Source organism: Sphingomonas radiodurans (assembly GCF_020866845.1).
Classification (GTDB): Bacteria; Pseudomonadota; Alphaproteobacteria; order Sphingomonadales; family Sphingomonadaceae; genus Sphingomonas; species Sphingomonas radiodurans.
In genome coordinates, this window is sequence record NZ_CP086594.1 from 734914 (window position 1) to 1194837 (window position 459924).

Consider the following 459924-nt stretch of genomic DNA (forward strand, 5'->3'; position numbering starts at 1 on the left):
AATGCCCGGCAGGATCGTGTTGCAGCGAATGCCCTCGCTCGAAAGATCACGCGCGACGTTCAGCGTCATGCCGATGATTCCCGCCTTGGCCGATGCATAGGCGACCTGCCCGATCTGCCCTTCCTCGCCCGCGACGCTGGCGGTGTTGACGATTGCACCGCGATCCCCGTCCTCGGTCGGATCGAGCGTCATCATCCCCGCCGCGGCGCCGACAATGCAGCGGAACGTGCCGACCAGGTTCAGCTCCAGCGTCTTCTGGTAATTCTTGATCGGATACGGCTTGATCGAGCCGTCCTCCTTCGATCGCGCAACGGTCTTGTTCGGCCCGCCAAAGCCGCCGCCCGCGCAATTCACCAGGATCCGCTCCTGCCCATTCGCCGCGCGCGCCGTAACGAACCCCGCATCGACCGACGCCTGATCCATCACATCGACGTCGCAGAAGGTCGCGCCGATCTCGGCGGCGACGCCCGGGCCGATTTCCGCATTCTTGTCGAACAGCGCGACCTTCACGCCTTCTGCAATCAGCGCCTTGGCAGTCGCGAGCCCAAGCCCCGAGGCGCCCCCGGTGATGATTGCTGCAATATCTGGTCCCAGCTTCAAACTCGCTCTCCTGGCCTTTTGCGGGCCTGATGCGACCCTGCGTTTGCAGGATAACTTTAGTTATGTAGACTGAAGCGTCAACACGACAATACGTGGGAGAGGTTATTTGCAATACGAGATGATCGCGGTCGAGCGCCGCGGCGAAGTCGATTGGGTGACGATGAACCGTCCCCACGTCCTGAACGCCCTCAACGATCGGCACGTCGAAGAGCTAAGCCACTATTTCGGCGCGCTCGCGAAGGATCGCGAGTGCCGCGTCGTCGTGCTGAAGGGCGCCGGGCGCGCCTTCTGCGCCGGGCTCGATCTGCAGGAAGGCGGCCGCGAAGACTTCGACACGATCGATCGCCTCGCGCACCAGCGCAGCATCGCCGAGATCGTGATGAAGATGCGCTATTGCCCGCAGCCGATCATCAGCCTGGTCCACGGCCCGGCCTGCGGCGGCGGCTTCGCGATGGCGCTCGCGTCGGACATCCGCATCGCCGGCGCATCGGTCCGCATGAACGCCGCCTTCATTCGCATCGGCCTCAGCGCTTGCGACATCGGCGTCAGCTACTTCCTCCCCCGCCTCGTCGGCGCGAGCGTCGCGGCGGAGTTCATGCTGACCGGCGACTTCATCACCGCCGATCGCGCGCTCCAGACCGGCCTCGTCAGCCGAGTCGTTCCCGATGATCAGATGGAGGCTGCCGCCGCGCCGCTGATCGAATCGATGCTCACCACCTCGCCGATGGGGCTTCGCCTCACCAAGGAATGCCTGCGCATGGCGATCGACGCGCCCAGCCTCGAAGCGGCGGTCGCGATGGAGGATCGCAACCAGATCCTGTGCGCAACCTCGCCCGATTTCGGCGAAGGCGTCAAGGCGTTCTTCGAGAAGCGCCGCCCCGATTACACCAAGAAAAAGGATCAAGCCGCATGAGCAATGGTCTCGAAGGGCGCGTCGCGCTCGTCACCGGCGCCGGCCGCGGCATCGGCCGCGAAATCGCGCTTCGGCTCGCCCGCGACGGCGCCGACATCGCGGTCAACTACCGCAAGGATGCCGAGTCCGCCGACGAAGTCGTGCGCGAAATCGAAGCCCTCGGCCGCAAGGCGAAAGCCTATGCCGCCTCGGTCGATCGCTTCGAGGATTGCGAAACACTCGTCAGCGCTGTCGTCGCCGACTTCGGCGGGGTCGATATCCTCGTCAACAACGCCGGCATCGCCAGCCGCGGGCAATCGGTCGCCGACACCGATCCGGGCGAGTTCGAGCGGGTCATGCGCACGCACTGCTTCGCGCCGCATTACATGTCGAAGCTCGTCCTCCCGTCGATGCGCGAGCGCGCCAAGGCGCACGGCCGCGGCGACATCATCATGATTTCCAGCGTGGCCACGCTCTATCACGCCCCCAACGGCGCGCCCTATTCGATGGGCAAGGCGGCGTCCGAAGCGCTCGCCTTGGTCCTCTCGAAGGAGGAGCGCCCCAACAACATCCGCACCAACATCGTCGCCCCCGGCCTCACCGTCACCGACATGGGCAACCGCCTCGCCAAGGCCACCCGCGGCGTCGCCGACATCCACGATCTCGACGCCGCCTCCCCCTTCGGCCGCGTTTCGACCCCGGCGGATGTGGCGGCGGCAGTGGCATATTTCGTCTCGGCCGACGGCGAGTACGCCAACGGCCAGAAGATCAACCTGCACGGGGGCGGGTAAGAAATCACTCCAGCACCCCGGCGAAGGCCGGGGCCCAGTTGCGATCCGCCAGCGACCTGCGCCCCGGCCTTCGCCGGGGAACAGCTCACGACCCCCGCAGCAGCCGCTCCTCCGCGATCATATAATCCCGCGTCACCGGCACCGCGAACCGTCCCTTGGTGAGCTGCACCTGATAATTGCACAGCCCCCCATTCCGGAACGCCGCCGCCGCGCCCGCCAAATAGAAAGTCCACATGCGATAGAAGCGCTCGTCGTACATCGCGACGATCGCATTCTTCGCCGCCACCGTCCGGTCATACCAGCGATCGAGCGTCCAGGCATAATGCACCCGCAGCACCTCGACGTCGGTCGGGAACAGCCGCAGCCCTTCGTATCCACGCGCGATTTCGCTCAGTGCCGGATTATACCCGCCCGGAAAGATGTACTTCAGCGTGAACGCGTCGGTTACCCCGGGCGCGCCCATCCGCCCGATCGTATGCATCAGCATCACGCCATCGTCGGCGAGCAGCGCGCGGCACTTCTCGAAGAACGCGCGATAATGCTTCACGCCGACATGCTCGAACATGCCGACCGAGACGATGCGGTCGAACTGCCCCTCGACGCGGCGGTAATCGATCAGCTCGAACTTGACCTTGTCGGCCACCCCCGCCTCATCCGCCCGCCGCCGCGCGACCTTCAGCTGCTCCTGCGACAGAGTGACGCCGAGCACCTCGGCGCCGGTCTTCGCGTGCAGATACAGCGCCATGCCGCCCCAGCCGCAGCCGATGTCGAGCACGCGCATCCCCGGCGCGATCGCGAGCTTCGCGGCGATATGCGCCTTCTTGTCGGCCTGCGCCTGCTCCAGGCTGTTGGTCGGATCGGTGAAGTACGCGCAGCTATACTGGCGATCGGCGTCGAGGAAGAGGTCGTACAGCCGGTCTGACAGATCGTAATGATGCGCGACGTTGCGCTTCGCCGCGCGCTCCATGTTGATCCGCCCGAAGCGGTGCGCGACCGCGCTCGCCAGTCGCCGCGCCGGATTGGCCGCCAGTCCAGCGCGCCCAGCCTCCCACGGATCGTTCGATGTCAGCAGCTCGACGAGCGCGCGAATATCGCCCTGCTCGATCACGAGCCGCCCACCCATGAACGCTTCCGCCGCGCCGAGCCCCGGATCCGAGACGATCGCCCGTCCGACGCCGGCGTCGGCGAAGCGGATTATCACGTCGGGAAAGCCCGCTTCGGATGTGCCGAATGTCCGCGGCGCGGTTTTCGGTCGATGGACGGTCAAGGTGCCGCGCTTCACCGCGCGAGATAGGAAAACGTCGATCAACGCCATGATACGGTCTCGTAACGATCAGATTCCCGCGTACCAATCGTATTCGACATTGTCTTCCCAATAGCCGCCCTTGCCCTTTCCGATACCGTCGAGACTGGCGACCGCGTTGATCTGCATCAGATATTTGGCATGTTTGTAGCCGAGCTGCCGCTCCACGCGCAGCCGGCACGGCGCGCCGTTCATCACCGGCAGGAATCGGTCGTTTAGCGCCCAGGCGAGGATCGTCTGCGGATGGAAGGCGTCGATCAGGTCGATCGATTCGTAATAGGGCGTGCCGCGGTACAGATCGGCGCACGTAAACACGATGTAGCGCGCCTGATCGCGCAGCCCGGCCGCCTTGAGCACGTCGCCCAGCTGCGGACCCTGCCACTTGGCGATCGCGCTCCAGCCTTCGACGCAATCGTGCCGCGTGGTCTGTGCGCGCTGCGGGAAACGGCCCAGATCGGTCAGGCTCAGCGACAGCGGCTTGGCGACAAGCCCGCCGACCGCCAGTCGCCAGTCGACGAACTGCCCATCGCGCAGTGCGGTATATTCCGCCGTCCCGGGATTGCGCGTGCCGTTCGGGCGAAAGAACGGCGATCGCTGATCGGCGCTGAACTCGGGCACGAGCGCGTCGCGATTGGTCAGCGCGCGCTGCAGCCCGCGGTGCATGTCCTCGCCCATGAACAGGATGCGCCGCGCCGCCGGCTGCTCGATCACACGATCGCACCCGGCAAGCAGCGCCGCGCCCCCGGTCACCCCGCCCGCGATCAGCCGCCGCCGCCCGACGATCATGCCCGCGGCTTCTCGGGCACGCGCCACCAGCCGGTGATCACCGATCGCACCTCGTTCAGCGGGCCGGCCAGGATCACCAGCGTCAGATGGATCACGATGAACGCAGTCAGCCCGATCATGCACAGGAAATGGATCGACCGCGCCGATTGCCGCCCGCCGAACACGTCGAGCAGCCACGGCCACGCCGCGTTCATCGCCGGCGACAGCGCAATGCCGGTCGCGATCACCAGCGGCAGCATCACGAAGATCACCGCCACGTACGAAAGCTTCTGGAAGATGTTGTACGCCAGCGGTCGCTCGGGATCGTGGAACCGAAATTCGAGATGCGCCCGCGCGTCCGCCAGCAGATGGCGCGGTGTCAGCTCGCTGCCACGCACCCGCAGGTCGCGCGCGAAATGCCGGTTGATCAGGCTCGCGATCATATAGCCGAGTAGCCCGAACGCCAGCACGAGCGCGAAGAACAGATGCCACCGCCGCGATAGCGCGAGGTTGTAGTTCGCCGGAATCGTCAGCCACGCCGGAAAGCGCGGCAGCACCCACCACGCGGGATCGGAGTTCGCGCCGAAGCGTCCCCAATACAGCCGCGGATGCGCGTTGGAGATACCCAGCCCAGATCCGATCAGGATGAACATCGCGACAGCGTTCACCGCATGCCACAATCGCGTACTGAAACGGTGTCGATAGACAGAATTCATCGACTCGATCTACCAACTTTTCTCCTGAAAATCACCCGTAGGCACGCCAGAAGAACACCAGCGTCGTGGCCCCCGAAACGAGCAGCGTCCACGCCCGGACCGCGCTGTCCGGCAGCCGCTTCCCGAGCGCCGCGCCGCCCCAACCGCCCGCCACCGCGCCCACCAACATCGGCAGGCACGCTGCCCAGGCGATCATTCCGGCGAGCACGAACACGATCGCCGCCGCCGCATTGGCCGCCCCCAGCATCAGCGTGCGCGGCGCGAACACCCGCCGCGGGTCGAGCCCCGTGAGTAGCCCATAAGTCGCCGTCATCATCAGCCCGACGCCGCCGCCGAAGTAACCGCCGTAAATACCAAGCAAAACCTGCGCGACGACTAGAGTCCGCGGCCCGATCGTCACCCGCCCCGCCAACCACGCCGACGCCCGCTTGCCGAACGCGAGGACTACGAAGGCGTACAGCACCAGCCACGGGATCAGCAGATCGAACGTTCGCGCCGGTGTCACCACCAGCAATGCGCTGCCAACGAGCCCGGCGACGAAGGTAATCCCCGCAAGAAGGCCGACGCTCAGCCCGCCAACCGGCTCCAATTCCTTGCGAAAGGCCCACGCGCTCGTCGCCGCCCCCGGCAGCAGCGCGACGTTCGACGTTGCATTGGCGATGTTCGCCGGCATTCCAGTCGCCAGCAGCGCCGGCAAGGTTGCAAACGTGCCACCGCCGGCAAGCGCGTTCATCGCCCCGCCGACAAACCCCGCCGCGACGATGATGGCAACCGTAAAGGGATCAAACAAAACCTGTCCTCAGTCGTGCCGGAAAACGCCGGCCGCCGTTATCCGAGTCGCGCGGTCCCGGGATAAGCAAACAGCAAATCCGCATCCGCCGACGCGTGCAGCGCCTCCGCCCCGGTGACCATCACGCACTCACCAGCCTTCCAGGCCACACCACCAACCACGCCGTCGCCGCGGATCGGCACCAGCCAGCCCGTCCTCCCCTCGGGCAGCGCAATGTCGCGCGCACCCCCACCCCACCGCTCCAGCACGAACTTCGGCCCCTCGACCAGGATCGTCCGCCCCGGCGACACCACACCCGGCTGCGGCGGCGCGACCCAGGGTTCCAGATCCGCGACCGCGATCCCGTCCTCAAGGTGCAACTCGCGCGGCCGTCCGTAATCGTACAGCCGATACGTCGTATCCGAATTCTGCTGCACCTCGATCAGCGTCAGTCCCGCTCCGATCGCGTGCACCACGCCCGAGTGCGAATAATAGAAATCACCCGCCTTCACTGGCTTCCAGTCGAGCTTGTGCTCGATCGAGCCATCGAGCGCGCTCGCGCGCAATTCGTCCGCCGTCATCGCCTGCTTCGGCCCGATCGCGATCGTCGAATCGGGCTCGGCGTCCAGGATCAGCCAGCATTCGTCCTTGCCGCGCGGCAGGCCACGCTTGCGCGCCTCCGCGTCCGACGGATGGTCCTGCACCGACAGTTTTTCACTCGTGAACAGATACTTGATCAGCATCTCGGGCTCGTCGGGATGCGGTGACTGGAACCAAACTTCGCCGATCGGCTCGCCGTCCGGCGCTGGATCGGGGAAGCCGGGATACAGATTGTGTCGCCCCCATGGCTTTTCGACGCGCTTGGTGGCCAGCAAGGTTGCAGTCATGTCGATCCCCCGATGCTTGTAAAGTCCGTTACTCGCTCAACGCCGTCGCGACCAACCCGTTTCACCCCGTTTTTTCGCCACTGTTCGCATCTATCCCCCTGCGCTAAAGGCTCTCCCCGATGCGTATCTTATCGTCCCGCCCACTCGCCGCCCTGCTGCTCGCTGCGCTCGCCCTGCCCGTCACGGGCTGCGCGACCAACAAGGCGAAGGGTGACCTTCCCTACGTCGCGCGCGACGTAGGCACGCTCTACAGCGCTGCCCGGCAGAAGCTCGATCAGCGCCAGTACAAGGTCGCCGCAGCGCTGTTCGACGAGGTCGAGCGCCAGCATCCCTATTCGGTCTGGGCGCGCCGCGCGCAGCTGATGGGGGCGTTCAGCAACTATCTCGCGAAGAGCTACACCGAGGCGATCCAGGGCTCGCAGCGCTTCCTGTCGGTCCACCCAGGCAATCGCGACGCGCCTTACGCCTATTATCTGATCGCGCTCAGCTACTACGAGCAGATCAGTGACGTGACGCGCGATCAGAAGATCACCAGCCAGGCGCAGGACGCGCTCGGTGAGCTGACGCGCCGCTATCCGAACACGCGCTACGCTGCCGACGCACGGCTCAAGATCGATCTCGTCCGCGATCACCTCGCCGGCAAGGAGATGGAGGTCGGCCGCTTCTACGAACGTCGCGGTCAATGGCTGGCGGCAACGATGCGCTTCCGCAAGGTAGTCGACGATTATCAGACCACCACCCACACCCCCGAAGCCTTGATGCGCCTCACCGAAACCTACCTCGCGCTCGGCGTGCGGGAAGAGGCGAAGCGCGCAGCTTCGGTGCTCGGCGCAAACTATCCCGAGACCTTTTGGTACGAACACGCCTTTAAGCTGCTCGGCGAGAGCCCCGTCACGCCAATTAAACCGCTTGCTCCCGGCGAACAGATCGTCCCGCAGTTGACCGTCCCCGCCCCTGCCGTGTCGCCGCGTACCGAGGTCGAGGTTCTGCCCGTCGAAGACGAATCACCCACCCCGCGTGCCGAGGCGCCCGGCGCGCCGACGCCGGCGACTACCTCGGGCGGCGCCGGCGCAACGCCGGCCGGCAACCCCCCGTCGACCGCCACCCCCACCGGGGTCCAGCCGGGCTCTCCGCCCGCCACCCCGCCACAATAAGGCACCGCCCGGTTCGCCGGGCGTTGACGCACCCATGCTGACCGCGCTCTCGATCCGCGACGTGGTGCTGATCGAGGCGCTCGACCTCGATTTCGGCGCCGGCCTGGGCGTGCTCACCGGCGAGACCGGCGCGGGCAAGTCGATCCTGCTCGACGCGCTCGGCCTCGCGCTCGGTGCCCGCGGCGATAGTGGCCTCGTCCGCCACGGCGCTGCGCAGGCCAGCGTCACCGCCACCTTCGATCCCCCCGCCGGCGTCGCCGCGCTGCTCGACGACAATGGCGTCGAGGCCGAGTCGGGCGAGCCGCTGATCGTTCGCCGCGTCGTCAAGGCGGACGGCGGCAGCCGCGGCTTCGTCAACAATCAGCCCGCCTCCGCCGCACTCCTGCGCGAACTCGGCACGCGGTTGGTCGAGATCCACGGCCAGCACGACGATCGCGGCCTGCTCAACCCGCGCGGCCACCGCACGCTGCTCGACACGTTCGGCCGCCTCGACACCGCCGCCGTCAGCGATGCGTGGCGCACGTGGCGCACGGCGCAGGACGCGCTCGCGCAAGCGCGCGAGGAGATCGAGACCGCAGCGCGCGACCGCGAATGGCTTGATCATGCCGTGGCCGAACTCGACGCACTCGCCCCAAAAGTCGGCGAGGAAGAGGCGCTCGCCGAGCGTCGCCGCGTGATGCAGCGCTCCGAAAAGATCACCGACGATCTCAACGCACTGACCGACGCACTCGAAGGATCGGACGGTGCGCTGTCGCGAATGCGTCAAGCCGCACGAATCCTCGATCGGATCTCACCCGACCACGAGGCACTCGCCGACGCGCTCGCCGCGCTCGATCGCGCCGTGATCGAGGCCTCCACCGCGGGCGAGCGCGTCAGCGAGGCCGCGCTCGCGCTCAGTTTCGATCCGCGCGCGCTCGAAGATGACGAGACGCGCCTGTTCGAACTACGCGGAATCGCACGCAAACACCGCGTCCAGCCCGACGATCTCGCCGCGCTGGCCGACGACCTGCGCGGCCGCCGCGACCGGCTTGAAGCAGGCGAGGACGGCATCGCCGCGCTCGAACAGCGCGCCACCAAGGCGCGCGCTGCCTATCTCGCCGCCGCCGAGCACCTTTCCGCTGCGCGCACCGCCGCCGCCGCCCGCCTCGACGCCGCGGTTGCCGGCGAACTGCCCCCGCTGAAGCTCGACTCCGCCCGCTTCCGCACCACCGTCGCCGCGCTGCCCGAGGAACAATGGGGCGCCGCCGGCCGCGACCGCGTCGAATTCGAGATCGCAACCAACCCCGGCGCCCCGTTCGGGCCGTTGATCAAGATCGCCTCGGGCGGCGAGCTCTCGCGCTTCATCCTCGCGCTCAAGGTGGCGCTGGCCGAAGAAGGCGCCGCCGCGACGATGATCTTCGACGAGATCGACCGCGGCGTCGGCGGCGCGGTTGCGTCCGCAATCGGCGAGCGCCTCGCCCGCCTGGCCGCGACCGCGCAATTGCTGGTGGTGACCCACTCGCCACAGGTGGCCGCGCGCGGTGCCGCGCATCTGCTAATCGCGAAGCGCCACGACGGCGTCGTCACCCGCACCGGCGTCCGCCAGCTCGCACCAGACGAACGCCGCGAGGAAATCGCCCGCATGCTCTCCGGTGCGACGATCACCGACGAGGCGCGCGCTCAAGCCGACCGCCTTATCGAAACCGCTTGAGCGGCGGTTATGCCGCGCCCGCGACCCGCCGGGTTAGGCCGTCCACCGGCACGTCGTGCAAAATGCGATAACGAGCCTCGATCAGGCTGAAGACGCCAAAACCGAATAGGCCGATCGCCACGACAAAGTCCCACGGGCTCTCAAGCCATGACAGCGCCTCCGCCATGCCGCCTGCCTCGCTGGCCTCCGCCTGCAGGCCTGCCTGCAGCAGGAACCAGCTGCTGATAATGAACACCAGCCCGCGTGCGGCATAACCTGCGCGGCCGCTCCACCGCGCCCACGCATGCTGCGCCATCGCAGGTTCGAGGTGCTTCAGGAACGATCCCTTTGCCGCCTTGATCAACTGCACCACGCCGACCGCGAACAGCACCGCGGCACCCAGCATCACGATCGCCGTGCCGCCCGGTAAATCCAGCGCCGCCTGCGTCCCCTGCTCCGTCCCGTTCCCGACCGAGGACACGCCCTGGATTAGCCGGAACGCCTGCCAAGCAAGGACCAGATGGACCAACCCGCTGATGCCAGCGCCAAGCCGCTCGAATATCCCTTTGCGATCAGTGCCATGCCGCTCGATATCGAACGCCGCATCGCACAGCCGCCAGATGCCGTAGGCGAGCAGCCCGGCCGCCATGATCGACAGCAACAATCGCCCACCGCTGCCAGCCAGGAACTGCAACGCGCCACTCGTATCCTCGGCGCGGCCGGTACGTACGATCAGGAATGCGATCACGAGATACAGAATGCCACGTGTCGCAAATCCGACGCGGGTAAGGGTAGTCAGCCGAGCGCTGGCGTTCATCAATGGTTCCTCCTGGTCGCTCGCGAACGGCCGCACGCGGTTTCCGTTCCGCGTGAGCCCCCATCAGCGCGTCATCCCGACTACCATGCCGCCCTTCATCACCATCCGCACGTCGCGCACCGCCTCGATTTTCACCGTCGGATCACCGGCGACCGCGACCAGATCGGCCAGCAGCCCCGGCCTGATCGCGCCAAGCCGCGCAGACATTCCCATCCACCGCGCATTGCCCGAGGTCGCGGCAAGCAGCACCTGCGCCGGCGACATCCCGGCCGCGACCATCAGTTCCATCTCGCGCGCATTCTCGCCATGCGTATACACCCCGACATCGCCGCCCATGCACATCGTCACCCCCGCCGCCAGCGCCAGCCGAACAGTCTCGAGGCTCAGGCGAACTGCGGGCGGCGCCGGCTCGCGTCCGTCCCATCCACGATAGCGCGCGCTCGCATCCGATGCGGCAAGCGTCGGGCAATAAACGATCTTCTTCGCGGCCATCGCGGCGAACGTCTCGCGTGTCCCGCCATAGCCATGTTCGATCGTCTCGACCCCCGCCTCGATCGACCGCCGCATGCCCTCGGGCGTCGACGCGTGCACCGCTACTGGTCGCCCCGCATCGTGCGCCGCCGCCACCGCCGCCTTGATCTCCTCGAGGCTCAGCGTCGCGCGGCTCTCCTCGCCGGCGCGTAAGCGATAATCGGCGTACAGCTTGATCCAGTCCGCGCCGGCGGCGATCTGCCGGCGCACGGCAGCCTGCATGGCATCGGCGCCGGAAACCTCCTCCGCGCCCTGCGGGACCGCCACGCCCGGCTCGAACCCTTTCGGTCCGTAGGCACCCAAGGCCACGATCGCCCGCGTCGCCACTGCCAGCCGCGGTCCCTCGACGATTCCCTGATCGATCGCCGCCTTCAGCCCGACATCGGCATAGCCAGCGCCTTCGGTGCCTAGATCGCGAACGGTCGTGAAGCCGGCGCGCAACGTCCTCCCCGCCTGTGCCACCGCCCGCGCAGTGCGCAGCGCCAGCGGCTCGTGCAGCACCTGATCGTCCCAACTTGCCTCGTCATAGGGGTGAAGGAACAGGTGCCCGTGCCCCTCGATCATGCCGGGCATCAGCGTGTCGCCAGCCAGGTCGATCACCACGGCCCCTGCCGGAGCAGTCAAGTTCGGCCCCACCGCAACGATCAAGTCGCCGCGCACTAGCACCTGCCAGCCGGGATGTGCCTTCCCGTCGACCCCGTCGAACACCGCGTCCGGCTTCAGCAGAATCGCGGGCGTCTCCGCCTTTGGTGGTTCGGCCGCCCCGATCAACGCGAACGCCGCCAAGATCGCCAACCACCGCATGGCCATGTCGCATCCCCCGTTCTACGCTACGCGCCATGGATACCCTCCCCCGCCGCGCACGCAATCCGCTGATCCTGCTCGCGTTCGCCACGACGCTCACCGCCGCCGCCCCGGATCCCGCCCCCAATCCCGAGCGCACCCGCTGGCAAGGCCACGCCGCACGCGTGACGATCACCCGCGACGATTGGGGCATCCCGCACATCCGCGGGCGGAGCGATGCCGACGCGGTCTTCGGCATGATGTATGCGCAGGCCGAGGACGATTTCGCCCGCGTCGAAGCCAATTACCTCACGGCACTCGGCCGCACCGCCGAGGCGGAGGGCGAAGAGGCGATCTGGGCCGATCTTCGCCAGCGACTGTTCGTCGATCCCGCGGTGCTGCAGACGCAATACGCCGCCAGCCCCGCATGGCTGCGCACGCTCATGAACGCCTGGGCCGACGGCCTCAACTTCTACCTCGCAACGCATCCCGAAACGAAGCCCAAGGTGCTGACCCGCTTCGAACCCTGGATGGCGCTCAGCTTCACCGAAGGCAGCATCGGCGGCGATATTGAGCGCATCTCGCTCTCCGAGCTCAAGACTTTCTACGGCCGCCCCACCCCGCCGACGCCCGAAGAACTCGGCACCCGCCCGCGCGAGCCATCCGGATCGAACGGCATCGCCATCGCGCCGAAGCTCACCAGCGGCGCCCACGCGCTTTTGCTCATCAATCCCCACACCAGCTTCTACTTCCGCTCCGAAGCGCAGGTGACCAGTGACGAGGGGCTCAACGCCTACGGCGCGAGCACCTGGGGGCAGTTCTTCGTCTATCAGGGGTTCAACGCCCGCGCCGGCTGGATGCACACCTCGTCCACGGTCGACAATGTCGATGAATTCGCCGAACGCGTCGTCCGCCGCGGTAATGGCTGGTCCTATCGGTTTGGCCGCGAACAACGCCCGCTCGCGACGCAGACCGTCACCCTGCGCTTCCGCCGCTCGGATGGCGGCACCGGCACACGCAACTTCACCACGTGGCGCACCCACCACGGCCCGATCGTCGCTGCAAAGGATGGCCGCTGGATCGCCACCGCCCTGATGTGGCGCCCGATCCCGGCACTCGAACAAAGCTATCTACGCACCAAGGCGACCGACCTCGCCAGCTACATGGCCGTCGCCGAGCGCAAGGCGAACTCCTCGAATGACACGCTGTTCGCTGACAGCGCGGGCAATATTGCGTTCCTCATGCCGCAATTCGTGCCGCTGCGCGCCGACCGCTTCGATTACACCCGCCCGATCGACGGCAGCGATCCCGCGACCGACTGGAAGGGGCTGCACACGCTGGCCAGCCTGCCCAGCGTCGCCAACCCGCGCGTCGGCTGGGCCCACAACACCAACGACTGGCCATGGAGCGCCGCCGGTCCGGACAGCCCGAAGGCGGCAGACTTTCCGCGCTACATGGATCAGACCGGCCCCAACGCGCGCGGCACCCACGCCGATCTGCTGCTGACCGGCAAGACCGGCTGGACCGCGGAACGCCTGCGCGACGCTGCTTACGATCCCTATCTCCCGGCCTTCGCCAAGCTGTTGCCGCCTTTGATCGAGGCATGGCGCACCCTGCCGCAAGGCGATCCTCGCCGCCGCGCGCTCGCTGAACCGATCGCACTTCTCTCGCGCTGGGATCACCGCTGGGCCGCGGACTCGGTCGCGACCAGCCTCGCCGTCTTCTGGGGCGACGAATTGTGGCGTGCCTACGGCGGCTTCGCCCAGGTCGAACGGATGAATGTTCCTGATTACACCGCGCTGCGCGTCGACGGTCCCACAAAGCTCGCCGCGCTTGCCGCCGCCGTCGATCGGCTGACCCGCGATTTCGGCACCTGGCGCACCCCCTGGGGCGAGATCAACCGCTTCCAGCGGCTCGACGCCGCGATCGACCCGCACTTCGACGACGCCAAGCGCTCCACCCCGATCCCCTTCACCTCGGCGCAATGGGGCAGCCTCGCCTCGTTCGGCGCCAAGACCTGGCCCGGCACCAATCGCTATTACGGCACCAGCGGCAACAGCTTCGTGGCGATCGTGGAATTCGGCCCGCGCGTGAAGGCCACCGCAGTGATGGCCGGCGGGCAGAGCGGCGATCCCGCCTCGCCACATTTCGCCGACCAGATCGATCGCTATTCGCAGGGCAAGCTCCGACCGGTCTACTTCCATCCCGACGAACTCGCCGGCCACGTCGAGCGCGTCTACCGCCCCGGCGATCTCTTACCGCCACGGAATTGATCATGAGCGAAGAGCGCGCCGGCCTCCCGATCATCGCCTTCCCCGACGTCGCCGCGTTAGAGCAATGGCTCGACGTACAACCCGCCGACGCCAAGGGCCTGTGGATCAAGTTCGCCAAACAGCGCTCGGGCGTCGCCAGCGTCACCAAGCCTGAGGCGATCGACGCCGCACTGTGCCGCGGCTGGATCGACGGGCAACTCGACAAATATGATGCGACATATTGGCTGATCCGCTTCACGCCGCGCAAGCGCGCCAGCAAATGGTCACTCATAAATGTTCGCCGCGCCGAGGAACTCATCGAGGCGAAGCGGATGATGCCAGCCGGTCAGGCGCAGATCGACGCCGCCCGCGCCGACGGCCGCTGGTCCACCGCCTACGCCCCCGCCAGCACCGCCGAGGTTCCAAGCGACCTGCAAACCGCGCTAGACGCCAGTCCCACCGCCGCCGCGTTCTTCGCCACGCTTACCGGCGCCAACCGCTACGCCATTCTCTACCGCATCACGACCGTGAAGCGCGCGGACACCCGCGCCCGCAAGATCAACGAATTCGTCGCGAAGCTCGAACGCGGCGACACCGTTCACGGATAGCCGCCCCCGCTGAACCACCGCGGCCACCGCTCGTTCGCCGTACGTGCCCCCCGCCACGCCCCGCCCCACCACCGTTTGGCGGCCACGTCGCCTGATCGTCACGCGCGCCGCCCGCACCTTCTCACACGGCCGCGCCATCCTTGATCGCGCCGCCGCACTCGGCGTCGAGATCGTCGAACTCCCCGGCGATCGCCTCAACCTCGCCTTCCCCGACGATCCCGCCCGCGCCTATGCCGAGGCCAAGCTCACGCTCGCCGTCGTCGTCGCCCCACCCTCGAAGCGCCGCCTGCAGCCGATCGCCCCGAGCGCCGACTGGCGCGTCGATCTGGCCGAAGGGTGCCCTGCCCATTGCAGCTATTGCTACCTCGCCGGCTCGCTGAAGGGCCCGCCGATAACCCGCGTCTACGCAAACCTCGACGAAATCCTCGACAGCCTGCCCGCGTATCTCGGCCAAGGCACGATCACCTCGCGCAGCACCACCCGCGCGCACGAAGGCACCACCTACGAGGCCTCTTGCTACACCGACCCACTCGCGCTCGAGCCGCTCACCGGCTCGCTCTCCGCCGCGATCGCCTGGTTCGGCCGCTGGAACGCCGATGCGCAGCTGCGCTTCACCAGCAAGTTCGCCGATGTCGCACCGCTACTCACGCTCGATCACGGCAGGCGCACGCGGATGCGCGCCTCGATCAACCCGCGCGCCTTCGCTCGCTTCGAGGGCGGCACCGCGCGCGTCGCCGATCGGCTGCAAGCGCTGCGGCAGATGGCACTCGCCGGTTACCCGATCGGGCTGACCATTGCCCCGATCATCGCCGCCGACGGCTGGGAAGCCGCTTATGCAACGCTGCTCGAAGAGGCCGCCGCAAGTCTCGCCAACGTCCCCGGCGTCGATCTCACCATCGAGCTGATTACACACCGCTTCACCGCCGGATCGAAGGCGATTCTCGACAGCTGGTATCCAGGCTCTGCACTCGACATGACCGCCGCCAATCGCACCACAAAACGCACCAAGTTCGGCACCGAGAAACAGGTGTACGACGCCGACACGATGCGCACGCTCCGCCGCTTCTTCCACGACCACATCGCGACCGCACTGCCGATGGCGCGGATCCTCTACTGGACATGACGCTGTTCTTCCCCGGGCCTGAAACCGATGCCGCCACCGCTTGACGTCGGCGTCGACGCTCACGACTTCGCACCGGTCACGCTCGTGCATGTGCTCGCCGCGACCATGAAGGAGAAATTGCGGAATGGCGGATGATCAGGGCGGGCGGGCGGTGCCGAGCGGCCGGCTGGCGCGCTTCGGCAGCTTCGGCCGCCTCGCAGGCGGCGTGGCGGGCGGCATGGTGGCCGAAGGCGCGCGCCGGCTTGCCGCGGGGGAGCGCCCGCGCGTCAGCGATATGCTGCTGACGCCCGGCAACGCCACCCGCGTCGCGGATCAGCTCGCGCACCTGCGCGGCGCCGCGATGAAGCTCGGCCAGATGATTTCGATGGACGCCGGCGACATGTTGCCGCCCGAGCTGACGCAGATCCTCGCCCGGCTGCGCGACAATGCGCACCACATGCCGCCGCAACAGCTCGATCGCGTGCTCACCGCGGAGTGGGGCCGCGACTGGCGCCGCCGTTTCCGCCACTTCCAGGCGCACCCGATCGCCGCCGCCTCGATCGGCCAGGTTCATCGTGCCGAACTGCCCGACGGCCGCGTACTCGCGATCAAGGTGCAATATCCCGGCGTCGCCGCCAGCATCGACGCCGATGTGGACAACGTCGCCACCCTCCTGCGCGTATCTGGACTAATGCCGCGCGAGGTCGACATCACCCCGCTGCTCGCAGAGGCCAAGCGCCAGCTTCATGAAGAGGCTGATTACGTTCGCGAGCGCGCCATGCTGGAACGCTACCGAACCCTGCTCGGCGACGACCCTGCCTATGTCGTTCCCGGCACCGAACCATCGCTGAGCACTCCGCGCGTGTTGGCGATGGACTTCATCCCCGGCACGCCGATCGAGGCGCTCGAGGGCGCACCGCAGGAAGAACGCGACCGCGCCGCGCATGCGCTCGTCGCGCAGGTGCTGCGCGAACTGTTCGCCTGGGGCGTGATGCAGACCGACCCCAATTTCGCGAACTACCGCTGGCAGGCCGACACTGGCCGGCTGGTCCTGCTCGATTTCGGCGCGACGCGCGAGGTGCTGCCCGAAACGCAGCAGGGCTACCATCGCCTGCTGATGGCAGTGCTGGCCGGCGACCGCGATGCCGTGCGCGACGCCGCAGTAGCGGCAAGCTTCGTAGGCGCCGCTGCCGCCGAGCGGCATCGCGCGGCGGTCGATCGGATGATCGACGTGATCGTCGGCGAGCTCGACCACGCCGGTCCGTTCGACTTCGGAGACCGCGCCTTCGTCGGCGTGTTGCGCGACGAAGCGATGGCCATGGCCGAGGATCGCGCCACGTGGCACATCCCGCCGATCGACACGCTCTTCGTGCAGCGCAAGGTCAGCGGCACCGCGCTGCTCTGCGCCCGCCTCAAGGCAAAGGTCGAGGTCCGCTCGATGGTCGAAGCCTACCGTGCAATAGCGTAGGCTCGCGGCGGAAGACACGGTTGGCCGGTAAACCCACTTCCCGACGTTCCGTGCCGACGCCGCCTCTAAGCACGCCAGACGGCCGATATATCGTCGTGCGTGGCCGACTTTGGCGGCGCGCAGACCCTTCGCTGCTGGAGGAAGACCGCCAACACCACGTCGATTGCCTCATGGCCGCCCGCCGAGCGGTCGCGAGTGCGTTGAAATGCAAGGACGAGGCGGCACTCGCCGAGGCACGCGTCGCGGTCCAGATCGCCAAAATCGCACTCGGCGAGCGCGGGCCGGTTTGGTGGCAGGACGGCGCGCCCGACCTTACCCGCCGTCTAGCCCGCAACACGCAATACGCCGCCTGGTACGACGGGCTCGAAGGATCGCCGTGAACCGCGTCGGCTGGTGCAAAGTGCGTCGTCAACGCGACACGATGGCAATCGCAAGATCACGCACCACCGGCCCGATCGCGGCCCGCAGCACCCCGCCCGAACTTGTCACATCGGGCAGCGCGGTCGCTCGCGCTGCCCGCGTGTCGAACACCGTGATGGCATAATCACCATCGGCTAGCCCCGGTACATCGAGCATCGCCGGCGCCGCCGCATCCGCCCCGAGCATCGTCCCGTCGCGCGCCAGCCGATCGGTCCGCACCACCCAGGCGATTGCCTGCCGCGCGTCCCCGCAGCCAACCGTCGCCACGCCCGGATCGTCGCAGTGAAGCTCGTCAGACACGTTCCGCCGCTGAAAAGTATCCCAGTCAATCAACGGCAGAAACGCCGCCAGCCCGCGCTGCGCCACCCGCATCCCCGCCGTCAGAACATGCGGATGCCGGTTCGGCCAGCGCATCCCGCCCCCGGAGCCGCCGCTCGCCAGATGCGCCCATTGGATATGCCGGAAATATTCGTCGTCGAACGCCTCCGACAGCGTCCGCTTCTTGTCCTTGAAACTGTGGATCGGGCCATGTTCCGAATCGAACACGGGCCGCGCCCGCCCCGCCTCGGCAACGGCCGTGCGCATCAGCCGCGCAACTGCGAGCGCCGGCGCCACGGTATCGCGCGGCGCATCGATCGTGCCCTTCTCGTAGAGGTGGGTATTGGCGAAATCGAGCGCGGGGTGGCGAAAGATTGCCTCCGCCATCATCGGATGGTTGATCAACTCGGGCCCGAAGACCGACACCGTCTGCAGATTGGCCCAGCCACGTTGCGCAATCTCGTGCTCCCGCAGCCACGGCGCGATATCGTCGATGAACGGAGTGGCGCTCGCTGGATCGTTGCCGCCATGCGCGGGGTGGATCTCATTCCAAATATCCCACGCGAACAGCGCCGGGCTCGCGCCCCAGCGGTCGCTCGCGAATGCCAGCCTAGTCTTGATCGCCGCGCGCATCTCGGGATCGGTCAACCACGCGCGACGGCTGGCGCACGGGCCGCCATTCGCCCGGTTGTAGGGATGATGGCGCCACCGGATCCACATGAAGAAGGTGTCGTACGGCGTCAGCAACACGCGCATGCCCGCGCGCTCGAGCAAGACGAACAGGTCATCCCAGAACTGCACCATGTGGCCCACGAACTTGCCCGCGGGCCGCTCGAGATAGCGATGCTCGCCATGGCAATATTCCAGCATCAGCCGAATGCAGGTCACGCCATGATCGCGCAGCCAGACTAGGTGCTGCTCCACCGCCGCCATGTCGCGGCGGCGGAACAGCGGCGCCAGTTCGGGCCAAGTCACCGCATCATTGTGGCCGATCGGCGTCCACGTCGCGCCGGCTTCGGTCACAAAATACGGCGCGCCGGGCGCCACGTGAATGCGGGTAAGCGGCGCTGACGCCTGATTTTGGACGGACACGAAGCGCGAATTAGCCGGAGTTCGCAAACTTCGCCACGATCCACGGCAATGATCCGGAAAAGACGGAGCTAAGTGTGTCGCCTCCAAAATAATGTGGCTGATCTAAAGTAACTTCTTGTAGCTTATCAGGAACTTCCGCTTGATCTGTCGTGTTCGCGATGGATCAACAACGGAAGATATTCCATGATCAAGTTATTCAGCGCGAGCCTTGTCCTCGCCCTCTCAACCACAGCCGTGGCGCAGACCCCACCCCCGCCGCCGCCGCCCGAGGCGAAGAGCCAGGCGATGCCCTATGTGATGGCTGCAGGGCGCAGCGATCTCTACGAGATCAATTCGAGCCAGATCGCGTTGGAAAAGTCGCAAACGCCGGCGATCCGCAAATATGCGCAGATGCTGATCATGCATCACCAGAAGACCACCACCGCGACGATGAAAGCCGCGCGCCGCGCGAAGCTGGACCCGACCCCGCCAATGCTAGATCCAGGCGCAACTGCGTCGATCAACGAGCTTCAGTCGGCGCAACAGACCGATTTTGACCGGCTCTACATCGCGCAGCAAATCCCGGCGCACCAGGCCGCGCTCGATCTGCACACCAGCTACGCGTCGGGCGGTGACCAGCCTCCGCTGCGCACGTCGGCAAAGGCCGCCGCACCGGTCGTGAAGCGTCACCTCGACGCTGCAATGAAGATGCAGAACGGTGGCACAACAAATCGGATGTAAATTCTAATGGCAGGCGCGCTCCGCACGCGAGCGGAGCGCGTCAGGCCGTGCGCGTGATCGGAACCACGTAGCCGGCCGCATTGATTAGCCCGGCCCGGCCGGCAATCGCGCCAGTGCCGCGGCGCAGTCGTTTCGCACGGTAAAGCGCCTGATCGGCGCACTTCAGCACGGACGAGCGATCGGGGTTTTCCGCATCCACGATACAGGCGCCGATCGTCGTCGATACCGCAATGCTCCCGTGGTCGGCGGGCACATCATGTCGAAGGTCGCCCAGAAGTCGCTCGATGCTAGGCACCAGGCGCTCGCGTGCCGCAGCGCCCTGAAGCAAAAGCACGAACTCGTCGCCACCTAGCCGCGCACCGAAGAACTCGCCGAGGTAAGTTACCCCACGCAGCTTCGCCGCCATCAGCCGCAGCACTTCGTCGCCTGCGGCATGGCCGAGCCGGTCGTTCACGTCCTTGAACCGATCAAGATCAAGGATCGCGACCGTGAGCTGGCTCGCGTCCGTCTGGCTCTTCGCAATGGCCGCATCCAACCGATTGTTGAACGCCCGGCGAGTCGCCAGCCCGGTCAACTCATCCGTATGCGCCACTTCGTGCAGCCGCCGCTCAAGCCGATACCGATCCGTAATGTCCTGGATCACACCGATGATGGCGACCGGGCGCCCGTCGCGCAGTTCGGGTTCACCCATGGTCCGCACACGTCGCAGATCGCCGGTGGCTGTGAAAAAATCGCACTCCATATCCCACGACCGGCCGCTTCCGACGCAGTTAGCAATCGCCGCGTCCAGCAGCACGCGATCGGCCGCCGGGTAGAAGTCGAGCGCCGTCTGCAGCGACGGGTCTTCACCAACATCCAGCCCGTGGATAGCGTAGGTCTGCGGGGACCAATGTGCGACTTTGGTATTGAGATCGAGTCGCCACGAACCAACCCGAGCCATCCGCTCGGCCTGCTGCAACAGCCGCTGCGTCCGTTCGATCTCGATCAATGCCTGCTGACGTTCGAGCGCGAGGCGCAGATTGCGCGAACTTGTGCGTCGAGATTCAAGCAGCGCCTCCACCACGCGTCCCAAACCGCGCAGCATCTCAAGGTTCTCAGGTGACGGATCTTGCGGCTCGTCACCAATGACGCACAGCGTTCCGATCGGCAGCGGCGGGCCGCCGGGCACGGCGCTCGCGCGCAGCGGCACGCCGGCATAGAAGCGCACGTGCGGCGCATCGACGACGAACGGATTGTCGATAAACCGCGAGTCCAGCAGCGCGTCGCGAACGACCAGCGTGTCGTCCGCCGCCACTGCGTGCGTGCAGAATGAGATATCGCGCGCGGTTTCCAAATCGTCGAATCCGCACCGCGCCTTGAACCACTGGCGATCAGCATCGATCAACGACACCGAACCCATTTGGCAGCCGAATAGGCGGCTCGCCGCGATCACGATCGCGTCGAACTCCTCCTCCGGCGGGGTGTCGAGAACTTCTAGCGCGCGAAGTGCTTCGAGACGCAGCTGTTCGGTCGCAAGCTTCATATGCGGACCTTGGCGCACCGCGGGTTAGGTGCGAGTTAACGTCGCTACCCGCCGGTACCCTTCTTTCGCACGAGGAGCGGATCACCGCAGCGGCTTCTTCTCCAGCTTTCGTGCCAGCGTCCGCCGATGCATCCCCAGTCGTCGCGCGGTCTCGGAAATGTTGAACCCGGTCTCCGCGAGCGTCTCGTTAATGCGCTCCCATTCCAGCGTCTTGATCGATGTGGTGCGCCCGTCGATCGGCACCGTCGCATTGCCGCTCACCTTGCCGAACGCCGCCTCGATATCGTCGGTGTTCGATGGCTTGGCGAGATAGTGCGATGCGCCCAGCTTGATCGCCTCAACCGCCGTCGCGATGCTCGCAAAGCCGGTCAGCACCACGATCATCAGCGCCGGATCGAACGCATGGAGCCGCTTCACGCAACCGAGTCCGGAGGCATTGCCAAGCTTCAGGTCGACCACCGCGAACGCCGGCTGCGCCTCGCCGAGCACCTCCTCCATCTCGTCGGGGCTATGCGCGACCCACACCAGATAGCCACGCCGCTCGAACGATCGCTGCAACGTGCGCGCGAAAGTCACGTCATCCTCGACGATCAGCAGCCGGCGCGGCGCCTCCATCACGCCGCCCCGCCGCGAGATGCGGCAAGAGGCAGGACGAGCCGCACCTCCGCGCCGCCGGCGGCGCGGTTCAGCGCCTCCAGCCGCCCGCCGAGCCGCCGCGCAACGTTGCTCGCGAGGAACAGCCCGACGCCGTGCCCCGCCCCCTTGCTCGAATGATACGGTTTCCCAACCGTCGCCAGCTGAGCCTCGCCGAAGCCGGCACCCTCATCGACGACGCTGATCGTCAGATCGTCCGCGTCACGCGTCGCGATCAGCCCGACACTCCACGGACAAGCCTCGGCGGCATTGTCGAGCAGATTGCCGATCGCCTGGCGCAGCGCCGGCCCAGCGACCACCGCAGCATCGTCGAGCCCGTCGAGCGCAACGTCGAGCGGCACGGTGGGATGGGCCTGGCGCCAGCTTGCCACCACTTCTTTCAGGAACGCTCGCGCGCCGACGCTCTCCATCGCCTCGCCGCGCGGCTCGCCAGCGGAATGCAGGATGTCGCTGACGATCGCCTTGCAGCGCTGCACCTCGGCCTGCATCACATCGATCTCGCCCGCGAGTTCTGGGTCGGCAGCGAGTTTGGGAATGCGCCGCCAATCGCTCAGGATCACCGCCAGCGAGGCGAGCGGCGTGCCTAACTCATGCGCCGCGCCGCTAGCGAACAGCCCCATCCGCACGATCCCGTCTTCCTCCGCGGTCTGCCGTCGCAGATCGGCCAGATAGGCGTCGCGCGCGCGCAGGTTACGGCTGATCCGAGTCACGAACATTGTCAGCAGGATGCCGTTCAACGCGAAGCTGATCCATGCACCGAGCGCGTCGAGGCCATCGACCAAAGGCAGCAGATCCGCGGGATAGGGAAGCGGCGCGCCGTACGTCGCCAGCGCGGCATAGCACAGCGCGGTTACGGCGAAGAGCACCCACACCGACCACGTCGCCAGCAGGATCGCGCCGAGCACGACCTGCAGCAGGTACAGCGAGATGAAGGGATTGGTCGCGCCGCCGCTAAGCGAAAGCTGCGCCGTCAGCGACCCAACGTCGAACAACAGCGCCAGCAGAAGCTCGACATTGGTTACGCGATGCCGAGACAGCAACAGCGCGCTCACCAGATTGGCTAGCGCCAGCAGCGCCACCACGCCCAGCATCGGCAGCAGCGGCAGCGGCACGCCCAGCACCAGATCGACGAACAGAATGGTGAGCAACTGCCCTGCAACCGCGATCCAGCGCAGCTGCACCAGCTGGCGCATATTCTCGGCCGCGACTGCATCGTCGGGTGGCCCCGCAGCGGAGCGCGTACCCCGAGTAAGCGCCAGCAGCGGCACGTCCATCACGTGCGTCCCCCAGACGGCGCCCGCCTGCGCAAAACAATTACGGCCCCCGAAAGGCTCAGCACCGCAAGCCCGAACCAAGTGAGCGAATACATCAGATGATTGTTGCGAAACGCGATCACGGTCAGCCCGCCCACCGGATATCCTCCCGGATTGGGCGCAGCGTCCGCATCGACGAAGAATGGCGCCACGCCGGTCAGCCTCCGCGCTCGCGCAATCGCCGCAACATCGCGCGAATACCAGCGATCCACGACCGGATCGTTGCGCCGCAGGAATCCACCACCCGGCTCACTCTCGCGCATGAGGCCGGTGATCGTCGCAAGACCATCCGAAAGCGTTTGCGCCTCCTGCTTGGCAGGAACGAAGCCGCGGTTAATCAACACAATCGTCTGATCGGGTCGCTCGCCACCAGTAATCACCAGCGGCGTCATCACCCAAAACCCAGCTCCCCGCTCAGTCACCGCCTGCACCAGCGTCTCGCGATCATGCAGCCATCGCCCGGACACCCGCACCCGCCGATACGCATTGTCACCATTCCAGGCAGCACGCCCTGGCAGCGGGGTCGGCACCGCGCGTACCCGTGCCTCCACCTTCGCGATCAGCTCGAGCTTCCACGCCCGCCGCTCCACCTGCCACACCCCGAGTGCCGCAAACCCCGCCGCCAGCACCATGCACAGCGTCGCGAAAGCCCAGCGGCGCACCAAGCGGTGTCCTTACATCCCCGCCATGTCGCCGCTCATCGGCATCATGTTGTTGTTGAGGTGGTACATGATCCACAAGGATCCAGCGATCACGATAGTCACGATCACCACCGTGAAGATCAGCGCCATCAACGTCCAGCCACCCTCCGCGCGCGGATTAACGTGCAAGAAGAAGTAGGTGTGAACCACGATCTGCACCAGCGCGAGCGCAATCACGAGGATTGCAGTAATCTGCCGGTCAGCCAGCACGCCAGACATCACGAGCCAGAACGGGATTGCGGTCAGCACTGCCGAAAGCAAAAAGCCGATCACATAGCCACGACGCGAGCCGTGGCCATGGCCGCCATCCGGCGCCGGGGCGTTCTGGGCTTGATGAGCGCTCATCGCACTACTCCGAGCAGATAGACGAAGGTGAAGACGCCGATCCATACGACGTCGAGCAGATGCCAGAACATGCTGAGGCACATCAGCCGGCGCTTGTTGTCTTCGATCAGCCCGCGCTGCCCGACCTGCACCAGCATCACGACGATCCAAACCAACCCGACGGTAACATGCAGCCCATGCGTGCCGACGAGCGTGAAGAACGCCGAAAGGAATGCGCTACGCAGCGGGCTCGCACCCTCGCCGATCAACGTCGCAAACTCATACAGCTCAATGCCGACGAATGCCGCACCGAACAGCCCGGTAATCGCGAGCCAGATCTGTGTGGTGCGGGCCTTGCCCTCCTCCATCGCGATCATCGCCATGCCGCACGTGATCGACGAGATTAACAGCATCGCAGTATTGAGCGCCACGAGCGGCAGCTCGAAAATCTGCCGCGGCGCCGGTCCACCGGCATAACTCGTGCTCAGCACGCCATAGGTGGCGAACAGCGTCGCGAAGATGAGCGCATCGCTCATCAGGTAGATCCAAAAACCCAGCATGGTGCCGCCGGAACTGTGATCGTTCTCGTCGGCCTCCGTCTGGTAGAAGATCGGCGGTGCGGCGTCGGCGGCAGCGGTCGGGGCTTCGGTCATGGCGGCGTCGGCCGTGGGGGCGTGCGTCGTCATCTCAGGCCCTCGCCAGCTCGGCCGCCGCGCGCTCGGTCTGCGCGACTTCCTCGGCCGGGATGTGATAGTCCCGATCGTAGTTGAAGGTGTGGCCGATCGACACGACGATCAACGCGACGAACGAAGCCGCCGCCAGCCACCAGATGTACCACACCATCGCAAAGCCCAGCACCAGCGCCAGCCCGGACAGGATCACGCCCGCGCCGGAATTGCGCGGCATGTGGATCGGGCGGTAACCCTTCGCCGGCACTTCGTGGCCGCGATCCTTCATGTCGTGCCACGCGTCGAGCTCGTGGACCATCGGCTGGAATGCGAAGTTATAGTGCGGCGGCGGCGAGCTGGTCGACCATTCGAGCGTGCGGCCGTTCCACGGATCGCCCGTCGTGTCGCGCAGCTTGTCGCGGTTCCGAATGCTCACGAACAGCTGGATCACGAACGCGCCGATCCCGATCGCGATGATGAACGCACCGATCATCGCCGTGATGAACAGCGGCTGCAGCGTCGTATCGTCGAGATGCCGCAGTCGGCGCGTCACGCCCATCAGCCCGGCGATGTACATCGGCGTCCAGGCGACCCAGTATCCGATGACCCAGCCCCAGAAGTGGATCTTCCCCCAGAAAGGATCGAGCTTGAAACCGAACGCCTTGGGAAACCAATATTCGATCGCCGCGAACAACCCGAACACCACGCCGCCAATGATCACATTATGGAAATGCGCCACCAGGAACAGCGAGTTGTGCAGCACGAAGTCCGCCGGCGGCACGGCCAGCAGCACGCCCGTCATGCCGCCGACCGTGAAGGTCAGCAGGAAGGCGACGACCCACATCATCGGCAACTCGAAGCGGATCTGCCCGCGATACATCGTGAACAGCCAGTTGAAGATCTTCGCGCCGGTCGGGATGGAGATTACCATCGTGGCGATGCCGAAAAAGCTGTTGACGCTCGCGCCCGATCCCATGGTGAAGAAATGGTGCAGCCACACCAGGAACGACAGGATCGTGATGACGACAGTGGCGTAGACCATCGACGTATAGCCGAACAGCCGCTTGCCAGTGAAGGTCGATGTAATTTCCGAATAGATGCCAAACACTGGCAGGATGAGGACGTAGACCTCCGGATGGCCCCAGATCCACACCAGGTTCCAGTACATCATGGCGTTGCCGCCCAGATCGTTGGTGAAGAAGTTCGTGCCGACGTAGCGGTCGAGCATCAGCATCCCGAACGTCGCCGTCAGGATCGGGAAGATCGCTACCACCAGCACGTTGCTGCACAGCGCGGTCCATACGAACACTGGCATCTTCATCATCGTCATGCCCGGCGCGCGCATCTTGATGATCGTGACGACCATGTTGATGCCCGACAGCGTCGTGCCGATGCCCGCGATCTGCAACGCCCACAGGTAATAGTCCGGCCCGGTATCCGGGCTGTTCTGCAGGTTGGCGACCGGCACATAGTTGAGCCAGCCCGCGCGGCTGAACTCGCCGACGAACAGCGACACCATCACCAGCAGCGCGCCGGCCACCGTCAGCCAGAAGCTAAAGTTGTTGAGGAACGGGAACGCCACGTCACGCGCGCCGATCTGCAACGGCATCACATAATTGACGATGCCGACGATCAGCGGAATCGCGACGAAGAAGATCATGATCGTGCCGTGCGCGGTGAACACCTGATCATAATGGTGCGCGTCGAGATATCCCTCGTTCGCACCGAACGACAGCGCCTGCTGCGTGCGCATCATGATCGCGTCGGCAAAGCCGCGCAGCAGCATGATGATGCCCAGGATCATGTACATGATCCCGATCTTCTTGTGGTCGACGCTGGTGAACCATTCGCGCCACAGCCAGCCCCACAGCCGATACTTCGTCACCGCGCCTACGAGGCCGGTGCCCAGGATCACGACAACGATGAACGTGCCGAGCAGGATCGGTTCGTGGATCGGGAACGATTCGAAGCTTAGCCGGCCAAAGATCGTCTTCAGGATGGTCTCGTTGAACATCGTTGCTCCGAGCGGCTCAGCCGCGGCCGGCGCGCGGGGTGCCCGGCGCGGTCGGCATTAGGAAAGACATGTCGCGATTACGGCCGGATTTCGGGTCGGTCGGCCCGGGCGGCTGCCCCTGCCGCGGTTTGGTGACGTTGGGGACGGTCTCGATCTCATCGGCATCCTGCATCAGCCCGCCCTCGGGCTTGCCGCGCGCGGGGATCGATCCGCCGCCCGACGGCATGCCTGCGCCAGCCTCCATCGAATGCCGCTCGCCGCCGCCCGCAGCACGATCGCGCGCCATGATTTCGCTCATGCACGGCGTGTTCGGCGTCACGCAGCGCTCCACGATGCGCTTGAACAGCGCCGGCTGCACCGCGCCGTAGAACCTCGGCGCGACTCGCTCACTCGGCTCCTCGAGCTTGAGATAGTCCGTCGCCACCAGCGGCTGCCCGCGCTCCTTCACGCCCGCCACCCAGCGCTCGAACCCGGCCTGGTCCATCCCGCGCAAACGAAAGCGCATGTAGGAGAAGCCTGCGCCGCTGTAATTCGCGGACATGCCCTCGAAATCGCCCGGCTTGTTGAGCACCGCGTGCAGCGTCGTGCGCATCCCCGGCATGGTGTAGATCATCCCCGCCATCGTCGGGGCGTAGAAGGTGTTCATCATGTTGCTCGACGTCATGTCGAACCGCACTTGCCGATCGACCGGCAGCGCCAGTTCATTGACCGTCGCGATGCCCAGATCGGGGTAGATGAACAGCCATTTCCAATCGAGCGACACCACCTGCACGCGCAGCGGCGGCGCGGTCGGCTTGGCGGCTTTGGTCGCCGAGATGCGATTGAGCGGGCGATAAGGATCGAGCAGATGCGTGCTCGACCAGGTCAGCGCGCCCAGCGCGATGATGATGAGCAGCGGCGCCGACCAGATTACCAGCTCGAGCGAGGTCGAATGGTCGAAATGCGGATCGTACGTCGCGTCCTTGTTGCCCGCGCGATAGCGCCACGCGAACACGATCGTCAGGATCATCACCGGCACGATGATCAGCAGCATCAGCGCGGTCGAGATATAGATCAGGTTGCGCTGTTGCAGCGCCACGTCGCCCGCCGGGTTGAGCACGGCGCTCTGGCATCCGGCGGCGAGCGCCAGGATCGAAAGCGGGGCGAGACGGGTGAGCCGTCGCACGATGGACGTGTGTTCGCGCATGTCGGCCCCTCTACGATGCGTCGGCGTGGTGCGACATTGGACAATTTGTCCAATCCCGTCACTGGCACAGGTTGGGCAATGGAGTTTAATGATAGCACCGTGCGCGGGCGCTATGAAACGCACGGCGGCACCGCCGCGGGAGCATGACCGGATGACTGCATCGACCACCGCACCGGATTCGGGAAGCCTCGAGCGGGACGCCCGATTGGTGAACGCCCGCGAGAAGGATATCGCGCCGGGCGAGATCGCGATCGGCGTGATCATCGGCCGGACAAGCGAGTTCTTCGACTTCTTCGTCTATGCGCTCGCCTCGGTGCTCGTGTTCCCGAAGCTGATCTTCCCGTATGTCGATCCGCTCACCGGCACGCTTTACGCCTTCGCGGTCTTCGCGCTCGCCTTCGTCGGGCGACCGTTCGGCACCTTGCTATTCCTGTGGATTGACGGTGCGTACGGCCGCGGCACGAAGCTGACGATTGCCTTGTTCCTGCTCGGCGGCTGCACCATGGCGATCGCGCTGCTGCCCAGCTACGCGCAGGTCGGCACGCTCTCGGCGGTGCTGCTCGGGCTGTTCCGCTTTGGCCAGGGCATGGCGTTGGGCGGCGCGTGGGATGGGCTACCGTCGCTCCTCTCGCTCAACGCGCCGGAGGACAAGCGCGGCTGGTACGCAATGATCCCGCAGCTTGGCGCGCCACTTGGGCTGCTGCTGGCAATCGCATTGTTCAGCTATTTCCTGACCATCCTGTCGCCGGAGGATTTCCTCAGCTGGGGCTGGCGCTATCCGTTCTTCGTTGTGCTCGCGATCAACGTCGTTGCGCTGTTCGCCCGGCTACGACTGGTCGCGACGCCCGAGTTCACGCGGCTGTTCGAGACCCGCGAGCTTCAGCCGTCGCCTGCCTTTGCGACACTGTTCTCGGAATGGCGCACGATCCTGCTCGGTGCGCTCGCCCCGCTCGCAAGCTTTGCGCTGTTCCACCTCGTCACAGTATTCCCGCTGTCATGGGTCACGCTGTTCGCCAAGGAAGAGCCGCTGCAGTTCCTCGCGATCGAGGCGGCCGGCGCAATGGTCTGCATCCTTGCGATCCTCGCCTCCGGGCTGATCGCCGATCGCGTGGGGCGCCGCGCGGTGCTCGGCGTCTCGGCGGTGATGATCGCGGTCTACAGCGGTTTCGCACCGCGGCTGCTCGATTCGGGCGGCATTGGCGAGGCGATCTACATGATCGGCGGCTTCATCCTGCTCGGCCTCGCCTTCGGCCAATCGTCGGGTGTGGTAAACAGCGCCTTCCCGCCCGAGCGGCGCTATACTGGCGCGGCGATCGTCGCCAATTCCGCTTGGCTGATCGGCGCGGGCTTCGCGCCCCTCGTCGCGCTGTTCCTCGCCAGCCGCTTCGGTCTGTGGTCGGTCGGTGTGTACTTGCTGTCGGGTGCGATCTGCACGCTCGGCGCGCTTGCGATCAACAAGGAATGGGCGCGCAAGCAGGCCTAGGACGCAAAGCTCAGTCCCCCTGCCGCTCCCCGACATGCCGCTCGCCACGCGCTTCCGCCAGCTGAACTTGCCGATGCCGCTCGGCATATCCCTCCCGCTGCCGCGCATCGCGCGCGTCGTGGCAGCGTGGGCAACTCAATCCCAACTCGTACAGCGCCGACTCACGATCCGCGGCACTCACGGGCATGCGGCAGGCGCGGCACAGCGCGTGCGTCCCCGGCGCCAGATCGTGCCCCACCGCCACGCGCTCGTCGAACACGAAGCATTCGCCGTCCCAGCGGCTCTCCGCCGCGGGTACATGTTCTAGATAGTTCAGGACGCCGCCTTGCAGATGGTACACGTCCGTCACCCCTTCCGCCTTCAGGAACGCAGTCGCCTTCTCGCATCGAATGCCGCCGGTGCAGAACATCGCGACCTTGCTAACCCCGTCCGCCAGCAGCGCCTCGCGGTTTGCGCGGAACCAGCCGGGGAACTCGCGAAAGCTGCGCGTGCCTGGATCGATCGCGCCGGGAAAGCTGCCGATCGCCACCTCGTAATCGTTGCGCGTATCGATCACGATCGTGTCCGGCCGCGCGATCAGCGCGTTCCACTCCGCCGGCGCCACATAGGTGCCGGCGTTGTTTGCAGGATCGACGTCGGGCTCGCCCATCGAGACGATTTCCTGCTTCAGCCGCACCTTCAGCCTGTGGAACGGCATCGTCTCGGCGCTCGCATACTTAACCGGCAGGTCCACGCACCCCGGCAGCGCGCGCAGATGCCCCAGAACGCGCTCGATCGCGTCGGGCGCGCCGGCGATCGTCCCGTTCACGCCCTCGCGCGCCAGCAGCAGCGTGCCGCGCACGCCGTTCGCCCGGCACAGGGCTTCGAGCGGCTCGCGCAGCGCCGCGGGATCGTCGAAGCTTGCGAAATGATACAGCGCGGCAACTTGGATCGGGGAAGTCATCGCGGCGATCTAGGCGCTCGCTGCAGCGGAACCAAGCCGTGGCGCGGCGCGGTTGAGCGCCCACACCGAACAAGGGGATAATCGATGGCCGAGGCAACATGGGGCGACGCTAACGCGCCGTCGATCGACTGGAAGATGAGCGTTTCGCTCGAAAACGTCGCCCGCGGCGATTCGGAAATGCCCGAAGTGACCAACCTCGAGGCCGCAGTGCGCGCGTGGCAGGGGCTCGATCCGGCGCTGAAGCACGCTGCCGTGCTCACGCTGGAACGCCCCGTCACGCTCGACGGCGGCACGCCGCTCGATCATTTCGTCGGTCCGGCGATCGACGATCTTGCGAAACGCCTACCAACGTGATGGAACATCGCGCCGCTAGAGCGCTTCTACCGCAAAATTCATCCCAGAAAGGAATGCCCCATGGCGGCCAGCCAGCTTGATATCGACGACAGCACCCTGCTGGACAACATCGAGGCCGAACAGGTCGAATTCACCGGCGAGGTGGACGCAGAGGACGTCGACTTCGTGGTGCAATACGATCTGCTCGAAGCACTGAGCGGCGATCGGCCGGACGGCGACGCGATCGACATGTTCAATCGTTTCGTCGATCCGATCACCGACGCCGCGCTGGCTGCCTTTGCGCGCAACTCCGACGCAACGCCCGTTATCGTCAGTGAAAACGACCTGGAATAATCCGATCGCGCTTAAGCCTCCGTCATGCCGGGCTAGTCCCGGCATCCACGGTCCAACAAGCGCGACGGATTTACTTTAACGAGCCGCCCCCGTCCGAGCCCAGGCCCGCTCTCCCCCGATCCATGTCTGCTCCACCCGCGTGCCGCGCATCGCCGCAGCTTCGCCGGCCAGCGGATCGCGATCGACGATCACGAAATCCGCCCGCTGCCCTGGCGCCAAGTTGCCGAACCGCGTCTCGGCGAACCCGGCATAAGCCGCGCCCCCGGTGAACGCCCACCAAGCCTGTTCCCGAGTCACGGCTTCCTCCGGCCGCCACCCGCCCGCCGGCTGCCCCGCCGTATCGGTCCGCGTATAGGCCGCAGCCCAACCGGCCCAGGGATCCGGCTTCTCGACCGGAAAGTCCGATCCGAACGCCAGCTTCGCGCCGTTCGCCAGCATCGATGTCCACGCATAGGCCCCCGCCAGCCGCGCCGGCCCCAGCCGCGCCTCGGCCATCGTCCGATCGCTCGTCGCATGCGTAGGCTGCATCGACGCGATGGTGCCGAACTTGCCGAAGCTCTTGAGGTCCGCCGGATCGACCACCTGCGCATGCTCGATCCGCCAGCGACGATCGCCGGTATAGGTCTCGCTCAGCACCTGGATCGCGTCGAGCGCTTGCGCATTCGCGCGGTCGCCGATCGCGTGGACGGCGATCTGGAAATTATCCATCGCCGCCCGGCTCATCTGATTCTGCAACTGCGTGTCGTTGAGGAATAGCAGCCCCTTCTCCCCCGGCGCATCGGCATAGGGTGCCTTCAGCGCCGCCCCGCGCGATCCGAGCGCGCCGTCGCCGTAAATCTTCACCCCGCCCATCCGCAGCCGATCGTTGTACAGCCACGGCGTCGGCCCCTTGCCGCCGATCCGGCTCGCCGTCTCGACCCCCGCGGCATAGGCCATGATCCGCACCCGCAGCGCGCCGATATCTGCCATCCGGCGATAGCTCAGCCAGTCGTCGAGCGACGTGCCCATGTCGGCCACCGCCGTCACGCCGTTCGCTAGCAGCACGTTCTGTGCCTCCAGGAACGCCGCATCGCGTTCCTTCGACAGTGGCTGCGGCAGCGCTTTCTCGATCAGCTGCATCGCCGCATCAACGAACACGCCCGCGGGTGCCCCACCCGCCTTCTCGATGCGCCCACCAGCCGGCGATGCGGTGCTCGCGGTCACGCCCGCTTCGCGCATCGCGACGCTGTTCGCCCAGCCGGCATGCCCGTCGGCGCGCTCCAGCCAGATCGCGCGGCCCTGCGCCACCTCGTCGAGGTCCGCCGCGGTCGGAAAACGCCCGAGCCCCCACACCTCCTGGTTCCACCCGCGCCCGAGGATCCACTTTCGATCGGGATTGGCGGCGATATACGCCATCGTCATCGCCTTGGCCTCGTTGAGCGACCGCGCCGCCGACAGGTCGAGCGACAGCACGCCAAAGCCCAGCCCCATCACATGCCCATGCGCGTCGATGAACCCGGGCAGCAGCGTCTTGCCGCCCATGTCGATCCGCCAGTCGTATAGCGGCTTGCCCGCATTCGCCTTCAATTGCTTGCGGCTGAGCTTGGGCGGCTCCTCCCCCGGCGGCACGAGCCGCGTGACCTTGCCGTCCTTGTCGATTAGCAGCGCCTTGAACCGAACCACCCGGCCGTCAGCCGTCGGTGCCAAGCCATTGACGTTGTCGACGATCCCGTCGGCCGCCGCCGGCATCGCGGCAAGCAACGCCGCGAGCGTCAGAAGGCGCCTCATCGCGGCAGCCTCCGCACCAGCGCGCTGGTATCCTGTCGCCCGCCGCCCATCGCCTGCACCTCGGCATAGAATTGATCCACCAGCGCCGCCGCCGGCAGCACCGCGCCATTCTTGCGCGCCTCGTCGAGCGCCAGCCCGAGATCCTTGCGCATCCAGTCCACCGCAAAGCCGAAGTCGAATTCGTCGCGCGCCATCGTCGGCCAGCGATTGACCATCTGCCAGCTCTGCGCCGCGCCGCCGGAAATCGCCTCGAGCACCTTGTCGAGATCGAGGTTGCTGGCCTGCGCGAAGCGCACCGCTTCGGACAATCCCTGCAGCACGCCGGCAATGGCGATCTGATTGACCATCTTGGTCTGCTGCCCCGCCCCCGCCGCGCCGACATGGACGATGCGCGCGGCATAGGCCTCCATCACCGGCCGCGCGACCGCCATCGCCGCGTCGCTGCCGCCGCACATGATCGCAAGCTGCCCCTTCTGCGCCCCCGCCTGCCCACCCGAAACCGGCGCATCGACCACCAGCGCGCGCGCCGCCGCCAGTCGCCGCGCGATATCCGCCGACACCGTCGTATGGTCGATGAACACCGCATCGTCGTGCATCGCGGCGAACGCGCCGTCGCTGCCCAGCGTCACCGCAGCAAGGTCGTCATCGTTGCCGACGCACGCCACCACCGCATCCGCGCCCGCAGCGGCAGCGGCCGGCGTCTCGGCGACCGTCAGCCCGGTCGCCTCCGCCTTGGCACGCGTGCGATTGTAGACGGTGACGTCGTGGCCGGCGCGGGCAAGGTGCCCGGCCATCGGGGCACCCATCACGCCGGTGCCGATAAAAGCGATCTTCATGGCCTTGCGGATAGGGCCAGTTTGCACGCCGCGCCAGATGATCCTACGGCCCGCGTCGGCGAACCTGGATCAATGATCCCGTTCGGGCGAACGGATCTTGAGGCATTGATGATGGCAACCGCGGCACAATCGACCACCGAACCCCTCCCCGTCAGCATCGCGGACGTGCGCGCCGCCCATGCCCGCATCCGCGATTCGATCGTCCGCACGCCCACGCTCATCAGCCGCACGCTTTCGAAGCTCGCCGGCGCGACCGTGTATCTGAAGTTCGAAAACCTCCAGTTCACCGCCGCCTACAAGGAACGCGGAGCGCTCAACACGCTGCTGCTGCTCAGCGAAGAGGCGAAGTCGCGCGGTGTGATCGCGGCCTCCGCCGGCAATCACGCGCAGGGCCTCGCCTATCACGCCAACCGCCTCGGCGTGCCCGCGACGATCGTCATGCCGATGAACACGCCGACGGTGAAAGTGGTGCAGACCGAAGGGCATGGCGCCGCGGTCGTCCTCCACGGCAACACCTTCGACGCGGCCTACGCGCACGCCCGCGAACTCGAGGCCGAACGCGGCTACACCTTCGTCCATCCGTTCGACGACGCGCGCGTCATCGCCGGCCAAGGCACCGTCGCGATCGAGATGCTCGAGGACGTGCCGTCGATCGACACGCTCGTCGTCCCGATCGGCGGCGGCGGGCTCATCTCCGGCATGGCGACCGTCGCGCGCGCCGCCGCTCACCCGATCGAGATCGTCGGCGTCGAGGCCGAGCTGTTCCCCTCGATGTACAACCGCCTGCGCGGCACCGACATGCCCTGCGCCGGGGATACGCTGGCCGAGGGCATCGCGGTGAAGGAGCCCGGCGTGGTCACGTCGCGGATGGTCGCCGCGCTGGTCGACGACATCATGCTCGTCACCGAACGCAGCCTGGAAGAATCGGTCAGCCTGCTGCTGCAGATCGAGAAGACCGTGGTCGAGGGCGCCGGCGCCGCCGGCCTTGCCGCGGTGCTCGCCAACAAGGAGCGGTTCGCCGGCAAGACGATCGGCATCGTGCTGTGCGGCGGCAACATCGACACGCGGCTGCTCGCCAACGTGCTGCTGCGCGATCTCGCTCGCTCGGGCCGCCTTGCCCGGCTGCGCATCCAGCTGCGCGACCAGCCCGGCGCGCTCTACAATGTGGCACGCATCTTCGATCAGGAGCGAGTCAACATCCTCGAACTCGCGCACCAGCGAATCTTCACCAACCTGCCCGCCAAGGGCCTCAGCCTCGACGTCGAATGCGAGACGCGAGACCGCCATCACCTCGATCGGTTGCTCGCCGCGCTGGGCGTCGCCGGCTATGAAGTAAGCCTGATCGAACTGGCGTAACGCCTTGATCCCGCTGCCAACTGCCGCGCAGCACCCGAGTTATACATTTGACGTAGGGGATCGATCACCCCGATCGTAATAATGCGTTTCTGCCCCGTTCCGGAACACCATCGGATGCTGGAAAGACTCTGCGCAGCGCGTTAACTCTTTATTCGTGATAATCGCGCTTCCCACCGCACCTTCAACGACTCATATCGATGGTCCAGGGCGCGACGTGATGCGTCCCTTAGGGGACTCCCGGTAGTGACTGCGCCTTTTCGATTTCCGCGCTTCTTCGTAACGAGCCCCGCGCCGTGCCCCTATTTGCCCGGCAAGCAGGAACGCAAGGTCTTCACCGAACTCGCCGGCCCGCACGCGAACGAACTCAACGATGCACTGGGCCGGATCGGCTTCCGCCGCAGCCAGTCGGTCGCGTACCGCCCGTCGTGCGCCGGCTGCACGGCCTGCGTATCGGTTCGCGTCGTCACGCACGATTTCGAGGCCAGCGCCACGCAGCGCAAGCTCGTCCGGCGCCACGCCGATCTCGAAGTCACCGCGTGCCGCCCTTGGGCCACCGACGAGCAATATCAGCTCTTGCGCCGTTATCTCGCGCATCGCCACGCCGGTGGCGGCATGGCCGGGATGGACGAGCAGGATTACGCCGACATGATCGAGCATTCGCCGGTCAACTCAGTGATCGTCGAATATCGCGAGCCTAGCACAAACGGCGGCCAGGGCCGGCTGATTGGCGCTTGCCTCACCGATCGTCAGGCAGACGGCCTCTCGATGATCTACAGCTTCTTCGCACCGGAGGCAGATGCGCGGCAGGGGCTCGGCAGCCTCATCATCCTCGATCACATCCTCCGCGCGCGCGCCGCCGGCCTGTCCTACGTATATCTTGGCTATTGGGTGAAGGGCTCGGCGCGCATGGCGTACAAAACCCGTTATCGCCCGCTCGAAATGCTCGGCCCCCGCGGCTGGGCGCTAGTCGGCGACAAGGATGTACTGGACCACGCGGCGCCCGAGCGCCAGCGCGAGCTCGCGTAGCCCCTAAGCCTCCTGAACCGTCACCTCGACGTCGAGCCGTTCCGCACCCTCGCCGAGCCGCGAGCCCGCAACCGGCGCTGCGCCCGCCGCATCCAGCGCCGCCGCAACCCGCACATGATGCTCCTCCGGTGATAGGCCCAGTGTCGGATCGAACCCGACCCAGCCATCACCATCGATCCACGCCTCGGCCCACCCATGCGGCGTCGGCCGGTGGTCGCCCGCCAAATCGCAATAACCCGTCACATAGCGCGCCGGCGCGCCCAGCGATCGCGCGCCCGCAACGAACAATTGCGCCATGTCGCGCGCCGTCAGCGCTTCACGTTCAAATGCCGCCGCCGCTGTCAGCCCAGCCTCGGGACGCTCGGCATCGACGGCAAAGCGCGCGCCGATCGCTTCGTTGAAACGATGCAGCGCCGCCCGATTACGCCCACCGGTCTCCGTCGCGAAGGCGGCGATCGCTGCGCTCGCAGCCGTCGCTGGCGTCGTGCGCAGAAAGAACGTCGGCGGCAACACCTCGTTGGTGCCGTGCAACACGCCGCCCGACGTGCTCGTCACCACCTCGCCCGTCACCGATAGTTCGATTCCCGCGATCGGCCCCTCGCAATACAGCATCGTCGTCGCATTGCCGAAGCCATCGCGGTGGTTCGTCATCCGCGCGTCGCAGTCGATCGCAATGTGCCACGCCGCGACCGTCTGGTCGTGCGTATTGTCCGGCGTCATCCGCAGCATCTGAACGATCCGGCCCTGCGGCGCGGAGAAGCGATACGTCGTGCGGTGTTCGATCGACAGCCGCATCAGTGGAACTTGAACTGCCGGCCAATGGCCGTGTGAAGCTGGTCATTCTCCGCGATCAGCGCCTCGAGATGCTGGTGCAGCCCGGATACGATCACGTCCTTCGTCCGCGTCCGCACCACCCGCGCATGCCGTGCGCGCGCCATCCGGTCGGCCTCGCCATGCGATCCGGTGCGCTTAGCAAGCGCGGTCAGCACCTCGATCGTCTCCTCGGTTGCTGCGGAAATGCTGCGCGGCAATTCGGCGCGCGACAGCAGCAAATCGATCACGTTCGCCGGCACTAAGCCGTCATTGTACAGCCAGCGATACGCCGTCACCGCCGACACCGTCTGCAGGATCGTCGTCCACTGATCACGATCGACCGTCCCGCCGACCGGCTCGCCCTCGGGCAACAGGATGTGATATTTCACGTCAAGCAACCGCGCCGTATCGTCGACTCGCTCGGTCGCTTGGCCAAGCCGGATAAACAGCGTCGTCTGGTTGCGCAGCATCCGCTGCACCGCACCCTCGAACCCGCGCGTCTCGGCCTTTACCGCATCGACCAGCGCCAGCGTACGATCGGGATCGAGCCGGCTAGCGCGCTTGTCGAACGCAAGCCACGCCCCGTTGATCGCTGACCAAGCTTCGCGCGTCAGCGCAGTGCGCACCGCCTTCGCGTTCAGCCGCGCCATATCAAGGCAACGGACGATTGACCCCGGATGCGAGGTATCGCTCGTGAGAAACCGCGCGACCGACTCGCGCGTCAGGCCCGCCCCGCTGGCTTTGAACGCCTCCTCGGTATCCGTCACCGCGAGCGCTGATTGCCACGCCGCCTCCCCCGCGGGCCGCGGCGACAGCACATCAAGCCGCACCGTCGCTTCGACCAGCCGAGCGATGAAATCCGCCCGCTCGATATATCGCCCGAGCCAGTAGAGGGACGATGCGGTCCGACTCAGCATGGGCGGAACGCCTTCAGATCGCCGGTGTTCGGGTCCGTGCAGCAAGACCTGATCACAGCGTCTGCTCCTGCACCATGCCACCCATCGTCTGGTTCTGCGCTTGCCGCTTGCCGCCATCCAGCAGCACGAACGAGTCCTTCGTGCCCCCGCCCTGCGAGGAATTCACCACCAGCGACCCCTCCTTCAACGCTACCCGAGTCAACCCGCCCGGCACCACCTGGACGCCCTTGGATCCCGTCAACACGAATGGTCGGAAATCGACATGCCGCGGGCTCAACCCCGCATCACCAAGCGTCGGCACGGTCGACAGCGCCAGCGTCGGCTGCGCGATATAGCGCTCCGGCTCGGCTTCCAGCACGCTGCGGAACTTGGCGATCTCGGCCTTCGTCGCGGTCGGGCCGACAAGCATGCCATAGCCGCCCGATCCATCGACCAGCTTCACCACCAGCTGCTCAAGGTGATCAAGCGTGTATTTCAGCGCGCCCGGCTCGCGGCAGCGAAACGTCTCGACGTTCGGCAGTTTGGCATCCTTACCCGAGTAGAAGCGCACGATCTCGGGCATGTAGCTGTAGATCGCCTTGTCGTCGGCGATCCCGTTCCCGGGCGCGTTCATGATCGCGACGTTGCCCGCGCGGTAAGCCGCGATCAGCCCCGGCACGCCCAGCGCCGAATCCGGCCGGAACACCAGCGGATCGAGATAATCGTCATCTATCCGGCGATAGATCACATCGACCTTCACGCGCCCCGCGATCGTGCGCATGTAGACCACGTCGTCATCGACCACGAGATCGGCCGCCTCGACCAGCTCGATCCCCATCGAATCCGCCAGGAAGCTGTGTTCGTAATAGGCCGAATTATAATGGCCCGGCGTCAAAACCACGCAATTCGGGTTCTGCCCGCACCCGTGCGGCGCGACCGAGCGCATCGTCTCGAGCAGCCGGTCGGGGTAACTATCAACTGCCGCGACGCGGAATTCCTGGAACAGCTCCGGGCATAGCCGCACCATCGCCTCGCGGTTCTCCAGCATGTAGCTGACACCCGAGGGCGTGCGCGCATTGTCTTCGAGCACGAAGAATTCGTCCGGACCTGTCCGGACCAGATCGATACCGCAGATATGTGCCCACACGCCATGCGGCGGCCGGATGCCGACGATCTCGGGTCGGAACTGCGCATTGTGGAAGATCAGATCCTCCGGCAGCACGCCAGCCTTCAGGATCTCCTGCGCGCCGTAGATATCGTCGAGGAACAGGTTGATCGCCTCGACGCGCTGGATCAGCCCCTCGGAAAGTCGTGCCCACTCGTCGGCGAGGAACACCCGCGGGACGATATCGAATGGGATGATCCGCTCGCTGGCGTCGCTGTCGCCATAAACCGCGAACGTAATGCCAAGCTGGCGAAAGGTCGTCTCCGCGGCTTCCTGGCGACGGCGCAAGTCTTCGGGTGGCGTGTCGGCAAGCCAGCGTGCGAGGTCAGCGAGTTCAGGACGGGCGACGCCGCCATGTCCCATGATTTCGTCAAACGCGTGTTGCCCCATTCGCCGCCCAACGCCGGAGGATCAGTTCGGATGCATGGTGCGCGAGAATGTTGCGCCGCACAACCCTTCCGCGTCATCCCGGTCTCAAGCCGGGATCCCGCTTCTTCTTACTCGCTCAGTCCGCGTATTTCACCGAACACCCATAAGGCCGCGTCTCGGGCATCGACACCGCCTTGCCCGCCTTCACCTCGCCAAGCGCCGCCAGCACGTGGTTGCGTGCACCGATCACGTCGGCCTTATCAGGTGTTGGCCGGTCATCGATGCCGCCCTGGTACACCAGCCGCCCGGCGGCATCGATCAGGTAAAGGTGCGGCGTCGTCTTCGCCGCATAGCCCTTGCCCACGCGGCCCTCCGGATCGAGCAGATACGCAGTCGGCGCAGCCTTCTGCGTCGTGACGAAGCTCTTCGCCTGCGGCCCGGTCATGTAGCCCTGCTTGCCAGGCGCGCCTGAATTGATTGTCAGCCAAACCGCGCCCGCGGCTTTCGCCTTGGCCTGCGTCGCCTGCATGTTGCCGCTCTCGTAATGCTTCTTCACATACGGGCAGCCGGGGTTGTTCCATTCGAGCACCACCGGCCGCCCCTTGAACTGGCCGAGCGTCACGCTCTTGCCGTCGGCATCGGTCAGGCGAAAATTGCCCGCCGGCTTGCCGATGGCCTGTTGCGCGGCAGCGGGAGTAATCGCCAGCACGGCGACGGCGAACGGGATAAGCAGACGCATCCTTGCTCTCCTCAGGTCGTGCCCCCCGGCAGTTCCGTCAGCATGCCCGTCGTCAGCAATTGCGGCAAGACCCGCGGGCTCGCCGCGCCCTTGGGATACCATAGGTACAGCGGCACGCCGGCGCGGTTATGCCCCTCGATGAACCGCCCGAGCGCCGGATCGCCATCGGTCCAGTTGCCGACCAGCACCGCCACCTTCCCATCGGCGAAGGCACGCGCCGTTCCCGCGGTCTCGATCGCGGCCTTTTCGTTGACCTTGCACGTCAGGCACCAGTCGGCGGTGAAATAGGCGAACACCGGCCGTCCCTCCGCGCGCAACGCCGCCAGCCGCGCCTCGCTGAATGGCTCGACCCCGGCCATGCTCGGCGCAGACACTGCCGCCTGGGGCTTCACCAGCACCACGACGATCAGCGCCAGCGCCATTGCCGGCACCGCCGGCCACCACGCCCGCTCGCGCCCCGTCTCCTGCCGCCGCCCGGTCCACCACAAGCCGAACCCAGCGAGCAAGGTCGCGGCCAGCCCGAGCGTCATGCCATCCACCCCGGCCTGCCGCCCCAATACCCAGGTGAGTGCCAACGCCGTCAGGAACATCGGCACGGACAGGATGCGCCGCAGTCGCGCCATCCACGCCCCCGGCCGCGGCAACCGCCGCCGCAGCGCTGGCACGAATCCAATCAGCAGGAACGGCAAAGCGATCCCGAGCCCGAGCCCCGCGAACACCAGCATCGCCGCGGCCGGCGGCAGCACCAGCGCCGCCCCCAGCGCCGCGCCCATGAACGGCCCGGTACACGGCGTCGCGACGAACGCCGCGAGCGCGCCCGTCGCGAACGCACCACTCGTCCCCGATCGGCTGGCGAAAGCGGGCGTTGGCAGCTCGAACAGCCCCGCCAGGTTGAGCGCAATCCCCGCCGTCAGCAGCAGCAGCACGCCGATCACGCGCGGATCCTGCAACTGGAACGCCCAGCCCACCGTCGCCCCACCCGCGCGCAGCCCCAGCAGGATCCCGCCGAGCGCCACGCACACCAACACCACGCCCGCGGTATAGGCCAGCGCCTCGCGCCGCGCCGCGCCCTCATTCCCCCCCGACTTGGCAAGGCTCAGCGCTTTCAGGCTCAGGATCGGGAACACACACGGCATGATGTTGAGCAGCAAGCCGCCGACCACCGCGCCCGCGAACGCGAGCGCCGCCGCCTGCCACCCGCCGCTGCTCGCTTGCTCGACCGCCGCCACCACGCCGGGCTGCGCGCGGATCGCAAAGCCCTGCCCGTCGCCTGTCGCCAGCACGCCCGCGATAGCGCCGATCGCAGCCGTGCCCGGCGCTGCCTTGGTCGTCAGCACGATCCGGTCGCCGTCGCGCGTCACCGCCTGTGGCGCGGCATAATCGACCGCGCCACCAGCGGCCGGGTAGAAATAAACGTCGCCCGCCGCCGCACTCGCCGGGAACGGCACCGCCAGCCGGAACTGCCCCTGCGCGCCCTGCCACGTTGCCGGCGAGCCCAGTGGCCGCGGCATTTTCAGCCGCCACCCATCGAACCGCGCCCGCGTCGCCGGATCGACCGCGCCGTCACCGATCGTCAGCACCGTGGCCAGCGTCTGCGTTTCGGGCACGCAGATCTCCTCGGTACATACAAGGTAATCCGCCTTCACCTGAATCGGCAGCTTCGTCCCCGCCGCCAGCCCGGCCGGGATCGCCAGCTCCACCAGCTGCGCGAACGGCGCCTCGTAGACATAGTTCATCAGGCCGCCGACGATCAGCCGCCCCGGCACGGGATAGCGCAGCTCGCCTGCGCTCACCCCCGCCGGCAGCGTCCACTCCAGCGTCGTCTCGATCCCGGCGTCGCCGCCGTTCTTCCAATAGCCGTGCCAGCTTTTTTCCGGTCGCGAATCGAACGCCAGCGTCACCGTCGATCCCGCCGCCGGCCGCGCGCTTTCGGGCACCAGGTCGATGGCAACATGCCGCTCTTGCGCCGCTGCCACCTGGGCAAACAGCGTCACGATCATGAAAAACAGGGTTGCTACCCACGCTTGCCTAGCCGCCATGTCGGGCACATACCGCGCCCGGCACCGCTTTGCACCAAGGTCCACGATGAAACCTCTCCTCGCCGCCCTGCTCGCCTCGATCGCCCTTCCTCTCACGACAGCGCCCGCCGCCGCGCAGGAAGCGCCACCGCCGCCCGCCGCGATCGCGCCCGCGCCGCGCACGCCCCCCAAGCTGATCGTCGCGATCTCGGTCGATCAATTCTCCGCCGATCTGTTCGCGCAATATCGCAATCATTTCAGCGACGGCTTCGCGCGGCTGTTGCAAGGCGCGGTCTTCCCGGCCGGCTACCAAAGCCATGCCGCGACCGAAACGTGCCCCGGTCATTCGACGATCCTCACCGGCATGCGCCCGAACCGCACCGGCATCGTCGCCAACACCTGGATCAACCAGAAGGCACCGCGCGAGGACAAGCAGGTGTATTGCGCCGAGGACGAAAGCGCGCCGGGCACCGATCACAACAAGTACAAGCCATCCGATCTCCACCTCAAGGTGCCAACGCTCGGCGAGATGATGAAGGCAGCGAACCCCGCCAGCCGCGTCGTCTCGGTCGCCGGCAAGGATCGCGCGGCGATCATGATGGGCGGCCACAAGATCGACGAATTATGGTTCTGGCGCGACACCGATTTCGTGTCCTACGAAGGCCGGCCTGTGCCACCCGCGGTACAACGCGGGCGTGACGCGGTTGCCCGGCTGATCGCCGCGCCGCAAGAGCCGCTGCCCGTCCCCGGCTTCTGCCGCCCGCTGATGCAGCCATTCCGCGTCGGGACGCAGACGATCGGTGACGGCCGCTTCGCGCGCGCGGCCGGTGACATGCGCGCCTTCCGCGCCTCGCCCGCGCTCGACGGCGCGGTCTTCGCGATCGCCGCCGGCCTGATCCAGGACATGAAGCTCGGCCAGGGCACCGCGCCCGATCTCATCGCGATTGGCGCCTCGGCCACCGATTACGTCGGCCATGCTTACGGACCCGGCGGCGGCGAGACGTGCCTCCAGATGGCGGAGCTCGACCGCACGATCGGTGGCTTTCTCGCCACGCTCGATTCCTGGAACATTGATTACGAGGTGGTCCTAACCGCCGACCACGGCGGCCACGACATGACCGAGCGGCAGCAGCAGCGCGCGATGCCGATGGAGCAGCGCGTCTCGGTCGACGTTTCAAGCAAAGCGGTCGGCGAAGCAGTCGGCAAGCAGCTGGGCATCCCCGGCCCGATCCTGCTCGCGTCCGAAGGTGACATCTACGTCTCCGACTCGGTCCCGCCGGCGAAGCGCGCCGCGGTCATCGCGGAATCGATCAAGCGGCTGCGCGCGATGCCGCAGGTCGCCACCGTGCTGACGCGCGACGAGATCGCAGCCGCCACAATCCCCCAGACGCCGCCCGAGACATGGACGCTCGCCCAGCGCGCCCACGCGTCCTACGATCCCGCCGTGTCGGGCGACTTCCTTGTCCTGCTGAAGCCGCGGGTCACGGGCATCGTGGCGCCCGGGCCCGGTTACGTCGCGACGCATGGCAGCCCGTGGGATTACGACCGCCGCGTCCCGATCCTGTTCTGGCGCAAAGGCATGTCCGGCTTCGAACAGTCCCAGTCGGTCGAGACGGTCGACATCGCACCGACGCTCGCTGCGACGATCAACCTCCCCGTACGTGGCCTCGACGGTCGCTGCCTCGATCTCGACAGCGGGGCCGCCAACACCTGCCGCTAAACGCAAAAAAGCCGGCGCGAGTATCCCAAGGGGGACGCCCACGCCGGCCAATCACTCAACCATCAAGCCGCTCAGCGCGACTTCTGATACAGCTTGTTCGCGATCTCAAACATTTCCTCGGGCGCATAATCCGGCGTGAATGCACAGGGTACGCCGGCGAGCTGCGCGATCTTGCCGCCCTCGGGAATGCCATCGACCACTTCGAGTTCACCCGGCGGATCACCCGGCAGTGCGACCTCGTCGTTGCTCCAGATCCCCGAGATCTCCTTATAATCGTCCGGGCTCCAGGTGTAGAGCCGGCGATGCGATCCTTCGTCGAGGTACTTCTGGCACTCGGGGATCTTGCTAAGATCGATGTTCGGCGTCGGGAGCATCTTTTTGATGTCGACCCCGGTGATCTTCTCCAGCGCCAGCGCATAAGCGTGCGCGTGGACCGAGCCGCGCACCAACAGATAGCCACATACTTCGCGCCCAGTAGGATCGGAAACCGTCTCGTACACACGCAGCTTATGAAGCCGTGCGCCGCATTCGAGATGGAAGTTATGCAGCAGATCGGTAACGACGTTACCCGTCGTCGTAATGAAATCGTTGTTCCACGAACGGCCCATCGAGTCGGTCGGCGTCGCGCCACCACCGTTCGACAGGAAGCTCGCCGCGTCGCGGATTTCCTTCATGCTCTCGAATGGCGTCATCGAAATGTCGCCGCCATCACCGGTATCGTCACCGTCCGGGCCGTTCGCGAGCATGTTCACGCCGGCCGAAACGAGCTCGACATGGCCCAGTTCCTCGGCGGTGATCGACGCCACCAGGCTGTAAAACGGGCGCAGCTTCGACTTGGATTTGAAGTTGAAGCTCTGGAACATGTAGTTTCCCAGCGTGGACATCTCGCCATACTTACCACCGAGCAGTTCGCGCAGCGCCGCGGCGGCATTTGGGTCCTGGGTTTCGGGCTGAGGGAGATGTGCCTGAAGCTTATCGACGCGCATGAACATAGATAGTCTCCTGTAGGATCATCACTCCAACAGGTCGTGGCGGCAAAGGATGCAATTATTACGTATGATCAGGATCAACTACACACATCATAACTTCGACAATTATTAGGCAATACTGATTTCCATCAGTAACTAGAGCGTGGACTATTCGAAAGATCACATATTTGGCTTTTGCCTCAAGGCTCTCGCGTCTCGTACGCCCGCACGCCGGCGCCGAGCTTGTTCGTCCCCTGCACCAGCCGCTCGCCGCTCACGTTCGCCAGAAACGCGGGGCTTTTCGCCTGCCCCGGCGCCAGCGTCGCGACATTGTCGTGGACGCTCAGCCCGGCGGAGCGAAACTTGCGCTGTTCCGCCGCAACCACGATCATCCCGCTCCAATTCTCCTTGCGCGTCCCTTGCACGAAGGTGTTGCGCGCAATCTCCCCGGTCGCGCCTTCGGGCAGGTCGATCATGTAGTTGGTGCGATTGCCCGCGGTATCGTCGAAGCTGTTGTCGCTGATCGTCACCTTGGGCACGCGCAGCTTCACATAATGCCCGCCCTGCCCGCGCTCGAAGCGCGAATTGGTGATCGTCACGCTCCCGCGGCTGCCGAGATACACCGAATGCGCGCAATCCTCGGTCTCGTGGCACTGGCCCAGCCCCGAGAAGGTCGAGCGGTCGATCGTCACGTTCGCCGCCTCTTCAGTGCCGCCGAGGATGCCCTCCTGACTGTCGAGGAACATCGAATTGCGCACCACGAGGTCGCCGATCTCGATCCGGATCCCTGCGCCATTGCCATCCGGCACGCGGATATTGCGGAAGACAAGGCCGTCGACCACCGATCCGCCGCCGCGCAGCACGAGCGCCGCCTTGCCCTCACACGCCCCCTCGAAGATCGCGGCGCCTGGTTCGATTGCCTTGAACGTCACCCGCCCGGCCTGCTGCACGGCGCATTCGCTGTAGACACCCGGCGCGATCAGGACGGTGAAATCCTTGCCGCGGTTCTGCATCAGCGCATCGTCAAGCGTGGCATAGCCTTCGCCCGTTTCCTGCACGGTGAAGGGCGCGCGTGCCTGCTGGCTGGCGGCCGGCGCCGCAAGCAGTGCTGCGAGGAGGACGGGAGAAAAACGCATGGAACAGGTCCTTTCCCCGCCCTCCTGGCGCGCGCGCGAAGCCGGCGGAAGCATCATTCGCGGTTAACGGCGGTGGATCGGTTCGGCCACGGGTTGACGCCGTTGCCTTCTGTCCCGTCGCGGCACGGCGGCAGCGTATCGCGTTTCCTGTTGCAACCGACTTAAGTCGGTCTCATGTGCATACCGAAACGTCGAATCCAAGACGGAGAGGCATAATATGCATAGCTACCTGAAACAGTATATCGATGGCGCGTGGGTCGAGAGCGAGGGCGGCACTCGTCACGAAGTGATCGATCCGTCGACCGAGCAAGCGACGACTGAAATCACGCTCGGCTCGACCGCCGACGTCGACAAAGCCGTCGCCGCCGCCAAGAAGGCGTTCAAGACCTGGTCGCAGACCACCGTCGATGAGCGCGCCGCGATCCTCGAAAAGATCATCGCCGGCTACAAGGCACGTATCCCCGATCTCGCCGCCGCCACCAGCCGCGAAATGGGCGCCCCCATCTCCTTCGCCAGCATGGCACAGGCACCCGCCGGGCTCGGCCACTTCATGGGCACGCTCGCCGCACTCAAGGAATTCAGCTTCTCCGAAGCCGCCGCGAAGGGCGCGCGCGTCGTCCATGAGCCAATCGGCGTCGTCGCGATGATCACCCCATGGAACTGGCCGCTCAACCAGATCTGCGCAAAGGTCGCGCCCGCACTGGCCGCCGGCAACACGATGATCCTCAAACCGTCGGAAGAAGCGCCGACGAACGCCATGATCCTCGCCGAGATCCTCGAGGAAGCCGGCGTGCCCGCAGGCGTCTTCAACCTTGTCAACGGTGACGGCCCCACGGTCGGCGCAGCGCTGTCGAGCCACAAGGACGTCGACATGGTCAGCTTCACCGGCTCGACCCGCGCCGGCATCGCCGTCGCCACCGCGGCCGCCGCGACCGTCAAGCGCGTCCACCAGGAACTTGGTGGCAAAGCCCCGAACGTCGTGCTCCAGGGCGCAAAGCTTGGTGAAGTGCTGCCTCCGACGCTCGCCGGCGTCATCGCCAACACCGGCCAGAGCTGCATCGCGCCGACCCGCCTGCTCGTCCACAAGAGCCAGGTGAGCGAGGCCGAAGAGGTCGTTAAGGCGATCATGGAAGCCACCACGATCGACAGCCCGGAAAAGCAGGGCGCGCATATCGGTCCGGTCGTCAACAAGGCGCAGTTCGACAAGATCCAGACGCTGATCCAGTCGGCGCTCGACGAAGGCGCCCGCCTCGTAACGGGCGGCGTGGGTCGCCCGGATGGCCGCAACGCCGGCTATTACATCAAGCCGACCGTGCTTGCCGACGTGACCCCCGAAATGCGCATCTATCGCGAAGAGACCTTCGGCCCGGTCGCGACGATCAGCACCTACGAGGATAGCGATCAGGCGATCGAGATGGCCAATGACACCGAATACGGCCTGTCGGCGACGATCTCGGGTGATCCTGCCGAAGCGTCGAAGATCGCCGGCAAGCTGCGCGCCGGCCTCGTCACGATCAACGCCTGGGGCCCCAACGGCGCGACGCCGTTCGGCGGCTATAAATCCTCCGGCAACGGCCGCGAGGGCGGCAAGTGGGGCCTGACCGATTTCATGGAAGTGAAGACGATCGTCGGCGAACCCGCCTGACCCAATGAACTGAGCGGGCGCCCCGAAACGGGCGCCCGTTTTGTATTTAGGAGAGCAAGAATGATCGTCAGCGTGATCTATCCGAACCACGACGGTGCCCGGTTCGACGCCGATTACTACAAGGCCACCCACGCGGCACTGGCGCAGGAATTATGGAACCCCGACCGGATCGAGCTGATCGCGGGCCAGTCCCCCAACGCGGACCCTGTCCCGTACGCGCTCATCGCCCACTTCCACTTCGCGTCACCAGAAGCGCTCGGCCAAGCGATGGCCAACCCGCGCAACGGCGAGCTGCAAGCCGACGTCCCCAACTTCACCGACATCACCCCGACCCTGATGATGAGCCGCGCGCTTTGACGCCATGACCCCGGCCTTGAGCCGGGGTCCGGCTGATCTGCCGTCATGCCGGGCTTGTTCCGGCATCCACGGTGCAGCAAATCCGGAGGCTTGAGGCGTGCCGAGGGGTGGATGCCTGGGACAAGCCCGGCATGACGACGAAGTCCACCTCAATAATCCCGTGAAATCCGCACGTTCGCGCTCTGCCGCCCCAGCGTCGAGATACTCGACAGCAACGATAGCCACCGTGTCACTTGAAACTCCACGCGCGTCGCCGAATAGCCCTGCCCGTCGGTCACGATCTCGGCATACAGCCGCCGCGACACATATTTTCCTGCCGCGATCGACGTGCCCTGCCCGGTCTGCGGATCGGCCGGCAGGATGCGCAGCCGATCCAGCCCCGCCGCACGCCGCACCGCGTTGATCGGGTTCAGCCCGCCATTGCCGTCGCGCAGCGCCGCCACCGCCGCGGCGAGCTGCAGCGCCTCGGGCGCCGACAGATTGGTGATCGACGTCCCGAACAGCAGCCGCGACAACAGCTCGTCCTGTGGCAGCGCGGGCACGCTAGAAAAGGTGATCTCCGGCTTCAGCGCCACCCCAGTCACGCGGATCGAAGCGCTCAGCCCGGTCGAATCCGCATTCGCCTCGATGTCGAGTGCCGGATTGGCCGGCGTCTCGCCCGCGAACCTGATGACGCCGCGTTCCAACTGGAACTCGCGCCCGGCGAACTCGTAATCGCCGCGGATCAGATCGGCGCGGCCAGTGATCGCCGGATTGTCCGGCGCGCCGCCGATCGTCAGATCGGCAGACCATTCGCTCGTCAGCCCCAACCCGGTCACCAGCAGCTGGTCCGCCGCCCGCGCACGGATGTCGAGCCGCCACGGCGCAGGCGGCGTGAAGGCATCGTCTCCGCCATCGGGCGCATTGATCTCGCGCACGACCAGCCGCGGCACCGCACTCGTCGCGCTCGCCTGCCCCAGCCGATAGCGGCTGCGATCGAGCCGTACCGCCCCCGAGATCGTCCCGCCCCGCCCGTTCGACTGGAACCGCAGCGGCCCGGTCACCGTCGCCGCGATATCGTCGCGGTTGATCATCGCCGCCTTGTCGGCGTTCAGCGTCAGGTCCAGCCCGATGCCGCCCGCCGCCGCGAAGTCGAACCGCCCCGCGCCACTCACCCGCCCGCCGCGTCCCGCATCGGCGGTGAACTGCCCGATCGCCAGCCGCGAACCTGCGAACCGCCCGGCGGCCTGCACGTTGCTCAGCACCGTCCCCGTCGTCGCGCTCTCGATCCGTGCGCCCTTCGCCTGCACCGCGCCGCGAATTACCGGGTTCGCGACCGTTCCGCTCACGTCGGCGGCGATCGATACTGGCCCCGACAGGTCGAACAGTTCGACCCGGCTCAGCCGCCACAGCGTATCCGCCGGTCCGTCGTAGCGCAGCTGCGCGAACACCCCCGCCCCCGCCAGCCGCGCCGCCAGATCGCCACCGCCGAGCCGCAGCTGCGCCTGCCCGCGCCCGATCGTCTTGCCGCCCGAAGCGACCACCGCGCGCAGCCCTGCACGATCGGCGGTCAGCACGCCCGCCACCCCCATGTCGATCGGCGCGGACGACAGCAGCAGCCCCGATCGCGTGAGGCCACGCACCGTCATGTCGATCCGCCCGGTCGGCGCCCCGCCCGCGCCGCTCGCATAGGTCAGCCTGCCCGACGCGCTCCCGCCGAGCCCCAGCCCCGGATAGCCGATGTCGAGCACCGCCAGCGGCATCTTCGCCAGCGTCGCGTCGATCGCATTGCCGTCGGGCGCGAACCGTCCCGAAACCGTCGCATTGCCCCCCGCGAACATCAGCCGCGTCGCCGCCAACCGCCATGCCTCACCGTCGCGCGTCAGCACCGCCGGCGTCTCCAGCCGCAGCGGCCGGCGATCGACCGTCCCCTGCGCAACGATGCGATAACTGTCGGCGGTCACGTCGATCACGCTTTGGATATCGAACGCTCGCCCGCGCGATCCGGCGATCGACGCGCGCACTTGCCCCACGCCATCACGGAGCTTTGCATTGGCCGCGAACCGCGCGAGGCTCAGCGCACCACGCCGCAGCCCGACGCCGGTAAACGTCGCCTCGATCGACGTCCCCGCCGGATCGAGCAGCGCGACCAGATCGAGCCGCCCGCTGCGCAACGTCACCGCATCCGCCAGCCGTGCCGCGCGCAACGCCAGCCGCGTCTCGATCCGCTGCACATCGCCCACCGGCCGCAGCAGCACCTCGCCGTCGATCCCGCCCCCGGCGACCGCCAGCCGCCCCGCGAACCCGCCCTCGACGATATCGAGCGTCCCCGCCGCCTGCGTCCCGCTCACGTCGAGCCGCGCAATCGCGATCCGCGCCTCGCCTCCGCGCGGCAGCAGAATCTCGCCCGTCCCCTCGAACGGCCCGAGCCGCGAGCCGCCAGCAGCGGTGAATGCAAAGCCATTCGCGGACGGATCGAGATGCGCCCGCACCGCCCGCAACCCCATCGCCTCGTTCGGCCGCTCGAACAGCAGGTCGAGCGTCGGCCGGTCGATCCGCCCGTCGAGCTTCAGCGTCAGCGGGCCGTAACTCGCCTGCCGCCCGCTCCCCTCGAAATGGAACGTCCCGTCCCGCCGGCGATAGCCATTACCCTTCAGCCGGATCGACGGCCCGGTCAGCACTAGATTGCGGAAGTGCAGGATCCCATCCGGCGTCCGCTCCAGCCCGGTCACGATCCGCGGCAGTCCCCCAGCGAGGCTGCGGAAGAACGCATTGTCGAGCCGCACCATCTGCGCCGTGCCGGTCCCGACCACCCGCGTGCCGCGCCGCCCTGGACCCGGCACGACCTGTAGCCGCGAGGTCACATCGACCACGCCGAGCCCCGGGATCAGATACCGCCCCAGCGCGCCGTTCAGCCCGACCTGATATTCCCCCGTGCGCAGATCGAGCACCAGCCCGATCCGCCCGGTCAATTTGTCCGACCGCAGCCGAAGATCGTCCCCGGTGATCATCATCGGCGTCAAGCGCAGCACGCCGTCGACCGACAGGTTGCGCAGGATGCCCCCCGCTACATCTCCCACGCCCGTCACGCGCGCCGCAGTAAATCGCACCGGCAGCGTCACCGGCGATTTCGACAGCCGCCCCTTGCCAGCCGCCCGCGCATTCTCGAACCCGGTCTGATCGAAAGCGAACCGCGCCGCGGTGATGCGATAATCGAAGGACGCGGTCGCAAACGGCCCGTCGAGCACCGCGCGCAGTTCAACATCGCGACCCGTCATGTTCAAAAACAGCGCGGGCGGCCGCAACAACCGCGCCCGTACCCGCAGGTTACGCCATGCGCTCGTCGCCAGGTCCGCGATCCCCGTCGCCTCCACCGCCAGCGCCGCCGAACGCAGCGACAGCGTGCCGTCGAGCCGCCGGTCGACCAGCGTCGCCGCGCCGTTCACCAGCACGCGTGGGCCCGTCAGCCGCTGCACCCTGCCCTTGGTCAGGCTTGCCGGCACCACCGCGCCGGTCAGCGTATAGGCGCCCGCACGATTGCCGAGCGCCAGCTCGGCGACCCGCGCGCCGCCCACCACCGCTACCGCGCGACCCTGCCACGCGGCCCAGCGCCCGACGCCGCTCACCTCCACCGCGAGCGGCCGCCGCACGCCCGCCATCCGTGCCAGCACGCCAGTCGCGGTGCCGCGCGCGCGCACGTCGATGTCGAACCGATTGCGATCCGGCGCAGCATCGATCTTCAGCGCCAGCCGATCGCTGCCCTCGACGACGGCATCCAGCTCGACCATCGCCCGCCCGTCGCGAATATCCGCCCGCCCGCTCAGCCGCCCGTACCGCGCTACCCCGGTCACGCGACGCGCCACCATCAGCCGCTCGACCGAGAGCCGCCCGATCGCAATGTCGAAGTCGGGCAGCAACGGACCTTGCTTGGTCGGCAACGTCTTAGGCCATTTCGCCAGTGTCGCCACCGGCACGCGCAGCGAGCGGATGTCGAGCCGATTGTTCAGCCAGGCAAACGGCCGCCAATCGAGTTCCGCACGCGGCGCCGCCAGCACCAGCCCCTCGGGATCATTGACCCGCACGTCGCGCAGCACCGCTTGGCCATAAAGCGACCCGTCGATCCGCCCGACGGTGAAGCGCAGCCCATTCGCCGGCCGCACGGCGTTGATCCGCTCCGCCACCCAGCGGTGCCCGACGTCGGTATCGACGATCCACAAACTCGCGGCCATGATCGCGACCAGCGCCACCAGCGCGCCCACCAGCCAGCGCAACCAGCGCATCAGAAGGCTTGGCCTAAGGACACATACACCGCGATCCGAGAGTCACCTCGCTGCGGGTTCAGCGGCGTGCCGACATCGACGCGGATCGGCCCGAAATTGCTGTAGTAGCGCACGCCGACACCCGCGCCGTAGCGCAGCCCCGAAAAGTCGGGCAGCGGCTTGGTATAGATGTTGCCCGCGTCGAAGAACGGCACGATCCCGAAATTGCCGAACGCCTTCACCCGCGCCTCGATCGCGAATTCCGCGAGGCTGCGCCCGCCGATCGGATCATTGTTCGGATCGCGCGGCCCGATCGACTGGAAGCCATAGCCGCGCACCGATGCGCCGCCGCCGGCGTAGAAGCGCCGCGACGGTGCGATGGCGTCACGCGGCGCCCCCGCGATCGTGCCGAGCCGCATCCGCCCGGCGACCACGACGCGCCCGACCGACTTGTATGCGCTCGCATCCACTTGCGTGCGCGCGTAGCCGAATGCCGATCCCTGCAGCGACACTTCCGGGCTCAGCCGCCCGCTCAGCCGGAACCCGCGCGTCGGGTTGAGCAGATCGTCGGACCCGTCATAGCTCAGGCTGCTCGGCAGCGCGCCGATGAAGAAGATGCGCTCGCGGGGCGCCCCCGTCGAAACGATCACGTCGCGCTCGTCGGTCGCCACCAGCTCGGCGCCTAGCGACCAGGTCCACGCCTTCTGGAAGAAGATATTGGTCTGCCGCTCGAGGCTGCCCGACAGCGAAAAGGTATTCGCCTCATAGGCATCGCGCTGAAGATGCGTGACCGCGATCTGTGCTGTCAGCACGCGATCGCGCCCGCGGAAATTATTGCGGCGGAACGTCACCGCCCCCAGCTGCTCCTGAGTCCCCAGCACACCGCGCACCGTCAGGCCGCCCTCGGGCGGAAACAGATTGCGATGCGTCCAGCTCGCCTCGACCCTTGCGCCCTCACCGGTCCCATAACCGATCTCGCCCGCGATCGTGCGCGGCGGCGCGGGCTCGAGCCGCACGTCGATATCCACCGTCTCGGGCGTGGTGCCCGGCACCGGCTTCACCTCGGCCACCGAGACCAGCCCGGTCTGGATCAGCGCGCGCCGCAAATCGTCGAGCGCCGGCGCGAAGTACGGCTTCCCCGGCTCGAACCGCGCAATGTCCTGCACATGCTCGGCATCGAAGACGCGATTGTTCGCGTTCGTCCGGATCTGCCCGAACACCCGCGGCGTCCCCGGATCGACGCTCACGTCGAGCGTCGCAGTGCGCGCCTCGCGGTCGATCGTCACCACCGGATCGCCGACCGTCGCGAAGGGAAAGCCCTGCGCGCCCACTTCGGCCCGCAGCTTCGCCTCGCCCTCCGCGATGGTATCGGCGTTGACCGGCTGGTCGGGCGTGATGCCGAACGCCCCGCGCAGCGCCTCCGCCTTGTCCCCCGCCGCCGCGACCCCGGCGATCGTCACGTCGTTCAGCCGGTAGATCGGTCCCGGCTCCACCTCGAGCACCACCAGCAACTTCGCGTCGCCCGGCTCGACCCGCGTCTGCACGCGCACGTCATAATAGCCCTCGCCGCGCAACAGCGTGGCGAGCAGCTCCGAATCCTCGCGCGCGCGCCGGTCGATCTGCGCGGCATTGGCCGGGTCGCCGTCATTCTGGTCGAGCACCGACAGTTCGGCGAAGCGCTGGCGCAGCAACGGCGATCCCAGCCCGTCGACCCCATCGATCCGCCAGCTGTAGCGCGTTTCGCCGATCGTCGCGCTGCGCGTCTCGGCGCTGACCGGCTCGGGCGTCAGTTCAGGCCAGGCGACCCCGATATCGGGCAGCGGCGCAAGCGGCGCCGACGCGTCGAGCGTCTGTTGAGCGACGGGCGCGGCCTCTTGCGCCGCGGAGGGGAGCGCAGCGAGCAACGCAATGACACTTGCCGCGCCGATCGACGCGTCTCGCCCGTACATTCGTCGCCCCTACGGGCGACATGATCGGGCGGCAATGCCGCGATGCGATCAATGCACCGTTCCGTGGGGGTAATCGGTCTCAAGCAGCCGCACGAGCCGCTCGATTTGTCGCCAGCGGCAGAAATGAATGTAATTGCCGATGCTTCGGCTGCGATCCGCGCGCAGCGCAGCCTCGAACGCGGCATCGGGACCATGCGTGGACATCAGCGACGCGGCATCGGCAACCGCGCCGCGATTGGCGAGATAGGGGAGCTTCGACAAGGGCGACCTTTTGCTGGGGAGACGCTGTCCGTCTCTGCTGAACGTGTAACCGCGCAGTCGCATAAATCCCGTGAATGGCGAAGGTTAACGCGCGAGAGTGGCGCCAGCCCGCGCGACGTGCGAAGGGCCGCCGCCATGAACCGCCCCGCGACTCCCACCGCCAACGCCGGCGGCTTTCTCCTTGCCGCCTCGCTCCTCGTGGGCACGATCATCGGCGTGATGAAGGGCGAACCATCGATCGGCTTCATGGTCGGGCTCGCCATCGGCGTCGCGCTGGCCGTCGCGGTGTGGCTGCTCGACCGGCGCTGATCCGGCGATCAGGGTCGCCGTAACAGCAGGCGCACCCGCCCGATCACCACCACCTCATCGGCTCCGCACACCAGCGGCGGATACGCCGGATTGTCGCTCACCAGCACGATCGCCTCTCCCTCGCGCCGTACCCGCTTCACCAGCAATTCCTCCCCGCGCCGCACCACGCACACGCCCGCCCCCGAAACGTCGCCGCCGTCCACCAGCAGCCGGTCGCCCGGCAAGATCCCCGGCGCCATCGAATCGCCCACCGCATCGATGATCGACGCCGCGCCCGGCGCCACCCCCGCCTCGCGCAGCATTCGCGCGGTGAAATGCTCCGCGCGCACGAGCCGCTCGTCCTCCGCCACGCGCCCGCGCCCGGCCGAGGCCGCGACCGACAGATACGGCACCACCACCTCCGCTGCGCGCGCCGCGCCGCCGAGCAGCGCCTCCTCCACCCCGAAGAACTGCGCCAGCGTCGCCCGATCGCGCTCGTCGAGCCGCCGCGGCGTGCCCCGCCGCACGAACTGCTGGAGATACGCCACATTGCGCCCGAGCAGCCGCGACAGTTCCGACAGGCTCACGCCGCGCGCCGCCGCCAGCGCTTCCAGTGTCTCGCCGACCGTTCGCATGGCCGCATCCTACCTCTAGGAATTTTCCTAGACAAGTTGGAAAACATGACGGAACAGATCAGGAACAACGAATCGGAGGCTGCCATGTCCCTATTGGTCGAGATCGACCGTTACCTGCGCCGCACCGGCACCCCGCCCACCACCTTCGGGCGGCGCGCGGTCAACGATCCCCGGCTGGTCGGCGACATGCGCCGCGGGCGCCTGCCCGGGCCGGGCGTCCGCGCGCGTGTCGAGGCCATGCTGCAGGAGTCGCAATGATGCGCGGCCCCGGCCCGACCGACCTGCTCGGTCGCGCGCTTGCCGCATCGGCCGCGCGCGCCGGCGCAAGGATAGACCTTGCCGATGGACAGGCAACGCCCTGGCACAGCGCCACCTTCACCGGCGCCCGCCACGCCTTCGCCGCGCAAGCCCCGACGGGTTACCCGCTCGGCAAATGGCTGGCCATGATCGGAGACACTGACCTGCCCCTCCCCGGCCACCTCGTCGCCGATGTGGCGATCACCGCCCGCGAGGAATGCGGCGGACTACTACACTTCCGCATCGAAGCGCTGACGGTGGAAAGCGAAAACACCGTCATGCCGGGCTAGTCCCGGCATCCACCGTGCAGCGCATCCTCCAATCGTTGGAAGCGGGGAGACGTGGATGCCGGGACTAGCCCGGCATGACGAGCTTGAACCCTAACCCGCTGCCAACCGCCGCAGCATCACCAACGTATCATCAAGGCTCGCCACCGGCGCGGGCTCCACCACCGCGGGCACCTTCTTCTTGCGCGCCCCACGCTCCAACCGGTCGAGCAGGCTAGCAAGGCTTCCATCCGGGGCAACCTCAGCGGCACTCACGCTCTCATCCGCCCCTTCCGCACCCCGGCGAAGGCCGGGGCCCAGCAGCGAGCCGCCGGCAACTGCATCCCGGCGCTCGATCGCACCGAAGTGATGCTCCGATGCAGGCCCGACGCCAGACAGATCGATCGTCGGCGACACCGCCACCGCCACCGCGCGCTCAGGCTCAGGCTCAGGCTCCGACGCAATCGCCGCCTCCGCCGCGGGCGCTACTTCAACAAGCCAGGCCGGCTCGGCCGCTACCTCAGCATCGGAGGCTAGGACCACAGGTTCGGGTTCCCGCCCCACCACCTCTACGACGGGCTCCACCACCTCGACCACAGGCTCCGGCTCCGGCGCGATCGCCAGGAACGGCAGCACCGCCTCCATCACCACCGGCGTCGGCGCAAGCGGCGCCACTGCACGCACCGCCTCACGCGGCACATCGGGCACTGCGATCGGATCGAACGCGGCAAGCGGTTGGTCCAGATCGACTGGCAGCGGCCGCTCGGGCTCGGGCACCCGGCGCGCGCGCGGCATCGTCACGATCGGCAGCGGGTCGCCCAGATCCTCGCTCGCGCGGATTGGCCGGCGCGGTGCCGCGTCGGGGTGCGCATCAGCGCGGCGAATCGTCGGCGCATCGACGGCGACCGGCTTGCGTGCCGCCGGCCACGCGAACCGCGTGCGAAACACCCACGCCGCCCCCGCGACCGCGACGAATGGCGCCAGCACTAGCAGCGCAAACAGCGTCCGCCCGAACGCCCCAATCGGCGGCGTCGCCGCGGCGAGCACCTTCGGCAGCCACAGCCGCCACATCAACAGGTCGAGATCAGCCTGCGGCATCGCCGCCACATACGTTGCGGCCACCACGCCCACTCCGAGCACGACCGCCGGTACCACCAACCCGCGCTCCATCAGCGCCTTCACGTCCGTACCGCCTCGTTCCGCGCCCATATTCCACCCTTGCCCGCCCCGGCCAGAAGCCGTTGGTATACCGGCTCATAACGGGCAATATTTGACGACCAGTTACGCTCGCGTTCCACGAAGGCCCGCGCGCGCTGCCGCCGAGCGTCCCACCCGCCGCGATCCGCCAGCAGCCCCGCCAGCGCGCGCGCGATCGCCGCCGGATCGTCGGCCGCGAACAGCGTCCCCGTCTCGCCGTCGCGAATCAGCTCGCGATGCCCGCCGACGTCCGACGCCGCGACCAGCCGCCCCTGCGCCATTGCTTCCAGTGGTTTCAGCGGTGTGACGAGGTCGGTCAGCCGCATGCGTTTGCGCGGATAGGCCAGCACATCGACCAGGCTGTAATAGCGCTCCACCTCGTGATGCGGCACGCGCCCGACGAACCGGATGCGGTCCGCCGCGGGCGAAGCCGCCGCCTGCGCGCGCAACGCCGCCTCCATCGGCCCGCCGCCCACCAGCACCAGATGCGCCCGCGCCCGCTGCTCGATCAGCGCCGGCATCGCCGCGATCAGATCGTCGAGCCCCTCGTAATCGTAAAAGCTGCCGATGAACCCGATCACCTCGCCATCGAGCCCCAGCGACGTCGCCAGCGCATCGTCACGCGGCGGCGGATCGCCGAACATCCCCAGGTCGACGCCATTGGGCGAAACCATGATCCGGTCCTCCGCCACGCCGCGCGCGATCAGATCGCCCTTCAGCCCCTCGCAGATCACCGCGACCGCATCCGCCCGCGCCACCGCCCAGCTTTCGAGCGCCCGCGTCGCGCGATACCGCGCCGAACCCTCGCGCCCCGTCCCATTGCCGACCGCCGCATCCTCCCAGAAGGCGCGGATCTCATACAGCAGCGGCAGCTTCAGCCGCCGCACCACCGGCAGCGCGGCCAGCGCGTCGAGCACGGGCGAATGGGCATGAACGATATCGGGCCGGAACACCTTTGCGACCGCCGCGATCCGCCGCGAGAAGGCCGCGATCTCCGCCAGTTCCGCCAGCGGCCCCGGCAATCGCATCGCGCGCGGCGTGCGATGGAAGTCGATCCCGTCGATCGTCTCTCGCAACGGCGCATCGTGATGATAGCGCGCGCCCGTCACTGCCGCGACGTGCCATCCCCGCGCCTGCTGCGCGGTGATGATCGCGCGCGTGCGAAAGGTATAGCCGCTTTGCAGCGGAAGCCCGTGGTCGAGAACATGGAGGATGCGCATCGCCAGCTACACTGGCACGCCTGCGCTTAACGGCGCGTCAATCGCGCTCGGGAATGTCGACCGCGTTCAGCAGGGTCGCAGTAAATAGCGGGGAAGCCAGTGGCTCCCCCGCCAGTAGAAATCAGTTGCTGTCCGAATCGTCGTTGTCATCCACCACCAGGTAGATGCCGCCGGCAACGATCGCTGCAGCGAGAATGGCAGGGATGATCCCGCCGTTGGCAGCCTTATTTGCCTTCGTGACCGACGCGCCAGCGCGCGGGGCCTTCGACAGCGACAGCTTCGAGGCTGGCGACGCGGCCGGTGCTGCCGAAGCGGCGACTGGCATTGCGACCAGCGCAGTCGCAGCAAGGCCGGTAAGAAGCTTGGAAATCATAACCGTTCTCCTGTTTGTCAGCGCACGCGATGGTGCAGTGCGGGACAACAACTATCATCGTTTCGGAAAGTGTCACCAGCCCAACTGCTTCGCTTTGGTCCTGTGCTATTTTTACCACAGCGACAGTTTCGGCCCGTAGCGTTGCGTCAGTCGGGATGTTTACGGCACGTCAACAGCCAGCCGTTACCCACGTCGCTTCACTAGGACGAGCGCGCAACCGGGCCATGATCGATAATTTCGCCCTCGGGCTCAGCCACGGCCTGATGCTGCTCGCCGCCTTCCTGCTGCTGCGCCGCGACGATCTCGATTCGGAAGCACCGCCAAGCGACAAGCCGGCGCCCAAGGCGAGGCGCTGGCCGCGTGCGTGATCTTGCCTTCATCGGCTTCCTCGTCGCGCTGCTCGGCTTCGGCTTCAAGCGGCCCTTCATCTTCGTCCTGACGTACGTCTACATCGACATCGTCTCGCCGCAGCGGCTGACCTATTATCTGCTGAACAGCGTGCCGATCTCGCTCGTCGCGGCAGGGTTGGCGGTGATCGCCTGGGCGCTGATCGACGACAAGCGCGATTCGCGATTCGCGCCGCGCCAGGGCTTGATCCTGCTGCTGCTGATCTATTGCGGCCTCACCACGCGCACCGCCGATTTCCCGGTCGAGGCTTTGGAAAAATGGGAATGGGTGTGGAAGAATCTCGCCTTCGCCGTCTTCCTGCCGCTCACCTTGCGCACCCGTCTCCGCATCGAGGCGCTGCTGCTGTTCATGCTGCTCTCCGCCAGCTCGATCATCATCGTCGGCGGGATCAAGACGCTCGCGTCGGGCGGCGGCTATGGCGAATTGAACCTCATGGTCTCGAACAATTCGGGGCTCTACGAAGGCTCGATCATCTCCGCGGTCTCGATATCGATCATCCCGATCGTGCTGTGGCTCGCAAAATACGGCACGATCTACGTGCCCGACTGGCGCGTGAGATGGTTCTGCGCCGGGCTGATCTTCGCCTGCCTGTTGATGCCGGTTGGCACGTCGGCGCGCACCGGGCTGCTCTGCATCGCGCTGCTCGCGGTGCTGATGCTGCGCGACGTGAAGAAGCGCATGATGTATCTCGGCACGCTCGCGCTGCTCGGCCTCGTCGCCGTCCCCTTCCTGCCCTCCGCCTTCAGCGAGCGGATGGGCACGATCAAGACGTACCAGGCCGACGAAAGCGCCTCCACGCGCCTCGCCGTGTGGCAGTGGACGATCGACTATGCGAAGCAGCACCCGTTCGGCGGCGGGTTCGAGGCCTATCGCCAGAACAGCATCCGCTACGATACCGTCCAGGTCGCGGGCGAAGGCGCCAGCGCCACCGTCAAGCGCAACCTGACGGTCGACAAGAGCCGCGCCTATCATTCGAGCTATTTCGAAATGCTCGGCGAACAGGGCTATCCTGGACTCGTCATCTGGCTGCTCATCAACATCATCGGCGTTGTCCGCATGGAAATCCTGCGCCGCCGCTACAAGGAAGGCGACTTCGCCTGGGCCGGCGGCCTCGCCGGCGCGCTCCAGCACGCCCACCTCATTTACCTGCTCGGCGGCGCCTTCGTCGGCATCGCCTTCCAGTCCTTCCTCTACATGCTGCTCGGCGCGCAGATCGGGTTGGACACGTATATGGCAAGGCGCGCGAAGGAGATGTCCTGGCGCCCAATGCGCCGCGACCGCACGGGGCTGGCCGCCGCTTAGTGTTGGGGTGGTCAGGCGCGAATGGCCGGAAGTGGTGGGTAGCGGACGCCAAGTTCCGCTCAAACCGCTCAACTACTGCTCGTGCTACCAAACAACTTTTCAAGCGCCCAGTTCAACAGCAATGTCCCCACAGCCAACACGGATGCGACCCCGACGATCAACATAACTGAATTCTGCGTAGAAAGTCCTTCAAGCAAATAGAACGTATTTCGCAATAGCAAAAAGGCGACGGTCAGACTGCCTAACGCCGCAAAGAAACACAGCCCTAGCCGTTGATGGCCTGTCATGTTCTGCTCCTTGATCGCGGCTTCATCAGCGTTGAAAGAGAGTTAGTTGGCTAGCCGATTGGTCACCTAAACGGCACGATGTGGCGGTAAAATGACCTGCGATCGGCAGGCCTAATCCCGGTGTCGCCTTGTCACTTAACCCTCAGAATTGGCAACCCGCTTCAATTCCGACCTCAGGCGTTGCTCATCGAAGGCATGCTGCTGGAATTCTCCGCCGCGCTCGACCCAAAACAGGAAAAGATGCGCTGACCATCGATTGGGATTGGGTTGGGTTCGCGCGTGGCGTAGATCGATGCCGCGATACAGAACAGCGTCGCCGGGCGCCATTGCGACTGAAGTAAATGACTCGTTGCCCCAATCATCGACGCAAGGCGCTTCGCTGGTTACGCGAGTTGAGCCGACCTCCAACGGCCAAGGCTTGTCGTCGCTGTACGCCAGCGTGAGCGAGACGCTATGCTCGCACGACGGGCGGTCGGAATGAACCCGGCACACGTCATCCTGCTGATAGATGCGGAAATAATCATAGCTCGGGAGAAGGTCAGCGCCCGTGACCATACTGATCATCGGCGTCAGGCCCCAGAGGAATGTAGTTAGGGGTCGATAGAAATGCCCGGAGATATCGATGGTCTGATGCTTGGAAAGTGCCTGAAATTGAGAAAATGTCTGAAAAGACTTTCCGGCGCTTTGCAGGTCTATCTGTAGCTGCTTGAACAGGTTTGCCGCTACCTCCGAAGGGATAAGACCGCGGATCGTCGCATACCCATCTGCCTCGTAATCACCCTCGATCTGCATGGTCGCACTCAGTCATTGCGTAGCCCCTGAACGCCGCGTTCGGGCACGCTATTACGCCTAGCGACTGTCCGCAATCGGGTCGTAAGCGGACCGTCAGCCGGAATCAGGGCGTCTTCGTTGCCGGCGGAAGCAGCTTGGCTTCGGTACTTTTTAGGTTCGTGTAGGCACCGCCGTCACCGTCAGCTGTAAAGCGCACCGTGACTTCGATGGTCCGGTTGCACAGCTCAACTGGCCAGACCTCGCTCCACGAACCGGCGTAACGAACTCCATAGACGTCCGCGCCGAGGTCGGGCTCTTCCTTGGCGACGCGGGTGACGCCCAAGTTCGCGCCACTTGGGTCACACTCAAACGCGTTCCGCCTGGCGATCGCTGTAGCCTGGAGGACGGCGAGCGGCCAAGTGTCACCAATCAGCGATTCATTGGCGAGCGACAGCCCCCGATTGGTACGGATGGTGGTGAGCACGCCCGCCTTGTCCTCAGAGATGGTGTAGCGGACTGGGGTGGCATCGCAGTTCGGGTGGCGGGCGGTAACGGTCCAGCCGTTCTTCAGCTGCCCGGCGAGAATGCCCTGGAAGACGAACTTAACGCTGGTCGCTGGCACAACATTATCAACGACAGTGCTGGTCGGAACGCAGCCGCCAGAGCGCTTCTGCACAACCATTGCGGCTTCCATGACCCGCTCCCGAATAGTCGATGGAGCGGGCTGCGGTGCCGCCGCGTTCCAAGCCGTCAGCCGCTGGAGGATCAGAGGATGCTGTGCGTAGCCAGAAGTTGTGTAGCCGGCTGCAAGGGCAGCCGGAAACAATAGGCGAATACGAGGGTCCATCGCTTCACCTCTCGCATTGCGAGCTGAGGTCCACAATGGGTCGGGTGCGGGCTTTCATCGCGAATGTCCGCTGGTGGGGGTGGGCTCAATCGGTAAACTCACCGGCGTTAGCGGACATTCCGAAACACCGTCATGCTGAACTTGTTTCAGCATCCACTGCGTCACGAGCGACGGCATCGCGGTTCGATGGCTGGACCCTGAGACACATTCAGCGCGGCGGAAGCAGTCACTTGCGTCGCGACGGTCGCGGCGCAATCCCCGCCACCCCTCGCCATCCCGCACGCAAACGGCATACCCCGCCCTCGCACGGCACCACCCCGGACAAAGCAAAACCCCGCTTTCGCACCCTTCCCCCTCACGCCCCCCCCTGCTATCGCGCCGCACAACGTCTCGCATCGCCCGTCTGGGCGCGCCCGCGCGAGGGCCCGGTCCAGACCAAGGCCCCCGCCTCCCCGCCGCGCCCGAGACTGGCCACTATAAGGGAACAAGACCCGCATGACCGCTATCGGCCAGGACACGCTCAACGCCCGTCGCACGCTTACCGCCGGAGGCAAGTCGTACGATTATTACGCGCTTGAGGTCGCGGCCGAGAAGTACGGAGACATTTCGCGCCTCCCCTTCTCGATGAAGGTGCTGCTCGAGAACATGCTGCGCTTCGAGGACGGCAAGACGGTCATGCCCGCCGATGTCCAGGCGATCATCGATTGGCAGCAGGAGCGCCGCTCCGATCGCGAGATCCAGTATCGCCCCGCGCGCGTGCTGATGCAGGATTTCACCGGCGTGCCCTGCGTCGTCGATCTCGCCGCGATGCGCGATGCGATCACCAAGCTCGGCGGCGACGCGGCGAAGATCAACCCGCAGGTTCCGGTCCACCTCGTCATCGATCACTCGGTGATGGTCGACGAATTCGGCACGCCGCAGGCGTTCGGCGAGAACGTCGAGCTGGAATATGCCCGCAACTTCGAGCGCTACGAGTTCCTGAAGTGGGGCTCCAAGGCGCTCGACAATTTCAAGGTCGTGCCTCCCGGCACCGGCATCTGCCACCAGGTCAATCTGGAATATGTCGCCAACACCGTCTGGACGTCGGCCGAGATCGGCACTCACGCCAAGGCTGGCGCGACGATCGCTTATCCCGATACGCTGGTCGGCACTGACAGCCACACGACGATGGTCAATGGCCTGGGCGTGCTCGGCTGGGGCGTCGGCGGGATCGAGGCCGAGGCCGCGATGCTCGGCCAGCCGGTTTCGATGCTGATTCCGGAAGTCGTCGGGTTCAAGCTCACCGGCGCGCTGCGCGAGGGCATCACCGCCACCGATCTCGTGCTCACCGTCACGCAGATGCTGCGCGCCAAGGGCGTCGTCGGCCGCTTCGTCGAATTCTACGGCCCCGGCCTTGATCAGATGACGCTCGCCGATCGCGCGACGATCGCCAACATGGCGCCCGAATATGGCGCCACCTGTGGCTTCTTCCCGGTCGACGACAAGACGCTCGATTACATGCGCCTCACCGGCCGCCCCGACGACGTCGTTGCGCTCGTCGAAGCGTACAGCAAGGCGCAGGGCATGTGGCGCTACGCCGACGCGCCCGATCCCGTGTTCACCGACACGCTTGAACTCGACATGTCCACCGTCGTGCCCTCGCTCGCTGGCCCGAAGCGCCCGCAGGACAAGGTCAGCCTCGATGCCGTCGACGAAGTCTTCAACAGCGATCTGTTCAAGATCTACCACAAGGAGCGCCCGGTCCGCGTCGCGGTCGAGGGTCGCGATCACGACATCGGCGACGGTGACGTCGTCATCGCTGCGATCACGAGCTGCACCAACACCTCGAACCCCTCGGTGCTCGTCGCCGCCGGTCTCGTCGCCCGCAAGGCGCGCGCCAAGGGTCTCACGCGCAAGCCTTGGGTGAAGACGTCGCTCGCGCCGGGCAGCCAGGTGGTTACCGACTATCTCGACAAGGCCGGGCTGACCGAGGATCTCAACGCGATCGGCTTCAACCTCGTCGGGTACGGCTGCACCACCTGCATCGGCAATTCCGGCCCGCTCGCCCCGGCAATCTCGTCGGCGATCAACAACAACGATCTCGTCGCTGCCTCAGTACTGTCGGGCAACCGCAACTTCGAAGGCCGCGTCTCGGCCGATGTGCGCGCCAACTTCCTCGCCTCGCCCCCGCTCGTCGTCGCCTATGCGATCAAGGGTACTGTCACCGAGGACATGGTCGAAACCCCGCTCGGCGTCGGCAGCGACGGCGAGGACGTGTTCCTCAAGGACATCTGGCCGACCAACCAGGAAGTCGCCGAGACCATGGCCGCCAACATCGACGATGCGATGTTCCGCGCCCGCTACGGCAACGTCTATGCCGGCGACGAAAAGTGGCGCGGCATCGAGGTCGAGGGTTCGGACACCTACACGTGGCGCGCCGGCTCCACCTACGTCGCCAACCCGCCCTATTTCGAGGGCATGGAGATGACGCCGGCGCCCGTCACCGACATCATCGAGGCGAAGCTGCTCGCGATCCTCGGCGATTCGATCACCACCGATCACATCTCACCCGCCGGCTCGATCAAGGCCGACAGCCCAGCCGGCAGCTGGCTGCAAGAGCACCAGGTCTCGCGGGCCGACTTCAACAGCTACGGCGCCCGCCGCGGCCATCACGAAGTCATGATGCGCGGCACCTTCGCCAACATCCGCATCAAGAACGAGATGGTCCCCGGGATCGAAGGCGGCATGTCGTCGTACAAGGGCGAGACAATGCCGATCTACGACGCCGCGATGCGCCACAAGGCCGATGGCACACCGCTGATCGTGATCGCCGGCAAGGAATATGGCACCGGCTCGTCGCGCGACTGGGCGGCAAAAGGCACCAATCTGCTCGGCGTCCGCGCCGTGATCGCCGAAAGCTTCGAGCGCATCCACCGCTCGAACCTGGTCGGCATGGGCGTCGTCCCGCTGCAATTCGCCGACGGCGTCTCCCGCGCAACGCTGAACCTCGACGGGAGCGAAACCTTCACGATCGAAAACGTCGCCGGCCTGCGCCCGCGTCAGGACGTGACGGTCGCGCTCACCCGCGCCGACGGCACCACCGAAACCTTCCAGACCCGCTGCCGGATCGATACGGTCAACGAGCTGGAATATTTCCTCAACGGCGGCATCCTCCAATACGTCCTGCGCAACCTGGCGGCGTAAGGACTTTTTCTTCCCCCCTCCCCTTCAGGGGAGGGGCAGTGTCCCAACTAACCGATGACGATTGAAAGTAAGGCAAAATTACCTTACTTTCCTCGCATGACGACGCTGACGATCACCGCCAAGGGCCAGATCACGCTCAAGAAAGAGCTGCTCCGCCACCTCGGCCTCGGCCCCGGCGACAAGCTCGACGTACAGCCAGTCCCCGGCGGCGGCTTCACGATGCGTCCCGCCACGAACGGCCGGCGGACGATCGAAGACAGTATCGGCGCGCTCAAGCGCCCCGGCCAGAAAACCCTCTCGATCGAAGAAATGAACGACGTGATCGCACAGGCCTGGGCCGGCGAGCGGTGAAGGTCGCCTTCGACACGAACATCCTCGTCCGTCTGTTCGTTGCGGACGATGCGCTACAGTTAGAGGCCGCCCGTGGGGTACTTCGCGACGCCGAGACGATCGCGGTTCCGATCGTCGCCCTATGCGAAGCCGTCTGGGTGATGCGAAAAGCCTATAAATTGCCGTTCGCCGAGGTCGCCGATCACCTCGATCTATTCCTCGCCGACGAACGTGTCCGCTACGACCGCACCCTGGCCGCCGGCGGCATCGCGCTGCTGCGTGCCGGCGGCGACTTCGCGGACGCCGTCATCGCCGCCGACGGCCGCCGCCTCGGCGCTGACCGCCTCGTCACCTTCGATCAACAGGCCGCTCGCCTGCTCGAACAGACCGGCGAACTCGTCCTCCTCCTCGACGCGGCCGCTCCGAACCGGTAACGGCCGTTACCAGAACACCGGAGAGACCCTTGACCCCCACGCTCGATTTCGCGCTCGGCGAAACCGCGGACATGATCCGCGACACCACCCGCCGCTTCGCCGATGACAAGATCGCGCCGCTCGCCGCGAAGATCGACGCCGACGATTGGTTCCCGCGCGACGAGCTCTGGCGCCCGATGGGCGAGCTCGGCCTCCACGGCATCACCGTCGACGAGGAAAGCGGCGGCCTCGGGCTCGGCTATCTCGAACACGTCATCGCGTGCGAGGAAGTCAGCCGCGCATCCGCCTCGATCGGCCTCAGCTACGGCGCGCATTCGAACCTGTGCGTCAATCAGATCAGCCGCTGGGCGTCCCCTGAGCAAAAGGCCAAATACCTCCCCAAACTGATCAGCGGCGAACACGTCGGCAGCCTCGCCATGTCCGAGGCCTCCGCCGGCAGCGACGTCGTCTCGATGAAGCTCAAGGCCGAACCGGTGCAAGGCGGCTACGTGCTCAACGGCACCAAATTCTGGATCACCAACGCCGCCTACGCCGACACGCTCGTCGTCTACGCGAAGACCGGCGAAGGCTCGCGCGGCATCACCACCTTCCTGATCGAGAAGGACATGCCCGGCTTCGCGATCGGCCAGAAGATCGACAAGATGGGCATGCGCGGCTCGCCCACCGCCGAGCTCGTCTTCACCGATTGCGAGGTGCCCGACGAGAACGTCATGGGGCCGGTCAACGGCGGCGTCGGCGTGCTGATGAGCGGGCTAGATTACGAGCGCACGGTATTGGCCGGCATTCAGCTCGGCGTGATGCAGGCCTGCCTCGACGTCGTGATCCCCTACCTTCGCGAACGCCAGCAATTCGGCAAGCCGATCGGCGCCTTCCAGCTGATGCAGGCCAAGGTCGCCGACATGTACGTCGCGCTCAATAGCGCGCGCGCTTATGTCTACGCCGTCGCCCGCGCCTGCGACACCGGCAAGACGACGCGCTTCGACGCCGCCGGCGCGATCCTGCTCGCCAGCGAAAACGCCTTTAAGGTCGCCGGCGAGGCGGTCCAGGCACTCGGCGGCGCCGGCTATACCAAGGACTGGCCAGTCGAACGCTTCCTACGCGACGCCAAGCTGCTCGACATCGGCGCGGGCACCAACGAAATCCGCCGCATGCTGATCGGCCGCGAACTGATCGGCGCAGCCTCGTGATCCTCCCCGGCACGGGGAGGGGGACCGCGCCGCGCAGCGGCGTGGTGGAGGGGGCTCGCCACGATCGTTCCCGCCTGCGGCACCCCCCCTCCACCAGCCTTCGGCTGGTCCCCCTCCCCATGGATGGGGAGGATCGTCAGTCATGACCGCCCCCACGCTCACCACCGCCCTCTCCCCCGAGAGCGAATCCTTCCGCACCAACGCCACCCACAACCGCGCCCTCGCCGAGCAACTCCGTGCCGACGTCGCGCAGGCAGCATTAGGCGGCAACGCCAAATCCCGCGAGCGCCATACCGCCCGCGGCAAGCTCCTCCCCCGCGACCGCGTCGAACGCCTGCTCGATCCCGGTTCGCCGCTGCTCGAGATCGGCCAGCTCGCCGCCAACAACCTCTACGACGATGACATCCCCGGCGCCGGCCTCATCACTGCGATCGGCCGCGTCTCGGGCCGCCAGTGCATGATCGTCTGCAACGACGCGACCGTTAAGGGCGGCACCTATTACCCCCTCACCGTCAAGAAGCACCTGCGCGCGCAGGAAATCGCCGAGGCCAACCGCCTCCCCTGCATCTACCTCGTCGACTCGGGCGGCGCGAACCTGCCCCACCAGGCGGAAGTATTCCCCGACCGCGAACATTTCGGTCGAATCTTCTTCAACCAGGCCAACATGAGCGCGAAGGGCATCCCCCAGATCGCCTGCGTCATGGGCAGTTGCACCGCCGGCGGCGCGTACGTCCCCGCGATGTCCGACGAGACGGTGATCGTCCGCGAACAAGGCACGATCTTCCTCGCCGGCCCGCCGCTCGTACAAGCCGCCACCGGCGAGATCATCACCGCGGAGGATCTCGGCGGCGGCGACCTCCACGCGCGCAAATCGGGCGTCGTCGATCACCTCGCCGAGAACGACGAACACGCCCTCACGATCGTCCGCGACATCGTCTCGACACTGGCGCCCGAACACACGCCAGACGTGAACTTGCGCGCCCCCCGCGCCCCCAAGTTCGCGCAGGAAGACCTCTACGGCATCGTGCCCCAGGACGTCCGCGCCCCATACGACGTCCACGAAGTCATCGCGCGGCTGGTCGACGGCAGCGAGTTCCACGAATTCAAGGCGCTCTACGGCAGCAGCCTCGTCTGCGGCTTCGCGCACATCCACGGGGCACCGGTCGCGATCCTCGCCAACAACGGCGTCCTGTTCTCCGAAAGCGCCGTCAAGGGCGCGCATTTCATCGAACTCGCCTGCCAACGTCGCGTGCCGTTGCTGTTCCTCCAGAACATCTCGGGCTTCATGGTCGGCGGCAAATACGAGGCCGAAGGCATCGCCAAGCACGGCGCGAAGCTCGTCACCGCCGTCGCCACCGCGAGCGTGCCGAAGATCACCGTGCTGATCGGCGGCAGCTTCGGCGCCGGCAACTACGGCATGTGCGGCCGCGCCTATTCCCCCCGCTTCCTGTTCACCTGGCCCAACAGCCGCATCAGCGTGATGGGCGGCGAACAGGCCGCAAGCGTGCTGGCCACCGTCCACCGCGACGCGAGCAACTGGAGCGCCGAGGAAGCCGAAGCCTTCAAGGCCCCGATCCGCCAGAAATACGAGGACGAAGGCAACCCGTATTACGCCGCCGCCCGCCTATGGGACGACGGCGTGATCGACCCGGCGCAAACCCGCGACGTCCTGGGCCTGGCGCTGGCCGCGTGCCTCAACGCCCCAATCCCCGAGACGCCAAAATTCGGCGTGTTCCGCATGTGATGGCGAACGACGCGCCAAAAAATCCTCCCCGGAACGGGGAGGGGGACCATGCGAAGCATGGTGGAGGGGCTGGCCACGCACTGACCGGCCCACGAGCGACGGTTACCCACGCCCGCGGCCGCCCACCCGCCCGTCACCCTGAACTCGTTTCAGGGTCCACCGCGCCGCACGTGCCGTACACGCGCGTGGAAACCTGAATGCTGAAACAAGTTCAGCATGACGCCGGCATAGATGAAGCGCGCATTCCTCCACGCCCCCGTCATGCTGAACTCGTTTCAGCATCCCCCGCCCCGCACTCACTGCCCCAGCGGCTCCATTCCCAACGCAACCGCCAGATCCCGCCAATCAGGATTGTCTCGCTCGATCAGATTGATCTTCCACTCACGATGCCACCGCTTGAGCTGCTTCTCCCGCGCAATTGCCGTCGGCATGTCAGCAAACATCTCATAGAACACCAGCCGATGCACGCCATGCTGCGCGGTAAATCCTGGCACCGTCCCGCTGCGATGCTGCCAAAGCCGCGCCAGCAAGTCGCTCGTCACACCGATGTAGAGCGTCCCCATCCGCTTGCTTGCCAGAATGTAGACGCACGGCTGCTTCATCGTTGCCCCTCAACCACAACGCCCGCGGCACCGTGGATGCTGAAACGAGTTCAGCATGACGTCGGGCTAGGAGCAACGCTCGCGCTGCCGAACAAGGAAACCCCATGATCCTCCCCCTCCTCCTCGCCCTCCAGACCACCCCGGTCGCCCCAATCGAGCGCGGCACCGCCCTCCCCCCGCCCGCCTCGGAAGAAGGCCAAGTCCTCGCCCCCGTCCAGCGCCTCTTTGACGCGCTCGCCGCTAGGAACCCGCAAGCGATCCTCGCCGAGGTCCGCCCCGACGGTCGCGCCACCGCCGTCGACGAGAAGCCCGACGGCACCCGCGCCATCACCACCAACGACTGGCCCAGCTTCGCGCAACGCCTCGCCACCCCCGGCCCGCGCCTGAACGAGCGCCTCACCGGCACCCCCGCGGTCGAGATCGACGGCGACATCGCGATGGTCTGGTCCGGCTACACCTTCACCATCGACGGCAAGCTCAGCCACTGCGGCACCGACCACGTGGGTCTGATCCGCGAGAACAACCGCTGGAAAATCCTCAACCTCACCTGGACGAAGCGCACCACCGGCTGCGCGCAATGAACCCTGTCCTACGCCCCGCCACCCGCGCTAAACGCCGGCCCATGCTGACCACGAACCAAATTGCGAGTGTTGAGGCCTGTTGGAGAAAACCGCGCCACAGCCTCAACATTGTCAACATTCGCAGGCCTGCAGCATGATCCAGTCGCTACTCATCGCCAATCGCGGCGAGATCGCGTGCCGCATCATCCGCACCGCGCGCGCGCTCGGCATCCGCACGATCGCGGTCTATTCGGACGCTGACGCCAACGCGCTCCACGTCCGCCAGGCCGATCAGGCGATCCACATCGGCCCCTCCCCCGCCCGCGAAAGCTACCTCCTCGGTGACCGCATCATCGCCGCCGCGCGCGAGACCGGCGCCGAGGCGATCCACCCCGGCTACGGCTTCCTCAGCGAAAACGCCGATTTCGCGCAGAGCGTGATCGACGCCGGCCTCATCTGGGTCGGCCCGCGCCCCACGAGCATCCGCGCGATGGGCCTGAAGGACGCCGCCAAGCAGCGCATGATCGCCGCCGGCGTCCCCGTCACCCCCGGCTATCTCGGCGACGACCAATCCCCCGATCGCCTCCAAGCCGAGGCCGACGCGATCGGCTACCCGGTGCTCATCAAGGCAGTAGCCGGTGGCGGTGGCAAGGGCATGCGCCGCGTCGACGACGCCCCCGACTTCGCCGATGCGCTGCTATCCTGCCGCCGCGAGGCAGCCTCGTCGTTCGGCGACGATCGCGTACTGATCGAGAAGTACATCCTCGCCCCGCGCCACATCGAAGTGCAGGTGTTCGGCGACACCAACGGCAACGTCGTCCACCTCTTCGAGCGCGACTGCTCGCTCCAGCGCCGCCACCAGAAGGTGATCGAGGAAGCCCCCGCCCCCGGCATGGACGAAGCGACCCGCGCCGCGGTCTGCGCCGCCGCGGTCAAGGCCGCGCAGGCAGTCGACTATGTCGGCGCCGGCACGATCGAATTCATCGCCGACGCCAGCGAGGGCCTCCGCGCCGACCGCATCTGGTTCATGGAAATGAACACCCGCCTCCAGGTCGAGCACCCGGTGACGGAAGCGATCACCGGTCAGGACTTGGTCGAATGGCAGCTCCGCGTCGCCAGCGGCGAACCGCTGCCGCTGCGCCAGGACGAACTGTCGATCACCGGCTGGGCGATGGAGGCCCGCCTCTATGCGGAGGATCCCGCAAAGGGCTTCCTCCCCTCGATCGGTCGCCTAGACGCGTTGGACTTAGGTGATGCCGTCCGCGTCGACACCGGCGTCGAGCAGGGCGCCGAGATCAGCCCCTATTACGATCCGATGATCGCCAAGCTGATCGCCCACGGCGACACCCGCGACGAAGCGCGCGAGCTGCTCGCCGACGCGCTCGACGAAGCCGTGATCTGGCCGGTCCGCACCAACGCCGGCTTCCTCGTCGAAGCGCTCGATCACCCCGACTTCGCCGCCGGCAACATCGATACTGGCCTCATCGCCCGCGAAGGCGAAGCGTTGATGCCGCCGCCGCACCCCAGCGAAGAAGCCCTGATCGACGCCGCCGCCACTTTGGTGCCCGACACCGGAATCTCCGGCTTCCGTCTCAGCGCCCCCAACCGCCGAGAGGGCATGTTCCTGCTCGCCGGCGAACCCGTGTCGATCGACTTCACTGACGCCGAGCCGATGCAGATCGCCGAACCGCTCGACAGCGTGTTGATCACCGAAGGCGGCCAGACTTGGCAACTCGCCCCCTACCGCGCCGGCGGTGCCGGCGCAGGCCCCGCCGCCGACGGCGCGATCCTCTCCCCGATGCCCGGCCGCATCATCGCCGTCGACGTCGCGGCGGGTGACGCAGTGACGAAGGGTCAGAAGCTGGTGACGCTCGAAGCGATGAAGATGGAGCACAGCCTGGTCGCCCCATTCGACGGCACGATCGCGGCGCTGAATGCGCTGGCCGGCGGCCAGGTCACCGAAGGCACGCTGCTGGTGAAGGTGGAGCGGCAGGAATAATCCCTAACGCAAACTCCCCTCCCGCTTGCGGGAGGGGTCGGGGGAGGGCCTGTCCGCAAGTGTCACCCAACGAGGCGAATGGACATCCCCTCCCCTAACCCCTCCCGCAAGCGGGAGGGGAACGACACCGATCACCGCCCCCGAAATAACCCGCCCAGCACCCCCCGCAACACCGTCCCCATCAACCCACCCGAACCCTTGCGCCCCCGCCCGCTCCCGAACACCTGCTTCCCCAGTTCGTTCGCCACTTGCCGCCCGATCGACGAACTCGCCGCCCGCGTCGCCGTCGTCACCGCCCGGTTCCACGGCGAATTCGCCTGCTCCTTCTCAGCCGCGATCCGCGCCCGCTCCGCTTCCTTGGCGGCGCGCGCCTCCTCCTTCGCCCGAACCGCCGCCGCCTTCGCCTCGTCCCCATCAGCGCGAGCCTCAGCCGCAGCAGCCGCCGCCTCCGCAGTCTTCGCCGCCAGCAATTCCTCCGCCGACTCCCGATCGATTACCGTGTCGTACTTCGCCCCGACCGCATCGATCTCGATAATCACCCCGCGCTCGATCTTGCTCACCGGCGCCACCCGGCTGGCGGGCGGCTTGATCAACGTCCGCTGCACCGGCGACGGTGATCCATCGGGCTGCAACAACGACACCAGCGCCTCGCCGATCTTCAGCTCGGTAATCGCGGTCGCCACATCCACGCCCGGGTTGGAGCGAAACGTCTCTGCCGCACTCCGCACCGCCGCCTGATCGCGCGGCGTGAAGGCGTTCAGCTTGTGCTGGATCCGATTGTTGAGCTGCCCCGCGACCGTGTCGGGAATGTCGATCGGGTTCTGCGTGATGAAATATACGCCCACGCCCTTCGATCGGATCAGCCGCACGACCTGCTCGATCTTGTCGGTCAGCGCCTTGGGCGCATCGTCGAACAGCAGATGTGCCTCGTCGAAGAAGAAGCACAGCGTCGGTTTGTCGGGATCGCCGATCTCCGGCAGCGTCTCGAACAATTCGGACAAAAGCCACAGCAGGAACGTCGCATACAGCTTGGGGGCCGCCATCAACTTGTCCGCCGCAAGGATGTTGACGATCCCCCGCCCACGATCGTCGGTACCGATGAAGTCGGTCAGCTCGAGCGCCGGCTCGCCAAAAAAGTTCTCGCCCCCCTGCCCGCGCAGCTGGAGCAGCGACCGCTGGATCGCCCCGATCGATTGCTTTGAGACGTTGCCGTATGTCGTCGTCAACTCGGCCGCACGCTCGGCGCAATGCGTCAGCATCACCTGAAGATCGTCAAGGTCGAGCAGCAGCAGCCCATCTTTGTCAGCAACGTGGAAGGCGATGTCGAGCACCCCCTCCTGCACTTCGTTGAGCCCGAGAAGCCGCGCGATCATCAGCGGCCCCATCTCCGACACGGTGGTGCGGATCGGATGCCCCTGCTCGCCGTACAGATCCCAGAATTGTACCGGCGTATCGGCATAGGCCCACTCGGCATCCCCGATCGCAGCCGCACGCTCAGCAAAGGTCGCATGCGTCTTGCCCTGCGGCGAGCCTGGCATCGCGAGCCCCGACAGGTCGCCCTTAACGTCCGCCACGAAGCACGGCACGCCCGCCGCCGAGAACCCCTCGATGATCCCCTGCACCGTCACCGTCTTCCCCGTGCCGGTCGCCCCCGCGATCAGCCCGTGCCGGTTCGCGCGCCGCAGGTTCAGCGCCTGGCGATCCGCCCCGCCCGCACTCGCGCCGATGAAGATGGTGTCGGTCATGAAGTCTCCCCGTAAGACACCCATAGCCGTCAGCATAAACCGCCGTCGAGATGCCCGCCCGTCACAAACGAAACGGGGCCCCGCACCGTGGTGCGAGGCCCCGTCACGTTAGTCGAGTTACGAGCTTACTTGATCCGCACCGCGATGAAGACCGGTGGGTTGCGCCCACGCACCACCGACAGCAGCACCTGCGGTCGACCCGCGGCCTTTGCCGCCGCGACACCACGCTGCACGTCCGCCGCCGCGCGGGCTGGAATCGAATTCACCGACACGATCACGTCGCCGCGACGCAGCTTCTGCCCCGCATCGAACGACGGATCGACCGCCGCGATCACGACACCCTGAACGGTCGAATCAACGCCGACCGAGCGCGCGATTGCCGGCGTCAGCGGCTGCACCGTCACGCCGATGCCGTTTGCGGCAGGTGTACCCGGCGCGGCATCGTCGTCGGTCGAGAAGCTGTCGTCGTCGCCGGCGACCTGCGCCAGCTGCTCCTCAGGTGGCCGTGTGGCGGTGGTCACCGTCACGTTGGTCGGCCGGCCGTCACGGATGATGTCAAGCCGCGCCTGCTGCCCGGGCGGCACGCTGGCAACGAGATACGACAGCGTCGTATCGGGCGTGACCTGCTTGCCGTTCACCTTCGTCACGACGTCACCGGCACGTACGCCAGCCTTCGCAGCAGGGCCGCCCGGCTCGGCGCGCGCGATGATCTCGCCCGAATTCTTCGGCAGGTTCAGCGCTGCGGCAATGTCGTCGTTCAGCGGCTGGATGCTGACGCCGATATAGCCACGCTGGACCGTCTGGCCCTTCATCAGCGTATCGATGATCGGCTTGGCGTCTTCCGCTGGAATGGCGAAGCCGATCCCGATGTTGCCGCCCGATTGCGAGAAGATCTGGCTGTTGATGCCGATCACTTCGCCCTTCAGGTTGAACATCGGGCCACCCGAATTGCCCTGGTTGATCGAGGCGTCGGTCTGGATGAAGCGATCGTTCGCGCCCTGCCCGGTCACGCGGTGCACCGCCGACACGATTCCCGCGGTCACCGTCCCACCAAGGCCGAATGGATTGCCGATCGCGACCACCCAGTCACCAACCCGAGCGCCCGTCGAATCGCCGAACTTGACGAATGGCAGCGGGCCCGGAGCGGTAATCTTCAACAGTGCGAGATCCGACGCCGCATCACGCCCGACGAGCTTCGCGACATATTCCTTGCGATCAGGCAGCGTGACGCGGATCGCCTCGACCGTCGCCTGACGATTGCCCGGCGCGACAACATGGTTGTTGGTGACGACATAACCGTCCGCCGAGATGATGAAGCCCGATCCCAGCGATTGCGCCTCGCGCGTCACCGGTGGGGCGCCCGGCGCGGCGCCGCCCTGGCCGCGATTGCCGAACTGCCCAAACAGATCGGCGAACGGCGTGCCCTGGAACGGGTTCGCCGGCTGCGCGACCGTCACGCGCTGGTCGGTCGAGATATTCACCACCGCCGGCTGAAGTTTGGACACCATGTCGGCGAAGCTCATCGGCGCACCGGGGCGCGGGGCCGAGGCCTCCATCGAGCCGGGCTCGTTCTGCGCGGTCTGCGCAGTAGCCGGATTCTGCAACGCCAGCGAAGCGGCAGTGCCGCCAAGAAGTAGAGCGCCTGTCAGCGCATAGGCATAACGCACGATCGTCATGTTCCTCTCATATGCTCGGGCTAAACCAGAAAGGGTCTAACCGAACCGAACCTGAATGCCGCCAAGTCGATGAACGGCGATTGAATATGAACGAACGGACAGCCCCCTCGGTGCCGATCAGCGGTTATTGAATTGATTCAGATACGCATTGTCGCGACCCATGATGATGCTGGTCGAACCGCCCGGGGCCGGGCCGCCGTCCGCACCGAAGGTGGTCCGGTAGGACTGCATCGCACGATAGAAGTCATAGAAGCCGGCATCCTTGCTGAACGCCTCGGCATATACTTTCGCGGCGGTCGCATCGGCTTCGGCACGCACGATCTGCGCTTGCTTCTGGCCTTGCGCGCGGATCGTATTCGCCTCCTGCTGGCGCGCGGTGCGCATCCGCTGCAGCGCGCTTTCGAGCGGGCTGCCATCGGGAAGCTCGGCGTGCTTGATCCGCACATCGACGATCGTCACGCCATATTGCCGCGCGTCGCGCTGCAACGACGCCTGGATCGAATCCATCACCCTGCCGCGCTCCGGACTCAGCAGCACCGAGAATGGCACCTTGCCCAGCTCATTGCGCAGCGCCGTGCCGAGCAACGGACGCAACTGGTCCGCCACACGCTCCTCGGTATTCGAGGTGCTGCCGGTCGACGTCACGGCACGCAGCGGATCGACGATCCGGAAGCGCGCAAATGCATCGACGTTTAGCCGCAGCTGATCCGTCGATAGCACCAGCGTATTGTCGAGATCGGCGTCGAGCACGCGCTTGTCGACCCACACGATCTTGTCGATGAACGGGATGCGCGCGATCAGACCTGCGCCGGTGCGCCCGATTACCTGGCCCGGCACATATTGGTTCACCGGCTCGCCGACCGGATTGCTCAGCCGCAGCACAACCGCTTGCTTCGTCTCCGGCACGATCGCGAAGGTGGCCGCGGCGACGATCACCGCGCCGAGCGCCGCGAATCCGATCGCGACAGGGTTACGCATCACCGGGTTCATCGTGGCGCTCCCGGCGTTGGCGTTTGCGCGACCGGCGGCGCGTTTGGCGCGACCTCCGCCTGCGGTTCCGTCACCCTGCGCGCACGATCGAGCGGCAGGATCGGCGCCACGCCCGGCGTTTCGACGATCGTCTTGTCGGTCTTGGCCAGCACGGCCTCCATCGTCTCGTAATACATCCGTCGACGCGTCACCTCCGGGGCCAGCCGGTACTGCTCGTAAACCTTGTCGAACGCAGCGGCTTCACCCTGCGAGCGCGCAATCACTTGCTGCGAATAGCTACGCGCATTGTTCAGCGCGCCGACCGCCTCCTGCTGCGCGGCCGTCACCGCATTGAAGTCGTCGATCAGGCTCGCCGGCGCTGCCGCCTGCCGGATCGATACGCCCTGCACGCGCACGCCCGCCTGATAATCGTTCAGGATCTGCTGCATCATCTGCGTCACGCGCGCTTCGATCGTCGTGCGGCCTGCGCCGATCGCCTCGTTCAAAGTCGTCGTCGCAAGTACCGCACGCATCGCGCTCTCGGCAGTCGCCCGCACCGTCTCAACCGGATCGCGGATCTCGAACACGAAATCGCGCGGATTCTCGACGCGCCAGCGCACGGTGTACGCCAGATCGAGGATGTTCTGGTCACCAGTCAGCACATTCTCGCTGCCGTCGCGCGGGAACTCGTCGACGCGCACCACATCGACATCGACCTTCTGCACCGAAATCAGCGGCGCCGGCAGCGTCAGCCGAATGCCCGGATCGAGCATGCCAGAGTAACGCCCCAGGAAGGTGACGACGCCGCGCTGCTGCGGCCCGATCTGATGGAATGAGGTAAAGATCATCCACACCGCGACGATCAGCCCGACACCGATCAGCCACAGGTTACGCGCATTGGCACCGAGCGGCAGCTGCGGGCCGCCCCCACTGCCAAAGCCGCCACCCGATCCGCCACCGCGTGCGCGTTTCAGGAACTCGTCGAGCGCGGTCGGCTTGGCCGTGCCCTTGCGGTTGCCAGGTGGAACTGCCCACGGGTTGCGCGGGCCATCGCTGCTCCCGCCGCTGCCGCCACTGCCATCAGTGCCGGTGCCCCATGGGCCCTTTGGTGTTTCGCTCATCAGGATCGGTGGTCGGCGCAGCCACGTCGGCAGGATCGTCATACCAACCTTTATAGGTGCGCCGAATACGAAAAACTATGCCCACCGGCTGCGAAGCCGCGTATCGCCTCGCATCATGGACGATAGCGATGTGAAACAGGCGGTAGCGGCGGTGGCCGGTGACCGCGCAACGGTGAGGATCGAGGGCGAGCGGATCGGCATCGTGCTCGACGCGACCGGGCTCGATGCCAGCGCGCGCGATGCGCTGGAGGCGGCCGTGCGGATGGCTGCCGGCCCGGCCGCGCGCATCGTGGTGACCGCCGAACGCCTCAATCGTCAGCTGATCGCGGTGGCCAGCGGCAAGGGCGGCGTCGGCAAATCGACGCTCGCCGCGAATCTCGCAATCGCGCTGTCGCATCTGGGCCGCCGCGTCGGGCTAGTCGATGCCGACATCTACGGCCCGTCGCAACCGCGCCTCATGGCCGCCGAGGGCGAGCGCCCGCAGGCCAAAGACAAGGTGCTTATCCCGATCGCCACGCGCTTCGGCGTGCCGATGCTGTCGATGGGGCAGCTGATCGAGCCGGGCAAGGCAATCGCCTGGCGCGGGCCGATGACCGCCGGCGCCCTTGGCCAGCTGATCGACGCCGATTGGGGCGTCACCGACACGCTCGTGATCGATCTGCCGCCGGGTACGGGCGACGTGCAGCTCACGATGATCCAGAAGCACCGCCCCGCCGGCGCCGTGATCGTCTCGACCCCGCAGGATCTGGCGTTGATCGATGCGACCCGCGCGATCGACCTCTTCAACAAGGCTGGCGTGCCGATCATCGGCCTGGTCGAGAACATGGCGGGCTACGCCTGCCCGCATTGCGGCGAGATTTCCGATCCGTTCGGCCGCGGTGGTGCCGAGACCGCCGCGCGCGATCTGGGCATCCCCTTCCTCGGCCGGGTTCCGCTCGACATTACGATCCGCACTGCATCGGACGCAGGCGAGCCCCCCGCCGCCGATCCGGCCGACACCACGTTTCGCCCGATCGCCCGGGCTGTTGCCGATTGGCTCGAAACCCGTTCGGTCGCAACGCGTTAGGATGATACCGGTCGTGCCCCGTACAGTCAGTCGGCGGCACGAGCGGACCATTTTTCAGGAGCCGTCGCCATGCCGTTGACCGCCGACGCCGACATCAAGGCCCTGCTCGAAGAAACCCGCACGATCGCACTGGTCGGCGCCTCCGACCGCCCCGATCGGCCGAGCTACCGCGTCATGAAGCAGCTGCAGGACCACGGCTATCGCGTGATCCCGGTCAACCCGCAGATCACCGGCGAGCATGTCCACGGCGAATTCATCTTCCGCGACCTCAGTCAGATCGGCGATCCGATCGACATGGTCGACATCTTCCGCCGTTCCGAAGCCGCCGGCGACGCAGTCGACGAGGCGATCGCCGCCGGTGCCAAATCGGTGTGGATGCAGCTCGGCGTGATCAACGTCACCGCCGCCGCCCGCGCAGAAACCGCCGGCCTGAAAGTCGTCATGGACCGCTGCCCCGCGATCGACATTCCCCGGCTCGGCGTCGCGCCGATCGAAGCGTCGTAACCCCTCCCGTCATCCCGGCCTTGCGCCGGGATCCCGCTTCTTCTCCAACCGGCAAGAAGCCGCGGGACCCCGGCTCAAGGCCGGGGTGACAAACGGGATACGTCATGCCGGCCTCGTGCCGGCATCCACCCCTCCACGAACTCCACAGACCTAGGACACGCGGCACCGTGGATGCCCGGACAAGCCCGGCATGACGGATGAAACGCACCTCAACCCCTTCCCTTTCCCCGCCCGACCCGCAACAACGCGGCAAAACAACGGGAGAGGCCCCCATGAAATCACCGATCTGCGCGATGCTCGGCATCGATTTCCCGCTGCTCGCCTTCAGCCATTGCCGTGATGTCGTCGCCGCGGTCAGTCGCGCGGGCGGCTTCGGCGTGCTCGGCGCAACTGGTCACACGCTCGAAAGCCTCGAAACCGAACTCGCCTGGATCGACGCGCATGTCGACGGCAAGCCCTACGGCCTCGACGTCCTGATCCCGGAGAACCTCGCCACCGGCGGCGCCAAGGGCCTCACCCGCGCCTCGATCATGGACAAGGTGCCCGCCCAGCACCGCGCCTTCGTCGGCGAACTCGCCGAAAAGCATCATTTCACCATGCCCGAGGAACGCGCCGACTCCGCCGCCCCCGCGCCCTTCGACCCCAACCTGGCGCTCGCGATGCTCGACGTCGCCTTCCGCCATCCCATCAAATTAATTGCCAACGCGCTCGGCGTGCCCCCGCAAGCGATGATCGACCTCGGCCACAAGCACGGCGTCCCCGTCGCCGCGCTGGTCGGCGCGAAGGAACATGCCATCCGGCAGGTCGATGCCGGCGTCGACATCCTCGTCGTCCAGGGCGGCGAGGCCGGCGGCCATTGCGGCGAAGTCTCGACGATCGTCCTGATCCCCGAAGTCATCCGCGCGTTGGAGGCACACGGCAAGCGCGTCCCCGTCCTTGCCGCCGGCGGGATCATGACCGGCGGGCAGATGGCCGGCATGATGGCGATGGGCGCCGACGGCGCGTGGACCGGCTCGGTCTGGCTCGCGACCCCCGAAAGCGAATGCTCCGACGTGTTCCGCGAGAAGATGGTTGCCGCCACCTCGCGCGATACCGTCCGCTCGAAAAGCCGCACCGGCAAGCCTTCGCGCCAGCTCCGCTCCGCCTGGACCGACGCGTGGGAAGGCCCCACGTCGCCCGGCCCGCTGCCGATGCCGTACCAGAGCCTGATCAGCGAACCTGCGATCCGCGCCTGCGATCTCGCCGCGCAGAAGGGCGATCCCGCCGCGCGCGAGATGGTCACCTATTTCGTCGGCCAGGGCGTCGGCCTGGTCGATCAAGTCCGGCCGGCGGGCCAGGTCGTGCAGGATTTCAAGATGGAGTTCGCCGAGGCGATCGAGCGGATCACCACGCTTGTCGGCGACTAAGATGAACTCCGTTTGCGACGAATTGAGGCAGTATTACAGTCCTTTAATCTAGGCGCCCGCCCGGGTCGGAGCTAAGGCGCGCCGCATGATTGGTACACATGAATGGAACCACGCGCCCGCCAGTCGAGGGCCGCTCTCGACCCCGCTTCTAACCTGGACGCTGGCCTTCTGGGCCGCGACCTACTTGTTGTTCACGCTCCGCTCGGAACTCACGCCGGAGGAGGTGACGATCGTACTAAGCGACCGGCGGCTTATCAGCACCGCTGCCGGCGCCGTCTTGTTCGCGATGGTGATCATTGCCGCGCGTCACTGGATCGCGATGGGTCGCCGCGGGCTGCGCCTGCTGTGGACGGTCGTGCCGGCTTCCATAATCGTGCTGTGCGTCCGCGCCACGGTAAACGACCTTTGGGGCGCTGCCATCCCATTCGCCACCGACTTGCGCTGGATGCTCACCTGGGCGAGCTATTTCGCAATCGGGCTCGGCCTGTTCCTGCTGGCGCATCGCGAGGGCACCGCGGGCCGGCTGATGCGCCACGCCGCCGCCGCCGTCACGACCCGTCGCCCGACCGCGGCGGCTGCCACCTTGGCCGTGCTGCCAGCCACACCCGATTACGAGTGGATCGTCGATGCGCTCGCAGCCGACCTCGTCCAGACGCCCGCCGCTTCGCGCGACGCGCTCCTGGCGAAGCTGAAACAGCGCGCCGGCTACGAACTCGCCGACCCCGCCGATCCGTTCGCCCCGGCGCACAACGCCCGCATCATGCTGGTCGATCGCCTCGCCGCGCGCGCCCGCGCGACGGGCTGACCGGACGATCGATCAAGCCTTGGCGGCAACCACCGGCGGCACCGTCTGCTGGTGCTGCACCACACGCCACACGTCATGCTCCAGCCGGCGCATCGTGGTCGTGCAATAAGCGACATATTCGCCATCGTCGCCGCGCGTCGCGTCGGCCTTGTAGGCGATGGTGATCAGCCCATCCTGCGGCCGCATCACCTGCTGCTCGCTGAACGCCACCTCGCTCCAGCGCGGCGTGTCCGCCACCGCCGCGATCGCCTGCGCGCCGGTCATCACGAATGGCTGCTCGGGCAGCACCATCACGCATTCGTCGTCGATCAGGTCGCGATAATGATCGGCATCGCCGGTCCACAGGCTTTCCTCGAACGCCCAAACTCGCTGGTCTTCCATCACATTTCTCCGATCAGATGGCAGGCAAGCGCAGGGTCGATCGGATCGTTCCGCAGGAACGTTGCGTCGCGAAGGATCGTTGGTGGGGCAGGTCGGACGAAAGCGCGGATCGCCGCGCTCGCCGTACCCATCCCCGACAGGAGCATGAAGATGGCCGGAACGGCATTGGTGGTAGGCGCGAGCGGAATCGTCGGCAGCGCGACCGCGACCCTCCTCGCGAACGAAGGCTGGAGCGTCCACGGCCTCGCCCGCCGCCCCACCGCGCGCGCTGGCATACAGCCAGTCGCCGCCGATCTGCAGGACGCCGCCGGCACTGCCGCCGCGCTCGCCGATCTGCGCCCCGATGCGGTGTTCATCACCACCTGGTCGCGGCAGGGCAGCGAAGCGGAGAACATTCGCGTCAACGCTGCAATGGTCCGCAACCTGCTCGACGCGCTCCGCCCCGGCGGCAGCGTCCGCCACGTCGCGCTCGTCACCGGCCTGAAGCACTATCTCGGCCCATTCGAGGCCTATGGCAAAGGCACGCTGCCGCAGACCCCGTTCCGCGAGGAACAGTCCCGGCTCGACATCGAGAACTTCTATTACGCGCAGGAGGACGAGCTGTTCGCCGCCGCCGCCCGCGACGGGTTCGGTTGGAGCGTCCACCGCCCGCACACTGTGATCGGCCATGCCGTCGGCAATGCGATGAACATGGGCTCGACGCTCGCCGTCTACGCCTCGCTATGCCGCGAAACGGGCCAGCCGTTCCGCTTCCCGGGTTCGGCCGCGCAGTGGAACGGCCTCACCGACATGACCGACGCCGGCCAGCTCGCCAAACACCTTCTCTGGGCGACGACCACCCCGGAAGCACGCGATCAGGCGTTCAACGTCGTCAACGGCGATGTCTTCCGCTGGAGCTGGATGTGGAGCCGCATCGCCGATTGGTTCGGCCTCGAACCCGCACCGTTCGACGGCAGGGTCGACCCGCTTGAACATCAGATGCAAGACGCTGCCCCCGTCTGGCGCGCGCTCGCCGAACGCCACGGCCTCGCCGAACCCGATCTGACCCGAGTCTCCTCCGCGTGGCACACCGACGCCGATCTCGGCCGACCGATCGAGGTCGTCACCGACATGAGCAAAAGCCGCCGCCTCGGCTTCACCGCCTACCAACCCACCGACGACGCCTTCTTCGCACTATTCACCCGCCTCCGCGAAGACCGCCTGATCCCGTAGAGCAATCCTCCCCAAACCAATCCTCCCCAAGCTCCGCTTGGGGAGGGGGACCGCGCCCGCAGGGCGCGGTGGAGGGGCTGGCCAGGCGAACCCATGGCCACAAATCCCCCCAACTTCACCGCCCATCCGATACCGGCCCAAGCCCGACAGCCCCAATCCCCAACGCCGCCGCAAATCCCGCCGCAATCCACAACGCCTGCAGCCCCGCGACCGGATAGATCGCCGCGCCGATGGCCGCGCCAGCGACGAGCCCCAGCCACAACGTCAGATACGGCAGCCAGCCAAACCGAGACCCGCCCTGCAATGCCGCCATCAAATGCTGCCCGACCTTGACGAGCGTCCCCGTCATATACGTCACGCCCACGCTCACCTCACCGTCGCGCTGGAACACCGTGTTCGCCGCGCCCAGGGCAAACGCCATCAGCAAGGTGGGGTAGGTCGACTGACCGATCATCAGATCGACCACGCTCGCCACCACCAGCCCGGCGGTAACGAGCGCCAGAACCGCCGGCTTGCGCCATGCGCCGCCCCTGCCCCCGGCCGCTGACCCCGCCATCACTCCAACAACGAAAGACGCGATCAGCGCGCCGGCGAACAGGCTGCCGTGAACCGGCGTCGCTGCGCCGACCGCCAGCCGCGTCGAGTTGCCGCTCATGAATGATACGAACATGCCACGCAGGCTCAGGAAGCCGAGAGCGTCCACGAACCCGGCGAGCACCGCAAGGGCGACCGCCAGCAGTCGGTAGCGGCGATGATAGCGGCGCATCGCGCAACGCTTAGGAGCAAATCACCCGAATTGGCAGCTGCTTCGGCGCGTCGCGCCGCGTGAACCCACCCCGCGCTAGATGCCTTGCGCCACAACCCGATGTCCCGCGGCTTCCAGCGCCGCTGTCAAATCCGCGATGCACGCATCGACTGCCACCGCATCCGGTGACCGCACCACGAAATTCGCCCCGGTCCGCCCCTCGCGGAAGAACGGATAGCTCCCGATCGCCACTCCGGCGTGCGCCTTTTCCATCGCGCGCAGCAGATCGGCGACCTCGCTCTCCGCCACCCAACAGCCGATTTGCTTGCTCACCACCGGCCGCCCGCCCTCGAGCGTTCCGGTCAGCGCATCGAGCATGCCCGCGGTGATGTGCGGCACGCCCGCCATGATGAACACGTTCTCCACCCGGATCCCCGGCGCGCCTGACATGCGGTTCTCGATCAGCCCGGCGCCCTCGGGCACACGTGCCATCCGCAGCCGCGCCTCGGTCGCTCCGCCGCGCGTTGCGTAATAGCGCTCCAGCACCGCCACCGCCTTGGGATGATGCACCACGCCCACCCCTAGCGCCGCGGCGATCGCGTCGACCGTAATGTCGTCGTGCGTCGGCCCGATCCCGCCGGTGGTGAACAGGTAATCGTTGCGCGCGCGCAGCGTGTTGACCGCTTCGACGATCGCCTCCTCGCGATCCGCCACCACGCGCACCTCGGCCAGCCGGATGCCCTGGACGTTGAGCCATTGCGCGATCTGCGCGACATTCTTGTCCTGCGTGCGTCCTGAAAGGATCTCGTCGCCGATGACGACGAGCGCGGCGGTCCAGATGCGTTCGGCTTCCATGCGGCCTTTGGCATAGCCTCGCAAAACCGCCCGCGTCACGCTATATCGCGCGTCATGACCGATTACGTCACCGTCACCAGCGACGCCCCGCTCGCCCGAACCGGCGCCATCAAGCTCCACGGTGCGGAGGCCTTCGCCGGCATGCACGCCGCCGGGCGTATCGCCGCCGAAACGCTCGACATGGTCGCCGCGCATATGGTCCCCGGTGTCACCACCGGCGAGATCGATCGGCTGATCTACGATTTCGTGAAGGCCAAGGGCGGCGTTCCCGCGACGCTCGGCTATCGCGGTTACACCCACAGCAGCTGCATCTCGATCAATCACGTCGTCTGCCACGGCATCCCGAGCGAAAAGACGCTGAAGTCGGGCGACATCGTCAACGTCGACGTCACGCCGATCGTCGACGGCTGGCACGGCGATTCATCGCGCATGTACCTGATCGGAGACGTGCCCCTGAAGGCGCGCCGTCTCGTCGAAGTCACCTACGAATGCCTGATGATCGGCATCGCGCAGGCGAGGCCCGGCAACACGCTCGGCGACGTCGCGCACGCGATCCAGCGCCACGCCGAGTCGCACCGCTACGGCGTCGTGCGCGATTTCTGCGGCCACGGCCTCGGCCGCCTGTTCCACGACGCGCCCGAGGTGGTGCACGTCGGCCGCCCCGGCACCGGGCCCGAGCTCAAGCCCGGGATGATCTTCACGATCGAGCCGATGATCAACATCGGCCGCCCCGACGTGAAGCTGCTCGAAGATGGCTGGACGGCAGTGACGCGCGACCGCTCGCTCTCGGCGCAGTTCGAACATTCGATCGGCATCACTGACGACGGCTGCGAGATCTTCACCACCTCGCCAGCAGGCCTGCACAAGCCCCCCTACTTCTGACGCTATTCCGTTCGCCCTGAGGAGGTGCCGAGCGGAGCGAGGTGCCGTCTCGCAGTGCACGCCCCAATGCTTCGAGACGGTACTTCGCCTTCGGCTCAGCACCTCCTCAGCACGAACGAACTAGTGGATCGTCAAACTTTCCGGCGCTTCAGCACCCGCCGCCCCAGCGCGCCGAGCCCAATCGCAAACAGCCCGAGCGTCCCCGGCTCCGGCACGGGCGCGGGCGATCCGGGCGCAGTGCCGAACGCCACATTGTCGATCTCGAAATCGGTCCCGAAGCTCTCGAACGTCAGGCTGCGGATCCCGCCGAAGCCCTGCGCCGCATCGAGCGTATACGCGACATAACGGTTGCTCTCCGGCGACGTCTGGTCGCCATTCGCCGGCGGAAGGTCGCCGCCGGTAAAGCTCGCGATCAGCGCGCCGAAATTGTCGAACAGCGACACCTTGTTGAACGTGTCGATCGAACCCCACAGGAAACCGACCGACTGGTGTTCCTTGTCCGCCGTCAACCGCACGGGCTCGCGCTCGGTGATCAGATACTTCCCGGTGCCCCCCGCCGGCGCCGCATATTGCCCCGGAACGGTGCCCTGCACGATCTTGCCGCCATATAGCGAGAAGCCCGCCGGCAGTGGCGAGTCGAAGTCGACGACGGTCGCCCAGCTCGGCAGCTCGGGCTGATAGTCCCAGCTCTGCGTGGTCTGCGCGCTCGCAGCACCAGCCGTCGCGAGCAAAGCCGCGGTGCAAAGAAGAAGATGCCTCATGTCGGTCGAGCCCCCATCGCTGGTCGTGCTCCCTCCATGTCTGACGCCGCTGTCCTCGGCGCACATCTTTGATGGTTAATGCAGTGCCAAATCGGGCTGCAGTTGCGATCGTCGCTACCGGAAGCTCGCTCTGTCCCACGGCGATACAAAGGCAGCACTCGAAACGGCCCCTTAACCCGCATCAAGCTAACGTTGTCCCAGCAGGGGCCGGGCTGGAGCGAATCGCATGCCACGCAAGTGGATCGTCGGTGGATTGGTGGCGCTCGCCGCAACGGGTACGGTCGCCGCGATCGGGCTCACGCGCCCCGCCGCGACGCCCTCGACCACCGCGCAACAGCCACGCCGCGAGCTGCTGCTTCCCCCGCCCGCCCCGGCAACCGCCGATCTCGCGCAACTGCAGGCCGCGACGCGACGGTCGCCCGGTTCGGCCGACGCATGGATCGCGCTGGGCGATTATCAGCTCCGCGCCAAAGCTTTCGCCGATGCAATCGCCTCGTATGACAAAGGCCTCGCGATCGACCCCGCCCGCTCGGCGACTTGGTCCGCCCTCGGCGAGGCGCATATCCAGACGCAGCGCAGCGACACCGCGAAGATGCCCGCCGAGGCGCGCGCCGCCTTCGACAAGGCACTCGCGCTCGATCCAGACGACATGCGCGCCAATTTCTACGCCATCATGGAACGCGATTTCCTCGGCCAGCATGATCGCGCCATCGGCGAATGGCTCCAGATGCTGCGCCGCGCGCCGATGGGGTCGGACGCCGACGAGGCGATCCGCGCCGCCATGGCCGCCTCGATCAACCGCAACCTGGTGCAGATCAAGCGCGCGATGGCCGATGCGACCCGCGTCCAGCCGCAGTTCGAGGCCCCCCGCCCCGGGAACTAAGTCGAACGGCTCAACCCCTCTTTCCCTCGTCCGCGCTTTGCGCCACGGTCGCGCCAGCCCGGGCACATGGGTGGGGAGAGAGTTGAACATGCGGATCACAATCGCGTTGGCAGCCGCGCTGGCGCTCACATCGTGCAATGTCGCCACCAGCCAGGATCGCGATGCCGCGACCGGCGCGGGCAAGGTCGATGCCGCGCTGCTCACCAGCGGCGGCGACGGCCGCGACTGGGCGATGACCGGATTCAACTATCAGGAGCAGCGCTATTCGCCGCTCACCCAGATCAACGCCGGCAACGTCGGTCAGCTCGGCCTCGCCTGGTATGCGGACATGCCCGATGCGCGCGGCCAGGAAGCCACCCCGATCGTCATCGACGGCAAGCTCTTCGTCACCGGCCCGTGGTCGAAGGTATTCGCCTATGACGCCGGCACTGGCCAAAAGCTGTGGGAATTCGATCCCGGCATCGACAAGTCGAAAGGCGTCGAGGCCTGCTGCGACGTCGTCAACCGCGGCGTCGCCGCCTGGAAGGGCCGGCTGTACGTCGGCACGATCGACGGCCGGCTGATCGCGCTCAATGCCGTGACGGGGAAGCAGGACTGGTCGGTCCAGACCACCGACAATTCCAAGCCCTACACCATCACCGGCGCGCCGCGCGTGGTGAAGGGCATGGTGATGATCGGCAACGGCGGCGCCGAGTTCGGCGTGCGCGGCTATGTCACCGCCTATGACGCGACCACCGGCGCGAAGAAGTGGCGCTTCTACACCGTCCCCAATCCCACCGGCGCGAAGGACGGCGAGGCGAGCGACGCCGCGATGGCGAAGGTCTCCCCCACCTGGTCGAAGAACGGCCAGTGGAAACAATCCGGCGGCGGCGGCACCGTGTGGGACTCGATCGTCTACGACGCGGAACTCGACCAACTCTATCTCGGCGTCGGCAATGGCTCGCCCTGGAACCACGGCCTGCGCAGCGAGGGCGAAGGCGACAACCTCTTCCTGTCGTCGATCGTCGCACTGAAGCCCGATACCGGGGCGTACGTCTGGCACTATCAGGAAACCCCCGGCGAGACGTGGGATTTCACCGCGACGCAACCGATCAACCTCGCCACACTCGCGATCGGGGGGCAGCAGCGCAAGGTGCTGATGCAGGCGCCGAAGAACGGCTTCTTCTACGTCGTCGATCGCACCAACGGAAAGCTCATCAACGCCGGCCAGTTCATTCCCGGCGTCAACTGGGCGACCGGCTATGACATGAAGACCGGCCGCCCGATCGAGAACCCCGAGGCGCGCTACTACAAGACGGGCAAGCCCTTCCTCGCCACGCCGAGCGCGATCGCCGCGCACAACTGGCAGCCGATGAGCTTCAATCCGCAGGCCGGCCTGGCGTACATCCCCGCGCAGATCGTCGGCTCGGCGTATCTCAGCCCATCCTCCCCGCTCGACGCCGCCAAGCCGATCGGCTTCAACGTCGGCCAGGATCTCGGCAACGCGATGTACCCGCGCGACGCCGCCGCGGTGAAGGCCGCCACCGCCGGCGCGACCGGCCAGTTGGTCGCCTGGGATCCGGTCGCCAACAAGGCGCGCTGGACGGTCGATTATCCAACGCCATGGAACGGCGGGACGATGACGACCGCGGGCAACCTTGTCTTCCAGGGCACGGCGATGGGCGAGTTCCGCGCCTACACCGCCGATACCGGCAAGCAGGTGTTCAATTATCCCGTCGGCACCGGCATCATGGCCGGCGCCTCCACCTTCATGATCGGCAAGGATCAATACGTCGCGGTCCTCGCCGGCCGCGGCGGCGCGCTGCCGCTGTCGCTCGGCTACGCGATCGGCAAGGCGCGCGACGTGCCCAACGTCCCCCGCCTGCTCGTGTTCAAGCTCGGCGGCAAGGTCGCGCTCCCCGCCACGCAAACACAGGATTCCACCCCCGTCGCCCTCCCCGAGAACAAGGCCACGCCGCAGCAGGTTGCGCAGGGCCAGGCGCTCTACGGCCGCTATTGTCAGGTCTGCCACGGCGCCAGCGCCGGCGGCGGCGGCGTACTCCCCAACCTCCAGCGTTCGGCCACGCTGGCCGATGCCGACACCTGGAAATCGATCCTGATCGACGGCGCGCTCAAGGATCAGGGCATGGTCAGCTTCGCCAAGGTGATGACCCCCGAACAGGCCCAACTCGTCCGCCTCTACGTGATCGACGAAGCGACCTGGGCGCAGAAGAACCTCGGCGACGCGAAGGCGGCGGCGGCTTCACCGAAGGCATCGGGAGCAAACTGATCGATCAGCCGCGCGCGACGGCGGCCAGGAAAGCGTCCGGCGTCACCCCCGCCTGCCGGATGATGCCGCCGAGCGTGCCGCGTTTCACTTCGCGGTGCAACGGCACGACGCAGCCAATCGTGCCGTTGCGCAGCACGACATGGCTGCCGCGCTGCCGGACCTGCACGAACCCCAACCGTTCGAGCGCGCGAACGATCTCCCCACCCGACAGGATCGGATAGTCAGGCACCCGCGCCGACGGTGAAGCTGGTAACCACCGCAGGCCCGACGATGTCGAGCGGGAACTCCTCGAGATACAGCTCGACCGCCTCGCGCAGATTGGCGACCGCGTGCTCGACCGTCTCCCCCTCGCTGACACAACCCGTTTCGGGGTTCATTGCGGTGAAGCCGCCTTCCACGGCGGGGGTGAGAACGGCGGTGACTTGCATGGCATGCTCCTGTCCGCGCCAAGGTGGCAGCAGCGCGCGTGATCCGCAACCTGCCCCCCAAACCGGCACACCGCCCCCCGCTGCCCAATCGTTAGGCATCCGTTAACCCGCCCCTTGCGCGAGTCTCCACCTTGCCCTTGGCGCGGCGGGCTGGCACGTTCGATGCAAGCACCGACGATGGGGCGAGGGTTCTAACCAGGGGTGGGCGTTTCCGCGTGAAGAAGATCGAAGCGATCATCAAGCCGTTCAAGCTCGATGAGGTGAAGGAGGCGCTGCACGAAGTGGGCGTCTCGGGCATCACCGTCACCGAGGCGAAGGGCTTCGGCCGCCAGAAGGGCCACACCGAGCTGTATCGCGGCGCCGAATATGTCGTCGATTTCCTCCCCAAGGTGAAGCTCGAGGTCGTCGTCGAGGACGGCCTGGTCGATCGCGTGGTCGAGGCGATCGCCCAGGCCGCGCAGACCGGCCGCATCGGCGACGGCAAGATCTTCGTCATGCCCGTCGAAACCGCGCTCCGCATCCGCACCGGCGAACGAAACGAGGACGCGATTTAAGCATCTCCCCTCCCGCTTCGCGGGAGGGGTCGGGGGAGGGCATGTCAGCCCGACAACCCCACCGGACACAAGACATCCCCTCCCCTAACCCCTCCCGCAAGCGGGAGGGGAATTAGGTAAAAAGAAGGAAGACGCAAAATGGCAACCACCGCCTCCGACATCATCAAGAAGATCAAGGAAGAAGAGATCGAGTGGGTCGATCTGCGATTCACCGATCCCAAGGGCAAGTGGCAGCATCTCACGATGGTCGCGAGCCTCATCGGCGAAGACGAGCTGACCGACGGGCTGATGTTCGACGGCTCCTCGATCGAGGGCTGGAAGGCGATCAACGAATCCGACATGACGCTGAAGCTCGATCTGGATGCGGTCTATACCGATCCCTTCTCGGCCACGCCGATGCTGATCGTGTTCTGCGACATCGTCGAGCCCGCCACGGGCGAGGGCTACAGCCGCGATCCGCGCACCACCGCCAAGCGTGCCGAGGCGTATCTCAAGACCACCGGCATCGGTGACACGGTGTACGTCGGCCCCGAAGCCGAATTCTTCATGTTCGACGACGTGCGCTTCGACACGACGTACAACCAGTCGTATTTCAAGATCGACGATATCGAGCTGCCGACCAACACCGGCCGCGAATATGAAGGCGGCAACCTCGCGCACCGTCCGCGCGCCAAGGGCGGCTATTTCCCCGTCGCGCCGGTCGACAGCGCCGTCGACATCCGCGCCGAGATGGTCTCGACGATGATCGAGATGGGCCTGCCGTGCGACAAGCACCACCACGAGGTCGCCGCCGCGCAGCACGAGCTGGGCATGACCTTCGGCACGCTGACGACCACCGCGGATCGCATGCAGATCTACAAGTACGTCGTCCACCAGGTCGCGCAGGCCTATGGCAAGAGCGCGACGTTCATGCCCAAGCCGATCAAGGAAGATAACGGCTCGGGGATGCACACGCACTTCTCGATCTGGAACGAAAAGACCCCGCTGTTCGCCGGCGAGGGCTATGCCGGCCTGTCCGAGATGTGCCTGTTCTTCATCGGCGGCATCATCAAGCATGCCAAGGCCGTGAACGCCTTCACCAACCCGACCACCAACAGCTACAAGCGGCTGGTGCCGGGCTATGAAGCCCCAGTGCTGCTCGCCTATTCGGCGCGCAACCGCTCGGCCTCGTGCCGCATCCCTTACGGCACCGGCCCCAAGGCCAAGCGCGTCGAGATCCGCTTCCCCGACGCGATGGCCAACCCGTACCTGTGCTACGCCGCACTGATGATGGCCGGCCTCGACGGCATCCAGAACAAGATCCATCCGGGCGAAGCGATGGACAAGAACCTGTACGATTTGCCGCCGGCAGAGCTCGCCGAAGTGCCGACCGTCTGCGCATCGTTGCGCGAGGCACTCGACAGCCTGATGGCCGACCACGACTTCCTGCTGAAGGGAGACGTGTTCACCAAGGACCAGATCGAGGCGTACGTCGAACTGAAGTGGGGCGAAGTCGCGCGTTGGGAAATGACGCCGAGCCCGGTTGAGTACGATATGTACTACAGCGCCTGAGCGTGCCGCGCCGGCACGCGGTGCGGCGGGCAAAGCCCCGCCGCACAGGCGCTGTCGGCCGGCCTCGCTATAGCGAGGACCGACTTAGCCTGTCCTGAGCGCCTGCTTTGCAGGCAGTCGAAGGGCGGCTTTGCCGCGGCGGGGTTTGAGAGAGGGGCGTCCGGTTAGCCGGGCGCCCTTTGCGATTGCGGTCGGCGTCTGCGTTCTCCGAACCGTCGTTTCCCGACCGGTAAATCAAGACCGTCCGGCACGCTTGCGCACATCTCGCGGCTCCACTATCTCTATTGCTAAGGATTGGGCTTTCCCGGTCGACGTCAGGGCTTCGGGTGACCGGAGCCCTTTCGTTTGCAATCAGGGAAACACTTTGAAGTCCCAGATCCGATCGGCGACGATATCGAATGCCCGGTTTGGTTGGCCCGGCTTTATCGCGCGCAGTGCAAGTGGTCTGGCGATCAGGTCGGCGAGTTGATGTCCCGCTAAGTTCGCCGCCTTTGGGACAAATAGTGGTTCGAGCGGCGTTCGAGTGAAATCTACAGCCCGCCAGCCCCAGCGCTTGTCATTCGCCGCGACGCGCCGGAACTCTAATTCGAGTTGCCGATCCTCCTCGCGCCCGCGAGCTTCGAATAAGACATGCGTCAATCGCTTTGACTGCCCATCAACAACCAGCCTGTTGCTAAGCTTCTCCATACAAAACTGCATAGCAATTTCGTATGGATTCCATGGATCGGAATAGCGCGCCTTGTGCTTGAGCTTGTCGATAACCGCACAATAAGCGTGGAAACGTGCATTGATCATTATCTCGCTCACGTCGGCCATGAAGGCCTCGCGAAGCGCGGCGTCTTGTCGAAGGAAGGCGAATGGTGGGGCCTGCTTGCGAATTTCGCGTTCATGGAGGACCGCTGCATCATGTCCGAAATATTTGAATTTTAGCCGCCTAAACGCCGGTTCGATTTCATCGGTATATGATGCCTTATCAAACACGCAAAAGACGAGGCAAATACCGGAAATTGCGGATCAATCGACGTCAGGCCATGGTCACCGCTCTCGTCTGCAAAGACGATGAAGTCGCTGAAATCGGTCATGTCACATCATTGAAGTGGTGGTTGCCGGAAAACAATGTCGCTTCATACAATACGATAGTGTTGCATCGTCAACCTACCCGTCCCCCTGCCCCGCCAGCCGCGTCCGGAGCACTTCCCATAAGACGACCTCCGGCTTCGTCATCGCGCGCCGCAACCGCCTTGCCTTCACCACCGTTCTGCCCTCGACCAATCCCCTCCACCATCCGCTACGCGGACGGTCCCCCTCCCCATCTGCGATGGGGAGGATGGCGAAGGCGTCGCCCTCCAGCGGTAATGCCGAGCGGATCGACGCCGATCAGCACCCCCCTCAATCCTCCCCATGCACAGCATGGGGAGGGGGACCAGCCGCAGGCTGGTGGAGGGGCAGCGCGCAGCGCTGAACGACAAACACCACCACCGCCTCAAGATCGTCCAGCACATCCCGCGCCGCGATCCGCAGCACCTCCACCCCCTGCCCCGCCAGCCACCGATCGCGCCGCGCGTCGCGCGCCGAGTTGTCGCCCATCTCGTGCGCCATCCCGTCCACCTCGATCGCGAGGCGGGCGGAAGCGCAGTAGAAATCCAGCACGAACGGCCCGATCGGATGCTGGCGGCGGAACTTGATCCCCGCGGGCCGAGCGCGGAGCACGTCCCACAAGGCGATCTCCGGCAGCGTCATCGCGCGCCGTAGCCGCCGCGCTTTCACTACCGTTCTCCGCTCGACCATTCCCCTCCACCATCCGCTAGCGCGGATGGTCCCCCTCCCCATCTGCGATGGGGAGGATGGCGATCACCCAACGCCCCGGCAACACCCCTAGACTAGAACGTCACCGACACTCGCGCCGTCACCTTGTCCCCCGTATGCCGCGCGCCCGCGAACGGCGACGCCACCACGCGGTCGCGCGCGATGTCGGTCCCCGTGTACAGCACCCCAAGCGTGATCGGCCCGGTGATATGATCTACCCCCAGCGACCAATCGACATAAGTCCCGCCCGGCCGCAGCCGCGCCGCGCGGATCGGATCGTCGGTCGATCCCGACGAGCGCCCGACGCCCGCAGTCACCGTGAACGGCGTCGCCGGCAAGCCGACACGCGCGCGTGCGCCGATCCACAGATTGTCGCCGCCGATCGCCGATTGCGACGGTGCATAGCGCGCGTCGACGCCGATCTCGGCCGGCCCGAGCGCATAACTCGCCCCAGCGCCGCCCTCGACGTAATCCATCCGTCCGCCTGCGCCGACGAACAGATGCCCCGTGACGAACCCGTCGACGCGCAGCCCACCACCGATGTCGCTGCCGAAGCCACCGGTCACGTCCGCCACCGCATCGGCGCCGCCGTGGCGCGGATCACCGCGCGTGCCGGTCACGCGCGCGCCAAGGTCGAAGCCCGCCGGCAGCCCCGCGCGCACGCTCGCGGCCGGCGCGATCCGCCCGTCGCTCCAGCTGATCCCGCGCCGCCGCTCGTCGGTCGTCACCTCGACGCCGCCGCCCAAGGACTGCGCAAGCGCAGGCATCGCCGTTGCCGCGAGGACAACGACGATTCCCGTTCCGATCAGCCGCACCTCAGCCGCGCGCCGGCGAATGGGCCGCATCCAGCTCTAGCGCCAGTGCTTCGCGATCGCGCTCGGCGACCGCCAGCAGATGCGCGCGCACCTGATCGCTGCGCATCGCGACTTCCTGCTCGATCGCGGCGCTTTGCCCGGAGCACCAGCCCGGGCGGCTGCCCTCGATCGGCGTGTCGCTCGCGATCGTCCGCTTCAGCACATGGCCCGCCGCACTGCGCGCCTCGCGCTCGACGCTGACGTTCGCCTTCCACAGGCACCGCAGCGTGCTCGGGCGACCAGCCGGGCCGGCGCTGCCGACCTGGCGGTGCGTGACGGCCAGTTCGCTGTGATAGGTCACGGCGACGCGCTGGCCTTGATGATCGATCTCGACGCGGTGCGAGTCGACGATGGGGGCACCGAGCAATAGCCCGGCTGCGATAATGATGCTCATGTTCGGCCTCCTGCTGATTGCGGCGGACTTTATCACCCGCTCGCAACGCCGCGCAGACCAGCGCGGCACTTAAGGAACGAACGTGCCGCCTTTGCGTTCAGCGCGGCCGCGCGCTGCAATAATTCGATACATAGGCCGCACGGCTCTGCCGCGCCTGTCCTACGTCGCTCGGCGCGAGTATCCTCCCGCACATGATCACCCCGGTTCATCGCGCGAATGTTGAGGCCTGTTGGAGAAAAACGCTCCACCGCCTCAACTTCCTCAACATTCGCGGCGCTGCAGCACGATCCGATGGCACAAAACCCACCTGTTCGCCCCGCAAAACCCCCGCTACCCTCCCCGCCATGCTCCGTCTTTTCACCGCCGCCGCCCTCCTCGCCACCCCCGCTTTCGGCGCGACCACTCCGGCCGAAAACCAGATGAAGGCGGCGATCGCCACCGAGGCACCGCGCCACGAGGCCCTCCTCGAAAAGCTCGTCCGTCAGAATTCTGGCAGCCTCAACGTCGCCGGCGTGAAGGCGGTCGGTGAGATGATGCGCGCCGAGCTCGAACCGCTCGGCTTCACCGTCCAGTGGATCGACATGGCCGCCACCGGCCGCGCCGGGCACATCGTCGCAACGCACAAGGGCAATGGCCGCGGCAAGCGCGTGCTGCTGATCGGCCATCTCGATACGGTGTTCGAGCCCGACAGCCCCTTCACTGGCTGGTCGCGCGAGGGCAATCGAGTCACTGGCCCCGGCGTGGGTGACGACAAGGGCGGGCTCGTCGTGATCGTCGCCACGCTACGCGCGATGCAAGCCGCCGGCACACTCAAGGCCGCCGACATCCAGGTCGTCCTCACCGGCGACGAGGAGAAAACCGGCGCACCACTCGCCGACGCGCGCCGCGATCTGATCGAAGCGGGCAAATGGGCCGACATCGCGCTCGAATATGAGAATGTCGCGACCGAGAACGGCCAGGATTTCGCCACCACCGCGCGGCGCAGCTCGACCAACTGGGAACTCGTCACCACCGGCCGTACCGGGCACAGCAGCGGCATCTTCAACCAGTCGCTGGGCTATGGCGCGACGTTCGAGATGGCACGCATTCTCGATGAATTCCGCCGCACGCTGATCGAGCCCAACCTCACTTTCAACGCCAGCGTCCTCGTCGCCGGCACCCCCGCCGCGCTCGACGAACCCGGCGTGAAGGGCAATGCCGAGGGCAAGACCAACGTCATCCCCGCCCGTGCGGTCGCACGCGGCGATCTGCGCAGCCTCACGCCCGAGCAGGACGCACGCATCGTCGCCGCGATGGAGGCGATCGTCGCCAAGCATCTGCCGGGCACCACCGCCACGATCCGCTTCTTCGATGGCTACCCCTCGATGCCGCCGACCGCCGGCAACCGCGCGCTGATGGCACAGCTCAATCAGGTGAACCGTGACATCGGCTTGCCCGAGATGCTCGAAATGGACCCGTCCAAGCGCGGCGCCGCGGATTCGAGCTTCGTCGCGGCCGATGCTGTGACATTGGGCGGCATGGGCGCATCGGGCGGCGGCGCGCACGCGGTCGGCGAATGGGTCGACGTCACCAGCCTGCCACGCCAGGCGCTGCGCAGCGCGGTGCTGATCTCGCGGCTGACGCAGGAAAAGCGTAGCCGATAACTGATTGATTTACCTTGGGTGCAGCAACGAACGGGCGGGACGGCACGTTCTGATTGGATGCCGCCGCTCTCCGCGCCGGCACGCCATCAGCAATGCCCGGAGCCGAACCATGACCGACGCCAGCCGCCGCGATCTTCTGAAGGGCAGTGCCGTCGCCGGCGCCGGCCTTGCCGCCGCCCCTGCGCTGGGCCAAGCCGCGCGCCGCCCGACCCCCGATCCCAAGACCGCCTACACCAGGGAACCGTTCGCCGAGCAGCCGCAGAAATGGCCCGCCCTCCAGCGTGAGATGAAGCCCGTCCCCGACTGCGGCGAGCGCAGCTACCGCGGTTCCGGCCGTCTGCAGGGCCTCAAGGCACTCGTCACCGGCGGCGACAGCGGCATCGGCCGCGCCGCGGTGATCGCCTTCGCGCGCGAAGGCGCGGACGTGGCGATCAACTATTTCCCGACCGAGGAGCCTGACGCGCAGGATGTCGCCAAGCTGCTGCGCGCCGAAGGGCGAAAGGTTGTCCTGATCCCTGGCGATCTCACCAACGCCAAATTCTGCACCGATCTCGTCGCGCGCGCCAATCGCGAGCTCGGCGGGCTCGACATTGTCGTCAACAACGCCGCCTACCAACAGAGCAAGGCCTCGATCGACGAGATCACCGCCGAGCAGTTCGATCGCACGATGAAGACCAACGTCTATGCGATGTTCCACATCTGCAAGGCCGCGATCCCGTTGCTCAAGCCCGGTTCGACGGTCCTCAACACGCTGTCGGTGAATTCCTACGATCCCGGCGAGGAACTGCTCGACTACGCCACCACCAAGGGCGCGCAGCTGATCTTCACCAAGGGCCTCGCCAAGCAGCTCGCCACCAAGGGCATCCGCGTCAACGGCGTCGCCCCCGGCCCGGTCTGGACGCCGCTGCAGGTCGCCGGCGGCCAATTGCCCGGCAAACTCGGTGAATTCGGTCAGGATACACCGCTCGGCCGCGCCGGCCAGCCCGCCGAATTCAACGCGATCTGGGTAACGCTCGCCGATCCAACGACGAGCTTCACGAGCGGCAGCGTCTTCGGCGCGACCGGCGGGACGGGCGTAATTTAACGTTCCAACTATCCGTCACCCCGGCCTTGAGCCGGGGTCCCGCTTCTTCTGCAACCGTCCAAAGAAGAAGCGGGATCCCGGATCGGGTCCGGGATGACAGTAAGGCGCTCAATCCAAATTCGGCCGCAGCCACCGCTTCGCCGTGGCTAGGTCCACCCCGCGCCGCGTGGCATAATCCGCCACCTGATCCTCACCGATCCGCGCCACGCCGAAATATTCCGCCTGCGGATGCCCGAAGTAAAACCCGCTCACCGCCGCCGTCGGCAGCATCGCGAAGCTTTCGGTCAGCGTGATCCCGGTCTTCGTCTCGGCATCCAGCATCTCGAACAGCGTCGTCTTCAGGCTATGCTCGGGGCAAGCGGGATAACCCGGCGCTGGGCGAATGCCGCGATATTGCTCGCGGATCATCGCTTCGTTGGTCAGCTGTTCGTCGGGCGCATAGCCCCATAGCTCGGTCCGCACCTTGTGGTGCATCGCCTCCGCGAGCGCCTCCGCAAAACGATCCGCCAGCGCCTTGAGCAAAATGTCCGAATAATCGTCGATCGCCGCCTGAAAGCGCGCGAGGTGCGGCTCGATGCCGTGGATGCCGACCGCAAAGCCGCCGATCCAGTCGCCCTTGGTATCGATGAAGTCCGCCAGGGACATGTTCGGCCGGCCCTCGCGCTTCGCGATCTGCTGCCGCAGGAACGGCAGCCGCACGCTCTTCTCGTTACTGCGGTCGAGATCGGGCACCGCGACGCCTTCCGGCACGCTCGCGCCATCCGGGCTGCGATGATCGTCGCTGTGCGCGAGCGTCACGAATACATCGTCGTCATGCCGATGGCACGGCCACAGCCCGGCGACGCCGCGCGCGGTCAGCCACTTCTCGGCCACGATCTTGTTGAGCATCGCCTGCGCATCGGCATACAGCGACCGCGCACTCTCCCCGACCACCTTGTCGTCGAGGATCGCCGGGAAATTGCCTGCCAGTTCCCATGCGCGGAAGAACGGCGTCCAGTCGATATACTCGCGCAGCTCGGCAAGATCCCACTCATCGAATACATGCACGCCCGGCTTCAGCGGCGCGGCCGGCTTCAGCGCCATGTCCGCGACGAAGCCGTTGGCGCGCGCGCGATCGAGCGGCAGCAGATCATTCTGCCCCTTGCCCTCGCGCGCCGCACGCACCGCCGCATATTCGTCGGCGATCTTGATCACATAGGGGTCGCGCTGCGTCTCGGACACGAGCGCGGTCGCGACGCCCACCGCGCGGCTCGCATCGAGCACGTGCACCACCGGCCCCTTGTACGCCGGCGCGATGCGCAGCGCGGTATGCACCTTCGATGTCGTCGCGCCGCCGATCAGCAGCGGCATCGTCATGCCCGCGCGCTGCATCTCCTCGCCCACCGTCACCATCTCGTCGAGACTCGGTGTGATGAGGCCACTCAGCCCGATCATGTCGGCATCGTTCTCGTTCGCGGCCTGCAGGATCTTCGTCCACGGCACCATCACACCAAGGTCGACCACCTCGAAGCCATTGCACTGCAGCACGACGCTGACGATGTTCTTGCCGATATCGTGTACGTCGCCCTTCACGGTCGCCATGATCACGACGCCCTTCGCCTTGGACTCGACGCCGCCCGCCAGCTTCTCGGCCTCGATATAGGGCAGCAAATGCGCCACCGCCTTTTTCATCACGCGCGCCGATTTCACCACCTGCGGCAGGAACATCTTGCCCGATCCGAACAGGTCGCCGACGACGTTCATGCCGTCCATCAGCGGCCCTTCGATCACCTCGATCGGCCGGCCGCCGCGCGCGAAGATGTCCGCGCGTGCTTCCTCGGTATCATCGACGACATGCGCATCGATGCCCTTCACCAGCGCATGCTCGATCCGCTTCACCACGTCCCATGAACGCCACTCGGCGGCCTTCTTCTCTTCCACCGCATCGGTGCCGCGGAAGCGCTCGGCGAGCGCCACGAGCCGGTCGCCCGCTTCGGGATCGCGGTTGAGGATAACGTCCTCGCAGGCAATGCGCAGCTCGGGGTCGATCGTGTCGTACACGTCGAGCTGCCCGGCGTTGACGATCGCCATGTCCATCCCCGCGGGGATCGCATGGTACAGGAAGATCGAGTGCATCGCACGACGCACCGCCTCGTTGCCGCGGAAGCTGAACGACAGGTTCGATAGCCCGCCCGAGATGTGAACGTGCGGGCAGCGCGCCTTGATCTCACGCGTCGCCTCGATGAAGTCGACGCCGTAGTTATTATGCTCCTCGATCCCGGTCGCGACCGCGAACACGTTGGGATCGAAAATGATGTCCTCGGGCGGAAAGCCGATGCCGAGCAGCAACTTATAGGCGCGCTCGCAGATCTCGACCTTGCGCTCCTTGGTGTCCGCCTGACCCTTCTCGTCGAACGCCATGATCACCGCCGCGGCGCCATAGTTCATGCACTTGCGCGCACGCTCGAGGAACTCCTCCTCGCCTTCCTTCATGCTGATCGAATTGACGATCGGCTTGCCCGACACGCACTTCAGCCCCGCCTCGATCACGTCCCACTTCGAACTGTCGATCATCACCGGCACGCGCGCGATATCGGGCTCGGCGGTGATCAGCTTCAGGAACGTCGTCATGGCGTGGTGCGCGTCGAGCAGCCCCTCGTCCATGTTGACGTCGATGACCTGCGCGCCATTCTCCACCTGGCTGCGCGCAACCTCGACCGCGCGGGTATAATCCCCCGCCATGACCAGCTTCTTGAACGCCGCGGATCCCGTGACGTTGGTACGCTCGCCGACATTGACGAAAGTGGAGGAGGAATTGGTGGTCATTCTATTTCCTTGATCCTCCCCGCTTAGCGGGGAGGGGGGCGGAACTGCGATCAGTGATGTGCCGGGGGCACATCACCGCGGTGTAGCCGGCGCACAACGTGCGCCGTGGGCGAAGCACGGTGGAGGGGGGTTGCCACAGGCGGTGCGTTCGCGGCGCTCCCCCTCCACCCCGCCCTGCGGGCGCGGTCCCCCTCCCCGTTCCGGAGAGGATAATCAGGCCGCCGCCATTGAAAACGGCTCGAGCCCCGCCAGCCGCGTGCGCACCGGCGGCACCGGAACCTTGCGCGGCGTCACCCCCGCGACAGCCCGAGCGATCGCCGCGATATGCGCCGGCGTCGATCCGCAGCATCCGCCGAGCACATTCACCTGCCCCGCCGCCGCCCATTCATGCACCAGCCCCGCGGTCGTCTCCGGCGCCTCGTCATACGCGCCGAGCTCGTTAGGCAGCCCCGCATTGGGATACACCATGATCAGCGCGTCGCAGATCTCGCTCAGCGTCTTCACATGCGGCCGCAGCTGCTCCGCCCCGAAAGAACAATTCAGCCCGATCGTCAGCGGCTTGGCATGCCGGATCGCGTGCCAGAACGCCTCGACGGTATGCCCCGACAAATTCCGCCCCGACAGGTCGGTCAGCGTCATCGACAGCATGATCGGCAGGTCGCGCCCCAGCGCATCCCCCGCCTCGATCGCCGCCATCACGCCCGCCTTGGCATTCAGCGTATCGAACACCGTCTCGATCAGGATGAAGTCTGCTCCACCCTCGACCAAAGCGTCGATCTGCTCGCGATACACGTCCTTCAAATAATCGAAGTCGATCTCGCGATATCCCGGATCGTTGACGTCGGGCGATAGCGACAGCGTCTTGTTCGTCGGCCCCACAGCGCCCGCCACGAACCGCGGCCGACCGTCCTTCGCCTGAAACTCGTCCGCGATCGACCGCGCCAGCTTCGCGCTCTCAAGGTTGATCTCGCGCACCAGATGCTCGGCGCCATAATCCGCCTGGCTGATCCGGTTCGCCGAGAAGGTGTTGGTCTCGGCAATATCCGCCCCCGCCTCGAAATAGGCGCGGTGGATCGACGCCGGCACCTCGGGCTTGGTCAGCGCGAGGATGTCGTTGTTGCCCTTCGCGTCGTGCGTCAGCCCAAGCGTCCCGGCATAGTCCGCCTCGGAGAGCTTCCAGTTCTGGATCTCGGTGCCGAACGCGCCATCGGTGATGAGGATGCGCTTGGCCGCCTCGGCATGGAATGTTTCACGCGGTGTCATCATTCGCTCTCTCGATCCTCCCCGGGACGGGGAGGGGGACCGCTCGCGAAGCGAGTGGTGGAGGGGGCTCTCCACAAACGTGTCGCTGGTGGAGAGCCCCCTCCACCAGCCTTCGGCTGGTTCTCCTCCCCGTCCCGGGGAGGATCAAGCAGCTACCTTCACCTCACGCGCCTTCGCCCGAACCCCCAACAAGTGGCAAATCGCGTAGCTCAGCTCGGCCCGGTTCAACGTGTAGAAATGAAACTGCTTCACCCCGCCCGCATACAGCTTGCGGCACAGCTCGGCCGTCAGCGTCGCCGCGACCAGCTGCCGCGCCTCGGGCAGATCGTCGAGCCCCGCGAACAGCCGCTCCATCCACGTCGGCACTTCAGTGCCGCACATCTTCGACATGCGCACCACCGCCGCGAAATTGCTCACTGGCATGATCCCCGGCACGATCTCGGCATCGATCCCCGCCGCCGCCACCGCATCGCGATAGCGAAAGAACGTGTCGGGCGAGAAGAAGAACTGGCTGATCGCGCGCGTCGCGCCGGCATCCATCTTGCGCTTGAGATTATCGAGATCGGCGGTCGCATCCGCCGAATCCGGATGGCATTCGGGATAGCAGGCCACCGAAATGTCGAACGGATGCAGCCGCTTGAGCCCCGCGACCAGATCCGCCGCATTCTCATAACCACCGGGATGCGCCGCATAGGCCTGCCCCGCCTGCGGCGAATCGCCGCGCAGCGCGACGATGTGCCGCACGCCCGCTGCCCAATATTCATGCGCCACCGCGTCGATTTCGGCCTTCGTCGCCTCGACGCAGGTCAGATGCGCCGCCGCCGGGATCCCCGTCTCGCGCGCGATCCGCGCCACCGTCGCATGCGTCCGCTCGCGCGTCGATCCGCCCGCGCCATAGGTCACCGACACGAACCGCGGCCCGAGCGGCGCCAGCGTCGCGACCGAATCCCACAAGGTCGCGGCCATCTTCTCGTTTTTCGGCGGGAAGAATTCGAAGCTCACGTCGATGTCACCCGCGACATCGGCATACAGCGGCGCATCCAATGCGCGCCGGGCTTCCTCGAGCTGATTGACCGAAAGACTCATGCCGCCTTCACCTCATGCACTGCGGCCCCAGGCTTGCGCCCGAGCCAGATCTTCACCGTGAGTTCGCCGCCCTCCAGCGTTTCGTTGCGCTCCGCATCGAGCCCGGCGGTCGCGAACCACCCCTCGATCTGCGCGTCCGAAAAGCCGAGCCGGGTATGCGCATCGCGCGATCGCAATTCCTCGCGATCGTGCGGCGCGAAATCCGCGATCAGCAGCCGCCCGCGCGGGGCGAGCACACGTGCCGCCTCGACGATCGCGGCGCCCGGCTGCTGCGCATAATGCAACACGTGGTGGACGATCGCGACATCCGCCGCGCCGTCCCCCAGCGGCAACGAATAGAGGTCCGCCTGCCTGAGTTCAGCATTGCCAAGCCCCTGCTCGCCCAGCTTGGCGCGCGCCAGCCGCAGCATCTCCGAACTGCGATCGATCCCCAGCGCGGTGCGCGCACGCGGCGCGAACAGCTCGATCATCCGGCCCGTCCCCGTTCCGATATCGACCAGCCGGCCGAGCGGCGCCTCGCCCAGCACGTCGCGCATCGCCGCCTCGACATCGGTCTCTGCGATATGGAGCGATCGGATCGCATCCCACTCGGTCGCATGCGCTTCGAACCATTGCGACGCCGAAGACGCGCGATCGGCGCGCACCGCCGCCAGCCGCGCCGCATCGGTCGTGCCGTCATGATCGGGCACGCCGCCGTCCCACGCGTCGATCGCCGCGAGCACCGGATCGACCAGCTCAGCCTCGCCAAGCGCCACGAACACCCAGCTGCCTTCCTTGCGCCGCTCGGCAAGCCGGGCATCGCACAGGATCTTCACATGCCGGCTCACCCGCGGCTGGCTCTGTCCGAGCACTAGCGCCAACTCGCCGACCGACAGCTCCATCGTCCGCAACAGCCGCAGAATACGCAGCCGCGACGAATCGGCGAGAGCACGGAAGGTTTCGAGCGCTTTGGTCACGCGAATAGATATAAAGATATCTTTATATCTCGTCAAACAAAGGTTCGTGTCCGGCGCGCCCCATTGCGTAGCCGCCCGGGGGGAGCCAAAACGCGAAAGCGGCGTTACAGCCGCCGATGTCGGCTCGGCCGCATATGAAGTTTCACGGGAGAGTTTTGATGAAGCGTTTCGCCACCACCGTCGCAATTGCCACCGCAGCCGCGCTCGCCGCTTGCAGCCCGAGCGCGCAGAACGAAAGCGCCGAAGCCGCCAACGCCGTCGGCTCGGACGTCAGCGCGACCACCGACAACGCCGTCGAGGACGTTGATGCGGCGACCGATGAAGCACTCGGTTCGGCCGAAGCGACGATGGACAATGCCGGTTCCGATCTCGAGCGCAGCGCTGATCGCGCTGGTGCAGCGATCTCGAACACCGCCGACCGCGCTGCCGAAGCAACCGGCAACACCCTCATCGACGCTGGCAATGCGCTGAAGAACTGATGCATCATTTCTTGGGAGGGGCGCGGTGCGCGCTCCTCCCGCTCGTTCTGCCGCTCATACTGATCACTGGCGCTTGCTCATCGGAACAGCCCGAAAGCGGCGCCATCAGTGCCGATCAGGAGCGTCAACTCAACGAAGCGGCGATCATGCTCGATGCGAACAGCGTCAGCCTCGATACCATCGACGATAACGGAGCCACGCCATGATCGAACGCCAGTCATGATCAAGCGCCGCCTTGGCTCGTCCGATCTTCAGATCGCGCCCTTGGTGCTCGGCGGCAACGTGTTCGGCTGGACGGCTGATCGCGCTGCCAGCTTTGCGGTGCTCGATGCATTCGTCGATGGCGGCGGCACCATGATCGACACGGCCGACGGCTATTCGATCTGGGCGCCGGGGCACGAAGGCGGTGAATCCGAACGGATGATCGGCGAATGGCTTCGCGCTTCGGGCAAGCGCGATAGTGTGCTGATCGCTACCAAGGTCGGGACGCTGGCGGGGGAAGGCGGCGAGAAGTTGCAGCCCACGCGCATCGCAGCCGCGTGCGAAGCCTCGCTGAAGCGGCTCGGCACCGATCGCATCGATCTCTATTTCGCGCATCGCGACGATGAAGATACGCCGCAGGAAGCCGCGCTCGAGGCATTCGCGAAACTGGTCGACGCCGGCAAGGTGCGTGTGCTCGGCGCGTCGAACTTCCACGCCGCCCGGCTGAAGTCCGCCAACGAGAAGGCGCGCGCCGCCGGACTGCCGCGGTACGATGCGCTTCAGCCCGAATATAATCTCGTCAGCCGCCACCGCTTCGAAGGCGAGCTGCAGGACTATTGCATCGAATGGAATGTCGGCGTCGTGCCTTATTATGGGCTCGCCTCCGGTTTCCTCACCGGGAAATATCGCTCGCGCGACGATTTCGCAAAAAGCGTGCGCGGTGGGCGTATGGGCGATCTGCTCGACGGCAAGGGCAAGGCAGTGCTCGACGCGCTCGATGCGGTGGCCGCCGAGACCGATGCGACGCTGGCGCAGATCGCGCTCGCGTGGCTCATCGCCCAGCCCGGCGTAACCGCACCGATCGCCAGCGCGACCAGCGCCGCGCAGATCGAGGAGCTTACGCCCGCAATGACGCTGGAACTGACCACCGAGCAGCTCGATCGGCTCACCAACGCAGGCGCATAAGCCGGCGCTTGCGCGTTGAAAAACACGCTATCCCCCCGTTAACCCTATCGCGTCAGCGCCGGGCAACCTCGTTGCACTATCACGACAACATGCTCTCGCCGTTTCGACTCGTGCTACTCTCCTCCGCGATCGCGCTCGGTTCGGTCACCTTTGCGGCGACCAGGCCTCCGCCGGCGCCTCGCGTGCTCGCCAGCCAGATCGTCCCGCAGCCGCGCGCCCCGGCGGACAAGCCCGTGGCACCGACCGCCCCGGCGCCCAGCCAGCAGACCGCCGGCTACACCATCAAGTCGATCCTCCCGATCAATGGCCCGATGAAGATGGGCGAACATCACTGGGACGAAAGCGCCGCGCCGAAGACCGGCACGATCGTCATCACCGTCGATCTTGCCGCGCAAGTTCTCAGCGTCTTCCGCGACGGACACGAGATCGGCGCCGCCGCAGTGCTGTTCGGCGCCGATTCCAAGCCCACCCCGCTGGGCGTCTATCCGATCACGCAGAAAGACGCCGATCACGTCTCGAACATCTACCACGCGCCCATGCCGTACATGCTGCGCCTCACCAACGACGGCATCGCGGTCCACGCCAGCGAAGTCGCCGACGGCTTCATGACGCACGGCTGCATCGGCATTCCCAAGCCCTTCGCCAAGCAACTGTTCGCGACGGCGAAGCTCGGCGACAAGGTGATCATCACCCGCGGCGAGGCGCTCGAAGTCGGCCAAGCGGTGAAGGCAGCCTGAGCCCTAATCCCCCGCGAACGTCAGCGCCGTCACGCGCCGTTCCCGCTCGTTGATCGTCAGCGCGCGCCCGGCCGGCCCGGCGGCGCGTTGCGCGCAATCGGCGCGGAAGCACTGGCGACACCCCAGCCCGATCGGCATCGCCGTCCCCGTCAGGTCGAAGCCGCGCGCCGCTGCCAGCTGCCCGGCATGTTCCGCCGCGACGCCGATCCCGACCGCGAACTCCGCCGAAACGAGGCCGTACCGCTGCCCCTGCGGCGTCACCGTGCGCGCCATCGTCAGCCAGCGCTCGCCGCCCTCCAGCTCCACGAGCTGCACCAGCAAATGCCCCGGCCGGTCCAGCGCGCGATGCAAATTCCATAGCGGGCACCGCCCCTCCGCCTCGACCAGCGCCGCGCCGCTCGCACCGGCATAGCGTTTCGACGATTGCCCGGCCCGATCGACGCGGACCATGAAGAACGGCAGACCGCGCGCGCCCACCCGCTGCATCGTCGTCAGCCGATGCGCGACTTGCTCGAACCCCGCGCCAAACCGCCGCTGCAGCAACTCGATGTCATACCCCGTCGACTCGCAGGCCCGCAGGAAGCGCGCGTACGGCATCATCACCGCCGCGGCGAAATAACTCGCGAGATGTCGCCGAAACAGCCGATCCGCTGCCAGCTGGCCGAAGCTCGCGCCGACGCCCAACGCATCGATCTCCGCCCGCGCCTCGATCAGCGCGAGCTGGAACGCCGCCGCAAAGGTGCGGCTCGCCGGATCGAGCAGCTCGGACAGCTGAAGCTGCCGCGCGTGAAGGTCCAACCGCCGCAGCACGTCGGGCATCACCTCGACCGGAAGGATCCGAATCGTCAGACTGTGGCGCACGCGCAATCGCTCGGCGATCGCGCCATACAGATCGCCCGCACCGAGCCGCAGTTCGTCTGCCAGCGCTTCGGCCGCAGCATCCAGATCAGGGAAATGGTTGCGCCAGCGCTCGATCTCGCGCCGCACCAGCGACACCGGATCGTCGGCGGGCGCGGTCGGCGTCGCACCCCCCTGCCCCAGCCGGTCGAACGCGCGCGCGAACGCCTCCGCCCCGCCCGGCGCCGCGGCGAGCCATTCCTCCAGTTCGTTGCGATCGATCTCGAGGTCGGCGAACATCGGATCGGCCAGTCGCCGCCGCATCGCGTCGCGCCCGCCGCCCGGTTCTGCCGCGGCCAGTGCGCGCGGGTCGAAGTCGAACGTCTCGGCAAGCTTCACCAGCAGCGTCGCCGAAACGGGGCGCTGGTTGCGCTCGATGAGGTTCAGGTAGCTCGGGCTGATCGTCAGCATCTCGGCCATCGCCGCCTGGCTCAGCCCCAGCTGCCGCCGCAACCGCCGCACCACATGCCCCGCCATCAGCTTGCGCTCAGCCATACAGCCACCTTGTCACGTCTTTACAGCATGACCAACATCAAACCCGCACTTCCGACCTCATGACCGTGATGATCGTGAAGTTTGATTGCCTTGCACCGTCCAAACCTGTTCACACGATCTCAGTTGTAAGCATCCGCACAGGAATTCGCCATGAATGATACCCCGCAACGCAGCCGCGCCGTGTTCTCGACCGAGGACTTCGGCCTGATGAAGGAAGCGATCGGCGAGTACATCAAGAAGATCGCCGACGAGCCGCGCTCGGCCAAATTCTCGAACCTCTACCACCGCCTCGGCCGCCTCGGCTGATCGACACCGCACATTCAGCCTCATCCGCGACAGGAACTGCCATGAACTACCAGGAACACACCGCCCAGATCGGCCAACTCGTCGCCAGCTACAACGGCACCTGGGACGGCATTGATCCTGAGTCGGTCGCGCGGATGCGGCTGCAGAACCGGTTCCGCAGCGGGATCGACATCGCCCGCTACACCGCCGGCATCATGCGCCGCGACATGGCAGCGTATGATGCAAACCCGGCCGAATACACGCAATCGCTCGGTTGCTGGCACGGCTTCATCGGTCAGCAGAAGCTCATCTCGATCAAGAAGCATTTCGGCACCACGAAGGGTCGCTACCTCTATTTATCTGGCTGGATGGTAGCCGCATTGCGCAGCGAGTTCGGCCCGCTTCCCGACCAGTCGATGCACGAGAAGACGAGCGTCCCCGCACTGATCGAAGAGCTGTACACCTTCCTGAAGCAGGCAGACGCCCGCGAACTCGGCATGATGTTCCGCGATCTCGACAAGGCGCGCGACGCCGGCAACGAGATCGAAGCGCAGCGGTTGCTCCACGCGATCGACAATTACGAGACCCACGTCGTGCCGATCATCGCCGACATCGATGCGGGCTTCGGCAATGCCGAGGCGACGTACCTGCTCGCCAAGAAGATGATCGAGGCCGGTGCCTGCGCGCTGCAAATCGAGAATCAGGTGTCCGACGAAAAGCAGTGCGGCCATCAGGACGGCAAGGTCACCGTGCCGCACGAGGACTTTCTCGCCAAGGTCCGCGCCTGCCGGTATGCCTTCCTTGAGCTTGGCGTCGAAGACGGGATCATCGTGACGCGTACGGACTCGCTCGGTGCAGGCCTGACCAAGCAAATCGCGTTCTCGAAGGAAGCCGGCGACATTGGTGATCAGTACAACGCCTTCCTCGATTGCGAGGAGGTAACCGACCTCGCCACCCTGCGCGGCGACGTCGTAATCGAGCGTGACGGAAAGCTGATGCGTCCGAAGCGGCTGCCGTCCAACCTCTTCCAGTTCCGTGAAGGCACTGGCGCTGATCGCTGCGTGCTCGACTGCATTAACAGCCTTCAGAACGGCGCCGACCTATTGTGGATCGAGACCGAGAAGCCGCACATCGAGCAGATCGCCTCGATGGTCGATCGCATCCGCGAGGTGATCCCGAACGCCAAGCTGGTGTACAACAACTCGCCAAGCTTCAACTGGACGCTGAATTTCCGGCAGCAGGTTTTCGACGCTTGGGCGGAAGCCGGCAAGGATCTGTCGAGCTACGATCGCACGCGCCTAATGAGCGTCGATTATGACGACACTGAGCTCGCCGCGGAGGCGGACGAAAAGATCCGTACATTCCAAAAGGACGCCGCAGCGCGCGCAGGCATCTTCCATCATCTGATCACCTTGCCGACCTATCACACCGCGGCACTGTCCACCGACAATCTCGCCAAGGAGTATTTCGGCGAGGCTGGCATGCTTGGCTACGTCAAGGGCGTGCAGCGCAAGGAAATCCGCGAAGGTATCGCCTGCGTGAAGCACCAGAATATGTCGGGCAGCGACATCGGCGACGACCACAAGGAATATTTTGCCGGTGAGGCCGCACTGAAGGCCGGCGGCACGCACAACACAATGAATCAATTCGCGGCTTGACCGGGGCAACCTCAGCGGCGCTGCGGTTGTCCTCGGACACGCCAACCGGCGGCGGCGCTATCGCTGCGTCGTAGTCCGGCTAAAGTTCCTGGGGAGGAAAGGTGCCCGCCGGTGGTTCGTCGCCGGCGGGCATTTCCGTGAGCAGTTACAGGCGCTTCGCGACCGTGCGGGTCATGCAAAGGCTTGAGCGGCCCACCATGCAATGACACATGGGTCCGATGAAGCATTTCATTGCCCTGATCGCCGCATTCCTGCTGTCGCTGACAGCGCTTCCCGCTAACGCGGCGATCGTAATCACCTTCTGGAGCCACGAACTCGGCAACCACTTTCCGCATGCGTTCTTCACGCTCCGCGGCACGCCGGATGCGGGTGGCCCCCCAGTGGACCTCAACTACGGCTTCACGCCGAAAGCCATCTCGCCCGCCATTTTGTTTGGTCCAGTGCAAGGTCGGCTAGACATTGCCAAGCCAAGCTACATGGAGGGCAGCGATGCTCAATTCTCTGTCGTCCTGACGGATCGCCAATACGCCGACATTCTACGCCTGGTCGACGAATGGGACGAGACGAAGGGTAACGGCACTTACCGAATGAATACCCGAAACTGTGTCCATTTCACGCAAGAGGCGGCACGCCGTGCGGGGCTGGCCAAGATTGACTTTCCGGCGCTGATGAAAAAGCCGCGCTCGTATCTAAAGGCCGTCGCCGCAGCGAACACGGGGCGCGTCACGCTCATAGACAAGCACGGCAAAGAATATCTGGCGAGCCTCGCGCCCGTCGCACGGGCCATGGACGCCGCAGGCACTCCAACGCCAGTCAACTAGTTAATCGCGTTAGGTGATCCGACCGATTGCGGTACAGGTGCCGCTGCACTCGCGACGATCATCGCATGCCTCGCACCCGCGAACGCCCTGTCCGCAGCCGCTCAAGCCGCCGTCCAACCACCATCTGCGGTCAGGTTCGCACCAGTTATTGACGCCGCCTCATCGCGGCAGAGGAAGAGAGCGAAGGCGGCGACCTCCTCGGGTGTCACGAACTGCTTGGTCGGCTGTGCCGCCAGCAATACGTCGTTGATTACCTGTTCACGCGTCAGCCCGCGCGCCTTCATCGTGTCGGGGATCTGGTTCTCGACCAGTGGCGTCCAGACGTAACCTGGCGAGATGCAGTTCACCGTAATCCCGTCGGTCGCCGTCTCAAGCGCGACCGACTTGCTCAGACCGGCAAGCCCATGCTTTGCCGCGACGTAAGCCGCCTTGTTCGGGCTGGCGACGAGGCTGTGCGCCGAGGCGGTCGAGATGATCCGCCCCCATCGCTTCACGCGCATGTGCGGGATCGCGGCCTGCATGACGTGGAACGCGCTGGTCAGGTTGATCGCGATGATCGCATCCCACTTGTCCTTCGGGAATTCGGTGACAGGCGACACGAACTGAATGCCCGCATTGTTGACGACAATGTCGGGCCCGCCCAACTCTGCGTGGCACCGCGCGACCATGCGGGCGATCTCGCCAGGCTTGGTCATGTCGGCCGGATCGTAGAGCGCGCCCGCTCCACTCGTCTCGGTGAGCCCAGCGCGTTCCGCCTCAATCGCGTCTGCGTCACCAAAGCCATTGATCATCACCGCCGCGCCCTCGGCCGCAAACGCCTTGGCGTACGCAAGGCCGATCCCGGAGGTGGAGCCGGTGATAAGCGCCGTCTTGCCTTTGAGAAACATCGCGTCTTTCCTATCGTGCGAGGTCGAACGCCGCGGTACGCCCGGTAAGGATGTTTTCCGCGACGAGTTCGGCATTGTCCATCGTCGCGTCGACCGCGGCCCCGCCGGCGGCCCAATGCTCGCGCATCGTCCGCGTGGAGAATTCGTAATCACGCGCGCCGCCTTCCCACGCATTGGCGCGGTAGATCAGGTGGACGAGACTGACCGGTTGCTCAGCTGACATCTCAGCGAGCTGCGCGACATCGGCGTCGGCGCGCAGCTCGGCCGGCAGTTTCGCCAGCACCTTGCGGACGAGTTCGCGCTCCTTGCGCAGCTTCATCAGCTGGTCAGTCACCTGCCGCGTGCGGCTAGAAAAGGTGATCTCCTTCGCGCGCGCTGCCACGTCCATGATCGTGCGCGGGCGCTGATCGGCCGCGGAGAACAAATCGACCTGGAAAACGATCATGCCTTCGCGTTGATTGTCGAGCACGTGCTGAAGCGGCGTGTTCGACACCAGCCCGCCGTCCCAATACCAGCGGCCATCGATTTCCACAGGCGGCAGGCCCGGCGGCAGCGCGCCAGACGCCATCACGTGGCGCGCGTCTACCCATTCCTCGGTCGTATCGAAATAGCGGAAATTGCCGCTCTCGACATCGACTGCGCCGACCGACAGCCGCACCGGGCCGTGGTTGACGAGATCCCAGTCGATTAGTTCGTCGAGCGTGGCACGGAGCGGTGTCGCGTCATAGAAGCTCAGCGCCTCGATCGAACCTGGCGACGCGAAAACTGGTGGCACGAAGCGCGGCCCGAAAAAGCCCGGCACGCCGGCCAGCGCAACAAACCCCGCCGACCATTCATGGACGAACTCGCGAACCATATCGTCCGGCAGGATTGGGAAGCTCGGCAGCCAGCTCGTCGCCTGGTCCCAGAATGCCCTGAGCCGCTCGACGCGCCGCTCTGGTGGGTTGCCCGCGACGATCGCAGCGTTGACCGCGCCAATCGATATACCGGCCACCCAGTCTGGCTCGATTGCCACCGCGGAAAGCGCTTCGATCACGCCCCCCTGATAGCTGCCGAGCGCTCCGCCGCCCTGCAATACAAGTGCGACCTGATCAGGCAGCGGCAGGACTTTGGCTCGGCGCCGCGAGCGCCTTACCGGCGATGTGGGTTCGATATCGGCCATGAACCGTCCAATGCTCCGCACGTGCATCTCGATCAAGCCGTGCGACTTGCAACCGTGACACTCCCTCGCGCATTCATGCCGGGCGAGTAACGATGTCGCGACAACTACAGGGGGCGGGCAATGCGGCTCGACGATTTCGACCCGAACATTAATGTCGAGGATCAGCGCGGCCAGAGCTTCGGCGGCGGTGGTGGCGGTGGCGGTGGCGGGTTGTTACTCGGCCTGCTGCCGATGATCGGGAGCCGCTTTGGTTGCGGCGGGATCGTAGTCGTATTGATCATTTTCGCGGTGTTCGGGGGGCTCGGCAACCTCGGCGGGCTTATCCCCGGCGTAGGCACGACCACCGCGCCAACGCGGACGGAGCAGAGCGGCGGCGGAGGGTCGACAGCTCAGGCAGCGTGCTCGGCCGATGCTGCAACGCGTGCAACATGCAACGCCTTCTCTTCCGCCGAGAATACCTGGGAGCAACTATTTGCCCAGTCCGGCACACGGTTCGAGGCGCCCAAGCTCGTTTTCTACGGCGGTCGCGGGCAATCTGGATGCGGTGCCGCAATGTCTGCGATGGGTCCCTTCTACTGCCCGTCCGACCAAGGCATCTACATCGATACCAGCTTCTTTCAGGAGCTCGAGCAGAAGTACCGCGCCGCTGGCGACTTCGCGCAATACTATGTCGTGGCGCACGAGTTCGGTCATCACATCCAGACGCTGACTGGCGCTTCAGACCGGGTGCGGCAGGGGCAACGTGGCGCCAGCGAGGCTGAAGGTAACGCGCTGTCGGTGCGGCTCGAGCTTCAGGCGGATTGCTACGCCGGCGTTTGGGCGGCGCAAAATCGCAATCGGCTCGAGCCCGGCGACGTCGAGGAAGGCATGACCGCCGCCGCCGCAATCGGCGACGACAAGCTTCAGACTCAAGCTCAAGGTCGGGTGCAACCCGAAAGCTTTACCCACGGAACATCGGCGCAGCGCCAGACGTGGCTGCGTCGCGGGCTTGAGAGTGGTGATCCCGCCGTGTGTGATACGTTCAGCGGCGCAATCTGAGACAAAGGACGTCATGCCGGGCCGAAGCTCGGCATGACGCTCGATCACACCCGGACGAGCATCTTGCCCGTATTTCCACCGGTAAATAACCCAAGGAAAGCATCGGGCATCGCATCAAGACCGTCGTGGACCGTCTCCTCGCGCTGCAGCTTTCCTTCGGCGAGCCAGCCGCCCATGTCGCGATAGAATTCAGCCGCCCGCGCCATATAGTCGCTCACGATAAAGCCCTTGATCGCGATCCGCGCGCCGATCACCTTGGCAAGGTACTTCAGCGACTGCGGCTTGCCGTCATTATAGATGTCGATCATCCCGCAGATTGCAAAACGTGCATCCATTCTTGCGGCAAGAAGCGCGGCGTCGAGATGGTCGCCGCCGACGTTGTCGAAATAGACGTCGATGCCCTTCGGCGCCGCCTCGGCCAACGCTCGCACGACATCACCCGCCTTATAATCGACCACCGCGTCAGCACCCAGCGACTTGACCCAGGCGCACTTATCCGCGCCGCCGGCAGAGCCGATGACCGTCATGCCTTTCGCCTTTGCGATCTGCACCACCGTTGAGCCCACAGCCCCAGCTGCGGCCGAAACGAACACTATGTCCTCAGCCTTTGCATCGGCAACTTCCAATAGTCCGAAATACGCCGTCATACCTGGCATGCCGAACTGGCCAAGGAATGCCTCGTCCGGCACGCCGAGATCCGGCAGCTTCTGCACTTGGTCGCCCGGCACGACTGCCTCGTCACGCCAGCCGAGCATGTGCTGGACCTTGGTGCCGACCGGAACGGATGCGGCGCGACTCTCGACCACCTCGCCAATCGCGCCGCCCTGCATTGGCTCGCCGAGCGCAAAGGGAGGAACGTAGCTTTTCACATCGTTCATCCGGCCGCGCATGTACGGATCGACCGACAACCAACGGTTGGCGATGCGGACTTCACCCTCGCCAAGCGGCGCCGAATCAATCTCAACCAGTGCGAAATCGGAGCCGCGCGGCATCCCATGCGGACGTGATTTCAAGCTCCAGGCACGTGGCATTGCATCTCTCCTCAGTCTTGATTTTCGAGGATGAGGTCTGCCCCAGCTCTGGCGGAAACGCAAAGATCCTTGGGATCAACTGAACCCCGCACGATCGCATTTCTAAGATGAAGCCAGCCTCACCGGAGCACGTTGCATCACCTGTGAGAGCCCGCTACAGCCCATGCTCTCCGGTGGATCCGGGTTCGGGCGGGGCCGTAGCTCAGATGGGAGAGCGCTGCAATCGCACTGCAGAGGTCAAGGGTTCGATTCCCTTCGGCTCCACCACTCCCCGGACAATTATCCTGCCTCCAAGACGTGACTTTCTGTGCCGAGCATCGTTAAGTCGGTCATATGAGCGAAACGCTGCCCGATCCGATCCCCGCCGCCACCCTCATCATCCTTCGCGCTGCTGAATACGGCGCCCCCGAAGTGCTGATGGTGGAACGAGCGAAGGCGATGGTGTTTGCCGGTGGCGCGATGGTGTTTCCTGGTGGCCGGATCGATCCCGGCGATCATGTCTTGGCGGAACTGCTCGGCGGTGACGACGAGACCGCGGCGCGCATCGCAGCTATACGTGAGACGATCGAAGAGGCAGGACTACCAGTCGGGTTAGCTGAATTGCCGACCGCGGCAGCGCTTGCGACAATGCGCGCGGCTCTTCACGACGGTGAGCCATTTGCCGAAGCGCTCGCCACCGCCGGCGCTACGCTCGATATCGCGCAGCTCGCCCCTTGGGCACGCTGGCGGCCGGCGCATGCGCACATGCGGATCTTCGACACGCGCTTCTATCTCGCCGAGCTGCCGCAGAATGCACCGCGCGCGAGCGTCGATGAGACGGAGAATGTACGGCTGGTCTGGTCGACGGCGCAGCAAGTGCTGAACGACGCAGACGCCGGCAAGCTCGCGATCATTTACCCCACGCGCCGCAACCTCGAGCGACTGGCGCAGTTCGCCAGCTATTCGGAGGCGCTCGCACACGCGCGGGCCACGCCCGTTGTCATGGTCACGCCGTGGGCTGAGACCCGCGATGGGCACGAGCATCTCTGTATCCCGCAGGATGCAGGCTATCCGATCACGTCCGAAGCGATCTCGAGCGCAATGCGTGGCTGATGCGCCGACGTGACCGCGCCGCACGGCGCGTCCGACGAACGGTGCGCTGGGTCGTAGCGTTAGCGGTTGCCGCGCTGCTGGCGCTGGTGGGTTACGGCTGGGTTAGGCAGCACCCGCAGGATAATCCTTGGGCACCGTTGGACCTATCGCAGCCCGTCGGCATGTTTACCGGGCGGAAACTCGCCGCGCTCGGCAGTGATTTTCCAGGTTGCCGCGCATTGCTTGATCGGGCCGGAGTTAAATATACCGTGCTGCCCGAGCGCAGCGAAGGCGAGCGCTGCGGCTACGCCGACGGGCTCCGGTTCACCGCCGATGATCCGCGGATCACACCATTCAGCCCGGCCAATCTTGGCACTGCCTGCCCCGTTTCCGCTGCATTGGCGCTATGGCAATGGGAGGTCGTTCAGCCAGCCGCCGAACGGCATTTCCGTATGCGGGTCTCGCACATCGAGCATCTCGGTAGCTACAATTGTCGGCGACTGTATGGGCGAAGCAGCGGCGATTTCAGCCAACATGCGACCGCCGATGCGGTAGATATCTCAGGCTTTCGTCTGGCGGATGGCACTCGCGTGACGCTCGTGGCGGACTGGACAAAGGCCGGGCCGCGAGCGGCTTTCTTACGCGACGTGCGCGACGGAGCCTGCGGCGTCTTCGCAACGGTCCTTTCCCCCGACTACAACGCCGCCCATCGCGACCACCTGCACCTCGACCAAGCCGATCGCGGCGCGATGAGCTGGCGCGCCTGCCGATGAATTCAGCACCGCAGCCCCACTGATCAGTTCGGCAGCGCGCCTGGCTCCACCTTCTCAACCCAATACGGATAGAAAGCCGGTTGCCGTGACGACCAACCCGAAGCGGTCGCGGCCGCCTCGCTGATCGACTGAAGCAGCTTACGGCGCAGCTCGGGGTGCAGGTGCGGCAATGCAGCCGCCGCGCAGAACGCACCCGGCAACCACGGACGTACCGAGGCACCGATCAGTCGCTCGTAGAGGAAGCGATATGCGGAAAAAGTCGTGATCCGCCCCTGCCCCAGATCGAACGCGCTGACCGTAACAAGCGGCGCGAGGAACGGCTCCATCGCATCAAGCCCGCTGTCGTCCGGCACCACTGCCCGAATGTCGGACAGCCGTTCGTAGTGTCGGGCTTGAGCGCGGATACTAGCCGCCTCGACCACGTCGCGCGACCAACGCGTCATGGCATCGTCACGATCAAGACCGATGTCCAGACTGCGTCGAATGTAACGCTGGGTAGACGCAGCGAACCCGGCAAACTCCTTCATCTCAGCCAACGTCATCACACCTTCGGCCGGCTTCATCTTGGCACTCATGTCGACCACCCCCCGGAATATCCGAACCTGCGCATCTTGCGCCAAGATGGTTAACAGCCGCCTTAACGCCGCGATGCCCGGCGTTCAGATACGAACACGGCTGTTGCCGCACCGCAACAAGCGATGCGACGAACGGAGTGAAGTTGTCATAAATGCACGCCAAGTGCGGCATGCGCGCAACAATCAAGCGTCCCGTTGACGCTCTGCTTCCTCGTCGAAGCCCGAGGATGGTGCAGGATCGCTACGCCCAGGTTGCGTGTTCTGCGGTGGATCGGAAGCGTCCATCGACTCATCGAGCGCATTGTCGAGCTGCGCGTCCTTGCTGTCGGGATGCTTATCGAGCCGCTTGGCGATCGATTTGTCGCGTCCGGCATCCTGTGACGGGGTCTGGTCAGTCGGCATCGAGCCTCTCCTCTGGAATTGCGTGCTCAACAGCCGGCACTGGCGCCCTGTTCCTCCGACGCTGTCAGATCGTCAAGCCTGCGGACCGAGACAGTCTGCGCCCAGAGGTTCGCGGTACCAAAGATCGTCATGAACGCGATTTCGGTCGCATCCAGACCCACGGCAACACGTGCAAGATCGCAGCACGATGCCATGCCGGTTGCGTCGAGCAGATGCCAGCCGCCGCCGAGCCACACTTCGGCAACCGCGTGGAAATCCGGTGGATCGACCCCAGGCGCGTAAGCGGCGACGCACCGCGCCGGAATTTCGCCCGCGCGCGCGAGCGCCACCAGCAGGTGCGCATAATCACGACATACCCCGCGCCGTTCGGCAAAGGTGGTCAACGCGGTTGTGCGTCCGTCACTCGCCGCGTTGGAATATTCGATGGCACGACAAACCCACTCCGTCATCGCCACGGCGAGCGCGCCGCCGCTCAAACCAGCAAACTCTCGACGGACGAAATGTTCGAGGCGATCCGATTCGCAGTATCGACTGGGCAGCATGTAGCGGATCACCTCGGGCGGCAGCTCGCGGACTGGTCCGGATGAAAGGCTGGAGAGGTCGATCGCCGGCCGCTCGATCGTCACGACCGCGCGGTAATTGGCCACCAGCCGCTGGTCGCCCCGCGCCCAGCAGCGTTGCCCAATGCCTTCCTCGCCGCGGATCGCGCGGATCGGATGATCGGACTCGATAATCAGAGATTCCGTCTCGATCCGCTGGTCCGCCATGGCCGCGGCCTCGATCTGCAACAGCACATCCGCCGGCTCGGGAAAGCCATAATCGAGGTGAACGTCAATCGCGAGCCGCATGCCCTATCCACCATGAAAAGGCCCGGCGAGTTTCCCCGCCGGGCCAAGAAGTTAAAGCTCGAAGTGCGCGGTTAGTCGCGGCTGCCGAGGAACGAAAGAAGGAACTGGAACATGTTGACGAAGTCGAGATACAGCGACAGCGCGCCCATGATCACGGCCTTGCCCATCATCTCAGTGCCTGCAACCTGCGCATACATCTCCTTGATGCGCTGCGTGTCGTACGCGGTGAGGCCTGCAAACAGCAGCACGCCGATCGCGCTGATCGCGAGGCTGAACACTGACGACTGGAACCAGATGTTCAACAGCGAAGCAACGATCAGACCGACCACGCCCATGATCAGGAACGTGCCGAAGCCCGACAGGTTCTTCTTCGTCGTATAGCCCCAGATGCTAAGCGACAGGAACGCTACCGACGTCGCAAAGAACGTGATCGCGATCGACGCGCCAGTGTAGCGGAGGAAGATCGTCGACATCGACAGGCCCATGATGCCTGCAAACGCCCAAAACAACAGCTGCGCCGTACCGGTCGACAGGCGGTTGATGCCGAAGCTCAGCACCATCACGAATGCCAGCGGCGAGAACATGATGACGTACTTAAGGACACCGGGGGCCAGGAATACCTGCGCCGCCATGCTGTTGGCACCGCCGCTGGCAAAAATCAGCGCGACGATACCGGTCAGCAACACGCCCGATGCCATGTAATTATAGACAGACAGCATATACTTGCGGAGACCCGCATCGTACGTCGTCCCACGCGTGCCCGGCACGCTCGCGCCGAACGCGCTCGCCGTCGGGCGGGGGTCGGACCAATTAGCCATTGTCAGTTCGCTCCTTCGTCCGGCATGCGGCCGGTTACCCGACGAATATCGCGTTTAATGCACGTTTTTTCAAGCTGACGGTGTGCCGGCAATAGTTCGTAATGTAGCTTTTTGACAGGGGCGCTCCGATGCATCGCTTATTCGTTGCGCTACGTCCGCCCTCCATCATCCGCGACGCGCTCGTAGACACAATGGATGGTGTGACGGATGCGCGCTGGCAGGATGACGAGCAGTTGCACCTGACGCTGCGCTTCATCGGCGCAGTCGACCGCCCTGTGGGCGAAGATGTCGCCGCCTCGCTCACGTTCATCCACGCCGCTGCGCCAACGGTGTCGCTCGCCGGCGTCGGGCAGTTCGACCGTCGTGGCAAGACGGACACGCTATGGGCGGCATTGATGCCGCACGACGCGCTCACTGCGCTGCACCACAAGATCGACCAGGCACTCGTGCGCATCGGCTTGGAGCCGGAACGACGAGCGTTCTTGCCCCACATCACGCTGGCACGACTTGCGCGCGGCGCGAACGCCGAAGCCGAAGTGGAATGCTGGCTCGCCCGCCATGCCGGGGTTACCAGCGCACCCTTCGTCCTCCCGCATCTCATTCTATACGAAAGTCACCTCGGCCGCGCCGGCGCAGAATACGAGCCAATCGCCCGCTGGCCCCTTGCCTGAAGCTCTGTTAGTCGCCGAGCAGCGTGATGCGTAGGGAAAGGCGCGGAATGGCGGGCAGTGAAGTGGGCAATGCCGACGGCGAATACCGCGCCACCGGCTACGGTTGGTATGTGCTGTCGATCCTGTTCGTGGTCTACATTCTGAATTTTGTTGATCGGCAAGTGATCTCGATCCTGGCGGAGGACATCAAGCGCGATCTGAACCTGCGCGACGAGGATCTGGGCTTCCTGTATGGCACGGCGTTCGGCGTGTTCTACGCGCTGTTCGGTATCCCGCTCGGGCGGCTAGCCGACAATTGGCATCGCGTGCGGCTGATCAGCGTTGGGCTTACCTTGTGGTCGACGATGACCGTGTTGTCCGGCCTGTCGCGCACCGGTGGGCAACTCGCTCTGGCGCGTGTCGGCGTCGGGATCGGAGAGGCGACGGCAAGTCCGTCCGCTTACTCTTTGATCTCTGACTATTTCCCCAAGCGCCTCCGCGCCACCGCATTATCGATCTATTCGGCCGGGCTTTATGTTGGTGCCGGCACATCGCTGTTCATCGGCGGATTGATCGTGCAGGGCTGGAACGGCGCCTATCCCAACGGTGGCCCGTTCGGCCTGGTTGGCTGGCAAGCGGCCTTCATGGCGGTTGGCATCCCTGGCCTCGTGGTCGCGCTGCTGATCTCGACGCTGCGCGAGCCTGTTCGCGGTCAATCCGAAGGACTGGCGCAGCCGCCGCATCCGGCGCCTTTCGCGGCGTTCTTTCAGGAATTGCTGACAATCCTGCCCCCCTTGACGCTGATTGCGGCAGCGCGTTGCGGCAGGCGGGCATTGCTGTGGAACCTCGTTGCCGCGGCTGTCACGATTGCCGTCGTCCTGCTGCTTATCAGCTTCGGCGAGCCGCTGCCGCAATGGATCGCGGTCGGAATCGGCTGTTACGCGGTTTTCTCTTGGGCAAGCGCCTTGCGCTACCGCGACCCCCCGACCTTCGCGCTGATCGTCGGCACACCGGCCTTCCTCTGCACCGTGGTTGCATACGGCCTCAATGCGTTCCTGAGCTACGCGGCGGGCTTCTGGGCTGCCCCGTATGCGATGCGCGATCTGGGGGTTTCGCCGGCGGAAGCTGGGCTGATCCTGGGGGGCCAGGGGGCGCTGTCGGGGTTTCTTGGGGTGACTGTCGGCGGCATTCTAGGTGATCGGTTGCGCCGACGGCATCCGGGCGGGCGGCTGATCATGGTCGCGCTAGGCGCGGTGCTACCAGCCCCGTTCATGGCGATCGGCTTCACGACCGATACCCCCATGGTGCTTTACGTCTGCCTGTTCCTCGCGCAGTTCACCGCGAGTTGGGGCCTGGGATCATCAGCGGCGACGACGCAGGATCTCGTCCTGCCGCGGATGCGCGGTGCAGCGACCGCGACCTACTTTGTCGGCACGACACTGCTTGGGCTCGCGATGGGGCCTTATCTTGCCGGGCGCGTCTCGTCACTTACCGGCAGTCTCTCCACGGGCATGCTGTCGCTGCTGGTCACGGTGCCGATCACGTTCGTCGCGGCGATCGCTGCCTTCCGCTTGGTCCCTGCCGCAGAAGCGAGCCGCGAAGCGCGCGCACGGGCGGCGGGTGAACCGGGCCTCGACTGACGGCGATGTTGCGGATCGCGCTGCGGCTGACGGCCCTCCTCGCCGCCTTGCTGCTTATGGTGCCACTCCACCTCGGCTGGCGCCTTTTCCGACTGCCCTCCCCCTGGCCCAAGCTGTTCCTCGGCAGCATGGGCTGGATCGTCGGCGCGCGGCGTCGCACGATCGGCACGCCGCTCAAACGTGATGTCGTGTTCGTCTCCAATCACCTGAGCTGGATGGACATCCCGCTGCTCGCCGGCCGCAACGGCAGCGCATTCGTCGCCAAGGCGGAGTTGCGCCACGTGCCGCTCGTCGGATGGCTATGCACGCTTAACCGCACGATCTTCGTCCGGCGCGAGGATCGCATGGCGGTGGCCGACCAGATCAATACCTTGCGCAATGCGCTCGCCGAGACATGGGCGATCACCATCTTCCCCGAAGGCACGACTGGCGACGGCAAGACGCTGCTGCCGTTCAAGGCCGCATTGCTCGCGGTGCTCGATCCACCCCCACCGGGCGTGCTGGTCCAGCCGGTGCGGGTAGATTACGGTGACGCTACCGACGAACTCGCCTGGGTCGACGACGAACCCGGCCAAGTGCACGCCGCGCGCGTGCTGCGCCGCAGCGGAAGCTTTACCGCGACGCTGCACTTCTGCGCGCCATTCGACCCGCGCGACTATCCCGGCCGAAAGGCGATAGCCGCCGAGGCCCGCGCGCGGATCGCGGCGGCCGGTGGTGACGTCGGATCACCTCCGCTATAGACGCGGCATCATGAAGCCTGTTCCCAAGACCTTCGCCGTCAAATCCTTCGGCTGCCAAATGAACGTCTACGACGGCGAGCGCATGGCCGAGCTGATGACCCGCGAGGGCATGACCCCTGCCGATGCCAGCGACGCCGACCTCATAGTGCTCAACACCTGCCACATCCGAGAGCGGGCGACCGAAAAGGTGTTCTCGGACATTGGCCGTATTCGCAAGGATCGACGGGCCAAGGACGGCCGTGGGCCGATGATCGCGGTCGCAGGCTGCGTCGCGCAAGCCGAGGGCGAAGAGATCATCCGCCGCGCGAAAGTCGACGTGGTGGTCGGCCCGCAAGCCTATCACAACCTGCCCAAGCTCGTCGCGGAGGCCGCCGCGGGGACAACGGCACTCGACACGGACATGCCGGTCGGCTCCAAGTTCGCCGCGCTTCCCGCACGTCGCACGGTCGGCCCGACCGCATTCCTCACCGTGCAAGAAGGCTGCGACAAGTTCTGCACCTACTGCGTCGTCCCCTACACGCGCGGCGCCGAGGTAAGCCGGCCGTTCGCTGCGATCGTCGACGAAGCGAAGGCACTGGTTGATGCCGGCGCGCGTGAGATCACGCTACTCGGCCAGAACGTCAACGCGTGGGAAGACACCGACGGCCGTGGCCTCCACGATCTGATCCGCACGCTGGATCGCATCCCGAGCCTCGCGCGAATTCGCTACACCACCAGCCACCCCAACGACATGGCCCAGGGCTTGATCGACGCGCATCGCGACGTCGAAAGCTTGATGCCGTTCCTGCACTTGCCCGTACAGTCGGGCAGTGATCGCCTGCTCAAGGCGATGAACCGCAGCCACGATCGCACGTCATACCTCCAGCTGCTCGACCGCGTCCGCGCGGCGCGGCCGGACATCGCACTGTCGGGCGACTTTATCGTTGGCTTCCCCGGCGAGACCGACGCTGACTTCGAGGAAACGCTGCGACTGGTGGACGCGGTCGGCTACGCTCAGGCGTTTAGCTTCAAATACAGCCCGCGTCCCGGCACGCCAGCAGCCGATATGGCCGACCAGATTGCGCCCGACGTAATGGACGAACGGCTCCAGCGCCTGCAGGCCGCGCTGAACCGCGACCAGCTTGCCTTCAATGAGTCGGCCGTCGGGCGGATTTGCGACGTGCTGATCGAACGCCCAGGCAAGTTTGCCGGGCAAATGCTCGGCAAGTCGCCCTGGCTTCAGTCGGTGCTCGTGGATAGTGCGTTCGCGATCGGCGACATTGCGCGGGTCGAACTCACCGCGGCAGGTCCCAAGTCACTGACCGGGCGCCAACTGGTCGCCGCTGCAGCATAGGAAATGAACTAAATCGACGTGACGCTTTTGTCCGATTGACAAACCTGCAGGACCGTCCGAACCTCCGCCGATAACAACAAAAGAATGTTTAAAGACGGGAATCCGCAAGGTCAGCCGCTTTTAGATCCAGCAGTCGATTACCCGAACCGTCAGTCTCGGGTGAGACGCCATCCTGAATGTTGATCCGCGCGGAATACGACAGGTAAATCAGGGAGAAATTGATCTCTAACGTTGACGCCCCAACAACTGCGCTCTGCCAGTGTGCCGCGTGCACGAGCGGCACCGGCACGCATCCGAACAACACGCTCTGAAACGATGGCCGGTATATTGAATACGCATCGGTTGATCCGAACGTGGGCGGAACGCTGAATGGCAAACCGATCTGGGACGTTACGACCATTTTGGAAAATCTAAACCGCACGGAACAGGACTGGTATACCGACAACTATGGTGAATTGAACGACGGCGTCCTAAATTTTGGATTTTGGCGAAATATTTCCGAAATTACGAATAGCTATTACGTTAATGCGACGGGTAGCGATTACTTCAGCGAAGCAGTTAGGGCAAACTTTTCGGCGTTCAACGCTGGCCAGCGCACCATCGCACGCAACTTGATAAACTCGTGGGATGAGGTAGTCGGCATGTCGTTGCGCGAGACCAAGTCGGGTGATGCAGACATTACGTTTGGTAATACCGCCACTGGCGGCGCGCAGACCTATGCCTACCTGCCGTTCGGCAGCGGGCTATATCAGACGTATCAAGATCTTTACGACTTCTCCGAAGTGGGTCGCCTTGGTGGCGACGTGTGGATCAACGGGTTCGTTGGTTCGAACTTCAATCCACTCACCAATAGCTACTACGCTGTCAGGGCGTGATCCACGAGATCGGTCACGCGCTCGGTCTCAGCCACCCGGGCGACTATGACGCGCTCGACGATAATGACGGCGACGTGGTGCCTGATCGATCACATACGCCAGTGATGCTGCATTTGCACAGGATTCGCGCCGATATTCGATCATGAGCTATTTCGACGCCTATGAAACCGGCGCTCAGCACATCGATTGGACGCTGACCAACTTCGCCTCCGCGGCGACTCCGCTGGGGCACGATATCGCTGCCATCCAGGCGATCTACGGTGTCGATACTACCACGCGCACCGGCAACACCGTATACGGCTTCAACTCGACCGCCAGGGACGATGCGTACGACTTTAGCCTGAACACGCGCCCGATCGTCACGATCTGGGATGCAGGCGGCAAGGACACGCTCGACTTCTCGGGTGGGATTCTACGTCGATCATCGATGTCAACGAAGGCGCCTTCTCCTCGGGCGGCGGCGTCATCGAATTTCTGTCACTGGAGGAAGTCAACGCGAACCGTGCGGCGCTCGGCTTCGCCCCGCGCGGTCAGGCGACGTACGATTTCTACGTCAATCTGCGCGATGAGCTCGGCCTGACCAGCGGCCTGTTCACGGACAATATCTCAATTGCTTATGGCGCAGTGATCGAGGATGCGATCGGTGGAGGCGGCGATGATTTGATCATCGCCAATGGTGTGGCAAATCGCATCGACGGCGGGGCCGGCAGCGATACAGTCAGTTATGAAACGGCGACCTCGGGCGTCCAAATAGCGCTGACTCACGGCATCGGCTCACTCGGCGCGGTCGGCGACCGTATCTCCAACATCGAGAATCTCATCGGCTCGAAGTTTGGCGATCGCCTGATCGGAAATGCCAGCGAGAACGTCTTCGAAGGCGGCGCTGGCGATGATCGCTTCACTGGCAACGGCGGCGCGGACACATTCGTGTTCAAGGTTGCCAATGGGGGGACTGGGATTGATCGCGTCACCGATTTCGGGGTCGACGATTTTGTCGTGACCGACACGGCGTTGTCCGACACGGATGGGGTAATCGACGTTGCCGCCAATGGTACGCTGGTCATTGACCAGGCGACTGGATCGCGCGTGTTGTTGCAGGGCATCGACATGTCGGCGGGCCTACGCTTCAGCGGTGAGGAAGACGGGCTGTTCTACTACCGTTACAACGGGGCCAACACGGCGACGCTGCCGCTTGTGACTGATTCCTTTGCCGCGGGGCGTGTATACGACGCTGCACCGACGCTTGAGGAAAGCGGCGTCGCATCGCTCTACGCGCCGTACACCGGGGGCACGTCGTCCCCGCTCGGCGACAGCGCAGCCGATCAGATCGCGGACGCGCGACTGGCGATGGGTTCGGTTTCGGCAGGCGCCTTTGTAGGCGCCGGGGAGAGCGAGCCGTTGGTAGCTGCACCCTATGCGTCGGGATCCCACTTCGCTATTCTCGACATGTGGCACGTCGCGATCGCATAATTAGCATCTCTCAGGCCCCGGATCGTCAAAGCGATCCGGGGCTTTCTTTTTTAATGGAACGAACCGGCCTTACGCGACATCATCTGTCCAGTCATGATCGGCGCCGAATGTTGCGCCCGGGAGCAAGATGAGTCGCAAGCCCGTACCAGCCCAAGCGGGCGATCGCAGCCGTACCGAACTTACCTTCGATCGGCCCCAGTCACTGAGCATGTTGTTCGGCCAGTACGACCGAAACCTGGTCGCGCTGGAAAACCGCCTCGGCGTTTACATCACCGCGCGCGGCAACCGTGTCGGGCTGGAGGGCACCGCCGAACAGGTGGCGCTCGCGCGCGACGTGCTCAACGATCTGTACCAGCGGATCCAACGCGGCGAAGAGATCGACGGCGGCCTCGTCGATGCATCGATCGCGATGGCGGCAGAGCCGACGCTCGACGGGATCATCTCGGCCGAAGGCGGTGGCGCGCCGTCGATCATGATTCGGACGCGCAAGAAAACGATCGTGCCGCGCACGCCAGCGCAGGCACATTATATGCGCGAGTTGATCAGCCACGATATGATTTTCGCGCTCGGGCCGGCAGGCACCGGCAAGACCTATCTCGCCGTCGCGCAGGCAGTGGCGCAGCTCATCACCGGCAGCGTCCAGCGGCTGATCCTGTCGCGACCGGCGGTGGAGGCGGGCGAGCGGCTCGGCTTTCTCCCCGGCGACATGAAGGAAAAGGTCGATCCCTATCTCCGCCCGTTGTACGACGCGCTTTACGATTGCTTGCCCGCCGAGCAGGTAGAGCGCCGTATCGCCAGTGGCGAGATCGAGATCGCGCCGATCGCGTTCATGCGCGGCCGTACGCTCGGTGACGCCTTTGTGATCCTTGACGAGGCGCAAAACACGACGCCGGGCCAGATGAAGATGTTCCTCACGCGCTTCGGACAGAACAGCCGCATGGTGATCTGTGGTGATCCCAAGCAGACCGATTTGCCCGGCGGTGTTGCGGCGAGCGGCCTGGCCGACGCAACGATGCGGCTGGAAGGCGTGGAAGGCATTTCGCTCGTCCGCTTTACCGTGGCGGATGTCGTGCGGCATCCGATCGTCGGCCGGATCGTCGAGGCGTATGAGGGGCGAGAGGCTTGATCCATCTCGAGGTTTCGCATGAGCACCCCTGGCCCGATGCCGCCTGGGACTCACTTGCCGTCACCGCGGTGCGCGCGGCGATCGGCGGCACCCCCTATGGTACGATCCTCGCCACGCCGGCATCGGTCGAGGTAAGCGTGCGCCTGACCTCGGATGACGAGGTCCATGCGCTCAACCGCCAGTATCGCGGCAAGGACAAGCCGACCAATGTCCTGTCATTCCCGATGGTCCAGCCCGACCTGATCGACACCGTCAGCCAGAATTCGGACGATGGCGAAGTGCTGCTGGGTGACATCGTGATCGCGCACGGCGTCTGCACGCAGGAAGCGCAGGAACGCGGGATTTCGCTCGAAGACCATTTGTCGCATTTGATCGTGCACGGCACGCTGCATCTGCTAGGCTATGATCACATGACCGACGAAGACGGGGATGCAATGGAGGGGATCGAGCGCGATGCGCTCGCGACGCTCGGCATTGCTGATCCTTACGCCATACGAGAGGACTAAGTGTCCGACGACCGAAGTAGCGCCGGCAACGGCGACCCGCATGAATCCGGCATCTGGCGCGGCCTGCGCAACCTCATCTTTGGCGATGCCCAGGAGGAGCGGCTGCGCGACCAGCTGGAGGATGCGATTGATCGGCATGAGGATGATCCAGCGCCCGAGGCGAAGGGCGATCTCACCCAGCTAGAGCGGCAGATGGTCCGCAACCTCCTCCATTTCGGGGAGCGCGATGCTGGCGACGTTGGCGTGCCGCGCGCGGACATCATCGCGGTGGAGGAACAGACGAGCTTTGCCGAGACCGTCCAGGTCTTCGCCGATGCGGGTGTCAGCCGTCTCCCGGTGTTCCGTGAAAAGCTCGATACGATCATCGGCATGGTTCACATCAAGGACGTGTTCGCGATCCTCGCAACGGACGCGCCGCGCCCGACGACCATCGCAGCCCTGATTCGCCAGCCGCTGTTCGTGCCGATGAGCCGCGGCGCACTCGATCTGCTCGCCGACATGCGGCAAACGCGCGTCCATCTGGCGGTGGTGCTCGACGAATACTCCGGCACCGAGGGGCTCGTCACGATCGAGGATCTGATCGAGGAGATCGTCGGTCAGATTGAGGACGAGCATGACGAGGCGCCGGCCTTATTGCTCGTGCCGCTCGACGGCGGCGCTTGGGAGGCCGATGCGCGGGTGGAACTCGAGGAGGTCGGCGAAACGGTCGATTCGCGGCTCGCCGAGGCGGAAAGCGACGTGGACACGATCGGCGGGCTTACCGCGGTGCTTGCGGGTCGCGTTCCCGCGGTGGGCGACTGCGTCGATCATCCCAGCGGCTGGCGGATCGAAGTGGTCGCCGCCGACGAACGCCGCGTCGATCGCGTCCGCCTTCACCCCCCGGTGCCCGAGCCCGAGGGCGACTAACTACCGAAAATTGTCCGCGTAGCTTTGCAGCTTAAGCTGCTTCTCCGGGGCGGTGATCACGGTGTACGACAAGCCCTCGCGCTCGGCGTAGGCAGTCGCCGCCTCCAGCGTCGGGAAGCCGAGCCGAACCTGTTCGCGCGTCTCGGCGCCACCAGCCCAGCCCGTCAGCGGATCGGCGCGCTTGGCATCGTTGGAGGTGAATTCGAGCTGCCAGCGATCAGTGCGATACTTGCCTGATTGCGTGGCGTTCTTCGGGCGCTGAAAGATGCGGACAGTCGACATAACCGGGGCTCTACCGGAACCCGCGCGCTCTTGCATCGGCATTTTTCGTCCGGAGCGTTGCGGCAGCGGAGGCCGGATCGTCCGGCCACGGGTGGCGCGGATAGCGCCCGCGCATCTCCTTCGCCACCGCTGCCCAGCTTCCCGCCCAAAACCCCGGCAGATCGCGCGTCGTCTGGATCGGGCGCCCCGCCGGTGAGGTGAGCGACAGCACGAGCGGCACGCGTTCGGCACCAATCGTGGGATGCTCGGCGAGGCCATATAGCGCCTGCACCCGCAGCTCCACGCGCGGGCCGCCGTCCGCTGCGTAATCGATCGCATGGCTGCTGCCGGCGGGGCTCGTGAACTGCGCCGGCGCGCTTCGGTCAATCCGCTGCTGCTCGTCCCACGACAATAATCCGCGCAGCGCCTCACCGAGCGCGCCGGGCTGAATCGTGTCAAGGCGGCGTTTACCGACGAGGAGAGGCGGAAGCCATTCGTCGAGCCGGGCCAGCAAAGTCGCATCGTCTAGCGCCACCCCGGCATAAGCGGCTCGCTGGCGATAGGCGCTAGCGCCCTCCCTCCAAGGCAGCATGGCGAGTCCGTGAACGCGGACGCCCGCCAACAGCGCCGCCGCGATCACCGCCGGATCGGCGTCGCTATCCGGGCCGCTCGATAGGCGAATGGCGCCGAGCCGGCGCTCGCGCACCGGGCGCACGCCGCCGGTTGCGGGATCGAAGTCGGCGGTGCGCCGCGCCTCGATCCGGTCGCCGAACAGCGCCTCGACCGTTGCCTCGTCGATCGCGGCAGCGGACAGGATCCGCGCGCCCGCGGCCATGCCCTGCGTCTCGGCGACGGCAAGCCACTCCTCTCGCGCCAGCGATGCGGCGGGATCGAGCTTGAACCCACGTCCGCCGACCGACGCCCAGCGCTCGCCGGAAGCGTCTCGGCGGCGAGCGATACGATCAGGGAAGGCGAGCGCAATTGCGACTTCAACTCCCCTCCCGCTTGCGGGAGGGGCCGGGGGAGGGCTTGTCAACGAAGTGTCGTCCTTGCAGACAGCCCCTCCCCTGACACCTCCCGCTTGCGGGAGGGGGACTTGCCTCGCCCACTGCTCCGCCAACTTGCGCGCCGCCTTCGCTTTCGGCGACCGATCGCCCCGCCAGCGTCGGGCGCGTTGTTCCAGATCAACGTCGGTACCGCCCAGCCCCCGCTCGCCCAGCAGCACCGCCACTTCCGCTGCCACCGCGCCCAGCCCGATCTCGCCAGCACGGACAAGCATGTGCGCCAGCCGCGGCGGCATTGGCAGCGCCGCGATCGCGCGTCCGTGCGGCGTCGGGCGGCCGTCGCCGTCGATCGCATCGAGCGCCGTCAGCCGCGCGCGCGCCTCGGACACCGCGGCCTCGGGCGGCGGATCGATCCACACCAGATCGCGCGGGTCAGCGACGCCCCAGATCGCGCTTGCCAGCACCAATGCCGACAGATCCGCCTCAAGGATCTCGGGCGGGTCGAAGCGCGGCAGCCCGGCAGTCGCCGCTTCCTCCCACAGGCGATAGGCAATCCCCGGCCCTTGCCGCGCGGCGCGCCCCGCGCGCTGGGTCGCCGATGCCTGGCTGGCGCGTTCGGTTACCAGCCGTGTCATCCCCGCCGCGCGATCGTAACGCGCGCGCCGCGCCAGCCCCGAATCGACCACGATCCGGATGCCGTCGAGCGTCAGGCTTGTTTCTGCGATCGAGGTCGCCAGCACGAGCTTGCGCCGCCCGTCCGGCTCAGCCCGGATCGCGACGCGCTGCGCGGCGGGATCGAGGCTCCCATGTAGGCGGTGCAACGCAACACCCGGGATGTTCTCAAGCCGTTCGGCAGTGCGCTCGATCTCGGCCACGCCCGGCAGGAAGGCGAGCACGCCACCTTCCGCCTCGCCAAGGGCAAGCCGCACCGCAGCAGCGACCGCATCCTCGATCCGATCCTGCTGCCGGCCGATATGATGGACCGCGAGCGGCCAACTTCGCCCCTCGCTCTCAAGCACCGGTGCGCCATCCATCAGTGCTGCGAAGCGCGCGCCGTCGAGCGTCGCGGACATTGCCACCAGTCGCAGGTCGGGTCGCAGCCCAGCCTGCGCGTCGAGCGCGAGCGCCAGCCCAAAGTCACCGTCGAGGCTGCGTTCGTGGACTTCGTCGAACAAGACTGCGGACACACCGGCGAGCTCGGGATCGCGTTGGATGCGCGCGGTGAAGATGCCCTCGGTGATCACCGTCACGCGCGTCACGGCCGAGCGCTTAGTATCCAGCCGCGTCGCATAGCCGAACGTCCGCCCGACGGGCTCACCAGCGCTCGACGCCATCCGCTCCGCCGCCGCGCGCGCGGCTAACCGGCGCGGCGAGAGGAGCAGTATCTCGCCGCTGCACCATGGCTCGTCGAGCAGCGCGGGAGCAACCGCAGTAGTCTTGCCGGCGCCCGGCGGCGCAACGAGCACGGCGTTGCAGCGCGCGCGCAACATCGCGAGCAGCTTCGGAAGGACGGCATGGATCGGAAGGTCAGTCACGTCGCCCGCTCATCATGTCGGGCTCGTCGGACTTAAACCTCCGCCGCAAGTGCCTTCAAATCCGCGATCGGCCGGGCGCCGAAATGGCTGATCACTTCAGCCGCGCACACCGCACCCAGCGTTAGCGAGCGCTCCAAATCCCAGCCCCGCGCCTGGCCGTGTAGGAAGCCCGCGGCGAACAGATCGCCCGCACCGGTCGTGTCCACCACCTTGTCGACGTGCGCGGCGGGCACGCGCACGCGCTGGTCGCCGGCGATCGCGCAGGCGCCCTCCTCGCTCAGCGTCACGACGATCAGCGGCACCTTGCCGACAACAGCCGCCACTGCCGCCTCGGTATCGGCCGTCTGCGTCAGCGACATGATCTCCGCCTCGTTGGCGAACAGCACATCGATCAGCCCGGCATCGATCAACTGGTGGAAGGCGTCGCGGTGCCGGTCGATCACGAACTCAGCGGAAAGCGTGAAGGCGACCTTGCGGCCAGCCGAACGCGCCACGTCGATCGCAGCTCGCATTGCCGCGCGCGGCTCCTCGGGATCCCACAAATAGCCCTCGAGCAAGAGATACTGCGCGTCGGCAATCAGCGCCCGATCAAGCGCCGCCGCCGGCAGATAGTGCGAGGCGCCGAGGAACGTGTTCATCGTGCGCTGCCCGTCGGGCGTCACGAAAATCAGGCAACGCCCGGTCGTCGGATTGCCAGCGCGCGCCTCGACATCGAAGCGGATGCCGGCGGCGCGAATGTCGTGCGCGAAGACGCCACCGAGCTGATCGTCCGCCACCTGGCCGATGAACGCGCATTTGCCCCCGAGCGCCGCCATGCCGGCGATTGTGTTCGCCGCGGATCCCCCCGAAACTTCCTGCCCCGGCCCCATCTTGGCATAGAGCGCATCGGCTTCCTCAGGCGAGAAGACGAGCGCCATCGCTCCCTTGGTCATGCCATTCTCCGCGACGAAGGCATCGGTGGCGGGCGAGAGGATGTCGACGATCGCATTGCCGATCGCGACGACATCATAGGTGGGCTGGGTCAAACGAGATGCTCCGATCCGCAGCCAGTCGGGCCGGGGTTAGCGCGCGCCGTACCCCCCCCACGACGCTTGCGCAATCACGCGCGCACGCGCATCTCGCGCGCCATGTTCGGTGCCCTCGACCTCAGCCTCGGCCAGCTCGGTGACCGGCCCGTGCTGGCGGTACTCGGCAAAAGCCTGGCGCTGACACTTGCGCTGTTCGCGGTACTTGGCGCCGGCGTGTGGTGGGGCACCGATGCGCTTCTCGCTGCCTGGGCCGGAAAATGGCACGGCGCGCTCACCTCTGCGGCAGCGGTGATCGTCACGCTGCTCGCGATGTGGCTGCTTTTCCGCGCTATCGCAATCGCCGTGGTCGGGCTTTTCGCGGACGCCATCGTCGCCGCAGTCGAAGCGCGGCATTACCCTGCGGCTCTGGCGAGCGCGCGCGAGGTGCCGTTTGCCCGATCGCTGCGCATGGGTCTCGCCTCCGCCGCGCGCTCGGTTGCGATCAACGTACTGCTGCTGCCGGCCTATATCGTGCTGCTGGCGACAGGGATCGGAACCGCCGCCTTGTTCCTCGCCGTCAACGTTTGGCTGCTCGGGCGCGACCTCGGCGACATGGTCGCGGCGCGACAAATGCCCGCTGAGGCGTTGCCCGCATGGCGCCGCGCGACCGGCGCGCGCCGCTTCCTGTTGGGCTTGGCCGTCACCGCGCTTTTCCTCGTGCCGTTCGCTAATATCCTTGCCCCCGTGCTCGGCGCGGCGATGGCCACGCATCTGTTCCACCGGAGCCGTCGATGAAGATCCTTGCCCCCGCCGTACTGCTCCTCGTGTCCGCGTGCGCGACCGTACCCAGCGGCACCGCCGAGCGCGGCGATCGCGTGCCGATCCCGTTCACCGGCGCCGGGCTAGAGCGCGTGATCGGCCAGGATGCCGCGGCGCTGACCCGGCTGTTCGGCACTCCCAACGCCGACGTCCGCGAAGGCACCGCCCGAAAGCTCCAGTTCCAGAGCCGCATCTGCGTGCTCGACACGTACCTTTATCTCAAGGGCTCGGCCGAACCGCGCGTTACCTATGTCGATGCCCGGCAGGCCGATGGCAGCGCGATCGATCGCGCCAGCTGCGTCGCGGCGCTCACCCGCCGCGAAGGCGGGAAATAGCCCAGCTCGCGGCTTCCGCAACGACCGGGTCGGGATCGTTCGCCAGCCGTTCGACCACCGGCAGCAACGCGACATCATCGCTGTTGCCGGCGGCGATCAGGCAATTGCGCACCATCCGGTCGCGCCCGATACGCTTGATCGGGGATCCGGCGAACACTTGCCGAAAGTCCGCATCGTCCAGCGCGAGTAGATCGGCGAGCCGCGGCGCGGCCAGCTCCGCGCGCGCGGCAAAAGCCTGGTTCGCCCGCGCGGTGGCGGCAAATTTGTTCCACGGGCATACCGCCAGGCAATCGTCGCAGCCATAAATGCGGTTGCCGATCGCGGCGCGGAATTCTTGCGGGATCGGCCCGGCATGTTCGATCGTCAGATACGAGATACAGCGCCGCGCATCGAGCCGGTACGGCGCCGGAAAGGCATCCGTCGGGCAAGCGCGCTGGCAGGCGTCGCACGATCCGCAGCTATCCCGCCCCGAGGCGTCAGGTATCAGATCGAGCGTGGTGTAAATCGCGCCAAGGAACAGCCAGCTGCCATCGATGCGACTGACGAGGTTGGTGTGCTTGCCCTGCCAGCCCAGCCCGGCCGCTTCGGCCAGCGGCTTTTCCATCACCGGCGCGGTATCGACGAACACTTTCAAGTCGCACGGCGCTTCGCTCACCAGCCAGCGGGCGAGCGCCTTCAGCGCCTTCTTCACCACGTCGTGATAATCGGCGCCTTGCGCATAGGTCGAAATGCGCCCGATCGCCCCCTCCCCTGCCAGCCGCAGTGGATCCTCGGCCGGGGCGTAACTCATGCCGAGCGAGATCACGCTACGCACCTCGGGCCATAGCGCAGCCGGTGCTTCGCGATGATGCGCGCGTGCCTCCATCCAGATCATGTCGCCGTGGCATCCTTCGGCAAGCCACTTGCGCAGCCGCTCGCCCGCGCGCGGTGCGGCATCGGCGCGCGCGACCCCGCATGCTGCGAAGCCGAGCGCCGTCGCTTGCGCCTTCAGCTTCGCTTCGAGGTTGTCTTGCGCCATCGCGGCCCGCTACCACGAGCGAGCGTGCGAAGGCACGTTCTGCGTTCTCCGTCCGGGCGAACCGATGCAACAAGGATAATGTCGCTGTCCGAACCCGCCATCACCGCCACCGGCCTGGTGAAGCGCTTCGGCGACCGGCGCGTCGTCGACGGCGTCGACCTCGTCGTGCCGAGAGGCTCCGTATATGGCGTGCTCGGTCCTAACGGCGCGGGCAAGACGACGACGCTGCGGATGCTGCTCGGCATCATCGAGCCCGACAGCGGCAGCCGCACGTTGTTCGGCGCGAGCCACCCGCGTGAGGCGAGCGATCGCGTCGGCTATCTTCCCGAAGAACGCGGGCTCTATCCGGCGATGAAGGCACGTGAGGCAATCGCCTTCATGGGCGCGCTCCGGGGCCTGCCGTGGCGCGAGGGCCGCGCGCGGGCGGGCGAGCTGCTCGAAGCTGCCGGCATCGGCCATGCGACGGACCAGAAGATCCGCAAGCTCTCCAAGGGTATGGCCCAGCTCGTGCAGCTGCTCGGCTCGGTCGTCCATCAGCCTGATCTGCTGGTGCTCGACGAGCCGTTCTCTGGCCTAGATCCGGTCAATCAGGAACGGCTCGAAGCGCTGATCCTCGCCGAGCGTGATCGCGGCGCAACGATCTTGTTCTCCACCCACGTCATGGCGCACGCGCAGCGGCTGTGTGACCGGCTGGCGATCATCGCAGGCGGCAAGCGCCGCTTCGAGGGTACGGTGGACGAAGCGCGTGGCACACTCCCGCAGCAGGTCCATTACGTGCCGCACTTCCCCGACGCGGATCTGCGCGCGCAGTTGCCTGCGGACGCGCAGTCCGAAGGCGACGGTTGGCGGTTCGAACTGCCGCGCGACGGGATCGAGGAATTGCTCAAGCGGCTGATCGACGCCGGATACGGCATTTCCGGCCTTTCGATCGAACGACCGGGGCTCCACGAGGCATTCGTGCGCATCGTCGGCCAGGCCTCAGCGGAGAAGGCCGCATGAGCGCCAAACCTAGCGGCAACATCCGCCGCCGCCTGCGCCAGACGATGACGATCGCGCGGCGCGATTTCATCGCGACCGTCTTCACCCCGATATTTCTTCTATTCCTCTTTGCGCCCGTCATCATGGTATCGTTCGGTGCCGTCGGCGGGCTGGGCGCGGCGAGCGTCACGGCCGGATCGGCCGAGAAGGAACGGCTGGTGGTCATCGCCGCCGCACGCGAAGCATCGGCGCTGGTCACTGCTGATAAGGCACTACGCGGGCTGTTCGGGGCAGAAGCCCGTCCTCCCGAGCTCGAAATTCGCGCCCCGGCCGGCAACGTCGCAGTGCAGGCGCGCGCCGCGCTCGATTCGCGCGAGGTCGATGTCGAGGCAGTGATGAGCGGGCCGCTTGAGGCGCCGCAGATCCTCTACGGCAAGAGCAGCCGCCCCGCGCGCTATCTCGCGACGCTTGCGGAACAGGCGCTGCGTATCGATCGCACCGGTCCGGCCCCGCTCAGTACCGCGACGCTCACCCGTACCACCCGCAGCGCGCCGTCGCTCGGCGGGCGCAACGCCTCGGCCTTTCTGGCGGTGTTCGGCATCTTCTTTCTCACGCTGTTCCTGTCCGGCCAGGTGGTCGGAACGATGGCGGAGGAGCGCAACAACAAGGTGATCGAGGTGCTCGCCGCGGCCGTTCCTTTGGAAAGCGTGTTCCTCGGCAAGTTGCTCGGCATGTTCGGCGTCGCCGTGCTCTTCGTCGCCTTTTGGGGCACCATCGCCAGCCAGATCGGCGCGCTGATTCCGGTAGGAACGAACCTGTCGGAGCTGACACCTGCGATTGGCTTCGGCCCCTTCGCGCTCCTATTCGCGGCATACTTCACCACCGCGTATCTGCTGCTCGGCTCGGTATTCCTCGGCGTCGGCGCGCAGGCTTCGACGATGCGCGAGATTCAGATGCTGTCGCTACCGATCACCATCCTGCAGGTCGGCATGTTCGCGCTCGCCTCCGGCGCCGCATCGAACCCTGACAGCTGGGTGGCGACCATCGCAGAGCTGTTCCCGCTCTCCTCGCCGTTCGCGATGGCGGGCCATGCGGCGAATTCGCCCGAGCTTTGGCCCCACATCGCGGCGCTCGCGTGGCAGCTGCTGTGGGTCGCGATCTTCATCATCGTGGGCGCGCGGCTGTTCCGTCGCGGCGTGCTCCAGTCCGACAGTCCGTCCAGCGCATGGAAGAGGCTGTTCAGCCGCACGCCGCGTCCAGTTGAACCCGCGACCTATTGACAAGATTGTCAGTTAGGTTTTCTCTCGCAACCGAAAAGAAACGGGAGAGAGAAAATGGCGACGCTTGCGAAGGACGCGTTTGAGGCCCCGACGGTCGATCCGCTCGACGTCAGCCGGTCGGAGCTTTATCTCAACGATACATGGCGTGAGCCCTTCATGCGGCTGCGGGCCGAAGCGCCGGTCCATTACGTGCGCGATTCGGAGTTTGGCCCCTATTGGTCGGTCTCCACGTACAAGCCGATCGTCGAAGTGGAATCGCTCCCCGATCTCTTTTCGTCCGAAGCCGGTGGGATCACGCTCGCCAATTTCGAGATGGGCGATCCCAATGCGGTGAAGATGCCGATGTTCATCGCGCGCGATCGTCCGGTTCACACAGCACAGCGCCGCACCGTCGCGCCAGCCTTCACCCCATCCGAGATGACGCGCCTGTCCGCCGAAATCCGACACCGCACCGCGGAAGTACTCGACACCCTGCCATGGGGCGAGGAATTCGACTGGGTCGATACCGTTTCGATCGAGCTGACCACCGGCATGCTTGCGATCCTGTTCGACTTCCCGTGGGAAGATCGCCGCAAGCTGACCTTCTGGTCGGACTGGGCCGGCGACATCGAGATCATCAAGAACGAAGAATTGCGCCAGCAGCGACTGGTCCATTTGTTCGAATGCGGCACCTACTTCCGTCGGCTTTGGAACGAGCGGCTCGACAAACCGCGGCAGCCTGATCTCATCAGCATGATGGTCCATTCGGATGCGATGCGCGAAATGGACGATCACGAATTCCTCGGAAACCTGATCCTGCTGATCGTCGGCGGCAACGATACGACGCGCAACACCATGTCGGGCCTCGCTTACGGCCTCGACAAATATGCCGACCAGCGGACCAAGTTAGAGGCCGATCCGTCCCTGATCCCCAACGCCGTCAGCGAGATCATCCGCTGGCAGACCCCGCTCGCCCACATGCGCCGGACCGCGACCGCCGACACCGAACTGATGGGTCAGCAGATCAAGGCCGGTGACAAGCTTGCGATGTGGTACATCTCGGGCAATCGCGACGAGAGCGTGTTTGGCGAGGACGCCGACAAGCTGATCGTCGACCGCCCCAATGCCCGCCGCCACCTCGCGTTTGGCCACGGTATCCACCGCTGCGTCGGCGCTCGGCTTGCCGAATTGCAGATCGGTATTCTGCTCGAGGAAATGGCCAAGCGGCGGATGCGCGTGAACGTCACCGGAGAGCCCGAGCGCGTCGCGGCATGTTTTGTCCATGGTTATCGCAAGTTGCCGGTACAGCTCTCCAAGTATTGAACCGCCTCATATAGACGGCGGCGGGCCTTGCTCGCCGCCGTTTTGCGTTGTCGCCGGAACGCGCTATCTTGCTGTCGATCAAGCGGGGGCTTGCGATGGCGGACGGGATCGAAGCGGGCGCGGATGTGGTGAGCGGCGGGCTGTTCGCCCGCGCGGTCGAGCGGCCAGCCGGTGAGGCGCACGCCCAGCATGATCACCCCAGCGCCTGCCTCAATTGCGGGACTGCGCTGATCGGATCGCATTGCCATGCCTGCGGCCAGGCGGGCCATGTCCATCGTACCGCAGGCGCCATCTTCCACGATATAGCGCATGGCGTGTTCCACTTCGAAGGCAAGGCGTGGCACACGCTGCCGATGCTGATCCGCCGCCCTGGCGAGTTGACGCGGCGTTACATCGATGGCGAGCGGGCGCGCTTCGTATCTCCGCTCGCCTTGTTCCTGTTCACGGTCTTCCTGATGTTTGCGATCGTCGCGAACTTGCCGGGCTGGGACATCGTCGGTGGCGATTTCCTCAAATCCGGGGTCAGCGGTGGGCTCACCGAAGCGCGCGCTAAGGTTACCGAGGAACGCAAGCGCGCCGAGACGCAAGTGACGGACCTTACGACGGACCTGCGCGAAGAGCGTGCGGAAGCCGAGCCCGATGCAGAGCGCATTGCTAGCCTCGAACGACGCCTCAAGGTCGCGACCGAGGCCCGACGCGATCTAGGCGAGGCGGAGAAGCGGTTGCCGATCACCGATGCGCTCGACAAGAGGGAGGGGCCCGCCACCACCGACGAGCAATGGCTTGAGGACAAAGTCCGGACCGCCCGGGAGAATCCCAAGCTCCTGTTCTACAAGATGAAGACGTCGGCGTACAAATACAGCTGGGCGCTCATCCCACTCTCGATCCCGTTCCTGTGGCTGCTGTTCCCGTTCAACCGCAAGTTCGGGCTCTACGACCATGCGGTCTTCACCACTTATTCGCTGACCTTCATGTCGCTGCTGACGATCGTCCTGGCGATCCTCAGCACGATCGGCGTTCCCAGCCCGGCGCTGTTTTTCGCTGGCACACTCTTGCCCCCGATCCACATCTACAAGCAGATGCGCGGCATCTACAGTCTAGGGCGGCCAAGCGCGCTGATCCGCACGATCCTGCTGACATGGTTGATCATCACAATGATCATCCCGGCGTTCGTGCTGCTGCTGCTTTACCTCGGCCTCGCCTAGAGCCGGGCGGTTCGCGACGCGAATGTTGAGGAAGTTGAGGCGCTGGTGCGTTTCGATTCAACATACGCGACCCTCCTATCATGGCGGTGAACCATGCCATGGGTCGGGCGCTGTAGGACAGGATCGGTGGTGAATGGCTTACACGTTACCGCCATCCCCGCGGAGGCGGGAATGGCGGCAAACGGCGTCACAATCGATGTAGGAGCCTAGCTTAGACCTGCTCAGGCGCCTGCTGGCGATGGCGTCCCAAACGGTCCCTGGGGACGGCGCGTCTTGGGGATCGACGTGCCTGCGGTGGGAAGTGACACGGTCTTCGGCCCCTGATCGATCCGACCGATGCCGTCACCGGCGATCAGCTTCTTGATCTCGTCGCCGCTCAGCGTCTCATACTCGAGCAGCGCTTCGGCGAGCAGGTGCAGCTGATCGGCGTGATCGGTCAGCAGCGTCCGGGCGCGGTTCAGGCCGCCTTCGACGATCGACTTGATCTCGTGATCGATCAGTTGCGCCGTCTCGTTCGACATGTGCGTCGGCTGCGACGAGGAATAGCCGAGGAAGCTTTCACCTTCGGGCTGCGCATAATCGACCGGGCCGACCTTGTCGGACATGCCCCACTTGGTGACCATGTCGCGCGCGAGGCCAGTGGCGTACTGAATGTCGCTGCTCGCGCCCGACGAGACCTTGTCGTAGCCGAAGATGACTTCCTCGGCGACACGGCCGCCCATTGCCACCGACAGGTTCGCGTACATCTTGTCACGATGGTAGCTGTAGCTGTCCCGCTCCGGCAGGCGCATCACCATGCCCAGCGCACGGCCGCGCGGGATGATCGTCGCCTTGTGGATCGGATCAGACGCCGGCTCGTGCAGCGCGACCACCGCGTGGCCGGCCTCGTGATAGGCAGTCATGCGCTTTTCTTCGTCGGTCATAACCATCGAGCGCCGCTCGGCACCCATCATGACCTTGTCCTTCGCCTCTTCGAACTCGGCCATCGCGACAAGCCGCTTGCCCTTGCGAGCGGCGGTCAGCGCCGCCTCGTTGACGAGGTTCGCAAGATCGGCGCCCGAGAAGCCCGGCGTGCCGCGCGCGATCGTTCGCGCATCGACATCCGGCGCCAGTGGCGTCTTCTTCATATGCACTTCGAGGATCTTCACGCGGCCCTCGATATCCGGGCGCGGCACGACGACCTGGCGATCGAAACGGCCCGGACGCAGCAACGCGGGATCGAGAACGTCCGGGCGGTTGGTCGCCGCGATGATGATGATGCCTTCATTGGCCTCGAAGCCGTCCATCTCGACCAGCAACTGGTTGAGCGTCTGTTCACGCTCGTCATTGCCATTGCCGAGGCCCGCACCACGATGGCGACCGACCGCGTCAATCTCGTCGATGAAGACGATGCAGGGCGCGCTCTTCTTAGCCTGCTCGAACATGTCGCGCACACGGCTCGCGCCGACGCCGACGAACATCTCGACGAAATCAGAGCCCGAAATGGTGAAGAACGGCACGCCCGCCTCCCCAGCAATCGCGCGGGCAAGCAGCGTCTTGCCGGTACCGGGCGAGCCGACCAGCAATGCACCCTTGGGGATCTTGCCACCGAGGCGCGCGAACTTAGACGGATCCTTCAGGAACTCGACGATTTCCTCAAGCTCCTCGCGCGCTTCGTCGATGCCTGCGACGTCCTGGAAAGTAACCTTGCCTTCCTTCTGCGTCAGCATCTTCGCGCGGCTCTTGCCGAAGCCCATCGCGCCGCCAGCGCCGCCGCCCTTCTGCATCTGGCGTACAACGAAGAACGCGATGCCGAGGAACAGCAGGAACGGAAGCGCCTGGACCAGCATATACTGCCAGACCGACGGGCCTTCCTCGCGCTTGCCCGAAATCTCGACGCCGGCCTTGCGCAGGCGATCGGTGAGCTGCGGATCGGTGACCGGATCGGTGCGGAACTTCTCGCCGCTCGACAGCGTGCCGCTGATCTGGTCGCGCGAGATCACGACGTCCTTGACGGTGCCCTCGTCAACCTTGTCGAGGAACGCGGAATACGCGATCGAATTGCCGCTCGCGGCGGTCGATCGGCCATCGAACATGGTGACGACGATCGCCAGCGACAGCAAAATACCCACCCAGATGAGCAGGCTTTTCATCCAGGGATTGGGGCCGCCGGCTCCGTTATCACCGCCGGACTGCTTGTCGTTGTCGTTCATGCGCTACCTCTCAACACCTGCAATGTAAGCTGCGCGAGGTTAATGGCAATGGAACGGTGCAGCGAATTCGCCGGTCAGTGTGATCGACGCGGCGGGGCTCTCCGGAACGTCCAACCATGGTCCTGCTGGACGATCATCACGCCGCCGATCGTACTCGTGCGGCACGCTGCCAGCGCGTCGAGAACCGCCTCGACATTCGACCCGTCGCCGAACGGCGGCAGCACGATTCCCAGCGTCCGACGCGTGTCTGCTATCGCCATGCGCACGAGGCGCCGCTGCAACTCACGCCAAAGATCGTGGAGCACGAACGGGCGATCGGGGCCGTGCCAGCGATCTTCCCACAAGGTCGCCACTTGGCCGCTCAGCACTTCCTCCGCCTCGCCGAGATATAGCGCCGAGGCGGCGAGCGCGACCGGGTCGAGCGCGGGGGTAGCGGCGAGCATCGCGCGGATGCGCGTGCGATCGTGGCGCGTATCCTCGTTCGACGGATCGTCGACGAACGGCAGCCCGCTGGCCGACACGATCGCGCGCAGATCGCCGCGACGCCAGCCCAGCAATGGACGCAGCACCACGATCGCCCCCTCGTATCGCCAGGGACGGATCGCGGCGAGCCCGGCAATCCCCGATGCTCGGTTGAGCCGCATAAGCAACGTTTCGGCCTGATCGTCGGCGTGATGCGCCGTGAGCAAAGCGCTGGTGCCTTCCGACACCGCCCATGCGACCAGCCCGCCATAGCGCGAAACGCGTGCCCGCGCTTGAATGCTACTGCCCGTAATATCCTCCGCGGGGACGAGCGTTCGATGCGGTACGTCGATCGATGCGCATGCCGCGGCGACCATCTGTGCCTCGTCCGCCGAGCGATCGCGAAGCTGGTGATCGAACGTCGCCGCGATCACCCGGCCAGGGTAGGCCGCCGCGGCGAGCGCGAGCATCGCCATACTGTCCGGTCCGCCCGATACGGCAAGCGCTAGTCGAGTGTCTGGCGCGAGTTTGCCGCCGTCATAGGCACGATCGATCAGTCGCTCGACATCGCGCCGAAACCGCTCGACGTCGGCGGCGTCCGGCGCTGTGTCGGACACTTTATCTGCCGGAAGCCGAGGCCGGCGCCGTCACTTGCACTTGGCGGACGTGCGCGCACGACCGACATCGTCCTTCATGCCCTGCCCGATCTTGTCGCCATAGACGTCGATCAGCTCGCCATAGACCTTGCATGCGTCCGCCGGCTTGTTGAGCTTCAGCAATGCCTGGCCAAGATAATAAAGGCTCTCGGGCGCCCGCTCGCCATCGGGCATCTTCTTGTAATTGTCGTAGAAAGCGATCGACGCGAGGCTCGGCTTGCCATCGTCGAGATAGGTGCGGCCGAGCAGGTTCTGCGCATAGCTCGCGCGGCGCGAGCGCGGATAGGCGGCAGCCACCTTCTTCAGCTGCTCCGCCGCCGCGGCATAGCGCTTGGCCGCCCACAGCCGATAGCCGTAGATATATTCGTCCTCGTCGGGCTGCCCGGTTGAAGGCTTTTCGATTCCGCCGCCGGCCGGGCTCGCCGCAGGCGCGGTGTCGCCCAGTTGCGCCTCAAGGCTTCCCGACGGCCGCGTGACGGGCCGCGTCGTCGCCGGCACGCTCGAACGCGGCGGCGGCGGCACGACCGGACCGGCATCGTCGCCGCCGACGGGCGCGGCCGCGCCGCTGCCGATCCGTGCATCGGTCGATTTCTTGTACGCGTTGAACTGCTCTTCGAACTGGCGCAGGCGATATTGCGTTTGCTCGATCTGCCCGGTCATCGAGGCGATCTGCGCTTCAAGCGATGAAACTCGCTGAGTCAGATCGTCCACGGCGCTCGACGACGGCGCACCGATTTCCTGCCGCGGCGTTTCGGCCGGGCGTACCTGCGGCTCGAGATAAGCACCGGCGCCACCGGGGAACACCTTGCGCTGTACGGCACGCATCTCGCTTTCGAGCTTGCCGACACGGCCATCGAGCCCGGTTTGTGCGAATGCCGGCGTCGCCACGCCGGCCAACATGAAGGCGATCAGGAACCTACGCATCTACGACCCCCCGGCGCTACTAGCCAAAAGCTATAGCTAACTTTGCGTTGCTGTCGCCAGCCTTAAGGGCGAGCCGCATCGCGACGGTCGGCGGATGCGTCCGCGCCAGGCGCACCGGCGAACGCGGGCGGCACCGCAGTGTCTGTCCGCTGCGTGGCGGCAACCGGCGCGGCGGCGGGCGTGGGCTGACCGTTGACCTTCGCGGCGAGTGCCGCCGCGCCGACCGGCACGTCCTTGATCGCCCGTTCCCCAGTGCCAAGCGGCGGGAGCATCGATCCGTTCAGCGTCACCTGCAATTTGTCCGGCCGGCCGACGTTGATCATCGGGTTATTCGCGCCCGGCGGCACGTCGAACCGCTCGCCCGGCTTCATCGTGCCGAGATACAGCGTCTCGTTCGCAGCGTCATACACCCGGGCCCACACCTCGTCGGTTGCGGTCAGCGTAACCTGGCCGGTCGCCGACAGCGCCGGTGCGGCTGACGGCTGGGCGGCGGGGACAGCCACTGCGACCGATGGCGTCACGTCCGGCGCGCTACCCTCACTGCGGATCAATCCGGTCGCAAACCACAGGATCGCCAGTACGACGATCGCAAGCCCAAGCCCGGCCGCCGCGATCACCAGCCCGCGGCTGGGCACGCGCGTCGGATCGGCGATCTCGTACGGCTGATATTGCGGCTTTTCGCGCGGCGTCTTCAACGCCTCGACCCGCGCATCGCGAGCCATCACCACTTCGTCTTCGCCAACCGCACGCGCATAGGCCCGCACGAATCCGACCGCATAGGTCGGGGATGGCAACAGGCTGTAATTGGAGCCTTCGATCGCTTCCAGGTGGCGCAGTGGCACGCGGGTGCGCGCGCCGATCTCCGCAAGCGTCATGCCCTGCCGCTCACGTGCCGCACGCAGCCTGTCGCCAACGGGTTGTGGAAAGAGCGTCGCGTTGTCGCCGCGCTCGGCCTCAGTCATTCGGATCTCCGCGTCGGGCGGACCAAACCCTGTCCGCCCTTGCGCTTGCACGTCTCACAGACAGGGCAATTGGTGTCAATCGAACGACCGTGCTTTTGGTCGGCTGCTCAGCCCAGTTCGACGCCCTGCGCCTGCGCCCACGCCAGCAACGCGCCGCGCATGTCGCGCGGCGGCGCGGCGAGCAGATCGGTCATCACCTGCGTCACCGCGCCGCGATCGAGCGAACGGATCATCGCCTTGATCGGGCCGACTGCGGCGGGCGTGATAGACAGCCGGTCAATGCCGATCCCTATCAGCGCGAGCGCTTCGAGCGGCCGCCCGCCCATCTCACCGCACACCGCCAGCGGCACGCCCGCGGCGCGGCACGGCTCCACCACGCGGCGCAGGAACCGCAGGATTGAGGCGGACAGCCAATCGTAGCGTTCCGCCAGCTTCGGATTGGCGCGATCGGCGGCGAAGAGAAACTGCGTCAGATCATTGGTGCCGATCGAGACAAAATCGACCTGTGGCAGCAGCAGATCTAGCTGGAACGCGAGGCTCGGCACCTCGAGCATCGCGCCATAGCGGATTTCACTGGGCAAGCGGCGATTGCGCGAGGCGATCCAATCACGTTGCTGCTCGAACAAGGCGCGCGCCTCGTCGAACTCCCACGCCTCGCTGACCATCGGGAACATGACGTTGAGCGAGCGCCCCGCCGCCGCATCGAGCAGCGCACGCGCCTGCGCCTTCATCAGCCCGTCGCGCTCGAGCGACAGCCGCAGCGCGCGCCAGCCCATCGCTGGATTTTCCTCGCCCGCCGGATCCTGCACCAAATACGGCAGGGCTTTGTCGCCGCCGATATCGACCGTGCGGAAGATCACCGGGCGATCACCGGCGACCTCGAGCACTTCGCGATACAGCCGCTGCTGGCGCTCGCGCTGCGGCAAAGTCGCCGAGACGAGGAACTGGAACTCGGTACGGAACAGCCCGATTCCGTCCGCGCCGGTCACGTCGAGCGCGCCGACATCGTCGCGCAGGCCGGCATTGACCATCACGGTCACGCGGTGCCCGTCCTTGGTGATCGGCTTGACGTCGCGCAGCGCGGCATAGGCGGCCTTGCGCTTCTGCCGCAGCACCAGCTGCGCGTCGAACGCCTCCTCCATCGCAGTGGACGGGCGCACCAGCAACGATCCCTCCGCCCCGTCGAGCAGCAGCAGATCGCCCTCGTTGATCACGCGGCGTACATCGCGAACGCGGCCGAGCACCGGCACGCCCATCGCCCGCGCGACGATCGTGACGTGCGCGGTTAGCGAGCCTTCCTCGAGCACCACGCCCTTCAGCCGCCGGCGATCATATTCCAGCAGCTCGGCCGGGCCCAGGTTACGCGCGATCAGGATCGCGTCCTGCCGCAGCCCCAGCTGCGCCGCGGTGCCCATCTGCCCCGATACGATGCGCAGCAGCCGGTTCGACAGATCCTCCAGATCATGCATCCGTTCGGCCAGCAACGGATCGTCGATCTGCCGCATCCGCTGGCGCGTGCGCTGCTGCACGCGCTCGATCGCCGCCTCGGCGGTCAACCCGCTATCGATCGCCTCGTTGATGCGCCGCGCCCAACCTTCGTCGTAAGCGAACATCTTGTAGGTCTCGAGCACTTCCTCATGCTCGCCGCCGGTGCCGAACTCGGCCTCGCGGGTCATCTTCTCGATCTGCTCGCGCATCTTGTCGAACGCGGCGTAGACGCGGTGGCGTTCGGCCTCGGTGTCTTCTGCGACGGTATGTTCGATATGGATGCGCGGCTGGTGAAAGACGGCGCAGCCAGCCCCCATTCCGTCGACGAGCTTCTGGCCCATCAGCCGCACGGTTGCGGTCGATTGCTGCGGCCGGTCACTCGGCCCGCCCTGGTCGATCAGCCCGGCATTGGCGATCAACTCGCTCAGCACCATCGCGACGGTCTGCAGCGCCTCGATTTCGATATCGGCGTAGCGGCGCGGATCGGCATGCTGCACCGCCAGCACGCCAACCGACCGCTCGCGCCGGATGATCGGCACGCCGGCGAAACTGTGGAAGCGATCCTCGCCGGTCTCGGGCTTGTAGGCGAAATCGGGATGGCTCGCCGCCTCGTCGAGGTTGAGGATCTCGCCGCTGTCCGCAATCATGCCGACCAGCCCTTCGCGCATCGCCAATTTGGTGACGTGCACCGCAGCAGGATCGAGGCCGCGTGTCGCGAACAGTTCGAGTACGCCGTCGCGCAGCAGATAGATCGAGCACACCTCGCTATCCAGCGCCTCGCCGATGATCTCGACGACCTGGTTGAGCTTGGCCTGTGCATTCGATCGCGCAGCCATCACGTCATGCAGGTTGACGAGGATCTCGCGAGCAGAGGCGGCGGCGGAAAGCGTCATGCCTGCTGGCTAGCAGGCGGGGGCTTTGGGTGCCACGCAACATTTTCTGCGCGGCGGTCGCTGCTTGGAGCGCCCCCTCCCGCAAGCGGGAGGGGAACTGCGCTCAGCGCTTCTTCTTCGCCTTTGGCTTCGCCGGCGCCTCACGCGGAAAGAGCACCGCCGTCACCCCGATTACGATCGCGCCGACCCCGGCCGCCGCGCCGAGCATCCGGCCCAGCGACCAGCCCCGCTTCGCCGGCGCCACCGCCCAGCCATCGGCATCGTTCATCGCGGACGAAGGCGGATGCGGTGGTTCCTGGATCGGGAAGGGAGAAGTGTTCGCCGGCGGCACCGGTGGGGTATGCGTCATCACGATCCTCTTGCTTGGTTAATGGCACAACGCCGCCAATCCGCTTGCGGCTCCGTCACTGATCGAACAACCCGTCCTGGCTGCCGGCGGGCGGGTTGAGACCGAGGTGCTTCCAGCCACCGGCGTTGAGCATCCGCCCTCGCGCGGTTCGAGCGACCAGTCCGAGCTGGATCAGATACGGCTCGATCACTTCCTCGATCGTGTCGCGCGGCTCGGACAGCCCGGCAGCGAGCGTCTCCACGCCCACCGGCCCGCCACGATAAATATCAGCGATCATCGTGAGATAGCGCCGGTCCATCGCATCGAGCCCGAGGTTGTCGACCTCCAGCCGGTTGAGCGCATTGTCGGCGGCCGTCGCATCCACCTTGATCGTCCCAGCGACATTGGCGAAATCGCGCACCCGGCGCAGCAGCCGCCCGGCGATGCGGGGTGTGCCACGCGCACGCCGCGCGATCTCGGTCGCCCCATCTGCCGACACGTCGAGATCGAGCAGCCCCGCCGCGCGGGTCACGACCCGGGTCAGTTCCTCGACGGTATAGAATTGCAACCGAATCGGAATGCCGAACCGGTCGCGCAGCGGCGTCGTCAGCAAGCCCTGCCGCGTCGTCGCACCGACCAGCGTGAAGCGCGGCAAATCAATCCGCACGCTGCGCGCCGACGGCCCTTCGCCGATCATCAGATCGAGCGCACGATCCTCCATCGCCGGGTAGAGGACTTCCTCGACCGCCGGCTGCAGCCGATGGATCTCGTCGATGAACAGCACGTCGCCATCCTCGAGATTGGTCAGCAGCGCCGCAAGATCGCCCGACTTGGCGATCACCGGGCCGGACGTTGCGCGGAACCCCACACCCATCTCGCGCGCGACGATCTGCGCCAGCGTCGTCTTGCCCAGCCCGGGCGGGCCGAAGAACAGCACGTGATCGAGCGCATCCCCGCGTTGCCGTGCCGCCTCGATGAAGACACGCAAATTCTCGCGCGCCGCCGCCTGGCCGACGAACTCATCGAGACGCTTCGGGCGCAGCGCGGCATCGGCGTCTTCGGCCTTGCGTGCAGGGGTGATGAGGCGATCGGTGTCGGTCACTGGATCGACCGTGCCACGGTCGGCCCATCCTGCGCCGAATGAACGATGCGCAGGATCAGCACTTCATCTCCGTCGGTTCGATATACCACCCGATGCGGCCGATGTGAGAAGGTACGAACGTCAGGCCCCAATTCCGGTCGAAGCTGACCGATCATCGGCTGATCACGAAGCAAACCAAAGATCCTGTCGAAGCCGCCAAGGTGGCGTAACGAGGCATCCGGGCCGAACCTCGCCTCTCCTTCCAGCCGTATGTCATCAAGATCTGCCGATGCGAGATTGCTGATCCGCAGCCTAGCCACGTCCGACGCGCGCCATCACCTCGCGCAGCACTTCTTCGGGTTCGCGTTCATCGATCCCTGACGCGAGCCCATCCTCGATCATCGATCGAAGCATAGCCACGTCGTCCGAAGCATGAGCCCGATCGCGCCGCACCAGATCGCGCAGATAGTCAGCCGCATCAGTATATTTGCCTTCGGCAAGACGGGCATCGATCCAGCTCTGCAGCGCCGGTGGCATCGAGACGGTGAGACTGTTCATGTGTTCGACATAGCCCTTCCGCGCACGCACCGCCACCTACGCCTTCAACCCCGCGAGCGCGCTTTCCACCCGCCGCCACAGCGCCGCCACCGCTTCCACCCCGGTCGAACCGCGCGGTGCAAAGCTGCCGAGCGGGGCGCGGCGCTCGGTCATCGCCTCGAACGCGCTCGCCATCGGGATGATCGGCCAGTCGGGATGCTGCTCCAGCGCCTCGCGGTGGAGCGCACGGCGGCGATCGACCATCGAAAAGACCGGGGCCAGCGTCACCTTCGGCCCTTTCTTGCGCTGGATATGCGCCGTGATCGTATCGAGCGCGCGACGCGACAGCGCGGAGGGGATTACCGGCACGACGACGAGGTCCGCCGCGCGCATGATCTGGTCCGACGTGTCGGTCAGCCCCGGCGGGCAATCGATGACGATCCGGTCGTAATCGCCGGTAAGATCCTCGACGAGCCGCGCGAGGCGGTTCTTCTTGTCGAGCGCGTGGAACGCCACGTCGAGTTCGCGTAGCGACGCGTCGGCCGGCAGCAGATCGAGCCGCTCGACCGCGGTGGGACGGACCAACTGCCGCGGGTCGACCTCGCGCCGGATCGCGGCGCTTGCCTCACGGCCGATGGGTTCGTGACCGAGAATCCAGGTCGATGCAGCCTGGCCATCGAGATCCCACAGCAACGTGCGCCGCGACGACAAGGTGGCCGCAGCCCAGGCAAGATTGACCGCGAGCGTCGTCTTCCCGACCCCGCCCTTGAGGCTGTACACCGCGATCGTCCGCGCGCTCATTTCGCCGCCTTGCGCAATGCCAGCCGCACGAGCGCATCGAGCGTCGCGCTCGGCCCCAGATCGTCCTCCGCCGCCGCCACCGCCGACGAGGCCTCCGCCGGGCGGAAACCAAGGTTGAGCAGCGCCGAGACCGCATCCGCCGCCGCGCCGACGGGCATCGCCTGTGCGACCGCGCCCGGCCCCAACACGATCCCGCCGGCCTTGTCCTTCAGCTCGCGCACGATCCGCTCGGCAAGCTTCGGCCCGACGCCGTTCGCGCGCGCCACCATCGCCTTGTCCTGTGCCGCGACCGCGCGGTTGAGCTCTGCCGGGTCGAGCGCCGACAGGATCGCCAGCGCCACCCGGGCGCCGACCCCTTGGACCCCGGTGAGCAGCCGGAACCAGTCGCGCTCGGCGGCTCCGGAAAAGCCGACCAGCCGTTGGAAATCCTCGCCGACGAGCATCTCGGTATGCACCAGCACCGCCTCGCCGACCGGGCCGAGCGCGGCGAGCGTGCGCGACGATGCGCCGACGAAATAGCCGATGCCGCCCACCTCGATCACGGCATGATCCGCGCCGGTGCTGGCGAGGATGCCCTTGAGATATGCGATCACCGGTTATTGTCCGTCATGCTGGGGAGACACCTAGCGGGTCGCCGCCCGCTGGCCAACCGCCCGTAATCCACGTCAGGCTCCGGCCTGCACCCGCCGCATCATCCCCACCGCGCTTGCGACATGATGCGCGTGGCAGATCGCCACCGCGAGCGCGTCCGCCGCGTCCGGCCCCGCCACCTTTGCGCCGGGCAACAGCACGCCGATCATCGCCTGGATCTGGCGCTTCTCCGCCCCGCCGGTGCCGACCACCGCCTTCTTCACCGTCGAGGGATGATATTCGCCGATGTTGAGCCCCGCCCCTGCCGCGGCGAGCAGCACGACGCCGCGCGCTTGCCCAAGCTTCAGCGTCGATTGCGCATTGGTGTTGCCGAGCACCTCCTCGACCGCCGCATGGTCGGGCCGTTCGGTCCGGATCACGTCGAGGAGCGCGGCATAGAGGTTCGCGAGCCGCCGCGGCAGCGCTGCGGTCGTATCGGTGCGGATCTGCCCGTTGGCGACATGCCGCAGCCGGTTGCCCTCCGCCGCGATGACGCCCCAGCCGGTGGTGCCGAGACCAGGGTCTAGGCCGAGGATGATCAAATCTCCCCTCCAGTTTGCGGGAGGAGTTTGGGGAGGGGCTGTCGAACTAGATCGAAACGGAACATTTGGGGGACATGCCCTCCCCCAGCCCCTCCCGCAAGCGGGAGGGGAGTGGACTAGCCCAGTTTCTCCATCACTTCATCGGAGACCTCGTAATTGCCCCACACCTGCTGGACGTCGTCGTCGTCGTCCAGCGCGTCGATCAGCTTGAACAGCGTGGTCGCATCGCCTTCGTCCACCGCCACCATCGTCTGCGGGCGCCACGCGAGCTTCGCGCTCTCGGCCTCGCCGAGTACCGGCTCGAGCGCCTTGGCCACTTCGTGCAAATCGCCCTGCGCCGTCCAGATCTCGTGGCCGTCTTCGCTCGACGTGACGTCCTCCGCGCCCGCCTCGAGCGCCGCCTCGAACACCTTCTCGGCATCGCCAACGCTGGCAGGATAGGCGATCTGCCCGAGCCGATCGAAGGCGTGGCTCACCGATCCCGATGCGCCCAAGTTTCCGCCGTTCTTGCTGACCGCGGTGCGCACGTTGGTGGCGGTACGGTTGCGGTTGTCGGTCAGCGCCTCGATGATCAGGCTCACGCCGCCGGGGCCGAAGCCCTCGTAGCGGATTTCCTCGTAATTCTCGACGTCGCTGCGGCTCGCCTTGTCGATCGCGCGCTGGATATTGTCCTTGGGCACCGACTGCGCCTTGGCGGCGTTCACCGCGGCGCGCAGCCGCGGGTTCATGTCCGGATCGGGAAGCCCCATCTTCGCCGCGACGGTAATTTCGCGGCTCAGCTTCGAGAACATGCCCGAACGCTTCTTATCCTGCGCACCCTTGCGGTGCATGATGTTCTTGAATTTGGAATGACCTGCCATGCCGTGCGCCATAAGCTGGCGCGGGGCGCTTCATCAAGTCTTGCGCCGACTCATGCGCTTGCGCCATCTGCGCGGCTATGACGATTGCCGTGGACATGGGCGCCGACACCTCGGGCGCGCCGGTCCTGATCGACCTTGAGGAATTGCTGGCTACCCGATTGCTCGTGCAGGGCAATTCGGGCTCGGGAAAGTCGCACCTGCTGCGCCGGCTGCTGGAACGCTCGGCGGGCCAGGTGCAGCAGGTGGTGATCGATCCGGAGGGCGATTTCGTCACGCTCGGGCCGACCTACGGCCATGTCGTGATCGAGGCGGCGGACTATGCCGAGCGCGAGATCGCGCGAATCGCCGGACGGCTGCGCGAGCATCGCGCGTCGGTGGTGCTCAGTCTCGAGGGGCTCGAGGCGGAGGGCCAGATGCGCTGCGCCGCGACGTTTCTTTCGGCGCTGTTCGATGCCCCGCGCGAGCATTGGTACCCCGCGCTCGTGGTGGTCGACGAGGCGCAATTGTTCGCCCCCACGACGGGGGGCGAAGTGGCCGAGGAGGTACGCCGCGCCTCGCTGTCGGCGATGACCAACCTGATGTGCCGCGGGCGCAAGCGCGGCCTTGCCGGGGTGATCGCGACGCAGCGGCTCGCGAAGCTCGCCAAGAATGTCGCGGCGGAAGCGTCGAACTTCCTGATGGGGCGCACCTTCCTCGACATCGACATGGCGCGCGCCGCCGATCTGCTGGGGATGGAGCGGCGCCAGGCCGAAGCAATCCGCGATCTGCCGCGCGGCACCTTCCTCGCGCTCGGCCCGGCGGTGTGCCGCCGGCCGATGACGGTGAAGATCGGCGCGGTCGAGACGAGCGCGCGCAGCGGCAGCCCCAAACTGACGCCGCTGCCCTCCGCCACATCGCCGGCCGACCTGCAGGACCTGATCTTCGCCGCGCCCGAACCGGAAGCCGCGCCGCAGCTGCCGATGGCCTTCGACGCGCGTCCGCGCCGCGTCCCGGCGGACGAACTGATCGCCGACATGGCGCGCCCGGCACCGGTAAAGCCATCGTCGGAGCCCGAGCGCACATCCGAGGAAGTCGCCGCCGTCGTCGCCGAGGTGCTGCGTGCGATCGTCGACGATGCCGAGTCGAATGGCCGCCCAGCCTCGGTGCTGTTCCAGGATTTCCAAGTGCGCTGCCGCATGGCCGATCTGTCGCGCTCGGGCATCGATCTCGGCGAATTTTCGCGGCGGCTGTCGTGCGCACGCGCCGGGATTTTCGACATCGACGATCCAGACTGGGCCGAGGCGATCGCGCTTGCCGGGCCGCTGCCCGACGACATGGTCGGGCCGTTCCTGCTCGTCGCCAAGGCAGCGCGTGAAGGTGCCCCCTGCCCCACCGACGCAGCGCTGGCGGCGACGTACGGCACGTCGTCGCTCGGGCGCGTGCGGCGGCTGATGGGCTATATCGAAAGCCGCGACCTGATCGTCACGCGGACGGAGTTGTCGGGGAAGCGCTCGATCACCATCGCACGGCTGGGATGGACGACGGCGGCGGCGGAGGCGGCGTGACACCTCTATGACGACGACAGGCACTGATCCTAACAAGCCGTTTCTACGCACACTTGTAGAAGATGTGATCGTTGCGTTTGACGGCCTAAGCGAAACAGACACTCAAGCAGCGCGACGAAACGTTATTCGAACGTCATTTGCCGCGATTGAGGGTCTGGTCTGGCAAACACGCGAGCAGGTCCGTTCGATCTCCCTTGAAATGGGTTACCTTACTCCGCTTGCTGACATGGCCTTGCGAGAGCAAAACTATACAGTCTCGGAGCAAGGTGAAGTCATAGAGCAGGTACGATACGTTACCATAACGGCAAGTATTCGTCTCACAATCAAACAGGTTCAGGTCATAGCCCCGCAACTAATGGTAGATTTCAGCGGTACAGATTGGGAGGACCTGCGCAATGCGCTTCGGGCGCGGCACCGGATAACTCATCCTAAGTCGGTCGCCGACCTTCTCGTCAGTGAAGCAGATATCGCCCTAATGCGCGGGTCGTTCATGTGGTTGTTTGGAGTTTTAACTGATGCGCTTGCAGTTTCGATCGCGGCGCTGGCGAGCCATGTCACGGACGTGCGGGAGATCGTCGATCGCTTGAATGCCGGCGACCCAGTTGCCCTCCGAGTTTATCGGCATGCGCTTGAAAACCTGCGCGACGAATAATCGCGCAGGTGTCGTCTTTCACACCATTCCGAGTGCTTCGAGATAGGTCGTCAGGATCATTTCCTCCTCCTGATACTCCTCGCGCTTCTTCTTCCGGATCGACATGACCTTCTTCATCGTCTTCGGATCATAGCCACGGCTTTTCGCCTCGCCGAACACGTCCTTGATGTCGTCTGCGATTCCCTTCTTCTCTTCCTCGAGCCGCTCGGCGCGCTCGATCAGCAGGCGGAGTTCGTCTGCCGCCACATGGCCGCCGCCCATGCCTTCACCGCGTTCTTCAGCCATCGTCATACCCCTGTGATCATGAAGCGCCGCCCGTCCCGCGTCGCCGATGCGCGCGGGTGATGCGGTTAACCGTTTCGGTTGCGGCGGCGGCCTTATGGAAAGCCGCCGTCGCGATCAAACGCTATTCGCCCGATCGTTATTCGCCCAGCCGCTTCGCCACCGCACCGCGATGCATCACGAAGCGCACCCGCTCGAGCTCGCGCACGTCGCCCAACGGTGACGCGTCGACTGCGATGATGTCGGCGGTCTTGCCCGGCTCGATGCTGCCGATCGTATTGCCCTGCCCCAGCACCTCGGCGGCGGTCAGCGTCGCGCTGCGGATCGCCTCGGTCGGGCTCATGCCCACCTTGTCAACGAGCAAGGCGAACTCGGTGCCGTTCTCGCCATGCTTCGAGACGCCGCTGTCGGTGCCAAAGGCGAACTTCACGCCGGCCTTGTACGCGCGGCGGTGGCTTTCCTGCATCGCCGCCGCGGCAGCCTCCGCCTTGGGGATCACCGCCGGCGGGAGTGCGCCGGCGCGCGCCTGCGCCAGCGCGGCGACGGGCGCGATCTCGGTCGGCACCAGATAGGCGCCGGTCTTCTTGAACAAGGCGATCGTTTCGTCGTCGATAAAGCTGCCGTGCTCGATCGTATCGACTCCAGCGTTCAGCGCCGCCTTGGTCCCTTCCGCCGCGTGGCTGTGCGCCGCGACCTTGCGGCCGAGCCCGTGCGCCGTCTCGACGATCGCGCGCATTTCTTCGGGCGTAAAGGCGCGGCCGAGCCCGCCGGACACGTTGGAGAGCACGCCGCCGGTCGCGGTGATCTTCACCACCTGCGCGCCAAGCCCGATCTGCCGCCGCGTCGCGCGGACGCAATCGGACGGGCCGTCGCAGGTGTTCTCGACGGTTGCGGCGACGGCATGAGCGTAAGGCTCGGCAAGGCCATTGAGCGGATCGCCGTGGCCGCCCGTCACCGAGATCGCGGTGCCCGCATTGACGATCGTCGGCCCCTCGATATCACCGCGCTCCACTGCGTCGCGCAGCGCGCGGATGCTGCGCGGCTCACCACCGAGATCGCGCACGGTGGTGAACCCTGCCCGCAAAGTCGCGCGCGCATTGCCGGCGCCGTACATCACGTCGTCGGCCTGTTCGGTGTTGAGCGCGGTCAGCCGCGCACGCATCGGATCGCCGCCGATCCCCAGCAAATGGACGTGGAGGTCGATGAGCCCCGGCAGGACGAACTTGTCCTTGAGCTCGATCAGCTCGGCGCCAGCCTCTGGCGCGACGAAGCCATCGCGCACCTCAGCGACCTTGCCGTCGCGCACGATGATCGTGCTGTTGGCACGCGGCGGCTGGCCGGCGCGAGCAAGCAGCGCGCCGGCGTGGATGTACGTGGTCTTGACGGCCGGGGCGGCCGTCTGCGCCAAGGCGGGCGTGCCCGCCGTCATCATCAAAGCGATTGCGATCGTTCTTGTCATTGCTGCCCCGTTTCGTTCTTCGCGACGGGCGTAGGAGAAAACAGCGGCTTTCGACAAGCGTGATGCGCGCCAGACTTACGCCGCGTTCTTCGCGACGCTTTCCTCCATTCGCCGCAGCTGTTCTGGCGTCGCTTCCGCCTGATGCTCCGCCTTCCACTGCGCATAGGGCATGCCGTAGATCGCCTCGCGCGCGGCGTCCTTCGACAATCCGCCGGCCTCGCCGATCCAGTCCGACAGGCAATTGCGGCAGAACCCGCTCAACCCCATCAGATCGACGTTCTGCGCATCGCTGCGATGGCGCAGATGCCGCACCAGCCGGCGGAACGCCGCCGCGGCCGCCGTGTCGTCGATCGCATCCAGGGGGTCCATGATCATGCTCCAAGGTTGATCGCCACGAGATAGGCGTTAGGGGCAGCCGCGGCAAAGCCGAGGAACGATTTCGATGACCAGAGCGATCAGCCCCCGCAGCCGGAAGGTTCGCGTGCTCGCGACGCTAGGCCCGGCGAGCAATACTGCCGAGATGATTGCGACGCTGTACGAGGCCGGCGCGGATGCGTTTCGCGTCAACATGAGCCACGGCGATCAGGCGTCCAAGGTGGCGGTGATCCAGGCGATCCGCAGCCTTGAGAAGAAGTTCGGCCGCCCCAGCACAATCCTCGCCGATCTGCAGGGCCCCAAGTTGCGCGTCGGCCAGTTCGCCGAGGGCCGGGTCATGCTGGAACTTGGCGCGACCTTCGTGCTCGATCGCGATCCGACGCCGGGCGATGCCACGCGCGTCGAACTGCCGCACCGCGAGATCTTCGAAGCGATAGAGCCCGGTGCGCGACTGCTGCTCGACGACGGCAAGCTGGTGCTGCGCGTGACGAGCCACGCCGCTGATCGGATCGTGACGCGCGTCGAGGTCGGCGGGGCGCTCAGCAACAACAAGGGCCTCAACGTCCCCGACGTCGTCGTGCCGATGGCGGCGCTGACCGAAAAGGACCGCTCGGATCTTGCGTTCGCGATCGACCAGGGCGTCGATTGGATCGCGCTGTCATTCGTCCAGCGCCCCGAGGATCTGGCCGAGGCGCGCAAGCTGATCGGTGGCAAGGCAGCGCTGCTCGCCAAGATCGAGAAGCCCGCCGCAATTGAGAGGCTGGAAGAGATCGTCGAGGCGTGCGACGGCGTGATGGTCGCGCGTGGCGACCTCGGCGTCGAATTGCCGCCCGAATCCGTGCCGCCGCTGCAGAAGCGAATTGTCGAAACCTCGCGCCGGCTCGGCCGCCCGGTGATCGTGGCGACGCAGATGCTTGAGTCGATGATCACGTCGCCCTCGCCGACGCGCGCCGAGGTTTCAGACGTCGCGACCGCGATCTACGACGGGGCGGATGCGATCATGCTCTCGGCAGAAAGCGCGGCGGGCGCCTGGCCGGTCGAGTCGGTGACGATGATGAACGCCATCGGCGAAGCGGTCGAGCGCGATCCGATGCATGGCGATCGCATCCGCTTCACCGTAACGCGGCCCGATCCCACCACCGCCGACGCGCTGGCCGAAGCGGCGAAGAACATCGCTGCCACGGTATCGGCCAAGGCGATCATTTGCTTCACCACGTCCGGCTCGACTGCCCGGCGCATCGCGCGCGAGCGCCCGTCGGTGCCGCTGCTCGTCCTGACGCCGCGGCATGAAACCGCGCGCCGGCTCGGGCTCCTGTGGGGCACGCACGCGGTGCACACGCGCGACGTCGATTCCTTCGAGGACATGGTTGCCAAGGCCAAACGCATGGCGCTGCGCCACAAGATCGCCGGGGCTGGCGACAGCGTCGTCATCATGGCCGGCGTCCCGTTCCGCACGCCCGGCTCGACCAACGTGATCCACGTCGTGCGGATCGTCGGGGACGAGCTTAAGGGTTACGGGTGATAGGCGAGCGGGTGCGCTGCAAGCTTGCCATCCCGAGTTAGCAAACGCGCACCGACATTGCCGGCATGCACAAGCAGCATCTCATCGAACGGATCGCCATGCGCCAGGTCCGATAACGGCTCGGCGGCACAAGCTTCCGGCGGCAGCGAAACCAGCGCGACGCCGTTTGCTAAAGCGAAGTCGATCACAGATCGCGGCGACACGTGCCAAACCCGATTCGAGCGTCGCGCGGCCAACCACTTCGCGCGTACTTCCCACACCGACACTGCCGACACGATCAACTCGCTGTCGGCCGCTCCGATGGCCGCCCGTTCGGTGGCATTCAGGCGGGCGGGCTCCGAAATCAACCAGACGACAACATGCGTGTCGAGCAACAGCTTCATTGATCTTCGGGATCGATGATCGGATCCATCATGCCGTCGGTGGCACCCAGCGCATCGAAGTCGCTTAGCCACTGCGCGTCACTCGCTGGATCGATCGGAAGCTTGTCGAGTCCATTGGTGCGCCGCCAGCTTTCGAGGCGATCCCAGGAGAATGCGTTTACCGCTGCGGCAGGCGGGCCGATTTCAGCAACCGGCTTGCCGTTCTTGGTGATCGTCACCCGTTCGCCGCGCTCGGCCGCCGCCAAAGCGTGAGCGAATTGCGCGCGGGCTTCACGTACGGACATTTCCATGACGACGCTCCTCGTGTACGCCGTGTACACAATCGCCCCGTATTAAGCAAGCACCCCGAACCGCGCCAGATCCGCGCGCAACGTTGCGGCGTCACTGAACGTCACCGCGTGCATCCCAATCGCCGCCGCGCCGTCGACATTGTCCTGACGGTCGTCGACGAACAGCGCCTGTTCCGGCGCCAGTCCGAACCGCTCCAGCGCCAGCCGGTAGATTGGCGCATGCGGCTTCACCAGCCGCTCGGCGCCCGACACGACGATGTCGCGAAAGCGATCGAACAGTGCGGCTTCCTGCGCGCGGAACGGCGCGAAGAACTCGTCACTAAAATTCGTGATCGCGAACAACGCCACACCCGCTTCGTCGAGCTCAGCCACCAGCTCGGGCATCCCCGCCACTGGACCTGGGATCTGCTCCGAAAAGCGCGGGCCCCAAGCAGCAATCAGGTGGGCATGCTTGGGAAAGCGCGCCGACAACTCCGCCGACGTTTCTGCGAACGGCCGACCGGCATCGTGCTGGAAATGCCATTCGCGCGAACAAATGTCGCGCAGGAATACGTCAAGGGCCTCATCGTCGTCGATGAGGCGCCGGTAGAGGATCCGTGGATCCCAATCATACAGGACGTTGCCGATGTCGAAGACAACGGCAATCGGCCGCTTCAAGATCAGCCCTGGCGGGCCTTGAAACGACGGTTCGTCTTGTTGATGACATAGGTGCGCCCGCGACGACGGATGACGCGATTGTCGCGGTGACGGCCCTTGAGCGACTTGAGGCTATTGCGGATCTTCATGGCGGATTCGCTTCTTCAATTATGCGTGATCGGAAAGCGTGCGCGCCTAGGGGTAGCCCCCTTGCAAGTCAAGCCGGAGCCGGCGACGAAGCGGTGCGTTGTAACGGCGCAATGGTAAGGGGAGAACGGGTATGCGCAGCGTAATGATGGTCATCGGCATGGCAGCGGCACTGGCCGGCTGCGCAACTGGCCCGACGCGCTTCCCGGTGCAGACGACGCGCTTTCACTTCAACGCGATGACCAATCGCGGCACGATCGCGGTCGAGCCGCTGCCCGGCGCCGGGCCTGCGAGCATCGAGTACAAGACCTATGCCGCTGCGGTGCAAAGCGAATTGTTGCGGCTCGGCTATGCCAATCCCGCCCCTGGCGCGACGCCGCAGTTCCTCGCCACCGTCGCGTTTACACGCGCGCCGCGGCCGCTGCCGCCGCGCCGCTCGCCTGTCTCGATCGGCATCGGTGGCGGTGGAATCAGCGGCGGGCGTGGTGGCGGCGTCGGGCTGGGCGGCGGGGTGAGCTTCCCGGTCGGCGGCTCGGGCGGTCGTGAAGGGATCGTCACCGAACTGTCGGTGCGGATCCGCCAGGGGCCGGACGCGGTGTGGGAAGGCCAGGCGCAATCGCTGACCGACGCCGGCGCGCCCGACGCCGATGCGGCGGCGATCGCGGAGCGGCTCGCGCGTGCCTTGTTCGCCGGCTTCCCCGGCGAGAGCGGGCGCACTATCGAGGTGCCATGAACCTCAGCATCAACGCCGCCTTCGACAGCGGCAACATCCGCCTACTCGCGATCGACGGCGACCGCATCGACCTGGAGATCGTCAAGGACCACCAGTCCGACTTCTTCCAATGGTTCTACTTCCGCGTCGCCGGCGCTGCCGGCCGGCAATTGACCTTTCGGATCGTCAACTCTGGCGGCTCGGCGTATCCGTTCGGCTGGCCCGGCTATCGCACCCGCGCCTCGACCGACCGGCGGTCGTGGCGGATGATCGACACGCGCTACGCCGATGGCGTGCTCGAATTCGACTGGTCGGCCGAAGCCCCGATTGCATGGTTCGCCTATTTCGCACCCTATACGATGGAGCAGCACGCCGACCTAATCGCGCGCATCGCAGCGCGGCCGGGGGTGACGCATCGCGAACTCGGTACCACGCTCGATGGCCAGCCGATCGACTATTTCCGCATCGGCTCGGGCCCGAAGCAGGTGTGGCTCTACGCACGCCAACACCCCGGTGAATCGATGGCCGAATATTGGATGGACGGCGCGCTCGACTGGCTAACGAGCCCCGCCGCGGCGCCATTGCTCGAGGCGGCGACGGTGCATGTCGTGCCCAACATGAACCCGGACGGCACGCGCCGCGGGCACCTGCGCACGAACGCTGCCGGCGTGAACCTCAACCGCGAGTGGCACGCGCCCGCGTTGGACCGCAGCCCCGAAGTGCTTCACGTGCTCGCCGCGATGGATGAAAGCGGCGTCGACTTTGCGCTCGACGTTCACGGCGACGAGGCGATCGCAGCGAACTTCATCGCCGGCTTCGAAGGCATCCCCTCGCTCCGCCCCGAGCAGAGCGCCGCGTTCACCGAATTCGGCCGCCGGCTGGAGGCGCATACGCCCAATTTCCAGACCAAGCTCGGCTATGGCACCACTGCGCCGGGCCGCGCGAACCTCTCGATGTCGACCAACCAGCTTGCCGAACGGTTCGGCGCGGTCAGCGTGACGCTGGAAATGCCGTTCAAGGATCACGACGCGAACCCCGATCCGATCCACGGCTGGTCGCCCGAGCGCTCGGCAAAGCTCGGCGTGTCGTGCCTCGAAGTACTGACCGGGATGATCGGAGAGCTTTGATGGAGTTGCGCGAAGGTGGACTGGACGATCCCCGCGTGATCGCCCTGATCGCGCACCATCTCGCGGAGGCGCGCGGATCGACGCCGCAGGACAATGCACATGCGATGGGCACCGAGGCGCTTCGCCATCCCGACATCAGCTTCTGGGCAGCATGGGAAGGCGAGGCGCTGCTCGGCGTCGCCGCGCTGCGCCAGCTGTCGCTAAACCACGGCGAAATCAAATCGATGCGCACTGCCCCTGAGCATGTGCGTCGCGGCGTCGCCCGCGCGCTGCTTGCGCACCTCATCGCGCTCGCCCGCACCCGCGGCTATTCGCGCGTCAGCCTGGAAACGGGAACGGCGCTGATGTTCGACGCGGCGAACCGGATGTACGAGGCGGTCGGCTTCGTCGATGGTCCGGCGTTCGGCGGCTATCCCGAAAGCCCGCACAATCGCTTCATGACGCTGGCGTTGTAGGTTCATTTGGCTACCGGCGCGGCAATGCGCCTTCGCCTCGGCTGACTTGCAATTCGGCGCAACCGCGGCCAGTAGGCGCGGCATCCACAAGGACCCGGTGCAATTCCGGGTGGCTATCCCGGCCGCCGATCCGCCGGGCAACCTCCACATGTCATCAATGATGAAACCCGTTCGCGGGGGCGGCATGTGGTGTGTTCACGGCAGATCAATGACCAATATCCTAAACCGTTTCCGAACCGAGTGGTTCGCCGACGCCGCGGAGGCGCGGCGCGATGTTCTCGCCGGGATTGTTGTTTCGCTCGCGCTGATTCCCGAGGCGATCGGCTTTTCGATCATCTCGGGCGTCGATCCACGCGTCGGGCTTTACGCCTCGGTCGCAATCGCGATCGTGATCTCGCTGCTGGGCGGTCGACCGGCGATGATTTCCGCCGCGACTGCGGCCGTAGCGGTCGTCGTGACCCCGCTCGTGCGGGACCATGGCGTCCAATATCTGTTCGCGGCGACCATTCTGATGGGCATCATCCAGATCGCCGCCGGCTTCGTCCGACTCGATCTGCTGATGCAGTTCGTCTCACGATCGGTGATCACCGGCTTCGTCAACGCCTTGGCAATCCTAATCTTCATGGCGCAGCTCCCGCAACTCATCGGGGTCACCTGGCATACTTACGCGATGGTCGCGGCGGGCCTCGCGATCATCTACCTGCTACCGCGACTGACCAAGGCGGTGCCGTCGCCGCTGGTCGCGATCGTCCTCCTCGCGATCGTCAGCATCGCGCTTGGCCTGCCGATCCGCACGGTAGGCGACATGGGCGAGTTGCCCGACGGCCTGCCGAGCTTCGCGCTGCCCGATTTGCCGCTCTCGCTCGATACGCTGCGCATCATCCTGCCGTATTCGCTGACGATGGCCGCGGTCGGGCTGCTAGAATCGCTGCTGACGGCGCAGATCGTCGACGACATGACCGATACCGATAGTAACAAGCGGCGCGAGTGCCTCGGCCAAGGCGGCGCCAATATGGCGGCGGCGCTCGTCGGCGGCATGGGCGGCTGCGCAATGATCGGCCAGTCGGTGATCAACGTCACGTCGGGTGGTCGCAAGCGGCTATCGACGTTCGTCGCGGGCGCGTTCCTGCTCTTCCTGCTCGTGTTCCTCGGCCCGGTCGTTGGCCGCATCCCGATGCCCGCGCTGGTCGCGGTGATGGTGATGGTTTCGATTGGCACGTTCAGCTGGAACTCGATTCCCAATCTGCGCCGCCACCCCCCGACGTCATCGTTCGTCATGCTCGCAACCGTCGCGGTCGTGGTGGTCACGCACGACCTTGCGCAGGGCGTGCTCGCCGGCGTGCTGCTGTCGGGCATCTTCTTTGCCGGCAAGGTGCGCCGGATGTTCCAGGTGGAGCGGAGTGCCGACGACGCCGACGGGAAGGTCTTGTACAGTGTCACTGGCGAGATCTTCTTTGCTTCGGTTGACCGCTTCACACGGGCGTTCGCGCCGGAGCACGGTCGCACGGTCACGATCGACGTGTCGGCGGCGCATTTCTGGGACATTTCCGGCGTCGGGGCGCTCGACAAGATCGTCGCCCGGCTGCGCCGCGATGGATCGACCGTGGCGGTGATCGGCTACAATCGCGCGAGCGCCGACATCGTCGATCGTTTCGCGCTGCACGACAAGACGGGCGTCGAACTGGGCGTCGTGCCGCATTGATTGTAGCCGACGCGTCGCCGGCGAGCGCGCTTCCGCCCCCGCCGTTCACCCGCTAGCGTGCATGCCTGCCCGCCGAGGCAGATTCGGGAGAGTGACCCATGACCGATCCTTCGCTGCGCGACCGCGCCGTCCAGCTGTACGATGCCTTCACCCATGAGCATCGCGACCGGCGCACGCTGCTGCGCCAGATGACCGCGCTCGCCGGATCGGTGGTGGCAGCGGAGACGCTGATCGCCGGGATCGCGGCCTCGCCCGCCGCCGCCGCGATCATCGATCCGGCCGACAAGCGCCTTGACGCAGGCATGCGCACCGGCACCGAGGCGGGGAAGCCCGCCCGCGCCTATTTCGCCTCGCTCAAGGGCGGCAAGTCGAAGCGCGGCGTCGTGCTCGTGGTCCATGAGAACCGCGGGCTTACCCCGCATATCCAGGACGTCGCTCGCCGCATGGCGCTCGAAGGCTTCATCGCCATCGCCCCCGATCTGCTCGCGCCGCAGGGCGGCACGCCCGCCGATGAAGACGCCGCGCGCACGCTGATCGGCACCGTCGATTACGATCTCGCGCTCGCCCAGGCCCGATCATTCGCGGACAAGGCGCGGCGGCTGCCGCGGTCGAGCGGCAAGGTCGGGATCATCGGCTTCTGCTGGGGCGGCGCGTTCGTGAACCGCATGGCGGTCGCGGGCGGAGTCGATGCCGGGGTGTCCTATTATGGCCCCGCGCCAGCTCCGGCCGAGGCGACGAAGGTTACCGTGCCGCTGGTGCTGCAACTGGCCGGGAAGGACACGCGCGTCGCGCAGACCGCCGAGCCATGGGTTGCGGCGCTCAAGGCGGCCGGCAAGCCGGTCGAGGCGTTCATTTATCCCGGCGTCGATCACGCGTTCAACAACGACACCGCTGGCGTGCGCTACGACAAGGCCGCGGCCGATCTCGCCTGGGGCCGGACGACGGCGTTCCTGCACAAGCGGCTTGACGCCTGACGCTCGATCGTTCCTATTCTGTTCCAGACGAATCAGTCGGGAGAGATACCGTGAGCGACCTGATCTTCTACACCAATCCGATGTCACGCGGGCGCATCGCGCGCTGGATGCTCGAGGAGGTGGGCGAGCCGTACGACGTGCGGCTGGTCGATTGGGGCGCGAAGTCGGACGAGTTCCTCGCGGTCAATCCGATGGGCAAGGTGCCGACGATCGTCCACCAGGGCCGCGTCGTCACCGAATGTGCCGCGATCGTCGCCTATCTGGCGGATACTTTCCCCGATGCGGGTCTCGCACCGACGGCGGCGGAGCGGGCGGATTACTATCGCTGGATGTTCTTCGCCGCCGGCCCGATCGAGGCGGCGACCACCGATCGCGCGCTCGGCGTCACGGTGAGCGAGGAGCAGAAGGGGATGGTCGGCTATGGCGATCCCGAGCGGCTGGTGGCGACGCTGAAGCACGCGGTAACCGCGAACGATTTTATCGCCGGGGATCGGTTCACGGCGGCGGATGTCTATGTCGGCAGCCATATCGGCTGGGGGCTTCAGTTCGGCGGGCTGCCCAAGTGCGACGAGTTCGATGCCTATCTCGCCAAGATCATGGGCCGCCCGGCAGCGGTACGCGCGCGTGAGATCGACGACGCGCTGATCGCAGAGAAAGCCGAGTAGGCGGGGGATCTCGCCTCCCGCAAGCGGGAGGGGAATGGCTGGCCAGCAGCCGTTCAGCCGGATCATGCGTTGAGCGGTCCATGGCTGATGCTTTCCTCACTGCCCCACGTTGGAGCCGCGATCGCGTGTTCGCCGCGGCGGCGGCGATCGTGGTACAGCTGGTGCTCGGTTATGCGTTGCTCGCCGGCCTCGCGGTGAATTTCCCGCGCGCGGTCGAGGAAAGCCTGAAGCTGTTCACTGCCGAGGAGGCCCCACCCCCACCGCCCCCGCGCGTGATCCCCGCGCCGCAAGTAGCGGCGACCCGCCCGGAGGGCCGCGCGTCAGCGCCGAACCTGCGCAGCCGCGCGACGGCGGTCGCCGCGCCCGAACCGATTATCGTCGTGCCGCTCCCGCCCCCGCCGATCGTCACCGCACCCAAGCCGTACACCGCGAGCGACGCGACGTCCGGCTCGGCCGCAGTGCGTGGGCCGGGGACCGGCGCAGGCGGCGTGGGCGACGGGTTTGGCAGCGGCGGTGACGGAGATGGCAATGGCAGCGGCCGCGGAGGCGCCGAAACCCCGCCACGCCCGGTGCGTGGCCGGATGAGCACTTCGGATCTGCCCGAGGCGCTGTTCGTGTCCGGCTTCAACGGCACCGTTGGTGTGCGCTACCTCGTCGCGCGCGACGGCCGCGTACCCGAGTGCGAAGTCACGCGATCGAGCGGCAACGCCACCGTCGACGCGATCACATGTCGGCTGATCCGTGAACGCTTCCGCTTCCGCCCCTCCCGCGACGCCGCCGGCCGCCCGGTCGACGCGCAGGTCGTGGAGAACCACACCTGGGAAGTGGAACCCGACGCGATCGATACTACGGAGACGGTGAGGCGCCGACGCGCGTTCTGGTAGCGCCGCCCCTTAGTCGGCCCGTTGCTCCCGCCGCCGGTTCGCCGCCGCGGCGATCGCTTCGCGCTCCGCCGCATCCGCGCCGGACCAGCGCCCGATCTCCCCAAGCGTGCGATAGCACCCCAGGCACAGTGCCCCTGCCGCATCAAGCCGGCACACGCCGACGCATGGCGAGGCCGGCGCATCGCTCACCAATTGCCATGCCCCTGCTCGCCCGCCAGAAACTCCGTGATCCGTCGCCGAGTGGCAGGCGACGTCCCCTCCGGCAGTGCATCCGCTGCGAACCACCCCGCCTCGGCAATCTCGCGCGGATCGGCCGCGGTCAGCCGCTCGGGATCGGCGACGCCTACAGTGAACACGATCACGTGATCGTCCTTTGCCTCGGCGCGATTGTGATAGACGCCGAGCACCCCCGTGATCGCCACCGCGGCCAGCCCGACCTCCTCGATCAGTTCGCGCCGGATCGCGGCCTCGGCGCTCTCGCGCTTGTCGACGCCGCCGCCCGGCAGATACCATCCGCCGACATAATGGTGCCGCACCAGCGCGATCCTCCCAGCAGGATCGACTAGCAAAGCGCGCACGCCGAACGTCCGCGGGCGCCGCGCTCGCGCATACAATCGCATCGCGTGGCCGGCGATCCGATACCGCCACGCCACCATCGTCAGCTGCCGAACGGCACGCTCAGGAACGCGGGGACGGGGCCGTTCCAGCCGCCATCATCACCGGGGCCGTCATCGAACTGCTCGCGGCGACGGCGATCGTCGCGGGCGCGCGGTGGCGCCCGATCCTCACGCCGCGGGGCGCGTTCCTCATGGCGCGGCGCGCGGTCTTCGGTACGCGGTGCACGCTCCTCACGGCGTGGCGCCCGCTCCTCGCGCTGCGGCACCTCGGCCGCCGGAGCCGCAGCCGCCTCGCGCCGACGTGAGCCGCGACGCGGCGCCTCGGCCTCAGCTTCTACTGGCGCAGCAGCGGCAGGCGCCGCAGCGACTGGCGCCGCGATCCGCGCGATCGTCTGGCCGGTCAGCTTCTCGATATTGGCGATATTCTCGGCATCTTCCGGTCCCACCATCGTATAGGCGATGCCGGTCGCCCCGGCGCGCCCGGTGCGGCCGATGCGATGGACGTAATCGTCGGGATGCCACGGCGCGTCGAAGTTGAAGACGTGGCTGACACCCTTGATGTCGAGCCCGCGCGCCGCGACGTCCGAAGCGACGAGGATGGTGATCTCGCCCTTCTTGAACCGGTCGAGCTCGGCAATGCGCGCCGATTGCTCCATGTCGCCATGGATCTCACCCGATTTGAAACCGGACTTTTTCAGCGAGGTATTGAGCTCGCGCACGGTCGTCTTGCGGTTGCAGAAGACGATCGCGTTGGTCACTTCCTCGGCGTGCAGCAACTCACGCAGACGGTCGCGTTTATCGGCCGATGATCCCTTCACCGGCACGAGATATTGCGTGATGTTGACGTTGGTCGAAGCCGCGCGGGCGACCTCGATCGTCTTGGGATTGGACAGGAACTTGTCCGCCAGCTTCTTGATCGGCGGCGGCATCGTCGCCGAGAACAGCAAGGTCTGGCGCTGCTTGGGCAGCTTGGTGCAGATTTCCTCGATATCGGGGATGAACCCCATGTCGAGCATGCGATCCGCCTCGTCGATCACCAGCAGGCTGCAGCCGTTCAGCAGGATCTTGCCGCGTCCGAACAGGTCCATCAGCCGGCCCGGCGTCGCGATCAGCACGTCGACGCCGCGCTCAAGCGCCTTCACCTGGTCGCCCATCTGCACGCCGCCGATCAGCAGTGCCATCGAGAGCTTGTGATATCTGCCGTAGATCTCGAAATTCTCGGCGACCTGCGCGGCGAGTTCGCGCGTCGGCTCGAGGATCAGGCTGCGCGGCATCAGCGCACGCGCGCGGCCGTGCGCCAGGATATCGATCATCGGCAGCACGAACGAGGCAGTCTTGCCGGTGCCGGTCTGCGCAATGCCGATGATGTCGCGCATCATCAGCACGCTGGGAATCGCCGCTGCCTGGATCAACGTAGGCTCGGTATATCCCGTATCGCCGACGGCGCGGAGTAATTCGTCTGAAAGGCCGAGGTCGGCGAAGCTCATGGCGGTCCTGAAATATGGGCGGCCTTAGGAAACGGGCCAGCCGAAGCTATCCGGATAACTTGCGCGCGAGACGCGATTGCGCCTGAGTTGTCAAGAAAAACGGGTCGTTTGCCGCCGCAGCGATGCTATTTCCGCGCCGTAAGCGTCCGGAAGCGATCGATCTCGCAGCGCGCACCCGATCGCGAGCGCAGCGCATCGCGCCCCGCACACACCATGCCGTCAGCGCTGCGCTTCAGATAGAAGCCAGTGTAAAAGTTCAGCGTGGGACAATCATCGTCGAGTTTCGCGCGCAATCGCCGTCCATCGGTGACGATCAGGTCGACATCGCCCGATGCGGTGATCGCTGCACTCGCCAGGCTTGCCGCCGCGACACATTTGGGCGCCTTATGCTCGTCCCAATTTGTTATGGCCGGCGCCTGCCGACGCGGTGCGAGCGGCAAGCGCGGAATGCGAATCACGACCCGCTCGCGATACGTCATCTGCGCATAGCGCACGCCGTCCTCCGGCGTGCGCGCCGACACGACGAACGGGGCAGCCAAGGCGAGCGGCAGCACGAGGCGGGTGAAGTCGGGCATTCAATTGGTTAGCGGGTTGGCGCGAAAAGTTTGAACGTCGGATGAATTGCGGCGATCATGTGGCGATGACCCCCGATCAGGCCCGCCTCCTCGAATCGCTTGATACCGTGCTGCCCGCACGCGCGATCGTCACTGACCGGGACGCGATCGCGCCTTGGGAAACCGACTGGCGACAGCGGTGGCACGGGCACGCACCGATCCTGTTCGCACCGGAATCGGTACATGAGGTGCAGGCGATCGTCGCTGCGGCGGCCACCGCGGGCGTTCCGCTGGTGCCGCAGGGTGGCAACACCTCGATGGTCGGCGGCGCGACTCCGCCGGCGGACGGACGCGCGGCGATCCTGTCGCTGCGTAGGCTGAACCGCATCCGCTCGGTCGATTCGGCGTCGGGGCTCGCGATCGCCGAGGCCGGGGTGATCCTGGCCGACCTGCACGACGCCGCGGGCGAGGTGGGCCGGCGCTTCCCGCTCACGCTCGGCAGTCGCGGTTCGGCGACGATCGGCGGGCTCGTCTCGACCAACGCCGGCGGCACACAAGTGCTGCGCTGGGGTACGATGCGCGGGCTCGTCGCGGGGATCGAGGCGGTGCTGCCCGACGGTAGCCTGCACGAGGCGCTCGCCGCGCTGAAGAAGGACAATCGCGGCTACGACCTCACGCAATTACTGGTCGGCGCGGAGGGCACGCTGGGCATCGTCACCGCCGCCACGCTTCGGCTCGCCCCCGCCATCGCCGCGCGCGCGGTGGCCTGGGTCGGCCTTGCCTCTCCCGACGCCGCGCTCGCGCTGCTACGGCGCTTCGAGGCGGCAGGCGACGCGGTCGAAAGCTTCGAGCTGTTGCCGTCCGAATCGCTGGATGCGGTGCTGGCGTACATTCCCGGCGCCCGCGCGCCGCTCGCCGGCACGCATCCCTGGCACGTGCTGATCGAGGCGGTGGCCAGCGACGCAGATGCTCCCTCCCCCGCCAGCTTCATCGAACGCGTGCTCGAACCCGCGCTTGCCGATGGCGTCGCCGCCGACGCAACGATCGCCGCGAGCGAAGCGCAGGCCGAAGCCTTCTGGCGCCTCCGCGATTCGATCTCCGATGCGGAGCGTGCGACTGGCCCGGCGGCGCAGCACGACATTTCGGTGCCGGTCGAAGCGATGCCGCGCTTCATGATCGAGGCCGCAGCCGCCTGCGACGCGCACTTCCCCGGCACCCGCGCCAGCGGCTTCGGCCACCTCGGCGACGGCAACGTCCATTTCCACGTCCGGGCGCCCGCCGGCGCCGATCGCGCCCGCTGGCTCGCCGAGGAAGCGCCAAGCGTCACGCGCTTCGTCGACGATCTGGTCGTCGCCGCCGGTGGCTCGATTTCGGCTGAGCACGGCATCGGCCAGATGAAGCTCGCCGAGCTCGAACGGCTGTCCTCCCCAGCGCGGATGGCGGCGTTGCGTGCGATCAAACGCGCGTTCGATCCGCACGAGCTGCTCAATCCCGGGAAGCTAGTCACGCTTGCGCCGCGCGCGGGGGGCGAATAGGGCGCGCGGATTGGGGTGGCGGGGGCCGCCCGCGATAGTATCTGGAGAGACTCGATGGCCACCGCGCCGCAGCCGCCACTTCCACTGTTCTACAATGGTCTAGAGCCGCTTTCGAGCGAGCTCCACGCCGATTACCGCGTCCGCCCGGCCGCCGCTGCGCCGTTCCTCGCCACGCAGCACGCCGTGCCGGTAACGATCGACGAATTCGCGCTCGTCCAGCGCTACATGCCGATCGTCTTCTCCGCTGGCGACGATTCGATCCCGATCGCGCTGATGGGGCTCAACGAGAACGTCAACGTGTTCGTCGATGCCGAGGGCAAGCTGACCGAGGACAATTTCTACGTCCCCGCCTATGTCCGCCGTTATCCGTATCTGCTTGCCCGCCTGCGCCCCGACGCGCAGGAGCTGTCGCTCTGCTTTGATCCCACGTCCGACACGATCGGCCGGTTCGACGAGGGCGACAAGCTGTTCGAGAACGGCCAGCCGAGCGAGATCACGAAGAACATCCTGTCGTTCAACGAACAGTTCGAGCAGGCCGGCGCCCGCACCGCGGCGTTCATGAACGAATTGCGCGAATCCGATCTGCTGATGGATGGCGAAGTCTCGATCCAGCACGAAAGCAATGCGCAGCCGTTCGTTTATCGCGGCTTCCAGATGATCAACGAGGAAAAGCTGGCGGACCTGCGCGGGGATCAGCTGCGCAAGATGACCAAGAGCGGCATGCTGCCGCTGTTGTACGCGCATCTCTTCTCCTTGTCGCTGATGCGCGATATCTTTGCGCGCCAGATGCGCATGGGTAAGGTGCCGCAGCCGAACCTGGTCGTCTGATCGAAGGAACACCGCGATGCTACGATCCCCGATGGATGCACGCTATTCGGGGGTCGCGATCGCGTTCCACTGGGTCATCGCGGCCCTGGTGCTGATGAACCTTGCGATCGGGCTCCTGCCGCCGTTGCGCGGCTGGATGCCCGGCCACAAGTCGATCGGGATCACCGTTCTCGTCCTTACGCTCGCACGCGTCGCCTGGCGGCTTGCGCACCGCCCTCCCCCGCTGCCGGCCGGCACGCGCGCCTGGGAAAAGGGCCTTGCCCATGCGACGCACTGGTCGCTCTACGCGCTCCTGCTGGCGATGCCGCTATCGGGCTGGGTCATGGCATCGGGCAGCGCGAAGCGGCGACCGCTCGACTGGTTCGGGCTGTTCGACATCCCCTATCTGCCGGTATCGATCCAGGCCGGTGAGTTCGGCCATGAAGCGCACGAACTGCTCGGCTGGGGCATGCTGGCGCTGGTCGTGCTGCACATCGCCGCGGCGCTGCGCCATCATCTAATCCTGCGCGATAATGTGCTCGCGCGGATGGCGCCGGCACTCCGCCGCTAAGCCTCGGTGGCCTTTTCGCTGCAGCGCAAAAAGGCTTGAAACCAAATGCCGCCTTCCTAAGTTATTGCTGTACGGTTTCGTGTCCCCCCTTTCGCGGAACCGTATGGCACACCCTCGGGTGTGTCTCCTCCCTGAACCTTGGCCACCTCGGGCGTAAGCCCGGGGTGGTTTTTTTATTCGGCGGCCAGCGGCATTGGCTGCGCCAAAGCTTCGTCCGCAAGCGAATCGATGATCGCGCGGACGAGTTGCACCACCTGATCGAACCCAGGCCCTGGCTGATCGAGCGCCGCGTCGAGATACAGCGACCGGTCGATCTCGAGCTGCACCGCATGGATCTGCACCGAAGGGCGGCCGTGGCGCTCCAGTATGTGCCCGCCCGCATATGGCGCGTTGACCGCATGTTCGAGCCCTGCCGCCGCAACCTCGGCGTCGATTCGCTGGACGAATCGCCCCGCCGCGGCACGGCCGAAGCGGTCCCCGATCACGATCCGCGCGCGGCTGCCGACGATCGGCGGCATCGAATGGAGATCGAGCAGCACCGCCACGCCGAACCGCGCCCGCGCCGCCGCCAGCGCCGCCTCGAGCGCGGCATGGTACGGCCGATGCGTCGCCGCGATCCGCGCCTCGACCTCGGCATTGCTCAGCCGCCGCCGCCAAAGGTCACCTGCTGCAGCAGTACGCCGCGGCACCAGCCCCAGCCCGCTGCGCACCTTCGCGCTCAGATGCCCCGCCGCCGCGCCTTCGTCGAGCCGCGGATCGCGATCATGCTCGGCGCGATTGAGGTCGATCCAGGCGCGCGCCAGCTGCTGCACGATCGTCGTCTCGATCCCCCGCGCGGCGAGCGCGACCGCATCGATGTAGCGGTCTTCCAGCCCGGCGAGCGCCGTCACCGGCACGCGCGAACTGGCACGCAACGCCATTGGATAGTCGCGCCCGCCGTGCGGCACCGACAGCACAACCGGGCTTGCCGGCGGCATCTGGCCGATCAGGTCGAACGATGTCTCCATGCTGCAACAGCCTATGGAACAAGTCGTTCTGCCGCAATGCGGGACGATTGCATCGTGTTGCGCGGCTGGAAAATCTTAAAGGGTTCGCGCATATCTGGGCGTCTGAGTGCGGGGACCGACGAATGATCCGAATACTGCTGGCCGAGGACGACCAGGTGATGCGCGAATATCTTGCTCGCGCGCTGGAAAAGTCAGGCTATGCCGTCACTGCCGTCGACCGCGGCACCGCAGCGCTGCCGCTGATCGAGGAGGAGGAGTTCGACCTCCTGCTGACCGACATCGTCATGCCCGAAATGGACGGGATCGAACTGGCGCAGAAGGCCGGCGAGTTGCGCCCCAATCTGCGCGTCATGTTCATCACCGGCTTCGCCGCCGTCACGCTGAAGGCGGGCAAAGCGATGCCGCACGCCCGTGTCCTATCGAAGCCATTCCACCTCCGTGATCTGGTGCTCGAAGTGGACCGGATGTTCGAAGTCGGCGAATTTCTCGGATCGAATTGAGCGGGCTTGCGCCCCGCCGGATGCCCGGCTAATGGCCCCCCTCCCCGTGGGCGTGTAGCTCAGTGGTAGAGCACTGTGTTGACATCGCAGGGGTCGCAAGTTCAATCCTTGCCACGCCCACCATGAAAAGCCCCGGCGATCTGCGGATCTCCGGGGCTTTTCTGTTTCTGCGCAAGGCAATCGATCCGCTCGCATCGCTGGGTCATGCAGGGTCTGTGCTGCGGGCAAGGCGGAGCGGGTGAGCAGGCTACCGCCGGGCATCGCTTCTGAGGAGAAGTCCCGGCCCTACTGCCGCCGCCACTCCCTCCGCGTCATGCCGACAAACCGATCGCCCAGACCGTTGGTGTTGCGCACCAGAATGTCACGCAGGCGCTTGGTCTTGTCGATCACTTCCAGTCCCATATCCGTAAAGGCAAGCTTCCGGTTATTGGGATTTCCCCACACGTGCTCGCTCAGCAACGGGTTCGTCAGCGCTTGTGAAAAGGCGTCCATCGCTACCATCGCGGCGATCAGTTCGGGAAGCGGCCCATTCTTTTCCGTCCGCTCGGCGAACAGCCCGACGTAGAATTCCACATTGTCCGGCGTGCCGTAATGCACATGCAACCTGGCAGCGAGCGCAGAAAGCCGGCCCTGCTCGGTCAGATCATCGCTGCTGCCGACGATCGCGGCGAAGTTTCGCGCGGGCTCCATGCCCATGGCGACGCGATAATCGTTGTAGCTGGCGACATTGTTCGACCGCGCCTGGCCGATCGTCGACTGTTCGGCCTCGAGCAGGAAGGATGCGGAATTTTCCAGGCCAAGCCTTGCTGCACGATTGGCCGAGACGTTGACGAAACTCTGCGCCAGCCCGCTTTCGATCAGCAGCCTGTTGTTCAGGAGGATCGACTTGCCCGGCAGCGTCGTGTCACCCCAGGTAACGTTCTCGGTGACAAGGCCATGCCAGCGATAGAGCAGGCTGAACTCGACCGTCATCCAGTTGGGCTTGTTCCACTTCGCCTTCCACGCCGCCTTCGGATCGGCCTGCAAGGGGAACTCCGTCGTATTGATGTGATTGATATATTCCTCGACGACGATCTTGATGAACAGCACGATGATGATGTTGCGGGCGGTCTCGAAGACCCGCTCATCGTCCCACTCGCGATGTTGTTGCTCCAGCAAGCCGGCCAGTCGGTTGTGCTCGCGAAAGAACAATGTGTTCATCATCGCCGTTTGCGGCGTGGCGTTGACGCGATCCCCGCCGACCGCGAACAACGTCTGCCGGCCTTCCGGCGACACGTTCTTCAGCCCCAGCGGCATGTCGAGGATCGGCTCACCTGCTGCATCGACGAATTCCGGCGCAAGCTGTCCGTCGGCGCCAAACAGGAATTTCGGATAGTCCTCGCCACCGATCTTCTGCCCCTTCAACCGCCCGCGCGCACCCGGCATCTCGGACATCGTGCGCAGCGCCTGCGTCTGCGTCGGCGTGCGACCGTATAACGGGCTCATGTCGATCTCGTGGTTCGACGTCGTCCGTCGCCGATCGGTGCGCGCGGGATCATTGTGCAACTGCGTCCGGATGAACCCGTCAGTCAGATATTGCGCGAACGCCGGAAAGAGCCCGGTCGACTTCGGACAGAGCCGTTGGCTCTGCCCAGCACGAAGCCCGAACAGCGCCGCAACGTCGGCCAGCGGCGGTCTGCGGCTGCCGCGCTTTTCCTCGGCCGGATAGGGTTTTGCCGGCAGCAATCGTGCGTTGAACGTTCGATCGGTCAGCCCCGACCAGGAGATATAATCATGCTTGGTCGACCACGGATGCGGCCGGCTCCGAGCCACGTTGACCGCCCTATCGATCACCAGCCGATTGACGTCGTCGTCAAGGTCGAGCGCATCGAGCGCTTTAACAACGATAGATAGTAGAGACATCAATGACCTCCCCCACGAAGCAGACGGGAGTGTAGCATAGGATATGAATCATGTCTCATGTGACGATTATCTGTTTTCAGGCGATTTGTAGTATGACGAACAGCGTCTTCGAAGGCCGGTTCTTTATACCATGCAGACTAACCATGATCTGCTCCACCAGAAGCTGATTATCATGCTGAGAATCGACAATTAAGTTCAAACTCCTGTGGTAACGCCATTGCATGAGTGCCAGGCGTCCTGTTCAAGACACGGGAATGCTGCTTCCCCCTATAGACCATCGTGATTAGCCAGGCTGCCGTTCGACGCCCCCCATCGCACCTGCAGGATATTCACCGAAAGTTGCGGATGGGCTCTTCCCCTCAGCCAGCAATCCCCCGTACGCGCACAAGCCCCGCTGCGACCCGATCGATCAAGAACACCACCACCACCGAAAGCCCCAGCAGCGGAAACAGCAAACTCGCGCCAATCAAAATCGCGGCCGCCCCCGCGATCCGCGCCTGCGGCACGCGCGGCGGCGCGGCGACACGGCCGGTCGGGCGGCGACGCCACCACATCACCACGCCGCTCACCACCAGCAGCACGATCGCCACGCACGTGACGAGCATCACCAACTGGTTCGCCAGCCCAAAATAATTGCCCATGTGCAATTGCACGCCGAGCTCGATCGCCTTCGCCGCCGCGCCGTAATCGGCATAGCCGACCTGGCGGATCAGCCGCATGCTGTAGCGATCGAAGTAGAGCGTCCGCTGCCCCTGCGGCCGATCGGGATAGGTATAGGCGGTATAGACGCCGGTCGGGTCGGTCGGCGGGAACAGCCGATAGCCGCCAGCCAGGTCATGATCGCGCGCGAGCGTCGCGGCGATCGCATCGAGCCCGGCAATCGCAGCGCGGTCGGTCGAGCCGCCCGCCATGTCATGGCCGATATGATTGGGCGCGGCTTGGCTCGACGCCGGCATCGGCGCTTGCTCCATCGTCCACGCCGTCTCGCCGAGCGCCGCCTTCATCGTCGCGCTTTGCGGCACGCTGTCCGTGCGATGCGCCGCGGGATAGCCGATGCCGAGCGCCGCGGTGCCGCGCTGGAGCACGTCGCCCTGCACCTTGGCCCAGGGCAGCCCGGTCAGCAGCAGGAACGCGATCAGCACGACCGTCCACACGCCCGTAGTCGCGTGCAGATCGCGCCAGAACGGCCGCCCGCGCGCCGACAGCCGCGGATAGACGATCCCCGCCAGCCCGCGCCGCCCGCGCGGCCACCACAGATAGAGGCCCGTCGCGATCAGCACGAGCGCCCAGCACGCCGCCAGCTCGACGATTACCTCCCCCACAGCGCCCGCCATCAGCGTTCCGTGCGCGCCATCGGCGAACCCCACCAGCGTGCGCGCATAGACGAACGTGCCCAGCACGCGCCCCCTGCCGCGATCGACCGCCACCCGCACCGGATCGCCGGCGCGCGGCGTGACGAACACGATCGCCGAGCGGTCCTCCGCCGCCGGCAGGTCGATCCGCGTCACCGTGCCCGGCTGCACCCCCAAGGCCGCCTGCGCCAGCCGCGAGGGCGGCTGGCTCTCCGCATGCGGCGCCACACGGTACAGGTGCGGGCTCAGCGCCACGTTGAGCTCGTCGTTGAACAGATAGATCGCACCCGTCACCGCCAGGATCAGCAGGAATGGCGCGACGATCAGCCCGGCATAGAAATGCCAGCGCCAGATCGCGCGATACGCACGCGAGATCGCGACGGGATCGGCCATACCCACCCCCTCAGAACCGCGACGACAGCGTGAGGTCGACGCTGCGCGGCGCCCCGACATACACCTGCGTCGCGCCATAGCCCGACCAATAGCCGTAGAAGCGGTTCGCCAGATTGCGCCCGCGCACCGTCACGGTTCCCCACGGCAAGCGATACGCCAGCGCCGCATCGAGGATCGTATAGCCATCCACCCGGATCGTGTTGACGGTGCTGGTGTAAAGATCGCCGACATGACGAACCGCACCGCTCGCGGTCAACGGCACGCCCGGCACATCGTAGAACAAGGTCAGGTTCGCGAGCCGCTGCGGCGCGTTGACCGGCCGGTTGCCGCTGAGGTCGACGCCCCCTGCCCCCGTCAGCTCGTCGTAGCGCGCCCTCAGCAATGCGCCGTTCGCATCGATCGTCAGGTGCCGTGTCAGCGCGCCGCGCAGCGACACTTCCACCCCGCGCGACGATTGCGCGCCGCCCTGCACCTGCACGGTCGGGCGCGCCGGATCACGCGTGATGATCCCCTTCTGACGGATCCAGTATCCCGCCGCGGTCAGCGTCATGCGGTCACCGAACAGGTTCGTCTTGATCCCGCCTTCGACTGAATCGCCCGTGGTCAGATCGACGCTCGCGCGCAGCACGTTCGAAAGCAGCAGCGATCCGACCGGCGCGACCGCATGGCTGTATTGCGTATAGAGCTGAGTCGTCGGCGTCACGCTGTAGACGCTCCCGATCCGCCCCGAGAGCGCGCTGTAGCGGCGCCCGAACAGCTGCGACGATCCGGCGTTGAGATCATCGATGCGGCGATCGAGATCGATCCGGTCGAAGCGCAGGCCCCCAAGCACCAGCCACCGATCGGTCAGAGTCACCGCATCGTCCGCGAACACCGCCCAGCTCTTCACGCGCGAATCGAAGTTCGCGCGATTGCCGACACCGGGGAAGTTCGCCGCGACATCCGCCGGGAAGCGGCCGCGCGCCGGATCGAACGGATCGACCGAGGTCATCGTCCCGAAGCGGCGAACCGTGCCGAACCGCGTCTCATTGTATTCCGCGCCCACGTTGATCCGATTGCGCAGCCCCGCGATCGTGACGTCGCCGGTCAGCCAGCCGCGGTTCGACCAGAAATCATGGTCGTGGGTGATCTTGGTCGTGCCGCGATCGAGCAGGCCGGATGCGGGATTGAACGTGAAATCCTCCGAATTCTCCCACTCGCGCGCACCGCGATACAGGCTCGCCTCGTCGGTCAGCGTCCAGCCTCCGCCCAGCTCGTAGCCGACCCGCGCGCGGCCCCAGTAGGATTCCGAATCCATCCGCCCATCGGCGACATTGTAGTTCCGGTCGCGCATCGCCTGGTCGAGCACATAGCCGCCGGGCGCATCGACGATGTTCGAGGGATCGCGCGCGACACCCACCGGCACCAGCGGCGTGCCCTGATACGGCGTGCGATTGCGATCCTGATAGAAATCGAACGCGAGCAGCACCGAGAGCCGCTCGGTCGGTTGCAGCGCCAGGTTCGACGTCGACTGAATCGTCCGCGTGTCCGTATCGTCGACATAGCCGTCGCTCCGCGCGACGCTGAGATCGGAGCGCAGCGCGGCGGTCGCCGAAAGCGGCTGGTTGATTCCGACGCCGATCCGCGCGGTATCGAAGCTGCCGTAGCTCACGAGCATGTCGACGTGAGTCGCATCCACCGTCGGCTTCTTGGGGACGAGATTGATCGTACCCGCTAATGCGCCATCGCCATACAGGATCGACGCCGGCCCCTTGAGCACCTCGATCCGCTCGAAGTTGAAGCTGTCGTAATTGCGGTTGAGGATCGTCGAATCCGCAATCCGCATCCCGTCGAACAGGTACGAGACGGCGCCGGTCGAAAAACCGCGGATGCTCGCGCTCGCCGGCTCGCCCGGCAGCAGCCCCGCGACCACGCCCGGCACGCTGCCATATACTTCGACCGCGCTGCGCAGCCCCTTCGCCTGCATCACCTCCTGCGTGACGACATCGATCGTGGCGGGCGTCTCGCGAATGGTGAGCCCGAGCCGACCGCCGACCTGCGCCGGCATATCGAGCGGGCGCAGGTCGCGCTCGCCGGTGACCACGATGTCGCGATCCCCGGTATCATCGGGGTCGGCATGCGCCAGCGCGGGTGCGAGAAACAGGCACGGCGCGACGGCGCCGAGCAACGTCGGAAAGCGGAGCATTGAACAAAACCTTTGATCGCCCCGCGCAAGCGCGAGGCGTGACCATGTCGGCGCACCCGCGGGCGCGCATATTACTGGCGTCAGAGGGTTGCGGGCGGCCCGCGCAACGGTGGCCGCAGATGCGCGACGCGCGATAGCCGCAGCCGCGGTGTCGCCGCGGCGGCGGTCGCCATGATATAGCCGATCGCCGCCGCCAGCAGCACCGGATCGGCCGCGCCCAGTGCCTGATGCGAGAGGCCGGCAAAGACGCACGGCTGCTCGACCTGCCCATGCTGCTTTTGCTGTTCGTGATGGGCCGTGCCGCCGTGCATCGCCATGGCCATCGGTGCCGGGTCGGGCGCGGGCATGACACCCGGACAGACCATGATCGACAGCCGCCCGTGCTCGGCGGCAACCATGTAGCCGCCCGGGATCAGCAGCTTCATCGCCAGCGCCGCCACCAGGATCAGCACGGCGAGTTGGCGTTGCTGCAAAAGACGGCGAACGGCGATCACGCGCGGCCGCTAGTCGGCGCGGCCTGCGCTGTCACTAAGACAGATTGTCCCAACGCGACTCCGTTCAGGCGAGTGTCGCCTCAGCCTCCATGCACGCGCAGCCATCCTGATCGGTCGTCCACAGCGCCACTGGGCCCTCGCCCACCAAATTGAGCGCCGCCGGCCGACCGACGAACAGCGGCCGCGCACCGCGGAACGAGAAATGCGCCATCCGCCGCCCGGGCATCGCGCGCAGCAAGTGACCCGCCAGCAGCATCGCCTGATACGGGCCATGCACCACCAGATCGGGATAATGCTCCTGCGCGACGGCATAGTCGCGGTCGTAATGGATGCGATGCGCGTTGAAGGTCAGCGCGGAGAAGCGGAACAGCGCGGTCGCGTCCGGCGCGAACGGCTGGCGGATCGTCGCGACGCGCGGATCGGGCGGCGCGGCGGGCGGCGTGCCGCTGCCGTCGCCGCGGAACACCAGATCCTGCTCCTCGACGATCGCCGCTGCGCCATCGACTAGGATCTCGTGCCGCACCGTCACGAAGGTCAACCGCCCCGAGCGCCCATCCTTCACCCGCACGTCGGTGACGATGCTGCGCCGGGTCGCGCGCGCGCCGATTGGTAGCGGTGCATGAAAGGTCAGCCGCCCGCCCGCCCACATCCGCCGCGGCGCGTCGATCGGCGGCAGCATCGCGCCGCGCGCGGGGTGGCCGTCCGCGCCGATCGTCGACTGCGCCGCCTCGGGCAGGAAATACAGCCAGTGCGCAAGCGGCGGCAGTTCGCCCGCCGGCCAGTGCGCGCCATCATGGTCGAACAGCGCCGCGAGCCGCCGGAGCGGCGCCGCGACCAGATCGTCGTGCTGCTCGCTCGCCACCGGCGTCCAGCCGTCGAAACTCTCCATCGCCCCGCCCCCCGTGTCGGCGGACCCTTAGCGCAAGATCAAGCCAGCGCCACCGGCTCCCGCACCGCCCGCCGAATCACGTCGGCATAGCCGCGCGAAACGCACGAAAATCCGTCGTAATAGCCGCGCGCCACCAGCAGCCGGTGCATCTCGCCCAGCCGATACGGCGGCACCCCGGCGGCGAGGTGATGCTCGAGATGATAATGAACATGGTTCGGCGCGACGAACAGCCGCTCCCACCAATGCGCCACCGTCGTCGAGGTATTGCGCCGCGGATCGAGGTCGCCGCGCTCCTCGGCGACGCCATGTTCGCCGATCTGCCGCAGCCGCACGATCGCCGGGTACACGAACAGCAGCGCGACCCACCACAAGCCATAGGCCCACCAGCCCCCCGCCAGCGCCAGCACCGCGAACAGCCCGACATGGAACGCCACCCACGGCCATTGCGCGCGCAGATCGAAGTTGCGCAACTCGCGCATCAGATCGCGCACCCCAGTCCGCCCGGTCAGGTCGCGCGCGAATTTGCGGCGCAGCGACTCGCCCAGGATCGGATAGGCGCGCACGAAGCCGATGTCGGGATCCTGCGGCGTCCCAGCATAGCGATGATGCTTCAGATGATAGCTGCGATACTTTGCCAGCGACGTGTTCATCGGATGCCCCGCCAGCCACTGCCCGACGCGCTCGTTCGTCTGCCGCGAGGCGAACAGCGCGTGATGTGCGGTATCATGCACGATGATGCCCAGCCCCAGCTGCCGCCCGGCGATCAGCAGTACCGCCAGCACGATCGTCAGCGGATTGGGCCACGCGATCGCCAGCGCGAAGGCCGCCGCGATGATCACCCAGTTCACCGCGACGATCCACGCCCCGCGCAGGCTCGACGGCCGCATCAGCGCCGCCAGCTCTTCCTTGGACACATAGTCGGTAAGTGGTGCAGGCTTCATCGCGCAGATCCCGACGGCTGTTCTTGATCAGGATGTAACGTATAATGCCGGCATGAGTCAATTCGTGTTACAAGACTGGCGAGCCCCCGTATCGGCCCGCAGCCTCGCGCTCGGCTTCCTGTCGACCGCGCACAGCCCGATGCGCGTCGCGGATCTCGTCCGCCGCGCCGACGTCATGGCGATCGACGGCGCCGCCATGCGCGTCGCGCTCGGCCGGCTGTGCCGCGAAGGCGTCGTGCAGCAGGTGGAGCGCGGCCGCTACGCGATCGGCCCCGCCGGCGCAGCGCTCGACCGGCGCGCGCGCGGCTGGAGCGAGGCGCCGCGCCGCGTGCGCGCGTGGGACGGCCGCTGGACGATCATCCTCGCCGAACATCTCGGCCGCAGCGATCGGCGCCAACTCCGCCGCCGCGAGCGCGCGCTGCTGCTCCACGGCTTCGCGCCGACGACCGCCGCGGCCTGGGTGCGCCCCGACAATCTCGGGCAGCCGCTCCCCGATCTCGTCGCTGACATGCACGCGATCGGCCTAGATGCCGCCGCAGTGGCGCTCGGCAACACCGCCGCGCTGCCCGCCGAAGACGCGGCATGGCGCGCGCTCTGGCCGGCCGAACCGCTCGAAGCGAGCTACCGGCAGTGGATCGCCGAAATGGCCGTCAGCCTCGCCCGTCTGCCCACCCTGTCGCGCGACGCCGCGGCACGCGAGACGCTGCTGCTCGGCCAGTCGGTAATCCGCGCGATCAACCGCGATCCGCTGCTCCCCGCGGCGCTCGTCGACGTGTCGCTCCGCGACGAACTGGTCGCCGCGATGCGTCGCTACGATGCGGCTGGGAAAGCCTGTTGGGCGACGATCGACTGATCCCGCGCGCACAATAACGGTGGCCGAAGCGCCATGCTGTTCCTATCGCGAACGCCAGATGCGGGTGGAGGGTTTGGATGAGCAGCAACTGGCCGGATTATTCTGACATTCGCGGCGAAGTCGCCAAATTGTGCGCCGGCTTCCCCGGCCAATATTGGCGCGAAAAGGATCGCGAGCGCGTCTACCCCACCGAATTCGTCGACGCGCTCACCACCAGCGGCTTCCTCTCGGTGCTGATCCCCGAGGAATATGGCGGCGCCGGCCTCCCGCTCTCGGCCGCGGCCGCGATCCTCGAGGAGATCCAGCAGCAGGGCGCCAACGGCGGCGCGTGCCACGCGCAGATGTACGTCATGGGCACGATCCTGCGCCACGGCAGCGAGGAGCAGAAGCAGCGCTATTTGCCCGACGTCGCCAGCGGCAAGCTGCGCCTCCAGGCATTCGGCGTCACCGAGCCGACCAGCGGCACCGACACCGGTTCGCTCAAGACCTTCGCGCGCCGCGATGGTGATCGCTACATCGTCTCGGGCCAGAAGATCTGGACCAGCCGCGCGCTCCAGTCGGATCTCATGGTCCTCCTCGCGCGCACCACCCCGCAGGATCAGCTCACCAAGCGCACCGATGGTCTCTCGGTCTTCCTCGTCGACATGCGCGAAGCGCTGAAGGAGGGCATGACGATCCGACCGATCCAGACGATGATGAACCATTCGTCGACCGAGGTCTTCTTTGACGACGTCCCCGTCCCCGCCGCGAACCTGATCGGTGAGGAAGGCAAGGGCTTCAAGTACATCCTGTCGGGCATGAACGCCGAGCGCGCGCTGATCGCCGCCGAGTGCATCGGCGACGCCAAATGGTTCATCGAAAAGGCCACCGCCTACGCCAATGAACGCAAGGTGTTCGGCCGCCCGATCGGCCAGAACCAGGGCATCCAATTCCCGATCGCGCGCGCCTATGCCCAGATGCGCGCCGCCGAGCTGCTGACGCACGAGGCGATCCGGCTGTACGAGGCGGGCGAGAATTGCGGTGCCGAGGCGAACATGGCCAAGATGCTCGCCGCCGAGGCAAGCTGGGCCGCTGGCGAGGCGTGCATCCAGACGCATGGCGGCTTCGGATTCGCAGAAGAGTACGACGTCGAACGCAAGTTCCGCGAAACCCGCCTCTATCAGGTCGCACCGATCTCGACGAACCTGATCCTGTCATTCGTCTCGGAACACGTGCTGGGCCTGCCCCGCTCGTTCTGAGAACGATCGATGCCTGAACCACGCCACACGGACCGCGTTAAGCAATGATGCCGCAAGCCAATCTGCCCGCCCTCACCACCGTCCCAGCCCCCGCCCCGGTCTATCACCGCGGCAAGATCGCGCTGCGGATCGGCCGGCGGACGAAGCTCAGCGTCGGCGTGACGGTGACGAGCCAGGGCCTGCTCGCGATCGGCGCGCTCGTCTCGTCGATCCTGCTCTCCACCGCAGTGATCGTCAGCGTCGCGGTGCGCGCCGACAAAAGCTGACGGCACGCGTACCGGTTGCGCGCGGCCAGCCATCGCGATAATCGTCATCCGTCGGCACCGGTGGTGTCGGCACTCGCGCCGGTACCGGGAACGCAGTGCGAATCTGCGGCTGACCCTGCAACTGTAAGCGGCGAGCATGGCGTGCAAGCGGGCCGGCAACGGCGCGCGGCCACTGGGGCACCCCCCGGGAAGGCGCATGACATGCGGTGACCCGCGAGCCAGGAGACCGACCGACCGCGATGTCGCTCTTGTCGGGTCCATGGGATCGGCCCGGCGCGAACCCCAATTCGTCTGGGCGACGAACATGCGGCGGGGGCCGCACCGATGCGGGGCGAGGAGGACGCGGCGTCCGTCCACCGCCCGGTCGGCCGTTCGCGCGGACGCCCCTGCCTGGTCGCTCGGCGCCGCGGGACGATGATGATGACGACACAATTCAACACCACCCTCTGGACGGTCACGCTCGCCGCGGCCGCCGTGCTCGGCTCGCTCGCGACGGCCTGCATGATGCCATTCGTCGCGCTGGCCACGATCGCCGCGAAGACGCTGCCGCGTGGCCAGGCCGTGATCGCGGTGCTCGGCGCCTGGGCGGCAAACCAGTTCCTCGGCTTCGCGCTGCTCGGCTATCCGGTCGATGGCTATGCGATCGGCTGGGGCCTCGCGCTCGGCGCCGCAAGCCTCGCCGTCATCCCGCTGGTCCGCCGCCTCGGCGGCACTGGCCTCATACGCCTGGCGGTGGCGTTCGTCGCCGCATTCGCCGTCTGGGAGGGCCTGCTGTTCGCCTTCGCGCTCGCGTTCGGCGGCACCGACACCTTCACCCCAGCGATCGTCCTGCGGCTGTTCGCGAACGACGCGCTGTGGCTCGCCGTCCTCACCGGCCTGCATCTCGTCGCGACGCTCGGTGCGCCGCAGCTGTTCGGGAACTCGCGCTTTATCCGGCTGGGCTGATGGCCGCGCATCCGCGAGTCGTATCGCTGCTGCCGAGCGCGACCGAGATCGCCGTCGCGCTGGGGCTCGGCGAGCAATTGCTCGGCCGCTCGCATGAATGCGATTACCCGCCGTTCGTGAAGGCGCTGCCCGTCCTCACCTCGACGAAGCTCGAAAAGGGGCTGACCTCGATCGAAATCGACCGGCGCGTGCAGGAGATCGTGCGCCAGGGCCTGTCGGTCTATGCCGTCGACGCCGAGGCGTTGCGCGCGCTCAAGCCCGACGTGATCCTCACCCAGTCGCAATGCGCGGTCTGCGCGGTGACGCCCGCCGACCTTGAAGAGGCGCTGTCCGCCTGGGTCGGCACCGCGCCGCACTTGCTGTCGCTCGCCCCCGACGATCTCGGCGATGTCTGGGGTGACATCGGTCGCGTCGGCGCCGCGGTCGGCGCGGAGGATCGCGCCGTCGAGGTGGTCGCCGATCTGCGGCTGCGCATGGCCGCGCTGGAGGATCGCGCGCGCCAGCGCGGCACGCGGCCGACGATCGCCGCGATCGAGTGGATCGAACCGCTGATGGCCGCCGGCAACTGGGTGCCCGAACTGATCGAGATCGCCGGCGGCACGCCGCTGTTCGCCACCCCCGGCCAGCATTCGCCATGGCTCGAATGGCAAGCGCTGCTCGCCGCCGATCCCGACATCATCGTCATGATGCCGTGCGGCTATCGCGTGCCGCAGACGATGATCGACATGGCCCCGCTCGCGTACCGCCAGGATTGGCGCTCACTGCGCGCGGTGCGCGAGGGGCGCGTGTTCGTCACCGACGGCCAATATTTCTTCAACCGCCCCGGCCCGCGACTGGTCGAATCCGCCGAGATTATCGCCGCCTGCATCGAAGGCACCGACGACACCAGCGGCGAGCAACGCTGGATCCGCCTCCCTGCGCAATAGCGCAACGTCACCCCGGCCTCGAGCCGGGGTCCCGCTTCTTCCAGCGGCCGGCGATAGCGGGACCCTGGCTCATGGCCGGGGCGGCGAAACGAATTACGCACTAGGCGCCACTAATACGAACGGCTTATACTGGGTCAAAACATTGGAGAGACCCAGATGGCCACCGCGCCGGCAGCCCCAACGCCGCCTCCGTTCAAACGCTTCCCCCAAAAGGGCCCCGACGTCGCCGTCGAGCATCGCCCCGACGGGACGATCCTGGTCCGCTCGAACCATGCGATGGCGCAGGCGGCGCAATCCGTGCCGCACCTGCTCGCCGATCAGGCCGCCAGCACGCCCGATCGCCCGATGCTGATGCAGCGCGCGCCCGGCCACGGGGCGTGGCAGGGCGTCACCTATGCCGAGGCGAAGCGCGCGGCGGACGGAGTCGCGCAATGGCTGCTCGATCGCGGGCTGGGTGCAGACGACGCGGTGCTGTGCCTCAGCCCGAATTCGATCAGCCAGGCGCTGCTGATGCTCGGCTGCTACACCGCCGGCGTGCCGATCGCCCCGATCAGCCCCGCCTACAGCCTGATCTCGACCGACCACGCCAAGCTCAAGCATTGCTTCGCCACTGTCCGCCCGCGCGTGGTCTTCGCCGAAAATGCCACGCAATTCGCCCGCGCGTTCGACACGCTCCGCACCCTCGCGCCCGATCTTACCTTCGTCACCGTCGATGGCGGCGACGGCACGATCGCCTTCGCCGATCTCGCCGCGACCTTGCCCACCCCCGCGGTCGACGCCGCCCGCGGCGCGCTCACTCACGCCACCGTCGCCAAATATCTCTTCACCTCGGGCTCGACGGGAATGCCCAAGGGCGTGCCGCAGCACCAGGGCATGCTCGTCAACCTGCTCGCCGCGCAGGACGGCCTGCGCGATGATCCCGATCCCGTCGATCACCCGATCTCGCTCGATTGGATGCCATGGAGCCACATCTCGGCGGGCAACATCCACTTCAACGGCAACATCAAGGCCGGCGGCACACTGTACATGGACGAAGGCAAGCCCGTCGCTGGCTTGTTCGAAACGACGATCAAGAACCTCTACGAAATCTCCCCCAACACCTTCGGCTCGGCGCCTGTCGCCTTCGCGATGCTGGCCGACGCGATGGAGCGCGATCCCGTGCTGCGCCGCGCCTTCTTCAAGAACCTGCGCTACATGGGCTATGGCGGCGCCACGCTATCGGACGATCTGTATGAACGGATGCAGGCGCTCGCCATCGCCGAGACGGGCGAGCGCCTCCCCTTCGTCACCATGTATGGCGCGACCGAAACGCAGGGCGTGACAGTGGTACATTGGGCGTCCGAGCGCGTCGGGCTGATCGGCCTCCCGCTGCCCGGCACGACGCTGAAACTGGTGCCGAGCGGCGACAAGCTCGAAGTGCGCGTCAAGGGCCCGACCGTCACGACGGGCTACCACAATGATCCCGAAAAGACCGCCGCCGCCTTCGATGACGAAGGCTATTACAAGCTCGGCGACGCCGCGCGCTTCCTCGATCCCGACCGCCCCGAGGAAGGCCTCGTGTTCGACGGCCGCGTTACCGAGGATTTCAAGCTCTCGTCGGGCACCTGGGTTTCGGTCGGCACGCTGCGCCCCGACATCGTCGCGGCCTGCTCGCCCTATATCCACGATGCGGTCGTCGCGGGGCAAGACAAGCCGTTCGTCGCGATCCTCGCCTGGCCCTCGCAAGCCGCGCTCCAGACGCTCGCCGAAGCGGTGCCCGGCGCCGACCCGATCCCGACGCTCGAAGGCCTAGTCGCCGAGAAACTGGCAGCGTTCAACGCCGAAGCCGGCGGCGGCTCCCGCCGCGTCGGCCGCTTCACGATCCTGCGCTCGCCGCCCTCGATCGACGCCGGCGAGATCACCGACAAGGGCTACGTCAACCAGCGCGCCACCCTCACCGCCCGCGCCGATTTCGTGACCGCACTCTACGCCGACGAGGTGACAGAGGGTGTGATCGACCTGCGCGGCAGCTGATCCGGCCCCTCACCGTCACCCCAGCGAAAGCTGGGGTCGCACTGTTGCGGGGCATGCCGCTCGCCCAACTCCTCGTCATGCCGGCCTCGTGCCGGCATGACGAGGTAGTGCCGCATGCGATCCCAGCTTCCGCTGGGATGACGATCGCGGACGGATCAAAACAACCCCAGCGCCGCCACTTCTTCCGCCGACAGCGCGATTCCGAACATCAGCCCCAGCCGCATCCGATACACCCGCGGATCATCGATCGTCCCCGCGGCCTCCTCCGCCCCCGCACGCCGGCGATACGCCCGGTCAGTCAGGCTCGCGAAGCCATGCGGCAACACGATGCTCGCCAGCCGAAGCGTCGTGAACCGCCCGTCCGGCACGGTCGAGGTCCAGTGGTTCGCCACCGCCAGATCCGCCGGCCACACCTCGTTGGTGGTGAAGCTGAACTGCGGCTGGAACCCCTCGCCCCCGCCGCGCCCGTCGGTCGAGCCCGGCTCGCCATCACGCGCCAGCATCCAGCTGTGCGTATCATCACGCGTCAGCCGAAACCGCGCACCGTCCTTCGCTTCGGCTTCCGCACCATCGACCAGCGGCAGCGGCGGGGCATAGCTGCCGCCAAACCCGGCGTCGGCAATCCAGGCCTGCCCGTCGATCGTCACCAGGCTCAACGTGTGCGACAGCGGCGGCACGCCGTCGCCGTTCAGCCACACCCGCGCCAGCAACGGCCGCGCGTCGAACCCCAGCGCATGCAGCGCATCGAGGAACAGCCGGTTCTGCTCGAAACAATAGCCGCCACGCGCCGCCACTACGAGCTTGCCGAACACCGCGTCGGACGAGATGTCGATCCCCCGCCCCAGCGCCACGTCGAGGTTCTCGAACGGGATCGTCAGCCGATGCGCGCGCTGCATCGCCGCCAGCCCGAGATGATCCAGCGTCGGTCGCGCCGGCAGCCGGATACGGTCGAGATAGGTCGGCAAGTTGAACGCCGAACTCACGCCGCGAACGCCTCCGCCTCTAACGCATAGAGCGCCGCAGCCGGCGCATCGGCGGCCGCGCGCAAGCCGAGCGCCTCGGGCACGATCTGGTCGAGGTAAAAGGCCACCACCGCCCGCTTGGTGCGTCCGAACGCATCGTCGCCCGCCGCCGCGGCTTCGCGCTCGAGCAGCCAGCCGCACGTCGCGACCGACAACATCGTCAGGAACGGATAGCTCGCCGCGTTGCGATCGTCGCTGTCCGCAGTCTGCAACCGCCGCCCGACCGCCTCGCACGCCGCCACCAACTCGCCGAGCCGCTCATGCTTGGTCGCGCGCAGATCCTCGATCAGCGTCGCGAACGCCGCGCCGTTCGACAGCGACAGTTTGCGCCCGACCAGATCAGCCGCCTGAATGCCGTTCGTTCCCTCGTAGATCGGCGTGATCCGCGCATCCCGGAAGAACTGCGCCGCGCCCGTCTCCTCGACATAGCCCATGCCGCCATGGATCTGCACGCCAAGGCTAGCGACCTCGTTGCCGATATCGGTACCGTGCGCCTTGGCGAGCGGCGTCGCGATCTCCAGCCGGTCGCGCGCAGCGGCATCTCCCAGCGTCGCACGATCGACCTGCCCTGCGGCATAATAGACCAGCGCACGCGCCGCCTGAGTTTGCGCCTTCATCCGCATCAGCATCCGCCGCACGTCGGGATGCTCGATGATCGCGATCGGCCGCCCCTCGCGCGCGCCCTGGATCCGCTCGCGGGCATATTCCACCGCCTTCTGCGTCGCGCCCTCGGCCACCTGCACACCCTGCAGCCCGACGTTCAGCCGCGCATTGTTCATCATCGTGAACATCGCGCGCATCCCGCCGAACTCCGGCCCGATCAGCTCGCCGAGGCAATCGTCGTTGTCGCCGAACGCCAGCACGCAGGTCGGCGAGGCATGCAGCCCCATCTTGTGCTCGATCGAGACGACGCGGACGTCGTTGGGCGTGCCATCGGCGCGCACCTTAGGCACCAGGAACAGCGAGATGCCGCGCGTGCCCGCGGGCGCATCGGGCGTGCGCGCGAGCACGAGGTGGACGATGTTCTCGGCCAGATCATGGTCGCCGAACGAGATGTAGATCTTGGTGCCCTTGATCGCGAACGTGCCGTCACCGCGCGGGATTGCCATCGATCGCAGCGCGCCGACGTCGCTGCCCGCCTGCGGCTCGGTCAGGTTCATCGTGCCGGTCCATTCGCCAGTCGCGAGCTTCGGGAGCCAGGTTTCCTGCTGCTCGGGCGTGCCGTGATGCTGCAACGCCTCGATCGCGCCGACCGACAGGATCGGGCAAAGCGCGAAGCCCATGTTGGCACTGCCGAGCGTTTCGAGCACCGCCAGCTGCACCGCGAACGGCAGCCCCTGCCCGCCGAACGCTTCCGGAACGCCGATCGTCCCCCAGCCGCCCTCGACATAGGCGCGGTAGGCTTCCTTGAACCCCGCCGGCATCACGACGCCATCGGGCGTCCACTTCGCGCCCACCGTATCGCCAGCGCGCGCGAGCGGCGCCCATTCGCCCTCCGCCAGTTGCGCGATCCCTTCCAGAACCGCGTCGATCACGTCGGGGCTGGCGGCGGCGAAGCGTTCGGTGCCCGCGAGTTCGTCGATGCCGACGATCTGTTCGAGGACGAAGCGCTGCTCGGCGATGGGGGCGACGTAAGGCATGTTCTTCTCCAGTGTCGGGCCGCTATACCGTCCGGCGATGACGGCTCAACACCCCAGGATCGTGCAATACGACGACGCGGCGGTCGCCGAGGCGGCGGCGCTGATCCGCGCCGGCGGAATCGTCGCGGTGCCGACCGAGACCGTCTACGGCCTCGCCGCCGACGCCACCGATGCCGAGGCGGTCGCGCGGATTTACGCCGCCAAGGGTCGGCCGAGCTTCAACCCATTGATCGTCCACCTCCCCGATCTCGCCGCCGCCGAACGGATCGCGATATTCGACTCCCACGCCTGCGCGCTGGCGACCCGCTGGTGGCCCGGGCCACTCACGCTGGTCCTCCCCCTGCGCCCCGACTCGGGCATCGCCAGCCTCGTCACCGCCGGGCTGGACACGATCGCGATCCGCGTTCCCGCACATCGCGCGATGCAGGCGCTGCTCGCCGCGACCGGGCGCCCGCTCGCCGCCCCCTCCGCCAACGCCAGCAACGCGATCAGCCCCACCCGCGCCGCGCACGTGGCCGCGAGCCTGCGCGAACGCGTCCCGCTGATTCTCGACGACGGCCCCACCAGCGCCGGCCTCGAATCGACCATCGTCGGCAGTGCCATGATCCTGCGCCCCGGCCCGATCACCGCCGAACAGCTCGGCCTGCCGAACGCCCCCCCGAGCGAGCAGATCACCGCCCCCGGCCAGCTCGCGACGCACTACGCCCCCGCCAAACCGCTCCGCCTCGACGCAATCTCCCGCGCGCCCGACGAATGGCTGATCGGCTTCGGCGCCATCACCGGCGACGACACCCTCTCCCCCGCCGGAAACCCGATCGAAGCCGCCGCCCGCCTCTTCGACGCGCTCCACCGCGCCGACGCCGCGCCGCCCCCACGCATCGCCATCGCCCCGATCCCCGCCGCCGGTATCGGCGCCGCCATCAACGATCGCCTCCGCCGCGCCGCGCACCGCTAGGCCAGCCGATGCGGCGTGGGATCGCCCCGCTCGGCGATCAATTGCGCCCGCGCCTCTGCCGCACACTCCTGAAACTCTCTATTGAGCGCGCCGGCGTCACGTCCCGTCTGCTCCGACAGCGCGGCCAGGATCGCGGCATCCCCGCCGCGCACGATCTCCGCCACGAGCGCATCGGGATCGAGCCCCAGCCGCGCAGCCAGCAACCGCATCGTCCGCGCGCGCAGGCGGAAGTCGAAATCCACCAGCCGCGCCGTCTCGACTTCGGCTTTTCGCAGCAGCGCCGCGCGGAGGTCGAACACCATCGGCTCAGGTCTCCTTTGCCGCGACTGTACGAAGCCGCTAACGTCCGCGCAAAGGAGATTGGCGCATGGCACTCGATGGCAAGGTGATGGTGACGGGCGGGGCCGGCTATATCGGCAGCCACGCAGTGCTGGCGCTGCTCGACGCTGGCTATGACGTGCTGGTGATCGACAATCTCGTCACCGGGTTCGACTGGGCGGTCGATCCGCGCGCCACGCTCGTCACCATCGCCGTCGAGGATCCCGGTGTGCGCGACGTTATCCGCGAGCAGAACGTGCGCGCGATCATGCACTTCGCCGGATCGGTGGTCGTGCCCGAATCCGTCGTCGACCCGCTCAAATATTATCGCAACAACACCGCCGCCACGCGCAGCCTGATCGAAAGCGCGGTTGCCGAGGGCGTACCGCACTTCATCTTCTCGTCGACCGCGGCGACCTACGGCAATCCCACCAAGGTGCCGATCACCGAGAACGACCCGCAGGAGCCGATCAACCCCTACGGCATGTCGAAACTGATGACCGAAGCGATGCTGCGCGATGTCGCCGCGGCGCACCCGCTCAACTACGGCGCGCTGCGCTACTTCAACGTCGCCGGCGCCGATCCCGCGGGGCGCAGCGGGCAATCGACCGTGGGCGCGACTCACCTCATCAAGATCGCGGTCGAGGCGGCGACCGGCAAGCGCGCCGCCGTCGGCGTGTTCGGCACCGATTTCGCCACCCGCGACGGCACTGGTGTACGCGATTACATCCACGTCTCGGACCTTGCCGACGCGCATGTCGCCGCGCTCAAGCAGCTGATCGCAGCGCCTGGCGAGAGCTTCACCTTCAACTGCGGCTACGGCCGCGGCTTCTCGGTGCTCGAAGTGCTCGACGCGGTCGATCGCGTTACCAACATGACGATCGAGCGCCGCATCGAAGGCCGCCGCGCGGGCGACCCCGCCGAGCTCGTCGCCGACAATAGCGCGATCCTGGCTGCGCTCGATTGGCAGCCAAAGCGCGCCGAACTCGACGGCATCGTGCGCGACGCGCTCGGCTGGGAACGCAAGCTGGCGGAAATGGGCAAGTGAGGCTCCGCTCGCTGCTCTTCGTCCCCGGTGACCGCCCCGAACGCTTCCCCAAGGCCGTCGCCACCGGCGCCGACGCACTGATCCTCGATCTCGAGGATTCGGTCGTCCCGGCCAGCAAGGCCGCGGCGCGCGCGGCGGTGCGCGACTGGATCGGCGCCCCGTACGAGGATGATCGCCCCGCCGTATTCGTGCGGATCAATCCGATCGACAGCGACGACGTGGCCGCCGATCTGGAGGCACTCTCGGGTTTGGCGATCGACGGGATCGTACTTCCCAAGGCCGAAGGCGCGGACTCGGTCGCGATGCTGCTCGCGCGGCTGCCGGGCGATTATCTCGTGCTGCCGGTGGCGAGCGAGACGCCCGCCGCGGTATTCCGGCTCGGCACCTTCGCCGATGTCGCCGGGCGGCTCGCCGGCGTCACTTGGGGCGCGGAGGATCTCCCCGCCGCGATCGGCGCGATGACCGCGCGCGAGGACGACGGCAGCTACACCGATCCCTACCGTGTCGTCCGCGCGCTCACCCTGTTCGGCGCCCACGCCGCCGGCGTCCCCGCGATCGAAACCGTATTCCCCGATTTCCGCAATCTAGACGCGCTCGCCGCTTACGCCGCCCGCGGCCGCCGCGACGGCTTCACCGGCATGCTCGCGATTCACCCGACGCAAGTCGCGGTGATCAACCAGGCCTTCACCCCCAGCGAAGCCGAACTCACCCACGCCCGCGCCGTCATCGCCGCCTTCGACGCCAACCCCACCGCCGGCGCGCTCCAACTCAACGGCAAAATGATCGACGCCCCGCACCTGAAAAGCGCGCGGCGGTTGTTGGGTCTGGTCTGAGCCGCAGACCGTCCGCCGCCGCCTCCCATCCCCCGCCTTCTTCGCTCTCCCCCGTTCGTGCTGAGGAGGTGCTGAGCCGCAGGCGAAGTGCCGTCTCGAAGCACATGGCGCGCGTGCCCTTCGAGACGAGGCTTCGGCTTCGCCCAGCCTCTCCTCAGGGCGAACGGAGGTGGTAGCATGCTCGCCACCCCCCTTTCCACTGGCGACACGAAACGAAACACGACAAGAGCGCATCCATCGAACAATAATCGTGCGGGAGTGATGATGAACAGAGGCCAGCAGATCGCCGCCAGGGTCGAAACCTTCGTGCGCGAACGCATCGTCCCCTACGAGCGTGACCCGCGTTCCACCGCGCACGGCCCGACCGACGAACTCGTCCAGGAGATGCGCGGGCTTGCACGCGAGGCCGGCCTGCTCACCCCGCACATCCTCGCCGACGGCGGCCACCTCACGCATCGCGAGACCGCCGATGTGCTGCGCGCCTCGGGCCTTTCCCCGCTCGGCCCACTCGCGGTCAACGTCATGGCGCCCGACGAAGGCAATATGTACCTGCTCGGCAAGGCCGCCAGCCCCGAGCTGAAGGAGCGTTTCCTGAAACCCCTCGTCAGCGGCGAGGCGCGCTCGGCCTTCTTCATGACCGAGCCGGCCGACGACGGACCGAATGGTGCGGGGGGCGCCGGCTCCGACCCGTCGATGATGCTGACCACCGCCAAGCGCGACGGCAATCACTGGGTCGTCAACGGCCGCAAGACCTTCATCACTGGCGCGCACGGCGCGAAGGTCGGCATCGTCATGGCAATGGCCGAGGAAGGCGCGTCGATGTTCCTGGTCGATCTGCCCGATCCCGCGATCCGCATCGATCGCGTGCTTGAGACGATCGACAGCTCGATGCCCGGCGGGCACTCGGTCGTCACCATCGACAACCTCCGCATCCCCGCCGATCAGATGCTCGGCCAGCCCGGCGATGGCTTCAAGCTCGCCCAGGTCCGTCTCGCCCCCGCCCGCCTTACGCACTGCATGCGCTGGCACGGCGCGTGCGAGCGCGCGCACGAGATCGCCGCGGACTATGCCAACCGCCGCCACGCCTTCGGCAAGCCGCTCGTCGACCACGAAGGCGTCGGCTTCATGCTCGCCGAGAACCTCATCGACCTGAAACAGTCCGAGCTGATGATCGACTGGTGCGCCGATGTGCTCGACACCGGCGCGCTCGGCACGGTCGAAAGCTCGATGGCGAAGGTCGCGGTGTCCGAAGCGCTGATGCGCATCGCCGATCGCTGCGTCCAGGTGATGGGCGGCAAGGGCGTCAGCGGCGATACGATCGTCGAACAGGTGTTCCGCGAGATCCGCGCGTTCCGTATCTACGACGGCCCCACCGAAGTGCATAAGTGGAGCCTCGCCAAGAAGGTGAAGCGCGATTGGAAGGCGGCGCAGGGCTGATCCCTACCCCACCTCCGTCACCCCGGGCTTGACCCGGGGTCCCGCTTTTTTACACCCGAACCGACAAGGTAGCGGGACCCCGGGTCAAGCCCGGGGTGACGATAACATGGAGAGGCGAGAATGCTGGGTTTGATGCAGTCGGGGCAATTGACGGTCGACACCTTCCTCGATCACGCCGCGACGTGGCAGCCGACGCGCGAGGTCGTATCGCGCGACGCAAGCGGCGCCGTCACCCGCACCAATTATGCCGACATCCGTAATCTCGCGCGGCGCGTGTCGTCCGCGCTGGCGCGTGCCGGCATCAAGCAGGGCGATCGCGTCGCGACGATGGGCTGGAACACGCACCGCCATGTCGCCGCCTGGTATGGCGCGACGAACATGGGCGCGGTGCTCCACACGCTCAATCCGCGGCTGTTCCTCGAGCAGATCGCGTACATCGCCAATCACGCGGGTGACCGCATCCTCTTCGCCGATCCGAACTGCGCCGACACGATCGCGCAGCTCCTGCCGCAAGCCCCGACGATCGAGCGCGTGATCTTCCTGTGCGATGCCGCCAGCATGCCGCAGACCGCCTATGCCGCCACCGCGTTCGATGATTGGATCGCGGGCGAGCCGGCCGAATATGCCTGGGGCGGGTTCGACGAAAACCTCGCGTGCGGGCTCTGCTACACCAGCGGCACGACGGGCAATCCGAAGGGCGTGCTCTATTCGCATCGCTCGAATTATCTCCACACGATGATGACGCTGCAGGCCGATGCGCTCGCGCTCTCGGCGCGTGACACGGTGCTGCTGATCGTGCCGATGTATCACGCCAACGCCTGGGGCGTGGTCTATTCCGCCCCCGCGGTCGGCGCGAAGCTCGTGCTGCCGGGGCCGCAGATGGACGGCAAGTCGATCTGCGACCTGATCGAGCAGGAAGCCGTCACCTATTCCGCCGCCGTGCCCACCGTATGGCAGGGCCTGCTGCAATATCTCCGCAGCTCGGGCCGCAAGCTCGAAACGCTGCAGCGCGTCACGATCGGCGGCTCGGCCGTCCCCGAGATGCTTGTCCGCGCCTTCCGCGACGAGTTCAACGTCGAGGTCGTCCAGGGCTGGGGCATGACCGAAACGTCCCCACTCGCCACGCTCTCCTCGCCCACCGCCGAAGTGGCCGCGATGGACGACGACGCGCAGGTCGCGCACAAGATCAAGCAGGGCCGTCTGATGTGCGGGCTCGAACTCAAGCTGATCGACGACGCCGGCGCCCCGCTGCCCAACGACGGTGAGACGTTCGGCCGGCTGATGATCAAGGGCCCGACGATCGTCGCCTCCTATTTCGGCGGCGAGGGCGGCGAGATCCTCGACGACCAGGGCTTCTTCGATACCGGCGACGTCGCGACGATCGACAGCCGCGGCTATATGACGATCACCGATCGCGCGAAGGACGTGGTGAAGTCGGGCGGCGAGTGGATCAGCTCGATCGAGATCGAGAACATCGCCGCCGGCCACCCCGCGGTCGCACTGGCCGCCGTCATCGGCGTCGCACATCCCAAGTGGGACGAGCGCCCACTGCTGCTCTGCCAGCTCAAGCCCGGCGAGGCGGCGACCAAGCAAGACCTGATGGACTTCCTCGATGGCAAGATCGCCAAATGGTGGATGCCCGACGATGTCGTCTTCACCGACGAAATCCCGCTCGGCGCGACCGGCAAGATCGACAAGAAGCTGATCCGCCAGCGGATGACGGGCTACGCACTGCCGTTCGCAACATCCACGACGTGAGATCCGGGACGTCGCACAAGTTTGGCATTAGCGTATGTTAACTAACCGGACGGAACCAAGTGTCGCGACGTTGCTTCATGCGGAATGACTGAGACGCACCTGCCATCGACGTCGGCTGACTGCGCCAGGTTGCTGGAGTCGGTCCTGTCCTGCCTCGACGTTCTTGCCGAGCAAGAAGGCAACGGAACAAGGGAAAGCATCGCGTTGGCCGCGGTTCACGTCCAGCAGGCGATTGCGCTAATTCACCCGGCGAGCACGCTCGATTCCTAGCCCGTGGCCGACATCGGCCGCTCCGTCGAGCGTGCGCTCGATTTGCTGGACCGCCAGCTCGGTCAGCCTCGCATAGGTCTTTCGGCGGTCGAACGTGTCCGGCTCGCGCGAAACCAGGCCGCGCCGCTCGAGCAACGTCACCCAACGCAGCCCAGTGCTGGGTGGCAAGCCGCTGCCAGCGCACAAGGTCGTGAGCGCGACGGCGGTATCTCGACGATGATAGACGTATAGTTCGAGAAGGATGCTCCACGCCGGGTCGAAGAACAGATCCTCGCCCAGCACTCGATCGCGGATCTTGCGGGATTCGATCCAGGCGATCGCGGCAATCAGCCGTCCCTCGGCATCCGGCGTCTCGGCCGGCATGGCCGCCGGCGCCATCTCCTTGTCACGCCGCCGCGCCTTTGGTGCAGCGTCCGCCACATCTTCACTCATTCCGGCCGATCGCGACAGTTCGGTGATTCCCTGCTCGATCCGCTCCCCTAGGGGCTTATCGTCCGCTCCCACCACAGCCTCCCATGCGCGCACGGCCCGGATCTTTGTTCCCGTGACCATCCCCCAATACGTGCAAGACCCTGCTCCGTTCCCATCATACGCCCGCGTTACCGAATACCGTCAAGGGGAACAGGTAAAGCATTGATTTTCCCAGATCGCTTCCAACCAGGCCACGCGCGATGACTGGGCATCACCGCAACGCCTGCACCTCCGCCGAGTCCAGCGCCGCCGCAATCCGCCGCTCGTCCACCCGCCGCACCGGCGCCGTATAGGGTGGCACCTCGACCGGCACGCCCAGCCCGACCGGCGCGAACCGCGCCGGGTCGCCACCGGTTGCACGCATCAGCGCGGTCAACATCCTGGGCGGCGTCTCGCGCGCCTCGTAACTCAGCCGGAACGTGCCCCAGTGGATCGGGATCGCCGTTGCCGCGCCGAGTCGCTCGAACACACGCACCGCATTGCCCGGCCCGATATGGCTGCCGATCCCCATTTGCCCGGGCGCGAAGCGGAACGCGCCGATCGGGATCAGCGCCAGCCGGACCGGCCCGAGCGCCGCCGCCTCGGCCGGCCACTGGCCGTCGCCCATCCCGGTATCGCCGGCGAAGAACAGATTGCCCCCCGGCAGCCGCACCGTGAAGGCCGACCAGAGCGCGCGGTTGCGGTCGGTGAACCAGCGGCTGCCCCAATGATGGTTGCGTACCACCGCCACCTCCACGCCCGGCCGCACTGTCAATCGCTGCCCCCAGTCGAGCGCCACCGCCTGCGCCCCCGTCTGCCCGATCACGCTATCGTTGCCGAGGCTGGTGACGATCGTCGGCCGATCGCGCTCCCACAGCGCCTTCAGCGTCGTCTTGTCGAGATGATCGTAATGATTGTGGCTGACCAGCACGAGATCGATCTTGGGCAGATCCTCCAGCCGCACGCCCGGTGCCGTCACGCGTGCGGGGCCGAGTCCGAACGGCCCCGCCTTCTGTGACCAGACCGGATCGGTCAGGATGTTCAGCCCGCGCGTCTGCACCAGAACCGTCGCATGGCCGATCCATGTCGCGACCATCCGCTCGCCCTCGACTCGCGCCGCCGGTCGCCCCGGCGTCACAGCGACCGTATCGGGCCACGCCGGGCGCCCGTCGCTCCCGGTCAGATTGCGCCAGAGGAAGCCACCCCGGCTGCCACCGGTCGGCGGCGCCGCAGTGTCCGCGTCGCCATCGGGATTGAAGAAGCGCGCACCATCGAAATGGCCGCTTGCCGGCCCTTCATAATAGATCCGGTCGAGGAACCGCGGCACGATCGTGATCGCAAACCCCAGCGTGACAAGGACAAACAGCAACACCGTTCCGACGATCTTGAAGACCAGCGTCAATTCGTCGTTCCTTCCTGCCCTTTGATGGAAATCAGGGCAGCTTAACGCACGAGCGCGTCATTCAGCGCAGCAGCTCGGCGCGAACCACGATCGCGCGCAGCGAAATGCGCACCTCGACCATGAACGAAATCAGGCTGGCGATCAGCAGCAGCATCGCCAGGATGAAGGCGATCGCGACGAATTGCCCGATGTGCAGCTTCAACAGCACTGCAACGAACAGCAGCGCCACCACCGCGCACGTCATCACCGCCGAAGAGACCGCCAGGAACAGCGATCGGTTGACGATTGCCATGCGCCGATCGAGCAACCGCAATTCCCACACATGCCGCTCGTGCTCGGATCCACTGGCGCCCGAGTGCAGCGCCTCGAGCGCACGCGCGCGATCGACCACGCGCGCCAGCCGCCCGGCGAGCACGTTGAGCAACGCCCCGATCCCGGCGAGCATGAACACCGGGCTGAGCGAGAGCTGGATCGCGTTGGCGATCGTCATCACTTCGGGCGAATAGGGCATCGCCGCTCCTGTGCCGCTGTCGCCAAGCCGGAGCAAGCGGCAACGCCGCGGTAACGGACGGTGCGGTAAGAGAGCTGCGATGACCGTGCCGCTCCCCCTCGACAGCTTCGCCCGCCTCCCGCGGCTCCTGCGCGCGACGCTTGTCGAAGGGCTGTCGACCGGCATCGACCGGATCGCCGAGGCCGCCGCGCCGACGCATGCGTTCCTGCGCCAGCAATGGTTCGCGGCGGCGGTCGCGGCCTATGGCGGGCCGGCACGAACGCTTACCGTCCACGCCGAGGATCATCCGGTGCTGGCCTTGCCGATCGTCCCGGTCGGCCCAGCGATATTCGGGATGGCGACAGTGCCCGGCTGCTACTGGCCGTTCCGCAGCTTCCCGCTGGCGGGTGACGCCGGCAGCGAAGTGCTCGAGGCGGCGCTCGACACGCTCGCCCGCCATGTCCGCGCGTTGCGCGTCGGCCCGGTCTATGATGGAGACGCCGCCGTCGCGCCGCTGGTCGATGCCGCCCGCTCGCGCGGCTGGGCCGTGCTGAGCCGCCCCGTCGCCGCCAGCTTCCTGCTCGACATGGCCGCCGCGCAAGCCGAGGGAACATGGCCGCGCAATTCGACGCTGCGCAAGAACCGCTTCCACGAAAAGCATCTCGGCGAACATGGCGCGCTCGATTGGCGCTTCCTGTCGGGCGCCGACTGGCCCGCCGCGTTCGACGATCTCGCCGCGGTCGAACAGGCGAGCTGGGTCGCGAGCGACACCGACGGCAGCGACGCGAAGTTCACCACCGCCGGCCACGGCGCCTTCTGGCGCGCTGCAGCCGCCGATCCCGTCCTTGCCGCGATGTTCCGCGCCGCGCTCCTCACCGTCGATGGCAAGCCCGCCGCTTTCTCGTTCGACATGGACACCGGCACGCTGAAATACGCCATCGCCAACAGCTACGATCCCGCGTTCGGCAAGCATTCGCCGGGCAAATTGCTCTACTATCGCAATCTCGTCGATGCGCTCGGCCGCGGCATCACGCAGGTCGATTGGGGTGCCGGCGACAGTGGCTACAAGCGCACGATCGGTGCCGCCGAGGGCCCCGCGATCCGCGATTGGCTACTGCTGCGTCCCGGCTGGCCGGCCGCGCTCGCGCCGTTGGTCAGGCGCGTGTGGCAGGCCCGGTAAGGATCGCCTCGACCGCATCGATCATGCCCTCGGTCGCCACCGGCTCGCCCCAATAGGGATGATCGAGCCCGGCCCCCTCGTCGCGCGCCGCCTCGCGCCCCGCCAGCAACGTCCGCAACGAAAGCCCAGCGAACAGCACGCGCTGCTTTACCAGCGCGGGCGGCACATCCGCCAGCAGCCGGTGGAAATGCGCCACGCACCGCCCATAGCCTTCCGAATGCTCGCCCCCGGCCCATTCGTCGAACATTGGCCGCCGCTCGGTCTGCATGCTCGTCATGAAGCGGAAATAGGTCTCGCTCTCGCCCGTCTCGCCGCCCAGCTCGGCATTGGCCACCACCAGCGCGCGCACCACGTCGCGTAAGCGCACGTCGCCCGCCGCTTCCGCCTCGTCGAGCATCCGCCGCCGGATCGCATCGACCAGGTCGGCGCCCTCGACCACCAGCTCGCGCAGCAGATCGTCCTTGCTGCCGAAGTAATAATGCACCGCCGCCGCATTGCGCTGCCCCGCCGCCTCGACGATCTCGCGCATCCCCACCGCCGCGATGCCGCGTTCGGCGAACAACCGCCGCGCGGCGCGCTTCAATTCGTTGCGGGTGGTGCCGCCACGGCCGGCGGAAGGTTGGCGCGCAAGGTTCATGCGGCGGCAGCATCGACGAAGCGACGCTCGCGTTCAAGTCATCCGGCTTAGATTGACGCAACGAGCCACCGACGCCACTATGAAACGAACGACTTAGAGCACTTCAAACCGTTCGTGCTGAGGAGGCATTGAGCTTGTCGAAATGCCGTCTCGAAGCACTTGCCCCCTTCGGCGGAGCTCAGGACAGGCTTCGAGACGAGGCGCGAACGGAAGTGGGTCAGTCTCAAGGCGACGGATTTTAGGAGGAGGCATCATGGCGCTGGCACATGACCGTGAGGCATGGGCGGAACTGATCGACCTCGCTGCGCTCGCGCGCTGGATGGACGGTCAGTCGCTCGGCACCGGCGCCGCGATCGAGCACGCGCAAACGCTCGGCGGCGGCACGCAGAACATCCTGCTGCGCTTCGAGCGCGCCGGCCGCGCGTACGTCCTGCGCCGCCCCCCGCGCCGCCCACGCCCCGAAAGCGACGAAGTGATGCGCCGCGAGATGAAGGTGCTCGCGGCACTCGCCGGATCACCCGTCCCGCACCCCGGCTTCATCGCCGGCGAGGGCGACCCCGCCGTGCTCGGCACCGCCTTCTACCTCATGGAGCCGATCGACGGCTTCAACGCCACCGTCGGGCTCCCGCCGCTCCACGCCGGCAGCCCCGATATCCGCCGCCAGATGGGCGAGGCGATCGTCGACGGCGCGGTCGCACTGTCCCGCATCGATCCGCACGAGGCCGGGCTCGACGATCTCGGCAAGCTCGATGGCTGGCTCGAACGCCAAGTGCCGCGCTGGCGCGCGCAACTCGATGGCTATGCCAAGTTCGAAGGCTGGAGCGGCTTGGAAGCACTGCCGCAAGTCGACGCGATCTGCGCCTGGCTCGAGGCAAACCGCCCCGCGACGATGCAGCCCGGCCTGATCCACGGCGACTATCATCTCGCCAACGTCATGTACTTGCCCGACGCCCCCGGCCTCGCCGCCATCGTCGATTGGGAACTCGCCAGCCGCGGCGATCCGCTGCTCGACCTCGGCTGGCTCACCGCCACCTGGCGCGACCCCGACGAGGGCGGCCAGCGCCTGTCGGTCACGCCCTGGGAGGGCTTCCCCACGCTGCCCGAAATCGTCGATCGCTACCTCGCCGCCACCGGACGCACCGCCGCCGACGCGCGCTGGTACAGCGTCCTCGCCCCGTTCAAGCTCGGCGCGATCCTCGAAGGCAGCCACGCCCGCGCCTGCGCCGGCCTCACCCCCAAGCCGATCGGCGACCAGCTCCACGCCCACACGATATCGCTCTTCAACCGCGCCCTGAGCCGCATCGAAAAGCCGCTCCTCTAATTCAATCCTCCCCGAGCTAGCTCGGGGAGGGGGACCAGCGAAGCTGGTGGAGGGGAAATGCCCCACGGCCGCGCCTCTACCCCTCCACCGCACCCCGGCGAAGGCCGGGGCCCAGCAGCCATGTCGCCCGAAAAGACCCACCTAGCCAACAGAGGCCATCACAACTGGGCCCCGGCCTGCGCTGGGGAACGAGCCCTCACTTCCCCGCCGCCAACCGCTCCTCCGTCCGCGACAAGGCAGAACGCACCCCAGGCTCCCCCGGCACATCGGTCGCGAAATACGCCACACCCGTCCCGCGCCGTCGATCGACCCACAGTCCCGAACGCAAGCCATAAGCCTCCCCCGCATGGCCCACCCGCGGCCGCGCATCCCCGAACGGATCGTCGCGACACCCCGGCAGCGGCGTCGCGGTAAACGACACCGCCAGCCCATAACGGCAGTTGAATCCGCCCGGCGTCACGCCACTCTCGGCTTCTTCGTTCTGCACGCCGTTGCGACCGTCGAACGTCCATTCCGGCGTCGCGAGCGCCGCCATCGAGGCCGGCGTCAGCAACCGCACCCCATCCACCGCACCATCGCTCAGCAACAGTCGTCCAAGCTTCGCGAGCCCCCGCATCGAGATCCGCAAGCCCCCCTGCGGCGCGAACAACGCCCCGTTTCGCCCCGCCTGCCACGTCGCCAGATCGCACGATCCGTCGCGCGCCGGCGTCACCGGGCAACCCGCGACGAACGCTGGATCGTCGCGCACCGCCTTGCCGCCGTCGTACAGCACCACCGCGCGCGCCTTCGTCGCCGCATTGCACGTCGCCCAGTTGAAGCACGCGTCGAGCTTCAGCGGCGCCAGCACCAGCCGCTGCATCAACCGGTCGAACCGCTCCCCCGTCGCCCGCTCCATTACCGCCGCGATGACGGGAAAGTTGAAATTGGTGTAGCGGAAGAACGTCCCCGGCGCGTGCGCCTCGTCCCACGCTTTGGGATCGGCGACCTTCTTCTGCATCACGTCGTCGAGCGTCAGCACATATCCCGCGCCATCGGTCAGGCTCGACCGATGCGACAGCAGCAGCCGCAGCGTGATCGGCACATCGGGAAACGCCGGGTTGCGCAGCCGCCACCCCAGCCGCTCGGACACGTCGGCATCGAGATCGAGCTTACCCTGCTCCACCAGCCGCAGCACCCCGATCGCCGTCACCAGCTTGGAGATCGACGCGATCCGCACCGGATCGTCCGCCGTCACCAGCCGCTGCGCCGCCAGATCGGCATGGCCACGCACCGCCACCGAAGTCTCGCCGCGCCGGTCGAACGCCACGCGTACCGTGGCGACCGGCGTCGCGGCAGCGGCCAGAACGGCGAGCAGGATCAGAACTTCGTCTCCACGCTGAAGGTGAATGCCCGCCCGCGCGGATCGGCGACGCGCGGCTCCCACGAGCTGCCCGCACCAGTATTCCCGTCATAGGTGATCGCGAACGGCGGATCGGTGTCGAACAAATTCTTCACGCCCACCGTCATGCGGAAACCCTCGATCCCGGTGAACGCGACCGTCGCATTGTAGATGATGTAATTGTCGACCCGCGCGTTGAAATCCGGCCGCGTGATCGCGCCCGATGCGATCCCCGGCAGCGCCTGGTTCTTGTATCCGTTGCGGAAGATCTGCGTCACCGACAGCAGGAAATCGTCGTTCTGGTAGCTGACGAACGCATTGTGCTTCCAGCGCAGCGCCAGGTCACCCGCAAAGGTGAAGGTGCCGATCAGGCTCGGGCCATAGGCGGCGGTCGGCGTCAGCTTCTCGCGCCGCTTGAGCAGATACGTCCCGTCGAGCCCGGCCAGGAACTGCCCGCCCGCCGCATTCACGCCGCCGCGCAGCGCCACTTCCAGCCCCTGCGACCGGCGTGAGCCGGCATTGATCCAGCGATTGTCGATCACGTCGATCTCGCCCGTCGCGTCGCGGATGAAGCGATCCGGGAACAGCGCCGCATTCTCGATCAGCTGCCGCAGCGTCAGTGTCTGGATCGTATTGTCGACGTTGATCGTCCACCAGTCGATCGAAGCGCTGAACAGCGGCGCCGGCTGGAACACCAGCCCCAAGTTGAACTGCTTGGCCGTCTCCGGCCCCAGCTGCAGATTGCCGCCGGTGTTGATCGTCGGGCGGATGATCGCGCACGCCGGGTTCGTCGTGTTGGGCACCCCGCCCGGGCAGCGCACCGGATCGGCCAGGTCGCTGCCCGAATAAGGCGATTCGGTCACCCCGTTGAAGATCTGGTTGAACGCCGGCACGCGGAAGCTGGTATTGTACGATCCGCGGAACATGATCGCGTCGATCGGTTGGAAGCGGAACGCCATCTTCGGGTTCGTCGTCGTGCCGAAGCCGGTGTAATCGTCGATCCGCACCGCGCCGGTGATGTCGATCATCTCGCCCAGCGGCACCAGCACTTCGGCATAGGCAGCCTTCACGTCGCGGTTGACGCTGTCGAGCGCGTTCACATTGTCGAACGCCGCGTTGAAGATCGTCGGTGCGGTCGCGAGCGCCGCGTTCGAGCCGTTGAACGAATAGGTCTCGCGGCGATAACGCGCCCACCGCGAGCTGCACGTCGCGCCCCAAGAAGCCGAACAGCGCGCCCGAGACCGACGCGTCAAACTGCTTGATCTCGTATTTGCCGCCATACAGCGTCGTGCCGTCGGCCGAGACCGCGTCGAGTGCGGCCAGCCCCTCGGCGCTTTGGTTCAGCGTGAAGGGATTGATCAGCCCGCTATTCAGCACGCCGACGAGCCCCGGCGCGGTCGCCCCCGGCGCGATCGGCGCGTTGGTATCGGGCGTGCCGTTCCCCAGCGTGCCGCGGAAATGATAGCCGGTGCTCAGCACCGACGATGCCTCGCTCTTGGCGTAGGACGCACCCGCGCGATAATCCCAGCCGGTCCACAACGGGCCTTCCAGCGCCGCGGCGACGCGCAGCGTATCGACGTCGGTCTCGTATTCGCGCACGTCGCACGCGATGCAGCGGTAGCGATAGCCGATCGGCTTGCCGTAATTCGCCGCCACCGCCGGAAATTGCGCGACGATCGCGTTGTACACCTGATTGTACACCGCACGCGTGCGGTCGTTGAGCGGGAACGCCACCGGCAGCGCGCCGGTGGTGCTCGTCGTATTGCCGCTGATCTGGTTGTTCGAGAAGCTCTTGGCCGATTTCGCGCTCGATCCCGTCACCTCGACCGAGAATTCATGCGACTCGCCCAGCCGCACCGCGCCGCGCGCATAATAGGTCAGCGTCTCGATCGGCTGCTGGATCACCGCCGCACGGCCCGTATCCCACGAACAGGCGAAGCGCGCCGAGGGCACGTTCCACAATTGCTCGTCATACGCCATGCCGCCATCGACCGAGCCGCACCCCGCGCCGCCCGGCAGGTCGAGCACGTTGATCCCGCCCGTCGCCGCGATCGTCGTGCCCGGGATGAACAGCCCCGGCAGCACCGTCGCGCTCGTCGTCCCGCCCAGCAGCGTCCCGCTCGGGAAGAAGCTCGCGCTCGGGTTCAGCGGAAAGGCGGTCGCGATCGGCGTGCCGCGCGTATCGACCGAAAGCCCGCGATTGGGCTGGTTGCCATTGACGAAGCTGCGGTCGTTCCCGCGCAGGATCTGGTTCCACGAATAAGACGCCGACGCCATGACGTTGAAGCCTTGGTCGTCCATGTCACCGTAGCCGGCGATCCCCGACACGCGATAAATATTGCCGTCGCCTTGCTCGGTCACGTCGGTGAAGCCCTGCAGCCCCAGACCCTTATATTCCTTGTAGGTGATGAAGTTGATCACCCCGCCGACCGCATCGGTGCCGTAGATCGCCGACGCGCCGTCCTTCAGCACTTCGACGCGCTCGATCGCCGCGAACGGCACTTGGTTCACGTCGACCGCGCCGCCGGTCAGCCCGTGCGCGGCGAGCCGCCTTCCGTTCAGCAGCACCAGCGTCGATGCCGCGCCCTGCCCGCGCAAATTTGCCGCCGACAGCCCGTTGGTGCCGCGCTGCGCGCCCGACGTGACATCGCCGTTCGACGCCAGATTGTCCGCGCCGGTGCCATTCGTCGACAGGAAACTGATCAGCTGCTCGGGATTGCTGATCGAATTGCGCCCCAGCTCCTGCGTCGTAATGATCTGCAGCGGCAGCGCGCTGCGGTTCGGATCCTGCCGGATGCGCGATCCGGTGACCATGATGTCACCGCCCGCCTCGGGCTCGCCGGTCAGCGTCGCATCGCTGGTCGGCGTCGCCGCTCCGGTCGCCGTCGCCGCCTCGGGCGTGCTGCCGATCTTCGCCTGCCCCGCCGCAACCCCCGGCACCAACGCCGCCAGCGCAACACCCGACGCCAGAATCCCTCGCACAGCCCCACGCTTGATCATGTAACCCCCCGGTCCACCGCTCCCCCGCGGCGTGACGCGGATTAGCAACCAGAATGTCATCGAACGGCAAGAGACTATTCGCGCCGTTACAATATATTTCTGCCGACGTGGCGCGGAAGGTACACCCGAACCGCAAGCTCGCCACGGTGGCCGGAGACCATCCCTCGATACGGGCTCTCGCCGCGCCTGTCCTGAGCGCCTGCCTGGCAGGCAGTCGAAGGGCTCGATCCCTACTCGGGACGAACGGTGATTGGAGTTCCAAGCCAGTCGAACCCTCGCCCCATTGACGCCGCCCGCCCCGCCTCCAACAACCACCCGCCAATGCACGCCCCCGCTCCACCCACCACTCACCCCCCAAGCCGCACCGCGTCACTCGCGCTCTTCGGCCTCCTCGGCTTCGCCTCGGGGCTGCCGTTCTTCATGTTCACCACCGTCCTCGCGCTCCGGCTGCAGGCGCATGGCGTTGGCGTGGTGGTGATCGGCTTCTTCGCCTGGATCGCGCTGCTGCCGACGATGAAATTCCTGTGGGCGCCTTTGCTCGATCGCCTGTCGGTGCCCGGCTTCGCGCGCTTCTGGGGCCAGCGCCGCGGGTGGCTGATGCTGGCGCAGCTCGGGATCGCCGCCTCGCTCGCCGCGATGGCGTTCACCAGCGACGATCGCAGCCTGCCGCTCACCGCGCTGCTCGCCACTTCGCTCGCCTTCTGGACGACGACGCTCGAAGTCGCGGCGGATGCGTGGCGCATCATCCTCTATCCCGGCAAGGCCGCGCAGGGCCCGGTCGTCGCGGCGAGCGTGTGGGGTTATCGCACCGCGATGGTCGCCGCAGGCAGCGGCGCGCTGATCGTCGCCGATGGCCAGGGCTGGACCGCCGCGTACCTGCTGATCGCGCTCGCCGCGCTCGCGCCCTTTCCCTTGCTCGCCGCCATGGCACCCGAGCCGAATGCCCGCGGCGGGCGCACGACCGCGCTGATCACCGGGATCGCAACCAGCATCGCGATCCTGCTTGGCGTCGCGCTGGCAATCGCCGCGATCGGCTGGCTGCTGCTCGCCGCCGCCGGGGCGCTCGGCATCGGCGCGGGCAGCAACGTCACGCCGGTGGTGCTCGGTCTGTGCCTCATCCCCTTCGTCGCGCTCGCGATCGCGCTGCCGTATATCCGCCGCGCGCCCGCCGATGCGCCGATCCGCCGATCCGCCGTTACCGGGCCATACGTCGATATCTTCTGGCGCTACGGCACTGGCGTGCTGGCGCTGCTCGCCTTCGTGTCGCTGTACCGGATGGGTGACGTGCTCGCGCTCACGCTCGCCAAGCCGCTCGTCGCCTCGCTCGGCTATTCCCTGCGCGCGATCGGCATTGCCGATGGCGCGGTCGCGCTGGGCGCAAGCATGCTCGGCGTCGCCGCGGGCGGGCTGATGGCGGCGCGCGCGCCGCTCGGGCGCACGCTGGCGCTCGGCGCGATCCTCGCCGCGCTCGGCAATTGGGGCTTCGTGTGGCTCGCGCACCGCCCGCCAGCCAGCCTCGCGCTATACCTCGCCACCTTCGCCGACCAGTTCGGCAACGGCTTCGCGGGCGCGGCCTTCGTCGTGTACCTCTCGCTGCCGGTGAACCCGCGCCATCCCGGCGCGCAATATGCGCTGCTGTCGGGCTTCGCCTTTCTGCTGCCGCGGCTGCTCGGCGGCGCGTCGGGCTCGATCGTCGCGCAGCACGGCTATGATCGCTTCTTCCTCCTCTCGGGCGCGCTGAGCCTCGCCGCGCTCCCGCTGCTGCCGATCGTCGTGCGGCTGCGCCCGCGCCCAGAGGACGCATGATCGACGAACTCGCCACCCGCGCCTTCGCCCCCGCCGCCGCGGCGGTTGCCGACGGCCGCCTGCCCGGCGCCGCGCTCGGCGTGGTGACCCGCGATGGCGCGCGCGCCATGCGCCTCGCCGGTCACGCGACGCTGCTGCCAACCCCCGAGCCGCTCACCCGCGCGCACTGGTTCGACCTCGCCTCACTCACGAAAGTGATCGCGACGACCCCGATGATCCTGTCGCTGGCGGCACGCGGCCGCCTCGATCTCGATGCACCGCTGATCACCGCCATCCCGGATCTGCGCCAATACGACATCGACGGCGCCCCCGAACGCCGCCTAACCTTCCGCGATTGCCTCGCGCACCGCACGCATTTGCCCGCGGTCACGCCGATCTACACCTATGGCGACGATCCCGCCCGGCTCCGCGCGTTCGTCCTCCAGCGCGAATGGCGCGCCGGGCCGCCGGTCTATTCGGACATCAACTTCATCCTGCTCGGCATCGCGATCGAGCGGCTGACCGGCGCCGGGCTGGATAGCTGGCCGCTCGGCGCCGGCCTGTCCTACGGCCCGCCTTCAGGCCCCGCGGTCGCGACCGAAGCCTGCCCCTGGCGCGGCCGGTTGCTGAAGGGCGAAGTCCATGACGAGAACGCCGCCGCGCTCGGCGGCGCCACCGGCCACGCCGGCCTCTTCGGCACGATCGATGGCGTGCTCGATTTCGCCGCCGCCACACTCGCGAACCGACCGCGCGAGGTCCGCGAAGAAGTCGCCCGCAACCGCACCTGCGGCTGGGAGCTGCGCCACCCCGGCTGGTCGGGCGGCGACGCCTGCGCGCCCGGCACGATCGGCCACACCGGTTTCACCGGCACCGGGCTTTGGATCGACTTCACGCGCGACCTCGCCTGGACGTTGTTGACGAACCGCGTTCACCCGACCCGCCATCGCGAAAGCGGCATCTTCGCGGTGCGTCCCGCAACCGGCGACGCGCTGATCGCGGCATTCGACGCGGCAAACCCTATGGTGCGCCGTTAATGCCCCGCGGCAATGGACAAAATCGTGTCGCTCAATTGGAGGGTGACCCCGATATCCCCCGGCATATCCCCGGCATAGATCGCGAAAACCAGCGTCGCGCCGCTCTTCGCCGTCATATAGCCCGCCAGCGCATTCGCCCCGTTGAGCGTCCCCGTCTTGGCGAATAATTTCCCTTCCAATGCCGTCCCGCGAAACCGGTTCCGTAACGTCCCGTCCACACCCGCCACCGGCAGCGTAGCCCGAAACGCCTCGCCCCACGGCCGCCCGGCCGCCCATCGCAGCAAGGTCACCATCGCCCGCGGGCTCACCCGATTATAGGTCGACATCCCCGAACCGTCCGACACATCCCACGCCGCCCGCGCCACTCCGGCACGCGCCATGACGCGCTCCACGGTCGTGATACCACTTGCGATCGATCCGTTGCCGAGCCGTCTAAGCATCAGATCCGCATGCAGATTCTGGCTCGTCTTGTTGGTCACCGCGATGTCCGCGAGCAACGGCGGCGGTACAAGCCGGGTGAGCGTCGGCACCTCCGGCACCGCCGCCACCCGCGCCCACGGTAAATCCCCCGCGCCAAGCCGCCGATGCCGCACCCCCACGTCGCCCGTCACCCGCACCCCACGCGCGAGCAGCATCCCCGCAAACCGCCACGCCGCCCGATGCGCCGGATCGTCGATCGACGTCCGCAACCGTACCGTCGCCGCCCCGACAGCGACCGTCCCAGTCACCCGCACAACCCGAGCATTAGGCGCGCGATCGATCTCCAGCGCTGTCTTCCCACCCGCCACCGTCGTCGCGCGGTTCTCGATCGCGTAATATCCATCGCCAGTCATCACCGGCGCCGCCCCCAGCCGCCCCGGCGTCACCATCAATATTGTCTCATTATCATCGAGCGTTAGCGCCGACGCCGCGGTTCCCGATCGCGTCGCAATATTGTTCCAGCTCATCCCGGGGCTCCAGCGCTCGTCGGGGAACGCGCTGTCGTCGCCGATCACATCGCGCACCACACGCCGCCGCGCCGCGACCGCATCCGCAAGCGTCGCGAGGCAGTCATTGACGCAATCCGCCGCACTCGACAGCCGCGCATCGCCATGCCCCACCAGCACCACGTCGCGCCCCTCGAGCCGCACCGCCGCTCCGCCCGAGGCATCCGGCGCATCCACCGCCAGCGTCTCGAACGCCGCTATCGTGGTCAGCAGCTTGGTGTTCGACGCCGGCACGAACCGCTCGTCCGGCCGGATCGCGACGATCTCGCGCCCGTCGAGCGTCGCCACCACCAGCCCCACGCGCGTGCCCACCGGCACGTCGATCACGGGCTCGGAAGCAGCGGTAGCGAACACCAGCACTACCGCCGCGACGGTACGCTTCACGGGCAGCGCCCCGCCGGCGGCACATGCCGCACCGCCCGCCCCGCCGCGATCCCCGTTGGCTGCCCGTCATCCACCGCCAGCTCGCCGTTGACCACCACGGTGCGCACCCCCGTCGCCAGCAATTCCGGCGACGCATAGAAGGCACGCGCGGCATAATGCTGTGGGTCGAACACCACGATGTCGGCGATCTTGCCCGGCGCGATCCGCCCGCGATCGGCAAATCCCAGCGTGTCGGCGGTCAGCGCCGTGCTGCGCTCGATGAACGCGCGCACCCCGATCACGCGACGCTCCTTGGCGTAGACGGCGTATTTCCGCGCAAAACTGCCGTAGAACCGCGGATGACCCGCCGACGCGTCCGATCCCGTCATCACCCACGGCTGGCGCATGAAGGCATCGATGTCGCGCTCGTCCATGTTGAACGACACCACCGCCGGATCTCCCGTGCGGATCACCGCGATCGCCGCCGCGACTGGATCCCCCCCCACCGCGACCTGCGCCAGCGTGCGCCCCGCCCCCACCCCGCCAGTGATCAGCAACTTCTCCGCCCCGCCCCGCCGCTGCAGGTTCGCCCCCATCTCGCTCGTCAGCCGCTCGGCCAGCTTGGCGTCATCGAACCGCCGCAGCAACGCCGCCCGCCCGCCATCCTGCGCCCACCCCGGCACCAGCGAAGCGACAAGGCTCGTGCCCGAAGCATCATACGGATATTGATCGGCCGTAACGCGCTGCCCCCCCGCCCGCGCCGCCTCGATCATCGCAATCACCGCCGGCGCTTTGCCCCACACATCGCGCCCGAGCGCCTTGATATGGCTGATGTTAACCGGCACGCGCGCTGCCCGGCCGATCGCCAGCGCCTCCCCGATCGCCGCCTCCACCCCGATAGAATAGGAGGATTCATCACGCACATGGCTGTCGTAGATCCCGCCGCGCGTGCCCGCCTCCGCCGCAAGCGCGTTTACTTCCGCCGTCTTCGCGAATCGCTGCGGCGCATAGAACAGTCCGGTCGAAAGCCCGATCGCGCCCGCGCACATCCCGCGTGCGACCAGCCGCCGCATCGCTACGAGTTCGCGTGCAGTCGGTGCCCGATCCGCCGCCCCGATCACCCGCTGCCGCACCGCGCCGAACCCGACATGCGTCGCCACATTGACGCCAATCGCCTGCATCTGCCCCAGCGTGCGCCCGACATCAGGATCGCCGCCACCATCGTTGCCGATGACGACGCTCGTCACGCCCTGCATCAGAAACGGCAGCGCCAGCCGCGTGCGGGCATCGCTCGCAGCGAGCATCTCGCCGGCATGGGTATGCGGATCGATGAACCCCGGCGCGACGATCATCCCTCGCGCCTCGATCGTCCGCGTCGCGCGAACGGAGAGACCCGGCCCCACCGCGACGATCCGATCGCCATTGACTGCAATGTCGCCTGAAAACGGTGCCGCATCACCAGGATAGATCGTGCCACCGCGGATCAGCAGATCGACTGGCAAAGGGCGCGTCGCTCCCAACAGCACGCACGCAAGCACCGCAATCGTCAGCCGAGAAGTTCGAAGCCCCATCGAACCAAGGTACAGTAATCAAGCACGATGCAAAGCGGCCCCGCCGCCCTCAAGCCAATCGCTCGATTAAGCCTGAACCGCGCGCGCCTCGGCGACCCGACGCGCCCGCGCCTTAGCCGTCAGCACAATATGCCCGCGCTTTTCCTGCACCCAACCCTGCCGGGTCAGTGCCTCCATCGTGCGCGGACAATCGCTGCGCGAGATCATCAGATGCGGTCCGGCGCAGCGTGCAGAACCCAGAATAAGTTCGAGCGTCTCGGCCGAAAGCCAAGCGCCATCGTCTTGCTGACCCAATGCGACCCCCTACCGGGTAACGGCAATATATTTACTGCCGTAGAGTGAGCAGGACAGCACAGGGCGCGCACGTCAAGCGATTCTCTTGCGCCACATGACTAACCGAAGTGAATCTCCGCCGAACCGTTCCATTCCGCTGCCGAAACGAGATTTCGCCGATTATTTGGCCGTTTTGTGACTTAGGCCATCCGGATCAGACCATCGCGTCACCCTTCACTGGCGGCGTCAGTTCCAGCGCATTGATCGCTTCCCACACCCGCTGCTCCGCCTCGCGCCGCGGCAGGCCGGGCGGGATAATCGCCCCAAGCTTCACCGTGACCACCCCGGGGCGCTTGGCGCCGCGCTTGGGCATCACGCGCCCACTATCCACCGCCACCGGCACCACCGGGAGGCCGACCGCCTTGTACAGCCCGGCAAACCCCGATCGCAGCGGCGGCGTCTCGCCCGGCAGCACGCGGGTGCCCTCGGGATAGACGATCACCGAACGGCCCTGCGCGCGCAACGCCGCGCCTTCGGCCATCAGCTGTCGAAGCGCCTTCGCCGACGCCTCGCGATCGACCGACATCGATCCGTACAGCCGCGTCGCCCAGCCCCACATCGGGATGCGCGTCAGCTCGCGCTTCAGCACCATCGCCGGGCCGCCGAAGATCAGCTGCAGCTCGGTCGTCTCGAACATCGCCTGGTGCTTCGACACGATCAGGAACTGCCCCTCGGGCACCACTCCCTCGATCCGCGTCGTGATGCCCAGGATGTTGCGCGCCGCCCAGCGATTGAGCTTCGCCCACAGATGCGCGTGACGGATCACCGCACGCTGGCCGAACGGCGCAACAAACGCGACGCCGACGACGATCGGCACCGACCCAGTATAGAAGACGATTTGGTAGAGGATCGTCCGCAACCAGTCGCTCATCGACCCAACCCTAGCCATAACGCGACCCTTCGCAGGATCAGCTTGTTGTATTCATTCACCAATGGCCCGAGCCGCTGGTCGCCGCGCACCCCGTCGCGCATGATCGCCACGTCGCGATCAAGCGCCGCGCCAAGCTCCATCCGCGCGCGCGCCATATGCCAGTCGGACGTCACCAGCCGCACCGAGCGATAGCGCCGCTCGCGCACCCAGCGCGCGGTCTCCTCGGCGTTCGAGCGCGTGTCGACCGCCTCGCGGCCGAGATCGACGCAGCAGGTGATCGCCGCGGCATGGCCGTTCGCCGCGATCAGGTCCGCCTTGCGCAGCCCGGTCGCCACACCGCTCACCAGCATCCGCTTGGCGCGACCCTGCTCGATCAGCGTCAGTCCGCGGACAATCCGACCGGCCCCACCGGTCGGCACGACGATCGCATCGGTCGTGCGCGCGTTGTCCGCCGGCTGCGCGAGCGTGAGCATGAAGACGGCGAAGCCGAGCCCCCATGCGATCGCCAGCAACGACAGGAAGCGCATGATCACAGCACGCGTCCCAGCGCCCGCGTCACCGCGAAGCGTGCCGCGACGGCCGCAAGCACCACGAAGCCGATCGGCAACAGCGCTAGCGTCACCCACCCGCCCGTCCCGAGCCCCGCCCCGCCTAGCAGTTCCGAGCCGAGCGCCGCCGCGCGATTGCCGACCAGCGCCACCGTCGCCAGCGCCGCAAGCCCGCCGATCGCACCGCCGATCGCCGCATCGCGCGCGATCCGCCGCTGGAACAGTCGCGCGACCTGCACATCGGTCGAACCGAGCATATGCATTACCTCGATCGTCGGGCGGTGCGCCTCAAGCCCAGCTCGCGCCGCCAGCACCACCACCGCTGCCGTGGCCGTCGCCATCAGCAGCACGAGCACCACCGCGATAGCGACGACCAGATCGAGGAACCCCGCCACCGGCGTCATCCACGCCTCGTGCGCATCGACGCGCGCCGCCGGCGCCACTTGCCGCACCGCCGCGCGCACCCGCGCAACGGCCGCCGGATCGTCGCTCGTCAGATCGAGATCGATCATCGCCGGCACCGGCAGCTCGGGGTCAGCACCATCGTCGCCCAGCCACGGTCGCAACAGCGCAGCGAGCTGTTCGCGATCCACCGCCGCGGCCCGCCGCACGTCGGGCAACCTTTTCACCGTCGCGAGCACCCGCCCCGCCTCCGCCTCGCGCCGCGCCGGATCGCCGGCGACGATCTGCACCGTCGCGCGCCCGACCAGCTGGGTCTCCAGCGCGCTGGCAGCATTGCGCATCGCCAGGCCCAAGGCCGCACCCAGCACCGTCAGGAACAGCATGATCGCGATGACCCAGATCATCGCCCGCACCCCGCGCGCTTCGTCCAGGACGCGGTTGGTGCTGCCGTGACGTGGCGCGTCGCTCATGCCGGGCGTGCCGGCGGATGCCGCAGCGTGCCCGCCGGATCACTCAGCCGGCCCTTCGACAGCCGCATCATCTGCGCGCCGGGGATGCGGTTCATCAAGTGCAGGTCGTGCGTCGCGACCACCACCGTCGTGCCCAGCCGATTGAGCGAATCGAACAAAAGCAACAGCCGCTCCGCCATGTCGGGATCGACGTTACCGGTCGGCTCGTCCGCCACCAGCATCTCGGGCCGCGCGATCACCGCGCGCGCGATCGCCACGCGCTGCTGCTCGCCGCCCGACAGCGTCGCCGGCCGTGCATCGGCGCGATCGGCCAGCCCGACCCAGGCGAGCATCTCGCCCACCGGCCCGGCGATCTCGGCCTCGGTCATGCCAGCGATGCGCAGCGGGAGTGCAACGTTATCGGCCGCTGACAAATGCGGCACAAGCCGGAAATCCTGAAAGACCACGCCAATCCGCCGACGAAATCCCGGCAGCCGCCCTCGCGGCATCATCACCGCATCCTCGCCGAACAGCCGGATGATCCCGCGGCTCGGCCGCTGCGCGAGATACAGCAGGCGCAGCAGCGAGGTCTTGCCCGCGCCGCTCGCGCCGGTGAGGAAGTAGAACGAGCCCGGCGCCAGCGAGAAGCTGACGTCCGACAGCGTCTCGGGCCCGTTGCCGTAGCGCAGCCCCACATTCTCGAACTGCACGATATTCGCCATTGCCGGCGCTGTTCAACCTTACGCTGTTCCGCTCGTCCCAGCCATCGCACGAGCAATGCCGACGCTTCAACCTCCGCTTGCATGGAACGCAATGGCGGTGTTTAGATTCAAGATGCTTCCAGTTTTCCGCGGCGTTGCGCAATGATCCTTGAGTGCCCTGAATGCCGCACCCGCTATCTCGTGCCCGACAGTTCGATCGGAGCAGACGGGCGGACCGTGCGGTGCGCAAGCTGCCGCCACAGCTGGTTCCAGGCGCCGGACGCCCGCGCCGTCGAAGCAATCGCCGCCCAGCCCAAGCCGCCGGTCGCCGCGCCCCGACCTGTCACTCCGCCGTCCCCCGCTGCTGAGCCTGCGCCCGCCGCTCCCCCACCGCTCGCGAGCGCGCCCGTGCCACCGGTCGCCGCCGAGCCGGTCGATGCGCCACCGTCCGACACCGAATTCGATGCCTTCGCGCACCGCCCGCCGTTCCGCCCACGCATCAACCCCGCGCGCCGCTGGACGATCGCGGCGGTCGCTGCGGCAGTACTGATGCTCGTCGCCGTGGCGGCGATCCTCTGGACCAGCGCCCCCGGCCTCGCTGCGCAGCTTGGCCTCTCGTTCGGTCCGGCTGAATCGCCGCTGCGGCTCATCGACAACCCGATCGAACGGCGCGAGATCAACAACGGCAGCGAATTGTTCGCGGTCAGCGGCAAAGTGCTCAATCCCTCGAACGAGCGCCAGCGCGTGCCCGACATTCGCGCCGACCTGCGCGATGCGCAGGGCCGGATCGTCTACAGCTGGACGATCATTCCGCAGCAGCGCAGCCTGTCGCCCAAGAGCGCGATCGACTTCAACTCCGCCAAGCTCGACGTGCCCGCCAGCTCGAAACGGCTCGAGCTCAGCTTTGCCGGCGAAGACGGTGGCTGACGACGAGGAAGCGGCCTCCGTTCAGCGCAGCGGCGGCGACCATGCCCAAGCCTGACGCCCAGACGAGCCCCATCGGCCCATATCCCGACGCGATTAGCCACCAGCCGAGCCCGCCGGTGACGACGAAGAACGCGACGATCCCGTTCAGACCAGCCGCCACCTGATCGCCGAGCGAGCGCAGCGCGTAGACGAACACCACCTGCACCCCGTCGAACACGATGAACGGCAACCACGGCAACAGCATCGCCGCCGCCAGCAGCGTCACTGGCGGCTCAGCCGGGAACAGCGCCACGACCGACGCGCGGAACACGATCAGCGTCACCGCCACCAGCCCCAGCGCCGCGATTGTCGCGCCGATCGCTATGGCGACCCGCCCGCCCGCTTGCCGCGGCGCGCCCTCCCCCACCGCATTGCCCGCCCGCACGCCCGCCGCCGAGGCGAAGCCCATCGCGATGGCGAACGTCACATTGTGGATCGAGAAGACGATCTGGAAGGCATGCGCCGCCGCCTCGCCAATTTGCGTCGACAGCGCGATCAGGATCGAGAAGCCGGCCAGTTCCAGCCCCGCGGCAAGCGCCGGCACCACCCCGAACCACGCGATCCTCCCCGCGCCGCGCAGCGTGCCGCGCCACGCCGCGAACCCCCACTGCCGCAATCCACGCTCGCGCGCCCGCGGCACGGCGAGCGCGGCGCCAACCATCGCCACCCCGCCGACGCACGAGGCGCTCGCCGTCGCCAGCCCTGCTCCTACCGCGCCCATCGCCGGCAGCCCGGCCTGTCCGGTCGCCAGCATCCAGGCGAGCAGCGCGTTGAGCGGCATGATCGACAGGTTTACCGCCGCCACCATCCGCGGCCGGCTGATCCCCTCCAGAAAGAAGCTCGCCGCCACCAGCGCGAGTTGGAACGGATAACTCAGTGCGATCACCCGCACGACCGCGGCGCCCGGCACAACCAGCGGTTCGGCCACGCCGACGAAGCGCAGCAGCGGCACCGCGCCGAAGAACAGCACCGCCGCCATCGCCGCGCCCAGCGTCACGCCGAACACCAGCCCCTCGCGCAACACCGCGCCCGTCCGCGGCAGATCGCCCGCACCGTCCGCACGCGACGCAAAGACGAGGATGCCCGACAGCCACGACAGCGAAGCGACGATGCCGATGAAGGTGATCGCCCGGCTAGCGGACAGCGCCGCCACCTCGTGAACCCCGGTCAGCCCGACCACGATCACGTCGGTGACGTGGAGCACCGTCCAGTTGAGGCTCGTCAGCATCACCGGCCAGGCCAGCGCCAGGATGCGACGCGCTTCGCCACCGCGATCGATGCTGCTCCCCCCGCGCTCCATCTTTTCGCGCTAGCGGTGCGCGGCGGCCATTGCCAGCCTCGGAAACCCCTGTTAATGGCGCCCTCCTCCCAGCCACCGGGCCTGCCCGGCGGACATCACGTGCGGTCGTGGCGGAACTGGTAGACGCGCAACGTTGAGGTCGTTGTGGCCGAAAGGCCGTGGAAGTTCGAGTCTTCTCGACCGCACCACTTAGTCATTCGATGACTGAAGATTATCCAAAAGCTGATGAGTGAGCCGCCCGAACAGGGCGCAGAACCGCGCCTGCCTGCCGCGCATAGAGTCGCTGACTTCATCCGTTCGAGCGGTTATTCGACAAGGCATGCGTTTGTGCCACTATTCCCAGGTGCCTCATGTCCGATGATTATGACCGCGGCCGACGAGATGGGCTGCGCCTCGCCCTGACGGTGCTGACCGCGGAGGAGGCCAAATGGGCGGCATTGCTCGGCGAAAGCCGGTCGTGGCGCACCAATGCGACGCGCGAAGTCCGGCACAAGACGCTCCAGATCGCGCAGCAGCGGATCACGACCGTCCTGAACCGCCTTACGCCAAAGAACAGTGCCGAAATGGACCCCGAACTGGCGGCGGCCCTCGGACGGGTTGGCCTTTGACGCCGTCGGATCGCACCCCGCTCGCTACGCCAAGTCGCTCAAACCAATCCGATACGGCCCGCTGCGCACCGCGAGCGTCCGCCCCTTCCAGCTGAGCCGCACCCGCCGCTCGTCAACCAGGCGATCGACCGCCGCATGAACCAGCGGCATTATGCCGCGCCAGTCGGCCGCCGACCCAGCTGCAGTCGCCAAGCCCCGCGCTACCTCACTGGGGCAGACCGTTGCGCCGGGCGCGCGCTTGGCAAGAAGCGCCAGCGTGGCGCCCCGCGCATCATCGGCCTCGATCATCGCCCTTCGCTCCGATACCACCTGACACCCGGAATCGGGTTGTGAGAACCACCGTCAAGCTACTAGCGACGCTCTTGCGCGTTTGAAGCGTTCTTCACGAAGGGCCGCAAGATGACCACCCACGCCGTGCCGACCCGTCAATGTGAGCTCGGCGGTTGAGCCCGATGGGAAACGGATCAACGCCGCCATCATCGTCACTCCCGCGTCGCGCTCGGCTGCTGGGCTATGCCGGGTTGCTGCCACAAGCCGCGGTCGTTGCCCTGCTGGCATCTGGATCGACGTGGTGGCGCTTCGCCGCACTGTCGCTCGGCTATGCCTATGCGGCCATCATCCTCAGCTTCCTCGGCGGCATGTGGTGGGGCCTCGCCGCAAGTCGGCCCGACCGCTGCCCCGCCTGGGTATGGCCCGTCGCCGTCGCACCATCGCTGGTCGCCCTCGCCACCGCCATCCCATGGGCAGTCGGCGCCGCGTGGCCGGGGCCATCGCTGGCGCTCCTTGGCGTGTCGTTGCTCCTCAGCCCGTTGGTCGATCGGCGGCTCGTCGCGGCGGGGGTGGCACCCGGCTGGTGGATGTCGCTGCGTGTACCGCTGTCGATCGGACTGGGCCTGCTCACGCTGGCCGTTGCCGCGATGGGGTAAGTCGTCCGGCGCTGGTCGATGCGGCCGGAATAGCGTAGCGCATCGCTGAAGGGGAGCCGCAGTCATGGTCACGCAATTGATCTACATGTCGGAGCCATTCGGCTATGACAGCGCCATATTATCGGCGATCCTGTCGACCGCGCGCCGGAACAACGCGCGCAACGGGGTCACCGGCGCGCTGATCTGCCGCGACGACATCTATCTTCAGCTGATCGAAGGCGACGCGGCGGCGATCGACGCGCTGTACGCCCGCATCTTGCGCGATGACCGGCACCTCGACGTGGTCCTGCTCAATCGTGCGGAGGTGCCCGACCGCGTCTTCCCCGATTGGGCGATGCTGCATGATCCGGCGCACTCCTGGCTCTGGACGCCCGAGGAAGTTGCCCGCGGCGCGGTCCGGCGGGCCACGCCGGAGGCGCTGCAACAGATATTCACGCGCGCCGCTTCCGACGCCTCCGCAGCCTGACGCACGGACAACCGCGACACGTAGCGTATAGCGCGGATAGGATATGATGACGGGCAACGACACTGCCGGCTTTGATACCAATGCACTGGCGCCATCGCCTGCCCCCCTACACCCGAACTCACGCCGACGGATATGCCTGCTGGGCGCCACCGGCACGATCGGCCGTGCAACCGCCGCAGCGCTCGTCGGGCGCGGACATGACGTTGTATGTTTCGTCCGGCCACGCGCCGGCGTCGATGGCTCGCTGACCCCGGCTGCCGCCGCCCAACTTTTTCCCGAAGCCACCGTGAAGGTTGTGGATGTCACCGATCCTCAATCGCTGGCGCGCGATGGCTTCGCCGGCGAGCGCTTCGACGCCGTGGTGTCCTGCATGGCGTCGAGAACCGGAACGCCGACGGACGCCTGGGCGATCGATCACAGCGCGCATCTGAACGTGCTCGAAGCAGCGCAGCAGGCCGGCGTGCGCCATTTCGTCCTGCTCTCGGCGATCTGCGTCCAGAAGCCGCTGCTCGGTTTCCAGCGCGCCAAGCTGGCGTTCGAGGCGGCGCTGATCAAGTCGGGCCTGCGCTATTCGATCGTCCGCCCCACCGCCTTCTTCAAATCGCTGTCGGGTCAGATCGAGCGCGTCCGCAGAGGCCGCCCCTTCCTGATCTTCGGCGACGGAACGCTCACCGCCTGCAAGCCGATCAGCGACGGCGATCTGGCGGACTTCATCGCAGATTGCCTGACGGATGAAAGCCGCTGGAACCGCATCCTGCCAATTGCCGGGCCGGGCGATGCCATCACGCCACGCCAGCAAGGCGAATTGCTGTTCGCGATGCTCGGCCGCCCGCCCCGCTTCCGCTCGGTTCCCGTGGCCATGCTGGACGTCATCGCCGGCAGCCTGCGCTTGCTTGGCAGGATCGCCCCACCGCTGGCGGAAAAGGCCGAACTCGCCCGGATCGGTCGCTATTACGCCACCGAGTCGATGCTGGTGCTCGACCCGAAAACCGCCCGCTACGATGCGGCCGCGACGCCATCGACCGGATCGGAAACCCTGCCGGACTTCTACCGCGCCGTCCTCGCCGGGGCTGCCGCGCCCGAACGGGGTGATCATGCGGTCTTCTGATGCGGCACCCGCCCTTGATGCAAACCCAGCGGAGACGCGCTTGCCCCGACCAAAGAAGATGCGGACTGTCCTGAAGTGGGTGGCGGGCGCGGCCGTTCTCGGGCTCGGCGCAGTAACGCTCTGGCTCTACGCGCCGGACAAGCCCCGCCCTGCCCTCGAAGCGATGTACCCCGGCGAGTATCGTACGATCAGCGGCCTGCGCATGCGCCTGCGCAATACCGGCCCTCACGACAAACCCGCGGTGATCCTGCTGCATGGCTTCGGCGCGAGCCTCGACACGTGGGAACCATGGGCCCGCGCGCTTTCCGACCAGTTTCGCGTCATTCGGCTCGATCTGCCGGGCTTCGGCCTCACGGGCCCCGACCCCACCGGCGACTATTCCGACGCGCGGGCGCTGACACTGCTCGTCGCGCTGATGGATCAGCTCGGGGTGGAGCGCGCCAGCGTGATCGGCAACTCGCTAGGCGGGCGCATTGCCTGGAATTTCGCTGCCGCGCATCCCGACCGGGTCCGATCGCTGGTCCTGATCTCACCCGACGGCTTCGCGAGCCCGGGCTTCGAATATGGCAAGGCGCCGCAAGTGCCGATGATGATGCAGGCGCTGCCCTATGTCGCGCCGCGCGGCGCCTTGAAGGGCAACCTCGCCGCTGCTTATGCGGACCCGGCAGCGCTGCAGGAAACTACCCTCACCCGCTATCGCGACATGCTGCTGGCACCCGGCGTGCGACGCGCAATGCTGGCGCGGATGGAGCAGACCGTCTTGCGCAGTCCAGGTCCAATATTGGCCCGGATAAAGGCCCCCACGCTCCTGATCTGGGGCGAGAAGGATGGCATGATCCCAATCAGCAACGCAGCCGATTACTTGCGTCTTCTGCCAAACGCGCGGCTGGTACGCCTGCCGAACCTCGGGCATCTGCCGTTCGAAGAAAATCCGGGTACGTCGCTTCCCCCGGTACAACAATTCTTGTCCACCGAGACGAACTAACGCGAGCATGCTCCGCTAGATAACAACAAGCGGGTCGACCGCACGCCTGCGGTCAGGGGATCGATCTTCGCTATCGACATGTCCGGCGCAATATGGTGATCTGGTATCGGGAGACGTCGAACGGCGGCGGGCAAAGGAAAAACCGATGGGGCAGACGGCCAGTGCGATAACCCGTCCTGCGATCGACCGCTTCAGCTTGAACCGGCTCGAAACGCATTTCATCGCACCTGAGGTTTATCGCCGGAATGACGCGGCAGACCGCCAGGCCAAGCTCGCGCGAATCGTCTCCAGCGAGATCATTCCACGTCTGCTGCGCCTGCACACCGAAGTAGTGGAAGCCGCCCCGGTTGCGGCGGTGATCGCCGCCCTAGCGCCTAGCGCCGCCGATATCAGCGGGCTCGCCGACGTTGTCCTGGGCAGCGATCTCGAGGCGGCTGCGGCCTATGTCATGGTCCTGCGCGATCGCGGACTATCGATGGACGCACTGTTCATCGAGCTGCTCGAGCCGACGGCTCGGCACCTGGGAGAGATGTGGGATCGGGACGAATGTGACTTCATCGATGTCACGCTCGGCGTCGCCCGCCTCCAAAAGCTGCTCGCGATCTTCAACGATAGCCATGACCTTCCGGATCTCGCCACCCGCCGGCAAGTGTTCATGGCGATGACGCCAGGTGATCAGCATTATTTCGGCGTGGTCATGGTGGAGAAATTCCTGCTGGCCGCCGGCTGGCAGGTGAAGACGGAGCTGACGGGCAGCAGCGACGAGATTGCCATGACCGTGCGTGATCGCTGGTTCGCCGTGGCTGGCCTGACCGCCGGGTCCGATCGACAACTCGACAGTTTGAAGACCACGATTGCCCACATTCGAAAGAAATCGAAGAACCCAGCCATCGGCATCATGGTCGGCGGTCCGATGTTCACCGCCAATCCGGCACTGGCCGTAGAAGTCGGTGCGGATGCGACGGCGCCGAATGCGCCGACCGCGGTGCTCGTCGCGCAAAAGCTGTTCGACACTGGCGCTCGAGCCCACGGCCGGAGCGCCACAGCGTAGGCGGCTGACGGACCCAAATGTCCCGGCATCATCGTCACGAATTGCGGGTTGTTGCCGTGCTTGCCCGGTCGTTATGACAGCGCGTGCCAACCGACATTGAAATCTCGCGCGCCGCCGCGATCCAGCCAATCCAGCGCATCGCCGATCGCGCTGGCATCCCTGCCGCCGCGATCGAGCCTTACGGCCACCACAAGGCGAAGATCGATATCACCCTGCTCGGTGACGCCGACGCCGCCGGCAAGCTCGTCCTCGTCACCGCGGTCAATCCAACCCCGGCCGGCGAGGGGAAAACGACCACCTCGGTCGGTCTCGCCGATGCGCTGAACAGGATCGGCAAGCGGACGATGCTGTGCCTGCGCGAACCCTCGCTCGGGCCCTGTTTCGGCACGAAGGGCGGCGCGGCTGGCGGCGGCTATGCGCAGGTTATCCCGATGGAGGATATCAACCTCCACTTCACCGGCGATTTCCACGCGATCACCAGCGCGCACAATCTGCTCGCAGCGATGATCGACAATCACATCCACTGGGGCAACGCGCTCGATATCGATGTCCGCCGGATCGTCTGGCGGCGTGTGCTCGACATCAACGATCGTGCGCTGCGTGACATCGCCCAGTCGCTCGGCGGCCCCGCCAACGGCTTCCCGCGCGAATCCGGCTTCGACATCACCGTCGCGTCGGAGGTGATGGCGATCCTCTGCCTGGCCGACGGGCTCGACGATCTCGAAGCGAGGCTCGGCCGGATCGTCATCGGCTATAACCGAAAGAAGCAGGCAGTAACCGCTCGCGATCTCAAGGCGGATGGCGCCATGGCCGTGCTGCTGGCGCAAGCGATCAAACCCAACCTCGTCCAGACGCTCGAGGGCAATCCCGCGCTCATCCACGGCGGCCCCTTCGCCAACATCGCGCACGGCTGCAATTCGGTGATCGCGACGCGCACTGGGCTCAAGCTGGCCGACTATGTCGTCACCGAGGCCGGGTTCGGCGCCGATCTGGGCGCGGAGAAATTCTTCGACATCAAGTGCCGCCAGGCCGGGCTGCGACCCGCCGCGGTCGTGATCGTCGCCACCGTGCGCGCGCTCAAGATGAACGGCGGCGTGGCGAAGGGTGATCTGGCCACGCCGGACATGGATGCCGTCCAGCGTGGCGGCGTCAACTTGATCCGCCACATCGAGAACGTCCGCCAGTTCGGCGTGTCCGCAGTGGTCGCGATCAACCGCTTCCACACCGACAGCGACGAGGAGCTCGCGGCGATCGCAGCCATCGCCGACCTCCACGGATCGCGCGCAATCGTCTGTACGCACTGGGCCGATGGCGGCGCGGGCGCGGAGCAACTGGCGCAGCAGGTCGTCGCCATTGCCAGCGCGCCATCGCAGTTCGCGCCGCTCTACGACGATGATCTGCCGCTGTTCGACAAGATCAACACCGTCGCGACACGCCTTTACCGCGCCGAGGCAGCAGTCGCCGATCCTGGCGTGCATGCGCAACTCGCGCGCTGGGAAGCCGACGGGTATGGGCATCTGCCGGTGTGCATCGCCAAGACGCAATACAGCTTCTCGACCAACCCCGCCGCGCTCGGTGCACCGACCGGCCATATCGTCCCCGTCCGCGAGGTCCGGCTCGCTGCCGGCGCGGGCTTCGTCGTCGCGATCTGCGGCGAGATCATGACGATGCCCGGCCTGCCACGCACCCCCGCGGCAGAGACGATCCGGATCGACGCGGCGGGGCGGATCGAAGGCCTGTTCTAGATCCGCCCCGCCGGCTGCTACATTCCGGCAGTCGCCAGAATCATCGCGAGGCCGAGCCGCTTCACCTGAAGGTTGCCGGGCTTCTCCACCGAAATCCACTCGTCGAGCGAATGCCCGCGCCCGCTGGTCGCGACGCGCGAAATGGTGATCGCCGGAATGCCCAGGCTGATCGGGATGTTCGAATCCGTCGATCCCGCGCCGTAGCGGATCGGAATGCCCTCGGCGGCATAGGCTGCAGTCGCATATTGCACGATCTCCGCATCGCGCGGCGTCTGCCCGGCCGGACGATCGCCGATCAGCTTGGGTTCGGCGGTGATCGCGCCTTCCTTGGTCGATCGTGCCGCATTCTCGGTCGCAGCCGCCTTCTGCAGCGTCGCCAAGAACTGCTTCTCGACGTTCGCCAGCGATTCGGCGCTTTCCGATCGCATGTCGAATTCCATCGTCACTTCGCGCGGGATGGCATTCACGGATGTCCCGCCACTGACGACGCTGGCGCTGTACGTCGTCTTCGGATCGGCCGGCACCGCGATCTTGTAGAAATCGACCACGGCCTGCGACATCGCGGTCATCGGATTGACAAGGCCGAAGGCGCCATAGCTGTGGCCGCCCGGCCCCTTGAACATCACGCGATACCGCTTCGATCCGGCGCCGCCGACCGTCACGCCGTCGAGCCCGCCGCCATCGAGCGAGAAGAACGCCTTCGCCTTGTCCTTGTACTTGCCCTTGGTGAACAGATAGCGGACGCCGCGCAGGTCACCGAGCCCCTCCTCGCCCACCGTGCCGACGAACAGGATGTCGGCCTTGGTCTTGATCCCGGCGGCGTTCATCGCCTCGATGATCGCAAGTTGCGTCGCGAGCCCGGTCGTATCGTCGCCCACACCCGGCGCATACAATCTGTCGCCCTCGCGGCGCACCTTCACTGGCGTCCCTTCCGGAAACACCGTGTCCATATGCGCCGACACCACGATCAGCCCCTCGCCGCCGCCCTTGCGCAGCCCGAGCACATTGCCTTCCTCGTCGATCTCGACGTCGGTCAGCCTGGCGGCGGTAAACATGTCGCGATAGGCACGCGCGCGCACCGCTTCCTTGAACGGCGGCGCCGGAATCTCCGTCAGCGTGATGATGTTCTGCACCCAGCGATCGTGGCCGGCATCGAGCGCGGCGACCGCTTTGGCATAGCCCGGCGATGCAGTGATCCGCTTGATCGTGGCAGCAGCAGCCGGCGTCGCTGGAGTCACCGCCCCGGCGGCCGGTGCCGCTTGCGCGCTGACACTTGTGGGAACCAGGAACAGCGCCAGGCCGGCGGCACGGTGGACGAAACGGGTCATGATGTCCTTTCTTCAGATACGGTAACAGGTCGTGTCATCGGTCAGCCGGGATACGGATGATGCCGATGCCGTTCTCGATGGCGATCGTCGTGCCGAACGGCTGCGACAGCCGCTGCAAGCGCTCGAGGATGCGGCGGCCGACTATGGCATCCGCCATCATCGGCACGCCGCGCATCGCGCCTTGCGTGCCGACGCCCAGGTCGATCGGGTAAAGCCGGATCTCGCTTACCCGTCCGCCGACAAAGCGGCTGACGGCGATGACTGACTCGAACAGGTTCGCATCGCCGAACGACACCGCGTTGCGCGCCGCAAGCAACTCCGGCGTGGTCGCCGAGCCCGGTTCGACGCCATATTGGTCGTACATGTCCGCCGGCACAGCATCGAGCGAGTTGTTCATCATCGCAAAGTTGCCGAGCGAGTAGAATATCGGCCGCCCCTTGTAGATCTCGATCCCGCGCAACTGGTGCGGGCCATGCCCGACGAAGGCGTCGCCCCCCGCATCAATCACCTTGTGCGCGAACGCGACCGCGAACCCCGCCGGCGTCTGGCTCGCATTGCCGGGCTCGTGATTGTGCAGTGAAAAAAACGCGAAATTGCCGTTCTGCTTCGCCTGGCGGATCGACAGCAGATTGGCCGCCTCGTCGCGCGTATCGACGACATACTCGATCACGGGTGGGCTGCTCGCGTCCGCGGCGGCGCGATAGCCCACACCGTTCAGCTTCACCGCCGCGCCCTCACGCGTGCCAGCGACACGCGCCAGCACCGCCAGATCGGCGGGCGACACGATGCCGATCCGCTCGGTGCGCAGCGCATTGACGCCCGGCCGCCCCGGCACTTCGCCGATCGGATCGCCGGCGCGCGACATCGCCGGAAACGTGCTGCTCGCCGCCACCAGTCCGATCCGGCCGGCGACGCTGTCGTGATAGCGCGGCGCCCGCGCACCCGAGAGATTGCGTCCAGTGCCGGCATTGACCACGCCCGCCGCGTCCAGCCGATCGAGCGTCTCGATCAGCCCCTCCACGCCCCAGTCCGTCGCATGATTGTTGGCATGGCTGACGACGTCGATCCCCATGTCGACGATGTCGTCGATCACCCCCGGATCACCGAGCATCCAGGTGCCGCCCGACGTCGCCTGCGGATGCCCCTTGAAGGTCGGAAGGTGGAAAACGGTCTGCTCGAAATTGCCGAACGTCACATCGGCCGCGCGCATGATCTTCAGCATCTCGGGCGCGCGCGCTTCCAGCGTCGCGAGCATCGGGCGAAGATAGATGATGTCACCAACCGCGGCGAAGGTGAAGCCGTCGGCGATCGGCGTGCTCGGCACCGGCGCGATCCGCAGCGCGCTGCCGTCCTGCGCCTGAGCCGCGCCACTGGCGACGGCAAGGAGGCCCGCCGCCAGCCATCGGCCAATAGCGCTATGTGCGAACAAACCCATGCGTCGCTCCCCCGCTAGGGCGCCGCAGCGTCGCTCGTCGCCCAGATCCGCGCGCGTCGTTCGAAACGTCCCCCGCCCGCGATCGTCAGCGTGACAGGGACACTTCGGCCGTCAAGCGCTAGCGCCGGTGCGAACACCACCAATGCTTCGACCGGGCATAACGGTGAGTTATCCCTCGCCGCGAACGCCGTACCTAGCGGGCGTCGCCCGTCACGATCGCCCGATCTGCAGGAAGAAGCTCCGCCGCTCGGCGCGCAGTTCGTCCGGCGTCAACGACGAGAGTCCATCCAGTTCGGCCTTCAGCGCCAGCGAAAGCCGCTTGATCATCTCGCCATGGTCGCGATGCGCGCCGCCTTTCGGCTCGTAGACGATGCGATGAATCACGCCGAGCCGCAGCTGGTCCGCCGCGGTGATCTTCATCGCCTCCGCGGCGTCCGGCGCGCGATCGGCGTTGCGCCACAGGATCGAGGCGCATCCCTCCGGCGAGATGACCGAATATACCGCATGCTCCAGCATCAGCACGCGGTTCGCCGAGGCAAGCGCGACCGCACCGCCCGATCCGCCCTCGCCGACGATCACCGCGATCATCGGCACGCCGAGCGACAGGCACCGCTCGGTCGCGCGCGCGATCGCTTCGGCCTGGCCGCGCGCCTCCGCATCGATGCCGGGGAAGGCCCCCGGCGTGTCCACAAGCGTGATCACCGGCAATCCGAACCGGTCGGCAAGGTCCATCAGCCGGATCGCCTTGCGATACCCTTCGGGCCGCCCCATCCCGAAATTATGGTGCAGCCGCGACGCCGTATCCTCCCCCTTGGCATGGCCGATCACCACCACCCGCCGCCCTGCAAAATTCGCGAACCCGCCGATGATTGCCTTGTCGTCGCCGAACGCCCGATCGCCCGCCAACGGCACGAATTCGTCGCACAGCCCTGCCACCAGCTGGCTGAAGTGCGGGCGATCGGGATGCCGGGCGACTTGCGTCCGCTGCCATGGCGTCAACCGCGCGTAGAGGTCGACGAGCTGGCGATCCGCCCGCTCGGCCAGCATCGCCGCCTCGCCCTCGCCCGAAGCGCGCAAGGCGGCATCGCGCGCGCTTTGCAGCGCCTCGATCGGCTTCTCGAACGGAAGATACCGCATCACACCGTCATCGACATGCCGCGGTAGATCCGGGCGCGATACCGCGAATCCTCCGCATCGGGCAGCGGCGCGCCAAGCAACAGCACCGCGCGGGCAAAGCGCTTCACCTCTTCCAGATGCTCGTCCAGATCGCGCGGCTCCTCGGATTGCACGCGCCGCGTCAGGTTGATCTGGTTGACCGGCACGTCATGCACCAGCCGCTCATTCTCCACCGCCAGCGTCGCGGTGAAGGCGTGCAGCGTCGTCTTGATGAAATTGGCGAAGGCGAACGCCGGGCTCTTGTCGCCCATCGGCACGTCGGGCGAGGCCAGCACGAGCTGGCAATCGTCGTAGAGCGATGCCTTGCGCGAGACGCGGAAATGGTTCGTCAGATTGTTCGCGACCATGTTGCGGAACCCCGCGGGGTCGAGCGCATCGTCGAGCGCGAACAGCTTCTGCGGCAGCTCCTCGAACGGCGTCGACAGCACCGTCGTCGGGCGCCCCCATTGCGACAGCGCCTCGTCCATCGCAGCCTCGACCGCATCGCCGCAGACGATCGATTGCAGCGCGGTCTCGGGCATATCGTCCAGCGCCGCCTTGATCGCCGCGAACCCCTCCGCCGTCCGCGTGATCAGCACCACGCGCGCGACATGGCATTCGTCGAGGAACGCCCGCGCCGTCTCCGCGATATAATCGATCAGATGCTCGCCGATGATCCACACCGTCTTCCCGCGCATCTGGTCGAGCCGCTCCTGCTTGGGGCTGCCGAACAATTCGCGCTCGGTGGTCGATCGCTCGACCGATAGCCCGCCCGACGGCATGAACGTCTCGCCCGAGGCCGCACGGTCGGCGAGGAAGAACACCGTCGCCTGCGCCACATCGGTCTCGGTCGGCATCTTGCCGAGGTGGAGCTTGGAAATGACGCCGCCGCCGACCTTCTTGGCCTCAATCGCGATCTTCTCCGCCGGCAGGAACGGCGCATCCGCGGGCGGCGTGCGCAGCAGCCAGCCGCCATTCGCCTCGGGCGTGTCCGGCTTGTCGGCCCAGCCCGGCGCGTCGAGGAAATAGCCGCCCTGCCGCAAGCGCGAGACGAGCGCGGCAGCGATCGGCGCGGTCAGCAGATATTGATCCCACGTGCACACGCCATCGCCCTCGCGCGCGCAGGCCAGCGCCAGCTCGCGAATCTCGCGCGGGTTGTTGGTATCGTGCGACATCCGGACGGTGTCGTTGCGCGCGAGCCGCGTCAGCAGCGCCTCCACGCGCACCCCGCGGCGCAGCGCCTTGACGGCGGCGGCATGGACCGCGTTCAGCCGCTTGTTCTCGAGGATCAGCTTGCCGCGCCGATCGAACAGCCCGGGCTTGCCGCCCGTTCCCGCCAGCCGGTCACCATCCACCGGCCCCGGCGCGATCGCGTTGAACTGCACCTCCGGCCCGAGATAGCGCGCCATCGATTCCACCATCGCGCGCTGGCCCGATTTCGACACCGCATAATCGGCGCGGTTCGGATAAGCGACCGCCAGATACTTCTCACCACCGAAGTAGGACGAGACGTTGAGGATATAGCCCGATCCCTGCCGCTTCATCATCGGCACCACGTGGTGCATCAGGAAGTAGTTCGAGATCAGATTGGCATCGAGCGTGTAGTTCCAGGCGTCGACGCTCATGTCGACGACCATGTCCTCGGCGCCAGCAACACCGGCATTGTTGATCAGATAGTCGATCCGCCCGAACGCCTTGAGCGTCGCATCCACCGCGCCCTTGAGCGACTCAAAATTGCTAACGTCGACATTGGCGAGCGTCTGCACCCGCCGCTCGACGCCGGCAAAGCCGATGTCCTCCAGCTCGCTCACGATCCGCGCGCGCGCGACCGCGAGCTCGCTCTCGCGCCGCGCGACCATCATCACCTTGGCACCGGCGAGCGCGAGCAGCCGCGCCACCTGTCCGCCGATCCCCGCCGATCCCCCGGTAATCAGCGCCACCTTGCCCAGATGCAGCCCGGTGATGTTCTCGCTGAACCCCGGCATCGCCTTGCGCGATCCCGTCGCCTCGCCGATGCTGGCGGGAACGTACAGCGTCACTTCGCGGATCTTGCTTTCCTTCAGCAGGATGCGCGCCGCATGCCCGGCGGTAAAGCGGGTGTTCTCCGCCTCGGCATTGACGAAGCGGACGATCTGGTTGCCCCACTCCGCCTGCCGCCGCCGGCCATGCGCAACATCGATCTCGGATTCGTCGCGCCAGATGCGGATCAGCTGCTCGGTCGCCGCGCGCAGCACCTGCGCATAGACATCGCCCTTGCCGTCGCTCGGATTGGTCAGGAACACGAAGCGCGGTTCCTGCAGCAAATTGTCGTGGCGCTTCCAGTAGCGGCTCAGCGTGCGCGCGAGCGCGATGCTGCCCGCCAGCTCGACATCCATGAACGTCGCGACATCCTCGTCGTTCGCATCGACCAGGTCGCCGATCAGCTCGCCCGCCCCGCGCACCGGCATGAACATCGCGCCGGTGATCGCCGCCTGCTCCTGCGTGTATGCTTCGAGCGCCGCTTCCATCGCGGCCGGTTCGCTGCGGTTGAAGCGGATGATCGTCAGCCGGTCGTCCGCGCCTTCCGCCTTCGCCCGCGCCTGCGCGATCGCGACATCGGCCTGCCGGCTCAGGCCGAGCAGCACCCGCGCGCCGCACGCGATCTGGATGTTCGCGATCTCCAGCGCTTCCTGCCAGCCGTCCCCGGCCGCGATCAGCACCGCCAGCCCAGCGCCATCCATCGACCGCATCGTCGGCCGCGAGAGGTACGTCGAGCGCGCTTCCTTGCGCACCGTCATGCCGTGCGTCACTTCGAAATCATGCCCGTTGTAGGCGGCGGATTCGTCGCTGCCCAGGAACACGCAAGTGGTCGCGATATCGGTCGGCGTCGGGAAGGTCTTGGCCTTCGCGTTGCCGCCAGTCGCGCGCTCGAGCGACATCATATCGAAGAACTGGTTCGCCGTAGTGCCCGCCTCGTCGCCGCGCATCGTATCCATCGTCGCGAAGACCGATCGGATCCGCTCGCTCTCGATCGGGCCGGGGAACACGAGGTTCACGCGGATCCCGCGCGGGCCCAGTTCAAGCGACAGCTCGCGCGACCAAGCGTTCATCGCCGCCTTCGGCACGACATAAGCGGTGCGCGCATAATAGGGCGTGCGCGAGAAGATCGTCGAGATGTTGATGATCGATCCGCCCTCGCTCATCACCGGGGCCGCCGCGCGCGCGACGTTCCAGGCGACGCCGAAGATATTGCGCATCGCGTCGCCCACCGTCTCGGTATCGGTCGATCCGCGCTTTTGCAGCGCGGCGAGTTCGCCCGCATCGAGCGGCAATTGCTCGATCGGCTGCTTCGGGCCGGCCGACCCCGCATTGTTGACGAGAATGTCGATCCGCCCGAACCGCGCGATCACATCGGCGATGCCGTCGCGCACCGATTGCGGATCGCCACCGTCGAGCGCCACCGTCGCCAGCCGCGCCTCGTCGACGCCCGTCTCTTCGCGGATCGCCGCGGCCGCCGCGTCGGTGCGCGCGGGCGTGCGCCCCGTCATCACCACGGTCGCGCCTTCGCCCAGATAATGGCGGACGATATATCCGCCCAGATTGCCTGCCGCGCCTGTTACGACTGCGATCTTGCCGGCCAACCGGCCGCCGGTGGCTGGGGTTTGCACAGTCTTTGCCTTGGCCATGGTACTCTCCCATCGGTCGGTGCTGATCACCGCCACATTGACGCGTTCGAAGCCTGGGGAGGGCAATTCCGAGTTTAGCGTATAATCGTCAGCCGGCGCTGTATGTTTTGATACTAGGGCTCGGGTAATTTCGCTTCCGCCGCCGCCCACGCCTCAAGCAGCGCATCGCGGCTCCGCAGCCCCAGTTCAGGCAGCGCGTGGTTGACCACATAGGTCGCGCCGGAATGCCGGTTTTCCCACATCGCCTGATGCGCCTCGGGCAGCCCGTCCCACGGCACGACCTGCGGCTCGGTCACTTCAAGCAATCCCGCCGCGATCATGTCGTTCATGCGCGACACTTCGAACGCGTTGCACAGATGCGTGCCGAGGATCGACGCGGTCGGCATCAGGATCCGGCGCTGCCGCGTCCACACCTGCGGCGCGTAGAAAGTGAAGCGCTGTCCCGCGAGATCCTCGGCGAAGATCACCCGCCCGGTGAAGGGTTTCACCAGCGAGGTCGACACGCCCAGCGTATCCTGCATCGCGCGCTCGATGATCAGGTCGGGCGCACCGCGCGGATTGTCCGGCGAACGCAGGATCTTCCCGATCGCCGAGCCGAACGGCTTCATCACGCGATCCTGATAGTCGCGCACTGCCGCCTTGAAGACTTCGATATCGGCCTTGGCGTCGGGCAGCTGCGGCATCGTATCGGGCCACAGGAAATTGGCCCCCTCGCGCCGCCGGATCGCCTCCAGGCTGACGATGCCCTCGATCGCATCCTCGAGCCCCAGCGATTGCAGGAACTCGCGCTGTCCGTCGGTGGTCGTCGCGACGACGCTGCGCGCGTTGAACCGCCGCGCCGCCTCGATCATCTCGAGCCCCGTCTCGTCGAGCAGCGCCGTCGAGCGCGGCCCGTAATAGATTAGCACCGCCTCGCCACCGCGCAGCGCGGCCCGGCGCAGCATTTCCTCCGGCGTCGCGCTGCCGGGCTTGCCCATAAAGCTGAAATGATAACCCGACGATGCGCCGTAGAAGGCCAGCGTGCCATGTTCCGCCAACAGCTGGAAACTGCGCGGAAACGCCGTTTCGCCCGCATGGCTCACGACATAATCCGCCAGCTTGCCGCCGTTCAGCGCCTGATATTCCTCCAGCAACGGCGCACCCGCCGCTTCCCAGGCGCGCGCCGCCTCCGCCTCTTCGGGCACGATCGTGTACAGGCTTGCGAAGCGCGGATCCTTGCGATCGATCGCCCCGGTCGCGCCTTGCTGGCCGGTAATGAACGCCGCGCGCTCGGCCGACGAGACGAGGCCCGTCACCTGCAGCCCGGTCCGCACCGAAGTGCGCAGCGCATCGAGCCCGGTGCCCGTCGCCGCACCCTCGACGAACAGCGTCCGCCCCGGCGCGATCTGCAGCGTCGTGAACAGGCAGCGCGAGATCGTGCCGAGGTTCAGCACATAGCTGCCCGCCTGCTCCAGCGTCAGGTCGGGCGGGATCGCGTGCATCTGCGGCGCCTGCACCGTCAGGAACTGCGCATGGCTGCCCGTCTCGGTCTCATAGCCCTGGATCGAGAAGCCCGCATACATCGGATCGTTGCCGACCTGCGGGCTCAGCAGATCGTTGGTGCCCGAATAGACTGTTACGAGATCGCCGACCTTCACCCGCCCCTCGCCCCGCGTCTCGCTGCCGAGCGCCGCGACCAGCGCAATGCCACCCGATCCGGTGATCTGGACATCCTCTTCGTGCGAATCGAACGGCGACACCGGGATGCCGGTCAGCGCCCAGATGTCGTTGAAGTTCACTTCGCTGGTCAGCATGTACAGCAGCGCCTCGTTGGGCGCCGGCTCGGGCACTTTGACGATCAGCTCGCGCTCATGTGTCGCCGGCGGACCGAAGCGCGGCGCGCCCGTCTCGGCATCGCGCGCGATCCCGAACGCATATTGCCACTCGGGAATCCGCGTCACGCCGGGATAGAAAGCCGCGCCGACCGGCAACAACTCGCCCGCGGCTTCCAGCGCTTGCCCGCGCGGCACATGCTCGGCGTCGAGCCACACCCCGTCGCGGCGCACGGGGAGCGGCGGGCTCACCTTGTCCATGAACTGACGAATGCCGGTCTTGCCGCCGTCTGGATCGACGATAGCTTCCGCAAACAACTGCGCCTCGCGCGCCAGCCCCGCCGCCATGCCTTGCGCAAACCCGACGCGCACCGCCTCGATCGCGCGCGCACCAGCCGTCCCGCGCCCGGCCCAGTCGAGCTGACGCTGGATCCGCTGCAGGAAATCATCCTCGAGCACCGCATCGAGATCGACCGTCGACGGCTCTTCCCAGCGCGTCGCCGCCGCCTGCCGCGCGGCAAAGGCAGCGCCCAGCGGGCTGCTCACCCCATCCTTCACATAGGCCCGCACCGCAGCGTGCGCTTCCGCCAGTGCATCGCGCGATCCCGACACGAGCTGATCGACCAGGCCGATCTCACTCGCCGCCGCACCATCGATGCTGCGCCCGCCCAGGATCAGGTCAAGCGCGTCGCGCACGCTCGTCGCCCCGTTCTTGTCCGCCAGCAACCGCGGCAACCGCTGCGTGCCCCCATAGCCCGGCAGCAGCCGCAGCCGGATTTCGGGCTGCCCGAAGCGCGCAGTCGGCTCGGCGATGCGGTAGTGGCACGCCAGCGCGAACTCCATGCCTCCGCCCAGCGCCACGCCCTGCACCGCGGCGATGCACGGCTTGTCCATCGTCTCGATCTTGCGGAACGCGAGCTGCGCGTTGTTCGGCAGCACCATCGCCTCGTCGAGCGTATGGATTTCCTCCAGCATCTGCCGGATATCCGCGCCCGCCACGAACGATGCGGTTCCCTCGCCAGTGAACACCACCGCCACGACATCGTCCTTGCGCGACAGATGGTCGACCACCGTCACCAGCTCGTCAATCGCGCGTTCGTTCAGCGCGTTGACCGGCGGATTGGTGACCGTGACAGTCGCCACCCGCTTGCCCGGCGCGACAATGTTGTACTGCACCAGGAAATAGCGATTGCGCTCGAACAGCGATTGCTCTTCCGACAGCCGCTGCTTGCGCTGCCACGTGTCGATCGCAGTCTTCAGCTCGTCGAGCGCTTCGGGATTGCGCAGCGTCGTCACGTCGCCGACATCGCCGCCCTCGACCAGCGCGCGCACCATGCGCCGCATATATTTGCCGCTGCGCGTCTCGGGGAATTGCGACACCTCGATGAAGTCGGCCGGCACTGCGACCGCGCCTTTCTCGCTGCGCACCAGCTCGAACAGCCGGCGCTTGTCGTCCACCGTCAGCTTGCGCCCCGCCACCGGCACCACGAAGGCGAGCGGCGTCAGCCCCTTCTCGCGATGCGGCGCGCCAATCACCAGCACGTTGCCGACCGGCGAATCCGGATCGAGCGCCTTGTCGCGCAGCACCGCGCCTTCGATCTCCTCGGTGCCCATGCGATGCCCCGAGACGTTGATCACATCGTCGCTGCGCCCGTGCAGCGAGAACGAGCCATCGTCGTGCGCGATCGCGAAATCGCCCTGCGTATAGGCCCACGCGCCGCGCCACCGCTTCCAATATCCATCGATCCAGCGGGCCGCATCGCCGCGCCAATCACCCTGGACGCTCCCGTTCTCGACCCGGAAATTGCCCAGATCGCCCCAGATCGTCCGCGCGAGATACGGGTAGGGCGCGGCGATCACGATCTCGCCCTTCTCGCCCATCGCCGCGCGCCGCCACGGCACGCCCTCCTCGCCGTCGCGGACGAACAGCGTATCGCCTAGCGCGGCCTCGGCATCCTCTACCCAAACATCGCCGACGATCCACGGCAGCGGATAGGCATGCGCATCGGGCCGTAGCGGGAAATCCGCATTGCCGTAGAAATGCGTCCAGGCGATCCCGCCATGCTCGGTCGCCCAATAGCTGTTGATATACTGCGGCACGACATGCTGCATCCCGAAGGCCTGCACCGACGGCGAGGTCGGCTCGGCGCAGAAGGTCGCGACGCGCAGGCCCGCCATGTCGTAGCGCTGGAGATCGCCAAGGTTCGACGGGTCCGACATCACCGATTTCAGGAAGGTCACCCCCGCCTTGAAGATGGTCACCCCGTGCCGCTCAATCATCGACGCGAAGCGCCCCGCATGCGGGAACACCGGCGATCCTTCCGAGATCACGCTCGTCACGCGCGTCATCAGCGGCGCGCAGATCAGATAGCTTTGCCCGGTGATCCAGCCCGGATCGGCGACGACGAACAGCGTGTCTCCCGGTCGCGCGTCGAACGACACCTTCATCGTATGCGCGACGCCCGCCGTATAGCCGTGGGCGTGGACGATGCCCTTGGGCTTGCCCGTCGAACCCGAGGTATAGATGAAGAACATCGGATAATCGGCGTCGACCGGCAGCGGCTTCGACGATGCCCAGATCGCCCGCACAAATTCCTGATCCGGCAGCGCCAGCAAGTCGGCCTGGCTCGTCACCGCGAACCCCGCCGCCCGCGCCTTTTCCAGCATCGTCGCGAGCGCCGCATCCGTCAGCTCGTGGCTCCACCGGTCGCGCTCCTCGCGCCACACGATGTCGGGCTGCGCGGTATGCCGCACCACGACCACCGTCTCCACCCGCGGCGGCAGCGTCACGAGGCTCGATGCGATCGCGATCCGTACGCGCGCTGCGTCCGCGGTGCTGATCCGCCCCTCGTTCCCCAGCGTGATCAGCGCACGTCCCACGCCGCGCATCACGTCCGACCGCTCCACCGACACTTCGCCCGCCAGCGTCTGCTTCACCGTGTCGAGGATCGTCGCCGCGTCCGCTTCGGGCAATTCCAGGTCGGTTTCGGCCAGGATCGCCAGAGCCGTTGCGACCGGCACGTAATTGTCGAGCGCCGGATCGGTATAAGCGTTCTTGAACGCCGCCACCTGCGCATTGCGATAACTACCGTCGGACGTGAAGATCACCCGCGCGCCTGCATCGCAGATCCGGTCCGACAAGGTCTTGTCGCTGAACCCGCCGAACACCGCGGTGTACACGATCCCCAATCGCTTCGCCGCCTCGGTCCAATAGATCTGCGGCACGATGCTCGGCATGTTGAGCGCGATGCGGTCCCCCGCCTTCAGCCCGAGCGCCTCCAGTGCGATCGCGCATTTCGCGGTTTCGAGCAGCAATTGCTTGCGCGAGACCCCGAAGCAATCGACCGGCGCCCCCTGCCCGCCGCGCGCCGACATATCCCAGCGGTCGCCCTCGAAGATCAGCGCGGTCTCGTCGCCGTGCCCGCTCAGCACATGGCGATCGACTTCGCTGAAGCAGGCATTGGTCCGTCCGCCGACGAACCAGCGCCAGTGCGGCGGCTGCGACCCGTCGAACGCCTGCGTCCACGGCGCGAAATCCGCCGGCAGGTCCGGCGTTACCGCCTCGCCGGTCTGCGCATCCCAGCCCGACCATCGCCCATCGTCACCGCGACTGAGCCACGCACCTGCGTCGCCAAGGTCACCGACGAACCAGTGCATCGCGGCTGCGGCAATATTGCCATGAAAGGCACCCGGATCGGCAAGAACCGCCGATCGCATTGTTTCCCAGTCGTGCCGTGTATGAACAGGATTGAATTGAGGGATGATATCCGTTGCGGACAAATGCGCTTCCCGCATACCCGAATCATCCCCTTTTCTTGTTATCCTGTGCGCATGAAGCCTTACTCTCCGGCAATTGGCAACAACGTCGGCCAACGTATTGGTGGTAGCGCTATTCATGCAGAACACGGGGACATGCGAATGTCTGCTGACATCCTGTCCCAGATCCGATGCTGCATCGGCTGATCGAAGAGCTAGCCGCTACTGTGAGAAACGCCGGCAACTACAACGAAATGCTCGCAAACCTGCGAGAGTGAGCCGCCCCAGCCATAGCCCGTCTGTTCCGCGAACGGAATGATCGGTCCATCATGGTGTAAACGCAGTTGATCGCCTGCTCGCGGATCGACAGTTGGCCAGCCGCCGCCCGATCAGCCCCCGATATAATGCGGCACGAACCGCGCGGCGTTGCGCGTCACCAACGCATCGTCCTCGCGGATGCCGATGCCTGCCGCCTCATCGCCGACGATCCACGCACCCACGACGGCGTGGCGGCCGTCGAACAACGGCGCCGGGTGATACGCCTGCCGGATGAACCCCTCCGCGCCATAGCCTGCCTCGAGCACCGGCTCGGCAACGCCGTCACGCGTGATCGCGACATCGGCACCTTCACGCGAGAACAGCGGCTTGCGCACGAAGCTGTCGCCCAGCGTCGCGGCTTCGGGCTCCTCGTCGAAGAACGCCGGCAGCAGGTTCGGGTGCCCCGGATGGCGCGCCCAGAGCAACGGCAGCAGGCCCTTGTTCGACAGGATCGCCTTCCACGCCGGCTCGATCCACTGCACGCCCGCGGTGGCGAGGTTCGCCGCATAAGGCTCGCGGAACATGATTTCCCACGGATACAGCTTGAACGCCGCCTGCAGCTCGAAATTGTCGGCGTCGACGAAGCGGCCAGTAGCGTTCAGCCCGATCTCGCGCATTTCGACATATTTGGCCTCGATCCCGGCCTGCGTCGCAAGATCCTCGAAGAACCGCACTGTCTGGCGATCCTCGACCGCGCTCGCATCGCCCGCGAAATGCACGAAGCCGCCGTTGGGGAAGATCGTCGCGAAGCGTTCGCGAAGCTTGTCGAACAGGCTGTTGAACTGGTCGGTATCGGCCGGCAGCGCACCGCTCGCGATCAGCTCTTCCAGCCACAACCACTGAAAGGTCGCGCACTCGAACACCGATGTCGGCGTATCGGCGTTATATTCGTACAGCTTGGCCGGCGACTGCCCGTCATAAGCAAGATCGAACCGGCCGTAGAGCGACGGCTGCCGTGTCCGCCAGCTCTCCGCCACCAGATCATGCTGTGCCGCCGGGATCGCGAGCTGCGTCAGCAACGCAGCATCGCGCGCCGCCGCATCGACCAGATCGAGGCACATCGCGTGCAGCTCGGCAGCGACCGGCTCGATATCCTCATCGATCTCGCGCAGCGTAAAGGCATAGGCCGCGCTCTCGTCCCAATAGGCCGCCCCATCGGTGTCCGCATAGACGAAGCCGATGGCGTCGGCCTTGGCGCGCCAGTCGGCGCGGGGATCGATCGTGAGGCGGCGCACCGGTCAGTCGTCGCGCTTGGTATCGTCGCGCTGCTCGATCTGCAGCGTCGGCTTGGGCGCCGTCAGCCGCGCAAGCACGTCGTCAGCCGAGGATTGCCCCGGCAGGATGCCCGCCAGCCGCAGCTTCTCGTCGAGATCGGCGCCGGTGCGGCGATCTTCGAGCTCGCCCGCCGCGCGGATCGTCTCGCCGCGGATCGCCTGGCGCTCGCGGATGCGCGCAAGGCTCTGCGCCGCCGAGCCGATCGACGAACCGGCGGCGCTCGACGCGACGGTCGCCTGCGCGCGCTGCACCGATTCGTTCACCTTCACCACTTCCACCTCGCGGCGCAGCTGCTCGATCTTGCGATCGGTGCCCGCCACCGCCTTGTGGATATTCTCCTCCGCGGCGCGCATTTCTGCGATCTGCGGTGCCTTCATCGCAATGTCCTGCTCGAGATCGGCGACACGCTGCGCCACCTGGCGCGCGAGATCCATATCGCCCTTCTCCACCGCGATCCGCGCCGACGTCTCGTACTTCGCCGCCTGCGCGCGATAGCTCTCGACCTCGGTTTCGAGGATGCGGCGCCGCGCCACCAGCCCGGCGAGATCGTCGCGCGCCTTGCCCTGCGCCTTGTCCGCGTCACGGATTTCCTGGTCGAGGATGCGCAGTGCATTGGCATCCACCACCGCGGTCGCCGCTTCGTTCGCGCCGGCGCGGCCGAGCGTGAAGATCTTGCTCCAGATTGCCATGTCAAACGTCTCCGATAATGGGGGTCAGGCCGCGGGGGTGAAGCCGGCGCGCAGGTCAGTCGCGGCTTCGATCGCATTCTCGGCGAGCGCGCGCAGCTCGATCACGATCGTGTCGAGCGACGACGTCGTCGCCAGTTCGCCGAACAATTCGTAGAAATCGCGCCCGTCGACCGTCGCGATGCCGAAGTTCGACAGCGGCACCAGCTTCTGCGCCTTCAGCAGGAATTCGTTGAACGCCGCGCGGTCGGGCTGCTCGTCGCACGGCCACAGCAGCACGGATGCCGCGATCTGCTCCTCGCTGACGTTCACGAACGCTTCGAGATCGCCGTGCTGGTGCATCGTCACCAGCAGCACCGGTTCGGCGCCCTCGACGATGCGCAGCCCGAATTCGCCCGCGCGCACCGGTTCGCTATCATCGAGCGCGGCCTTCAAGGTGCGAACGGTCCAGGCGATTTCGGTCATGCGCGTCTCTCCCCGTGATGCGGTGCCTACATAGGGGTTCGCGCAACGCGCGCTAGCCGCCGTCGCCATGCTGTTCTAAGCGAGCGCCAGGAAACCAGCGAGGCTTTGCATGTTCGATCGCTTGTTCGGCCGCAGGTCCGGTTCGGCGGAGCCGGAATTGCCCGCCATCCGCAACATCACCATCGGGCGGACGGTCGTGCTCGATCCGCTGGCGTGGCGACGGTTCGGTGGCGCGCTGCTGTTCCCGTTCGATTCGGATACGTTGCAGATCGTCGCGCAGGGCGTCGTCCAGCTCGACGGCGGCGGCTTCATTCACCGCTTCTACACCGATGAAGACGTGATGTTTCAGGCCGTCACCAACGATCGCGCCGGGCAGGACGTGACTGACGTGACGATCTTCGCGCCGTGGGAAAGCAAATACCCCACCGGTCGGGGCGAGCGCCCGGCCTGGCGCGAGCGGCTCACCGCGCGCACCTTCACCGACGAGGGCCTGCCCGAATACAGCCGCGCCTGGTTCGGCGACGAGGCCGAGCGGCAGGATCCGGTGACCTTCTGGGAAGATCTCCACGACGATCGCGACGGGATCGTCGATCGCCGCATCTTCCAGACGTGCATGCTGTACGCCCGCACCGTCGAGGGCGACGGCCGCGAGTTGCTGCTTGCGATCGATCAGGAAACCGAAGCAGGCGAAGTTTCGTTCGAGATCATGCTAGGGATGGCGCTGGAGCTCGGCGAGTTCCGCGCATGAGGAAAGAACGATGAACGCAGGCTATAGTTTTCAGGACAGCGCGATCGCGTTCCTCGTCGCGTTCGTCGCTGCCGGGCTGTTCACGATCGCGTTCAAGGTGATTTACCAGGCCGCCACGCCGTATAATGAGCGCACGCTGATCCGCGACGGCAATGTGGCCGCAGCGATCACGCTGGGCGCGGCGCTGCTCGGCTACATCCTGCCGCTCGCCTCGGCGCTGGAACATACCGTCAGCCTCGTCGAATTCGCGGTGTGGGCGCTGCTGGCCGGCGTGATCCAGATCGTCACCTTCACCGTCGTGCAGCGGATCGTGATGCGCGACCTGGGCGAACGGATCGTCCGTGGCGAGCTGGCGGCGGCGATCTACATGGCGAGCATCTCGCTTGGCGTTGGCCTGCTCAACGCCGCGTGCATGAGCGTATGAGGACCATCTGATGAAGCGCTCGCAATCGATCGTCCTCACCACGCTGATGGCCGGCACTGGCCTGTCGCTCAGCGCCTGCGAAGGCCCGGCCGACACGCCCGTCGACGCGCGCAGCTACACCAGCGTTGCCGAATGCCGCACCGCCGGCGCGATCCCCGCCAGCCAGTGCGAGACGGCCTTTGCCGAGGCGCAAAAGGCCAACGAGCAGAACGCGCCGCGCTTCGACAACAAGCAGACGTGCGAGGAGCAATATGGCGCCGCGCAGTGCCAGCCACGCAACAACGGCAGCTTCTTCACCCCGCTGCTGACCGGCTTCATCGTCGGGCAGATGCTGAACGGCGGCGGCGGCTATCGCGGTGCGCCGATGTACCGCGACCGTGACGGCAATTTCTACGGCGGCGCCGGCAACCGCATCAGCCGCGACTATGTCAGCGGCCGCACGCAGGTCGGCTCGTCGGCATTCAACGCTTCGGCCCGCGCACCCACGCGCGTCCAGTCGCGCAGCTCGGTGATCTCGCGTGGTGGCTTTGGCGGCGGCTTCGGCGGTGGAAGCTTCGGCGGCTAGCAATCGGCGCACAGCCTCTTTCCGCAATGTTAACCCACTCGGATTAGCCCGAACTCGACGTCGCGTTGCGAGAGGATGGCCTGTGCGGATCGATCAACTTCATCCCAAACCGACCCATGCGGAGCCGCTGGAAATACCCACGGAACTGCTTGGCAGCGTTCAGCGCCACCAAGCCAATCTTATGGCGCTGATCGTCAGCCTGCAGGACGCGGGTCTGAACGAGACGATGATCGACGCGAGCGTCCGCACGCTGATCGACAGCTACGCCGCGGAACTCACGATCGCCATTCGGGAAATGGTTCGGAGCCCGATCCATGAATGACGCGCAATTGCATGACGATGATGGGCGGCTGGCGGCATTGCGGCGTCTCGCCGTGCTCGATACCGCCATCGAGGAGCCGTTCGAAAAGATCGTGACGCTCGTCCGCACCGTACTTGCGGTGCCGATGGCCACGGTGACGCTGGTCGATCGCGATCGCCAATGGTTCAAGGCCAAGCGCGGGCTGGAAGCAGACGAAACGCCGCGGTCGATCTCGTTCTGCACCCACACCATCAAGCAGCGCGAGCCGCTGATCGTCGAGAATGCGCAGCTCGACCCGCGCTTTGCCGGCACGCCGCTGGTCGCAGGGCCGCCGCACATCCGCAGCTACGCCGGCGTCCCGTTGCGCACACCGGAAGGCTATAACGTGGGATCGCTGTGCGCGATGGACACGCGCCCGCGGCAGTTCAGCCCGGCCGACATCGCTATCCTCAAGAATTTCGCGAACATCGTCTGCGACGAACTCGAGCTGCGATTGATCGCGCAGCTCGATCATCTCACCGGCGCGCTCACGCGGCGCGGGTTCGTCGAGCAGGCCGAACGCGAGATCGCCCGGTCGCGTCGCTACGACCGCCCGAGCGCGCTGATGATGCTCGATCTCGATCACTTCAAGTCGGTCAACGACACCTACGGCCACGCCGCCGGCGATCAGGTGCTGCTCCAGGTGACCGAGATCGCCAAGGTCGCGCTCCGTCCCAGCGACGTGTTCGGCCGGCTCGGCGGCGAGGAATTCGCCGTCCTGCTCCCCGAAACCAACGGCGACGAAGCGTTCATCGTCGCCGATCGGCTACGCGAGGCGATCGCCAACTACGCCGTCCGGCTGCCGAACGGCGAGCCGCTGACCGTCACCGCCAGCTTCGGCGTCGCGGCGCTCGGGCCAGCGCACACCTCGTTCCCCGCCTGGCTCGAAAGCGCCGACGCCATGCTGTACGCCGCAAAGTCGTCCGGGCGAAATTGCGCGCGGCTGGCGGCGGCGACCTGATCCTCGTTCAGCGCTCAGTCAGCGCCGAGACACGCACTGCGGTTGGCTGATATATCGGACACGGCAGCAAACGAAGGAGCGACGATGATCGGTGCGCGTACGACTGGATCGATGATGGCGCTGGCGCTCTGCGGCCTAGCCGCGCCCGCGCTGGCGCAGGACGCGAACGCCGGCGCGACGATCTTCCGCCAGCGCTGCTCGCTCTGCCACGGCGCGGCGCCCGGCGCCCGCGCTACCCTCGGCCCGAACCTGGCCGGCGTGGGCGGCCGCCCCGCCGCGAGCACCGACTTCAAATATTCCGCCGCGCTCAAGGCATCGAAGCTCACGTGGGACAAGGCGACGCTCGACAAGTTCCTCACCGCGCCAACCAAGCTCGTCCCCGGCACCCGCATGGTCATCGCCACGCCCGACGCTGCACAGCGCGCGCAGGTGATCGCCTACCTCCTGACGCTGAAGCCGTAAGCGCCGCCGTAGACCTCCCCCCGTCATTCCCGCGCAGGCGGGAATCCATATTCCAGTTCAGTGGTTATGGATCCCCGCCTCCGCGGGGATGACGAAAGAAGCGGCCACAGAACCCGCTAAAGAATCTTGTCCAACGTAATCGGCAGATCCCGCACGCGCTTGCCCGTCGCATTGAACACCGCATTGGCGACCGCCGCAGCGACCCCGGTGATGCCGATCTCGCCGATCCCGCGCGCGCCCAGTGGCGATCGCGGATCGGGGATATCGGTCCACATCACGTCGATTTCGGGCACGTCGAGGTGCGCCGGCACGTGATAATCGGCGAGCGACGGGTTCATGATCCGCCCGCTGCGCTCGTCGAACAGCGTCTCCTCGGTCAGCGCGAGCCCAAGCCCCATGATCATCCCGCCGCGGAACTGGCTTGCCGCCGTCCGGGGATTGAGGATCGCGCCGCAGTCGAACGATCCCAGCAGCCGGTCGATCCGCACCTCGCCCGTCACGTCACTCACGCGCAATTCGCAGAACATCGCCGCGGTGCTGTGCATCGCGAACTTCAGCATCTCGAGCGGCGCAGTGCCTGCCGCAGTGACGGTCACCACGTCGCGATTGGCGCGCGTCAGGATCGATCGGTAGCTTTCGTGCCGGCTCGCATCCGTAGCGCTGCCGATCCCCTCCTGCCCCAGCCGGATCTCGCCCGGCCTGAGGCCAGCAAGCGGACTGTCGTTGCCCGCGAGCCGCAGCAGCTCGGCCGGCAGCTTCTCCGCCGCCGCCAGGATCGCGCCGGCCAGCGACACCGTCTGCGCCGATCCGCCCGCCATCGGCGCCGCCGGCAGCGCCGAATCGCCCATCTCGACGCTCACCGCGTCGAGCGGCAGCCCGAGCCGATCCGCCGTCTGCTGCGCGAGCACCGTCGCGGTGCCCATGCCCATTTCCTGCGCCGAGCAAGCAATCACCGCCGTGCCGTCGCGCCGGATCGTTAGCCGCACGTTCGCGCCCGGCATCCGGATATAGGGGAAGCTGCCACTGCCGCAGCCCATGCCGATCCGCCATTCGCCGTCGCGCCGATCGCCTGGCGTCGGCGAGCGCCGCTCCCACCCGAACCGCCCCGCGCCGTCCTGCCACGCCTTCACCGGCGCATGCTGCGAGAAGGGCGCGCCCGACACCGGATGCTTGTCGGGCAAATTGCGCAGCCGCAGCGCGATCGGATCGAGCCCCATCGCATGTGCCAGCTCGTCGACCGCGCTTTCCAGCGCGAACGTGCCGATCGCCTCGCCCGGCGCGCGCATGAACGTGTTCGGCACCACCGCCAGGTCGATGTGCCGCTGGATCATCTCGAAGCTCTTCGAGCGATACGCCGCGCGCGATCCCAGCGTATATTGCTCGGGGCACGCGCCATAGGTCGGCATCACCGACCAGCCGTCGTGCAGCAGCGCGGTGAACCGCCCCTCGGCATCCGCGCCGATCGCGACATGCTGCTCGGTCGGCGTACGCCCGCCGATGATGCGGTACACGCCCTCGCGGCTCAGCTGCAGCCGCAGCGGGCGCTTGACCATCCGCGCCGCCGCCACTGCGACGATCTGATGGTCCCAAACCCCCTTGCCGCCGAATCCGCCACCGACGAACGGCGACAGCACGCGAACCTGCTCGCGCTTCACGCCGAAGACCTTGGCGAGCGTCGCCGCTTCGCCCGCGATCATCTGCGTCGTGTCGTGGACGGTCAGCTCATCCCCCGCCCACGCAACGGTCAGCGCATGCAGCTCGATCGCATTATGGTTGTGCCCCGGCGTCCGATAGATCGCGTCCACCTTGTGCGCGGCATTGGCCAGCTCGCGCTCGGCGCGACCGACGGACAGGTGATTGCGGTCGATCAGGATCGAAGGGATGATCCGCGCCCCGGGCTTCGCCGCCTCGAACCGCGTTTCGGCCGGCGTGGTCTCGTATCCGATTTCGAGCAGCGCGGCAGCGTGATCGGCCTGCTCCTGCGTCTCGGCCACCACCACCGCGACCACCTGGCCATTATAATGAACCTTGTCGTCCTGCAGGATCGGCAAGTCGCTGTTGCCGACCGCGCTGGTGTCGGTCATCGAAATCAGCGCCGGGCTGGTGATCCGCGGCATGTTGCGATGCGTCACCACCAGCACCACGCCCGGCGCCGCTTGCGCCGCCGCGGTATCGAGCCGCGTGATCCGCCCGCGCGTCACCGTGCTGTGCACCAGCGTCGCGTAGCAGAGCCCGGGCATCGCCACTTCGGCGGAGAAGCGCGCCTGCCCCTTCACCTTTGCCGCGCCGTCGAGCCGTGACGCTTGCCGCCCCACCTCGCCGCGCTTGCCGATCAGCGGATCGGGCGTGCCCCCGGGCAGCCACCCCGCCGGCACCCAGCCGAGCGCGGTACGGACCGAATCGACGATGACATTCTGTACCCGGCTCATGCGCGAACCCCGCTCAATTCGGTGAGAACGGCGACGAGCGTTCGCTGCGCCAGTGCGACCTTGAAGGCATTCCCCGGCAACGGCGCAGCATCCGCCAACTCGGCAGCGGCAGCCGCAGCGAACGCCTGGGGCGTCGCCAACTCGCCGCGCAACGCCGCCTCAGCCTTTACCGCGCGCCACGGCTTCGGCGCGACGCCACCCAAACCAAGCCGCACATCGACGATCCGATCGCCGTCCAGCACGATCCCCGCCGCGACGGAAACCAGCGCGAAGGCGTAGCTCGCCCGGTCGCGCACCTTGCGATACGCCGATCGCGCCGCAAGCTCGGACGGCGGCAGCTCGATCGCGACGATCATCTCGCCCGGTTCCAGCACCGTCTCCAGTTCCGGCGTATCCCCCGGCAAGCGGTAGAACTCGGTCAGCGGCACCACCCGCGTGCCGCCCGCGCTCGCCAGATGGACGCGCGCATCGAGCGCCACCAGCGCCACCGCCATGTCCGACGGATGCGCCGCGATGCACGCCGGCGACCCGCCGAGGATCGCATTGTACCGCACGAAGCCACCCCGCGCGTCGCAGCCGCTGCCAGGCGCGCGCTTGTTGCAGCGCGATCCCGCCGCATCGGCGAAATACAGGCAACGCGTCCGCTGCAGCAGATTGCCGCCCATCGTCGCCATGTTGCGGATCTGCGTCGATGCGCCCGCCAGGATCGCGCGCGCCAGCATCGGATAGCGCGTCCGGATCATCGGGTGCGCCGCAACCGCGCTGTTGCGCGCCGCCGCCCCGATCATCATGCCGCCGTCCGCCGCTTCCTCGATCGCATCCGGCAACCCCGAAACGTCGACGAGCACGCTCGGCGCCTCGACGCCCTTGCGCATCAGGTCGACCAGATTAGTCCCCCCGCCCAGCGCGCGATGGCCATCGCTGGCAAGCTTCGCGATCGCGTCGGCCGCGCTGCTCGCGCGCAGATACGATACCGGCGTCATGCCGCGCGCTCCGCGGCAACCGCCATGATCGCATCGACGATGCCGTTATGCGCGCCGCAGCGACACAGATTGCCGCTCATCCGCTCGCGCACTTCCTCGCGCGACAGCGTCGCGGGGGCGGCGAGATCGTGCGTGATATAGCTCGGCAGCCCTGCCTCAAGCTCCGCCAGCATCGCCGTCGCCGCGCAAATCTGCCCCGGCGTGCAATAGCCGCACTGGAAGCCGTCATGTTCGAGAAACGCCGCCTGCAACGGGTTCAGCCCGTCGCTTCCCAGCCCCTCGATCGTCGTCACCGAGCGCCCGTCCACCTGCACTGCCAGCGTCAGGCAAGACAGCGCCCGCTCCCCATCGATCAGCACCGTGCAGGCGCCGCACGCCCCCTGATTGCAGCCGACCTTGGTGCCGGTAAGGTGCCGCCGCTCGCGCACTAGATCGAGCAGCGAGACGCGCGCGTCCTCGGGCGGCTCGATGTCGGTGCCGTTGATCCTGATCGCCATGAGCCTCTCCCTCGGTGTCAGGAAGATATCACGAACTTCGTACTATTCAAGGATCGGCGGATGTAATCTTCGTCATCATCGCGATCATGTCGCGTCGCTCCTGCGCGGTCAGCGGCCCGAGCATCCGCCGATACAGATTACCATACATCGCCGCGAGCCGATCGACCCGCCCCTGCCCCGCCGGCGTCAGCTGCAGTGCCACCGCGCGCCGATCCGCCGCCGGCCGCTGCCGCGCGAGCAAGTCGCGCTTCACGAGACGATCGGTCGCCGAGGAAATCGTGGTATTCGCAACGCTCAGGAACCGCGCCACGTCGCTCGGCCCGCAGCCGGGGTGCCGCGCGACATAGAACAGCACTTGCTTGTCGAGTTCGTTGAGCGGCTTTTCCGGCCCCAGCGCCTCGGCCAGCTTGTAGCGCCGCGTGAACAGGTCGAACGCATCGCCCAGCGCAGCAAGTTCCTCGTCGGTCGGCGTCGTCATCCCACCGACATAAACGCAAGCCCCGCCCCCGTGCCAGCCGCTTCGTTATGCGGCACTTCCGCGATCCCGCACCCGCAGAAGCTTTGCATCATGCACGCGGTAGTAAGAAAACTCGTCACCCCGGCCTTGAGCCGGGGTCCCGCTTCTTGCCCCGCCATCGCAAAGGCAGCGGGATCCCGGGTCAAGCCCGGGATGACGTAAGCTTGAAAATCTAGCGCCGCCGGAAACGACGAACCAGAAACCCTACCCCAACGCCGCCATCTTCTCCTCGGCCAGTCGGTCCAGCTCCGCCCGGCTCTTCTTCTCCGCCGCGGTCTTCAACTGCCCACAAGCCGCATCGATATCGCGCCCGCGCGGCGTCCGCGTCGGCGCCGAGATGCCCGCCTCGAACACGATGTTCGAAAACGCCCGGATCCGCTCGGGCGTCGAACATTCGTACGTCGCACCCGGCCACGGATTGAACGGGATCAGATTGACCTTCGCCGGCAGCCGGTAATGCCGCAGCAGCCGCACCAGCTCGCGCGCATCGGCATCCGAATCGTTCTTGTCCTTCAGCATCACATATTCGAACGTGATCCGCCGCGCATTGTTGGCGCCCGGATAATCCGCGCATGCCTGCAGCAATTCCTCGATGCCGTACTTGCGATTGAGCGGCACGATCTCGTCGCGCACTTCCTTCGTCACCGCGTGCAGCGATACCGCCAGGTTCACCCCGATCTCCGCCCCCGCGCGCGCCATCATCGGCACCACGCCCGACGTAGAGAGCGTGATCCGCCGCTTCGACAGCGCGAGGCCGTCGCCGTCCATCACCACCGCCAGCGCGTCGCGCACGTTCTCGAAATTGTACAGCGGCTCGCCCATCCCCATCATCACGATGTTGGTCAGCATCCGCCCCTCGGGCTGGCTCGGCCATTCGCCCAGCGCGTCGCGTGCCAGCATCACCTGCCCGACGATCTCGCCCGCGGTCAGGTTGCGCACCAGCCGCATCGTGCCGGTGTGGCAGAACGTGCAATTGAGCGTGCAGCCGACCTGGCTCGACACGCACAACGTCCCCCGATCCGCGTCGGGGATGAACACCATCTCGTATTCCTGCGCGCCCTGCCCGTCGTTGACGTCGGATCGCAGCAGCCACTTGCGCGTGCCGTCGGTCGAAACCTGCGCCTCGACCACTTCCGGCCGCCCGATCACGAACCGCTCGGCCAGCCACGGCTGCTGCGTCTTGGCGATATCGGTCATCACCGAAAACTCGGTCGCGCCGCGATTGTAGATCCAGTGGAAGATCTGCTTGCCGCGCAGCTTCGCCTGCTTCGGCTCGAGCCCGCCGGCGGCCAGCGCCGCGCGCACGGCGTCACGCGACAGCCCGACCAGATCGACGCGACCGTCCGCGCGCGGCGTCACGACGCGCGCAACGGGCACGGGATCGATGTGCCCGGGAATGGGCATGGGCGCGGCCGACAGTGTTTGCATGCGCCCGATATAGCGCGAAACGGCCGCACTTTCCAGCGCCTGCTATGGCGTCACCTGGCACACCCCAGCACCGCTGCATCGATCGCCGTCGCCGCCCCGCCCAGCGCGTAGCTGTCCGCGAACGGCCGCCCGCGTGTGCTCACCCCAGACACGCTCATGCTCCGCCCCCCACGCATCGCCGCCACGATCGCGCGGTCGGTCGCGGCATCCGGCGCCCACGCGGCGCGCGCATTCCCCGCCAGCGCAAAGCGCCGCTCGCCGATCGCCAGCGTCACCGGCGCCGCCACGTCACGTGCCGTCGACAGCCGCACGAACAGCGCCGCGCGCCGGGTGCTCCCGAACCGCGCCGCGACGCTCGCAAACGGCTTCGGGCCCCCCGATCGCGCGCCCACCGCCGCGCTGATCGCGTAGCAGCGCGGCGGACGGGCATCGCGAAATGCCCCCCACGCATCGTACACGCCGATCGCCGTCCGATTGCCCGTGAGCAGCAGCGCGAACAGCAGGCTCAAGCCGGCGCATGCCCCGTGCCGAGATGCACCACCGTCTCGCGCCCGCGCTCAAGCATCGTCACCGTGCCTTGCGGATGCGACCCGCACACCGGCGCGCCGAAGCCGTCGACCGGCGCGCCCGTCATCACGCCGCGCATCACCCGGCTGGAAATGCCATGCATGATCACCAGCCGGTCGCCCGCATCGTCCGCCGTATCCGCCAGCCAGCTCGATACGCGCGCCGCAAGCGCCTCATACCGTTCGCCATCGGGCGCCACGCGCAACAGCCCGCGCTCGTCGATCACTGGCCCCACCTCGCCGATGACGTCGGCGTAATAGCGCCCGCCCCAGCTCCCCATGCCGATCTCCATCAGCCGGTCGTCGTGTCGCGCGTCGTGCCAGTCGAGCTCCAGATGCTCCGCGACGATCGCCAGCGTCTGCAGCGCGCGCCCGGCCGACGACGCCCACATCGTCAGCGTCGGTTTCGCGCCCAGCGCCGCGCGCAACGCTCGCCCCATTTCCTCGGCCTGCGCGAAGCCGGTGCGCGTGAGCGGCGTATGGTGCGCATCGCCCTGCAACCGCCGCGCGGCGTTGAAGACGGTCTCGCCATGCCGCGCGACGAAATCGCGCCCGCGGCGCTCGGTAGGGATGGTTGCCATGGCCCCGCTTCTTGGTCGCCGGCGGCACGAAAGCAACGGATTTCGCCCGCCACTCCGTTCGTCGTGGGTAAGCGCCACCCGCCCCGCTTCAAGCCCCTGTGGCGCAGAAGCCACGGAAATCGTTGTTTATCTGAGGTTCATGCAACGTCCGCCGCGATCACCCATTTGGGCTTTCCCTGCCGACGCAAACCGGCAGGTCAACGAATGGAGTTTCTTATGCGTAAGCTCATCTTGGCGACGCTTGCCGCCACCACTGCCGCCGTTGCGGTTCCTGCTGCCGCGCAAGACGCCGGCCCCTTCACCGGCCCGCGCGCCGGCGTGATCCTCGGCTATGACGCGCTGCGCCCCGGCGACACGCAGGATTCGCTCGTCCGCGGCGATCAGGGCAGCGACGGTTTCCTGTACGGTGGCGACATCGGCTATGACATCGGCTTCAACAATTTCGTCGTCGGTGTCGAAGGCGAAATCACCGGCTCGACCGGTCGTGTCGACAATGATCCGCGCGATCCCAGCGCGTTCGGCTACGGCCGCGTGAAGGCCGGGCGTGATCTGTACGCCGGCGCGCGCGTCGGCTTCATCGCCGCGCCGACCACGCTGGTCTACGCCAAGGTCGGCTACACCAACGCGCGCCTCGATCTCACGCGCAACGATACGGTCACCGAGACCGGCCAGAACTTCAATCTGGACGGCTATCGTGTCGGCGCCGGTGTCGAGCAGTCGCTGACACCGAACACCTACGCGAAGCTCGAGTATCGCTATTCCAACTATGGCGATGCACGGCTGAACTATCCGAACGGCGCCAGCACCGGCACCTTTGGCGTCGACACCGATCGCCATCAGGTCGCTGCCGGCGTGGGCTTCCGCTTCTGATCATTAACGAAACGGAACTATCCACGGAAAAAGAAGGGCCGGGGCGCTTGCTCCGGCCCTTCTCGTTTGTCTAGGAAACCGGGGAGTTGCCCTTGGTCGAATCCGCGGGCCGGGGGACGTGTATCATGAAGGCGACGATCGAACGCGCGACGCTCCTAAAGGGGCTGAGCCATGTCCAGTCGGTGGTGGAGCGCCGCAACACCATCCCGATCCTCTCGAACGTCCTGCTCGAAGCGACCGCCGAAGGCTCGCTCCGCCTGATGGCGACCGACCTCGATCTCCAGATCAACGAAAACGTCGCCGCCGCGGTCGATCAGCCCGGCGCCACCACCGTCTCCGCGCACACGCTGTTCGACATCGCGCGCAAGCTGCCCGAGGGCGCGCAGGTCGCGCTGTCCGCCGCCGACGGCCGCATGTCGATCGTCGCCGGCCGCGCACGCTTCTCGCTCGGCACGCTGCCGCGCGATGACTTCCCCGTGATCGCCGAGGGCGAACTACCGACCCAGTTCGAGATGCCCGCCGAGCTGCTCAAGCAGATCATCGACAAGACGCGCTTCGCCATCTCGACCGAAGAGACGCGCTACTACCTCAACGGCATCTTCCTCCACGTCGCCGATGGCGAAGGCTCGCAGCCGGTGCTCAAGGCCGCCGCGACCGACGGCCACCGCCTCGCCCGCGTCACGCTCCCCCGCCCCGTGGGCGCGGAGAATATGCCCGACGTGATCGTGCCCCGCAAATGCGTCGCCGAACTTCGCAAGCTGCTCGACGAGGTAGACGGCTCGGTCGGCGTGTCGCTCAGCGGCACCAAGATCCGTTTCGATCTCGGCAAGGCGGTGCTCACCTCGAAGCTGATCGACGGCACCTTCCCCGATTACAGCCGCGTCATCCCGACCGCGAACGACAAGATCCTGAAGCTCGATCCGTCCGCCTTCATGGAAGGTGTCGACCGCGTGTCGACGATCGCCACCGAAAAGACCCGCGCGGTGAAGATGGCGCTCGATCGCGACAAGATCACGCTCTCGGTCACCAGCCCCGAAAACGGCACCGCCGCCGAGGAAGTCCCCGGCGAATATGTCGCCGCGCCGTTCGAGATCGGCTTCAACAGCCGCTATCTGATGGACATTCTCGGCCAGATCGACGGCGACGTGGTGGAAGTCCACCTCGCCGACGCCGCCGCCCCCACGCTGATCCGCGAAAACGACAAGGCGACCGCGCTGTACGTCCTGATGCCGATGCGGGTGTAACCGTTCCACCGTCACCCCGGCCTTGAGCCGGGGTCCCGCTTCTTCCCCCCGTCGGATGTAGCGGGACCCCGGCTCGAGGACGGGGTGACGTGTATCCTAATCCCGCCCCTTCTCCCGCGACCGCCCCGGCAGTGCAAACCCGATCGGCTGGATCGACGCCGCATCCTGCTTCAGGTGCGACGCGATCTGCTCGTAATCCCGCTCCATCTCCGGCGTCACGCTCGCGCGCGATTCCGCCAGCGCCGCGATGAAGTGCGATTGCCGCACCTCCTTCGTCTCCAGCGATTCGCGCAGCGCGACCATGCCCGCCCGCCGCACCACGTCTTCCAGATCCGCGCCGGTGAAGCGGTCGGTCCGCTCCGCCACCACGTCGAGATCGACATCGTCCGCCAGCGGCACCTTCTGCGTCTGGATCGCCAGGATGCGCCGGCGCCCGGCAGCATTGGGCACCTTGACGTAAATTAGCTCGTCGAACCGCCCCGGCCGCAGCAGCGCCGGATCGATCAGGTTCGGGCGATTGGTCGCGCCGATCACCACCACCGACTGCAATTCCTCCAGCCCGTCCATCTCGGCCAGGATCGTATTAACCACGCGCTCGGTCACTTGCGGCTCGCCCTGCCCGCCGCCACGCGCCGGCACCAGGCTGTCGAGTTCGTCGATGAAGATCACCGTCGGCGCCACTTGCCGCGCCCGCGAGAAAAGCCGCGCGATCTGTTGCTCACTCTCGCCATACCATTTGCTCAGCAGATCGCTCGATTTGGTGGCGATGAAGTTCGCGCCCGATTCACGCGCCACCGCCTTCGCCAGCAGCGTCTTGCCCGTGCCCGGCGGACCATAGAGCAGGAAGCCCTTCGCCGGCCGGATGCCGAGCCGCCGGAACGCATCGGGGTCCTTCAGCGGTAGTTCGACGCCTTCCTTTAGTCGCATCTGCGCATCGTCGAGCCCGCCGACATCCTCCCAGCGGACGGTCGGCGCCTGCACCATCACTTCGCGCATCGCGCTCGGCTGGACGCGCTTCAACGCCTCCATGAAATCCTCACGCGTCACCGCCAACGTATCGAGCACTTCGGGCGGCACGGTCCGCTCCTCCAAGTTCAGCAGCGGCATGATCCGCCGTACCGCCTCGATCGCCGCTTCGCGCGTCAGCGCCGCCAGATCCGCCCCGACGAAGCCGAACGTCGTGCGCGCCAGCTCGTCGAGATCGACGCGGTCACCCAGCGGCATGCCGCGCGTGTGAATCCCCATGATCTCGCGCCGCCCGCGCTCGTCGGGCACGCCGACCACGATCTCGCGATCGAACCGCCCCGGCCGCCGCAGCGCCTCGTCGATCGCCTCAGGGCGATTGGTCGCTGCGATCACCACGAGGTTTGCGCGTGACTCCAGCCCGTCCATCAGCGTCAGCAACTGCGCGACGAGCCGCTTCTCCGCCTCCCCCGAAACCTGCCCGCGCTTGGGTGCGATCGAATCGATCTCGTCGATGAATACGATCGACGGCGCACTCTTCGCCGCTTCCTCGAACACCTGCCGCAGCCGGCCCTCGCTCTCGCCATAGGCCGAACCCATGATCTCGGGGCCGTTGATCAGGAAGAATTGCGCGTCGCTCTCGTTTGCCACCGCGCGCGCCAGCCGCGTCTTGCCGGTGCCGGGCGGCCCGTGCAGCAGCACGCCCTTCGGCGGATCGACCCCCAGTCGCTGGAACAATTCGGGATAGCGCAGCGGCAGCTCGACCATCTCGCGCAGCTGGTCGATCGTCCCCGCCATGCCGCCGATATCGTCATACGTCACGTCGGCGCGCCGCGCCTCGTTCGGCTCCTCATATTCGGCGCGCAGCTCGATCTCGGTCGTCTCGTCGATATGGACAATCCCCTTTGGCGCCGCCGACACGACGACCAGCCGGATCTCCTGCAGCGCATAGGCCGGTGCGTTGACGAACTGCGCCATCCCCGGCGGCATGTTGGCGACGCGCTGGTGCCCGGCGGTCGCGATCACATCGCCCTGGCACAGCGGACGCCCAAGGAAGATGCGCTTGAGCGCCATCGTCGAGCCCTGCAACCGCATGTTCTGCGTCGCCGGCGCGAACACGACGCGCGTCGCCGGCTTCGATTCCGCCTTGCGCACCTCGACGAAATCGCCCGAGCCCACGCCTGCATTGGCGCGCTGCAAGCCATCGATCCGCACCAGCGCGAGGCCCTCGTCCTCAGAATATGGGCCGACAGCGCGCGCCGGCGTTGCCTTCTTGCCGACGATCTCGATCACCGCCCCGTCGCTAATCCCCAGCGATGCCATGAACGCCCGCGGCAAATGCGCAATTCCCCGCCCGCTATCCTCAGGCCGCGCATTGGCGACCTGCAATTTGGTCACCGGAGCCTCGCCGTCTGCCATGTGTTTTTCCCACCAATTTACCGCTTCGAAGCGCGTCAGATGGGGGCGCGGTTCCGGATTGCGAGATCAGTGAAAGGCGATCTCGGCCAGCCCGACGCCGAGCCAGCGTGGGTCGGGGCTGGCAGTGTCGAAATCGCGCGGACAGATCAGCGCATCGTTCTTCACCGTGATCGACAGCGCATCGCCGGTGCGCGGCGTCGTGAACGGCACGTCGATCAGCAGTCCACTTTGTGTCGGCGGGATCACGAAGGAAACCGACGCGCCGCCTGCCAGCGTGATCGATCCGCTGGTATTAACATGGTGGCCCACCAGCCTCGGCGCCCGAAGCCGAAAGCGGATCACGCCCTGCCGTGCCGGCGCGACGAGTTTCAAGGTGGCGAACCGCTCGGCCGACCAACGCCCCCAGGCTTCGAGGATATGCCAGCCCGTCTCCTTCATCGTATCGGTATGCGACGCATCGAGCCCCGCCGCCGCCGCCATTTCGGGCCGAAGCAAGCCGCCGGTGCGCAGCGTGTCGACGATGCGCATGAACCCGTCCGCCTGCGCCGGCTCTTTGAACATCGAGAATTTGAACGGATGCGACGCGATGACCTTCCGGTCGCGGAACTCCTCCAGCCGCCGTGCGCGGTGAAAGCCTTCGAAGTTCAAGTCGAGCGTGGCGGCGGTATGCACGCGGTCGCACACCGCGTGCAGGATCGTGGGCGCGATGATCTCGACGAACAGCCCCGCCGCACCGGCGACGCCCATATAATGCGCGAACCGGTCGAAGCGGCTGCGCGGAACGACATAGCAATCGGTGAAGTAGGCCGATGCCGCCAGCGGGATCGGCAGCTTGATGGTGCGCGCCTCATCCGCAATGCCTTGCCGCGATGCGGCTTCGGCAAGCGCCGCCGTCAACTCCTCCAGCGTCGCAAGCGTATGCTCGTTGATCCGCCGTTGCGTAGGATCGGCATGGTCGAGCGCCGCCGCCAGGCCGTCGAGCACGACAACCGAGGGCGAACCAGCGGCAGGATGCGCACGTGGTCCCGCTTCCTCGACGGTCGGCAGCGAGATCGTCACGCGTTCGGTGAACGTCGCCCCCGATCGGACAAAACCCGCCCGGATCTCGTCCGCGGTGGGCAGATAGCGCAGCAGGTTGTTCGGCTCGATGCCTGATCCGAACAACAGCGATTTGGGATGGAGCAACCGCGGGAGCAGCGCGAAATACCAGATCCACTCCCCCAGCCGATCTGGCGTCTTATACACCCACGGGATGAAACCGTCGTCGCGCCCGAGCGGCAGGAGATCGGTGAAGCTGGATTCATCGAACTGGGGGTTCAGCAGCACATCGTCGTGGACGAAAAGGAAATAATCGCAGTCGATCGTCGACAGCCGCGCGCGCGCATCGCTGATGTAGGCAGCGTGCGCATAAGACCCGCGATAGACCGTGATGACGTCCGGATCGTCCACTTCGGCGAACGGGATCAGAAACAACAATTCCGAAAAGCGCCCGGCATACACCCGCCGCAACAACGGGAGGTTTGCCGGATACGGATGGTTCATCATCACGCAGACGCACACCCGTGGCGGAGATGATCCGTCCTTGCGCTTGTCCGCCCTGATCTCTTCGCGCATCACCCGTCCGTTCTGCGCGTACGCGCCGCCTACCGGAGAATTCATCAATGTCGTCGCCTCGTTACGCGCTTGTCGTCACCACGATCAATCCTCCGAACGAAGCGCTGACGATGCTGGCCGACGGGGCTTCACGGCTCGACGCGCGCTTCTGGGTGATCGGCGACACGAAGAGCCCGGCCGATTTCGCGCTGCCCGGCGCCGATTACCTCGACGTGCCGACGCAGCAGGCGAGCGGCTTCGGCTTCGCCCGCGCCTGCCCGACGAAACATTATGCCCGCAAAAACATCGGCTATCTGCTCGCGATGCGCGACGGCGCCGACGTGATCGTCGAGACGGATGACGATAATCTCCCGCGCGACGGATTCTGGGCGCCACGCGAGCGCCACGTCGCCGCTCCGATGCTCAGCGGGCAAGGCTGGTGCAACGTCTATCGCCATTTCAGCGAAGCGTTGATCTGGCCGCGCGGCCTGCCGCTCGATCGCGTCCACGATCCGCTCGGGCCGCTTTCGCTCGCCGCCGACCCGCTCGATTGCCCGATCCAGCAGGGCTTGGCGGACGACAACCCTGACGTCGACGCCGTCTATCGCCTGCTCCTGCCGCTGCCGCAGAGCTTCGGCCCCGGCACGGTGATCCTTGATCGCGGCACATGGTGCCCGTTCAACAGCCAAAACACGACGACCTTCCGCCCCGCCTTCCCGCTCCTGTATCTTCCGGCGCACTGCTCGTTCCGCATGACCGACATTTGGCGCAGCTTCGTCGCGCAGCGCATCGCGTGGGCGAACGGCTGGCGCGTGATGTTCCATGGCTCCACCGTCTGGCAGGAGCGCAACGCACATGATCTGATGCGCGATTTTGCCGACGAGGTGCCCGGTTATCTTCACAATGATCGGATTCGTGCGACACTCGAGGATCTCGATATCACCGGCGGCGAGGCTGCGATGCCAGACGATCTGATGCGCTGCTATCGTGCCCTGATCGCGCTCGGGGTGGTCGGCGCGGAGGAGGAGGCGCTCGTAGCGGCATGGAACGAAGATTTGGCGCGGCTCGCCTAGCATTCGAAGGACAAAAAAAGGGCCAGCCCGAAGGCCAGCCCATGAAAGTTTTTAGGAGAGGATGCCTGAAAGGCCTGCCCTATGTGCGTCGACTCGGCTTATTGTGCAAGTGCGAAGAAAAGCATTACGCATGCAAAAAACGCATCTGTAACGGGTGGGCTTGCTCGAACTGCATGCCGTCCGCATGATGCACTGCACCATCAACGGATCGAGTAGCCATGCGCCGCCTGCCGCCCCTCACCGCGATCGAGGCGTTCGTCGCCGTCGCGCGGCTTGGCTCGGTGAAGCTCGCCGCACAGGAACTCGCGCTGTCCGCCCCCGCACTCAGCCGTCGCGTGCAGACGCTCGAACGCTTCCTCGGCCGCCCGCTGTTCGATCGCCGCCACCAGGCGATGGTCCCCAACGGCGATGGCGAGCGGCTGCTGGCGCAGATCGCGCCGGTGCTCGATCAATTGTCCGACGCGGTCGAATTGATGACCAGTGCGGTCGAGGTGGTGCGGCTGCGGCTCGGCGTGCTGCCGCTGTTCGCCTCGCAGCGGCTGTTCCCGCGGCTGGCCGAGCTGCGCCAGCGCCACCCCGAGCTTCACCTCGACATCGACACCGCCGGCCATGGCGTCGCGCGGCTCGGTGAGGGGCTCGATGCGGTCATCGCGCTCGCGCGGGACATCGATCCGGCGCTTTATGCGCGCCGGCTCGATCGCAACATGGTCTATGTCATTGGCAGCCGCTCGCTGATAGAGCGCCCCGATCCGGTCGTCCGCCCGCAACAGCTCGCCGCGCTCACCGCGCTCGTCCACCGCGACATGACCGACACGTTCGTCGCCTGGCGCACCGCCGCCGGGCTCGACGATATCGAGCCGATGGCGGTCGACCATTTCGATTCGGGCGCACTGATGCTCGAAGCCGCCGCGCAAGGCCTCGGCGTCGCCTTCATGCACGAAAGCCACTTCGCCGACGCCGCCGATCCGCGGCTCGTGCGGCTGTTCGATATCGAGGTCGTCAGCCCCTACAGCTACTGGTTCGTCTGCCGCCCCCGCGCGCTGCAACTGAAACAGGTCCGCATCTTCCGCGACTGGCTGATCGAGACGCTGGGGTCGGAGGCGGGGTAGGCCCGCGCTCCCCCCACATCCGTTCGTGTCGAGTAGGGTTCGAGCGCAGTCGAGAACCCGTATCGAGACACAAGTCCCTCGATACGCCATCTCGACAAGCTCGACGGCTACTCGGGACGAACGGTGAAAGGGTCCCACCCAAACCTCGTCACCCCGGCCTTGAGCCGGGGTCCCGCTTCTTCTCCACGATGGCGCAAGAAAGCGGGACCCCGGCTCAAGTCCGGGGTGACGCAAATTGGTGGATCAGGAAACCCGCGCCGAAACGATCTTCCCCGGCTCGCGCGGCGGCTCGCCCTTGGGCAGTGCGTCGATCAACTCCATGCCCTCGGTCACTTCGCCCCAAACGGTATATTGCCCGTCAAGGAAGCGCGCGTCGTCGAAGCAGATGAAGAACTGCGAATTGGCGCTGTTGGGATCGTTCGTCCGCGCCATCGAGCACACGCCGCGCACATGCGGCTCCTTCGAGAACTCCTGCTTCAAATTCGGCTTGGTCGAGCCGCCAGTGCCGTCGCCGCGGCCGCCGTCGCCGCCCTGCGCCATGAAGCCGGGGATCACGCGGTGGAACGGCACGCCATTGTAGAAGCCCTCGTTCGCCAGCTCGGCGATCCGCGCGACATGGTCGGGCGCCAGGTCCGGGCGCAGCTTGATCGTCACGTCGCCGCTGTCCAGCGTCAGCACCAGCGTTGAATAAGTATCGGCCATCAAAGCCTCCTTCGGGGTAATCGGTAAAGCCGGCGCCCTACCCCCGCCCCTCCGCGAAGGCAAATCCCCGCGGTTGGCACGCGCCCCGCACCAAGCTAGGAGCCGGCCGATGCACTAGCCGGAGGAGGCGAGCGATGAGCGAGACCGAACTCCATCCCGGCGACCGCGCCAGCGAAGGCGACGACGATCGGCAGCTCGACGCCGACGATCGGCTCCGTCCCGAGTTCGTCGCCGCGGTGCTCGATGCGGTGCAGGACGGCGACACCGAGGAAGCACACCGCCTCGTCGAGCCGCTCCACCCGGCGGACATCGCCGATCTGTTCGAGCTGATCCCCGACGATTGCCGCGCGGCGCTCGCGTCCGCCGTCGCCGATCTGCTGGACGGCGACGTCTTCGCCGAGATGAACGATTTCGTCCGCGAACGGCTGATCGACGCGCTCGACGCGCGCCAGGTCGCCGACATCGCGTCCGAGATGGACACCGATGACGCGGTCGCGATCATCGAGGATCTCGACGCCGAGGATCAGCGCGAAGTGCTCCGCGCGATGGAGCCCGACGATCGCGCCGCGATCGAGGAAGCGCTCAGCTTCCCCGAGGAATCCGCCGGCCGCTTGATGCAGCGCGAGCTGATCGCGGTGCCCGAGCATTGGACGGTCGGCGACACGCTCGATTTCCTCCGCGCCGACGATGCGCTGACGACCGATTTCTGGGAAATCTTCGTCGTCGATCCCGCGCACAAGCCGGTCGGCACCTGCGCGCTCTCGTGGATCCTGCGCACCCCGCGGTCGATCGCGATCGCCGACGTGATGCAGCGCGAACAAACGCTGATCCCGGTCGATATGGACCAGGAGGAAGTCGCGCTGCGCTTCCAGAAATACGCGCTGATCTCCGCCGCGGTGGTCGATGCCTCCGGCCGGCTCGTCGGCATGATCACCGTCGACGATATCGTCCACATCATCCAGGAAGAGGCGGGCGAGGATGCGCTGCTGCTCTCGGGCGCGGGCGAAGGCGACATCAACGAGCCCGTGCTCGACAGCTATAAGGCGCGCGTCCGCTGGCTGATCGCGAACCTGTTCACCGCGCTGCTCGCCTCGTTCATCATCTCGCGCTTCGAAGATACGATCCAGCGCATGGTCGCGCTCGCCACGCTGATGCCGATCGTCGCCGGCGTCGGCGGCAATGCCGGCACGCAGACGCTCGCCGTCACCGTGCGCGCGATGGCGACCAACCAGCTGACGCAATCGAACACCGCGCGCGCGATCCTGCGCGAAATCCGCGTCGCCTTCCTCAACGGCGCGACGATCGCGGTGGTGATCGGCACTGGCGTCGCGGTGATCTTCGGCAATCCGATGCTGGGCGGCGTGATCGCGGCGGCGATGATGACCAACATCGTGCTCGCCGGGCTTGCCGGCGTGCTGGTGCCGGTGGTGCTGGAACGGCTGAATGCCGATCCCGCGGTCGCCTCGTCGGTATTCGTCACGATGATCACCGATTCGATCGGCTTCCTCGCCTTCCTCGGCCTCGCCACCGCCTCTGGCCTCACCGGCTGAGCGACCCCACATCCGGCATCCCCATGCCGCTCCACATCACCAAAGTCGCCTTCGGCCACACCGCCGTCGAACACCTCGCCGATCGCCTGCGCGAACGCGGGCAGGAAGGCCCGCTCTTCCTCACCACGCGCTACCTGCCCAAGCGCCACGAAGAGATCGCCGGCCAGGGCTCGCTGTTCTGGATCATCAAGCACCAGCTCGTCGCGCGCTCCCCGATCCTGTCGTTCGGCGAGGCCGAAGCCGGCCGCGTCGCGATCCACATCGATCCGGTGCTCCGCCTCGTCGCCGCTCGCCCGAAGCGCGCGCACCAGGGCTGGCGCTACCTCGAAGCCGCCGACGCGCCCGCCGATCTCGGCGGCGACGCCAGCGGCATAGGTGAGTTGCCCCCCGCGCTCATCGGCAAGCTCGCGGAACTGGGGCTGGTGTAGCTAGAACCGCCGGCTGTCGTCGCCGATCAGATCGCACGACCCGCGGAAACCATAGTTGGAGAAGCCCTGCACCGTGATCCGCCCGCTGCGCCGATCGATCACGACACGCGGCTTGTTCAGCCCATTGAGCCGGTAGCTCGCCGTAATCATGTCGCGGCCGCTGTTCACGTCGGTCAGATCCCACCACCCGCTGTTCCCACGCGAATTGATCGGCGGCACGAGCGACTTAGGCAGCCGGATGCGCCCGCCACCGGCCCACAGCTGCACCATCAGCGACGCATCGAAGCCCTCGCGGCGGTTCTCGGTGTACGTATCATAGTCATAGCGATCACGGTCCGAATCCCACCGCCAGCGCGTGCCGGTCCCGATCCCGTCGCGGCTGCCGTCGCCGAAGCAGATCAGCCCCAGCTCGACCGGCCGGCCGTCGATCACCGGCGGCCGGCTGGGCAGCGTCGTGGGCCGATCGCCGGGGCGATAGACCGGCCGGTTCTCGCCGGGATAGTTCGGCAGCGTCGTCGGCCGCTCGTCCGGGCGGTAGACCGGGCGGTTCTCCCCGGGACGGTTCGGCAGCGTCGTCGGCCGGCCCGCCGCCTGGCGACAGTCCGGCGCCGGTGACGGCGTGATCGAGGCATAGCGGCCGTCCATCGTCGCGATCGTCACGCACTGCCGCCGCGCATCGCTCCACCAGAAGGTATAGCTGCGGTCGTCGCTTGGCTGGCCACCGGTGTTGCGATAGCCGCGGCGTTGCAGCTCGCCCTCGGCCTGCCCGGCGCGCGCGCCGACCATATCCTCCAGACCGGTCGATTGCGCCTGCGCCTGAGCCGCCGCCGGTACGCCTGCTACGAAAAACGCGCCTACGGCGGCAATAGTCGACACTGCAAAGGACCGCACGGAACGTCTCCCGATGATCAGCAACGCCGAACAAACCAACCAAACATAGATTAGTGCCACAAGTTATTTCACAATGTTGGCGCACCAACCGCTTAGTTGACGATCAACACTCCCAGCACCGCCGCCACGCTCGCCGCCGCCAGGAACGCGCGCCCGGCATTTACCGCCCCGCGCGCCAGCCCCTGTTGCAGATTGCGCGCGAACCAGATCGTCTCGGCCCCCAGATACGCCGCCACCGCGCCCAGCGCCAAGGCTACCCCAATCAGCTGCGCCGGCACGTCGCGCAGATGCAGCAGCGACACGCCGATCCCCAGCGCCAGCGCGAAGGGCGCGCAGGCATAGCATTGCGCGTAGAAGGGCGCACGCAACCCATCACGCGTCACCTTGGCGCCGCTCGCACGCAGGAACCGCACCGCCATCATCAGCGGGAACAGCGAGAACAGCACCAGCCGCAGCACCAGAAGCGTCGTGTCGTCGGTCACGAACCCTGCCAGCCCGGTATTCTTCCGGATGATCGGATTCACCCCGCCGCCCAGCACCCGATCGAGCGCCTGCGTCAGTAGTAATGACAGGACAAGGAACGTCGGCGGATTGAGCGTGTCGGTGAATTGCTCGTCGGCCTGATCGCCCAGCTCTTGATCCGAATAGCGCATCATGTCGAGCGGCCGCACCACCGTGCGCCACAGCGTGATCGGATAGAAAACCAACCAGCTCATGATTTCATAAAGCAGCTCGCCCAGCGAGTTGAGCCACTTCATGAAGTCCATGCCGCACCATGCGATATCGGCGGTGGCAGTGCAACGGGCGGAAAACGCCGGCGTTTTGCTGCGCCGTACTAGGCAATAACTGTAAACGCGCGCCTACAGCGCCTTCGCCGATCCCAGATCGCTCACCGTCAGCACCTTCTCGAACTCCACGCCGGCCTGCCCGTCGAGCGACCAGCGGACCAGCCCGTGGCATTCCAGCTGCGGCGTCACGCGCACGTTGATCGTCATCCCGGCGCGCAGCCGGCCGTCGTGGACGATCTTGGCGCCGCGCTGCGAGATATCGCGCAGCCGCACGATCTGCATCCCCAGCTCGGTCGTGATCACCACCTTCTTGTCGATCGCCAGACGCAGCTGCCGCGCCCCCGGCGCGCGCTGTTCTTCCTTCAGCCGCGACAGCAGCGCCACGCTGTCGATCGGCGTGGTGAGCTTCAGCCCGCACTGGTCGAGCGTGCGCCACACGACCGTACCGGTCAGCGAGCAGGCCTCGGAAAGGTCCACCGTCACCTCGTCCCCGATCGACACCTCGAGCCCGGTCGACAGCATCAGGCCGTGGTCGGAGATGTTCACGACCCGCGCGAACCCCTGATCGCCGCGGGCATGCGCGCGCGCGACACGATAGACCATCCGCAGCCGCGCGCCGTTGCGCCGGTCTGGGTGATCATCCTCGATCTCGACGGCGGCCTCGAGCGCTTGCTCGAAGTTGAAGAATTCGTAGCCCAGGGCACCATCTCCGTTCCGCCGACCGCGCAATACGCAATTAGCGTATGTTAGCTTGATCTGCATCAACGGTAAATTGTTTTCCGATGGCAGCCGTCACGCCAGCGCGGAGATCTGCACCGAGGGAGCCTTCGCGCCGGGCGACTCGAATCCGAACAGCACCAGCTCGAACAGCGGCGTTCCGTCCGATCCCGTCACCTTCATCGTCCACCCCCCGGCACCCCAGAACGCGTCCGAATCCTCCTCGCAGATGATCCGCCCGGCCATCTCAAGCGCTTCGCATTTCGCAACGCGGATGTCCGGCAGGTCGAAACCGTCGGCGTCATGTTCGCCATTCACGTGGAAGTGATACATCGGCACGGGCGTTCTCGCTATCGGACGGAAGTGTCGGCTGGTGCTCGGTCGGATGACCTTCAAGAACAGCCGGCAACATCATCGCAATAGGCGATCGGGACAAAGCCTCGCATTAACCAATGTCACATTCCGCAATACAAAATTGTTACGCTTGTAATAACCATAATGACGAGTGACCCGCGCACGTCAGCCGCTATATTTGCATCGACTTCGGCAAGGCGTGCTCCGGCGACCGTCCTGATAGCGCCCCAGATCAGGCAGCGGTCGCCCGGTCGCGCGTCGCGCGCAGCTGCTTGACATAATCGATCACGGCTTGCGGCTCGTACGGCCTGGCAAGGTTCGGCCCGCTTTCGCACAGTTCCGCCGCAGTATCGGCAACCGCCTCGACCGTGCTGGCAAGCCGCACTTCAAGTTCCGGCCGGTTGGCCCGCACCCAGCTCGACAGTTCCTGCGCCGATTGTTCGCCGACCGCGGCGACATCGCACAAGATCACGTCGATCCCCAGCGATGGTTCGGGCAGCGCCTTCATCGCTTCGTCCGTGCTGGCGGCTTCCACCACGGCATAGCCGCAGTGCCGCAGATAATCGGCGATCGCGTGGCGCGTGATCACGTCGCCATCGACGATCAGGATCGAGGGCGCGATGCGGCGGTCGGGGGTTGGTGCGCTCATGATATCTTCTTCATTTCGGATTCGACCATCGCGAGCGCTTGTTCCACCCTGAACGGCTTGCCGAGAAACTGCGACGCCCCCGCATCCAGCGCAACCTGCGATTCCAGATGGCCCGATGAAATGATCACCGGCACCTCGGCATGATACTTCCGGACGAACGCGAGCAACGCCAGTCCATCGGTCGATCCCGGCATGCGAACGTCGCTCAGCACCAGATCGATCGCAACACCCGCTCTCAGCAGCTCAAGTGCTTCGTCGCCATTGGCGGCTTCCACCACGTCATAGCCAGCATCGCGCAACACTTCGCTCACGACCATGCGGATCAACATCTCGTCTTCCACGACGAGAAGTCGCAGCGGTCGCTCGACTACCGTGTCCACGACCGGCATCTCTTCGGCTTCCACTTCATGACACGCACGTCACAACGGAAAGGTATACCCCAAGCAGTCTTTCCATTGCCGGCTATTGAATCGATGTCACTGCCGCCGCACTAAAGCAAGTTAGTTCGCCCGCAAACGCGACGGGCCGTTCCGCACGCAGTCATGCCACGGGCTCAGCGCCCTTCCCCGGCACCGAAGCGCCCGGCTCGATCCCGAGCAGCACCCACCGCCGCGCCTCGTCGTACGTCGCGGTAAAGCGCGTGAACGGCTGGTCGAAGATCCGACGCACCTGCAGCCGCACGAGCATCGTGCCGGTGACGACCGCCAGGGCGCGGGCGTTCTTCATCCCGGCCAGATGCGCGCCCATCGTCGCGATCATGTCCTGCGCCTGCACCGGGCAACGCGATACGTCGATGATCAGGCCGTAGCTTGCCAGCCGCGCCTCGGTGATTTGGCGGATCAGATCCCCGACCAGCGCATCCGCCTCGGCGACGCTGAGCATCCCCTCCATTTCAATCTTCACCAGCGCATGGCTGCGGTCGACGATGATCTTGTACATGGCGCCCCCCTCGGCCCGGCGTTAGCGGCGGAGCCTTGCCAAGTCGTTGATCGCTGCCGGCGCCCGTCCCACTCGCATCCTCCCGCCCCAATTCCTACATCCCACGCTGGCCCTTCGACCGGAACGGAAGTAGAACTCCCGACATGCTGACTCACATTTCCGTCCGCGGCGCGCGCGAGCACAATCTCAAGGACGTGAGCATCGATATCCCGCGGGATACGCTCACCGTGATCACCGGGCTGTCGGGCTCGGGCAAGTCCAGCCTCGCGTTCGACACCATCTATGCCGAGGGCCAGCGGCGCTACGTCGAGTCGCTATCGGCCTATGCGCGCCAGTTCCTTGAGCTGATGCAGAAGCCCGATGTCGATCACATCGAGGGCCTCAGCCCCGCCATCTCGATCGAGCAGAAGACCACCAGCCGCAACCCGCGCTCGACCGTCGCGACCGTCACCGAGATCTACGATTACATGCGGCTGCTGTGGGCGCGCGTCGGCGTGCCCTATTCCCCCGCGACCGGCCTGCCGATCTCGGCGCAGACGGTGTCGCAGATGGTCGATCGCGTCATGGCGCTGCCCGAGGGGACGCGGCTGTACCTGCTCGCCCCCGTCGTGCGCGGCCGCAAGGGCGAATATCGCAAGGAGCTGGCGGAGTGGCAGAAGGCCGGCTTCACCCGCGTCCGCATTGATGGCGAGCTGCACGAGATCGACGAGGCCCCCGCGCTCGACAAGAAGTACAAGCACGACATCGAAGTGGTCGTCGATCGCCTCGCGGTGAACCCCGACATCGCCACGCGGCTGGCCGACAGTTTCGAAACGGCGCTGAAGCTCGCGGACGGGCTGGCGTATGTCGATCTGGCCGAGGGCGTCGTCCCCGGCCGCGAGGAGGAGGCGGCGTCGGGCGGCGCGATGAAGAACGCCGGCATCCCCGCCAACCGCATCGTCTTTTCCGAGAAGTTCGCCTGCCCCGTCAGCGGCTTCACCATCGCCGAGATCGAACCGCGCCTCTTCTCCTTCAACGCACCCCAAGGCGCCTGCCCCGCCTGCGACGGGCTCGGCGAAAAGCTGATCTTCGACGAAGACCTCGTCGTCCCCAACCACGCGCTCACGATCAAGAAGGGCGCCGTCGTCCCCTGGGCCAAGAGCAACCCGCCCTCGCCTTATTACATGCAGGTGCTCGGCTCCCTCGCGCGCGAGTTCGGGTTCAGCCTCGACACGCCCTGGGCCGATCTGCCCGGCGAGGTGCAGCTGGTCATCCTCCACGGCAGCGGCGGCAAGCCCGTCACGCTCACCTTCGTCGACGGCAAGAAGTCGTACGACGTGAAAAAGCCGTTCGAAGGCGTCATCGGCAACCTAAACCGCCGCATGCTCCAGACCGAATCCGCATGGATGAAGGAAGAACTCGGCAAATACCAAAGCTCGCAGCCCTGCGAAGTCTGCCACGGTGCCCGCCTCAAGCCCGAGGCGCTCGCGGTGAAGATCGCGATGCAGGACATCAGCCACGCGACGCATCTGTCGGTGGTCGACGCGCTCGCCTTCTTCACCGCGATGCCCGATCACCTCAACGATCAGCAGCGCGCCATCGCCGAGCGCATCCTCAAGGAAATCGTCGAGCGCCTCGGCTTCCTCAACAACGTCGGCCTGGATTACCTCAATCTCGATCGCACCAGCGGCACGCTATCGGGCGGCGAGAGCCAGCGCATCCGCCTCGCCAGCCAGATCGGCAGCGGCCTCTCGGGCGTCCTCTACGTCCTCGACGAGCCGTCGATCGGCCTCCACCAACGCGACAACGACATGCTGCTGAAAACGCTGCGCCGCCTGCGCGATCTCGGCAACACCGTGCTCGTCGTCGAGCATGACGAGGATGCCATCCGCACCGCCGATTACGTCATCGACATGGGGCCGGGCGCGGGCGTTCACGGCGGCCAGATCGTCGCGCACGGCACGCTCAAGCAAATCCTGAAAGCCAAGGGCTCGGTCACCGCGGATTATCTCAACGGCACGCGCGAAGTCCCCGTCCCCGCCAAACGCCGCAAGGGCTCGGGCAAGAAGCTCACCGTCCACAACGCCACCGCCAACAACCTGACGGGCGTCACCGCGAGCGTGCCCCTCGGCACCTTCACCTGCATCACCGGCGTCTCGGGCTCGGGCAAGTCGAGCTTCACGATCGACACGCTCTACGCCGCCGCCGCACGCGAGCTCAACGGCGCACGCATCCTCGCCGGCAAGCACGACAAGATCACCGGCCTCCAGCATCTCGACAAGGTGATCGACATCGATCAGTCGCCGATCGGCCGCACCCCGCGCTCGAACCCGGCGACGTACACCGGCGCCTTCACGCAGATCCGCGATTGGTTCGCCGGCCTCCCCGAAAGCCTCGCGCGCGGCTACAAGCCCGGCCGCTTCTCGTTCAACGTCAAGGGCGGCCGGTGCGAGGCGTGCCAGGGCGATGGCCTGCTCAAGATCGAGATGCACTTCCTCCCCGACGTCTACGTCATCTGCGACGTCTGCCACGGCGCGCGCTACAACCGAGAAACGCTCGAGGTGAAGTTCAAGGGCCTCAGCATCGCCGACGTGCTCGACATGACGGTCGAGGACGCCGCGGAATTCTTCAAGGCCGTGCCGCCGATCCGCGACAAGATGGCGATGCTGGTCGAGGTCGGGCTCGGCTACGTCAAGGTCGGCCAGCAAGCGACGACGCTGTCGGGCGGCGAGGCACAACGCGTGAAGCTCGCCAAGGAACTCGCCCGCCGCGCGACGGGCAGCACGCTCTACATCCTCGACGAGCCGACCACCGGGCTGCATTTCGAGGACGTGCGCAAATTGCTCGAAGTGCTCCACGCGCTGGTCGAGCAAGGCAACACCGTGGTGGTGATCGAGCACAACCTCGACGTGATCAAGACCGCCGACTGGGTGATCGACCTGGGGCCGGAGGGCGGCGTGAAGGGCGGCGAGATCGTCGCCGAGGGCGTGCCCGAAGTGGTGGCGCAGGAACCGCGGAGCTTCACCGGCAAGTATCTCGCGCCGCTGCTGGGCAAGCGCGAGGCGGTGGCGGCGGAGTAGATGTAGATTTACACCTCGCCAAAGACGTCATTAGCTCTTTAAAGAGTTGTGTATATTGCAATCGGATCAAGCATCGTTTCATTAGCAGAGGGAGCCGCAAATACTTGTTCCAAGGTCCGCAAATGAAGAGTTAGCGCACGCATCGCTTCCTTTATTCCGTCAGCGTCTTTTACGTCGGGTATTGCGCTCTCATTGTTTTCAGATCCGCTTTGCGTAACCACGCCGAGCATTGAAAACTCACGCTGAGTATATCGAGAGTACTTATGAAGTATCATTTCTTCGCTGTCCCTTAAAAATTCTCTTTTTAAAGGAGCGGAAAAGCTTTTGTCTTCAAAGTTTATATTGGCTTCGATCAATCCATTATATCCAAACCTGAGAAGCTTAGTTGCGTTGTCCATGAATTTCTTTTCGAATTGCATGCCAGCTTCACCAGCGCGCTTCTTTACTTCACTATCAGATAGATTTTTCAAGTTCGGACCTAATATTCCTCCTGGCATATTTGTGACACGCCAAAAGGCCTCGCCAATCTCATTAAAGTTCTCAAGAAGCTTTGTAGTTGAAGCAAAATCGTTGATCCGAAGCCTTCCCGTTACAAGAACAAAACTTTTACTTGCATCCTCTGCGTCGAAGCTACCGCCGTATATTTTAGCTAGTTTTTCATTGAGGACATGTTCTTCAAATAACGAGTAAGCATGATCCTCCAAAAATCTCAGCTCTGACGATGATTTTTCTTTCGCAAAGATATCGGCTATTAGTCGACCGCTTGCGAACTCGCCCTTCTGGCTATCCGAAGTCTCGGTGCGCTCTTCGTTCACAAGAAGAACTTGCTCCGGCACACCTTTAAATATTTGAGATGAGATTGATCTTAGTTTTTGCGAATCCAAGTACATAAAGTTTCTTATCAATCCTGCCTCCTATTCTCGATAAAGTCCTTATAGTACCTGGACCGCGTCCTCATCGCGGACCAAGCGGCTGAAATCACACCGAAGATCGCCAAGATGTTCGCGAACGTCGGCAGCCAATTTGCAATCTCTGATAGCCAAGATGAGGTCATGGAAGCGCCCTACGCCCCGCTGGGGTACCTATCACCGCAACCAAGCCCAATAGGAAAGATACGACGCATAAAAATCCTGTAGATCTCAGTAGCGCATCTTTGTTCAGGTTTTCCTGAACGGAAATAGTTGAAAACAGAAGAAGACCGTACATCACTATAAATAGTATTGATAGTCCATTGTGAACTGTCTTCCACGCTGTATCGCGACGCACTGAATTACTGATATCATTTATGCTTACGCAGTGTATCACTAAGCCAAATGAAACTAAGTCAGACACAGACCAAGGGTCTACGCCTTTATCCGCAATTTTCCACACGAACAACCGAGCAAAGACGGGTATTAGGCCCAACAAGCAGGTGTTTACGAGCCAACTTGCCACCCTCTCCATGATGTCTGCGATCCTTGTTAAGGTAGCTACAGGCCGGTGGATACGTAAAAGCGAAGCTTGGTATTCCGCAAACGGTGTTTCGTGTCGATCACAATCACCCCAACCCTACCGCCTTCCGCAGCGCCTCGTTCATCCGCGCCTGCCACCCCGGCCCGCCCTCGCGAAACTTCTCGATCACGTCGGGATCGAGCCGCAGCGTCACCTGGCGCTTCGCCGCGTCGCGCAGCGGCGGGCGGCCGCGCACCACGCCGTTCGGGCCGAGATAGCCCGTCGCCGGGCGCACGACCTTCCCGCCGACGCGCAACTCCGCGACTTCGGCCAGTTCCGCCGTCAGTTCCGGCGCGTCGTCGGGATCAATCCAGTCCGACATGCTCGATCTCCCATTGATGCATCCGCCGCATCGATATCACCCGCACACCTTCTTCGCGCTCGGTCCACACGACCGCCACCGCCTCGTCCGATAGCCAGCCGTAGGTGATGTACCGCGTCTCGCCATAGTCGATCCGGTCATCGACGGCGGTGACGCTGCGTCCTTCGAACACGGCCGCCGCGTCGGCGAAATCCAAGCCGAGCTCGCGCAACGTTTTGTCCCGCTTGTCCGGATCGAACGCAATGTGCATTCGGGCTTTATGTAACTACGGATTGTCGCGGATCAATGACCCCACACCATTTCGGCGCGATCTCTGCCCCTGCCTTCGTCATCCCCGCGCAGGCGGAGATCCATAGTCGCCGGATCTGCCATCACAGGCGACAGCGCCTCTGGATTCCCGCCTGCGCGGGAATGACGGGGGTTTGGTGAGACGAGTGCCGCTCACTACGCCCGCGCCGCGGCAAAGCCGCCCTTCGACTGCCTGCCAAGGCAGGCGCTCAGGACAAGCTATGTCGGACGGCGCTTGTAGCGCCGCCGGCCGAGCGTGCGCTGGATGCGCTCGTGCGTAGCTGCGCTACGCCCTCGCAGCGCACGCTGTCCTACAACCCCCGCCTTCGTATAAATAACCGTCCCGCCCAAACAGCGCAGGACGAAGCCGATGCCGCCCACGATCACCCACGGCCCCATCACCGACACGCAAGCCGAAGCCGTCCGCCACTGGCAATGGCTCCTCGACGCCCGCCTGATCGGCACCCGCCCCGACACCCCGCCCGACATCGCAACCAACCGCGCCGCCACCGACGCGCTGTTCCGAACGATCGCGCGCGATCGGCGGCGGCTGGAGCGGCAAGCCACCTGACCAGCCACCCCCTCCCCGTCACCCCGGCCTTGAGCCGGGGTCCCGCTTCTTCTTCGTCAACCGTGCAGGAAACAGCGGGACCCCGGATCAAGTCCGGGGTGACAGGATGACAGGAACCACCCCCAACCGTTCGTGTCGAGCGCAGTCGAGACACCCGGCGCACCATTCGAGCCAATGTCCCTCGACTGCGCTCGGGACGAACGGATCAGTCGAACAATCACAAGGGAGCCCAGGCCATGATCCCCCGAGAAACCCTCTTCGATCCCACCCCGGCGCTCCCCCCGCCCCCACCTCCATCGACGGCGCTCCCCCACGAAACCTTCCGCCCCGAGCCGTCCGAAGACGAAGAACCCTTCGTCTCGCGCCGCCAGGATGGCTGGTCCGCAACCAACCAGCGCGGCTTCCTCGAAGCGCTCGCCGAGGGGCACGGCGTCGAATTCGCCTGTCGCCGCGTCGGCCTGTCCACCGCCTCGGCCTATGCCTTCCGCCGCACCGCGAAGGGTTCCGCCTTCGCGCTCGGCTGGCGCGCCGCGTCGCTCATCGCGCGCGATTCGATCGCCGAAACGCTGCTCGTCCGCGCATTGGAAGGCCAGGTCGATACCTATATCCGCGCCGATGGCACGCAGGTCACCCGCCACCGGCACGACAATCGCCTCGCCATGTCGCTGCTCGCGCGGCTCGATCGCCAGGTCGAATCCGCGCCCGATCCCGATGTGAAGGCCGCGCGGCTCGTCGCGCAGGAATTCGACGCCTATCTCGATCTCGTCACGCGCGATGAAGGCCCCGCCCGCGCCGGGCTGTTCCTAGCGCGCCGCTCGACTGGCCTCACCGACGACACCGAGAACGCCGCCGATCTCGCCCCGATCTACGCGCTCGCCGCCGCCGATCGCCTCGTGCGAACCGGCGTCGCCACTGCCGGCGAGGTGCCGGTCGACGATCTCGATCCCACCCGGCGCGCCGAATGGACCGCCGAGCAATGGTCGCGCGCCGAGGCCGCCGGCCTGCTCCGCCTCGCGGTGCCCCAACCCGAACCCGATCCAGAGCCCGAAGCCGAAACCCAGCCAGAGCCTCAACTTCCTCAACATTCGCGCAGCTCGGGCTCGCCCTTCGGTGACGCGATCGCCGATCCCGAGGATCCCGATGCGCCGCCGCTCGTCTGGTGGGATGCCGCGGATGGCCAATGGCGCACCCGCTTTCCCCCGCCCGACGATTTTGAGTACGACGAGGATCGCGACGATGATGGCGAACCCGGCGAAGAAGGCTATTGGCGCACGCTGACGCAGGACGAGGAAGCCGCGATCGGCTTGCCGCCGCGCTGCGAAAGCCAGTCGTTCGACGCGCTTGAGGCACGGCGCGAGGGGTTTTTCGAGGATATCTACGCCCGCGGCGGCATCCCCGCGCGATCCGGCTCGCTTTTTTCGGAAGGCGCGCCTATATAGGCCTCGCTACGTCGCAAATCGAACGGTCTTTGGCGCTTTTGCGGCACCTTCTTCCTTCTTTCCCTGCTGCCGCGGCATAGGTGGTCCACGTTGGATCGCCTGCCCAACAAGAAGGAATATCCCATGGCCCAAGTAGGCACCGTAAAGTTCTTCAACGCCGACAAGGGTTTTGGCTTCATCGCGCCGGACAACGGCGGCACCGACGCCTTCGTGCACATCAGTGCCGTTGAGCGCGCCGGCTTTGCCACGCTGAACCAGAACCAGCGCGTCAGCTACGAGCTCGAGAACGACAAGCGCGGCCGCACGAGTGCGGTTTCGCTCGAAGCGGCAGAATAATGCCCTTGCGCGGGCCGGCGATGTCGCCGGCCCGCGTTTCTCTCGTAAAGGATTTTGCCCATGGCCGATGATGCAACCATGTACCGCGCCCGCGCCGCAGCCGAGACCGCCAATGCCAATGGCGCGACCTTGGATAATGTGCGCGAACGGTCCGAGCGTGCTGCCAAGGCCTGGGAAACGATGGCTGACCGCGCCGAGCGCGTCGCCACGCAGCGCCACGAGCGCGAAGCCGCCACCGCCGCGGTGCGCGATGCCGAGAACAACGCCTGAAGTTAGAGTGCGATGACGTCCGTACTGCCGCCGCTTTTCGCCGATTTCGCTCCCCCGATCCGACCTGCCACCCCGCTGCGCGCCGCAATCACCGCCGCCGCCCGCCGCCCCGAGCCCGAATGCCTCGCCCCGCTGCTCGATGAAGCGACGCTTCCCGATGCGATGAAGGCGCAGGCGCTGGCTACCGCGACGACGTTGATCACCGCGCTGCGGGCGAAGCACAAGGGCACCGGCGTCGAAGGCCTGGTGCAGGAATATGCCCTCTCCAGCCAGGAGGGCGTTGCGTTGATGTGCCTGGCCGAGGCCCTCCTCCGCATCCCCGACGCCGCCACCCGCGATGCGCTGATCCGCGACAAGATCGCCGGCGGCGACTGGCGCGCACACATGGGCGACGGCCGCTCCTTGTTCGTCAACGCCGCCACCTGGGGCCTCGTCGTCACCGGCAAGCTGACCAACAGCGTCAACGACCGCGGTCTGGGCGCCGCACTGACGCGATTGCTGGCCAGAGCCGGCGAACCGGTCATCCGCCGCGGTGTCGACATGGCGATGCGGATGATGGGCGAACAGTTCGTCACCGGCGAAACCATCGACGAAGCCCTGAAGCGCGCCAAACCCTTGGAAGCCCGCGGTTTCGGCTACAGCTACGACATGCTCGGCGAAGCAGCGACGACGGCAGCGGACGCCGATCGCTACTACCGCGACTACGAAAATGCGGTGCATGCGATCGGCAAGGCTTCGGCGGGCCGAGGGATCTACGCCGGCCCCGGCATCTCGATAAAATTGTCGGCCCTCCACCCCCGCTACAGCCGCCCGCAAGCCACCCGAGTGATGGCCGAATTGCTCCCGAAAGTCCGCCAACTTGCGCTGGTCGCAAAGGGCTACGACATCGGTTTCAACATCGACGCCGAGGAAGCCGACCGCCTAGAATTGTCGCTCGACCTCCTCGAAAGCCTGGCGCTCGATCCTGAACTGGCAAACTGGAACGGCCTAGGTTTCGTCGTCCAGGGCTACGGCAAACGCTGCCCAATGGTGATCGACTGGCTCGTCGACCTAGCCCGCCGAGCCAACCGCCGCATCATGGTTCGCCTGGTAAAAGGCGCCTATTGGGACGCCGAGATCAAGCGCGCCCAAGTCGACGGGCAATCCGATTTCCCCGTCTACACCCGAAAAATCCACACCGACGTCGCATATCTGGCCAGCGCCCGCCGCCTGCTAGCCCACCGCGACGCCGTTTTCCCCCAATTCGCCACCCATAATGCCCAGACGCTCGCCACGGTGCATGCGATGGCCGGCCCCGAATTCACCCTCGGCGACTACGAATTCCAATGCCTCCACGGCATGGGCGAACCACTTTACGACGAGGTCGTCGGCGCCGACAAACTGAACCGCCCCTGCCGCATCTACGCCCCCGTCGGCACACACGAGACATTGCTGGCGTACTTGGTGCGCCGCTTGCTCGAAAACGGCGCCAACTCCTCGTTCGTCAACCGCATCGCCGAACCCGAAGTATCGGTTGCCGATCTCGTCGCCGACCCAGTCGCGATCGTCCGCGCCGCCGACGTGCCCGGCCAGAAGCACGCCGCCATCGCCCTCCCCGCCGATCTGTACCAGGGCCGCCGCAACTCCGCCGGCCTCGATCTCGCCGACGAGCGCGTTCTTGCGTCGCTCGGCGAGACGATGCGTGCCGGCGCACACGCCCAATGGCTCGCCGCACCCGCCGGCGGCGCAGGCACCGGCCGCCTCGTCCTGAACCCCGCCGATCACCGCGACACCGTCGGCACCGTCGTTGAAGTCTCACCCGAGCAAGCCGCCGCCGCCGCCCGCACAGCCGCCGCCGCTGCTCCTTCTTGGGCCGCAGTCCCGCCCGCCGAACGCGCCGTGATCCTCGACCGCGCCGCCGGTGCGATGCAGGCCCGCCTGCCCGATCTGCTCGGCCTCATCGTCCGCGAAGCTGGTAAGTCGATCCCCAACGCAATCGGCGAAGTCCGCGAAGCGATCGACTTCCTGCGCTACTACGCCGATCAGGCTCGCCGCACCCTCGGTCCTGCGCACCGACCGCTCGGCGTGGTCACGTGCATCAGCCCGTGGAATTTCCCGCTTGCGATCTTCACCGGACAAGTCGCCGCCGCGCTCGTCGCCGGCAACGCGGTGCTCGCCAAGCCCGCCGAGGAAACTCCGCTGATCGCCGCGCAGGCAGTGGCAATCTTGCACGAAGCCGGCGTCCCAGCCGATGTGCTCCAGCTCATTCCCGGCGACGGCCCGATCGGCGCCGCGCTGGTCGCCGCGTCCGAAACCGCCGCGGTCATGTTCACTGGCTCGACTGACGTCGCCCGCCTCATCCAGCGCGAACTCGCCGCCCGCGTCTCCGCCACCGGCGGCCCTATCCCACTGATCGCCGAGACCGGTGGTCAGAATGCGATGATCGTCGATTCCTCCGCGCTCGCCGAGCAGGTGGTCGCCGACGTCATCGCTTCTGCCTTCGACAGCGCCGGCCAGCGCTGTTCGGCACTACGCATCCTGTGTCTGCAGGAAGAAGTCGCCGACCGCATCCTCGCGATGCTTCGCGGCGCGCTCCACGAACTCCGCCTAGGCCGCACCGATCGGCTTGCGGTCGATATCGGGCCGGTCATCTCCGCAGAAGCGCGCTGCAGCATTGGGCGCCACGTCGCCGCGATGCGCACCCGCGGCCACAAGGTTGAGACGCTGCCGCTACCGGAAGAGGCGTCTCACGGCACCTTCGTGGCGCCAACGATCATCGAACTCAACGATATCGCAGAACTTGAGCGCGAGGTGTTCGGCCCCGTCCTCCACGTCGTCCGCTTCAAGCGCAGCGGCCTCGACCAGTTGATCGATCACATCAACGCCACCGGCTACGGCCTCACCTTCGGCCTCCACACCCGCCTCGACGAAACGATCGCGCACGTCACCGCGCGCGTGAAGGCGGGGAACCTCTACATCAACCGCAACGTCATCGGCGCCGTCGTCGGCGTGCAGCCGTTCGGCGGACGCGGCCTCTCCGGCACGGGCCCCAAGGCAGGCGGCCCGCTGTATCTGGGCCGCTTGGTGCGAGGCGCGGTGGCAGCACCCGCGGTCACCTCCACGCTCGCCGATCCCGCCGCACGCGACCTCGCGCTGTGGCTCGACGCGCAAGGTGACGCAGCTGGTGCCACGCTCGTGCGCGACGTGGCGAGCGCCTCGCCGCTCGGCGCCGAAGCCGAGCTCGACGGGCCAGTCGGCGAACGCAATCTCTACGCGCTCCATCCGCGCGGCCGCATCCTGCTTCTGCCCGAGACACCCGCCGGCATGATCGCCCAACTCGCCGCTGGCCTCGCCTCCGGCAACGATCTCGTGGCAGACACCGCCGCGCGGATCGACCTTCCCCCCGCCGTTGCCGCCCGCGTTCAGTGGAGCAGCGACTGGACCACAACCGGTCCCTACGCCGGCGCGCTGATCGAAGGCGGAGACGACCGCGTGCGCGACCTGCACCACCGCATCGCCGCACTCGACGGCCCGATCGTGCTCGTCCAGACAAGCGGCGACGGCTACCGCCTCGAATGGCTGGTCGAGGAAGTATCCACCTCGATCAACACCACTGCAGCCGGCGGCAACGCTAGCCTGATGGCGATGACGTGACTTGCCCCACGTTCGCATGAGACGAACGGACAGGGACTAGCAATCCGCTCCCAACCCCGCTATGCGCGCGCCCTTCCAGAAACATCGCTGGAACGCTTGCGGGAGGGCGCCTCGTGCGTCCGCCAACACCGCTAAACTGAAGAGAGTGACATGGCGAAAAAGATTACCGGTTATATCAAGCTGCAGGTGCCAGCCGGCGCTGCCAACCCGTCGCCGCCGATCGGCCCGGCGCTGGGTCAGCGCGGCGTCAACATCATGGAATTCTGCAAGACCTTCAACGCGCAGACCGCGGACATGGAGAAGGGCTCGCCCCTCCCCACCGTGATCACCGTCTACGCCGACCGTTCGTTCAGCTTCGTGACGAAGACGCCGCCGGCGACCTTCCTCATCAAGAAGGCGCTTGGCCTCAAGGCTGGCTCGAAGGAGCCGGGCAAGGTCAGCGCGGGCAAGATCACGCGATCGCAGCTGAGCGAAGTCGCGCAGGCTAAGATGAAGGACTTGAACGCGAACGACATCGAAGCCGCGACGAAGATCATCGAAGGCAGCGCGCGGGCCATGGGCCTCGAAGTGGTGGAGGGCTGAACATGGCACACGTAAGCAAGAAGCAGAAGGCCATCACGATCGACCGTGAGAAGCTGCACGGCGTCGACGAGGCGATCAACCTCGCCAAGACCGGTGCGTCGTCCAAGTTCGACGAGACGATCGAAGTCGCGCTGAACCTCGGCGTCGATCCGCGTCACGCCGATCAGATGGTCCGTGGCGTCGTCACGCTGCCCAAGGGCACCGGCAAGACGGTGCGCGTGGGCGTGTTCGCCAAGGGCGCAAAGGCCGACGAGGCACGCGCTGCTGGCGCGGACGTCGTTGGCGCCGAGGATCTCATGGAGGCGATCCAGGGCGGCAAGATCGATTTCGACCGCTGCATCGCGACCCCGGACATGATGGGCATCGTCGGCCGCCTCGGTAAGGTTCTTGGTCCGAAGGGCCTGATGCCGAACCCGAAGCTCGGCACCGTGACGATGAACGTCGCCGCGGCGGTGGAAGCCGCCAAGGGCGGCCAAGTCGAGTACCGCGTCGAGAAGGCCGGCATCATCCACTCCGGCATCGGCAAGGCAAGCTTCCCGGCCGAAGACCTGCGCGCGAACTTCGACGCGCTGGTCGATGCCGTCGTGAAGGCCAAGCCGTCGGGCGCGAAGGGCAAGTACGTCCGCAAGGTCGCGATCTCGAGCACCATGGGTGCCGGGATCAAGGTCGACGTGGCGGAAGTCGCTGCCGCCTGATCGCGCTTCAGATTGCGTAACGGAAAAGGCCGGGGGCAACCCCGGCCTTTTTTTGTTCTCCTACCCTCCCGCCTGCGGGAGGGGCTGGGGGAGGGCATGTCCCCAACCGTACCCGTTGTAGGCATCAGACAGCCCCTCCCCTAACCCCTCCCGCAAGCGGGAGGGGAACCCGTGAACCCGTCCATTGTCGAAGCGTTACGATCATCATGAGCGAGCCCACCCTCTCCCCGCCCTGGTGGCAAAGCGGTGTCATCTACCAGATCTACCCGCGCTCATTCGCGGACAGCAACGGCGACGGCATCGGCGATCTCGCCGGCGTCGAAGCGCACCTCGATCACGTCGCATCGCTCGGCGTCGACGCGATCTGGCTATCTCCGATCTTCCCATCGCCGATGGCCGACTTCGGCTATGACGTCGCCGATTACACCGGCATCGATCCCATGTTCGGCGACCTCGCCGCCTTCGACCGCCTCCTCGCCGCCGTCCACGCCCGCGGCCTCAAGCTGCTGCTCGATTTCGTTCCCAACCACAGCTCGACCGCCCATCCCTGGTTCGTCGAAAGCCGCGCCAGCCGCGACAACTCCAAGCGCGATTGGTACATCTGGCGCGATCCCGCCCCCGGCGGCGGCCCACCCAACAACTGGATCAGCGACATGGGCGGCCCCGCCTGGGCGCTCGATCGCACGACCGGCCAGTATTATCTCCACACCTTCCTGACCGAACAAGCCGACCTCAACTGGCGCAACCCCGAGGTCGTGCAGGCGATGACCGACGTGCTGCGCTTCTGGCTCGACCGCGGCGTCGACGGCTTCCGCATCGACGTGCTCTGGCACATCGTCAAAGCCGAGGGCCTGCCCGACAACCCAAGCAACCCCGACTGGCGCGAGGGCATGGCCGACAAGCTGCGCGTCCTGCAGCACAACTCCACCGACCAGCCCGAAGCGCACGCCTTCGCCCGCACCTTCCGCGAACTCGCCGACAGCTATGGCGAGACGCTGCTCGTCGGCGAAATCTTCCTGCCGCGCGATCGCCTGATGCGCTGGTACGGCACGCCCGACGCGCCCGGTGTCCACCTGCCCTTCAACTTCGAGCTGATCGAAAACCCCTGGGATCGCGATACACTCGCCAGACTGATCACCGAATACGACGCCGCAATCCCCGCGCACGGCTGGCCCAACTGGGTCATCGGCAGCCACGACGCCCCGCGCATCGCCGCGCGCACCGGCGAAGCGCAGGCGCGCGTCGCCGCGATGCTGCTGCTGACGCTCCGCGGCACCCCGACGCTCTACCAGGGCGACGAACTCGGCATCGGCAAAGTCGACATTCCCCCCCACCGCATCCGCGACCCGCAGGATTTGCGCCAGCCGGGCATGGGCCTCGGCCGCGATCGATCGCGCACGCCGATACCGTGGGACGCCTCGCCCAACGCCGGCTTCTCCACCGCCGAGCCATGGCTGCCCATCAACCCCGACTGGCCCACCCGCAACGTCGCCGCGCAGGAAGCCGATCCGCAATCGATGCTCGCCCTCCACCGCCGCCTCCTCACCGCCCGACGCGCGAACCCGGCGCTCTCCCTCGGCAGCATGACGCTCCACCCCGCCCCCGACGACATCCTCGCCTACGAACGCCACCACGGCGACCAACGCGTCTTCATCGCGCTCAACATGGGCAGCGAACCGCGCGACATCACCCTGCCGCCGGGAAGCCACCCCGGCGCGATCCTTGTCGCCACGAGCGAGCGGCGCGCCTACGACGGCCGCATAAAGCCCGACGAAGGCTTCGTAGTCGAATTGGAGCACTGATGCGTATCGCGATGCTGTCGTCGATTTCGTGGCCGACGCCGCCCACCGGCTACGGCCCGTGGGAATTGGTGACGAGCCTGCTGACCGAGGCGCTCGTCGCGTGCGGCATCGATGTTACGCTGTTCGCCACGCAGAACTCGCATACCGCCGCCAAGCTAGAAGGCGTGGCGTCGCGCGGCTATTCGGAGAAGCCGCACCTCGACGCAAAGGTCTGGGAAGCGCTTCACATCGCGCATTGCATCGAGCAGGCGGGCGAGTTCGATCTGATCCACAATCAGGCCGATTTCATGCCGCTCACCTGGTCGCGCACGATCGATACGCCGATGCTGACGACGATCCACGGTTTTTCGTCCGAGCGGATCGTGCCGGTGTACCAGCGCTACGACGATCGCGTGCAGTACGTCTCGATCAGCGACGCCGACCGCCATCCCGCGCTCACCTATGCGGCGACGATCCACCACGGCATCCCGCTCGACGACTTCACTTTCGACGCGACGGGCAGCGACGACCTCCTGTTCTTCGGCCGCATTCACCCCGACAAAGGGCCCGCCGACGCCATCGCCGCCGCGCGCGCCGCCGATCGCCGGCTCGTCATGGCCGGGCTGGTGCAGGACCACGGCTATCACGAACGCGAAGTCGCCCCGCACATCGACGACGACCGCGTCATCTTCCACGGCGTCATCGGCGGCGCCGAGCGCGTCACAACGCTCGGCAACGCCCGCGCCTTGCTTCACCTCATCGGCTTCGACGAACCGTTCGGACTGTCGGTAGTCGAAGCGATGGCGTGCGGCACCCCGGTCATCGCCTTCAACCGCGGCTCGATGCCCGAACTGATCGACCACGGCGTAACCGGCTTCCTCGTCGACACGATCGACGAAGCGGTGGCCGCGATCGCCCGCATCGACGAGATCGACCGCACCGCCTGCCGCCGCGCCGTGGCGGAGCGCTTCAGCGTCGAGCGTATGGCGGACGACTATATTCGGCTTTACGAGCGGCTTCTCGCTTAACTTTCCCGCCTACCTGACCCCACCCCCGTTCGTGCCCAGCGAAGTCGAGGCAAATGCCCGAGGCGCAGCGCTCGTGGCTGGTCCCTCGACGGTGCTCGGGACGAACGGCGAAAAGCCGATGATCGAGTGGAGCGGTGGACATCCCCCGCCCACCCCGCGACAACACAAAAAACAGGAGAGAGCCCCATGCCGCATTACGGCGACCTGCAAACCCAGATCTACGGCGCCGGCCTATCTGGCGTCCTCCCCACCCTCCCCGTCGATTTCGCCACGCTCGAACGCCGAGCCCAGGCCGCGCTCCCCCCGCACATCCTCACCTACGTTCAGGGCGGCTGCGGCGACGAATATACGCAGGACCAGAACGCCAGCGCCTTCCGCCACTGGGGCATGGTGCCGCGCATGATGGTCGATGCGACGCACCGCGACCTGTCGATTGACCTGTTCGGGCTCAAGCTGCCGTCGCCCGTCTTCATGGCGCCGATCGGCGTCACCGGCATGATGTCGCAAGACCAGCACGGCGACATCCACGCCGCGCAGGCCTCCGCCACCACTGGCGTGCCACTCACCGCCTCTACGCTCTCCAACGATCCGCTCGAAAACGTGAAGGCCGCATGCCGCGACACCCCCGCCTTCTTCCAGCTCTACACCCCGCGCGACAAGGAACTCGCCGAAAGCCTCGTTGGGCGTGCCGAAGCCGCGGGCTACAAGGCGATCGTCGTCACGCTCGACACCTGGGTCACCGGCTGGCGCCCGCGCGATCTCAATACGTCGAACTTCCCGCAGCTCCGCGGCCACGTCCTGCAGAATTATTTCAGCGACCCGCGCTTCCGCGCGATGCTCGGCGGCAAGGCGCCCGAGGACGATCTGCGCGCCGCGATCGGCACGTGGGGCGCGACGTTCGGCAAGGTGCTGACGTGGAGCGACATGCCGTGGCTCAAATCGATCACCAAGCTGCCGATCGTCCTAAAGGGCATCTGCCACCCCGATGACGCACGCCGCGCGATCGATAGCGGCGCCGACGGGATCTACGTCTCGAACCACGGCGGGCGGCAAGCCAATGGCGGAATCGCCGCGATCGACATGCTCCCCGCGGTCGCCGCGGCGGTGAAGGGCGCGGTGCCGGTGCTATTCGACTCAGGCATCCGCTCGGGCAGCGACGTGGTGAAGGCGATCGCGCTCGGCGCCGACGCGGTCGGGATCGGACGGCCCTATTCGTACGGCCTCGCGCTTGGCGGCGCCGCTGGCTGCGCACACGTGCTGCGCTGCATCCTCGCCGAAGCCGACCTGCTGATGGCCGTCAACGGCTGGCCGACGCTCGATGCGGTGCGGTCGGCGGGAGCGAGCCGGACCGATCGATAGACCGACAGATCCCCACAAACACGAATATCCCCGCGAGGGCGGGGATGACGGTGCAAAGGCCCTCCCCCGAAGGAGAGGGCCAGTATCGATCAGAGGCCGACCAGCCCGCCGTCTTCGCGGGTGATCACGATCGTCGCCGAGCGCGGACGGCTCGGTGTGGCCGGGGTGCCGGTCTGCGAGGCAGGCCAGCTCGACGTGATGTTGGTCGGGCCACCATTCTCGCCCGGATGCTGGATGTTGACGAACACCGAGCGGCCGTCCGGCGTGGACGAGATACCCGTGATTTCGCACTCGCGCGGCCCGACGAGGATGCGCTTCAGCGTCGCGCCCGGCGCCTTGCCGACCCGCGTCGTCGCCGTGCTGGTCCCGGCCGACGTGGTGTTGGTGATCGTCTTGGCCCCGCCGTCGCCGACGCGGCCCGGAATGGCGACCAGCATCTGGTTGTTGGTCACGTCGGTAAAGGCGCCGTCGTCGGTCTGGATCCACATCAGCGGATTGGCGCCCTGCCCTGTCACGTTCGAAGGCAGGCTGAACCACAAGCCGTCAGGTGACGAGAAGTCGTTGCTCGCATCGAGGCCCGACAGGTTGATGTTGGCCGCGTCGGCATCGCTGTTCGCACCGAAGGCATAAATGTCCCAGGTGAAGGCGGTCGCCTCGGTCGTGCCGCCGGTCTCGGCCAGGCGGATGATGTGGCCGTTGACGTTACCCTGGCCGTTGGTGCGGCCATCGACGCGTGGATCGATGTACGAGCGCGGGTTGGCCGCATCGACGCGCGCGGGTGTGCGCGACGTGTTGTTTGTAAGCGTAAGGTACATCTCGCCGTTGGCCGGGTTCACCGCTGTCCATTCCGGGCGATCCATCGGGGTCGCACCGACGAAGTCGGCGGCGAGCCGGCTGTTGATCAGCACGTCGGCCTGATCGGCGAACGGATAATCAGCGTTGCTGCTCGTCAGCGGACCCGTACCGAAGGTCAGCGGCAACCACTGGCCCGATCCGTCGGCGTTGAGCTTGGCGACATAGAGCGTGCCGGCATCGAGATACTTGTCGCCGATCGCCAGGCGATCCGCAGCGTTCGCATCCGCGGCCGACCAAGCAACGTTCGATACGAACTTGTACAGATACTCGTTCTGCGCGTCGTCGCCCATGTAGAAGGCAGGCTTGACGCCAGCGACCATCCGGCCGGGCTCGATGCCTTCGTGATTCCGGCGACCGAGCGCGGTGCGCTTACGCGGCACCGAGTTGACGTTGTACGGATCGATCTCGACGATCCAGCCATACTGGAATGGCTCGTGGCGGTAGTCACCGGTGCCGTCCGCGGCCGTACCCGCCACCGCGGTGGCGTTCCACTTACGGAAGATCGTGCTCGACGCGTCGGCCGGCGTAACCGTCGTCCAGCCATAGTTGCCGGTACGACCCTCGGCGATGCCATACCGCGTCAGGCTGCGGTTTTCCTTCGCCTGGCCGGCGGCGGTACGAACCGCAGCATCACCGACATTGCGGCGGAAATAGCCAGCCCAGTTTTCTTCCGCCGTGCCATAGGTGCCCCAGGGCATATAGCCGTTGGCGCAATTGTTGATCGTGCCGCGGCCCTGCGTGCCGTCGGTCGAGAATGCGGTGCGCAGCAGCGGATGGCCGCGAGCTGGGCCGTTGAACGCCATCGGCGTGTTCGGCGTGATGCGGCGATTGAGCGCCGACGACTGGACGTAGGTCCAGCCCGAAGCACCGCGCGTCACTTCGATCACCGAAACGCCGTGCGCTTCGATTTCCTTGATCGCCTCGGCCTCGGGGCGAGCGCCGCCGACCGTCGTCACACCGTTCGGGTGGAGATACGCTTCCGAGATATTCTCGTGGTTGAGCACCAGCAGGCCACGCGTGTTGGACGAAACGTCGCGAGTCGCGCCCGTCGCGGCCAGGCCGAAGAAGGTCATGCCATCGTGATGGTCGCCAGAGCGTGCAGCGAAGTTCGTGTCGGTGCCGTCATTGGCATACGCAGGCGTCGTGCCGTTGATCGGGTCGCCGAGGCGATACAGCACCGATACGCGATAGCCGGCCGGTACAGTGACCAGATCGTTGCGGTTCTTGGCGACGGCGGTGAAGCCGAGCACTGCTGGCGAGACGGTGATCGTCGTGTCGGCGGTCGCGGTGTCGCCCACGCCGGTCGTGCCGGTGAAGCGGAAGACGAGCGGCGTCGCTGCGTTAACGGCGGGCGCGGTGAAAGTCGCGGTCGCCGTGTTGGCGCCGCTCAGTGTCACCGTCGGCCCGCTCACCTGCGTCCAGCCAACCGTCTGCGCGGTCGAGCTTGCGGTGCCCTGCAGCCGCACCAGGCTGCCGGCGGTGGTCGCAGCGTTCGCGCCGGCGGCCGCCGTGATCGAGTCGCGCGTCAGCGTCGAGTCGTCGCCGCCGCAGCCGGCGAGCAGCACGCCGCCGAACACGGCGGTCGTCATCGCGGTCAAACCGCCCATCAGCGTCTGGCGACGCGAATAGCGCTGTGCAACCAGATCATTGAGATGAATGCTGTTGGTACGGTTCGTATCGATGTCGCCGTCATCGTACGTGAAGATCGCGTTGCTCATTATTTCCCCCCGAGGGCCAGTACGTTGAACAGCCTCTGGAGCGGGTACGTGACGCCTGCGTGGCGTATCGAAGGCGGTTTGATTGCGGATGCGTGACGGTTTTGCGACGCGGCTTCCGCACCTTCCCCGCCATTGACGCAATCTCAGAAATCGGTATGGAGCGGCGCTTGCCGTGCGTGCCGTCAGGCGCGTGCGGTGCCGTCCGAGACAGTGGGTGCGCCGGGTTTGCCGGTGCTTAATTTCCCGCCGAGACGGGGACAGGATTTTACCGCAGCGCTTGCGCGCTCCGGTCTGCCGCGCGGCTAACCGCCCCGCGACTTCCCATTCCCCATCGCTGGACAACCGCAGGCGGAGGTTCCGTGTGCGGATCGTAACCGGGCGCGGCCTCACCGCTGCGTCCTAAGTGTGGAGAATGGCATGGATCGTGCTGAAAAGGCCGCAGCCGTCGCCGAACTCAAGCAGACCTTCTCCGAGGTCGGCGTGGTGGTCATCACCCGCAACCTCGGCCTCACCGTCGCGCAGTCGACCGTGCTGAGAACGAAGATGCGTGAGGCCGGCGCCGCCTACCGGGTCTCGAAGAACAAGCTTGCCAAGATCGCGCTCGACGGCACCGACTATGAATCGCTGGGCGATCTGCTCACCGGTCCGGTCGGTCTCGCCAGCTCGGTCGATCCCGTCGCGGCCGCCAAGGTGGTCGTCGAGTTCGCCAAGACGACCGACAAGTTCGAGATCGTCGGTGGCGGCATGGGTGCGACCAAGCTCGACGTGGAGGGCGTGAAGGCGCTCGCTACGCTGCCGTCGCTGGACGAGCTCCGGGCGAAGATCGTCGGTCTTATCGTGGCACCTGCCACGAAGCTGGCGACCATCACCCAGGCGCCCGCCGCGCAGCTTGCGCGCGTGCTTGCAGCTTATGCGGAAAAGGAAGCCGCCTGATCTTTCAGGCGGCATCGTTTCAATCGATTTAAAGGAAGACTATCATGGCAGACCTGAACGCGCTGGTTGACCAGCTATCCGAACTGACCGTCCTCGAGGCGGCTGAGCTCTCGAAGCTTCTCGAAGAGAAGTGGGGCGTTTCGGCCGCAGCAGCGGTCGCAGCGGCTCCGGCTGGTGGCGGCGGCGCCGCTGCTCCGGCAGAAGAAGAGAAGACCGAATTCGACGTCATCCTGACGGGCGACGGCGGCAAGAAGATCAACGTCATCAAGGAAGTCCGCGCCCTCACCGGTCTCGGCCTGACTGAAGCCAAGACGCTGGTTGAGTCGGCTCCTAAGGCCGTCAAGGAAGGCGTGTCGAAGGACGAGGCCGCCAAGGTCAAGGCGCAGCTGGAAGCAGCCGGCGCAACCGTCGAGGTCAAGTGAGCTGAGGCGGGGAAGACGGGCCATGCTGGCCCGCATCCCCGCAAAGCCGGCCGACGCGGCATAAGCCGCGTTCGACGTCACGGGATTAACTCCCGTGACGTCCGGCCCGAAACAAAAAGGCGGCGCTCGCAAGGGCGCCGCCTTTTTCGTTATCGCGAAGCGACCAACAATCGTCGCCAATCAGCGACACCCAGTCCCACAGCTGTCCTACACCCCACCCATCATGGCATGAACATCACATGCCAATGCGCTCGCACGCTCCCGCCGCCGCGATCACCACGGCCGGCCGCAACACCCCGCCAGCGCCTCAACTTCCTCAACATTCGCGACCTTGCGACGCCTCAAAGCGCCTCGTACCGACCAATGACGCACTCCGTCATCCGCCCCCCGATCCAAGCAGCGCCATCACCGCGGCGATGACCGACGAACCCGCGAACGGCCCCACCACCATCACCAGCACGAACCAGCCGATCATCCGCAGCAGGTGGTCTTCCTGCGCGCGTGTCAGCTTCGGCCGCGGGGGCGGTCCCCGCCCGTCGGGCGCCGGTGGCCAAGCGTTCGAGTCGAAGAACATGACCGGCCTCATAACAGTCAAGGGGTCGCGCGTAACGCCGGGTCGGCGAACAATCGCGCGACACCCTCAACTTCCTCAACATTCGCGATTCGACCCGCGCTTTAACGCCCCAAATGCGGCCGCACGCCGATCGCGTCGAACATGCGCGGCGGCTGATCGAGCCAGAACGGGCCGAGCTTCGCCTGCCCCGGCCGCTCGATGCCGATCGCGTGAACCGACGTCGTCTGCCCGCCCGCATGCACCGCGCGTATCGCCACCACCGGCACGAACATCGGGCGCTCGGCGGCGGTGAGCACAGTGATCGCGTCGCGCGGCATGGTCGCGAGCGTCCGCACCCGCTTCGTCTCGCCAGGCGCCAGATCGAACCTCGGTGTGGCGGGCCGATCAACCGGGCCGCCGAACAGCGTCGCAATCACAGCATCCTGCCCCGCCTGTGCGCTGAGCAGGCGAACTTCGAGCGCGATGCCCGTCGCGGCCACGTCCGAGACGTTGCGTACCGTCACCGTCACGTCCGCCGTCGCGGTGACGAGATTGACCCCCGCACGACTCACGACCGGCTCGTCGAGATCGATCCGCGCCGACGCGACCGGCGCCGGCTCGAGGAACCGCGGCGCCGGCACAACTGGCGGCGGTGGCACGATCACCGGCGGAGCATCAGGAACAACCGGCGCTTCGCCGATCACCGGCTCGGGCTCCACCGCGACTGGCCGACGACGGCGCCAGCCAAACAGTGCCCCCGCCGCCAGTACCAGCCCGATCAGCAACGCCGGGAACAACCAGCCCGGCCGCGCCGGCTGCTCCTCCACCGGCAACGGCGCCGCCGTGGGCAGCGGCGTGGGTGACGGCAGAGCAACCGGCGCTGGAAGCGGCACAGGCGTCGGCGTGGCGTTCGGCGTCGGCGACGGAGTGGGAAGTGGCGCCGCCGGCGTAGGCGTCGCTCGCGGAGTCGGAGTCGCCCGCGGAGTCGGTGTCGCCCGCGGCGTCGGCGTCACCACCGGGCGCGGGGTCGCGGTTGGCGTCGGGACCGGCGCGACAACGACGGGCGGCACTACCGGCGTCGAAGTAGGCGCCGACGTCGGCTGCCCGGCCGGCAGCGAAAAGTTGCCGATATCGGGCGCCGTCTCCGGCACCACTTGCGCCTGCGCCGCCCCGGCAGCCACGAGCAGTGCCACGGCCGCGAACGAGCGCGTCGTCTTCCCCATCACCATCGTCATCGCGCTAGACCGGTAAAGCTGAATGATCCGCAACCGCTCACGGCCGCGCCTGCGGCTGGTTGACCGCGACCACCGGCAGCCACACCGCGCTCGCCTGTGCCCCGCCACGCGCCAGCGTCACCGTCGCCTTCTGATAATCCCCCTGCTTCGCCAGGAAGATGTTGGGCACATACTTCTGAGGATTGCGATCGTAGAGCGGGAACAGCGTCGATTGCACCTGCACCATCATCCGATGCCCCGGCTGGAACACATGGTTCACCGTCGGCAGGCGGAAGCGATAGCGCTGCACCTGGTTCGCCGGGATCGCCGATGGCTTCTCGAAACTCTCGCGATAGCGCCCGCGGAAGATGTCGAGGCTGATCGCCAGCTGATAGCCGCCCTTCTTGGGATCGTTGGGATATTCGTCCGGATAGACGTCGATCACCTTCACGACGAAGTCGCCATCAGTCCCGCTCGTCTTGGCGAAGATGTCGGCGATCGGCGCGCCCGATACGCGCACCGCCTGCGTCAGCGGCGCCGTCTGGTACGTCATCACGTCGGTCCGTCCGTCGACCGAGCGCTGGTCCGACACCAGCCACGCCCCCCAGCGTCCGTCGCCGAAATTCACTGGTCGCGGCAGGTGCGGCACCGGCTTCGCAGGATCGGAGACGTAGCTGTCATCGCCCGCCGCCCCCTTCTCGAATCCGAGCCCGCCATCCGCCGCCAGATAGATCGGCTTCAGCGGCGCCGCGCACCCAGTGTCGCAAGCGAGCGGCCATTGCGCGAGTTCGTCCCAGCGATTGTCGCCGGTGTTGTAGATCAACGCCTGCGGCGGCGTGAACGCCGCCCGCCCGTCACGCAGATACTGGTCGAAGAACGGGAACAGATATTGTTCACGCCACTGCGTCGCGGTGTCGCCGTTCCACTTGAAGTCACCCAGCGACGATCCGTCGTAATTCGCCTGGCTGTGCCGCCACGGCCCCATGACGAGGAAGTTGTTGCCCGATTTCCCCTTTGCCTTCAGCGCCTCCCAGGCAGTGATCGCGCCGTACATGTCCTCCTGATCGAACAGCCCCTGTTCCCACATCGTCGGCACATTCGATGGGTTGGCGGCGAGCAGTTTGTCGAGCGCCTGGCCCTGCCAGAAGCCGTCATAGGCCGGGTGCGCGACCATGCGCTGCCAATAGGGCAGCTTCGCATAGCCGGACTTCTCGGCCCAGGCACCGGCCGATCCGATGCGGCGGAATTGTTCGTAATCGTCGTAGATCGTCGCGGCCGGCGTCGTGCCGGCGCCCTTGAAGCCGGTCTGCCCGCCCAGCCAGCCGATGTTGGCGAGGCGAAACGCGCCGTAGTGCAGCCAGTCGTCGCCCATCCAGCCGTCGATCATCGGGCTTTCCGGCGCGGCGACCTTCAGCGCCGGATGCGGGTTCAGCAACGCCATCGCGACGGTGAACCCTTCGTAGGACGATCCGAGCATCCCGACGCGACCGTTCGATTCGGGCAGGTTCGCCTTGTTCACCAGCCAGTCGATCGTATCGTATGCGTCGGTCGAATGATCGACCTTCGTCGGGTTGAGCGGGCCGACGACGGGGCGCGTGACGACATAGTCGCCTTCCGAGCCATATTTGCCGCGGACGTCCTGGAAGATGCGGATGTAGCCTGCCTTCACGAACGGTTCGTCCGCCTGCGGCAATAGCGACGCCATGGTCGGGCTGTTCGCGACGCGATTGGCGCGCCCCGCGGCATTGTAGGGCGTCCGGGTCAGCAGGATCGGCGCATTGGTCGCGCCCTTGGGGATGATGATGACGGTGAACAGCTTCGTCCCGTCGCGCATCGGCACCATCACTTCGCGGCGGATATAATCGCGCGCGTCGATCGGATAGGCGAAGCCGGCGGGAACGTCGCCGCCCGGTGCCGCCACCTGCTGCGCCGATACGGGGTTGAGCGCCAGCGCGGCACCGGCAAGCAACAGCAGTTTCTTCATCCACGCATCTCCAGCCCACCACGCCAGCCACCCCATGGGGTTGGAATGACGCCAAGACATCGGCACTAGTCGCGCTTCCGGCCCGCAATCAACCGTCATCGCGAGCCGTCGCTGCTCCCTGCTGGTTGACGCCTCCAACGCGGTCTCCTATATGGGCAGCCTCACCACAGCTTCGGGAAATGGCATGGCGTCGCGCACCGTGTCGAACGAATAGGGGCTGCCGGTTTCATAGACGCTTCGAGGCTGCCGTTTGTTCTGACCGGGACACGACGTGCGGCCTTTTATGCGTCTCGTCCTGCGCCCGGACATGTTTACCAAGGCAGATAGCGATCATGGCTTCAAAGGCGATCGAATACGGCACCGCAAAGCGCCGCATCCGCAAGGTTTTCGGCAACATCCACGAAGTCGTGCAGATGCCGAACCTCATCGAGGTGCAGCGCGAGAGCTACGAACAGTTCCTCCGCTCCGATCCGTCGATCGGCTACGTCTCGGGGCTCGAAAAGACGCTCCGCAGCGTTTTCCCGATCCGCGACTTCGCCGGCACGGCGGAACTCGATTTCGTGAACTACGAGCTGGAGCCGCCGAAGTTCGACGTCGAGGAATGCCGCCAGCGCGGGATCACCTATGCGGCGCCGATGCGCGTCACGCTGCGCCTGATCGTGTTCGAGGTGGATCCGGAGACGGAAACCCGCTCGGTGCTCGATATCAAGGAGCAGGACGTCTACATGGGCGACATGCCGCTGATGACGGGGAACGGCACGTTCTTCATCAATGGCACCGAGCGCGTGATCGTCAGCCAGATGCACCGTTCGCCGGGCGTGCTGTTCGATCACGATCGCGGCAAGACGCACGCGTCGGGCAAGTATCTCTTTGCAGCGCGCGTGATCCCTTATCGCGGTTCGTGGCTCGATTTCGAGTTCGACGCGAAAGACATCGTCAACGTCCGTATCGATCGCAAGCGCAAGCTGCCGGTTACGGCGCTGCTGTACGCGCTCGGCCTCACCGGCGAGGAAATCCTCAACCAGTTCTACAATCGCGTCACCTACGTGCGCGGCCAGGGTGGCTGGATCATCCCGTTCGCAGCCGAGAACTGGCGCGGCGTGAAGCCAACGTTCGATCTGATCGACGCCAGCTCGGGCGAAGTGGTGTTCCCAACGGGCACCAAGGTCACCCCGCGCGCCGCCAACAAGGCGGCCAAGGACGGCCTGACCGACCTGCTCATCCCGACCGAGGAAATCTACGGCCGCTATTCGGCTTATGATCTCATCAACGAGACGACGGGCCAGATCTATGTCGAGGCCGGCGACGAGATCGGCCCCGACAATCTCGAAAGCCTCGACAAGGCGGGCATCGACCGCATCGAGCTGCTCGACATCGATCACGTCACCACCGGTCCGTGGATCCGCAACACGCTCAAGGTCGACAAGGCCGAAGAGCGCGAGCAGGCGCTGTCCGACATCTATCGCGTGATGCGCCCCGGTGAGCCGCCGACGCTCGAAACGGCGGAGTCGCTGTTCTCCGGCCTGTTCTTCGATCCCGATCGCTACGATCTGTCGGCGGTCGGCCGCGTGAAGCTCAACATGCGCCTCGACCTCGACGCAGAGGATACGGTGACGACGCTCCGCACCGAGGACATCCTCGCGGTGGTCAAGACGCTCGTCGCGCTGAAGGACGGCAAGGGCGAGATCGACGACATCGACAATCTCGGCAACCGCCGCGTGCGTTCGGTCGGCGAGCTGCTCGAGAATCAGTATCGCGTCGGCCTGCTCCGCATGGAGCGTGCCGTGAAGGAGCGGATGAGCTCGGTCGACGTGTCGACCGTCATGCCGAACGACCTGATCAACGCAAAGCCCGCGGTCGCCGCGGTGCGCGAATTCTTCGGTTCGTCGCAGCTGTCGCAGTTCATGGATCAGACCAACCCGCTTTCCGAAGTGACGCACAAGCGTCGCGTCTCGGCGCTCGGGCCGGGCGGTCTCACGCGTGAGCGTGCGGGCTTCGAAGTCCGCGACGTTCACCCGACGCACTATGGCCGCATCTGCCCGATCGAGACGCCGGAAGGCCCGAACATTGGCCTGATCAACTCGCTGTCGACCTTCGCGCGCGTAAATAAGTACGGCTTCATCGAGACGCCGTACCGTCGCGTGGTCGATCGCAAGGTGACTGGTGACGTCGTGTATCTCTCCGCGATGGAGGAGCAGAAGCACACCGTCGCGCAGGCCAACGCCGAGCTCGACGCTGACGATCGGTTCACCGAGGAATTGATCTCGGCGCGTCAGGCCGGTGAATTCCTGATGGCGCTGCCCGAGACGATCACGCTGATGGACGTGAGCCCCAAGCAGCTCGTGTCGGTCGCCGCCTCGCTGATCCCGTTCCTCGAGAACGACGATGCGAACCGCGCGTTGATGGGCTCGAACATGCAGCGTCAGGCCGTCCCGCTGGTGAAGGCGGAAGCGCCGTTCGTCGGCACCGGCATGGAAGAGACGGTGGCGCGCGATTCGGGCGCCGCCATCGGCGCACGCCGCGCTGGCATCATCGACCAGGTCGATGCCAGCCGCATCGTGATCCGCGCCACGGGTGAGATCGACGCCGGCAAGTCGGGCGTCGACATCTACTCGCTGATGAAGTTCCAGCGCTCCAACCAGTCGACCTGCATCAACCAGCGCCCGCTGGTGAAGGTGGGCGACGTGGTCCGCGCCGGCGACATCATCGCCGACGGCCCGTCGACCGAGTTCGGCGAGCTCGCGCTCGGCCGCAACGCGCTCGTCGCGTTCATGCCATGGAACGGCTACAACTATGAGGATTCGATCCTCATCAGCGAGCGTATCGTCAAGGACGACGTCTTCACCTCGATCCACATCGAGGAGTTCGAAGTCATGGCGCGCGACACGAAGCTCGGGCCAGAGGATATCACGCGCGATATCCCCAACGTCGGTGAGGAAGCGCTCCGCAACCTCGACGAAGCCGGCATCGTGTACGTCGGCGCAGAGGTCGAGCCGGGCGACATCCTCGTCGGCAAGATCACGCCAAAGGGCGAAAGCCCGATGACGCCGGAGGAAAAGCTCCTCCGCGCCATCTTCGGTGAAAAGGCCAGCGACGTGCGCGACACGTCGCTTCGTCTGCCGCCGGGCGTTGCCGGTACGATCGTCGACGTTCGCGTCTTCAATCGCCACGGCATCGACAAGGACGAGCGCGCGATGGCGATCGAGCGCGAGGAGATCGAGCGCCTGAAGAAGGACTCGGACGACGAGCGCACGATCCTCAACCGCGCCACCTGGTCGCGCCTGCGCGAGATGCTGATCGGCCAGACCGCCACGGCGGTGCCGAAGGGCGGCCCTAAGAAGGGCGCCGTGATCGATCAGGACATGCTCGACAGCGTCGACCGCCACGAATGGTGGAAGTTCGCGGTCGCCGACGACAAGACGCAGTCGGATCTTGAAGCGGTGAAGGTGCAGTATGACGACGCTGCCAAGCTGATCCGCGAGAAGTTCGAGGATCGCCGCGAGAAGCTCGAGCGTGGCGACGAGCTGCCGCCGGGCGTCCTCAAGATGGTCAAGGTCTTCGTCGCGGTGAAGCGCAAGCTGCAGCCAGGCGACAAGATGGCCGGCCGTCACGGCAACAAGGGCGTCATCAGCCGCATCCTGCCGGTTGAGGACATGCCGTTCCTCGCCGACGGGACGCCGGTCGATCTCGTGCTCAACCCGTTGGGCGTGCCGTCGCGCATGAACGTCGGGCAGATCTTCGAGACGCATCTCGGCTGGGCCGCCCGTGGCCTCGGCCAGCAGGTCGCACAGCAGCTAGAGGACTGGCGTGAGGCCAATCCGGACGTCACCACGGGCACGATGCCCGAGGCGGTCAAGGAGCGTCTCAAGACGATCTACGGCCCGCACTATGCGGACGAGATCGATCAGCGCGACGCGGCGAGCATCATCGAGCTGGTCGGCCATCTGAAGCCGGGCATTCCGATGGGCACCCCGGTGTTCGACGGCGCGGTCGAGGCGGATGTCTCGGCGATGCTCGAGCTGGCGGGTCTCGATCCGTCGGGTCAGTCGGATCTGTACGACGGGCGCACCGGCGATCAGTTCGATCGCAAGGTGACGGTGGGCATCATCTACATGCTCAAGCTGCACCATCTCGTCGACGACAAGATCCACGCGCGGTCGATCGGGCCATACTCGCTCGTTACCCAGCAGCCGCTGGGCGGCAAGGCACAGTTCGGCGGTCAGCGCTTCGGCGAGATGGAGGTGTGGGCGCTCCAGGCGTACGGCGCCGCCTACACGCTGCAGGAAATGCTGACGGTGAAGTCCGACGACGTGGTCGGGCGCACCAAGGTCTACGAGGCGATCGTCAAGGGTGACGACACGTTCGAGGCGGGCATTCCGGAGAGCTTCAACGTGCTCGTCAAGGAAATGCGCTCGCTGGGCCTTAACGTCGAGCTCCAGAGCCACGAGGTCGACGCCGACGGCATCGCGATCGCGGCAGAGTAAACACACGCAATCTCCCTCTCTCCGCTTGCGGGGAGAGGGCCGGGGAGAGGGGCAGTCGCAAGCGCGACGCTCTGACTCCCCCTCTCCCCTACCCTCTCCCCGCAAGCGGAGAGAGGGAGAAAGAGGCTGAAAATGAACGAACTTACGAACTTCGCGAACCCCGTCGCCAAGACGGAATCCTTCGACCAGATCCAGATCGGCATCGCGTCTCCGGACCGCATCCGCTCCTGGTCGTTCGGCGAGATCAAGAAGCCCGAGACCATCAACTATCGCACGTTCAAGCCCGAGCGTGACGGCCTGTTCTGCGCGCGCATCTTCGGTCCGATCAAGGATTACGAGTGCCTGTGCGGCAAGTACAAGCGCATGAAGTACAAGGGCATCGTCTGCGAGAAGTGCGGCGTCGAGGTCACTGTCTCGAAGGTTCGCCGCGAGCGGATGGGCCATATCGAACTCGCCGCCCCGGTCGCGCACATCTGGTTCCTGAAGTCGCTGCCGTCGCGCATCGGCCTGCTGCTCGACATGCAGCTCAAGCAGCTCGAGCGTGTGCTGTACTTCGAGGCGTATATCGTCATCGAGCCGGGCCTCACCCCGCTCGAGAAGTTCCAGCTGCTCACCGAGGATGAACTCCTCGAGGCGCAGGACGAATATGGCGAAGACGCCTTCTCCGCCGGCATCGGCGCTGAAGCCGTTCGCATCATGCTCGAAAGCCTCGATCTCGAAGGCGAGAAGGCCGTCCTGCTCGAAGAGCTGGCGACCACCAAGTCCGAGCTGAAGCCCAAGAAGATCATCAAGCGCTTGAAGGTCGTCGAGAGCTTCCTCGAATCCGGCAACCGCCCGGAATGGATGATCCTCGAGGTCGTCCCGGTCATCCCGCCCGAGCTGCGCCCGCTGGTCCCGCTCGACGGCGGTCGCTTTGCGACGTCGGATCTCAACGATCTCTATCGCCGCGTGATCAACCGCAACAACCGCCTCAAGCGGCTGATGGAACTGCGCGCGCCGGACATCATCGTCCGCAACGAAAAACGCATGCTGCAGGAAGCCGTCGACGCACTGTTCGACAACGGTCGCCGCGGTCGCACGATCACTGGCGCCAACAAGCGTCCGCTCAAGTCGCTGTCCGACATGCTCAAGGGCAAGCAGGGCCGCTTCCGCCAGAACCTTCTCGGCAAGCGCGTCGACTATTCGGGCCGCTCGGTCATCGTGACCGGACCGGAGCTGAAGCTGCATCAGTGCGGCTTGCCGAAGAAGATGGCGCTCGAGCTGTTCAAGCCGTTCATCTACGCGCGCCTCGACGCCAAGGGCCTCAGCATGACGCTGAAGCAGGCGAAGAAGTGGGTCGAAAAGGAGCGCAAGGAAGTCTGGGATATCCTCGACGAGGTGATCCGCGAGCATCCCGTGCTGCTGAACCGCGCCCCCACGCTTCACCGCCTCGGCATCCAGGCGTTCGAGCCGGTGCTGATCGAAGGCAAGGCGATCCAGCTTCACCCGCTCGTCTGCTCGGCCTTCAACGCCGACTTCGACGGCGATCAGATGGCCGTCCACGTCCCGCTGTCGCTCGAGGCGCAGCTGGAAGCGCGCGTCCTGATGATGTCGACGAACAACATCCTGTCGCCGGCGAACGGCAAGCCGATCATCGTGCCGTCGCAGGATATGGTGCTCGGGCTCTACTATCTCTCGATGGAGAAGCAGAACGAGCCGGGCCAGGGCATGATGATCTCCGACATGTCGGAAGTGCATCAGGCGCTCAACGCCGGCGCTGTCACGCTGCACACCAAGATCATCAGCCGCGTGCCGCAGACCGACGAGAAGGGTAACCAGTACCTCAAACGCTACGAGACGACCCCGGGCCGCATGCTTCTCGGTGAGACGCTGCCCAAGTCGCACCGCGTCCCGTTCGAGACGGTCAACCGCCTGCTGACCAAGAAGGACGTCACTGACGTCATCGACGAAGTGTATCGTCACACCGGTCAGAAGGAGACCGTGCTGTTCGCCGACGCGATCATGTCGCTGGGCTTCAAGCACGCGTTCAAGGCCGGCATCTCGTTCGGCAAGGACGACATGATCATCGCGCCCGACAAGACCAAGCTGGTCGACGAGACGCGCGATCAGGTGAAGGACTTCGAGCAGCAGTATCAGGACGGCCTGATCACGCAGCAGGAGAAGTACAACAAGGTGATCGACGCCTGGAGCCGTTGCGGCGATCAGGTCGCGAACTCGATGATGAACGAGATCAAGGCGGTTCGTCACTATGACGAAAGCGACGGCGAAATGGCCGGCCGCGAGAAGCCGATCAACTCGATCTACATGATGGCGCACTCCGGTGCGCGTGGTTCGCAGGCGCAGATCAAGCAGCTTGCCGGCATGCGCGGCCTGATGGCCAAGCCATCGGGTGAGATCATCGAAACGCCGATCATTTCGAACTTCAAGGAAGGCCTGACCGTCCTTGAATACTTCAACTCCACCCACGGCGCCCGCAAGGGCCTCGCGGACACGGCGTTGAAGACCGCCAACTCGGGCTACCTCACCCGCCGTCTCGTCGACGTGTCGCAGGATTGCGTCATCGTCGAGGAGGATTGCGGCACCGAGCGCGCGCTGGAGATGAAGGCGATCGTGCAGGGCGGTTCGGTTATCGCGTCGCTTGGCGAGCGTATCCTGGGCCGCACCACGGCCGAGGATATCGTCGATGCGAAGAGCGGCGAGGTCATCATCCCGACGGGCACGTTGCTCGACGAGGCGATGATCACGCGGATCGAGGCGATCGGCCTGCAGGGCTGCAAGATCCGTTCGCCGCTGGTCTGCGAAAGCAAGATCGGCGTCTGCGGCAAGTGCTACGGGCGCGATCTCGCCCGCGGCACGCCGGTCAACATCGGCGAGGCGGTCGGCGTGATCGCGGCGCAGTCGATCGGTGAGCCGGGCACGCAGCTGACGATGCGCACCTTCCACATCGGCGGCGCGGCGCAGCTCAACGAGCAGTCGAACCTCGAAGCGCCGTATGATGGCACGATCGAATATCGCGATCTGCGCATCATCGTCGATCAGCGCAGCCGCCGCATCGTGCTCAGCCGTTCGGGCGAAATGGCGATCGTCGACATGGATGGTCGTGAGCTCGCGGTTCACAAGATCCCGTACGGTGCCACGGTGCTGTGCGACGACGGGCATATCGTCAGCGCCGGCGATCGCATGGCCGAATGGGATCCGTTCACCATGCCGCTCATCACCGAGACGGGCGGCACGGCGAAGTTCCTGGATCTGATCGAGGGCAAGACGCTGACCGAGCAGGTCGACGAGGCAACGGGCATCGCCCAGCGCGTCGTGATCGAATATCGTGCAGCCGCTCGTACGAAGGAGGATCTGCGTCCGCGCATCACCCTGCTCGACGAGGGTTCGGGCGAGGCGGCACGCTACATGCTGGCGCCCGGAGCAGTGCTGTCGGTGGACGATAACTCCACCGTCTACGCCGGCGACGTCGTCGCGCGTGTGGCCCGCGAATCCGCCAAGACGCGCGACATCACCGGTGGTCTGCCGCGCGTCGCCGAGCTGTTCGAGGCGCGCAAGCCGAAGGAGAATGCGATCATCGCAAAGGTCTCCGGCCGCGTGGTGTTCGGCAAGGATTACAAGGCGAAGCGCAAGATCGGCATCCAGCCCGAGGATGGCGGCGAGGTGGTCGAGTATCTCGTCCCCAAGTCGAAGGTGATCGACGTTCAGGAAGGCGACTACGTCAAGCGTGGCGACAACCTGATCGGCGGCAGCCCCGATCCGCACGACATCCTCGAGGTGATGGGGATCGAGCCGCTGGCCGAATATCTCGTCAGCGAGATCCAGGAAGTCTATCGACTGCAGGGCGTGAAGATCAACGACAAGCACATCGAGACGATCGTTCGTCAGATGCTGCAAAAGGTCGAGATCACCGCGGCCGGCGATACCACGCTGCTTCCGGGCGAGCAGGTCGATCGTGCCGAGATGGACGAGATCAACGCCAAGCTTGGCAAGAACGAGCAGCATGCCCAGGGCAAGCCGATCCTGCTCGGGATCACCAAGGCGAGTCTGCAGACCCGGTCGTTCATCTCGGCCGCGTCGTTCCAGGAAACCACCCGCGTCCTCACCGAGGCGGCAGTCCAGGGCAAGCAGGACACGCTGATGGGCCTCAAGGAGAACGTCATCGTCGGCCGGCTCATCCCGGCAGGCACTGGCGCCGGCATGAACCGCCTGCGGGTCGCGGCCACCTCGCGTGACGTGGCACTGCGCGCGCAGCAGAAGAAGCTGGCCGAAGCGATGATCGTCGCTCCGCCGAGCGCCGCCGAGCAGCGCAAGGCGGAAGCCGCGCGCAACGCGCGTGACAGCGCCGGCACCGGCGACGACCCCCTCGCCGCCGTCGTCGCCTCAGGCGACGGCAGCGACGCCGCCGCCGGCGAATATCTGAACGACTGATCTCGTTCGGACACCGCGACACGAAGAGCCCCGCCGGAGCGATCCGGCGGGGCTTTTTGTTTCACTTAGCTCCACGGTGGCGGAGCTAATTCAAAGTTTAGTAGCTATTTAGCCTACTTGCCGAAACGACCCAGCCGCGCCAATCTTCATCGAAAGAGGGGGGATGGCAGGTATGGACATCGCGACACGACTGGCTGAGCTGCAAAAGCGTACCGTTGAGCACCGCGAGGTACTCCTGACAGAAGAAGCTGCAAAAACTGCGCTGGTGATGCCGTTCCTGCAAACTCTTGGATATGACGTCTTTAACCCAAAGGAAGTCATTCCCGAATTTACGGCCGATGTCGGGATCAAGAAAGGTGAGAAGGTCGACTACGCCATCTGTAACGATGGCAAGGTAAACATCTTGATCGAGTGTAAACCATCAACGGCTGAGCTAAATGTCCATCATGCAGCTCAGCTGTTCCGGTACTTCAGTGTTACCGATGCCCGGCTCGCAATCCTAACGAACGGTGTCAATTATCAGTTCTTTTCAGATATTGAAAAGCCGAACAAGATGGATGATCGGCCATTTTTCACGTTCAGCATGGATGCGATCAAGCCCTCTGATATCCGTACGCTGGAGAAGTTCGCGAAACACGGTTTCGACATTGAGCAGATCCTCCAGGAGGCAGGTAACCTCAAGCTGCAATCCTTGCTCCGCAAGTCAATCGAGCAGGAGTTCGCGGAGCCGACTGATGAGTTCGTCCGTATATTCGCGGCAAGAGTAGTTGAGGGGCGCCTGACACCAGCGGCAAAAGAAACGATAGCGCGATTGGTGCCCGCAACGATCGCAGCGATCATCCGTGATCGAGTGAACGAACGCCTGTCTTCGGCACTGAACGCAACCGGACAGTCGTTGGCTGACCCGGAGGAGGCAAGCACGACGCCCGAAGAGGCGATAATCACCACTCAAGAAGAGCTAAGTGGTTTTCACATCGTGCAGGCGATCGCCTCCAAGCTGGTAAATCCCAAGCGGATCGTAATCCGCGACAGTAAGTCTTATTGCGCCATCTTGCTGGATGACAACAACCGCAAAACGATCGCACGGATGTGGTTCAACTCGCCGACGACCCGTTATTTTGGCACCTTTGCGGGCAAAGAAGAGACCCGTCACCTGATGCCCGAATTGACAGGTATCTATCAGCTCACACCAGAAATCGAAGCTCGCCTGAGAGAACTGGATGACGCGATCGGGGCGTGATTCACGCGAGTGCGCGTCCGCCCGATTGATATGGTGGACGCGCGCCTGCGCCCGAAAAACACACTGATACCAATCAGCTTGCCCCGCCAAACCTGTCCCAAAGCATAGGAAGTCGCCCAACCCCCGCTACCGTAGCGGCTCGCATGACCAAAAGCACCCTGACCCACCCCGCCCCGACGCCACCGGGGCTCACCTCGGTGCTCGATCGCAACATCACGCGCATGCAGGAGCGTCGCGCCGCCGATGAGCGCGACGCGACGCTGTCCGAGCGCGTGTCGGATGCGATCACGCGCTTTGCCGGCAGCATGACGTTCGTCATCATCCATGCGGTCGCTTACGGCACGTGGATCGCGATCAATGTCGGCATCGTCCCCGGCATTGAGCCATTCGATCCCAGCTTCGTGATGCTGGCGATGGAGGCAAGCGTCGAGGCGATTTTCCTGTCGACGTTCGTTTTGATCAGCCAGAACCGCATGATGGGCGCCGCCGCCCGCCAGTCCGATCTCGATCTCCAGATCAACCTGCTGGCCGAGCACGAACTGACCCATCTGGTCTCGATCGTCGATGCGATGGCGCGCAAGATGGGTGTAGACATCGTCGACGAGGCGCATCTGTCGGAGATCAAGCAGGATGTCTCGCCCGAAGCCGTGCTCGACGGCCTCGACGCCGCCGATCGGAAGTAGCCGTTAGACCTAGCCCCTACCGCGCACTCCACTCATCGCGCAGAAGCCCCCAAATCACGCTGTCGCGCACCCCGATATGCGTTTCCCACTCCGCGCGCAGCAGCCCCTCGCGCTGGAAGCCGAGCTCGGTCAGCAACGCGATCGAGCGCACGTTCTCCGGGTCGGTATCCGCAAACACCCGCCTGGCGCCCTCGGCGAACAGCAGGTCGATCAGCGCGGTCACCGCCTCGCGCCCATAGCCTTGTCCCGACGCCGCCGCCGACAGCAAATAGCCGATCTCGATCACGCCGCGGCGCCGCTCGCCCGCCGCCAGCGTGCCGATCGCGCGGCCACTTGCCTTCTCGATTATCGCCCACTGCCGCCACTGGTCGCCCGCCTGCGGCGTCACGTAATCGACCGTCTCGTCGATTGATCCATGCGGCGGGCTCGACCAGAAGCGCATCACGCGCGGGTCGCAATAGGCCTCGTGCAGCGCCGGCGCATCGGTCGGATCCGGTGCCCGCAGCGTCAGCCGCGCGCTCTCGAACGGCTCGGCCTTCATGCGCCAGTCAACCCGCCAGCGCTTCGACCAGCGCCTGCACCTTGCGCTGCCGCCATTGTGGCAGCGGCGCGACGAGCCAATAGCCAAGCCGCGACGGTCGCGGGTCACCGACCATCGCGACATGCCCCGCCGCGATATCGCGCGCCGCGAGCAGTTCGGGCACCGTCGCCCGCCCCAGCCCCTGCGCCGCGGCGTCGAGCGCCAGCCCCGCATCGCTGACGCGGATCAGCGCCGCGCCATCCTCCGGGCCACAGCCCGGCCATGCGATCACCGCCGCGGCGCTGCCGCCCGCCCGCTCGACCGTCACCATCCCGTCGCTCTCGATCGCCTCGCCTTCGAGCAGCCCTGGCCCCTCGCCCCACGTCACCGCCAGGTCGAGGTTCGCCTCGGTGAAGTCAGGCGGCGTATCGGCGGCGATCAGCACGAAGCGCAACTCGCCGTCGCCGCGCGCGATCTCGGCCAGCCGCGGCAGCAGCCACTTCTCGGTCAGGTCGCGCGGCGCCGCGATCGTCAGCGACTTGGACGATTGCCCCGCCTGCATCGCGCGCACCGCTTCTTCCATTTGCAGGAAACCGTCGCGCAACGGAGCCAGCCCCGCCTCGCCCTCGGGCGTCAGCTCCAGCCCCTTGGTCGTGCGCCGGAACAGCACGACGCCCAGCGTGTCCTCAAGCGCCCGGATCTGCTGCCCCACCGCCGCCGGCGTCACCGCCAGCTCGTCCGCCGCGCGCGTGAACGACAAATGCCGTGCCGCAGCGTCGAGCACGCGCAGACCGTTCAAGGGAAGATGCGTTCGCTTCATGCTACAATCAGCCCGTCACCGCCGGCGCGATCAGCGCGAACTTCGGGATCGCCACGTCGAACAGCGCGCCATCCTCGCCGATCATCCGATAGCTGCCCTGCATCGATCCTGCCGGCGTCGCCAGCGGACAGCCCGAGACATAATCGTAGCTCGCCCCCGGCGCGATCAGCGGCTGTTCGCCAACCACGCCCTCGCCTTCCACCGAATGCTTCGCGCCGCGCCCATCGGTGATCACCCAATGCCGCGTCAGCAGCTGCACCGCCTGCTCGCCCGCATTCTCCAGCCGAATGTGATACGCCCAGAACCAGCGCCCGCGCGCCGGCTCGGATTGCTCGGGCAGATAGCTCACCGAGACGCGCACGGTCACCCCCCGCGTCGTTTCCGACGAAGGGAACAGCGCCTTCACAGCCCGGCCCCCTTCACAGCCCGACCATGCCCAGCGCGCGATCGAGGTCGTCGATCACATCCGCCGGATCTTCGAGCCCGACGTTCAGCCGCAGCATCCCTTCGGAAATGCCCATCTCCTCGCGCTTCTCTGCCGAAACCGACGCATGCGTCGTCGAGGCCGGATGCGTCATCAGTGAGCGCGAATCGCCGATGTTGTTCGAAATATCGATCAGCTCCAGCGCGTCGAGCAAGCCATGCGCCTGCGTGCGACCGCCATCCACCTCGAACGCGAAGATCGGCCCCGTCGCGTCCATCTGGCTCATCGCAAGATTGTGCTGCGGATGGCTCGGCAACCCCGGATGCATCACGCGCGGCACGCGCCGCTCGAGGAAAGTGCCGACCTTGATCGCGTTTTCGGACTGGCGGTGAATGCGCAGGTCGAGCGTCTCCAGCCCCTTCAGCACTACCCAGGCGTTGAACGCCGACAGCGTCGGCCCGGTGTTGCGCGTGAACGGCAGCAGCGTGTTCTCGATGAAATCCTTGGTGCCGCAGACGGCGCCGGCGAGCACGCGGCCCTGCCCGTCCATCATCTTGGTCGCAGAATAGGCGGTCACATCGGCGCCGAACTCCATCGGCCGCTGCAACGCCGGGGTGGCGAAAGCATTGTCGACGACGCTAGTGATCCCGCGCTCGCGCGCGATCCCGCACACAGCGCTCAGGTCGACGATGTCCATCGTCGGATTGGCTGGCGTCTCGAAGAAGAACACCTTCGTCTCCGGGCGCACCGCATCGACGAACTGCTGCGGATCGCGCGCGTCGACGACGGTAGTGGCGATGCCGAACTTCGGCAGCAGCGTATCGACCAGCCAGCGGCACGATCCGAACGCCGCGCGCCCCGCCACGACATGATCGCCGGTCTGCAACTGGCTCAGCAGCACCGCCGTCATCGCCGCCATGCCCGTCGCCATCGACCGGCACGCCTCGGCACCCTCCAGCAGCGCGATGCGATGTTCGAGCATCTCGACCGTCGGGTTCTGCAGCCGCGAATAGGTCATCCCCTGCTGCTCGCCCGCGAACCGCGCCGCCGCATCGCCCGCGCAGTCGTAAGCGTAGCCCGAGGTCATGAAGATCGCCTCGGACGTCTCCCCGAACTCGGACCGCGCCGTCCCCCCCCGGATCGCGCGCGTCGCCGGGCGCCACGTGTCGGTGATCGAGCGGTCTTGTCCAGTACGGCGTTTCATGCGGAGCGCTTTCGGCCAAATGCGGAAGGCTTTCAAGGTAGCGCCAATCCTCCCCGAGCCAATCCTCCCTGAGCAAAGCTCGGGGAGGGGGACCATCCGCAAAGCGGATGGTGGAGGGGCTGGCCAGGCGAGACACTCGCCCCAGTCACCACCCGAACCCCACAACCCTGTCCTACACCACCCCCCCGATGGCATACCCACCACGCACCCAGGGACAGCCACGAATGTTGAATCACCTCCGCCACAGCCTCAACTTCCTCAACATTCGCGCGCAGGACAGCCGCGAATGTTGAATCGCACCGCGCCACAGCCTCAACTTCCTCAACATTCGCGGGTCCGCCCCCAGGCGCCCGCGATGCTCCGCCGCCCTCTTCCGCTCGCGATCCTGCTGTTCATCCTCGTCGAAACACTGTTCCTAATCCGCCTGTCGGTCCCCCACCAGCCGGTGTTCGACGAGACGCATTACGTCCCCGCCGCCCGCGCACTCGTCGCATTGTCCGGGCCGGCGAACGTCGAGCATCCGCTGCTCGCCAAATGGCTGATCGCGCTCGGCATGCGGCTGTTTGGCGACACGCCCTTCGGCTGGCGCATCATGTCCACGCTCGCCGGCAGCACGACGATCGTCGCGGTATTCGCCACCACTTGGCTGATGACCGGCCGCCGCCGCCCCAGCCTGCTGGCCGCCGCGCTGACGCTGCTGGGCTTCACCGTCTACATCCAGGCGCGGATCGCGATGCTCGACGGGTTCATGCTCGCCTTCCTGACCGCCGCGATCGCCATGGCCGGATGGACGCTGCGGCGCGGCGGCTGGTGGCGATGGGGAATAGTCGCGATGCTGCTCGGCTGCGCAGTGGCGTGCAAATGGCTCGCAGCCCCCTACGTCGCCTTCGCCGCCGCCGCCTTCGTCATCTTCAAGCGCGAGGATCCGCGCTGCTTCCCGGGCCTGACCATCATCCCGGCGCTTGCGATCCTGGGCATCGTCTCGGTAGCGACTTACTTCCTCACTTTCGCACCCGCGTTCTTCTACGCCAGCGAACCGATGACGCTCGCGCGAATGCTGCCGGTCCAGCTCGACATGTACGAACGCCAGACGCAGGTGTTGCCCCCGCACACCTACCAATCGAGCTGGTGGACATGGCCGCTGCTGATCCGCCCGATCTGGTATCTGTACGAGCCCGCCGATGGCGCGCAGCGCGGGATCCTGCTGCTCGGCAACCCGGCGATCATGTGGACCGGTCTGGTCGCGGTGGCGGCGTGCTGGTGGGGCTGGATCAAATCAGGCTCACCACGCCTGTTTGCCGCCGGGTCGCTGTGGATCGGTAGCCTCGCGATCTGGGCGGCAATCCCCAAATCGCTCGGCTTCTATTACTATTACTACCCGTCGAGCGTGTTCATCGTCATCGCCATCGTCGCTGCGCTCGATCACTGGCGCGCGCGAACCCGCGGTTGGGATGTCGCACTGCTCGCAATAGCAGCCGGGCTGGCGGTGTATTTCTATCCGGTCCTGTCGGCGCAGGCGCTGCCCGACGCTGGCGCATTCCGCCACTGGACGTGGTTCAGCACCTGGGTGTGATCAATACCGCCCCCAGGTGAACCGCGAAGACAGCGCATAATTCCACACCGCCCCGATCAGCACCCCCGCCAGCGCCGACGCAGCCCACGGTCCATAACGAAAGTCGTACAGAAACGCCGCGACGCCCACGTTCGCCACCGCCCCGACCGAACAGACCAGGCAGAACGACACCCACCCGTCGAACATCTGCCGCCACCCCTTCAATCGCCGATCGCGATAGGTGAGCGCATTGTTGAGGAAGAAGTTGAACGTCATCGCCGCCAGCGTCGCGACGATCTGCCCGAGCAGGAACGCCGCGCCCAGCCCGACATACAGCAAGGTCAGCACGCCCATATGGATGCCGACGCCGATCACCCCGATCGCCGAGAACATCGCAAAGCGGACCGGCACGACCCGCCCGAACTTGCGATCGTACAGCGCGATCAGATATTCCATCGCCACGACGTGATCGAGCTTCGACTCGCCTTCGCTGCGGCAGCGGAAGACATAGGGCAGCTCGACGAAACGCAGCGGCCGATCGCCCGCCGCCATGATGTCGAGCAGGATCTTGAAGCCGATCCCCGCCAGCCGCGGCGCCATCGCCCGCAACAGGCTGGTGCGTATCATGAAAAACCCGCTCATCGGATCTGTCAGCCCAACATCGAGCACCCGCTGCGACAGCCGCGTCGCCAGCGCGGACTTGGCGACTCGGTCGCGGTCCCACTCCCCGGTCCCACCACCTTCGACGAAACGCGATCCGATGACGATATCGAGCGCATCGTCGGCCTGCAGCGCGGCGAGCATGCCGGGCAGGATCGTCTCGTCGTGCTGGAGGTCACCGTCGATCACCGCCACCACCGGCGCTGCGGTCGCACACATCCCCTCGATACAGGCCGTCGCCAGCCCACGCCGCCCGATCCGCTGGATCACCCGCACCCGACGATCGATCCGCGCAATATTGCGGACCGCGTCGGCGGTGCCATCCGGGCTATCGTCATCGACGAAGATCGCTTCCCAATTAAGCCCCGCCAGCGCCTGGTCGAGCTTGGCGACCAGCACCGGCACATTGGCCTTCTCGTTGAACGTCGGGATGACGACCGCGAGGTCGAGCAGATCGCTCACAATGCAGCGAGCACCGCGTCGCCCATCGCTTGCGTCGAACAGCTGCCGCCGAGATCCGCGGTCCGGTGGCCCGCCCCCAGCGCCGCCGCGACCGCTGCCTCGATCCGATCCGCCGCCTCGGGCAGCCCGAGCGAATGCCGCAGCAGCATCGCCGCCGACAGGATTGCCGCACACGGATTTGCCTTGCCCTGCCCCGCGATGTCGGGCGCCGAGCCGTGAATCGGCTCGTACAACCCCTTGCCAGCCGCATCGAGCGAGGCCGAGGGCAGCAACCCGATCGATCCGACGCACATCGACGCCTGGTCCGACAGGATGTCGCCAAACAGATTGCCCGTGACGATCACGTCGAACTGGCCCGGATCGCGCACCAACTGCATCGCTGCATTGTCGACATAGAGATGCGTCAGCACGACATCAGGATAGTCGACCGCCGTCTCGATGACGACGTCACGCCACAGCTGCGACGTCTCGAGCACATTGGCCTTGTCGACCGAACACAGCCGTCCCTTCCGCCGCCGCGCTGCCTCGAACCCGGCGATCGCAATGCGACGCACTTCGCTTTCGTCGTAGCTCATCACGTCATAGCCTTGCCGCAGCCCGGCCGGCGTAATGCGCATCCCCTTCTCGCCGAAATACACATCGCCGTTCAGCTCGCGCACGATCAGCAGGTCGATCGCCCGCGCCACCTCCGGCCGCAGCGCCGATGCCTCCTCAAGCCCGGCGAACAGCTTGGCCGGACGCAGATTGGCGAACAGCGTCAGCTCCTTGCGTGCGGCCAGGATCGCCTGCTCCGGCCGCAAATGCCTATCGAGCGCATCGCACGTCGGATCGCCGACCGCTCCGAACAGGATCGCATCGGCGCGCTTCGCGAGGTCGAGCGTCGCAGCCGGCAGCGGATGACCGGTGGCATGATACGCCGCGCCCCCGACCAGCGCCTCCTCGAACACCAGATCGAGCCCCAGCGACTCGAGCACGCGCTGCGCCTCGGCGGTCACCTCCGGGCCGATGCCGTCACCGGGCAGGATCGCGATCAGGGCCATGCGTGTCTCCGAGAAAGGCGCGCGACCCTTGCCGCCGCGCCTGCCGTCACGCAACCGCTCTCTTCAGCCGATCGATCAGCCGCTCGCGCGCCGATAGCGTGTCCGCGCGACGATCGACGAGCACGTCGCGCGCCAGAAAGCGCCCCGTGATGGCAAGCGCCGCGAACACATCGGGCCAATCCGGCTCGCCGCCCGCGACCAGGAACGGCGGCAATGGCAGCAGCCGGTCCTCGTACCCAAACGCCGCACCGCGACTCACCGCACCACCACTCTTCGGGCTGACGAACGCAATGTCTTCCGTCGTCCCGGTTACGACGCAGCGGCCGAGATCGAGCCCGAACCCAAGCTCCGCCAACAACAACAATTCATACCGCGCCAACGCCCCCGCCCACCCGCGCGCAGCCGGCGCCGCCTCGATCGCGTCGAGTACGGCAGTGAGCGCTGCGTGCAGCCGAGGAAACGGCTGTGCCTCCGGAAGCGTCGCGGCGGTGAGCGCCGTCAGCCATTCAAGCGCAGCTGCTGGCAGCGGCTCGGCATGAAGCGCCGCGAGGCTGTGGACGAGTTCTACCGTCAGCGCAGGCAGCTGATCGTCGGTGCGCGCGCGCCAATCGCCCAAGATGGTGTTCGCCGGCTGCAGCACCGGCCGCAACCCGCGCGACCGCCCGCCGCGAACATAGCCGGGTCGCACGCCATCATCCGCCGTCAGCGCGCGCACGATCGCCCCATGCTCGCCATGCGGCCGGATCGCGAGGACGATGGCTGTAGTGGCGAGATGCATCGACGCTGCTGTAGCGCCTTCTCCACTCCCGAACGGAAGAATCTACGCCCGCCGCACCCGCCTCGCAACGCCGCGTAACGCCGGCATCTCCGCCGCCCGCTTCGCCACCCGCATGGCCGCATCGAACCCGCCTACGAGCGCCACCGCACCCCGGTTCGCCAGCGTCGGGCGCAGCAGCAGCAGGTCGCGGCACGCCACGCCTGCACTCGCCAAGCCCCGCTTGTGCTGCCCCTCGCCCTCGGTGAAGTCGAAGCGCGCAAAACGATCTGAGAACAGGTCGCCCAGCGCCGCCTCCATCAACACGCTGCCCGGGGACAACGCCGCAAAGGCAGGATCATGACCGACGTAGTCGTAGCGCAAGGTCGTGCCGTCCGCCCCGCACCACAGATAGGCAGCGGGCACATCTCCGATGAACAGCAACCATGCACGTACCTGGTCAGCGCCGGCCATCGCCATCATGCGCTGGACGAACCCCACATCCCCCGGCAGCCCCGCCGCCATTAACTTTTCCTGATAGGTCTTTTCCGCAAGCGCGCGCGCAATCGGATGAAAATCGACCAGCGCCGCGGGCGTGCGAAAGCGCCGCACATCCAGTCGTCGACCGCTCGCCGCGGCCAGCTTCTTCGCCTTGCGCTTCAGCGTCGAGCGCGTCTGCCCCGAGAGGCCCGCACGCCACGCCGCCTCGCCGGCCGCGAGATCGACATAATAGCGCGTGTACCGCTGCCGCTCGAACAGCACGCCGCGCCAATCAGGTACGATCGCTTCAGGCAACGATGTCACGAGATACCCATGATCGTGCCCCAGCGGCGGCAGCGGCGGCATTGCCCCACCGAGCGCTTGCTCGAGCGACAGGCCGACCCGCACCAGCCGCCGCGGGATCGATGCGATCGTCCTTGCGCCGATCTGCAGCCGAAGCGCGCTGTCACTCACGCCGCGCGCTCCGCCACGAGGTTCGACCACAGCTGTTCTGCCTGCCGCTTCCCGCGCCGCCAGCGGCTCGCCGGCAACGGCGCGTCGGTGCGGTCGAGCGGTAGCGTGGGGCGATCCGCAAAATGCACCGTAGGAGCCACGTCCTGGCGCTCCGCCAACAACGCACACAACTGTTCGAAGCGCCGCACATGCACGCGGTTCGGCGCAGTGCCGGCGCGATTGGCAAGCTCGAAGCTATGCCCGACGATCGTCGTCGCGACATGCTGCTCGGCGATCGCATGATCAAGCGCCGCCCGCATCTCACCCGCCGAAAGCGCGCAGATTTGAAAATTGCGCCAAGCCCCCGCTTGGTCCTCGATCACCGTCACCGGCACTTCCACCACCCCATGCCGCGCCACCGGCGCGATCCGTGAAGGCGCCAAACCGATCGCACTTGGCCAAGGATGATGCGCACCATTGTGGCTGCTGTCGTAAGCGATACCGAGCGCGGCAAGCGCCGCAAGCGTGTCGTCGTTCGCCGAATAGCTGCCGCTGCGAAACGCGACGGGCGGCGGTGCACCAGCCGCGACCAGCAACGCCGCCGCCTCCGTAATCAACTCACGCTGCGCGTGCGCGGAATAGTCGATCAACTCGAACGACGCATGCGCCGCACGATCGGCGATAGCAGCCTTGGTCCAATTGGGGTGAAGATGAAGCTGAACCTCTTGCCCCGCCGCCACCACCGCATCGACGATTCGCGCAAATGGCTCCAGACCGTAGATACGCGCCGGCATCGGATCGACGAAGAAGGTCGCCTTCAGCCCATGCCTCGCCAATAGCGCTAGCTGCCACGCCAGCCCAACGCCGCCCGGCTCGATCGACCGCGCCTCCACAAGGGACACGCCGAGACCAGCCGCATGGTGCCGCCACGCCAATTCAGTGTCGATCGTGAGGAAAACGTAAGTCATCGCCAGCCAGTTTACCCGCCGCAGCGTAAAGATTCGGCGAACTCTCGATGGTGAGGCGCCATGAAGAAGCGTCGAGGAAGATGGTCCCTGATTGTCAGGCCGGGCCCAAGAAACTGGCTCTCGCCTCCGCATTTGAAGGCTGTCTGCGACCCTGCTACCGGACCGCAACTGCCGCTCTTCGCCGGCTTGCGACGAACCGTTGCCGCCGCATGATCAAGGAAACTCCGCATGGTTCCCCGCTATTCTCGGCCTGAAATGACCGCGATCTGGACGCCGGAAGCGCGCTTCCGCATCTGGTTCGAAATCGAGGCACATGCCACCGAAGCGCTCGCCGATCTCGGCGTCGTCCCGCGCGAGGCGGCTGACGCGCTTTGGGCTTGGTGGCGCACCGATCCGGCGATCGACGTCGCCGCGATCGACGCAATCGAAGCCGTGACGAAGCATGACGTGATCGCGTTCCTCACCTGGGTCGCCGAGCAGGTCGGCGATCAAGCGCGCTTCATGCACCAGGGAATGACCAGCTCGGACGTGCTCGACACATGCCTGGCGGTGCAGCTCGCGCGCGCGTCCGATCTACTGATCGCCGACGTCGATGCACTGCTCGCCGTGCTTCGCCGCCGCGCGGAGGAGCATAAGTTCACCCCCACAATCGGCCGCAGCCACGGCATCCACGCCGAACCTGTCACATTCGGGCTCAAGCTCGCGCAAGCCTATGCCGAATTCGATCGCTGCCGCGCACGACTGGTCGCGGCCAAGGCGGAAATCGCAACCTGCGCCATCTCGGGCGCGGTAGGCACCTTCGCCAACGTTGATCCGCGCGTCGAGGCACACGTCGCCGCAAAGCTCGGCCTCGCGGTCGAGCCGGTGTCGACACAGGTCATCCCCCGCGATCGCCACGCGATGTTCTTCGCGACGCTCGGCGTCGTCGCCAGCTCGATCGAACGTCTGGCCACCGAGGTTCGCCACTTGCAGCGCACCGAAGTGCTTGAGGCTGAGGAGTATTTCTCCCCCGGCCAAAAGGGCTCGTCGGCAATGCCGCACAAGCGCAATCCGGTGCTGACCGAGAACCTCACCGGCCTCGCCCGCATGGTGCGCGGCTATGTCACGCCGGCGCTCGAGAACGTCGCGCTGTGGCACGAGCGCGACATCAGCCACTCGTCGGTCGAGCGCTACATCGCACCCGACGCCACGATCACGCTCGATTTCGCGCTCGCACGACTCACCGGCGTGATCGACAAGCTGCTCGTTTATCCCGAGCGGATGCAGAAGAACATGGATCGCATGGGCGGGCTGATCCACTCGCAGCGTGTGCTGCTGGCGCTCACCCAGGCGGGCGTCAGTCGCGAGGATTCGTACCGCCTCGTGCAGCGGAACGCGATGAAGGTGTGGGAATCGGACGGCGCGCTATCACTTCGCGATTTGCTGAAGGCAGATCCCGATGTCACGGTTGCCCTCGCACCCGAGGCGATCGATGCCGAATTCGATCTCGGCTATCACTTCAAGCAGATCGACACGATCTTCGCGCGAGTGTTCGGCTGACGATTGCACTGCGTGCATCTGCGATTGCATCGTAACATTATTGCGCGACAACGTAACGAAACTCATATGCGTCCGTGCCGGACCTAGCCGGCACGGAGACCAACCATGCGCATGTTCGAGGCCGTAATCAGCAATCTGCTGGTTCTCGCGGCACCGGCGCTGGTCTTGGGCGTAGTCACAACGCTCTGAAGCCCAGCAGCCCGCCCCATTCGCCGTTCAGGCGAGGGGGCGGCAGCCGCAAGTTAGTGTACGTTCAGCGGATTTGATCAATCTATGTCCGCGCGGTCGCGTAGCGCTTGACGCCTCAAGCCGGCATCTGTTGCGAAATGCAGTGGAAGCTGCCGCCGCCGGTCAGGATCGCATCCGCGCGCAAGCCGATCACCTCGCGCCCCGGGAACAGCGCGCGGAACTCGCTCACCGCCGCCTCGTCGTCAGGCGCGCCATAGATCGGCACCACGACGCTCGCATTGCCGATGTAGAAGTTCATGTAGCTCGCTGGCACGACGTCCTCATCCCGCAGCACGCGCCCAGGTGAAGGCACCGGCACCACCGTCACGCCGGCGCCACGCGCGCGCTGCGCCGCCTGCTGATAGACATGCCAATTCGGATCATTGTCGCCCGCCACCGGGATCGCCAGCCGACCCTCGCCGACAAACCGCGCCAGATTGTCGACATGTCCATCGGTATGATCGTTCTGTAGCCCCTCGCCGAGCCAGATCACGCGCTCGAAGCCCAGGTCAGCGTGAAGCCGCTCCTCGATTTCGGTGCGCGACAGGCCGGGATTGCGGTTCGGGTTAAGCAGGCACTGCTCGGTCGTCACGACCAGGCCAGTGCCGTCGCCGTCGATCGCCCCGCCCTCAAGCACCCAATTGTGGCGCTCGACGCGCTTGCCGCGCTCGGCTGCCAGGCGACGCCCAATGTCTTCGTCGCCAGGCAGATCGTATTTCCCACCCCAACCGTTGAACAGGAAGTCATGCGCCACGCGGTCGCCCGAAACGATGGGTCCGGTATCGCGCAGCCAGATGTCGCCGAACGGTTCGACCACTACCTGTGCAAACGGTGCGAGCCGCGCCGCAGAAACTGCCGCCTCTCCGTCAGCCGCCACGAGCAGCACCGTCTCGCCCTTGCCGCCAGCGTGAACAGCAGCGGCAAACGCAGCCACTTCCTCGCGCGCCTGGTCGAGATCCTCCTGCCACAACTCCGGGTGGCTGGGAAAACCGATCCAGACTGCCTTGTGCGGCGCCCATTCGGCCTTTGGCGCGCGGGTCACTTCGGCACCGCGCGCGAACGGTCGCGGATCGCCTTGAACTCGGCGGTTGGATACCAGTTTGGCCAAGCGGTCCCATCGGCCAATTGGCGCCCGAGCTGGTAGTAGATCGTCAGGTCCTGCATCGCCCCTGCCCAGTTCCACATGGGATCATATTCGTCCTTCGGCCCATGATAGCGGTTCTTGTTGTAATCTTCAGCCGCCTTCTTGCCCGCTGCCACGCCGCCCTCGACCAGATCCTCGCCGCTTGCCGCTGACAGCATCGGCACGCCGAGCTTGGCAAAGCTGAAATGGTCCGAACGATAGTAATGGCCCTTCTCCGGCGTCGCTTCAGGCGAGATCCGCCGCCCCTGCGCGGCGACAAGCGGCTTCACCATGTCCTCGAGTTCGGACTTGCCAGCGCCAGTGATCTCGAAATCTTTCGTCGCGCCGACCACGTTCAGCCCGTCCATGTTGACCCCGCCGACCGTCTTGCCGAGCGGAAACACCGGATGCTCGGCATAATAGCGCGAGCCTAGGAGGCCGCTTTCCTCCGCCGTCACGGCGACAAACCCGATCGACCGCAGCGTCGGCCCCGCCTTGCGATAGGCCTCGGCCATCGCGACCAGCGCGGCGACGCCAGTCGCATTGTCGACCGCGCCGTTGCAGATGTCGTCCCCATCCACCGCGTCGCAGCGGCCTAGGTGATCCCAATGCGCCGAATACAACACGACCTCATCTGGCGCTACCGTTCCAGGCAGCACGCCCACGACGTTCTTCGACATGCTGCGCTTGATCTGGTTCGAAAAGCCGCCCGACAGCTTCAGCCCCAGCGGTACGGCGCGGAAGCCCTTGCGCGTCGCCGCTGCCGCGAGCTGGTCGAAATCCTTGCCCGACGCGGCGAACAGCTCCTTCGCCTTGGCGAGCTGGATCCAACCGATCACCTCGCTCTGGTCCATATGGTTGCCCGGCTCGTCGAGCCCATATTGCGGACCGGTCCACGACGATTGCACGACGGACCAGCCATAAGCGGCAGGCTCGGTATCGTGCACGATGATCGCGCCCGTAGCTCCCTGCCGTGCGGCTTCCTCGAACTTGTAGGTCCAGCGGCCGTAATAGGTCATCGCCCGCCCCTCGAACGGGCCGGCATCCAGCCCCGCGGCGGCCGTTTGCCAATCGGGATCGTTCACCAGAATGACGACCGTCTTCCCCTTCACGTCCAGCCCGGCATAGTCGTTCCAGCCCTTCTCCGGCGCGTTGATGCCGTAGCCGACGAACACCAGTTCGCTATCCTTCAAGGCAATCTTCGGCGTCACGCGATAGGTGCCAGGGACTATATCGCTGCGATAGTTGAAGGTGACATGCGCCTTGCCCCCCGTCGCAGTAAACGGCGTCACGTCGCTAGCGGTGATTTCCACCATCGGCACGTCCTGCGTCCACTGGCCCTTGTTCCCCGGCTTCACCCCAGCCGCGGCGAGCCGCTTCACAATTGTGTCGACCGTCTTGGCCTCGCCCGCCGTCGTCGGTGCACGCCCCTCGAACGCGTCCGACGAAAGCTCCTGCGTCACGGACTTGAGCGTCTCGACTGAGATTGCGGGCTGCGTCTGCGCAAGCGCCGGCATGGCGATGGCCAACAGCAGGAGGTAAGCAAGGCGACGCATGGTTTTCCCTTGAGTGACGGCTTCCGCGCGGACCTTACAGCTTCGCCTTCGTCTCGCAACGACAGCTTGCCCGCTGCCTCGAGTTGCGGAACATTGCGAGCAATTATTGAGGGATCACAATGAGAAGAGGTTTGCGCCGCGCGGCGTTGATGATCGGCGCGGCAGTGCCGGCAATGCTGTCGGCACAGACGATGCCGCCGGAAGTGGCGTTCGGCGCGCGGGAGGCTGTCACCTCAGCCTCGCTGTCGCCGCAGGGCACGCGGCTTGCATTTCTTGCGCCGACCAAGGGCCAGGGCAATGCGCTCTATACCGTGCCGGTCGACGGCAGCACGCCGCCCCTACGCGTGATGGTCGCAAGCGGCGATCCGGAGCGGCTGGGCGGCTGCGGCTGGGTCTCCGAAGCGCGATTGTTATGCCGTTTGGTGTTCCTCAAGAACTCCCGAATCAAGAGTTTCGGAGGGATCAGCGCCTCGCGCCTGATCGCCGCAGATCATGATGGCCGAAACCTGCAGGTACTGACCCGACCCGGCGCGACCAGCCGTTACGGCGGCAGCGTTATCGACTGGCTGCCCGGCCAGAACGGGCAGATCATGGTACACAACTCAACTGCCGGCATCGAGCGAGTCGACACGGTAACCGGTGATCGCAAGATCCTTGCGAAGCCATTCCCTTCCGCCGGTGAATTCATCAGTGACGGAAATGGCACCGTTCGGGTCGCCGCCAGCTTCGAAACCATGGGCGACGGATATTCGACCGGCAAGGCAATCTATCGCTACCTTCCGAGCGGCGCGAAGGACTGGCTACCACTCAGCACGTTCAACTACATCTCGCGGGATGGTTTCGACCCACACGCCGTCGATACCGGCAAGAACGTCATTTACGGTTTCCAGAAGGTGAACGGTCGGCAAGCGCTCTTCGCCCGCAGCCTCGATCGTAGCATGACGGAGAAGCTGGTCTTCTCTCGACCCGACGTGGACGTCGATGGGCTGCTGCGGCTCGGTCGGCGCAATCGCGTAATCGGGGTTACCTACGTCACGGACAAGCGAGTGGCGGCTTACTTCGATCCGGATTTCGTCGATCTGCGCACGCGCCTTGCCAGAGCGATGCCGGGAGTGGGCATGATTAACTTCGAGGGGGCGAGCGACGACGAGAACATCCTGCTGCTATGGACCGGCGGTGACATCGATCCGGGCCGCTATTGGCTGTTCGACCGTCAGACAAAGCAACTTCGCCCGCTGATCCTCTCGCGACCCGAACTCGACGGCATAAAGCTGGCATCGGTGAAGCCGATCACCTTCAAGGGCGCAGACGGCACCTCGATCCCAGGCTATCTCACGCTGCCACCAGGTGGCGCCAGCCGGGGCCTGCCTGCGTTGGTCATGCCACACGGTGGGCCTGGCGCGCGCGACGAATGGGGCTTCGACTGGCAAGCGCAGTATTTTGCGCATCAAGGCTACGCCGTGCTCCAGCCCAACTTTCGTGGCTCCACCGGCTATGGTGATTCATGGTTTCAGCGGAACGGTTTCCAATCTTGGCGAATAGCGATCGGCGACATCATCGATAGCGGCCGCTGGATGGTGGCGGAAGGGATCGCGGATCCTACCAAGCTCGCCATCGTCGGCTGGTCATACGGGGGTTATGCTGCGTTGCAGGCAGGAGCGGTCGAGCCCGAATTATTCAAGGCAATCATTGCCATTGCGCCGGTAACCGATCTTAACGAACTGCGCGAATTCTATCGCGGCACCACGGCTCAACAGACAATGCGCGACTTCATCGGCACGGGGAAGCACCTCGTGGAAGGCTCGCCAACGCGAAATGCGGCGAAGATCACCGCACCAGTGCTGATGTTCCACGGCGCGCTCGACATGAATGTGCGCTATCGTCACGCGCAGGCGATGGAGGATGCGCTAAAGGATGCCGGCAAGAAGTTCGAGCTGATCACCTATCCCAAACTCGAGCATCAGCTCGAAGACAGTGCGGCGCGCGCGAACATGCTCAAACGCAGCGACACGTTCCTGAAGGCAGCATTCGCGAAGTAGACAACGAAAAGGGCGGCCCCGATTGGGACCGTCCTTCTTGTCTCGTGGAGCTGATCCGTCGGATCAGCGGCTGTAGAACTCGACCACCAGGTTCGGCTCCATCTTCACCGGATAAGGAACCTCGTCCAGCGTCGGCACGCGAATGAAGGTCACCTTGGCGGTGCCGTCCTGCGCGACATATTCCGGCACGTCGCGCTCGGCGAGCGTCTGCGCTTCGAGCACCAGCGCCATCTGCTGCGCCTTCGTGCCGATCGTGATCTCGTCGTTCACCGCGCAGCGGCGCGAGGCGACGTTGCACTTCACGCCATTGACGTAAACGTGGCCATGGCTGACGAGCTGGCGGGCCGAGAAGATCGTCGGCGTGAACTTCGCGCGGTAGACGATCATGTCGAGGCGGCGCTCGAGCAGGCCAATCAGGTTCTGCGAGGTATCGCCCTTCATCCGAGCCGCCTCGTCATAGCACTGGCGGAACTGCTTCTCGGTCACATCGCCGTAATAGCCCTTCAGCTTCTGCTTCGCGCGCAGCTGGATGCCGAAGTCGGAGACCTTGCCCTTACGGCGCTGGCCGTGCTGGCCGGGGCCATATTCACGCTTGTTGACCGGGCTCTTCGGCCGGCCCCAGATATTCTCGCCAAGACGGCGGTCGAGCTTGTGCTTGGCGCTATGGCGCTTCGACATTCAATATTCCTTCGATATGCTATCGACGTTCAGGTCCGCCATCCCGGTCCGAAGACCAGTTCCTACGATGCGTAGGAGGCGGGGCGTTCCCGGTCTCGCACCGGCCGCGAAAATGCGGTCGGGCCACCTGCTTCACCGGGGTGCAGGGGCAATCGCGAAGCGGCGCGCCTAGGCGGCCGGGCACGCCAAGTCAAGCTGGACAGCCGCACGATGCATCGCCAAGGCCCGGCGCATGACGATCCTTCCCGGACCACAATGCACAACCATGGCCGAGGTGCGCGCCGGGGTCGACAACGTCGATCGCGAACTGATCGCGCTGCTCCGCCGCCGCTTCGATTACATGGATGCCGCAGCGCGCATCAAGCCCGAACGCGGCCACGTCCGCGACGAAGCGCGCAAGGCACAGGTGATCGCCAACGCCCGCACCCACGCCGCGGCGGCCGGCCTGCCGGAAGCCGCGATTGGGCAGCTCTGGGATGCGCTGGTCGAGGCCTCGATCGCCTATGAACTCGTCGAATATGACAGGCGAGTAACCGGATCTTAGCCTAGATCGCCCCAAAGCGGCGGCCGAAAGGACCGTCCGCCAGATGAAGCGCCTGCCGCTCATAGCCCCGCACCCGCCACGCCTGACGACGATCGTCGAGGCGCTCGCGCGCGTCGAAGCGTCGGGCATCTTCAGCAACAACGGCCCGGAACTCCGCGCGTTCGAGGCGGATGCGACTCGGCGCCTGTTCGGCGGGCGCGGCGCTTGCCTAGCGGTCGCCAATGCTACCCTCGGGCTAATGATCGCGCTGCGCGATGCGGTGAGCGACGGTCCCGCCGGCCGCTTCGCCCTGATGCCAGCAATGACCTTCGCCGCGACCGCGCAGGCAGCGTGGTGGGCCGGCCTGACGCCGCTCGTCTGCGATATCGATCCCGAAGACTGGGCCGCCGCGGCGGACGAAGAAGAGACGCTGCTCACGCGCTACGGCGCGCAGATCGCCGCCGTCGTGCCGTACGCCACGTTCGGCTACGGCATCGATCTCGATCGCTATCGCTGGCTATCGCGCCGCCACGGCGTTGCGGTGGTGATCGACGCTGCCGCCTCACTCGGCACGACCGACGCGGCCGGGGTCGGCTTTGGCGCGGGCGCGCCCTTCCCCGTCGTGTTCTCGATGCAAGCAACCAAGCCGTTCGCAACGGCCGAAGGTGGCCTCATCCACTGCGCCGACGCCGATCGAATCGAGCGGCTACGTGCGATGGCGAATTTTGGCTTCACCGCACCCCGCACCGCGACGCTGCCCGGCCTGAACGCCAAGCTTCCCGAAGCGATGGCGGTCGTCGCGCAGGCGCGACTGGACGATTTCGCCCGCGTCGCGCGGCACCGCGACCAGCTAGCGACGGCCTATCGGCAGGCACTCGGCGGGCGCTACGCGATCCAGCCGCAGCGTGCCGGCCGCCAGGCACTCGGCTTCTTCCCGCTGCTGCTGCCGTCCGAACGGACCCACGAGCGGGACGCGATCATCGCGCGGCTGGAGCGCGAAGGGATCGGCGCCGGCAAATATTTCAGCCCGCATCTCGGCGAACAGCCGTGGGTCCGTGGCGTCGCGCAGATCGAGCCGACCCCGGTCGCGGACATGGTCGGCGGTCGGCTCCTGTCGCTGCCGCTGTCCGATACGATGACGGTCGAGGATGTCGTGCGCGTCGTCGAAACGCTCGATCGCGCGGTCGCCCGCCCAACGCGGAGCGCGACGTATGCCGCACCGCCCGCGGCGGAAACGCTCATCGTCGGCGGCGGACCTGCCGGCACCGCGATGCTCACCGCCGCCAGTCGCCACGGGCTGCTGCCCGATCTGGCGCGCGGACTCGTGATCGTCGAGCGCGACGCAGCGATCGGCGGCGGGCAGCTTGGCCGCTATTCGATCACCTCGGATTCCACCGCGCAGACCTTCCTCACCGCGATCGAAGGCAATGCCGACCCGGCAATCGCCGCGCTCGCCGATCATCCCGCGGCGCTGGCGGTGGCGCGGCACCGCGCCTCGCTCGGCGTGCCGCTCGCCGAAGTTGGTCCGTTGCTGCGCGCGATCGGCGATCGACTGCACATGACGATCACCGCCAACGGCGGCGCGGTGCTCACCGGGCAGGAAGCGGTCTCCGCTCGCCAGCACGAAGGCCTTTGGCGCGTCCGCCTGCGCGACGTCGCGACGCACCGCGAAACCGAGCGCACCGCGCGCAACCTCGTCATCGCCACCGGCGGCCACCAGCCGCTCGACCGGCTAGTGGCACAACGCGTCGCAGGTGCGCCACTCGTCGATCTCGCGGCGGATCGCCTGGTTCAATCGGATTCGGTGCTCTCGCGCGGCGGCTTTGAAATGGTCGCGGACCTGCTGGCCGGCAAACGCGCACCACGAGTCGCAGTAATCGGCGGCTCCACGAGCGCGCTGACGACCGTCGCCCTGCTGCTGCGGGGCCGTCCCGCGCTGCCCTTCGGTGCCCGCGCAATCACGCTTCTCCACCGCCGCTCACTCCGCCCTTTCTATCACTCGGTCGCGGCCGCCCACGCCGAGGGCTTCACCGATTTCGGCCCGGACGACATCTGTCCGGTGTCCGGCTTCGTCTACCGTCTCGCCGGCTTCCGGCTGGAGGCGCGTGACCTCGTGCTCCGAATGCTCGCGATCGACGGCCGCGAGCCAGACCCCCGCGTCGCGCTGCACCGCGTCACCGGGGATGACGACGTCGATGCCCGCGCGATCCTCGAACGCGCCGATCTCGTCATCGCCGCGCTCGGCTATCGCCCCCGCGTGCTGCCGCTCGAACAGGCGGACGGCGCGACGCTGCCGCTCGCCGCGCATCACGGCGCCCCGATGGTGGACGACGCATGCCGCGTCCGCGACGCGGCCGGTGCGCCGATCCCCGGCCTCTTCGGCATCGGCCTCGCGGCCGGCTTTGTGCCACACGGCAAGCTTGGCGGCGAGGCGAGCTTCGTCGGCCAGGCGAACGGGCTGTGGCTATGGCAGAACGACGTTGGCATGATGATCGTCGATCAGCTTCTGGCGCAGCGGAACCGGGCGGCGGCGTGACCGGCACGCCCGCGATCAGCGTCATCATGGCGGCGTACAATGGCGCCGATCTTCTTCCGGCGACGCTCGCATCCCTTCAACGCCAGACGTTCACCGACTTCGAAATAATCGTCGTCGACGATTGTTCTACCGACAATACGCGAGAGGTGCTCGCGGCCTGGCCGGACCAGCGGCTGCGCACGATCGCGCTCGAATCCAACGGCGGCCCGGTCCGCGCGCGCAACCGTGCCTTCGCCAAAGCGCGCGGGCGTTACATCGCCGCGCTCGACCAGGACGATCTATGCCTGCCCGAACGGTTCGCGCGCCAGGTCGCCTATCTCGATGCGAACCCCGAAACGGTGCTCGTCGCCAGCGCGACCGAAGTGCTCGAAGGCGCGCGTCTCCTGCCCTCGCCGCACGTCGCGCATACGACGCCCGCGCTGCTGCGCTGGCTGATCCGCATCGAGAATCCCTTCGTCTGGTCGTCGGTGATGCTGCGTGCGGACGCCGCCCGGCGGCTGGATCCGTTCACCCGCCCCGACATCCTCTACGCCGAGGATTTCGACCTTTATCATCGGCTGTCCGCCCATGGTGCGATCGCGCGGCTCGACGAGCCGTTGCTAGCCTATCGCCGCCACGCCGGCGGCGCGTCGCAGCGCTACGAGGCCATTATGCTCGGCAACGCCCGCCGCGTGCTCGCCGCGGCGTACGAGCCCATCCTCCAGGACGACGCCGAGCGGGCGGCGACGCTTGTTGTCGAGCATCTGATGCACCGCCAGCCAGTGCCCGATCGCGACACGCTTGCTCGCCTCGGCGATGTCCTCTGCCGTCTCCAAGCCGCTTTCCTCGCCGAACAGCCATGGAACGAAGCCGATCTGCGGCTGGTGCGCTGGGCCACCGCGCGGCGCTGGGCGGACGTGTCGCGTGCCTCGCTACGTGCGGGCACGATCTCCTTACGCGACGCGATCCGCGTGCGGCCGCCGCACCTCGGCCTTGGTCACGCAGGGATCGAGCAACTGATATGGGCGCGGCTGATCGGTCGCGCGCGCGCCGTTCGCCGTCGTCAGACCTTGGCGGCGTAGATCATCCGGCCCTGACCGAGCCGGTCGAACACCTCGGCCAGCTCGCGCTCGCCGACCGCGAAACATCCTTGGCTGCGGCCGAGCCGGCCGTGCGTACGCAGCATCTCCGGGTTGGAATACCACGCACCGTGAACCACGATCGCGCGCGACAACGCATTGTTGTTCGTCGGATCGAGCCCGATCAGCCGCTGCGACCGGCCATGCTTGCCGACATAGTATTCTGATGCGAGGAAGGCCCCCTCGGACGACGCGTTCGACCCATCTTGGTTCGAGAAGCGCTGGACATAACCGCTGTGTGCGGGATCGGAGCCGCTGCCGTGCGCGACCAGCTTGGACACGCTCTTGCCGCTGACCAGATCGATGAAGTGGAACCGCGGCTGTGCCGACGGCGCCGAAAAGTCAGCGATCACCATCCGGTCGCGGTGCGCGACGCGGTTGCCGTGACGTTCGATCGCAGCAAGCGCCTTGCGCATCAATTGCGGTGAAACGACTCGCGGCGAGCTCGGCACGACACGCGGCGTCGGACGGACGGGAGCCAGTGCCGATGCTGACAGGGGCGTTTGCTTGCGCTCGGTCGCACGCATCGCTGCAGAAACCGCCTCAGGGAGAGCCATCGCGCCTGCCAGCGCACCCGCCGTCTTCAACAAACCACGCCGGGTCGGCGCCGCATCACTCACCATTACCATCGATCCCGCTGTCCCCGTGTTCGCTGAGCATCGTGTACCAGCTAAGCCGTGAACAATCCTCGCTCTTTATGCCTGATTGGCGCAGGCCTTGCTTAGCCGGCCGTGGAAACAGCGCACTTCATCGCAGATGGCACCAAATCCAGGTTAGTACGTTGTGCCTCCTAACCGCCTGACAACGCGGCTGGAACATCGATCAAGGGGTTTCACTATGCGCATGATTCGCGCCTTGCTTCCGGCTGTTTTCGGAATAGTCGCTTTCACTTCCACACCTGCTTTGGCGGAGAGCGTCACCAGCAGCGTCGCACTCGTCGAAGCCGCTGCCAGCCTCGCCCCGGGCAAATACCTATGGGAAGAAGATGCCGCGGCGGGCCCAGTCAGCATTCTGATCAGCATTCCCGATCAGAAGGCGTATGTTTACCGCGGCGAGCGGCTGGTGGCCGTGTCGACGGTTTCGACCGGCAAGGAAGGCAACGACACTCCCGTCGGCATCTTCACGATCCTGCAGAAGAAGGAAATGCATCGTTCAAATCTTTACGACGACGCGCCGATGCCGTTCATGCAGCGCCTGACGTGGGACGGCGTGGCGATCCACGCTGGCCGCAACCCCGGCTTCCCCGCGTCGCACGGCTGCATCCGTGTGCCCGCGAGCTTCGCCAAGAAACTGTTCGCCGCCACGGAGATGGGTGCGACGGTTGAGATAACCGACATCGCCTATTCGGGCGATACCCCGGCACCGCGCAGCGACGCGCAACTCACCGCCGCCGCGAACGCCGCCACGACGAAGGATCTGAGTAGGTTCCTCGCGAGCCGTAAACTCAGCTTTTGATCAGCCCGATCTCCACTAGCCGCTCGTGGAGATAATCATGCGCCGTGATCGGCGTATGATAGCGGTTGGGATTGTCCGACGTGATCGTCTGCGGCAGCGTCTCGATCAGAAAATCGGGCGCTGGGTGCAAGAAGAACGGCATTGAATAGCGTGAATGCCCGCGCCGCTCGGGCGGCGGGTTGACGACACGATGCGTGGTCGACGGCAGCACGTGATTGGTCAGCCGCTGCAGCATATCACCGACGTTGACGACCATCGCCCCCTCCGGCGGCTTGATCGCGAGCCACTTGCCGGAATCGCGGTCGAGCAGCTCCAGCCCAGCCTCCTCCGCGCCCAGCAGCAGCGTGATTAGATTGATGTCCTCATGCGCGTCGGCACGCACCCCTTCCGCATCAGCTGGGATCGGCGGATAATGCAGCAGCCGCAGCACTGAGTTGCCGTCCTTCACCGCCGGATCGAACCAGTCCGGTGCGAGCCCCAGATGCCGCGCAATCGCTGACAGCAGACGGTCGCCCGCCGTGTCAAACGCTGAAAATAGCTCGGTGAACACGTCCTTGAAGGCCGCTGGGCGCGTCGGCCAGATGTTCGGCGCCATCATTGCCGAATAGCGATGACCCGCAGGCAATTCGCGCCCGACGTGCCAGAATTCCTTCAGATCAACGTGCTTAGCGTCCTTCGCGATCTCGGTCTTGAACGGCGTGTAGCCGCGGGCACCGCCCGCACCCTCGACGAAATAGTCGCGCTTCTCGGCATCGGGCAGAGCAAACAGCGCTTCCGTCGCCGCCCAGGCGCGCGCGATCAGATCGGACGGAATGCCGTGATCGGCCACTACCGCAAAACCGAAGCGGCGGAACGAGCCGCCAAGGTCTGCTGCGAACCGCGCAGGATCGTGGCCCTCATCGGCCAGGCTGAACGTCGGCACTTGCGCCAATGGAGAATCAAGCATCCTGAACGCCTTCGTCGATGAATCCGAAGGCAGTCACATAGGCGCGCACAGCAAGTGCCGCCACCCTCGGTCGCAGCTCAGCCGATCGTGACGGTCCCCTTCGCACGTTCCCCTGCGGGCTTCAGGTCGATCAGGAAATTCTCGCCATCGCTCGTGCCACGAAGCGTATCGCCCTGAACCTCGACCTTCGTCCCTTGCTTCTCGAATTCGCCACGCAGCCAGTCGCGCACCGTCGCGGCGGTCGCCGGGCTGTCGAACGCCACCCGCACCACGCCCTCGCCTTCACCGCGCGCATTGACGTTCATTGTGTTGATTTTGGTGCCGGGAAACAGATGGACGCCGCCGATCTCGAAATTGTCCGCGGTCAGATTGAACTTCGGCAGCTTCAGCGAGCCCTTGATCAGCGGCGTATCCAGCGTCACCTCCCCGGTCCCGCCGTCGACCCGCGCCGCGCCATTGCCGGCGTCGATCGAAACCGACGTGCCGTCGCCGTCTGTGCTGCCGCAACCAGTCAGTGCGAGCAAAGCCGCCACGAGCGGGAAAACCATCGATCGCATCTTCGCCTCCGTGTTATGATGCTAACACACTAATCCTGATCATCGATCGTGGCAAGCGGGCTGACTTGCGCCGGCTTGCTCTCTACGGGGGCGGCAATGTCGCTTCCCCATTCCCCAGCAGTCGATCGCGGCGCCCCGATCCACCGACGCGAATTCATCGCGCTCGTCGCTTCGCTGATGGCGATGGCCGCGCTTGGCATCGATACGATGCTGCCCGCCTTGCCGGACATCGGCCGCACGCTCGCCGTCGAGAACGCCAACGATCGGCAATATGTCATCACCGTCTTCGGCGTCGGCTTCGGCGTTGCGCAGCTCATCCATGGGCCGATCACCGACCGGTTCGGGCGTCGTCGCCCGCTGCTCGTCGTACTCCTGCTATATGCCGCCGCGAACGTGCTCGCCGCGGTAGCGCAGAGCTTCCCGCTGCTGCTCGCCGCCCGCTTCCTCGGCGGCGCGTGCGTCGCCGGATCGCGCGTCGCGACGGTCGCGATGGTGCGCGATTGTTATTCCGGCCGGTCGATGGCGCGGATCATGTCGCTCGCCTTCATGGTGTTCATGGCGGTGCCCGTCGCCGCGCCAGCGCTCGGCGCGGGCATCCTGTTGGTCGGCGACTGGCGGACGATCTTCTGGGTCATCGGCGGTGCCGCGATCCTACTCGCCATCTGGATCGCGCTCCGCCTGCCCGAAACGCAGCACCCCGAGGATCGCCGCCCGATCCGCCCCGGTCCGATCATCGCCGGCTGGCGCGAGGCGCTCGGCGACCGGCTCTCGCTCGGCTATACGATCGCCGCCGCCGGGCTGACTGGTGCGCTCTACGGTTATCTCGGATCGATCGAGCAGGTCATGTCCGACACGTTCGGGCAACCGAGGCTGCTGATCGTCGTCTTCGCGACGACAGCCGCGACGATGGCGGTAGCAAATCTCGTCAACTCGCGCGTCGTGATGCGATTGGGCACGCGACGGATGGGGCATGGCGCCGTCGCAGCGCTGCTGGTGCTCAGCACGGCCCATCTCGTGCTGGTCCTCTCGGGACACGAGACGCTGTGGACCTTTGGCATCGTGCAGGCGCTGACGCTTGCCTGCTTCGCGCTCTCCACCTCCAACTTCTCGTCGCTCGCGATGGAGCGGATGGGCCATATCGCCGGCACTGCGTCGAGCGTCCAGGGGTTCCTGTCGCTTACGGTCGGCTCCACGCTCGGCATGGTCATCGGCCAGTCGTTCGACGGCACCACGGCGCCTTTGACGATCGGCTTCCTTGCGGCCGGGATTGTGGCACTCGTCGCTGCGGCAGTCACCGAGCGTGGCCGGCTCTTCAGCACGGCCGGATAGCGCGCTGATCCCGGAACCGCGTGCGTGCAGGTCCGTTCATTCCTTCGCCAAAAGGAGAAACGATCATGGGCGGTCATCAGGTAACGAGCCACGGTTCAGGCGACGACGGGTTCGACGAGGACGGCTATGACGAGAGCCAGCGCGCGGAGATCCTCGAAGCGACGCGAGATGGCCCGAGTGACGGCACGATCATCACCGATCTCGAGCCCGACATCGATGTCGACGACTCCGAGGAGGAAGAAGACGATCTGCAGATGATCGACGGTGAAGTTGCCGCGGCGGATGATGACGCCCTGCAAGATGAGGACGATACCGACGAGGACGTCGTTCAGGACGAGTTCGACGACGGCACGATCAGCGACGATGATAACCTCGGCGATACCGACGAGGTCGCTCTTAATCCGTGATCCACGAGTAGCCATGCCGATCGGCATGGCGCTCGCTCTTCAAGTCTGAGCCTCGCAATTACCGTCAATCGAGGATGTGCATCCAAAGCGGTTCGCCCGCGAGGCTCTGCGACCCACGCAACCGCTCCAACGCGGCCGCAACATTCGCCTCCGGCGCTTCGTGCGTAACGATCGCCACCAGTGCGGTGCCATCGGCCGCAGCGCCGCGCTGGATCAGGCTTTCGATCGAGACATTAGCGTCGCGCATCGCCGCGGCGATCTCTGCCAGCACGCCGACACGATCGGCAACAGTGAATCGCAAATATGCCCGTCCACGTCGCTCGCCGGCAGTTGCGGCTGGCGCGTCAGACAGCGCAGCGGCCGGCATTGCATATGGCGGCCCGAATTCACCGCGCGCAATGTCAATCAGGTCGGCGACGACAGCGCTAGCGGTCGGGCCGTCCCCAGCGCCCGCACCCTGAAACAACAGTCGACCAACGAAATTGCCTTCCGCGACAACTGCATTGGTCGATCCGGTGACATGAGCCAGCGGATGATCTTGCGGCACCAGATGGGCATGGACGCGCTGGAACAGCCCGCTCGCGCCAGCCTCCGCAATCCCGACAAGCCGCACGCGATAGCCAAGCGCCGCCGCCTCCGCGATGTCTGCGGCAATCACGTGGCGGATGCCGCTCGCCGCCACCGAACCGAACGCCGGCTTCGTCCCGAACGCGATCGACGACAGGATCGACAATTTATGCGCCGCGTCGATCCCATCGATGTCGAACGAGGGATCGCTTTCGGCAAATCCAAGCGCCTGCGCCTCGGCCAGAACGTCAGCGAAGTCGCGCCCCTCCGCCTCCATCTTGCTCAGGATGAAATTGCACGTCCCATTCAGGATGCCGTAGACGCGCGCGATCACATTCGCGGCGGCGCCCTCGCGCAGCCCCTTGATCACCGGAATGCCGCCAGCGACCGCCGCTTCAAACTTCAGCGGCGCACGCGCGGCCTCAGCCGCGGTCGCAAGCTCGAACCCGTGGTGCGCCAACATCGCCTTGTTTGCCGTCACCAGTCCCTTGCCCGCTGCCAGCGTCGCCCGCGCGAGCGCCAGCGCCGGCCCATCGGCGCCGCCAACCAGCTCGACCACTACATCAGCATCGCAGCGCGCGAGCGCACTCGTGTCGTCGACCCATTCGAACCGATTGATATCGACACCGCGATCCTTGCTGCGATCGCGCGCGGAGACGGCGACGAGCTCGATTGGCCGGCCGGCGCGCCGCGTGATCAGCTCGCGATTAGTGTCCAGAACGCGGATCACCCCCCCGCCGACCGTCCCCAGCCCCGCCAGTGCCACCCGCAATGCGTCCGCCATCACCGTCCCCAAATCATCGCGCCGCTCGCGACTAAGGGCTTGATCGACACGTGTCGACCGCGGCGATCAAGCCGTTTCGGAGGAATAACGACGAATCTCACCCTTTCGGGGGATGCGGGCCCGTCCTGTTGCGATCATCAGGTCACCGCGACCCAAGCCCGTGATCTTCACGGGTGACTGCCCGGCGACTTCTTAAAAAGGGTCGCCGGGCGTTTTTTATGCGGCCTTCGCGTAGATCATGCCGTCGTCCTGCTCCACGGCCGCCTGCGATGCCGGCAGAGCGATCACCGGCTCTTCATGCTTGCGTGCCCGGGCGTTCGGAAAAGCGAGCCGCGACACGAGAACGACGAGCCCAAGCGCCAGATAGCCGATCACGACGCCTACCGGCTGAATCACAAACGCCGTGCCGAGCACAAGCCGCAGCCAAAGCGGATTGAACCCGAAGTCCTCGCCCAGCGCATTGCAGATGCCGAGCAAATTGTCCTTGGGGGCGGCAAGCGGCTTGGTTGCGGTCGTCATCGTCTTGGCTCCGGCTATGCAGCAGATAATGCTGCCTGATGCAGCTACCTGTGCAGTATCTATGCCAAGCCTCTTTACCTCTATTTTTCAGTAGTTTGACGAAGGATACCGTCAGGACGCCTCCCCGGCACACCGAATAGTCGGCTACATTATGGTGGATTGCGCCAACTGGATCCCCGCTTGCGCGCCGGCAATATTCTGCAACACCTAGGGATCATGACCGCCACGACGAAGCCGATCGCCGAACTCACGCTGCGCGGCGTGCTGCTCGGCGGGATCATCACGCTGCTGTTCACCGCCGCGAACGTATACCTCGGCCTCAAGGTCGGGCTGACCTTCGCGACGTCGATCCCAGCCGCGGTGATCTCGATGGCGATCCTGCGGAATTTCAGTGACTCGACGATCCTCGAAAACAACATCGTCCAGACCATCGCGAGTGCAGCCGGCACGCTGGCCGCGATCATCTTCGTGCTCCCTGGGTTGGTGATCATCGGCTGGTGGCAGGGCTTCCCGTTCCTCCTCACCGCCGGAATAACCGGGCTCGGCGGCGTGCTCGGCGTCATGTTTTCGGTGCCGCTGCGCCGTGCGTTGGTGGTCGACAGCGACCTTCCGTATCCCGAAGGCCGCGCCGCCGCCGAAGTGCTCCAGGTCGGCTCCGGCTCGCGCGAGGGCGCCGCCGAGAGCGCGGCGGGGCTGCGCCTACTCGTCGCGGGCAGCCTCGCCTCCGCGGGCTTTGCGATCCTCACGCAGATGAGGCTCGCCGCAGCCGAGGCCTCGACCTGGTTTCGCGTCGGCAGCGGCGCGACCGGCCTTTCCGGCGGGCTGTCGTTCGCGCTGTTCGGTGTCGGCCATCTGGTCGGTCTGTCGGTCGGTCTGGCGCAGCTTGTCGGGCTGATCACCGCCTGGTTCATCCTGCTGCCGATCCTCACCGCGGCGCAGCCGATGCCGGGTGAGGTCGAGACGTGGGCGAGCACGATCTTCCGACAGGACGTGCGCTTCTTCGGCGCCGGTGTGATCGGCGTCGCCGCGGTTTGGACGCTCCTGCGGATCGCGCGCCCGGTGATCGGCGGCGTTACCTCCGCGCTCGCATCGAGCCGCGCCCGCCATGCCGGTGAGGCGCTCGCGCTCGAGGAACAGGATCTGCCGATCGGCGTCGTTGCCGGCATTTCGGCCGCGCTGCTGGTGCCGATCGGATGGCTGATGTGGAGTATCGCCAGCGTCGGACCGATCGCCGGTTCGGCCGCGATCCTCGTCGCCGGTGCGCTCGTGTTCGTCGTCGTGATCGGGCTAATGATCGCGACTGTCACCGGCTATATGGCCGGCCTGATCGGTGCGTCCAACTCGCCCGTCTCGGGTATCGGCATCCTGGCGGTCATCGCCGCGTCGCTCCTACTGGTCGGCCTGTTCGGGCGCGATCTGCCGCCGGACACCACCGCCGCACTTGTTGCATACGCGCTGATCGTAACCGGTCTCGTCTTCGGCATCGCGACGATTGCCAACGACAATCTGCAGGATCTCAAGACCGGTCAGCTCGTGGGCGCGACCCCGTGGAAGCAGCAGGTCGCGCTGGTGATCGGCGTGATCTTCGGTTCGATCGTGGTGCCTCCAGTACTCGATCTGCTCAACACCGCCTTCGGCTTCGCCGGTACGCCCGGCGCCGGGCCGAACGCACTAGCTGCGCCGCAAGCGGGGCTTATATCGTCGTTAGCGAAGGGCGTGCTCGGCGGCGACCTCAACTGGACGATGCTGCGCTGGAGCGCGCTCGCCGGGGTGATCTTCATCGCGCTCGACGAAGTGCTCGGCCGCGCTGGGCGGATGCGCTTGCCACCACTCGCAATCGGCATCGCCATCTATCTGCCGATGGCCGTGATCCTGCCCGTCGTGCTCGGCGCGCTCGTCGGTGCAGCCTATGATCGCTGGTCGGATCGAACCTCCGACCCCGAGCTGGCGCGCCGCATGGGCACGCTGACTGCTACCGGCATGATCGTCGGCGAGAGCCTGTGGGGTGTCGCCTTCGCCGGCATCGTCGCCGCGTCAGGCACCAATGCGCCGCTGGCGGTCGTCGGCGACGGCTTCGCACCGGTAGCCCTGATCGGCGGGACGATCCTGTTCCTCGGGCTGATTGGCTGGCTCTACCGCGGCACCCGCGCCGCCGCGCTCACATCCGCTCGAGCAACTTCTTGATCTCGACAAAAGCGAACCCGACCGAGCTGTCCGCGATGCCATACGGCATGAACAATTTGTCGCCGTGCCGCATCGCGCCGCAGGTGTAGACCACGTTGGGCACATAGCCCTCGCGGTCCTGATCGGCGGCGGCAAGGATCGGCTCCTTCGTTCGGCCCAGCACCTTCGAGGGATCGTTCTTGTCGAGCAGCGCCGCGCCAATCGAATATTTCCGCATTGCACCAACGCCATGCGTCAGCAGCAGCCAGCCTTCGTCGATCTCGATCGGCGGCCCGCAATTGCCGATCTGCACCAGCTCCCACGGATGCACCGGAGTCAGGATCAGCTCGCCGTCGTCCCAATGATCGAGCCGATCTGACCGCAGCAGATAAAGGTTCTCACCATCCTGCCGCCCGATCGACAGATAGTCGCCGCCCACCTTGCGCGGGAATAGGGCGATGCCCTTGTTGCGTGCCGCCGTGCCCGTCATCGGCACCAGATCGAACGCACGGAAATCGCGCGTACGCAGCAATTCGGATTGAATCTTCGCGCCGTTATACGCGGTATAGGTGCCGAGCCATTCGACCGCGCAGTCATCGTGCGTGAAATGCACCAGGCGCAGATCCTCAAGCCCCTTCGACTGCGCTTCGGTGATCGGAAAAATCACTGTGCCAGACAGCGTCGAATCGCGGTGGCGATGCACCGTGATCGGGCCGCTCGGCGTTTCGTCACCGTCTATCGCCGGCGCGTCGGCAGCGGTCGCGAACGGTGGCTCTGGCGCAAGCTTCAGCTGATTCTCATTCGTTATGATGCCCTCGCGAAACGCGACGGACGAGATATGCCCCTCCCCCACCGCGCGTAGGCTCATCAGGATACGCTGCGAGCCCTCCGGCATCCCTGACTGGTCATGGTGCGGCACTACGCTCGGGTTCATCAGCGCGGCGGCGGCATAGCTGTATTCGTGGCAGAAATAGGCGCCGATCAGCTGCCGCTTCTCATCGCCGATATCCACGTCGTCCAGCCCGTGCTGCCCGGCGATCTCTTCGTACCGCGTCATGAACACGCGCCGCGTCTGCCAATGCCGCGCCTCGAAGTCCTTGAGCACTGCGGCTAATTGCTCGCTCGCCTGCACCGGCGACATGGCGAGCACTTCCTCGACCATTCGTGCCGCTCGGCGCTGCCCCTGGCCATTCATGGCCGACCAGGCGATATGAAAAGGCCGCACCACCACGCGCGAAGGGTCGGCGTACAGCCGAAGCTGGTGATTGAACAAGTCCAAGGAAAGCTGCCTCGCGTTGGCGTCCACACGTCACACGCCGAGGCAAGCGGGGCTTACGCGACGGCGCGCCCAGTTCCTGCCACGCCTTTGGAGGTTTTTGAAAGCCCCGAAATCGCGCAGCTCGACAATTGCAGTGCCAAAATCGACTCCGCACCCTGGTTGCGATTGAGCCCCGTCGGCATCAACCCGTCGAAACAGCCGCCGTCCTGCGCCGTCGCCAGCGGCAGGTCGAGCTCGTTGTGCCCAAGATACCAACCATAGGCACGCATCGCTTCCTCGCGCCAAACATCGTCGCCCGTCGCAGCGTAAGCGGCGCAACAGGCGTCAATCGTCGCTTGCGCTTCGAGCGGTTGCTGATCGAACGGCAGCGGCTCGGAATAGATTCTACTGAAGCTCTCCGAACCAATCGCGCGAAAACGCCCGTCCGGGCTCTTCTGCTTGCTCAACACCCAGGCCAGCGTTTCGAGGCCGCACTCGATCACATCCTGCCGACCAATCGCCATACCGGCGCGGATCAGCGCCTCGGGCAAGCGGGCGTTGTCGTACGCCAGCACCACCTCGAACCATGTCCAGTCCGGCCGCCGTGCGGCGCACAGCAAGGCTAAATGCTGGTCCGGGAAACGCTCAAGGATCGATCGCGCCAATTGATGCCCGGGCGTAACCTCGAGCATCGCCGCGGCGCCCATCATCGCAAACGACTGCGCGCGAGGGCTGCCCAACTCAAATGCCAGGCTCGCCGTCATGTCGAACATCATCGTCGCCCAGTCGCGATGCTTGCGCGATCGTGCGTCGCGAGCCGTAACGCCAAGCGCCCACAGCGTCCGCCCGTTCGAATCTTCCGAACCAACGTCCTCGCACCACGTGCGATCGAAGTTCATGAAGTTGCGGAAGCGGCGCTGGTCCGGATTCCAAGCATATTGCACGAACGATGCGTAGATCGTCGTCCACTTGTCGCGAACCACCTCGTCAAGATCGTCGATCGCCGACATCAGGATCAGCGCGCGGGCATTGTCGTCGATACAATAGCCATGGCGACGATCGGGCACCGAATAGATCGAATGCTGCAACATGCCCGTCGCGTCGCTCATCCGCTCGACCGCCGCGATGTCGGGCGCCATCGGCTTGATCACCGAGGCAGCGGCGATCCGTTTGGGTTTTGCGCTGACGATAAGTTCGATTTCGGCCATGGCTCGCTCCGCAACCCGTGACCAAGTCATCGTGCGACCCCGAGCGTAGGCACGCGACGACAGCCGTGAGCGATTGCGCTCACTGCCAAGCAAATCATTGATCTCGCGCGTGAACGCGGCTGAGTCGCGGAAATCGACCAACACACCATGGCCGTCGGCGAGGATCTCGGTCGCATGGACATACGGCGTCGAAATAACCGCCTTCCCGACCCCTACCGCATACGACAGCGTCCCGCTCGTGATCTGCGCCGGATTGAGATACGGCGTGACGTAGATGTCAGCGGCCTGAAGATAGTCGATCAGATCGTCTTGCTCGACGAAGGCATCGATGAAGGACAGGTTGCCCGCGACACCCTTCTCGCGCGCCAATGCCTTCAGGCTGTCGCGATACTTCTCGCCCTCATGCGCCACTAGATTAGGATGAGTCGCACCTAGTACGACATACATCGCGTCGGGATGCTGAGCTACGACCCCCGGCAATGCCTCGATCACGGTCTCGATGCCCTTGCCAGGCGCGAGCAAACCGAAGGTCAGGATTACCTTGCGTCCCTCCCAGCCGAAGCGGGGCTTGAACACTTGGGGGTCCGCAAAAACACGGTCCGGCACGCCATGCGGAATGTTGACGATCGAGCGCGGATTGGCGCCGTAAATTCGGGTCAGGATCTCGCGACCACGCTCGGCCATCACCACGACTTTCGCAGCGCGGCGAAGCAAACCTTCCATAACCGCACGCTCGTCCGCGCTGGGTTTTTCCAGGATCGTATGAAGCGTCACGATCAGCGGCAAGGTTGTCCGATCGAGCAGCGCGAGAATATGCTCGCCTGCCGCGCCGCCATAGATGCCATATTCGTGCTGCACCCAGATCGCCTGCGCGCCCGAGGTTTCAATTTTCCGCGCCGTATCGAGATAAGCCAAGCGATCGTCTTGGGGAATTGTGCCCGTCACAGCGGCTGGGTAATCATACCGGCCGGGATGATCGTCCATCGCATATACATCGACCTTCAGGTCGGGGTAGCGATCGGTCAGAGCATTGAACGTGTCGGTCGTGAACGTCGCGAGCCCACATTTGCGCGGCAGAAAATTGCCGATCAGGGCAATACGCGTAACGTTATTCAGTGCGATCGACTGTTCCATCCTCTGATGCCTTCACTGCTACAAATGCCTTGTTCACAAGACATTCAGCAACATAACGAGCAAAACCCAAGTTAGTTGCGTCTCCAACACCACGCAGGAATGCGCATCAACAATCCCGATCAACCACGCCCGCGGTAGGACGGCACACCCTGATCGGGCACCCAAACACCTACTGGTGCTGCACCCGTCTGCCAGAAAACATCGATTGGGATGCCGCCGCGCGGGTACCAATAGCCGCCGATCCGCAGCCACACCGGCGCCATCTCCGCGACCAGTCGCACGCCGATGCCAACGGTGCAATCCTCGTGAAACGCCGCATGGTTGCGGAAGCTACCCAGGAATAGCTTGAGCGATTTCGACTCAACGATGGTCGCGCCGGGCACATAATCGATGACGATATGCGCGAAATCCGGCTGTCCCGTCACCGGGCATAGCGACGTGAATTCCGGCGCGACGAAGCGCACCAGATAGTCGCGGCCCGGCCGTGGATTGGGCACATAATCGAGCACCGCCTCGTCGGGCGTGGCTGGCAGCGAAGAATGTTGGCCGAGGTGAAGCGTCATTCTCGCCAGATAGGGTCGTGCTGGCGATCACGCTAGCCGCACCCGGCCGCAACGCCGGCTTCGACAAGCCGGCCGCACCCGCTATGAGAGCGAAATGGACGCACTGGTCACAACGCAATGGCTCGCCGACGAGCTCGACGCACGCGATCTGCGGATCGCAGATTGCAGCTGGTTCCTGCCGAACGAGCAGCGCGACGCCGCTGCCGAACACGCGCTGGCGCACATTCCCGGCGCAGTGTTCCTCGATCTAGCCGAGATCGCCGACACCGCATCCGACGTCCCCATGATGCTGCCCCCGCCCGAGAAGTTCGCCAGCCGCATGGCCCGCCTTGGCCTCGGCGACGGGACGCGGATCATCCTCTACGATGATTCACCACTTCGCACGGCAGCGCGCGCCTGGGCGATGCTGCGCAGCTTCGGGGTGACCGACGTAGCGCTGCTCGACGGCGGGCTCGCCAAATGGCGCGCCGAAGGCCGCCCACTCGCAAGCGAACCGAGGACGCCAAAGCCGCGGCACATCACGGCGCGTACGCAAGGTGCTGGGATCCGCGATCTCGCGTACATGAAAGCGAACCTCACCACCGCGACCGATCAGATCGTCGATGCTCGATCGCCCAGCCGCTTCGCGGGTACCGAGCCCGAGCCGCGCCCGGATATCGTGCCCGGCCACATCCCGGGCGCCTCGAACCTGCCGTATGCCCGCTTCTTCCACCCCGACGGCACGTGGAAGCGCGACGCGGACCTGAGCGCGGTATTCACCGATGCGGGCATCGATCTCGATCGACCGATCGTCGCTACTTGCGGGTCCGGTGTCACGGCCTCCGTGATCGCCTTTGCCGCGCACCTCCTTGGCCGTGAAGTCCCGGTCTACGACGGCAGCTGGTCCGAATGGGGCGCTGACCCGACCACCCCCAAGGAAACCGGCGCTTGAGCTCTGATCAGGACGGGCCTGCCCGCCCGATCGCTGATGCCACCCGCGTGGTGTCGGCTGGTCGTCGGCCCGAATGGACACAGGGGATCGTCAATCCGCCGGTGTGGCGCGCCTCGACCCATCTTTACAATTCGGTCGCGGAGCTGCGCACTGCTGGCGGGCGAGATACGCATCACCGGCTGTTCTACGGTCGACGCGGCGGCCCAACGCAATGGAGCCTCGCCGAGGCGCTGACCGAGCTCGAGCCCGGCGCCGAAGCGACCTTCCTCTATCCCTCGGGCGTCGCCGCCATCGCCGCCGCGCTGCTGTCGGTGCTGTCGCCCGGCGACGAACTGCTGCTCGTCGACTCCGCCTATGATCCCACCCGATCGATGGCGACCGGGCTGCTCAAACGCTTCGGGATCACCACCCGCTTCTACGACCCACTGGTCGGCGCCGGCATTGCCGAACTGATCGGCGACAAGACCCGTGCGATCCTGATGGAAAGCCCCGGCAGCCTGACGTTCGAGGTGCAGGACGTGCCCGCGATCGTGGCCGCGGCAAAGGCCCGCGGCGTCACGGCCTTGCTCGACAATACCTGGGCCACACCGCTGCACTTCCGCGCGATCGAACATGGGGTCGACCTGTCGATCCTCGCCTGCACCAAATATATCGTTGGCCATTCGGACGTGATGCTCGGCAGCGTCACCGCGGCGCCGTCGCATTGGCGCGCACTGCGCGAGATGAGCCTGCAACTCGGCCAGGTCGCCAGCCCCGACGATGCCTGGCTCGGCGCGCGCGGGCTTCGCACGATGGCGGTGCGGCTGGCACAGCATCAGGCGAGCGCGCTTAAAATCGCTCGCTGGCTCGAAACCCGCCCTGAGGTCGCCCGCGTGCTCCACCCCGCACTCCCGACATGCCCGGGCCACGACCTGTTCGCACGCGACTTCATCGGCGCCAGCGGGCTGTTCTCGTTCGTGCTAGCCGGTGGCGACGACGCGGCGCGCATTGCGCTGATCGATGGCCTCGATCACTTCGGCATCGGCTTTTCGTGGGGCGGCTTCGAGAGCTTGGCACTGCCGGTCGATCCGCAGCGCTATCGCACCGCGACGACGCCGCGGTTCGACGGTCCGCTGGTCCGGCTGCAGATTGGTCTCGAAGATCCCGATGACCTGATCGCCGATCTTGCGCGCGGTCTCGATCGCTTCGCTGCCGCACGCGACCTGTCTTCGCGACCCTAAGCCGGGAGACCTTGGCTCACTGCGGAGCGGTCGCCCTTGCGTCCTGCCCGTCGCCTTCCGGCGCAGCGATGATGTCGCGCGTCGTCTGGCCCTTGTCGACGACGTTGGTTTCGGGATCTCCCGCCGACGTCCGGATGCCGGGATCAGAAGAATCGCCACCAGCCGCCTGGATCACCGCGGTCTCACCAGCACTGCGCTGGGCGCTGCCGAACAATGCCGTCAGCGTCTGCGCCTGCGCGCCGCTCGCAGACTGAACGCGCGCCGCGCCGGGAGTCGGCGGCACCAGCGCGAAATCGGGCGGGATGATCAGCGATGGCTGACGCGCCACCGCGAACTCGTCGGGCCGGTCGCGATCGAATCCGCTGCTCGCGCATCCGGCCAGCAGCATTGTTGCTGCGCTCAGCACCACCAACTTACGCATTCACATTCTCCGAAACCGTCACCGGTTGTTGCGCGGGCTTATCGCGGATCAGCAGCGCGCGCACCAGTAGAATGAGCACGCCGATCGTGATCGCCGCATCCGCGACGTTGAAGACGAGGAACGGCCGCCACTCGCCAAAATGCAGATCGGCAAAGTCGATCACGTAACCGAGCCGCGCGCGATCGAGAATATTGCCCAGCGCGCCGCCGAGCACCAGCCCGAGCGCAGCCTTGTCAGCCGGCCGTTCCTCGCGCCACATCCACCACGTCACCGCCGCAGCGATCGCACCCGTCATCGCAACGAGCGCCCACCGAGCGGTGTCACTTTCGGCCCGCAGCAGCCCCAGGCTCACCCCGACGTTCTGGACAAACCGCAGATCGAAGAACGACACGATCTCGCGCGACGCGCCGAGGAAATTGATCCCGAGCGGCCCGGTGACGAGCCACTTGGTCAGCTGGTCGAGCACGAACACCGTCACGGCGATGATAAATCCGGTGACGGGAACCGCGCGCTTCATGCGACCACCGCGGCGCAGCGGTCGCACAAGGCGGTGTCCTCCACCACCTCGGGCAGCAGCCGCCAGCAGCGCCCGCACTTGTGATAATCCGTCCGGCCCACCGACACTTCATCGCCCAGCGACACCTTCGCCACGATGAACGCCTCGGCCAAGTCATCCACCGGCAGCGGCGTTTCGGTCACCGTCACCTCGGCCTCTAGGCTCGACCGCACGATCTTCTCGCGCCGCAACGGCTCGATCGCCTCGGTCACGCGCTCGCGAAGGCGGCGGACTTCCAGCCAACGCACGCTGACGTCCTCGCCCGCCTCGGCCGGCAGCTCGGGCCAGTCGAGGAAATGCACCGAGCTATCCTCGCTCGGGAACCGCGCCTGCCACACCTCTTCCGCCGTGAAGACCAGCACCGGCGCCGCCCAGCGCACCAGCGCATGGAACAACACGTCGAGCATCGTGCGATACGCCCGCCGCTTCACGTCCGTCGGCGCATCGCAATACAGCGAGTCCTTGCGCACATCGAAGAAGAACGCCGACAGATCCTCGTTCGCGAAGTCGCTCAGCAGTCGGACGTAGCCGTTGAAGTCGAAGTCGGCGATCGCGCGCTTGAGCTGCTGGTCGAGCGTATGGACGAGATAGAGCATATAGCGCTCCAGCTCGGGCCATTCGGCCACCGGCAGCTTTTCGGCCTCGTCGAACCCGTCGAGCGCGCCGAGCAGATAGCGGAAGGTGTTACGTAGCTTGCGATACTGGTCCGCGACGCCGGCAAGGATCTCCTTGCCGATGCGGTGATCCTCGGTGAAGTCGACCGACAGCGCCCACAGCCGCAGGATATCCGCGCCGTAATCGCGCATCAGATCGAGCGGATTGATCGTGTTGCCGAGCGACTTGGACATTTTCATGCCCTTGGAGTCCATCGTGAAGCCGTGGGTCAGCACCGTATCGTACGGCGCCCGCCCGCGCGTCCCGCAGCTTTCCAGCAGCGACGACTGGAACCAGCCACGATGCTGATCCGATCCTTCGAGATACAGGTCCGCCGGCCAGCTCAGCTCGGGCCAGCGCCCACTTTCGAGCACAAAGGCATGCGTACAGCCCGAATCGAACCACACGTCGAGAATGTCGGTAACGCGCTCGTAATCGGCCGGATCGCGCTCCTCCCCGAGCAGCGTCGCCGCCGCCTCGTCGCTCCACGCATCGACGCCTTGCTCGCGAAACGCCGCGACGATGCGAGCGTTCACCTCGGCATCGACAAGCGGCTGACCGCTCCGCCGATCAACGAACAATGCGATCGGCACCCCCCACGCGCGCTGCCGCGAGATCACCCAGTCCGGCCGCCCATCGACCATCGCCCCGATGCGATTGCGCCCCTTTTCTGGCACAAACCGCGTCGCCGCAATCGCCGCAATCGCTCGATTGCGCAGCGTGTCGGGCTCAGAAAGCCCCTCCCCTTCAGGGGAGGGGTTGGGGTGGGGGCTGTCCGCGAGCACGCCGCCCGCGATCGGCTTATCCACCGCAATGAACCACTGCGGCGTACACCGGAAAATCACCTTCGCCTTGGACCGCCACGAATGCGGATACGAATGCTTGAAGTCGTCGCTCGCGCCGACCAGCGCCCCCGCCTCGCGCAGATCCGAACAGATCGGCCCATCGGCAGCAACGAACTTCTTGTTGATGACGCTGCCCTGCCCGCCGAGCCAAGCCCAATCATCGCGATACATCCCCGCCGCATCCACTGCGAACACCGGCTCGATCCCGTTCGCCTTGCACAGCTCGAAATCGTCCTCGCCATGATCCGGCGCCATATGGACGAGGCCGGTGCCGGCATCAGTGGTAACGAATTCGCCCGGCAGGAACGGCCGCGGCTTGGCGAAGAACCCGCCCAACTCATGCATCGGATGCCGCGCCACGGCGCCCGCAAGCTTGTCACCGGTCAGCATCGCCAGCGCTGTCACCGTGCCCGGCGCATCGCCGATCTTCATCACCACCGGATGCCCGATCCGCGCGCCAAAGCTCTCGATCAGATCGCGCGCCACCAGCAACGTCCGCGGCTCGGCAACCATGTCGTCGAAGCGCGCGAGGATATATTCAACCTCCGGCCCATAAGCCAAAGCCTGGTTCACCGGGATCGTCCACGGTGTCGTGGTCCAGATCACCGCATGCGCGCCGACCAGCTCGGGCGCGAGCGGCGCCTCGACGATCTCGAACGCAACGTCGATCTGCGTCGACACAACGTCCTCATACTCCACCTCGGCCTCGGCCAACGCGGTCTTCTCGACCGGCGACCACATCACTGGCTTCGCACCGCGATACAGCTGGCCGCTCTCGGCAAACTTCATCAGCTCGGCGACGATCGTCGCCTCGGCCGCGAAGTCCATCGTCAGATACGGCTTGTCCCAATCTCCGTTGATGCCCAGCCGCTTCAATTGCTCGCGCTGCGTGTCGACCCAACCCTGCGCGTACGCACGGCATTCGGCGCGAAACTCCGCCGCCGGCACCTCGTCCTTGTTCAGCTTCTTCTTGCGATATTCTTCCTCGACCTTCCACTCGATCGGCAGGCCGTGGCAATCCCAACCGGGCACGTACGGCGCATTCTTGCCCAGCAGCGTCTGCGTGCGCACCACCATATCCTTCAGGATATGGTTCAGCGCGTGGCCGATATGCATGTCGCCATTGGCGTATGGCGGGCCATCGTGGAGGATGAACTTTCCGCGATCCGCCCGCTGCTCGCGCAGCCGCTGATACAGCCCCAGCCGCTGCCAGCGCTCGAGAATGGCGGGCTCCTTCTGCGGCAGCCCCGCCTTCATCGGAAAGTCAGTCTTCGGCAGGAAGACGGTATCGCGCCAATCTTTGTGATCGGCGGCGCGCGCGGTGGGTGTTTCGTCGGCCATAAGAACGCGCGCCTTTAGCCGAGCGTCACTCCGCCAGCAATGACCGTGCCCTGTCGCAATCCGCCGCCATCTGCACCTTCAGCGCATCGAGGCTGTCGAACTTCGCCTCCGGTCGCAGGAACTCGATCAGCGCCACTTCGATCACCTGACCGTAAAGGTCGCCCGAGAAATCGAACAGGTACGGCTCGAGCAATTCCTTCGGCGGGTCGAAGCTCGGTCGAATGCCAAGGTTCGCCGCGCCGTTCACCACCCGTCCGTCCGCCAGCCGCACGCGCACCGCATAGATGCCATAGGCCGGCCGCAGGTAATTGCCGAGATCGACATTGGCGGTCGGGTAACCGATTTCGCGGCCTACCTTATCGCCGTGCTGCACCGGTCCCACGATCGCGAACGGCCGCGTCAGCAACCGCGCCGCATCGCGTGGCCGACCCTCGCGCAACGCGGCGCGAATCCGCGTCGACGAGACCACCTCGCCATCGAGCATCACCGCACTAACCGTCTCCGCCACGAAGCCGTTCGCCTGCCCCAAGGCCGCCAGCGCCGCGACATCGCCCGATCGCCCCTTGCCGAAGGTGAAATCCTCCCCCGTCACCACCCCCGCCGCACCGAGTTGGCGCACGAGCTGCTCGGCAACGAAATCCTCCGCCGACAAGGCAGCCAGATCCGCATCGAACGTAAAGACGAGCAGCGCATCGACGCCCGCCGCGCGCATCTGCTCGGCACGCTGTTCCAACGTGGTCAGCTGGAACCACGGCGTCTCGGGCTTGAAGAACCGCATCGGGTGCGGATCGAACGTCGCGACCAATGCCGGCAGCCCCTCGGCGCGTGCGCGCTCGACTGCGCGACCGACCACCGCCTGATGCCCGAAATGGAACCCATCGAAGTTGCCGAGCGCAACCACGCCGCCACGCAAGGCGGCCGGCAGCACCGCCCCCGCATCCAGCCGTATCAACCCCTGCCACTCCATCGCAGCGGCGCATAGCCGCGGCTTCGTCAGCGCACCAGTGTTACGAAGCTATAGGCCGGCCGATCGCCCTCCGACGCGTGATCCTCGCGAAACGTCTCGCGCCAGCCGGTAAACGGCGGGACGATCGTGTCTCCTTCCGCCGCGAGATGCACTTCGGTCAGCTCGATACGATCGGCAGCGTCGAGGAACAGCGCGAACACGTCCGCCCCGCCGATCACCGCCGCATCGTCGCCGGCAAGTGACAGCGCGGCCTCCGGCGAATGCGCGACCTCGGCGCCCGCTGCGCGCCAACCACGATCGCGCGTCAGCACGATGTGCCGCCGACCGGGCAGCAGCGCCGGGAAGCTCTCGAACGTCTTGCGGCCCATGATCATCGGCCGCCCAATCGTCTGCGCCTTGAAGCGCTTGAGGTCCGCCGGCAGGTGCCACGGCAGCGTTCCGTCGCGTCCGATCACGCCATTTGTCGCCCGCGCGAGGTGCAGCGAAATCACGGTTAAGTGCGACAGTCGGCGGCGGGCGGCGGCACCGGTGCTGCACACGCCGGCGGCGCGCCATATTGCAACAGCCAGGCCGCCAACGTAGCGGTCGTGATCGTGATCAGATAGTCCCGCATGCCCAGCCTCCTATTGACTACGCTTGTAGTCGTCAAGGCTGAACGCTGGGTGAACTGGCGCATCAGACCGCTACTGGCGCCTTGATGTGCGCTTGCGCTTCATAGCCGTGCAGCACGAAATCCTCATATTCATATTCGTCGATTCCCGCCGGCTTGCGCACGATCTCCAGCCGCGGAAGCTCACCCGGCGCACGTTCCAGTTGTAGCCGCGCCTGGTCGAGATGATTCGAATACAGGTGGCAATCCCCGCCCGTCCAGATGAACTCGCCCGGCTCCAGCCCGCATTGCTGCGCCAGCATGTGCGTCAGCAGCGCATAGCTCGCGATGTTGAACGGCACCCCAAGGAAGATATCCGCCGATCGCTGGTACAGTTGCAGCGACAGCCGCCCGTTCGCAACATAGGTCTGGAACAGGCAGTGGCACGGCGCCAGCGCCATCGCGTGCAGATCGCCCGGGTTCCACGCCGTCACGATCTGCCGGCGCGAGGCGGGATTGGTGCGGATGTCGCCGATCAGCCCCTTGATCTGATCGATGTGGCGACCATCCGACGCCACCCAGTCGCGCCACTGCTTGCCATAGACCGGCCCTAGATCGCCTGTCTCGTCCGCCCACTCATCCCAGATGCTCACCTTGCGATCCTGCAACCAGCGCACGTTGGTATTGCCGCGCAGGAACCACAGCAGCTCGACGATGATCGATCGCAGGTGCAGCTTCTTGGTGGTCAACACCGGAAAGCCGTCCGCGAGGTCGAAGCGCATCTGGTGCCCGAACACGCTCAGCGTGCCGGTGCCGGTGCGGTCCATCTGCTGCGCACCCGAATCGAGCACGCGAGCCATGAGGTCGAGATATTGACGCATCCGGGCAAGCTATCGACGCAGGCTGCTCCAGCCAAGTCGAAGTGTCTAATCCGTTACTGCCGCAATGCCTTGCGCGCCTAGCCCGAGGCTACGACCGATATGCCATGCATGGCCTTGATCCGGCGGTACTTCCCTATCTGCTCACGATTGCCGGAGCGGCGACAGAGTCAATTGCAATCGTTCTGCTCGATGCCGGGGGGCGCGCCCTTGCCGTACACCATATTCCGTCGCCAAGAATTTCGTCAGTAAGCGTGCCGCTACGCACCGTTGTTGCGCTGGCCCTCGCGCACGATTCGCACGACATCGTGATGGTGCATAATCATCCCTCGGGCGATCCCGAGCCATCGCGGGATGACGTCAGAACAACGCGCCGCGTCGCCAGCGCGCTCGATGCTTTAGGGATTCGGCTGGTCGACCATCTCGTGCTTGCCGCTGACGCGAGCGTCAGCTTTCGTGCGCGCGGTTTGCTGTGAGGGGTCGCGGCACGGCCGGATCGCTTCGGGTGCCGGGCGTTCGCCGGCAAGCTTGAACGTCGCGAAATAGCCACCGGCCGAAGGCATCGGCGTCAGCGTGACCTGGCGGTAGCCGATCGCCGCGAACTCGCACCGTAGCAGCGCGGGCGGCGTTCCATGATTGGCGGTACGCCGGTCGGCATCCACCACCACGACCAGGCCGTCCGGTCGCAGCGACGGCCGCATCCGCCAGAGGAATTCATAAGGCTGCTCGATCTCATGATACATGTGAACCATGAAGATCCGGTCGAAGCTCGCCTCGGGCAGCTTCGGATCTTCGGGCGCGCCTAGCTTCACACTGACATTGTCGAGCCGCTCGCGCGCCACGCGCTCGGCCAGCGCATCGCGCGTGGCCGGCACGATATCCTGCGCAAGCACGCGCCCTTCCTTGCCCACGGCCTGCGCCAGCCGGATCGTATAATAGCCCTCGCCCGCGCCGATATCCGCAACCGTCATGCCGGGCTTGATCGCCGCACGCGCCATCACCGTGCCCGATTCGTTGACCCGATCGCGCGCCTCCTCGTTCGACCAGCGCGACGAGACGATGTCGGCCACCGGGCGATCAGCGGCGGGGAACGGCCCGGGATCTTTCGGCTCGCGCTTGATCAGCGGCTCGCCGCCATCGCACGCGGCAAGAAGAAGGCTCGCCAGCAGAACAATGCTGGTCCCCCGTGCCCGCCCGCCGCGCGGGGCAGCGGAGAAGGGCTGGTCAGGACGACCGCTCTCGGTCAATCGACGTCCTCCACCTCTACCGCCTCACCCGTCACGCGCTGCGCCAGCGCGGCCGCCATGAACTCGTCGAGATCGCCATCGAGAACGTCGCTCGGCGACGTCGAGGTCGCGCCCGTGCGCAGGTCCTTCACCAGCTGATACGGCTGCAGCACATATGAGCGGATCTGGTGCCCCCAGCCGATATCGGTTTTGGTGGCGTTGACTGCATTCGCCTCTTCCTCGCGCTTGCGCAGCTCATGCTCGTACAGCCGCGCGCGCAGCTGATTGTACGCCTCGGCCTTGTTCTTGTGCTGCGAGCGCTGGTTCTGGCACGCGACAACGATCCCGGTCGGGATATGCGTGATGCGCACCGCCGAATCGGTCGTGTTGATGTGCTGCCCGCCCGCGCCCGACGCGCGATAGGTATCGATACGAATCTCGCTGTCGTTGATCTCGATGTCGATCGAATCGTCGATCACCGGATAGACCCAGACGCTCGAGAAGCTCGTGTGGCGCCGCGCCGCACTGTCATACGGGCTGATCCGCACCAGCCGATGCACCCCGCTCTCCACCTTGGCATAGCCGTAGGCGTTCTCGCCCTTGATCAGCAGCGTCGCGGACTTGATCCCCGCCTGCTCGCCGCCGTGATAGTCGATCAGCTCCACCTTCATGCCGCGCCGTTCGGCCCAGCGGGTGTACATCCGCTGCAGCATTTCGGCCCAGTCCTGGCTTTCGGTGCCGCCCGCGCCGGCGTTGATCTCGATATAGGTGTCATTCGCGTCCGCCTCACCGGCGAGCAGTGCCTTGATCTTGTCCTGCGTTGCCTGGCGCGCGAGCTGCGCCAGCGCCTGCACGCCCTCCTCCGCCATGCCCGTGTCGCCCTCGGCGTCGGCCATCTCGATCAGTTCGGCGGTCTCGGAAACTTCACGCTGGATCGTGCGCGTGGCAGTGATCGCCTCGTCGAGCCGGCGACGCTCGCGCATCACATCCTGCGCCGCCTTGGGATTCTCCCACAGCGTCGGATCCTCGACCCGCGCGTTCAACTCGTCGAGCCGGCGGACGGCACGATCCCAATCGAGAAAGCGCCGGACAAGCGCCAGCGCCTCGTTGATCGTGTCGATATGGGCCTGCGCTTCGGCGCGCATCTGCATTCTCCAAACCATCCGTCAGTCCCGCAACGGCGGGAATCCATACTCGCGGACGTCGGAGCTTATGGATCCCCAGGCTACGGGGATGACAATCTAATATACGTCGGCGCGGCTTAGTAGATGCCGCCCTGCCGCTGCAAGAAGTCGCTATCGCGCGCCTGGTTCTTCGGTGCGGCAGTGGAGGTGGCGGCGGGCGCCGGCCCCTGGCGCCGCGGCGCGCGACGCGCTTCCGCCTGCGGCTTGAAGGCTTCCCAGATCACGCCGGCCTTCGGGTCGGCGTCAGTCGGGAAAGTGCCGTACACTGGCCGCCCGCTGCCGCGATCGATGCGCACCATGCGGATGCCCGCCGGCGCGCGGAACGGCAGCACTTCCATGCCCTCATACGCCTTTTGCGCCCACTGCTTGAAGATCGGCGCCGCGATCGTGCCGCCCTGCGCATAGCCGCCAAGGTTCACCGGCGTGTCGTACCCAATGTAGACACCAGCCACCATCTGTGGCGTGCCGCCAATGAACCACACGTCCTTCGGCCCGGAGTTGGTTCCCGTCTTGCCGAAGATCGGTCGGTTAAGATCGCGCAGCACCGTCGCGGTGCCACGCTGGATCACGCCCTCGGCGATATGAACCATCTGATAGGCCGACATCGCATCCAGCACTTGCTTGCCGCGCGCGATCGGCCGCGGCATCGCCTTGCCATCCCACTCGGGCATGTTGCAGCGATCGCACGCGCGCCAATTCTCCGGCCAGATCACTTGCCCGCGCCGGTTCTGCACGAAATCGATCAGCGACGGCGCATGCCAGCGGCCCTGGTTGGCGAGTACGCCATAAGCGTTGACCATCTTCATGACCGTCGTCTCACCCGCGCCCAGTGCATAGGAAAGATACGGCTGGTAATCGCCGACATCCATCGCCTTCATCAGCTTGACGACGTTGCTCATCCCCGTCGTCGCCGCCGCGCGCACCGTCATCAGGTTGCGCGATTGCTCGACGCCCCAGCGCATCGTGTGCGGCCCGGCGCCGCGCATGTTGCCGAAGTTGCGGAAGCATTTCTGCCCCAGCCGCGCGCCCTGATAGACGCAGAATGGCCCATCGACGATGATCGACGCTGGGGTCATGCCGTGTTCCAGCGCGGCGGCATAGACGATCGGCTTGATCGTCGATCCCGGCTGCCGCATCGCCTGCGTCGCGCGGTTGAACGATTGCAGCGACGCGTCGAACCCGCCCTGCATCGCCAGGATGCGCCCGGTCTGCGGCTCCTGCACGACGAACCCGCCCGAGATTTTCGGCACCGATCGGAGTGCGAATTGCGTGCCTGATGGCGCCACCGCGATGATGTCGCCCGCCTTGAGTGTCCCGAACGCCGGCGTGCTCGATCCGCGCAACGGCAGCTGTGCGCCCGAGCGCGGCAACGTGCCCTCCTCGCCGTCAGCAAAGCCGATCCGCGCTTCGTCGCTGTCGCGGGCGATCACGATCGCCGCGCGCCAGTCCTCATGGTCGAGCGCGATATTCGTATCCAGCAGCGCGCCGACCCAGCGATCCTCGGCGATGTCGACGTGCTTCAGCGGCCCCGAAAACCCGCGCCCGCGATCGTAACGCAGCAGCCCGCTCCGCAGCGCCGCCGCCGCCGCATCCTGCACCTTGCGATCGAGCGAGGTGCGCACCCAAAGCCCGCCCGAGTAGACGCTGTACGGGCCGTCGCGCGCCGTCTCGCCGAACTTGTCGATCAGCTCGCGGCGCACCTCCTCGACGAAATAGCCGCCGACGCGCTCGAACTTGGGCGTGCGACGCGAGATTGCGCCGATCGGCTCGGCCTGCGCCGCCACGCGCTGCTGCGCGGTGATGAAGCCGTTGCTCTCCATCTCGCCCAGCGCCCAATTGCGCCGTTCAAGCGCGCGCGCGGTGTTGCGGAACGGATCGTAATTCGCCGGCCCCTTCGGCAGGATCGCGAGGTAAGCCATCTGCGCAAGGCCGAGCTCGTCCAGTTCCTTGTCGAAATAGGCATGCGCCGCCGCCTCGATCCCATAGGCATTCCGGCCGAGGAAGATCTGGTTGAGGTACAGTTCGAGGATCTGCGGCTTGGTCAGCGTATCCTCGATGCGCCACGCCAGAATCGCTTCGCGGATCTTGCGTGTCGGGGAATAAGCGTTACCGATCAGGAGGTTCTTGGCCACCTGTTGCGTGATCGTCGATCCGCCGCGCGCACGCTGCCCGCTACCGATCTTCGACACATAGTCGAACACTGCGCCCGCAAGGCCGGGGTAATCGACACCATGATGCTCGAAGAACGTCTTGTCTTCTGCCGCCAGGAACGCGCGCACCAGCAACGGCGGATATTCCGCGAACGACAGCTCGACGCGTCGCTCGCGCGCGTAGGAGTAGATAGGCCCGCCATCGATCGCGCGGACGTTGGTGGGCAGCGGCGGTTCGTACGTGCGCAGCTGCTCGACCGACGGCAAATCGCGCGTCACGAAGAACCATCCGCCGCCGAGCGCCAGCAGCCCGATCGCGGCGAGGATCGCCAGCGCCTTGATCCAGCGGCTGGCCCAAAGGCGGGACAAGCGTTCGCCAAAGCCGCCGCCCATGCGGCGCAACCTCAGCTTCATCGTTTCGGGGGAATTGGACGCCATACGCGGCGTTGACGTTTAGGGACGGGGCTAGCGACTGGCAACCGTGCTCCCCTCCCGCTCGCGGGAAGGAAGCGGAAGATCATCGCGCCGCGGTCTGCGTCATCCGCCGCGCGAAATACACTTCGACAGCGCGCCGCACGCTCTCCGCAATCCGCTCCCGCCCTTCGCGACTGTCGAGGAACGCCGCGTCCTGCGGGTTTGAAATATACCCGGTCTCGAACAGGATCGAGGGCATGTCCGGCGCCTTGAGCACGAGCAGCGAAGCCATGCGGTGGAAGTTCGCCTTGGTCGGCATCAGTGGCTTCGCCTCGCGCCCCAGCAGTCGAGCAAATCCCGCCGACGCGTTCATCGTCTCGCGCTGTGTCAGGTCGATCAGGATCGACGACACGTCGGTGCTCTCGTTCAGATCGACGCCCGAGATGATGTCGGACTTGTTCTCGCGCGTTGCCAGCCGCGCCGCCTCTTTGTCGGAAGCGACGTCCGACAGCGTATACGCGGTCGCACCCGACGCGTCCCCGGAGCCGACGCTGTCGCAATGGATCGAGATGAACAGGTCGGCCCGCAACCGCCGCGCGACGCCGAACCGCTCGCGATGCAGGATGTAGCGGTCATCATCACGCGTCAGCGCCACGCGCACGCGCCCCGAAGCGAGCAGGTCGTCACGGATCGCCTTGGCGATCTTCAGCGTCACATCCTTCTCGCGCAGCCCAGTTTCTGGATTGATCGCACCGGGGTCGTTACCGCCATGCCCTGCGTCGATCACCACCAGCGGCCGGCTGTCGTCGCCCTGGACGCGCGGCAGCACGCTCTTCTTCGCCGGCGGCACCGGGATCGAAACCTTGTATTTCGGGCGCGCCTCGCCCCAGCCGAACGGCAGGAAGCTCAGCGGCGACACTGCGCTCGCCGCGGTGAAGCGCCGATCGTCCACCGCACGCAGCGACAGCTCCAGCGTGCGGCCGTCATCCTCGAATTCGCCCTTCGAGACGACCATCGGCTGCGCCAGATCGAGCACCACGCGCGCGCCATCGCGCCCACGCCAGCCCTGCCGCACCGCGGTCACCACCCCCTCGGCGCCGCTGGCGCGGCCCGGCCCGGCACCGTCGATGTCGACCGCGATCCGCTGCGGCCCATCGAGGACGAAACTCGAAGCACCGCGCACCGCGGCGTCGAAATGGATGCGGATGCGCTTGTCGGTGATCACCACGCGCTCCACCGTCGCCGCCCAGGTCGGCGAACCGAACAGCAAGCCTGCTAAAAAGGTGAAGACGATCGACACGCGTACTGCATGCCGCGCCGGCAACGTGCCGGTCCAGCGAAAAGCCATGAACGCTAACCCTTTGACCCAGTGTCGGCAGAATTAGCGGGCGGGAGTCAAATCGCGGTTTCACGTTGCGGTTAACGCGCCGTTCGGCTTGTTTTTGCCGGCGGTCCGGCAAGGACGTGCCGGTTGCTCAATGACGATCGAGTTGCTAGTCAGCACCTTGATCGGACTGCGCGCCCTCGCGGCGCGTTCCCGACCCACCGCCCAACCGGCCTCTCGCGCCGGCGCGGGCCATCAGGTTGACGTTCGCATGTCGTATATCCCCTCTCCGCAGTTCCGACCGGCCCACGCCGGCGGCGCGGACGCGGGGCAGTCCCAGGGCGTGCTGCCCGGACGTACGCGGCGAACGAAGGCATATTTCACCACCATTCGCACCGCCGGCCATACTGGGCCGTCAGCGCATCATCATCGCGCGACCCCGCTTTTCAGCGGCGAGTATCGCGCCCGGAGACCATATAATGACCATGCGTATGCTGATCGACGCACGCCACCGGGAAGAAACCCGCGTGGCCGTCGTCAAAGGAAATCGGATCGAAGAGTTTGATTTCGAAAGTGCCGAGCGCAAGCAGCTCAAGGGGAATATCTACCTTGCCAAGGTGACGCGGGTCGAGCCGTCGCTCCAGGCGGCCTTCATCGATTACGGCGGCAACCGCCACGGCTTCCTCGCCTTTTCCGAAATCCACCCGGATTATTATCAGATCCCCAAGGAGGATCGCGAGGCGCTGCTGCGCGAGGAGGCCGAGCACGCCGCCGAGGAAGCCAAGCTGCGCGCCGAGCAGGAAGCCGCTGACGACGATGATGGCGAGCCTGGCGACTATGACGCCGACGAGCACGCCGAGGACGACGGCGGGTTCGAGGACGATGCGGCCGACGACGGCGAGCATGACAGCGAGCAGGAAGGCGAAGAGCGCCCGGTGCCGCCTGCCGCGGGCATCAACGACGATCAGGTCGAGGCATTGCGCCAGCGCCGCATGAACCTGCGCCGCCGCTACAAGATTCAGGACGTGATCCGCCGCCGTCAGGTGCTGCTGGTCCAGGTCGTGAAGGAAGAGCGCGGCAACAAGGGCGCGGCACTGACGACCTATCTGTCGCTCGCCGGCCGCTATTGCGTGCTGATGCCCAACACGTCGCACGGCGGCGGGATTAGCCGCAAGATCAGCAATTCGTCCGATCGCAAGCGCCTGAAGTCGATCATGGCCGAACTGGCGCTGCCGCCATCGATGGGCTGCATCGTGCGCACCGCCGGCCTCAGCCGCACCCGCACCGAGATCAAGCGCGACTTCGACTATCTCGCCCGCCTGTGGGACGGGATCCGCGAGAACACGCTGACCAGCGCAGCGCCGGCGTTGATCTACGGCGATTCGGATCTCATCAAGCGTGCGATCCGCGACATCTACAACAAGGACATCGACGAGGTGATCGTCGAGGGCGACGAAGGCTATCGTCAGGCCAAGGAATTCATGCGGCTGCTGATGCCCAGCCACGCCAAGAAGGTGCAGCATTACAGCGATCCGATCCCGCTGTTCCAGCGCTGCCACGTCGAGGATCAGCTCGCCGCGATGTACCATCCGGTGGTGCAGCTGAAGTCGGGCGGCTATCTGGTCATTAACCCGACCGAGGCGCTCGTCTCGATCGACATCAACTCCGGCCGCTCGACGCGCGAGCACAATATCGAGCAGACCGCCACCGCGACCAACCTCGAAGCCGCGCATGAAATCGCCCGCCAGTTGCGCCTGCGCGACATGGCTGGCCTCGTCGTCATCGACTTCATCGACATGGACAACAGCTCCAATGTCCGGAAGGTCGAGAAGGCGATGAAGGAGGCGCTCAAGAATGATCGCGCCCGTATACAGGTTGGCCGCATCTCGTCGTTCGGCCTCATGGAAATGAGCCGCCAGCGCTTGCGCACCGGCGTGCTTGAGGCATCGACCCGTGCCTGCCCGCATTGCGAAGGAACCGGGCTCGTCCGTACCGCATCGTCGGCTGGCCTTAGCGCATTGCGGCTGATCGAGGACGAAGCGGCCCGCGGCCGTGGCTCGCTGCTCACATTGCGCGCCAGCGTCGAGGCAGCGGTGTACGTGCTCAACCGCAAGCGCGCCGACATTGCCGAGATCGAGGATCGCTACGGCGTGACGGTCGAGATCCTGCCCGATGGCGAGCAGGAAGGCGCTCGCATGTCGGTCGAGGCGTCCGGCCCGCCGCCGGCCTATGCGCCCAAGTTCGATCCGCCCGTCGAGGAGATAGAGGACGACATTCCCGACGAGATCGAGGAGGAAGAGGAAGAGGAAGTCTTCGCCGAAGACGAGGCACCGCGCGCGCAGGAAGCACGCAGCGAGGAACCGCGTGAAGGCGGCCGCAAGCGTCGCCGCCGCCGCGGTCGGCGTGGCCGCACCAATGCCGAGGGCGAGGAACTGCCGGCATCGAACGCCGATCTGGCCGACGGTGACGAGGAAGCGGACGAAGCTGGCGAGCCAGGTGACGTCGAAGCCAGCGATGACGGCGCCGCCACGAGCGAGGAAGGCGAAGGCCCCCGCCGCCGTCGCAACCGTCGCGGCCGTCGCAATCGCCGTCGTGATGGCACGGTAGAGGGTGAAGCACAGGCAGGCGAAGTCGCCGGTGAAGCTGGTGACGAGTCGGCGTCGGACGATGTCGTCGCCGATGCTGAACCCGAAGCGCCCGTCGAGGCTGAGCCTGCGGTCGTACCCGTAGCCGAAGCTGAGCCTGCGCCGCCGAAAACGCGCCGTCGTCCCCGCGCCAAGGCAGCGGTCGCGCAAGCGGCTGCCGCCGACGCCCCCGTGGTCGAGACGCCAGCGGCGATCGATATCCCGGGCATCGAAGCGATCGCGCCGGCCACCGAGGAGGCACCACCCGCCGCCCCCAAGCGCACCCGTCGCAAGAAGGCGGCACCCGAAGCCGAAGCTGTAGCCGAGGCTCCGGCAGCGGCAGAACCCGCTGCGGAGGCGACTGCCAAGCCGAAGCGCACGCGCCGCAAGAAGGCCGACGTGCCCGTAGTCGACGTGCCATCGGCCGATCTGCCGGCGCCCGAGGCAACTGAAACGGCGACGCTCGCCGCGAACGATGCCGATGGCGCCACACCGGCCGATGATGCCGCCGAAGGCCCGGCCGATAGTGCCGATGCCGGCGACACGATCGACGGCGGCGATGGCTCGCCACGCCGCGGCTGGTGGCAGCGCACCTTCGGGGCTTGATGGTATGCGTGTGCGCCGGGCTTCAGCAGCAGTTCAGCCGACTGCGTGCTGGGTCCGGCGCATGCCAGCCCCGTTACATGTCAGGTACTTGCCGATCAGCCGTCAGGATTTAGCCGGATGACGTTCCGCCGCTCCTCCGTGCGAATCGTTGCCGCCATCGCTGTCACTTGCCTCGCCATCGCACAGCCGGCGCAGGCGCAGTCGATCCTGCGCGATGCCGAGACCGAGGCGTTGCTCGCCGACATGACCGCACCGATCGTCACCGCGGCTGGGCTGGCGCCGCGTGACATGAAGGTCGTGCTGATCAACGACGATTCGATCAACGCCTTCGTCGCCGGCGGTCAGGTCGTCTATGTTCATTCGGGCACGCTGCAGGCGGCGAAGACCGCCAACGAAGTGCAGGGCGTGATCGCGCACGAGATCGGCCACATTACTGGCGGGCACGTGTCGCTCTCCGGCCGCGGGTTCAAGGAAGCGACTGGCATCACGATGCTTTCGGTCGTGCTGGGGCTGGCCGCGATGGCCGCCGGCGCGGGCGAAGCCGGCGCTGGGCTCCTCGCCGCTGGCCAGCAGGCGGCGATGGGCAAGTACCTCGCCTTCTCGCGCCAGCAGGAAGCCTCGACCGACGCGGCCGGCGCCAAATATCTCAATGCCGCCGGCATTTCCGGCAAGGGATACGTCAACTTCTTCAAGACGCTGCAGCAGATGGAATATCGCTACGGCATCAATCGCAAGATGGAGTTTATGCTCGATCACCCCGTCTCGTCGGAGCGGATCGCGGCGATCTCCGAAACGCTGCAAGCATCTCCCGCCTGGGGCAGGCCGCTCAACCAGGACTGGGAGGATCGCTTCAAGCGCATCCAGGCGAAGCTTGACGGCTATCTCCTGCCGCCTTCCCAGGCGCTGCAGAAATACCCCGAGAGCAACAAGACGATCTACGGGCATTATGCCCGCGCCTATGCCTATCACCGCGGCGGCTACCCCGAGAAGGCCGATGCCGAGGCGAGCGCGCTCATCAAGGCCAAGCCCGACGATCCCTATTTCCGCGAGATCGAGGGCCAGATCCTGCTCGAAGCGGGCAAGCCGAACGAAGCGATTGGACCGCTGCGCGAAGCGACAACGGGCTCGCGCAACAACCCGCTGATCGCCACCACCTTCGGCCACGCGCTGCTCGCAACCGAGGACAAGGCGAATTACGAAGAGGCCAAGCGCGTCCTGCGTACTGCCGTGGCGCGCGACGATCAGAACCCGTTCGCCTGGCAGCAGCTCGGCACAGTGTACGAACTGACTGGTGACACGCCGCGCGCCGCGCTCGCCACCGCGGAACGAGCAAGCATGATGGGTGACGCGCGCACCGCCACGATGAGCGCGCGCTACGCAATGGCGGGTATTCCGCAAAACACGTCGGATTGGATCCGCGCACAAGATATCGCGATGACCTCGCAGGACGCGCTCGAAAAAGACAAGCGCAAGCGCTGATGGGCCGGGTTTCGTTGCTGCTCCTCGTGCTGCTCGGCGCGGCGTTCGGCGCCGGCGGCATGTGGCTGGCCGAGCGCGTCGCGCCAAGCGATGTGTCCACCGCGAACAAGACGCAGATAGAGCGCGTCGTGCGCGATTACGTCCTCGCCAATCCCGAGCTCATCCCGCAGGCAATGCAGAAGCTGCAGGAGCGCGAGAGCGCCCGCGCGATCGGCGGCGATCGCGGACAGATCGAAACGGCATACAAGGGCGCCGTCCTCGGCAATCCGCAGGGTGACGTCACGCTGGTCGAGTTCTTCGACTATAATTGCGGTTATTGCCGCGCGAGCCTGCCGGTCATTCGCCAATTGGTCGCCGCCGATCCAAACTTGCGCGTCGTCTTCCGCGAGCTGCCGATCCTCAGCGACGAAAGCCGCGACGCCGCCCGCGCCTCGCTAGCCGCCGCAGCGCAGGGCAAGTTCTCCACCTTCCACGAAGCGCTCTACGCAGCCGGCCCGGTCAGCGCCACGACGATCGCCGCTACCGCCAAGACAAGCGGCGTCGACCTTACAAACCTGCCCGACGACGCCGACACCGAAATCGCCAGCAACCTGGCGCTAGCCGGCAAGATCGGCATCACCGGCACGCCCACTTGGGTAATCGGCGACAAGGTTCTGGCCGGCGCCCAACCGCTCGACAAGTTGCAGGAAGCCATCGCCACCGCCGGCGCGAAATAGCCCGACGAAGGTACGCTCTAAGGCGCTACATCCCCCGCCTTCGCCGCGATCGGACGAGCCTGCGTCACCAACGTCATCAGCAGCTTGCCCGGTTCCTCGCTCGTCGCGTGGTGGCCTGATCGCTCGAACCACACCAGCTGCTTCGACGGTGCCTTCACCCGCGCGAACCATTCCGCCGCGACCTCGCTCGACACGGTGATGTCGTGCCGCCCAAGCAGCAACAGCAGCGGCGTCTTCAACGTCCGGATCGCCGCCAGATCGGCGGACAGGATCTCGGGCAGCAACGCCTTCGTCACCGGCGGCTGCCCCTTGAACGCGTTGCGCACGTCGTCATCGCTATATTCGGGCGAAAGCTTAATGGCCGCCAACTCGAACGCCGCGCCGGTCGGCCGTCGCCAGGCAGCACCGCCAAAGATAGTGAGCCATTTGCGCTGGATCAGGATCGCCTCCACCGGCACCGGGGCTTTCGCCGCATAGGGCGCGATCGACTCCAGTTCGCGCACCGCTTCGGCATTTCCGGCCGCCCGCGCACGCGCCATCGTCCACGCCCAGCCGCGCCGCTCGCCCTCCAGCCCGTCGGTCAGCTGCCCCATGCCGATATAGGCGTGCAGCCATTCGGGATGCGCCGCGGCGAGTTTTAGCCCCAGCATGCTTCCCCAGCTATGCCCGAGCACGAACAGCTTGCGCTTGCCGAACCGCTTCAACGCCCATTGCACCACCTCCTCGGCGTCGCGCTGGTAGCGTTCGGCAGTCAGCAGCGCCGGATCGTTTGCGCCGCTGGCAGTGAAGGTCTTGCCGGCATTGCGCTGGTCCCAATGCACGACGGTGAAATACTCGTCCCAGCCACGCCCCCACCACCAGTCGAGCGGCGTCTCGACAAAGCCCGGCCCGCCGTGAAAATAGATCAGCACCGGGTTGCGCAGATCCTGGCTGCGGATCGACACCACTTGCTTGATGCCGCCGATCGGGATCGTCTCGCTCGCCTGTAGCCCATCGGGGCTGACGATCTCGCGCAGCCCGGCGATGATCTTCACCGCCTCGGTGCGACTGTTCGGCCCGACCGGCGTCTGTGCAGCGACCGGCGTCGCAAGCAGCGCCAACACAGCAGCGAAAATCCTCATGCCTTATCCCCCCATCAACGGCAGAAATTCGCCTTGTCATCCTCGAGATGCAAATGATTGCGGTGCGCTGCATTATAGTTCGGGCCGAGCGTCGTGCCGAACCGCTTGCATGCCGAGGCGCTGATCGTCTGCAGGAACCGCCGCACGTCGGGATCGGGCGAGTTCCAGTCCTTGAGGATCGTGATCCGCCGCCCGTCCTTCAGCTGGAAGCCGCCGATGTCGATCGCATTGGCGATCGCATGCCCCGATCGTCGCCCGGTCCCCGCAACGTTGCGGCAATTGTAGCTACCCATGCTCTCTATCTTGGCGAGCTCGCTGCCCAGCATCTGATAAGCCGCTGGCGCCACAGCGTTGCGCGCCCATTGTGCATAGGTCCGCGCCTGCCCGCAGCGTACCGCCCCCAGGTTCGTCGTTGGCACGCCGATGTCGAGCAGCTTCACCGTGCCGACGATCCCGCACCCCGGCCCGAACTGGCGATCGGGCAGCACCTCGAAATCGACGCCAAGCTCGCGCAAGTCGCGCTGGCACATCGCCGTCTCGCGCGCCGAAGGCCCCTCGACCTTCTTGTTCGCGTTGCGCGAATCGGGGCGGGACGGTCGGTCCGATCGTCCGCACGCCGCAAGCGTCGTCACGATCAGCGCCAGCATGATGACGGTACGCACACATCCCCCATTCGCGCCAAAGCCGTTGCCACGCCGCCCCTTCTTCCCGCTTCATCTTAGCAAAGGGAAGCAGCCTTATGCCAAGCCCGGCCCAACGGTGCGCCCGCGCGGCTGAACCGAGTCTGATCCGCGTTAAGTCGATTGCCACCCCGGTTCCACGCGTCTAGGGCGGTGTCGGGCCACGCGGTCCCAACGCCGCGCGTGCTCTCTGTAAGGAGAGAGACATGACTGATACGACGCTCGCCGACGCCACATTTGCGCCTGCGAAACCCGCCACCACTCCGGCGCGACCCTATTTTTCCTCCGGCCCCTGCGCCAAGCCTCCCGGCTGGGACGCCGCGAAGCTCGCCGACGCATCGCTCGGCCGCTCGCACCGCTCGAAGATCGGCAAGCAGCGTCTGCAATATTGCATCGATCTGATGCGCGAATTGCTCAAGCTCCCCGACACGCACCACATCGGCATCGTCCCCGGCTCGGACACCGGCGCGTTCGAAATGGCGATGTGGACGATGCTTGGGCAGCGCCCCGTCACGGCGCTCGCGTGGGAAAGCTTCGGCGAAGGCTGGGTCACGGATGCGGTCAAGCAGCTCAAGATCGACCCGACGGTGATCCGCGCCGATTACGGCCAGCTGCCCGATCTCGCGCAGGTCGATTGGTCCAACGACGTGCTGTTCACCTGGAACGGCACGACCAGCGGCGTGCGCGTGCCCAACGGCGACTGGATCGCCGACGATCGCGAAGGCCTGAGCTTTGCCGACGCCACCAGCGGCGTGTTCGCCTACGATCTGCCGTGGGACAAGATCGATGTCGCCACCTTCTCGTGGCAGAAGGTGTTGGGCGGCGAGGGCGCGCACGGTGTCCTGATCCTCGGCCCGCGCGCCGTGGAACGCCTCGAAAGCTACACCCCCACCTGGCCGCTGCCCAAGGTGTTCCGCCTCGTCTCGAAGGGCAAGCTCACCGAGGGCGTGTTCAAGGGCGAGACGATCAACACCCCCTCGATGCTCGCGGTCGAAGATGCGATCTTCAGCCTCGAATGGGCGAAGGGCCTCGGAGAAGGCGGCCTGATCGCCCGCTCGGACGCCAACGCCGCCGCGCTCAACGAGATCGTCGAAGCCCGCGAGTGGCTCGGCCACCTCGCGGTCGATGAAGCCTCGCGCTCGAAGACCAGCGTGTGTCTCACGGTCGACGCCGACGAAGCGGTGATCAAGAAGATGGTCTCATTGCTCGACGCCGAGGGCGCCGCCTACGACATCGGCGGCTACCGCGACGCGCCACCGGGCCTGCGGATCTGGTGCGGCGCCACGGTCGACACCGCGGATATCGTCGCGCTCGGCCCCTGGCTCGACTGGGCCTACGCCACCGCCAAGCAGGGCTGACCGAAAGCCCTCTCCCCTTCAGGGGAGAGGGTTGGGAGAGGGGCAGTCACGAGCTGCCCGCTCTCCGCACACAGCCCCTCTCCCGACTTCGCATCCGCTCGTCTGCCCTCTCCCCTGAAGGAGAGAGGGCCATGGAGATATGAAATGCCAAAAGTTCTAATCAGCGACCAAATGGACCCCAAAGCCGCGCAGATTTTCCGCGAGCGCGGCGTCGAAGTCGACGAAATCACCGGCAAGACGCCCGCCGAGCTCAAGGCGATCATCGGCGAATACGATGGCCTCGCGATCCGCAGCTCGACGAAGGTGACGAAGGAAATCCTCGACGCCGCGACGAACCTAAAGGTCGTCGGCCGCGCCGGCATCGGCGTCGACAATGTCGATATCCCCGCGGCGTCCGCGAAGGGCGTCGTCGTCATGAACACGCCGTTCGGCAATTCGATCACCACCGCCGAACACGCCATCGCACTCATGTTCGCGCTCGCGCGTCAGCTGCCCGAGGCCGACGCCTCCACCCAGGCCGGCAAGTGGGAAAAGAACCGCTTCATGGGCGTCGAGCTGACGTCGAAGACGCTCGGCCTGATCGGTGCCGGCAACATCGGCTCGATCGTCGCTGACCGCGCGCGCGGCCTCAAGATGAAGGTCATCGCCTACGATCCCTTCCTCACCGAGGATCGCGCGATCGAGCTCGGCGTGGAGAAGGCAACGCTCGACGACGTGCTCGCGCGCGCCGACTTCATCACGCTCCACACCCCGCTCACCGATCAGACGCGCAACATCCTGTCGGCCGAGAATCTCGCCAAGACCAAGAAGGGCGTCCGGATCATCAATTGCGCGCGCGGTGGCCTGATCGACGAGGTTGCGCTCAAGGAGGGCCTCGACAGCGGCCATATCGGCGGCGCCGCGCTCGACGTGTTCGTCTCCGAACCGGCCAAGGAAAGCCCGCTGTTCGGCACGCCGAACTTCGTCTCTACCCCGCATCTCGGCGCCTCGACCACCGAGGCGCAGGTGAACGTCGCCATCCAGGTCGCCGAGCAGATGGCCGATTATCTGGTGTCGGGCGGCGTCACGAACGCACTCAATATGCCCAGCCTCACCGCGGAAGAAGCGCCCAAGCTCAAGCCCTACATGGGCCTGGCCGAAAAGCTCGGCAGCCTCGTCGGCCAGCTGGCGCACGGCGCGATCGATCGTATCTCGATCCACTCCGAAGGCGCCGCAGCGGAGCTCAACCCCAAGCCGATGACCAGCGCGGTGCTCAAGGGCTTCCTCGGCACGCAGACCGACACGGTCAACATGGTCAACGCCCCCGTGCTGGCGCGCGAGCGTGGCATGGAAGTGCGCGAGATCCGTACCGAGCGCGAGGGTGATTACCACACGCTGCTGCGCGTTTCGGTACGCACCGCCGATGGCGAGCGCTCGGTCGTCGGCACGCTGTTCGGCGATTCGGCCCCGCGGCTCGTCGAGCTGTTCGGGATCAAGGTCGAGGCCGATCTGGCCGGCGCGATGCTCTATGTCGTCAACGAGGATGCACCGGGCTTCATTGGCCGGCTCGGCACCACCTTGGGCGAGGCCGGCGTCAACATCGGCACGTTCCACCTCGGCCGCCGTCAGGCCGGCGGCGAGGCTGTGCTGCTGCTATCGGTCGACGAACCGGTCACGCGCGAGTTGCTGGCCACGGTGAAGGCGCTCCCGGGCGTCAAGACCGCGATGGGGCTGAAGTTCTAAGCGCGCTTGCTCATATCCCTCACCCCGGCTTTACGCCGGGGTGAGGCGCTGTCGGCGGGAAGGCAGCCGCGAATAGGATGCCCGCCGTCACCAGACTTAGCTGTTGTCATCAGCGGCATAACGGATGACAGTTCCGTTACGTCCCCGGGGGACGACGGGGAGAAGTCTTGAGTGCGTTGATCTTTGCCGGGGCGCTGCTGTTCTCGCCCCCGCCGATTGCAGCGACAGATGCCGTGATGCCGATGGCGGCACCGCCGCTTGTCGCAACGACGGTCGAAGCCTTCACCCCTGGCGACGCCGCGCCGACCGTGGCACCAGCCGGCGTCATTGCCCCGCAGACCGCGCCAGCGCCCGAAACGCCAGAGTCCGCGCAACGCGACATCGTTGTCACCGGCCGGAGCGCCTGGGAAGCACCCGATCCGTTCGCCGACATCAACACCAAGGCGTTCGAAGCGACGATGGCAGTCGACTCGGCGATCATCGGCCCGATCGCAATGGTCTACAAGGATGTGATCCCCAAGCCGATCCGCGATGGCGCGCACAACTTCCTGTACAATTTGCGCGAGCCCGTCGTCTTCCTGAACTTCGTCCTGCAGCTCAAGATCGGCCGCGCACTCGAAACCGTCGGGCGGTTCGCGATCAACACCACCGTTGGCGTCGCCGGCCTGTTCGACATGGCCAAGCGCAAGCCGTTCAAGTGGAGGCGCCGCAGCAACGGCTTTGCCAACACCCTCGGCTTCTACGGCATCAAGACCGGCCCGTTCATGTTCCTGCCGATCGTCGGCCCGACCACGCCGCGCGACCTGATCGGCGGCGCACTCGACCGCTTGCTGTTCCCGTTCGTCTACGGCTCGCGCATCACCAAGCCTGAGTTTGCGATCCCGTTCGGCGTGATCGGCATGCTCGATCACCGCGCCGAGTTCGATGATACGCAACGCCAGTTGCACGATGGCCAGGCCGATCCCTACGCCCGCTCGCGCGATTTCTACCTGCAACGCCGCCAGAACGAGATCGACGAGCTGAAAGGCAAGGCGCCGAAGAATTCGAGCGGCATGTCCGAAGCTCCCACCGCGCCGATCACCGTGCGCGAACGCTCCGGCACGACGCTGGAGGATCCCGCGCCAATCCCCACGCCCCCAGTCGCTACAGTGCCGCAGCAATAGCCCTCCGTCATGCCGGGCTCGTCCCGGCATCCACGGCGCAGCAAGCGCATAAGCCGTAGAACGCGTCGCACGGTGGACACCGGGACAAGCCCGGTGTGACGCAGGAGCCGAAACCCCGTTCATCCCGAGCGAAGTCGAAGGACATGCAACTCCAGCAACTGCCCCACCATCGTCCGCCTTCCCCCGGCGCACCCGCGCCGTTATGCGCCCCGCACATGATACGCCCCAGCCTGCTCCCCGAAGGTTTCCGCGACCGCCTCCCCCCACATGCCGATGCCGCGGCCACCGTCGAAGCGCATGTCCTCGGCGTCGCGCATGGCTACGGCTACGAGCGCGTCGATCCGCCGCTCGCCGAGTTCGCCGAAGGCCTCGGTTCGCGGCTCAAGGACGGTGGGCTCGCCGATGCCGTGCGCTTCGTCGATCCGGTCAGCCAGCGCACCATGGCGATCCGCCCCGACATCACCGCGCAGGTCGCGCGCATCGCCGCGACGCGCATGGCGCATCACCCGCGCCCCGTCCGCCTCAGCTATGCCGGCTCGGTGCTCAAGCTACGCGGCGGCGCGCTTCAGCCGGCACGCGAAGCCCGCCAGATCGGCTGCGAACTCATCGGCCTCGATTCGGTCGCCGCCGCACGCGAGATCGTGACCGTCGCGGTGGAGGCGCTCACCGCCGCCGGCGCGCAAGGCGTGTCGGTCGATTTCACCCTGCCCGATCTCGTCGCCACGCTCGCGGCCGGGCCGCTGCCGATCGACGACGTCGAGCAGTTGCGCGAGCGGCTCGATGCGAAAGACGCCGGCGCCGTCGCCACGCTTGCCCCGGCCTATCTGCCGCTGATCGAAGCCGCCGGCCCGTTCACCACCGCGATCGATCGCTTGCGCGCGTTCGACACCAGCGGTGCGCTCGCCACGCGCCTCGATGGGCTCGAAGCGATCGCCGCCGCGCTCGGCGACACCGCAACGCTCACGCTCGACCCGACCGAGCGTCACGGCTTCGAATATCAGACCTGGCTCGGTTTCTCGTTGTTCGCCGCCGGCGCGACGCGCGAAGTCGGCCGTGGCGGCACCTACATGCTGATGCACGAGGGCGGGGCCGAGGAAGCGGCCACAGGCTTCTCGCTGTTCGCCGGGTCGATCGCCGGTGATGCGGTAAGCGAACGCCGCCGCCTGTTCCTGCCGATCGGCGCACCAACCGAGGCCGGCAGCGCGATGCGCGCCGCCGGCTGGGTAACGGTCGCCGCCCTCACCGCGAGCGATACGCCCGAAGCGCAATTATGCACGCATCTGTGGGCGGATGGCGAGCCGCGCCCGCTCGGCAATTGACATCGACATAGCCATCCCGCTACCCGCGCGGCGCAATTCGAAACCCTTCTGATCGCCGAGTCCTGTCGAAGGGCGGTCAGGATCACCCCGGCAGGGGGACAATCGTATCCATGGCGAACGTAGCAGTAATCGGCGCTCAATGGGGCGACGAGGGCAAGGGCAAGATCGTCGACTGGCTCGCCGAGCGCGCCGACATGGTCGTGCGCTTCCAGGGCGGCCACAACGCCGGCCATACGCTGGTCGTCGGCGAGCAGGTCTACAAACTCTCGCTCCTCCCCTCGGGCATCGTCCGCGGCACGCCTTCGGTAATCGGCAATGGCGTCGTCCTCGACCCCTGGGCCCTGCGTGACGAGATCGCGCGGCTTGAAGCGCAGGGCGTATCGGTCAGCCCCGAAACGCTGCGTATTGCCGATACCTGCGCGCTGATCCTTCCCTTCCACCGCGATCTCGATGGGCTGCGCGAGGATGCGAGCGGCGCGGGCAAGATCGGCACCACGCGCCGCGGCATCGGCCCAGCGTATGAAGACAAGGTCGGCCGCCGCGCGATCCGCGTCTGCGATCTCGCGCATCTCGGCGATCTCGGCCCGCAGCTCGATCGCCTCACCGCACACCACGATGCGCTGCGCGCCGGCTTCGGCGAACCGCCGATCGATCGCGCCCGGCTGATCGCCGACCTCACCGAGATCGCCGATTTCGTCCTTTCCTTCGCCAAGCCGGTCTGGCGCGATCTCGCCGAAGCCCGCGCGCGCGGCCGCCGCATCCTGTTCGAAGGCGCACAGGGCGTGCTGCTAGACATCGATCACGGCACCTACCCGTTCGTCACCTCGTCGAACACGATCGCCGGCGCCGCCGCGGGCGGCTCGGGCCTCGGACCAAGCGCGGTTGGCTTCGTGCTCGGTATCGCCAAGGCATACACCACGCGCGTCGGCTCGGGCCCGTTCCCGACCGAGCTCGAGAACGAGACCGGCGAACGACTCGGCGTGCGCGGCCGCGAATTCGGCACCGTCACTGGCCGCAAGCGTCGCTGCGGCTGGTTCGATGCGGTGCTCGTGCGCAAGTCCGCCGCGGTCAGCGGCATCACCGGCATCGCGCTGACCAAGCTCGACGTGCTCGACGGCTTCCAGACGATCGCGATCTGCACCGGCTATCGCTTGCGCGGCGAGACGATCGACTACTTCCCTTCGCACGCCGCCGATCAGGCCGCGGTCGAGCCGATCTACGAAACGATGGATGGCTGGTCGGAATCAACTGCCGGTGCGCGCAGCTGGGCCGATCTGCCGGCACAGGCGATCAAATACATCCGCCGCGTCGAGGAACTGATCAACTGCCCCGTCGCGCTGGTCTCCACCAGCCCCGAGCGCGAAGACACGATCCTGGTGCGCGACCCCTTCGCCGATTGAGCAACAAAGAAGCCCCTCCCCTTCAGGGGAGGGGAGAAGATTGCGCATCTTCCCAAATCCTCTACCCCTCCCCCAAAATACGGGAGAGGCACATGAGCAAAGTCATCCGCATCGGCGGCGCAGGCGGATTCCTCGGCGACAGCTCGGTCGCCGCGCCGCAGCTTCTGGCCGGCGGCAATCTCGATTACATGATCCTCGATTATCTTGCCGAGGCGACGATGGCCCCGCTCGGCCAGCTCAAGCAGGTGCGCCCAGACCAGGGCTATGCGCGCGATTTCACCGAATGGGTGTGGAAGGACAACCTGCGCGAGCTCAAGGAACAAGGCGTTCGCGTCGTCACCAACGCCGGCGGCGTGAACCCCGAAGCTTGCCGCGAGCGGATGGAAAGGCACGCCGCTGACGCCGGCCTTAGCTTCAAGATCGCGATCGTCACCGGCGACGACCTGCTCGATCGCGTCCCCGATTTCGCAACCGCCGATACCGCCGAGATGTTCTCGGGCGCACCTTTCCCGTCCCCCGAAAAGATCTGGACCACCAACGCTTATCTCGGCGGCGGCCCAATCGCCGCGGCACTAGCCGCTGGCGCGGACGTCGTGATCACCGGCCGCGTCGTCGACAGCGCGCTCACGCTCGGCCCGCTGATGCACGAATTCGGCTGGGGCGCCGACGATCACGATCGCCTCTCCGCCGGCTCTCTCGCCGGCCACGTCATCGAATGCGGCGCACAGGCCACCGGCGGCCTGTTCACCGATTGGGAAAAGGTGCCCGACTGGGCGCACATCGGTTACCCGATCATCGAATGCCACGCCGATGGCGACTTCGTCGTCACCAAGCCCGAAGGCACCGGCGGCCTGATCTCACCCGCCGCCGTCTCCGAACAAATCCTCTACGAGGTCGGCGATCCGCAAGCCTATGCCTTGCCCGACGTCGTGTGCGATTTCTCACAACTGAGCGTCACCGCCGACGGCGACGAGCGCGTGCGCGTCTCGAACGCCAAGGGCTATCCCCCCACCGGCAAGCTCAAGACCTGCGTCACTTACGAAAACGGCTATCGCTTCATCGGCATTATGCCCGTCGTCGGCCGCGATGCTGCGAAGAAGGCGCAGCGTCAGGCCGAAGCGGTCATCACCCGCGTCAACGAGATGCTCCGCAACCGCAATCTCCCCCCGCTGCGCGATACCCGCGTCGAACTGCTCGGCACCGAATCGAGCTACGGCGCACAGGCCAATCCGGCACTCGCCGCAACGCGCGAAGTGATCGCCCGAATCGGCGCCGAGCATGACGACGAAGCCGCGCTCGCCATCATGATGCGCGAATTCGATTCGCCCACCACGTCGATGAGCGTCGGCTCGACCGGCTGGTTCGGCGCCCGCCCGACGATCAGCCCGGTCGCGCAGGTCTTCTCGTTCCTCGTCGACGGCGGCTCGGTAACGGGCGAGGTCTCACTCCGTGGCGACACGGTCACCGTCGCCAATCCCGCCCCCGCAACGCCATTCGACCCGGCAATGATCGAGCGCCCGGTCGTAGACGACACCGCCGAGGGCGATGATCTGGTCGAAGTGCAACTGATCGACATCGCCTGGGCGCGCTCGGGCGATAAGGGCGATGCCTTCAACGTCGCCGTCATCGCCCGCCGCCCCGAATTCCTCCCGTGGATCCGCGCCGCCCTGACCGAGGAAGCGGTAAAGGCCTTCTTCGCGCACGAATTCGAAGGCGCGGCGCACCCCGAAGTCCGCCGCTACGACCTGCCCGGGATGAACGCGATCAACCTCCACTGTATCCAGTCGCTCGGCGGCGGCCAGTTCGCCAGCCTCCGGCTCGACCCGCTCGCAAAGGGCAAGGGCCAGCAACTCCTCGACATGAGGGTAAAGGTGCCGCGCCACTTGCTGAACTGATCCTCCCCGAGCAAAGCTCGGGGACGATCAGGCGCCCTCCAGCGCCTTCTGCCGCCGCCGCTGCACCGAGCTGCCCAGCCCCATCGCCTCACGATATTTCGCCACCGTCCGGCGCGCGATGTCGAAGCCCTTCGCGTTCAGCAGCTCGACGATCGTATCGTCGCTCAGCACCTTGGCGCCCTCGTTCGCGATCAGCCCACGAATGGCGTTCTTTACCGCCTCCGCCGACACCGCATCACCACCATCTGCCGACTGAATCGCCGAGGTGAAGAAGTATTTCATTTCGTACAGCCCACGCGCGCAGCTGAGATATTTGTTCGAGGTGACCCGGCTCACCGTCGATTCGTGCATCTCGATCGCATCTGCGATCTGCCGCAGCGTCAGCGGCTTGAGGTGTGCGACACCCTTCAGGAAAAACGCCTCCTGCTGGCGCACGATCTCGGTCGCGACGCGGATGATCGTCTTCTGCCGCTGGTCGAGCGCCTTCACCAGCCAGTTTGCGCTCGCCAGCATGTCGCCGAGCCACGCCTTCGCCGCCTTGTCCTGCGGCCCGGACGAAAGCTCCGCGTGATAGCGCCGGTTGACGAGCACGCGCGGCAGCGTCGCCGCATCGAGCTCGACCACCCAGCCGGTGCGCGTGCGCCGCACGTGAACATCGGGCGACACCGCCAGCGTAGGCTCCCCGCCATAACGGCAGCCGGGCTTGGGATCATAGCTGCGCAGCTCGCGGATCATGTCCGCCATGTCCTCATCGTCGACCTGGCACAGCCGCTTCAGCCGCGCGAGGTCCCCGCGCGCCACCAGATCGAGATTGTCGATCAGCCGTGCCATGCACGGATCGTAGCGGTCGGCCTCCTTCGCCTGCAGCGCGATACATTCGGCGAGATCGCGCGCGCCCACACCGGTCGGATCGAACGTCTGGATCACCCCCAGCACCTGCTCGACCTGCGCCAGCGGCACGCCGAGCCGCGTCGCGACATCGAGCAGGCTCGCGCTCAGGTATCCCGCCTCGTCGATCAAATCGATCAGATGCTGCGCGACGAACAGATCGCCCCCCGCCAGCACCTCTCCCGCCTGCCGACCCAGATGATCCGCGAGCGACAGGTCGGCGCTGGCGAACGAATCGAAATCCGGTCCATCCTCCCCCATCCCGCCGCTCGCCCCGGACAGGCCAAGCCCGTCGCCCGATACCCGATCACCCGGGCCGTCATCGAACCGCTCCGCCGAAATATCGACATCAAGCGACTCGCCCGCTGCCTCGCCGTTCATCACGAGTTCGTCCGCCGGCGCCGGCTCGTCGCGCACCGCCTCGATCTCACGCTCGGCGACCGGCCCGTCATCGGCAGGCGCAGCCGCCTCGAGCAGCGGGTTCTTCTCGATCTCCTCGGCGATCACCCCCTCAATTTCGAGGTTCGACAGCGCGAGCAGCTTGATCGCCTGCTGCAACTGCGGCGTCATCACCAGCGATTGCGATTGCCGCAGGTCGAGGCGCGGGGCGAGGCTCATCGCACAGGTACCAACTCTTCATCCGTCACCCCGGCCTTGAGCCGGGGTCCCGCTTCTTCTTCGATGGTCGAGAAGGCAGCGGGACCCCGGATCAAGCCCGGGATGACGAGAAGAAAAGCTAACCTTCGCATAGGGTCAAAGCGAAAAGCTCTCGCCCAGATACAGCCGCCGCACGTTCGGATCGGCCACCAGGTCGTTCGGCGCGCCGCTGAACAGCACCCGCCCATCATAGATGATGTACCCGCGATCGACGATCTCCAGCGTCTCGCGCACATTGTGGTCGGTGATCAGCACGCCGATCCCGCGCCGCTTCAGATCCTTCACCAGATCGCGGATGTCGGCGATCGACAGCGGGTCGATCCCCGCGAACGGCTCGTCGAGCAGGATGATCGACGGGTCCGCCGCCAGCGCACGCGCGATCTCCGCTCGCCGCCGCTCGCCGCCCGACAGCGCCATCGCCGGCGCATCGCGCAGCCGCGTCAGCCCGAATTCGTCCAGCAGCGTATCCAGCTTCTTCGCGCGCGCCGCCGCATCTGGCTCGGACAGTTCGAGCACCGTCAGAATATTCTTCTCGATCGTCAGCCCGCGGAAGATCGATGTTTCCTGCGGCAGATAGCCGAGCCCCAGGATCGCCCGGCGATACATCGGCAACCCGGTGATATCCTCGCCATCGAGCATGATTCGCCCGGCATCGGGCTTCACCAGCCCCATCACCGAATAGAAGCACGTCGTTTTGCCAGCGCCGTTCGGCCCCAGCAGCCCGACCACTTCGCCGCGACCGACCGACACCGACACGTCGCTCAGCACCACCCGCTTCTCGTACGACTTGGCGATCGACACGACCTGCAGGCCGTTCGTCATCGGCGCCTCGTGGATCGGGTCCACCTGGTTCAGGGTCGTGACGTCATCCATCGCTCGCTGTCGCCTCGCAGATCGTCGTTACCGCACCGTGAAGACGATCCGGGTTGGCAAGATTCATGCATGGCTTAATGACAAACACGCGTCTCAGGGGGAAGCCCCGATGCGATCAGTTGCGCTTGGGGACCGAGAAAGTGCCCGTCACGCGCCCCGATGGTGTCGTCGTGGTCGTGCCACCCGGTGCCGCTGCACCGCCGCGCACCGATGATCCGTCGATCACCGCACGCCCGGTATCGAGGTTGATCGTCAGCCGCCCGCCGTTCACGGTGTTCCCGGATTGCGTCAGCGTAACCGCACCGATCATCGTGATCACGCGCTTGTTGAGATCATAGACGGCATATTGGCTGCGCGCGGTCTGTGCCGGGCGGTTGACGGTCACGCCGCCCGCCGCATCGAGCCGCGACACCTGCGGGCTGCCGCCGACCACCTGACCGGTGTAATTCACCGTCATACGGCCTGCGTTCAGCGTCATCTCCGCCTGCCGCACCGCGACATTGCCCGAGAGCACGGCGCGATTCGCGCGGTCCTGCAGCTCGATCTGGTCGGCACCGAAATCGATCGGGGCGTTAGAATTGTGGCGGGTCTGCGCATCGGCGCCAGCGGCGATCAGCAGGCTCAGGAGTACGGCGCGTTTCATGGCGCGCTATCTCGTCCCTCGCGGGTTCACGCGCAAGCGGGCATTGCCACGCAATGTCACGGTACGCGCCTCAAGATCGGCGTCGAGCCGGTTGGCGCTGAACGTGCCTTGCGCCACGGTGCCGGTGACGGCGCCGCCCGATTGCAGCCGCCGCGTCTTCAGGTCGACCGTCGCGTTGTTGGTGTCGAGCGTGTAACCGTTCGGCCCGCGGAACGCGATCGCGCCATCCACTGCCACCTGCTCGGTTTCCATGTCGTACCGCCCCTTGGGCGCGGTGATCGAAGCCGGGCCGTCCTGCAGCCGGATCTGCGCCGCAAGTTGATCGAGCTGTACGATCGGCTCGGCGGAACTCTTCTGCAGCGCCGAGCCCGCGTTGAGCGTGAACGGCTGGCCCTTGGCATCGCTGCCGCGATATTGCGCGCGCTGAATCTTCAGCCGTTCCTTCGCCACCTCGACCTTGTTCTTGTCGAGCACGAACGAAACGTCACCACCAGTCGTCAGCGGCGCCATCACCAGAAACGCCGCGAGCACGCCGATCAGCACCGGCAGCAGCCAGTGCGTGATGCCGACGATGCGATCGTGCCGGCTGCCTGGCGCGGCCCAGCGCTGCCGCGCGGTACGCTCGCGGATGGCGAAGTCAGACATGCGCGAAGATATCGATCTCGGGCCATCCTGCTAGATCGAGCTCCGCGCGATGCGGCAGGAAATCAAAACACGCCTGCGCCAGCGCCGTGCGCCCCTCGCGCGCCAGCCGCCGGTCGAGCTCCTCCCGCAACCGGTGGAGGAAGCGCACGTCGGACGCGGCATATTCGCGCTGCGGCTCGCTCAGCTCGGGCCCGCCCCAGTCGGACGACTGTTGCTGCTTCGAGATATCCTGCCCGAGCATCTCGCGCACCAGCTCCTTCAGGCCGTGCCGATCGGTGTAGGTACGCACCAACCGCGAGGCGATCTTGGTGCAATAGGCCGGCGCCGCCACGACGCCTATGTAATGCTTGATCGCGGCGATATCGAACCGCCCGAAATGATAGAGCTTCATGCGCGCCGGATCGGCCAGCGCGGCGCGTAGATAGGGCGCGGCATAGTCGGACTCGGGGCCGAAGCGCACGAGATGCTCGTCGCCCAGCCCGTCCGAGATCTGCACCAGACACAGCCGGTCACGCGGCGTGATCAGCCCCATCGTTTCGGTATCAACCGCAAGCGCGGCGCCGGGCGCGAACACATCGCCCGGCAAATCTTCTTCATGAAAATATACAGCCATGGCGCGCCGTAGCGCGGCGCGGCGTGCGGCTCAACAAGCGTCGATGATCAGCGGTCACTGAAGTCCTACCTGCGATGGATTGTGCTTTGGACGCGACAATAATGCATGGAATGATACGCAATACTTGCTTTTGGAGACGATTCCATTCGCGGTTGCGCAGACGATGCGCTATGGCGATTCTCGTGGCGCCTTGAATTTCGCGTCTCGAGGTTCCGCGCAGACCGTCCATCGCGCGGGACTTGAACGATCGGCGGGACGGAGCGGGAAGACGAACAGGGTTTATGGGTTACGACAAAGGTGGCCGCGGCAATCGTGGCGGGCGTGGACGCGACAAGCGCGATGACTTCGGTGGCGGCGGCGGTGATTTCGGCGGCGGCGGCGGTGATTTCGGCGGCGGCGGCTTCGGCGGTGGTGGTTTCGGCGGTGGCGGCGGCTTCCGTAGCGGTGGCGGCGGCTTCAGCGGCGGCGGCGGTGGCTTCAGCGGCGGCGGCGGCGGCGGTGGTTTCCGCGGCGGCGGCGGTGGTAGCAGTGGTGGCGGCGGCTTCGGCGGCGGCAACCGGATGCCCCCGCAGGTCGTGGGCGAAGGCACTGGCGTCGTAAAGTTCTTCAACGCCCAGAAGGGTTTCGGCTTCGTCGTTCGCGATGACGGCGGCGAGGACGTTTTCGTTCACATCTCCGCGGTCGAGCAGGCCGGCATGACGGCGCTCGCCGAGGGTCAGCCGCTCGGCTTCACGCTCGTCGATCGCGGCGGCCGTATCTCGGCGACCGACCTCAAGATCGAGGGCGAGCCCCTCCCCGTCACCGATCGCGGTCCGCCGCGCGATGGCGGCTTCGGCGGCGCACCGGGTGGTGATCGCGGTCCGCGTGGCGCGGGTGCTGGTGGCGCCGGTGGCGCCCCGCAGCGTCAGCTGACCGGCGAGAAGGCGACCGGGACGGTCAAGTTCTTCAACGCCATGAAGGGCTTCGGCTTCATCCAGCGCGATGATGGTCAGCCCGATGCATTCGTCCACATCTCGGCCGTCGAGCGCGCCGGCATGTCGAGCTTGAACGAGGGCGATCGCCTGCAGTTCGAGATCGAGGTCGATCGTCGCGGCAAGTATGCGGCGGTGAACCTGTCGTCGTCCAGCTAAGCCGGCCCACGCCGGTATAGGAGAGGATCGGGCCGTCCGGGCGAACCGGGCGGCCCGTTTCGTTTGGCCGCCTTCTCTCCTCCGCTTTGGCGGCGGCTCGGGGGTGGGCCAGTCAACCTCGGCCCCCAACCTAAGCAACATTAGGCAAAAACCCGTCGATCCGCCCGGCGTTCTGCTCTAATGCCCCCCGAAATGACCGAAACCAAAGTTCCGAGCCGCGTCTTTGCCGGCGCGCGAGAGGATGCCGCGTCCGCCAAGGCGGGCATCTCCACCCCACAAACCGAAAATCCCGCCTACCGCCTCGCCTTCCAGGACATGGATTTCCTGCTGCGCGAGGATCTGCGCCCGGTCCGCTTCCAACTAGAATTGCTGAAGCCCGAGCTGCTGCTCGACGAAGCGCACATCGGCTCCACCTTCGTCTTCTACGGCTCGGCGCGCATCCCCGAACCCGCCAAGGCGCAGGCAATGCTCGACATGGCCGATGAGGAACATCGCCCGGTGGCGGAGCGGCTCGTCGCCAAGTCGCGATATTACGAGATGGCGCGCGAGCTTGCCCGGCTCGCCAGCAATTTCCCGCGCGACGAAACCGGCAAGCGGCATTTCGTCGTCTGCTCGGGCGGCGGCCCGTCGATCATGGAAGCGGCGAACCGCGGCGCGGCGGACGTCCACGCCGAATCGATCGGGCTCAACATCGTCCTGCCACACGAGCAGGCGCCCAATCCCTATGTCACGCCGTCGCTCAGCATGCAGTTCCACTATTTCGCGCTGCGCAAGATGCACTTCCTGCTGCGCGCCCGTGCGCTCGCCGCCTTCCCCGGCGGGTTCGGCACGTTCGACGAACTGTTCGAGCTGCTGACGCTGATCCAGACCGGCAAGGTCGCGCCGATCCCGGTGCTGCTGTTCGGCCGTGACTTTTGGGAACGCGCAATCAACTTCGACGTGCTGGTCGAGGAAGGCGTAATCTCGCAGCGCGATCTCGACATCTTCACCTATGTCGAAACCGCCGCGGAAGGCTGGGCTGTCGTGCAGCGCTTCTACCAGGAACGCGGGCAGAAGAACCCGACCCCACCCGAATAACCCCGCGTCATGCCGGGCTCGTCCCGGCATCCACGGTTCGTCAGGTGCTTACCGTATCAAGCGCGTTACTTCGTCATGCCGGGCTCGTCCCGGCATCCACCTGTCAGCGCGCGCCGCGCTAGTAGGATTGGCGGAACCGTGGATGCCGGGACAAGCCCGGCATGACGGAAGTACCGTCGAATCCTAAACCCTAAATCAGCGCCCCGTCTGCTTCGCCGCCGCCGGATCGACCGATGGCGCGCCGCTCGCGGGCGTAGCGGTATTGCCGAGCGTGCTGCTGTCCTGCACCGCCGCGCCGACCGTCTCGCCGCCTTCGGCCGGTGCCGGCACCGTGCCCGCCGGTACCGTGTCCGTCCCCGGTGCCGTACCAGCTGCCGGTGCCGCACCAGCCGCCGGCGCTGCCGGCAACGGCAGGTTCGAACCCTGCTGGTTCAGATACAGGATAACGTTCGCGCGATCCTCGGGGTTGGAAAGGCCGGCAAAGGTCATCTTGGTGCCGGGCGCGAACTTGCGCGGGCTGGTGAGCCACGCGTTCATCTTCTCCCAGTCCCAATTGCCGCCGACCGTCTTCAGCGCATCGGTGTAAGCGAAACCGCCCTTGCCGGCGACAGCCCCGCCCATCGTCCCGTGCAGGTTCGGGCCGATGCCATTCGGCCCTCCCGACCCGATCGAGTGACACGCCGCGCACTTCTTGAACACTTCGGCGCCCTTGGCCGGATCGGCGGTCGGCAGCAGCGATGCGATCGGCACCGCAGCGGCGGCGCCACCGCCGCCGGCCTCTTCGGCGGCCTCGATCGGATAGCCGAACTTCTCGACCTCGCCGGAATGGAACACCATGCCGCCCACGATCGACAGCCCAAGCGCGGCCCCGCATGCTGCCAGCACCCAGCCTGCAACCGTGTTGTTCCGATCGTCCATAGTCCGCAGTCGTCCCTGAAATCTGTGCGCGTCCCATAGAAAAGGGTTTGCGCAACGGCAAGCACGCTTGAGGGTGCGAACGCCCTCGCCTAACGCCGCGGCCACGTTATGGAAAATTTCGCCGCCCCCGCCCGCCCGATCGTCGCCCGCATGGCCGCCGCCGCCGCTTCCGCCCCACACCGCGCGGTCGCGTTCCAGGGCGCGCCCGGCGCCAACAGTCATGTCGCCGTCAGCGAAGCGTTTCCCGATGCCCTGCCGCTCCCCTGCTTCTCGTTCGATGATGCGATCGATGCGGTGAAGCAAGGCGTCGCTGACTGCGCGATCATCCCGATCGAAAATTCGCTCCACGGCCGCGTCGCCGACATTCACTTCCTGCTGCCCGAATCCGGCCTCGTCATCACTGGCGAGCATTTCCTGCCGATCCGCCACGCGCTGATGGGCACTGGCCGGCGCGAGGACGTGCGCGAGGCGATGAGCCACCCGCAGGCGATCGGCCAATGCCGCCATTGGCTCAAAGCGCACGGCATCCAGCCCGCGGCCTATCCCGACACCGCCGGCGCCGCCGCCGTCGTGGCGGAGCGCGGCGATCCCACGATCGCGGCGCTCGCCCCGCCCGCTGCAGCCGAAATCTACGGCCTCAACCTGCTCGCGACCGACATCGCCGATGCCGATCACAACACCACGCGCTTCGTCACGCTCGCGCGCGGCGCGCAGCCGCCGGTCGGCGAGGGCCCGTGGATGACGACCTTCATCTTCGAGGTGAAGAACGTCCCCGCCGCGCTCTACAAGGCACTCGGCGGCTTTGCGACCAACGGCGTCAATATGACTAAGCTCGAAAGCTACCAGCGCGGCGGCACCTTCGCCGCGACCGACTTTTACGCGGATGTCGTGGGCAAGCCGGGCGACGAGAATTTCGATCGCGCGCTCGAGGAGCTCGGCTTCCACTCGAAATGGCTCCGCGTGCTCGGCACGTACCGCCAGGCGCGCAAGCGGGGCTGACGCTCCTGTTCTCCTTCGGCCGCAAGTAAACCCATAGTTACGCTTGCGTCGTCCCAATCGTGTCGTATCACTTCCACAACGAAATGACCCTGGGGGGATGACCATGCGGAAGATGTTGCTGGCCGGCGCTGCGCTGGCCTTCTCGGCCGGCGCGCTCGCGCAAGGCACACCCACGCCGCCGCGCGCGACAAAGAAGCCATTTCAGGTCACCTCGCCCAACGGCGCGCGCAGCGACGACTATTATTGGCTGCGCGACGATACCCGCAAAAATCCCGAGATGCTCGCCTATCTCAAGGCCGAGAACGCCTATGCCGACACCAGCCTCGCGTCACTCAAGCCGCTGGAAGACAAGCTTTACCAGGAGACGGTGAGCCACATCAAACAGGACGACAGCTCGGTCCCGTATCGCAAGAACGGCTATTGGTATCAGACGCGCTTCGACACAGGCGCCGATTATCCGGTGGTCGAGCGTCGCAAGGGCGACAAGACGGCCCCCGCCGAAGTCATGTTCGACCAGCCGGCAATGGCAAAGGGCAAGGCGTTCTTCGCATTGTCCGATTGGGAAGTAAGCCCCGACAACCGCCTCGCCGCTTATGCCGAGGATACCGTCGGTCGCCGGCAATATGCGCTCAAGATCAAGGATCTGACGACCGGCCAGCTTCTCCCCGATACGCTCATCAACGTCGAGCCGAACTTCGTCTGGGCCGATGACAATCGCACGATCCTGTACATCGCCAAGGAGCCGACCACGCTGCGCGGCTATAAGGTCATGGCGCACGTCCTCGGCACCCCCGTGGCGCAAGACATATTGCTCTACGAGGAGAAGGACGACACCTTCCAAATGGGCATCCGCCGGACGAGCGACGACAAGTTCATCTGCGTCGTCGTCCAGTCGACCGTCAGCGACGAAGAACGCTGCGCCCCCGCCGCCCGCAGCCCGATCGCCTTCGAAGTGCTCGCGCTGCGCAAGCGCGACTTGCGCTACGAGGCCGATCACATGGACGGCCACTGGATCGTCCGCACGAACCTCAAGGCCAAGAACTATACGCTGATGACGGTCGACGACGGTCTGACCGGTACCGGCACCGAGGCCTGGAAGGATCTGACTCCGCCGAGCGACACCGTCTTCATCCAGGATTTCAAACCGTTCGCCGGATTCGTCGCGATCGATCAGCGCGAGGGCGGCAACCGCATGATCCGGCTGCTCGACGCGGCCGGCAAGTCGGTGCCCGTCAAGGCCGACGAGCCCGCCTACCAGATGGCGCTGTCGATCAACGAGGAGCCGACGACCGATTGGGTGCGCTACACGTACGGCTCGCTCGTCACCCCGACGACGACGTTCGAGGTGAACGCGAAATCGGGCGAGCGCCGCGTGCTGAAGGTCGCGCCGGTCCCCGGATACGATCCCAAGAACTACGTCACCGAGCGCGTCTGGGCGCCCGCGCGCGATGGCGTGAAGGTTCCGGTCAGCGTGGTCTATCGTAAGGGCACGAAGCGCGACGGCACCGCCCCGCTCTTCCAATATGCCTATGGCAGCTACGGCTATTCGTCCGATCCCGCGGTCGATCCGGGCCGCATCGGGTTGCTGGATCGCGGCTTCGTCTATGCCATCGCGCACATTCGCGGCGGTCAGGAAATGGGCCGCCAATGGTATGACGACGGCCATTTGCTCAACAAGAAGAACAGCTTCACCGACTTCATCGATGTCACGCGCCATCTCGTCGCGCAGAAATATGCCGCGAAGGATCGTGTCGCCGCGCTCGGCGGCTCGGCCGGCGGGCTGCTGATGGGCGCGGTCGCGAACATGGCGCCACAGGATTACAAGGTGATCGTCGCGCAAGTGCCGTTCGTCGATGTCGTCACGACGATGCTCGACGCAACGATCCCGCTCACCACCTTCGAATATGACGAATGGGGCAATCCGGCGCAAAAGCCGTTCTACGATTACATGCTGAGCTACTCGCCCTACGATCAGGTCGCGGCCAAGGCCTATCCGGCGATGTACGTCGGCACCGGCCTGTGGGACAGCCAGGTGCAATATTACGAGCCCGCCAAATGGGTCGCCAAGCTGCGCGAGAAGAAGACCGACACGAACCCGCTGCTGTTCCGCGTCAACATGGAAGCCGGCCACGGCGGCAAATCCGGCCGCTTCGAACGCTACCGCCAGAACGCCGAATGGCAGGCCTTCGTCCTGCAGCAGCTCAACGTCGAGTAAAACAAAGCCCTCTCCCCTTCAGGGGAGAGGGTGGCCGAGCCAAAGGCGAGGTCGGGAGAGGGGCAGTACGAAGCCGGGTCCACTGCCCCTCTCCCCGACCCTCTCCCCTGAAGGGGAGAGGGAGAATTCCAATTGCTACCCCTCCACCCACAACGACAGCAGCGTATGCGCGATCGCATACGGCGGCGGCGCCAGGAACGGCCCGTCGCCCGCCAGCGCCGCACGCACCTCGTCACGCGTGAACCAGTCCGCGCTCTCCAGCTCGTGCTCGTCGATCGTAATCTTGTCGTCCTCGGCCATGCCGACGCACGCGATCATCAGCTGCGACGGAAACGGCCACGGCTGGCTGGAAAGATACCGCACGTCGCGCACGCGCACCCCGGCCTCCTCCTCGATCTCGCGCGCCACCGCCTCCTCGATCGATTCGCCCGGCTCCAGGAACCCGGCGAGCGCCGAATAGCGCCCCGCCGGCCACGCCGGCTGCCGCCCGAGCAGCGCGCGCCCGTCATGCTCGGCGATCATGATCACCACCGGGTCGACGCGCGGGAAATGCTCGGCGCGGCAGTTGCCGCATTTGCGCCCCCAGCCGGCGCGGAACAGCGTCGTCGCCGTCCCGCAATTGGCGCAAAAACCATGCCGCGCGTGCCAGTCGATCACGCTGCGCGCCGCCGCGAACGTCGCCGCCTCGCCCGGCCGCAACTGGTCGAGCATCGCGAACAGGTTCGGCGCGCGGAACGCCGGCGGCGCCGCCTCGCCCGGTGTGAAGGCGGCGAAGCGCGGCTTCCCGTCGTCCAGCCCGAGCAGGATGAACTCCGCTTCGTCGGGCGCCTCGGTCAGCATCGTCCAGCCGAGCCGGCCGTCCTCGGTCACTTCGGGCTCGAAATTGTGCAGCTTCAGCAGCCGCGCCTGCCAATTGCCCATCGCCGTCGCCAGCGCGTCGCTGTCATGCCGCAAGCGATCCGCGCGATCGAGCAAGCCACCGGTGAACCCCGGAACCAGGCTCATCGTGCGCGCATCCGGATCGCATCGCGCGCCAGCGCCGCCGGCACACTTTGCCGCAGCCCCCATTTTTCCGCCGGGAAATATTGCACCATCACCGTGCCACGCGTCTTTTTCACCGGATCGACCCACGCAATCGTCCCCGCCGCGCCGCCCCAGCCATAGGTGCCTTTCGACGGCCCACCGTTCGGCGCATCCTCGAGATACACCGATCCGCCGGCGCCGAACCCCATCTTCGCCGACATCGCCCCGCCGGTGCCCCCACCGATCCCGCCGAACGTCACGCCCGCCGGCAGCAGGTTCGACATCGCTAGCGCCACCGTCGCCGGCTTCATCACTTGCCGCCCCTCCAGCGTGCCGCCGTTCGCCAGCATGTGGAGGAAGCGGTCATAGTCGCGCGCGCTCGAAACCAGCCCCGCGCCGCCATACGGAAAGCTCGGCCGCTGCAGATACACCGAGCCCGTCCCCGGATCGATCGGCGATCGATTGTCGCCCACGAAGATGTAGTTGGTCGATAGCCGCGAAGCATCACTCGCCGGCACGCTCCAATAGGTCGATCGCATGCCCAGCGGATCGAGCAGCCGAGTCTGCACGAAGCGATCGAACGGCATCCCGCTCGCCTGCTCGATCACCGCACCCATCACGTCGAGCCCGATCGAATAGCTCCACTTGGTGCCCGGCTCCGCGATCAGCGGCACCGTCGCGACGCGCTTGGCGAACTCGCGAAGGTTCGTCGGCCGCACCTTGCGCGCCTGCGCCTCGACCTGCACGTTGACCTGCGCCGGCAGGATGCCGAGCCGCTCATATTCCTTCAGCAACGGCCCCTTGGCGGAAATGTTGTAAGCGAGCCCCGCAGTGTGCGTCAGCAGATGCCGGATCAGCATCGGGCGGGTCGCCGGCACGCTGTCGAGCGACGTATCGGGGCTCGTCAGCACGCGCATCTTGGCAAAGCCGGGGAAATATTTGCTCACCGGATCGTCGAGGCTGATCTTGCCATCCTCCACCAGCAGCATCGCCGCGATTCCGGTGATCGGCTTGGTCATCGAATAGATCCGCCACAGGCTGTCCGGCCCTGCGGCGGGCGCGCTGGCGCCATCGGCGATTCGACCGGCGTTCACGAACTGCGTCGGAAAATCGCCCACGCCGAATGCGCCGACGATCCCAGGCATCTTGTCCGACGTGACGAAGCCGTCGAACAGCGCTTGCGTCTCGGGCAGGATCGGATTGCCACGCGCCGGAGCGGTCGCGGGTGCCGCGGGTTGTGGGCTCGGCTGCGGCGCGGGTTGCGCTTGCCGCGCCGCGCTGCCGCTGGCCACCAACACCATTGCCGCTGCCGTACCGGCGAGCCACCTCAGCTTCATCCCACTCTCCCTATCGCTGCTGCCGCCTTGGCGAACACCGTCGGCAGCCCGGCGGCCGCGAGTTTCTCGACCGGCCACCATTCGCCTTCGGCCGGCGCTGAATGCGCGTCCCAACGCGCCACCGCAAGCGCCGCGTCGAGCGTGAAGTGCGTGAACCCATGCACCACGCCATGCTTGAGCAGCCGCCACTCGGCCGCCACCGGCGCCCCCGCAAGCCCCGGCGGCGAAGCCTCCCACGGCCCGGTCGGCAGCGCCCGCATCCCACCGAGCAAGCCCCTCGGCGGCCGGCGAACGAGAAACACCTCGCGCGCGCCTGGCAAGCCACGCTCAAGCCAGAACATCGTCCCGAACCGCGTCGGACGCGCCGCCTTCGCCGGCTTGACCGGAAATGCCTCCTCCTCCCCGGCCGCATGTGCCGCGCAAGCATCCGCCAGCGGACACAACAGGCACTTGGGCCGCCTCGGCGAACAGATCGCCGAGCCCAGATCCATCATCCCCTGCGCGAAATCCCCCGCCCGCGCCTCGGGCGTGATGGCTTCCGCCGCCGCCCGCACCGCCGGCTTCCCCGCCGCGCGAAACAGCCGCGACACCACCCGCTCTACATTCGCGTCGACCACCACCGCGCGCCGCCCGAACGCGATCGCCGCCACCGCCGCCGCTGTATAGTCGCCCAGCCCCGGCAACCCTCGCAGCGCCGCCTCGGTATCCGGCAGCGCCCCGCCATGCTCCGCCACGATCGCCCGCGCCGCGCGCACCAGGTTCCGCGCCCGCGCATAATAGCCAAGCCCCGCCCAGGCCGCCATCACCTCGGCCTCGTCCGCCGCCGCAAGGCTCTCAACGCCGGGCCAGCGCGCGACCCACGCCTCGAAGCGCGGCCGTACGGTCGCGACCGTCGTCTGCTGCAGCATCACTTCGGATAGCCACACGCGATACGGGTCCGCCGCCACCCCCGGCAGCGCGCGCCACGGCAGTGTGCGGCGGTGCCGATCGTACCAGTCGAGCAGCAGGTCGGCGATCGAGCGCTTGGCGTCCACGCCCCGGCTATGGCATGGGTGGCGCCATGAGCAAGCGCGTCGGCGTCCCCCCCAAGCTGGAAGCCGTGCGGTCGAACCGATCGCGTCAGGTATCCGAGCTGCTGCCGTCGGTCGGCGGCGCGGCGTTCCGGCGCTTCGGCTTCGTGCAATCGTCGATCGTCACGCGCTGGTCCGAGATCGTCGGTGAAAAGCTCGCCTCGGCCAGCATGCCCGAATCGATCAAGTTTCCCTATGGCAAGAAGCAGGATGGCACGCTGACGCTCGTCGCGCGCGGTGCGCATGCTGTGATGATCCAGCACGTCGTCCCGGAGATCGTCGAGCGGGTGAATCGCTTCTTCGGCTATCCCGCCGTCGCCAAGGTCACGATCCGCCAGGGCGACGTCGCGCCGCGCGCCAAGCCGCGCCCGGCACCGACGTTGCGCGCCGTCCCGGCCGAATTCGGCCAGAGCCTCAAGACGATCGCCGATCCCGAACTCAAGGCCGTGCTGGAGGCGCTCGCCGCCGGCATCGGCGCCACCAGCGGACTGCCCACGATCAAATGAAGAAGCTGCTGATTTTCGCCGCGCTCGCCTTCGCGGCGCCGCTCACCGCCGCCACGCAAAAGCCATGGGGCTCGGTCGCCGCGATCGCTCCGTCGGGCAGCTATGTCATCGGCAATCCCAAGGCGAAGGTGAAGCTGGTCGAATATGTCAGCTACACATGCCCGCACTGCGGCCATTTCACGCGCGATTCCGCCGCGACCCTGAAAGGCAAGATGATCGCCTCGGGTTCCACCAGCCTCGAAGTGCGCAGCTCGATCCACGATCGCTACGATCTGGTCGCCGCCACGCTCGCGCGCTGCTCGGGCCCGGCGCTGTTCCCCAAGATGCACGATCTGCTCTTCGCGCAGCAGGACGCATGGCTGAACCAGGCGATGGCGTTCGACGCCGCCGGTGGCCAGAACCCGGCGGGCAACACGCAGGGTGAAAAGATGCGCACGCTCGCCAACGGCGCCGGCCTCACCGCCATCGCAAAGTCGGCCGGCATGAGCGAGCCCGCGATCGCCGCCTGCTTCGCGACCGAGACGAGCCTCACCAAGACGCTCGCGGTGGCGCAGGCGATGCAGGGCAAGATCAAGGGCACCCCGGCGTTCGAGCTGAACGGCAAGCTGATCGAGGGCGTCGACTGGGCGAAGCTCGAACCGATGCTGCGCGCCGCCGGCGCCCGATAATCGGCCCCAATGACCGGCCAAGTGATTCCAACGGAGTAAGCACATGAACTTGCGTATCGCCGCTTCTGCTCTTGCACTCGCGATGCTCGCCGCCTGCGGTGAAAGCGGCAACACGATCTCGGCACCCGCCAATTCGGTCGCCGCTGCCCCCGCGCCCGCCGGTCAGGATTGGACGCAGACGGTCACCAAGACGGCCGATGGCGGCTTCGTGATGGGCAATCCCAATGCGCCGCTGAAGCTCGTCGAATATGGCTCGCGCACGTGCCCGACCTGCGGCAACTTCGGCCGCACCAGCGCGGAGCCGCTGCAGAATACCTACATCAAGTCGGGCAAGGTCTCGTTCGAATTCCGTGACTTCCTGGTCCACGCGCCCGATCTCGGCGTTGCGATCCTCGGCCAGTGCGCTGGCGAAACGCCATTCTTCCCGATCCTTGATCAGATGTTCGCCGAACAGAACGGCTTCCTTGAGAAGCTCGAGACCATCCCCGCCGATTTCCAGCAACGCCTCCAGGCGATGAGCCCGGCGCAGCAGGCCACAGCCTGGGTCGAATATCTCGGCTACCTCGATTTCGTGAAGCAGCGCGGCCTAACCGAAACCCAGGCGCGCCAGTGCCTCGCCGATCCGGGGCGGATCGAGGCCGTCGCCAAGGTTTCCGAAACCGCGATGAAGGACAAGGAAGTCACCGGCACGCCGACCTTCTTCCTGAACGGCGAAAAGATCGAAGCCGCCAGCTGGCCCCAGGTCGAAACCGCGCTGAAGGGCGCGGGGGCCTAACACCCTCCCCTCGTCACCCCGGGCTTGACCCGGGGTCCCGCTTCTTTACCACCGTCGCTCGATCAGCGGGACCCCGCATCAAGTCCGGGGTGACGGAGTAACGGAGGGGCCTTGCGTCCCTCTGCAGGCCGCGCTCAACTCCATCCAACGTGCAGATCAAGCGCCTCCGCCTGTCCGGCTTCAAAAGCTTCGTCGACCCCGCCGATCTGCGCATCGAGCCGGGGCTGACCGGGGTCGTCGGCCCCAACGGCTGCGGCAAGTCCAACCTGCTCGAAGCGCTGCGCTGGACGATGGGCGAAAACAGCGCGAAATCGATGCGCGGCGCCGGCATGGAAGACGTGATCTTCGCCGGCACCGCGACACGGCCTGCGCGCGATTTTGCAGAAGTCTCGCTGCTTGCCGAGATCGCGGGACAGGAAACCGAAGTCGTCCGCCGGATCGAGCGCGGTGCCGGCAGCGCCTACCGCATCGACGGCCGCGACGTGCGCGCCAAGGACGTGTCGCTCCTGTTCGCCGACGCCGCGACCGGCGCGCATTCGCCCGCGCTCGTCAGCCAGGGCCGGATCAGCGCCGTCATCGCCGCCAAGCCCACCGATCGCCGCGCGATGCTCGAAGAAGCCGCCGGCATCGCCGGCCTCCACGTCCGCCGCCGCGACGCCGAGCAGAAGTTGCGCGCGACCGAGGCGAACCTCGAACGACTCGACGAAGTCATCGCCGATCAGGAGGCGCGCGCCAACGCGCTCCGCCGCCAGGCCCGTCAGGCCGAGCGATACCGCACCCTCTCGCGCCAGATCCGCGTCGCCGAAGCGCGCATGATCTTCGCCCGCTGGCGCGAAGCCGCCGTCGCCGCCGATGCCGCCAAGGCTGAAGCCGCCGCCGCCGACACGCGCGTCGCGCAGGCAACCGAAGCCCAGCACGCCGCCGCCGCCTATCAGGCGCAAGCCACCGAAACGCTCGCTCAAGCCCGCACCGCCGCGCTCGCCGCGCGCGACCGCAGCGGCGAGATCGCGCACCACCTCGCGGGGCTCCGCAGCGAGGAACAGGCCGTCACCCGCCGCCTCGCCGAGCTCACCCAGTCCGCCGCCCGCATCACTGCCGATCGCACCCGCGAAGGCGCACTCGCCAACGACGCCGCCGACGCGCTCGCCCGGCTCGACACCGAACGCAAGGCGCTCGAAGCCACCATAACCCGCGCCGCGGCCGACCTGCCGACACACGAGGCCACACTCGCCGACGCCGAACGCCACGCCCGCGACGCCGAGGTCGCGCTCGCCCAGGCACTATCGCGTCAGGCGAGCGAAGCCGCCGACGCCCGCGTCGCGCACGCCGCCGCCGCCGCCGCGTGCGCGCGCCTGGACCGCGCCGATCGCGACGCCGCACAGGTCACCGCCCAACGCGCCGCGCTTGGCGACGCGGCCCCGCTGGAAGCAGAACGGATCGCCGCCGCCGAGAAGCTGAAGACGGCGCTGCACGACGCCGAAGAAGCGCGCGCGGCACAGGCCACCGCCGAAGCCGACGAACGCCACGCAATCAGCGCGCGCGACGCCGCCCAGGCCGCCCGCGCCACCGCCCGCGCCGATCTCGCGACGCTCGACAGCGAAGCCACCGCGCTTCGCCGCGCGACCGAGCGCAAAGGGCGCGATCGCCTGCTCGATCACGTCCGCGCCGCGCCGGGTTACGAACGCGCGCTGGCCGCCGCGCTCGGCGATGATCTTGAGGTCGGGTTAGACCCCGCCGCGGACAGTTTTTGGTTTCAGAACCGAGTCGCTTCCGAAGGTTTGACCCCGCCATCCCCCGCAGATTGCCTGCTTCCGCACGTCACCGCACCGCCTTTTCTCTCGCTCCGGCTTGCACACATCATCGTTCTCGACAGCGACGATGGCCACACGCTCGCTCCCGGCGAACGCCTCGTCACGCGCGCCGGCGCCCTGCGCCGCTGGGACGGATTCACCGCAAAGCACAGCGGCGTCGTCGCCGCCGAACGCCTCGAACGCCTCAACCGCCTCACCGAAATTGACGCCGCCTTGCCCGCCGCACGGACCGCGGTCGAGCTCGCCGACCACGCCTTAAGTGACCAAGATCAAAGAATTATCACCGCCCGCACCGCCGCGAGGGCGGCCCGCGATCAACTCGCCCGCGCCGACACGATCGCCCGCGACGCCCGTACGCGTCAGGACCGCGCCACCGCCCAACTCGAACGCCTCGCGGGCCTGCGCACCGACCTCGACGCCCGCGCCGCCCGCACCACAGCCGAGCGCGACGAAGCCGCCCGCGACCACGAAGGCGCCACCGCCGCGCTCGCCGCCCTCCCAGATACCTCCGCCACCGCCGAAAAAGTCGTCTCATTTCAACACGAAGCAGAGCTACGCCGCACCGCCGTCGCCGACGCCCGCGCCGCCCGCACCGCCGCGACGCGGGCCAGCGAGGATGCCCGCACCCGCCTCGCCGCCGCGCAGTCCGACATGAAAAGCTGGCGCGCCCGTGCCGGCGACGCCGCCCGCCGAATCGCCGACATGGCGAAGCGCGAAGCCGAGATCGCCGCCGAAACCGACACGCTCGCCGGCAAACCTGCGGCGCTCGCCGCCACGATCCTTAACGCCGCGGCCGATCACGATGCCGCCCGCACCTCAGCCGACAAGCTCGCCGCCGTCGAGCGCGCCGCCGAGACAGCCCGGCGCAACACCGAGAATACCGCCCGCCTCGCCGGCGAAACGCTCGCGCAGGCCCGCGAAGCCCGCGCCGGCGCCGTCGCGCGCGCCGAAAATCAGGAATTGCGCCGCGTCGAAATGGGCCGCGTCTCGGGCGAACGCTTCGAATGCCCCGCCCCCGTTCTTCCCGAAAAGATCGGCTTCGCCAGCGCCGACGTTCGCGCCCCGCAGGAAGAATCCGCCGCGCACGATAAGCTGACGCTGGATCGCGAGCGGATCGGCCCCGTCAACCTCGTCGCCGAACAGGAGCTTGCCGCGCTCGAAGCCGGCGCCAGCGGCAACGCCGCCGAACGTGAGGAACTGGGGCTCGCGGTCAACCGCCTGCGCGGCTCGATCGGCACGCTCAACCGCGAGGGCCGCCAACGCCTCCTCGCCGCGTTCGAGGCGGTAAACGGCCACTTCCGCCGCCTGTTCACCACGCTGTTCGATGGCGGCCAGGCACACCTCGAACTGATCGACTCGGATGATCCGCTGGAGGCCGGGCTCGAGATCATGGCGCAGCCCCCCGGCAAGCGCCTCCAGTCGCTCACATTATTGTCCGGCGGCGAACAGGCGCTGACCGCAGTGGCGCTCATCTTCGGCCTGTTCCTCACCAACCCCGCGCCGATCTGCGTCCTCGACGAAGTCGACGCCCCGCTCGACGACGCCAACATCGAACGCTTCTGCGACCTCCTAGATCGCATGACCCGCGAAACCCAGACGCGCTACCTGATCGTCACCCACAACGCCGTCACCATGAGCCGCATGCACCGCCTCTTCGGCGTCACGATGATCGAACGCGGAGTGAGCCGCTTGGTCTCGGTCGACCTTCAAGCCGCCGAAACGCTGCTGGCGGCAGAATAATCCTCCCCATCGAAGATGGGGAGGGGGACCGCCGCCGAAGGCGGTGGTGGAGGGGACGCGCCAAAAGCGGCACGCTCGCGTCTTCCCCTCACCAGCCTACGGCTGTTCCCCTTCCCCACTGCGTGGGGAGGACAATATCCACACCGGCCCCTCACTCCGCACCCCATCCACGATCGCCCACACCATCGCCACCGCCCGAAACCCCGCCGCCACGGCGATATGCCCCTGCGTCACCCCCATCCCCGCTCCACCCGGCGACGCGAAATACCAGAACTCCGCCCAATACGCCGCCAGATCCCCCATCACGAACCACGCCACCGGCCACAGCCGCCGCGAGGTCAGCAGCAGAAACGGATACAGCCACAGATCGAACTGCGGCGAATACACCTTGTTGGTCAGCAGGAACCACGCGAGCACCGGCGTGAACAACACCCACAGTCGATCCCCATGCCGCCGCCAGCCAAGCCCGACGATCGCCGCAGCTCCCCCGGCGAACACCAGAAACGACCATAGATTGCGAGCCGCGATTTCGGTCACCCACCAGCCCTGGACCGCCATGATCTCCCACACCGACGCCGCCGTCCCGCTTCGCGCGCTGCTGAAAGTGTAGAACTCCGCCCAATTGTCGAACGCCCGCAACGCGAACGGCAGGTTCAGCGCGCCCCAGAAGACGATTGCCGTCACCGTCAGCACCGCCGCGCTCGCGATCCGCGCCCGCCACGTCGCCCCCCGCCCGAAAAGCGCACCGAGCCCGAGCAGCGGTAGCAACAACACCGGAAACAGCTTCGCCGCCGTCCCGATCGCCGCCAGCGCAGCACCCGTCAACGCCTCGCCGCGCCGCGCCGCCAGCATTGCTGCCATTGCCAGAGCCACCGCCAGCATGTCCCAATTGTGCCCCAGGTACAGCACCAGCGGCGGCGCCCCCGCCCACCACCAGCGCCGCGACAGCGGCACGCCCGCCTGCTCCATCATCCGCAGCACCGCGAACGCGAGCGCAGCGTTGACGATCGACACCACCAACAGGAAATCGAACGCATCCCCGCGCGCGCCGCCGATCGTGCGCACGACCAGCCCCTCAAGCCAGATCAGCGCCCCCGCCAGCACCGGATATTCGATCCGCGACTCGACATACGGCAATTGCCCCGCCGCCACGCCGCGCAGGCCCCAGAAGGGCACCGCATCCGAGTAGCAACCGGTCAGATACTGCTCGTCGCCGGTCCACACCGCCCCGCAATGCGCCTTGAACAGCCACCCCGCGACGCACGTCAGCGCCAGCAGCAGATAGGGGCCAGGATGGTCAACACGAGGCAATCGCATCGATTGCGGTTAGCCGCGAATTGTGACGAGGTCGACACGTCCAGCAGGAGAACCTATGTAGAACGGATGGCGCAGCTCGATGTCCGACAGAAACTCGAAATACTTGCAGACGCGGCGAAATATGACGCATCGTGTGCCTCGTCGGGCACTGCCAAGCGCAACTCGCGCGATGGCAAGGGGCTTGGTTCGACCGAAGGCTCGGGCATCTGTCATGCGTACGCCCCAGACGGCCGCTGCATTAGCCTGCTCAAGATCCTGCTGACCAATAGCTGCATCTTCGACTGCCATTATTGCATCAACCGCAAGAGCTCGAACGTTCGCCGCGCGCGCTTCACCGCGCAGGAAGTCGTGAACCTCACGCTGTCCTTCTACCGCCGCAACTATATCGAAGGGCTGTTCCTTTCCTCGGGCATCATCAGCTCGTCGAACTACACGATGGAGCAGATGGTCGAGGTCGCGCGAAGCTTGCGCGAGGATCATCATTTCCGCGGATACATCCACCTCAAGACGATCCCCGACGCCGATCCCGAACTGATCCATCAGGCCGGGCTGTACGCCGATCGCATGTCGATCAACGTCGAGCTGCCGACCGTCAGCGGCCTGAAGCGGCTCGCCCCCGAAAAGGACAATGGCCGCATCGAAGGCGCGATGAGCGGGCTGCGCACCTCGATCCTCGACACGCGCGACGCCAAGAAGAAGTACAAGTCCGCCCCAACCTTCGCGCCCGCAGGCCAATCCACTCAGATGATCGTCGGCGCCGATGCTGCGACCGACGGCGACATCGTCACCAAGGCCGCGACGCTCTACGATCGCTTCGAGCTGCGCCGCGTCTACTACTCGGCGTTTAGCCCGATCCCCGACGCGTCGGCCGTGCTGCCGCTTCAGCGCCCCCCGCTGATGCGCGAACATCGCCTGTACCAATCCGACTGGCTGATGCGCTTCTACGGTTTCCAGCCGGCCGAGGTCATCGCCGCGGCGGACGAGGCGACCGGCATGCTGCCGCTCGACATCGATCCCAAGCTCGCTTGGGCACTCAAATTCCGTGGCAGTTTCCCGGTCGACGTGAACCGCGCTCCACGCGAACTGCTGCTTCGCGTGCCGGGTCTCGGCACGAAGGCCGTCGCCAACATCCTCACGAGCCGCCGTTGGCGCAAGCTGCGGCTGGAGGATGTCGCGCGGCTGACCGTCTCAATCGCCAAGATCCGGCCGTTCATCGTCGCCGCCGATTGGCGCCCGATCACGCTGACCGACAAGGCAGAGCTCAAGCCACTGGTCGCGCCGAAGCAGAAACAGCTCGAACTCTTCGCCGCCTAAGGCTCCCGTGCCGCGCGCACGCTGTCCCACGCGAACACCGCGCATCCGGCCCAGATCAGCGCGAACACCAGCAGATGCAGCGGCAGCAGCGGCTCGCCGAACACCGCAACTGCGACGATGAACTGCAGCGTCGGCGCAACATATTGCAGCAGCGCCATCGACGAATAGGGCAAGCGCCGTGCCGCTGCGGCGAACATCAGCAGCGGCGCCGCCGTCACCACGCCGAGCAGCACCAGCAGCACATCGGTGCCACTCGACTGCCCGAACGCCCCCGTCCCGGTCCCCGCCAGCACCAGCGCATAGCCCAGCGACACCGGCGCCAGCATCATCGTCTCGAGCGTCAACCCGCCCAGCGAGTCGATCGCCACCACCTTGCGCACCAGCCCGTAGACACCGAACGTCACCGCCAGCGACAGCGAGATCCACAAGGTATCGAGCGCAACCAGCGCCATAGCGACCACGCCCACCGCCGCGATGCCGATCGCCACCCCCTGCAACCGCCGCAGCCGCTCGCCCAGCACCACCACGCCAAGCGCCACGTTGATGAGCGGATTGATGAAATATCCGAGGCTCCCCGCCAGCGCATGCTGGTTGTTCACCGCCCAGATGAAGATCAGCCAGTTGATCGCGATCAGCGTCGCGCTCGCCGCCAGCATTGCCAGCGTCCGCGCGGTCATCGCGTCGCGGATCGACGGCCAGCGCCGCAGCACGGTCACGACGATGATCAGCAGCACGACCGACCAGATCACGCGATGCGCCAGCACCTCGAGCGGGGGCACCGCCGCAAGCAGCCGGAAGTAGAGCGGCAGCACGCCCCACATCGCATAGGCGCCGAGTGCGAGCAGCAGCCCGCCGCGCGCCGAACGATGGGTCATGCCGCGATCAACGCTCGCTCAGATAATAGCGATCGGTCGCGACCAGCGTGTCGTCCAACTCGTACACGATCGGCTGGCCGGTCGGGATCTCCAGGCTCGTGATCTCGTCGTCGGGGATGTTCGACAGATGCTTGACCAGCGCGCGCAACGAATTGCCATGCGCCGAGATCAGCACCCGCTGTCCGGCGCGCAGCTCGGGCGCGATCCGCTCCTCCCAATATGGCAGGACGCGTGCGATCGTGTCCTTCAGGCTCTCGGTGCGCGGGATGTCGATCCCAGCGTAGCGGCGGTCGCCGGTCATGTCGTAAGGCCCGCCCGCCTCTTCCACCGGGGGCGGGATGTCGAAGCTGCGGCGCCAGACATGCACCTGCTCGTTGCCGTGCTTGGCCGCCGTCTCGGCCTTGTCGAGCCCGGTCAGCCCGCCATAATGCCGCTCGTTCAGCCGCCAGTGCTTCTCGGTCGGCAGCCACAGCCGCCCCATCGCCTCCAGCGCGATGTTCAGCGTCTTGATCGCGCGCGTCTGTAGGGAAGTGAAGGTCAGGTCGAAATCGAGGCCCCTCGCCGCCATCAGCTCGCCCGCCGCCTTCGCTTCCGCGACGCCCTTTTCGGTTACGTCGACGTCCCACCAGCCGGTGAAGCGGTTCTCGAGGTTCCAGGCAGATTGCCCGTGGCGAATCAGGACGAGGGTGGGCATCGCTGGCAGGTCTCCGGTTGGGGCGGGCCGTGGTCGGTCGCCGCGCTGATAGAGACAAGCGCCGCCATCCGACAAGCGCTGCCGGCCCGAGTGGCGTTACTCCGCCGCTTCGCGCTCTTCGCCGTACGAGACATCGCTCGGCAGCGCCCAGTGCAGGTCGCCCATGCCGAGCACCCGCCCGTCATGACTCATCACCGCGACCTGCTGGATCGGGCGATTGTCACGCTTGTCGACCAGGATAGGGAATGCCGGGCAGCCGGTCTCCCAGCGCTCGCCCCATTGCCGCAGCGCCACCATCGTCGGCAGCAACGCATAGCCCTTATCGGTCAGATGATAGGCGATCTTGCGCCGGTCTTCCGGCAGCGACTTGCGCTCCATCATCCCATGATCGACGAACCGGGCGAGCCGGTTTGCGAGGATGTTGCGCGCGATCCCGAGCTCGGACTGGAACTCCTCAAAATGATGCAGGCCGTTGAACGCCGCCCGCAGGATCAGGAACGCCCAGCGCTCCCCCATCGCCTCCAGCGCCGCCGGCAGGCTGCATTCCTGTAGCGGCTCGCGCAGCTCTCCCATCCGAACTCCTCGCTTTCACATCACCGTAACGCATTTGCGCAGGCGAACCGCATAGAAAATAAGGGTTGTCGAATGCAACTCGCAAGTGCGAGTTTCTTGTTGCAACTCGCAATTGCAGCATCTAAGTAGCGTTCAGCAACCTACATCCCCCAGGAGGCACCGATGATTCGCTCGCTCACCAAGTCCGTTCTCGTTTCCGCCGCGCTGCTCGCGGCCGCTGGTGTCTCCGCTCAGCCATCCGACAGCGCCTATGTCGCAACCCCGGTCACCGCCCCGGCGAAGTCGGTCCTGATGACGCGCGACACCGCGTGGAACGTGCGCGACGGCGCCTTCGTCACCGTCGACGCGCCGATGCGCGAGATGGTCGCTTGCCAGCTCGTCGCGCGCAGCGCCGGCCAGCTCTCGGGCTTCACCGCTCGCGGCAAGGCTTTCGACGCGACGCAGCTCGACGCCTGCAACGCGAAGGCGAAGGGCGCCAAGACCGTGATGGCCAAGGCTGATACGACCCCCGCCACGGCGAACTGATCGGCATCCGCGCCGATGAACAAAAGGGCTCGTGCCGTGTGGCGCGGGCCCTTTTTTGTTGCAATGCGTGTCTCGCACGCCCCAAGTCACTGTCGTGCTGCGCCAATATGAACTCGTAGACCGGGTCCTCGATTATGACCCCGATGCCGACGAAGCGCTGCTGAACCGCGCCTATGTCTTTTCGGTCAACGCGCATGGCACGCAGAAGCGCGCGAGCGGCGATCCTTACTTCAGCCACCCGATCGAAGTCGCCGGCATCCTGACCGAGCTTCACCTCGACGACGAGACGATCGCGACGGCGATCCTCCACGACACGGTCGAGGATACCGTCGCCACCACCGAACAGATCCGGCAATTGTTCGGCGAGAATGTCGCGCGGCTGGTCGACGGCGTCACCAAGCTCAGCAAGATCGAGGCGCAGACCGAAAGCGAGCGCGCCGCCGAAAACCTGCGCAAGTTCCTGCTCGCGATGTCCGGCGATATCCGCGTGCTGTTGGTGAAGCTCGCCGATCGCCTGCACAACATGCGCACGCTCCACTTCATCAAATCCGATGAAAAGCGCCGCCGCATCGCGCGCGAGACGATGGAGATCTACGCCCCGCTCGCCGAGCGGATCGGCATGTACGAGTTCATGAAGGAGATGCAGACGCTCGCCTTCGCGCAACTCGAACCCGAAGCCTATGAATCGATCACCCGCCGGCTCGAACAGCTGAAGGCCGGCGGTGGCGACAAGATCGCGAAGATCGGGTCGGGCCTGAAGATGCTGCTGTCGCGCCACGGCATCGATGTCGAAATCTCAGGGCGCGAGAAGCATCCATACAGCATCTGGCGCAAGATGCAGGAACGCCACATCAGCTTCGAGCAATTGTCGGATATCATGGCGTTCCGGGCAATCGTCCCCAGCGAGGACGATTGCTACATCGCCCTCGGCCATATCCATCGCCGCTGGCCGATGGTGCCCGGCCGGTTCAAGGATTACATCTCCACTCCGCGGCGCAACGGCTATCGCTCGCTCCACACGTCGGTGATCCACGCCGAGAACCAGCGCGTCGAGATCCAGATCCGCACCGGCGAGATGCACGCTGAGGCCGAATTCGGCCTCGCCGCGCACTGGGCGTATAAACAGGGCACGCGCGTCAGCCCGCAATCGCAGCACAGCTGGATCGCCGACCTCGTCGAGATCCTCGACACGGCGGGAAGCCCGGAAGAGCTGCTCGAACACACGCGCATGGCGATGTATCAGGATCGCATCTTCGCCTTCACCCCCAAGGGCGAACTGATTCAGTTGCCCAAAGGCGCAACGCCGATCGACTTCGCCTACGCCGTCCACACCGATCTCGGCGACCAGGCGGTCGGCGCGAAGATCAATGGCCGCGTCGTGCCGCTGCGCACCGTGATCGAGAATGGCGACCAAGTGCAGGTGCTGCGCTCCAAGGCCCAGACGCCCCAACCCAACTGGCTTGGGTTCGCGATCACCGGCAAGGCGTTGGCCGCGATCCGCCGCCACTTGCGCCATGTCGAACGCGAACAAACCGTCGCGCTCGGCCAAAAGCTGTACGACCATATCGTCGCGCGGCTCCCCGCCCCGCTTGGGCAGGACGCCAAGAAGCAAGCGATCAAGCGCCTGAAGCTCTCCGACGAAACCGCGCTGATGCAAGCAATCGCCCGCCGCACGCTCACCGACGCGCAGGTGATGGAGGCGCTGATGCCCGGCTCGGCCGGTGCCGACGTGGCGCTGGCGGCGCCGCTATCCTCCGCAATCTCGATCGAGGGACTGGCGCCAGGCGTCGCCTATGAGCTGGGCGGCTGCTGTTACCCGGTGCCAGGTGACCGGATCGTCGGCCTGCGCCGTCCCGACGCCTCGATCGAAGTCCATGCGATCGACTGTTCGACGCTTGCCGATCTCGCCGAGCGCTCGGAAGAGGAGACCGACTGGATCGACGTGCAATGGGGCACCGAAACCGAAGGCGCCACCGCCCGCATCGCGGTCGAGGTGAAGAACGAGCCCGGTGCGCTCGGCGTGCTCGCGACGATCATTGGTCAGCACAAGGCAAACATCATCAACCTGCGGCTCGACACGCGCGATACGCAATTCCACAGCAATATCATCGATGTCGAGGTCCACGACGCGCACCAGTTGATGCGCCTCCTGGCTGCTCTGCGCGCTGCCGACGCGGTGAACGCTGCGGAACGGGTTTAGCTTATCCATCGTCATGCCGGGCTCGTCCCGGCATCCACCGCGCCGCACATCCTGCAACCGGAAGCGGCACAAATGCCAGCGCCGCTGTCCTACACCCTGCCGCTTGCGGTACGCTCCATCCCTTCCCGTTAATCGCGCGCACGACCTCCCCGTTCGTCCCGAGCGAAGTCGAGGGACCGCCCCGAGCGCAACCCAACACAAGCCCGCCGCGAACCCCCTTGCGGCACCATTACTGCCATGCCTAGAACCACCGTCTCCCCACAAGAAAGGCTCAACCCCTTGGATCGCCGCAGCTTCCTCGCCTCCGCCAGCGCCGCCTCCGCCGTCGCGCTCATCCCCGAAGCGCTCCGCGCGCAAGCCGCCGCGCCGACCAACCCCGCCGACGCCAAGCTCAACGCCATCTTCGACCGTACCTTCGCGCAGACGCTGCAACGCTCGCCCGAACTCGCCACGTCGCTCGGCATGGACAAGGGCGCGAACGCCCAGCTGAAGCACCGGCTGTCGGATACCTCACCCGCCGCCAAGGCAAGCGCGCATGCCGATCTGAAGCAGGCGATTGCCACGATCCGCGCCGTCGATCCCGCTCCGCTGTCGCCGCGGTCGAAGCTCGATCGGGAAGTCATCCTCTATTCGCTCGACAGTCGCGCGCTGCCGCGTGATCGCTTCAACCTCGATGGCGTGCAGCGCCCGTTCACGATCTTCCAACAGGGCGGCAGCTACTTCTCGACCCCCGATTTCCTCAACTCGGCGCACACGATCAATACCGCCGACGATTGCGAGGCGTATCTCGATCGCCTCACGGCCTTCGCCACGCGGCTCGATCAGGACAGCGCGGATCAGAAGGAAGAGGCCGCACGCGGCTATCTCGCACCCGATTTCTCGCTCGATCTGACGATCGGCCAGATGGCCAAGCTGCGCGGCGCACCAGCAGCGGAGAGTGGCCTCGCACAGTCGGTCGCCCGCCGCGCCGCGGCGAAGACCATTGCCGGCGACTGGCAGGCGCGCGCTGCGAAGATCGTCGAGGGGCAGGTCTATCCCGCACTCGATCGTCAGATGGCACTCATCAAGTCGCTGCGCACCAAGGCACGCAGCTCGGCCGGCGTATGGGACGTGCCGCAGGGCGACGCGATCTATGCCGCCGCGCTCGAACAGGCGACCACCACCAAGTTCACGCCCGACGAGGTTCACAAGATGGGGCTCGATCAGGTCGCCGAGATCACCGCGCAGCTCGACGCGATCCTCAGGAAGCAGGGTCTGACCACTGGAACAGTGGCCGATCGCCTCAACATTCTCAACATTCGCGCTGATCAGGTCTATCCCGACACCGCCGAAGGCCGTGCCGCGCTGATCAAGGGGCTGAACGAAGGCAATGCCGCGCTGACCGCGAAACTCGGCCAGGTCTTCCTCGCGCCGCCGAACGAGCCGCTCGATATCCGCGCGGTGCCGACCGACATTCAGGACGGCGCGTCGAACGGGTATTACAACCGCGCCGCGCTCGATGGCTCGCGCCCGGCGATCTACTGGATCAACCTCAAGAGCGTCGGCGATTGGCCGAAATATTCGCTGCCCAGCCTCACCTATCACGAAGGCGTGCCGGGGCATCACTTGCAGATCTCGATCGCGCAGAAGGCGCCGCAGCCGCTACTGCGCAACCTCACCTTTTTCTCGGCCTATTCCGAAGGCTGGGCGCTTTATGCGGAAAGCGTCGCGGACGAGCTCGGCGGCTATGCCAACGATCTCGAACGTGCAGGCTTCCTGCAAAGCTATCTGTTCCGCGCCGCCCGCCTCGTGATCGATACCGGCCTCCACACCAAGCGCTGGACCCGCGAGCAAGCGACCGACTACATGGTCAAGACGGTCGGCTTCGCCCGCCCGCGCTCGCAGCGCGAGATCGAGCGCTATTGCACCCAGCCCGGCCAGGCCTGCAGCTACAAGGTCGGCCACGCCGCCTGGCAGCGCGCCCGTGCGACCGCAGAGAAGATCCGTGGCGACAAGTTCGATCTGAAGCGCTTCCACGAAGTGCTGCAATCGGGCGCGGTGCCGCTGACGATCATGGAGCGGCTGGTCGAGGAGCAGGCCCGGATGGCGTGATCGTCTGACCGGGATTCGACACCCCTCCCGTTCGTGCCGAGCGTAGTCGAGGCATGGCCGCGGGCGACGTCGCTCGTTGCCAGTCCCTCAACTTCGCTCGGGACGAACGGGGGGGGAGTGGCGAACAACTTCCACGTGCGTTCACCAGCCCCGGCCGTTAGACCGCCTCGCAACATGAAGCGTCCCGCCCTATCGATCGTCATCCCCTGCTACAACGAGGCCGCAACGCTGCCGCTACTCCACCAGCGCGTCGCGGCGGCGGCGCATGCCGCGGTTGGCGACGATCACGAGATCGTGCTGGTCAACGACGGCTCGCGCGACGATAGCTGGTCGATCATGCAATATCTCGCCACCACCGATCCGCGGCTGGTGGCGATCAACCTTTCGCGAAACCACGGCCACCAGCTTGCGCTGACGGCAGGGCTCGACCTCTGCTCGGGCGAGCAGATCCTAGTGATCGACGCCGATCTGCAGGATCCACCCGAGCTGCTCGCCGACATGCGCGCGACGATGGCGCGCGACGGCGCCGACGTCGTCTACGCCGTCCGCCGCAAGCGAGCCGGCGAAACGCTGTTCAAGAAGGCCACTGCGGCCGCATTCTACCGCTTACTCGATCGCCTCACCGATACCGAGATCCCACTCGACACCGGCGATTTCCGCCTGATGTCGCGCCGCGCGCTCGATGCATTGCTGTCGCTGCCCGAGCAGGCGCGCTTCATCCGCGGCATGGTCGCCTGGGTCGGTTTCCGCCAAGTGCCCTTCGTCTATGACCGCGCCGAGCGGCACGCGGGCGAAACCAATTACCCAATCTCGAAGATGCTGCGCCTCGCCTTCGACGCCGTGACGGGCTTCTCCACTGCCCCGCTGCGCTTCGCCAGCCATGCGTCGGTCGCGCTGGCGGGCCTGTCGCTACTGCTTTTGGTCTATATCGCCTGGGGCTATTTCGAAGGCGATCCGGTGCAGGGCTGGACCTCGACGATGCTCGTCGTGACAGTGCTCAGCGCCGTCCAGATGTTCGTCCTCGGCATGATCGGCGAATATATCGGCCGGCTCTACATCGAATCGAAGCGTCGCCCGCTGTATCTGGTCGCGGACATCGCCGGCACCGTCCACCGCCGCGCGACGCTCGGCTTCCAGGCCGAACGCACCATCATCCCCGAAAGCGAGATCGCCGGCAAAGGGCGCGGCTAGAGCGTCATTGCTCATACTGAACCGTTCGTGCCGAGGAGGCATTGAGCTTGTCGAAATGCCGTCTCGAAGCATCGAGGCACGCCCTTCGAGACGGCATTTCGCTATCGCTCAGCACCTCCTCAGGGCGAACGGACGTGGGTCAAGCTCAAGGCTTCAGCCGCTAAGCCGGCTCCGCCAGCGTCACGATCGACACACCCGGCGGCATCGGCACACGTCCCACCATGTGCCGCTCCCACCGGAAGATCGTTTCGAACAGCGCGTTCACCGGCCGCGGCGGCGGCGAATCGTCGCTGTCGTCGCGCCCGGTCAACCGCCCCGCCAGCCGCGCCGCGGCGGCGAGTGGGAACAACAACGAGTTGAAGTAAGCCAGCTTGCGCGGCCGCAGCCCCGCCGCCGCGATCGCCTGCTGCAACGTCGCCTTGGAATAGCGCCGGTGGTGATGGTTCACCACGTCGTGCGCGCTCCACATCCACTGATGCGCCGGCACCGTGATCAGGATCTTGCCCCCCGGCGCCAGCCGCTCGCGCATCGCCTTCAGCGCCGCTACATCGTCGGCGATATGCTCCACCACATCGAGCACCGCGATCAGGTCGTAATGCCCCGCCGGAACCCCGGGCAGCGTCGGCAGCGGCGCATCGCCAACCTCGCGACCCAGCCGCTGCCCGGCAATGGCACGTGCCGCGGGATCGATCTCGATCGCGTCGACCGTGCCGAAATCCGCCAGCATCGGCAGATTGTGCCCCGTGCCGCACCCGATCTCCAGGATGCGCGCATGCGCGGGCAGCCGCCCCTCGCGCGTCAGATAATCGGCCAGGATGTCGCGCCGCGCGCGATACCACCAATGGGTGGAATCATGCTCGGCCATGCGGTCGTAGACGCGGCGATCCATATCAGGCGAACACCCACAGTCGGTTAAGGGCAAAGGTGACGAGCGGCGTCACGAACACGATCGGCACCAGCGGCCACCACCACGGCCCGGCCATCATCGCATCGTCGGTCAGCAGGAATACCCACAAGGTATTCACGGCATAGCTGACGAGCGAAACGGCGAAGAACTTCGGCGCCGACGCCGTCGCCGACGTGCCGTGCCCGCGAAAGCTCCACTTGCTGTGCAGCACATATCCACTGAGCATCGCCACGAGATAGCCGCAGATATTCGCCACCTGCTCCGACGTGATCTTCAGCGCGGCAAGCGGCGAATAGACCGCCGCATAGCAGACCGTCGCCAGTCCGCCGGCGATCCCGAAGCGGACAAGCTGCCAGAATGTCTCGCGCCGTGCGTCGGTGATGAACTTGTTGCGAACCGCGTCCACGCCTTGCCCTTTGTGGTCCTCGGATTAGAGGCCGCTTCGATCTCGACCCGTCCGGGCTTCGGGACGAACGGTCGCAGCGCGTCTAGAGTGGCCGGCGGATCGAGGGAAGAGTTTTGAACGATACACGCAATGCCCTCGCTACCGAACTCGACCGGTACTGGATCCGGCTGACGCTGATCGCCTGGGTGGTGATCGCGATCTTCTTCGTCGCGCAGCGGTGGAGCGCGATCCACTGGCTGTCGCTTGGTGACACCGACGACAACATGCGGCTGGCGCAAGTCCGCGCGCTGCTCGACGGGCAGGGCTGGTACGATCTGCGCAATTACCGTCTGAACCCGCCGCAGGGCTTCGACATCCACTGGTCGCGGATCGTCGACCTGCCGATCGCCGGCCTGATCCTGCTGCTGCGCCCGTTCGTCGGCGTGGCGGAGGCAGAGAAGCTCGCTTGCGGCATCGCGCCGCTGATCCCGCTCAGCATCACCCTGCTCGGCATCGGTGCGACCGTCCGCCGACTGGTCGCGCCGCTCGCTTGGCCGCTCGCGCTCGTGTTCCTGATGGGCTCAACCGTCGCGATACTGATGTTCATGCCGGATCGGATCGATCATCATGGCTGGCAGCTCGCGATGCTCAGCCTAACCGTGGCCGGCCTGTGCGATCCCAAGGATGCGCGCGGCGGCATGACGGTGGGGCTGGGAAGCGCGCTGTCGCTCACCATCGGGCTAGAGATGCTGCCCTATTGCGCCATGGCCGGCGCGATCATCGCCTTGCGCTGGGTGTGGGACGCGGACGAGCGTCGCAGGCTGCTCACCTACGCGCTGTCGCTCGGCGGCGGGTGCGCCGCCGGCTTTGCGCTGTTCGCATCTGAAGCCAACCGCGTCCTGCGCTGCGATGCGCTGACGCCAGTATGGCTCAGCGTGTTCGTCGCGGCCGGTGCGCTGCTCGCGGTGCTGGCGCTGGTCTCTCCGCAAAGCCGCACCGTCCGGCTTGGCCTCGCGGTGCTGGCCGGCGGAGTCATCGTCGCCGGGTTCGGGCTGCTTTTCCCGCAATGCCTCGGGCGACCCGAGCAGGTCTCGGACGAACTCTACGCCAACTGGCTGGGCAACGTCCGCGAGGCGAAGCCGATCTACCGCCACCCGCTCCGCGTCGCCTTCCCGCTCGCCGCACTGCCCGTGATGGGGCTGATCGGCGCGGGCGTCGCAACATGGCGCGCGCGCGGCACCCCGGCGCTGCTCGGCTGGGCCTGCGTCGCGCTATTCGCCGTGTTCGCGATGCTGATGCTGCTGTGGCAGGTTCGCGCCGGCCCGGCCGCCCAAGTGATGGCGATCCCCGGCGTAACAGCACTCGGCTGGATCATCCTGCCGTGGCTGCTCGGCCACCAGTCACTGTTCGTGCGCGTGTTCGGCACAGTGACAGTCTTCGTGATCATCTCCGGGCTGTTCGCCGGCCTCGCGCTCAAGTGGTTCCCGATCGATCGGCCCAAGCCCTATGTCCAGCGCGTCAACCGCGCCTCCGGCCGCTGCGTGACGATGCCGGCGATGACCCCGCTGAACCGCATTCCGCGCCAGACGATCTTCACCTTCGTCGATCTCGGCCCGCGGCTGATCACGCTGACCCACCACGATGCGATCGCCGGGCCCTATCATCGCAACGGCGATGCGATCCTCGACGTGCAGCACGCTTTCAAACGCTCGCCCGAGGAAGCGCGCGCAATCATGAAGCGGCACGGCGCCACGCTGATGCTGGTATGCCCGAACATGGCGGAATCGACCGTCTATCGCGATCGTGCGCCGAACGGCTTCTACGGCCGCCTCGCGCATGGCGAGAAGTTCCCGTGGCTAGTCCCCGTCCCGCTCCCCAAGGGCTCACCGCTGCGGCTGTTCCGGATACGATAGAGCGTCATTTCCGCACCTCCACCCGTTCGTGCTGAGGAGGCATTGAGCTTGTCGAAATGCCGTCTCGAAGCACCGACGATACCCTTCGAGACGATACTTCGCCTTCGCCTCAGCCTCTCCTCAGGGCGAACGGAGCGCTAAGGTCACCCCATTCTCGCCTACCGAGCCGGCAGGCTCAGCACGAACCGCGCGCCTTCGCCCGGCGCGCTGTCGACGGTCAGGTCGCCCCCCATCGCCCGCGCAAGCCGCCGCGCGATGTACAGCCCCAGCCCGCTGCCGCCGGGCTCGCCCGTATCGACCCGCTCGAACTTGCCGAAGATGCGCTCTTGGTCCTCCGCCGCGACCCCCTTGCCCTGATCGGCAACGATCGCGATCGCACGATCGCCGTCGTTCTGCAGCCGCAGCCAGATCGTCGACCCGCGCGGCGAATAGCGAACCGCATTGCCGATCAGATTGACCATGATCTGCAGCGAGCGGCGGAATTCACCATGCGCCGGCACGGGTCGATCGAGATCGCCGCGGTCGATCGCCACGCCAGCATCGGCAGCGCGCACCGCGAGCAGCCCCGCCGCGCGACGCGTCACGTCGGCAAGGTCGATGCCTTCATCCTCGACGGTGAAGTCGTCGCGTTCGATCGCCTGGATGTCGGCCAGATCGTCGATCAGCCCCATCAGATGTCGCCCGGCACTGGCGATATCCGCGGCATAGTCGGCGTAGTGCGGGTCGATCGGCCCGTCGACGCCCGCATTGATACTGTCTGCCGTCGCGACGATCCGCCCCAATGGCCCGCGCAGGATGGTATCCAGCCGTCGGTTGAACGCGCTGCCCAGCGCCACCGCTTCCTGCGCCGGAACGACCATTTGGTGGAACGTCGCACCGACGAACCCGGCGAACGCGCCGCCGGTATCACGCTTGACGTGCCCCGCCAGCATCACCCGCGCGCCGCCCTCGCGCAAGCTAGCCGGCTGGTTTTCGAAATCGTCGAGCGCCGCCACCGCCTCGAGCAGCGGCAGCACGCCATGCTCGTCGCTGTCGAGCGCGAACAACTTGGTCAACGGCTGGCCGAGCGCGGCCGCGGCATCGAAGCCGTGGCGCGCGCCCGCTTCGACCAGCAGCCGCTGCACGCGCAGCCCGGCGTCGGTCTCCCACGTCCAGTCCGCGCCGGCCGGCGGCGGCACGCTGCCCGTCGCCGACGAAGGCCGCCACGCCGGCCGCTCGCGCACTGGCGATACGGCAAGCGCAACGCCGTTTTCACCCGGCGTCGCGCGGACCCAGCAATCGAGATCGACATCGCTGTCGGCGATCGTCACCGCGCGCGAGACGAGAATCTGCAGCCGCCGCGCCAGTCGCACGATCGTCGCCAATTGCGGCGTCGCCAGCCGTTCGCCGATCGCGCCGCCAGCGCGTTCGTTGAGCGCCATGAACGCGGCATCGGCCTCGACCAGCCGGTCGTCGCCATCGACACGCGCCGTAAGGATTGCGCCTTCGATCATCGCCCGCGTCCTCGCCCCAGCGCGAGCAGCGCGGCGCGGAACTCGGGATGCAGCGCGAGCGGCGCGAGCGCGTCACGCGCGGCGTCGATCGGGATCGCGGCGATCGTATCGAGTTCGTCGGCGAACGCCTCGATGTCGCGGCGCGGATCGGCATCGGCGAGCGCGAGCCCGATCCGCGCGATCGTTGCGCGGTCCAGCCCATGCGCGCGCAGCGCCAGCCACAACCGGTCTCCGTCGGGATCCAGCGTCAGCGCGCGCGCCTCGGCGAAGTCGATCGCGAGCGCATGCGCGACCACCGCCACGAACAGCGCTGCACGCCCTTCCTCAATCGCTTCGACCAGTAGCTCGGCGAGTTCCGCCGGCCGCGCGTCGATCGCCGCGGCCAGCCGCATCGCGACCGCGTCGAGGCGTTCGCCTTCGTCGTGCGCGGAAAGGCTGCGCTGCGCTGCCGCGACCAGCGCTTGATCGACCGCCGGTTGCTGCGCCGGCTCCACCGTTCGCGCGTCGCGAAGTGCCGCCGCCACCCACCAGACAAGCCGCCGGTGCAGCGCCGGGGGGAGATCGCCGCGGCGCGCCGTGCCGGGCGCCCGGCGGCGGCTGTCCGCCATCAGGTAAGCCGAAGCCGCAGCGGCGACGACACCGTCCCCACAGCCGGTCAGTCGCGCCAGCTGCGCGGCATTCGCCCCCGGCGCACGATTGGCGAGCAGCGCCTCGCCGAGCAGATCCTGCCGCACCTGGCCGATCAGCTCGCTCATCAGGTCGCGATCGCGCAGCAGACCCGAATCGATCAACCGCCCGAGCAATGGCGCCTTCCGCCCGTCGAACGCCATCCCCGGCGCAATTACGCTCAACCCGGCAAGCTGGCGCGCGGCATGGCCGGCTATCTCGCGTTCGATCGCCTGCACCGCCGTCGTCAGCACCGTGCCGACTGCGGCGCGCGTGCGATCGTCAAGCCGATCGTCCTCGGCAAGGAAGAAGTCGTCGATCGCCGTCGCCAGGCGCGCCTCCGCCCGCCGGTCCGCCGCCGCCACGCGCGCGAACAAGGGAGCGGCGTTCGGGGCTGGCGCCCGCGAAGCGTCGTTGGAATCGGCCGACATGGCGGCACTCTTACCGCGCTAGTCGTTAAAGTGCTGCTAAGGTTGGCGGCGAAGAACTTCGATCGCGAAACCAAGCGTTACCGCCGCGTAGAGCGTCGCCGCCACAAGGCCGAGCATCGGAAAGCCAAGCAGGGTAAAGGCACCGAGCACGACGAGATAGGCGGACGGATCGCCCCAGGCGGCTGGCCGATCTCGGGTCGCCGCGCGCTCGCCCAACCCTCCCGCAGTGACAAGCGCAAGCGCCAGAACCAGCCCGGTCAGCTCGCCCGTTTCGGCATCGATCGCATGACCCAGCAGCACGGCAGCGCCTGCCGGCACGACCGCGACCAATATCGTCATCGCCAGCGTCATCGCCGCCTCGTCGCGCAGCCAGGCAAAGCTCGCCGCCAGCTTGGCAATTGCCACGCTAAAAAGCGCCGCGATCAACCCGATCGTGAGCTGCCCGCCCCCCAGGGCAAGCAACCCGCCTGCCCCAAGCACCGCGGCCCCGCCCCCGATCGCCCCACTCGGCACATGGCGACGCATCAGCGCCGGCAACGTCAGCCGCGCGAGTGGGCGAACGATCCAGCGATCGAACCACCCCGTGCGCGCCGCAAGCGAGGCACTCACGACCGCACGGCTGCGCGCCTCCAGCATGTCGCCACGCCGCTCGATCCCATGCCCGGCGCGGCGGTCGTCGTCAGGCAGCGTCAGCCGCGCCGCACCCGCCTGCGCTGCCGCGTGGAGCAACGCCGACTGCACGTCATAATCGCGCGGCATCGCAGCCACTTCCGCCAGCCGCCCCCCATCGAGGCGCGCGATGCCCGCCCACGCATCGCCACCGCCGATCAGTTCATAATGAGCCGCCGCCTCGCGCTCGGGAACGACAAGCAGCGCGTCGCCCTCCTCGCGCGCCAGCGGCGTAAGCACCGCCTCGGTCGTGACGAGCCCGTCGCCCAGTACCAGCAGGTGCGACAGGGGGTGCAGCCGCGCCGCCGCCTCCGCCGCGCTGCGCACATTGTCCACCGTCACGCCGCGCCGCCCGATCCGCGCGATCGCGCCGAGCAGCTCAGGCGTCAGCCGCGCGACGACGATCACGATCTGCGATACCCCGGCGCCGATAAGCAGTCGCGCCTGATATTCGATCACCGTCATGCCCGCGAACGGCAGCGTCGCCGCGAGCGCACCGGGACGGTCGTCGGCATCCTGTACGGCAAAGATCAGCCCGGCGAGCATCGCGCGCTGTTAAGGAAAGTCCCCCGCCTCGGCAACGGCTTGCCGCTCGAGGCTCGCACCGCTCTCGCGAGCGGAGCAAGATTACAGCTGCGCCACTGCTCGCCGCAACCGCTTCAGCAACACGACATCGCCAGCAGATGCCTCGGTCGCTCGCGTCGCAATCGTCATCAATCGCACCGCGCCGAAGCTCGCTGCCAGCCCCTTCAGCCGCCACGCCGCCGATCGCCACGCCTCATCGTCGTTCGCCTGCTCGATCGCCGCCAGTCCACGCTGCGCACTTTCGAGGAACGCCGCGCGCAGCTCCGCGATCAGCGCGGGATCGTCTCCCACGGCGGCCGCAAGCGTCGCGTCGATCGCACCGGGATCATAGGCCATTGATGCGACGCTATCCTGCAACGCTTAACCGCAGGTTGCCGCTATTCGCTTTGTGGCCCGCAAATCCGTGTTAGACCCTGTAACATGACCGGGGGGCCATCGATCATCGACATCCGCACGCGCGAGACCGGCGAGGCGATCAGCATGCCAGAGCCCGAGCCGACTCCAGATATCTTCGAGCATTACGCTCTTGCCGATGACAGTGACGCCGCAGGCGGAGGCTATGTCGCGCCGTCACTCTGGCGATCGGGCGCACCCATCGTGCTCGCGACGGTCGCAGCCGCTTGGGTAGTCGCACTGTTGTGGATGGCTCGAAACACGTTCGGATCGATGTCAGCACTCGATCTCGCCCAATTCGGCGCGGCGCTCGCCACGGTGCCAGCCCTGGCCGGAATCGCCTGGCTGATCGCGCTGCGCACAAGCCGGGCGGAAGCGACCCGCTTCGGCGCTTCGGCACGGGCGATGCGCGCCGAAGCAGCCGCACTCGAACAGACCGTCGCAACGCTCGCCGGTGCGCTCGAAGACAATCGTCATCGCCTTGCCGATCAGGTGCGCCAGTTCAGTGCGATCGGCGATGGCGCGACGGCGCGGCTCGCGGCAATCGGCCGCGGCCTCTCCGAGGAAATCGACCAGGCCGACGTCCACGCCCGCTCGCTCGCCGAAGCTGCCGGCACGGCCCAAAATAACCTCGCTGTGCTGCTCGCCACGATGCCCCGCGCGCAAGCCGAGGTCGATGCCATGGCGGGCAAGATCGACCTCGCCGGGCTCTCCGCGGGCGAACACACCGCCGCCCTCGACGCTCAGGTGGTGGCGCTCGGCGAGCGCGGACGCGAGGCGGAAACGATCGCTGGCGGCGCAGCACAGAAGCTGGCGGCGCACATCGCGCGGATGGAAGCGACCAGCGAAACTGCGGGCGTGCGGCTCGAAGGCGTGACCGGGGAGATGTCGGTGGCGGTCGATGCTCTGCTCGCGCGAATTGCCGACGCGGTCGATGAGTCGCGCAAGGGGATCGCGGCGCAGGGCGAAGCGATGCTCGCGATGGTCGGCGCCAATCAGGCCGCGCTCGATGCCGCCGCGCGCGAGACCGCCGAGTCGCTCGCCGAACGCATCGGCGTGATCGAGATCGTGATCGACCGCATCGCCGCGCGGCTCGACGTGCAGCGCGCGGCCGGTGACGGCCTCGTCGGCACGCTCGAAGGCGGGATCGCGCGCGTCGAGACTCAGCTCGACCGCCTCCACCACCAAGGCGTCGAACGCTCGCAGCATCTCGCCGCGTCGATCAGCGCGCTGGGCGGTTCCGCCGATGCCATGACGCAAGCGCTCGCCGCGGGCGACGCCATGGCCACTAAGGCCATCGCGACGACCGACAATCTGCTGGTCGCGCTCGATGCCGCGACGCGCGAGATCGACGAGACGCTGCCCGCCGCCGTCGATCGGCTCGATGCGCGCGTTATCGCGGCCAAGGCAGTCGTCGTCGCCGCCAAGCCCGAGTTGCTCGCACTCGTCACTGCGGCGGAAAGCACGCACGATGCAATCGAAGCAATTGCGCAAGTGATCGCCGATCAGCGCCGCAACGTCGATACGCTCACCGGCACCTTGCTCGATTCGCTCGCCACCGGCCGCGCGAAGGCTGATGCGATGGGCCAAATGGTGGACGAGGCAAGCGACCGCGCGAACCGTTTCGCGGAAGAGGCCGCACCACGCCTGCTCGAAGCGCTGCTTCGCGTCCGCGATACCGCGACGCAGGCGGCAGAACATGCGCGCGAGGTGCTGGCAAAAGTCATCCCGGAAGCGGCCGAAGCGCTGGAGAAGTCAGGGGCGGCGGCGCTCCGGCGCGCGGTGGATGCCGGGCTGGACAGGCAGATCGCGCAGATCGCGGTCACCGCCGAGACCGCGGTCAATGCAGCGAACCGCGCGGCGGAACGGCTCGACCGGCAGATCCACGCGATCGACACCGCAACCGCGCTAGTCGACACGCGGCTCGAAGTCGCGCGGGCCGAGCACGACGAGGCGAACCAGGAGAGCTTCGCGCGCCGTGCGTCGCTGCTGATCGAGGCGCTGAACTCGGCCGCGATCGACATCACGCGGACTTTTGCGCCCGAAGTCGCGGACAGCGCCTGGGCAGCATACCTCAAGGGCGATCGCGGCGTCTTCACGCGGCGGGCCGTGCGGCTGCTCGACGGCGTTGGCCAACGCGACATCGCGCGGCTCTACGATGATGACTATGCCTTCCGCGATCAGGTCAACCGCTACATCCACGATTTCGAATCGATGCTGCGCACGATCCTCACCCAGCGCGACGGCTCACCGCTGGGCGTGACGTTGCTGTCATCGGACATGGGCAAGCTTTACGTCGCCCTGGCGCAAGCGATCGAACGGCTGCGCTAAGTCCCCCGCCGCCGCCCACACGGCGACGTCAGTACTTCGTCATGTCCACCATATCGGGCGTTACCCAGCCGTACACGTAATTGGCGTAATACAATCCGAACAGCGTCGTCGCGACGATCGTCACCCGCAACAAGACGCGGCCGAGCGCAAACTCGTGCGGCGCGCTTTCCGCCTGGCCGGGGATGTGCGCCACCCCCGCCTCCTCGCTGGTCCGCACGCCGAACGGCAGGACCAGAAACACCGAGAAGGACCAGAACAGGATGTAGATCGCGAGTGCCGACGTCCACCGCATGGTGCGTCAGACCTCGACGACGAGTACGTCGACCACCGGCTTCTTGCCCGTCCAGCGCGTGGCGCAGCGACGCACGGCAAGGCGGATGTCCTCGCGCAGCCGATCGCGATCGCGCGACTTGCCGCGCGCGGCCTCCTCCACTGCATCCTCGGCCTCGGCGATGAACGCGCTGCGCTCCTCCTCGACCGGCACGCCTTGGAAGCGCACCTGCGGGCGACCCGCCAGCCGCCCCTCGCGCGACACCGCGACCGCAACCGAGATCTGGCCATTCACGCCAAGCCGCCGCCGTTCGTTGATCGTCGCACCATCGGCCGGCAGGATCACGTCACCGTCGAGCACCAACCGGCCGACCGGCACGTTGCCGATCTTCTGCGGCTTGCCCGGCGCGAGCCGGATCATGTCGCCATCGGTCTGGACGATCGCTTGTGGAATGCCTTCGGACAGGCCGTAGCGCGCCTGCTCCATCAGATGCCGCATCTCGCCATGAACCGGGATCAGCAGCTCGGGGCGCAGCCAGCTGTACATCTTGGCCAATTCCGGCCGGCCTGGATGGCCAGAAACGTGAACGTGCGCCTGCTTCTCGGTGACCATCAGGACACCGCGGCCGGCGAGGATATTCTGAATGCGGCCGATCGCCACTTCGTTGCCGGGAATCTCCTTCGACGAGAAGATCACCGTGTCGCCCTCGTCGAGCCGGATCTGGTGGCTGCCCTCGGCAACCCGCGCGAGCGCCGCGCGCGGCTCGCCTTGGCCGCCGGTGGCGATGATCAGCACCTTGTCGCGCGGCATCCGCATCGCGGCGTCGGCGGTGACCAATTCGGGCAAGTCACGCAGATAGCCGCATGCCCGCGCCACCTTGATGATGCGATCGAGCGAGCGTCCGGCCACGCACAGCGCGCGCCCGGTTTCCTTCGCCACTTCGCCTAGCGTCTGAATGCGCGAGGCGTTCGACGCGAATGTCGTCACCATCACGCGGCCACGTGCCTTGGCGATCGCTTCACCGAGCCCGGTGCGCACGTCGCTTTCCGATCCCGATGCCTCGACGTTGAACACGTTCGTCGAATCGCACACGAGCACGTCGATGCCGCGATCGCCGATCGCCGTCATCTGCGCCGCGCTCACCGGCTTGCCGATCACCGGCGCATCGTCGAGCTTCCAGTCGCCGGTGTGGAATATGCGGCCCGCCGCCGTCTCGATGATCAGCGCGTTCGATTCGGGGATCGAATGCATCAGCGGCACGAATTCGAACCCGAATGGCCCTACCTTGAACGGCGCGCCCGGCTGGATCACGCGCAGGTCGATGCGATCGGCGATCCGCTCCTCGTCCAGCTTGTGGCGGATCAGCCCGGCGGTGAATGGCGTGGCGTATATCGGCACCCCGAGATCATCGGCGAGATACGGCAGCGCGCCGATATGATCCTCATGCCCGTGCGTGATGACGATGCCTTCGAGCTGCTCGAGCCGATCCTCGATGAACGACAGGTCGGGCAGCACCAGGTCGATGCCGGGATAGGCATGATCGGCAAAGGTCACGCCGCAATCGACCATCACCCAGCGGCCACGCGTGCCATATAGGTTGACGTTCATGCCGATCTCGCCGGAGCCGCCGAGGGCGCAGAAGAGAAGTTCGTCGTTCTTGGAAATCGTTCTAATCCTTAGTCGTCATCCCGGCATACGCCAGGATTGCGGGCGGCCTGCGCACGCCACGCGATGTCTGGCCTCGTGTCTGGGCGAGGCCGTTCCCCAATTCTTGTCGCCATTCCGGATGCAATCCAAATCCGCTCGCCCGCATGCGCGCCCGTTTAACGGGTGCGTTGAAACATCGGGCGGGCATGGACGCCGGGGCTGGCCCGGCATGACGATCGTCTGAAAGCTATGTCACCCGGCGATATGGGCACGTTCCCACATGATCGCCAGCCCCTGGATCGTGAGATCCGGTTCGATCGCGTCGAACACGTCGGTATGCTGTTCGAACAACGTCGCCAGCCCACCCGTCGCAATCACCTTGGCCGGGCGCCCGATCTCGGCCTTCATCCGCCCGACCAGCCCCTCGATCATCGCAATATAGCCCCAGTAGATGCCGATGTTCATCTGATCGACCGTGTTGCGGCCGATCACGCTGAGATTATCCTTCGGCGCTTCGATCGCGATCCGCGGCAGCTTCGCGGCGGCGTTGACCAGCGCGTCGAGCGACAGGTTGATCCCCGGTGCGATTATCCCGCCCTTGTAGGCGCCGTTGAAGTCCGACACGTCGAGCGTCGTCGCTGTGCCAAAATCGATGACGATCAGGTCGCCCGGGTGCAGCGCATGCGCCGCGATCGTGTTGACGGCGCGGTCTGCGCCAAGGCTCTGCGGCTCGTCCACATCGAGCGGAACGCCCCATTCCACCGGCGGGCGGCCCGCAATCAGCGCCTGCGTGCCGAAATACTTCTGCGACAGCACTTCAAGGTTGTGCAGCGCGCGCGGGACGACGGTGGATACGATCACGGCGTCCACCTGCTTGCGCTCATATCCCTCCAGCGCCAGCAACTGGCTAAGCCACACGGCATATTCATCCGCGGTGCGGCGTGGGTCGGTCGCAATGCGCCAGCGCGCCTTGATCTCGCGCCCGTCCACCAGGGCGAAGACGATGTTGGTATTCCCCGCGTCGACAGCGAGCAGCATGGTTCTCCCCTCCCCTAGACCAGGAATACGTCGGCGGCATGGATGACATGCATGGTGCCATCCGCCAAGCGCAGCCGCAGCGCGCCGTCCGCCGCCAGCCCGCCAAACGCGCCGGTCAGCGACGTGCCATCCGCCAGATTGGCGGTCAGCGGGGTGCCGGGCGGATGCGCCTGTGCCTCCCACCGCGCGACGACAGGAGCCAAGCCCTGCTGCCGCCAGATTGCGTGCCATCGCGCGAACTCGGCCGCGAGATGCTCGCACAACTCGCCCGCGGAGTGGATCCACAGCCGCCCGGCAAGGCTCGCCGTCACCCGACCTTCAATCGAGGGATGGCTCGCGAGATTGACCCCGAACCCCGCCACGATCGCATCGCCGCTACGCTCGAGCAGGATGCCGGCCAGCTTCGCGCCGTCGAGCAACAGGTCGTTGGGCCATTTGATCGTCACCGCCGGGCAGCCGAGCGTGCCGATCGTGTCGGCCAGCGCTACGGCGCAGACGAGCGCCAGCGACGCAGGCGACGGATCATTCGCGCGGACACGCACCAAGGTACTCGCGTAGAGGTTGCCGACTGGCGAACTCCACGATCGTCCCTGCCGCCCGCGCCCAGCCGTCTGCCGCTCGGCGCGAAGCCAGACACCTTCCTCAGCCCCGTCCGCGGCCAGCGCAAGCAAGTCTGCGTTGGTCGATCCAGTCTCCGCGACGGTCAGGATGCGTGTCAGAACAGCGCTCTTGCCGCAGCCATCGACCAGCCACCGAGCAGCGGGATCGCAAGATAGCCGAGCGGCGACACGGCCACCGCGGCGACGGCGATCATGCCGCCTTCGAGCCGGTCACCCGCGCCGAGCGGCTCACCGGGCTCGTCGAAGTACATCGTCTTGATGACGCGCAGATAGTAATAAGCGCCGATCACGCTCGCCGCGATGCCGACCACCGCCAGCGGGAACAGTCCCGCGCGCACCGCCGCATCGAACACCGCGAACTTCGCCCAGAAACCGAACAGCGGCGGGATTCCCGCCAGGCTGAACATAAAGATCGCCAACGCCGCCGCGAGCGCCGGACGCGTCCGCGACAGGCCGGAAAGCGCGGAAACGGATTCGAGAGGCTGGCCGGTCGCATCGCGCATCTGCAGCACGACGAGGAAGCTGCCGAGCGTCATCGCGACGTAAATCGCCATATACGTCAGCACCGCCGCGACGCCCTCGGGCGTCCCGGCCGCAAGGCCGATCAGCGCGAAACCGACGTTGTTGATTGACGAATACGCAAGCAGGCGCTTGATGTTGCTCTGGCCGATCGCGGCGACCGCGCCGAAGATGATCGACGCCAGCGCGGCGAAGATCACGATCTGCCGCCACTGCCCCTCTGCCGGCCCCATCGCCTCGATCGCGACACGCGCCGCCAGCCCCATCGCCGCGACCTTCGGCGCCGAGGCGAAGAACGCCGTCACAGGCGTTGGCGCGCCTTCGTACACATCCGGCGTCCACATGTGGAACGGCACCGCGCTGATCTTGAACGCGAGACCCGCGAACACGAAGACGAGGCCGAACAGTAGCCCGATCGACTTGGCATCACCCGTCAGCGTCGCCCCGGCATAAGCCCCCGCCACCTCGTCGAACAAGGTCGATCCAGTGAAGCCATAGACCAAGCTGATGCCATAAAGCAGGATGCCGCTCGCGAGCGCGCCGAGCACGAAATACTTCAGCCCCGCCTCTGCCGACCGCGCATCCTGTCGCATGAAGCTCGCGAGCACGTACGCCGCGAGGCTCTGCAGCTCGAGCCCGATGTACAGCGTCAGCAAGTCGCCCGCCGATACCATGATGCCCATGCCGATCGCCGACAGCAGGATCAGCACCGGATACTCCGGCCGAAGATCGTCACCCGAGGTGCGCTCGAAGAAGCTCGGCGCCAGCAGGATCGACACCGCCGCCGCAACGTAGATCAGCACCTTGGTAAAGCCGGCAAAAGCATCGGCACGATACATGCCGTCGAACGCGGCGCCGCCCGTCGTCGCCGGCCCGATCAGCGCCAGGCACGCCCCGCCCAGCACGGCAACCGCCGTCCACGACGCGAGCCGCGTCGCCGATGGGGCCCAGGCGGAAACGATCATCAGCGCCAGCGCACCGAGCGCCAGCACGACCTCGGGCAAGGTCATCGCGATCTGCGATGCATAGTCCATCAGTGCGCCTTTCCGGGGGCGGTTACATGTGCCGCGCTTTCGGCATGCGCGGCCGGGATGATCCCGGTGCCGGGCGTCGGCAGCGAGTCACCGACAGGCCGCGCTCGCTCGATCCGCGCGAGCAGCCGCGCCGTATCGGCGCGCATCGGCGCGAGGAAGCTTTCGGGATAAATGCCCATCCACAGCACCACCGCCGCGATCGGCGCGAGCAGCCACAGCTCGCGGCTCGACAGATCCGACATCGCGCGCACCTCTTCCGACTTGATCTCGCCGAACACGACGCGACGATACAGGTACAGCATATACGCCGCACCCAGGATGATCCCCGTGGTACAAAGCAGCGCGATCGTGGTCGACACCTGATACGCGCCCATCAGCGCCAGCAATTCGCCAACGAAATTGCTCGTGCCGGGCAGGCCGACCGAGGCCATCGTAAACAACAGGAACAGGATCGCATAACGCGGCATGTTGATCGCAAGGCCACCGTAACGCGCGATCTCGCGCGTGTGCAGCCGATCGTAGATCACGCCGACGCACAGGAACAACGCGCCCGAGACGAGCCCGTGGCCGAGCATCACCATCATCGCGCCCTCGATGCCCTGAGCATTGAACGCGAACAGCCCGATCGTCACGATCGCCATATGCGCGACCGACGAATAGGCGATCAGCTTCTTCATGTCGGACTGCACCAGGGCGACGAGGCTAGTGTAGATCACCGCCACCGCGCTGAGCCCGAACACCAGCCACACTAGCGACGCGGACGCCTCGGGGAACATCGGCAGGCTGAAGCGCAGGAAGCCGTAGCCGCCGAGCTTCAGCAGCACGCCGGCGAGGATCACCGAACCCGCAGTCGGCGCCTGCACGTGCGCGTCGGGGAGCCATGTATGGACCGGCCACATCGGCATCTTCACCGCGAACGAGGCGAAGAAGGCCAGCCACAACCACGTCTGCACATCCGCCGGGAAGTCGTACGCCATCAGCACCGGGATCGACGTCGTGTCCGCCGCGATGCTCATGTAGAGCATGGCAATGAACATCAGCAGCGAGCCGAGCAGCGTGTACAGGAAGAACTTGTACGACGCGTAGATCCGGTTCGCGCCACCCCAGATGCCGATGATCAGATACATCGGGATCAGGCCGGCTTCGAAAAATATGTAGAACAGGAAGATATCCTGCGCCGCGAAGGTGCCGATCATCAGCACTTCGGTCAGCAGGAACGCCGACATATATTCCGGCACGCGCTTCTCGATCGCCTGCCAAGATGCGCCGATGCAGATCGGCATCAGGAACACGCTGAGCGCAATCAGCAGCAGCGCATAGCCGTCGATGCCGAGCGCCCAGGCGAACCGCCCGAACACCGGGGCATATTCCACGAACTGCCACTGCGCGCCGCCGATGTCGAAGCTGAGCCACAGGATCACGCCAAGCGCGAGATCGGCCAGCGTCGCACCTAGCGCGAGCCAGCGCGCACCCTGCGGCGACAGGAACAGGCACACGACGGCTGCAATCGCCGGAATCGCGAGCATGAGCGAAAGAATGGGAAAGGAAGTCACAAGCTCAGCCCGAACGGTGTGAAGGTGGACCGGATCATCCTGCGATCACCCAGGTGGCCGCGGCGGTGAGGCCGATCAGCATCACGAAGGCATAGGTATAGACATAGCCCGTCTGCACACGACCCGCGAGCCGGCTCGACTGCGCCACGACCCAGGCCGATCCGTTCGGCCCCAGCCGATCGATCGTCCCCTCGTCACCGGTGTGCCACAGCAACCGGCCGAGCGCGAAGGCGGGGCGGACGAACAGCAAGTGATACAGTTCGTCGAAATACCATTTGTGGGCGACGAAATTGTAGATGACGTCGAACGTTGCGGTGAAGCGCGCCGGAATGTCGGTCCGCCAAATGTACGCCATCCACGCGACCGCAAGGCCGATCAGCATCACGATCGTCGCGGCGAGCTTCACCAGCAATGGCACCTCGTGCATTTCGTGCATCAGATGCTCGTCGAACGCGATCGACCCGCGCCAGAACGCCTCGCCCGCCTCGGGCTCGATGAACCAGTGGTTGAACACGAAGCCCGCGAACACCGCACCGACCGACAGCACGATCAGCGGGATCAGCATCGGCAACGGGCTTTCGTGCGGATGGTACCCCGCCGTGCCCGTCGGCACCTGGTCGGCACCGGCCGCATGCGCGTGCGGCGAATGGCCTGCGTCCTCGGTGGCCGGATCATCATGCGCGTGCGCGTCATGGCCGTGGCCGTGCGCATCATGGACCGCGTGCTGGATGTGCTCTGATCCGGCCCAGCGCGGCTTGCCCCAGAAGGTCAGGAACATCAGCCGCCACGAATAGAAGCTCGTCAGCAGCGCCGCGATCGTGCCGACCCAGAAGGCGCCCTGCCCACGGCCCGAAGCCCAGGCCACTTCGAGGATCGCATCCTTCGAATGATAGCCCGCGAATCCGCCGAGGCCGTAGATGCCGACGCCAGTGATCGCGAGCGTGCCCAGCAGCATCGCCCAGAATGTGATCGGGATATGCTTACGCAGCCCACCGTAGAAGCGCATATCCTGCTCGTGGTGCATCGCATGGATCACCGATCCGGCACCCAGGAACAGCAGCGCCTTGAAGAAGGCGTGCGTGAACAGGTGGAACATCGCCGCGCCATAGGCGCCGACGCCCGCGGCGAAGAACATGTAGCCGAGCTGCGAACAGGTCGAATAGGCGATCACGCGTTTGATATCGGTCTGCGTCGTACCGATCGTCGCCGCGAAGATGCAGGTCGCAGCGCCGACACCCGTCACAACCGCCAGCGCGGTCGGCGAGGTTTCGAACATTGGCGACAGGCGGCAGACCATGAACACGCCAGCGGTGACCATAGTCGCGGCATGGATTAGCGCCGACACCGGGGTCGGGCCCTCCATCGCGTCGGGCAGCCAGGTGTGCAGGCCGAGCTGCGCGGACTTGCCCATCGCGCCGACGAACAGCAACAGACACAGCACCGTCATCGTATCGAAGCGTGCACCGAGGAAGCCGATCGTCGATCCGGCCATCTCCGGCGCCATACGCAGGATCTCGGGGATCGAGACGGTATCGAATACCAGATAGGTGCCGAAGATGCCGAGCATGAAGCCAAGGTCGCCGACGCGGTTGACGACGAACGCCTTGATTGCCGCGGCATTCGCGCTCGGCTTCTTGAACCAGAAGCCGATCAGCAGATAGCTCGCGAGCCCGACGCCTTCCCAACCGAAAAACATCTGAATCAGATTGTCCGCCGTCACCAGCATCAGCATCGCGAAGGTGAACAGCGAGAGATACGCGAAGAACCGCGGCTGATCCGGATCCTCGTCCATATAGCCCCAGCTATACAAATGGACGAGCGCCGAAACGCTGGTGATCACCACGAGCATGACGCTGGTCAACGCATCGACGCGCAGCGCCCAGGATACGTCAAAGCTGCCGGAGGTCATGAAGTGCAGCACCGGTGTCACCGATGCCGAGAGGCCGCCGGTCATGAAACCGATGAAGATCGGCCACGACAGCGCGCACGCGATGAACAGCGCGCCAGTGGTGATGCCCTTGGCGGCGACATTGCCCAGCGAACGATTGCCGAGCCCGGCGACGATCGCGGCGAGCAGCGGCAGGAAGACGATGAAGGATATCGAAGTCACAGGTCGGTCAGCCCTTCATCCGGCTGGGATCATCGACCGAGATCGAGCCCCGGCCGCGGAAGAAGATGACGAGGATCGCGAGCCCGATCGCTGCCTCGCCCGCGGCGACGGTCAGCACGAACATCGCGAACACCTGGCCGACGAGGTCGTTCAGCGCCGCGCTGAACGCGACGAGATTGATGTTCACTGCCAGAAGGATCAATTCAATCGCCATCAAGATGACGATGATGTTCTTGCGGTTCAGGAAGATGCCCAGCACGCCCATCGTGAACAGCAGTGCCGCCACGACGAGATAGTGGATGAGCCCGATCTGCGCGTTCACAGCTGCACTCCCTGGCCTATCTCGGGCCGCATGTTGCGCGTGGCATCCTGCGGCCGGCGCGCGACCTGGCTCGCGACGTTCTGCGGGCGGACACCCTGGCGCTGGCGATGCGTCAGGACGATCGCGCCGATCATCGCGACGAGCAGCACAAGCCCCGCCCCTTCGAACACGAACAAATAGCGCGTGTAGAGCAGCTGCCCGATCGCCTCGATGTTCGGCACCGTCGGATCGACTGGCGCGCCGCGGCGTGCAAGGTCGACCCCGCCCGCGCTCCATGCGCCGACCGCGATCAGAATCTCGCACACCAGCGCTACGGCGAGCACCAGCCCGATGCCGAAGTAACGCACCACGCCTGCACGCATCTCGGCAAAGTCGATATCGAGCATCATCACGACGAACAGGAACAGCACCGCGACCGCGCCGACATAGACGATCACGAGCAGCATCGCGATGAACTCGGCGCCGACGAGCACCATCAGCCCGGCGGCGTTGAAGAACGCGAGGATCAGCCACAGCACGCTGTGCACAGGGTTGCGCGACGCGATCGTCATCGCGCCCGACACGAGCACGACGACCGCAAAGATGTAGAAGGCGATGGCTTGGATCATGCGGTCCTCCCCGGAACGGGGAGGGGGACCATGCGCAGCATGGTGGAGGGGGCGTGCGGCAGGCGGTGCGCTCGCGGCGCGCCCCCTCCACCACGAGCTACGCTCGCGGTCCCCCTCCCCGTACCGGGGAGGATCGAAATGTTGTGAATCATCGCGCGCCGCCTATCGATATGCGGCATCGGCGGCAATGTTCGCCGCGATCGCGCGCTCCCATCGGTCGCCATTGTCCAGCAGCTTGGCCTTGTCGTAGATCAGCTCTTCGCGCGTCTCGGTCGAATATTCGAGGTTCGGCCCTTCGACGATCGCGTCCACCGGGCAGGCCTCCTGGCACAGCCCACAGAAGATGCACTTCGTCATGTCGATGTCGTAGCGCGTCGTGCGGCGGCTGCCGTCGTCGCGCGGCTCGGCCTCGATCGTGATCGCGAGCGCCGGGCAGACGGCCTCGCACAATTTGCACGCGATGCAGCGCTCCTCGCCGTTCGGGTAGCGGCGCAGCGCATGTTCACCACGGAACCGCGGGCTGAGCGGGTTGCGCTCGAACGGATAGTTGATCGTCGCCTTGGGCTTGAAGAAGTACCGCAAGGTCAGCGCGTGCGCCTTCAGAAACTCCCAGAGCGTGAAAGCCTTGATCGTCGAAGCGATGGACATCGTCAGATTCCTACCCGGTCGAGCATCAGGACGCCGGACACGAGGAACACCCAGAACAGCGAGAGCGGCAGGAAGATCTTCCAGCCGAGCCGCATCAGCTGATCATAACGATACCGCGGCACGGTCGCCTTGACCCAGCTGAACAGGAAAAAGAAAAACAGGATCTTGGCGAACAGCCAGATGATCCCGGGAACGGCGTACAGCGGCGCCCAATCGAGCGGCGGCAGATAGCCGCCAAAGAACAGCGTCGCGTTCAGCGTGCACATCAGCAGCACGTTGGCATATTCGCCGAGCCAGTAGAGCGCGAAGCTCATCGACGAATATTCGGTCTGGTAACCGGCGACGAGCTCGCTCTCCGCCTCGGTCATGTCGAACGGCGCGCGCTGCGTTTCCGCCAGCGACGAGATGAAGAACACTACTGCCATCGGGAAGAGCAACGGGTTCAGGAAGAAGCCGTTGATCGGCGTGTTCAGCACGCCGCGCTGCGCCTCGACGATCGCGGTGAGGTTGAACGATCCCGCCCACATCACGATCGAAACCAACACGAAGCCGATCGCAACTTCATAACTCACCATCTGCGCCGCAGCGCGAATGGCGGAGAAGAACGGATATTTCGAGTTCGATGCCCAGCCCGCGAGGATGATGCCGTACACACCCAGCGACGAGGCCGCGAGGATGTAGAGCAGCCCGACGTTGATGTCGGCCAGCACCACGCCGAGATCGAACGGCACGACCGCCCAAACGATCAGCGCGACGGTAAAAGTGATAATCGGCGCGAGCAGGAACAGGCCGCGGTTCGCCGCGCTCGGGATGATGGTCTCCTGCAGGAACACCTTCAGCCCGTCGGCGAACGACTGCAGCAGCCCGAACGGCCCGACGACGTTCGGCCCACGCCGCAGCGCCATTGCCGCCCAGATCTTGCGATCGGCATAAATGATCATCGCCACCGCCAGCATCAGCGGAAACGCGATGACGAGGATGCCGATCAGCGTGGCAAGGAACCACGCCCAGCCATAATCCATGCCGTAGGAGGTGAAGAACTGCGTCATATTACTCCGTCGCCTCCGCGAGCGTCTCGCCATGCACCAACTCCGCAGAGCAGCGCTGCATCGTCGGTGAGGCGCGGCAGATCGCGTTGGTGAGGTAGAAATCCTTGATCGGATAGCCCTGCATCACGCCCTGCGCCGTCCTATCGAGCGACGGCGGGTTCCAGGCGAACGTCACGAGGCCCTCGTTGGCGAGCTCAGGGCAATCGAGCGCCATCGCCGCGCGCAGTTCGCCGAGCGTGTCGAACGGCAGCACCGCACCAAGCACGGCGGAAAGCGCGCGGAAGATCGTCCAATCTTCGCGCGCATCCCCCGGCGGAAAAACCGCGCGATTGCCGCGCTGGACGCGTCCCTCGAGGTTCACCCACGTGCCCGATTTCTCGGCATAGCTCGCGCCCGGCAGCACGACATCCGCCGCAGCAGCGCCCTTGTCGCCATGATGCCCGACGTAGACCTTGAAGCCAGTGAAGGCGGAGAAGTCGCACTCGTCGGCGCCCAGGAAGAAGGCGAGCTTGGCGTCATGCAACGCAGCGATGCCGGCGGGCTGCGCATAGCCGAGCATCAGCCCGCCCATCCGGCTCGCCGCCATGTGGACGACGTTGAAGCCGTTCCAGCCATCCTTGATCAGCCCGAGCGTCTCGACCAGGCCAAGCGCAGCGCCGTGCGCGCCCTTCAGCGCGCCACCGCCAACGATCACCGCCGGGCGCTCGGCCGCACCAAACGCTTCGGTCAGCGCCTCGGGCAAGTCGCCGAGCACCGCCAGGTCGCTGCCGAGCCACGTCGCCTTATACGTCAGCTCGGTCTCCGGGCCGATCGCCCAAACCTTTGCGCCACGTTTGATCGCCTTGCGGATCCGCGTGTTGACGAGGCTCGCCTCCCAGCGGAGGTTCGTCCCGATCAGCAGGATCGCTTCGGCGCGCTCGATGCCGGCAATGGTGCTGTTGAAATTGACCGCGCCGAGGCTCGACGTGTCATAATCCATCCCCGTCTGCCGCCCTTCGAGCAGCGATGAGCCGAGCGACGCGAGCAGCGCCTTGGCGGCGAACATCGTCTCGCAATCGACGAGGTCGCCGGCCACCGCCGCAACGCTGCCGCCGGCACTCTTCGCCACGTCAGCGATCGTCGCAAAGGCTTCGTCCCACGTCGCGGGCACGAGCTTGCCGGCGCGGCGGATGAACGGACGGTCGAGCCGCCGCCGCACCAGCCCATCGACCGCGTGGCGCGTCTTGTCCGTCGCCCACTCCTCGTTGACGTCGTCGTTCGTCCGCGGCAGCGCGCGCAGCACCTGGCGACCGCGGCTGTCGAGCCGGATATTGGTGCCGACCGCGTCCATCACGTCGATCGACAGCGTCTTGGTGAGTTCCCACGGCCGCGCTTCGAACGAATAGGGCTTCGACGTCAGCGCGCCGACCGGGCACAGATCGACCACATTGCCGCTGAGTTCGCTCGTCACCGCCTCTTCGAGGTAGGACGTGATCTGCATGTTTTCGCCGCGATAGATCGCGCCGATCTCCTCGACGCCAGCGACTTCCTCGGCAAAACGGATGCAGCGCGTGCACTGGATGCACCGCGTCATTACCGTCTTGACGATCGGCCCCATATATTTCTCGGTGACGGCGCGCTTGTTCTCGGCGTAGCGCGAATGGCCGCGGCCATAAGCGATCGACTGATCCTGCAAGTCGCACTCGCCGCCCTGGTCGCAGATCGGGCAATCGAGCGGATGGTTGATCAGCAGGAATTCCATGATGCCCTCGCGGGCATTCTTCACCATCGGCGTGTTGGTGAAGATCTCCTGGTTTTCCGCCGCCGGCAGCGCGCACGACGCCTGCGGCTTGGGCGGGCCGGGCTTCACCTCGACCAGGCACATGCGGCAATTGCCCGCAATGCTCAGCCGCTCGTGATAGCAGAAGCGCGGGATCTCCTTGCCGGCAAGCTCGCACGCCTGCAGCACGGTGGCACCCTGCGGCACCTCGATCTCGACGCCGTCGACCTTAAGCTTGGGCATTGTCACGTCCATCGGATAGGCGGCCAGCCACGCCAGCGTCGGTCGTCACACGCCGGTACAGCGCTCCTGCGACCAGCGAGCGAACGTGAAATGGCTTCAACGAAATCTTTCCCGTCAACGGCACGCAGCCCTGAAGCGCCGGGGCTAGCTCGCGAAAATGGCCGGCCTCTTCCACGGTTTCCGGCTTCGATCGAAGCATGCGCGCCGCCACATCCGGCCGTGCGCGAACCGCACATTCGACGACGCCATATTGCGCCGACGACCCTTGCGTCGGCACGATCCGCACGGGGTCAACAGCCGGCAAGCCAGCGGCTTTCGTCAGCAGCGCCCCATCATTTTCCTGCATCAGCGCTTCTGCGAACGCGCCTTCGACCGAAATCGGGTCGAGCGTCGCCGATCGGGCACCGCTCAGGCACGTGACCATCGTGGCGTGAAATGATTTGACCGACTTGCGCTTCTCCGCATCGTCACCCTGCGCGAGGATGAAGCGACGCGACGCATCCCGATTGAGACGCAGCGCGCACAGTGCCATCTGCCGGCTCAGGTCCGACTGAGTCACCACATTCGATGACCGTCCGAATGATCCCGGCGGCGTTTGCGCAACAGCCGGGCCGACGGCCAGCACCGTTGCCATTGCGGCAGGCAAACAGGCGCGCGTCACTCCGCCGCCTCCTGCATCGGCGCCAGGCCACCACCCTGTCGTTCCGTGATGCGCCGCTCGATCTCGGGGCGGAAATGCTTGATCAGGCCCTGGATCGGCCACGCCGCGGCATCGCCCAGCGCGCAGATCGAATGGCCCTCGACCTGTTTGGTCACTTGCTGGAGCATGTCGATCTCGGAAATATCCGCGTCTCCGGTGCGCAGCCGCTCCATCACGCGCCACATCCAGCCAGTGCCCTCGCGGCACGGCGTACACTGGCCGCAACTCTCATGCTTGTAGAAATACGACAAGCGGGCGATCGCACGGACGACGTCGGTCGACTTGTCCATGACGATGACGGCCGCGGTCCCGAGCCCCGAACCAACTGCCTTCAACCCGTCGAAGTCCATCGGCGCATCGATGATCTGCGCGGCCGGCACCAGCGGCACCGACGAGCCGCCGGGGATCACCGCGAGCAGATTGTCCCACCCGCCGCGAATGCCGCCGCAATGCTTCTCGATCAGCTCGCGGAACGGGATGCTCATCGCTTCCTCGACCACGCAAGGCTTGTTCACATGCCCGCTGATCTGGAAGAGCTTCGTGCCGCGGTTGTTCTCCGCGCCAAAGCTCGAGAACCATTCCGCACCGCGCCGCAGGATCGTCGGCCCGACGGCAATGCTCTCGACGTTGTTCACCGTCGTCGGGCAGCCATACAGCCCCGCGCCGGCAGGGAACGGCGGCTTGAGCCGCGGCTGGCCCTTCTTGCCCTCGAGGCTTTCGAGCATCGCGGTCTCTTCGCCGCAGATGTACGCGCCAGCGCCACGGTGAACGAATACGTCGAAGTCATAGCCCGAGCCGCAGGCGTTCTTGCCCACCAGCCCTGCGTCATACGCCTCGGCCACTGCCGCAAACAGCACCTCGGCCTCGCGGATATATTCGCCGCGGATGTAGATATACGCCGCCCGCGCGCGCATCGCGAAGCCCGCGACCAGCGCGCCTTCGATCAGCTTGTGCGGATCGTGGCGGATGATCTCGCGGTCCTTGCACGAGCCGGGCTCGGATTCGTCGGCGTTGATGACCAGGAAGTTCGGCCGGTCGGGCTTGGGTTCCTTGGGCATGAACGACCATTTGGTGCCGGTCGGAAAGCCAGCGCCACCGCGGCCGCGCAGCCCCGATGCCTTCATCACGTCGATGATCGCATCCTGCCCGCGCGCGAGCAAATCCTTGGTATTGTCCCAATCACCGCGCGCACGCGCCGCCGCTAGGTTCCATGGCTGGAACCCGTAGACGTTGGTGAAGATGCGGTCCTTATCAGCGAGCATCAGCGTGCGTCCGTCAAATCGAGCCGTCGCTCGATACGATCGAGCCGGCCATCGAACCGATCCATCCGATTGTTGATACCGGTCGTGGAGATGAAGAGCCCGGAAAGATGCTCGTCCGTGGCGGTCGCGCGAATCTTTAGTTCACCGATGTCGGCCTTGATGTCGGCGACGTCGATTTGGATCTTCTTGAGAACCTCGTAGATCAGCGCGGGGTCGACCTCAGCCATTGGCCCACTCCCCGCGATAATCGTGGTTGGCGTCGACCATTTCCTTCAACGTCGTCGGGCCGCCCTCGGGGCAGCTCGCGCGACGGCCGATCGTCGATCCCGGCACCGGCATCTCGCCGCGGGCGAGCGCGTCGAGCACCGCGGCGGTGCGGTCGTAATCGAGGTCCTCGAAGTTATCGTCGTTGATCTGCACCATCGGCGCATTCGCACATACGCCGAGGCATTCCACCTCGGTCAGCGTGAACAGCCCGTCGGGCGTCGTCGCGCCCTTCGTCAGCCCGCGGTTCTTGCAAGCGGCGAACACATCGTCGCTGCCGGCGAGCATGCACGGCGTCGTGCCGCAAACCTGCACATGATAGCGGCCGACCGGCGCCAAATTGAACATCGTGTAGAAGGTCGCGACTTCATAGACGCGCATGTACGGCACGCCGATTTCGCGCGCGACAAACTCGATTACCGGAACGGGTAACCAGCCCTGCGTCTGCGTTTCAGCGCCAACCTGCCGCTGCGCGAGATCGAGCAGCGGGATCGAGGCGGATTGCTCGCGCCCGGCCGGATAGCGCGCGAGGATCGCATTGCGTTTCTCGCGGTTTTCGTCGTTCCACGCGAACGCGCCCCAGCGCGCGCGGGTCTCGGCTTCGTCAGGGATCTTGGGCGCGTCAGCCATCAGCGGTCACATTCACCAAAAACAATATCCATCGCGCCCAGGATCGCGGTCGTGTCCGCCAGCATGTGCCCGCGACTCATGAAGTCCATCGCCTGCAAATGGCTGAACGCGGTCGGGCGGATCTTGCAGCGGTACGGCTTGTTGCTGCCATCCGACACCAGATAGACGCCGAACTCGCCCTTCGGGCTCTCGGTGGCGACATATACTTCGCCCGCGGGCACGTGGAAGCCCTCGGTGAATAGCTTGAAGTGGTGGATCAGCGCTTCCATCGATTGCTTCATCTCGCCGCGTGACGGCGGCACGACCTTGCGATCGAGGCTGGCAATCGGCCCCTCGGGCATCTCGGCCAGGCACTGCTTCATGATCCGCGCCGACTGGCGAACCTCCTCGACGCGCACCATGAAGCGATCGTAGCAATCGCCCTTGGTGCCGACGGGAACGTCGAAATCCATTTTGGCGTACACGTCGTACGGCTGCGACTTGCGCAAATCCCACGGGATGCCGGCTGCGCGGATCATCGGGCCGGAAAAGCCCCAGCGGATCGCATCGTCGCGGCTCACCACCGCGATATCGACGTTACGCTGCTTGAAGATGCGATTGTCGGCGACGAGACTGATGGCGTCCTCGAACAGCCGCGGCAGCCGCGTATCGAGCCAGTCGGCAATATCGGTCAGCAACTTGAGCGGCACGTCCTGCCGCACGCCGCCGGGGCGGAAGTAATTGGCGTGCATCCGCGCGCCCGACGCACGCTCGTAGAAGCCGTAGGTGTCCTCGCGCAGCTCGAACAGCCACAGGTTCGGCGTCATTGCGCCGACGTCCATCACATGGCTGCCGAGATTGAGCAGATGGTTCTGGATGCGCGTCAGCTCGGCGAAGAACACGCGCAGATATTGCGCACGGATCGGCACTTCGAGATCGAGCAATTTCTCGATCGCGAGCACGAACGTGTGCTCCATGCACATCGGCGAGCAATAATCGAGTCGGTCGAAATACGGGATCGCCTGCAGATAGGTCTTGTACTCGATCAGCTTCTCGGTGCCGCGATGAAGCAGCCCAACATGCGGATCGATCCGTTCGACGATCTCACCATCGAGCTCCATGACCAGCCGGAGCACGCCGTGCGCCGCGGGATGCTGCGGGCCGAAATTGATCGTATAGTTCTGGATCGCGACATCGCCATCGGTCGGGTGCGCGCCGTCGGTCGCATGCACCGTCTTTGCGACTGCGGGATCGATGTTCGGATCAACCATGGTGTCGGTCATTGATTCTGACCTCCCTTGCCGGGATTCACGTCGCTATCCTTCGGCTTTTCGCCGATCCCGGGATGCGATTTGCCCGCGCCGGTATCGGCCGAGCTTTCCGCGGTCTTCTTGGCGTACGGTTCGCTCGACGCGGCGGGTGACTGCGTCTTGCTCTGCGCTGCGTCGGCCTTCTGGATCTGGTCTGCCGTCGCCGGCGTCGGCGCGCCCTTGGCCTGCGGCATCATGCCCTTCTCGTCACCGGGAAGAACGTACTCGGCGCCTTCCCACGGGCTCATGAAATCGAATGTGCGGAAATCTTGCGCCAGTTTGACCGGCTCATAAACGACGCGCTTCGCCTCTTCCGAATACCGCACCTCGACATAGCCGGTGAGCGGGAAATCCTTGCGGAACGGATGCCCGCGGAAGCCGTAATCGGTGAGGATCCGGCGCAGATCGCGGTTGCCCTCGAACAGCACGCCGTACATGTCGTACACCTCGCGCTCGAGCCAGCCGGCGACCGGCCACATGTCCGTGACCGACGGCACCGGCGTGTCCTCGGTGGCGGTGACATGCACGTGCAGGCGATGATTGCGCGTCAGCGACAGCAGGCAATAGACCACCTCGAACCGCTCTTCCCGCTCGGGATAGTCGACGCCGGCGATCTCCATCAGCTGCTGATATTCCAGCCCCGGCGTGTCGCGCAGCGCCGTCAGCGCCGCGATCAGATGATCGCGGTGGACGTGCAGCTGCACCTCGCCGACGTGCGCATACGCATCGACCAGCCCGTGCGGAATCGCCGCCCGCGCCGCATCGAGCGTCGCCTCGTTGAGGTCGGCGGCATAGGCCGGCGCCGGCGCCCTCACCGTTCGATGCTCCCCGAACGGCGGATCTTCCGCTGCAGCTGCATGATGCCATACAGCAGCGCCTCGGCGGTCGGCGGGCAACCCGGCACGTAGATGTCGACCGGCACCACGCGGTCGCACCCGCGCACGACACTATAGCTGTAATGATAATAGCCGCCGCCATTGGCGCACGAGCCCATCGAGATGACGTATTTGGGCTCGGACATCTGATCGTACACACGGCGCAATGCCGGGGCCATCTTGTTGCAGAGCGTACCTGCGACGATCATCACATCCGACTGGCGCGGGCTGGCGCGGGGCGCCGCGCCGAAGCGTTCGAGATCATAGCGCGGCATGTTGACGTGGATCATCTCGACCGCGCAGCACGCGAGCCCGAACGTCATCCACCACAGCGAGCCCGTGCGCGCCCATTGGAACAGATCCTCGGTCGAGGTGACCAGGAAGCCCTTGTCGGTCAGTTCGCCGTTGAGATCGTTGAAGAAACCTTGGTCGGGCGCCAGCACGCCAGTTGGGCTGGAGATCGCGCTCGCATCGCGCGGCAGTTCGACGGGGCCGGAGTTCATGGTCATTCCCAATCCAACGCGCCCTTCTTCCAGGCGTAGACCAGCCCGAGCGCGAGTTCACCGATGAAGATCATCATGCTGATCCAAGCGGTCCAGCCGAGATCGAACACGCTTACTGCCCAGGGATATAGGAACGCCGCTTCGAGATCGAAGATGATGAAAAGGATCGCAACCAGATAAAAACGCACGTCAAATTGCGATCGGCTGTCCTCGAACGCGGGGAAGCCGCACTCGTATTCGCTGAGCTTCTCGACCGTCGGCTTGTGCGCCCCGGTGAGCCGCGAAATGCCCATCGGCAGGAACACGAACGCCGACGACAGGACGAGCGCAACGCCCAGGAACATCAGGATCGGCAGATATTGCGACAGGTCAACCATTAACGCTCTTTCGGGGTTATCTCGCACCTGCGAGAAGAACGCGGTCGCCATAGGCCCGGCGGCGGCATCGGGCAAGGCGCAGATACCCCGGGGGTGGCCGCCTTTGCGCGCTTGCGCTAGCAGATGGCGATGGCGGGGACGAACGGGATCGAGCGGCAAGCGATCGAGCAGGCGAGCGCATCGCCGATGCTCGCGCGGACGCGCGCCTGGGCGGCGGTGAACAGCGGAACGGGCAATCTCGGGGGGTTAGCGGAGGTAGCGTCGCAGCTGGCTGATGCGTTTTCGGCGCTGCCCGGCGACCTTCGCTTCATCGATCCAGCGCCGGCTGAGCGCGTCGGCGTCGATGGCCATGTCGCGCCGATCGCGCACGGCCAGCACCTGCGGCTGAGCGTCCGCCACGAAGCCCCGGCGAGGCTGCTGCTGACAGGGCATATGGATACCGTTTATCCGGCGGATCATGCGTTCCAGGCGCTAGTCGATCGCCCGGACGGCACGATCAACGGCCCCGGAGTCGCCGACATGAAGGGCGGCCTAGCAGTCATGCTCGCCGCGCTCGAAGCGATCGAGGCGGTCGGATGCCCGATCGGCTATGACGTGGTCATCAACTCGGACGAGGAAACCGGCTCCTTCTCCTCCGCCGCGTTGATCGCCGAGGCGGCGCGCGGCAAACTCGCCGCGCTCACCTACGAGCCCGCCCTGCCCGATGGCACGCTCGCCGGCGCGCGCGGCGGCACGGGGAACTTCTCGATCGTGGTGCGTGGGCGATCGGCGCACGCCGGGCGCAACCCCGAGGACGGCCGCAACGCGATCGTCGCCGCGGCCGCGCTTGCGCTCCAGCTCAGCGAGGCACGCGGCCCCCGGCTGGCGGTCAATCCCGCGCGGATCGACGGCGGCGGGCCGAACAACGTGGTGCCCGATCTCGCCGTTCTGCGGATCAACTTCCGCCCCGCCAACCTCGACGAGATCGCCCGCGCGCGCGCCGCGATCGATGCGGCGGTCACCGACATCGCCGCCGCGCACGACGTGCGGATCGAGGTTCACGGCAGCTTCAACCGCCCCCCCAAACCGATCGATCCCGGCGCAGCGCGGCTGTTCGCGCTCGTCAAGGCGACGGGGGCAGATCTCGGCCTCGACATCGCCTGGCGCGACACCGGCGGCGTGTGCGACGGCAACAACATCGCCGCCGCCGGCACGCCAGTGATTGACACGATGGGCGTGCGCGGCGGCGCGATCCATTCTCCGGAGGAATTTCTGATCGTCGACAGCCTAGCCGAGCGCGCGGCGCTCTCCGCAGTCACCCTCCTGCGACTGGCGGAGGCGGGGCTGTGAGCGCCGTCGCAACCTTCGTCGTCCGCGCCGCGCGCGACGCCGATCTGCCGCACCTCTACGAAATGGCGAAGCTCACCGGCGGCGGCTTCACGAACCTGCCGCCCGATCGACAGGCGCTCAAGGCCAAGCTCGATCGCAGCCACGCCGCCTTCGCCCGCACCGACGATGGCATCGCTGACGAACTGTTCGTCCTGATCCTCGAAAACACGGCGACCGGCGAGATCCGCGGCACGTGCCAGATCTTCACCCAAGTCGGCGAGCGCCACCCCTTCTACAGCTACCGCATCAGCACGCTGACTCAGCACAGCCGCGAGCTGCAGCGCACCTTCCGCGCCGAAATGCTCGCGCTGACCACCGATCTCGAAGGATCGAGCGAGGTCGGCGGGCTGTTCCTCCACCCCGGTGAGCGCGCCGGCGGGCTCGGCCTGCTGCTCGCGCGCAGCCGTTACCTCTTCATCAAGGCGCATCGCGCGCGCTTCGGCGATCGTATCCTTGCCGAGCTGCGCGGCGTGATCGACGAAGCCGGCGGCTCGCCCTTCTGGGACGGGCTTGCGGGGCGCTTCTTCGGCATGAACTTCCAGGATGCCGACGCCTTCAACGGGGTCAACGGCCACCAATTCATCGCCGATCTGATGCCCAAGCATCCGATCTATATCGCCATGCTTTCGGAAACCGCGCGCGCCGCAATCGGCCTGCCGCATCCCTCGGGCCGTGCGGCGATGCGGATGCTCGAAAACGAAGGATTCGCGTATGAGAAATACGTCGACATCTTCGACGGCGGCCCGACGATGACCGCACGGATCGACTCGATTCGATCGATCCGCGAAGCCCGCGCGGCGCCAGTGATGGCGGTCGATCGCGACGGCGGCGCGCAGTCGCTCGTGGCGCACGGGCAGCTGTCCGAGTTCCGCTGCGCCTACGGCAATCTGCGCGAGATCGGCGACGCGGTGGTGATCGATCCCGATTGCGCGCGGGTGATCGGCGCGCAGGAAGATGCGCGCGTGCTGCACGTGGCGCGGATTTGATGGCCTCGTCATGAAGCAAAGAGCCCTCTCCTCCCCGTTCGTGTCGAGCGCAGTCGAGACACCGTTGCGGCACGGTCCCTCGACGATGCTCGGGACGAACGGATGCGGCGATCAGCCATGATCCAGGAAATCAACTTCGACGGCATCATCGGTCCGAGCCACAATTACGCCGGCCTAAGCCCCGGCAACCTCGCCGCCACCCGCAACGCGGGCGCGACCGCGCAACCACGCGCCGCCGCGCTGCAAGGCATCGCCAAGATGCGCGCCAACCTCGCACTCGGGCTGACACAGGGCATCCTGCTTCCCCATCCGCGCCCCGATCATCGCTGGCTCGCAGCACTCCACACCAACTATGAAAGCGCCGCCGCTCACCTTCAGGCCCGCGCGCTGTCCGCCTCCCCGATGTGGGCCGCCAACGCCGCCACCGTCTCGCCGGCGCCCGACACGGAGGACGGCCGCTGCCATCTGACCGTCGCCAATCTGGTGACGATGCCGCACCGCAGCCACGAATGGCCAGCGACGCTCGCGCAGCTGCGGCTTGCGTTCGCCGATCCCGGCTTCGTCGTCCACGATCCGATCCCGGCGCCGTTCGGCGACGAGGGCGCGGCGAATCATATGCGGCTGACATCGACGCACGGCGACGCCGGCATCGAGATCTTCGTCTATGGCGAGGCGGGTGGACCGTTCCCGGCCCGCCAGCATCGCGAGGCCTCCGAAGCAGTCGCGCGCGCGCATCGTCTCGATCCCGCACGGACCTTGCTGGTCGAGCAATCCCCCGAGGCAATCGCCGCGGGCGCGTTCCACAACGATGTGGTCGCGGTGGCCAACGAACGCACCTTGTTCGCGCACGAACAGGCATTCGCGGACCGCGACGGCTTCTACGCCGATCTTCGGCGGCTGATGCCCGAGGTCGAGATCGTCGAGGTACCCGCGGCGCGCGTGAGCCTCGCCGACGCGATCCAGTCCTATCTGTTCAACGCGCAACTCGTGACCGCGGGCACCGGGGCGCAGACGCTGGTCGTGCCCGCCGAAGCGCGCGAAAATGCCGCGGTCTGGGGCTGGCTGCAGGAGCATCTCGCCGGCAATGGCCCGATCCGCGCGGTCGAGGTGGTCGATGTGCGCGAATCGATGGCCAATGGCGGCGGGCCGGCGTGCCTGCGGTTGCGCGTCGCCTGCGATCCAGCGCTCGTCGATCCGCGCTTCCTGGTCGATGCGCAGAAGCTCGATCGGCTCGCGGCGGTGATCGCGGCGCACTGGCCCGAGGCGATCGCGTTCGACGCAATCGGCGATCCCGCGCTGATCGAGCAGATCACGCAGGCGCGCCGCGCGCTGGTCGAGGCGCTCGATCTTGTCGGGTTAATTGACAGGTAACCATCCTCGTTAACGCGTGAATGGCGGAAAACCTCGCTTGGCGCGGGCTTTGCTTAACTCATTGCATGTTCACGCGCATCGCCAGACTGTTCACGATCAAGACCAAGTTCGAGGCCTTCATGGTGATCTATGGCCTGGGCCTCGGCGCGACCGAACGCGGCGTGCATTACGTCCACGAATATCCCGGGGTCGGCGGCTGGCTGCTGTTCGCGGTCTGCCCGCTCACGGTCTTCATGGCGGGCACGCGCATCCTCGACTCGGTCGAACGCGGAAGCGAGTGATCCAACCCGTAACTCACTCGTGCGGACCCAACCCGTTCGTGCTGAGGAGACCCTGAGCTTGTCGAATGGTCGTCTCGAAGCATTGGGCACACCGCTAGTAACAAGAGGCGAAGGGGATCGAACTTCCCCTTGTCGATCCTCCCCTGCAAGGGGAGGTGGCGCGGCACGCGACGGAGGGGTGTCCCGCTATCGAGAGGGCGACACCCCTCCGTCAGCCCTTCGGGCTGCCACCTCCCCTTTCAGGGGAGGAATGAATCGACGGCTCTAGAGGCCCCACGCTACCGATGCAGCAACGGGATGATCGACGCATAATCGTCGCTCCAGCCCGCATACCCCGGATAATGCGGCAGCCCGATCCATCCCTTGCCCAGCCCCTTCAGCCGATCGATCGCTTGCGGATCCCGCGACAGCGCAACCCAGTGCGAGATCGACCCGCCATCGGTCAGCGCCGCGGGGCGATCGACCAGCGCGATCGCGCGCCAGCCGCCCGCTTCCGCCGCCGCCGCGACGACCGGGGTGAGATCGAGGAAGCGGTTCGAGATATGGACCAGCAGCAGTCCCTTGGGCTGAAGCGCCCGCGCGTAATCGGCGAAGGCTTCGCGCGTCAGCAGATGGATCGGCACCGAATCCGACGAGAAGGCGTCGAGCGCGAGCAGGTCGAGCGCTCCCGGCGCCGCCTGCGCGATCGAAAGGCGCGCATCGCCCAATACGATCTTTGCGTCAGGCGCGCACGTCCGCAGGAATGAGAAGCGCTCGCGCGCCAACTTCGCGACGACCGGATCGATCTCGAAGAACTGCCAATCCTGCCCCGGCCAGGCATAACAAGCGAGCGTCCCCGTCCCGAGCCCGACGACGCCGATCCGGCTGTCCATGCCGTATAGCGCCGGCGCCAGCGTCATCGCGCGGCCGACGCCCGACGAGGGGACATAATAGGTCGTCGGCATCTGTTCGCGCTCGGGCGTACCGAGCAATTGCGTGCCGTGCAGCGTCGTGCCGTGCGCCAGCGTGCGTTCGTCAGGCGTTTCGGCGATCCGATAAACGCCGAAATAGCTGCGTGTCCGAATGTCGCCCGCGAGCGTGTCGCGCAGCGCGCTGATCCCGCCGAACAGCGCCAGCGATACCGCAAGCACCGTCACATAAGCATGCCGCGCACCGATCGACGCGAGCCCGACGATCGTGATCACGCCAAAGGCGAGGCCGGTACGCTGTTCGCCAAAATATTCCGGCGACGCCCATTGCCGCAGCGCCAGCAGCAGCGCCAGCGTAGCAGCGACTGCCGCGAGCGCCGGCACGCCGCCGGCCCGCGACCACAGGGTGCGGATCACCGGCGCCAGGAACATCTGCGGCACCAGCGCACCCGCCGCCAGGATCAGCAGCGGATATTCCCACGTCCAGTCGAACAGCGCTGGCGCGAGCAGCCCGGCGAACAATCCGCCCAGCGCACCGCCGATCGACATGGCGAGATAAAACCCCGTCAGCCGCTCGGGCGCCGGCCGCAGGCGGTACATCGCGGTGTGCAGCGCGACCGACGCCATGAACAGCAGCATGAGCGCGAGGCCCACGCCGTAGAGCGGCGCGATCTGGAAACCGCCGATCATGATGCCGCCAAACAGCAGGATGGTCACTGGCGCGACACGGACGATGAAATCGGCCGGCGCACGATTGTCCGCAAAGGCGACGGTGAAGCTGAGCAGGTACAGCCCCAGCGGGATCACCCACAGCAGTGGCATCGCGACGATATCGGTCGTGATATAGGTCGACGTCGCCAGCATCAGCCCAGACGGCACCAGCGCGAGCGCGATCCAGTGCGCGATCCGCCGCGCTGTCGGCGGTGCGGTATCCGCGGCCACCGCCATCTCGCTATGGCCGCGCGGCAGGCGGGTCGCGATCAGCGCGACCAGCACGATCAGCGCGACATAGCCCGCGCTCCACAGCCAGCGCTGCCCATCGACCGGCATCAGCGGCTCGACCAGCAGCGGATATGCGATCAGCCCGGCGAAGCTGCCGAGGTTGGAGGCGGCGTACAGCCGGTACGGATCCTCGCCGGGCCGTGCTGCGGCGAACCAGCGCTGCATCAGCGGCGCCTGCGCCGACACCGCGACGAACAGCGGCCCGATCGAGGCGGCGAACAACCACGGCACCCACAACTCGGGCGATGTCTGCTCGGGCAATGGCCAGGCGAGCACGCCGATCGGCAGCCACAGCATCGCCACCGCCAGCAGCGCGAGGTGAATGATCGCCTGTCGCCGGATCGAGACGCGGCCCAGCGCATGCGCATAGCCATAGCCCGCGAGCAGCAGCGCCTGGTACACCAGCATCGCCGAGTTCCACACCGCCGGCGCCCCCCCAAGCCGCGGCAACGCGATCCGCGCGACCATCGGCTGGACGAGGAACAGCAGGAACGATCCCGCGAGGATCGTCGCGACGAACAGCACGCGCGGCGCCCGGGTGGTGTCAGTCATTCTGGGGTCGCTCGATAAGATAATGGACGTGGCGCCGAAGGGGATCGGCCGGGTCGAGCGCGGGGTGATCGAAGTCGCCGCCATCGACGCGCGTCATGCCCAGCCGGATCATCAATCCCCAGCTGCGCTCGTTGGCCGGCACCGTGATCGCATGCACCCGATCGGTGCCGCGCCGCCACGCGCGCTCGAGGCAGGCCGCGGCCGCTTCGCGCGCGAGGCCCTGGCCCCACGAAGGACGCGAAAAACGCCAGCCAATTTCCGGAAGGCCCGCAATCGGAGTGTCGCTCGGCCCGGGTTTGATCCCGCAAAACCCCAAAAATGCGCCGTCAGCGCGCCGCTCGATCGCCCAGAAACAATCGCCCGTCGCGTCCGCCATCGCGTTCATCCGCTCGGCAATCGCCGCGCACGCGGCAATGTCCATCGGTGGCCCGAGGTATCGCATCACCTCCGCATCCTGCCCCATCGCGTGAAACGGTGCGACATCCGCATCCCTCCAACGACGCAAAATCAACCGCTTTGTGTCGATCACGGACGCTCGATTCGGTACGTGACCGTGTCGCGCCGGGGATCGTCGGCGGCAAATTGCGGATGCTCAAAGTCGAGCGCCGGATCATGCTGCATGCCCAGCCGCGCCATCAAACCCCGGCTCCGCGCATTCTGCCGCGCCGTAATCGCAACAATCGCCGGCTCGACGCGATTGGCCCAGGCCCAGGAGATACTGGCGATTACAGCCTCATAGGCATAGCCACTACCCCAAAATGGCGTCGCCAGCATCCATCCCGTTTCGAGCATCCCGGCGATCGGCGTATCGGGCGCGCCTGGCTTCAGGCCGCAAAAGCCGATCGTCGCGCCATCCGCACGCCGCACCACCGCGCGAAAGCCGAGCGGCGCGTAGGACGCATGGCGCGCGAGCGCGGCATCACTGTCCGCTTCGGTCTTCACCGGGCCAAGATCGGCCATCACCGCCGGGTCCGCCCACATCGCATGCAGCGGCGCGCGGTCGATTGGCTCCGGCCGGCGCAGAAACAATCGCTCAGTCTCGATCATGCACCCAGCAGCCGCGCGGCATGCGCCGCGTGATAGGTAAGCACCCCCGAACAACCAGCCCGCTTGAACGCCGTCAGCGTCTCGACCACCATCGCGTCGCGATCCGCGGCTCCTGCCGCGACGGCCGCCTCGATCATCGCATATTCGCCCGACACTTGGTACGCGAACACCGGCACTTCGAAGCGCTCCTTCACGCGCCGCGCGATGTCGAGATACGGCAGGCCGGGCTTCACCATCACGCTGTCCGCGCCCTCGGCGAGATCGAGCGCGACCTCGCGCAGTGCCTCCTCGGCATTGCCGTAATCCATCTGATACGTCTTCTTGTCGCCCTTCAGCAGCCCACGGCTACCGACCGCATCGCGGAACGGGCCGTAGAAGGCACTCGCATATTTGGCGGCATAGGCCATGATTTGGACGTTGGCGTGCCCCGCCCCCTCCAGCGCTGCACGGATCGTGCCGATGCGGCCATCCATCATGTCCGACGGCGCAATGATATCCGCGCCCGCCGCGGCCTGGTTGAGCGACTGGCCGACCAGCACATCCACGGTGGCGTCGTTGAGGACATAGCCAGCGTCATCGACGAGCCCGTCGTGGCCGTGCGCAGTGTACGGATCGAGCGCGACATCGGTGAGGATGCCGATGTCGGGCACCGCATCCTTAACCGCGCGGATCGCACGGCACATCAGGTTGTCGGGGTTGAGCGCCTCGCCGCCGTCGGGGGTGCGCAAGGCGGGCGGGGTGTTGGGGAAGAGCGCCACACACGGGATGCCCAGCGCATGGGCTTCCTTCGCGCGCGCGACGATGCCGTCAACGGACCAGCGCGACACGCCGGGCAGGCTCGCGATCGGCTCCTCGACCCCCTCCCCATCAGCAATGAACATCGGCCAGATCAGATCGGCCGGGGCGAGCGCAGTCTCGCGGTGAAGACGGCGGCTCCAGTCGGCAGAGCGGGTGCGGCGCAGGCGCAGCGCGGGGAAGGAAGCATGCATGCCCGGTGTTTGCGCCGGGCCGTTCGTGCCTGCAAGCGTTACGGGGGCGAAACGCGGTTTCGCGCGTTAGGGCGGCCATGAGCGAGATCAAATCGGCGGCGCTGATCGTCAACGCCAAATCCCGCAAGGGTCAGAAGCTGTTCAAGCATGCGTGCGAGCGGCTGGCGGCGCTGCCGTTCCCAGTCGACGCGCATGCCGTCGAAAAGCCCGACCAGCTCGAAGCGACGGTTAAGCGCGCGCTAGCCAAGAAGCCCGATCTCGTCATCTTCGGCGGCGGCGACGGGACGGTGAGCGGACTCGTCGACCTGCTGGTTGGGCAGGACGTGATCCTCGGCGTGCTGCCGCTGGGCACGGCCAACAGCTTCGCGCGCACGCTCGGCCTGCCGCTCGACATCGACGGCGCGATCGAAGTGCTCGCGACCGGCGTGCCCAAGCAGATCGACCTCGGCATGATCGACGGCGATTACTTCGCCAATTGCGCCGCGATGGGCCTCTCGCCACAGATCGCCGAGACAGTGCCGCACGGGCTCAAGAAGCTGCTCGGCCGGGTCGGGTATCTCGGCTGGGCAGCGGTGCAGTATCTCAAGTTCCGGCCCTTTATCCTCACCATAGACGACGGAATCGAGGAAAAGCGACTGCGGGTGGTCGAGGTGCGGATCTCGAACGGGCCTTATCATGGTGGCACCTGGCTGGTGGACGAGGCGAAAATCGATTCGGGGCAGATCGTGGTGCAGGCGGTGACCGGGCGGTACCGGCGCACGCTGATCAAGAACTGGTTCTCGAGCTTCTTCGGCATGGAAGCGCGACACCAGGATACGGTGAACTTCACCGGCTGCGACCTGAAGGTAGATACGCGACCGAGCCTGCCGATCTCGATCGACGGCGAGGTGCTGGCGCGCACGCCGGTGCGCGCGAAGATCGCCGCCGGGGTAATCCGGGTGATGGCGCCAGCGCCCGAACCCGCGGGCGAAGAGGCTACGTCGCCGGCTTGAGCCCGCCGCCGGGCTCGATATCGGCGCGGCTGCGCTCCTCGCAATGCTCCTCAGGCACCAGCAGCTTGCCCGCCCGCCATGGTCCGTACCGATAGTAGAGCGCGGCGAGCGCGACGTTCACTGCCGACCCGGCCGGGAAGCTCCACCACAAGGCGTCGGGCCCCAACAGCGGCGTCAGCGCGACGGCGACGCCGAACCGCACCGGGAACATCGAGATCGTCAGAATCGCGAGCGGGCCCCAGACTGCACCGTTCGCGCGCACCACGCCGAACAGCACCATCGTGCCGCCGAACATGATGAAGCCCCAGGTGGCGATCAGGCTGATGTCCTGCGCGATCGGCAGCGCGGGGCTGGTAATCGGAATGAACAGCCCGATGATCGCGGTATCGAAGGTCAGCACCAGCGCCACCGCAACGCCAGTGATCGCGACATTGTAGAGCAACCCCGACCGCGTGATCCGCGTGACGCGATCCCACCGGCCGGCACCGATATTCTGCGCCGCCATCGCCGAAACCGCCGCGCCGATCGCCATCGCGGGCATCTGCACATAGCCCCAGAGCTGCTGGACGATGCCGTACGCCGCCACGGTATCGATGCCGTTGCGGTTGACCAGCCCGACCATCGCTAGTGCGGAGGTGGATAGCACCAGCATCTGCGCACCGATCGGAAGCCCCTTGCCGAGGATCATGCGCACCAGCGCCGACGACGGCAGGATGTAGCGCAATTCCGCGCCCTTCAGCCGCAGCGGCAGATCGCGCCACCTGATCCACGCCACCAGCGCCGCCAGCGCGACGATGTTGGCGATGAGCGTCGCAGTCGCTGACCCAGCGATCCCCATCCGCGGGAACGGGCCATAGCCGGCGATCAGCAGCGGGTTCATCCCGGCATCGATCACCACGCATAGCGCCATGAACCAGAGCGGCGTCACCGAATCGCCGGTGCCACGCAGCCCCATGAACATCAGCACCAGCAGCATCGAGGCGGGTAGCGCGAGGAAGATCACGCGCAGATAATCGAGTGCCGGTTGAAACGCCTCCGCTGGCGTTGCGAGTGCGGCGAGGATCTCGGGCGCGAACGTCCAGCCGAGTGCGGCAACGACGATCGAGGCCGCCAGCACTAGCCCGATCGCCGATCCGAACGCACGCCGCGCCGCATCCACATCGCGCCGGCCCCAGCTCTGCCCGACGATGATCGTCGCCGCCATGCCGAAGCCGAAGACCGCGCTGAACATCAGAAACATGATGATATTGGCGTTCGACGTCGCCGCGAGCGCACGCTCGCCGAGGAAACGCCCGACCCAGATCGCGTTGATCGAGCCGTTCAGCGACTGCAGCACGTTCGACGCCAGCGTCGGCAGCGCGAACATCAGCAGCGCCGAACCGATCGGCCCGGTGGTGAGATCGCGCTGGCCGGGGCGGCCGTGATGGGGGGCGGCAGGTTCTTCCATCTCGCTCCCCCTATCGCGTGGTGCCGGGATTATTCCGGTCTTCGTATGTCCTTGCGGCAGGTGAGGTCGCGGGACAAGCGTGGTGTGCGGCGATGCGCGAATGTTGAGGAAGTTGAGGCTGTGGCGCGGTTGGTCTCAACATTCGTGCGGCTTCGATGGTGAGCGGATGCTTTGCCATGGGAGGGGCGGTGTAGGACAGGCTGGTCGCGCCGAACTCACCCCGTCACTCCGGGCTTGATCCGGGGTGACGGAGGGTGGGTGGATCAGCCGAGCCGCGCCAGTGCCGCCGACAGGCGCTCGGCTTCGGCAGCTTTCTCAGCGTGATCGGCGCGCGCCTTTTCCACCGCCTCGGGCTTGGCGCGTTCGACGAAGCTCGGGTTGCCCAAGCGGCCGGCGAGCCCGTCGCGCTCCTTTTCGGCCGCCGTGATCGCCTTGGCGAGGCGGGTGCGTTCGGCGGCAAGGTCGATCACGTCGCCGAGGCCGAGGCGGAAGGTCGCCTCGTCGAGCACCACCTGCGCGGTACCGCCACTGACCTCACCCGGCGCGATCCGCGCAAGGCGGGCAATCGTTGCCTCGTTGCGTGCGATGCGCGCCTGCGTGTCGGCGCCCGCATCGTCCACCGCATATGGCAGCCGCGCACCGGGGGGCACGTTGAGTTCGGTGCGGCTGGAGCGCACTTCGCTCACCAGCCGGATCAGCCAGTCGATCTCCTGCGCCGCGGCGGGATCGATCGATCGCGCGTCGGCCATCGGCCAGTGCGCGACGATCAGGTCATGCTCGCGCGGCGCGAGCGCGTGCCACAGTTCCTCGGTGATGAACGGCATGAACGGGTGGAGCACGACGAGGATCTGATCGAGCACCCAGCCTGCAACGGCCTTCGTCTCCTCGTCGATGCTCCCCTTGATCAGCTCGAGATACCAGTCGCAGAACTGGCTCCAGACGAACTGGTAGATCGCGTTCGCGGCGGCGTCGAAGCGGTATTCGGCGAGCGACAGGTCGACCGACTGGATCGCCTTGATGCATTCGCCGACGATCCATTTGTTCACCGCCGAGGTCGCCACGGGCGCTTCGAGCGTGGCTGAGCCGCCGATGCCGTTCGCCTGGCAGAAGCGGCTGGCGTTCCACAGCTTCGTCGCGAAGTTGCGATACCCCTCGACGCGCTTTTCATCCATCTTGATGTCACGGCCCTGGCTTTCCATCGCCGCCATGAAGAAGCGCAGCGCGTCGGCGCCGTATTTGTCGATCAGGCCGAGCGGATCGACGGTGTTGCCCTTGGACTTAGACATCTTCGCGCCATCCGCCGCGCGGACGAGCCCGTGGAGGTAGAGCGTGCGGAACGGCACGTCCTTCATGAAGTGAATGCCCTGCATCATCATGCGGGCGTCCCAGAAGAACAGGATGTCGAAGCCCGAGATGAGGACGTCGTTGGGGTAACGCCCGGCGAGCGCAGGGTCGGCGTTGTCCGGCCAGCCCATAGTCGCGAACGGCCAGAGTGCGGAAGAGAACCACGTGTCGAGCACGTCGGAATCGCGCCAAATGCCGACGTAAGCGGGATCGTACTCAGACGACCCCATCCAATTCACTACGGCTTTTAGTTCGGAGAAGAGGCGTGGCTGGCGACCGTGCTCCCGATAGAAATCAGTGGCAGCCGCAATAGCCTCATCTTGAGATTCGGTGACGAACGGGACAGGTGCAATCGCACTGCCACTCAGATCATAGGTTATCACCCCGTCTTTTAACCCAGGACCATACCAAGCCGGGATCTGGTGCCCCCACCACAATTGGCGCGAGACACACCAAGGCTGGATGTTTTCCATCCAGTTGAAGAACGTCTTCTCCCACGTCTTCGGCACGATACGGATCGCGCCAGACTTCACCGCCTCGATCGCAGGCGCGGCGAGCGTCTTGGCGTCGACATACCATTGATCGGTCAGCCACGGCTCGATCACCACGCCCGAGCGGTCGCCGAACGGCGTCTGGATCGTGCGCGGCTCGCTGTCGTGTTCCTCGCCGTCCTTGTCGACGTGCGGCACGAGGAAGCCGTCAGCCTTCAGCCGCGCGACGACGGCCTTGCGCGCCTCGGCGGTCGAGAGCCCGATCAGGTCGGCGGGGATCAGCCCGTCGGCGACCTGCACGATATTCGCCTTTGCATCGAGCATGTTGAGCATCGCGCCAGCCGCGAAGCCCGCGCGCTTGCCGACCTCGAAATCGTTAAAGTCATGGCCGGGCGTGATCTTCACCGCGCCCGAGCCGAGCTCGGGATCGGCATGTTCGTCGGCAACGATCGGGATCAGCCGCCCCGTGATCGGCAAGCGCACGTTCTTGCCGATGAGCGCGGCATAACGCTCGTCGGTCGGGTGGACCGCGACCGCCATGTCGGCGAGCATCGTCTCGGGCCGCGTCGTCGCGACTTCGATGAACCCCGATCCATCCTCGAGCGGGTAACGCAGGCGCCAGAACTGGCCCTTGATCTCGCGCGTCTCGACCTCGAGATCGCTGATCGCGGTGCCGAGGCCCGGATCCCAGTTCACGAGGCGCTTGTCGCGGTAGAGCAAGCCCTCGCGGTGAAGGTCGACGAACACCTTCAGCACGGCCTTGCTAAAGCCCTCGTCCATCGTGAACCGCTCGTTCGCCCAGTCCATCGAGCAGCCCAGCCGGCGCAGCTGGCCGGTGATTTCGCCGCCGCTCTCGGCCTTCCACGCCCAGACCTTCTCGACGAACTCGTCGCGCGTGAAATCGGTGCGCTTCTGCGGCGGGTTCATCTGGCCCATCTGCCGCTCGACCACCATCTGCGTGGCGATGCCGGCGTGATCGGTGCCGACCACCCACAGCGCGTCCTTGCCCTTCAGCCGCGCGTGTCGCGTGAGGATGTCCTGCAGCGTATTGTCGAGCGCATGGCCGATGTGAAGCGAGCCCGTGACGTTGGGCGGCGGGTTGACGATCGTCCACGGCTCCGCGCCGGGGCGATCGGGGCGGAACAGGCCGTTGCTTTCCCAATGGCTGTACCAGCGGGATTCGATCGTGGCGGGGTCGAAGGTTTTGGGCAGCTCGCTCATGCGCGTGCCTTAGCTGGGCGGTGGGGGGAACCCAAGTCCCCTGCCGCACCCACCACGTCACCCCGGACTTGATCCGCGGTCCCGCTGCTATGTGACAGCTGACAAGAAGAAGCGGGATCCCGGCTCAAGGCCGGGATGACGAGAGATTACTGGTTGGCCGGCGTCTTCCCCGTCCACTTGTCCATCCAGCCGAGTACCTCGCGATACCATTGCCGCGAATTCTTCGGCTTCAGCACCCAATGGTTTTCGTTCGGGAACACCAGCAGGCGCGAGGGGATGTCGCGGCGCTGGAGCGCGGTGAACGCGGCAAGGCCCTGCGTGTAGGGGATGCGGAAGTCCTTCTCGCCGGTGATGACGAGCTGCGGCGTCTTCCACTTGGCAACGTGATTGACCGGGTTCCACTTCTCGAACGCGGCGGGATCCTCGTAATAGGTCTTCCCGCCATGCTCCCATTCGTCGAACCAGAGTTCCTCGGTTTCGTACGCCATCGCGCGTGCGTCGAAGACGCCGTCATGCTGGACGATGCACTTGAAGCGATCGGGCCACTGGCCCTCGAACCAGTTCATCATATAGCCGCCGTAGGACGCGCCGAGCGCGCAGGCATTGTCGCCGTCGAGCCAGGTGAACTTGGCGGTGGCGGCGGCGAGGCCCTTCTTGAGATCCTCAAGCGGCCAGCCGCCCCAATTGTTGCGGATCGCGTCGGTGAAGCCCTGACCGTAGCCGGTCGACCCGTGGAAATCGACCGCGACGAGACCGTAGCCGGCACCCGCGAACACCGCCGGGTTCCAGCGGTACGACCAGCTGTTGTTGCTCGACCCCTGCGGGCCGCCGTGGACCATGTACGCGACCGGCACCTTGCCGGTGCTGCCGGCGGGCTTCACGGCATAGCCCCAGACCTGATCGTTGTTCGCGCCGGTGAAGCTGAACCGCTCGACGACGGGCATGTCGATCCCGGCGAGTTTCGTGGCGTTGACGCTGGTCAGGCGCTGCGGGGCGGTGCTGGCGACGCGGTAGAAGTCGGCCGGCGCGGTGAGCGAATCGAGCGCCACGATCGGACCGGCCGGGGTGACGGCGACGGCGCCGACATGCCCCAGCTGCGTCAGCCGCTTCACCTCGCCGGTCGTGGCGTCGACGCGGAACAGCGGCGTTTCCTGCGTGTCGTCGGCAGTGACGTACAACGCGCGCGAGTCAGGCGCCCAAGCAATCGAGGCGACCGAACGATCCCAGCGCTCGGTCAGCGACACCGTCTGGCCGCTCGCGAGGTCACGCACGGTCAGCACCTGGCGGTCGGCCTCGTAACCTGGGCGTCGCATCGCGAAATACGCCAGCTTGCGGCCATCGGGCGAAACGGTGGGAAGATTGTCGGTCGCGTCGTTGGCGTCGGTGAGGTTCAGCGGTGCGGTGCTGCCGTCTGCGGGCACCGCGAAGATATCGAGGTTGGTCGAGGTCGCCTCGATCCGCCCGGCCTCGCGCATCGCGAAGTAGATCGTCTTGCCATCGGGGCTCCACGAGACTTCTTCGCCACCGCCGAACGGCTTGGAGGGCGTGTCGCCGACCAGCGCGCCGACGATCGCCTTGCCGTTGCCGGCCGCGCCCGACACGCCGAGCGGGAGGACGAACAGCTGCTGGCGCTTGCCCTCGCTCCACGTATCCCAATGCCGCACGAAGAGCTGATCGTAAGTGCGGCCCGAGCCAGCATCGGCAAGCTTGCGGATCATCGGCTCCTCGAGGCTGGGCGCGCCGGGCAGGCGATCGGCCCAGACGACGAGCTTGTCGCCGGTCGGCGCGACCTTGAAGCCGTTGAACCCGCCCGTGAAGTTGGTGAGCTTGCGCGGGGTGCCGCCCGTGACGGGGACCGACCAGATCGCGTCGTCCATACTGAAATAGACGGTGCTGCCGACGATCTGCGGCTCGTTTTCGTCTTTCTGAGGGTCGGCGAGCAGCTTCTGCGGCGTGGCGCCGCGGCGCGACAGATCGAGCCGCCAGAGATCGAAGCGGCCCCTGTCGGCGTCAAGATCAGTCTCGCGTTGTGCCCAGACCATCCATCGGCCGTCCGCCGAGACGGCCGGCGTGCCGACCCGGCTGAGCATCGTCACGTCCTCGATGGTCAATTGGCGGGCAGCGGCTGGTGTCGCGGCGACGGCGAGCGCGATCAGGCTCGCGGACAGGGGCATCCTCATGGATGCGGGGTAAAGCAGATCGTTACCGATGCGACAACTCGCGTTCGCGGCGGAGCGCTACGCCCCGCTGCGCGTGATTTTCGCGATTTCGCGCGCCACCAGGTTTTCTACCATCGCCGGCAGGTTCGCATCGAGCCAGTCGCGCAGCATCGGGCGGAGCATGTCGCGCACCAGGCCTTCGAGCGTGCCGTCGCTCGATGGATCAGGCTTCACAAGCAACCGAGACAAGGTATCGAGCGCGCCGCGGGTCGCCTGGGCAGTTTCTTCCGACATGATCGGCGGCGTCGGATCAGCGGCTGCAGCGGACGATACGGGACGGGGCGGCGTTGGCGGCATCGGATCACTCAGTTCGAGCACTTCCTCCGCGTCGTCTTCGTCGAACGCGGGATCAATCCCGGTCGAAGGAACAGCGCGGATCGGCGTGCGTCGTGGACGGACCGGACGGTCGTCGCCCTCTTCCGCGATGATGCGTTTGATGGAGGACAGTATGTCCTCCATCGACGGCTCGGCGCTAACATCCCCCATGCGCGCAATCCACCCCCGTGGCGACGCCGCTGACAGTCAGCGGTTTGGTGCGTTTTCACCTGTCGTCAACGCCGGGCTCCTGTCAACCTTGCTGTCGAGCAGCGGATCGAGCGGACGGGTGACGGCAGCGTCTTGCGGCGGCACATTGGCGGTCGATGGCGCGATCGGAACCGGCGCCGGGCCGTCGCCGAAATCGGAGAAGCGCCCGCGCACGTCACGATAATTGTCCGCCGGATTGTATAGCGGCCCGGCATCTAGCCCAAGATCCTGTGCCTCTGCCTGCCCCATCGCGGCAAGCAGTGCAAAGCCGGCGACATAAGCGTCGCGCCGCGCCGTCACGAGCGTGACCTGGCTGTTGAGCAGTTCCTGCTCGGCATTGAGGATGTCGAGAATCGTGCGGTTACCGACGCTGTTCTCGGCGCGCACGCCCTCCAGGCTCAGGCGATTGGCGGCCACTGCCTGTTCGGACGAATTGATCACCTGCAGCGACGATTGCCACACCGCATAGGCCGAGCGCGACGAGGAGATCACCTGACGCTCGGCCGCGGTGACGTTCTCAAGCGCGAGCGCGCGATTGGCCTGCGCCTGTCGCACCTGCGCCGCGGGCCGCCCGCCTTGGAACAGCGGCAACGTGACGTTGAGGCCGACGCCGAGCGTCGTGCCGGTCTGCCCGACCCCGAGCCCAGTGTCGCCGCCCAGTGAGCCGAGATAATTGACGTATCCACCGGTCAGCCCGGCGCCGAGCGTCGGCAGCCGGCCAGCCTTCGCGACACGAATGTCGAACGCGGTTGCGTCGCGCTGCTTCAGCGCCGCGAGCAGGTTGGGATTGTCGCGCAGCGCCACCTCGACCGCGCCATCGGCGGATTGCGGCAAATTGGGGAGCGGCGGCGGCGTTTCGAGCAGCCCTGGCGCGCTGCCGACCAGCCGGACGTAGTTTTCGCGGCTGCCGATCAGTGTCGCCTGCACGCGTTGCAACTGCGCGCGCGCCAGACTGAGCCGAGCTTCGGACTGGGCCACGTCAGTGCGCGTCAAGTCGCCGACCTGGAATCGGTCGCGGCTTGCCTGAAGGTTCGTTTCGAGCACGCGGACATTCTGCGTGTTGAGCCCGACGATCGCCTCGTCGCGGATCACATCGTTATAAGCGGCGACCACTTCGGTGAACAGCGACGCCTCGGTGCCGCGCAGGCCCAGCTGCCCCGCCTCGACGCGCGTCTCGGCCGCGCGGACGGAGTTTCGCACCGCACCGCCCGAGTAAAAGGGCACGTTGAGCGACAGCTGTGCTCGCGCAAGCTTTTCGGGGGTGGTGAAGGAATTGCCGCTGCGCACGAAATTCTCGGTCGCACTGCCATTGGTCGAGAGCGATGGCCGGCCTGCAGAGCGCGCGATCGGCACGTTTTCGTCGACCGCGCGCTGCTGTGCCCGGCTGCCGGTGATCGTCGGGTTTTCCTGATAGGCGCGCGCCAGCGCCTCGCGCAGCGTTTCCGCCTCCGCAGGTGCGGCGGTGACCGCAAGCGTCAAGGCAAGCGCCAGGGTAGTGGGAATGACGCGCGTCATCGGGAGCCTCTTAGAAGGTGAATTTCGGCGGCGTCGCGAAGCCCGGCAGCACGCAGCACTCGATATCGGCGAAGTCCATCATCGCGAACCCGCCCGCGCTGCGTCGCCCGGCCGACAGCCGCGTGACGCCCTGATCGACCAGCCCCCCGACGACACGCCCGCCGACACCAACCTGTGCCACCAGCGCCTCGGGGATACGCTCGACCGCACCATCGATCATCAGCACGTCATACGGGCCACCCTCGAGATGCCCGACTTCGAGCGGCGCCTCTACGATCGTGACACGATCCTCGCCGGCGAGCGCGGCGCGCGCGCGCGCCACCAGTGCCGGATCGACTTCGACCGCCACGACGGCCGCCACGATCCGTGCAAGCACCGCGGCGGTATAACCCGTCGCAGCGCCGATCAGCAGAACGCGATCGGTTGCGAGCAGCCGCGCCTCGGTCAGCAAGCGTCCGGTGGCGATCGGCAGGTTGGCAAAGCGCCCCCCGCCCAGCGACAGCAGCGCGTCGCGATAGGCGAATGCCGCGCGATCGGCCGACACGAAACGCTCACGCGGCACGCTGGCCATTGCGGAGATTACGCGCGCGTCCGACACCGCATTGGTCCGCAGCTGGCTCGCGACCATCGCCGTGCGCATCGCGACATAATCCTGGGCTACATCGTCCAGAGCCGGAAAAGCCGCAGCGGCACCATCGGGTTGGCGGTCGATCGTCATCGTCATGGCCCTATTCTGTCGCACAGCTGTTTTAGCGTTGCAATACACGTCGTCGCGGCCTGCGCTTTATCTCGCGCAGGCCGCTACGCCAATTGCGAAACTTGACACGCCCGCCGCGCCGCCGCATCTGCCCGCGCTCGCTGGCATCGGGGCCCGATGGCGGAGTGGTGACGCAGAGGACTGCAAATCCTTGCACCCGGGTTCGATTCCCGGTCGGGCCTCCAGCTTTACCGGCTATTCCACCGCTCGCGGACGTGTGACTGCTTTTCGCGGCTGACCCACAGCTATGCTGACCGTACGGCCCGGCGTTATCTTCGTGGGCGTCGGCGCGCGCCAAGAGAACGAGACAGGCGGCGAGTCTAGATCATAATCACACAAAATTAATGACTTAAGTAGCGATACGTTAGTGCGTGATCATCGTCCTGCGAATAATCATAAGGGATTACAGCAGGAAGAGTTTGATGATTAAATCTGTTTCCGTCGCGGCGACTGCCGCCTGTCTATTAGTGGCATTTCCCGTTTTCGCCCAGGACAACAGCTACGGTCCAGCTGATGATGGCAATACAGCTGAGCGTTCTTTATCCGATGATCGAGCAATTTACGTTGCAGTCGGCGGCGGACTTGTCCTGAACCAGCGTCTTCGTACCGATGCCGGTATCTCGGCTGAGCTTGACGACGGATATATGGTTTTGGCTGCGGTCGGCGGTCGCGTCGGCCCGCTCCGTGGAGAAGTCGAGGGCAGTTATCGTCGCGCATCGGTTGATAGCGCGACGGGGTTCGGGTTGCGTGTCGCTGGGACCGGCAACGTGTCGGCGCTCAGCGCAATGGCCAATCTGTATCTCGAGCCATCGTTCGGTCTGGGCTCGGTACGCCCCTACTTTGGCGGCGGCGCGGGCGTATCGCGCTTTCGCGCGCGCGATGTCGGCGCGGTCGGCCTTCCCGCAGGCGCCCTGCCAGCGAGCATCGGCACGGTTTCGGGCACCAAGGCCGTATTCGCCTATCAGGGGATGGCCGGACTGAGCGGCCCGGTAAACGATCGGCTAACCGCCTCCTTCGGCTATCGCTATTTCGCGACACCGGGCACTGACCTGAATGTCCCGCTTGCTGGATCTGTTCGCGTTCGGGGGTTGAAGACCCACGGTCTCGAGGCCGGCCTGCGATTCAACTTCTGACGATCCGAACGATGCATCGCGCGAGCCGCGGTGCATCGTGACTCGACCGCCGAACTTGCCCATTGCGCCGTTTTAAGTCGGCAAGTTCGCCAGCCTCGATTTGTCGAGCAACCGGATGCTGCCATAGCCTCGCCGGATCATACCCTCAGCCTCGAGCGCGGCGAGGTGCGCATTGGTGGACTTTCGCGACAGGCCGCATAGTTCCGCGAGGTCGTTCTGGGAGAGCGGAGCCTCGCCCCGCTCGGCGAATAGCAGCAAGCGGGCGGCAATTCGGCCACGCGGTGGAAGCGCGAGCATCTGCGCCAAGCCATGGACGCTCGCATCGAGCTGACCATAGACCAGCTCGCTGACGGCGCGCCAAAGCACCGGCAGGTCAGCACCGATCCGTTCCAGCGCCGCATCGCCGATCGTCACCACCTGGCTGGCCGGGCCGGCACGCGCCGTGACGATCCGAGGACCACCACCGCGTCGCTGCGACTGACCAAAGGCACCGCCCGCAATCGCCACGCCGACCAGGATAGTGCGGTCGCCGACCGCAGCCTCGAGACGCAGCATGCCACTGGTTACGACAACGAGGCCGGTGGTTTCGTCGCCTTCGCCATAGACCCACTGCCCCGCCGACAGTGTGACGCTGCGCCCCGCGGTGGCCAGCGCCTCCTGCACCTGCCTCGGCTGGCGTGCGAACCATCGGCTGCAGAGGAGTTGATCAAACATCGTCACGCCCGAAGTGTAACGATGGTGACATTGCACGTACAGCTAAGGCTGTATGATCGGTGCACCAGAACAGAGGAGAGGATGATGTCGGTACAGATGCAGCCGCTATCCGAGCACGTCGGCGTGGAGGCGAGCGGGGTAGACCTCAACACCCTAGGCGACGACGCCTTCGAGTTGCTGCGCGATGCGGTGGCGACACGGGGCGTCCTGTTCATCCGGGACCAGTCGTTGACGCCCGAACAGCATATCGCTTTCGCAAGGCGTTGGGGCGACATCGACGTCAACAAATACTTCCCCGCAAACGGGGGCCATCCCGAAATCGCCGAAGTACGCAAAGCCGAAACGCAGACGACCAACATCGGCGGCGGTTGGCACACCGATCACAGCTACGATCAGGCGCCGGCGATGGGATCGATCCTCCTGGCGCGAGAGACTCCGCCCACCGGCGGCGACACGTTGTTCGCCAGTCTTGGTGCTGTATTCGATTCGCTTTCAGACGGACTGAAGGCAACGCTTCGAGGACTGCGTGCGGTGCATTCGGCGGACCATATCTACAGCGCCGACGGGATCTACGCGAAGACCGATCTGGCGAGCGATCTCAAGGGGCATGATGAACGCACCCGCGCCGTGCATCCGGTGGTGATCCGACATCCGCGCACCGGGCGCGAGATCCTGTACGTCAATCCAGCCTTCACGCTGCACTTCGAAGGCTGGACCCGTGAGGAAAGCATGCCGCTGCTGAGCTACCTCTATCAGGTGGCCATGCAAGACCGATTCCACTGCCGCGTGAACTGGGCGCCCGGCTCGATCGCGATCTGGGACAATCGCTCCACCTGGCATCACGCGATGAACGATTATCACGGGCATCGTCGACTGATGCATCGGATCACCATTTCGGGTGAGCCGCTGAACTGACGCGGGGCTGACACCCGCAAAAGCTGGAGCAGCGGCCAGCCGATCCTTCGATCAAGCCAGCGGCTGCCGGATCGCAGACCGGGCGTTTAACGCAGATGCCGGGTCAGGCGATCGGCACGCCACCGGTGACAGCAACCACCGCCCCGGACATGTAGCTGCCCTCGCGGGATGCGAGCAGGACATAGGCCGGGGCGAGTTCCGCCGGTTGACCGGCGCGGCCGATCGGCGTGTCCTGCCCGAGCGTCTCCAGCGCATCGGGAGATTTCGCGATCGGCTGGATCGGCGTCCAGATAGGCCCGGGTGCAACCGCGTTCACGCGAATGCCTTGCGGCGCGAGCAGATTGGACAGGCCGATCGTCAAGGTCGAGATCGCACCCTTGGTGGCGGCGTAGACGATCATGTTCTTCGCGGAGACCTTGGCCTGCTCGCTAGTGGTGTTCACGATCGCCGATCCCGGTGCCATGTGCGGCGCTGCAGCCTTGGCCAAGCGGATCATGGCAAATACGTTGGTCGCGAACGCGGCTTGCATCTCATCATCGTCGACCGTGTCGAGCCCTTCGTTGATCGTCTGCGCGGCGGCGTTGTTGACGAGCACGTCGATGCCGCCAAGCTCTTCGACGGTGCGTGCGATCAGTGCCGTGCAATGATCGCGATCGCGAAGGTCGCCGGGCAGTTGAAGACAGCGCTGGCCCGCTTTCTCAACCCACGCCTTGGTCTCGTCCGCGTCGACCTGCTCCTCATCGAGGTAAGAGATCGCCACGTCCGCCCCTTCGCGCGCGTAAGCGATCGCGACCGCCCGACCGATCCCGGAATCACCGCCGGTGATGAGCGCGACACGCCCCTTCAGCAGCCCCTTGCCGACGTAACTGTCCTCGCCGTGATCGGGCTTGGTTCGCATCTCGGCGACGAGGCCTGATCCTGACTGCTGCGGCTCGTCGGGAAAGCTCGTCGGCTGACTGGTGCGAGGATCGTTGGTCACGGGAACTCCTTGTCGTGCGCGTGCCGCGTCAACGGCCAACGTGCGACTAAGGGCCCAGGGGAAGCGCGTTGCGCTCTCCCGGTACTGATTCAGCTAAACTCAAGGTGCCAGATCAAGATCGCCGGCTATCGTGGGCAAAAACTCCGATACCGTAGGATGGATGTGCATCGTTCGCGCGAGCAGGTCGATCGAGCCGCCTGCGCTCATCAGGTCGAGGACCGCGTGAATCGCCTCGTCGCCGCCGGTGCCTAGGATCACTGCGCCGAGGATCGCTCGGCTGTCGGCGTCGGCCAGGATCGACATGAAGCCGAGCGTCTCATCCTTCTCGACCGCGCGGCCGACCTGAGCCATCGCCCGCTTGCCGACGAGCACGCGGTGGCCCTTGGCCTGTGCCTCCGCCAGCGTCATGCCCACACGCCCGAGCGGCGGATCGATATAAAGTGCGTAAGCCGTAATGCGATCGCTCACCTTGCGATCCGCGCCATCGAGCAGGTTCGCCGCGAGGATCTCGAAATCGTTGTAGGCGGTATGGGTGAAGGCTCCGCGGCCGTTGCAGTCGCCCATTGCCCAGATGCCGGGCACACTGGTCTCGAGCTGCTCGTCCACCACGATGTACCCGCGCCCATCGGTCGCGATCCCAGCCGCGTCGAGCCCGAGATCATCGGTGTTGGGACGCCTGCCGACCGCGAGCAGGACGTGGCTGCCGACGACGCTCGGCGCGCCTTCCTCGCACTCGACATTCACCGCGACGCCGTCGGCATGCGCCGCAAAGGAAATGCACTCGGCGCCGGTGCGCACCGCAATCCCCTCCCGCTCCAGTATGTCGCGCACTGCGTCCGATACGTTGCCATCCTCGCGACCGATCAGCCGCGGCCCTTTCTCGACCACCGTGACCTCCGCCCCGAACCGGCGGTACATCTGCGCAAATTCGAGGCCGATATAACTGCCACCGATGACCACCAGATGCTCGGGCAGCGTATCGGTCGCGAGCAGCGAGCTGTTGGTGAAGAACGGTACGTCGGTAACGCCGGGCATGTCGGGGACCGCCGCCCGCCCGCCAACATTGAGGAAGATGCGATCGGCCTCCAGCGTGTCGTCACCGACGCGCAAACGATGCGGCGCCTCGAAGCGGGCATGACCGGTCAGCACGGTGCAGCCCTTCATGTCGCGCAGCCAGCTTTCCACGCCAGCGCGCCCTTCCGCCGAGATACGCTGCGAGCGGGCATGAACGCGCGCCATGTCGATCGCGACCGGGCCGGTCACCACACCATAATCGCCAGCGCGGCGGGCAAGGTGCGCGGCATAGGCGCTGGCGACGAGCGTCTTGGTGGGTTTGCACCCGGTGTTGACGCAGGTGCCGCCGAACAAATGCCGCTCGATGATCGCCACGGTCATCCCCGCCGCGGTCATCCGGCTCGCCAACGCTGGCCCGGCCTGGCCCGCGCCGACGATGATCGCGTCGAAACGACGGTTCATACGGCGCGAACGATGAGAACCGCCGCGACGACCGCCACCGCGTCTTCGATCAGCGCGGCAGGGCAGTCGCGACCGAACATGGTGGCGAGCCGCGTACGCGCGGCAGCGCCGCCCAGCGTACCGATTACGGCGCCAGCCGCGCCGAGCAACGCGCCGATCATCCAGCTCGCGACCGGTAGCGCGAGTGCCGCGCCGCAGATCGCGCCGATCAGGATACGGGTGCCGAACTGGACGGGCACCTTGCGGCTCGGCGTATTCGGCAGCTGATCGGTGACGAACTCTCCGAGTGCGACAAGCGTGAGCACCCATGGTGTCCAGCGATAGCCCAGAAAGGCGAGCAGCGAGCCGTCGAGCGGAAGCACGCGCGCCCAGGCCGCCCAGCTCACCGCAGCGAGCGGCGTCATGGCGCGCAGCCCCGCGACGATCCCGATCAACAGCGTCAGTACGTAGATCATGCCCGCCCCCCGCAACTTGAATGTGCCGTCCGCCAGTGTCGCCCGCGACGCCTCAGCTTCGGATGAAGGCGAGCAGATCCGCGTTGATGACGTCGGGATGCGTGGTGCACATGCCGTGCGGGAAGCCGGGATAGGTTTTGAGTATGCCGTGCTTGAGCAGCGCGACCGACAATGGCGCTGAATTGGCATAGGGCACGATCTGATCGTCATCGCCGTGCATGACGAGCGTCGGCACATCGATCGCTCGCAGATCGTCCGTGAAGTCGGTTTCGCTGAACGCCTTGATGCAGTCGTAATGCGCCTTGGCACCACCCATCATGCCTTGCCGCCACCAATTGCGGATCACCCCCTCGGAAACCGTAGCGCCGGCCGGTTGTAACCGTAGAACGGCCCCGTCGGCACATCGAGGAAGAGTTGCGCACGATTGGCGTTCTGCGCGGCGCGGAAGCGGTCAAAGACGGCAATCGGCAGTCCGCCAGGGTTCGTGTCGGACTGAACCATGATCGGCGGCACTGCGCCGATCAACACCGCCTTTGACACGCGACCGGACCGGGCACGCGCGACATAGCGCGCAACTTCGCCGCCGCCCGTCGAGTGGCCGATATGGACGGCGCCCTGAAGATCGAGCGCGTCGGTCAGTGCTGCGACATCGGCGGCATAGGTGTCCATGTCGTTGCCCTGCCACGTCTGGCTGGAGCGGCCGTGCCCACGCCGATCGTGCGCGATCACGCGATAGCCTTCCGCCAGAAAGAACATCATCTGCGCGTCCCAATCGTCCGCGCTTAACGGCCAGCCGTGATGGAAGACGATTGCTTGCGCATCAGCCGGCCCCCAGTCCTTGAACCAAATGCTCGTCCCGTCCTGCGTGGTGATGCTGTTCATCGGCGACCCCCCGTCAACGTCGAATGATAATATTCGCACTCGGGTACGCGACGTGGAGCCGGGCAAAAGCGACCGGCGCCGTCGGCGAGAATATAGCGCCATTGTCGCCTTGCAGCAAAGTTCGATTATTTCGGCGTATAGCCTTATCAGGAGCGCCGAAATGGGTCGCCAAATAGACTGGGGCGGCGAGATGGCTCGACGGTGACTTTCGCCAACAGGCTCAAGCTTCGATGCGAACCGGCACGGCCTTGCTCGCCGGAGTCTTGGAAGCCTGATCGTGATGATGCAGCGCGATCAGCGGATTGAGTTCGGGGTAATAACCGACAATCGTCCCGTCGGGCAGATCGAACGGGATGATCTCCAAACCGCCGATCCGACGGACATGATCGTCGCCGGCATCCCCGACCAGTGTCACGCGCTGCCCGGCCGACAGCCCGGCCCGTTTGATGTCTTGCGGGTTCATCAGCACAACGTCGCGCGTGCCCTCGATCCCGCGCAGCCGGTCGCTGTAGCCGTAGATCGTGGTGTTGAACTGGTCGTTTGATCGCACCGTAACCAGCCGGTAGCGTCCGTCGGCATCGGCCACGTTCGTCGCCGCCAGCATCTCCGGCGCGGTGAACTGCGCCTTGCCGGTCTTGGTTTTCCATACCCGCTCGCGCGCACTGTTGCCACGATAGAAGCCGCCCGGCTCGAACATACGGGCGTTCATGTCGTGGAACTGCTCGTGATACGTCTCGGCGATCAGGTCACGCACCAGGCTGTAATCGCCCGTCCATTTCTTCCAATGCACCTTGGGATTGGGCGGCAGCGTCGCCATCGCCATTCCGGCGACAATTGCTAGTTCCGACTTCAGATGCTCGCTGGCCGGGGTACGGTGGCCCAGTGAGCCGTGGATGTGACTAAAACTGTCCTCGATCGTCACCGTCTGCGGCCCACCGGCCTGCATGTCCTCCTCGCTGCGGCCGAGACAGGGCAGCAGGTACGCGGTCTTGCCGTTGAACAGGTGGTTGCGGTTTAGCTTCGTTGCGATCTGCACCGTCAGGCGCATCCGCTCCCAGGCCGGCTCGATCCGCCCCTGATCGGGGACCGCACGCAGGAAATTGCCGCCGAGGCCGATGAACGCCTGCACCGTGTTGTCCAGGATGCCTTCGCACACGTCGACGGTGGTCGTCCCGGTGTCGCGCGGCGGCTCGAAGCCGAACTGCTCGGCAAGCTTGTCGAGCGGCACGAGTTCCGGCTTTTCGGAAATCCCGACCGTGCGCTGACCCTGGACATTGGAGTGACCGCGCACCGGGCAGATCCCCGCTCCCTCGCGACCGATATGACCGCCCATCAGCAGCAGGTTAATCAGCATCGCGATGTTCTCGAAGCCATGGACGTGCTGCGTCAGGCCCATGCCATACACGCCGATGACGCGCTCCGCCGCGACGTAGACGCGGCCGGCTTCCTCGATGTCGGCGCGGCTCAGGCCGGATTCCTGTTCGATCCGATCCCACGTCGTCGCATCGGCCTTCGCGCGAAATTCCTCATAGCCGACGCAATGGTCGGCGATGAACGCGCGGTCGATCAGCGTGCCGCCGCGGCGCTCGTCCTCGGCGAACACGAACTTGCATAGGCCCATGATCGCGGCGATGTCGCCGCCAGCGCGCACCTGCAGATACTGGCAGCTGATCTCCGTTCCCTTGCCGGTGATCATCTGGGCCGGATTCTGCGGGCTGATAAATTCGATCAGGCCCTTTTCGCGGATCGGATTGAAGGTGACCACCTTGCAGCCCCGCTCGACCGCCTTCTGAAGCGGATGCAGGAAGCGCGGGCTGTTGGTGCCGGTATTCTGGCCGAAGAAGAAGATCGCATCGCAATGTTCGAAATCGCCGAGCACGCATGTGCCAACCGATGAGCCGATCAACTCGGTCAGCGCGACCGAGGTGGTTTCGTGGCACATGTTCGAGCTGTCGGGCAGATTATTGTGCCCGTACAGCCGAGCAAACAGCGCATAAAGATACGAGGTTTCCAGGCTTGCCCGGCCCGATGCGTAGAAGATCGCCGACTTGGGATCGATCGCCTTCAGCTCCGTTCCGATCGCTGCGAACGCCTCTTCCCATTCACAGGGCAGATAATGGTCGGTGGCCGCGTCATAGCGCATCGGATGAGTAAGGCGCCCCTCATGTTCGAGATCATGGTCGCTCCATCCGCGCAATTCGGTGACGCTATGCTTGGCGAAGAATTCGGGCGTGCAGCGATACCTGGTCAATTCCCACAAGGTCGCCTTTGCCCCGTTCTCGCAGAACTCGAACGCATGCGGATGCTTCGGCTTGCCCCAGGCGCAGCTGGTGCACATGAACCCGCCGGCCTTGTTCTGGCGGCGCAACGTCTCGAACGCACCGGCCGATGGCCGTTCGCGCAGCGCCGTCTGCACCATGCCGCGCAACGAACCCCAACCGCCGGTCGGGCTGTCATATTCAACAGTTTCTCGTTCGTCCGTCATGTGCTGTTCCGATGCATTGGATCAAAAGGCCAAATGCCTGACGCCGTATATGTTCCGCGACGATGTGTGCCTCGTCGGTGAAACAATGCCGATAGCTCGCGGCTATCCGTCAGGTCACGGGCTCGCTCCCGCGACTACCCCGTAATCGCTGATCGCGCGCCGAGCCTTGACGCGCGCCGACACAAGCTCGACCTCCAAGTGCAACTCAGGAGATGCATGATGATCGAAGCACGGTGGAATGGAACGCTCATCGCGAGCAGTGACGATACCGTCATCGTCGAAGGCAACCATTACTTCCCCGCCGATGCCGTCGATCCCGCGCTGCTGCGGCCAAGCAGCACGACGACCGTCTGCCCGTGGAAGGGAACGGCGCACTATCACCACCTTCACGTCGACGGCGCCGACAACCGCGATGCCGCCTGGTACTATCCCGATCCGAAAGCCAAGGCGGAGAGCATCCGCGGTCGGATCGCCTTCTGGAAAGGCGTGAAGGTCGGCTGAAGAGCGTCTAGCCGATTATCTCACCGGCCAGTCGCGATATTCGAAGCCGTCGGTTCCGGCGGGGAGGGAAAAGACCATGCCGTCCTCGCCGACGGTTATCGTGCCGCCGAAGCGGCGCCGGGCGTCGCCGAGGAACGCGGCATACATCAGCCGCGAGGGCAGTTGCGGGATGACGTGACTGAACACGAGATGGCGCACGCCGGCCGCTTGCGCCTCGTCCGCCACCTGTTCGGGTGTGGCGTGGTACGTGAGGATATCGCGCGTGATCTTGGCAAGCCCCGGCTGATCGCGGCGATCGAGCGTCCTGGTCATCGCGGCGGTGAGGCGTGGTTGCAGCGCCTCGTGCACCAGCAGATCGGCGCCACGGGCGTTGCGCACGATCGCGGGCGTTGCGCTGGTATCGCCGCTGAACACGATCGAGCGGCCCTTGTAGGTGAAACGATAGCCGATCGCCGGCTCGACTGGGCCGTGGTCGACGCGGAAAGCACTTACAGTGATCCCGTCGCCGGAGAAGACGGTGACGGGGGACCAATCGCCTGGTGGCGCAAGTGCGATGTCGTGCCCGATACCCCCCGCCCCTGACGGCGGCGCGATTGCCGGGCCGTGATGCGCGGTGCGAAAGCCCTGGTCGATGGCATAGGCACGGTTGAAGCCATCGACGACGCGCCGCGTTCCCGCCGGGCCGTATACCGGCAGCGGGCGCGTCGCGTTCGCGCCGGTCCACCGCAGCAGCATCGCTGGCGGCAATCCATCGATATGGTCCGAATGCAGATGCGTCAGGAAGACCGCTTCGACGCGCGCATTGGGGATCCGCATCAGCACCATGTTGCGTGCGCCGCCTTCGCCGGCATCGACCATGAACAGGTGACGACCGGCGATCACGACGCTGCACGGCCCGGCGCGCGTGGGATCGGGCAGCGGGGATCCCGATCCACATAGCGCGACGTGGAGACCATCCGGCAGACCCGCCGTGGCGTCGACCCCCGCGCGCATGTCCACCACGGTGGCACCGATCTGCCGGCCGACCGCGCCAGGCAACGCTGCGAGCACAACGACCAGGACGACGGCGACCGCACCGCCGATCCAGCGCAATCGATGCCGCATCATCCTCTCCTCGCCCCTGTCGGCGCAAGAATACCGAAATTATTGGCACGATCAATGCCATTACCTTGCATATCGGTGCACGTGGCGATAGTCAGGTGCCAACAACCGGAGGGGACGGCATGACGACGGTTTGGCGAGGAGCCGTGGGGGTGGTCGCACTGCTCCTGATCGGGCTGGGGCTCGGTTTCCTGCTCGACCCCGCGGGATCGGCGCTGCGATTCTTCCTGTCTCCTCTGGGAACGCAGGGCATGGCTTCGCTGCGCGCGGACTTTACTGCCTTCTTCGTCGTCGGCGGGGCCTTCGCGCTCTATGGCGTGGCACGCGGGAACCGGCGTGCGCTGCTCGTCCCGATTGCGCTGGTCGGGGTGGCGCTGACCGGGCGGGCGGTCAGCCTGATCGCGGATGGCGCGCCGGCGACCGCCTTTCCGCCGATGGTGGTCGAGGCGCTGATGGTCACCCTGATGGCGCTCGCCTATCGCGGCATGCGCGCATGAAACGCTGGCTCAAAATCACGCTGGGCGGGGCCGCCGTGCTGGCCATCACCGGCATCGCGGCAAAGGATTATGTGCTGCTGCACCTGCCCGGCTGGCTGGCGCCGCGGGTGCATCCGTTCCGCGAGATCGCGTGGCAGCCAGGCCCCGCACGCGCGCCGCAGCCGGCGGATTGGGGGCCACCCAATATCGTTCTGATCGTCGCGGATGACCTTGGCTTCAACGACATAAGCTTCAACGGCGGTGGCGTGGCCAATGGCCTGCTGAAGACGCCCAACATCGATGCGCTGGGCGCCGAGGGCGCCACGTTCGCAAACGGATATGCCGGCAACGCCACCTGCGCACCCTCGCGCGCGGCGCTGATGACCGGGCGATATCCGACGCGTTTCGGGTTCGAGTTCACACCGACCGATACTCGCTTCGCGCAGACCGTGTCGGGGTTCAGCACCGATTGGCAGTATAAGACGATCCTCGACCAGCACGCGGTCGATGCCGATCCGCCGTCGGACAGCAAGGGCGTGCCAGCGTCCGAGCGCACCATTGCCGAACTGCTGCGCACGGGCGGGTATCACACGATGCACCTCGGCAAATGGCATCTGGGCGGATCGCCCGGGATGCGGCCCGAGGACCAGGGCTTCGACGAGAGCCTGGGGTTCATCATCGGCGGCCAGATGTTCCTGCCCGAAAACGACGCCAATGTCGTCAACGCGAAGCAGGATTTCGACCCGATCGACAAATACATCTGGGCGAACCTGCCGTTCAGCGTCCAATATAATGGCGGCGAGCGGTTCCATCCCGATCGCTACATGACCGATTATCTGACGCACCAGGCGGTGCGCGCGATCGATGCGAACCGGAACCGGCCGTTCTTCCTCTATCTCGCCTATAATGCGCCGCATACGCCGCTGCAGGCGCTGAAAAGCGATTACGACGCGCTTGCCGCGATCACCGATCACCGCACGCGCACCTATGCCGCGATGATCCGCGCGCTGGATCGTGGCGTCGGGCAAGTGATGGCAGCGCTGAAGGCGCGCGGGCTGGACGAGAACACGCTGGTGATCTTCACCAGCGACAATGGCGGCGCGCATTACATCGGGCTACCGGACATCAACCAGCCGTATCGCGGCTGGAAGGCGAGCTTCTTCGAAGGCGGGATCAAGGTGCCGTTCTTCCTGCGTTGGCCCGCGAAGATCGCGCCCGCGACGCGGGTTGCCGGAACGGTAAGCCACTTCGACATATTCGCCACCGCCGCCGGTGCAGCCGGAATCGCGGTGCCGGGCGACCGGCCGATCGATGGCATCGACCTTTCGCCAATCGTCGTCGCGCAAGGTGCGAGCGTGCCCCAGCGGCCGTTGTTCTGGCGCAGCGGCGCCTATCGCGTCGTGCGCGACGGCGACGCCAAGCTCCAGATGCTCGACATTCCGCGCCAGTCGCTGCTGTACGACATGAACGAAGATCCGACCGAACAGCGCGATCTTTCGGCCGTGCGGCCCGACGAGGTACGCCGCCTGGCGGCTCTGATCGCGCAGCACGATGCCGCGCAGGCAAAGCCGGCCTGGCCGTCGCTGATCCGCTCCCCGATCGCGATCGATCGGCCGCTCGGCACCAAGCCGCGTGCCGGCGAAACCTATGCTTATTGGTCGAACTGATGGTCGAGCGCCCCGATGGACGCCGCAAGCGATCCGAGGTCAGCCGCGAAAAGCTGATCGCGGCAATGATCGACCTGGTCGGTGAGGGGCACGTGACGCCGAGCGCAGACCTGGTGGCGGACCGTGCCGGCGTAGGCTTGCGCACGGTGTTCCGCCACTTCGCCGACATGGAGGCGCTGTACGTTGGCATGTCGGCGCAGCTCGCCGGACAATATGCCGGCTGGCTCGATCCCTTCACGGCATCGGACTGGCGCGGGCAGCTCAGCGAAATGATGATCCGGCGGGTCGACACCTACGAGCGGCTGATGCCGTACAAGCGCGCCGCCGACGCGCATCGCCACGCCTCCGCGACGATCCAGCGCAATCACGCTGAGATACTGGCGACGATGCGCGAGCGGCTGCTTGCCCTGCTCCCCAGCGCCATCGCGCAAGATGTCGTACGCCGCGAGACGATCGACCTGATGCTGAGTTTCGAGACGTGGCAGCGGCTGCGCGTCGACCAGCAGCTTCCGGCAGCGACGGCACGCGCGGTGGTGGCGGCGGCCATCGCGGGGCTCACGGCGTGAGGGGGCTGGTCGTGGCATTGCTGCTCACCGGCTGCAGCACCGCGGCGGCGCCGGTCGCGCCGGTGTGCGCGGTAGTCCGCGAAGGCGACATGGTGTGGATCCCGGCGGGAGACACGGTGATGGGGGCGGACGCCCGCTATTCGGAGGAAGGCCCGCCAAAGCGTGTGTCGGTCGCCGGCTTCTGGCTGTCAACGCACGAGGTGACGACGGGCGAGTTCGCGCGCTTCGTCGCGGCGACCGGCTATCGCACCATCGCCGAACGTGCGCCGCCGGTGACGCCGCAGACTCCGCCCGAGATGCGCGTGCCCGGCTCCGCGGTGTTCGCGACGCCCGATGAACACGATTCGCGCTGGTGGCGCTGGCAGCCGGGCGCGCAATGGCGTCGACCGGAGGCGTCCACCACCGCCAGTGCCGCTGAACCGGTGGTGCAAATCGCCTATCAGGACGCGCTTGCCTATGCGCGTTGGCGCGCCGTGGCGCTGCCGAGCGAGGCGCAATGGGAGCGGGCGGCGCGGCTGGGCGGCAGCGATCCCGAACATGCGCCGGCCGACAAGCCCGCGGTCGCCAACACGTGGCAGGGGCCGTTCCCGGCACGTGACCTGGCGGGTGACGGCTATGCCGGGCGCGCGCCGGTCGGCTGCTTCCCGCGCGATGCCGCGGGGCTGTTCGACATGATCGGCAATGTCTGGGAATGGACGAGCGACACGCCCGACGCCGCCGGAACGCACGGCATCATCAAGGGCGGGTCGTACCTGTGCGCGGCGAATTACTGCGCGCGTTATCGCCCCGCCGCGCGGCAGTTCCAGGAACGCGGGCTGGGCACCGACCATATCGGCTTTCGCGTGATCGACCCGCATCGCCCGCCCCCATCGCAAGGATCAGCCCTATGACGCTCGCCTTCGACTGTTTCTGGTCGTTCCGCTCGCCATACAGCTACCTGCTGGTGCCGCGGCTGGCGGCGCTGGAGCGCGATTTCGACGTGCGGTGCGACATCCGCATCGTGCGCCCGATCGCGGTCCGCCAGCCCGAGTTCTTCTCGACCGGCGATCCGCTGTGGATCAGCTACCTGATGCGCGACACGGCACGCACCGCCGAGTATCTCGGCATGCCATATCGCTGGCCGCGCCCCGACCCGGTGGTGATGGATATGGCGACGCGCACGTATCCGGCCGAGCAGCCCTACATCCACCGGCTGAGCCGGCTGGGGCAACTCGCCAGCGAGCGCGGGCACGGTCTGGCGTTCATCGCGGCGGTCAGCAGCCTGATCTGGAACGGCCGGACCGACCAATGGCATCAGAGCGAGCATCTGGCGCAGGCTACGGCGACGGCCGGGCTCGATCTGGCTGATATGGACGAAGTGGTAACTCACGAGGGCGAGCGGCTCGCCGCAGCGATCGAGGCGAACGAAGCCGATCAGCGCGCGGCGGGTCATTATGGCGTGCCGCTGATGGCATTCGGCGGGGAGCCGTTCTTCGGGCAGGACCGGTTCGACCAGCTGGTCTGGCGGCTCGAGCAAGCCGGCCTTGCCGCGCGGCAGCACGGTTGATGGAGTTCCTGCGCACCCCGGACGATCGCTTCGTCGGCCTGCCGGACTATGACTTCGCGCCGCATTACGCCAACGTCGCCGATCCCGACGAGGGGACGCGGCTGCGGCTCCACTATCTCGACGAGGGGCCACGCGATGGCCCGCCGGTGCTGCTGATGCACGGCGAGCCGACGTGGTGTTATCTCTACCGCCACTTCGTGCCGCGGCTTGTGGACTGCGGCTACCGCGTGCTCGCGCCGGACCTGATCGGGTTCGGCCGGTCGGACAAGCCGACACGCGCAGACGATTACTCCTACGCGCGCCATGTCGCGTGGATCCGTGACTGGATCGAACAGCTCGATCTCAGCGGCGTTACGCTGGCGTGCCAGGACTGGGGATCGCTCGTCGGCCTGCGGCTGGTCGCCGCTATGGAGCAGCGGTTTGCCGGCGTCGTGCTGTCCAACGGCGGCTTGCCCGAGGGAGGCCCGGCGCCGCGCGCCTTTGCCATCTGGCGCGCCTTTTCGCGTTTCAGTCCGGCCTTTCCGATCGGACGGATCGTCGCGGCGGGCACGCGGCGGCCGCTGACCGACGAAGAGCGTGCTGCCTATGACGCGCCATTTCCCGATCGACGCTTCAAAGCCGGCGCGCGGATCTTCCCGCAGCTCGTGCCGTTCGCGGGCAATCCGGCGATCCCCGATCAGATCGCCGCATGGCGCGTGCTCGATCGCTGGGACAAGCCGTTCCTGTGCTGCTTCGGCGACGCCGACCCGGTGACGCGCGGTGGCGAATCGCGATTCATCGGCCGCGTGCCGGGGACGCGCGGACGATCGCATCGATCGCTGCGCGGCGGCCACTTCATCCAGGAGGATGATCCCCAGGGGTTCGTGGACGCGATCCTGGAGATTGCGCAAACCGCAGCCGCCCACCCCATGAAAACAGCCTGTTAAGAAGCGCGTGCGTACACTCGCGAGATGTCGATGCTAAACCAGCTGACCTTTGCTCCCTCCCCCGCAT

At 66.3% G+C, this 459924-nt stretch carries 423 protein-coding genes, 4 tRNA genes, 2 pseudogenes, 1 riboswitch and 1 other annotated feature (1 of these 431 only partly in view); of the genes and pseudogenes, 190 read left to right on the forward strand and 239 right to left on the reverse strand.

Going from position 1 to position 459924, the window contains the following annotated elements; genetic code table 11:
- Positions 1-600 carry the 5' portion of an SDR family NAD(P)-dependent oxidoreductase gene (locus LLW23_RS03605; protein ID WP_228947417.1) on the reverse strand. 189 nt of this gene lie to the left of the window's left edge, so only the first 600 of its 789 coding nucleotides appear in the window; its start codon is at positions 598-600; its stop codon lies beyond the left edge, outside the window.
- Between the two features lie 118 nt (positions 601-718).
- Between LLW23_RS03605 and LLW23_RS03610 the strand changes: the two genes are divergently transcribed.
- Together LLW23_RS03610 and LLW23_RS03615 are read left to right on the forward strand one after the other, a co-directional pair.
- Positions 719-1513 (forward strand): enoyl-CoA hydratase/isomerase family protein, encoded by a 795-nt coding sequence (locus LLW23_RS03610; protein WP_228948452.1) that lies wholly within the window; start codon positions 719-721, stop codon positions 1511-1513.
- On the forward strand, positions 1510-2283 hold the full coding sequence (locus tag LLW23_RS03615) for an SDR family NAD(P)-dependent oxidoreductase (RefSeq protein WP_228947418.1): 774 nt from the start codon (positions 1510-1512) through the stop codon (positions 2281-2283). The genes LLW23_RS03610 and LLW23_RS03615 overlap by 4 nt, the downstream gene beginning before the upstream one ends.
- A gap of 85 nt (positions 2284-2368) precedes the next feature.
- Here the strand turns inward: LLW23_RS03615 and LLW23_RS03620 are convergent, their stop codons facing one another.
- From LLW23_RS03620 to LLW23_RS03640, 5 genes are all read right to left on the reverse strand, one after another.
- Positions 2369-3598 carry an SAM-dependent methyltransferase gene (locus LLW23_RS03620; RefSeq protein WP_228947419.1) on the reverse strand — a complete coding sequence of 410 codons (1230 nt, stop codon included), beginning with the start codon at positions 3596-3598 and terminating at the stop codon, positions 2369-2371.
- Between the two features lie 18 nt (positions 3599-3616).
- Positions 3617-4372, reverse strand: a complete 756-nt coding sequence (locus LLW23_RS03625; protein WP_228948453.1) for a molybdopterin-dependent oxidoreductase — start codon at positions 4370-4372, stop codon at positions 3617-3619.
- Positions 4369-5067: a cytochrome b/b6 domain-containing protein gene (locus LLW23_RS03630; protein WP_408642012.1), complete on the reverse strand. Its 699-nt coding sequence runs from the start codon at positions 5065-5067 to the stop codon at positions 4369-4371. Before LLW23_RS03630 ends, LLW23_RS03625 begins: the two co-directional genes overlap by 4 nt.
- Positions 5068-5098: 31 nt before the next feature.
- Positions 5099-5800, reverse strand: coding sequence for a sulfite exporter TauE/SafE family protein (locus LLW23_RS03635; RefSeq protein WP_228948454.1), 702 nt, complete (start codon positions 5798-5800; stop codon positions 5099-5101).
- Positions 5801-5895: 95 nt separating this feature from the next.
- Positions 5896-6723: a class I mannose-6-phosphate isomerase gene (locus tag LLW23_RS03640; RefSeq protein WP_228947421.1), complete on the reverse strand. Its 828-nt coding sequence runs from the start codon at positions 6721-6723 to the stop codon at positions 5896-5898.
- A gap of 119 nt (positions 6724-6842) precedes the next feature.
- Between LLW23_RS03640 and bamD the strand changes: the two genes are divergently transcribed.
- Complete coding sequence (gene bamD / locus LLW23_RS03645) at positions 6843-7877, forward strand: outer membrane protein assembly factor BamD (RefSeq protein ID WP_228947422.1); 1035 nt, start codon at positions 6843-6845, stop codon at positions 7875-7877.
- 34 nt (positions 7878-7911) lie between these two features.
- Positions 7912-9567 carry a DNA repair protein RecN gene (recN, locus tag LLW23_RS03650; RefSeq protein ID WP_228947423.1) on the forward strand — a complete coding sequence of 552 codons (1656 nt, stop codon included), beginning with the start codon at positions 7912-7914 and terminating at the stop codon, positions 9565-9567.
- 7 nt (positions 9568-9574) lie between these two features.
- Here recN and LLW23_RS03655 read toward each other — a convergent pair whose 3' ends face one another.
- The gene (locus LLW23_RS03655; protein ID WP_228947424.1) at positions 9575-10363 is read right to left on the reverse strand and encodes a DUF1206 domain-containing protein; all 789 of its coding nucleotides are present in this window, start codon (positions 10361-10363) and stop codon (positions 9575-9577) included.
- 63 nt (positions 10364-10426) lie between these two features.
- Positions 10427-11698: a metal-dependent hydrolase family protein gene (locus tag LLW23_RS03660; RefSeq protein WP_228948455.1), complete on the reverse strand. Its 1272-nt coding sequence runs from the start codon at positions 11696-11698 to the stop codon at positions 10427-10429.
- A gap of 35 nt (positions 11699-11733) precedes the next feature.
- Between LLW23_RS03660 and LLW23_RS03665 the strand changes: the two genes are divergently transcribed.
- The 5 genes from LLW23_RS03665 to LLW23_RS17590 all read left to right on the forward strand — a co-directional run bounded on the left by LLW23_RS03665 (position 11734) and on the right by LLW23_RS17590 (position 17487).
- Positions 11734-13950: a penicillin acylase family protein gene (locus LLW23_RS03665; RefSeq protein ID WP_228947425.1), complete on the forward strand. Its 2217-nt coding sequence runs from the start codon at positions 11734-11736 to the stop codon at positions 13948-13950.
- A gap of 2 nt (positions 13951-13952) precedes the next feature.
- Complete coding sequence (locus LLW23_RS03670) at positions 13953-14537, forward strand: YdeI/OmpD-associated family protein (protein ID WP_228947426.1); 585 nt, start codon at positions 13953-13955, stop codon at positions 14535-14537.
- A 43-nt stretch (positions 14538-14580) separates the two neighbouring features.
- Positions 14581-15660: an SPL family radical SAM protein gene (locus LLW23_RS03675; protein ID WP_228947427.1), complete on the forward strand. Its 1080-nt coding sequence runs from the start codon at positions 14581-14583 to the stop codon at positions 15658-15660.
- 124 nt (positions 15661-15784) lie between these two features.
- The gene (locus LLW23_RS03680; protein ID WP_228947428.1) at positions 15785-17107 is read left to right on the forward strand and encodes an ABC1 kinase family protein; all 1323 of its coding nucleotides are present in this window, start codon (positions 15785-15787) and stop codon (positions 17105-17107) included.
- Positions 17108-17277: 170 nt separating this feature from the next.
- Complete coding sequence (locus tag LLW23_RS17590) at positions 17278-17487, forward strand: hypothetical protein (protein WP_333473790.1); 210 nt, start codon at positions 17278-17280, stop codon at positions 17485-17487.
- A 28-nt stretch (positions 17488-17515) separates the two neighbouring features.
- On the opposite strand, the gene LLW23_RS03690 is transcribed toward LLW23_RS17590, so the two are convergent.
- Complete coding sequence (locus LLW23_RS03690; protein WP_228947430.1) at positions 17516-18937, reverse strand: glycoside hydrolase 5 family protein; 1422 nt, start codon at positions 18935-18937, stop codon at positions 17516-17518.
- 183 nt (positions 18938-19120) lie between these two features.
- Between LLW23_RS03690 and LLW23_RS03695 the strand changes: the two genes are divergently transcribed.
- Positions 19121-19657, forward strand: coding sequence for a DUF4142 domain-containing protein (locus LLW23_RS03695; protein ID WP_228947431.1), 537 nt, complete (start codon positions 19121-19123; stop codon positions 19655-19657).
- Positions 19658-19697: 40 nt separating this feature from the next.
- On the opposite strand, the gene LLW23_RS03700 is transcribed toward LLW23_RS03695, so the two are convergent.
- From LLW23_RS03700 to cyoA, 8 genes are all read right to left on the reverse strand, one after another.
- Positions 19698-21179: a diguanylate cyclase domain-containing protein gene (locus LLW23_RS03700; RefSeq protein WP_333473791.1), complete on the reverse strand. Its 1482-nt coding sequence runs from the start codon at positions 21177-21179 to the stop codon at positions 19698-19700.
- A gap of 81 nt (positions 21180-21260) precedes the next feature.
- Positions 21261-21794, reverse strand: a complete 534-nt coding sequence (locus tag LLW23_RS03705) for a response regulator transcription factor (RefSeq protein ID WP_228947433.1) — start codon at positions 21792-21794, stop codon at positions 21261-21263.
- Positions 21794-23107 (reverse strand): ATP-binding protein, encoded by a 1314-nt coding sequence (locus LLW23_RS03710; protein ID WP_228948457.1) that lies wholly within the window; start codon positions 23105-23107, stop codon positions 21794-21796. The genes LLW23_RS03705 and LLW23_RS03710 overlap by 1 nt, the downstream gene beginning before the upstream one ends.
- On the reverse strand, positions 23107-23808 hold the full coding sequence (locus LLW23_RS03715) for an SURF1 family protein (protein ID WP_408642013.1): 702 nt from the start codon (positions 23806-23808) through the stop codon (positions 23107-23109). The genes LLW23_RS03710 and LLW23_RS03715 overlap by 1 nt, the downstream gene beginning before the upstream one ends.
- Before the next feature lie 12 nt (positions 23809-23820).
- The gene (gene cyoD, locus LLW23_RS03720; protein ID WP_228947434.1) at positions 23821-24192 is read right to left on the reverse strand and encodes a cytochrome o ubiquinol oxidase subunit IV; all 372 of its coding nucleotides are present in this window, start codon (positions 24190-24192) and stop codon (positions 23821-23823) included.
- Positions 24189-24824 carry a cytochrome o ubiquinol oxidase subunit III gene (gene cyoC, locus LLW23_RS03725; RefSeq protein ID WP_228948459.1) on the reverse strand — a complete coding sequence of 212 codons (636 nt, stop codon included), beginning with the start codon at positions 24822-24824 and terminating at the stop codon, positions 24189-24191. Before cyoC ends, cyoD begins: the two co-directional genes overlap by 4 nt.
- Positions 24825-24858: 34 nt before the next feature.
- Positions 24859-26853, reverse strand: coding sequence for a cytochrome o ubiquinol oxidase subunit I (gene cyoB, locus LLW23_RS03730; protein ID WP_228947435.1), 1995 nt, complete (start codon positions 26851-26853; stop codon positions 24859-24861).
- A 16-nt stretch (positions 26854-26869) separates the two neighbouring features.
- Positions 26870-28039, reverse strand: a complete 1170-nt coding sequence (cyoA, locus tag LLW23_RS03735) for a ubiquinol oxidase subunit II (protein ID WP_228947436.1) — start codon at positions 28037-28039, stop codon at positions 26870-26872.
- Between the two features lie 151 nt (positions 28040-28190).
- On the opposite strand from cyoA, the gene LLW23_RS03740 reads away from it, so the two are divergent.
- Positions 28191-29522 (forward strand): MFS transporter, encoded by a 1332-nt coding sequence (locus tag LLW23_RS03740; protein ID WP_228947437.1) that lies wholly within the window; start codon positions 28191-28193, stop codon positions 29520-29522.
- Between the two features lie 10 nt (positions 29523-29532).
- On the opposite strand, the gene trhO is transcribed toward LLW23_RS03740, so the two are convergent.
- Positions 29533-30465, reverse strand: coding sequence for an oxygen-dependent tRNA uridine(34) hydroxylase TrhO (gene trhO / locus LLW23_RS03745; RefSeq protein ID WP_228947438.1), 933 nt, complete (start codon positions 30463-30465; stop codon positions 29533-29535).
- 84 nt (positions 30466-30549) lie between these two features.
- Between trhO and LLW23_RS03750 the strand changes: the two genes are divergently transcribed.
- Positions 30550-30819: a hypothetical protein gene (locus tag LLW23_RS03750; RefSeq protein WP_228947439.1), complete on the forward strand. Its 270-nt coding sequence runs from the start codon at positions 30550-30552 to the stop codon at positions 30817-30819.
- Between the two features lie 60 nt (positions 30820-30879).
- Positions 30880-31152 carry a DUF1488 family protein gene (locus tag LLW23_RS03755; RefSeq protein WP_228947440.1) on the forward strand — a complete coding sequence of 91 codons (273 nt, stop codon included), beginning with the start codon at positions 30880-30882 and terminating at the stop codon, positions 31150-31152.
- A gap of 75 nt (positions 31153-31227) precedes the next feature.
- On the opposite strand, the gene LLW23_RS03760 is transcribed toward LLW23_RS03755, so the two are convergent.
- The gene (locus LLW23_RS03760; RefSeq protein WP_228947441.1) at positions 31228-32919 is read right to left on the reverse strand and encodes an amidohydrolase; all 1692 of its coding nucleotides are present in this window, start codon (positions 32917-32919) and stop codon (positions 31228-31230) included.
- Entirely contained in the window at positions 32916-33755 is an 840-nt protein-coding gene (locus LLW23_RS03765) for an NAD(P)-dependent oxidoreductase (protein ID WP_228947443.1), read from the reverse strand. The genes LLW23_RS03760 and LLW23_RS03765 overlap by 4 nt, the downstream gene beginning before the upstream one ends.
- Before the next feature lie 111 nt (positions 33756-33866).
- On the opposite strand from LLW23_RS03765, the gene LLW23_RS03770 reads away from it, so the two are divergent.
- Entirely contained in the window at positions 33867-35111 is a 1245-nt protein-coding gene (locus tag LLW23_RS03770) for a threonine ammonia-lyase (RefSeq protein WP_228948460.1), read from the forward strand.
- A 243-nt stretch (positions 35112-35354) separates the two neighbouring features.
- Positions 35355-36137: an arginyltransferase gene (locus tag LLW23_RS03775; RefSeq protein ID WP_228947444.1), complete on the forward strand. Its 783-nt coding sequence runs from the start codon at positions 35355-35357 to the stop codon at positions 36135-36137.
- A 3-nt stretch (positions 36138-36140) separates the two neighbouring features.
- On the opposite strand, the gene LLW23_RS03780 is transcribed toward LLW23_RS03775, so the two are convergent.
- The 5 genes from LLW23_RS03780 to LLW23_RS03800 all read right to left on the reverse strand — a co-directional run bounded on the left by LLW23_RS03780 (position 36141) and on the right by LLW23_RS03800 (position 42158).
- Positions 36141-36932, reverse strand: a complete 792-nt coding sequence (locus LLW23_RS03780; RefSeq protein WP_228947445.1) for a transglutaminase family protein — start codon at positions 36930-36932, stop codon at positions 36141-36143.
- On the reverse strand, positions 36932-37867 hold the full coding sequence (locus LLW23_RS03785; RefSeq protein ID WP_228947446.1) for an alpha-E domain-containing protein: 936 nt from the start codon (positions 37865-37867) through the stop codon (positions 36932-36934). Before LLW23_RS03785 ends, LLW23_RS03780 begins: the two co-directional genes overlap by 1 nt.
- A gap of 52 nt (positions 37868-37919) precedes the next feature.
- Positions 37920-39401 (reverse strand): circularly permuted type 2 ATP-grasp protein, encoded by a 1482-nt coding sequence (locus LLW23_RS03790; RefSeq protein ID WP_228947447.1) that lies wholly within the window; start codon positions 39399-39401, stop codon positions 37920-37922.
- A gap of 115 nt (positions 39402-39516) precedes the next feature.
- Complete coding sequence (locus tag LLW23_RS03795) at positions 39517-40119, reverse strand: redoxin domain-containing protein (protein WP_228947448.1); 603 nt, start codon at positions 40117-40119, stop codon at positions 39517-39519.
- 11 nt (positions 40120-40130) lie between these two features.
- Positions 40131-42158 (reverse strand): protein-disulfide reductase DsbD family protein, encoded by a 2028-nt coding sequence (locus LLW23_RS03800; RefSeq protein WP_408642014.1) that lies wholly within the window; start codon positions 42156-42158, stop codon positions 40131-40133.
- A 46-nt stretch (positions 42159-42204) separates the two neighbouring features.
- On the opposite strand from LLW23_RS03800, the gene LLW23_RS03805 reads away from it, so the two are divergent.
- Positions 42205-43857 carry an alkaline phosphatase family protein gene (locus tag LLW23_RS03805; RefSeq protein ID WP_228947450.1) on the forward strand — a complete coding sequence of 551 codons (1653 nt, stop codon included), beginning with the start codon at positions 42205-42207 and terminating at the stop codon, positions 43855-43857.
- Positions 43858-43928: 71 nt separating this feature from the next.
- On the opposite strand, the gene LLW23_RS03810 is transcribed toward LLW23_RS03805, so the two are convergent.
- On the reverse strand, positions 43929-44849 hold the full coding sequence (locus LLW23_RS03810) for a manganese catalase family protein (RefSeq protein ID WP_228947451.1): 921 nt from the start codon (positions 44847-44849) through the stop codon (positions 43929-43931).
- A gap of 176 nt (positions 44850-45025) precedes the next feature.
- Positions 45026-45961, reverse strand: a complete 936-nt coding sequence (locus LLW23_RS03815; RefSeq protein ID WP_228947452.1) for a right-handed parallel beta-helix repeat-containing protein — start codon at positions 45959-45961, stop codon at positions 45026-45028.
- A gap of 217 nt (positions 45962-46178) precedes the next feature.
- Here LLW23_RS03815 and LLW23_RS03820 point away from each other — a divergent pair, with 217 nt between their 5' ends.
- Positions 46179-47606: an aldehyde dehydrogenase family protein gene (locus LLW23_RS03820; RefSeq protein ID WP_228947453.1), complete on the forward strand. Its 1428-nt coding sequence runs from the start codon at positions 46179-46181 to the stop codon at positions 47604-47606.
- A gap of 60 nt (positions 47607-47666) precedes the next feature.
- Positions 47667-47963, forward strand: coding sequence for an EthD family reductase (locus LLW23_RS03825; RefSeq protein ID WP_228947454.1), 297 nt, complete (start codon positions 47667-47669; stop codon positions 47961-47963).
- A 149-nt stretch (positions 47964-48112) separates the two neighbouring features.
- On the opposite strand, the gene LLW23_RS03830 is transcribed toward LLW23_RS03825, so the two are convergent.
- Genes LLW23_RS03830 through LLW23_RS03840 form a run of 3 tightly spaced genes read right to left on the reverse strand, consistent with a single transcriptional unit; the run spans position 48113 to position 54411 of the window.
- Positions 48113-52222 carry a translocation/assembly module TamB domain-containing protein gene (locus LLW23_RS03830; RefSeq protein WP_228947455.1) on the reverse strand — a complete coding sequence of 1370 codons (4110 nt, stop codon included), beginning with the start codon at positions 52220-52222 and terminating at the stop codon, positions 48113-48115.
- The gene (locus LLW23_RS03835; protein WP_228947457.1) at positions 52222-54150 is read right to left on the reverse strand and encodes an autotransporter assembly complex protein TamA; all 1929 of its coding nucleotides are present in this window, start codon (positions 54148-54150) and stop codon (positions 52222-52224) included. The genes LLW23_RS03830 and LLW23_RS03835 overlap by 1 nt, the downstream gene beginning before the upstream one ends.
- Before the next feature lie 48 nt (positions 54151-54198).
- Positions 54199-54411 (reverse strand): hypothetical protein, encoded by a 213-nt coding sequence (locus LLW23_RS03840; RefSeq protein ID WP_228947459.1) that lies wholly within the window; start codon positions 54409-54411, stop codon positions 54199-54201.
- Positions 54412-54546: 135 nt separating this feature from the next.
- Here LLW23_RS03840 and LLW23_RS03845 point away from each other — a divergent pair, with 135 nt between their 5' ends.
- A complete protein-coding gene (locus LLW23_RS03845) occupies positions 54547-54720 on the forward strand; it encodes a hypothetical protein (RefSeq protein WP_228947460.1) in 174 nt (57 codons plus the stop codon).
- An 8-nt stretch (positions 54721-54728) separates the two neighbouring features.
- Here the strand turns inward: LLW23_RS03845 and LLW23_RS03850 are convergent, their stop codons facing one another.
- Positions 54729-55334, reverse strand: coding sequence for a S24 family peptidase (locus LLW23_RS03850; RefSeq protein ID WP_228947461.1), 606 nt, complete (start codon positions 55332-55334; stop codon positions 54729-54731).
- Between the two features lie 84 nt (positions 55335-55418).
- On the opposite strand from LLW23_RS03850, the gene LLW23_RS03855 reads away from it, so the two are divergent.
- Both LLW23_RS03855 and LLW23_RS03860 read left to right on the forward strand, forming a co-directional pair.
- Positions 55419-55592 carry a hypothetical protein gene (locus tag LLW23_RS03855; RefSeq protein WP_228947462.1) on the forward strand — a complete coding sequence of 58 codons (174 nt, stop codon included), beginning with the start codon at positions 55419-55421 and terminating at the stop codon, positions 55590-55592.
- Complete coding sequence (locus tag LLW23_RS03860; RefSeq protein ID WP_228947463.1) at positions 55589-55921, forward strand: hypothetical protein; 333 nt, start codon at positions 55589-55591, stop codon at positions 55919-55921. The genes LLW23_RS03855 and LLW23_RS03860 overlap by 4 nt, the downstream gene beginning before the upstream one ends.
- A 90-nt stretch (positions 55922-56011) precedes the next feature.
- Here the strand turns inward: LLW23_RS03860 and LLW23_RS03865 are convergent, their stop codons facing one another.
- The 3 genes from LLW23_RS03865 to LLW23_RS03875 form a co-directional block, all read right to left on the reverse strand.
- The gene (locus LLW23_RS03865; RefSeq protein ID WP_228947464.1) at positions 56012-57106 is read right to left on the reverse strand and encodes a hypothetical protein; all 1095 of its coding nucleotides are present in this window, start codon (positions 57104-57106) and stop codon (positions 56012-56014) included.
- A complete protein-coding gene (locus LLW23_RS03870; protein ID WP_228947465.1) occupies positions 57076-58314 on the reverse strand; it encodes a TIGR04063 family PEP-CTERM/XrtA system glycosyltransferase in 1239 nt (412 codons plus the stop codon). The genes LLW23_RS03865 and LLW23_RS03870 overlap by 31 nt, the downstream gene beginning before the upstream one ends.
- Before the next feature lie 121 nt (positions 58315-58435).
- Positions 58436-58687, reverse strand: a complete 252-nt coding sequence (locus LLW23_RS03875; RefSeq protein ID WP_228947466.1) for a hypothetical protein — start codon at positions 58685-58687, stop codon at positions 58436-58438.
- Between the two features lie 224 nt (positions 58688-58911).
- On the opposite strand from LLW23_RS03875, the gene LLW23_RS03880 reads away from it, so the two are divergent.
- Positions 58912-59055 carry a hypothetical protein gene (locus LLW23_RS03880; RefSeq protein WP_228947467.1) on the forward strand — a complete coding sequence of 48 codons (144 nt, stop codon included), beginning with the start codon at positions 58912-58914 and terminating at the stop codon, positions 59053-59055.
- On the forward strand, positions 59048-60397 hold the full coding sequence (locus LLW23_RS03885; RefSeq protein ID WP_228947469.1) for a putative O-glycosylation ligase, exosortase A system-associated: 1350 nt from the start codon (positions 59048-59050) through the stop codon (positions 60395-60397). Before LLW23_RS03880 ends, LLW23_RS03885 begins: the two co-directional genes overlap by 8 nt.
- Positions 60398-60465: 68 nt before the next feature.
- On the opposite strand, the gene LLW23_RS03890 is transcribed toward LLW23_RS03885, so the two are convergent.
- The 3 genes from LLW23_RS03890 to LLW23_RS03900 all read right to left on the reverse strand — a co-directional run bounded on the left by LLW23_RS03890 (position 60466) and on the right by LLW23_RS03900 (position 62149).
- Positions 60466-60684, reverse strand: coding sequence for a hypothetical protein (locus LLW23_RS03890; RefSeq protein WP_228947471.1), 219 nt, complete (start codon positions 60682-60684; stop codon positions 60466-60468).
- A gap of 135 nt (positions 60685-60819) precedes the next feature.
- Entirely contained in the window at positions 60820-61476 is a 657-nt protein-coding gene (locus LLW23_RS03895; protein ID WP_228947472.1) for a hypothetical protein, read from the reverse strand.
- A 103-nt stretch (positions 61477-61579) separates the two neighbouring features.
- Positions 61580-62149 (reverse strand): hypothetical protein, encoded by a 570-nt coding sequence (locus LLW23_RS03900; protein ID WP_228947473.1) that lies wholly within the window; start codon positions 62147-62149, stop codon positions 61580-61582.
- Between the two features lie 648 nt (positions 62150-62797).
- Here LLW23_RS03900 and acnA point away from each other — a divergent pair.
- The 5 genes from acnA (at position 62798) to LLW23_RS03925 (ending at position 69180) form a co-directional block, all read left to right on the forward strand.
- Positions 62798-65485 carry an aconitate hydratase AcnA gene (acnA, locus tag LLW23_RS03905; protein WP_228947474.1) on the forward strand — a complete coding sequence of 896 codons (2688 nt, stop codon included), beginning with the start codon at positions 62798-62800 and terminating at the stop codon, positions 65483-65485.
- Positions 65486-65581: 96 nt separating this feature from the next.
- On the forward strand, positions 65582-65836 hold the full coding sequence (locus tag LLW23_RS03910; RefSeq protein ID WP_228947475.1) for an AbrB/MazE/SpoVT family DNA-binding domain-containing protein: 255 nt from the start codon (positions 65582-65584) through the stop codon (positions 65834-65836).
- Positions 65833-66249, forward strand: a complete 417-nt coding sequence (locus LLW23_RS03915; protein ID WP_228947476.1) for a type II toxin-antitoxin system VapC family toxin — start codon at positions 65833-65835, stop codon at positions 66247-66249. The genes LLW23_RS03910 and LLW23_RS03915 overlap by 4 nt, the downstream gene beginning before the upstream one ends.
- A 29-nt stretch (positions 66250-66278) precedes the next feature.
- Positions 66279-67436, forward strand: a complete 1158-nt coding sequence (locus LLW23_RS03920; protein WP_228947477.1) for an isovaleryl-CoA dehydrogenase — start codon at positions 66279-66281, stop codon at positions 67434-67436.
- Between the two features lie 142 nt (positions 67437-67578).
- Entirely contained in the window at positions 67579-69180 is a 1602-nt protein-coding gene (locus LLW23_RS03925; RefSeq protein ID WP_228947478.1) for a carboxyl transferase domain-containing protein, read from the forward strand.
- A gap of 296 nt (positions 69181-69476) precedes the next feature.
- Here LLW23_RS03925 and LLW23_RS03930 read toward each other — a convergent pair whose 3' ends face one another.
- Entirely contained in the window at positions 69477-69782 is a 306-nt protein-coding gene (locus LLW23_RS03930) for a GIY-YIG nuclease family protein (RefSeq protein ID WP_228947479.1), read from the reverse strand.
- 104 nt (positions 69783-69886) lie between these two features.
- Between LLW23_RS03930 and LLW23_RS03935 the strand changes: the two genes are divergently transcribed.
- Both LLW23_RS03935 and LLW23_RS03940 read left to right on the forward strand, forming a co-directional pair.
- Positions 69887-70363 (forward strand): nuclear transport factor 2 family protein, encoded by a 477-nt coding sequence (locus LLW23_RS03935; RefSeq protein ID WP_228947480.1) that lies wholly within the window; start codon positions 69887-69889, stop codon positions 70361-70363.
- A gap of 133 nt (positions 70364-70496) precedes the next feature.
- Positions 70497-72341 (forward strand): acetyl/propionyl/methylcrotonyl-CoA carboxylase subunit alpha, encoded by a 1845-nt coding sequence (locus LLW23_RS03940; RefSeq protein ID WP_228947481.1) that lies wholly within the window; start codon positions 70497-70499, stop codon positions 72339-72341.
- A gap of 131 nt (positions 72342-72472) precedes the next feature.
- Here the strand turns inward: LLW23_RS03940 and LLW23_RS03945 are convergent, their stop codons facing one another.
- The 4 genes from LLW23_RS03945 to hflK all read right to left on the reverse strand — a co-directional run bounded on the left by LLW23_RS03945 (position 72473) and on the right by hflK (position 77894).
- On the reverse strand, positions 72473-74086 hold the full coding sequence (locus tag LLW23_RS03945; RefSeq protein WP_228947482.1) for a helicase HerA-like domain-containing protein: 1614 nt from the start codon (positions 74084-74086) through the stop codon (positions 72473-72475).
- A gap of 125 nt (positions 74087-74211) precedes the next feature.
- Positions 74212-75753, reverse strand: coding sequence for a Do family serine endopeptidase (locus tag LLW23_RS03950; RefSeq protein WP_228948462.1), 1542 nt, complete (start codon positions 75751-75753; stop codon positions 74212-74214).
- Between the two features lie 126 nt (positions 75754-75879).
- Complete coding sequence (gene hflC, locus LLW23_RS03955; protein ID WP_228947483.1) at positions 75880-76752, reverse strand: protease modulator HflC; 873 nt, start codon at positions 76750-76752, stop codon at positions 75880-75882.
- A complete protein-coding gene (hflK, locus tag LLW23_RS03960) occupies positions 76749-77894 on the reverse strand; it encodes a protease modulator HflK (RefSeq protein ID WP_228947485.1) in 1146 nt (381 codons plus the stop codon). Before hflK ends, hflC begins: the two co-directional genes overlap by 4 nt.
- Positions 77895-77967: 73 nt before the next feature.
- Here hflK and LLW23_RS03965 point away from each other — a divergent pair, with 73 nt between their 5' ends.
- The 4 genes from LLW23_RS03965 (at position 77968) to LLW23_RS03980 (ending at position 81633) form a co-directional block, all read left to right on the forward strand.
- A complete protein-coding gene (locus LLW23_RS03965; RefSeq protein ID WP_270049248.1) occupies positions 77968-78918 on the forward strand; it encodes an Mrp/NBP35 family ATP-binding protein in 951 nt (316 codons plus the stop codon).
- 69 nt (positions 78919-78987) lie between these two features.
- Positions 78988-79422, forward strand: coding sequence for a CoA-binding protein (locus LLW23_RS03970; protein WP_228947486.1), 435 nt, complete (start codon positions 78988-78990; stop codon positions 79420-79422).
- A gap of 272 nt (positions 79423-79694) precedes the next feature.
- A complete protein-coding gene (locus tag LLW23_RS03975; protein WP_228947487.1) occupies positions 79695-80828 on the forward strand; it encodes an NAD(P)H-dependent flavin oxidoreductase in 1134 nt (377 codons plus the stop codon).
- A gap of 85 nt (positions 80829-80913) precedes the next feature.
- Complete coding sequence (locus LLW23_RS03980) at positions 80914-81633, forward strand: hypothetical protein (RefSeq protein ID WP_228947488.1); 720 nt, start codon at positions 80914-80916, stop codon at positions 81631-81633.
- 12 nt (positions 81634-81645) lie between these two features.
- On the opposite strand, the gene LLW23_RS03985 is transcribed toward LLW23_RS03980, so the two are convergent.
- Positions 81646-82014 (reverse strand): DUF4440 domain-containing protein, encoded by a 369-nt coding sequence (locus tag LLW23_RS03985; RefSeq protein WP_228947489.1) that lies wholly within the window; start codon positions 82012-82014, stop codon positions 81646-81648.
- 150 nt (positions 82015-82164) lie between these two features.
- On the opposite strand from LLW23_RS03985, the gene LLW23_RS03990 reads away from it, so the two are divergent.
- A complete protein-coding gene (locus LLW23_RS03990) occupies positions 82165-83226 on the forward strand; it encodes an SDR family oxidoreductase (RefSeq protein ID WP_228947490.1) in 1062 nt (353 codons plus the stop codon).
- A gap of 115 nt (positions 83227-83341) precedes the next feature.
- On the opposite strand, the gene LLW23_RS03995 is transcribed toward LLW23_RS03990, so the two are convergent.
- The gene (locus LLW23_RS03995) at positions 83342-83992 is read right to left on the reverse strand and encodes a YoaK family protein (protein WP_228947491.1); all 651 of its coding nucleotides are present in this window, start codon (positions 83990-83992) and stop codon (positions 83342-83344) included.
- Positions 83993-84067: 75 nt separating this feature from the next.
- Positions 84068-84826, reverse strand: a complete 759-nt coding sequence (locus tag LLW23_RS04000) for a competence/damage-inducible protein A (RefSeq protein ID WP_228947492.1) — start codon at positions 84824-84826, stop codon at positions 84068-84070.
- 54 nt (positions 84827-84880) lie between these two features.
- Here LLW23_RS04000 and map point away from each other — a divergent pair, with 54 nt between their 5' ends.
- Positions 84881-85708, forward strand: a complete 828-nt coding sequence (gene map, locus LLW23_RS04005; protein ID WP_228947493.1) for a type I methionyl aminopeptidase — start codon at positions 84881-84883, stop codon at positions 85706-85708.
- Between the two features lie 131 nt (positions 85709-85839).
- Here map and LLW23_RS04010 read toward each other — a convergent pair whose 3' ends face one another.
- Positions 85840-86469: an Npun_F0296 family exosortase-dependent surface protein gene (locus tag LLW23_RS04010; RefSeq protein ID WP_228947494.1), complete on the reverse strand. Its 630-nt coding sequence runs from the start codon at positions 86467-86469 to the stop codon at positions 85840-85842.
- A gap of 226 nt (positions 86470-86695) precedes the next feature.
- Between LLW23_RS04010 and LLW23_RS04015 the strand changes: the two genes are divergently transcribed.
- Both LLW23_RS04015 and LLW23_RS04020 read left to right on the forward strand, forming a co-directional pair.
- Positions 86696-87352, forward strand: a complete 657-nt coding sequence (locus LLW23_RS04015; RefSeq protein WP_228947495.1) for a tetratricopeptide repeat protein — start codon at positions 86696-86698, stop codon at positions 87350-87352.
- Positions 87353-87440: 88 nt separating this feature from the next.
- Complete coding sequence (locus tag LLW23_RS04020; protein ID WP_228947496.1) at positions 87441-89621, forward strand: PQQ-dependent dehydrogenase, methanol/ethanol family; 2181 nt, start codon at positions 87441-87443, stop codon at positions 89619-89621.
- A gap of 4 nt (positions 89622-89625) precedes the next feature.
- Here LLW23_RS04020 and LLW23_RS04025 read toward each other — a convergent pair whose 3' ends face one another.
- Together LLW23_RS04025 and LLW23_RS04030 are read right to left on the reverse strand one after the other, a co-directional pair.
- Positions 89626-89850 carry a type II toxin-antitoxin system HicA family toxin gene (locus tag LLW23_RS04025; RefSeq protein WP_228947497.1) on the reverse strand — a complete coding sequence of 75 codons (225 nt, stop codon included), beginning with the start codon at positions 89848-89850 and terminating at the stop codon, positions 89626-89628.
- Positions 89843-90049 (reverse strand): type II toxin-antitoxin system HicB family antitoxin, encoded by a 207-nt coding sequence (locus LLW23_RS04030; protein WP_228947499.1) that lies wholly within the window; start codon positions 90047-90049, stop codon positions 89843-89845. The genes LLW23_RS04025 and LLW23_RS04030 overlap by 8 nt, the downstream gene beginning before the upstream one ends.
- 215 nt (positions 90050-90264) lie before the next feature.
- Between LLW23_RS04030 and LLW23_RS04035 the strand changes: the two genes are divergently transcribed.
- Together LLW23_RS04035 and glnA are read left to right on the forward strand one after the other, a co-directional pair.
- Positions 90265-90603, forward strand: a complete 339-nt coding sequence (locus LLW23_RS04035; protein WP_228947500.1) for a P-II family nitrogen regulator — start codon at positions 90265-90267, stop codon at positions 90601-90603.
- 138 nt (positions 90604-90741) lie between these two features.
- Positions 90742-92154, forward strand: coding sequence for a type I glutamate--ammonia ligase (gene glnA / locus LLW23_RS04040; protein ID WP_228947501.1), 1413 nt, complete (start codon positions 90742-90744; stop codon positions 92152-92154).
- 351 nt (positions 92155-92505) lie between these two features.
- On the opposite strand, the gene LLW23_RS04045 is transcribed toward glnA, so the two are convergent.
- From LLW23_RS04045 to LLW23_RS04065, 5 genes are all read right to left on the reverse strand, one after another.
- Positions 92506-93135 carry a DUF3800 domain-containing protein gene (locus tag LLW23_RS04045; protein ID WP_333473792.1) on the reverse strand — a complete coding sequence of 210 codons (630 nt, stop codon included), beginning with the start codon at positions 93133-93135 and terminating at the stop codon, positions 92506-92508.
- On the reverse strand, positions 93081-93236 hold the full coding sequence (locus LLW23_RS04050; protein WP_228947503.1) for a DUF3800 domain-containing protein: 156 nt from the start codon (positions 93234-93236) through the stop codon (positions 93081-93083). The genes LLW23_RS04045 and LLW23_RS04050 overlap by 55 nt, the downstream gene beginning before the upstream one ends.
- A 307-nt stretch (positions 93237-93543) precedes the next feature.
- Entirely contained in the window at positions 93544-93942 is a 399-nt protein-coding gene (locus tag LLW23_RS04055) for an endonuclease domain-containing protein (RefSeq protein WP_228947504.1), read from the reverse strand.
- 92 nt (positions 93943-94034) lie between these two features.
- Entirely contained in the window at positions 94035-94805 is a 771-nt protein-coding gene (locus tag LLW23_RS04060) for a TorF family putative porin (protein ID WP_228947505.1), read from the reverse strand.
- The gene (locus LLW23_RS04065) at positions 94777-95208 is read right to left on the reverse strand and encodes a hypothetical protein (RefSeq protein WP_228947506.1); all 432 of its coding nucleotides are present in this window, start codon (positions 95206-95208) and stop codon (positions 94777-94779) included. The genes LLW23_RS04060 and LLW23_RS04065 overlap by 29 nt, the downstream gene beginning before the upstream one ends.
- Positions 95209-95552: 344 nt before the next feature.
- Between LLW23_RS04065 and LLW23_RS04070 the strand changes: the two genes are divergently transcribed.
- Positions 95553-96851 (forward strand): M20/M25/M40 family metallo-hydrolase, encoded by a 1299-nt coding sequence (locus tag LLW23_RS04070; protein WP_228947507.1) that lies wholly within the window; start codon positions 95553-95555, stop codon positions 96849-96851.
- A gap of 109 nt (positions 96852-96960) precedes the next feature.
- On the forward strand, positions 96961-97935 hold the full coding sequence (locus LLW23_RS04075) for an SDR family oxidoreductase (protein WP_228947508.1): 975 nt from the start codon (positions 96961-96963) through the stop codon (positions 97933-97935).
- Positions 97936-98043: 108 nt separating this feature from the next.
- Here the strand turns inward: LLW23_RS04075 and metH are convergent, their stop codons facing one another.
- The 4 genes from metH to LLW23_RS04095 form a co-directional block, all read right to left on the reverse strand.
- On the reverse strand, positions 98044-100740 hold the full coding sequence (metH, locus tag LLW23_RS04080; RefSeq protein ID WP_228947509.1) for a methionine synthase: 2697 nt from the start codon (positions 100738-100740) through the stop codon (positions 98044-98046).
- A gap of 213 nt (positions 100741-100953) precedes the next feature.
- A complete protein-coding gene (locus tag LLW23_RS04085; protein WP_228948464.1) occupies positions 100954-102003 on the reverse strand; it encodes a homocysteine S-methyltransferase family protein in 1050 nt (349 codons plus the stop codon).
- A 144-nt stretch (positions 102004-102147) separates the two neighbouring features.
- Entirely contained in the window at positions 102148-103089 is a 942-nt protein-coding gene (metF, locus tag LLW23_RS04090; protein ID WP_228947510.1) for a methylenetetrahydrofolate reductase [NAD(P)H], read from the reverse strand.
- Complete coding sequence (locus LLW23_RS04095; protein WP_228947511.1) at positions 103086-104045, reverse strand: ArsR/SmtB family transcription factor; 960 nt, start codon at positions 104043-104045, stop codon at positions 103086-103088. Before LLW23_RS04095 ends, metF begins: the two co-directional genes overlap by 4 nt.
- Before the next feature lie 158 nt (positions 104046-104203).
- Between LLW23_RS04095 and LLW23_RS04100 the strand changes: the two genes are divergently transcribed.
- The 4 genes from LLW23_RS04100 (at position 104204) to LLW23_RS04115 (ending at position 106428) form a co-directional block, all read left to right on the forward strand.
- Positions 104204-104524, forward strand: a complete 321-nt coding sequence (locus LLW23_RS04100; protein ID WP_228947512.1) for a hypothetical protein — start codon at positions 104204-104206, stop codon at positions 104522-104524.
- Positions 104524-104730 carry a hypothetical protein gene (locus tag LLW23_RS04105; protein ID WP_228947513.1) on the forward strand — a complete coding sequence of 69 codons (207 nt, stop codon included), beginning with the start codon at positions 104524-104526 and terminating at the stop codon, positions 104728-104730. Before LLW23_RS04100 ends, LLW23_RS04105 begins: the two co-directional genes overlap by 1 nt.
- 13 nt (positions 104731-104743) lie before the next feature.
- A complete protein-coding gene (locus tag LLW23_RS04110; protein ID WP_228947514.1) occupies positions 104744-105691 on the forward strand; it encodes an aldo/keto reductase in 948 nt (315 codons plus the stop codon).
- 71 nt (positions 105692-105762) lie between these two features.
- The gene (locus LLW23_RS04115; RefSeq protein ID WP_228947515.1) at positions 105763-106428 is read left to right on the forward strand and encodes a L,D-transpeptidase family protein; all 666 of its coding nucleotides are present in this window, start codon (positions 105763-105765) and stop codon (positions 106426-106428) included.
- A 3-nt stretch (positions 106429-106431) separates the two neighbouring features.
- On the opposite strand, the gene LLW23_RS04120 is transcribed toward LLW23_RS04115, so the two are convergent.
- Positions 106432-107820, reverse strand: coding sequence for a helix-turn-helix domain-containing protein (locus LLW23_RS04120; RefSeq protein ID WP_228947516.1), 1389 nt, complete (start codon positions 107818-107820; stop codon positions 106432-106434).
- 150 nt (positions 107821-107970) lie between these two features.
- On the opposite strand from LLW23_RS04120, the gene LLW23_RS04125 reads away from it, so the two are divergent.
- From LLW23_RS04125 to LLW23_RS04135, 3 genes are all read left to right on the forward strand, one after another.
- Positions 107971-108126, forward strand: a complete 156-nt coding sequence (locus LLW23_RS04125; RefSeq protein ID WP_168770666.1) for a hypothetical protein — start codon at positions 107971-107973, stop codon at positions 108124-108126.
- A 41-nt stretch (positions 108127-108167) separates the two neighbouring features.
- Positions 108168-109763 carry an isocitrate lyase gene (locus tag LLW23_RS04130; RefSeq protein ID WP_228947517.1) on the forward strand — a complete coding sequence of 532 codons (1596 nt, stop codon included), beginning with the start codon at positions 108168-108170 and terminating at the stop codon, positions 109761-109763.
- Positions 109764-109981: 218 nt separating this feature from the next.
- Complete coding sequence (locus LLW23_RS04135) at positions 109982-110584, forward strand: hypothetical protein (RefSeq protein WP_228947518.1); 603 nt, start codon at positions 109982-109984, stop codon at positions 110582-110584.
- Positions 110585-110685: 101 nt separating this feature from the next.
- Here LLW23_RS04135 and LLW23_RS04140 read toward each other — a convergent pair whose 3' ends face one another.
- Both LLW23_RS04140 and LLW23_RS04145 read right to left on the reverse strand, forming a co-directional pair.
- Positions 110686-111471 (reverse strand): 3-hydroxybutyrate dehydrogenase, encoded by a 786-nt coding sequence (locus LLW23_RS04140; RefSeq protein WP_228947519.1) that lies wholly within the window; start codon positions 111469-111471, stop codon positions 110686-110688.
- 10 nt (positions 111472-111481) lie between these two features.
- Positions 111482-112633 (reverse strand): DUF3734 domain-containing protein, encoded by a 1152-nt coding sequence (locus tag LLW23_RS04145; RefSeq protein ID WP_228947520.1) that lies wholly within the window; start codon positions 112631-112633, stop codon positions 111482-111484.
- Between the two features lie 120 nt (positions 112634-112753).
- On the opposite strand from LLW23_RS04145, the gene ypfJ reads away from it, so the two are divergent.
- On the forward strand, positions 112754-113671 hold the full coding sequence (ypfJ, locus tag LLW23_RS04150; RefSeq protein ID WP_228947521.1) for a KPN_02809 family neutral zinc metallopeptidase: 918 nt from the start codon (positions 112754-112756) through the stop codon (positions 113669-113671).
- A gap of 44 nt (positions 113672-113715) precedes the next feature.
- Here ypfJ and LLW23_RS04155 read toward each other — a convergent pair whose 3' ends face one another.
- The gene (locus LLW23_RS04155; RefSeq protein WP_228947522.1) at positions 113716-114702 is read right to left on the reverse strand and encodes an NADP-dependent oxidoreductase; all 987 of its coding nucleotides are present in this window, start codon (positions 114700-114702) and stop codon (positions 113716-113718) included.
- A 191-nt stretch (positions 114703-114893) separates the two neighbouring features.
- Here LLW23_RS04155 and LLW23_RS04160 point away from each other — a divergent pair.
- The 3 genes from LLW23_RS04160 (at position 114894) to LLW23_RS04170 (ending at position 116546) form a co-directional block, all read left to right on the forward strand.
- Positions 114894-114969: transfer RNA gene (locus LLW23_RS04160), tRNA-Ala, on the forward strand.
- A 66-nt stretch (positions 114970-115035) separates the two neighbouring features.
- The gene (locus tag LLW23_RS04165; RefSeq protein WP_228947523.1) at positions 115036-115794 is read left to right on the forward strand and encodes an NUDIX hydrolase; all 759 of its coding nucleotides are present in this window, start codon (positions 115036-115038) and stop codon (positions 115792-115794) included.
- Positions 115794-116546 carry an extensin-like domain-containing protein gene (locus LLW23_RS04170; protein ID WP_228947524.1) on the forward strand — a complete coding sequence of 251 codons (753 nt, stop codon included), beginning with the start codon at positions 115794-115796 and terminating at the stop codon, positions 116544-116546. The genes LLW23_RS04165 and LLW23_RS04170 overlap by 1 nt, the downstream gene beginning before the upstream one ends.
- Before the next feature lie 23 nt (positions 116547-116569).
- On the opposite strand, the gene LLW23_RS04175 is transcribed toward LLW23_RS04170, so the two are convergent.
- From LLW23_RS04175 to LLW23_RS04190, 4 genes are all read right to left on the reverse strand, one after another.
- Positions 116570-117121: a hypothetical protein gene (locus LLW23_RS04175; RefSeq protein WP_228948465.1), complete on the reverse strand. Its 552-nt coding sequence runs from the start codon at positions 117119-117121 to the stop codon at positions 116570-116572.
- 183 nt (positions 117122-117304) lie between these two features.
- Positions 117305-117523 carry a hypothetical protein gene (locus tag LLW23_RS04180; protein ID WP_333473793.1) on the reverse strand — a complete coding sequence of 73 codons (219 nt, stop codon included), beginning with the start codon at positions 117521-117523 and terminating at the stop codon, positions 117305-117307.
- Between the two features lie 26 nt (positions 117524-117549).
- On the reverse strand, positions 117550-118371 hold the full coding sequence (locus LLW23_RS04185) for a transglutaminase-like domain-containing protein (RefSeq protein ID WP_228947525.1): 822 nt from the start codon (positions 118369-118371) through the stop codon (positions 117550-117552).
- A gap of 71 nt (positions 118372-118442) precedes the next feature.
- Positions 118443-119189: a Bax inhibitor-1/YccA family protein gene (locus LLW23_RS04190; protein WP_228947526.1), complete on the reverse strand. Its 747-nt coding sequence runs from the start codon at positions 119187-119189 to the stop codon at positions 118443-118445.
- Positions 119190-119317: 128 nt separating this feature from the next.
- On the opposite strand from LLW23_RS04190, the gene thpR reads away from it, so the two are divergent.
- The 11 genes from thpR to LLW23_RS04245 all read left to right on the forward strand — a co-directional run bounded on the left by thpR (position 119318) and on the right by LLW23_RS04245 (position 128435).
- Positions 119318-119860 (forward strand): RNA 2',3'-cyclic phosphodiesterase, encoded by a 543-nt coding sequence (gene thpR, locus LLW23_RS04195; protein ID WP_228947527.1) that lies wholly within the window; start codon positions 119318-119320, stop codon positions 119858-119860.
- Between the two features lie 47 nt (positions 119861-119907).
- A complete protein-coding gene (locus LLW23_RS04200; protein ID WP_228947528.1) occupies positions 119908-121479 on the forward strand; it encodes a spinster family MFS transporter in 1572 nt (523 codons plus the stop codon).
- 5 nt (positions 121480-121484) lie between these two features.
- Entirely contained in the window at positions 121485-122219 is a 735-nt protein-coding gene (locus LLW23_RS04205; RefSeq protein ID WP_228947529.1) for a lysophospholipid acyltransferase family protein, read from the forward strand.
- 10 nt (positions 122220-122229) lie between these two features.
- The gene (miaB, locus tag LLW23_RS04210) at positions 122230-123552 is read left to right on the forward strand and encodes a tRNA (N6-isopentenyl adenosine(37)-C2)-methylthiotransferase MiaB (RefSeq protein ID WP_228948466.1); all 1323 of its coding nucleotides are present in this window, start codon (positions 122230-122232) and stop codon (positions 123550-123552) included.
- Positions 123553-123905: 353 nt separating this feature from the next.
- Positions 123906-124427, forward strand: coding sequence for a hypothetical protein (locus tag LLW23_RS04215; RefSeq protein WP_228947530.1), 522 nt, complete (start codon positions 123906-123908; stop codon positions 124425-124427).
- Positions 124424-124573 carry a hypothetical protein gene (locus tag LLW23_RS04220; protein ID WP_228947531.1) on the forward strand — a complete coding sequence of 50 codons (150 nt, stop codon included), beginning with the start codon at positions 124424-124426 and terminating at the stop codon, positions 124571-124573. Before LLW23_RS04215 ends, LLW23_RS04220 begins: the two co-directional genes overlap by 4 nt.
- Positions 124570-125007: a M10 family metallopeptidase C-terminal domain-containing protein gene (locus LLW23_RS04225; protein ID WP_228947532.1), complete on the forward strand. Its 438-nt coding sequence runs from the start codon at positions 124570-124572 to the stop codon at positions 125005-125007. Before LLW23_RS04220 ends, LLW23_RS04225 begins: the two co-directional genes overlap by 4 nt.
- Before the next feature lie 29 nt (positions 125008-125036).
- Positions 125037-125897 (forward strand): calcium-binding protein, encoded by an 861-nt coding sequence (locus LLW23_RS17505; RefSeq protein WP_333473800.1) that lies wholly within the window; start codon positions 125037-125039, stop codon positions 125895-125897.
- A 127-nt stretch (positions 125898-126024) separates the two neighbouring features.
- A complete protein-coding gene (locus tag LLW23_RS04235) occupies positions 126025-127023 on the forward strand; it encodes a PhoH family protein (protein ID WP_228947533.1) in 999 nt (332 codons plus the stop codon).
- Positions 127020-127529 (forward strand): rRNA maturation RNase YbeY, encoded by a 510-nt coding sequence (ybeY, locus tag LLW23_RS04240; protein WP_228947534.1) that lies wholly within the window; start codon positions 127020-127022, stop codon positions 127527-127529. Before LLW23_RS04235 ends, ybeY begins: the two co-directional genes overlap by 4 nt.
- Positions 127530-128435 carry a hemolysin family protein gene (locus LLW23_RS04245; protein ID WP_228947535.1) on the forward strand — a complete coding sequence of 302 codons (906 nt, stop codon included), beginning with the start codon at positions 127530-127532 and terminating at the stop codon, positions 128433-128435.
- Here LLW23_RS04245 and LLW23_RS04250 read toward each other — a convergent pair whose 3' ends face one another.
- From LLW23_RS04250 to LLW23_RS04260, 3 genes are read right to left on the reverse strand one after another with little or no spacing between them, the layout of a single operon-like run.
- Positions 128436-128717, reverse strand: a complete 282-nt coding sequence (locus LLW23_RS04250) for an ETC complex I subunit (RefSeq protein ID WP_228947536.1) — start codon at positions 128715-128717, stop codon at positions 128436-128438.
- Between the two features lie 10 nt (positions 128718-128727).
- The gene (gene hrpB, locus LLW23_RS04255) at positions 128728-131235 is read right to left on the reverse strand and encodes an ATP-dependent helicase HrpB (RefSeq protein WP_228947537.1); all 2508 of its coding nucleotides are present in this window, start codon (positions 131233-131235) and stop codon (positions 128728-128730) included.
- A gap of 32 nt (positions 131236-131267) precedes the next feature.
- Complete coding sequence (locus LLW23_RS04260) at positions 131268-132260, reverse strand: adenosine kinase (protein ID WP_228947538.1); 993 nt, start codon at positions 132258-132260, stop codon at positions 131268-131270.
- Positions 132261-132362: 102 nt separating this feature from the next.
- Between LLW23_RS04260 and LLW23_RS04265 the strand changes: the two genes are divergently transcribed.
- Both LLW23_RS04265 and LLW23_RS04270 read left to right on the forward strand, forming a co-directional pair.
- Positions 132363-133037 (forward strand): EI24 domain-containing protein, encoded by a 675-nt coding sequence (locus tag LLW23_RS04265; protein ID WP_228947539.1) that lies wholly within the window; start codon positions 132363-132365, stop codon positions 133035-133037.
- Complete coding sequence (locus LLW23_RS04270; RefSeq protein ID WP_228947540.1) at positions 133034-133396, forward strand: hypothetical protein; 363 nt, start codon at positions 133034-133036, stop codon at positions 133394-133396. Before LLW23_RS04265 ends, LLW23_RS04270 begins: the two co-directional genes overlap by 4 nt.
- On the opposite strand, the gene queG is transcribed toward LLW23_RS04270, so the two are convergent.
- Entirely contained in the window at positions 133371-134414 is a 1044-nt protein-coding gene (queG, locus tag LLW23_RS04275) for a tRNA epoxyqueuosine(34) reductase QueG (RefSeq protein WP_228947541.1), read from the reverse strand. The two genes, LLW23_RS04270 and queG, sit on opposite strands and share 26 nt — an antisense overlap.
- 78 nt (positions 134415-134492) lie before the next feature.
- Between queG and LLW23_RS04280 the strand changes: the two genes are divergently transcribed.
- The 4 genes from LLW23_RS04280 (at position 134493) to LLW23_RS04295 (ending at position 139179) form a co-directional block, all read left to right on the forward strand.
- Positions 134493-135413, forward strand: a complete 921-nt coding sequence (locus tag LLW23_RS04280; protein WP_228947542.1) for an ABC transporter ATP-binding protein — start codon at positions 134493-134495, stop codon at positions 135411-135413.
- Positions 135410-136672 (forward strand): ABC transporter permease, encoded by a 1263-nt coding sequence (locus LLW23_RS04285; protein WP_228947543.1) that lies wholly within the window; start codon positions 135410-135412, stop codon positions 136670-136672. The genes LLW23_RS04280 and LLW23_RS04285 overlap by 4 nt, the downstream gene beginning before the upstream one ends.
- A 54-nt stretch (positions 136673-136726) precedes the next feature.
- Positions 136727-137974, forward strand: coding sequence for a cytochrome P450 (locus tag LLW23_RS04290; RefSeq protein WP_228947544.1), 1248 nt, complete (start codon positions 136727-136729; stop codon positions 137972-137974).
- A gap of 68 nt (positions 137975-138042) precedes the next feature.
- Positions 138043-139179, forward strand: coding sequence for a DUF3667 domain-containing protein (locus LLW23_RS04295; RefSeq protein ID WP_228947545.1), 1137 nt, complete (start codon positions 138043-138045; stop codon positions 139177-139179).
- Positions 139180-139400: 221 nt separating this feature from the next.
- Here the strand turns inward: LLW23_RS04295 and ftsH are convergent, their stop codons facing one another.
- From ftsH to LLW23_RS04360, 13 genes are all read right to left on the reverse strand, one after another.
- Positions 139401-141371: an ATP-dependent zinc metalloprotease FtsH gene (gene ftsH / locus LLW23_RS04300; protein ID WP_270049250.1), complete on the reverse strand. Its 1971-nt coding sequence runs from the start codon at positions 141369-141371 to the stop codon at positions 139401-139403.
- Between the two features lie 74 nt (positions 141372-141445).
- Positions 141446-142450: a tRNA lysidine(34) synthetase TilS gene (tilS, locus tag LLW23_RS04305; RefSeq protein ID WP_228947546.1), complete on the reverse strand. Its 1005-nt coding sequence runs from the start codon at positions 142448-142450 to the stop codon at positions 141446-141448.
- A 30-nt stretch (positions 142451-142480) separates the two neighbouring features.
- Positions 142481-143413, reverse strand: a complete 933-nt coding sequence (locus LLW23_RS04310) for a tol-pal system YbgF family protein (protein WP_228947547.1) — start codon at positions 143411-143413, stop codon at positions 142481-142483.
- Between the two features lie 62 nt (positions 143414-143475).
- Positions 143476-144375: a helix-turn-helix domain-containing protein gene (locus LLW23_RS04315; protein ID WP_228947548.1), complete on the reverse strand. Its 900-nt coding sequence runs from the start codon at positions 144373-144375 to the stop codon at positions 143476-143478.
- A gap of 107 nt (positions 144376-144482) precedes the next feature.
- The gene (ptsP, locus tag LLW23_RS04320) at positions 144483-146756 is read right to left on the reverse strand and encodes a phosphoenolpyruvate--protein phosphotransferase (RefSeq protein WP_228947549.1); all 2274 of its coding nucleotides are present in this window, start codon (positions 146754-146756) and stop codon (positions 144483-144485) included.
- Positions 146757-146859: 103 nt separating this feature from the next.
- On the reverse strand, positions 146860-147105 hold the full coding sequence (locus LLW23_RS04325; RefSeq protein WP_228947550.1) for a hypothetical protein: 246 nt from the start codon (positions 147103-147105) through the stop codon (positions 146860-146862).
- Between the two features lie 55 nt (positions 147106-147160).
- Positions 147161-148186 (reverse strand): Holliday junction branch migration DNA helicase RuvB, encoded by a 1026-nt coding sequence (ruvB, locus tag LLW23_RS04330; protein ID WP_228947551.1) that lies wholly within the window; start codon positions 148184-148186, stop codon positions 147161-147163.
- Entirely contained in the window at positions 148183-148485 is a 303-nt protein-coding gene (locus LLW23_RS04335) for a type II toxin-antitoxin system RelE/ParE family toxin (protein ID WP_228947552.1), read from the reverse strand. Before LLW23_RS04335 ends, ruvB begins: the two co-directional genes overlap by 4 nt.
- Positions 148478-148753, reverse strand: coding sequence for a ribbon-helix-helix domain-containing protein (locus LLW23_RS04340; RefSeq protein ID WP_228947553.1), 276 nt, complete (start codon positions 148751-148753; stop codon positions 148478-148480). The genes LLW23_RS04335 and LLW23_RS04340 overlap by 8 nt, the downstream gene beginning before the upstream one ends.
- A gap of 6 nt (positions 148754-148759) precedes the next feature.
- Entirely contained in the window at positions 148760-149503 is a 744-nt protein-coding gene (locus LLW23_RS04345) for a ParA family protein (RefSeq protein WP_228947554.1), read from the reverse strand.
- Entirely contained in the window at positions 149500-150096 is a 597-nt protein-coding gene (ruvA, locus tag LLW23_RS04350) for a Holliday junction branch migration protein RuvA (RefSeq protein WP_228947555.1), read from the reverse strand. The genes LLW23_RS04345 and ruvA overlap by 4 nt, the downstream gene beginning before the upstream one ends.
- Positions 150097-150168: 72 nt before the next feature.
- Positions 150169-150675 carry a crossover junction endodeoxyribonuclease RuvC gene (gene ruvC, locus LLW23_RS04355; protein ID WP_228947556.1) on the reverse strand — a complete coding sequence of 169 codons (507 nt, stop codon included), beginning with the start codon at positions 150673-150675 and terminating at the stop codon, positions 150169-150171.
- Positions 150676-150791: 116 nt separating this feature from the next.
- Positions 150792-151535, reverse strand: a complete 744-nt coding sequence (locus LLW23_RS04360; RefSeq protein WP_228947557.1) for a YebC/PmpR family DNA-binding transcriptional regulator — start codon at positions 151533-151535, stop codon at positions 150792-150794.
- A 77-nt stretch (positions 151536-151612) separates the two neighbouring features.
- Here LLW23_RS04360 and LLW23_RS04365 point away from each other — a divergent pair, with 77 nt between their 5' ends.
- Both LLW23_RS04365 and LLW23_RS04370 read left to right on the forward strand, forming a co-directional pair.
- Positions 151613-153079, forward strand: coding sequence for an ATP-binding protein (locus LLW23_RS04365; RefSeq protein WP_228947558.1), 1467 nt, complete (start codon positions 151613-151615; stop codon positions 153077-153079).
- A 7-nt stretch (positions 153080-153086) separates the two neighbouring features.
- Entirely contained in the window at positions 153087-153731 is a 645-nt protein-coding gene (locus LLW23_RS04370; RefSeq protein ID WP_228947559.1) for a hypothetical protein, read from the forward strand.
- Positions 153732-153749: 18 nt separating this feature from the next.
- On the opposite strand, the gene LLW23_RS04375 is transcribed toward LLW23_RS04370, so the two are convergent.
- The 3 genes from LLW23_RS04375 to LLW23_RS04385 form a co-directional block, all read right to left on the reverse strand.
- Positions 153750-154016 (reverse strand): DUF2312 domain-containing protein, encoded by a 267-nt coding sequence (locus LLW23_RS04375; RefSeq protein ID WP_408642015.1) that lies wholly within the window; start codon positions 154014-154016, stop codon positions 153750-153752.
- Positions 154017-154152: 136 nt separating this feature from the next.
- Positions 154153-155472: a metal-dependent hydrolase family protein gene (locus LLW23_RS04380; protein WP_228947560.1), complete on the reverse strand. Its 1320-nt coding sequence runs from the start codon at positions 155470-155472 to the stop codon at positions 154153-154155.
- Between the two features lie 75 nt (positions 155473-155547).
- Positions 155548-155841: a DUF1244 domain-containing protein gene (locus LLW23_RS04385; RefSeq protein ID WP_228947561.1), complete on the reverse strand. Its 294-nt coding sequence runs from the start codon at positions 155839-155841 to the stop codon at positions 155548-155550.
- 73 nt (positions 155842-155914) lie between these two features.
- Between LLW23_RS04385 and pyk the strand changes: the two genes are divergently transcribed.
- Positions 155915-157369, forward strand: coding sequence for a pyruvate kinase (gene pyk / locus LLW23_RS04390; protein ID WP_228947562.1), 1455 nt, complete (start codon positions 155915-155917; stop codon positions 157367-157369).
- Here the strand turns inward: pyk and LLW23_RS04395 are convergent.
- Genes LLW23_RS04395 through ykgO form a run of 4 tightly spaced genes read right to left on the reverse strand, consistent with a single transcriptional unit; the run spans position 157360 to position 158827 of the window.
- Positions 157360-157752 carry a type II toxin-antitoxin system VapC family toxin gene (locus LLW23_RS04395; protein WP_228947563.1) on the reverse strand — a complete coding sequence of 131 codons (393 nt, stop codon included), beginning with the start codon at positions 157750-157752 and terminating at the stop codon, positions 157360-157362. The two genes, pyk and LLW23_RS04395, sit on opposite strands and share 10 nt — an antisense overlap.
- On the reverse strand, positions 157749-158042 hold the full coding sequence (locus tag LLW23_RS04400; RefSeq protein ID WP_228947564.1) for a type II toxin-antitoxin system Phd/YefM family antitoxin: 294 nt from the start codon (positions 158040-158042) through the stop codon (positions 157749-157751). Before LLW23_RS04400 ends, LLW23_RS04395 begins: the two co-directional genes overlap by 4 nt.
- A 42-nt stretch (positions 158043-158084) precedes the next feature.
- Positions 158085-158699 (reverse strand): HAD family hydrolase, encoded by a 615-nt coding sequence (locus LLW23_RS04405; protein ID WP_228947565.1) that lies wholly within the window; start codon positions 158697-158699, stop codon positions 158085-158087.
- 2 nt (positions 158700-158701) lie between these two features.
- Positions 158702-158827 carry a type B 50S ribosomal protein L36 gene (gene ykgO, locus LLW23_RS04410; protein WP_004210176.1) on the reverse strand — a complete coding sequence of 42 codons (126 nt, stop codon included), beginning with the start codon at positions 158825-158827 and terminating at the stop codon, positions 158702-158704.
- Between the two features lie 131 nt (positions 158828-158958).
- On the opposite strand from ykgO, the gene LLW23_RS04415 reads away from it, so the two are divergent.
- The 7 genes from LLW23_RS04415 to LLW23_RS04445 all read left to right on the forward strand — a co-directional run bounded on the left by LLW23_RS04415 (position 158959) and on the right by LLW23_RS04445 (position 165344).
- Positions 158959-159558 (forward strand): hypothetical protein, encoded by a 600-nt coding sequence (locus tag LLW23_RS04415; protein ID WP_228947566.1) that lies wholly within the window; start codon positions 158959-158961, stop codon positions 159556-159558.
- The gene (locus LLW23_RS04420) at positions 159555-160664 is read left to right on the forward strand and encodes a M14 family metallopeptidase (RefSeq protein ID WP_228947567.1); all 1110 of its coding nucleotides are present in this window, start codon (positions 159555-159557) and stop codon (positions 160662-160664) included. The genes LLW23_RS04415 and LLW23_RS04420 overlap by 4 nt, the downstream gene beginning before the upstream one ends.
- Positions 160664-161119: a GNAT family N-acetyltransferase gene (locus LLW23_RS04425; protein ID WP_228947568.1), complete on the forward strand. Its 456-nt coding sequence runs from the start codon at positions 160664-160666 to the stop codon at positions 161117-161119. Before LLW23_RS04420 ends, LLW23_RS04425 begins: the two co-directional genes overlap by 1 nt.
- Before the next feature lie 87 nt (positions 161120-161206).
- Positions 161207-161262: a sequence feature (sul1 is cis-regulatory element that is thought to sense ions involved in sulfur or methionine metabolism; They are found in Alphaproteobacteria), on the forward strand.
- A 65-nt stretch (positions 161263-161327) separates the two neighbouring features.
- Complete coding sequence (locus tag LLW23_RS04430) at positions 161328-162821, forward strand: SulP family inorganic anion transporter (protein WP_228947569.1); 1494 nt, start codon at positions 161328-161330, stop codon at positions 162819-162821.
- A gap of 98 nt (positions 162822-162919) precedes the next feature.
- A complete protein-coding gene (locus LLW23_RS04435) occupies positions 162920-163795 on the forward strand; it encodes a dienelactone hydrolase family protein (protein ID WP_228947570.1) in 876 nt (291 codons plus the stop codon).
- 80 nt (positions 163796-163875) lie between these two features.
- Positions 163876-164460, forward strand: a complete 585-nt coding sequence (locus LLW23_RS04440) for a glutathione S-transferase family protein (protein ID WP_408642034.1) — start codon at positions 163876-163878, stop codon at positions 164458-164460.
- An 80-nt stretch (positions 164461-164540) separates the two neighbouring features.
- Positions 164541-165344, forward strand: coding sequence for an energy transducer TonB (locus LLW23_RS04445; RefSeq protein WP_228947572.1), 804 nt, complete (start codon positions 164541-164543; stop codon positions 165342-165344).
- Between the two features lie 9 nt (positions 165345-165353).
- On the opposite strand, the gene LLW23_RS04450 is transcribed toward LLW23_RS04445, so the two are convergent.
- The 4 genes from LLW23_RS04450 to LLW23_RS04465 all read right to left on the reverse strand — a co-directional run bounded on the left by LLW23_RS04450 (position 165354) and on the right by LLW23_RS04465 (position 168023).
- A complete protein-coding gene (locus tag LLW23_RS04450) occupies positions 165354-165533 on the reverse strand; it encodes a DUF1289 domain-containing protein (RefSeq protein ID WP_228947573.1) in 180 nt (59 codons plus the stop codon).
- Positions 165530-166000, reverse strand: coding sequence for an NUDIX domain-containing protein (locus tag LLW23_RS04455; protein ID WP_228947574.1), 471 nt, complete (start codon positions 165998-166000; stop codon positions 165530-165532). Before LLW23_RS04455 ends, LLW23_RS04450 begins: the two co-directional genes overlap by 4 nt.
- A gap of 2 nt (positions 166001-166002) precedes the next feature.
- Positions 166003-167448 (reverse strand): DEAD/DEAH box helicase, encoded by a 1446-nt coding sequence (locus LLW23_RS04460; RefSeq protein ID WP_228947575.1) that lies wholly within the window; start codon positions 167446-167448, stop codon positions 166003-166005.
- A 125-nt stretch (positions 167449-167573) separates the two neighbouring features.
- The gene (locus LLW23_RS04465) at positions 167574-168023 is read right to left on the reverse strand and encodes a hypothetical protein (RefSeq protein WP_228947576.1); all 450 of its coding nucleotides are present in this window, start codon (positions 168021-168023) and stop codon (positions 167574-167576) included.
- Between the two features lie 65 nt (positions 168024-168088).
- Between LLW23_RS04465 and LLW23_RS04470 the strand changes: the two genes are divergently transcribed.
- From LLW23_RS04470 to LLW23_RS04480, 3 genes are read left to right on the forward strand one after another with little or no spacing between them, the layout of a single operon-like run.
- The gene (locus LLW23_RS04470; RefSeq protein WP_228947577.1) at positions 168089-169537 is read left to right on the forward strand and encodes an FAD-binding oxidoreductase; all 1449 of its coding nucleotides are present in this window, start codon (positions 168089-168091) and stop codon (positions 169535-169537) included.
- A 54-nt stretch (positions 169538-169591) separates the two neighbouring features.
- Positions 169592-170365: a SapC family protein gene (locus LLW23_RS04475; RefSeq protein ID WP_228947578.1), complete on the forward strand. Its 774-nt coding sequence runs from the start codon at positions 169592-169594 to the stop codon at positions 170363-170365.
- Between the two features lie 16 nt (positions 170366-170381).
- Positions 170382-170915: a cytochrome b gene (locus LLW23_RS04480; RefSeq protein ID WP_228947579.1), complete on the forward strand. Its 534-nt coding sequence runs from the start codon at positions 170382-170384 to the stop codon at positions 170913-170915.
- Positions 170916-171088: 173 nt separating this feature from the next.
- Here the strand turns inward: LLW23_RS04480 and LLW23_RS04485 are convergent, their stop codons facing one another.
- Positions 171089-171922, reverse strand: coding sequence for an N-formylglutamate amidohydrolase (locus LLW23_RS04485; protein ID WP_228947580.1), 834 nt, complete (start codon positions 171920-171922; stop codon positions 171089-171091).
- A 122-nt stretch (positions 171923-172044) separates the two neighbouring features.
- Between LLW23_RS04485 and cpdR the strand changes: the two genes are divergently transcribed.
- Together cpdR and LLW23_RS04495 are read left to right on the forward strand one after the other, a co-directional pair.
- Complete coding sequence (gene cpdR / locus LLW23_RS04490; protein WP_228947581.1) at positions 172045-172422, forward strand: cell cycle two-component system response regulator CpdR; 378 nt, start codon at positions 172045-172047, stop codon at positions 172420-172422.
- Positions 172423-172470: 48 nt separating this feature from the next.
- Positions 172471-172545, forward strand: a tRNA-Val gene (locus tag LLW23_RS04495).
- A gap of 162 nt (positions 172546-172707) precedes the next feature.
- Here LLW23_RS04495 and LLW23_RS04500 read toward each other — a convergent pair.
- From LLW23_RS04500 to LLW23_RS04525, 6 genes are all read right to left on the reverse strand, one after another.
- Positions 172708-174324, reverse strand: coding sequence for a peroxidase family protein (locus LLW23_RS04500; RefSeq protein ID WP_228947582.1), 1617 nt, complete (start codon positions 174322-174324; stop codon positions 172708-172710).
- A 359-nt stretch (positions 174325-174683) separates the two neighbouring features.
- Positions 174684-176069: a PepSY-associated TM helix domain-containing protein gene (locus tag LLW23_RS04505; protein ID WP_228947583.1), complete on the reverse strand. Its 1386-nt coding sequence runs from the start codon at positions 176067-176069 to the stop codon at positions 174684-174686.
- A 10-nt stretch (positions 176070-176079) separates the two neighbouring features.
- Positions 176080-178254, reverse strand: a complete 2175-nt coding sequence (locus LLW23_RS04510) for a TonB-dependent receptor (RefSeq protein ID WP_228947584.1) — start codon at positions 178252-178254, stop codon at positions 176080-176082.
- A gap of 80 nt (positions 178255-178334) precedes the next feature.
- Positions 178335-178748, reverse strand: a complete 414-nt coding sequence (locus LLW23_RS04515; RefSeq protein ID WP_228947585.1) for a hypothetical protein — start codon at positions 178746-178748, stop codon at positions 178335-178337.
- A gap of 64 nt (positions 178749-178812) precedes the next feature.
- Entirely contained in the window at positions 178813-179637 is an 825-nt protein-coding gene (locus LLW23_RS04520; protein WP_228947586.1) for an FAS1-like dehydratase domain-containing protein, read from the reverse strand.
- A 38-nt stretch (positions 179638-179675) separates the two neighbouring features.
- Complete coding sequence (locus tag LLW23_RS04525; RefSeq protein WP_228947587.1) at positions 179676-180578, reverse strand: fatty acid desaturase family protein; 903 nt, start codon at positions 180576-180578, stop codon at positions 179676-179678.
- A 52-nt stretch (positions 180579-180630) separates the two neighbouring features.
- Here LLW23_RS04525 and LLW23_RS04530 point away from each other — a divergent pair, with 52 nt between their 5' ends.
- The 6 genes from LLW23_RS04530 to LLW23_RS04555 all read left to right on the forward strand — a co-directional run bounded on the left by LLW23_RS04530 (position 180631) and on the right by LLW23_RS04555 (position 186819).
- A complete protein-coding gene (locus LLW23_RS04530) occupies positions 180631-181431 on the forward strand; it encodes a hypothetical protein (protein WP_228947588.1) in 801 nt (266 codons plus the stop codon).
- A gap of 77 nt (positions 181432-181508) precedes the next feature.
- Entirely contained in the window at positions 181509-182669 is a 1161-nt protein-coding gene (locus LLW23_RS04535) for an acyl-CoA dehydrogenase family protein (protein ID WP_228947589.1), read from the forward strand.
- Between the two features lie 44 nt (positions 182670-182713).
- On the forward strand, positions 182714-182935 hold the full coding sequence (locus LLW23_RS04540; RefSeq protein ID WP_228947590.1) for a hypothetical protein: 222 nt from the start codon (positions 182714-182716) through the stop codon (positions 182933-182935).
- A 44-nt stretch (positions 182936-182979) separates the two neighbouring features.
- Positions 182980-183184: riboswitch (cobalamin riboswitch) on the forward strand.
- A 165-nt stretch (positions 183185-183349) separates the two neighbouring features.
- Positions 183350-183880 (forward strand): hypothetical protein, encoded by a 531-nt coding sequence (locus tag LLW23_RS04545; RefSeq protein ID WP_228947591.1) that lies wholly within the window; start codon positions 183350-183352, stop codon positions 183878-183880.
- Complete coding sequence (locus tag LLW23_RS04550; RefSeq protein ID WP_228947592.1) at positions 183880-184806, forward strand: cobalamin-binding protein; 927 nt, start codon at positions 183880-183882, stop codon at positions 184804-184806. Before LLW23_RS04545 ends, LLW23_RS04550 begins: the two co-directional genes overlap by 1 nt.
- 156 nt (positions 184807-184962) lie before the next feature.
- Entirely contained in the window at positions 184963-186819 is a 1857-nt protein-coding gene (locus LLW23_RS04555) for an AMP-binding protein (protein WP_228947593.1), read from the forward strand.
- 155 nt (positions 186820-186974) lie between these two features.
- Here the strand turns inward: LLW23_RS04555 and LLW23_RS04560 are convergent, their stop codons facing one another.
- Positions 186975-187802 carry an arylamine N-acetyltransferase family protein gene (locus LLW23_RS04560; RefSeq protein WP_228947594.1) on the reverse strand — a complete coding sequence of 276 codons (828 nt, stop codon included), beginning with the start codon at positions 187800-187802 and terminating at the stop codon, positions 186975-186977.
- Entirely contained in the window at positions 187799-189481 is a 1683-nt protein-coding gene (locus LLW23_RS04565) for an acyl-CoA dehydrogenase (protein WP_228947595.1), read from the reverse strand. The genes LLW23_RS04560 and LLW23_RS04565 overlap by 4 nt, the downstream gene beginning before the upstream one ends.
- Before the next feature lie 37 nt (positions 189482-189518).
- On the opposite strand from LLW23_RS04565, the gene LLW23_RS04570 reads away from it, so the two are divergent.
- Positions 189519-190436: an L-threonylcarbamoyladenylate synthase gene (locus tag LLW23_RS04570; protein WP_228948469.1), complete on the forward strand. Its 918-nt coding sequence runs from the start codon at positions 189519-189521 to the stop codon at positions 190434-190436.
- Here the strand turns inward: LLW23_RS04570 and LLW23_RS04575 are convergent.
- Complete coding sequence (locus tag LLW23_RS04575; protein ID WP_228947596.1) at positions 190433-190738, reverse strand: hypothetical protein; 306 nt, start codon at positions 190736-190738, stop codon at positions 190433-190435. The two genes, LLW23_RS04570 and LLW23_RS04575, sit on opposite strands and share 4 nt — an antisense overlap.
- Positions 190739-190803: 65 nt before the next feature.
- Here LLW23_RS04575 and galE point away from each other — a divergent pair, with 65 nt between their 5' ends.
- The 4 genes from galE (at position 190804) to LLW23_RS04595 (ending at position 195830) form a co-directional block, all read left to right on the forward strand.
- Positions 190804-191802, forward strand: a complete 999-nt coding sequence (gene galE / locus LLW23_RS04580) for a UDP-glucose 4-epimerase GalE (RefSeq protein ID WP_228947597.1) — start codon at positions 190804-190806, stop codon at positions 191800-191802.
- Positions 191799-192635, forward strand: a complete 837-nt coding sequence (locus LLW23_RS04585) for an HpcH/HpaI aldolase/citrate lyase family protein (RefSeq protein WP_228947598.1) — start codon at positions 191799-191801, stop codon at positions 192633-192635. The genes galE and LLW23_RS04585 overlap by 4 nt, the downstream gene beginning before the upstream one ends.
- Before the next feature lie 264 nt (positions 192636-192899).
- Positions 192900-194072: an acyl-CoA dehydrogenase family protein gene (locus tag LLW23_RS04590; protein WP_228948470.1), complete on the forward strand. Its 1173-nt coding sequence runs from the start codon at positions 192900-192902 to the stop codon at positions 194070-194072.
- 120 nt (positions 194073-194192) lie between these two features.
- Entirely contained in the window at positions 194193-195830 is a 1638-nt protein-coding gene (locus LLW23_RS04595; protein WP_228947599.1) for a long-chain-fatty-acid--CoA ligase, read from the forward strand.
- A 237-nt stretch (positions 195831-196067) separates the two neighbouring features.
- Here LLW23_RS04595 and LLW23_RS04600 read toward each other — a convergent pair whose 3' ends face one another.
- The 3 genes from LLW23_RS04600 to LLW23_RS04610 all read right to left on the reverse strand — a co-directional run bounded on the left by LLW23_RS04600 (position 196068) and on the right by LLW23_RS04610 (position 198463).
- Complete coding sequence (locus tag LLW23_RS04600; RefSeq protein ID WP_228947600.1) at positions 196068-196604, reverse strand: helix-turn-helix domain-containing protein; 537 nt, start codon at positions 196602-196604, stop codon at positions 196068-196070.
- Positions 196605-196782: 178 nt separating this feature from the next.
- Positions 196783-197952, reverse strand: coding sequence for an MBL fold metallo-hydrolase (locus LLW23_RS04605; protein WP_228947601.1), 1170 nt, complete (start codon positions 197950-197952; stop codon positions 196783-196785).
- A 61-nt stretch (positions 197953-198013) separates the two neighbouring features.
- Complete coding sequence (locus tag LLW23_RS04610) at positions 198014-198463, reverse strand: DUF2721 domain-containing protein (RefSeq protein WP_228948471.1); 450 nt, start codon at positions 198461-198463, stop codon at positions 198014-198016.
- Between the two features lie 79 nt (positions 198464-198542).
- On the opposite strand from LLW23_RS04610, the gene LLW23_RS04615 reads away from it, so the two are divergent.
- A complete protein-coding gene (locus tag LLW23_RS04615; protein ID WP_228947602.1) occupies positions 198543-199622 on the forward strand; it encodes a GNAT family N-acetyltransferase in 1080 nt (359 codons plus the stop codon).
- On the opposite strand, the gene LLW23_RS04620 is transcribed toward LLW23_RS04615, so the two are convergent.
- Positions 199597-200259, reverse strand: a complete 663-nt coding sequence (locus LLW23_RS04620; protein WP_228947603.1) for a TetR/AcrR family transcriptional regulator — start codon at positions 200257-200259, stop codon at positions 199597-199599. The two genes, LLW23_RS04615 and LLW23_RS04620, sit on opposite strands and share 26 nt — an antisense overlap.
- 253 nt (positions 200260-200512) lie before the next feature.
- Between LLW23_RS04620 and LLW23_RS04625 the strand changes: the two genes are divergently transcribed.
- Positions 200513-201580, forward strand: coding sequence for a phosphotransferase family protein (locus tag LLW23_RS04625; RefSeq protein ID WP_228947604.1), 1068 nt, complete (start codon positions 200513-200515; stop codon positions 201578-201580).
- 196 nt (positions 201581-201776) lie between these two features.
- Here the strand turns inward: LLW23_RS04625 and LLW23_RS04630 are convergent, their stop codons facing one another.
- From LLW23_RS04630 to LLW23_RS17595, 3 genes and pseudogenes are all read right to left on the reverse strand, one after another.
- Positions 201777-203003, reverse strand: a complete 1227-nt coding sequence (locus tag LLW23_RS04630; protein ID WP_228947605.1) for a serine hydrolase domain-containing protein — start codon at positions 203001-203003, stop codon at positions 201777-201779.
- The gene (locus LLW23_RS04635; protein ID WP_228948472.1) at positions 202937-204238 is read right to left on the reverse strand and encodes a TonB-dependent receptor domain-containing protein; all 1302 of its coding nucleotides are present in this window, start codon (positions 204236-204238) and stop codon (positions 202937-202939) included. The genes LLW23_RS04630 and LLW23_RS04635 overlap by 67 nt, the downstream gene beginning before the upstream one ends.
- A 1198-nt stretch (positions 204239-205436) precedes the next feature.
- A pseudogene (locus LLW23_RS17595) lies at positions 205437-206018 on the reverse strand (TonB-dependent receptor plug domain-containing protein); the annotation flags it as partial.
- A 261-nt stretch (positions 206019-206279) separates the two neighbouring features.
- On the opposite strand from LLW23_RS17595, the gene LLW23_RS04645 reads away from it, so the two are divergent.
- Both LLW23_RS04645 and LLW23_RS04650 read left to right on the forward strand, forming a co-directional pair.
- Positions 206280-207764, forward strand: a complete 1485-nt coding sequence (locus LLW23_RS04645; protein WP_228947606.1) for an MFS transporter — start codon at positions 206280-206282, stop codon at positions 207762-207764.
- Complete coding sequence (locus LLW23_RS04650; RefSeq protein ID WP_228947607.1) at positions 207761-208777, forward strand: serine hydrolase domain-containing protein; 1017 nt, start codon at positions 207761-207763, stop codon at positions 208775-208777. The genes LLW23_RS04645 and LLW23_RS04650 overlap by 4 nt, the downstream gene beginning before the upstream one ends.
- On the opposite strand, the gene dacB is transcribed toward LLW23_RS04650, so the two are convergent.
- From dacB to ftsE, 7 genes are all read right to left on the reverse strand, one after another.
- Complete coding sequence (gene dacB, locus LLW23_RS04655) at positions 208774-210147, reverse strand: D-alanyl-D-alanine carboxypeptidase/D-alanyl-D-alanine endopeptidase (RefSeq protein ID WP_228947608.1); 1374 nt, start codon at positions 210145-210147, stop codon at positions 208774-208776. The two genes, LLW23_RS04650 and dacB, sit on opposite strands and share 4 nt — an antisense overlap.
- The gene (locus LLW23_RS04660) at positions 210144-211628 is read right to left on the reverse strand and encodes an N-acyl-D-amino-acid deacylase family protein (RefSeq protein WP_228947609.1); all 1485 of its coding nucleotides are present in this window, start codon (positions 211626-211628) and stop codon (positions 210144-210146) included. Before LLW23_RS04660 ends, dacB begins: the two co-directional genes overlap by 4 nt.
- Positions 211629-211763: 135 nt before the next feature.
- Positions 211764-211991 carry a hypothetical protein gene (locus LLW23_RS04665; protein WP_228947610.1) on the reverse strand — a complete coding sequence of 76 codons (228 nt, stop codon included), beginning with the start codon at positions 211989-211991 and terminating at the stop codon, positions 211764-211766.
- Between the two features lie 193 nt (positions 211992-212184).
- Positions 212185-212901: a lysophospholipid acyltransferase family protein gene (locus tag LLW23_RS04670; protein WP_228947611.1), complete on the reverse strand. Its 717-nt coding sequence runs from the start codon at positions 212899-212901 to the stop codon at positions 212185-212187.
- A complete protein-coding gene (locus LLW23_RS04675; RefSeq protein ID WP_228947612.1) occupies positions 212898-213434 on the reverse strand; it encodes a YdcF family protein in 537 nt (178 codons plus the stop codon). Before LLW23_RS04675 ends, LLW23_RS04670 begins: the two co-directional genes overlap by 4 nt.
- Positions 213431-214321 carry a cell division protein FtsX gene (locus LLW23_RS04680; protein WP_228947613.1) on the reverse strand — a complete coding sequence of 297 codons (891 nt, stop codon included), beginning with the start codon at positions 214319-214321 and terminating at the stop codon, positions 213431-213433. Before LLW23_RS04680 ends, LLW23_RS04675 begins: the two co-directional genes overlap by 4 nt.
- Positions 214318-215022 carry a cell division ATP-binding protein FtsE gene (gene ftsE, locus LLW23_RS04685; protein WP_228947614.1) on the reverse strand — a complete coding sequence of 235 codons (705 nt, stop codon included), beginning with the start codon at positions 215020-215022 and terminating at the stop codon, positions 214318-214320. The genes LLW23_RS04680 and ftsE overlap by 4 nt, the downstream gene beginning before the upstream one ends.
- 141 nt (positions 215023-215163) lie before the next feature.
- Here ftsE and LLW23_RS04690 point away from each other — a divergent pair, with 141 nt between their 5' ends.
- Complete coding sequence (locus LLW23_RS04690) at positions 215164-215928, forward strand: MJ0042-type zinc finger domain-containing protein (protein ID WP_228947615.1); 765 nt, start codon at positions 215164-215166, stop codon at positions 215926-215928.
- Here the strand turns inward: LLW23_RS04690 and LLW23_RS04695 are convergent.
- The gene (locus LLW23_RS04695; protein ID WP_228947616.1) at positions 215900-217267 is read right to left on the reverse strand and encodes an MATE family efflux transporter; all 1368 of its coding nucleotides are present in this window, start codon (positions 217265-217267) and stop codon (positions 215900-215902) included. The two genes, LLW23_RS04690 and LLW23_RS04695, sit on opposite strands and share 29 nt — an antisense overlap.
- 101 nt (positions 217268-217368) lie before the next feature.
- Here LLW23_RS04695 and LLW23_RS04700 point away from each other — a divergent pair.
- Both LLW23_RS04700 and LLW23_RS04705 read left to right on the forward strand, forming a co-directional pair.
- Positions 217369-217455 (forward strand) — tRNA-Leu (locus tag LLW23_RS04700).
- 162 nt (positions 217456-217617) lie between these two features.
- Positions 217618-217875 (forward strand): hypothetical protein, encoded by a 258-nt coding sequence (locus LLW23_RS04705; protein ID WP_228947617.1) that lies wholly within the window; start codon positions 217618-217620, stop codon positions 217873-217875.
- Positions 217876-217899: 24 nt separating this feature from the next.
- On the opposite strand, the gene LLW23_RS04710 is transcribed toward LLW23_RS04705, so the two are convergent.
- Positions 217900-218163: a DUF3253 domain-containing protein gene (locus tag LLW23_RS04710; RefSeq protein ID WP_228947618.1), complete on the reverse strand. Its 264-nt coding sequence runs from the start codon at positions 218161-218163 to the stop codon at positions 217900-217902.
- Between the two features lie 164 nt (positions 218164-218327).
- Here LLW23_RS04710 and LLW23_RS04715 point away from each other — a divergent pair, with 164 nt between their 5' ends.
- The 6 genes from LLW23_RS04715 to LLW23_RS04740 all read left to right on the forward strand — a co-directional run bounded on the left by LLW23_RS04715 (position 218328) and on the right by LLW23_RS04740 (position 224156).
- Positions 218328-218801 carry a DUF3429 domain-containing protein gene (locus tag LLW23_RS04715; RefSeq protein ID WP_228947619.1) on the forward strand — a complete coding sequence of 158 codons (474 nt, stop codon included), beginning with the start codon at positions 218328-218330 and terminating at the stop codon, positions 218799-218801.
- Positions 218802-218865: 64 nt separating this feature from the next.
- Positions 218866-219267, forward strand: coding sequence for a BLUF domain-containing protein (locus LLW23_RS04720; RefSeq protein ID WP_228947620.1), 402 nt, complete (start codon positions 218866-218868; stop codon positions 219265-219267).
- Positions 219268-219310: 43 nt separating this feature from the next.
- Complete coding sequence (locus LLW23_RS04725) at positions 219311-220375, forward strand: NAD(P)H-binding protein (RefSeq protein ID WP_228947621.1); 1065 nt, start codon at positions 219311-219313, stop codon at positions 220373-220375.
- A 58-nt stretch (positions 220376-220433) separates the two neighbouring features.
- Positions 220434-221360, forward strand: coding sequence for an alpha/beta fold hydrolase (locus LLW23_RS04730; RefSeq protein WP_228947622.1), 927 nt, complete (start codon positions 220434-220436; stop codon positions 221358-221360).
- Between the two features lie 145 nt (positions 221361-221505).
- Positions 221506-222411 carry a cobalamin B12-binding domain-containing protein gene (locus LLW23_RS04735; RefSeq protein WP_228947623.1) on the forward strand — a complete coding sequence of 302 codons (906 nt, stop codon included), beginning with the start codon at positions 221506-221508 and terminating at the stop codon, positions 222409-222411.
- A gap of 83 nt (positions 222412-222494) precedes the next feature.
- Positions 222495-224156: a formate--tetrahydrofolate ligase gene (locus tag LLW23_RS04740; RefSeq protein ID WP_228947624.1), complete on the forward strand. Its 1662-nt coding sequence runs from the start codon at positions 222495-222497 to the stop codon at positions 224154-224156.
- Positions 224157-224173: 17 nt separating this feature from the next.
- Here LLW23_RS04740 and LLW23_RS04745 read toward each other — a convergent pair whose 3' ends face one another.
- From LLW23_RS04745 to LLW23_RS04780, 8 genes are all read right to left on the reverse strand, one after another.
- Positions 224174-225484: a M20/M25/M40 family metallo-hydrolase gene (locus LLW23_RS04745; RefSeq protein WP_228947625.1), complete on the reverse strand. Its 1311-nt coding sequence runs from the start codon at positions 225482-225484 to the stop codon at positions 224174-224176.
- A 34-nt stretch (positions 225485-225518) separates the two neighbouring features.
- On the reverse strand, positions 225519-226919 hold the full coding sequence (locus LLW23_RS04750) for a CapA family protein (protein ID WP_228947626.1): 1401 nt from the start codon (positions 226917-226919) through the stop codon (positions 225519-225521).
- Positions 226920-227129: 210 nt separating this feature from the next.
- Positions 227130-228059, reverse strand: a complete 930-nt coding sequence (locus LLW23_RS04755) for an acetyl-CoA carboxylase carboxyltransferase subunit alpha (RefSeq protein WP_228947627.1) — start codon at positions 228057-228059, stop codon at positions 227130-227132.
- The gene (locus LLW23_RS04760; protein ID WP_228947628.1) at positions 228056-231739 is read right to left on the reverse strand and encodes an SDR family oxidoreductase; all 3684 of its coding nucleotides are present in this window, start codon (positions 231737-231739) and stop codon (positions 228056-228058) included. Before LLW23_RS04760 ends, LLW23_RS04755 begins: the two co-directional genes overlap by 4 nt.
- Positions 231740-231852: 113 nt before the next feature.
- Positions 231853-237267 carry an AMP-binding protein gene (locus tag LLW23_RS04765; protein WP_270049251.1) on the reverse strand — a complete coding sequence of 1805 codons (5415 nt, stop codon included), beginning with the start codon at positions 237265-237267 and terminating at the stop codon, positions 231853-231855.
- A gap of 428 nt (positions 237268-237695) precedes the next feature.
- On the reverse strand, positions 237696-238859 hold the full coding sequence (locus tag LLW23_RS04770; protein WP_228947630.1) for a glutathionylspermidine synthase family protein: 1164 nt from the start codon (positions 238857-238859) through the stop codon (positions 237696-237698).
- 3 nt (positions 238860-238862) lie between these two features.
- Positions 238863-239588, reverse strand: a complete 726-nt coding sequence (locus tag LLW23_RS04775) for a PspA/IM30 family protein (protein ID WP_228947631.1) — start codon at positions 239586-239588, stop codon at positions 238863-238865.
- A 24-nt stretch (positions 239589-239612) separates the two neighbouring features.
- Positions 239613-240050, reverse strand: a complete 438-nt coding sequence (locus LLW23_RS04780; protein ID WP_228947632.1) for a YjfI family protein — start codon at positions 240048-240050, stop codon at positions 239613-239615.
- A 109-nt stretch (positions 240051-240159) separates the two neighbouring features.
- On the opposite strand from LLW23_RS04780, the gene LLW23_RS04785 reads away from it, so the two are divergent.
- The 6 genes from LLW23_RS04785 (at position 240160) to LLW23_RS04810 (ending at position 243550) form a co-directional block, all read left to right on the forward strand.
- A complete protein-coding gene (locus LLW23_RS04785; RefSeq protein WP_228947633.1) occupies positions 240160-240798 on the forward strand; it encodes a DUF2491 family protein in 639 nt (212 codons plus the stop codon).
- Between the two features lie 10 nt (positions 240799-240808).
- Positions 240809-241222 (forward strand): DUF350 domain-containing protein, encoded by a 414-nt coding sequence (locus tag LLW23_RS04790; protein ID WP_228947634.1) that lies wholly within the window; start codon positions 240809-240811, stop codon positions 241220-241222.
- 10 nt (positions 241223-241232) lie between these two features.
- Positions 241233-241787 (forward strand): DUF1190 domain-containing protein, encoded by a 555-nt coding sequence (locus LLW23_RS04795; RefSeq protein WP_228947635.1) that lies wholly within the window; start codon positions 241233-241235, stop codon positions 241785-241787.
- 82 nt (positions 241788-241869) lie between these two features.
- A complete protein-coding gene (locus LLW23_RS04800; RefSeq protein WP_228947636.1) occupies positions 241870-242109 on the forward strand; it encodes a hypothetical protein in 240 nt (79 codons plus the stop codon).
- A complete protein-coding gene (locus LLW23_RS04805) occupies positions 242102-243088 on the forward strand; it encodes a sensor domain-containing diguanylate cyclase (RefSeq protein ID WP_228947637.1) in 987 nt (328 codons plus the stop codon). Before LLW23_RS04800 ends, LLW23_RS04805 begins: the two co-directional genes overlap by 8 nt.
- Before the next feature lie 84 nt (positions 243089-243172).
- Positions 243173-243550 carry a c-type cytochrome gene (locus LLW23_RS04810; protein WP_228947638.1) on the forward strand — a complete coding sequence of 126 codons (378 nt, stop codon included), beginning with the start codon at positions 243173-243175 and terminating at the stop codon, positions 243548-243550.
- Between the two features lie 116 nt (positions 243551-243666).
- Here the strand turns inward: LLW23_RS04810 and LLW23_RS04815 are convergent, their stop codons facing one another.
- From LLW23_RS04815 to LLW23_RS04845, 7 genes are all read right to left on the reverse strand, one after another.
- Positions 243667-245979: a xanthine dehydrogenase family protein molybdopterin-binding subunit gene (locus tag LLW23_RS04815; RefSeq protein WP_228947639.1), complete on the reverse strand. Its 2313-nt coding sequence runs from the start codon at positions 245977-245979 to the stop codon at positions 243667-243669.
- On the reverse strand, positions 245976-246962 hold the full coding sequence (locus LLW23_RS04820; protein ID WP_228947640.1) for an FAD binding domain-containing protein: 987 nt from the start codon (positions 246960-246962) through the stop codon (positions 245976-245978). Before LLW23_RS04820 ends, LLW23_RS04815 begins: the two co-directional genes overlap by 4 nt.
- Positions 246959-247459: a 2Fe-2S iron-sulfur cluster-binding protein gene (locus tag LLW23_RS04825; protein WP_228947641.1), complete on the reverse strand. Its 501-nt coding sequence runs from the start codon at positions 247457-247459 to the stop codon at positions 246959-246961. The genes LLW23_RS04820 and LLW23_RS04825 overlap by 4 nt, the downstream gene beginning before the upstream one ends.
- Positions 247460-247505: 46 nt before the next feature.
- On the reverse strand, positions 247506-247937 hold the full coding sequence (locus tag LLW23_RS04830; protein WP_228947642.1) for a MarR family winged helix-turn-helix transcriptional regulator: 432 nt from the start codon (positions 247935-247937) through the stop codon (positions 247506-247508).
- A 243-nt stretch (positions 247938-248180) separates the two neighbouring features.
- Positions 248181-249380 carry a 23S rRNA (adenine(2503)-C(2))-methyltransferase RlmN gene (rlmN, locus tag LLW23_RS04835; RefSeq protein WP_228947643.1) on the reverse strand — a complete coding sequence of 400 codons (1200 nt, stop codon included), beginning with the start codon at positions 249378-249380 and terminating at the stop codon, positions 248181-248183.
- Positions 249381-249454: 74 nt separating this feature from the next.
- Positions 249455-249913 carry an invasion associated locus B family protein gene (locus LLW23_RS04840; protein ID WP_228947644.1) on the reverse strand — a complete coding sequence of 153 codons (459 nt, stop codon included), beginning with the start codon at positions 249911-249913 and terminating at the stop codon, positions 249455-249457.
- A complete protein-coding gene (locus LLW23_RS04845; protein WP_228947645.1) occupies positions 249910-250551 on the reverse strand; it encodes a histidine phosphatase family protein in 642 nt (213 codons plus the stop codon). Before LLW23_RS04845 ends, LLW23_RS04840 begins: the two co-directional genes overlap by 4 nt.
- Positions 250552-250767: 216 nt before the next feature.
- On the opposite strand from LLW23_RS04845, the gene LLW23_RS04850 reads away from it, so the two are divergent.
- Both LLW23_RS04850 and dnaN read left to right on the forward strand, forming a co-directional pair.
- Positions 250768-251421 (forward strand): outer membrane protein, encoded by a 654-nt coding sequence (locus LLW23_RS04850; RefSeq protein ID WP_228947646.1) that lies wholly within the window; start codon positions 250768-250770, stop codon positions 251419-251421.
- 125 nt (positions 251422-251546) lie between these two features.
- Entirely contained in the window at positions 251547-252665 is a 1119-nt protein-coding gene (dnaN, locus tag LLW23_RS04855) for a DNA polymerase III subunit beta (RefSeq protein ID WP_228947647.1), read from the forward strand.
- A gap of 96 nt (positions 252666-252761) precedes the next feature.
- Here the strand turns inward: dnaN and LLW23_RS04860 are convergent, their stop codons facing one another.
- Both LLW23_RS04860 and LLW23_RS04865 read right to left on the reverse strand, forming a co-directional pair.
- On the reverse strand, positions 252762-255047 hold the full coding sequence (locus tag LLW23_RS04860) for a CDC48 family AAA ATPase (protein WP_228947648.1): 2286 nt from the start codon (positions 255045-255047) through the stop codon (positions 252762-252764).
- Positions 255048-255113: 66 nt separating this feature from the next.
- Entirely contained in the window at positions 255114-256706 is a 1593-nt protein-coding gene (locus tag LLW23_RS04865) for a hypothetical protein (RefSeq protein WP_228947649.1), read from the reverse strand.
- 2 nt (positions 256707-256708) lie between these two features.
- Between LLW23_RS04865 and LLW23_RS04870 the strand changes: the two genes are divergently transcribed.
- Entirely contained in the window at positions 256709-257713 is a 1005-nt protein-coding gene (locus LLW23_RS04870) for an STELLO glycosyltransferase family protein (protein ID WP_228947650.1), read from the forward strand.
- A 218-nt stretch (positions 257714-257931) separates the two neighbouring features.
- Positions 257932-258822 carry a LysR substrate-binding domain-containing protein gene (locus LLW23_RS04875; protein ID WP_228947651.1) on the forward strand — a complete coding sequence of 297 codons (891 nt, stop codon included), beginning with the start codon at positions 257932-257934 and terminating at the stop codon, positions 258820-258822.
- Between the two features lie 243 nt (positions 258823-259065).
- On the opposite strand, the gene LLW23_RS04880 is transcribed toward LLW23_RS04875, so the two are convergent.
- Positions 259066-259524 carry a peptidylprolyl isomerase gene (locus LLW23_RS04880; RefSeq protein ID WP_228947652.1) on the reverse strand — a complete coding sequence of 153 codons (459 nt, stop codon included), beginning with the start codon at positions 259522-259524 and terminating at the stop codon, positions 259066-259068.
- 134 nt (positions 259525-259658) lie between these two features.
- Here LLW23_RS04880 and mgtE point away from each other — a divergent pair, with 134 nt between their 5' ends.
- Positions 259659-261074, forward strand: coding sequence for a magnesium transporter (mgtE, locus tag LLW23_RS04885; RefSeq protein ID WP_228947653.1), 1416 nt, complete (start codon positions 259659-259661; stop codon positions 261072-261074).
- A 23-nt stretch (positions 261075-261097) separates the two neighbouring features.
- Entirely contained in the window at positions 261098-261502 is a 405-nt protein-coding gene (locus LLW23_RS04890; RefSeq protein ID WP_228947654.1) for a DUF1489 family protein, read from the forward strand.
- On the opposite strand, the gene LLW23_RS04895 is transcribed toward LLW23_RS04890, so the two are convergent.
- The 7 genes from LLW23_RS04895 to LLW23_RS04925 form a co-directional block, all read right to left on the reverse strand.
- A complete protein-coding gene (locus tag LLW23_RS04895; RefSeq protein ID WP_228947655.1) occupies positions 261503-262393 on the reverse strand; it encodes a hypothetical protein in 891 nt (296 codons plus the stop codon). It abuts the gene before it with no gap.
- 92 nt (positions 262394-262485) lie between these two features.
- Positions 262486-263160 carry a hypothetical protein gene (locus tag LLW23_RS04900; RefSeq protein ID WP_228947656.1) on the reverse strand — a complete coding sequence of 225 codons (675 nt, stop codon included), beginning with the start codon at positions 263158-263160 and terminating at the stop codon, positions 262486-262488.
- A 93-nt stretch (positions 263161-263253) separates the two neighbouring features.
- On the reverse strand, positions 263254-263943 hold the full coding sequence (locus tag LLW23_RS04905) for a PilZ domain-containing protein (protein ID WP_228947657.1): 690 nt from the start codon (positions 263941-263943) through the stop codon (positions 263254-263256).
- 30 nt (positions 263944-263973) lie between these two features.
- The gene (locus LLW23_RS04910; RefSeq protein ID WP_408642035.1) at positions 263974-264231 is read right to left on the reverse strand and encodes a DUF6894 family protein; all 258 of its coding nucleotides are present in this window, start codon (positions 264229-264231) and stop codon (positions 263974-263976) included.
- 253 nt (positions 264232-264484) lie between these two features.
- Positions 264485-264901 carry a response regulator gene (locus tag LLW23_RS04915; protein WP_228947659.1) on the reverse strand — a complete coding sequence of 139 codons (417 nt, stop codon included), beginning with the start codon at positions 264899-264901 and terminating at the stop codon, positions 264485-264487.
- Entirely contained in the window at positions 264898-265290 is a 393-nt protein-coding gene (locus LLW23_RS04920; protein ID WP_408642016.1) for a response regulator, read from the reverse strand. The genes LLW23_RS04915 and LLW23_RS04920 overlap by 4 nt, the downstream gene beginning before the upstream one ends.
- 151 nt (positions 265291-265441) lie before the next feature.
- On the reverse strand, positions 265442-265840 hold the full coding sequence (locus LLW23_RS04925) for a hypothetical protein (RefSeq protein ID WP_228947661.1): 399 nt from the start codon (positions 265838-265840) through the stop codon (positions 265442-265444).
- Between the two features lie 143 nt (positions 265841-265983).
- Here LLW23_RS04925 and uvrA point away from each other — a divergent pair, with 143 nt between their 5' ends.
- On the forward strand, positions 265984-268899 hold the full coding sequence (gene uvrA, locus LLW23_RS04930; protein ID WP_228947662.1) for an excinuclease ABC subunit UvrA: 2916 nt from the start codon (positions 265984-265986) through the stop codon (positions 268897-268899).
- 38 nt (positions 268900-268937) lie between these two features.
- On the opposite strand, the gene LLW23_RS04935 is transcribed toward uvrA, so the two are convergent.
- From LLW23_RS04935 to LLW23_RS04945, 3 genes are all read right to left on the reverse strand, one after another.
- A complete protein-coding gene (locus tag LLW23_RS04935; RefSeq protein WP_228947663.1) occupies positions 268938-269789 on the reverse strand; it encodes a DUF6414 family protein in 852 nt (283 codons plus the stop codon).
- Positions 269790-270436: 647 nt separating this feature from the next.
- On the reverse strand, positions 270437-270712 hold the full coding sequence (locus tag LLW23_RS04940) for a BrnA antitoxin family protein (protein ID WP_228947664.1): 276 nt from the start codon (positions 270710-270712) through the stop codon (positions 270437-270439).
- Positions 270696-270962, reverse strand: a complete 267-nt coding sequence (locus tag LLW23_RS04945; protein WP_228947665.1) for a BrnT family toxin — start codon at positions 270960-270962, stop codon at positions 270696-270698. The genes LLW23_RS04940 and LLW23_RS04945 overlap by 17 nt, the downstream gene beginning before the upstream one ends.
- Before the next feature lie 408 nt (positions 270963-271370).
- Between LLW23_RS04945 and LLW23_RS04950 the strand changes: the two genes are divergently transcribed.
- The 10 genes from LLW23_RS04950 (at position 271371) to LLW23_RS04995 (ending at position 282694) form a co-directional block, all read left to right on the forward strand.
- The gene (locus tag LLW23_RS04950) at positions 271371-271571 is read left to right on the forward strand and encodes a hypothetical protein (protein WP_228947666.1); all 201 of its coding nucleotides are present in this window, start codon (positions 271371-271373) and stop codon (positions 271569-271571) included.
- A gap of 236 nt (positions 271572-271807) precedes the next feature.
- On the forward strand, positions 271808-273010 hold the full coding sequence (locus tag LLW23_RS04955; protein WP_228947667.1) for a hypothetical protein: 1203 nt from the start codon (positions 271808-271810) through the stop codon (positions 273008-273010).
- Between the two features lie 123 nt (positions 273011-273133).
- Positions 273134-273346 carry a cold-shock protein gene (locus LLW23_RS04960; protein WP_228948473.1) on the forward strand — a complete coding sequence of 71 codons (213 nt, stop codon included), beginning with the start codon at positions 273134-273136 and terminating at the stop codon, positions 273344-273346.
- Positions 273347-273406: 60 nt separating this feature from the next.
- Positions 273407-273616, forward strand: coding sequence for a hypothetical protein (locus LLW23_RS04965; RefSeq protein WP_228947668.1), 210 nt, complete (start codon positions 273407-273409; stop codon positions 273614-273616).
- 12 nt (positions 273617-273628) lie between these two features.
- The gene (gene putA, locus LLW23_RS04970; RefSeq protein ID WP_228947669.1) at positions 273629-277249 is read left to right on the forward strand and encodes a trifunctional transcriptional regulator/proline dehydrogenase/L-glutamate gamma-semialdehyde dehydrogenase; all 3621 of its coding nucleotides are present in this window, start codon (positions 273629-273631) and stop codon (positions 277247-277249) included.
- A 150-nt stretch (positions 277250-277399) separates the two neighbouring features.
- Entirely contained in the window at positions 277400-277831 is a 432-nt protein-coding gene (gene rplK, locus LLW23_RS04975; protein WP_228947670.1) for a 50S ribosomal protein L11, read from the forward strand.
- Between the two features lie 2 nt (positions 277832-277833).
- Positions 277834-278526 (forward strand): 50S ribosomal protein L1, encoded by a 693-nt coding sequence (gene rplA / locus LLW23_RS04980; RefSeq protein ID WP_228947671.1) that lies wholly within the window; start codon positions 277834-277836, stop codon positions 278524-278526.
- A gap of 206 nt (positions 278527-278732) precedes the next feature.
- Positions 278733-280328: an alpha-amylase family glycosyl hydrolase gene (locus tag LLW23_RS04985; RefSeq protein ID WP_228947672.1), complete on the forward strand. Its 1596-nt coding sequence runs from the start codon at positions 278733-278735 to the stop codon at positions 280326-280328.
- Positions 280328-281335, forward strand: coding sequence for a glycosyltransferase family 4 protein (locus tag LLW23_RS04990; RefSeq protein WP_228947673.1), 1008 nt, complete (start codon positions 280328-280330; stop codon positions 281333-281335). The genes LLW23_RS04985 and LLW23_RS04990 overlap by 1 nt, the downstream gene beginning before the upstream one ends.
- Positions 281336-281521: 186 nt before the next feature.
- A complete protein-coding gene (locus tag LLW23_RS04995) occupies positions 281522-282694 on the forward strand; it encodes an alpha-hydroxy-acid oxidizing protein (protein WP_228947674.1) in 1173 nt (390 codons plus the stop codon).
- An 89-nt stretch (positions 282695-282783) separates the two neighbouring features.
- Here the strand turns inward: LLW23_RS04995 and LLW23_RS05000 are convergent, their stop codons facing one another.
- Positions 282784-285267 carry a PhoX family protein gene (locus LLW23_RS05000; RefSeq protein ID WP_228947675.1) on the reverse strand — a complete coding sequence of 828 codons (2484 nt, stop codon included), beginning with the start codon at positions 285265-285267 and terminating at the stop codon, positions 282784-282786.
- A 417-nt stretch (positions 285268-285684) separates the two neighbouring features.
- Between LLW23_RS05000 and rplJ the strand changes: the two genes are divergently transcribed.
- Positions 285685-286200, forward strand: a complete 516-nt coding sequence (gene rplJ / locus LLW23_RS05005) for a 50S ribosomal protein L10 (RefSeq protein WP_228947676.1) — start codon at positions 285685-285687, stop codon at positions 286198-286200.
- A gap of 44 nt (positions 286201-286244) precedes the next feature.
- Positions 286245-286622 (forward strand): 50S ribosomal protein L7/L12, encoded by a 378-nt coding sequence (gene rplL, locus LLW23_RS05010; RefSeq protein ID WP_228947677.1) that lies wholly within the window; start codon positions 286245-286247, stop codon positions 286620-286622.
- 376 nt (positions 286623-286998) lie between these two features.
- Here the strand turns inward: rplL and LLW23_RS05015 are convergent, their stop codons facing one another.
- The 3 genes from LLW23_RS05015 to LLW23_RS05025 form a co-directional block, all read right to left on the reverse strand.
- On the reverse strand, positions 286999-287196 hold the full coding sequence (locus LLW23_RS05015; protein WP_228947678.1) for a hypothetical protein: 198 nt from the start codon (positions 287194-287196) through the stop codon (positions 286999-287001).
- Positions 287197-287297: 101 nt separating this feature from the next.
- Positions 287298-288410, reverse strand: coding sequence for a hypothetical protein (locus tag LLW23_RS05020; protein ID WP_228947679.1), 1113 nt, complete (start codon positions 288408-288410; stop codon positions 287298-287300).
- Between the two features lie 37 nt (positions 288411-288447).
- Entirely contained in the window at positions 288448-290373 is a 1926-nt protein-coding gene (locus LLW23_RS05025) for a CocE/NonD family hydrolase (protein WP_228947680.1), read from the reverse strand.
- A gap of 332 nt (positions 290374-290705) precedes the next feature.
- Here LLW23_RS05025 and rpoB point away from each other — a divergent pair, with 332 nt between their 5' ends.
- The 4 genes from rpoB to LLW23_RS05045 all read left to right on the forward strand — a co-directional run bounded on the left by rpoB (position 290706) and on the right by LLW23_RS05045 (position 301208).
- The gene (gene rpoB, locus LLW23_RS05030) at positions 290706-294857 is read left to right on the forward strand and encodes a DNA-directed RNA polymerase subunit beta (RefSeq protein WP_228947681.1); all 4152 of its coding nucleotides are present in this window, start codon (positions 290706-290708) and stop codon (positions 294855-294857) included.
- Positions 294858-294989: 132 nt separating this feature from the next.
- Positions 294990-299285: a DNA-directed RNA polymerase subunit beta' gene (rpoC, locus tag LLW23_RS05035; protein WP_228947682.1), complete on the forward strand. Its 4296-nt coding sequence runs from the start codon at positions 294990-294992 to the stop codon at positions 299283-299285.
- Between the two features lie 163 nt (positions 299286-299448).
- Positions 299449-300525, forward strand: a complete 1077-nt coding sequence (locus LLW23_RS05040; RefSeq protein ID WP_228947683.1) for a type I restriction endonuclease — start codon at positions 299449-299451, stop codon at positions 300523-300525.
- A 143-nt stretch (positions 300526-300668) separates the two neighbouring features.
- Entirely contained in the window at positions 300669-301208 is a 540-nt protein-coding gene (locus LLW23_RS05045) for a DUF1003 domain-containing protein (protein WP_228947684.1), read from the forward strand.
- Between the two features lie 16 nt (positions 301209-301224).
- Here the strand turns inward: LLW23_RS05045 and LLW23_RS05050 are convergent, their stop codons facing one another.
- Genes LLW23_RS05050 through LLW23_RS05065 form a run of 4 tightly spaced genes read right to left on the reverse strand, consistent with a single transcriptional unit; the run spans position 301225 to position 304176 of the window.
- Positions 301225-301749: a GNAT family N-acetyltransferase gene (locus LLW23_RS05050; protein ID WP_228947685.1), complete on the reverse strand. Its 525-nt coding sequence runs from the start codon at positions 301747-301749 to the stop codon at positions 301225-301227.
- A gap of 7 nt (positions 301750-301756) precedes the next feature.
- On the reverse strand, positions 301757-302548 hold the full coding sequence (locus tag LLW23_RS05055; protein ID WP_228947686.1) for a LysR family transcriptional regulator: 792 nt from the start codon (positions 302546-302548) through the stop codon (positions 301757-301759).
- Between the two features lie 7 nt (positions 302549-302555).
- A complete protein-coding gene (gene apaG, locus LLW23_RS05060; protein ID WP_228947687.1) occupies positions 302556-302954 on the reverse strand; it encodes a Co2+/Mg2+ efflux protein ApaG in 399 nt (132 codons plus the stop codon).
- Between the two features lie 13 nt (positions 302955-302967).
- Complete coding sequence (locus LLW23_RS05065; protein WP_228947688.1) at positions 302968-304176, reverse strand: trans-sulfuration enzyme family protein; 1209 nt, start codon at positions 304174-304176, stop codon at positions 302968-302970.
- A 355-nt stretch (positions 304177-304531) separates the two neighbouring features.
- Between LLW23_RS05065 and LLW23_RS05070 the strand changes: the two genes are divergently transcribed.
- On the forward strand, positions 304532-305749 hold the full coding sequence (locus tag LLW23_RS05070) for a glycosyltransferase family 39 protein (protein ID WP_228947689.1): 1218 nt from the start codon (positions 304532-304534) through the stop codon (positions 305747-305749).
- Here LLW23_RS05070 and LLW23_RS05075 read toward each other — a convergent pair whose 3' ends face one another.
- From LLW23_RS05075 to LLW23_RS05095, 5 genes are read right to left on the reverse strand one after another with little or no spacing between them, the layout of a single operon-like run.
- Positions 305750-306850 carry a glycosyltransferase family 2 protein gene (locus LLW23_RS05075; RefSeq protein WP_228947690.1) on the reverse strand — a complete coding sequence of 367 codons (1101 nt, stop codon included), beginning with the start codon at positions 306848-306850 and terminating at the stop codon, positions 305750-305752.
- Positions 306847-307890 (reverse strand): 3-isopropylmalate dehydrogenase, encoded by a 1044-nt coding sequence (gene leuB, locus LLW23_RS05080; RefSeq protein ID WP_228947691.1) that lies wholly within the window; start codon positions 307888-307890, stop codon positions 306847-306849. The genes LLW23_RS05075 and leuB overlap by 4 nt, the downstream gene beginning before the upstream one ends.
- Before the next feature lie 46 nt (positions 307891-307936).
- The gene (recO, locus tag LLW23_RS05085) at positions 307937-308668 is read right to left on the reverse strand and encodes a DNA repair protein RecO (RefSeq protein WP_228947692.1); all 732 of its coding nucleotides are present in this window, start codon (positions 308666-308668) and stop codon (positions 307937-307939) included.
- A gap of 42 nt (positions 308669-308710) precedes the next feature.
- A complete protein-coding gene (locus LLW23_RS05090; RefSeq protein ID WP_228947693.1) occupies positions 308711-309598 on the reverse strand; it encodes a GNAT family N-acetyltransferase in 888 nt (295 codons plus the stop codon).
- A complete protein-coding gene (locus tag LLW23_RS05095) occupies positions 309595-310545 on the reverse strand; it encodes a polysaccharide deacetylase family protein (RefSeq protein WP_228947694.1) in 951 nt (316 codons plus the stop codon). Before LLW23_RS05095 ends, LLW23_RS05090 begins: the two co-directional genes overlap by 4 nt.
- A 228-nt stretch (positions 310546-310773) precedes the next feature.
- On the opposite strand from LLW23_RS05095, the gene purB reads away from it, so the two are divergent.
- Positions 310774-312084, forward strand: coding sequence for an adenylosuccinate lyase (gene purB, locus LLW23_RS05100; RefSeq protein ID WP_228947695.1), 1311 nt, complete (start codon positions 310774-310776; stop codon positions 312082-312084).
- Positions 312085-312388: 304 nt separating this feature from the next.
- Here purB and LLW23_RS05105 read toward each other — a convergent pair whose 3' ends face one another.
- Positions 312389-313354: an agmatine deiminase family protein gene (locus LLW23_RS05105; protein WP_228947696.1), complete on the reverse strand. Its 966-nt coding sequence runs from the start codon at positions 313352-313354 to the stop codon at positions 312389-312391.
- On the reverse strand, positions 313351-314991 hold the full coding sequence (locus LLW23_RS05110; RefSeq protein ID WP_228947697.1) for a M28 family metallopeptidase: 1641 nt from the start codon (positions 314989-314991) through the stop codon (positions 313351-313353). Before LLW23_RS05110 ends, LLW23_RS05105 begins: the two co-directional genes overlap by 4 nt.
- 119 nt (positions 314992-315110) lie before the next feature.
- Between LLW23_RS05110 and LLW23_RS05115 the strand changes: the two genes are divergently transcribed.
- A complete protein-coding gene (locus tag LLW23_RS05115; protein WP_228947698.1) occupies positions 315111-317030 on the forward strand; it encodes a S9 family peptidase in 1920 nt (639 codons plus the stop codon).
- 63 nt (positions 317031-317093) lie between these two features.
- Here LLW23_RS05115 and rpsD read toward each other — a convergent pair whose 3' ends face one another.
- Positions 317094-317708 (reverse strand): 30S ribosomal protein S4, encoded by a 615-nt coding sequence (gene rpsD, locus LLW23_RS05120; RefSeq protein ID WP_228947699.1) that lies wholly within the window; start codon positions 317706-317708, stop codon positions 317094-317096.
- Between the two features lie 232 nt (positions 317709-317940).
- Between rpsD and LLW23_RS05125 the strand changes: the two genes are divergently transcribed.
- The 3 genes from LLW23_RS05125 to LLW23_RS05135 are packed head-to-tail and all read left to right on the forward strand — an operon-like array spanning position 317941 to position 321828.
- Entirely contained in the window at positions 317941-318252 is a 312-nt protein-coding gene (locus LLW23_RS05125; RefSeq protein ID WP_228947700.1) for a chorismate mutase, read from the forward strand.
- A 43-nt stretch (positions 318253-318295) separates the two neighbouring features.
- Positions 318296-320767 (forward strand): DegT/DnrJ/EryC1/StrS family aminotransferase, encoded by a 2472-nt coding sequence (locus LLW23_RS05130; protein WP_228947701.1) that lies wholly within the window; start codon positions 318296-318298, stop codon positions 320765-320767.
- Positions 320764-321828: a glycosyltransferase family 2 protein gene (locus LLW23_RS05135; RefSeq protein WP_228947702.1), complete on the forward strand. Its 1065-nt coding sequence runs from the start codon at positions 320764-320766 to the stop codon at positions 321826-321828. Before LLW23_RS05130 ends, LLW23_RS05135 begins: the two co-directional genes overlap by 4 nt.
- On the opposite strand, the gene LLW23_RS05140 is transcribed toward LLW23_RS05135, so the two are convergent.
- The gene (locus LLW23_RS05140) at positions 321810-322508 is read right to left on the reverse strand and encodes a murein L,D-transpeptidase catalytic domain family protein (RefSeq protein ID WP_456299978.1); all 699 of its coding nucleotides are present in this window, start codon (positions 322506-322508) and stop codon (positions 321810-321812) included. The genes LLW23_RS05135 and LLW23_RS05140 overlap by 19 nt on opposite strands.
- A 214-nt stretch (positions 322509-322722) precedes the next feature.
- Here LLW23_RS05140 and LLW23_RS05145 point away from each other — a divergent pair, with 214 nt between their 5' ends.
- Positions 322723-323340 (forward strand): L,D-transpeptidase family protein, encoded by a 618-nt coding sequence (locus LLW23_RS05145; protein WP_228947704.1) that lies wholly within the window; start codon positions 322723-322725, stop codon positions 323338-323340.
- Here LLW23_RS05145 and LLW23_RS05150 read toward each other — a convergent pair.
- Positions 323330-324286 carry an isopenicillin N synthase family dioxygenase gene (locus tag LLW23_RS05150; RefSeq protein ID WP_228947705.1) on the reverse strand — a complete coding sequence of 319 codons (957 nt, stop codon included), beginning with the start codon at positions 324284-324286 and terminating at the stop codon, positions 323330-323332. The two genes, LLW23_RS05145 and LLW23_RS05150, sit on opposite strands and share 11 nt — an antisense overlap.
- A gap of 77 nt (positions 324287-324363) precedes the next feature.
- Positions 324364-324843 carry a hypothetical protein gene (locus tag LLW23_RS05155; RefSeq protein WP_228947706.1) on the reverse strand — a complete coding sequence of 160 codons (480 nt, stop codon included), beginning with the start codon at positions 324841-324843 and terminating at the stop codon, positions 324364-324366.
- Positions 324844-324939: 96 nt separating this feature from the next.
- Between LLW23_RS05155 and LLW23_RS05160 the strand changes: the two genes are divergently transcribed.
- Both LLW23_RS05160 and LLW23_RS05165 read left to right on the forward strand, forming a co-directional pair.
- Entirely contained in the window at positions 324940-326172 is a 1233-nt protein-coding gene (locus LLW23_RS05160) for a multidrug effflux MFS transporter (RefSeq protein WP_228947707.1), read from the forward strand.
- 65 nt (positions 326173-326237) lie between these two features.
- Positions 326238-326579 carry a DNA primase gene (locus LLW23_RS05165; RefSeq protein WP_228947708.1) on the forward strand — a complete coding sequence of 114 codons (342 nt, stop codon included), beginning with the start codon at positions 326238-326240 and terminating at the stop codon, positions 326577-326579.
- A gap of 64 nt (positions 326580-326643) precedes the next feature.
- Here the strand turns inward: LLW23_RS05165 and LLW23_RS05170 are convergent, their stop codons facing one another.
- Both LLW23_RS05170 and LLW23_RS05175 read right to left on the reverse strand, forming a co-directional pair.
- The gene (locus LLW23_RS05170; protein ID WP_228947709.1) at positions 326644-327930 is read right to left on the reverse strand and encodes a homoserine dehydrogenase; all 1287 of its coding nucleotides are present in this window, start codon (positions 327928-327930) and stop codon (positions 326644-326646) included.
- A 216-nt stretch (positions 327931-328146) separates the two neighbouring features.
- On the reverse strand, positions 328147-328449 hold the full coding sequence (locus LLW23_RS05175; RefSeq protein WP_228947710.1) for a PspC domain-containing protein: 303 nt from the start codon (positions 328447-328449) through the stop codon (positions 328147-328149).
- A 216-nt stretch (positions 328450-328665) separates the two neighbouring features.
- On the opposite strand from LLW23_RS05175, the gene LLW23_RS05180 reads away from it, so the two are divergent.
- Complete coding sequence (locus tag LLW23_RS05180) at positions 328666-330633, forward strand: OPT family oligopeptide transporter (protein WP_228947711.1); 1968 nt, start codon at positions 328666-328668, stop codon at positions 330631-330633.
- Here LLW23_RS05180 and LLW23_RS05185 read toward each other — a convergent pair.
- The 3 genes from LLW23_RS05185 to queF form a co-directional block, all read right to left on the reverse strand.
- Positions 330608-331891, reverse strand: a complete 1284-nt coding sequence (locus LLW23_RS05185; RefSeq protein WP_228947712.1) for a glycoside hydrolase family 130 protein — start codon at positions 331889-331891, stop codon at positions 330608-330610. The two genes, LLW23_RS05180 and LLW23_RS05185, sit on opposite strands and share 26 nt — an antisense overlap.
- Positions 331892-331944: 53 nt before the next feature.
- Positions 331945-334212 carry a glycosyltransferase family 4 protein gene (locus LLW23_RS05190; protein WP_228947713.1) on the reverse strand — a complete coding sequence of 756 codons (2268 nt, stop codon included), beginning with the start codon at positions 334210-334212 and terminating at the stop codon, positions 331945-331947.
- A 119-nt stretch (positions 334213-334331) separates the two neighbouring features.
- On the reverse strand, positions 334332-334775 hold the full coding sequence (gene queF, locus LLW23_RS05195) for a preQ(1) synthase (RefSeq protein WP_228947714.1): 444 nt from the start codon (positions 334773-334775) through the stop codon (positions 334332-334334).
- A gap of 94 nt (positions 334776-334869) precedes the next feature.
- On the opposite strand from queF, the gene LLW23_RS05200 reads away from it, so the two are divergent.
- On the forward strand, positions 334870-335706 hold the full coding sequence (locus tag LLW23_RS05200; RefSeq protein ID WP_228947715.1) for a sulfurtransferase: 837 nt from the start codon (positions 334870-334872) through the stop codon (positions 335704-335706).
- On the forward strand, positions 335703-336926 hold the full coding sequence (metC, locus tag LLW23_RS05205; RefSeq protein WP_228947716.1) for a cystathionine beta-lyase: 1224 nt from the start codon (positions 335703-335705) through the stop codon (positions 336924-336926). The genes LLW23_RS05200 and metC overlap by 4 nt, the downstream gene beginning before the upstream one ends.
- Positions 336927-336942: 16 nt before the next feature.
- On the opposite strand, the gene LLW23_RS05210 is transcribed toward metC, so the two are convergent.
- The 6 genes from LLW23_RS05210 to LLW23_RS05235 all read right to left on the reverse strand — a co-directional run bounded on the left by LLW23_RS05210 (position 336943) and on the right by LLW23_RS05235 (position 343180).
- Positions 336943-337347 carry a DUF3035 domain-containing protein gene (locus LLW23_RS05210; RefSeq protein ID WP_228947717.1) on the reverse strand — a complete coding sequence of 135 codons (405 nt, stop codon included), beginning with the start codon at positions 337345-337347 and terminating at the stop codon, positions 336943-336945.
- Complete coding sequence (gene lspA / locus LLW23_RS05215; protein ID WP_228947718.1) at positions 337340-337864, reverse strand: signal peptidase II; 525 nt, start codon at positions 337862-337864, stop codon at positions 337340-337342. The genes LLW23_RS05210 and lspA overlap by 8 nt, the downstream gene beginning before the upstream one ends.
- Positions 337861-340743 carry an isoleucine--tRNA ligase gene (gene ileS, locus LLW23_RS05220; protein ID WP_228947719.1) on the reverse strand — a complete coding sequence of 961 codons (2883 nt, stop codon included), beginning with the start codon at positions 340741-340743 and terminating at the stop codon, positions 337861-337863. Before ileS ends, lspA begins: the two co-directional genes overlap by 4 nt.
- 25 nt (positions 340744-340768) lie before the next feature.
- Positions 340769-341695, reverse strand: a complete 927-nt coding sequence (locus LLW23_RS05225; RefSeq protein ID WP_228947720.1) for a bifunctional riboflavin kinase/FAD synthetase — start codon at positions 341693-341695, stop codon at positions 340769-340771.
- Between the two features lie 41 nt (positions 341696-341736).
- A complete protein-coding gene (locus tag LLW23_RS05230) occupies positions 341737-342201 on the reverse strand; it encodes a dihydrofolate reductase (RefSeq protein ID WP_228947721.1) in 465 nt (154 codons plus the stop codon).
- A 184-nt stretch (positions 342202-342385) separates the two neighbouring features.
- The gene (locus LLW23_RS05235) at positions 342386-343180 is read right to left on the reverse strand and encodes a thymidylate synthase (protein WP_228947722.1); all 795 of its coding nucleotides are present in this window, start codon (positions 343178-343180) and stop codon (positions 342386-342388) included.
- A 104-nt stretch (positions 343181-343284) separates the two neighbouring features.
- Here LLW23_RS05235 and LLW23_RS05240 point away from each other — a divergent pair, with 104 nt between their 5' ends.
- Positions 343285-343653, forward strand: coding sequence for a JAB domain-containing protein (locus LLW23_RS05240; RefSeq protein ID WP_228947723.1), 369 nt, complete (start codon positions 343285-343287; stop codon positions 343651-343653).
- On the opposite strand, the gene LLW23_RS05245 is transcribed toward LLW23_RS05240, so the two are convergent.
- The 4 genes from LLW23_RS05245 to LLW23_RS05260 all read right to left on the reverse strand — a co-directional run bounded on the left by LLW23_RS05245 (position 343576) and on the right by LLW23_RS05260 (position 349499).
- Positions 343576-344352, reverse strand: coding sequence for a class I SAM-dependent methyltransferase (locus LLW23_RS05245; RefSeq protein ID WP_228948474.1), 777 nt, complete (start codon positions 344350-344352; stop codon positions 343576-343578). The two genes, LLW23_RS05240 and LLW23_RS05245, sit on opposite strands and share 78 nt — an antisense overlap.
- 68 nt (positions 344353-344420) lie before the next feature.
- Positions 344421-345548 (reverse strand): peptide chain release factor 2, encoded by a 1128-nt coding sequence (gene prfB / locus LLW23_RS05250; protein ID WP_228947724.1) that lies wholly within the window; start codon positions 345546-345548, stop codon positions 344421-344423.
- 116 nt (positions 345549-345664) lie between these two features.
- Positions 345665-348175 (reverse strand): penicillin-binding protein 1A, encoded by a 2511-nt coding sequence (locus LLW23_RS05255; protein ID WP_228947725.1) that lies wholly within the window; start codon positions 348173-348175, stop codon positions 345665-345667.
- A gap of 79 nt (positions 348176-348254) precedes the next feature.
- Entirely contained in the window at positions 348255-349499 is a 1245-nt protein-coding gene (locus LLW23_RS05260) for an N-acetylmuramoyl-L-alanine amidase (RefSeq protein WP_228947726.1), read from the reverse strand.
- A 455-nt stretch (positions 349500-349954) separates the two neighbouring features.
- On the opposite strand from LLW23_RS05260, the gene LLW23_RS05265 reads away from it, so the two are divergent.
- The 3 genes from LLW23_RS05265 (at position 349955) to LLW23_RS05275 (ending at position 354900) form a co-directional block, all read left to right on the forward strand.
- Positions 349955-352705, forward strand: coding sequence for an Rne/Rng family ribonuclease (locus LLW23_RS05265; RefSeq protein WP_408642017.1), 2751 nt, complete (start codon positions 349955-349957; stop codon positions 352703-352705).
- Between the two features lie 117 nt (positions 352706-352822).
- On the forward strand, positions 352823-354184 hold the full coding sequence (locus tag LLW23_RS05270) for a M48 family metalloprotease (protein WP_228947727.1): 1362 nt from the start codon (positions 352823-352825) through the stop codon (positions 354182-354184).
- Entirely contained in the window at positions 354184-354900 is a 717-nt protein-coding gene (locus tag LLW23_RS05275) for a DsbA family protein (protein WP_228947728.1), read from the forward strand. The genes LLW23_RS05270 and LLW23_RS05275 overlap by 1 nt, the downstream gene beginning before the upstream one ends.
- A gap of 17 nt (positions 354901-354917) precedes the next feature.
- On the opposite strand, the gene LLW23_RS05280 is transcribed toward LLW23_RS05275, so the two are convergent.
- Entirely contained in the window at positions 354918-356021 is a 1104-nt protein-coding gene (locus LLW23_RS05280; RefSeq protein ID WP_228947729.1) for an alpha/beta fold hydrolase, read from the reverse strand.
- A gap of 14 nt (positions 356022-356035) precedes the next feature.
- Positions 356036-356683: an extensin family protein gene (locus tag LLW23_RS05285; RefSeq protein WP_228947730.1), complete on the reverse strand. Its 648-nt coding sequence runs from the start codon at positions 356681-356683 to the stop codon at positions 356036-356038.
- A gap of 224 nt (positions 356684-356907) precedes the next feature.
- Between LLW23_RS05285 and LLW23_RS05290 the strand changes: the two genes are divergently transcribed.
- The 6 genes from LLW23_RS05290 to LLW23_RS05315 all read left to right on the forward strand — a co-directional run bounded on the left by LLW23_RS05290 (position 356908) and on the right by LLW23_RS05315 (position 365558).
- Complete coding sequence (locus LLW23_RS05290) at positions 356908-358059, forward strand: phosphoserine transaminase (RefSeq protein WP_228947731.1); 1152 nt, start codon at positions 356908-356910, stop codon at positions 358057-358059.
- Between the two features lie 144 nt (positions 358060-358203).
- Positions 358204-359781, forward strand: coding sequence for a phosphoglycerate dehydrogenase (serA, locus tag LLW23_RS05295; protein ID WP_228947732.1), 1578 nt, complete (start codon positions 358204-358206; stop codon positions 359779-359781).
- Between the two features lie 167 nt (positions 359782-359948).
- Positions 359949-360944, forward strand: coding sequence for an MlaA family lipoprotein (locus tag LLW23_RS05300; protein ID WP_228947733.1), 996 nt, complete (start codon positions 359949-359951; stop codon positions 360942-360944).
- A 215-nt stretch (positions 360945-361159) separates the two neighbouring features.
- On the forward strand, positions 361160-362263 hold the full coding sequence (locus LLW23_RS05305) for an ATP phosphoribosyltransferase regulatory subunit (RefSeq protein WP_228947734.1): 1104 nt from the start codon (positions 361160-361162) through the stop codon (positions 362261-362263).
- Positions 362264-362373: 110 nt separating this feature from the next.
- A complete protein-coding gene (locus LLW23_RS05310; RefSeq protein ID WP_228947735.1) occupies positions 362374-363663 on the forward strand; it encodes an adenylosuccinate synthase in 1290 nt (429 codons plus the stop codon).
- Between the two features lie 92 nt (positions 363664-363755).
- Entirely contained in the window at positions 363756-365558 is a 1803-nt protein-coding gene (locus LLW23_RS05315) for an acyclic terpene utilization AtuA family protein (protein ID WP_228947736.1), read from the forward strand.
- 27 nt (positions 365559-365585) lie between these two features.
- Here the strand turns inward: LLW23_RS05315 and rpoN are convergent, their stop codons facing one another.
- The 5 genes from rpoN to LLW23_RS05340 form a co-directional block, all read right to left on the reverse strand.
- A complete protein-coding gene (gene rpoN / locus LLW23_RS05320; protein ID WP_228947737.1) occupies positions 365586-367064 on the reverse strand; it encodes an RNA polymerase factor sigma-54 in 1479 nt (492 codons plus the stop codon).
- 135 nt (positions 367065-367199) lie between these two features.
- The gene (gene lptB / locus LLW23_RS05325; protein ID WP_228947738.1) at positions 367200-367976 is read right to left on the reverse strand and encodes an LPS export ABC transporter ATP-binding protein; all 777 of its coding nucleotides are present in this window, start codon (positions 367974-367976) and stop codon (positions 367200-367202) included.
- A 115-nt stretch (positions 367977-368091) separates the two neighbouring features.
- Positions 368092-368619, reverse strand: coding sequence for an LptA/OstA family protein (locus LLW23_RS05330; protein WP_228947739.1), 528 nt, complete (start codon positions 368617-368619; stop codon positions 368092-368094).
- A 6-nt stretch (positions 368620-368625) separates the two neighbouring features.
- Positions 368626-369264 (reverse strand): LPS export ABC transporter periplasmic protein LptC, encoded by a 639-nt coding sequence (lptC, locus tag LLW23_RS05335; protein WP_228947740.1) that lies wholly within the window; start codon positions 369262-369264, stop codon positions 368626-368628.
- The gene (locus LLW23_RS05340) at positions 369257-369877 is read right to left on the reverse strand and encodes a ribonuclease D (RefSeq protein WP_228947741.1); all 621 of its coding nucleotides are present in this window, start codon (positions 369875-369877) and stop codon (positions 369257-369259) included. Before LLW23_RS05340 ends, lptC begins: the two co-directional genes overlap by 8 nt.
- 281 nt (positions 369878-370158) lie before the next feature.
- Here LLW23_RS05340 and LLW23_RS17510 point away from each other — a divergent pair, with 281 nt between their 5' ends.
- Together LLW23_RS17510 and LLW23_RS05355 are read left to right on the forward strand one after the other, a co-directional pair.
- A complete protein-coding gene (locus LLW23_RS17510) occupies positions 370159-371007 on the forward strand; it encodes a cold-shock protein (RefSeq protein WP_270049252.1) in 849 nt (282 codons plus the stop codon).
- 192 nt (positions 371008-371199) lie between these two features.
- Positions 371200-372084, forward strand: a complete 885-nt coding sequence (locus LLW23_RS05355; protein WP_228947742.1) for an LOG family protein — start codon at positions 371200-371202, stop codon at positions 372082-372084.
- Positions 372085-372279: 195 nt separating this feature from the next.
- Here LLW23_RS05355 and LLW23_RS05360 read toward each other — a convergent pair whose 3' ends face one another.
- Positions 372280-373002, reverse strand: coding sequence for a c-type cytochrome (locus tag LLW23_RS05360; protein ID WP_228947743.1), 723 nt, complete (start codon positions 373000-373002; stop codon positions 372280-372282).
- A gap of 108 nt (positions 373003-373110) precedes the next feature.
- On the opposite strand from LLW23_RS05360, the gene LLW23_RS05365 reads away from it, so the two are divergent.
- Entirely contained in the window at positions 373111-374001 is an 891-nt protein-coding gene (locus LLW23_RS05365) for a prephenate dehydratase (RefSeq protein ID WP_228947744.1), read from the forward strand.
- A gap of 103 nt (positions 374002-374104) precedes the next feature.
- On the forward strand, positions 374105-376216 hold the full coding sequence (locus LLW23_RS05370; protein ID WP_228947745.1) for a S9 family peptidase: 2112 nt from the start codon (positions 374105-374107) through the stop codon (positions 376214-376216).
- A 135-nt stretch (positions 376217-376351) separates the two neighbouring features.
- Here the strand turns inward: LLW23_RS05370 and nudC are convergent, their stop codons facing one another.
- The 3 genes from nudC to LLW23_RS05385 are packed head-to-tail and all read right to left on the reverse strand — an operon-like array spanning position 376352 to position 379610.
- Positions 376352-377221, reverse strand: a complete 870-nt coding sequence (gene nudC, locus LLW23_RS05375) for an NAD(+) diphosphatase (protein WP_228947746.1) — start codon at positions 377219-377221, stop codon at positions 376352-376354.
- Positions 377218-378576: a serine hydrolase domain-containing protein gene (locus LLW23_RS05380; RefSeq protein WP_228947747.1), complete on the reverse strand. Its 1359-nt coding sequence runs from the start codon at positions 378574-378576 to the stop codon at positions 377218-377220. The genes nudC and LLW23_RS05380 overlap by 4 nt, the downstream gene beginning before the upstream one ends.
- Complete coding sequence (locus tag LLW23_RS05385; protein ID WP_408642018.1) at positions 378573-379610, reverse strand: A/G-specific adenine glycosylase; 1038 nt, start codon at positions 379608-379610, stop codon at positions 378573-378575. Before LLW23_RS05385 ends, LLW23_RS05380 begins: the two co-directional genes overlap by 4 nt.
- 14 nt (positions 379611-379624) lie before the next feature.
- On the opposite strand from LLW23_RS05385, the gene LLW23_RS05390 reads away from it, so the two are divergent.
- From LLW23_RS05390 to LLW23_RS05405, 4 genes are all read left to right on the forward strand, one after another.
- Positions 379625-380152 (forward strand): DUF721 domain-containing protein, encoded by a 528-nt coding sequence (locus LLW23_RS05390; RefSeq protein ID WP_228947748.1) that lies wholly within the window; start codon positions 379625-379627, stop codon positions 380150-380152.
- Positions 380149-380820, forward strand: coding sequence for a DsbA family protein (locus LLW23_RS05395; RefSeq protein WP_228947749.1), 672 nt, complete (start codon positions 380149-380151; stop codon positions 380818-380820). The genes LLW23_RS05390 and LLW23_RS05395 overlap by 4 nt, the downstream gene beginning before the upstream one ends.
- Before the next feature lie 43 nt (positions 380821-380863).
- Positions 380864-381595, forward strand: coding sequence for a thioredoxin domain-containing protein (locus LLW23_RS05400; protein ID WP_228947750.1), 732 nt, complete (start codon positions 380864-380866; stop codon positions 381593-381595).
- A gap of 149 nt (positions 381596-381744) precedes the next feature.
- Complete coding sequence (locus LLW23_RS05405) at positions 381745-385146, forward strand: chromosome segregation SMC family protein (protein WP_228947751.1); 3402 nt, start codon at positions 381745-381747, stop codon at positions 385144-385146.
- 96 nt (positions 385147-385242) lie between these two features.
- Here the strand turns inward: LLW23_RS05405 and LLW23_RS05410 are convergent, their stop codons facing one another.
- Positions 385243-386463, reverse strand: coding sequence for a hypothetical protein (locus LLW23_RS05410; RefSeq protein ID WP_228947752.1), 1221 nt, complete (start codon positions 386461-386463; stop codon positions 385243-385245).
- A 66-nt stretch (positions 386464-386529) separates the two neighbouring features.
- Here LLW23_RS05410 and LLW23_RS05415 point away from each other — a divergent pair, with 66 nt between their 5' ends.
- Complete coding sequence (locus LLW23_RS05415) at positions 386530-387777, forward strand: putative DNA modification/repair radical SAM protein (protein ID WP_228947753.1); 1248 nt, start codon at positions 386530-386532, stop codon at positions 387775-387777.
- On the opposite strand, the gene rarD is transcribed toward LLW23_RS05415, so the two are convergent.
- The 3 genes from rarD to LLW23_RS05430 all read right to left on the reverse strand — a co-directional run bounded on the left by rarD (position 387774) and on the right by LLW23_RS05430 (position 389919).
- Complete coding sequence (gene rarD / locus LLW23_RS05420; protein ID WP_228947754.1) at positions 387774-388652, reverse strand: EamA family transporter RarD; 879 nt, start codon at positions 388650-388652, stop codon at positions 387774-387776. The two genes, LLW23_RS05415 and rarD, sit on opposite strands and share 4 nt — an antisense overlap.
- A 7-nt stretch (positions 388653-388659) precedes the next feature.
- A complete protein-coding gene (gpmA, locus tag LLW23_RS05425) occupies positions 388660-389346 on the reverse strand; it encodes a 2,3-diphosphoglycerate-dependent phosphoglycerate mutase (RefSeq protein WP_228947755.1) in 687 nt (228 codons plus the stop codon).
- Positions 389347-389442: 96 nt separating this feature from the next.
- Entirely contained in the window at positions 389443-389919 is a 477-nt protein-coding gene (locus LLW23_RS05430) for a winged helix-turn-helix transcriptional regulator (RefSeq protein WP_228947756.1), read from the reverse strand.
- Between the two features lie 162 nt (positions 389920-390081).
- Between LLW23_RS05430 and LLW23_RS05435 the strand changes: the two genes are divergently transcribed.
- The 4 genes from LLW23_RS05435 (at position 390082) to LLW23_RS05450 (ending at position 395926) form a co-directional block, all read left to right on the forward strand.
- Positions 390082-390444: a CC_3452 family protein gene (locus LLW23_RS05435; protein ID WP_228947757.1), complete on the forward strand. Its 363-nt coding sequence runs from the start codon at positions 390082-390084 to the stop codon at positions 390442-390444.
- A 94-nt stretch (positions 390445-390538) separates the two neighbouring features.
- Positions 390539-392644 (forward strand): RelA/SpoT family protein, encoded by a 2106-nt coding sequence (locus LLW23_RS05440; protein ID WP_228948478.1) that lies wholly within the window; start codon positions 390539-390541, stop codon positions 392642-392644.
- 279 nt (positions 392645-392923) lie between these two features.
- Positions 392924-394735, forward strand: coding sequence for a DUF885 domain-containing protein (locus LLW23_RS05445; RefSeq protein ID WP_228947758.1), 1812 nt, complete (start codon positions 392924-392926; stop codon positions 394733-394735).
- Positions 394736-394909: 174 nt separating this feature from the next.
- Complete coding sequence (locus LLW23_RS05450) at positions 394910-395926, forward strand: glycosyltransferase family 2 protein (RefSeq protein WP_228947759.1); 1017 nt, start codon at positions 394910-394912, stop codon at positions 395924-395926.
- A gap of 160 nt (positions 395927-396086) precedes the next feature.
- Here LLW23_RS05450 and LLW23_RS05455 read toward each other — a convergent pair whose 3' ends face one another.
- Positions 396087-396815: a class I SAM-dependent methyltransferase gene (locus LLW23_RS05455; RefSeq protein ID WP_228947760.1), complete on the reverse strand. Its 729-nt coding sequence runs from the start codon at positions 396813-396815 to the stop codon at positions 396087-396089.
- Between the two features lies 1 nt (position 396816).
- Entirely contained in the window at positions 396817-397239 is a 423-nt protein-coding gene (locus LLW23_RS05460; protein ID WP_228947761.1) for a GtrA family protein, read from the reverse strand.
- A 113-nt stretch (positions 397240-397352) separates the two neighbouring features.
- Between LLW23_RS05460 and LLW23_RS05465 the strand changes: the two genes are divergently transcribed.
- Positions 397353-399131: an AcrB/AcrD/AcrF family protein gene (locus LLW23_RS05465; RefSeq protein ID WP_228947762.1), complete on the forward strand. Its 1779-nt coding sequence runs from the start codon at positions 397353-397355 to the stop codon at positions 399129-399131.
- Between the two features lie 158 nt (positions 399132-399289).
- On the opposite strand, the gene LLW23_RS05470 is transcribed toward LLW23_RS05465, so the two are convergent.
- The 4 genes from LLW23_RS05470 to LLW23_RS05485 all read right to left on the reverse strand — a co-directional run bounded on the left by LLW23_RS05470 (position 399290) and on the right by LLW23_RS05485 (position 403311).
- On the reverse strand, positions 399290-400624 hold the full coding sequence (locus LLW23_RS05470) for a sensor histidine kinase (protein WP_228947763.1): 1335 nt from the start codon (positions 400622-400624) through the stop codon (positions 399290-399292).
- On the reverse strand, positions 400621-401721 hold the full coding sequence (locus LLW23_RS05475; RefSeq protein WP_228947764.1) for a DUF2336 domain-containing protein: 1101 nt from the start codon (positions 401719-401721) through the stop codon (positions 400621-400623). Before LLW23_RS05475 ends, LLW23_RS05470 begins: the two co-directional genes overlap by 4 nt.
- A 36-nt stretch (positions 401722-401757) precedes the next feature.
- Complete coding sequence (locus LLW23_RS05480) at positions 401758-402936, reverse strand: glycosyltransferase family protein (protein WP_228947765.1); 1179 nt, start codon at positions 402934-402936, stop codon at positions 401758-401760.
- Positions 402937-403017: 81 nt separating this feature from the next.
- Complete coding sequence (locus tag LLW23_RS05485) at positions 403018-403311, reverse strand: Hpt domain-containing protein (protein WP_228947766.1); 294 nt, start codon at positions 403309-403311, stop codon at positions 403018-403020.
- An 84-nt stretch (positions 403312-403395) separates the two neighbouring features.
- On the opposite strand from LLW23_RS05485, the gene LLW23_RS05490 reads away from it, so the two are divergent.
- On the forward strand, positions 403396-405699 hold the full coding sequence (locus tag LLW23_RS05490; RefSeq protein ID WP_228947767.1) for a coiled-coil domain-containing protein: 2304 nt from the start codon (positions 403396-403398) through the stop codon (positions 405697-405699).
- Positions 405700-405727: 28 nt separating this feature from the next.
- On the opposite strand, the gene LLW23_RS05495 is transcribed toward LLW23_RS05490, so the two are convergent.
- From LLW23_RS05495 to LLW23_RS05590, 20 genes are all read right to left on the reverse strand, one after another.
- Entirely contained in the window at positions 405728-405991 is a 264-nt protein-coding gene (locus tag LLW23_RS05495) for a DUF1467 family protein (RefSeq protein WP_228947768.1), read from the reverse strand.
- 6 nt (positions 405992-405997) lie between these two features.
- On the reverse strand, positions 405998-407578 hold the full coding sequence (locus LLW23_RS05500) for a ribonuclease J (protein ID WP_408642019.1): 1581 nt from the start codon (positions 407576-407578) through the stop codon (positions 405998-406000).
- Positions 407579-407869: 291 nt separating this feature from the next.
- The gene (locus tag LLW23_RS05505; protein ID WP_228947769.1) at positions 407870-408655 is read right to left on the reverse strand and encodes a type III pantothenate kinase; all 786 of its coding nucleotides are present in this window, start codon (positions 408653-408655) and stop codon (positions 407870-407872) included.
- Between the two features lie 14 nt (positions 408656-408669).
- Positions 408670-409326, reverse strand: coding sequence for a biotin--[acetyl-CoA-carboxylase] ligase (locus LLW23_RS05510; protein ID WP_228947770.1), 657 nt, complete (start codon positions 409324-409326; stop codon positions 408670-408672).
- 44 nt (positions 409327-409370) lie between these two features.
- Positions 409371-410828, reverse strand: a complete 1458-nt coding sequence (gene nuoN / locus LLW23_RS05515; protein ID WP_228947771.1) for an NADH-quinone oxidoreductase subunit NuoN — start codon at positions 410826-410828, stop codon at positions 409371-409373.
- On the reverse strand, positions 410828-412381 hold the full coding sequence (locus LLW23_RS05520) for an NADH-quinone oxidoreductase subunit M (protein WP_228947772.1): 1554 nt from the start codon (positions 412379-412381) through the stop codon (positions 410828-410830). Before LLW23_RS05520 ends, nuoN begins: the two co-directional genes overlap by 1 nt.
- Positions 412382-412415: 34 nt before the next feature.
- Positions 412416-414491, reverse strand: a complete 2076-nt coding sequence (nuoL, locus tag LLW23_RS05525; protein ID WP_228947773.1) for an NADH-quinone oxidoreductase subunit L — start codon at positions 414489-414491, stop codon at positions 412416-412418.
- Positions 414492-414498: 7 nt separating this feature from the next.
- The gene (gene nuoK / locus LLW23_RS05530) at positions 414499-414756 is read right to left on the reverse strand and encodes an NADH-quinone oxidoreductase subunit NuoK (protein ID WP_066781550.1); all 258 of its coding nucleotides are present in this window, start codon (positions 414754-414756) and stop codon (positions 414499-414501) included.
- Positions 414757-414809: 53 nt separating this feature from the next.
- Complete coding sequence (locus LLW23_RS05535; RefSeq protein WP_228947774.1) at positions 414810-415421, reverse strand: NADH-quinone oxidoreductase subunit J; 612 nt, start codon at positions 415419-415421, stop codon at positions 414810-414812.
- 162 nt (positions 415422-415583) lie between these two features.
- Positions 415584-416069 carry an NADH-quinone oxidoreductase subunit NuoI gene (gene nuoI, locus LLW23_RS05540; protein WP_228947775.1) on the reverse strand — a complete coding sequence of 162 codons (486 nt, stop codon included), beginning with the start codon at positions 416067-416069 and terminating at the stop codon, positions 415584-415586.
- 2 nt (positions 416070-416071) lie between these two features.
- Positions 416072-417118 carry an NADH-quinone oxidoreductase subunit NuoH gene (gene nuoH / locus LLW23_RS05545; protein WP_228947776.1) on the reverse strand — a complete coding sequence of 349 codons (1047 nt, stop codon included), beginning with the start codon at positions 417116-417118 and terminating at the stop codon, positions 416072-416074.
- Between the two features lies 1 nt (position 417119).
- On the reverse strand, positions 417120-419120 hold the full coding sequence (nuoG, locus tag LLW23_RS05550; protein ID WP_228947777.1) for an NADH-quinone oxidoreductase subunit NuoG: 2001 nt from the start codon (positions 419118-419120) through the stop codon (positions 417120-417122).
- Positions 419107-419781 carry a hypothetical protein gene (locus tag LLW23_RS05555; RefSeq protein ID WP_228947778.1) on the reverse strand — a complete coding sequence of 225 codons (675 nt, stop codon included), beginning with the start codon at positions 419779-419781 and terminating at the stop codon, positions 419107-419109. Before LLW23_RS05555 ends, nuoG begins: the two co-directional genes overlap by 14 nt.
- Positions 419778-421082, reverse strand: coding sequence for an NADH-quinone oxidoreductase subunit NuoF (gene nuoF / locus LLW23_RS05560; protein ID WP_228947779.1), 1305 nt, complete (start codon positions 421080-421082; stop codon positions 419778-419780). Before nuoF ends, LLW23_RS05555 begins: the two co-directional genes overlap by 4 nt.
- Entirely contained in the window at positions 421082-421309 is a 228-nt protein-coding gene (locus LLW23_RS05565; protein ID WP_228947780.1) for a hypothetical protein, read from the reverse strand. The genes nuoF and LLW23_RS05565 overlap by 1 nt, the downstream gene beginning before the upstream one ends.
- On the reverse strand, positions 421302-421976 hold the full coding sequence (locus LLW23_RS05570; protein WP_228947781.1) for a complex I 24 kDa subunit family protein: 675 nt from the start codon (positions 421974-421976) through the stop codon (positions 421302-421304). The genes LLW23_RS05565 and LLW23_RS05570 overlap by 8 nt, the downstream gene beginning before the upstream one ends.
- On the reverse strand, positions 421976-423238 hold the full coding sequence (locus LLW23_RS05575; RefSeq protein WP_228947782.1) for an NADH-quinone oxidoreductase subunit D: 1263 nt from the start codon (positions 423236-423238) through the stop codon (positions 421976-421978). The genes LLW23_RS05570 and LLW23_RS05575 overlap by 1 nt, the downstream gene beginning before the upstream one ends.
- Positions 423235-424080 (reverse strand): NADH-quinone oxidoreductase subunit C, encoded by an 846-nt coding sequence (locus tag LLW23_RS05580; protein WP_228947783.1) that lies wholly within the window; start codon positions 424078-424080, stop codon positions 423235-423237. Before LLW23_RS05580 ends, LLW23_RS05575 begins: the two co-directional genes overlap by 4 nt.
- Positions 424077-424643, reverse strand: coding sequence for a NuoB/complex I 20 kDa subunit family protein (locus LLW23_RS05585; protein ID WP_228947784.1), 567 nt, complete (start codon positions 424641-424643; stop codon positions 424077-424079). The genes LLW23_RS05580 and LLW23_RS05585 overlap by 4 nt, the downstream gene beginning before the upstream one ends.
- A 2-nt stretch (positions 424644-424645) precedes the next feature.
- Positions 424646-425020: an NADH-quinone oxidoreductase subunit A gene (locus tag LLW23_RS05590; RefSeq protein WP_228947785.1), complete on the reverse strand. Its 375-nt coding sequence runs from the start codon at positions 425018-425020 to the stop codon at positions 424646-424648.
- Between the two features lie 129 nt (positions 425021-425149).
- Between LLW23_RS05590 and LLW23_RS05595 the strand changes: the two genes are divergently transcribed.
- From LLW23_RS05595 to LLW23_RS05610, 4 genes are all read left to right on the forward strand, one after another.
- The gene (locus tag LLW23_RS05595) at positions 425150-426349 is read left to right on the forward strand and encodes a hydrolase (protein WP_228947786.1); all 1200 of its coding nucleotides are present in this window, start codon (positions 425150-425152) and stop codon (positions 426347-426349) included.
- A 62-nt stretch (positions 426350-426411) separates the two neighbouring features.
- On the forward strand, positions 426412-427374 hold the full coding sequence (locus LLW23_RS05600; RefSeq protein ID WP_228948480.1) for an arginine N-succinyltransferase: 963 nt from the start codon (positions 426412-426414) through the stop codon (positions 427372-427374).
- A gap of 117 nt (positions 427375-427491) precedes the next feature.
- Complete coding sequence (locus tag LLW23_RS05605) at positions 427492-428745, forward strand: N-succinylarginine dihydrolase (protein WP_228947787.1); 1254 nt, start codon at positions 427492-427494, stop codon at positions 428743-428745.
- 65 nt (positions 428746-428810) lie between these two features.
- The gene (locus LLW23_RS05610; RefSeq protein WP_228947788.1) at positions 428811-429026 is read left to right on the forward strand and encodes a hypothetical protein; all 216 of its coding nucleotides are present in this window, start codon (positions 428811-428813) and stop codon (positions 429024-429026) included.
- A gap of 278 nt (positions 429027-429304) precedes the next feature.
- Here LLW23_RS05610 and LLW23_RS05615 read toward each other — a convergent pair whose 3' ends face one another.
- Genes LLW23_RS05615 through hemB form a run of 4 tightly spaced genes read right to left on the reverse strand, consistent with a single transcriptional unit; the run spans position 429305 to position 433524 of the window.
- Complete coding sequence (locus tag LLW23_RS05615) at positions 429305-431488, reverse strand: spermidine synthase (RefSeq protein ID WP_228947789.1); 2184 nt, start codon at positions 431486-431488, stop codon at positions 429305-429307.
- Complete coding sequence (locus LLW23_RS05620; RefSeq protein WP_228947790.1) at positions 431481-431993, reverse strand: GNAT family N-acetyltransferase; 513 nt, start codon at positions 431991-431993, stop codon at positions 431481-431483. Before LLW23_RS05620 ends, LLW23_RS05615 begins: the two co-directional genes overlap by 8 nt.
- Before the next feature lie 20 nt (positions 431994-432013).
- Entirely contained in the window at positions 432014-432535 is a 522-nt protein-coding gene (locus LLW23_RS05625; RefSeq protein WP_228947791.1) for a GNAT family N-acetyltransferase, read from the reverse strand.
- Positions 432532-433524 (reverse strand): porphobilinogen synthase, encoded by a 993-nt coding sequence (gene hemB, locus LLW23_RS05630; RefSeq protein WP_228947792.1) that lies wholly within the window; start codon positions 433522-433524, stop codon positions 432532-432534. Before hemB ends, LLW23_RS05625 begins: the two co-directional genes overlap by 4 nt.
- Positions 433525-433601: 77 nt before the next feature.
- Here hemB and LLW23_RS05635 point away from each other — a divergent pair, with 77 nt between their 5' ends.
- Positions 433602-434516 (forward strand): diacylglycerol/lipid kinase family protein, encoded by a 915-nt coding sequence (locus LLW23_RS05635; RefSeq protein ID WP_228947793.1) that lies wholly within the window; start codon positions 433602-433604, stop codon positions 434514-434516.
- Here LLW23_RS05635 and LLW23_RS05640 read toward each other — a convergent pair.
- The 6 genes from LLW23_RS05640 to LLW23_RS05665 all read right to left on the reverse strand — a co-directional run bounded on the left by LLW23_RS05640 (position 434500) and on the right by LLW23_RS05665 (position 443996).
- Positions 434500-435963: an MATE family efflux transporter gene (locus tag LLW23_RS05640; protein ID WP_228947794.1), complete on the reverse strand. Its 1464-nt coding sequence runs from the start codon at positions 435961-435963 to the stop codon at positions 434500-434502. The two genes, LLW23_RS05635 and LLW23_RS05640, sit on opposite strands and share 17 nt — an antisense overlap.
- Positions 435964-436226: 263 nt before the next feature.
- On the reverse strand, positions 436227-439019 hold the full coding sequence (locus LLW23_RS05645; RefSeq protein ID WP_228947795.1) for a valine--tRNA ligase: 2793 nt from the start codon (positions 439017-439019) through the stop codon (positions 436227-436229).
- Positions 439020-439165: 146 nt separating this feature from the next.
- Positions 439166-441199, reverse strand: a complete 2034-nt coding sequence (locus LLW23_RS05650) for a S9 family peptidase (RefSeq protein WP_228947796.1) — start codon at positions 441197-441199, stop codon at positions 439166-439168.
- Positions 441200-441256: 57 nt separating this feature from the next.
- Positions 441257-441724 carry a DUF2497 domain-containing protein gene (locus tag LLW23_RS05655; protein ID WP_228947797.1) on the reverse strand — a complete coding sequence of 156 codons (468 nt, stop codon included), beginning with the start codon at positions 441722-441724 and terminating at the stop codon, positions 441257-441259.
- 36 nt (positions 441725-441760) lie between these two features.
- Positions 441761-443278 carry a TolC family outer membrane protein gene (locus LLW23_RS05660; protein WP_228947798.1) on the reverse strand — a complete coding sequence of 506 codons (1518 nt, stop codon included), beginning with the start codon at positions 443276-443278 and terminating at the stop codon, positions 441761-441763.
- Positions 443279-443288: 10 nt separating this feature from the next.
- Positions 443289-443996 carry a protein-L-isoaspartate O-methyltransferase family protein gene (locus LLW23_RS05665; RefSeq protein ID WP_408642036.1) on the reverse strand — a complete coding sequence of 236 codons (708 nt, stop codon included), beginning with the start codon at positions 443994-443996 and terminating at the stop codon, positions 443289-443291.
- A 150-nt stretch (positions 443997-444146) separates the two neighbouring features.
- On the opposite strand from LLW23_RS05665, the gene LLW23_RS05670 reads away from it, so the two are divergent.
- Together LLW23_RS05670 and LLW23_RS05675 are read left to right on the forward strand one after the other, a co-directional pair.
- A tRNA-Cys gene (locus LLW23_RS05670) sits at positions 444147-444220 on the forward strand.
- Positions 444221-444406: 186 nt separating this feature from the next.
- Positions 444407-445168 carry an outer membrane protein gene (locus LLW23_RS05675; RefSeq protein ID WP_228947799.1) on the forward strand — a complete coding sequence of 254 codons (762 nt, stop codon included), beginning with the start codon at positions 444407-444409 and terminating at the stop codon, positions 445166-445168.
- A gap of 72 nt (positions 445169-445240) precedes the next feature.
- Here LLW23_RS05675 and LLW23_RS05680 read toward each other — a convergent pair whose 3' ends face one another.
- On the reverse strand, positions 445241-445882 hold the full coding sequence (locus tag LLW23_RS05680) for a Crp/Fnr family transcriptional regulator (protein WP_228947800.1): 642 nt from the start codon (positions 445880-445882) through the stop codon (positions 445241-445243).
- Positions 445883-445963: 81 nt separating this feature from the next.
- Here LLW23_RS05680 and LLW23_RS05685 point away from each other — a divergent pair, with 81 nt between their 5' ends.
- Positions 445964-446797: a TauD/TfdA dioxygenase family protein gene (locus tag LLW23_RS05685; RefSeq protein ID WP_228947801.1), complete on the forward strand. Its 834-nt coding sequence runs from the start codon at positions 445964-445966 to the stop codon at positions 446795-446797.
- A 103-nt stretch (positions 446798-446900) separates the two neighbouring features.
- On the opposite strand, the gene LLW23_RS05690 is transcribed toward LLW23_RS05685, so the two are convergent.
- The 5 genes and pseudogenes from LLW23_RS05690 to LLW23_RS05710 all read right to left on the reverse strand — a co-directional run bounded on the left by LLW23_RS05690 (position 446901) and on the right by LLW23_RS05710 (position 453074).
- Positions 446901-447776, reverse strand: coding sequence for an SDR family oxidoreductase (locus tag LLW23_RS05690; protein ID WP_228947802.1), 876 nt, complete (start codon positions 447774-447776; stop codon positions 446901-446903).
- Positions 447777-447875: 99 nt separating this feature from the next.
- Positions 447876-449252, reverse strand: a complete 1377-nt coding sequence (locus LLW23_RS05695) for an FAD-containing oxidoreductase (protein WP_228947803.1) — start codon at positions 449250-449252, stop codon at positions 447876-447878.
- Positions 449249-449707 (reverse strand): DUF4126 family protein, encoded by a 459-nt coding sequence (locus LLW23_RS05700; RefSeq protein ID WP_228947804.1) that lies wholly within the window; start codon positions 449705-449707, stop codon positions 449249-449251. Before LLW23_RS05700 ends, LLW23_RS05695 begins: the two co-directional genes overlap by 4 nt.
- A gap of 52 nt (positions 449708-449759) precedes the next feature.
- A pseudogene (locus tag LLW23_RS05705) lies at positions 449760-450589 on the reverse strand (alpha/beta fold hydrolase).
- Positions 450590-450809: 220 nt separating this feature from the next.
- Positions 450810-453074: an FdhF/YdeP family oxidoreductase gene (locus LLW23_RS05710; RefSeq protein WP_228947805.1), complete on the reverse strand. Its 2265-nt coding sequence runs from the start codon at positions 453072-453074 to the stop codon at positions 450810-450812.
- A gap of 219 nt (positions 453075-453293) precedes the next feature.
- Between LLW23_RS05710 and LLW23_RS05715 the strand changes: the two genes are divergently transcribed.
- Positions 453294-453575: a DUF427 domain-containing protein gene (locus tag LLW23_RS05715; RefSeq protein ID WP_228948482.1), complete on the forward strand. Its 282-nt coding sequence runs from the start codon at positions 453294-453296 to the stop codon at positions 453573-453575.
- Positions 453576-453590: 15 nt separating this feature from the next.
- Here the strand turns inward: LLW23_RS05715 and LLW23_RS05720 are convergent, their stop codons facing one another.
- Entirely contained in the window at positions 453591-454682 is a 1092-nt protein-coding gene (locus tag LLW23_RS05720) for an MBL fold metallo-hydrolase (RefSeq protein ID WP_228947806.1), read from the reverse strand.
- Positions 454683-454828: 146 nt separating this feature from the next.
- Between LLW23_RS05720 and LLW23_RS05725 the strand changes: the two genes are divergently transcribed.
- The 6 genes from LLW23_RS05725 to LLW23_RS05750 are packed head-to-tail and all read left to right on the forward strand — an operon-like array spanning position 454829 to position 459857.
- Complete coding sequence (locus tag LLW23_RS05725; protein ID WP_228947807.1) at positions 454829-455173, forward strand: hypothetical protein; 345 nt, start codon at positions 454829-454831, stop codon at positions 455171-455173.
- The gene (locus tag LLW23_RS05730; RefSeq protein WP_228947808.1) at positions 455170-456819 is read left to right on the forward strand and encodes a sulfatase-like hydrolase/transferase; all 1650 of its coding nucleotides are present in this window, start codon (positions 455170-455172) and stop codon (positions 456817-456819) included. Before LLW23_RS05725 ends, LLW23_RS05730 begins: the two co-directional genes overlap by 4 nt.
- Positions 456819-457385 carry a TetR/AcrR family transcriptional regulator gene (locus LLW23_RS05735; RefSeq protein ID WP_228947809.1) on the forward strand — a complete coding sequence of 189 codons (567 nt, stop codon included), beginning with the start codon at positions 456819-456821 and terminating at the stop codon, positions 457383-457385. The genes LLW23_RS05730 and LLW23_RS05735 overlap by 1 nt, the downstream gene beginning before the upstream one ends.
- An 11-nt stretch (positions 457386-457396) precedes the next feature.
- Entirely contained in the window at positions 457397-458275 is an 879-nt protein-coding gene (locus tag LLW23_RS05740) for an SUMF1/EgtB/PvdO family nonheme iron enzyme (RefSeq protein WP_228947810.1), read from the forward strand.
- Positions 458272-458931, forward strand: coding sequence for a 2-hydroxychromene-2-carboxylate isomerase (locus LLW23_RS05745; RefSeq protein WP_228947811.1), 660 nt, complete (start codon positions 458272-458274; stop codon positions 458929-458931). Before LLW23_RS05740 ends, LLW23_RS05745 begins: the two co-directional genes overlap by 4 nt.
- Positions 458931-459857 carry a haloalkane dehalogenase gene (locus LLW23_RS05750; RefSeq protein WP_228947812.1) on the forward strand — a complete coding sequence of 309 codons (927 nt, stop codon included), beginning with the start codon at positions 458931-458933 and terminating at the stop codon, positions 459855-459857. Before LLW23_RS05745 ends, LLW23_RS05750 begins: the two co-directional genes overlap by 1 nt.
- Positions 459858-459924: the final 67 nt, after the last annotated feature.

Bases quoted from the DNA above. Each gene is read 5' to 3' on its own strand.
- LLW23_RS03610 (WP_228948452.1), top strand. From the start codon at position 719: ATGATCGCGGTCGAGCGCCGCGGCGAAGTCGATTGGGTGACGATGAAC.
- LLW23_RS03615 (WP_228947418.1), top strand. From the start codon at position 1,510: ATGAGCAATGGTCTCGAAGGGCGCGTCGCGCTCGTCACCGGCGCCGGC.
- LLW23_RS03620 (WP_228947419.1), bottom strand. From the start codon at position 3,598: ATGGCGTTGATCGACGTTTTCCTATCTCGCGCGGTGAAGCGCGGCACC.
- LLW23_RS03625 (WP_228948453.1), bottom strand. From the start codon at position 4,372: ATGATCGTCGGGCGGCGGCGGCTGATCGCGGGCGGGGTGACCGGGGGC.
- LLW23_RS03630 (WP_408642012.1), bottom strand. From the start codon at position 5,067: ATGAATTCTGTCTATCGACACCGTTTCAGTACGCGATTGTGGCATGCG.
- LLW23_RS03635 (WP_228948454.1), bottom strand. From the start codon at position 5,800: ATGAACGCGCTTGCCGGCGGTGGCACGTTTGCAACCTTGCCGGCGCTG.
- LLW23_RS03640 (WP_228947421.1), bottom strand. From the start codon at position 6,723: ATGACTGCAACCTTGCTGGCCACCAAGCGCGTCGAAAAGCCATGGGGG.
- bamD (WP_228947422.1), top strand. From the start codon at position 6,843: ATGCGTATCTTATCGTCCCGCCCACTCGCCGCCCTGCTGCTCGCTGCG.
- recN (WP_228947423.1), top strand. From the start codon at position 7,912: ATGCTGACCGCGCTCTCGATCCGCGACGTGGTGCTGATCGAGGCGCTC.
- LLW23_RS03655 (WP_228947424.1), bottom strand. From the start codon at position 10,363: ATGAACGCCAGCGCTCGGCTGACTACCCTTACCCGCGTCGGATTTGCG.
- LLW23_RS03660 (WP_228948455.1), bottom strand. From the start codon at position 11,698: ATGCGGTGGTTGGCGATCTTGGCGGCGTTCGCGTTGATCGGGGCGGCC.
- LLW23_RS03665 (WP_228947425.1), top strand. From the start codon at position 11,734: ATGGATACCCTCCCCCGCCGCGCACGCAATCCGCTGATCCTGCTCGCG.
- LLW23_RS03670 (WP_228947426.1), top strand. From the start codon at position 13,953: ATGAGCGAAGAGCGCGCCGGCCTCCCGATCATCGCCTTCCCCGACGTC.
- LLW23_RS03680 (WP_228947428.1), top strand. From the start codon at position 15,785: ATGGCGGATGATCAGGGCGGGCGGGCGGTGCCGAGCGGCCGGCTGGCG.
- LLW23_RS17590 (WP_333473790.1), top strand. From the start codon at position 17,278: ATGGCCGCCCGCCGAGCGGTCGCGAGTGCGTTGAAATGCAAGGACGAG.
- LLW23_RS03695 (WP_228947431.1), top strand. From the start codon at position 19,121: ATGATCAAGTTATTCAGCGCGAGCCTTGTCCTCGCCCTCTCAACCACA.
- LLW23_RS03700 (WP_333473791.1), bottom strand. From the start codon at position 21,179: ATGAAGCTTGCGACCGAACAGCTGCGTCTCGAAGCACTTCGCGCGCTA.
- LLW23_RS03705 (WP_228947433.1), bottom strand. From the start codon at position 21,794: ATGGAGGCGCCGCGCCGGCTGCTGATCGTCGAGGATGACGTGACTTTC.
- LLW23_RS03710 (WP_228948457.1), bottom strand. From the start codon at position 23,107: ATGGACGTGCCGCTGCTGGCGCTTACTCGGGGTACGCGCTCCGCTGCG.
- cyoD (WP_228947434.1), bottom strand. From the start codon at position 24,192: ATGAGCGCTCATCAAGCCCAGAACGCCCCGGCGCCGGATGGCGGCCAT.
- cyoC (WP_228948459.1), bottom strand. From the start codon at position 24,824: ATGACCGAAGCCCCGACCGCTGCCGCCGACGCCGCACCGCCGATCTTC.
- cyoB (WP_228947435.1), bottom strand. From the start codon at position 26,853: ATGTTCAACGAGACCATCCTGAAGACGATCTTTGGCCGGCTAAGCTTC.
- cyoA (WP_228947436.1), bottom strand. From the start codon at position 28,039: ATGCGCGAACACACGTCCATCGTGCGACGGCTCACCCGTCTCGCCCCG.
- LLW23_RS03740 (WP_228947437.1), top strand. From the start codon at position 28,191: ATGACTGCATCGACCACCGCACCGGATTCGGGAAGCCTCGAGCGGGAC.
- trhO (WP_228947438.1), bottom strand. From the start codon at position 30,465: ATGACTTCCCCGATCCAAGTTGCCGCGCTGTATCATTTCGCAAGCTTC.
- LLW23_RS03750 (WP_228947439.1), top strand. From the start codon at position 30,550: ATGGCCGAGGCAACATGGGGCGACGCTAACGCGCCGTCGATCGACTGG.
- LLW23_RS03755 (WP_228947440.1), top strand. From the start codon at position 30,880: ATGGCGGCCAGCCAGCTTGATATCGACGACAGCACCCTGCTGGACAAC.
- LLW23_RS03760 (WP_228947441.1), bottom strand. From the start codon at position 32,919: ATGAGGCGCCTTCTGACGCTCGCGGCGTTGCTTGCCGCGATGCCGGCG.
- LLW23_RS03765 (WP_228947443.1), bottom strand. From the start codon at position 33,755: ATGAAGATCGCTTTTATCGGCACCGGCGTGATGGGTGCCCCGATGGCC.
- LLW23_RS03770 (WP_228948460.1), top strand. From the start codon at position 33,867: ATGGCAACCGCGGCACAATCGACCACCGAACCCCTCCCCGTCAGCATC.
- LLW23_RS03780 (WP_228947445.1), bottom strand. From the start codon at position 36,932: ATGCGGCTGTCGATCGAACACCGCACGACGTATCGCTTCTCCGCGCCG.
- LLW23_RS03785 (WP_228947446.1), bottom strand. From the start codon at position 37,867: ATGCTGAGTCGGACCGCATCGTCCCTCTACTGGCTCGGGCGATATATC.
- LLW23_RS03790 (WP_228947447.1), bottom strand. From the start codon at position 39,401: ATGGGGCAACACGCGTTTGACGAAATCATGGGACATGGCGGCGTCGCC.
- LLW23_RS03795 (WP_228947448.1), bottom strand. From the start codon at position 40,119: ATGCGTCTGCTTATCCCGTTCGCCGTCGCCGTGCTGGCGATTACTCCC.
- LLW23_RS03800 (WP_408642014.1), bottom strand. From the start codon at position 42,158: ATGGCGGCTAGGCAAGCGTGGGTAGCAACCCTGTTTTTCATGATCGTG.
- LLW23_RS03805 (WP_228947450.1), top strand. From the start codon at position 42,205: ATGAAACCTCTCCTCGCCGCCCTGCTCGCCTCGATCGCCCTTCCTCTC.
- LLW23_RS03810 (WP_228947451.1), bottom strand. From the start codon at position 44,849: ATGTTCATGCGCGTCGATAAGCTTCAGGCACATCTCCCTCAGCCCGAA.
- LLW23_RS03815 (WP_228947452.1), bottom strand. From the start codon at position 45,961: ATGCGTTTTTCTCCCGTCCTCCTCGCAGCACTGCTTGCGGCGCCGGCC.
- LLW23_RS03820 (WP_228947453.1), top strand. From the start codon at position 46,179: ATGCATAGCTACCTGAAACAGTATATCGATGGCGCGTGGGTCGAGAGC.
- LLW23_RS03825 (WP_228947454.1), top strand. From the start codon at position 47,667: ATGATCGTCAGCGTGATCTATCCGAACCACGACGGTGCCCGGTTCGAC.
- LLW23_RS03830 (WP_228947455.1), bottom strand. From the start codon at position 52,222: ATGCGCTGGTTGCGCTGGCTGGTGGGCGCGCTGGTGGCGCTGGTCGCG.
- LLW23_RS03835 (WP_228947457.1), bottom strand. From the start codon at position 54,150: ATGTACGGGCGAGACGCGTCGATCGGCGCGGCAAGTGTCATTGCGTTG.
- LLW23_RS03845 (WP_228947460.1), top strand. From the start codon at position 54,547: ATGAACCGCCCCGCGACTCCCACCGCCAACGCCGGCGGCTTTCTCCTT.
- LLW23_RS03850 (WP_228947461.1), bottom strand. From the start codon at position 55,334: ATGCGAACGGTCGGCGAGACACTGGAAGCGCTGGCGGCGGCGCGCGGC.
- LLW23_RS03855 (WP_228947462.1), top strand. From the start codon at position 55,419: ATGTCCCTATTGGTCGAGATCGACCGTTACCTGCGCCGCACCGGCACC.
- LLW23_RS03860 (WP_228947463.1), top strand. From the start codon at position 55,589: ATGATGCGCGGCCCCGGCCCGACCGACCTGCTCGGTCGCGCGCTTGCC.
- LLW23_RS03865 (WP_228947464.1), bottom strand. From the start codon at position 57,106: ATGGGCGCGGAACGAGGCGGTACGGACGTGAAGGCGCTGATGGAGCGC.
- LLW23_RS03870 (WP_228947465.1), bottom strand. From the start codon at position 58,314: ATGCGCATCCTCCATGTTCTCGACCACGGGCTTCCGCTGCAAAGCGGC.
- LLW23_RS03875 (WP_228947466.1), bottom strand. From the start codon at position 58,687: ATGATTTCCAAGCTTCTTACCGGCCTTGCTGCGACTGCGCTGGTCGCA.
- LLW23_RS03880 (WP_228947467.1), top strand. From the start codon at position 58,912: ATGATCGATAATTTCGCCCTCGGGCTCAGCCACGGCCTGATGCTGCTC.
- LLW23_RS03890 (WP_228947471.1), bottom strand. From the start codon at position 60,684: ATGACAGGCCATCAACGGCTAGGGCTGTGTTTCTTTGCGGCGTTAGGC.
- LLW23_RS03895 (WP_228947472.1), bottom strand. From the start codon at position 61,476: ATGCAGATCGAGGGTGATTACGAGGCAGATGGGTATGCGACGATCCGC.
- LLW23_RS03900 (WP_228947473.1), bottom strand. From the start codon at position 62,149: ATGGAAGCCGCAATGGTTGTGCAGAAGCGCTCTGGCGGCTGCGTTCCG.
- acnA (WP_228947474.1), top strand. From the start codon at position 62,798: ATGACCGCTATCGGCCAGGACACGCTCAACGCCCGTCGCACGCTTACC.
- LLW23_RS03910 (WP_228947475.1), top strand. From the start codon at position 65,582: ATGACGACGCTGACGATCACCGCCAAGGGCCAGATCACGCTCAAGAAA.
- LLW23_RS03925 (WP_228947478.1), top strand. From the start codon at position 67,579: ATGACCGCCCCCACGCTCACCACCGCCCTCTCCCCCGAGAGCGAATCC.
- LLW23_RS03930 (WP_228947479.1), bottom strand. From the start codon at position 69,782: ATGAAGCAGCCGTGCGTCTACATTCTGGCAAGCAAGCGGATGGGGACG.
- LLW23_RS03935 (WP_228947480.1), top strand. From the start codon at position 69,887: ATGATCCTCCCCCTCCTCCTCGCCCTCCAGACCACCCCGGTCGCCCCA.
- LLW23_RS03940 (WP_228947481.1), top strand. From the start codon at position 70,497: ATGATCCAGTCGCTACTCATCGCCAATCGCGGCGAGATCGCGTGCCGC.
- LLW23_RS03945 (WP_228947482.1), bottom strand. From the start codon at position 74,086: ATGACCGACACCATCTTCATCGGCGCGAGTGCGGGCGGGGCGGATCGC.
- hflC (WP_228947483.1), bottom strand. From the start codon at position 76,752: ATGAACCCGGTGATGCGTAACCCTGTCGCGATCGGATTCGCGGCGCTC.
- hflK (WP_228947485.1), bottom strand. From the start codon at position 77,894: ATGACGATCCTGCCGACGTGGCTGCGCCGACCACCGATCCTGATGAGC.
- LLW23_RS03965 (WP_270049248.1), top strand. From the start codon at position 77,968: ATGGACGATAGCGATGTGAAACAGGCGGTAGCGGCGGTGGCCGGTGAC.
- LLW23_RS03970 (WP_228947486.1), top strand. From the start codon at position 78,988: ATGCCGTTGACCGCCGACGCCGACATCAAGGCCCTGCTCGAAGAAACC.
- LLW23_RS03975 (WP_228947487.1), top strand. From the start codon at position 79,695: ATGAAATCACCGATCTGCGCGATGCTCGGCATCGATTTCCCGCTGCTC.
- LLW23_RS03980 (WP_228947488.1), top strand. From the start codon at position 80,914: ATGATTGGTACACATGAATGGAACCACGCGCCCGCCAGTCGAGGGCCG.
- LLW23_RS03985 (WP_228947489.1), bottom strand. From the start codon at position 82,014: ATGGAAGACCAGCGAGTTTGGGCGTTCGAGGAAAGCCTGTGGACCGGC.
- LLW23_RS03990 (WP_228947490.1), top strand. From the start codon at position 82,165: ATGGCCGGAACGGCATTGGTGGTAGGCGCGAGCGGAATCGTCGGCAGC.
- LLW23_RS03995 (WP_228947491.1), bottom strand. From the start codon at position 83,992: ATGCGCCGCTATCATCGCCGCTACCGACTGCTGGCGGTCGCCCTTGCG.
- LLW23_RS04000 (WP_228947492.1), bottom strand. From the start codon at position 84,826: ATGGAAGCCGAACGCATCTGGACCGCCGCGCTCGTCGTCATCGGCGAC.
- map (WP_228947493.1), top strand. From the start codon at position 84,881: ATGACCGATTACGTCACCGTCACCAGCGACGCCCCGCTCGCCCGAACC.
- LLW23_RS04010 (WP_228947494.1), bottom strand. From the start codon at position 86,469: ATGAGGCATCTTCTTCTTTGCACCGCGGCTTTGCTCGCGACGGCTGGT.
- LLW23_RS04015 (WP_228947495.1), top strand. From the start codon at position 86,696: ATGCCACGCAAGTGGATCGTCGGTGGATTGGTGGCGCTCGCCGCAACG.
- LLW23_RS04020 (WP_228947496.1), top strand. From the start codon at position 87,441: ATGCGGATCACAATCGCGTTGGCAGCCGCGCTGGCGCTCACATCGTGC.
- LLW23_RS04030 (WP_228947499.1), bottom strand. From the start codon at position 90,049: ATGCAAGTCACCGCCGTTCTCACCCCCGCCGTGGAAGGCGGCTTCACC.
- glnA (WP_228947501.1), top strand. From the start codon at position 90,742: ATGGCAACCACCGCCTCCGACATCATCAAGAAGATCAAGGAAGAAGAG.
- LLW23_RS04050 (WP_228947503.1), bottom strand. From the start codon at position 93,236: ATGACCGATTTCAGCGACTTCATCGTCTTTGCAGACGAGAGCGGTGAC.
- LLW23_RS04055 (WP_228947504.1), bottom strand. From the start codon at position 93,942: ATGGTCGAGCGGAGAACGGTAGTGAAAGCGCGGCGGCTACGGCGCGCG.
- LLW23_RS04060 (WP_228947505.1), bottom strand. From the start codon at position 94,805: ATGCGGCCCATTCGCCGGCGCGCGGCTGAGGTGCGGCTGATCGGAACG.
- LLW23_RS04065 (WP_228947506.1), bottom strand. From the start codon at position 95,208: ATGAGCATCATTATCGCAGCCGGGCTATTGCTCGGTGCCCCCATCGTC.
- LLW23_RS04070 (WP_228947507.1), top strand. From the start codon at position 95,553: ATGCTCCGTCTTTTCACCGCCGCCGCCCTCCTCGCCACCCCCGCTTTC.
- LLW23_RS04075 (WP_228947508.1), top strand. From the start codon at position 96,961: ATGACCGACGCCAGCCGCCGCGATCTTCTGAAGGGCAGTGCCGTCGCC.
- metH (WP_228947509.1), bottom strand. From the start codon at position 100,740: ATGACCACCAATTCCTCCTCCACTTTCGTCAATGTCGGCGAGCGTACC.
- LLW23_RS04085 (WP_228948464.1), bottom strand. From the start codon at position 102,003: ATGACACCGCGTGAAACATTCCATGCCGAGGCGGCCAAGCGCATCCTC.
- metF (WP_228947510.1), bottom strand. From the start codon at position 103,089: ATGAGTCTTTCGGTCAATCAGCTCGAGGAAGCCCGGCGCGCATTGGAT.
- LLW23_RS04100 (WP_228947512.1), top strand. From the start codon at position 104,204: ATGAAGCGTTTCGCCACCACCGTCGCAATTGCCACCGCAGCCGCGCTC.
- LLW23_RS04105 (WP_228947513.1), top strand. From the start codon at position 104,524: ATGCATCATTTCTTGGGAGGGGCGCGGTGCGCGCTCCTCCCGCTCGTT.
- LLW23_RS04110 (WP_228947514.1), top strand. From the start codon at position 104,744: ATGATCAAGCGCCGCCTTGGCTCGTCCGATCTTCAGATCGCGCCCTTG.
- LLW23_RS04120 (WP_228947516.1), bottom strand. From the start codon at position 107,820: ATGGCTGAGCGCAAGCTGATGGCGGGGCATGTGGTGCGGCGGTTGCGG.
- LLW23_RS04125 (WP_168770666.1), top strand. From the start codon at position 107,971: ATGAATGATACCCCGCAACGCAGCCGCGCCGTGTTCTCGACCGAGGAC.
- LLW23_RS04130 (WP_228947517.1), top strand. From the start codon at position 108,168: ATGAACTACCAGGAACACACCGCCCAGATCGGCCAACTCGTCGCCAGC.
- LLW23_RS04135 (WP_228947518.1), top strand. From the start codon at position 109,982: ATGAAGCATTTCATTGCCCTGATCGCCGCATTCCTGCTGTCGCTGACA.
- LLW23_RS04140 (WP_228947519.1), bottom strand. From the start codon at position 111,471: ATGTTTCTCAAAGGCAAGACGGCGCTTATCACCGGCTCCACCTCCGGG.
- LLW23_RS04145 (WP_228947520.1), bottom strand. From the start codon at position 112,633: ATGGCCGATATCGAACCCACATCGCCGGTAAGGCGCTCGCGGCGCCGA.
- ypfJ (WP_228947521.1), top strand. From the start codon at position 112,754: ATGCGGCTCGACGATTTCGACCCGAACATTAATGTCGAGGATCAGCGC.
- LLW23_RS04155 (WP_228947522.1), bottom strand. From the start codon at position 114,702: ATGCCACGTGCCTGGAGCTTGAAATCACGTCCGCATGGGATGCCGCGC.
- LLW23_RS04165 (WP_228947523.1), top strand. From the start codon at position 115,036: ATGAGCGAAACGCTGCCCGATCCGATCCCCGCCGCCACCCTCATCATC.
- LLW23_RS04170 (WP_228947524.1), top strand. From the start codon at position 115,794: ATGCGCCGACGTGACCGCGCCGCACGGCGCGTCCGACGAACGGTGCGC.
- LLW23_RS04175 (WP_228948465.1), bottom strand. From the start codon at position 117,121: ATGAGTGCCAAGATGAAGCCGGCCGAAGGTGTGATGACGTTGGCTGAG.
- LLW23_RS04180 (WP_333473793.1), bottom strand. From the start codon at position 117,523: ATGCCGACTGACCAGACCCCGTCACAGGATGCCGGACGCGACAAATCG.
- LLW23_RS04185 (WP_228947525.1), bottom strand. From the start codon at position 118,371: ATGCGGCTCGCGATTGACGTTCACCTCGATTATGGCTTTCCCGAGCCG.
- LLW23_RS04190 (WP_228947526.1), bottom strand. From the start codon at position 119,189: ATGGCTAATTGGTCCGACCCCCGCCCGACGGCGAGCGCGTTCGGCGCG.
- thpR (WP_228947527.1), top strand. From the start codon at position 119,318: ATGCATCGCTTATTCGTTGCGCTACGTCCGCCCTCCATCATCCGCGAC.
- LLW23_RS04200 (WP_228947528.1), top strand. From the start codon at position 119,908: ATGGCGGGCAGTGAAGTGGGCAATGCCGACGGCGAATACCGCGCCACC.
- LLW23_RS04205 (WP_228947529.1), top strand. From the start codon at position 121,485: ATGTTGCGGATCGCGCTGCGGCTGACGGCCCTCCTCGCCGCCTTGCTG.
- miaB (WP_228948466.1), top strand. From the start codon at position 122,230: ATGAAGCCTGTTCCCAAGACCTTCGCCGTCAAATCCTTCGGCTGCCAA.
- LLW23_RS04225 (WP_228947532.1), top strand. From the start codon at position 124,570: ATGAGCTATTTCGACGCCTATGAAACCGGCGCTCAGCACATCGATTGG.
- LLW23_RS04235 (WP_228947533.1), top strand. From the start codon at position 126,025: ATGAGTCGCAAGCCCGTACCAGCCCAAGCGGGCGATCGCAGCCGTACC.
- LLW23_RS04250 (WP_228947536.1), bottom strand. From the start codon at position 128,717: ATGTCGACTGTCCGCATCTTTCAGCGCCCGAAGAACGCCACGCAATCA.
- LLW23_RS04265 (WP_228947539.1), top strand. From the start codon at position 132,363: ATGTTCGGTGCCCTCGACCTCAGCCTCGGCCAGCTCGGTGACCGGCCC.
- LLW23_RS04270 (WP_228947540.1), top strand. From the start codon at position 133,034: ATGAAGATCCTTGCCCCCGCCGTACTGCTCCTCGTGTCCGCGTGCGCG.
- queG (WP_228947541.1), bottom strand. From the start codon at position 134,414: ATGGCGCAAGACAACCTCGAAGCGAAGCTGAAGGCGCAAGCGACGGCG.
- LLW23_RS04280 (WP_228947542.1), top strand. From the start codon at position 134,493: ATGTCGCTGTCCGAACCCGCCATCACCGCCACCGGCCTGGTGAAGCGC.
- LLW23_RS04285 (WP_228947543.1), top strand. From the start codon at position 135,410: ATGAGCGCCAAACCTAGCGGCAACATCCGCCGCCGCCTGCGCCAGACG.
- LLW23_RS04290 (WP_228947544.1), top strand. From the start codon at position 136,727: ATGGCGACGCTTGCGAAGGACGCGTTTGAGGCCCCGACGGTCGATCCG.
- ftsH (WP_270049250.1), bottom strand. From the start codon at position 141,371: ATGAACGACAACGACAAGCAGTCCGGCGGTGATAACGGAGCCGGCGGC.
- LLW23_RS04310 (WP_228947547.1), bottom strand. From the start codon at position 143,413: ATGCGTAGGTTCCTGATCGCCTTCATGTTGGCCGGCGTGGCGACGCCG.
- LLW23_RS04315 (WP_228947548.1), bottom strand. From the start codon at position 144,375: ATGACTGAGGCCGAGCGCGGCGACAACGCGACGCTCTTTCCACAACCC.
- ptsP (WP_228947549.1), bottom strand. From the start codon at position 146,756: ATGACGCTTTCCGCCGCCGCCTCTGCTCGCGAGATCCTCGTCAACCTG.
- LLW23_RS04325 (WP_228947550.1), bottom strand. From the start codon at position 147,105: ATGACGCATACCCCACCGGTGCCGCCGGCGAACACTTCTCCCTTCCCG.
- LLW23_RS04345 (WP_228947554.1), bottom strand. From the start codon at position 149,503: ATGAGCGCGCGGACGATCGCGGTGTACAGCCTCAAGGGCGGGGTCGGG.
- LLW23_RS04360 (WP_228947557.1), bottom strand. From the start codon at position 151,535: ATGGCAGGTCATTCCAAATTCAAGAACATCATGCACCGCAAGGGTGCG.
- LLW23_RS04365 (WP_228947558.1), top strand. From the start codon at position 151,613: ATGACGATTGCCGTGGACATGGGCGCCGACACCTCGGGCGCGCCGGTC.
- LLW23_RS04370 (WP_228947559.1), top strand. From the start codon at position 153,087: ATGACGACGACAGGCACTGATCCTAACAAGCCGTTTCTACGCACACTT.
- LLW23_RS04375 (WP_408642015.1), bottom strand. From the start codon at position 154,016: ATGGCTGAAGAACGCGGTGAAGGCATGGGCGGCGGCCATGTGGCGGCA.
- LLW23_RS04380 (WP_228947560.1), bottom strand. From the start codon at position 155,472: ATGACAAGAACGATCGCAATCGCTTTGATGATGACGGCGGGCACGCCC.
- LLW23_RS04385 (WP_228947561.1), bottom strand. From the start codon at position 155,841: ATGGACCCCCTGGATGCGATCGACGACACGGCGGCCGCGGCGGCGTTC.
- pyk (WP_228947562.1), top strand. From the start codon at position 155,915: ATGACCAGAGCGATCAGCCCCCGCAGCCGGAAGGTTCGCGTGCTCGCG.
- LLW23_RS04395 (WP_228947563.1), bottom strand. From the start codon at position 157,752: ATGAAGCTGTTGCTCGACACGCATGTTGTCGTCTGGTTGATTTCGGAG.
- LLW23_RS04400 (WP_228947564.1), bottom strand. From the start codon at position 158,042: ATGGAAATGTCCGTACGTGAAGCCCGCGCGCAATTCGCTCACGCTTTG.
- ykgO (WP_004210176.1), bottom strand. From the start codon at position 158,827: ATGAAGATCCGCAATAGCCTCAAGTCGCTCAAGGGCCGTCACCGCGAC.
- LLW23_RS04415 (WP_228947566.1), top strand. From the start codon at position 158,959: ATGCGCAGCGTAATGATGGTCATCGGCATGGCAGCGGCACTGGCCGGC.
- LLW23_RS04420 (WP_228947567.1), top strand. From the start codon at position 159,555: ATGAACCTCAGCATCAACGCCGCCTTCGACAGCGGCAACATCCGCCTA.
- LLW23_RS04425 (WP_228947568.1), top strand. From the start codon at position 160,664: ATGGAGTTGCGCGAAGGTGGACTGGACGATCCCCGCGTGATCGCCCTG.
- LLW23_RS04430 (WP_228947569.1), top strand. From the start codon at position 161,328: ATGACCAATATCCTAAACCGTTTCCGAACCGAGTGGTTCGCCGACGCC.
- LLW23_RS04435 (WP_228947570.1), top strand. From the start codon at position 162,920: ATGACCGATCCTTCGCTGCGCGACCGCGCCGTCCAGCTGTACGATGCC.
- LLW23_RS04440 (WP_408642034.1), top strand. From the start codon at position 163,876: ATGTCACGCGGGCGCATCGCGCGCTGGATGCTCGAGGAGGTGGGCGAG.
- LLW23_RS04445 (WP_228947572.1), top strand. From the start codon at position 164,541: ATGGCTGATGCTTTCCTCACTGCCCCACGTTGGAGCCGCGATCGCGTG.
- LLW23_RS04455 (WP_228947574.1), bottom strand. From the start codon at position 166,000: ATGGTGGCGTGGCGGTATCGGATCGCCGGCCACGCGATGCGATTGTAT.
- LLW23_RS04460 (WP_228947575.1), bottom strand. From the start codon at position 167,448: ATGAGCTTCGCCGACCTCGGCCTTTCAGACGAATTACTCCGCGCCGTC.
- LLW23_RS04465 (WP_228947576.1), bottom strand. From the start codon at position 168,023: ATGCCCGACTTCACCCGCCTCGTGCTGCCGCTCGCCTTGGCTGCCCCG.
- LLW23_RS04470 (WP_228947577.1), top strand. From the start codon at position 168,089: ATGACCCCCGATCAGGCCCGCCTCCTCGAATCGCTTGATACCGTGCTG.
- LLW23_RS04475 (WP_228947578.1), top strand. From the start codon at position 169,592: ATGGCCACCGCGCCGCAGCCGCCACTTCCACTGTTCTACAATGGTCTA.
- LLW23_RS04480 (WP_228947579.1), top strand. From the start codon at position 170,382: ATGCTACGATCCCCGATGGATGCACGCTATTCGGGGGTCGCGATCGCG.
- LLW23_RS04485 (WP_228947580.1), bottom strand. From the start codon at position 171,922: ATGGAGACATCGTTCGACCTGATCGGCCAGATGCCGCCGGCAAGCCCG.
- cpdR (WP_228947581.1), top strand. From the start codon at position 172,045: ATGATCCGAATACTGCTGGCCGAGGACGACCAGGTGATGCGCGAATAT.
- LLW23_RS04500 (WP_228947582.1), bottom strand. From the start codon at position 174,324: ATGTCTCTACTATCTATCGTTGTTAAAGCGCTCGATGCGCTCGACCTT.
- LLW23_RS04505 (WP_228947583.1), bottom strand. From the start codon at position 176,069: ATGGCCGATCCCGTCGCGATCTCGCGTGCGTATCGCGCGATCTGGCGC.
- LLW23_RS04510 (WP_228947584.1), bottom strand. From the start codon at position 178,254: ATGCTCCGCTTTCCGACGTTGCTCGGCGCCGTCGCGCCGTGCCTGTTT.
- LLW23_RS04520 (WP_228947586.1), bottom strand. From the start codon at position 179,637: ATGGAGAGTTTCGACGGCTGGACGCCGGTGGCGAGCGAGCAGCACGAC.
- LLW23_RS04525 (WP_228947587.1), bottom strand. From the start codon at position 180,578: ATGAAGCCTGCACCACTTACCGACTATGTGTCCAAGGAAGAGCTGGCG.
- LLW23_RS04530 (WP_228947588.1), top strand. From the start codon at position 180,631: ATGAGTCAATTCGTGTTACAAGACTGGCGAGCCCCCGTATCGGCCCGC.
- LLW23_RS04535 (WP_228947589.1), top strand. From the start codon at position 181,509: ATGAGCAGCAACTGGCCGGATTATTCTGACATTCGCGGCGAAGTCGCC.
- LLW23_RS04540 (WP_228947590.1), top strand. From the start codon at position 182,714: ATGATGCCGCAAGCCAATCTGCCCGCCCTCACCACCGTCCCAGCCCCC.
- LLW23_RS04545 (WP_228947591.1), top strand. From the start codon at position 183,350: ATGATGATGACGACACAATTCAACACCACCCTCTGGACGGTCACGCTC.
- LLW23_RS04550 (WP_228947592.1), top strand. From the start codon at position 183,880: ATGGCCGCGCATCCGCGAGTCGTATCGCTGCTGCCGAGCGCGACCGAG.
- LLW23_RS04555 (WP_228947593.1), top strand. From the start codon at position 184,963: ATGGCCACCGCGCCGGCAGCCCCAACGCCGCCTCCGTTCAAACGCTTC.
- LLW23_RS04565 (WP_228947595.1), bottom strand. From the start codon at position 189,481: ATGCCTTACGTCGCCCCCATCGCCGAGCAGCGCTTCGTCCTCGAACAG.
- LLW23_RS04570 (WP_228948469.1), top strand. From the start codon at position 189,519: ATGACGGCTCAACACCCCAGGATCGTGCAATACGACGACGCGGCGGTC.
- LLW23_RS04575 (WP_228947596.1), bottom strand. From the start codon at position 190,738: ATGGTGTTCGACCTCCGCGCGGCGCTGCTGCGAAAAGCCGAAGTCGAG.
- galE (WP_228947597.1), top strand. From the start codon at position 190,804: ATGGCACTCGATGGCAAGGTGATGGTGACGGGCGGGGCCGGCTATATC.
- LLW23_RS04590 (WP_228948470.1), top strand. From the start codon at position 192,900: ATGAACAGAGGCCAGCAGATCGCCGCCAGGGTCGAAACCTTCGTGCGC.
- LLW23_RS04595 (WP_228947599.1), top strand. From the start codon at position 194,193: ATGCTGGGTTTGATGCAGTCGGGGCAATTGACGGTCGACACCTTCCTC.
- LLW23_RS04610 (WP_228948471.1), bottom strand. From the start codon at position 198,463: ATGCCCTATTCGCCCGAAGTGATGACGATCGCCAACGCGATCCAGCTC.
- LLW23_RS04615 (WP_228947602.1), top strand. From the start codon at position 198,543: ATGACCGTGCCGCTCCCCCTCGACAGCTTCGCCCGCCTCCCGCGGCTC.
- LLW23_RS04620 (WP_228947603.1), bottom strand. From the start codon at position 200,259: ATGAACCTTGCGCGCCAACCTTCCGCCGGCCGTGGCGGCACCACCCGC.
- LLW23_RS04625 (WP_228947604.1), top strand. From the start codon at position 200,513: ATGGCGCTGGCACATGACCGTGAGGCATGGGCGGAACTGATCGACCTC.
- LLW23_RS04635 (WP_228948472.1), bottom strand. From the start codon at position 204,238: ATGGCGGCAAATACGAGATCAAGCAGTTTGACGCGTCGGTCTCGGGCG.
- LLW23_RS04645 (WP_228947606.1), top strand. From the start codon at position 206,280: ATGCACGCCCCCGCTCCACCCACCACTCACCCCCCAAGCCGCACCGCG.
- LLW23_RS04650 (WP_228947607.1), top strand. From the start codon at position 207,761: ATGATCGACGAACTCGCCACCCGCGCCTTCGCCCCCGCCGCCGCGGCG.
- LLW23_RS04670 (WP_228947611.1), bottom strand. From the start codon at position 212,901: ATGAGCGACTGGTTGCGGACGATCCTCTACCAAATCGTCTTCTATACT.
- LLW23_RS04680 (WP_228947613.1), bottom strand. From the start codon at position 214,321: ATGAGCGACGCGCCACGTCACGGCAGCACCAACCGCGTCCTGGACGAA.
- ftsE (WP_228947614.1), bottom strand. From the start codon at position 215,022: ATGGCGAATATCGTGCAGTTCGAGAATGTGGGGCTGCGCTACGGCAAC.
- LLW23_RS04690 (WP_228947615.1), top strand. From the start codon at position 215,164: ATGATCCTTGAGTGCCCTGAATGCCGCACCCGCTATCTCGTGCCCGAC.
- LLW23_RS04695 (WP_228947616.1), bottom strand. From the start codon at position 217,267: ATGGAGCGCGGGGGGAGCAGCATCGATCGCGGTGGCGAAGCGCGTCGC.
- LLW23_RS04705 (WP_228947617.1), top strand. From the start codon at position 217,618: ATGTCCGATGATTATGACCGCGGCCGACGAGATGGGCTGCGCCTCGCC.
- LLW23_RS04710 (WP_228947618.1), bottom strand. From the start codon at position 218,163: ATGATCGAGGCCGATGATGCGCGGGGCGCCACGCTGGCGCTTCTTGCC.
- LLW23_RS04715 (WP_228947619.1), top strand. From the start codon at position 218,328: ATGGGAAACGGATCAACGCCGCCATCATCGTCACTCCCGCGTCGCGCT.
- LLW23_RS04720 (WP_228947620.1), top strand. From the start codon at position 218,866: ATGGTCACGCAATTGATCTACATGTCGGAGCCATTCGGCTATGACAGC.
- LLW23_RS04725 (WP_228947621.1), top strand. From the start codon at position 219,311: ATGATGACGGGCAACGACACTGCCGGCTTTGATACCAATGCACTGGCG.
- LLW23_RS04730 (WP_228947622.1), top strand. From the start codon at position 220,434: ATGCGGACTGTCCTGAAGTGGGTGGCGGGCGCGGCCGTTCTCGGGCTC.
- LLW23_RS04735 (WP_228947623.1), top strand. From the start codon at position 221,506: ATGGGGCAGACGGCCAGTGCGATAACCCGTCCTGCGATCGACCGCTTC.
- LLW23_RS04745 (WP_228947625.1), bottom strand. From the start codon at position 225,484: ATGACCCGTTTCGTCCACCGTGCCGCCGGCCTGGCGCTGTTCCTGGTT.
- LLW23_RS04750 (WP_228947626.1), bottom strand. From the start codon at position 226,919: ATGGGTTTGTTCGCACATAGCGCTATTGGCCGATGGCTGGCGGCGGGC.
- LLW23_RS04760 (WP_228947628.1), bottom strand. From the start codon at position 231,739: ATGGCCAAGGCAAAGACTGTGCAAACCCCAGCCACCGGCGGCCGGTTG.
- LLW23_RS04765 (WP_270049251.1), bottom strand. From the start codon at position 237,267: ATGCGATCGGCGGTTCTTGCCGATCCGGGTGCCTTTCATGGCAATATT.
- LLW23_RS04775 (WP_228947631.1), bottom strand. From the start codon at position 239,588: ATGGCAATCTGGAGCAAGATCTTCACGCTCGGCCGCGCCGGCGCGAAC.
- LLW23_RS04780 (WP_228947632.1), bottom strand. From the start codon at position 240,050: ATGACCGAAATCGCCTGGACCGTTCGCACCTTGAAGGCCGCGCTCGAT.
- LLW23_RS04785 (WP_228947633.1), top strand. From the start codon at position 240,160: ATGTTCGATCGCTTGTTCGGCCGCAGGTCCGGTTCGGCGGAGCCGGAA.
- LLW23_RS04790 (WP_228947634.1), top strand. From the start codon at position 240,809: ATGAACGCAGGCTATAGTTTTCAGGACAGCGCGATCGCGTTCCTCGTC.
- LLW23_RS04795 (WP_228947635.1), top strand. From the start codon at position 241,233: ATGAAGCGCTCGCAATCGATCGTCCTCACCACGCTGATGGCCGGCACT.
- LLW23_RS04805 (WP_228947637.1), top strand. From the start codon at position 242,102: ATGAATGACGCGCAATTGCATGACGATGATGGGCGGCTGGCGGCATTG.
- LLW23_RS04810 (WP_228947638.1), top strand. From the start codon at position 243,173: ATGATCGGTGCGCGTACGACTGGATCGATGATGGCGCTGGCGCTCTGC.
- LLW23_RS04815 (WP_228947639.1), bottom strand. From the start codon at position 245,979: ATGAGCCGGGTACAGAATGTCATCGTCGATTCGGTCCGTACCGCGCTC.
- LLW23_RS04820 (WP_228947640.1), bottom strand. From the start codon at position 246,962: ATGACGCCGGTATCGTATCTGCGCGCGAGCAGCGCGGCCGACGCGATC.
- LLW23_RS04825 (WP_228947641.1), bottom strand. From the start codon at position 247,459: ATGGCGATCAGGATCAACGGCACCGACATCGAGCCGCCCGAGGACGCG.
- LLW23_RS04830 (WP_228947642.1), bottom strand. From the start codon at position 247,937: ATGACGACGCCGACCGACGAGGAACTTGCTGCGCTGGGCGATGCGTTC.
- rlmN (WP_228947643.1), bottom strand. From the start codon at position 249,380: ATGCCCATTCCCGGGCACATCGATCCCGTGCCCGTTGCGCGCGTCGTG.
- LLW23_RS04845 (WP_228947645.1), bottom strand. From the start codon at position 250,551: ATGGCAACCATCCCTACCGAGCGCCGCGGGCGCGATTTCGTCGCGCGG.
- LLW23_RS04850 (WP_228947646.1), top strand. From the start codon at position 250,768: ATGCGTAAGCTCATCTTGGCGACGCTTGCCGCCACCACTGCCGCCGTT.
- dnaN (WP_228947647.1), top strand. From the start codon at position 251,547: ATGAAGGCGACGATCGAACGCGCGACGCTCCTAAAGGGGCTGAGCCAT.
- LLW23_RS04860 (WP_228947648.1), bottom strand. From the start codon at position 255,047: ATGGCAGACGGCGAGGCTCCGGTGACCAAATTGCAGGTCGCCAATGCG.
- LLW23_RS04865 (WP_228947649.1), bottom strand. From the start codon at position 256,706: ATGAATTCTCCGGTAGGCGGCGCGTACGCGCAGAACGGACGGGTGATG.
- LLW23_RS04870 (WP_228947650.1), top strand. From the start codon at position 256,709: ATGTCGTCGCCTCGTTACGCGCTTGTCGTCACCACGATCAATCCTCCG.
- LLW23_RS04875 (WP_228947651.1), top strand. From the start codon at position 257,932: ATGCGCCGCCTGCCGCCCCTCACCGCGATCGAGGCGTTCGTCGCCGTC.
- LLW23_RS04880 (WP_228947652.1), bottom strand. From the start codon at position 259,524: ATGGCCGATACTTATTCAACGCTGGTGCTGACGCTGGACAGCGGCGAC.
- mgtE (WP_228947653.1), top strand. From the start codon at position 259,659: ATGAGCGAGACCGAACTCCATCCCGGCGACCGCGCCAGCGAAGGCGAC.
- LLW23_RS04890 (WP_228947654.1), top strand. From the start codon at position 261,098: ATGCCGCTCCACATCACCAAAGTCGCCTTCGGCCACACCGCCGTCGAA.
- LLW23_RS04900 (WP_228947656.1), bottom strand. From the start codon at position 263,160: ATGGACTTCATGAAGTGGCTCAACTCGCTGGGCGAGCTGCTTTATGAA.
- LLW23_RS04905 (WP_228947657.1), bottom strand. From the start codon at position 263,943: ATGCAGATCAAGCTAACATACGCTAATTGCGTATTGCGCGGTCGGCGG.
- LLW23_RS04910 (WP_408642035.1), bottom strand. From the start codon at position 264,231: ATGTATCACTTCCACGTGAATGGCGAACATGACGCCGACGGTTTCGAC.
- LLW23_RS04915 (WP_228947659.1), bottom strand. From the start codon at position 264,901: ATGAGCGCACCAACCCCCGACCGCCGCATCGCGCCCTCGATCCTGATC.
- LLW23_RS04920 (WP_408642016.1), bottom strand. From the start codon at position 265,290: ATGCCGGTCGTGGACACGGTAGTCGAGCGACCGCTGCGACTTCTCGTC.
- LLW23_RS04925 (WP_228947661.1), bottom strand. From the start codon at position 265,840: ATGTACAAGATCATCGTCGACCGCAGCCATGCGCTGGTGAAGATTGAA.
- uvrA (WP_228947662.1), top strand. From the start codon at position 265,984: ATGCTGACTCACATTTCCGTCCGCGGCGCGCGCGAGCACAATCTCAAG.
- LLW23_RS04935 (WP_228947663.1), bottom strand. From the start codon at position 269,789: ATGTACTTGGATTCGCAAAAACTAAGATCAATCTCATCTCAAATATTT.
- LLW23_RS04940 (WP_228947664.1), bottom strand. From the start codon at position 270,712: ATGTCGGACTGGATTGATCCCGACGACGCGCCGGAACTGACGGCGGAA.
- LLW23_RS04945 (WP_228947665.1), bottom strand. From the start codon at position 270,962: ATGCACATTGCGTTCGATCCGGACAAGCGGGACAAAACGTTGCGCGAG.
- LLW23_RS04950 (WP_228947666.1), top strand. From the start codon at position 271,371: ATGCCGCCCACGATCACCCACGGCCCCATCACCGACACGCAAGCCGAA.
- LLW23_RS04955 (WP_228947667.1), top strand. From the start codon at position 271,808: ATGATCCCCCGAGAAACCCTCTTCGATCCCACCCCGGCGCTCCCCCCG.
- LLW23_RS04960 (WP_228948473.1), top strand. From the start codon at position 273,134: ATGGCCCAAGTAGGCACCGTAAAGTTCTTCAACGCCGACAAGGGTTTT.
- LLW23_RS04965 (WP_228947668.1), top strand. From the start codon at position 273,407: ATGGCCGATGATGCAACCATGTACCGCGCCCGCGCCGCAGCCGAGACC.
- putA (WP_228947669.1), top strand. From the start codon at position 273,629: ATGACGTCCGTACTGCCGCCGCTTTTCGCCGATTTCGCTCCCCCGATC.
- rplK (WP_228947670.1), top strand. From the start codon at position 277,400: ATGGCGAAAAAGATTACCGGTTATATCAAGCTGCAGGTGCCAGCCGGC.
- rplA (WP_228947671.1), top strand. From the start codon at position 277,834: ATGGCACACGTAAGCAAGAAGCAGAAGGCCATCACGATCGACCGTGAG.
- LLW23_RS04985 (WP_228947672.1), top strand. From the start codon at position 278,733: ATGAGCGAGCCCACCCTCTCCCCGCCCTGGTGGCAAAGCGGTGTCATC.
- LLW23_RS04990 (WP_228947673.1), top strand. From the start codon at position 280,328: ATGCGTATCGCGATGCTGTCGTCGATTTCGTGGCCGACGCCGCCCACC.
- LLW23_RS04995 (WP_228947674.1), top strand. From the start codon at position 281,522: ATGCCGCATTACGGCGACCTGCAAACCCAGATCTACGGCGCCGGCCTA.
- LLW23_RS05000 (WP_228947675.1), bottom strand. From the start codon at position 285,267: ATGAGCAACGCGATCTTCACGTACGATGACGGCGACATCGATACGAAC.
- rplJ (WP_228947676.1), top strand. From the start codon at position 285,685: ATGGATCGTGCTGAAAAGGCCGCAGCCGTCGCCGAACTCAAGCAGACC.
- rplL (WP_228947677.1), top strand. From the start codon at position 286,245: ATGGCAGACCTGAACGCGCTGGTTGACCAGCTATCCGAACTGACCGTC.
- LLW23_RS05015 (WP_228947678.1), bottom strand. From the start codon at position 287,196: ATGTTCTTCGACTCGAACGCTTGGCCACCGGCGCCCGACGGGCGGGGA.
- LLW23_RS05020 (WP_228947679.1), bottom strand. From the start codon at position 288,410: ATGACGATGGTGATGGGGAAGACGACGCGCTCGTTCGCGGCCGTGGCA.
- LLW23_RS05025 (WP_228947680.1), bottom strand. From the start codon at position 290,373: ATGAAGAAACTGCTGTTGCTTGCCGGTGCCGCGCTGGCGCTCAACCCC.
- rpoB (WP_228947681.1), top strand. From the start codon at position 290,706: ATGGCTTCAAAGGCGATCGAATACGGCACCGCAAAGCGCCGCATCCGC.
- rpoC (WP_228947682.1), top strand. From the start codon at position 294,990: ATGAACGAACTTACGAACTTCGCGAACCCCGTCGCCAAGACGGAATCC.
- LLW23_RS05040 (WP_228947683.1), top strand. From the start codon at position 299,449: ATGGCAGGTATGGACATCGCGACACGACTGGCTGAGCTGCAAAAGCGT.
- LLW23_RS05045 (WP_228947684.1), top strand. From the start codon at position 300,669: ATGACCAAAAGCACCCTGACCCACCCCGCCCCGACGCCACCGGGGCTC.
- LLW23_RS05050 (WP_228947685.1), bottom strand. From the start codon at position 301,749: ATGAAGGCCGAGCCGTTCGAGAGCGCGCGGCTGACGCTGCGGGCACCG.
- LLW23_RS05055 (WP_228947686.1), bottom strand. From the start codon at position 302,548: ATGAAGCGAACGCATCTTCCCTTGAACGGTCTGCGCGTGCTCGACGCT.
- LLW23_RS05065 (WP_228947688.1), bottom strand. From the start codon at position 304,176: ATGAAACGCCGTACTGGACAAGACCGCTCGATCACCGACACGTGGCGC.
- LLW23_RS05070 (WP_228947689.1), top strand. From the start codon at position 304,532: ATGCTCCGCCGCCCTCTTCCGCTCGCGATCCTGCTGTTCATCCTCGTC.
- leuB (WP_228947691.1), bottom strand. From the start codon at position 307,890: ATGGCCCTGATCGCGATCCTGCCCGGTGACGGCATCGGCCCGGAGGTG.
- recO (WP_228947692.1), bottom strand. From the start codon at position 308,668: ATGCATCTCGCCACTACAGCCATCGTCCTCGCGATCCGGCCGCATGGC.
- LLW23_RS05095 (WP_228947694.1), bottom strand. From the start codon at position 310,545: ATGACTTACGTTTTCCTCACGATCGACACTGAATTGGCGTGGCGGCAC.
- purB (WP_228947695.1), top strand. From the start codon at position 310,774: ATGGTTCCCCGCTATTCTCGGCCTGAAATGACCGCGATCTGGACGCCG.
- LLW23_RS05110 (WP_228947697.1), bottom strand. From the start codon at position 314,991: ATGCGTCGCCTTGCTTACCTCCTGCTGTTGGCCATCGCCATGCCGGCG.
- LLW23_RS05115 (WP_228947698.1), top strand. From the start codon at position 315,111: ATGAGAAGAGGTTTGCGCCGCGCGGCGTTGATGATCGGCGCGGCAGTG.
- rpsD (WP_228947699.1), bottom strand. From the start codon at position 317,708: ATGTCGAAGCGCCATAGCGCCAAGCACAAGCTCGACCGCCGTCTTGGC.
- LLW23_RS05125 (WP_228947700.1), top strand. From the start codon at position 317,941: ATGACGATCCTTCCCGGACCACAATGCACAACCATGGCCGAGGTGCGC.
- LLW23_RS05130 (WP_228947701.1), top strand. From the start codon at position 318,296: ATGAAGCGCCTGCCGCTCATAGCCCCGCACCCGCCACGCCTGACGACG.
- LLW23_RS05140 (WP_456299978.1), bottom strand. From the start codon at position 322,508: ATGGTGAGTGATGCGGCGCCGACCCGGCGTGGTTTGTTGAAGACGGCG.
- LLW23_RS05145 (WP_228947704.1), top strand. From the start codon at position 322,723: ATGCGCATGATTCGCGCCTTGCTTCCGGCTGTTTTCGGAATAGTCGCT.
- LLW23_RS05150 (WP_228947705.1), bottom strand. From the start codon at position 324,286: ATGCTTGATTCTCCATTGGCGCAAGTGCCGACGTTCAGCCTGGCCGAT.
- LLW23_RS05155 (WP_228947706.1), bottom strand. From the start codon at position 324,843: ATGCGATCGATGGTTTTCCCGCTCGTGGCGGCTTTGCTCGCACTGACT.
- LLW23_RS05160 (WP_228947707.1), top strand. From the start codon at position 324,940: ATGTCGCTTCCCCATTCCCCAGCAGTCGATCGCGGCGCCCCGATCCAC.
- LLW23_RS05165 (WP_228947708.1), top strand. From the start codon at position 326,238: ATGGGCGGTCATCAGGTAACGAGCCACGGTTCAGGCGACGACGGGTTC.
- LLW23_RS05170 (WP_228947709.1), bottom strand. From the start codon at position 327,930: ATGGCGGACGCATTGCGGGTGGCACTGGCGGGGCTGGGGACGGTCGGC.
- LLW23_RS05175 (WP_228947710.1), bottom strand. From the start codon at position 328,449: ATGACGACCGCAACCAAGCCGCTTGCCGCCCCCAAGGACAATTTGCTC.
- LLW23_RS05180 (WP_228947711.1), top strand. From the start codon at position 328,666: ATGACCGCCACGACGAAGCCGATCGCCGAACTCACGCTGCGCGGCGTG.
- LLW23_RS05190 (WP_228947713.1), bottom strand. From the start codon at position 334,212: ATGGAACAGTCGATCGCACTGAATAACGTTACGCGTATTGCCCTGATC.
- queF (WP_228947714.1), bottom strand. From the start codon at position 334,775: ATGACGCTTCACCTCGGCCAACATTCTTCGCTGCCAGCCACGCCCGAC.
- LLW23_RS05200 (WP_228947715.1), top strand. From the start codon at position 334,870: ATGGACGCACTGGTCACAACGCAATGGCTCGCCGACGAGCTCGACGCA.
- LLW23_RS05210 (WP_228947717.1), bottom strand. From the start codon at position 337,347: ATGCGTAAGTTGGTGGTGCTGAGCGCAGCAACAATGCTGCTGGCCGGA.
- lspA (WP_228947718.1), bottom strand. From the start codon at position 337,864: ATGAAGCGCGCGGTTCCCGTCACCGGATTTATCATCGCCGTGACGGTG.
- ileS (WP_228947719.1), bottom strand. From the start codon at position 340,743: ATGGCCGACGAAACACCCACCGCGCGCGCCGCCGATCACAAAGATTGG.
- LLW23_RS05235 (WP_228947722.1), bottom strand. From the start codon at position 343,180: ATGCGTCAATATCTCGACCTCATGGCTCGCGTGCTCGATTCGGGTGCG.
- LLW23_RS05240 (WP_228947723.1), top strand. From the start codon at position 343,285: ATGCATGGCCTTGATCCGGCGGTACTTCCCTATCTGCTCACGATTGCC.
- prfB (WP_228947724.1), bottom strand. From the start codon at position 345,548: ATGCGCGCCGAAGCGCAGGCCCATATCGACACGATCAACGAGGCGCTG.
- LLW23_RS05255 (WP_228947725.1), bottom strand. From the start codon at position 348,175: ATGGCGTCCAATTCCCCCGAAACGATGAAGCTGAGGTTGCGCCGCATG.
- LLW23_RS05260 (WP_228947726.1), bottom strand. From the start codon at position 349,499: ATGGCTTTTCGCTGGACCGGCACGTTGCCGGCGCGGCATGCAGTACGC.
- LLW23_RS05265 (WP_408642017.1), top strand. From the start codon at position 349,955: ATGACCATGCGTATGCTGATCGACGCACGCCACCGGGAAGAAACCCGC.
- LLW23_RS05270 (WP_228947727.1), top strand. From the start codon at position 352,823: ATGACGTTCCGCCGCTCCTCCGTGCGAATCGTTGCCGCCATCGCTGTC.
- LLW23_RS05275 (WP_228947728.1), top strand. From the start codon at position 354,184: ATGGGCCGGGTTTCGTTGCTGCTCCTCGTGCTGCTCGGCGCGGCGTTC.
- LLW23_RS05280 (WP_228947729.1), bottom strand. From the start codon at position 356,021: ATGAGGATTTTCGCTGCTGTGTTGGCGCTGCTTGCGACGCCGGTCGCT.
- LLW23_RS05290 (WP_228947731.1), top strand. From the start codon at position 356,908: ATGACTGATACGACGCTCGCCGACGCCACATTTGCGCCTGCGAAACCC.
- serA (WP_228947732.1), top strand. From the start codon at position 358,204: ATGCCAAAAGTTCTAATCAGCGACCAAATGGACCCCAAAGCCGCGCAG.
- LLW23_RS05305 (WP_228947734.1), top strand. From the start codon at position 361,160: ATGATACGCCCCAGCCTGCTCCCCGAAGGTTTCCGCGACCGCCTCCCC.
- LLW23_RS05310 (WP_228947735.1), top strand. From the start codon at position 362,374: ATGGCGAACGTAGCAGTAATCGGCGCTCAATGGGGCGACGAGGGCAAG.
- LLW23_RS05315 (WP_228947736.1), top strand. From the start codon at position 363,756: ATGAGCAAAGTCATCCGCATCGGCGGCGCAGGCGGATTCCTCGGCGAC.
- rpoN (WP_228947737.1), bottom strand. From the start codon at position 367,064: ATGAGCCTCGCCCCGCGCCTCGACCTGCGGCAATCGCAATCGCTGGTG.
- lptB (WP_228947738.1), bottom strand. From the start codon at position 367,976: ATGGATGACGTCACGACCCTGAACCAGGTGGACCCGATCCACGAGGCG.
- LLW23_RS05330 (WP_228947739.1), bottom strand. From the start codon at position 368,619: ATGAAACGCGCCGTACTCCTGAGCCTGCTGATCGCCGCTGGCGCCGAT.
- lptC (WP_228947740.1), bottom strand. From the start codon at position 369,264: ATGTCTGACTTCGCCATCCGCGAGCGTACCGCGCGGCAGCGCTGGGCC.
- LLW23_RS05340 (WP_228947741.1), bottom strand. From the start codon at position 369,877: ATGGCTGTATATTTTCATGAAGAAGATTTGCCGGGCGATGTGTTCGCG.
- LLW23_RS17510 (WP_270049252.1), top strand. From the start codon at position 370,159: ATGGGTTACGACAAAGGTGGCCGCGGCAATCGTGGCGGGCGTGGACGC.
- LLW23_RS05355 (WP_228947742.1), top strand. From the start codon at position 371,200: ATGACCGAAACCAAAGTTCCGAGCCGCGTCTTTGCCGGCGCGCGAGAG.
- LLW23_RS05360 (WP_228947743.1), bottom strand. From the start codon at position 373,002: ATGGACGATCGGAACAACACGGTTGCAGGCTGGGTGCTGGCAGCATGC.
- LLW23_RS05365 (WP_228947744.1), top strand. From the start codon at position 373,111: ATGGAAAATTTCGCCGCCCCCGCCCGCCCGATCGTCGCCCGCATGGCC.
- LLW23_RS05370 (WP_228947745.1), top strand. From the start codon at position 374,105: ATGCGGAAGATGTTGCTGGCCGGCGCTGCGCTGGCCTTCTCGGCCGGC.
- nudC (WP_228947746.1), bottom strand. From the start codon at position 377,221: ATGAGCCTGGTTCCGGGGTTCACCGGTGGCTTGCTCGATCGCGCGGAT.
- LLW23_RS05380 (WP_228947747.1), bottom strand. From the start codon at position 378,576: ATGAAGCTGAGGTGGCTCGCCGGTACGGCAGCGGCAATGGTGTTGGTG.
- LLW23_RS05390 (WP_228947748.1), top strand. From the start codon at position 379,625: ATGGGTGGCGCCATGAGCAAGCGCGTCGGCGTCCCCCCCAAGCTGGAA.
- LLW23_RS05395 (WP_228947749.1), top strand. From the start codon at position 380,149: ATGAAGAAGCTGCTGATTTTCGCCGCGCTCGCCTTCGCGGCGCCGCTC.
- LLW23_RS05400 (WP_228947750.1), top strand. From the start codon at position 380,864: ATGAACTTGCGTATCGCCGCTTCTGCTCTTGCACTCGCGATGCTCGCC.
- LLW23_RS05410 (WP_228947752.1), bottom strand. From the start codon at position 386,463: ATGCGATTGCCTCGTGTTGACCATCCTGGCCCCTATCTGCTGCTGGCG.
- LLW23_RS05415 (WP_228947753.1), top strand. From the start codon at position 386,530: ATGGCGCAGCTCGATGTCCGACAGAAACTCGAAATACTTGCAGACGCG.
- rarD (WP_228947754.1), bottom strand. From the start codon at position 388,652: ATGACCCATCGTTCGGCGCGCGGCGGGCTGCTGCTCGCACTCGGCGCC.
- gpmA (WP_228947755.1), bottom strand. From the start codon at position 389,346: ATGCCCACCCTCGTCCTGATTCGCCACGGGCAATCTGCCTGGAACCTC.
- LLW23_RS05430 (WP_228947756.1), bottom strand. From the start codon at position 389,919: ATGGGAGAGCTGCGCGAGCCGCTACAGGAATGCAGCCTGCCGGCGGCG.
- LLW23_RS05435 (WP_228947757.1), top strand. From the start codon at position 390,082: ATGATTCGCTCGCTCACCAAGTCCGTTCTCGTTTCCGCCGCGCTGCTC.
- LLW23_RS05450 (WP_228947759.1), top strand. From the start codon at position 394,910: ATGAAGCGTCCCGCCCTATCGATCGTCATCCCCTGCTACAACGAGGCC.
- LLW23_RS05455 (WP_228947760.1), bottom strand. From the start codon at position 396,815: ATGGATCGCCGCGTCTACGACCGCATGGCCGAGCATGATTCCACCCAT.
- LLW23_RS05470 (WP_228947763.1), bottom strand. From the start codon at position 400,624: ATGATCGAAGGCGCAATCCTTACGGCGCGTGTCGATGGCGACGACCGG.
- LLW23_RS05475 (WP_228947764.1), bottom strand. From the start codon at position 401,721: ATGTCGGCCGATTCCAACGACGCTTCGCGGGCGCCAGCCCCGAACGCC.
- LLW23_RS05480 (WP_228947765.1), bottom strand. From the start codon at position 402,936: ATGCTCGCCGGGCTGATCTTTGCCGTACAGGATGCCGACGACCGTCCC.
- LLW23_RS05485 (WP_228947766.1), bottom strand. From the start codon at position 403,311: ATGGCCTATGATCCCGGTGCGATCGACGCGACGCTTGCGGCCGCCGTG.
- LLW23_RS05490 (WP_228947767.1), top strand. From the start codon at position 403,396: ATGACCGGGGGGCCATCGATCATCGACATCCGCACGCGCGAGACCGGC.
- LLW23_RS05495 (WP_228947768.1), bottom strand. From the start codon at position 405,991: ATGCGGTGGACGTCGGCACTCGCGATCTACATCCTGTTCTGGTCCTTC.
- LLW23_RS05500 (WP_408642019.1), bottom strand. From the start codon at position 407,578: ATGAACGTCAACCTATATGGCACGCGTGGCCGCTGGGTGATGGTCGAT.
- LLW23_RS05505 (WP_228947769.1), bottom strand. From the start codon at position 408,655: ATGCTGCTCGCTGTCGACGCGGGGAATACCAACATCGTCTTCGCCCTG.
- nuoN (WP_228947771.1), bottom strand. From the start codon at position 410,828: ATGGACTATGCATCGCAGATCGCGATGACCTTGCCCGAGGTCGTGCTG.
- nuoK (WP_066781550.1), bottom strand. From the start codon at position 414,756: ATGGGCGTGCTGGGCATCTTCCTGAACCGCAAGAACATCATCGTCATC.
- LLW23_RS05535 (WP_228947774.1), bottom strand. From the start codon at position 415,421: ATGATCCAAGCCATCGCCTTCTACATCTTTGCGGTCGTCGTGCTCGTG.
- nuoI (WP_228947775.1), bottom strand. From the start codon at position 416,069: ATGTCCATCGCTTCGACGATCAAGGCTTTCACGCTCTGGGAGTTTCTG.
- nuoH (WP_228947776.1), bottom strand. From the start codon at position 417,118: ATGACGCAGTTCTTCACCTCCTACGGCATGGATTATGGCTGGGCGTGG.
- nuoG (WP_228947777.1), bottom strand. From the start codon at position 419,120: ATGCCCAAGCTTAAGGTCGACGGCGTCGAGATCGAGGTGCCGCAGGGT.
- nuoF (WP_228947779.1), bottom strand. From the start codon at position 421,082: ATGCTCGCTGATAAGGACCGCATCTTCACCAACGTCTACGGGTTCCAG.
- LLW23_RS05565 (WP_228947780.1), bottom strand. From the start codon at position 421,309: ATGGCTGAGGTCGACCCCGCGCTGATCTACGAGGTTCTCAAGAAGATC.
- LLW23_RS05570 (WP_228947781.1), bottom strand. From the start codon at position 421,976: ATGGCTGACGCGCCCAAGATCCCTGACGAAGCCGAGACCCGCGCGCGC.
- LLW23_RS05575 (WP_228947782.1), bottom strand. From the start codon at position 423,238: ATGACCGACACCATGGTTGATCCGAACATCGATCCCGCAGTCGCAAAG.
- LLW23_RS05585 (WP_228947784.1), bottom strand. From the start codon at position 424,643: ATGAACTCCGGCCCCGTCGAACTGCCGCGCGATGCGAGCGCGATCTCC.
- LLW23_RS05590 (WP_228947785.1), bottom strand. From the start codon at position 425,020: ATGGTTGACCTGTCGCAATATCTGCCGATCCTGATGTTCCTGGGCGTT.
- LLW23_RS05595 (WP_228947786.1), top strand. From the start codon at position 425,150: ATGGCGGGGACGAACGGGATCGAGCGGCAAGCGATCGAGCAGGCGAGC.
- LLW23_RS05600 (WP_228948480.1), top strand. From the start codon at position 426,412: ATGGCGAAGCTCACCGGCGGCGGCTTCACGAACCTGCCGCCCGATCGA.
- LLW23_RS05605 (WP_228947787.1), top strand. From the start codon at position 427,492: ATGATCCAGGAAATCAACTTCGACGGCATCATCGGTCCGAGCCACAAT.
- LLW23_RS05610 (WP_228947788.1), top strand. From the start codon at position 428,811: ATGTTCACGCGCATCGCCAGACTGTTCACGATCAAGACCAAGTTCGAG.
- LLW23_RS05615 (WP_228947789.1), bottom strand. From the start codon at position 431,488: ATGACTGACACCACCCGGGCGCCGCGCGTGCTGTTCGTCGCGACGATC.
- LLW23_RS05625 (WP_228947791.1), bottom strand. From the start codon at position 432,535: ATGATCGAGACTGAGCGATTGTTTCTGCGCCGGCCGGAGCCAATCGAC.
- hemB (WP_228947792.1), bottom strand. From the start codon at position 433,524: ATGCATGCTTCCTTCCCCGCGCTGCGCCTGCGCCGCACCCGCTCTGCC.
- LLW23_RS05635 (WP_228947793.1), top strand. From the start codon at position 433,602: ATGAGCGAGATCAAATCGGCGGCGCTGATCGTCAACGCCAAATCCCGC.
- LLW23_RS05640 (WP_228947794.1), bottom strand. From the start codon at position 435,963: ATGGAAGAACCTGCCGCCCCCCATCACGGCCGCCCCGGCCAGCGCGAT.
- LLW23_RS05645 (WP_228947795.1), bottom strand. From the start codon at position 439,019: ATGAGCGAGCTGCCCAAAACCTTCGACCCCGCCACGATCGAATCCCGC.
- LLW23_RS05650 (WP_228947796.1), bottom strand. From the start codon at position 441,199: ATGAGGATGCCCCTGTCCGCGAGCCTGATCGCGCTCGCCGTCGCCGCG.
- LLW23_RS05655 (WP_228947797.1), bottom strand. From the start codon at position 441,724: ATGGGGGATGTTAGCGCCGAGCCGTCGATGGAGGACATACTGTCCTCC.
- LLW23_RS05660 (WP_228947798.1), bottom strand. From the start codon at position 443,278: ATGACGCGCGTCATTCCCACTACCCTGGCGCTTGCCTTGACGCTTGCG.
- LLW23_RS05665 (WP_408642036.1), bottom strand. From the start codon at position 443,996: ATGACGATCGACCGCCAACCCGATGGTGCCGCTGCGGCTTTTCCGGCT.
- LLW23_RS05680 (WP_228947800.1), bottom strand. From the start codon at position 445,882: ATGTTTGATCAACTCCTCTGCAGCCGATGGTTCGCACGCCAGCCGAGG.
- LLW23_RS05685 (WP_228947801.1), top strand. From the start codon at position 445,964: ATGATGTCGGTACAGATGCAGCCGCTATCCGAGCACGTCGGCGTGGAG.
- LLW23_RS05695 (WP_228947803.1), bottom strand. From the start codon at position 449,252: ATGAACCGTCGTTTCGACGCGATCATCGTCGGCGCGGGCCAGGCCGGG.
- LLW23_RS05700 (WP_228947804.1), bottom strand. From the start codon at position 449,707: ATGATCTACGTACTGACGCTGTTGATCGGGATCGTCGCGGGGCTGCGC.
- LLW23_RS05710 (WP_228947805.1), bottom strand. From the start codon at position 453,074: ATGACGGACGAACGAGAAACTGTTGAATATGACAGCCCGACCGGCGGT.
- LLW23_RS05715 (WP_228948482.1), top strand. From the start codon at position 453,294: ATGATCGAAGCACGGTGGAATGGAACGCTCATCGCGAGCAGTGACGAT.
- LLW23_RS05720 (WP_228947806.1), bottom strand. From the start codon at position 454,682: ATGATGCGGCATCGATTGCGCTGGATCGGCGGTGCGGTCGCCGTCGTC.
- LLW23_RS05730 (WP_228947808.1), top strand. From the start codon at position 455,170: ATGAAACGCTGGCTCAAAATCACGCTGGGCGGGGCCGCCGTGCTGGCC.
- LLW23_RS05735 (WP_228947809.1), top strand. From the start codon at position 456,819: ATGGTCGAGCGCCCCGATGGACGCCGCAAGCGATCCGAGGTCAGCCGC.
- LLW23_RS05745 (WP_228947811.1), top strand. From the start codon at position 458,272: ATGACGCTCGCCTTCGACTGTTTCTGGTCGTTCCGCTCGCCATACAGC.
- LLW23_RS05750 (WP_228947812.1), top strand. From the start codon at position 458,931: ATGGAGTTCCTGCGCACCCCGGACGATCGCTTCGTCGGCCTGCCGGAC.